The following is a 461,373-nucleotide window of genomic DNA, read 5'->3' on the forward strand; positions in this document are numbered from 1 at the left end:
CAGCAGTACCGCGTTGGCTTTCATTTTTGCGGCGTTAATCTGCAGGCGTTTACGAGCAGTTGGGATGTTTGGTGGAGAGTCCTGATTAGTTGCCTGGCAGGATTCACCGCTCACATCGCCCAGTTCACGGAAAGGCTTGCCCACGAGATCGTCGGCTTTAGTAATAATGCGCACCGGCGCAGGACGTGGCGCTTTCGGTTTTGCTGGCTCTGCCTTTGGCGGGGTTGCAGTGCTTTGAACAGGCTCAACAGGAGATCTGCTTAGCATAGAACAGCCGCTCAGCATCAGTGCTAAAAGACAGATCGGTAAAGCACGCATAATAGTTCCTCAATGGATAATCAAATCGTCAGATATTGAATCAGTTGCCTGCATAAATGACAAGACGGGCTTTCGCCCGTCCTGATGATATTACACTGATGTGAGATTACCAGCCTTTAACAGCGCCGCCGTTAAACACCTTGTTGGCTTCCTGGTAAACTTCGTCAGACTGATAAGCCTGAACGAATTTCTTCACGTTTTCCGCGTCTTTGTTGTCTTCGCGAGTCACGATCAGGTTTACGTATGGAGAGTCTTTATCTTCAACGAAGATACCGTCTTTTGCCGGCGTCAGGCCAATCTGGCTTGCGTAGGTGGTGTTGATGACAGCCAGGGCAATCTGTGCGTCGTCCAGAGAACGTGGCAGTTGCGGCGCTTCCAGCTCAACAATTTTCAGATTTTTCGGGTTCTCAGTCACGTCAAGAACGGTCGGCAGCAGGCCAACACCGTCTTTCAGTTTGATCAGGCCCACTTTCTGCAACAGCAGCAGGGAACGACCGAGGTTAGTCGGGTCGTTAGGCACCGCGACCTGGGAGCCTGGCTGCAGTTCGTCCAGGGTTTTAATTTTCTTGGAGTAACCGGCAATTGGGTAAACGAAAGTGTTACCTGCCGCAACCAGCTTGTAACCACGGTCTTTGATCTGCTGATCCAGGTATGGTTTATGCTGGAAGGCGTTAGCGTCGATATCACCTTTGCTCAGCGCTTCGTTCGGCAGAACGTAGTCATTGAAGGTAACCAGCTCTACGTCCAGACCGTATTTTTCTTTAGCCACTTTCTGAGCGACTTCAGCAACCTGCTGCTCTGCACCCACAATCACGCCCACTTTAATATGGTTTGGATCTTTTTCGTCCTGACCGCAACCCACCAGTGCCAGAGAGCCAATCAGCGCGCCTACCGCTGCAAAGGTCTTTAATTTAAACGCCATGTTATATCCTTAACTCGTCGAGTTTGTGTTGTGTGTAACGTTATTTGTGAGTAACAGCCCGGACGATGCGATCGCCAGAGAATTGGATTAAGTAAACCAGAACAACCAGCAATACCAGAACAGTATTCATTACGGTAGCGTTATAGCCAATATAACCGTACTGATAGCCAATCTGCCCCAAACCACCGGCGCCGACAGCACCGCCCATCGCGGAATAACCGACCAGCGTAATGAGGGTGATCGTTGCGGCGTTCACCAGACCCGGCAGCGCTTCAGGCAGCAAGACTTTGCGAACGATCTGCATCGGGGTCGCACCCATGGCACGTGATGCTTCAATCAAACCTGTCGGGATCTCCAGCAATGCGTTCTCAACCATACGGGCGATAAACGGTGCAGCACCGACGGTCAATGGGACGATTGCGGCCTGCAAGCCGATGGAGGTACCCACGATCACACGGGTGAAAGGAATCATCCATACCAGAAGAATAATGAACGGAATGGAACGGAAGATGTTCACCAGAGCAGAAAGGGTACGATAGAGCTTCGCGTTTTCAATAATTTGACCCGGGCGAGTTACATACAGCAGTACGCCGACCGGCAGACCAATGACGAAACCAAAAAAGCCCGATACAAAGGTCATTGCCAGCGTTTCCCAAACGCCGCGAACCAGCAGCCACATCATCGGTTCAGACATAACCCAATACCTCTACTTTTACATGGTGTTCTTGCAGCCAGGCGATTGCGCCTTGCGTTTCTTCTTGTGTGCCGTGCATTTCCGTCAGCATGATGCCGAACTTCACGCCGCCGGCGTAATCCATCTGCGCGCTAATAATGTTGTTGTTCACGTTAAAGCGACGCGCGGTTTCGGAAAGCAGTGGTGCATCCACGGACTGACCGGTGAATTCCATACGCAACATTGGCACGCTGTCGGCAGCTGGCTCTGCTTTTAAACGCGCCAGATAATCTTCCGGAATATCCAGATGCAGCGTGGATTGAATAAACTGTTGCGCGAGCGGCGTTTTCGGATGCGAGAACACTTCACTTACGGTGTCTTGCTCAATCAGTTCACCATTGCTGATCACGGCTACGCAGTCACAGATGCGTTTAACCACGTCCATCTCATGAGTAATAAGAAGGATGGTCAGGCCCAGACGACGGTTAATGTCTTTCAGCAGTTCCAGAATAGAACGTGTGGTTGCCGGGTCTAATGCGCTGGTGGCTTCATCGCACAGCAGCACTTTAGGATTACTGGCCAGCGCACGGGCGATTGCCACACGCTGTTTTTGGCCACCGGACAGGTTTGCCGGATAGCTGTCGTGTTTATCTGCCAGACCAACCAGGTCCAGCAGTTCGGTGACGCGACGCTTAACTTCTTCTTTAGGCGAGTTGTCCAGCTCCAGCGGCAAAGCGACGTTGCCGAACACGGTGCGGGATGCCAGCAGGTTGAAGTGCTGGAAGATCATGCCAATCTGGCGACGCGCTTTTGTTAATTCTTTCTCTGAGAGTGCGGTAAGTTCTTGTCCGCCAACTTCTACGCTGCCCTGGCTTGGGCGCTCAAGCAGGTTAACACAACGGATCAGCGTACTTTTACCCGCACCCGATGCGCCAATGACGCCATAAATTTGACCAGCAGGAACATGCAGGCTGACGTTGTTCAGCGCCTGAATGGTTCGGTTCCCCTGCTGGAACACTTTGGTGATATTGGAAAGTTTAATCATTAGATTATTTTTATCGTATGTAAGTTAGCCGTGGCATTTTATTCTGCCGGATACGGGTGATGACCGTAAACAAAATGGATGTTAAGGCATCCAGACGTCTAAATCAATCCAACTCTGTGCGATGAGCACTTTATTGCGCTGTGATTCATGAGATACTAACCGGACACGCCTTTTTCAGGAGCAAACCGGTGGCAAAATCAGTACCCGCAATTTTTCTCGATCGTGATGGCACCATTAATGTGGATCACGGTTATGTCCATGAGATTGACGCGTTCGAGTTTATCGAAGGCGTAATAGATGCAATGCGCCAGTTAAAAGAGATGGGCTATGCGCTGGTGGTTGTCACCAACCAGTCTGGTATTGCTCGCGGTAAATTCACCGAGGCGCAGTTTGAAACGCTAACGGAATGGATGGACTGGTCGTTAGCCGATCGTGGTGTCGATCTCGACGGTATCTATTATTGCCCGCACCACCCACAGGGAACAGTAGAAGAGTATCGTCAGACCTGCGACTGTCGTAAGCCGCATCCGGGTATGTTTATCTCTGCGCAGGAATTTCTGCACATTGATATGGCTGCTTCTTATATGGTGGGCGATAAACTGGAAGATATGCAGGCCGCAACCGCAGCCGGCGTAGGCACCAAAATATTAGTTCGCACCGGCAAGCCAGTGACGCCAGAAGCAGAGAATGCAGCGGATTGGGTGATTAATAGCCTGGCAGAGCTGCCAAAAGAGATTAAAAAGCACCAAAAATAGGCGTTTTGGCTAAAAGGTGAGCGGTTGAAATAAAATTGTATTTTTCCGCTTGTCATTCCTCGGAAGCTCCCTATAATGCGCCTCCATCGACACGGCGGATGTGAATCACTTCACAAACAACGCGGTCGGTTGAAGAGAAAAAATCCTGAAATAACGGGTTGACTCTGAAAGAGGAAAGCGTAATATACGCCACCTCGCAACGGTGAGCTGAAAGCCACGTTGCACTGCTCTTTAACAATTTATCAGACAATCTGTGTGGGCACTCAAAGTGACATGGATTCTTAACGTCGCAAGACGAAAAATGAATACCAAGTCTCTGAGTGAACATACGTAATTCATTACGAAGTTTAATTCACGAGCATCAAACTTAAATTGAAGAGTTTGATCATGGCTCAGATTGAACGCTGGCGGCAGGCCTAACACATGCAAGTCGAGCGGTAACACAGGGAGCTTGCTCCTGGGTGACGAGCGGCGGACGGGTGAGTAATGTCTGGGAAACTGCCTGATGGAGGGGGATAACTACTGGAAACGGTAGCTAATACCGCATAACGTCGCAAGACCAAAGAGGGGGACCTTCGGGCCTCTTGCCATCAGATGTGCCCAGATGGGATTAGCTAGTAGGTGGGGTAACGGCTCACCTAGGCGACGATCCCTAGCTGGTCTGAGAGGATGACCAGCCACACTGGAACTGAGACACGGTCCAGACTCCTACGGGAGGCAGCAGTGGGGAATATTGCACAATGGGCGCAAGCCTGATGCAGCCATGCCGCGTGTATGAAGAAGGCCTTCGGGTTGTAAAGTACTTTCAGCGAGGAGGAAGGCATTAAGGTTAATAACCTTGGTGATTGACGTTACTCGCAGAAGAAGCACCGGCTAACTCCGTGCCAGCAGCCGCGGTAATACGGAGGGTGCAAGCGTTAATCGGAATTACTGGGCGTAAAGCGCACGCAGGCGGTCTGTCAAGTCGGATGTGAAATCCCCGGGCTCAACCTGGGAACTGCATTCGAAACTGGCAGGCTAGAGTCTTGTAGAGGGGGGTAGAATTCCAGGTGTAGCGGTGAAATGCGTAGAGATCTGGAGGAATACCGGTGGCGAAGGCGGCCCCCTGGACAAAGACTGACGCTCAGGTGCGAAAGCGTGGGGAGCAAACAGGATTAGATACCCTGGTAGTCCACGCCGTAAACGATGTCGACTTGGAGGTTGTTCCCTTGAGGAGTGGCTTCCGGAGCTAACGCGTTAAGTCGACCGCCTGGGGAGTACGGCCGCAAGGTTAAAACTCAAATGAATTGACGGGGGCCCGCACAAGCGGTGGAGCATGTGGTTTAATTCGATGCAACGCGAAGAACCTTACCTACTCTTGACATCCAGAGAACTTTCCAGAGATGGATTGGTGCCTTCGGGAACTCTGAGACAGGTGCTGCATGGCTGTCGTCAGCTCGTGTTGTGAAATGTTGGGTTAAGTCCCGCAACGAGCGCAACCCTTATCCTTTGTTGCCAGCGGTTCGGCCGGGAACTCAAAGGAGACTGCCAGTGATAAACTGGAGGAAGGTGGGGATGACGTCAAGTCATCATGGCCCTTACGAGTAGGGCTACACACGTGCTACAATGGCATATACAAAGAGAAGCGACCTCGCGAGAGCAAGCGGACCTCATAAAGTATGTCGTAGTCCGGATTGGAGTCTGCAACTCGACTCCATGAAGTCGGAATCGCTAGTAATCGTAGATCAGAATGCTACGGTGAATACGTTCCCGGGCCTTGTACACACCGCCCGTCACACCATGGGAGTGGGTTGCAAAAGAAGTAGGTAGCTTAACCTTCGGGAGGGCGCTTACCACTTTGTGATTCATGACTGGGGTGAAGTCGTAACAAGGTAACCGTAGGGGAACCTGCGGTTGGATCACCTCCTTACCTTAAAGAACCTGCCTTTGTAGTGCTCACACAGATTGTCTGATGAAAAATAGCAGTAAAAATCTCTGCAGGCTTGTAGCTCAGGTGGTTAGAGCGCACCCCTGATAAGGGTGAGGTCGGTGGTTCAAGTCCACTCAGGCCTACCAAAATCCTTATGTTAAAGGATGAGCGGTACAGAGATTAGTGTATACGATGGGGTTATAGCTCAGCTGGGAGAGCGCCTGCCTTGCACGCAGGAGGTCTGCGGTTCGATCCCGCATAGCTCCACCATCTTTACTGCGAAAACAAGAAAACTTCAGAGTGTACCTGAAAAGGTTCACTGCGAAGTTTTGCTCTTTAAAAATCTGGATCAAGCTGAAAATTGAAACGACACACCTTAAGTGGTGTGTTCGAGTCTCTCAAATTTTCGCAATTTGATGATGAATCGAAAGAAACATCTTCGGGTTGTGAGGTTAAGCGACTAAGCGTACACGGTGGATGCCCTGGCAGTCAGAGGCGATGAAGGACGTGCTAATCTGCGATAAGCGCCGGCGAGGTGATATGAACCTTTGACCCGGCGATTTCCGAATGGGGAAACCCAGTGTGTTCCGACACACTATCGTTAAGTGAATACATAGCTTAACGAAGCGAACCGGGGGAACTGAAACATCTAAGTACCCCGAGGAAAAGAAATCAACCGAGATTCCCCCAGTAGCGGCGAGCGAACGGGGAGCAGCCCAGAGTCTGAATCAGCTTGTGTGTTAGTGGAACGGTCTGGAAAGTCCGGCGATACAGGGTGATAGCCCCGTACACGAAAGCACACAGGTTGTGAACTCGAAGAGTAGGGCGGGACACGTGGTATCCTGTCTGAATATGGGGGGACCATCCTCCAAGGCTAAATACTCCTGACTGACCGATAGTGAACCAGTACCGTGAGGGAAAGGCGAAAAGAACCCCGGCGAGGGGAGTGAAAAAGAACCTGAAACCGTGTACGTACAAGCAGTGGGAGCACCTTCGTGGTGTGACTGCGTACCTTTTGTATAATGGGTCAGCGACTTATATTCTGTAGCAAGGTTAACCGTATAGGGGAGCCGAAGGGAAACCGAGTCTTAACTGGGCGTTAAGTTGCAGGGTATAGACCCGAAACCCGGTGATCTAGCCATGGGCAGGTTGAAGGTTGGGTAACACTAACTGGAGGACCGAACCGACTAATGTTGAAAAATTAGCGGATGACTTGTGGCTGGGGGTGAAAGGCCAATCAAACCGGGAGATAGCTGGTTCTCCCCGAAAGCTATTTAGGTAGCGCCTCGTGAACTCATCTTCGGGGGTAGAGCACTGTTTCGGCTAGGGGGCCATCCCGGCTTACCAACCCGATGCAAACTACGAATACCGAAGAATGTTATCACGGGAGACACACGGCGGGTGCTAACGTCCGTCGTGAAGAGGGAAACAACCCAGACCGCCAGCTAAGGTCCCAAAGTCATGGTTAAGTGGGAAACGATGTGGGAAGGCACAGACAGCCAGGATGTTGGCTTAGAAGCAGCCATCATTTAAAGAAAGCGTAATAGCTCACTGGTCGAGTCGGCCTGCGCGGAAGATGTAACGGGGCTAAACCATGCACCGAAGCTGCGGCAGCGACGCTTATGCGTTGTTGGGTAGGGGAGCGTTCTGTAAGCCGTTGAAGGTGTCCTGTGAGGGATGCTGGAGGTATCAGAAGTGCGAATGCTGACATAAGTAACGATAATGCGGGTGAAAAGCCCGCACGCCGGAAGACCAAGGGTTCCTGTCCAACGTTAATCGGGGCAGGGTGAGTCGACCCCTAAGGCGAGGCCGAAAGGCGTAGTCGATGGGAAACAGGTTAATATTCCTGTACTTGGTGTTACTGCGAAGGGGGGACGGAGAAGGCTATGTTAGCCGGGCGACGGTTGTCCCGGTTTAAGCATGTAGGCGGAGAGTTTAGGTAAATCCGGACTCTTTTTAACGCTGAGGTGTGATGACGAGGTACTACGGTACTGAAGTAACAAATGCCCTGCTTCCAGGAAAAGCCTCTAAGCATCAGGTAACATCAAATCGTACCCCAAACCGACACAGGTGGTCAGGTAGAGAATACCAAGGCGCTTGAGAGAACTCGGGTGAAGGAACTAGGCAAAATGGTGCCGTAACTTCGGGAGAAGGCACGCTGATGTGTAGGTGAAGCCCCTGCGGGTGGAGCTGAAATCAGTCGAAGATACCAGCTGGCTGCAACTGTTTATTAAAAACACAGCACTGTGCAAACACGAAAGTGGACGTATACGGTGTGACGCCTGCCCGGTGCCGGAAGGTTAATTGATGGGGTTAGCGGCAACGCGAAGCTCTTGATCGAAGCCCCGGTAAACGGCGGCCGTAACTATAACGGTCCTAAGGTAGCGAAATTCCTTGTCGGGTAAGTTCCGACCTGCACGAATGGCGTAATGATGGCCAGGCTGTCTCCACCCGAGACTCAGTGAAATTGAACTCGCTGTGAAGATGCAGTGTACCCGCGGCAAGACGGAAAGACCCCGTGAACCTTTACTATAGCTTGACACTGAACACTGGTCCTTGATGTGTAGGATAGGTGGGAGGCTTTGAAGCGTGGACGCCAGTCTGCGTGGAGCCAACCTTGAAATACCACCCTTTAATGGCTGGTGTTCTAACGTAGACCCGTAATCCGGGTTGCGGACAGTGTCTGGTGGGTAGTTTGACTGGGGCGGTCTCCTCCCAAAGAGTAACGGAGGAGCACGAAGGTTAGCTAATCCTGGTCGGACATCAGGAGGTTAGTGCAATGGCATAAGCTAGCTTGACTGCGAGAGTGACGGCTCGAGCAGGTGCGAAAGCAGGTCATAGTGATCCGGTGGTTCTGAATGGAAGGGCCATCGCTCAACGGATAAAAGGTACTCCGGGGATAACAGGCTGATACCGCCCAAGAGTTCATATCGACGGCGGTGTTTGGCACCTCGATGTCGGCTCATCACATCCTGGGGCTGAAGTAGGTCCCAAGGGTACGGCTGTTCGCCGTTTAAAGTGGTACGCGAGCTGGGTTTAGAACGTCGTGAGACAGTTCGGTCCCTATCTGCCGTGGGCGCTGGAGAATTGAGGGGGGCTGCTCCTAGTACGAGAGGACCGGAGTGGACGCATCACTGGTGTTCGGGTTGTCATGCCAATGGCATTGCCCGGTAGCTAAATGCGGAAAAGATAAGTGCTGAAAGCATCTAAGCACGAAACTTGCCCCGAGATGAGTTCTCCCTGACCCTTTAAGGGTCCTGAAGGAACGTTGAAGACTACGACGTTGATAGGTCGGGTGTGTAAGCGTAGCGATACGTTGAGCTAACCGATACTAATGAACCGTGAGGCTTAACCTTACAACGCCGAAGCTGTTTCGGCGGTTGAGAGACAGAATATTTTCAGCTTTGATACAGATTAACAGAATTTGCCTGGCGGCTTTAGCGCGGTGGTCCCACCTGACCCCATGCCGAACTCAGAAGTGAAACGCCGTAGCGCCGATGGTAGTGTGGGGTCTCCCCATGTGAGAGTAGGGAACTGCCAGGCATCAAATTAAGTAGTAAGCCGGTGCATTAATCCGGTGGTTACAAAGTCTTCGGTGGAGCGGTAGTTCAGTCGGTTAGAATACCTGCCTGTCACGCAGGGGGTCGCGGGTTCGAGTCCCGTCCGTTCCGCCACTTATTGAAAGCCCTGAGTATTTACTCAGGGCTTTTTTCTTATCTTCCGTATAATTTTTGCTAAATTAGCAAAAATCCTCTGCGTTTTACGCTCTTTTTCTGAATAACAGCAGCAGCGATAATCTTCCTCAGTTAACGAACATTATGATTAACGAGGAATTACATGACTATCCCTGCATTTGGTCTGGGCACTTTCCGCCTGAAAGACGATGTTGTTATCGCATCTGTAAAAACTGCTCTTGAACTTGGCTATCGTACTGTTGATACGGCGCAGATTTATGAAAATGAAGCTGCCGTTGGCCAGGCGATTGAAGAGAGTGGTGTAGCCCGTAATGAACTTTTCATCACCACTAAAATCTGGATTGAGAACCTCAGCAAAGAAAAGCTGATTCCAAGCCTGAAAGAGAGTCTGAAGAAACTGCGTACCGACTACGTAGATCTGACGCTGATCCACTGGCCGTCACCGAACGATTCGGTTTCCGTGGAAGAGTTCATGCAGGCGCTGCTTGAAGCAAAAGAGCAGGGCTTAACCCGTGAAATTGGTATCTCTAACTTCACTATCCCGTTGATGGAAAAAGCCATTGCGGCTGTTGGTGCAGAGAATATTGCAACCAACCAGGTTGAACTGTCCCCTTATCTGCAAAACCGTAAAGTGGTTGACTGGGCAAAACAGCACGGTATCCATATCACCTCTTACATGACGCTGGCTTACGGTAACGCACTGAAAGATGAAGTGATTATTCGCATTGCACAGAAACACAATGCCACGGCTGCACAGGTGATTCTGGCCTGGGCAATGGGTGAAGGTTATGCCGTTATCCCATCTTCAACCAAACGTGAAAACCTGGCGAGCAACCTGTTAGCACTGGATCTCCAGCTGGATGATGAAGACAAAAAAGCGATCGCTGCTCTGGATTGCAACGATCGCCTGGTAAGCCCGGAAGGTTTAGCACCAGACTGGGATTAATATTGACCCAACTCTGTACCCTAAACCCTCACACAGCTCCTTCGGGAGCTGTTTTCGCATGTTCGCTCAGGAAGTCGATAAATGCGCGGATGCGCGTACTCACCGCTCTGTCACTGTAATACACTGCACTAAAAGGCATCTCTACCGGCAGGCGTTTATCAGCCATTAACTCTACAAGCTCCCCACGGGCAATCTCTTTATTGATCATGTAATCGGATAAACAGGCAATCCCGTTTCCTTCAAGACAAAGTTGCTTCAGTGTTTCCCCACTGTTTGACGATAAGCCGCAATCTATCTCATGAAGCTGTCCGTCACTACAGGCGACAGGCCAGGTATTTAGCGATACGGGCTCTGTAAAACCCAGGCACAGATGCTGTTTCAAATCCTCGACCGTTTCAGGCTGACCAAACTGCGCAAGGTATTCCGGCGATGCAATAATTTTTCGGTAGCTCCTGAACAAAGGGCGGGCCCGCAAGCTGGAATCGGTAAGTGTGCCAACGCGAATCGCAACATCTACCTTTCTCTCTATCAGATTAATGAATGTCTCAGATGACACCAGCGACAATGTCATTTCCGGGTAGCGTTCACGGAAAGGTTTAATGAGTGGCATCAGGTAATGAAGGACCACAGGTGTTGCCGCATCAATACGCAGCAGCCCGCGTGGCGTGCTGCGAGACTCCATAATTTCTGTCTCTGCTGCAGCCATTTCCTGCAAGACGGACTGTACGCGGCGGAAATAGCGCTCGCCTTCTTCTGTCAGACTTAACTGCCTTGTGGTTCGGTTGAGCAGGCTAACACCGAGTTTCATCTCCAGCTTTTTCACCGAGCGGCTAATGGCGGAATTTGCCTGTCCGAGTTGCTCCGCAGCACGGCTAAAACTGCCGCTTTCTACCACGGCGACAAATATCGCCAGCTCTTCTGATGTCGCCTTCATTATTGCACCACCTGCAAAATTCTATTGAGATTTTGACCATTTTTGTTATTTAAGCACTGGCGCATACTTCTTGTCATCTTAATCCTGATGATACGGAGTATTTTATGCCACTGGCGCTACTTGCCCTGACGATCAGTGCCTTCGCAATTGGCACGACCGAATTTGTTATCGTGGGTCTGGTTCCTACGATTGCGAACCAACTTGCCATCTCTCTGCCTTCTGCCGGGCTGCTGGTTTCTATCTACGCATTAGGTGTGGCCGTTGGTGCCCCTGTGCTTACGGCGTTGACCGGACGTTTTCCGCGCAAGCAGTTATTGATGGCGCTGATGGTTCTGTTCACCGCCGGGAATATTCTGGCCTGGCAAGCACCTGACTACACCACGCTGGTCATTGCCCGCTTGCTGACGGGCCTTGCCCATGGTGTGTTTTTCTCGATTGGTTCAACCATTGCAACCAGCCTGGTGCCAAAAGAGAAAGCGGCATCTGCCATTGCGATTATGTTTGGCGGGTTAACTGTCGCGCTGGTCACCGGCGTGCCTCTGGGGACGTTTATCGGCCAACATTTTGGCTGGCGCGAAACATTCCTGGCCGTCTCAGTACTGGGAGTGATAGCCCTGGTGGCCAGTCTGCTTCTCGTCCCTTCAAATATCCCTGGCCGTGCGAGTGCCAGCCTGAGCGATCAACTTAAAGTACTGACCCATCCTCGCCTTCTGATCATCTATGCGATCACGGCTTTGGGGTACGGTGGTGTCTTTACCGCTTTTACATTCCTTGCACCGATGATGCAGGATCTGGCGGGCTTCTCACCGAGCGCAGTTAGTTGGATCTTGTTGGGTTATGGCGTGTCGGTGGCAATAGGCAATATCTGGGGTGGCAAGCTTGCCGATAAACACGGTGCAGTACCGGCCCTGAAATTTATTTTCGCTGCGCTGGTTGTACTGCTGCTGATCTTCCAGTTCACCGCTTCTGTGCAATATGCGGCGCTGGCCACGGTACTGGTGATGGGGATCTTTGCATTTGGTAACGTGCCGGGTCTTCAGGTCTATGTCGTTCAGAAGGCAGAGCTTTATACACCCAATGCCGTCGATGTTGCATCTGGTCTGAACATTGCTGCATTCAATATTGGGATCGCACTCGGTTCCATTATTGGTGGGCAGACTGTTGAGCACTTTGGCCTGACTCAGACACCGTGGATTGGCGCTGCGATCGTGCTTATCGCTTTCCTGCTGATAGGCCTGAGCGGTCGCCTTGATAAACCTGCCCGGGTGGCTCTTGGCTAAATAACAGTAAGTGCTTGCTTACAAAACTTGGAAAGGTTTCTCAGTAATTGCGTTGAAACTATGACCTAAAATCCCTATAACATTAGAACCAGTCCGTTTTCCGGGCTGGTTCATGTTATAGAGGTCATTTCCGAAAGTGCGAAAAAATACCTATGCCATGCGTTATGTTGCCGGATTACCCGCGGAGAGAATACTGCCTCCGGGATCGTTCGCGAGCATCAGCCAGGCATTACCCGCCGGTACGCCATTAAGCAGCGATGAAAAAATTCGTGTGCTGGTGTGGAATATCTTTAAGCAACAGCGTGCTGAGTGGTTATCCGTCCTCAAAAATTTTGGTAAGGACGCTCATCTCGTTCTCCTGCAAGAAGCGCAAACGACGCCTGAGCTGGTAAGGTTTGCGACCACTAACTATCTCGCGGCCGATCAGGTGCCTGCGTTTGTGCTGCCGCAGCACCCTTCTGGTGTCATGACGCTTTCAGCGGCGCATCCTGTTTATTGTTGTCCCCTTCGTGAGCGAGAACCCATTCTGCGGCTGGCAAAATCGGCGCTGGTTACCGTCTACCCGTTACCGGATAGCCGTTTGCTGATGGTCGTAAATATTCACGCTGTTAATTTCAGCCTGGGCGTCGATGTCTACAGTAAGCAGTTACTTCCGATTGGCGATCAGATTGCCCATCACAGCGGGCCTATCATTATGGCAGGGGATTTTAATGCCTGGAGCCGCCCACGGATGAACGCCTTGTATCGCTTTGCGCGCGAGATGTCGCTGCGCGAAGTTCGTTTTAACGATGACCAGCGTAAGAAAGCCTTTGGTCGTCCTCTCGATTTTGTCTTTTATCGCGGTTTGAGCGTTCACGATGCCTCTGTGCTGGTGACACGCGCATCCGATCACAATCCTCTACTAGTTGAATTCAGTCCCGGCAAACCTGATAAATAATGGTGTGTCAGGTCTGCCGTGGGGCAGACCTATGTGCAGGTGCTGCCCTTTATTTTTTATCAACCAAAGGACAGTAAGATGACAACACACTCCCATCATGACAACGTAGAAAAACAGTTTGGCTCCCAGGCAAATGCTTATCTGAGCAGCGCCGTCCATGCGTCTGGTCGAGATCTGACTCGTCTCAGCGAGCGGCTGGCGGCATTCCCGCAGGCGCACGTGCTGGATTTGGGTTGTGGGGCAGGGCACGCTAGTTTTGCCGCCGCGCAGCAGGTCGCTCAGGTAACAGCATACGATTTGTCCAGCCAGATGCTCGACGTTGTAACGGAGGCCGCCAAAGCTAAAGGGCTGAAAAACCTCGTTACCCGTCAGGGGTACGCGGAATCATTACCGTTTGCCGATGATACTTTTGAGATTGTCATCAGTCGTTACTCCGCGCACCACTGGCACGATGTCGGGCAAGCATTGCGGGAAGTTAAACGTGTGCTGAAGCCGGGTGGGATTTTTATCATCATGGATATCATGTCGCCTGGCCATCCGGTACGGGATGTCTGGTTGCAGACGGTTGAAGCACTGCGCGACACATCGCATGTTCGCAATTATTCCAGTGGGGAGTGGTTGCAGATGACCGCAGAGGCTGGGTTGATTTCACGCTCATTGATAACAGACCGATTGCCGCTCGAATTCAGCTCCTGGATTGCGCGGATGCGGACGCCAGAAGCATTAAGCCAGGCTATTCGTCTTTATCAGGATAGCGCGTCTGCGGACGTGAAGGCGTACTTTGAGTTGCAGGAGGATGGATCGTTTACCAGCGATACCATTATGGCTGAAGTACAAAAAGCGGGATAAATAAAAAAAGGCACCGGGGGAATCGGTGCCTTTTTTATGTTCAGACTGTCTGATCAGGAGTCTGGCGTTGCGCTATTTTTCACAAACAGCGTCAACTGATCGCCGGGTTGCAGATTGTCAGTATCGTTATTCCAGCGCATAACATCCTGGATGTTCACGCCGTGACGTTTTGCAATACTGGACAGCGAATCACCCTTACGCACGCGATAAGTAATGCTATCGCTGTTGTTGGCAAGACGCTGCGCGCTGCTACCTGCGCCAACCGTCAGATTCTGACCCACTTTCAGACCAGAGCTACGCAGATTGTTCCACTGCTGTAGGTCTTTTGCGCTCACGCCAAGACGTGATGCAATACCTGAAAGCGTATCACCTGAACGAACCTTATAGCTGCGGCTGCTTACTGATGAAGTATCTGCAACAAGCGTAGACTGAACCGCTGCAATCTCACCAGAAGCTAAAGACTCGCGTAACTGCTCCGCGTGTTTTTGCGGAACCATCACATACTGAGGGCCACTGGCACCCAGCGTTGAGCCTTTAACGCCTGCATTAAAGGTTTTCAGTTTACTTACCGACATACCCGTCATATCGGCAACCTGTTGAATATCAACCGGGCTGCTGAGGCGAACACGCGCCAGTGCACGACTTTCGTCTGGTGTTGGCAGTTGTACACCGTAACGCTTGCTGTTCTTGAGAATATCGCTCAATGCCAGCATTTTCGGTACGTAAACCTTGGTTTCCTGTGGCAGTGAGAGCGACCAGAAGTCGGTGGATTTTCCACGCGCTTTATTCGCTTTCATTGCCTTCAGTACACGACCTTCACCACTGTTGTACGCTGCGACTGTTAACAACCAGTCACCGTCGAACATCTTGTTCAGACGTTGCATCATGTCGAGAGCGGCAGTCGTGGAAGCGACTACATCACGACGCGCATCGTAGCTGCGGGTCTGTTTTAAACCATAATTGCGCCCTGTGCTCGGTATGATCTGCCAAATGCCTGCGGCATTGGCGCCAGACGTCGCGTGTGGGTCAAAAGCGCTCTCCACTATGGGTAGGAGTACCAGCTCCATCGGCATGTTACGTTTCTTAACTTGCCCGGCTATCCAGTACATATACGGCTCTGCCCGTAAAGTTACATCGTGGAGATAGCTCTTATTTCTCAAATACTTCTGTTTCTGTTCGCGAATCCGGGTGTTTTCCGGAATTCCCATCTTTAGCTCGTCGCCAATAGAGGCCCACAAGTCCTGATCCTGCGCGAATGATGTCCCATCGTCCATCCATCGCGCCTGACTTGTAAACTTCCCTGCTTCCCCTTGACCAGCTGCAGAAAGGCTCTGTGCGTGCTGTTGTACGTTGCTGCCGTTTTGCGACTGGCAACCTACAAGCAGGACAGAGGCGAGTAATATCGCTTTTGCCTTCATGTGTGTGTCAATAGTTGCTTAAAAGACGAGCGATGATAACGGCGAAATTTTCAAAAGGCAACCCAGAATTATCGGAAGTTATCTTTCTTTGACCTTAACCATGCAAAACAATCTTCTGGTTGTTGCAAATTTGTTTCTTGGTTAATTTTATTAATTAAATCAATATCATGAGTTCTTAAAAATAAATTTATTTCACGCTCATTTTTCAGAATTACGGGGAGTGTTTTTTGGTTTTTTGCACGTAACTCCTTCACTTTCTGGTAATAATCCTGAATAGCGCGATCGTCGGGTAAGATGCTTACAGCAAACTTCATATTCCCTAATGTATACTCATGTGCGCAACAAATGAGCGTGTCGTCCGGGAGCGCGGCAATCTTCTGTAAAGATTGATACATCTGTGCTGACGTACCTTCAAACAACCTTCCGCAGCCGCCTGAAAAGAGTGTGTCGCCGCAAAATAGATAAGGTTTGCTGTAGAAACAAATATGTCCTGAAGTGTGACCCGGTGTGGCAAAAACGGAAAAATCCCACCCGAGAATGAGGACTTTTTCGCCTTCTTTGACTACATGAGTGGTTCCCTTATCTTGTGTTTCTGCCGGTCCGTATACCACAAGATGCGGAAATTTTGCCCGCAATGCAGGGACACCGCCAACGTGATCGTTGTGATGATGCGTCAGGAGAATAGCTTCCGGTTGCCAGCCGTTTTCGGCAATTGCAGTTAAAATCGGCGCGGATTCTCCGGGATCGACAATGACGCAACGACGATCGTCGTCAACTAAAACCCAGATGTAATTGTCCTGGAAGGCTGGAATACTGATAAGATTCATTAATTACCTCTTTTAACGTGGCGGGCGTTTTGATGAAACCGGCAAGGATACCTCAGACTGTCGCAGCACCGGAACGTTGGGCGGAATTGCCCTGGGGTGAATACTATCGCGAGGCGTTAGAACAACAGCTTAAACCCTGGCTTGCGAAAATGTATGGTTTTCACCTGCTTAAAATTGGCAATCTCAGTGCAGAAATCAACACTGAAAGCTGTGCTATCTCACATCAGGTTAACGTCTCTCTTGGGGGATCGCCCGTTCAGGTTAAAGCCGATCCGTTGCATTTGCCTTTTGCGGAAAAATCCGTCGATGCTTGTCTGCTGGCACATACCTTGCCCTGGTGCAGTGATCCGCATCGTTTGCTGCGTGAAGCCGACCGGGTGCTGATCGATGACGGCTGGCTGATCCTCAGCGGCTTCAATCCACTGAGTCTGATGGGGCTACGTAAACTGGTGCCAGTGCTGCGCCGCACGCCACCTTATAACAGCCGAATGTTTACGCTGATGCGCCAGCTGGACTGGCTTTCACTGCTGAACTTTGAAGTCCTCTGCTACGGTGGTTTTCAGGTGTTACCCTGGTCCCGACAGGGCGGAGTGTTACTGAGCACACATCTGCCGGCGCTGGGCTGTATGCAGTTTATCGTGGCGCGTAAGCGGACGATTCCCCTCACGCTTAACCCGATGAAACAAAGTAAATCGAAAACCCAGATCCGTCAGACCGTTGGCGCAACGCGGCAGTACCGCAAACCCTGATCAGGATTCAGGCTGATACCCGACATCTTCCTGAGTTGGGTTTGACGCGGCTGTACGAGCCAGCTCGTCACAGCGTTCGTTTTCCGGGTGTCCGGCATGGCCTTTTACCCATTCCCATTTGATTTGATGCTGCCCTAACGCGGCGTCCAGGCGCTTCCAGAGATCGACATTTTTGACCGGTTTTTTATCTGCCGTTTTCCAGCCGCGTTTTTTCCAGTTGAAGATCCACTGGGTAATGCCCTGGCGCACGTACTGGCTGTCGGTGCTCAGTACCACATCGCAGTGCTCTTTTAACGCTTCCAGCGCCACGATGGCCGCCATCAGCTCCATGCGGTTGTTGGTGGTCAGGCGATAGCCTTCACTAAAGGTTTTTTCATGCTGACGATAGCGCATAATGGCGCCGTAACCGCCAGGTCCTGGGTTACCGAGACAAGATCCATCGGTGAAAATTTCTACCTGTTTACGCATCTCTGGTAGACTTCCTGTATTTGAAACGTTCAGTTAAACGATAAGTCTGACATAAATGACCGACATGAGCACTGCAATTACTCGCCAGATTGTTCTCGATACCGAAACCACCGGTATGAACCAAATCGGCGCACACTACGAAGGGCACAAGATTATTGAGATCGGTGCTGTAGAGGTAGTGAACCGTCGCCTTACGGGGAACAACTTCCACGTTTATCTCAAGCCGGACCGGCTGGTGGACCCGGAAGCGTTCGGCGTTCACGGTATTGCCGATGAGTTCTTGCTGGATAAGCCGACCTTTGCAGATGTTGCAGACGAATTTCTGGAATACATCAGAGGCGCAGAGCTGGTCATTCACAACGCATCGTTCGATATCGGCTTTATGGACTATGAGTTCAGCAAGCTCAATCGCGATATTCCGAAGACCAACACCTTCTGTAAGGTGACCGATAGCCTGGCGCTGGCAAGGAAGATGTTTCCCGGCAAGCGAAACAGCCTTGATGCACTCTGTTCACGTTACGAGATAGACAACACCAAGCGTACGCTCCACGGCGCATTGCTCGATGCCCAGATCCTGGCGGATGTCTATCTGACCATGACCGGTGGGCAGACGTCGATGGCATTCAGTATGGAAAATGAAGGCCAACAAACTCTGGGTGAAGCGGGTATTCAGCGGGTTGTGCGTCAGGCGAGTCGTTTACGCGTGGTTTTAGCCAGTGATGAAGAGTTGCTTAACCACGAATCCCGTCTCGATTTAGTGCAGAAGAAAGGCGGAAGTTGCATGTGGCGTGCATAAACAGTGCCTGAATGCCTGTAAAATCACCGTCTGGGCGATTTTTGCAGCAAACGATTCAAAACTTAAGAAAAAGCGTTGACGAGTTCAGAGGCAATCCGTAATATCCGCTTCGTTCCCCAAACGGGAACAGTGGAGCGGTAGTTCAGTCGGTTAGAATACCTGCCTGTCACGCAGGGGGTCGCGGGTTCGAGTCCCGTCCGTTCCGCCACTATTCAGAAGGCCTGAATCAGAAATGATTCAGGCCTTCGTCGTTTCTATCCCGCAAAAATCTTATCTAATACCTTTTGTTAATTAACAAATATTCAATATTAGTGGTGCAATTAATTAACAATTGCATGATTATAGTGCATTGTTTGCACTGGATTTGTGCAATTTTTGTGCTTTACTCATTCGCAGTCATTTCCATCTGTAACAATTTTGTAAAAATAAATCGCTTTAAATCATTCAGTTAACCTGCATTTTCCAGAAAGTTTCTGAACCAATGGTTTATTGGTTCATTATTTGCTTAATCATTAGGACGGTAAGTTATCGATCATATCCATAACTTATTGTTAATAAAAATAAAGAAATGATGACAGCGAGCGAACCAATATGGAAAAACCGTCACGGTTTCTGGCAAATTCCAGTACCGCACTCGAGCAATTGCGCGGGCTTATTAACCAGCATGAGTCAACACCAGGCATTCCATTGCCCACTGAACGTGAGCTTTCGGAAACACTCGGCGTAGGGCGACGTGAAGTGCGCCGTGCGCTGGACGTGCTGGAAGAAGAAGGGCGGATCTGGCGTAAACAGGGCAAAGGCACGTTTATTGGCCCGGCAGCTCCTGTAGAGCCTTTGGCGCTTCAGGGGCTGGTACAACAGACCAATTTGCTGGAAGTGATGGAAGCTCGTCTGCAACTTGAACCCGGCCTGGCCCGTCTTGCGGCGCTGCGTGCCACCAGGGAAAACCTCGCGCTGATGCAGCGTATGCTGGAACGCATTAATAAGGTCAGCCCGGATGACCGCGATCTTAATGAACTGTGGGATAGCGCATTCCATCGCGCAATAGCAGAAGCTGCAGGTAACCGCCTGATGCTGGGGTTATTCGATGCAATTGATGCCGTCAGGCGCGAACCCGGCTGGCAACATCTGCGCGAATTAGCCCGCACCCCTGAACGCGTTGATAACTACAACGACCATCATCACAAAATCATGTCAGCGATTATCCATCGCCAGCCTAACGAAGCCGCTGCCGCGATGCGCGAACACCTGCTCAGCCTGCAAACGGCCCTGATTCAGGCAATTCACCTTGAGGACGATTTCACGCTATGACAACGATCCCGTTTAAGGAAGCATCTCCTGTTCTGCGGCTGCAAAACCTCAACGTTAAATTTGCGGGGTCGCCCGTCAGCGTACTTGATGGCATCTCGTTGACCGTAAAAGCGGGTGAAACGCTGGCGCTGGTAGGGGAATCCGGGTGTGGGAAAAGTATCACCTCGTTGGCGCTGATGGGGTTATTACCCGCCAGCGCACAAATCGTCAGCGGCGAGATGCAGTTTCGTCGCCATGATCTGCGAAAGCTCTCCCCGCGCGAATACGCCGATCTCCGTGGCAGCGAGCTGGCGATGATTTTTCAGGAACCCATGACCTCGCTGAACCCCGCTTTTACCCTGGGTGACCAGCTGAGCGAAGCGGTTATGCGCCATCAGAAAATGACGCGTGCGCAAGCAATGGACGCAGCGCTGAACATTCTGGAAAAGGTTCAGATCCCGGCGGCAGAGATGCGCCTTAAGGCTTATCCGCACCAGCTTTCTGGCGGGATGCGTCAGCGTGTGATGATTGCGATGGCGCTGATTAATCACCCGCGTTTACTGATTGCCGACGAACCGACCACCGCGCTGGATGTGACCATTCAGGCGCAAATCCTCGCATTGCTCAACACATTAAAAGAAGAAACGGGCACGGCGGTGCTGATGATCACTCACGATTTGGGCGTGGTAGCGGAAGTGGCGCAGCAGGTGGCGGTGATGTACGCCGGACAAGTGGTGGAGCAGGGGAGCGTAGAGGCGATTTTTGCTGACCCGCAGCACCCGTACACCATCGGACTGATGGGATCTATTCCCTCGCTTGGGGCGCGTAAAGGCCAGCTTTCTACCATTCCGGGTGCCGTGCCGCTACCCGAATCCATGCCGAAAGGCTGCCGTTTTGCCACCCGTTGTCCTTTTGCGCAGACCCGTTGTCACGATGAAAAACCACAACTTAACACGTTGGGTGCAGGGCATCAGGTGGCCTGTTTCCGCGTACCGCTGGAACAACATATTGCACTGGGAGAGACAGCATGACGACGCCAATTCTTGAAGCCCGTGACCTCAGCAAGCTGTTCCCCGGCCCTAAAAAACTGTTTACTCCGGCGCGTTTTGTCACCGCCGTTGATCGCGTTTCCCTTTCCGTTATGCCGGGGGAAACACTGGCCATCGTGGGCGAATCCGGCTCCGGGAAATCCACGCTGGGCCGTTTGCTGCTGCGTCTGCTGGCCGCTAGCGAAGGGCGCGTATTTTATCAGGGCGAGGAGATAACGCACGCGTCTGGCGCGCGCCTTAATCAGCTCCGGCGCGAACTGCAAATTATTTTCCAGGATCCTTTTGCCTCACTGAACCCACGTATGACGGTCGAGCAGATCGTGGGCGAACCGTTGTGGCTGCATCAGAACATGAAAAAAGCAGACCGCCAGTACCGCGTTGCCGAGTTGCTTAAAACCGTTGGGCTACCGGCGGCCTGGGCCGGGCGTTATCCGCATGAATTTTCCGGCGGCCAGCGTCAGCGAATTGGCATTGCGCGAGCGCTGGCATCAGGGCCGAAACTGCTGCTGGGGGATGAGCCCGTCTCCGCGCTGGATGTCTCCGTACAGGCCCAGGTGGTCAACCTGCTGGAAAGTCTTAAGCACCAGTTGGGGCTGACGATGGTGATTGTCGCTCATGGTCTGGCGGTGATCCGTCATATGAGCGACCGCGTGGCGGTGATGTATCTCGGGCAAATTGTGGAGCTTGCCACCGTCGATGAAATCTTTGACGCGCCGCTGCACCCCTATACCCAGGCGCTGATTGCCTCAGCCCCGCAAATGCAGCCGGGCACCCAGCGCGATACGCCGCTGTTACAAGGGGATTTGCCGAACCCGTCAAACCCGCCTTCCGGGTGTCGTTTCCATACCCGTTGCCCGTATGTCACCGATGAATGCCGCCAGGTTGAGCCGATTAACCAGGTGCTTGAAGGCGGGCGTCAGGTTGCCTGTCATCGCTGGCAGGACATTAATCGCGATCGCAGTGTTATTCAGATAGCACCGCCATCCGCAGCATTTTTGCGCCGCCGCGCGCTGTTTGAACACGCGGCATCTCACTCCTCCCTTCCTTCAAGGAACTCATGATAATGACAATGCGTAATTCTCTTTTGACCGTACTGGGAAGTGTAATGTTGCTTGGTGCGGCGCTGCCCGCCCATTCAGAAAGTGTGCTGCGAATTGGTCTGGGGGCAGACCCGGACATGCTCGACCCGCATCTGGCGCGCACCTACTATGGCCGCTTTGTTTTCGCATCATTGTGCGACAGGCTGGTGGACGTTGACGAACACCTGAAAGTGGTGCCGGGTCTGGCGAAGGACTGGGCCTGGAGTGACGACGGGAAAACCCTGACCATGAATCTGCGTGAAGGGGTGACCTTCCACGATGGTGAAAAATTCGATGCCGCCGCGGCGAAATATAACCTCGAACGCGCCCTGACATTAAAAGGCTCCCTGCGTAAAAGCGAGATCTCTTCTGTTGAGTCGATTGACGTCACCGGCCCAATGCAAATCGCCCTGCATCTGAAAAACCCTGATGCCGCGCTGTTAATGCAGCTCACCGATCGTGCCGGCGCGATGATGGCACCAGAAGCGGCGAAAAAACCTGATTTTGCTGCCCATCCGGTCTGTTCCGGCCCGTATAAATTCGAGAGCCGCGTGTCACAGGACCGCATCGTGCTGACGCGTTTTGATAACTACTGGAATAAAGACGCTTACCACTTCGATAAGATAATTTATCTGCCGATCCCGGACGCCTCTGTACGTCTGGCCAACCTGCGTGCAGGCGATCTTGATCTGACCGAAGGCATTGCGGCGAGCGATGTTAAAACCGTGGAAGCCGACAGCAAGCTGACGCTGGCGAAGGTCACCGGTCTGGGTTATCAGGGCATTACCTTCAACATTAATAACGGCAAAGTCCCGGCGAACGATCCGTTCAAGGATGCCCGCGTGCGCGAGGCGTTCTCACAGGCTATCGACCGTGATGCCATCAATCAGGTGGTGTTCGAAGGGCTGTACACGCCAGCAAACCAGGCGTTTTCAACGGTAAGCCCGTATCACGTCAACCTGCCGGTACCACCGCGCGACGTCGACAAAGCGAAAGCGCTGTTGAAAGCGGCGGGCGTGGCAACACCGCTGACCGTAAACCTTCTGGTACCAAACAACCCGACCTCTCAGCAGGTAGGGCAGGTGCTTCAGGCGATGGTGGCGGAAGCTGGCTTTAACCTCAATCTGCAAATGACCGAATTCGCTACGCTGCTCGATCGCCAGCAAAGCGGTGATTATCAGCTGAGTTTCTCCGGCTGGTCTGGTCGCCCCGATCCGGATGGCAGCATCTTTGGCTTCATTAACAGCAAAGGCACCTTAAACGATGGCCGTTACAGCAATGCGCAGGTGGATGAATGGTTAACTCAGGCGCGTCTGAACACCGATCAGGCCGCACGCCAGCCGCTGTACGACAAAGTAGTGAAGCAACTGCAAACCGACATGCCTATCGCTTACCTCTACTTTGAGCCGCGTATTTTTGGCCTGAACAAAAGCGTGCAGGGCTTTAAACCTTATCCGGACGGCATTGTGCGTCTTGCCGGTCTGACGCTGGCGAAATAAATAAGTCCCTGAGGAGAAACCATGCTTGAACTGATTTGCAAACGTCTGCTGCTGGCCATCCCGACTCTGCTACTGGTGAGCATGATGGTGTTTGGTCTGCAAAAGCTGCTGCCAGGCGACCCGCTGATTGCGATGGCCGGGGAGGAGCGCGATCCGGCGGTGATTGCGCAGTTGCGCGCTGAATTAAACCTGGATGCGCCCATTCCTGTGCAGTACTTCCACTGGCTGACGCGCGCGCTCCAGGGCGATCTTGGTGTCTCCTTACGTACTCACGAACCGGTCACACAACTGATTGCCAGCAAACTGCCGGTGACGCTGGAGCTGTCGCTGCTGGCGATGATCATTGCGCTGGTGTTCGGTATCGGGATGGGGATCCTTGCGGCGGTCAATAAAAACAGCTGGGTGGATCATGGCGCGAACTTTGTGGCGATCTCGGGGATCTCAATACCGCACTTCTGGCTTGGGATCCTGCTGATCCTGGTGTTCTCGGTCAATCTGCAATGGCTGCCTGCCTCGGGGTTTGTGCCGTTCAGTGAAGATCCGCTCCAGAACCTGCGCACGCTGCTGCTGCCGGCATCGGTCCTTGGGACGGGGCTGGCGGCCACGCTGATGCGCCATACCCGCGCGTCGATGATTGCGGTGCTGAAAGCGGACTACATCCGTACCGCCCGGGCAAAGGGGTTGCTGCCGAAAGCGGTAATTTTAAAGCACGCATTTCGCAATGCGCTGGTTCCGGTTATCACCCTCACCACGCTGTTGTTTGGCGAGCTGTTGGGCGGCGCGGTGCTGACCGAGCAGGTCTTCACCATTCCTGGCTTTGGCAAGATGATCGTCGATTCTGTCTTTAACCGCGATTATGCCGTGGTGCAGGGCGTGGTACTGATCGTGGCGATCGGCTTCCTGCTGCTGAACCTGCTGGCCGACGTGCTGTATGTCCTTATCAACCCGAAAATGCGAGGTTAAATGATGGCGGAACTGACGACTCAAACCGTTGCGCCTGCACTTCCGCGCGCACAGAACCGGGTACTGAAAAAATTCCTCGCCAACAAAAGTGCGGTGATTGGCGCGGTGATTGTGGGCTTCTTCGTTTTGCTGGCGCTGCTCGCGCCCTGGATAGCCCCATTTGACCCGGTCAAAGCTAACTTTCTGGCGGTGCGTAAAGCCCCTTCGGCCATGTACTGGTTTGGCACTGACGAACTGGGGCGCGATATTCTGTCGCGCATTGTCTGGGGGGCGAGAACCTCACTGATGGCCGGATGTATGTCGGTAGTGATTGCCGTTGTCATCGGCGTGCCGCTGGGGCTGGTGGCGGGCTACTTCCAGAAAATGTGGGATGGCGTGATCTCGCGCTTTATTGAAGCGCTGCTGGCCTGTCCATTCCTGATTATGGCGATCGCGCTGGGGGCATTTTTAGGGCCAAGCCTGACCAACGCCATGATCGCCATCGGTCTTTCCGCGATGCCTATCTTCGCTCGTCTGACGCGTGGCCAGGTGATTGCCATTCGCAATGAAGAGTACATCGACGGTGCGCGGGCGATTGGCCTGCCGGATCGCTGGATCATTGTGAAATACGTTCTGCCTAACGTGATGTCACCGATTCTGGTGCAGGCCACGCTGGCGATCGCCTCGGCGATTATCGCAGAAGCCAGTCTCTCATTTTTAGGGCTCGGCCAGCAGCCGCCGAACCCGTCCTGGGGCTCCATGCTTAATACCGCGAAGGGGTTCCTTGAGCAGGCCCCGTGGATGTCTGTTTTCCCCGGTATCGCGATTTTCCTTGCGGTACAGGGCTTTAATTTACTCGGTGACGGGCTGCGCGATGCGCTCGATCCGCGCCACGACTAAGGAGTCATGATGACCAAAGCGCTTGATTTTACTTCCGGTTACGATTCACGACGCCCCCCGATGATGGGCCACAACGCCGTGGCAACTTCGCAGCCGCTGGCGGCGCAGGCGGGGATGCGGATGCTGCAACTGGGCGGTAACGCCGTTGATGCCGCGATTGCCACTGCGATGGCGCTGACGGTGGTCGAACCCACCGGGAATGGTATTGGCAGCGATGCGTTTGCCATCGTCTGGGACGGGGAAAAACTTCACGGTCTTAATGCATCTGGTCGTTCACCTGCCAGCTGGCACGCGGATATGTTTGCCGGTAAAACGGCAGTGCCGGAAATTGGCTGGGAGGCCGTGACCGTTCCGGGCGCGGTATCGGGTTGGGTCGCACTGGCGGAACGTTTTGGCACATTGCCGCTCACAACGCTGGCTCAGCCCGCAATTGAGTATGCGCGTAACGGTTTCCCGGTGTCGCCGCTGATTGGTCATCTGTGGCAGCGTGGCTACAACAAGCTGAAAGACCAGCCGGGCTTTAGTGCGTGTTTCGCCCCGGAAGGACGTGCTCCGCGTATTGGCGAAATCTTCCGTAACCCGGCGCAAGCAAACTCGCTGGAGCTGATTGCCAAAACCAACGGTGAAGCGTTTTATCGTGGCGAGCTGGCGCAGAAAATTGCCGCCTTCGCCAAAGAACATGGCGCACATCTTACGGCTGATGATCTGGCAAACCATCGCGTAGACTGGGTTGAGCTGTTGTCGCGCGATTTTGCGGGCGGCTCGGTGCAGGAGTTGCCGCCAAACGGGCAGGGGATCGCCACGCTGATTGCGCTCGGCATCCTGGAGCAGTGCGGTATCGAAAAACATCACCCGGATTCCGTGCAGGCGCTGCACTTGTCCATCGAAGCAATGAAACTGGCGCTGGCCGATCTCGACCGCTACGTGGCGGATGAAGAGCATATGGAGTTCGCCGCTAAAGAGTTACTGAGCGATGCCTACCTGAAATCGCGTGCTGCGCTGATTGACCAGGATAAAGCCTCTGACTTCACCTACGGTTCCCCAACCCAAAGCGGGACGGTTTATCTCACCGCAGCGGATTCCAGCGGCATGATGATCTCCTTTATTCAGTCAAACTTTATGGGCTTTGGCTCCGGCGTGGTGGTTCCCGATACCGGGATCAGCCTGCAAAACCGTGGCTGCGGTTTTGTGCTGGATCCAAATCACCCGAACGCGCTGGCAGGCAACAAACGCCCGTTCCACACCATCATTCCGGGCTTTGCGATGGACGGGAACGGCAAGCCGCTAATGTCATTCGGCGTGATGGGCGGGCCAATGCAGGCGCAGGGGCACATGCAAATGGCGTTGCGTATTATGCTGCACGGGCAAAACCCGCAGGCGGCAATCGACGCGCCGCGCTGGCGCGTGGTGCAGGGCAGAGAGGTTATTGTTGAGTCGACGTTTGACCGCAATACCATTGCGGCGCTGCGCGAGCGCGGGCATCAGATTGTTGTGGAAGACCCACTTCAGGATTACAACTTTGGTGGCGCGCAGGTGATTTACCGTCTGCCGGAAGGGCACTACGTAGCCGCGACGGAAAGCCGCAAAGACGGGCAGGCGTTGGTCAGCTAATGATTTTCCACCCTCTCCCTTTGGGAGAGGGCTGGGGTGAGGGGAAGCATTCACCCAATGCTAAACGGATCTGCATCCTGCCACGCCGGAAACTTATCCCGATACTCTTTCAGCGCCGTCATCGAAATTTCAGCATCAATACGCGTTGCCTGATGCGGCTCGGCGGTGGCAATAATCTCACCCTGTGGATTAATGACCCGGCTGTCGCCCCGGTAGTGATGCCCGTTGCCGTCGGTGCCCACACGGTTACAGCCAACGACATAAGCCTGATTTTCAATCGCGCGCGCCACCAGCAGCGACTGCCAGTGCAGGGAGCGCGGTGCAGGCCAGTTGGCAACATACAGCGCCACGTCATAATCATTACGGTTACGCGACCAGACCGGGAAACGCAGGTCGTAGCAAACCAGCGGCAGAATGCGCCAGCCGCGCCACTCAAACACCACGCGCTCATTACCCGCTTCGTAGTGATGATGTTCATCCGCCATGCGGAACAGGTGGCGTTTATCGTAAAAATGCACGTTGCCTTCCGGCTCGACCAGCAGGAAGCGGTTCACCGGCCCGCGATCGGTTTGCAGTGCGGCACTGCCGGCAATCAGGGCGTTGGTTTGTTGCGCTTTGGCGTGCATCCAGGCAACCACGTCGTCTTGTGGCATTGACTGTTTTGCCGCTTCCATCGCGAAGCCGGTGGTGAACATCTCTGGCAGGACAATGACATCGCGCCCGGTAATACCTTCCAGTTGACGATCAAAGTGACGCAGGTTGGCAGGGCCATCCATCCACACTAAAGGTTGCTGCAAAATCGAAATCTTCAGACCAGGCACAATTCAGACTCCTCAAACGACTGCTTTTTGACACTGTAGCACGACACTACGAGAAAATGTGGCAATAAAAAACCCCGCACGCGGCGGGGTTTGTCAGCACGAAACGGGTTATGCCGCTTCAGGTTTACGGTGCTTCTCCGGCAGCTTTACCGGCTGTGTCGCCAGCTCTTCCGGTTCGAAATCATCCACGTTGATACTGCGCAGACGGCTTTCTTCCGCTTTCACCAGAATTGCCGCTTCATCTTTATCGATGATACCGCCCGCCAGCGCTTGTTTAGCCAGTTCATCCAGACGGGTAAACGGCAGGTTTTTGCCCAGCTGTTTACAGATTTTCTGGTGAATCGGATCGGCGGCCATCACGTCCAGCAGCGCCTCTTCCAGCAGACCCACCGGGTTATGCTCGGTTGGCGCCAGGTACTGACCACGGCCGATACGGGAGCGGGTTGCGCTCGGTACTTGCAGGATCTTCGCCACCTTATGATCCAGCTTGTCAGATGGTGCCAGGTGATGACGTCCGGTCGGGAAGATCACCACGCGCAGGGCTCCAGCCACAAAGCGGTTCGGGAAGTTCGCCAGCAAATCGTCGATAGCCTGCTCAGCCTGATGCATAGCATCCTGTACACCCCAGTGCACCAGCGGCAGATCCGCTTCCTGACGGCCTTCGTCGTCATAACGTTTCAGCACCGCAGAGGCCAGGAATACCTGACTCAGCACATCACCCAGACGGGCAGAGATACGTTCACGACGCTTCAGGCTACCGCCCAGTACCGCCATGGAAACGTCAGACAGCAGGGCCAGGTTGGCACTCAGACGGTTCAGCTGTTGGTAATAGCGCTTAGTTGCATCACCGGTTGGCGTTGAACTGGTGCGGCCGTTGGTCAGGCCCAGCCAGAAGCTGCGCATTTTGTTGCTGCCCACGTGACCGATATGTTTGAACAGCAGTTTATCGAAGGCATCCACGTCGTTATTCTGCGCGGCAGCCATCTCTTCCAGCACATACGGATGGCAGCGAATGGCCCCCTGGCCGAAGATCATCATGCTGCGGGTCAGGATATTCGCCCCTTCAACGGTGATCGCGATAGGCGCACCCTGATAACCACGGGCGAGGAAGTTGCCTTCGCCGAGCATAATGCCCTTACCGCCCGCGATATCCATTGCATCGATGATCGACTGCTGGGCACGGTGGGTACAGTGGTACTTCACAATTGCAGACAGCACGGCCGGTTTTTCGCCCAGCATAATGCCGTAGGTAATTAACGATGCTGCGGCATCCATTACGTAGGCATTACCCGCGATGCGCGCCAGCGGCTCTTCGATACCTTCCATCTTGCCGATGGAAATTTTGAACTGGCGGCGGATATGAGCGTAAGCACCAATCCCCATCGCCACAGACTTCAGACCACCGGTTGAGTTCGACGGCAGCGTAATGCCGCGACCCACCGACAGACATTCCACCAGCATACGCCAGCCCTGACCGGCCATTTTCGGGCCGCCGATGATGTAATCAATCGGTACAAAGATATCCTGACCGCGGGTCGGGCCGTTCTGGAACGGTACGTTCAGCGGGAAGTGGCGACGACCGATTTCAACGCCTGGAGTAGAGGTTGGGATCAGCGCACAGGTAATGCCCAGATCTTCTTCACCACCCAGCAGTTTTTCCGGGTCGGAAAGTTTAAAGGCCAGGCCCAGCACAGTGGCGATAGGTGCCAGCGTGATGTAGCGCTTGTTCCAGGTCAGGCGCATCCCGAGCACCTGCTCACCCTGCCATTCACCCATGCAAACCACACCGGTATCCGGGATAGCGCCTGCATCTGAACCCGCTTCAGGGCTGGTCAGCGCGAAGCATGGAATTTCAAGGCCACGAGCCAGACGCGGCAGGTAGTGATCTTTCTGTTCTTCGGTACCGTAATGTTGCAGCAACTCGCCCGGGCCTAAAGAGTTCGGTACGCCGACGGTGATCGCCAGGATACCGGAAACGCCAGACAGTTTTTGCAGTACGCGAGCCTGAGCGTAGGCAGAGAATTCCAGGCCACCGTACTCTTTCTTGATGATCATGGCGAAGAAGCGATGCTCTTTCAGATACGCCCACAGTTCTGGCGGCAGGTCGGCCATTTCGTGAGTAATCGCAAAATCGTTTGCCATGCGGCACGCTTCTTCCACCGGGCCGTCGATGAAGGCCTGTTCTTCAGCGGTCAGTCGTGGCTGCGGATAGTTATGCAGCTTTTTCCAGTCCGGGTTGCCCTGGAACAGGTCGCCTTCCCACCAGGTGGTGCCCGCATCAATCGCCTCTTTCTCAGTACGCGACATCGGCGGCATCACTTTACGAAAGCCCTTGAACACCGGTGCGGAGATCATCGACTTACGCATAGGCGTAAAGTTAAACGGCAACAAGATGATTGCCAGAGGAACCAAAAGCCAGATATTCCAGAGACCTGCGACGCCAAACGCAGCCGTCCAGGCCAGTAAAATCAGGCTGCTCAGGAATAAACTTACACGGTGATAGAACAGCACACCGAGCAGAACAACAGTTGCGATAATGCTCAAAATCATCATAAAGAAAAGCTCCCTTGCTTGTAGGAGGTCTGACCACTTGTGATGATATGGTTGTAGTGGATGTTATTTCTTTTAGCAATACGTTCACAAAATAATTACAACCTGGTTCACATTGTTCATGTTTTGGCAGGCACGAAAAATCAAAACGCCGGACGAATCGCAAGGCTTTAGCTTCTCGCTTTTATCGCTATCCGGTACACTCCACTGTGTTATTTCATCAATACTGAAGGATTATCCTCATGTACCAGGATCTTATTCGTAACGAACTGAACGAAGCGGCGGAAACGCTGGCCAACTTTCTGAAAGATGATGCCAATATTCACGCTATTCAGCGCGCGGCGGTCCTGCTGGCCGACAGCTTCAAAGCCGGTGGTAAAGTGCTCTCCTGCGGTAATGGTGGCTCTCACTGCGACGCAATGCACTTCGCGGAAGAGCTGACCGGACGTTATCGTGAAAACCGCCCAGGGTATCCGGCGATTGCGATTTCTGACGTTAGCCACATTTCCTGCGTGAGTAACGATTTTGGTTACGACTATGTCTTCTCACGTTACGTTGAAGCGGTAGGCCGTGAAGGTGATGTTCTGCTGGGCATTTCCACTTCCGGTAACTCCGGTAACGTGATCAAAGCGATTGCTGCTGCGCGTGAAAAAGGCATGAAAGTCATCACCCTGACCGGTAAAGATGGCGGTAAGATGGCGGGTACTGCGGATATCGAAATCCGTGTTCCGCACTTCGGTTATGCCGATCGCATTCAGGAAATTCACATCAAAGTGATTCATATCCTGATTCAGTTGATCGAAAAAGAAATGATCAAGTAAGACTTCGCTGGGGGCATGAATGCCCCCGCTGTTGTGGAGGTGATGTATGTGCGAACTGCTCGGGATGAGCGCCAATGTGCCAACCGATATCTGCTTTAGTTTCACCGGGCTGGTCCAGCGCGGTGGGGGAACCGGGCCGCATAAAGACGGCTGGGGCATTACCTTCTACGAAGGCAAAGGCTGTCGCACGTTCAAAGATCCGCAACCCAGCTTTAATTCACCAATTGCCAAACTGGTGCAGGACTATCCGATAAAGTCTTGCTCGGTTATCGCGCATATCCGCCAGGCGAATCGTGGTGAAGTGGCGCTGGAAAATACCCATCCCTTTACCCGTGAACTGTGGGGCCGTAACTGGACTTACGCGCACAACGGGCAGCTTTCTGGCTATAAATCGCTGGAAACCGGTAACTTCCGCCCGGTAGGGGAAACCGACAGTGAAAAAGCCTTCTGCTGGCTGCTGCACAAGCTGACGGAGCGTTACCCGCGTACCCCAGGCAACATGACTGCTGTGTTTAAATACATCGCGACGCTGGCCTCTGAACTACGTGAAAAAGGCGTGTTCAATATGCTGCTCTCTGACGGGCGCTACGTGATGGCGTTCTGCTCGACGAATCTGTTCTGGATCACCCGCCGTGCACCGTTTGGCGTTGCGACGCTACTCGATCAGGATGTGGAGATAGACTTTCAGAAGGAGACCACACCGAACGATGTGGTCACTGTCATTGCAACGCAACCGCTGACGGGCAACGAAACCTGGCAAAAGATTATGCCAGGCGAGTGGGTACTATTTTGCCTCGGGGACCGAGTAGTTTGATGCCAGTTGTGGCTGGACGACTTCGTGGCTCAGAGGTTTACTGACCACATAGCGGCCATCCACAACCGAAACGACAGGCGGTTTATGCGTCTGCTCGAAGTAGTCAAAACCTGGTTTCAGCTGTTTCCAGAAATCCGAGTAGTAGGAGTACTGGTGACGCTTCATGTTGGCATCGGTCATGCGGAACGGATAGATGCTTATCTGTACGCTTGACTGACCGAAGACTAACGCGCCGGTGACAAACTGGAAAATCTCATCAATGCTGGTATCGGTCATCGCATAACAGCCGATAGACACGCAGGCACCGTGGATCATCAGGTATTTACCTTCGTAACCGTGAGCACGGTCATAGGCATTCGGGAAGCCGATATTAATGGCTTTATAGAAGCGGCTGTCAGGTTTTAACTGGCTACGCTGAACGTTATAAAACCCTTCCGGGCTTTTAAAATCGCCCTGACGCTGTTTTGGCCCCAGACCACCGGAGTAATTACAAATCTTGTAACTGTCGAGCAGCTGGTATGTCTCACCCATTTTCACAAACAGGTCGAGTGTGCGTTCTTCCTTGAAGATTTGAATATAAACCGGTGATCCCATTAACTGCTGTTTATATTCTTTGCTGATCGGCGTGGTGGAGCTGTTGCTGCTGAGCAGCCCGGCAAATGACACGCACGGAATCAGAAGCATCGCAATGAACAATGCGATTTTACGCATACTACTAGTTCCTTGATAAAACTAAGACCAAATTGCCAGGACGGCAAAAGATACCCGAAATCAGATTATTCTGGTTAGGAGCGCTCACATTAGCACCGCTGTAGTTTTTCGCAAGCGTGAACGAGCGAGTTTACAAAATAGTTTTACCTTATAACCCATCCTGCCCGCGCTGGCGTTAGGAACTTTGCGTAATAGCTCGCATTTTGGCGCGCGCTTCGGCAGTTCCGCTGCCCCTGAGAGGGTGAAAATGGTACACTTCGGCCCCTCTGGATTGTTGTTGATGGATACTTGCTAACCACATGTTTAGAATCAGAAAAGGACTTGATCTCCCGATCGCTGGCGTGCCAGAACAGCACGTATCACAAGCCCCTGGTATTCGCCATGTCGCCATTTTGGGGGCAGATTACGTCGGAATGCGCCCCTCGATGCTGGTGCAGGAAGGGGAACGGGTCATCAAAGGACAGGCGCTCTTCGAAGATAAAAAAAATCCGGGCGTGAAGTTCACTGCACCTGCCAGTGGCACCGTTGTGGCAATCAACCGTGGCGAACGCCGCGTATTGCAGTCGGTTGTTATCCGTATTGAAGGTAACGAACAGCGCGAGTTTGCACGTTTTGACGTCGCCGATTTCGCCACCCTGAAGCGCGAAGTTGTGCAGACGCAACTGCTTGAATCCGGCCTGTGGACTGCATTTCGCACGCGGCCGTTCAGCAAATCCCCGGTGCCCGGCTCTGTACCGGCCGCCATCTTCGTTACGGCTATCGACACCAACCCGCTCAGCGCAGACCCGCAGCCTCTTATCTTTGCACAGCGTAAAGCGTTTGATGCCGGGCTTACCCTGCTGACACGGCTGACGGCCGGGAAAGTCCACGTCTGCCAGGGCAGTGGCGGCAAGCTTGGTGGCCATCCGCAAGGTCAGGTTACCTTTAATGAATTTGCTGGCCCGCATCCGGCAGGCCTTGCCGGAACGCACATTCATTTTCTTGAACCCGTCAGCCTGACGAAGCAGGTCTGGCATCTTAATTATCAGGATGTGATTGCTATCGGTAAGCTCTTTACTGAGGGCGAATTGTGTTCTGAACGCGTGATCGCCATCGGTGGGCCGCAGGCTGTGAACCCGCGTCTGGTGCGCACGCTGCTGGGGGCGGATATCTCTGAACTGATGTCGGGTGAAACAAAAGAGGGTGAAAACCGTCTGATCTCCGGTTCGGTGCTCAGCGGCAGGCAGGCTGCTGGTGCGCAGGCATATCTGGGGCGTTTTCACTTACAGGTCAGCATTGTGCAGGAAGGGCGCGAGAAAGAACTGTTTGGCTGGGTGCTACCCGGTGCGGATAAATTCTCTGTTACCCGCACCACGCTTGGACACTTCCTGCGCCACAAGCTTTTTAACTTCTCAACCAGCACTCACGGCGGTGAGCGCGCAATGGTGCCAATTGGCAACTACGAGCGTGTGATGCCGCTCGATATCCTGCCAACCCTGTTGCTACGCGATCTGCTGGCCGGTGACAGCGATGGCGCGCAGGCGCTCGGCTGCCTGGAGCTGGATGAAGAAGACCTGGCGCTTTGCACCTATGTTTGCCCAGGGAAATACGAATACGGACCCGTATTGCGCGAGGTGTTAACCCGCATTGAGCAGGAAGGATAACTGATGGGCTTAAAACACCTCTTCGAAAAAATGGAGCCGCACTTCTTACAGGGCGGCAAACTGGAAAAGTACTACCCGCTGTTTGAAGCAACCGCGACCGTTTTCTACACGCCAGGGCTAGTCACGAAAGGCGCCACGCACGTTCGTGATGCCATTGATCTTAAAAGGATGATGATCCTGGTCTGGCTCGCCGTTTTTCCAGCCATGTTCTGGGGCATGTACAACGTCGGCCTGCAAACCATCCCGGCGCTGCACCATCTGTATGATGCGCCGCAGTTGGCACAGATAATTCAGTCAGACTGGCATTATCGTCTGGCTCAACTGCTTGGCGTGAGCTTTGCCGCTGATGCCAGCTGGATAAGCATGATGACGCTGGGGGCGGTTTTCTTCCTGCCGATTTACCTCACGGTCTTTATCGTTGGCGGGTTCTGGGAAGTCCTGTTCGCCATTATTCGCAAACATGAAATCAACGAAGGTTTCTTTGTCACCTCTATTCTGTTTGCCCTGATTGTGCCGCCAACCTTACCTCTGTGGCAGGCTGCGCTTGGCATCAGCTTCGGGGTGGTGATTGCAAAAGAGATCTTCGGCGGAACCGGGCGAAACTTCCTCAACCCGGCACTGGCAGGGCGTGCATTCCTGTTTTTTGCCTATCCGGCTCAAATCTCTGGCGACCTGGTCTGGACGGCAGCGGATGGCTTTTCCGGTGCCACGCCGCTTTCGCAGTGGGCGGCTCACGGCGGTGAAACGCTGGTGAATAACGCGACGGGGCAACCCGTCACCTGGTTTGATGCCTTTATTGGCAATCTCCCGGGGTCGATTGGTGAAGTCTCTACGCTGATGATTTTGCTTGGCGGGGCCATCATTCTGTTCGGCCGTGTGGCCTCCTGGCGCATTGTGGCGGGTGTGATGCTGGGCATGGTGCTTACTGCCACGCTGTTCAATGTTATCGGCTCTGCTACCAACCCCATGTTCTCTATGCCCTGGTACTGGCATCTGGTTCTGGGGGGATTTGCTTTTGGCATGATGTTTATGGCAACTGACCCTGTTTCGGCCTCATTTACCGACAAAGGGAAATGGTGCTACGGCGCGCTTATCGGCGTGATGTGTGTATTGATTCGCGTGGTCAACCCGGCTTATCCGGAAGGGATGATGTTGGCCATTTTGTTTGCCAACTTGTTTGCGCCGCTATTCGATTATCTGGTGGTACGCGCCAACATTAAGCGGAGGAAAGCGCGTGGCTGATATCAAAAATAACGACAACACCGGCAAAACGCTGTTGGTGGTGCTGGTGCTCTGCCTGGTATGTTCCATCGTGGTGGCGGGATCTGCCGTGGGTTTAAAACCTCTTCAGCAGGAGCAGCGCGCACTGGACAAACAGCGCAACATTCTGGCGGTTGCCGGGCTTATGCAGGACGGGATGAGCGCGGATGATGTGGCAAAAATCTTTGCCGAACGCATTTCGTCCCGGCTGGTGGATCTCAAAACAGGTGAGCTGCTGGACCGCGACCCAGCGAAATATAATCAGGCTCAGGCACTGAAAGATCCACAGATGAGCATTGTGCTGGAAGCATCTCAAGATCCGGCCGGCATTAAGCGACGCAGCAATCTTGCGGAGATCTATCTGGTACGCGACGAGAAAAAACGCGTGCAGGAGATGGTGCTGCCGATCTACGGCAACGGCCTGTGGTCAATGATGTATGCCTTTGTTGCGTTAGATACAGACGGTCGCACGGTGAAAGGCATTACCTACTATGACCAGGGCGAAACGCCGGGGCTCGGCGGTGAAATCGAGAACCCTAACTGGCGGGCGCAGTTTATCGGTAAAAAAGTGCTCGACGATGACGGATTACCCGCGCTGAAAGTGATGAAAGGTGCGGCGCGTCCAGGTGATGAGTTCGCTGTGGACGGGCTTTCCGGGGCTACACTCACGTCCAAAGGCGTGCAGCACAGTTTTGACTTCTGGATGGGGGAGCTGGGTTTTGGCCCCTTCCTGAAAAATGTACGTGAAGGAGCGCTGAACAATGGCTGATGCGGGTGAATTGAAAGAAGTTAAAAAGGTACTCGTTGGCCCGCTTTTAGCCAATAACCCGATTACGTTGCAGGTGCTTGGCGTCTGTTCTGCACTGGCGGTGACTACCAAGCTGGAAACTGCGCTGGTGATGACCGTCGCGGTGACGCTGGTTACTGCATTTTCCAGCATGTTTATCTCCATGATCCGCCACCACATTCCGAACAGCGTGAGGATCATCGTGCAGATGGCGATTATCGCGTCACTGGTGATCGTCGTCGATCAGCTGTTGCGCGCTTTTGCCTATGAAACCTCAAAACAGCTCTCGGTATTTGTTGGTCTGATCATCACCAACTGTATTGTGATGGGGCGCGCTGAAGCCTACGCCATGAAGATGCCGCCGCTGGCGAGCTTTATGGACGGTATCGGCAACGGCCTGGGTTATGGGGTCATTCTCCTGACGGTGGGTTTCCTGCGTGAGTTAATCGGCAGCGGCAAGCTGTTCGGTATCACGGTGCTGGACACGGTGCAACATGGCGGCTGGTATCTGCCTAACGGGCTGTTCCTGCTGGCCCCAAGCGCATTTTTCATTATCGGTTTGCTGATCTGGCTGATTCGTACCCTGAAACCAGAGCAGCAGGAAAAGGAGTAACCGACAATGTCTCATTACCTGAGTTTGTTTGTGCGCGCGGTGTTTGTTGAAAATATGGCGCTCGCGTTTTTCCTGGGCATGTGCACCTTCCTCGCAGTGTCCAAAAAGGTATCAACGGCATTTGGTCTGGGCGTGGCGGTCACCGTGGTGCTCGGATTATCTGTACCGATTAATAATCTGGTGTACAACTTTGTCCTGCGTGATGGCGCGCTGGTTGAGGGAGTCGATCTGAGCTTCCTTAACTTCATCACCTTTATCGGTGTGATTGCGGCGCTGGTACAAATACTTGAGATGATCCTCGATAAATATTTCCCGTCGCTTTATAACGCGCTGGGGATCTTCCTGCCGCTGATCGCGGTGAACTGCGCCATCTTCGGCGGCGTGTCGTTTATGGTCCAGCGTGATTACAACTTCAGTGAATCCATCGTTTACGGCTTTGGCTCCGGTATTGGCTGGATGCTGGCGATTGTCACCATGGCGGGGATCCGGGAAAAAATGAAATATGCCAACGTGCCCGCAGGGTTGCGAGGCTTAGGGATCACCTTTATCACCACCGGGCTAATGGCGCTGGGCTTTATGTCCTTCTCCGGCGTGCAGCTCTGAGGGCTTAGATATGGAAATTATTCTTGGCGTGGCGATGTTCACGCTCATTGTACTGGTACTGTCTGGGCTGATACTGGCTGCGCGTTCTAAGCTTGTGAACGCCGGGGACGTCATTATTGATATTAATGGCGAGCCGCAGAACCAGATCCGCACTCCGGCGGGCGACAAACTGCTTAACACGCTTTCGGGTAACGGGATATTTGTCTCCTCGGCCTGTGGCGGCGGGGGTTCCTGTGGGCAATGTCGTGTGACGGTGAAAGAGGGCGGTGGCGACATTTTGCCAACTGAACTGGCGCACATCACGAAACGTGAGGCGAAAGACGGTTGCCGCCTGGCCTGTCAGGTTGCGGTGCGCCAGAACATGAAAATTGAGCTGCCGGAAGAGATCTTCGGCATCAAAAAATGGGAGTGCGAGGTTATCTCTAACGATAACAAAGCCACTTTTATTAAAGAGCTGAAACTGCGCGTGCCTGATGGGGAAGATGTGCCCTTCCGCGCAGGCGGGTATATCCAGATTGAGTGCCCGGAGCACACCGTTGCTTACGCCGATTTTGACGTGCCGGACGAATACCGCGCCGACTGGGATAAATTTAATCTCTTCCGCTTTGCGTCAGAGGTCAATGAGCCAACGTTACGTGCCTACTCTATGGCTAACTACCCGGAAGAGAAGGGCATCATTATGCTTAACGTGCGTATCGCCACGCCACCACCGGCTGTGCCGGATGCACCACCGGGCGTGATGTCGTCTTATATCTGGTCACTGAAAGCAGGTGATAAAGTCACGATCTCGGGCCCGTTTGGCGAATTCTTCGCTAAAGAGACGGATGCTGAAATGGTGTTTATCGGCGGCGGAGCAGGGATGGCGCCGATGCGTTCGCATATTTTCGACCAGCTTAAACGGCTCGGCAGTCAACGAAAAATAAGCTTCTGGTACGGGGCCCGCTCGCTGCGCGAAATGTTCTATGACGATGAATTCGAACAACTGGCGCGTGAAAATCCTAACTTTACCTTCCATGTGGCGCTGTCTGACCCGCAGCCGGAAGATAACTGGACAGGTTATACGGGCTTCATCCACAACGTTCTCTATGAGCACTACCTGAAGCAGCACGCAGCACCGGAAGATTGTGAATTCTACATGTGTGGTCCGCCAATGATGAATGCGGCCGTCATTAAGATGCTCAAAGATCTGGGTGTGGAAGATGAGAACATCATGCTGGATGACTTTGGAGGCTGATGATGTTGACGTTTCTGGCAACCTTTTTGGTCTTTGTGCTGGTGGTATTCGGCATGTCGTTAGGCTGGATCATCAAGCGTAAAAGCATACAGGGCAGTTGCGGCGGTATCTCTTCTTTGGGGATGGAAAAAGTCTGCGATTGCCCGGAGCCGTGCGATGCGCGGAAAAAAAGAATGGCCCGCGAACAGCAACGCATTATTTAAGGTTTTGTAGGCCGGGTATGGCGCAGTCGCCACCCGGCGTTTTCCACATCCACTTCTCAATCCTCACAAATTTACTGTATACTTATCCAGTTATAAGTGAGGGCTTACTATGCGCAAAATAATCCATGTGGATATGGACTGTTTTTTTGCCGCAGTGGAGATGCGTGACAACCCGGCGCTGCGGGATATCCCTATCGCCATTGGCGGTAGCCGCGTCCAGCGTGGAGTGATCAGCACTGCCAATTACCCAGCGCGCAAATTTGGCGTGCGCAGCGCCATGCCGACGGCGATGGCGCTGAAACTCTGCCCGCACCTCACCCTTCTGCCTGGCCGGTTTGAAGCCTACAAAGAAGCCTCCGTTCATATCCGGGACATTTTCTCCCGTTACACGTCTCTGATTGAACCGCTTTCGCTTGATGAGGCCTATCTGGATGTCACTGACAGCGTCCATTGCCACGGCTCTGCCACGCTGATGGCACAGGAGATCCGCCAGACTATTGCCCGTGAGCTGAACCTAACAGCATCGGCAGGCGTTGCGCCGGTGAAGTTCCTTGCAAAAATCGCTTCAGATTTGAATAAACCGAATGGCCAGTACGTCATCACCCCGGATGACGTTCCGGCTTTTTTAAAAACATTACCGCTTGGAAAAATACCCGGTGTCGGGAAAGTCTCAGCCGCGAAGCTTGAAAGTATGGGGCTGCGTACCTGCGAAGATGTGCAGCGCAGCGATCTCGTGATGCTGCTCAAGCGTTTCGGGAAGTTTGGCCGTGTTCTGTGGGAGCGCAGCCAGGGCATTGACGAGCGGAGCGTGAATAACGAGCGGCTGCGTAAATCCGTTGGCGTAGAGCGTACGCTGATTGAAGATATTCATGACTGGGCTGAATGCGAGGCCATTATTACCGGGCAACTTTACCCGGAGCTGGAACGACGCCTCGCCAGGGTGAAACCAGACCTTCTGATTGCCCGCCAGGGGATCAAACTCAAGTTCAATGATTTTCAGCAAACCACCCAGGAGCACGTCTGGCCGCGCCTGAATAAAGACGATCTTATCGCGACGGCAAAAAAGGCCTGGGAAGAACGACGGGGTGGAAGAGGGGTTCGGCTGGTGGGATTACACGTCACGCTTCTGGATCCGCAGCTTGAGCGACAGCTGGTATTGGGATTGTAAAAAAGCCCGGTGGCGCTACCGCTTACCGGGCCTGTGTTTTTCACCCTCTCCCTGCGGGTGTACGGTCCGGGGACATGGTAGACAGGTGTTCGGGGACATGGTGAACACTTTTTAACATCCTTTACCCATGGTGATCGACTTTTTCTTCAGGTCGATCACCCCCACTTTCGTGCTGTACCACCACACCTCGTAGCTGCCGTCTTCCTGCATCTCCTTCAGCCCGACCCGTTCTCCCCTGAACGCCTTGCCTGCGCTCAGACTTACCCCTTTCACGCTCAGCTTTCCGCTGATATCCACTTTCCTGACCATCACGCCCTCGTCGTATTCCGGGGGCGTGGTGTTGCCGCTGTACTGCCGCTCTGACGGCTTATACCGCGACCCCGGTACCGCCATATCCAGCGCCTCATGCGGGCGTTCAAGGTTATAGACTGTCCGCCAGTGGTCGAAGGCGCGCTGCAGTTCGCCCCCGCTCGCGAACCACTTCCCCTGCAGCACTTCTGCCTTCAGGCTCCGGTGAAAACGCTCCAGCTTACCCTGCGTCTGCGGATGATACGGCCGGGAGTGCCCCACCCGGATACCCAGACGCATCAGCCACAGCTCCAGCGCCGTCCAGGTGCCGGTGGTGTCTCCCCACGGAGAACCGTTGTCCATCGTCATCCGGTCCGGCAGGCCGTAGCGCTCAAACACGCTGACCAGCTGCTGCTGCACGGTCTCGCGCCGTTCATCGGTACAGTGCGCCAGGCACAGGGAAAATCGGGAGTGGTCGTCCAGCAGGGTGAGCGGATGGCAGCGGCCGCCTCCAAAGGGAAAGTGGCCCTTAAAATCCATCTGCCAGAGGCGGTTCGGCGCGTCATGTTCGAACCGTCCCGTGGCGGGAATGCCCGGTGAAGTGCCCGGCAGCAGACCGTGACGGGCCATGAGGTTATGGACGGTGCTGAAGGCGGGCATGGTGTGCCCCTGGTCTTCCAGCCAGCGCTTTATCTTGCGTGCGCCCCAGCGTTCATGGCGGTCATGCGCCATACGCAGCAGGGCAGTGATGTCGTCAGATGAGCGGTTCGGGGAATGGTGCGGTATGCGCGGGCGGTCCTGAAGGCCGGAGGCCCCTTCCTCCGCCCAGCGGCGAAGCCACTTATAGCCGGTGGCAGGTGAAATGCCGAAGCGACGGCAGAGGGAACGGATGTTCGCCCCGTCCTGCGAGGCGAACAAAACAAACTCGGTACGTAATGACATGGTATCTCTCGCATCCCAGGACATAAGCGACTCCATAAACGGGTTCTTATGCCTTAGTTGTAAGTGTCTACCATGTCCCCGAACAAGTGTTCACTATGTCCCCGGACCGTACAGCGGGAGAGGGCTGGGGTGAGGGTTTTACTTCGCAGGAATCGCTTTCAGCAGTTCAGTCAGCAGGGTCCAGTAGTGGCCCACGCTTTCGATATGAACCTGCTCATCCGGGGAGTGTGGCCCGGTGATGGTTGGCCCGATGGACACCATATCCATATCCGGATACGGTTTTTTGAACAGACCACATTCCAGACCCGCGTGGATCACCTGAATGTTCGGGGTGCTGTTGAACAGACGCTGGTATGTTTCACGCACCAGAGCCATTACCGGTGAGCTTGCATCCGGCTGCCAGCCTGGGTAGCTACCTTTAGCGGACGTTGATGCGCCAGCCAGTTTGCCCAGAGATTCCAGCATACTGACAACGTACTCTTTACCGCTGTCGATAAGTGAACGGATCAGGCAGATGATTTCTGCGCTGTCGTCGCTCATGGTCACGACGCCAACGTTCAGAGAAGTTTCCACAACGCCTTTTGCGACGTCAGAGTTGCGAATAACACCGTTTGGCGAGGCATTTAGCAACTGGATAAAGTTGTCGCGAGACTGTGCAGTCAGAGCGGCTTTATCTGTCGATACCGATTCCAGAACCACAGTCAGGTTTTTTTCTTTTGCAGACAGTTCGTTTTTCAGGATATCCAGATAAACGCTGGAGAGTTTTTTCAGCTCGTCTGCTTTTGCCGCGGGTACTGCAACAGTGGTAAATGCTTCACGCGGGATTGCGTTACGCAGCGTACCGCCGTTGAAATCAACCAGACGCAGGTCAAGTTCAGCCGCGTGGCCTGCCAGGAAGCGCGCCAGCAGTTTGTTGGCGTTACCCAGGCCTAAGTGAATATCGCCACCAGAGTGACCCCCTTTCAGGCCTTTCAGCGTCAGCTTGAAGGTCTGGAAACCAGCAGGGATCGCTTCACGGGACAGTGGCAGCGTAGTGATGAAATCGATCCCGCCTGCGCAACCCATGTAGATCTCGCCTTCTTCTTCTGAGTCGGTGTTGATCAGGATATCCGCTTGCAGCCAGTTTGCTTGCAGGCCGAAAGCCCCGTCCATACCGGCTTCTTCGGTCATGGTCAGCAGTACTTCCAGTGGGCCGTGCTCAACGCTGTCGTCTGCCAGTACAGCCAGGGCTGATGCCATGCCAATACCGTTATCCGCGCCAAGCGTGGTGCCGCGCGCTTTTACCCAGTCGCCGTCGATATACGGCTGAATAGGATCTTTAGTGAAATCGTGAACGGTATCGTTGTTTTTCTGTGGAACCATGTCCAGGTGCGCTTGCAGTACAACCGGTTTACGGTTTTCCATGCCTGCGGTTGCGGCTTTGCGGATCAGAATGTTGCCAACCTGGTCGCGCTCAGTGTGCAGACCTTTTTCCTTCGCCCAGCCAATAATATGTTCGGCAAGCTGTTCTTCATGATAGGACGGGTGCGGAATGGAACAGATTTTGGCAAAAATATCCCACAGCGGCTGTGGAGATAATTGAGACAGTTCAGACACGATAAGTCTCCTTGTCGATGCTCTGCAAACATTGATGCAGGTCACAGGGTTAGCAGGTTAATAGTTACCACAAGTCAGGCTTGCGAGATGCAACTGAGAATACCACTTTCTCTGGTTGCTGGTAGCATAAAGCATGTAAAAACTCGGGCTCAGGGCGCTAAACACTGGTTTTTAGCGCGTCAGATCTCTATAATCTCGCGCAACCTATTTCCCCCTTGAACACTTTTTAAGCCGTATACAAACAGGCTGGGACACTTCACATGAGCGAAAAATACGTCGTCACCTGGGACATGTTGCAGATTCACGCACGCAAACTGGCTGCGCGTCTGATGCCTTCCGAGCAGTGGAAAGGCATTATTGCCGTTAGCCGTGGTGGTCTGGTACCGGGCGCATTGCTGGCACGTGAGCTGGGTATTCGTCATGTCGATACCGTATGTATCTCCAGCTATGATCACGACAACCAGCGCGAACTGACTGTGCTGAAACGCGCCGAAGGCGACGGTGAAGGCTTCATCGTTATTGACGATCTGGTCGATACCGGCGGTACTGCGGTTGCGATCCGCGAAATGTACCCTAAAGCACACTTCGTCACTATCTTCGCGAAACCTGCTGGCCGCCCGCTGGTTGACGATTACGTGATTGACATCCCTCAGGATACCTGGATTGAGCAACCGTGGGATATGGGCGTGGTCTTCGTTCCACCTATCTCTGGTCGTTAATACCTGCGCGAAATTATTTTAACGCCCGGTGATACCGGGCGTTGTTTTTTTTAGCTTGTGGCGAGTTACAATAGTCTCTATACGATGTATTCACGGAGGCAATGCAATGACGCAGGCAAATCTTAGCGAAACGCTATTCAAACCCCGCTTTAAACACCCTGAAACGTCGACGCTGGTGCGCCGTTTTAACCAGGGGACTATGCCGTCAGTACAGTCTGCGTTAGACGGCAAAAATGTGCCTCACTGGTATCGCATGATTAACCGCCTGATGTGGATCTGGCGCGGAATCGATCCCCGTGAAATCCTCGACGTGCAGGCGCGTATTGTGATGAGTGACGCCGAACGTACTGACAGCGAACTCTATGATACCGTGGTCGGTTATCGTGGCGGAAACTGGATTTACGAATGGGCCAAACAGGCGATGCTCTGGCAACAGAAGGCCAGCCAGGAAGAGGATGCCACTCTGAGCGGCCAGCACTGGCTCCATGCTGCTAATCTCTACAGCATTGCTGCTTATCCTCATCTGAAAGGCGACGAACTGGCCGAACAAGCGCAGGCGCTGGCAAACCGTGCTTATGAAGAAGCGGCCCAGCGTTTACCAGGCCGGATGCGTGAACTGGAGTTCACTATCCCGGGAGGCGCCTCCGTGACCGGATTCCTGCATATGCCTGATGGCGAAGGTCCGTTCCCGGTCATATTAATGTGCGGTGGTCTGGATTCTCTTCAGACTGACAACTACAGCCTTTTTGAGCGCTACTTTGCACCAAAAGGGATCGCGATGTTAACGCTCGATATGCCGTCTATTGGCTTTTCCTCTAAATGGAAACTGACCCAGGATTCGAGCCTGTTGCACCAGCACGCGTTAAAAGCGCTGGAAAATATCCCGTGGGTTGACCACACCAGAGTAGCCGCTTTTGGTTTCCGCTTTGGCGCGAACGTCGCGGTGCGTCTGGCTTATCTTGAATCTTCTCGTCTTAAAGCTGTTGCCTGTCTTGGCCCGGTGGTTCATGCGCTTTTAAGTGAGCCTGCTCGCCAGGGAAGCGTACCGGAAATGTATCTGGACGTACTGGCAAGCCGACTTGGTATGCATGATGCATCTGATGATGCACTGCGTGTTGAACTGAATCGTTACTCATTAAAAATGCAGGGCTTGTTGGGACGGCGTTGTCCGACGCCGATGCTGTCCGGTTACTGGAAAAACGATCCCTTCAGCCCGGAAGAAGAGTCGCGCTTAATCACTTCGTCATCTGCGGATGGCAAGCTGCTTGAGGTACCGTTCAGCCCGGTGTATCAGAATTTTGACAAAGCGCTAAAAGAGATTACGCGCTGGATCACGCAGAGATTGTGTTAAGAGATTGCTAAATTTTGATGGTTTGGTAAAACAGTGGCTTCACAAAAGGAGATCGCAATGACGTTACCGAGTGGACACCCGAAAAGTAGACTGATTAAGAAGTTCATGGCTCTTGGCCCGTATATTCGAGAAGAGCAGTGTGAAGAGAATCGCTTTTTTTTCGATTGCCTGGCTGTATGCGTCAATGTGAAGCCTGCACCCGAAAAACGTGAGTTCTGGGGCTGGTGGATGGAAATGGAAGCCGAGGAAAAACGTTTCACTTACAGCTATCAGTTTGGTCTGTTTAATAAAGACGGTAACTGGCAAGCTGCGCCAATCAAAGATCAGGAAGTGATCGATCGCCTCGAGTACACCCTGAAAGAGTACCTCGGTAAAGCAAGAGCGTTGTTGGCGACGCTGGATCTGAAGCTTGAACCCGCAGATGACTTTTCCAGTGAAGCGGTAAAATTGACAGCGTAACCGTTTTTCTCCCTCTTCCTGCGGGGTGAGGTGAGGGCAATAAAAAACCGGCTATAAGCCGGTTTTTTTATATCTACATTATTAGAACTGGTAAGTCATACCCAGTGCAACGATGTCGTCGTTGCTCAGACCCAGTTTGTTATTGTCATCGAGTTGGTTGATTTTATAATCAACAAACGCTGACATATTTTTGTTGAAATAATAGGTCGCGCCCAAATCGATATATTTCACGAGATCTTCGTCGCCGATACCTTCGATATCTTTGCCTTTAGACTGTACATAGCCCAGGGACGGACGCAGACCAAAATCAAACTGGTATTGCGCAACCACTTCGAAGTTCTGCGCTTTATTCGCAAAACCACCGGAAATTGGGGTCATGTTGCGGGTTTCGGAATACATGGTTGCCAGGTAAATATTGTTCGCGTCATATTTCAGACCGGTAGCCCAGGCTTCCGCTTTGTCACCCTGGCCACGAGCCAGCAGGTTCTGGTCATTGGTACGGTCAGAGTTGGTGTACGCGCCGCTGATGGCGAAGTCGCTGCCACCGAAGTCATACGTCACAGAAGTACCGAAACCGTCGCCGTTCTGCTTTTTGGCGTCACGGTTTTCGTTTTTGCCCTGGTATTGCAGGGTCACATCCAGGCCATCAACCGCGCCGAAGAAGTCGGTGTTGCGGTAGGTTGCCAGGCCGCTGGAACGCTTGGTCATGAAGTTATCAGTCTGAGCAGAAGAGTCGCCGCCGAATTCAGGGAACATATCGGTCCAGGCTTCAACGTCGTACAGTGCGCCCAGGTTACGACCGTAGTCGAAGGAACCGAAGTTTTTCAGTTTCAGACCAGCAAATGCCAGACGGGTTTTCTGTGAAGAATCGCTCTCTGCTTTGTTACCCGAAAACTCAGCTTCCCAACGACCGTAACCGGTCAGCTGATCGTTAATCTGAGTTTCACCTTTGAAGCCGAAACGTACGTAAGTCTGGTCACCATCTTTAGAGGCATCATCACTGATATAGTGCATGGCTTTGACTTTGCCGTACACGTCCAGTTTATTGCCATCTTTATTATAAACTTCGGCTGCGTGTACAGATGCGGAAGCCACAACGCCCATTACCACTAATGCCAGAATACTCTTTTTCATTTTCAATCCTGAGTTTTATAAACGCGCTAAAATTCGCTGAGCAATGAACGCCTGTTCTTGCCCCGTGAAAAACAGAAAGGGTTTTAACGTTCTGGAATTAAAGTTTTATGACAAATTGAGAATTAATTTAAAAAACTGTGATTTATTATTTCAGTAATAAAAATGTCAAAATCTGCCGCTACGCTTGCTGATCCCGCGCAACAAAGTGTTCCGCATTGTGCGAAGGCAGTTGGCAACGGGGCTGAGTCCTGCTACAACGTTCGTTTGACATCATTTTCCCTTATCGTTGAACGGCAGAGAATCATGAGTGACAGCCAGACGCTGGTGGTAAAACTCGGTACCAGTGTTTTAACAGGCGGATCGCGCCGCCTAAATCGCGCCCACATTGTTGAGCTTGTACGTCAGTGCGCTCAGTTACATGCCGCAGGGCATCGAATTGTGATTGTGACCTCCGGGGCAATTGCTGCCGGGCGTGAACACCTGGGCTACCCCGAACTCCCCGCGACGATAGCATCCAAGCAGTTGCTGGCCGCCGTGGGGCAAAGCCGACTCATTCAACTCTGGGAACAACTGTTCTCTATTTATGGTATTCACGTCGGCCAGATGTTGCTGACGCGTGCGGATATGGAAGACAGAGAACGCTTCCTGAACGCCCGCGATACGCTGCGCGCGTTGCTCGACAATAATATCGTTCCCGTCATTAACGAAAACGACGCCGTCGCGACCGCTGAAATTAAAGTGGGCGATAACGACAACCTTTCTGCGCTGGCCGCCATTCTGGCCGGGGCGGATAAATTGCTGCTGCTGACCGATCAGCAAGGGCTGTTTACCGCCGACCCGCGTAACAATCCAGACGCTGAGCTGATAACCGATGTTCACGGTATTGATGATGCGCTGCGTGCCATCGCCGGGGATAGCGTGTCTGGTCTTGGAACCGGTGGTATGGGAACCAAACTGCAAGCGGCGGACGTCGCATGCCGTGCGGGCATCGACACCGTTATTGCGGCCGGCAGCCGTCCTGGCGTGATTGGCGATGTGATGGAAGGCCTCTCCGTAGGCACGCGCTTCCACGCGCAGGAATCGCCACTGGAAAACCGCAAGCGCTGGATTTTTGGCGCGCCTCCGGCAGGTGAAATTACCGTGGATGAAGGGGCGACCTCTGCAATTCTGGAAAGAGGGAGTTCATTACTTCCAAAAGGAATTAAAAGCGTGACAGGTAACTTCTCCCGTGGTGAAGTGATTCGTATCCGCAACCTTGCAGGTCGCGACATCGCGCACGGTGTCAGTCGCTATAACAGCGATGCGTTGCGCCGTATCGCCGGGCACCATTCCCAGCAGATCGATGCGATCCTGGGCTATGAATATGGCCCGGTTGCCGTGCATCGCGATGACATGATTATTCGTTAAGGAGCCTGAACATGCTGGAACAAATGGGCGCAGCCGCCAAAGCCGCCTCTTACAAACTGGCGCTCCTTTCCAGCCGCGAGAAAAACCGCGTGCTGGAAAAAATCGCTGATTATCTGGAATCGCAGTCTGCTGACATTCTGCGTGCCAACGAACAAGATTTAGCTGAAGCCCGTGAAAACGGCCTGAGCGAAGCTATGCTCGACCGCCTGGCGCTGACGCCAGCACGCCTGAAAGGCATCGCTGACGATGTGCGTCAGGTGTGCAATCTGGCTGACCCGGTAGGGCAGGTGATTGATGGCGGGCTGCTCGACAGCGGTTTACGCCTTGAGCGTCGCCGCGTGCCGCTCGGCGTTATCGGTGTTATCTATGAAGCGCGTCCGAACGTGACCGTTGATGTGGCCTCTCTGTGCCTGAAAACCGGCAACGCGGCCATCCTGCGTGGCGGAAAAGAGACCTGGCGCACCAACGCCGCAACGGTAAAAGTCATCCAGCAGGCGCTGGAAGAGTGCGGTTTACCCGCAGGTGCTGTTCAGGCCATCGAAAGCCCGGATCGCGCACTGGTGAATGAAATGCTGCGTATGGACAAATACATCGACATGCTAATCCCTCGCGGTGGCGCGGGCCTGCACAAGCTGTGCCGTGAGCAGTCGACGATCCCGGTTATCACCGGCGGTATCGGTGTGTGTCATATCGTAGTGGATGACAGCGCCGAAATTGAACCGGCGCTGAAAATCATCGTCAATGCGAAAACGCAGCGTCCAAGCACCTGCAACACGGTCGAAACGCTGCTGGTTCATCAGGGGATCGCGGATACCTTCCTGCCTGCACTGAGCAAGCAGATGGCGGAAAGTGGCGTAACGCTGCACGCCGAAGCTAACGCTCTGGCGTTGCTGAAAGAGGGCCCCGCGACGGTGGTTCCGGTTAAAGCAGAGCAGTATGACGATGAGTTCCTGTCGCTGGATCTGAACGTGAAGGTGGTGGCCGATCTTGATGACGCCATTGCGCACATCCGTGAACACGGTACGCAGCACTCTGACGCGATCCTGACCCGCACGCTGCGCAACGCTGACCGCTTTGTGAATGAAGTGGATTCATCTGCGGTATACGTGAATGCTTCAACCCGTTTCACCGATGGCGGCCAGTTCGGCCTGGGGGCAGAAGTTGCCGTCAGTACCCAGAAGCTGCACGCGCGCGGCCCGATGGGGCTCGAAGCGCTGACCACCTACAAGTGGATCGGTTTCGGTGATGATACGATTCGTGCGTAAATAAGCATGGGTGGTGCAAAAATAGCCGTTTGATTCGCAAGGCCATTGACGCACCACCCTGTTAGATCTACTCTTTTGCCCCGTGGTTACGCTCGTAACCGGCCTCTCAGGGCCGATATAGCTCAGTTGGTAGAGCAGCGCATTCGTAATGCGAAGGTCGTAGGTTCGACTCCTATTATCGGCACCATCCTCACGTCTCCCAGGTACTATAGTTTCCTGAGCGGAGATTCTGACCGTACACGCACTAAGTGACAGTTTCTTTAGCTTATAATTTATATTTATTGGGGATTGCTCCTAACCATTCTGAAACTTGCTTACAGTTGAATACTTCACCATAAATAGAAAAAATATGAGGCTGAGGTCCTTATCACCACAACGTGTCGCTATATATTTTAAATCATGTCGACCGCTAAGTATTATTAAGCAAACAGAAGAAAGAGGGCGAGGCCCTCTTTGATTTCACATTAACATGAAACGCGACATACTTTTCCTGTCGTTGATAACCACCATTTCCTGGTGGAGGCCGGAATAAACACCGACTGTCCGGTGAGAAGTTCAATGCTTTCGCCAGCGACATGGCTCAGTGTTGCAGAGCCTTCAATCACCAATATTATCTCGGCGCTGGCCGTCATTATCAGTTGATTATCCACCGCAGTGAAAATACTGAAGCGGAAATCCTCAACCGGAATCGGATAGCATGATTCCGCAACGTGCTGCTCCGGTTTCATAAGCAGCGAAGTGGTCGCTGTTGGGGTGAAGTTGGTGCAATGGATCAGTTCGTTCAGATTGATCTTCTTCGATGTAAGACCCGCGCGTAGCACATTGTCCGAGCTGGCCATCACCTCAATCGCAGTACCGTGAATATAAGCATGTAGCGTCCCCGGATAAAGAAACATTGCTTCACCAGGTTGCAGTGTAATGCAGTTTAAAAACAGGGGGGCCAGCACTCCGGTATCATCTGGGTAATCTTGTTGTAGCCGCCTGAAAATCGTCCCCATCTCCTTACCATAGAGTGCATCACCCCGCGTAATGACTTGCGAGATGGCCTGTTTTTTGGTGACAGGGTCGAGCTGCATCATCGCGATGAAAAACGTGCTTAACGCGTCGCCATCTTCTGTTGCCAGCAAAACGGCCGCGAGGGAATTCAGTTCAGAAATATCCAGAGCACTCAGATTCTTTGAGATCGTTTTCGTATCACGAAAGCCGTTCATCGCCACAAACGGCGTAATGGCGAAGACCAGCTCCGGTTTGTGGTTCGCATCGTTATAGTCTGGTGTTGCGTCATCGTTCGCCTGCTGCCTGCGCTCATACCCACTTTCAGCATCGGCCTTAGTGGGGTGAACCTGAATGGACAGTGCGCTTTCTGCGGCCAGGATTTTGAGCAAAAAAGGCAAACCTTTAAAGCGCGCATATGTTGCCTCACCAAGCATCTCCGCGGGTGCTGAGGCCAGCATGTCAGTCAACGCTACCCGTCCCTGCGAGCTATTCACATATGAAACCCCTGCCGGATGAACCCCCATCCATAATTCGGCTTGCGGCTGATCGTCCGGGTTAAGAATATTGAAACGCTTATTAAGCTCGTGCCGGCTTCCCCAGGGGTAGTTCTTTACTGTATTGGTAAGGGGATAAAAACAGGTCTGACTCATGATGGATTTTCCCCACTGGTGAAGTGATTATTTAACGCCAGCTCCCTGAACCAAAGGGCATTACGCTTAATAATGCGTTCCCCCGTTTCCAGATCCAGACGATAAAATCCGTAGCGACGTTTAAACGCATTAATCCATGACCAGTTATCGATAAACGTCCACTGGTGAACACCAAAACAGTTTGCTCCATCATTAATGGCCAGGTGGAGTTGCTCCAGATGTTCCTTCATTAATTCGATGCGGAAACTGTCATCAATTACACCATCGGCCTGAACCGGGCCTTCCGATTCCAAATCCATCGCGATACCAATCTCGGCGAGGTACCATTTAATATTGCCGTAATTGTCACGAATATTACGGGCGATATCATAGATAGCGACGGGAAGGATTTCATTATTATCGCGGTAAGGATTAAAACGACCATTCGGGTCAATATAGTTTTCGAAGTAATACTCTGGTGAGAAGTAATCGAGAGTATAAGCCGACTCGCGCGCCTGGACGCGTCGCGGTACGTAGTAATTCACGCCGAGGAAATCAATTCTTGAATCAGTAATCAGGCGAACGTCTTCCGGGGAAGCGTCCGGCAGGCAATGATGAAATGCCAGAAGTTCGCAAAGTTCTTTGGGGAATTGATGTTTAACAAGCGGATCAAGGAAGCTGCGGTTAAACAGCAGGTCGGCATACCAGGCTGCTTTTTTATCTTCTGCTGAATCACTGCGCGTGTAGGTTGGTGTCAGATTGATCACCACGCCAATTTCGCCATTTACCGTTAATTCACGAAACACCTGGACCGCTTTGGCGTGGGCCAGCATGATGTTAAAGGCTACCTGCGCCGCCAGCTTACCGTCTTTTTTGCACGGGTAGTGGAAGTCATACAAATAACCCCCCTCTACCGGAACAATCGGTTCGTTGAAGGTGATCCAGTATTTCACTTTGTGGCCGAACAATGTAAAAGCAGTGCGTGCGAAGCGGGCATACAGCTCTGAGACATGCGCCGATTCAAAACCGCCATACTTTTTCTGTAAAACTTCTGGCATATCAAAGTGGTAAAGATTGATCATCGGCTCGATACCGTTGGCGATCATTTCGTCGAGATAGTCGTTATAAAAACGAATGGCATCCGCATTCGGCTCGCCAGTTTCAAAATCTTCAATCAGGCGTGACCACTGAATTGAGGTCCTGAACGAGTTAAACCCTGTCTGCTTCATCAGGGCGACATCTTCTTTAAACTTTGTATAGGTCTCGCAAACGCGTTGCGGGCCGGTTTGTTGATAAAAACGCTGTGGTTGTTCGGAAAACCAGCTGTCCCAGATGGAACAGTGTGGTTTACTTGTGGTGCCCTCTGTTTGTGGACCAGATGCTGCTGCACCCCATAAAAAACCGTCTGGGAATGTATACCGGGTCATAACGCCTCCGTTAATAAAAAAAACCGCGCCCAATGGACGCGGTCAAAATCACTACTCTGCATTTACTTCGATGGATTTGATAAACATGTAGCCCCAGTCACCCGCAAAGCGGCCAAAGTGAATATCATTTTTACCGGCTTTTAGTGTCACCGGGATCATCACCTGATGGTCTTTTGCGTCAGTCTGAGGGAACTCGATAGCCAGTGGTGTACCGTCGTTCACCACGAAAGAGTTCTTTTTACCGCCCCATTTAGCGTTAAAGGTGACGCGCAAGATATACTTCCCATCCCACGGCGCGTTCACCTGCCAGCTCACCTTATCTCCTTCGTTGGCAAAAGGGCCCAGGAAACCATCATCACCAATGGCGAGTACGTTTTCCTTACTCTTCACCGCGTGCAACTTCCCTTTGTGTACATCCAGCACACCTCCGGCAAAGTTGCAGTAATCCGCAGGTATTTGACCCTCTGCCTTTTTAACCGTGACGTTGACCGTTTTGCTGTTTTTCAGCAGGCCATCGTCCGCGGTAAAGGTCAGGGCATATTCGCCAGGCGCCGAGAACCATGCGCGTGTTTGTGCTTTCGTGGCGTCACAGAAATGCACATTTGCATCATCACTGTTAGCCCAGCTAACCTTTACCTCGCGGCTCGGCAGGTTGTCGTCCGTCCAGTTTGCCTGCAACAACACACCTTTATCCTGAGAGGTTGCCAACGCATTCCCCAGGGCGACGGTAGGTGCCTGGTTCTGTTGCGTGTGTTTCACGCCGATCACGTTAGAGGGCTCAGAGGCTCCACTTTCGTTTTTGGCAATCACGCGGTAATAGTAAGTCGTACCCAGCTGCAAACTGCGGTAATCATCGTGGAACAGATTCATTGTTGCCGGGTTCCACTCATTCATCCCATCGGAGATATTCTCCCCGACACGGGTCCATGGGCCGTTCTTCGCGATGGCACGTTCAACGTCATAGCTGCGTCCAACGGCAGCCCCCATCCAGTTGATGGCAAAAGGAGAGTCAGTCGCTCGCAGGATTGGGGCATCAGGGATCGGTAACGGCGGGGTCTGGCTCAGGCCAGACATCTGTGCAGATGCCTTTCTCACCAGATCCACGACTTCCATTTCCTGGTTGGCTTTCCCATCGACCGGGAAACCTGGCAAGTGGTAACTGTAGTGACCGGTATACTCTTTGTGCCAATAGAATCCGCCATCATTGCGATGGCCACGGAAACCCCAGATGAAGCCTCCCACAGCTTGAGCACCGTTTACGTCGGTGTGGACAATCGACTGCATGATGTCATTAAGCTGCGTGTGGTCGAGCAGGCCAAATTCCCCAACCAGATAGGCTTTCTTGCCACCAATCGCGGTCAGGTCTTTACGCACCTGATCGGGATGATTGTTATCGGCGTTGGTATAGTAGTGGTTACTGACGATATCAACGTTAGGATCGGTTAACGCAAAATCGTTAATCTTCTTGTAGGTCCCATCAACTATCAGCTGATTTGGTGCCCATTTACGGATCCATGCCGCCGTCTCTTTCAAAAACGCAGCATTGGTGTCCTCCAGTTCGTTACCTGTTTCCCAGGCCATGATCGCCTTCTCATCAGAGTAAGCGCGTCCCGTCACGGTATTCGTACGGGTGATGACCTGGCGGATAACATCCAGGTAGGCTTTATAGGTTTTGCTGTCGGTACGGTAAAAATCTTCCGGTTTTTCATTGTAGAAGGCCGCAAGTTGCTCGCGCCCACCCCACCACCACCAGTGATCAATAAACGGTAAAATCAGGCGTAACCCTTGCTTGTCCGCTTCGGCGATCATGTTGTCATAAACCTTCATCGCTTTTTCGTTAAGCTGGGGCATCCCACCGGGTGTTTGTGGGGCCAGGATGTGCGTTTCGCGTTCGCAGGCAGCATCGTTTTCCTGTTGTACGGAGAGCACATAAACACGCTGCGCTTTCGCCCCTGTTGCCACCATGGCTTTGATCCAGTTTGCCTGTTCCTCGGGGGTTGGCCATTTGAAATATTGCCCCCAGCCTCGGGGATCGGCTTTACATACACCACGGGCATCATCTTCGATGCGATGCATCTCTGGCGCGTGTATACCTGCGAAACGGAATGTCGTCTTCCCGTCCATCAACTGCGCGCCATCACGCGTAATGAAGTGCTCAAAATGTGATTGTTCAGCCGCCATCGCCCCCGCGCAACCCAGCGCGGACAGCAGGGAAGCCAGAAGAATTTTTCGGATAGGTTGAATCATTTTGCTCTCTCCTTAGAACCACACTTCAGCCTGAACGCCGAAATTGACTGTGTCTGTTTCACCGCTGCGGCTATAACCACCCGCAGAAATAGTGTTGGTATCCCAGTTATAGTTACCGTCGAGCGCATCTGAGACGCCTTTATCCCACTTCGCGTAAGTCACGAAGAAGCGAAGTTGCGGACGATTCCAGTAGCCCGAATCAAAGGTCAGCGTCGGTGCAATGGTCACTTTGGTCAGGCCACCTTTTCCTTTCCCGTTGACGCCTTTGTAGTTTTCATCGTCGAGGTACTCATAACCAAGTTCATACTGCATCGCGAAGTTTTTGGTAATTTGATGGTACGGGCGAATACCGGCAACCCAACTGGTGCGTCCCCAGCCATCGGCATCGCTGGTCCACCAACGGTAGTTTTTGTCTTTCTGGTAGTATGCAAACGTCGATACATCGACATTTCCCAGAGAAGCCATGCTGTCGAGGATCACACGCCAGGATTGGGTATCATCCAGGTTTGCCCAGCCCCAGCCGTTTTTGCCCAGCGAATCACCTGCTGCCAGACCCCGGCCATACTGCATGACCAGTTTGGAATAGCCGCCTGTCAGGCCCCAGAAACCGTCAAAGTTGTAGACCCCTGTAACGCCATAGCCTTTTTCGGCAGAGGTTGGGTGGTTCTCATTGCGGTTCATGTGGTGACCAATCAGCTCCAGATCAAAGCCTGTGCCACCAATTTTCTTCAGCCACAAGTTGAGTGAATAATCATCCGGGTAACCCTGCTCCCCTTTATCCACCGGATACGCTTTTGTTTCATCGGTGGGTGAGAAAGCGTAAACGCCGGCATCAAAGCGAGCGAAGCCAAGATCAAGATTGTCAAATCCACCGCCGGTACCGTTGTACTGAATGTATTCCCAGTCGAACTGGTGGCTGGAGGTGTTCGAGCTGCTGTATCGTTTGCCGCCCCAGAAAGTGACATCCGGCGCAAAATCCAGATTGCTTAACTCCACATACCCTTCACGGAACTGTACTTCTTTGCCGTCATCGTCCTGGCAGTTCCAGTCGGAGGTGCATTTGCTCTGGTGGGTAATGTTGGCCTGAATTTTGGCAACCGGGCCGGAGTCTGATTTCAGTGTCACCTGCGGGATCAACTCGATCTTGGTATCTTCTTCGTTACCAAGACGCCATTTGCCGTCCGGCATTAACCCAACGGAGTCTGCACGGTTACCATCGGAGTTAGCCAAAATGCCTGAACGCATATAGCCGTGCAGTTTGAAGTCGTACTGTTCTGCTTGTGCGATCCCGCACGCAGCGGCATTGATGAGAAGGGCCAGAGGTATTAATCGGTTCAACCTGTTCATAGATTTCCTTTTTCTTTTTCTGAGTGAAAGAGCGTCTTATGGCGCGATCGGAAATCTACGGATCAAAAAAGGAAAAGTACATCCAATTACGGAAATCGCTTTCCATAATTGCAGGTTTAAATCACATAATCAAAAATAATGGAAAGTAAAACGTGATGGGGATCACTCTTAATTCTGCAGGAAAATAAAAAGCCAGCGGTTTACACGCGCTGGCTGGAAATAAAATGGGCAAACGGAGGATTATTTGCTTTCTGACTCCACAAGTTGCCGTTCATAGACGTTGAAAAACGGACGGTAAATCATCCATGCATTGAAGAAAGCAAACAAGCACATAAACAGGTTTTTCCAACTGCCGTTTGCTGACCAGGCTGCGCCGAGCGGCGCAGGCATCGACCAGGGTAGCATAGCCACCGCGCGGTCAAGCACGCCGAGGTGAGTGAGATACCATGCGATACATGCATTGATCACCGGGACAAAAATAAATGGAATTAAAAACAGAGGGTTGAGAATAATCGGGAAGCCGAAAAGTACCGGTTCATTGATATTAAACAGCGATGGAATCAACCCAATCTTGCTGACGCTTTTTAGCTGTCGAGAACGGCTACGCAGGGCCATAACGATCAGGGGCAGCGTCGAACCAATCCCGCCGATTAGCAGGTAAAAATCCCAAAATCCCTGAAGATAGATATGGGGTAGTGGCGTTATGTTGTTTGCTAAAGCCTGTTGATTTTCAAATAGATAGGTCATCCAGAAAGGATTCATGATACCGGTGACAATCAGCGCACCGTGAATTCCGATAAACCACAGTAAATTGCAAATAACAATCGTAATAATCAGTGCGGTTAGCGTATCAGAGGCGATGATTAGCGGCCGAAAAGCTTCACTGATCATATCCGGCAAAATCATGCCGGTGTTTTGCTTTAGTATCGCGTTGAGCAGAGTGATTGAAAGCATGATGGCGAGCAGAGGCATCAGAAGCTGGAAGCCATTGCGTGTCATCACTGGCACCTCTTCCGGCAAACGAATACACCAGCCACGTCGGTAAAAGAGTCGCATCACTTCAATGCTGTAGAAGCTTGATATTAAAGCGCTAAATATCCCAATCCCACCAAGGAAAATATTGCTGGTATCCGTTTCTTTAAAACCGATAAACACCAGGAAAGCCAGGCATCCCGTCAGACCGCAGAGTCGTTCCGGCAGGTGATACTGTTTGCCCAGACTGGCACTGGCACCGAAAGCGATAATCAATGCCACAAGTCCAATGGTCAGTTCAAACGTTGGCAATAACATCGGCCGAATGGCCTGATAAGCCGCGCCATACCAGGCATCAGCGTTCACAGCAAACGGCGGAAAAATCAGGGGAACCATCAGACTACCCACTATCACAAACGGCATGGCCAGCGCAAAGCTGTCCCGCATCGCTGTGATGTGCTGGCTGCGGGTGAGTAGGTTAGCAAATGGCGTAACGCGTTGCTCAATCAGTGTCACAGCAACATTCATAAACTGAATGTTCATGGCAGGGCCTATAGAGGACAGGAAAGTTTCGGGATCATCGCTCACATCCCAACAAAGTAAAAGCCTGCATCTGGTGATCGCGCTCACATTTAATGTATCCATGTACGGAAAGCGCTTTCCGTTTTGAATCCGTAAAGATTATAGTCCGCTCAACGTTGTTACCCAGTCTGGAGTTTTTATGAAGAAAATTATGCTTTGCTGTTCCGCCGGAATGTCTACCAGCCTTCTGGTCAAAAAGATGCTGGAAGAGGCGGATAAGCGCGGTCTGGCCGTTGATATTAAAGCCTTTGGCGTCGCGGAGTTTGAACAGCAGGTTGGGAATTACCAGGTGGTGCTGTTGGGGCCACAGGTGAAGTACATGCAAAAAGATCTTCAGAACAAAGCCAACCCTTATGGGATCAAGGTCGAGCCCATCAACATGATGGATTACGGCATGCAGAAGGGAGGGGCAGTACTGGATTATGCCCTGTCCCTGATTGAAAATAATAACTAAAGGACATCAACATGAGCGCTCTGTACTCTAAATTAATCAGCGTGATAGAGAGCAAAATCACGCCTATGGCTGGTGCAGTCGGCCAGCAAAAGTATGTCACGTCTATTCGTGATGGGTTTATTCTTGCTCTGCCGTTTATGATTGTCGGCTCGTTTATGCTGGTGTTTATTTTCCCACCCTTCTCACCTGATACCAACTGGGGCTTCGCCCGCGCCTGGTTGCAGTTTTCATTAGATCATCGTGAAAACCTGATGCTGCCGTTTAACTTCAGCATGGGGATCATGACAATTTTCATCTCGGTGGGTGTGGCTGCAAGCCTGGCGCGTCACCACGGGCTGGACCCGTTGACCTCGGGAATGCTGTCCCTCATGGGCTTTTTACTGGTCGCTGCGCCCTTAAAAGATGGCATGGTATCGACAGCTTATTTTTCAGGGCAGGGCATTTTCACTGCACTGCTGGTATCGATTTATACGACCGAACTGTATGCCTTCCTGCGTCGCAATAATATTACCATCCGCCTGCCACCCGAAGTGCCGACCGGTGTCGCACGTTCCTTTGAGATTTTAATTCCGGTGCTGGCGGTGGTCCTGACATTGCACCCGCTTAATCTGTTTATAGAAGCACAACTTGGGATGATTATCCCCGAAGCAATTATGTCGCTGGTCAAACCGCTGGTTGCGGCGTCCGATACATTGCCTGCCATTCTGCTTTCCGTTCTGGTGTGCCTGATATTATGGTTTGCAGGCATCCATGGTGCGCTGATAGTCACAGGCATCATGAATCCATTCTGGATGGCAAACCTCTCCGTGAACCAGGCCGCGATGGCCGCAGGAACAGCGATTCCACACATCTATGTTCAGGGATTCTGGGATCACTATCTGCTGATTGGTGGTGTTGGCTCCACTCTGCCTCTGGCACTTTTACTTATGCGCAGCAAAGCCGTGCATCTGCGCACCATCGGCCGCATGGGGGTTGTTCCCGGCCTGTTTAATATCAACGAACCGATTTTGTTCGGTGCGCCTGTGATTATGAACCCGCTGTTCTTCATCCCATTCGTACTGGTCCCTATGGTCAATGCAACGCTTGCCTGGTTTGCTCTGGACTTTGGCCTGGTGGCGCGCGTGGTCTCAATGACACCGTGGACAACTCCAGCTCCCATTGGCGCATCGTGGGCAGCCAACTGGGCATTTAGTCCCGTTGTGATGTGTCTTATCTGCATGGTAACGGCGGTGGTTATGTATTATCCATTCCTTAAATCATATGAAAAACAGTTGCTTACAAAGGAGTCTGAGGAAAAATCAGAAACCGGGCGTGTTGGCCAATCTGAAACTGCATAAATCATTAAGAGTCAGAGGATGTTATGGAATTAGAAGAACAAATCATGGGCATCATCATCAATGCCGGACAGTCTCGTAGTCTGTGTTTCGAAGCGCTACACAGTGCTAAAGCCGGAGACTTTGCGGATGCCGATGAAAAGATGAAGCAGGCACAGCACTTCGCGCGTGAAGCGCACCTGGTGCAAACCCAGCTTATAGAGGCTGATGAGGGCGAAGGCAAAACCAAAATGACGCTGGTGATGGTACATGCCCAGGATCACCTGATGACCTCCATCCTCGCCAAAGAACTGGTGACTGAGCTTATTGATATCTACAGAACCCGTCATTGAGTGTTGTGTGACTTAAGAGAGGCATTGCCTCTCTTCTTTTTTCCGGAGAAGCACTATGTTTCATCTTGGTCTGGATATTGGTGGTACAAAAATGGAGGCCGTCCTGCTTGATGCTAACGGTACCATTGTGTTGCGCGATCGCCGTCCAACGTATAAAGCCAGTTATCAGGGATTTCTCAATAACCTGACGGAGTTAATCAACGATATTCGTGCCGCGACGCAGCGCGACTTTACCGTTGGCCTGGGTTTACCGGGAGCGCTCGATCCGCTGAGCGAATTAATCAAAAACTGTAACTGCCTGGTGCTCAACGGCGAAAATTTAAAACGCGACCTGGCGGAACGGCTTAATCAACCTGTTTTTATGGCCAATGATGCTGATTGTTTTACCTTATCTGAGGCCGTCGATGGTGCAGGAAAAGGATACTGTACGGTGTTTGGCGTCATTGTCGGCACGGGGTGTGGCGGCGGGGTTGTCGTGAACGGACAACTCCTGAATGGACCCAATGCTATTGCCGGTGAATGGGGGCACAATCCTCTTCCCGGCTGGCGCGCAGAGCAGGATGGCCCAGTGGAATCCTGCTACTGCCAGCAAGAAAACTGCATAGAAAGCTTTATTTCAGGAACCGGCTTCAGTCGTCGTTACAACGCCCGTAAGGGGACCGCATTGAGTACTGAGGCCATAATGGTTGCGGCACAAGATGGTGAGCCCTGCGCGGTGGCGCATTATCATCACTTTATTGATGCGTTTGCCCGTAGTATTGCTGGTGTAATCAACACACTCGACCCTCATGTCATCGTACTTGGTGGTGGGTTATCGAACGTGGACAGCATATACCGGGATCTTCCCGAAGCCGTTGGAAAGTACATTTTTTCGACGAGTTGTCGAACTGCCATCGTTAAAGCCAAATTTGGCGATGCCAGCGGAGTTCGCGGTGCGGCGTGGTTGCCTCTTCGGGCCACAGGTAACTCATCCAGCTGACTAATTCCTGCCCGTATTTATGTTACTATAGGGAGAAAATAGCTATACAGACGACACCATGACAACCATTGACGACGTTTCAAAATTAGCCAATGTTTCCCGGGCTACCGTTTCCCGTGTGTTGACCGGGACACGTGGCGTTCGTGAAGAAAGCCGCGAGGCAGTTTTACGGGCGGTAGAAGAACTCAACTACCGTCCCAGTTTTGCTGCGCAAAATCTGGCGAGCAATACGTCAAATCAGGTCGGTATGGTACTTCCCGCACATGAAGCCGATTTTAGCGCAACCCTGTTGCCGCGGTTGTCGATTGCAGTTAAATCACTCAATAAGTCTCTTATCATTCAATATGTTAACGATGCGTCTGAGCAAAAGGCTGCCATTGAAAGTCTTCAGCATCAATGTGTAGCTGTCGTAACCCTGGGCAAATGCGGCAGTGAAGTTGCCAGCAATGTGATCTCGTTTGATGACTTTTCCACAACAGGCAGCGTTAACCAGGGCTACAACTATGCGTTTGCCACAGAAAGTGCCTGTCGATACATGCTGGGAAAAGGGCATCGTAATATTGCTCTGCTGATGGAAACTGAAGATGATGTTGCCAGCAAGCAGATGCTGGAGGGGTATCGTAGCGTTTTACAGAATTACTCTCTGCCGTTTAATCGCCAGTTACTCGTGATGGCGAACAACAATATTGAGCAGGCACTGCTTACGTTGATTAATAGCTTTACGAAGTACACGGCAATCATTGCCAAACGTGACAGATATGCCGCTGAAGCAATGCGTTTGCTACGTGATTTTAATATTGCCATACCTCAGGAAGTATCACTTGTGAGTCTTGAGGATTCACCGATGGCATCCTTGCTTTATCCACCGTTGACCTGTATTGCCTACCCCGTAGAGCAGTTGCTTGAAGAGTGCGTTAAACGTATTAAATCGCTCATTGATGGACATTCTGTTTTTGCACCAGAAGGGCGCACGTTAACCGGCCGGCTCGTAGTCAGGTCGTCGGTATCAGATGTGGTGACTTGAGGGAATGACTCCCTGTCACCCCCTCCTCACTGATGAGCACATTACAATGTCAGGGCTAGTCTTCGCACATCGCCACCGGGCTGATTAAGGTCAACGATCGCGGTGGTATGGTCTAATCGCTTGTATCTTACATCCCGACATCCATTTTTACTATTGGACAAAAAATGAACTAACGGCTACGTTTTAAACTGGCTGTTAATGTTGGCGTATAAGAACCACCTATTGCTAAACGGATAAAAGGTGCAGGCGCGAATGCGAGCTAAAACAAAACGATTGATTAAATCCCTTTTTTTCCATGAAACCTGGGATATTTTGATTGCCAAAAATAACCGTTCCCACGCATTCCCTGCTAATACTCTGGACATTCTAGGTCATACCCAGACTAAACAGCTTAAAAGGAAATATACGTTTCAGGCCGATCCTTTCATTATAGAAAAAGACGATAAAGTTTACGTTTTTTATGAAGCAATGAACTTTCGGGATTCGCAGGGAACATTACGCTGCCGGATACTGAATGCCGAACTGGATGAGCTTGAAGATGTAAAACTTGAAGGTTTCGATAACATTAAGTGCCATTTATCATTTCCTTTTTTATATCAGAGTGATGATAAGCTTTTTATGATCCCTGAATCATCAGAAAGAAAAGACGTTATTTTATTCGAGTCCACGGATTTCCCTGTGCGCTGGCGTCAGGTCAAAGTCCTAATCTCTGATATCGCCTTAACGGATAACATTCTTTTTGAATTGAATGGGGTTTTGTATCTGGCATCCACCACGATGAATGATGAGCTGGTTATCCATACAGCCAATGATATTATGGGACCGTGGCAGAAAATAACCCCAGAGCTACACATTTCTAATCCGTATCATCGTGGGGCAGGCGCACCTTGCAGGGTAAATGGTAAAACGTACTTCTTTACTCAGGAGTGCACGCCGGAAAGCTATGGTAAGTCCATTTATATAAAAGAGTTAATTACTCTTGATGCTACCCGCTTTGTTGAAGAACTCATTGAGCAGATACATTCTGGCATCAATCAAAGCGATGGCGTTCATACGTTGAACTTCACGGATAACTATATTGTTTATGATAGTAAGGTTAATAAATTCAGTCTGTTTTCGGCGCTAAAAAAAGTGAATTATAAATTGATGGTTAAATACAGAAAAAACGCGCTTGCAGGGGGGCATTAATTACAATCTGTTAATGACAGTAGCATTGGTAAATCAATAGTTGTTTACACCAAATATATTTGGAGATTGTATGGCAATTCTTGTTACTGGTGGAGCTGGCTACATTGGTTCACATACCGTTTTAACTCTCCTGGAGAGAGGTGATGACGTCGTTGTTATCGATAACCTCTCGAATTCTTCACAAAAATCGCTGGACCGGGTCGCAGAGCTTACCGGGAAAAAGCCTGTGGTTTACATTGATAACATACTGAACAGAGATGTTCTGAAAACCATATTCTCCAGCCATAACATCACCGATGTTATTCATTTTGCTGGATTAAAATCGGTTGCCGAGTCAATCAAAGAACCACTTGCCTATTATGAAAATAATGTCACGGGTACCCAGATTTTACTCAATGAAATGTTAGCGTCCGGGGTGAAGCACTTTATCTTCAGTTCCTCCGCTACGGTGTACGGTAACCCGGAAAAAATTCCGTTAAGCGAGCAATCCCGGACAGGCGGCTGCACCAATCCGTACGGCACGTCAAAATTGATGGTTGAAAAGATTCTGGCGGATTTCTCACGCGCACAGCCGCAGCTCCGCATCACCTGTTTGCGTTATTTTAACCCTGTTGGCGCGCATCCATCAGGCAGAATTGGCGAAGATCCTGGTGGTATTCCTAACAACCTGGTCCCTTATATTTCCCAGGTGGCGATTGGGAAGCTGGGGAGCGTGTCGGTGTACGGCAATGACTATCCAACCCCCGACGGTACAGGCGTGCGTGATTACATTCATGTGATGGATCTGGCAACCGGGCATTTAGCGGCGCTGGATTCCGTGGATAAAGGTGCGGCATATAAGATCATTAATCTCGGTACCGGTATCGGTTATTCCGTTATTAATCTTATTGAAGCCTTTGAAAAAGCGTCACAAAAGAAGATCAGCTATAAGATTGTCGGAAGAAGGCCTGGGGATATTGCTGAGTGTTGGTCTGACCCGTCTCTGGCACGTAAAGAGCTGGGTTGGGTGGCGACCCACAATCTTGATGAGATGATGCGTGATACGTGGAACTGGCAAAAAAATAATCCTGATGGCTATAAAGTGTAATGCTTAGCAGCAAGGCGTCCGATTTCCTGGTTCCTTGCTGCTAAAATTCACCGCAACGTGCACCACAGGTCTGCTCATACCAGTGGTCTTTCAGAGTTGTTCGCGAGTACCAGTCTGCCAGGTCTAAAATCAGGCTGCGGGCTGCTCAGAAGTTCTGTATACAACGTCATTAAGGAATCCATGTGCTTGTTCAGTGAGTACACCTCACTCAAACGCGTGCGTCCCTGTAAGCCCATAATCCGCGCTTTCTCCTGGCAATCAGCCAGCGTATCCATCGCATTCGCCAGATCTTGCGCATTGCCAGGTTCAAATAAGATCCCTTCAATTCCGTCGCGAATTTGCTCCGGGATCCCGCCGATACGCGACCCAATCACCGGCTTACCCAAAGACATCGCTTCTAGCACCGCCATCGAGCAGTTTTCATTGCATTCCGATGGGAGGATAACTGCCCGGGCCCGCTGGATAAGCGAATTGAGCGCATCACCTTGTTGGACATACCCTAAAAACTCAGCCTCCGGGTACTGGGCAACCAGTTCGTCATACAACGGGCCATTGCCCACGATTTTCAGCGGGGTCTTATTCTTCATTTTCTGATGCGCTGCCAGCAGTGTTGCCACGCCTTTTTCATGACTCAGGCGCCCAAAGTACAGCATATAGCCGTCATCGTTCACCTCTTCAACGGGATGGCTGTCATCCACGCCATTCACGATCACATCAATACGCGAATGAGGCAACGTACGCAGTAACACGTCGCGTAAGAAGGCGCTTGGAGAAACAATCACATCCAGAGCCTGGTAATTTTGGGCAATATATTGCCATGTCGCCTCTAACGAGAGCAGTAAGCTCTTTGAGGCCGAACCACCCTGGCATTTATACTTAAAAGCGTTGAATACTGACCCGGTGATACAGGCATCACACACCTTCCCTTCGCGCAGCATGGAGTACGCAGGGCACACAATCTTATAGTCGTGCGCGGTCAGGACCGTCTTGCAGCCAAAATTGCGCGCCACTTTGATAAGCGACGGTGTCATCTGGTGATAAATGTTGTGGAAGTGGACGATGTCCGGGCGCTCTTTTTCCAGAAGCGCCTGCATTTTTTTACAGGCCCGGCTGTTGTGAATAAAATTCACCGCCGTTTTGAGCCCCCCGATCAGATTACCCTCCTGATGGTAATCGACATTGTTGATGAAATAATCCGCATAATCAGAGCGGATATTTTTTTCATGCTGCATGGAAAAATCAATCACCTGGACACCAGCCTGTTTCAGCATGGTGCGCTCCTGAAAATAAACGGTTTCCGCGCCGCCTTTGATAAAAAAGAACTTATTCACTAATAAAATTTTCATTGCGCTTGCCTTGATTGTTCGTAAACAATTTTATTGTTTTGTGGACTCAGCGGATCGTGTACAGGATATATCACCCTTTTAACACGTCGCCCCAGAAAGTACAGCTAAGTCATACGCTCTGTAAGCTGTACGACAACGACCGATTCTGAATTATTTCAACCACATAAATACAAGTAATGGCAAAAGTGCGATATCGAAAATCTCAATGTAAAGTTATATTATCAATGAACATTCACGATAAATGGTTCGAAAAAAATCCATTTGATTTCTATATATTCATTGAACAGGTATACAACATCGATGTAATCATCAGTATCCGTCTGTTCAAACGGCTATGCTTCCAGTGTATAAATAATAATCAACATACCAATAACAGCAGGCTTACACAACAGTATACGCAAAGAAGCGGGATCTTTTTTGTAATGATGCAATGTAAAAATATATCTAATTTGGTAGGGGTGAGGGTTCATAATGAAAATGTATTAGTGCCTAACCTGCTTATCATACTTTTTTTGCCCCTTAATTAAGACTGTCTGCATATAAGCCTACTGTTATAAAAAATATCTACGTTTGAAAATAACACTTTCAGGTGATTGACAATTTATGGCGATAAAGATGACTGCGTACCTTTAATTTATAGATAAAACAGCCCCATTCATTGCAAATGGAGCTGCTTTAATTTTTAGTATTCTGATTTAACACCTTTATCCCGGCATCACGCCGTCATAAACGCATCCAGATCATCCACATTTTTAATGATTTTATCGTCTTCAACGCCATGTGCCTGTGCAAGCGTGATGCTTGCTTCCAGCAACTGACGGTTATTTTCGACATTAAAGGCAGCCGCCGTCAGTTCACCCAGGGCGGCAAATTCGGACAAGATACGGTTGAGCACCTGTAGTTCCAGAGCATTTAACCGGCGGGCAAACTCATCCATGCGAGCCTGCAACGCCTGACGCGTTTTACCGTCCAGGCTTTTGGCCACGGTGACCATAAACTTCCCGGAAATCGAACCAATAAGCGCTCCCAGTACCGGCACAGGGATCAACGCCTGTCCCGCGACGGTCATGGCGCCGACGATGGCCGACTCCGCGCAGACGATAAGCCCAAGGTCGGTGAACTCATTAAGATCGATCTCCCCGCGCTGATAAGAGAGAGCAAGGCTTGCCACACCTTTGGTCGCGGTGACCAGCGCGCTGGCAAAGGGCGCTCCCATCGACGCGTAGTTGGTCAGGGTATAGATAGCCCCAGCGGATACGCCACCGACAGCTGCACCTTTCAGCGAATCCAGCCCAACGTCCTGCCAGTCCTGGGCATCAAAGTCGCCATGGAAGATATTTTTGCCGTCGCGGTATTTGCGGTATATCCCGGTACCTAGCGCAAAGGCACCACCCACTGCGGCACCCAGCGCCGTTGCGCGCACCCCTTCGGCTAGCGAAGGCTGATGGTCATCGATGATCTCAGCGCGTTTCGCATCGTTCTGTCTGGCAAGCTCCTGATCGTGCTTGTCGAGCGTCTCGTCGATTTTCCCCAGCTGCACATCCTTGTAATCAGAAACCCCCGGTCGCACCACGTCGGCAAAAGGCCGTTGTGTTTGCCTTTCAATTTCAGCGACTTTTTCTTTAATTGCCTCAATCGTGGTCGATTTAAGGCCTTCAACGGGTTTGCCGTCGAGAACGTCCTGAATCTCCTGCCAGGTATCTTTCGGAATATGGTAGAACGCCCCATCCTTGCCGAAATTGGGGTAGGCTTCCATGTGCTTCAGGACATGCATCAGGTTATTGTTGGTGCCGTTAATGAATTTGGACTGAACGTCCAGGCCATCAATCAGATAATCTTCCGGTGCAGTGCGGCCCACTCCCTCAAACGTCGCACGAAAGGTGGAGGCATCCTGTAGTCTCTCTTCAATGGCCTGCTCAGAATTGCGGACGGCCACCTCAACCTGCTCGGCGATTTCGCCATGTTTGGTGCTCATGCTGCCGAGAATATTGCCTGGCGAGGCAACAAAATCACGCACCTTCTGCATCTGTTCGCGAGCCAGATCAAACGCAATATCCTGTTTAGAAAGCGTTAAAAACGCATCCTCAATACGCGCCTGGTTGAGGGCATTTACCGCACTACCGATGAGCTGATCGCCCACCGGAGTATGACTTTTCATCCCGTCCATCACTGGATTTTCTTGTTGATCAGTTTTGACAAGGCATTGATATGGTTAACCAATGCACTCAGCTGCTCTTTCTGATGGGTATTGAACTGGCTGTAATCGCGCGGTGCGGTCTTTTCCAGTACATCCACGATACCCTCAGTGCCCTGATAATGTTCAGAGGTCAGTGTTTTCAGCTCCTCGGCGCTGCGTTCCACGATGCGCAGTTTTGAGGTTTGCGAACGCACTTCGCGCTCTTCGGTCTGAGCCTGGTCGATGATTTTGCCGTTTTTACGACGTGCCAGTAAGGTACCGCCCGCGATACCCACCGCACCGATCCCCCAACCAACCGGGCCTGCGAGCGCCAGCAGCGCACTTCCCGCAGACATCCCGCCACCGCCTGCTGCCAGCGCACCGCCACCCAGCCAGGCCAGGGCGGCATTGGTTGCCGCAGCGCCGCTCAGGGTGGCGATGGCCGTTCCGGTAGAGGCCGTGCCGAAGGTGGTAGCAATCGCAAGTGCCGCAGTAGGGGCAAACGCCGCGACGCCTGCACCCACGGCAACACCCGCCGCGGCGGTACCTTTACCCACGTGAGAGGCGCGATACTCTTCTTCCAGCTTTTCGACCACATCGTCGAACTCGGCAATTTCCGCTTTCAGCTCGCTCCAGGATTTATCGAACTCTTTTGGCGTATTCGCCAGACGGTTAACGAAGTGCTCGCCACGCGCAATCAGGTCTTTGCTGCACTTCTGGCGCAGTAAAAACAGGTCGGTGATAGCTGTCTGGGTATCCGTTGCCTGTGATTCATAACGCGTTCTGGCTCGGGAAAGGCTTTCTAATGCTTCTTTTTTTTCTGTTCCGCGTAACATGATTTATTCCTGCTCTGTGTGGTCTAATTGTGTCCCGTTACCCTGTGATCCCATTTCCGCCATCTGCTGAGTCAGCTTCTGGATAAAATGGTGTTGCAGGCTAACCGGAGAAATAATGGTGAGATTCGGGAACCAGTATCGAAGTAACGGAAATAGCTGGTTTTCATGCGCCATCTCGGTCTGCACAATCACATCGCCGTTCGGCTCTTGTCGTAGGATTTTTTGCGCGGGCAGCACGCTACGGCGCTGGAAGTAATAACTGACTTCTGCCGCAATTTTGATGTGCACCGTCTGCTTATCCAGGGAAAACCACACGTCATCTTCTTCGGCGAAATATTTCGCGATGTGCGGCTCTGGGGTGAAATGCTCAGATCGCAGATTCAGCCAGCGGATTTTACTGAGCTGATATCCCTTCACATTGCCGTTCTCGACCGCACCGAGATACCACACGCCTTTGATATTAATCAGCTGATAAGGGGCAACGGTGCGCAGCGTATTTTTATAGTGGAATTCGCAAATGCTGTTCTGGCGAATAGCTTTATCAAACAGACTGAAGTTATTTTCCAGTGCACGTTTAGCGTCGGGATCGCCGGGCAGAGTACGGATGCTGAGTGAGGTTAAATCAGGCTTGAGAATGAGCTTATTGGCAGGAATTAGCTCCTCCATGCCCAGCAGGCTGATAAGGTTCTGCAACTCTTTGAGGGTCTGGGGCCTGGCATACGCGGGGGACAGTCTGTAAATACCGTTACCATCATGAATGATTCGGTCGCCCAGGCGATTAAGGTCACGATACAGCGTACGCTCGCTGATATTGAATTCATCCAGCAATTTCTGGCGTGAGACATAACCGTACTGATATAGCGTCGAAATAATGACGGTTATCCGTTGAACCATGACCTCGTGTCCGCTCATGCGTGCTCCCCTGACAATTTTTCCTTAAGGTTACAGTCGCTTCCTGACAGGTCATGTCAGAAAGAACCTGGCGGAGTTAATTGCCGCCTGGAGATCAGGTATCGGCAACGCGGAGGCATTTCTTAAGGAAAATTATCGAGAGTGGTCAATATGTTGCTTTTAATGCCCCTGATAATGGCAAGCTCAATATTTCGCTGAGAAAGCGAGAGAAAAAAGCGGTTTTTACGTGGGCTTCGTATTCAGCCAACGCGCATACTCACCCGGCCACGCAACCGTTTCTGTTCCCTGTCGGCCCATACCAAAGCCATGTCCACCTGTTGGGTAGCGATGCAGCTCTGCCGGGACATGGTTGGCCACACAGGCGTCATACATGATCAGTGAGTTGTGCGGATCGGAAAGCGGGTCGTCTTTCGCCTGCACAATAAAACAGGGCGGCGTATCGGGTGAGACAAAGTTCTGTACCGACCACGCAGCTTCTTCTGCGGCGCTGGCGTGTGGCCCAACCAGAATTTTGTGGGTTGAAGTATGGGTGTACGGTTTTTCGAGCGTAATAACCGGGTAAATTAGCGCGGCACGATCGGGCCTGGCCGTTTGCTCATCAATCTCGTCCCGGGCGGTATAAGTGCGAAAGTCTGGCCGCGTAGCCGCCATACCCATCAGATGCCCGCCTGCGGAGAACCCGAGCACGCTGACCTGTTTCTCCCGCTGGCGGATAATGCGCAGCGCCCGCTGGGCATCCTGTAAGGCCACCCGATCCCCGTCGTGCCAACCCTCAGCGGGCAGGCGATAGGTGAGGATATACGCCGTATAGCCACGAGCGACCAGCCAGTGCGCGGCGGGCAGAGCTTCTTTACCGGTCTGGATTTGTTTATAGCCGCCGCCTGCGGCAATCAGCACGCCATGCCCGTTGGGCGCGGGTGGCGCCAGTATGCTAAGGCTCGGTACCGCAATGTGTCGTATTGCGCCAGAAGGCGATGCAATCCGCTGCCCTGTAGGCCCGCCGCCGCCCGGCGGTGTGCCGTTCCAGAGTGGGATTTCCGTAAATTGTTGTGGTGCGATAGCGGCAAAAGCCCGGTGGGGGAGGGCAACGGCGGCCGCTAATCCCATCAAAAAGTGGCGACGGTTCATGCAGGGTTCTCCTGAAGACGCTCAGCCCGTCTCCAGCATCCCAAAACTGACAATGCGGGCACGGCCAAGCTCTTTCGCGCGGTACAGCGCCACGTCTGCTGCACGCAGCAGGCTGTCGCTTTGGGCATGTTGCGGATAACTGGCGATGCCGATAGAGACATCCACCGGGCCAATTTCAGAAAGCCCGTAACGCAGCGACAGCTCATGCACGGAATTGAAAATATCCGTTGCGCAGGTCTGGGCCACTTCTTCATTCGCCCCGGACAAGATCGCCAGAAACTCTTCCCCGCCGTAGCGGAAGGCCATCCCACCGTCATGCACGGCGCGTTGAACAATTGAAGCCACGCTTTTTATCACCTGATCTCCCGCCTCATGGCCAAAGCGGTCATTAATGCTCTTGAAGTGGTCAATATCGATCATCAGACAACTTACCGGCTCGTGGTTGCGCATGGCCTGCGCCACCTGCGTGCGCAGCGTGTCTTCCAGATGATGACGGTTGCGTAAGCCCGTGAGGGGGTCGAACAACGCTTTTTCAAGCAGCGCATCGCGCAGTCGCTGGTTTGCCAGCGCCAGCCCAAGCGCTTCAGCCATCAGCTCAAGATACGCCCGGGAAGGGGCGGTTTCCGGGGTGATGTTCTGGAAAGAGAGTAAGCCAATGGCCTCTCCCTGGGCGATAAGCGGCACGCACAGCGTGTTATTCAGGCTGGACTCCGGCAAATGATAGCAGGAGATATCCGGCTCGCCGTTTACCGGCGGGTGACTCTGACCGCGACGCACGGCCCAGCATTCGTCCGGGTGGAACGGTGTATTTTTGCCCTCAGGTGACAGCCATTCGGCCACGCAGCGCATCTGCCATGGATCGCGATCGAGGATGTATAACCGCCCGGCGATGCCCGGCGCAATATTGGGCGCGAACAACTCCGCGACGTTAATCACATCGGCGAAATTTTCACAGCCTTGTAGCCGCTGCGTCATGCGCGCCAGCAGTTCACGGATGGCCCAGTCAGCATCACGCTCTTTTTCCAGCCGTTGTCGGGCCAGGCCGTTTTCACGGAATATGCGAATGGCCTGCGCCATATCGCCAATCTCATCAATCTGGTTAAAGTTGGGCGTTTCGACGGCGTAATCCTGAGACGCTAGGCGATGCACTACATCGCTCAGACGCACAACCGGGCGCAGCACGCGGCGCTTTAAGATGAACCCGAGCACAAACAAAAACAGCAGGGCGGTGGTGCCTACCATGATTTCAGACAGCGTGCGCAGGGTTTTGGATGTTTTGGTGGCATCCTCGACGGCGGTGCGGGCACGCTTGTCCAGCAGCAAGCGGAAATGGTCAATCTGGTTCTGAACGCGATCCAGCTCCTGCTCATATTGCCCGCCGTACAACAGCGCAACGGCCTGGGGGGCTTCATCGCGCGCCACGCTGGCTATCGCTGATTGCTGCTCGTCCTGTAGCTCATCAATTATCTTTAACCCTTCATGCAATAACGCCAGCTCCTCCCCTGTCGCCCCATTGTCTTTCAGCCGGGACAGCCGGGTCTCGATTGACTGTAACGACCCCTCTTTCTGGCGATATTCACTGAGTATTTGCGGCTCTTTTTTGACGACATACAGCCGGGCTAAGTCGGATAACGCCCAGGCATCGGTTTCAACATCCTCAGTGAGTTGATCAAAAACCTGTCGCTGCAGGACGGCCTGACGCTCGACAGTGTCTGCGTTTGAAGCCATCAGCATGACGATGCCAGAGGCGATGGTCAGGCATACCGTTGCACCGTATGCCCAGTTAGTGATCGTGGCAATTCTCACCGGTTAGATCCTTTTACGACTTAAGTGGGATAGCATCTTTAAAAATTATAGAAAACGGCTGATTTCTCGCGAAAAAAAAGACGGCGCAAAGCCGTCTGGTGTGATTGTTATCGTCAATACACTATAAATCTGGAGGGTTTTTCCCTTCTTCAATAAAGTCAGGATCCAGCTCCTCGGCGTTACCTTCATGATCGCGGCCGGAGAAGAGATTCCAGCAGGCAAGAAACAGGGCGGCAATCAGTGGGCCAATGACAAAACCGTTGATGCCGTAAAGCTCCATGCCGCCAAGTGTTGAGATAAGGATCAGATAGTCCGGCATTTTGGTGTCTTTGCCGACCAGCAACGGGCGCAGAATGTTATCCACCAGCCCGACGATAATCACGAAGAAACCGACAATAAACAGCCCCTGCCACAGCTGGTGGGTGGCAAACAGGAAGATAGCGGCGGGCACCCAGACAATGGCCGACCCCACGGCAGGCACAAGGGAAAGGAATGCCATCAGCGCCCCCCACAGCACGCTGCCATCGATACCCGCAATAGCAAATGCAATTCCGCCAAGCGTACCCTGAACCACCGCCACAACCGCTGTGCCTTTCACCGTGGCGCGCGATACGCCGACGAATTTGGCGAACAGATGTTGTTTGGCAAAATCCGTCAGTGGCAGGGAATCCAGGATCTGCCGTACCAGGTACGGCCCGTCTTTGAGCAGGAAAAACAGCAGATACAACATAATGCCGAAGCTGATAGCAAAGCCGAATGTGCCTTTGCCGATCAGAAATGCGCTCCCCGCCAGATACTGCCCGCCCTGCAAAGCCACATCAGAGAGCTTTTTCTGAATTTGCGCTGCGTTATCCAGATTATGATCGGCGAGGAAGCCGCTGGCCCAGCCCGGCAGGTGGGCAAACAGGCTGGCAACCACTTCCGGGAACTGCGTGTTGTTTTGCTGAAGCTTGGTGTACACCACGTTCAGCTCAATGGCGAGCGACGAGAGGATCACCATCAGTGGAATAAAGACGATCAGGCAAATCAGGCCAATGGTCAGCAGCGACGCCAGCCCGTTACGATCGCCCAGCGCGGCGCGCAGCTTGTTTTTTACCGGGTTAAAGATGATGGTCAGGATCGCGGCCCAGAGGATCGCAGAAAAGTAAGGCGACAACACATCGAAGAAGGCCCAGGTGACAAGGGCGAGAATGAAAAGAAAGAAACCTTTGGTCAGTCCGTTAAATCGCATCAGTTGATCCTGTAACTAAGAAACAGTGTCGACTATAGAACCGTTTACGGGATTTACCAATGCCGTCTGTCTGGATTGTCCATCAATATGGATAGTCATGACATCCCGGCGTTCTTCTCAGCCCTGATTTTCAGCGGCATGATTTGCGCACTAAAGAGTGAAGACGTGGAGAATATGATGAAAGCAATTGTCACCCGGGTATTCGGCCTGCCCCCTGAGATGGGAATCGAAGAACGTGAAAAACCGGCGGTAAAACCCGGCCATAGCGTCGTGAAAATGCGCGCCGCCACCATCAACCAACTTTCAAATTTCATTCGCCAGGAGGGCATCGGCGGCACAAAAGCGCCCCTGATATTGGGTAACGAGGGGGCCGGGACAATTGAAGAGAGTGCCCTTTTCGCGCCCGGCACCAAAGTGGGGATCTACGGCGGCAATACGCTGGGGATTGTGCAGGATGGGTTGTTCAGCGAGTGGGTGTTAGTGGAGGACCGGCGGCTGTTTGCCGTACCGGATGTTCTGGATTTTGATGAGGCAGCCACCCTGAGCGTCAACTACCTGACCGCGTTCCGGGCGATGACAAAATCGGTGCAGGTTGAAAAAGGTCAGTATGTGCTGATTTCCGGGGCTACGGGGTCGGTGGGTCATGCGCTGGTACAGATTGCGCTGGCGCGTGGCGCCGTTCCCATTGTTCTGGTTTCTACCCAGGCAAAAGCTGAATCAGCCCATAAGGCGGGAGCAGAGAAAGTTATCATCGTTGGGGAAAACCAGGATCTGGCGGCAGAAGTGCGCCAGATGACGAACGGGAAAGGGGCCGATTATGCCTTTGATCCGGTTGGCGGTGCGTTAACCGGTAAGCTTCTTCAGAGTGTGCGTGCAGGCGGTAGCGTGGTATCGCTTGGTTTTACCGCCGGTAAGTCGCTGGCCGTCGATGCTTTCGACATTATTGCCGGAGAAAAAACGCTGGTGGGCTATGCCCTGCACGCAGAAAAAGATGATGACATTTACGCTGCATTGCAGGACATGATGGTCCTGGTGAAAGAGGGTAAACTGAAACCCGTTATCGACACCCGCGTGGCGATGGCTGATTTTGAATGCGGTTATCAGCGTTTAACCTCCCGCCAGGCCATCGGGTCGATTGTGGTTCAACTCTGACATAAAAGCGGCGATGACTCGCCGCTTTTTTACGCCTTCCGAAGCAGCGGTAACGTTGCCAGCAGGTTTTTCAGGTTGATGGCATCCCAGGGTAAATGTTCCGCAATCCCTAAACCGACCACGTCAGCAGCACTGTCTGCCTGCGCAATTACCGCAGCCGCTTCGGCAAGCGTGAGTTTGCCTTTGGCTACGCCATCCCATTTCTCCGGCGCGTCGTCCGGGCGTGCAAACATCACTGCGCGGAACTGATGAAAATCAAGGACATCAAGATCAAAGTGGATAGCCAGGTGTGTGATCTTCTCTTTGGCGATCCAGTCGGCAATGTCCTGGCTGCCTGCGCGGATGGCTTCGGGCGAGACGGTCCGGATCCCTCTGGTGCGAATAAAATCGGCTTCACAGGCATTCGGTGAATGAAGACCGGCAATCATCACCCGGCAGGCCGGAACCGGACGCGGGACGCGGCGAGTGAGGTCGCTGTCGCCGTTACCCATCAACGCGCCGAGAACATGCGCATGGGCATTCGCGTATTGCGCGGGGGTCATCACATCCGGGTGGGTATCTATCCACAAAATACCCAACCCATCACCATAGCGCTCGCTGAGCCAGGCGAAAGGCTCAAGGTCGATCAGGCAATCGCCCCCGAGAACGGTAATGCGCTCTGGCTGGTGTTTTCGAATGATGGCAGAGGCATTGTCCAGATCCTGCATCAGTTTGCTGCGCCCAAGAATGCCTTCTTCAATACCCGGCTGTTCATCCAGCGGTGTCACGGGAACATGTTCAACAGGGGAGGCGGTTTCGGGTGCCAGCCATGCCAGCATCTGTGAGCCAAAATGGTATTCACGAAGGTTGCCACCCAGCCAGAGCGGGAAGATCAGTCGTAGGTCGTTGCTCATGGTATCTCCTTATTTTTTCCGTGCGCGAGAAGCGTGGAATAACGGATCAGAATAAAGCAACGTCATGTCGTAACAAGACGCAAAACCTGACATCATTGTTCACAGTTATGGATAATTGGATGATGAAAATGAATCAGCTTCTGGCAATGCGCGCGTTTGTTAGGGTGGTAGACACGGATTCGTTCAGCCGGGCAGCCGATCAGCTCGGGATGCCCCGTTCGACGGTGAGCAAACTGGTCACCGATCTTGAGCGCCACCTGGGGACCACGTTGCTGCACCGGACAACCCGCTCGCTTGCCGTCACCCCGGAAGGAAAAGAGTACTATCAATATGCCGTGCGGCTGATTGCAGATCTGGATCTGGCCGACACCCTCGTTCGCCGTAATAAGGCCAGTCCCGGGGGAATGCTCCGCATTGATGTTCCTGCCGTGTTTGCGGAGTCTTTACTGATCCCCGCGCTTCCAGATTTCCATCGTCAGTTTCCTGATGTTGCCATCTCGCTAGGGGTGAACGACCGGACTATCAATCTGGTGAGCGAAGCTGTTGACTGCGTTATTCGCATCGGTGAGCTGCTCGATATGTCGATGGTTGGGCGCAAGCTATTTGATATGGAATATGTCACCTGTGCGACGCCGGTTTATCTTGCCGCCAACGGCATTCCGCATACGCCCCAGGATTTAAGCGTGGGGCATGAGCTGGTGGGGTACTTTTCAGCCGGAAGCGGTCGCGCTGAAGGGTTGACGTTTATCAAAGGTGAACATCGCTATTTTTACGATCGCTGCGCGTTTTCTGCCAATGGGGGCAGTGGGATCATTGCCATGATGCGCGCCGGGCTTGGGATCGGGCAGCCGCTGAAATGCTATGTCGAAGATGATTTAAAAGAGGGGCGTTTGGTGGCGGTCCTTCAGGAGTGGCAACGCCCGGCGTTACCGGTGCATGTGCTCTATCCGCCAAATCGTCATCAGAATGCGCGGTTACAGGTGTTTATTGACTGGCTGATTGCACGGTTTCGTAAACCGGCTTAAGGGCCAGCAATACCTGAGCGTGACAAACAAATTATGAATACCACTCATAACCACATCCCGTTTACCCCTGATTATTCAACACTTCATTGCGATTATTATTATCACTCAACGCAATAATACCCGGAATGCTATGACCTCCCCCAAAACCACAGGTTTACCCTTTGTGCTGATCCTGAGCGCCTTAATGGCGTTCACCTCGCTTTCCACCGACATCTATCTGCCCGCCATGCCGGTGATGACGGCCGATCTTCATGGCAATGCCGAACTGACCATCACCGGGTTCTTGATCGGTTTTGCCATCGCTCAGTTAATCTGGGGCCCAATCAGCGACCACCTGGGTCGCCGCATTCCGCTGTTTATCGGCATGGCGCTGTTCGTGATTGGCTCTGCGGGTTGCGCGCTGGCGACCGACATAACCCATATCGTTTTCTGGCGTGTGTTTCAGGCGTTAGGTGCCTGCACCGGGCCGATGCTGGCGCGAGCAATGATCCGCGACCTGTTCAGCCGTACCCGCGCGGCGCAAATGCTGTCGACGCTGGTGATTATCATGGCCATCGCCCCGATTGCCGGGCCGCTGATTGGTGGGCAGATGATCAAATTCACTACCTGGCACAGCATCTTCTGGTTGTTAGCGGTGATTGGCGTGCTGATGTTTGCTTCGCTATGGTGGCTGCCAGAAACCCTGGCGGAAGAGAAACGCGTTAAGGCATCGGTGAAAGGCGCGTTCAAAAACTATGTCGCGCTGCTGCGTAACCGTAAATTTATGCAGTTCACCCTCAGCCTGACCAGCTACTACGTGGCGGCCTACGCCTTTATTACCGGTTCGCCGTTTGTCTATATCCGCTTCTTTGGCGTTGCTCCGCAATATTACGGCTGGCTGTTTGCCGTTAACATCGTGGGCGTGATGGGCATGAGTTTTGTGAACCGCAGGCTGGTGAATCACTATTCGCTTGAGATACTGCTGAAATATGCCTCAAGCGTCGCGGCGCTTGCCGCCTTGGCGATGGCTGCCTGCGTCTGGTTCCATGTGGGTGGCATTGCGCTGATTGTGGTGCTGATTTTTATCTTCTTCTCGATGAACGGCATCATCGCTGCCAGCTCCACAGCCGCCGCACTGGATGCCGTGCCAGGCAATGCGGGGTCGGCGTCGGCGCTGATTGGCTCCCTGCAATACGGCAGCGGCATTGTTTCGTCTTTGCTGCTGGCGACACTGAGCGATGGCACGCCGTGGACAATGGCGTGGATCATCGCGTTGTTTGCCGCTATCGCCATGCTGTTGGCGCAGAAAAAATAGTCAGATATCCTCAAACAGCGAGCTGACAAGCGCAATATGCGCCTTCACACCCACTGCCAGTGCGGCCTCATCAATACGGAAGTGCGGGTTGTGTACGTTCCACACCGCGCCTTTCTCCTGATTACCGCAGCCGATAAACAGGAACGAGCCGGGGATTTTCTCCTGATAAGAGGAGAAGTCCTCGCTGCCAAACAGGGCGCGGTCGGCAAGTTGCAGGGTATCGCCGCCAAAGTGTTCGGCAATCGCCGCTCTGGCGATGGCATTGGTGTCGGCATGATTGTTGCCGACGGCATAACCTTGCTGCCAGCGGATCTCAGCGCGTGCGCCGTGGGCACTTACCACGCCGTCAATAATGCGCTGCATCAGCTGCGGTACCTGCTCGCGCACCTGCTGGTTATGGGTACGCACGGTTCCCGCCAGACGGGCGCTGTCCGGGATAACGTTATAGCTATCACCCGCCTGGAAGGTGGCAATGGTCAGCACCGGGGCGTTGATGGGGTCGAGATTACGCGCCACCACGTTTTGCAGGGCGCTGACCACTTCAGCACCGATAACCACCGGATCAATACAAAACTGCGGCATCGAGCCGTGGCCGCCCTGGCCATAAATGGTGATATCGAAGTTGTCGCTGGAGGCGACATACACCCCTTCTTTCAGCGTGATTTTGCCGGTAGGGCTGGTCGGGAAGACGTGCAGGCCAAAGATCTTCTCCACATCGTCGACGATGCCTTTTTCTACCAGCTCACGCGCGCCGCCCGGCGGCACTTCTTCGGCTGGCTGGAAGATAAACTTGATGCTGCCGTGCAGCTGGCTGCGCAGATGGCAAAGAACTTTCGCCGCGCCCATCAGCATCGCAGTGTGCGCATCGTGGCCGCAGGCGTGCATCACGCCAGGTCTGGTTGAGCTGAACGTCTCGCCGCTCTCTTCCAGCAGCGGCAGGGCGTCGATATCCGCACGCAGCGCCCACATTGGGCCAGGTTTGTCACCGTGCAGTACGGCAATGACGCTGTTCTCTACCGGGCGGCTCAGCTCCAGCTCCGGCAGGGCTGCCAGCTCACGGGCGATATAATCAGCCGTCGGTTTCTCCTGGAAAGAGAGGTCCGGGTTGGCATGAATATGTCTGCGCCAGCGGATCACATCTTCATTGACGTCGCGGATAAGGTTTTCAATCGTACTTTTCATCACAGTCTCCTTCAGTCAGTCACGGGTTGCGAAGTGGCGGTTTTTTTGATTAACGGCGTGATAGCCACGCCAGCGCACACCATCGCCAGTGACAGGAAAATAAATGCGCTTTCATAGCTGTGGCTTTGCCCGACCAGATAGCCAATCACCACCGGGGAAACGAAACCGCCCAGCGTGCCGCCGGTATTGATAAGGCCAATCGCCGAGCCCATGGTGCTTTCTGGCAGGCGCTTCATCGGCAGGGTAAAGGCGGTCACAAAGGTCGCCATCAGGAAGATCTCCCCCACAAACAACAGGGCGCTGGCGGATAGCGCGGTCGAGGTATGGAAAATCCCGAGAATGGCGGCGGCGCTGATCAGCGCGCAGACCAAAATCACCTGCGGCTCGCGGTTGTGGAAATACTTGCCCACCAGCCAGCCGGTACAGAGCGAAGAGAGCCAAATCCCCGCGCCGCCTGCGGCCACAATGTAGCCTGACACCTCCAGTGGCATCCCCATGCTCTGCACGAAGAATTTTGGCAGCCAGGCCATCAGGCCATAGCTTGGAATATTGACGCAAAACACCGAGACAAATAGCAGCAGTACCGTGGGGTTACGCCACAACGCGGCGCTGCGTTCCTGCGATTGCGGCCGTGGCTCGGGCTTGTGATACGGCACGCGCAGGGCGATCAGCAAGGCGATGGCGCAGGCAACGATCCCTAACGAAACAAAGGAGATATGCCAGCCTAAGTGTTCCAGCGCTGAGACAGCCACAATCGGCCCGACGGTCATCGCCAGCCCCGCGGAAGAGAGCAGCACCGACTGGGCAAAAGTGCGTTTTTCCAGCGAGAAGTTACTGACTACTGCCTTGGCGCATGAGCAGGGGTAGCCGGAGTGCCCCACGCCCGAGAGAAAGCGGAACACCAGCAGCAGACCAAAACTCATCCCCAGCGCGCCAAAGCACAGGGCGAAGATCCCCAGTGCGCACAGGGACATGATCAGCATGGGTTTGTAGCCGATTCTGTCATTCAGCCAGCCTGCGGGCACCTGAAACAGCGAATAGGCAAGAAAGAAGATCCCGGTAATGTAGCCAAGCTGGGCGGTGCTCAGCCCGAACTCTTTTTCGATGGGCAGCAGGGCAAACCCCATCACGGTTTTATCGATGTACACCACGACATAGCCGATAAAGAGTAAAAAAATCATCTGTGACTGGCTTTTCATTATGTTTTCCGCCTGGCGTCAGAGTGCGATGAGAGAGGTTGTGTGCCCTCTGAATCTAGGGGTTTACCGAAAAGGCGGGAAGATATAATTTTTCTATAGGTGATGCTTTTTTGTTATAGGGTGAGTGATGAGATATTTGCCAAAAATTGGCCATCTTCAGGCCTTTCGTCAGGTCGCGCGTAGCGGCAGTATTCGTTCGGCGTCGCGTGAACTGGGCGTTTCGCAGCCCGGTTTGAGCCGTACCTTGCGTGAGCTTGAGCAAACTTTAGGCACACAACTTTTATTACGCAGTAAAGAGGGCATTGCCCTGACAGAAGCGGGGATCGCCTTTTCGCAACGGGCGGAGTGGGTGCTTGAAGAGCTAAAACGCGCCGCCGAAGAGGTGGAGCAGATTAACCACTACACCCATGGTCGGTTAACGGTGGGGTTTTCATCATTGATTGCCCTGACCGTGTTTCCCGATGTGGCCGATGCCTTTAAACAGACCCTGCCGCAGGTGCTGCTGACGGCCAAAGAGGGGCAGCTCTCTTCGCTGCTGCCGGGCGTGCGTAACGGCGAAATTGATATCGCCATTGGGTCCGTTGATCCCATGGCGCCGCCGGAAGGGGTGATGATCGAGCCGCTGTTCACCTCGCCGTTTTGTATTATTGCCCGCAAGGGGCACCCGCTGGCGAACGCCGACAATCTTCTGGCGCTACGGCAGGCCAAATGGCTGCTGCCCGAGTCTTCAATGGGTTATTACCAGCAACTGCAAAATGAACTGAGCCATTTTTACCGCCAGGTAGAGGTCACTCCGCTACGTACGGATTCCGTGATCACCGGGCTGAATATGGTGCTCAACGCTGATTACCTGACCGTGGTCGCCAGGGCGATGTGCCAGCCGTTGCAGCTTGACGACAGGCTAGTGGCACTGCCGATAACCCAGCTGCCCTCGGCCCAGTATTGTGCGGTGTGGTCGCAAAAATCGGCGATGACCACCAATGCCCGCCAGTTTTTGGTTCGCCTGCGCGAGGCCTGCAGACGGTTTAGCTGGTAGCCAGCAGATCCCACTTTCGACTGACCGAGGATTTCACTCTCCCGCGCCATGCTCTAAGTATCTGCTTGCGGAGGTGCTTATGGCCTGGCGACCCATTCTCTATGTGATCCTGACAACTCATCCCCGTCTTAGCGCGCGGCGTGCCCGGCTGCGCCTTGTACACGGCTAGCTTTTTATCGACAATCGCGGTATAACACACCTTCTTTGGATGTTTAGATGTCCATACGTATAGAAGGTAATATGCAAACACAACAAGAAAATGGGCAGCTTAAGCGCACCATGAAAACACGCCACCTGATTATGCTCTCGCTGGGTGGCGTGATTGGCACAGGGTTATTTTTCAATACCGGATACATTATTTCGACAACCGGGGCCGCGGGCACGCTGCTGGCGTACCTGATTGGCGCGCTGGTGGTCTGGCTGGTGATGCAGTGTCTGGGTGAACTCTCCGTCGCGATGCCTGAAACCGGCGCGTTTCACGTTTACGCTGCCCGCTATCTCGGCCCGGCCACCGGCTACACCGTGGCGTGGCTTTACTGGCTTACCTGGACGGTGGCGCTCGGTTCGAGCTTTACCGCCGCCGGATTCTGTATGCAGTACTGGTTCCCGCAGGTGCCCGTCTGGGCGTGGTGCGTGGTGTTCTGCGCGGTAATTTTTGGTCTGAACGTTATCTCCACGCGCTTCTTCGCCGAGGGGGAATTCTGGTTCTCGCTGATCAAAGTGATCACCATCATCGCCTTTATTATTCTTGGCGGCGCGGCGATCTTTGGTTTTATCCCGATGCAGGACGGTTCACCTGCGCCGGGCTTAACGAATATCACGGCTGAAGGCTGGTTCCCGCATGGCGGTCTGCCGATCCTGATGACCATGGTGGCGGTGAACTTTGCGTTCTCTGGCACCGAGCTTATCGGCATTGCGGCCGGAGAGACGGAAAACCCACACAAGGTGATCCCGGTGGCGATCCGCACCACCATCGCCCGCCTGATTATCTTCTTCATCGGCACCGTGTTTGTGCTGGCGGCGCTTATCCCGATGCAGCAGGCGGGGGTGGAAAAGAGCCCGTTTGTGCTGGTGTTTGAAAAGGTCGGCATTCCTTATGCCGCAGACATTTTTAACTTTGTGATTTTGACGGCGATCCTCTCTGCGGCCAACTCCGGGCTGTATGCCTCGGGCCGGATGCTGTGGTCGCTCTCGAACGAGAAAACGCTGCCGCGCTGCTTTGCCCGCGTTAATAAAAACGGCGTACCGCTGACGGCGCTCTCCGTATCCATGCTTGGCGGCGTGCTGGCGCTGTTCTCAAGCGTGGTGGCGCCAGACACCGTGTTTGTGGCGCTGTCGGCAATTTCCGGCTTTGCGGTAGTGGCAGTGTGGATAAGCATTTGTGCATCGCACTTTGTTTTCCGCCGTCGCCATGTGCAGTCCGGCCAGCCGCTGTCTGCGTTGCAGTATCGCGCGCCGTGGTATCCGCTGGTGCCGGTGCTCGGGTTTGTGTTGTGCGTGGTGGCTTGCGTAGGCCTGGCGTTTGACCCAAGCCAGAGAATTGCTCTTTACTGCGGGATACCTTTTGTGGCGCTGTGTTATGGTGCGTACTACCTGACCCGACATCTGACAACGCAGGAGCCTGAACATGTCGCAGAATAATCCGCTGAGCGCCATCCTTGAAACACAACCCTTTGTCGTTCTCGACGGGGCGATGGCAACGGAGCTGGAAGCGCGCGGTTGTAACCTTGCCGATAGCCTGTGGTCGGCCAAAGTGCTGGTAGAAAACCCGGAACTTATCCGTGAAGTGCACCTCGACTATTTCCGCGCCGGGGCGCAGGTGGCGATTACCGCCAGTTACCAGGCAACACCCGCAGGTTTTGCGGCACGTGGCCTGGATGACGCGCAATCCCGCACGCTGATCGGTAAAAGCGTGGAGCTGGCGCGTAAGGCGCGCGAAGCATACCTGGCTGAAAACCCGCACGCGGGTACGCTGCTGGTGGCAGGCTCCGTAGGGCCATACGGAGCGTATCTGGCCGATGGCTCCGAATACCGTGGTGACTATGTGCGTAGCGCAGAAGAGTTTACCGCGTTCCACCGTCCACGCGTTGAAGCGCTGCTGGATGCCGGGGCCGATCTGCTGGCCTGTGAAACGCTACCCTCTTTTGCCGAAAGCAAAGCCCTTGCCGCGCTGCTGAGCGAGTATCCGCGCGCCCGCGCGTGGTTCTCGTTTACCCTGCGTGACAGCGAGCATTTAAGCGATGGCACACCGCTGCGTGAAGTGATTGCAGAGCTGGCGCACTACCCGCAGATTGTGGCGCTGGGCATTAACTGCATCGCGCTGGAGAACACCACGGCGGCGCTGCGCTATCTGCAAAGCCTGACCTCGCTGCCGCTGGTGGTTTATCCCAATTCTGGTGAGCACTATGATGCGGTGACGAAAACCTGGCACCACCATGGTGAAGCTTGCGAAACACTGGCAGGCTATTTACCGCAGTGGCTGGCGGCAGGCGCAAAATTAATTGGTGGATGCTGTCGCACTACGCCGAAAGATATTGCTGAGCTGACGGCTCAGCGCTGAGGCCTTCGCCGGGTGGCGGCTGTGCTTACCCGGCAAAAAAGCACCGCACAAAATTCACTTTTCTTTCCCGCTTTTTATCTAAAAACGAATCGCTATTAACGATTCTTTTTTATTCCTTTATCAAAATTCGCCTGCCGGAAATACTGCCCCCATAACGACAAGGGGAGCAGACAGTATGGCAATTTCATCGCGTATTACTTTACTCGGCGCACTGGCGCTGTGGGCATTTCAGGCGCAGGCGGTGGATGTCACCGTCGCGTATCAAACCTCTGCGGAACCAGCAAAAGTTGCGCAGGCGGATAACACCTTCGCTAAAGAGAGCGGCGCGAAAGTGGACTGGCGCAAATTCGACAGCGGGGCGGCCATTGTGCGTGCGCTGGCCTCTGGCGATGTGCAGATTGGCAACCTCGGCTCAAGCCCGCTGGCGGTAGCGGCCAGCCAGCAGGTGCCCATTGAAGTCTTCCTGCTGGCGTCTCAGCTGGGTAACTCTGAAGCACTGGTGGTGAAGAAAAACATCACTAAGCCAGAAGATCTGATTGGCAAGCGCATTGCCGTACCGTTTATTTCCACCACTCACTACAGCCTGCTCGCCGCCCTGAAACACTGGGGGATTAAGCCGGGCCAGGTGCAAATCATTAACCTGCAACCCCCGGCGATTATTGCGGCCTGGCAGCGTGGCGATATTGATGGCGCATACGTCTGGGCACCTGCAGTGAACGAGCTGGAAAAAGAGGGCACCGTACTGACCGACTCCGAAAAAGTGGGCCAGTGGGGCGCACCGACACTCGACGTGTGGGTCGTGCGTAAAGACTTCGCGGAAAAACATCCTGATGTGGTGAAAGCTTTCGCGAAAAGCGCCATCGACGCGCAGCAACCCTATATCAGCAACCCCGATGAATGGCTCAAACAACCCGCTAACCTGGAAAAACTCTCGCGTCTGAGCGGCGTACCGGAAGCAGACGTACCGGGGCTGGTGAAAGGGAATACCTACCTCACGCCCGCGCAACAGGTCCAGCAACTGACCGGGCCAGTGAACAAAGCGATTGTGGATACCGCAACATTCCTCAAAGAGCAGGGCAAAGTGCCTGCGGTTGCGGCGGACTATAGCCAGTACGTGACCGATCGCTTCGTGAAATAAGGGGTAGCCATGCTGAATATTACAAACCTGCACGCCAGCTATGGCGGAAAACCGGCCCTGGAAGATATCAACCTGACGCTGGACAGCGGTGAGCTGCTGGTAGTGCTGGGGCCATCCGGCTGCGGTAAAACCACGCTGCTGAATTTGATTGCCGGGTTTGTCCCTTATCAGCACGGCTCTATTCAACTGGAAGGGAAAAAGGTGGAAGGCCCTGGCGCTGAGCGCGGTGTGGTCTTCCAGAACGAAGGGCTTCTGCCGTGGCGTAATGTGCAGGAAAACGTCGCGTTTGGCCTGCAACTGGCGGGCGTAGGGCGCGAACAGCGGCTGGATATCGCACGGCAGATGCTGAAAAAAGTGGGGCTGGAAGGGGCGGAAAAACGTTTTATCTGGCAGCTTTCGGGCGGCCAGCGTCAGCGGGTCGGGATTGCCCGCGCGCTGGCGGCAAACCCGCAGCTTTTGCTGCTGGACGAGCCGTTCGGCGCGCTGGATGCCTTTACCCGCGAGCAGATGCAAACTCTGCTGCTGCGCCTGTGGCATGAAACCGGTAAACAGGTGCTGCTTATCACCCACGACATCGAAGAAGCAGTATTTATGGCGACCGAACTGGTGCTGTTATCGCCAGGGCCGGGGCGTGTACTGGAGCGCCTGCCGCTCGATTTCGCCCGTCGCTATGTGGCGGGGGAACCGGTGCGGAGCATTAAGTCCGACCCGCTGTTTATCGAACAACGTGAATACGTGCTGAGCCGCGTATTTGAACAACGGGAGGCGTTCTCATGAGCATTGTCTTCAGTGAAAAAACACGCCGTCCCCGCCTGAGTTTACGCTGGCCATTCTCGCGACAGGTCACGCTGAGCGTCAGTACGCTGCTGGTGTTACTGGCGGTGTGGTGGGCGGTTGCTGCCCAGCAGTGGGTTAGCCCGCTGTTTCTGCCGCCGCCGGGACGGGTGCTGGCAAAACTGATAACCATTGCCGGGCCACAGGGCTTTATGGATGCCACGCTGTGGCAGCATCTGGCGGCGAGCCTCGCCCGTATCCTGGTGGCGTTGCTGGCAGCAGTGATTATCGGGATCCCTGTGGGGATTGCGATGGGGCTGAGCCCCACGGTGCGCGGCATTCTTGACCCGCTAATTGAGCTTTATCGACCGGTGCCGCCGCTGGCGTATCTGCCGCTGATGGTTATCTGGTTCGGCATCGGTGAAACGTCAAAAATCCTGCTGATTTATCTGGCGATTTTCGCGCCGGTGGCGATGTCTGCGCTGGCGGGGGTAAAGAGTGCCCAGCAGGTGCGCATTCGTGCCGCGCAGTCTCTTGGTGCCAGCCGTACGCAGGTGCTGTTGTTCGTGATTTTACCCGGCGCACTGCCGGAGATTTTAACCGGGCTGAGGATCGGGCTTGGGGTGGGCTGGTCAACGCTGGTGGCGGCGGAACTGATTGCCGCAACCCGTGGCCTGGGTTTTATGGTGCAGTCGGCGGGCGAGTTTCTGGCGACTGACGTGGTGCTGGCAGGGATTGCGGTGATCGCCGTGATTGCCTTCGGATTAGAACTGGGGCTGCGTGCGCTACAGCGCCGCCTGACACCCTGGCATGGAGAAATACAATGAGTGAACGTCTGACCATTACCCCGCTGGGGCCGTATATTGGTGCGCAGGTGTCGGGCCTGGATGTGACCCGCCCGCTGAGCGATAACCAGTTTGAACAGCTGTACCACGCAGTGCTGCGTCATCAGGTGGTGTTCCTGCGTGAGCAGGCGATCACGGCGCACCAGCAGCGTGCGCTGGCACTGCGCTTCGGCGACCTGCATATCCATCCGGTCTATCCTCATGCCGAAGGTGTTGAGGAAATTATTGTTCTGGATACCCACAACGATAACCCGCCGGATAATGACAACTGGCATACGGATGTGACCTTTATTGAAACCCCGCCAGCCGGGGCGATCCTGGCGGCGAAGCTTTTGCCGGAGTCGGGCGGCGATACGCTGTGGACAAGCGGAATAGCGGCGTTTGAGGCGCTATCAGCACCGTTCCGGGCGCTGCTGAGCGGGCTGCGGGCAGAGCATGACTTTAAAAAATCGTTCCAGGAGTACAAATACCGTAAAAGCGAAGAGGAGCATCAGCGCTGGCTGGAGGCCGTCGCGAAGCATCCACCGCTGTTGCACCCGGTGGTGCGCACGCATCCGGTGACGGGAAAACAAGCGTTGTTCGTGAATGAAGGCTTTACCACGCGGATTGTGGATGTCACAGAAAAAGAGAGCGAAGCGCTGTTACGCTTCCTGTTTGCCCATATCACCAAACCAGAGTTTCAGGTGCGCTGGCGCTGGCAGGAGAATGACCTCGCCATCTGGGATAACCGCGTCACACAGCATTATGCCAATGCGGATTACCTGCCGCAGCGCCGGATCATGCAGCGTGCGACAATTTTAGGGGATAAGCCGTTTTATCGTGCGGTTTGAGCCCCTCACCCTAACCCTCTCCCCAAAGGGGCGAGGGGACTGGCCGGTGCGTTTTTCACCCTCTCCCTCTCAGGGTGTACGGTCCGGGGACATAGTGAACACTTGTTCGGGGACATGGTAGACACTTACAACTAAGGCATAAGAACCCGTTTATGGAGTCGCTTATGTCCTGGGATGCGAGAGATACCATGTCATTACGTACCGAGTTTGTTTTGTTCGCCTCGCAGGACGGGGCGAACATCCGTTCCCTCTGCCGTCGCTTCGGCATTTCACCTGCCACCGGCTATAAGTGGCTTCGCCGCTGGGCGGAGGAAGGGGCCTCCGGCCTTCAGGACCGCCCGCGCATACCGCACCATTCCCCGAACCGCTCATCTGACGACATCACTGCCCTGCTGCGTATGGCGCATGACCGCCATGAACGCTGGGGCGCACGCAAGATAAAGCGCTGGCTGGAAGACCAGGGGCACACCATGCCCGCCTTCAGCACCGTCCATAACCTCATGGCCCGTCACGGTCTGCTGCCGGGCACTTCACCGGGCATTCCCGCCACGGGACGGTTCGAACATGACGCGCCGAACCGCCTCTGGCAGATGGATTTTAAGGGCCACTTTCCCTTTGGAGGCGGCCGCTGCCATCCGCTCACCCTGCTGGACGACCACTCCCGATTTTCCCTGTGCCTGGCGCACTGTACCGATGAACGGCGCGAGACCGTGCAGCAGCAGCTGGTCAGCGTGTTTGAGCGCTACGGCCTGCCGGACCGGATGACGATGGACAACGGTTCTCCGTGGGGAGACACCACCGGCACCTGGACGGCGCTGGAGCTGTGGCTGATGCGTCTGGGTATCCGGGTGGGGCACTCCCGGCCGTATCATCCGCAGACGCAGGGTAAGCTGGAGCGTTTTCACCGGAGCCTGAAGGCAGAAGTGCTGCAGGGGAAGTGGTTCGCGAGCGGGGGCGAACTGCAGCGCGCCTTCGACCACTGGCGGACAGTCTATAACCTTGAACGCCCGCATGAGGCGCTGGATATGGCGGTACCGGGGTCGCGGTATAAGCCGTCAGAGCGGCAGTACAGCGGCAACACCACGCCCCCGGAATACGACGAGGGCGTGATGGTCAGGAAAGTGGATATCAGCGGAAAGCTGAGCGTGAAAGGGGTAAGTCTGAGCGCAGGCAAGGCGTTCAGGGGAGAACGGGTCGGGCTGAAGGAGATGCAGGAAGACGGCAGCTACGAGGTGTGGTGGTACAGCACGAAAGTGGGGGTGATCGACCTGAAGAAAAAGTCGATCACCATGGGTAAAGGATGTTAAAAAGTGTTCACCATGTCCCCGAACACCTGTCTACCATGTCCCCGGACCGTACACAGGGAGAGGGCAGGGGTGAGGGTATTAAATGCGCCTCAATATACCGCTGATAGCGATTCGCCTTGAGACAGGTTAAGTCCACCAGCACCAGTCCATCGATGCAGTTGTTGAATGCCGGATCGCTGCCAAAATCGATAAACTGCACCCCACCAGGCTGGCACAGCTCAGAATACTGTTTGTAGAGCGGTGGAATACCACAACCCAGATTTCCGAGCAGAGATTTCAGCTTCGTCAGGTCATCCACATAATCGACGCCGCCAAACTGGGCCAGCACGTCCGGCAGCGATGCCGGATAAGGCCGACGTGAGGCTGCTAACGGATGGCTTGCCGGGAACCACAGGCGGTAAAACGCTACCAGCAGATCCCGTGCCGCAGGCGGTAATCCACCGGAAATGGAAACCGGGCCAAACAGATAGCGATAGTGCGGATAACGCGCCAGATAGGCGCCAATCCCTGACCACAGATAATCCAGCCCACGGCGTCCCCAGTAGCGCGGCTGAATAAAGCTGCGCCCCAGTTCAATACCGTGTTCCAGCACATCCTGCATTTTGTCGTCGTAGTGGAAAAGGCTATAGCTGTACAGCCCGTCCAGACCACGCCTGTCGACCTGCATTGCCGTTGGCATAAAGCGATATGCGCCGACAATTTCCAGATCCTCGTCATCCCACAGGATCAGGTGCAAATAGTCGTCATCGTAGCTGTCGGTGTCACGGCGTTTGCCGCTGCCTTCCCCCACGGCGCGAAACGCAATTTCGCGCAGACGCCCCAGTTCACGCAGAAGTGGGGCATCTTCCTGCGCGTTGCGTTGCCACAGATAGATAGTTTTACCGTCGCTGGTTTTCCCCAGACACTCGGCCTGCGCCAGCTCGCGTTTTAACGTAGCCCGGTCTTCCGGGCGCGCAATGGCGCACTGGGTTTTGAATACGCCAGGCAGTCCCTTGCCAAGACGCATCACGTGCTGACGGCACTGTTCGGCCATCTCACGTGGTGAAAGTGTGGTGCTAAACCAGTTATCCCAGCTGATTTGTTGGCCTACTTTAATCGGCAACTGACTGTGACGGCGACGGAACATCTGCTGCATTAACAGCAGCATGGAGAGCGTCGGCGAGACCAGCGTGCTGGCGTAAAAGAGCAGGCTGTTATGCGCCTGAATATGCACCGGCAGCAGCGGCGCGCGCAGTTTGCTGGCCAGCTTGATAAAGCCAGAGTGCCATTTTTTATCGCGAATACCTTTGCGCGTCGGGCGGGATACTTCACCCGCCGGGAAGAAAATCAGTACCCCGGCGTTTTGCAGATGTTGTTCCATCTGCACCAGCGATGTTTTCGTCGTCTTGCCACCCATGTTGTCCACCGGAATAAACAGCGAGCTGAGTGGCTCCAGGTGCGTCAGCATCCGGTTAGTCACCACTTTCACATCACGGCGCACGCGCGAAACGGCATACATCAGTGCCAGGCCGTCAAGGGTGCCGGTGGGGTGGTTAGCGATAATGACCAGGGGGCCATGTTCGGGGATTTGTTCGAGATCGCGGGCGGAAACGGTGCAGAGAATATCGAGATGCTCCAGGACTTGCTCCACCATGTCCAGCCCTTTCAGGTGGCGGTGGTTTGCTGCAAACTGCTGGAATTCTTCTTCGTAGAACAGTCTTTTTAACAGACTTTTTTGCCAGGGTGCGGGCCTCGCCTGAGGCCAAAGGTCATCGAGAACGCTGTCGAGACTAAACATGGTAACTCCTCCTGCCGTCTTGCCCAGACAGTAGAAGGGGGAGATGTCGTTTGTATTGCAGTTTGGTGAAGTTATTGCACCAGACGCCTCTCTCCCTGGGGGAGAGAGGCCATGCGGATTAACGCAGAATTTTCTTCTCGGCCAGATCCAGTGCGAAATAGCTGAAGATCAGATCCGCGCCCGCGCGTTTGATAGCGCCCAGGCTTTCGAGGATCACTTTCTCTTCATCAATCGCACCCGCCTGCGCGGCGAATTTGATCATCGCGTATTCACCGCTCACCTGGTATGCACCCAGCGGCAGTTCGGTACGTTCGCGGATGTCGCGCAGGATATCCAGATACGCGCCAGCCGGTTTCACCATCAGGCAATCTGCACCCTGGGCTTCATCGAGCAGGGATTCGCGGATCGCTTCGCGGCGGTTTAGTGGGTTCATCTGGTAGGTTTTACGATCGCCTTTCAGCGCCGTGCCAGCGGCTTCACGGAACGGGCCGTAGAAAGAGGAGGCGAATTTAGTGGAATAGGACATGATAGCCGTGTCGGTGAAACCGGCGGCATCCAGCGCCTGACGGATCGCCTGGACCTGGCCATCCATCGCCGCAGAAGGGGCGATGAAATCGGCACCGGCAGCAGCGGCAACAACGGCCTGCTTGCCCAGGTTCATCAGGGTAGCGTCGTTATCCACACCGTGATCGCACAGCACACCGCAATGGCCGTGAGAGGTGTATTCGCAGAAGCAGGTGTCCGACATGACGATCATTTCAGGCACGGTCTCTTTGCAGATGCGCGACATGCGCGCGACCAGGCCGTCTTCTTTCCACGCATCGCTGCCGGTGGCATCGGTATGATGGGAAATGCCAAAGGTCATAACCGAGCGGATACCCGCATTCGCAATGCGTTCGATCTCACGTGCCAGATGCTTTTCCGGGATGCGCATGACGCCCGGCATAGCATCGATGGCTTTGTAATCATCGATCTCTTCTTCAACAAAAATCGGCAACACCAGATCGTTTAAGGTCAGTGTTGTCTCTTCAAACATAGCGCGCAGTGCCGGTGACTTGCGCAAGCGACGGGGACGAGCAATTAAATCGGTCATGATATGCCTGACGTTGAGGAACAATGAGGCACAGTGTACCCGAAATGAAGCCTGTCTGTTTTACTAAAGTGGTCGTTTAGGCAATGACAGGCAGACGCTGTTATTTAATATTTGAACAGGCACGTAAATCAATGCGAAATAATACATATTATAAATAGTGGATATTCTTACTTTTAATTGATGTTGATTATTCATCGCAGGCTGAACGGGTTTTGTATGAATAAGTTTTACCTTCTTTTTTTGTTCTTTATTTCGGATGTGTTCTTAATGGTATTTACCTGACTTTTAGATTGTCATCTAAATATAACCACAGATGATCATTTAATAATCTGGCTTTCCTTTTTGATTTTATCGTTGTGTTTTAATGTGTTGTTTTTATTGTTTTTTTTAATTTTAATATTTAATTACCCATGCTCATTGTCTGTATTCGGACTTAATGGAAAGACTCATTGAACCTTTTTCCTTTGAGACGGCATAATCCTTTTCGCAATATATCATTGCAATGGTTATTTGACGGACAAACTTGCTTACGTCCCTGAGGAGGGATGACTCAATGCAAACATGGAAAAAGAAACTGGTTGTATCTCAAATTGCATTAGCCTGTACATTGGCTATCGCTTCTCAGGCAAATGCTAAAGATATCTCGGGGACAACCTATAATACTTTTGGTTACGACAGTACGGTTACGTCACCCTGGTATTATGGCTATGCCGACTGGGACTATTCAGACACGTCGAGCGACGACGATATCTACCCGGTCATCAACAAGTCCACGGTGAATGGCGTTATCTCGACCTATTATCTTGATGACGGTGCGAATGGCCGCGCGAATTCCCTGTCCATCACCAACAGCACAATCAATGGCATGATCACCTCCGGGTGTATGACAACTGAATGTGCAGACGGGGTAGATACTGACGGGACAACCCACGCGCAGTACGATCGTTTTAGCCTGACGGTCGATAACTCGACCATTAACGACATTTATGAGCATTACGCTTATAACGTGACGGATGGCGATACCAGCACCACGCAGTATCTGGACACCTATGGTCTGGGTAACGCGATTACGCTGGATGTGGAATCCGATATTGTTATTCAGAATAACTCACGCATCGCGGGCATTACCCTGACGCAAGGGGAGCAGGAGCTGGATAATACGCCGTATGACAGCGTTGAGGGTGTTGCGAACAGCAGTAACGTCTTTACCAATACTCTGGTCGTGAAAGACTCCGTGCTGACCTCTGGCGCATACAGCGATCTGGGTACCTCTGGTTTCTACGGCCAGACGGCGAAGCCGAGTGATTACGCTGAAACTAACGCGACCTCCGCTGATGATGCCGCCCTGATTGTCGCAGCCAGCGCAGCGGATAATGCGATGCAAACCACCGCTACGTTCGACAACTCCACCATCACGGGCGACATTCTTTTCTCCAGCACCTTCGATAACAACTTCTATGTGAACGGCGATCCTGCCACCGATACCACGGATGATGGGGTATACAACCCTACTACCAACGGTTGGGATGACACTGACAAGCTGGATGTGACGCTGAATAATGGCAGCAAATGGGTGGGCGCTGCTCAGTCCAGCGTTGAGGCCATTAGTGAATCCCAGATGTACGGTCTGGGTTACAGCGGTGTGGACTGGACAGCCCTGACGGCAAACAGTATCTGGCCGACTTCAACCTTCGACAGCACTGGCCACGTGGCGGGCGAGGCGGTGTATCAGAGCGGTCTGTTTGATGTGACCCTGAACGGCGGATCGGAATGGGATACCCGCAAGACATCTAACATCGATACCCTGACCGTGAACAGCGGCTCGCAGGTGAATGTCGAAGATTCTGGTCTGCTGGCAGATACCATTACCCTGACCGGAGCGTCTTCCCTGAATATCGGAGACAACGGGGGGGTTGCGACCGACAGCCTCTATCTGGACAGCGGTAGCCTTGCAACGCTGACGCAAGAAACCGCCGGACTGTACGCCAATACCATCACCGTGGATAACGGTGCTGAGCTGGCGCTTGGCCTGGGCCAGGTTGACACCCACAACATGGTATTGACCGACGGCGGTGTGCTGAATGTCGCCAGCCGCGACTACGTGCTGAACAGCGATCTGAATAACGCCCGCTATATCACCAACGATCGTCATGCGACGGGTTACGACTACGGTGTGGTTGCGCTTAATGCCGATGGCCACCTGGCCGTGAATGGTGAAGTTGCCGGCAACTACAAGGTACGCATTGATAATGCCACCGGCGCAGGCTCTGTTGCTGATTATAAAAATAATGAAGTTATTCGCGTTTATGATAATAACGCCAATACCAAAGCCACCTTTACTGCGGCAAACAAAGCGGATTTAGGTGCGTATACCTATAGCGCGCTGCAACAAGGCGATACCGTCGTTCTGCACCAGCAGGAGCTGACCGACTACGCGAATATGGCGCTGAGCATCCCTTCTGCAAATGCCAACATCTGGAACCTCCAGCAGGATACGCTGAGCACACGTATCACCAACAGCCGCCATGGTCTGACGGATAACGGTGGTGCCTGGGTGAGCTTCTTCGGTGGGAATCTTGATGGTGACAACGGGATCATCAGCTACGACCAGGACGCCAGCGGCATTATGGTCGGTGTGGATACACACATCGACGGCAATGACGCGAAATGGCTGATCGGTGGTGCTGCGGGCTTCGCAAAAGGCGATCTGAGCGATCGTAGCGGTCAGGTTGATCAGGACAGCCAGACAGCAATGGTTTACTCCTCTGCGAAGTTTGCCAGCGATGTCTTTATTGATGCTTCTCTGAGCTACTCACGTTTCAATAACGATCTCTCCGCCACCATGAGCAACGGTCAGTATGTGGATGGTAACACCACTACTGATGCCTGGGGCTTCGGCATGAAACTGGGTTACGACTGGAAGGTTAACGAGTCTGGCTATGTGACACCATACGCGGCGATGTCCGGGCTGTTCCAGTCTGGCGACAACTACCAACTGAGCAACGATATGAAGGTGGGCGATCAATCCTACGACAGCCTGCGTTACGAAGTGGGTGTTGATACCGGCTATACCTTCAGCTACGGCTCCGATCAGGCGCTGACCCCGTACTTCAAACTGGCATACGTGTATGACGACGCTGACAACAGCGCCGATGTGAACGGTGACAGCATTGATAACGGTGTGAAAGGCTCTGCGGTGCGTGTAGGTCTGGGGACACAGTTCAGCTTCACCAAAAACTTCAGTGCTTATTCAGATGCAACCTACCTGGGCGGCGGCGACGTCGAGCAGAACTGGGGTGCCAATGTGGGCGTGAAGTACACCTGGTAATATGTTTTGTCCGGGGAGGTTCGCCTCCCCGTATTGTTAATCACGAAAAGACAGCGATAGAGCGCCATCAGGCAAGGACGACTTGAGGTTGGCATGGACCATTACGCAAAACCACTTCCCGAATTTACCCGGCTTGAAAAATGCCTGGCCCCTTACAGCACGCCTTTTCATCTTTCCGGTGAACAAACCCTTTTTGGCGACTGTTACGACGATGACCACTACACCCTGTTTCTGCAAAGCGGCACGTTAACCATTAACCGCCAGCAGGACGATCTGCTGGTCGAGATTATTACCGCACCGTTTATCCTGGGCCTGAATGCCGGCATGGCAGGCTGCGGGTCACAATATACGCTGATTGCACAAACACCGTGCTCCGGCTTCTATCTTCCGGCTGATGCCACTCGCAGCTATATACAGCAAGCGCATCTGTGGCGCGATGCCTTCTGCTGGCTTTCGTGGAACCACAAAATGATGGAATCCCGTGACGGGCAACTGGTGGGGAATAACTCCTACAGCCAGATCCGCTCAACGCTGTTGGTAATGGCGGGTTGGGACGAAACGCTGCGCTCGCGGGTCGGCGTCATGAACTACATTCAGCGACGCACACGCATCTCGCGTTCGGTCGTCGCGGAGGTACTGGCCGCGTTACGGCAGGGGAATTACATCAATATGAGCCGGGGCAAACTGGTCAGTATCAACCGTTTGCCCGCGGAATATTAGTCACTTTACGAAGCCGGAACGACCTTCTCTTTATTGGCGCTCAACTCGGCAACTAAATTATTAATACCGTCACTCATATTGACGAAACGGGTATTCGGCGAGCGGGTCACAACCACAAATGCGCCCACGTTTGCCTGCGGGATCATCGCCATATAGGTGATAAAGCCACCGCCACCACCGGTTTTCTGAATGATCCCCGGGCGACCATTTTTCGGTGCCAGATAGACCCAACCCATACCGAGTGCATCCGCTTTGCCCGGCACGTCCATGCCAATCACACGGTGCAGCTGATTACGCTGGTAAATCAGCGTTTGCATTCGATCGGCCTGGTTGCTGCGAGCGTAGAAATCAGAAGAGAGGAATTGTTGCATCCAGCGCATCATGTCGCCCGGCGTGGAGTAAACGCCGCCACTGCCGATAGCCGCCAGGGTGTTATTACACGGACTCGCCCCTTTTTCCGCCACCATCAGGCGCCCACACTGGTCGGGTGAAGGGGTAAAGGTGGTGTCTTTCATGCCCAGCGGACGCGTGATTTGTTCTTCAAACAGCTGCGGATACGGCTTGCCGGATGCCGTTGATAACGCATCGGCAAGCAGATCAAACGCCAGGTTGGAATAGGAAGCCTGCGAACCCGGCTCGGATTTCAGCGTCGCTGTGTTCAGGTAATTCCAGCGTTGTTCCCGCGTTGGCCAGACAAAGACCGCACGGTGCGCCGCGCCGCCGGGTTGTTCACGCGGCAGGGCGCTGGTGTGAGTCGCCAGATTCACCAGCGTGATCGGAGCACCCTGATAGTTGGGAACATGTGCGCCTGGCGGGGCATATTTACTGAGCGGATCGTTGAGTTTAACCACGCCCTGATCAAGCATTTTCACCAGCATTTCGCTGGTCATTAACTTGGTTAATGAGGCGATACGGATAACCGAATCCAGCTGCGGGTGGATATTATTTCCTGGACGCGTTTCCCCAAAGCTACGAAACACACGCTGGTTACCGTCGATAACCACCAGCGCCATACCGGTTGCACCGCTGCCGTAATAGATAAGGTTAGCGTAGCGGTCGGCAATATCTGAGGCAAAAGCAGGGGCTGTCAGCGGCTGGGCTGCCTGGGCGGTAGACAGGCTCACCGCACACAGCGCGGCGAAAGATAACAGACAACGTTTCAACGAAATGCATCCATGAAGTGAATGAAGAAATTAATGCGTATTTATACTACTAATCGATGCGGTGCAATGGGTCGAATTGCATAACGATAGCGAGAAAAACGTAACCGCGGGTAAATAGGAACAATTTCCTGGAACGCAGTCTCCCATTTTGTGACATCGGGCTTATTATAGTCGTTTATCTCACTCAATCTTTCGGAGAGGGCTATGTCTGAGAAGCGTGTGGTTATGGTTGTCGATATGCAGCAAGGCGTGTTTGAAACGCCGCGTCATCAGCGCGAACAGTGTGTTTCCCGCATCAATCAGCTCACGAAGGCTGCCGACACGGTCATTTTTATTCAACATACCGAGGCCGGCGGGCTGGAAGAGGGGAGTGAAGGGTTTGCGCTGCTGCCTGAAGTAGAACAGCCTGCGGGGGCATTTTATGTCACCAAGACCGCCTGTGATTCATTCTATAACACCGGGCTGGAAGCACTGCTGCGTGAGCAGGATATTCAAGCGTTTGTCATTTGCGGCTGTGCCACCGATTACTGTGTCGATGCCACCATCAAAAATGGCGTGAGCCGTGGCTATCACATTACAGTAGCGGAAGATGCCCATACCACCGCAGACCGCCCGGCGGCGCAGGCGCAAATCCTGATTAACCACCATAACGATGTCTGGCGTAACTTTATTGCCCCCCTGAACCCACCGAAGGTGAAATTCACCGAAACAATTCTCGAAAACTGGAAAGCGAACTAATAATAATCCATCGGGTCTGACCTTTTTGCCCGGGCCAGCGCGCTGGCCCGTAGCAGCGTTTTCGTTTGGTGATATGTTGAACACAGCAACAGCCATAACAACAAGAAGGAAGCATTATGTTTAAGTCTTTTTTCCCAAAGCCGGGGCCTTTTTTCCTGTCGGCATTTATTTGGGCACTGATCGCTGTCATTTTCTGGCAGGCGGGCGGCGGCACGTGGTTAACGCGCATCGTGGGTGCAACGGGCGAGGTGCCCATTAGCGCGGCTCGCTTCTGGTCGCTGAGCTATCTGCTGTTTTACGCTTACTATGCCGTGTGTGTTGGCCTGTTTGCGCTGTTCTGGTTTGTCTACTCTCCGCATCGCTGGCAAAACTGGTCGATTCTGGGGACCTCGCTCATCATCTTTGTCACCTGGTTCCTGGTGGAAGTGGGCGTGGCGGTTAACGCCTGGTACGCACCATTCTACGATCTGATCCAGACCGCGCTGAGCGCGCCGCATAAGGTGACGATTGACCAGTTCTACCATGAGGTCGGGATCTTCCTCGGCATTGCGCTGATTGCGGTTGTGATTGGGGTGATGAACAACTTCTTTGTCAGCCACTACGTTTTCCGCTGGCGTACCGCGATGAACGAACACTATATGGCGCACTGGCAACATCTGCGTCATATCGAAGGTGCTGCACAGCGTGTGCAGGAAGACACCATGCGATTTGCCTCCACGCTTGAAGATATGGGCGTGAGTTTTATCAATGCCATTATGACGCTGATTGCCTTCCTGCCGGTGCTTGTCACCCTTTCGGCGCATGTTCCCGATCTGCCGATTGTCGGGCATCTGCCATATGGCCTGGTGATCGCTGCGATTGTCTGGTCGCTGATGGGGACGGGCTTGCTGGCGGTGGTTGGGATCAAACTGCCCGGGCTTGAGTTTAAAAACCAGCGCGTGGAAGCGGCCTACCGTAAAGAGCTGGTCTATGGCGAAGATGACGTGAACCGCGCCTCGCCGCCGACCGTACGCGAGCTGTTTGGCGCGGTGCGCCGTAACTATTTCCGCCTCTATTTCCATTACATGTATTTCAACATTGCCCGTATTCTGTATTTGCAGGTCGATAACGTTTTCGGTTTGTTCCTGCTGTTCCCGTCTATTGTTGCGGGTACGATTACGCTCGGTCTGATGACGCAAATCACCAACGTCTTTGGTCAGGTTCGTGGTTCATTCCAGTATCTGATCAGCTCCTGGACCACGCTGGTTGAACTGATGTCTATCTACAAGCGTTTACGCAGCTTCGAGCGCGAGCTTGACGATCGTGATCTTCAGGAAGTGACCAATACATTTAGCTAATACAGGGAGTTGTTATGCCATTTGCCGTACCACGCGCGTTACCGTTGTCCTTGCTGGCCGCCCTGGTTCTGGCGGGCTGTGCCGAAAAAGGGGCAGCCCCGCTTAAAAAGGGTGAAAAACCACTGGATGTGGCAAGCGTTGTACGGCAAAAAATGCCCGCCAGCGTGAAGGACCGCAATGCGTGGGCAGATGCATTAGCCAGGACGTTTGACAGCCAGAAGATTGCCCCCACCGAGGAGAATATCTGCTCGGTGCTGGCCGTCGCTCAGCAGGAGTCGATGTACCAGTCCGACCCGGCGGTGCCAGGGCTGAACAAGATTGCCTGGAAAGAGATAGACCGCCGCGCTGAGTCAATGCATATCCCGGTATTCCTGGTGCATACCGCACTCAAAATCACCTCGCCAAATGGCAAAACCTACAGCGAACGGCTGGACACGGTGAAAACCGAGAAACAGCTGAGCGCCATTTTTGATGATTTCATCAGTATGGTGCCGATGGGGCAGAAGCTGTTTGGCTCGCTTAACCCGGTCCATACCGGCGGGCCGATGCAGGTCAGTATCGCGTTTGCAGAAAAGCACACCGATGGCTATCCGTGGAAAATCGACGGCACGGTGCGCCAGGAAGTGTTCTCCCTGCGGGGGGGACTCTGGTTTGGCACTTATCATCTGCTGAACTATCCGGCCAACTACAGCGAGCCGCTGTACCGCTTTGCTGACTTTAACGCAGGCTGGTACGCCAGCCGCAATGCCGCATTCCAGAGCGCTGTGAGCCGCGCCAGCGGAGTGAAACTGGCGCTGGATGGCGATCTCATTGCTTATGGCAGCAGCGAAGCGGGCACCACTGAGCTGGCTGTGCGTAAATTGTCTGCGAAACTGGGGATGAGCAACAGCGAGATCCGCCGTCAGCTGGAGAAAGGAGACAGTCTGGCGTTTGAGAAAACGGATCTGTATCAGCAGGTATTTAAGCTCGCAGAGCAGAAGAGCGGCAAGGCGCTACCGAAAGCCATTCTGCCAGGCATCCAGCTTGAGAGCCCGAAGATTACGCGTAATCTCACTACCGCCTGGTTTGCAAAACGCGTGGATGAGCGTCGGGCTCGCTGTATGGCGCTTTAACGATGGTGGCGACGCCAGCGCAGCACAAGGGCCACGACGCCCAGGATCATGCAGCCTGCGAGGAAGGGAATTAACCCGAAGACCGTGCCGACACCGAAGCCTATTTCTACCTGAGGGCGGCCCGTATCCTGAACCTGCATCAGGTGTTCATAGACGCCTGGCGCATGGACCAGCATATTAAGAAGTTGTGAGCCTGCCCAGAAGCAGAACAGCACAAACAGGGCATAGGCGATATTGCCTGCCGTAGAGGTTTTTGGTTGTTTGCCGCCAAAAATCGGTTTCGACAATGTAAAATCAGCCATAAAGACCTCCCGTAATATCACTCTGCTCATAAATGCGTCGTACAGGTGGAGTCTGACAGGTCATAGCATTTGTCAATATCAGAATCGTGGTAATTTGCCCTAAGGAATTCTCCTGGATTGTCGATTTCTGCATCGGATCACAGTTTTATGACTTAAGTGAAATTGCGACACGTTTAAGAATTCCCGCATCCCGCCACAGACCTGGTCGCGAAACTGTGAGAGGATGTCTTTTTTTCTGCCGGAGTCCCCATGAAGCTCACTTCCAAACTACGCCGTGACTGGCATTATTACGCCTTTGCTATCGGCCTTATTTTCATTCTCAACGGGGTTGTGGGGCTGCTGGGATTTGACGCAAAAGGCTGGCAAACCTATGCCGTCGGCATGGTGACGTGGGTGATCAGTTTCTGGCTGGCGGGATTGATTATCCGCCGTCGGCCGGAAGAGGCGACAGCGGATTCAACGGATACGGCAAAGAAAGCCGATTAACCGTTTACGGAGCTTTTGAGGGCGCGGTCGGCAGCGTGACGCTCCAGCGCCAGTTCGATCAGGCGGGTGATCAACTCTGGGTAGCTGATACCGCTCGCCTGCCACAGTTTTGGATACATGCTGATATTGGTAAAGCCAGGCAGCGTGTTGATCTCGTTAATCACCACTTCGTTTTCTGGCGTCAGGAACACGTCGACACGTGCCATGCCGGCGCAGCCCAGTGCCTGATACGCTTCAACGGCGATCGCGCGGATCTTGTCGTTAATGGCCGGATCGATTGCTGCTGGCACCACTACCTGCGCGCCTTTGTCATCGATGTACTTGGTGTCGTAAGAGTAGAAATCGCTGTTTAACACCACTTCGCCACAGGTACTCGCCTGCGGGAAATCGTTGCCCAGTACCGCACATTCAATTTCGCGGCCTTTGATGCCCTGCTCAACCACCACTTTATGATCGAACCCGAAAGCCAGGCGAACGGCTTCATTGAACTGCGCTTCGCTGTTCACTTTGCTGACCCCAACAGAGGAACCCTGATTGGCAGGCTTAACGAACAACGGCAGGCCCAGTTGAGCGCTGATGCTGGCGAAGCTGTGTTTGTCGCGGTTGGCGCGGGTGAGGGTGATAAATGGCGCAATGTTCAGCCCGGCATCGCGCAACAGGCGTTTCGTGACGTCTTTGTCCATGCAGGCGGCGGAGCCCAGTACATCAGAGCCAACAAACGGCAGGTTTGCCATACGCAGCATCCCCTGCAAGGAACCATCTTCACCCAGGGTGCCGTGAACAATCGGGAAAATAACCTCGATTTGCGCCAGTGCCTGCGCATTACCTGCGTCGATAAACTGCCCCTGAACTTTGCCCGGGACAGTGGCAACGCTGATTTCAGATGGATTAAGCGCGATATGTGCCGGATCGTCAGCATTTAACAGATATTGGCCGGCATCATTGACATGCCACTGACCCTGTTTATCAATGCCCAGCAGTACAACCTCGAAGCGGTTTTTATCAATCGCATCGACAATATTCTTTGCCGATTGCAACGACACCTCGTGTTCTGCTGATTTTCCCCCAAAGACAATACCCACCCGCTGCTTAGCCATTTCACTCTCTTCCAGTCTGACGAAAAGCCTATAACATACCACGATGCCCTGCGGGTTTCCCGGCCTTCTGCCATAATGTTTGGGTGTGGTTTTTAAAGCATAAATCACCACCTGTTAACGGATAATTTGTGACATGTTTCACAAATATGATGACTGGGAAGATAAAACACCAAAGTCATCTATGTCTGCATCTCTGGCGCTACGTGAATGCACGTAACTTGCTAATCTGTAGGCGAATTCGCCTAAAAATGAAGATTGCGTCTGTTATGGAATCCTGGAAAGTTAACCTTATATCGGTCTGGTTTGGCTGTTTTTTTACCGGACTTGCCATTAGCCAGATTTTACCGTTCTTACCACTGTACGTTTCGCAACTGGGTGTTTCATCCCATGAAGCGCTTTCGATGTGGTCGGGTCTGGTGTTCAGCGTCACGTTTCTGGTTTCTGCCATTGTCTCGCCTATGTGGGGCAGCCTGGCAGACAGAAAAGGGCGCAAGCTGATGCTGCTGCGCGCATCGCTTGGAATGGCGGTGGCAATACTGCTCCAGGCTTTTGCCACAAACGTCTGGCAGCTGTTTGTGCTGCGCGCCCTGATGGGGCTGACATCCGGTTATATTCCTAATGCCATGGCGCTGGTGGCATCGCAAGTGCCACGTGAGCGTAGCGGCTGGGCGCTTAGCACCCTTTCAACAGCCCAGATAAGCGGCGTGATTGGCGGCCCGCTGATGGGCGGCTTCCTGGCCGACAACGTGGGATTGCGGGCGGTGTTCTTTATTACGGCAGCGCTTCTGGTGATAAGCTTCCTGGTCACCCTGTTTTTGATCAAAGAGGGTGGGCGACCGGTTGTAAGCAAGTCAGAACGCCTGAGCGGGAAAGCCGTGTTTGCCACGTTACCCTATCCGGGCCTGATGATTAGCCTCTTCGTCACTACGATGGTGATTCAGCTTTGTAATGGCTCGGTCGGCCCGATCCTCGCGCTGTTTATTAAATCGATGGAGCCAGACAGCAACAACATTGCGTTTCTCAGCGGGATAATTGCCGCTGTGCCGGGCGTTTCGGCACTGATGTCTGCACCGCGTCTGGGGAGACTGGGTGATCGGATCGGTACGGCGCGCATATTAATGGGCACGCTGATTTTTGCCGTTGTGCTGTTTTTTGCCATGTCATTTGTCACGTCGCCGCTACAGCTCGGGGTGTTACGCTTCCTGCTGGGCTTTGCCGATGGTGCCATGTTGCCTGCGGTGCAAACGCTGCTGGTGAAATATTCCAGCGATCAGGTTACGGGACGTATCTTTGGATATAACCAGTCGTTTATGTATTTGGGGAATGTCGCAGGCCCGCTGATGGGAGCGTCTGTTTCGGCAATGGCGGGATTCCGTTGGGTATTTGCCGCTACGGCCGTGGTTATCCTGGTGAATATCATCCAGCTGGCTTTTGCGCTTCGTCGTCGCCAGCAAATAGCGCTGGAAAAATCGTCGCGCTAATACGCTGCGATATACATTATATATTCTTATGGCGGTCGCATTTTTATATAACAAAATGCGACCTGCCTTTGTGAGATATTCCCGCTTAGCCTTCGTGGGTTTTAAAAATAGAAAAACGTTTCGCTGATAAGTTATGTCATTTATTTTGGCTATAAAATCAATTTTGCATAAGATAATGCTCAACACCGCTTTGCATTATTGGTTCAGAATGTTAAGTTCTGAAAAAATGACATAAGGAAATAGCACAGTGAAAAATCTCATTGCTGAGTTGCTGGTCAAGCTTGCACAAAAGGAAGAAGAGTCAAAAGAACTGGTCGCCCAGGTTGAAGCGCTGGAAATTGTGGTCACTGCGCTGCTAAGGCAGATGGCGATAAGCGATCAGCAGACTCTGATTAACAGCGTTGAAGTGGCGCTGGAGAACGCCCGGCCTGACTCACTGGTTCCGGTAGAGGATGCGCAATTGCTTCAGCAATACGTAAAGAAGCTATTAAGGCATCCTCGCAGTTAAACCGTCATCAAACCTGACGGCGTGTCATAGAAATGTCATGCAGGATGCCTATAGTCGCTCTGTTTTATTTTTTATGTATTTGTACATGGAGAAAATAAATTGAAACAGAGCGCACTTTTCATTGCATTAATACCCCTGTTGTTTACCCCTGTAATTCATGCTGAATCCACGAGTACCAGCGTACTGGATAATCGCGCTGCTCAGGGCGATATCACCCAGCCTGGTGGCGCTCGTCGCCTGTCAGAAGACCAAACTGCGGCCATTCGCGCTTCGCTAAATGAGAAGCCTGCCAAAAATATCATTCTGCTGATTGGCGACGGTATGGGTGATTCTGAAATTACCGCTGCGCGAAATTATGCCGAAGGCGCGGGTGGCTCCTTTAAGGGTATTGATGCATTACCCTTGACCGGGCAATACACCCATTACGCACTGAATAAAAAAACCGGTAAACCGGATTACGTCACGGATTCAGCCGCCTCGGCGACGGCATGGTCAACCGGCGTGAAAACCTACAATGGCGCACTGGGTGTGGACATCCACGAAAAAGATCATCAAACCATTCTGGAAATGGCAAAAGCGGCGGGGCTGGCAACCGGTAACGTCTCGACGGCTGAACTTCAGGATGCTACCCCGGCAGCGCTGGTGTCGCATGTTACCTCGCGTAAATGCTACGGCCCGTCTGTGACCAGCGAAAAATGCCCGACCAACGCGCTGGAAAAAGGGGGGAAAGGTTCGATTACCGAACAGCTTCTGAACGCCCGTGCGGATGTGACGCTGGGTGGTGGCGCAAAAACCTTTGCTGAAACGGCAACTGCTGGCGACTGGCAGGGAAAAACGCTGCGCGAACAAGCGCAAGCGCGTGGCTACCAGTTGGTAAGCGATACTGCCTCTCTGGCGGCGATCACCCAGGCGAATCAGGATAAACCGCTGCTGGGTCTGTTCTCTGATGGCAACATGCCGGTGCGTTGGGAAGGCCCAAAAGCCTCTTACCACGGCAACATCGACAAACCTGCGGTGACCTGTACGCCGAATCCTAAACGTGACGACGGCATCCCGACGCTTGCAGCCATGACGGATAAAGCCATTTCCCTGCTGAGTAAAAGTGAAAAAGGCTTCTTCTTGCAGGTCGAAGGCGCGTCAATCGATAAGCAAGATCATGCGGCGAATCCATGTGGTCAGATTGGCGAAACGGTTGACCTGGACGAAGCGGTACAGAAGGCGCTGGAATTTGCGAAGAAAGACGGGAATACCCTGGTGGTGGTGACCGCTGACCATGCGCACTCCAGCCAGATCATCCCACCAGAAACCAAAGCACCAGGCCTGACCCAGGCGCTGACTACCAAAGACGGCGCGGTGATGGTGATGAGCTATGGCACCTCTGAAGAAGAGTCGATGGAACATACTGGCACGCAACTGCGTATTGCCGCCTATGGTCCACATGCGGCGAACGTGGTAGGGCTGACGGATCAAACCGATCTGTTCTACACCATGAAAGCGGCACTCGGTCTGAAATAACAGACGCACCCGGCAGAAATCGCCTCTGCCGGGTGGTTTTTTCCCCACCACGAACCAGACTTAGAGTGAATGTTCACAAAAGGATGGTGCAATGAAAATAACATTTTTGGTTACCCTGCTCTCTGGCGTGTTTCTGATGGCTTCAGCGAACGCGGCAGAAAAAACCTTAACCCCTCAACAGCAGCGCATGACGACCTGTAACCAACAGGCCACGGCGCAGACCCTCAAAGGAGATGCGCGTAAGACGTATATGAGCGATTGCCTCAAAAATGGTGCATCAAAGCCAGAGGAAAAAAGTCTGACGCCACAGCAGCAGAAAATGCGCGAGTGCAACGTCCAGGCGACCGAGCAATCGCTTAAGGGCGACGATCGTAATAAATTCATGAGCGGTTGTCTGAAGAAAAAAGCCTAGTTCTAACGGGTGAGTTGTCGTGACGGCTCACCCGAAAATTCATACTTTCCCCGAAGTACCCCTCTCTATAATTTGGGAAAATGTTTCAGAATATTCCCAAAAAATGATGAATGACGAAAATTTTTACAATAGCGAAAGCATTCGGGAAGAGTGGCATCATAACCTTTCTCAGGATGACCCCCACCGCTCCGGCACCCAGTTTGCCCGGCGGGTAAGACTGGCGCGTATGGTTGGTCTGGGGGCGATGTTTTTCCCCATATCGGGCGTTCTGGTAACGCATTCTCTTCCCGGCGGCTGGTGGCTACTGCTGGTTGGCTGGGCGTTTCTCTGGCCGCATCTTGCCTGGCAGCTGGCCTGCCGTTCCCCTGACCCGTTCAACCGTGAAATGTATAACCTGAAGGTCGATGCCATCATCGCAGGGATATGGATTGGGCTGATGGGGGTGAACGCACTGCCCACGGCGGCGCTGGTCATGATGATAGGCATGAATATGATGGGCTCTGGTGGCTGCCGTTTGTTCCTTACTGGCGTGGCAATGACCGTGTTGACGGCGCTTGCCACACTGCAGCTCACCGGCCTTGTTATCACCTTTTCCCCTCAGCCGCTGGAGTGGTGGCTGACGCTCCCCATTTTGGTGCTTTACCCCATGCTTTTTGCCTGGGTAAGCCATCGCACGGCAATTCGACTTGCCGAACATAAGAGACGACTGGAGCTGATGAGCACCCGTGATGGCATGACCGGCGTGTTTAACCGTCGCTACTGGGAAACGCTGCTGCGTAACGAATACGAAAATTGCCGTCGAAGCCAGCGCACCGCGACAATACTGCTCATCGATATCGATCACTTTAAAAACATTAATGACACCTGGGGGCATGATGTGGGTGATGAGGCGATTATCGCTATCACGCGTCAGCTGCAACTGACGCTGCGTGCAGGTGATTACATTGGGCGTTTTGGCGGTGATGAGTTTGCGGTGATTATGTCGGGTACGACGTCTGAGAGCGCCATTGCGGCCATGTCCCGGGTGCATGAGCGTCTGACCAAATTATCATTACGGGGCGCACCTGCCGAGCGGCTGCGAATTAGCGTCGGGGTCGCACCCTGGGGACCGCAGTTTGGGCACTATCGTGAATGGCTGAAAGCGGCAGATGTCGCTTTGTATAAAGCGAAAAATGCCGGACGCGGTCGCACCGAAGTGGCGGCCTGACGCCCGACATGTTATATCAGGACTTACTGAGTTTTTCTGATTTTTCCATGCATTTTGCCATCGCTTCGATGACGGCAGCTCGGAACCCGCGCTCTTCGAGCACACGCACAGCTTCAATCGTTGTGCCACCAGGCGAGCACACCATATCTTTCAGTTCACCCGGATGTTTCCCTGTTTCGAGTACCATTTTGGCTGAGCCCATGACTGCCTGAGCGGCAAATTTGTAAGCCTGCGCGCGCGGCATCCCACCCAGCACGGCTGCATCTGCCATTGCTTCGATAAACATAAAGACATACGCAGGCGCAGAACCGCTTACCCCCACAACCGGGTGGATCATCGTCTCGGCAATCACTTCTGCTTCGCCAAAGCAGCGGAAAATATTCAGCACATCAGCGGTATCTTCCGTTGTGACCAGGGCGTTCGGGGTGACAGATGTCATACCGGCGTTAACCAGCGATGGGGTATTTGGCATGGCACGTACAATCTTACGGTCGTGACCCAGGGCACGAGCCAGTTGGTCCAGAGTGACGCCCGCGGCAATCGACACCACCAGGGTTTCTTTATTCAGGCTGGAGGTAATCTCGCTCAGGACTTTGATCATGATGTTCGGCTTCACGGCGCCAAAGACGATATCAGCCACCTGTGCGACTTCCTGTGCGCTTTCAGCGGCATTGATGCCGTACTCATCACGCAGGGCGGCGACTTTATCCGGTGATGGGGTATAGACCCAGATCTGCCCTGGCAACACCTGACCGCTGGCGATCAGACCGCCAAGAATCGCTTTGCCCATGTTGCCGCAGCCGATAAAACCGATTTTCTTCTCCATCATGCCTCTCCGTTCTTATGCGTTGTCGTTTATGATCGATAGCGTTGCGTTATAGCTTAACAACGAAAAGCAAGGGACAATAGTCGGCAATGTCATTATGAGGAGACAATATGGCGATTTGGGTTGATGCGGACGCCTGTCCGAATGTGATCAAAGAGATCTTATTCCGTGCCGCCGATCGCGTGCAGATGTCGTTAACGCTGGTGGCAAACCAGAATATTCGCGTGCCGCCATCCCGGTTCATTCGCGCCATGCGCGTGCCTGCCGGGTTTGATGTGGCTGATAATGAGATCGTGCGTCTGTGCAGCGCTGGCGACCTGGTGATCACCGCCGATATCCCGCTGGCTGCTGAAGTGCTGGAAAAAGGCGCGGCTGCGCTCAATCCGCGTGGTGAGCGCTACTCGCCGGCAACCATTCGGGAAAAGCTAACTATGCGCGATTTTATGGATACCCTGCGAGCCAGTGGCGTACAGACCGGCGGGCCGGACAGTTTGTCCCAGCGCGACCGTCAGCAGTTTGCTGCTGAGCTGGATAAATGGTTACTGGAAGTGAAGCGCCGCTCTGCGTAATGATAACCATTGTCAATTTGTGGTACAGTGTGGCATCCACAGGGTTGTCATCACGTACCGCTTTGCAGTAAAGTTAACGCAACATCCGCTGCAATCATTTCTTTACAGCCTTCAGCCATCCGGCATCAAGGGGAACACCTTTTTATGACCCAACCCATCTTTTTAGTTGGCCCCCGTGGCTGTGGGAAATCCACCGTTGGTCTTGAGCTGTCGCGCGTATGCCACAGTCAGTTTGTCGATACCGACCACTGGTTACAGACTCATGCTGGACGAAGTATCGCAGAGATCGTTGAGCAGGAAGGCTGGGCCAGCTTCCGCGCGCGCGAAACCGCGACCCTTGAAGCCGTGACGGCACCTTCGACGGTCATTGCAACCGGAGGCGGCATTATCCTGGCGGAATGTAATCGTCAGTTTATGCGCGAAAAAGGGATCGTGATTTATCTTTGCGCACCGGTTTCTACCCTGGTCGGGCGTCTGGAGGCGTTCCCGGAAGAGGGGCAGCGTCCTACCCTGACCGGTAAACCGATAAGCGAAGAGGTGAGTGAAGTGCTGGCGGAACGCGACGCGTTATACCGCGAGGCGGCACATCATGTTGTCGATGCCTCTTTATCTCCTGAGCAAGTTGTCCATTCTATCGTGACAGCGCTGCGTCTGGCGTGCGCCAGTTAGCGGGCGACTATACTTATAGTTCACTCCCCTGACTTACGGATGAACTATGCCAAACCGACCTCCTTATCCTCGTCTCGCACGCATTGTTATCGTCGAAAAAGGTCATCCGGGGCATACCGTGACCTGGTTTCAACTGCGTGCCGATTATCCCTATGCAGATTCGTTAATCAGTGAACACGAGACGGAGCAAGAAGCGCTGGATGCAAAGCAGCGCTACGAAGATCCCGAAAAATCCTGAATAAATTCTCAAACCGCGCATTACCGTGCCCGAATCACACTTTTCACTCAATGGAAATGTTAAGCAGAGGTTAAAGTTAAGTTATTACAGACGGATTCAGATAGGCCAGTAGATCTTTACATTTCAGCGTAAGGATCTGCTGCTACGCTTGGTGCTGTTTTGTTGAAAAAATGAGCTGTGCAGCGAATTGAGTCTGTACCTGTGTGGCAGTTGCGGCAGTAATGGAAGGCGAACAAAATGAAGGCGACGTTGGCGATCCTCACCATTGGTGTGGTCCCTGTAAGCGAAGTATTACCGCTCTTAACTGAGCATGTCTCTGAACAACAAATCACCCATCTTAGCCTGTTGGGTAAGATGAGTCGGGAAGAGGTCATGGAAGACTACGCTGTTGAAGAAGGAGAGGATCTCCTGCCGACGTTATTAAGTGACGGTAAACTGGCGAATGTGTCACGTCAGAAAATTGAGCGCTCACTTCAGGGGGTCATTGAGGTGCTCGATAATCAGGGTTATGACGTTATTTTACTGATGAGTACGGCCCCGATTAAGGGGCTTGTCGCGCGTAACGCCATATTGCTGGAACCGATGCGGATTATTCCGCCGCTGGTGGCCTCGATTGTTGACGGTCATCAGGTGGGGGTGATTGTCCCTATTGAGGAGCTGCTGGAAAACCAGGAGGCGAAATGGAGCGCGCTTGCGCAAACGCCTTTGTATGCTCTGGCAAACCCCATTACGGATAGCGACGAAAAACTGATTGCATCCGGGCAGGCGTTGCTCGACGAAGGGGCGGATGTGCTGATCCTGGACTGTCTCGGTTTTCATCAGCATCACCGGGATCTTCTGCAAAAAGCGCTTGATGTACCGGTTCTGTTATCCAACGTTCTGATGGCGCGTCTGGCATCAGAGCTCCTGGCGTAATGATTTTGCGTGACAGGCTATGAGCATGGCCCCTATAGTGGATTTTTATCGATAAATATAAGGGCCAGTTCATGCTTCAAAGTAACGAATACTTTTCCGGTAAAGTGAAATCCATTGGTTTTACCAGCAGCAGCACTGGCCGCGCCAGTGTGGGCGTAATGGCTGAAGGGGAATACACCTTTGGCACGGCTGAAGCCGAAGAGATGACAGTGGTCAGCGGCGCGCTGAATGTATTACTGCCAGGTGAAACCGAGTGGAAAGTGTTTGCCGCAGGACAAGTATTCAACGTCCCTGGCCACAGCGAGTTCCATTTGCAGGTTGCTGAGCCTACGTCTTATCTGTGTCGCTACCTGAAATAAAAAAAAGCCGGGTGGCGCTACCGCTTACCCGGCCTGTGTTTTTGGCCTGTTACCTCTGCGCTTCTCCGCCGAGGCCTTCCACCAGACTCTGGATTAACGCTGCCAGTTCACCGGTCATCAGGATAAAGTCAGCATCAAAACGCTGGGCGTAATCTTCCCGGTCGATATCTTCGTTCTGGTCACGCAGTTCATCGCAGAATTTCAGACGTTTCACAGAGCCGTCATCGCACATGACAAACTGAATGCGCTGCTGCCAGTCAAGCGCCAGCTTGGTCACCAGTTTACCCGCTTCGATGTGGACCGCGATTTCATCGCATACCAGATCCTGTTTTTTCGCGCGGATCACGCCGCCATCTTCGAGGATCGCTTTTAATTCTGCTTCATCAAGCAGCTGGAACCCCTGAGGCGCTGCGCCGCTGCGCACCCATTCGGTCAGCGTCAGCTCGATAGGGTTTTCCATGGTCATAGGAACCACCGGCAGGGAGCCCAGGCTCTTACGCAGCAGGGCCAGCGTATCTTCCGCTTTTTTGGCGCTGGCGCAGTCAACCATGATCAGCCCGTTTACGGTGTCGATCCACATCATCGTCTGGCTAAAACGGCTAAAAGCGCGCGGTAGCAGAGAGTGCAGCACTTCGTCTTTCAGTGAATCTTTTTCGGTTTTTTTCAGCTTGCGGCCCTGTTCGGCTTCCAGCTTGAAGATCTTCGCTTCGAGTGCCTGCTTCACCACTGGTGAGGGCAGGATCTTCTCTTCTTTACGGGCGCAGACAATGATTTGACCCGTGCTGCTGGCGTGGGTCAGCGCGTCACTTTGTGAACCCATCGGAGGAACCCAACCGGTTTTTGCCATATCCTGGCTACCGCAAGGGGTAAAGGTGTAAGCGGCTAACTGTTTTTCCATCTCTTCAGCACGCAGCGAAACGTCGCGGCTAAGACGGTAAACCATCAAATTTTTGAACCACAGCATGATAATTTCCACGGCCTTGTCGTTAAATCAGCGGGCATGATAACGAATTGTCGCAGTGCTTGCATTGCTAATCGGGTAACCGGCTTCTACTCTGTTGATAATCAAAATAATGAGGAGTGTCTTGTGCGTATTGGGATTGATTTGGGCGGCACCAAAACCGAAGTCATCGCGCTGAGCGAACAGGGGGAGCAACTGTTCCGCCACCGTCTGCCTACGCCACGTGATGATTATCACCAGACCATTGAGACGATCGCGCGTCTGGTCGAGATGGCAGAGCAGGCGACAGGGCAAACCGGTACCGTGGGAATGGGCATTCCTGGCTCGATTTCGCCGTACACCGGCGTGGTGAAAAACGCTAACTCCACCTGGCTCAACGGCCAGCCTTTTGATAAAGACTTGAGCGCGCGCCTGAGCCGCGAAGTGCGTCTGGCGAATGATGCCAACTGTCTGGCAGTTTCGGAGGCCATCGATGGGGCTGCCGCAGGTGCCCAGACGGTGTTTGCGGTGATCATCGGAACAGGGTGTGGCGCAGGGGTAGCCTTTAATGGCCGTTCCCACATTGGCGGTAATGGCACGGCAGGCGAATGGGGGCATAACCCTCTGCCCTGGATGGACGAAGACGAGCTGAAATATCGCGCTGAAGTGCCGTGCTATTGTGGCAAACAAGGGTGTATAGAGACGTTTATCTCCGGCACCGGTTTTGCGAAGGACTATCATCGCCTCAGTGGGCAGCCGCTGAAGGGCAACGAGATCATGCGCCTGGTTGAGGAGCACGATCCTGTGGCGGAACTGGCCCTGAGCCGCTACGAGATGCGACTGGCGAAGTCACTGGCGCATGTTGTGAATATTCTCGACCCCGATGTGATTGTCCTGGGGGGAGGGATGAGCAATGTTGACCGTCTGTACGCCACGGTACCTGGTCTGGTGAAACAGTGGGTGTTCGGCGGCGAGTGTGAAACCCCGATCCGCAAAGCGGTGCACGGGGATTCCAGCGGCGTGCGCGGTGCGGCGTGGCTGTGGCCAGAATAAATTTTTTGTTATTAAGCGATCAAATAGCGTCATTAGAATAAACACGTTACAGCGGCACCATGGTCCGGCTGAAAATCGCCGAAGCGTTTCCTGTAGGCCGGGGCGAGGCGCATGGATGCGCCGAGAGGGCGCGACTTGCAGGGACGCTGCATCGCGCCCGACCCGAAAGCCGAAAGGAATAAGCTGAGGGCATCGCGAAGCGACGATTTTCTTGCCGGGAGCCCGGGTGGCCAGGGTGGTGGCGGTGAGCCACCCTGGCACGTTCACCGGTAATGTGGTAACAGAGTAGCAAGGAACATAAAGTGAACGGAATGACCACCTGAGCCGTATGTTCCCCTCAGCCCTGCGGGGTGAGGGCACCAGACCGCACAGAATTACCCCACCATCACTCCACGGCAAATTCCTTATCCAGCTTGCTATACCCAAGCCCGTTAATCTTTTTCACCTTAATCTGCACCGGAATTCGCTCTTTCATCGCCTCAACGTGGCTAATCACACCGATGGTTTTTCCGGTCGCGTTCAGCGCATCGAGCGCATCCAGCGCGGTATCCAGCGTTTCACTATCCAGCGTGCCAAACCCTTCATCCAGGAACAGAGAGTCAATGCGTGTTTTATGACTGACCAGGTCAGAAAGCGCCAGCGCCAGCGCCAGGCTGACGAGGAAGCTTTCACCGCCGGACAGGGTGCGGGTATCGCGCACCGCGTCAGCCTGCCAGGTATCAACCACTTCCAGCTCCAGCGCGTCGCTCGCTTTACGCTGGAGCAAATAGCGGCCGTGCAGGCGGTTAAGCTGCTGGTTGGCAAGCCAGACCAGATTATCCAGCGTCAGCCCCTGGGCAAATTTACGGAACCTGTCGCCGGTGCTGGAGCCTATCAGCGCATTGAGATAACCCCAGTCTTCGGCAAGACGCGCGGCCTCATCGATTTGCTGTATCAATGCCTGCTGATGCAGACGGTTATCGCTGTCCTGCTTAAGCTGCTGGCGGATTTCACCCTGGTGAGTGGTATTGTCGCGTAACCTCTGCGCCAGCTGTTGCAGTTGTTCCTGCAAGCCAGGGGCATCGCAGTCAGCCCCTTCCGGGCGCAGTTGCAGGTGTCCTTGCAGCTGCTGATTCGCTTGCCCAAAGAGTGCTGTTGCCTGCTGATTCTGGTTTTCCAGCGTTTGTTTCAGTTGTTCAAGGCGAAGATGCGTGTCGTTATCCAGAAGCGCGGACAGGAATGCATCCTGATCGGCAAAAGTACTTGCTGCCAGTGCGGTTGCAAACTGAGCCTGCGACTGCAGCATACGCTCACTTTCCAGCCCTTCCTGCTGCTGGAGAGTTGCAAGCTGGCTTTGCAGGGAGACGCACTCATTGTGAATGTCGCGCCAGTTATCCGGGATAATAGTGTCGGCCTCTGCGCTATCAGCCTCAGGCAGCGTATCAAGCAGTGGCGTCAGGGCGTTAATACGCTCTTGTATGGCGCTGTGCCGGGTTTGATTCTCCTGCCAGCGCGATAATTCGTTTTCGCGCTCGGTCAGCCAGCCTGCTTCAGTTCCCTCTTCAGGCACGCTCAGTGACAGCGCGCTCAGCATATGTTCCAGCGTCTGGCGGGTTGCGGCCCACTGTTGCTGGTACTGCCGCTGCTGCTCTTCCTGCTCGTTGAGCTGGTTTTGCAGCGTCAGGCGCTGGCTCAACTGATAAAGCTGGCGCTCGTAGTGTTCCTGCTCGTTCATCCACGGGGTGATATCATCCTGAATATTCAGATGAATATTCAGCGTGCCGCACACCTCTTGCCACTCGTTAGTAAGTGATTGCTCTTCCTGAGATAAGGTTTGCGCCTCAGCTGTTTCGCGCTGGATCTGCTGGGTCAGGGCGTTAACCTGCCCCAGAACCAGCAAACCTTCCTCTTTCAGCGCCGCGACTTCTTTTGCCAGCTCGTCGCGGCGACGCTGGCTGGCACTGAGTTCCAGCGCCTGATATTCCGTTACCGCCGGATGCGTTGTTGAACCGCACAGCGGGCAAGGGTGCCCGGCCTGTAACTGGGCGCGTTCGGCTTCCAGACTTTTGATTTTCTCTTCTTGTCTGCAAAGCTGTTCGACATCCAGATAGTGCTGGTTTTTTTCCTTGTATTGCTGCCTGCGTAGCGCGAGGGTGTCATTGAGTGTCACCTGCTCAGCCTGGGCTTTTTGCACGCTTTCGCCATATTGTGCCAGGTGTTTTTGTAGTGGCTGATAGCGCGCGTGGAGTGTTGTCAGGCGCTGGCGTGCGGTGCGCGACTGGGCTTGCTGCTCCATCGCCACCGCAACCTCTTCGGTCGTCATCGTCAGGCTGCTTACCGGCAAACCGGCCAGCTTTTGACGCAGTTCCGCGAGGCGAGCAGTGAGTGCAACAAGCTGATGTTTATCACGACTCAACTGGGTGAAATGGGCACGCCATCCGGCAATTTCCTGGCCCCACTGGCGAAAACGCTCGTTCCCGGCAAGCCACTGGGCGAGCGTTGTCAGGTCAGTTTGCAGTTGTTCGCGAGTGCGTAACGCGCCGTTGCGCACTCGCGCCCGCTGTGCGTTTCTTGCCTGTAAGCGAGTATTTACTTCAACAATTTGCTGCTGTGTCTGCGCAAGGCGAGTGGTCTGCTCGCGCTGGCTCTCCCAGAGCGGACGCAGTGCAGCAGCAGGCTGTGCCAGCTGAAGTTTTGCCAGCTCAGGCCCGGCATCAGCCAGTGCCTGTTGTGCTTGCTGCTGCAAGGCCGTGGCACGCTGCTGTTCGCGCAGCAACTCGTCATAGCGTGTAAGCCACTGAAAGGTTTGCTGCTGACTCTGCTGTTGCGCCAGCAGGGTTTTCTCTTCGTCAGTAAGTACCTGCAAACTTTGCTGCAGCTGTTGTTGCTGCTCTTCACTTAGGAGCACCACGCCAGCGGCCTGGGCCTCACACATCTCCAGGGCGCTACGGGCTGCCTTGTGTTGTTCAAAAACCCGTGCTGAAATCTGGCCGTAGATCTCAGTGCCGGTCAGCTCTTCCAGCAGTTCGGCGCGATCGCCGGGTTTCGCATTGAGGAAGGCGGCAAATTGCCCCTGAGAGAGCAGCATCGAGCGGGTAAAACGATCGTAATCCAGCCCGGTCAGCGCCGAGGTTTGTTCAAGCTTGTCCGTCACTTTATCGGCAAGGATTTTACCGTCTTCACAGCGCGCCAGCTCCACGCGTGGAGCCTGTAAGTTGCCGTCTGGCTGGTTACGCGCCCGGTTCTGGCTCCAGAAAGCGCGGTAAGCCGTGCCTTTTACTTCAAACTCTACTTCCGCCAGACATTCGGCGGTATCACGCGTCATCAGGTCGTTTTGTGCCTGAGAGACTTTTTGCAGGCGCGGCGTTTCGTGGTACAGCGCAAGGCAAATGGCATCCAGCAGCGTGGTTTTACCTGCCCCGGTGGCACCGGTAATGGCAAATAAACCGTTGCTGGCGAAAGGTTCAGCGGTAAAGTCGATTTTCCACTCACCCTTGAGTGAGTTGAGGTTTTTCAGACGCAGACTCAGGATTTTCATGCGTTCTCTTCCTCGTCATTCAGTGAGTGCAGTGTATGGGCGAACAGCTCGTTCAGCCTGGCGCGTTTTGCATCGTCCATTTCTTCCTGGGCCAACCGGCGTTCAAAAACCTCTTCGACCTTCAGCTCGCTCAGCGTTTCGCGCTGAGCGCTCAACAGGATTTTCTCGCGCTGTTCGCGGCTACGGCGCACCAGCAACACCTCGACGGGCAAATCTTCCGTTAAGGCCTGAATTTTACGCTGCATATCATGCAGATATTCATCGGTGGTGATTTCGATATCCAGCCAGACCGGCGGTTCTTGCGCCGCGCCACGCCACTGCTCAAGCTGAGTGGTGATGGCTGCCAGGTCGCCTTTGAGCACCGCGAGCGGTTGGGTGACCGGGACGTCCAGCGTATCGACGGCGCTGAGCTTGCCAGCGGTAAACGTCACCAGATGCACGGATTTGGCTTTGCCCGTCTCGTCAAAACTCAGGGAAATCGGGGAGCCGCAATAGCGAATATGTTCGCTACCGCCAATCATCTGCGCGCGGTGAATATGCCCCAGCGCGATGTAATCCGCAGGCGGGAAGTTTTGCGCCGGGAAAGCATCAAGCGTGCCGATATAAATGTCACGTACTGCGTCACTTTTGCTCGCCCCAACGGTAGTCAAATGTCCGGTGGCAATCACGGGGATCTCCTGTTCACCGCGAAGGGCGCAGGCTGCTTCATACTGCTGGTGGTAGTAGTCGGTTATGCTCTGCAACAGGTGCTGCTGCTTTTCACCGCCGGAAAGCCCGGCCTGACTCTGAACGATATCTCTCGGACGTAAAAAAGGCACCGGACACAGTACCGCACCCGGCGTCCCGTCGCGTTTTTTCAGGATCTGCGGGGCGTGCCCGGCGCTGGCGACGACCGTCGTGTTGAGGAACGCGAGAATATCGCGGGATTCATTCAGCGTTGCCACGGAGTCGTGGTTACCCGCAACAATCACCAGATGACAGCCGGTTTGCTGTAAGTTAACGACAAAACGGTTATACAGTTCGCGCGCATAGCTTGGCGGTTGCCCGGTATCAAAAATATCACCGGCAACGATGATGGCATCAACCTGGTGCGACTGAGCAGTTTCCAGCAGCCAGTTCAGGAAGGCTTCATGTTCTGCGGCGCGGCTTTTGCTGTAAAAATTTTGACCCAGATGCCAGTCCGAGGTGTGAAGTATGCGCATAACGGTTCCGTGGCAAAAAAATGAGGATAGGATTATAAACCTTCAGAGAACGGAAAATAACCGCTGTAATAAAACAACAGTTTGCCATTTATAGTGGTAATGTTTTTCATAAATCTGTCATAAATCTGACGCATAATGACGCCGCATTACAAACTTGTAACTTAAATAAGATAAGACAGGGCAAAGTATGGCGAGACGTATTCTGGTCGTAGAAGATGAAGCTCCGATCCGTGAAATGGTGTGCTTCGTGCTCGAACAAAATGGCTTTCAGCCGGTAGAAGCTGAAGATTATGACAGCGCGGTGAATCAACTTAACGAACCCTGGCCTGATTTGATTTTGCTTGACTGGATGCTGCCTGGCGGCTCGGGATTGCAGTTCATCAAACACATTAAACGTGAAGCGATGACCCGCGATATTCCGGTTGTCATGCTCACGGCGCGCGGTGAAGAAGAAGATCGTGTGCGCGGTCTGGAAACAGGCGCTGACGATTACATCACTAAACCATTCTCTCCTAAAGAACTGGTCGCCCGTATTAAAGCGGTGATGCGCCGTATTTCGCCGATGGCGGTGGAAGAGGTGATTGAGATGCAGGGCTTAAGTCTTGATCCAACGTCACACCGGGTGATGACCGGCGAAAACCCACTCGATATGGGGCCAACCGAATTCAAGTTGTTGCATTTCTTTATGACTCACCCTGAGCGTGTCTATAGCCGTGAGCAGTTGCTGAATAACGTCTGGGGGACTAACGTCTATGTCGAAGACCGGACGGTTGATGTCCATATTCGCCGCTTGCGTAAAGCGCTGGAGCTGAGCGGCCACGATCGTATGGTGCAGACGGTCCGCGGCACGGGTTATCGTTTCTCGACCCGTTTCTGAACAATGACAGGAGTGTGACGCGTGCTGGAACGTCTGTCATGGAAAAGGCTCGTTTTTGAACTCATTCTTTGTTGTATCCCGGCCCTCATTCTGGGGGCATTCGTTGGACATTTGCCGTGGTTTTTACTGGCTTCGGTCACCGGGCTGCTAATCTGGCATTTCTGGAACTTACTGCGCCTTTCCTGGTGGCTGTGGGTTGACCGCAGTATGACGCCTCCGCCGGGAAGCGGGAGCTGGGAGCCGCTGCTCTACGGCCTGCATCAGATGCAGATGCGTAATAAAAAGCGCCGTCGTGAGCTGGGTAGCCTGATCAAACGTTTTCGCAGTGGCGCGGAGTCGCTGCCGGATGCGGTCATTCTGACCACCGAAGAAGGGACTATCTTCTGGTGTAATGGCCTGGCGCAACAGCTGCTTGGGCTGCGCTGGCCGGATGATAATGGCCAGAATATCCTTAACCTTCTGCGTTACCCTGAATTTACGCAGTATCTGAAAAAACGTGACTTCACCCGCCCGCATAATCTGAAACTGAACAATGGTCGTCACCTTGAGATCCGCGTGATGCCCTACAGCGACCAGCAGTGGTTAATGGTGGCGCGCGACGTAACGCAGATGCACCAGCTGGAAGGGGCGCGACGTAATTTCTTTGCCAACGTCAGCCACGAATTGCGCACGCCGTTAACGGTGCTGCAGGGCTATCTGGAGATGATGCAGGAGCAAACGCTGGAAGGGGCGCCACGCGAAAAAGCGCTGCATACCATGCGTGAGCAAACGCACCGGATGGAAGGGCTGGTGAAACAGCTTCTGACGTTATCGAAAATAGAGGCCGCCCCGACGCTTGCGTTGAATGACACTATCGACGTGCCGATGATGCTGCGCGTTGTAGAGCGCGAAGCGCAGACCTTGAGCCATAAAAAACATCAACTGACCTTTGAGGTTGATAATGGCCTGAAAGTACTGGGCAGCGAGGATGAGCTGCGTAGCGCCATTTCTAACCTGGTCTATAACGCGGTAAATCACACGCCGGAAGGGACGCATATTGTGGTGCGCTGGCAACATACCCCGACAGGTGCGGAGTTTAGCGTTGAGGACAACGGGCCAGGTATTTCGCCGGAACACCTGCCTCGCCTGACCGAACGCTTCTATCGTGTTGATAAAGCGCGCTCGCGCCAGACCGGAGGAAGCGGTCTGGGGTTGGCGATTGTGAAACATGCGGTCAATCATCATGAAAGTCGTCTCGATATTCAGAGCACGCTGGGGAAAGGAACTCGTTTCAGTTTCGTTATCCCGGAACGATTAATTGCCAAAAAAATCGCCTGACAACAGGCGTGTCATTTTTCCTTTCCACGGGCCAGCCATTGCTGGCCCGTTTGCTTTGCGGCCAAGTAAAACCTGAGTGAATTTTATACGCCAGATGCTTTTTTGTTCGCATGATTAGCCATGGGTTTTTCTTATAAATAGCGTATTGTGCTGGCCTGATTTTTCATACTGGCATATTGTTCTGGTTTCACGATCCCATCTTGCCTTTAAACGTTATAAGCGTTTAAATTGCCCCCCAGATACTGTCAGACCGACTGTATTTGCGTGGTAAATCGAAAAACTATTCTTCTCCACGCCAGGACGGGAGAATTTCCCGCTGAAATTGAGCAAGTTTTCCGCTGTATTGTCCCGTCAGGGATGGCGAAAATCTCAACGTTTTCAACACCACATCCACAGGCAGTAAGGTTTTATGACCCATCACTTAAAATCGCGTGACATCATCGCGCTGGGCTTTATGACATTTGCGCTGTTCGTTGGCGCAGGCAACATCATTTTCCCTCCAATGGTCGGCTTACAGGCGGGTGAACACGTCTGGACTGCTGCGTTTGGTTTCCTGATTACTGCCGTGGGTCTACCGGTACTGACCATCGTTGCGCTGGCGAAAGTCGGCGGCGGCGTTGATAGCCTCAGCACACCGATCGGTAAAGTGGCTGGCGTTCTGCTGGCGACGGTCTGCTATCTGGCTGTTGGCCCACTGTTTGCGACCCCGCGTACGGCAACGGTCTCTTTTGAAGTGGGGATTGCTCCGCTGACCGGCGACGGTGCGATGCCGCTGTTTATCTACAGCCTGGTGTACTTCGCGATTGTCATTCTGGTTTCTCTCTATCCGGGCAAGCTGCTGGATACCGTGGGGAACTTCCTGGCGCCAATGAAAATTGTGGCGCTGATCGTGCTGGCCGTTGCGGCTATCATCTGGCCGGCTGGCCCTATCAGCGATGCGATGGATGCCTATAAAAATGCGGCGTTCTCCAACGGCTTTGTGAACGGTTATCTGACCATGGATACGCTGGGCGCGATGGTGTTTGGTATCGTTATTGTGAACGCGGCGCGTTCCCGTGGCGTGACCGAAGCGCGTCTGCTGACCCGCTATACCATCTGGGCTGGCCTGATGGCCGGTGTGGGCCTGACGCTGCTGTATCTGGCGCTGTTCCGCCTGGGTTCAGATAGCGCTATGCTGGTTGAACAGAACGCGAACGGTGCGGCTATCCTTCATGCTTACGTGCAGCACACCTTCGGTGGTGCGGGCAGCATGTTGCTTGCGGTGCTGATTTTCCTGGCGTGTCTGGTGACGGCCGTTGGCCTGACCTGTGCGTGTGCTGAGTTCTTTGCTCAGTATCTGCCGCTCTCTTACCGCTCGCTGGTGTTTATTCTGGGCATTTTCTCAATGGCGGTATCGAATCTGGGGCTGAGCCACCTGATTCAGGTTTCCATTCCGGTGCTGACGGCCATTTATCCGCCGTGCATTGTGCTGGTGGTGTTGAGCTTTACTCGCCCGTGGTGGAATAATTCATCCCGAATTATTGCGCCGGCCATGTTTATCAGCCTTCTTTTTGGTATCCTTGACGGAATCAAAGCATCAGCATTCAGTGAAATGCTGCCAGCCTGGACACAGCGTCTGCCGCTGTCCGAACAAGGTCTGGCATGGCTGATGCCTACCGTTGTAGCGCTGGTTCTGGCCGTTATCTGGGACCGTGCAGCAGGGCGTCAGGTTACATCTAACGCGCATTAATCAACGGTAACAAACTGTTTAACCACGGGGCTTAAGGCCCCGTGGTTTTTTGTTTTTTTCGTGTTGAATGGCAAGATTTAAATGGAAAGCACTAACAAACTCAAACGTGGACTGAGCACCCGCCACATCCGCTTTATGGCACTGGGTTCAGCTATCGGTACGGGTCTTTTTTATGGCTCGGCAGATGCCATCAAAATGGCCGGTCCAAGCGTTCTGTTGGCCTACATCATTGGTGGTGTGGCGGCGTATATCATCATGCGCGCGCTGGGCGAAATGTCCGTGCATAACCCTTCTGCAAGTTCCTTTTCTCGTTACGCGCAAGATAACTTAGGCCCGCTGGCAGGCTACATCACCGGCTGGACATACTGTTTTGAGATCCTGATAGTGGCGATTGCCGATGTCACTGCCTTCGGCATTTACATGGGGGTCTGGTTCCCGGCTGTACCGCACTGGATTTGGGTACTAAGCGTGGTGTTGATCATCTGCGCCATTAACCTGATGAGCGTGAAGGTGTTTGGTGAGCTGGAGTTCTGGTTCTCCTTCTTTAAAGTTGCCACCATTATCATCATGATTGCGGCCGGTTTTGGCATCATCATCTGGGGTATTGGTAACGGCGTTCAGCCAACCGGTATTCATAACCTGTGGAGCAACGGCGGCTTCTTTAGCAACGGCTGGCTCGGCATGGTGATGTCTTTGCAAATGGTGATGTTTGCGTACGGCGGTATTGAGATTATCGGCATCACCGCAGGTGAAGCGAAAGACCCGGAGAAATCCATCCCGCGTGCCATCAATTCCGTGCCGATGCGTATTCTGGTGTTCTACGTGGGTACGCTGTTTGTCATTATGTCTATCTACCCGTGGAACCAGGTGGGCACCGATGGTAGTCCGTTTGTCCTGACCTTCCAGCACCTGGGGATCACGTTTGCGGCCAGTATTCTGAACTTCGTGGTGCTGACGGCTTCGCTTTCTGCCATTAACAGCGATGTGTTTGGCGTGGGGCGTATGCTGCACGGGATGGCAGAGCAGGGCAGTGCGCCAAAAGTCTTTGCGAAAACCTCTCGTCGCGGTATTCCGTGGGTGACGGTGATGGTTATGACCATTGCGCTGCTGTTTGCGGTATACCTCAACTACATCATGCCTGAGAACATTTTCCTGGTGATTGCATCGCTGGCGACCTTTGCGACCGTGTGGGTGTGGATTATGATCCTGCTGTCACAGATTGCGTTCCGTCGCCGTCTGCTGCCGGAAGAGGTGGAAGCACTAAAATTCAAAGTGCCGGGTGGTGTGGTTACTACCGTAGTTGGGCTGGTTTTCCTGGTCTTTATTATCGGACTGATTGGCTATCACCCGGATACCCGTATTTCCTTGTATGTGGGCTTTGCGTGGATTGTTCTGCTGCTGGCAGGCTGGATGTTTAAATGCCGCCGCGACCGCCAGTTGGCGCAAGCGCAGTAATCCCCTTTTTCACCCTCTCCCGTCTAGTGTATAAAAGGCAGCGGGGGAGGGTATTAGTCGACAACTATTTTGACGATTTTTTTTCATTCTCATAATCTTGTAAGTACCTTTCAAGTGGCTTGGCTGTGCCTAAAGTAAAGATTTCACCGTTGTCTTTATCAATGATGAACGGAGTGTTTCCTGCTAAACGGCAGGAAATAAGCCCATTTTCAAGATATTCTTTTGATTCGAAACAGAAAAACCATCCCTCTGAAAATCGGCCATGAAGTGTGATGACAACGGGGATGTCAGCATTGCTAACATATTCAGTAGCTTTACTCATAGCGTCTTCATAACTAATCATTTATTTGTCCTCAATAGCTGAAATGATTCAAATTGACTAAGATCTGCCTGGGTACCAGTTTGCCCATCGAGAAATCTGATTGTACTATTTTGATTAACGACATTAAATACATGCCCTGGTTGGCTTGGACCATATGATCCGTATACAATCCCACGAGCCCCTGAGCCAGCACTACTGATTATTTGAATGATTTCATCTTCAGATTTCATATATCTGAACTTTGCATCGTAATGGCGCTCTAATACACTGAGTGGCACACCTGTAATCGAGTTTGCAGGTAGTGCTGATGTTGCATGACCTGCCAGAGTCATATCTGTAGATAATGCACAATTCACGCAATTGTGGGTACGACCTTCTCCAGGATAACCTAAATTAACTTTCCTGATTGATCCTGCTAAATCATTTCTTATTGAACCTTGAATTTTTTGTATTTTGTTAAGATTTTCCAGAGCTGATGCGTTCTTCGCAAGGAGTAGTGAGGTTGCAGCAATACCAAGACCAATTGTTTTTTCATTGAGCACCTGATTATATCCAGTTTGAGTCTCGGTACCGAGTTTTTCAGCTGTATCCCTGAACCCCTCTATGTTCCCGTTGTAAATACTTCCTGCGGCAAGCAGTCTGCCTACAGCCTTACTGTTTAACGTTTTGAGTCCTTTCTTAGCATCCGTTTGCTGTGGGACAAACATTCGAGTGTAGTTAGCTGGAACTGCCAGAGAACTGAACTCGGTGTTAGCGATAAGATGTCTGCAAAAAATATACTCATATTTTACTGTAATGTATTCGGTATCAAGATTAGCCTCTACCAGAAGATGGATAGCAGAGATAAATGCTCCTCTCAACTGAATATAGTAATACCTTTCCCATCTGCCATATTTATTTATGCGGTAAAAGTCAAACTCCAAAAAAAGCTGCTCATTATTATTTATGGCATTGCAAAGTAATGGGGTGCTTTTATCCAGGGGTTTCTTGAAACTAAGCTCCTGAAGTTGTGTGCCTTGATCTGTGCTGGTTATTCCATTGGTCAGTTCAAATACAAATATTTCGTCCTTATGGCCGGTTTGTGCGCGATTGCCAATTGATGCTATCGTCCCGCATCCATCGGAAATCGCACCTTGTTGCTTTCCAGAAATTGACAGGTATATAGTATCTCCCATTATTACCTTATCCTTTAATATCAATCTTATTAACGGTTTTACTGATGAGTATTTCTCTTTAAATATTTTTACTCTTTATTTTGTGTTTTTGGTATATTTATAATAAAAAGTTTCACTTTAACTGAAAATTATTAAGGATAGTCTGTATGGTGATGGTTTTTATTATTTATCGGCTTACGAAAATTTAGCTGTATTGTGAGATATGCATAAGAGGTTGTTAATGAGCAGAACATCTGGCTGCACTGATGCCTCCTCCCCCGTCCTCCTCCCCCAATAAACTGCATCATGATGAGCTAACCTTAACTACCCTGTGGCAAGGTGACGTCAATTTCATCAAAGGGGATTCGTGATGTTGAACGCCTGGCACCTTCCGGTTGCCCCATTTGTTAAGCAAAACAAAGACAACCTTGTGATTACGCTCTGGCTGGCGGGGGAAAATCAGCCCGACCGCGTGATGCTACGCGCTGAAGTGGATAACGAAGAAACCGCATTGACCATGCACAAGCAACGCAGCCAGCCGCAGCCCGGCGTGACGGCATGGCGCGCGAACATCGATCTCAACAGCGGGCAGCCGCGACGTCGCTACAGCTTTAAGCTGCTGTGGAATAACCGTCAGCTGTGGTTTACCCCGCAAGGCTTTAGCCGTTTTCCACCTGCGCGGCTGGAGCAATTCGCCGTCGATTACCCGGACCATGGCCCGCAGTGGGTCAACGATCAGGTCTTTTATCAAATCTTCCCTGACCGCTTTGCCCGCAGCCAGAAGCGCACGCCGCAGCAGGATAAGGTCTATTACCACCACGCCACAGGTCACGACATTATCTTTAAAGAGTGGGATGAGCCGCTTACAGCGCAGGCAGGGGGATCGACATTTTACGGTGGCGACCTGGACGGGATCAGCGAAAAGCTCCCGTATCTGAAAAAACTGGGCGTCACGGCGCTGTACCTTAACCCGGTCTTTAAAGCGCCAAGCGTTCACAAATACGATACCGAAGATTATCGCCACGTTGATGAGCAGTTTGGCGGTGATGCCGCGCTGCTGCGTCTGCGGGAAAACACGAAAAAAGAAGGAATGCGCCTGATTCTGGACGGCGTGTTCAACCACAGTGGGGATTCCCACGCCTGGTTTGATCGTCACAATCAGTCCATGGGCGGTGCGTGTCATAACCCGGATTCACCCCAGCGTGACTGGTACAGCTTTAGTGATGAAGGACGGGCTTTGGACTGGTTGGGCTATGCCAGCCTGCCTAAGCTCGATTTTCAGTCGCCAGTGCTTGTGAACGAGATCTACGGTGGTGATGACAGCATTGTACGCCACTGGTTAAAGGCTCCGTGGAACATGGACGGCTGGCGTCTGGACGTGGTGCATATGCTGGGTGAAGCGGGTGGGGCACGTAACAATATTGAGCACGTTGCCGGGATCACCCGTTCAGCAAAAATCGCCCAGCCGGAGGCGTTTGTCTTTGGCGAGCATTTTGGTGATGCGCGTCAGTGGCTTCATGCCGATGCCGAAGACGCGGCGATGAACTATCGCGGCTTTACTTTCCCGCTGTGGGGATTCCTTGCCAATACCGATATTTCTTACGATCCGCAACTTATCGACGCCGAAACCTGCATGGCGTGGATGGACAACTACCGCGCCAGTCTGTCTCACCAGCAGCAGCTGCGGATGTTCAACCAGTTGGATAGCCACGACACAGCACGTTTCAAGTCGCTGCTGGGCAAAGACGTGGCGCGTCTGCCGCTGGCGGTGACCTGGCTCTTCACCTGGCCTGGGATCCCGTGTATTTACTACGGTGATGAAGTGGGACTGGACGGCAACAACGATCCGTTCTGCCGCAAAACCTTCCCGTGGGATCCGGCAAAACAGGACGCGTCGCTGTTCAGCCTGTATCAGCGTATGGCGAAACTGCGTAAACAGAACCAGGCTTTACGCTACGGCGGATGCCAGGTGGTCTACGCGCATGATAACGTCGTGGTGTTTGCCCGGGTCTATAACCAGCAGCGCATGCTGGTGGCCATTAACCGGGGTGAAGCCTGTGAAGTGGTGCTGGATGATTCCCCACTGCTCAGGGTGAAGGCATGGCAACTGAAAGAGGGTAAAGGCGACCTGCAAGAAGGGGTTTTGTCTCTGCCTGCGATTTCAGCCTGCGTTTGGTTTGGTAATTAATCCCCTTTTGCAACCGGTGTATTACGCCGGTTGCAGAATATTCCCCAAAGTCGTTCTGTTAAATTAAACAGAGCGGACAAATTTCTTTAATATCGTCTAAATCAATTCTCGCTATACTCAAATTGCTTTATCAGACAGGGCCCTTTCTCATTTAGCACACAAAATCGTTGGCTTTTAACACATTGATTAAAAGGTACTTTTATGTCTATTCGTGAACTGATTGACCCGTCCAATTCCGCACTGATTTTTATCGATCACCAGCCGCAGATGTCCTTTGGCGTGGCAAATATTGACCGTCAGTTATTGAAAAATAATACGGTTGCTCTGGCGAAAGCAGGCAAAATTTTTGATGTACCGGTTATCTATACGTCTGTAGAAACAAAGAGCTTCAGCGGTTATATCTGGCCTGAATTGCTGGCCGTCCATCCTGATGTAAAACCCATTGAACGTACCTCGATGAACTCCTGGGAAGATGACGCGTTTGTTGCGGCAGTTAAAGCCACAGGCCGCAAAAAACTCATCATTTCTGCCCTGTGGACAGAAGTGTGCCTGACCTTCCCGGCGCTGATGGCGCTGGATGAAGGCTTCGAAGTGTATGTAGTAACAGATACCTCCGGCGGGACCTCTGTTGATGCACACGAACGTGCTATCGACCGTATGGTGCAGGCAGGCGCAGTGCCTGTGACCTGGCAGCAGGTGTTGCTTGAGTACCAGCGCGACTGGTCACGTAAAGGCACTTATGACGCGGTGATGGATCTGGTGCGTGAGCATAGCGGGGCTTACGGCATGGGCGTTGATTATGCCTATACCCTCGTTCACGGTGCGCCAGAGCGCAAAGCGTAATCCTTTCAGGGCGGGGTTCTCCCGCCCATCAATGACCAGGGAACTTTTATGGCGCAAACATCACATGTGACGCTGGTGATCACCCATACGTTACTGCCTGGACAAGCCGGGCGATACGAACAGTGGCTTGGCAAAATCATGCCCATCGCGGCTGAATTTCCCGGACATCTGGGGGCTAACGTCATCCGCCCGTCCGAAGGACAGAGCCTGTGGACGGTGATTATCCGCTTCGACACCATTGAGCACCTTTATGCCTGGACGCAGTCCGATACCCGTAATGTGCTGGTGAAAGAGATTGAGCCACTGCTGGCGGAAGGCGATAAAACGGAAGTGCGCACCGAGGCGGCATTCTGGTTCACTCCGCCAGAGACAAATGTGCGTAAACCAAAGCAGTGGAAACAGTTTCTCATCACCCTGCTGGTTATCTTCCCCAGTACCAATGTGGTGCCGCTGGTGACTGGCGCGCTGCTTCCTGGCCTGAAAGGCACTTTACTGCTGCATTTGATTAACGATGCCTGTGTGGTCGCGCTGGTGGTCTGGCTGTGGATGCCCATCGTGACCCGTCTGTTTGCCGGATGGCTGAAAAAAGCCTGATCCGGTTCAAAGGAGTACGTTATGTCTCAAACTGCCACACTGATCTTAACGAAAGGTAAGATCCACACCCTTGATCGCGAAAATCCGCTGACGGAAGCGGTGGCTATCGCTAACGGCAAGATCCTCGCGACCGGGAATCACGATCGCATCATGAGTTATGCAACCCAGGGCACGCAAATTGTTGATTTGCAGGGAAGCACAGTGATCCCCGGTCTTAATGACTCCCACCTGCACCTGATTCGCGGCGGGTTGAACTACAACCTCGAATTACGCTGGGAAGGTGTCCCTTCCCTGGCAGACGCGTTACGGATGCTAAAAGATCAGGCCGACCGTACGCCATCTCCCCAGTGGGTCCGCGTTGTGGGCGGCTGGAGTGAATTCCAGTTTGCCGAACGCCGGATGCCCACCATCGAAGAGCTTAACGAGGCCGCTCCGGATACCCCGGTGTTTGTACTGCATCTCTACGATCGCGCGCTGCTCAACCGCGCTGCGCTCAAAGCCGTTGGCTATACCAAAGAGACACCAAACCCGCCGGGTGGGGAAATTGTGCGTGATAACAACGGCAATCCGACCGGGCTGCTGATCGCTAAACCGAATGCGATGATCCTCTACGCGACGCTGGCAAAAGGACCAAAGCTGCCGCTTGAACTGCAGGTGAACTCTACGCGTCAGTTTATGCGCGAGCTGAACCGCCTGGGGCTGACCAGTGCTATCGACGCAGGCGGCGGTTTCCAGAACTACCCTGAGGATTACGAGATAATTGAGCAACTGCACGCCAAAGAGCAGATGACGGTGCGTATTGCCTATAACCTCTTTACTCAGCGTCCAAAGCAAGAACTGGAAGACTTTGAACGCTGGACCGATATGCTCAAGCCAGGGCAGGGGACGGATTTCTACCGTGCCAACGGTGCAGGCGAGATGCTGGTCTTCTCGGCGGCGGATTTTGAAGACTTTCTCCAGCCTCGCCCGGATCTGCCTCAGGGTATGGAAGACGAACTGGATCGCGTGGTGCGTCATCTGGTGGAAAACCGCTGGCCGTTCCGTCTGCACGCGACCTATGACGAATCCATCAGCCGGATGCTGGATGTGTTTGAGAAGGTAAACCGCGAGATCCCGTTCAACGGGCTGCACTGGTTCTTTGACCACGCTGAAACCATTACCGAGCGTAATATCGAACGTGTTAAAGCACTGGGCGGCGGGATTGCGGTGCAGCACCGTATGGCCTTCCAGGGGGAATACTTTGTTGATCGCTATGGTAAAGAGGCGGTGAAACATACGCCGCCGGTGGCGAAGATGCTGGAGCTGGGCGTACCGGTAGGGTTAGGGACGGACGCGACCCGTGTGGCGAGCTATAACCCGTGGACGGCGCTTTACTGGCTAGTGTCCGGGCGTACCGTGGGCGGGCTGGCGATGTATGACGACAACAACCGCCTGCCGCGCGATGTTGCGCTGGAACTGTGGACCGCAGGCAGCGCGTGGTTCTCCAGCGAGCAAGGTAAGAAGGGCCGTCTGGTTGAAGGTCAGCTTGCCGATCTGGTGGTGCTTTCGAAAGACTATTTCAGCGTGCAGGAAGAAGAGATTAAAGGCATCGAGTCGGTGCTGACCGTGGTGGATGGCAAGGTGGTGTACGCAGCCGGGCACTTTAGCCCGCTGTCACCACCGCCAATCCCGGTCGTGCCGGAATGGTCACCGGTGGTTAAGGTGCCTGGACATTATCGCTCAGCTCCGCCAGCTGCCAGCAAGGTGGGCGCGGTGGTGCAGATGCACCAGTGTATCGGGAGCTGTGGTGTGCATGGGCACGCGCACGACATAGCCCGTCAGTCAGATATTCCGGTGTCGGACGATCAGGCGTTCTGGGGCGCGCTGGGCTGTTCCTGCTTCGCGTTCTGAATAAAAAAAGGCCCGCATAAGCGGGCCTTTCTCGTAAACCGTGCCAATTACAGGCTGGATACGTTCTCTGCCAGGTACTTAGCAACACCTTCTGGAGATGCAGCCATACCTTCTTTCCCTTTTTCCCACTGAGCCGGGCACACTTCGCCGTGCTCTTCGTGGAATTGCAGCGCGTCAACCATACGCAGCATTTCGTCGATGTTACGACCCAGTGGCAGATCGTTCACCACCTGGTGACGAACGATGCCGTTCGCATCGATCAGGAAGGAGCCACGCAGTGCAACGCCAGCGTCCGGATGTTCGATACCGTAAGCCTGCTGGATTTCGCGTTTGATGTCCGCAACCATTGCGTATTTCACCGCACCGATGCCGCCGTTGTCGACAGGGGTGTTACGCCATGCGTTGTGTACAAATTCAGAGTCGAAGGAGACGCCAACAACTTCTACGCCACGCTTCTGGAATTCTTCGTAACGTTTGTCGAACGCGATCAGCTCAGACGGGCAAACGAAAGTGAAGTCCATTGGCCAGAAGAACAGAACGGTCGCTTTACCGTTGGTGTGCTGTTTGAAGTTGAAGTTTTCAACGATTTCACCGTTGCCCAGAACTGCTGCAGCTGTAAAATCCGGAGCCGGACGAGTTACCAGAACCATATGATTCTCCTGTAGATACTAAGGTTATTTGGAACGCAACGCGGGCCAGTATAGAGAGTGTCCGCTAATAAGACAAAGAGGTGGTGACAATCGTTCCACAAGCTTTCGCCTATCAATCATTCTTTAATTAAAGTTGCTTACTTTTGGCTTGAGCCATCATGCGCGGGTAAAACTGCCAGAAACGCGTTTCCAGCGCATCGTAATGCTCGTCCAGGTCATGCCAGGAATCACGCAGCGCATCCAGGCGCGGGCGACGGCTCGCCATACCGTTCAATACATTCTGGATAAAGTCCATCTCGCGATAGCGCTCAAGCCAGCGTTCAGACCACAGGTAGTTATTCAGGTTCACAAAGCGCGGCGGTGAGTCGGGCAAAATGATCGACACCTGCTGATGGGCATAGCGCACAAACTCCGGTAATGGCATCTCTGGCGAGAGTTGCGCCCAGTGGCGCGACAGAAAATGGTCCCACATCACATCCAGCGTAATTGGCGCAACGCGGCGCGTTTCGGGGCGGAACCACGCTTTGGCTTCCGTCACTTCGGGCAGATTATCCGTCAGCACGTCGATACGGCGGTGCATAAAAATCCCGTCGACTATCTCAGGGGAATAGTTCTCGGCAGGGTTACCGCGGACAAAATCGGCCAGCAAATTGCCGGAAAGAGAGCTGTCAGCGAGATGAGCGAGATGCAGGTGAGCAAGAAAATTCATGCGTTTTATTTGTCCGGTAGCGGCTAGTTGTTGCAGCAAAAGAGTGTGAGCACTAGACTATGCCGCCTGTTTTTAAGTCACGAGTATACGTCATGCGCGTCGCCGATTTTTCCTTTGAACTACCTGAATCCCTGATTGCTCACTATCCAATGCCTGAGCGCAGCAGCTGTCGCTTGCTGTCACTGGACGGGCCAACGGGCGCGCTGACGCACGGTACTTTCACCGATTTGCTCGACAAGCTCAACCCTGGCGACCTGCTGGTCTTTAACAATACCCGCGTGATCCCAGCGCGTCTGTTTGGCCGTAAAGCCAGTGGCGGCAAGATTGAAGTGCTGGTCGAACGTATGCTCGATGATAAACGTATTCTGGCACATATTCGCGCCTCTAAAGCGCCGAAGCCGGGTGCGGAACTGCTGCTGGGTGACGATGAGAGCATTAAAGCGACCATGACCGCGCGTCACGATGCGCTGTTTGAAGTGGAGTTTAATGACGAACGCACGGTGCTCGACATCCTGAACACCATCGGCCACATGCCGCTGCCGCCGTATATTGAGCGCCCGGACGAAGAGGCAGACCGCGAGCTTTACCAGACCGTCTACAGCCAGAAACCTGGCGCGGTAGCCGCACCGACGGCGGGCCTGCACTTTGACGACCCATTGCTTGAAAAACTGCGCGCAAAAGGCGTTGAGATGGCGTTCGTGACGCTGCACGTGGGCGCGGGGACTTTCCAGCCGGTACGTGTCGACAGTATCGAAGACCACATCATGCACTCCGAATATGCTGAAGTGCCGCAGGATGTTGTTGAGGCAGTGCTGGCGGCGAAAGCCCGCGGCAGCCGCGTGATTGCTGTCGGTACAACCTCCGTACGCTCGCTGGAGAGCGCCGCGCAGGCTGCCAAAAATGACCTGATTGAGCCGTTCTTTGGCGATACGCAAATCTTTATTTACCCGGGCTACCAGTACAACGTAATTGATGCTCTGGTGACCAACTTCCATCTCCCTGAATCAACGTTGATTATGCTGGTTTCCGCCTTTGCGGGGTATCAGAATACGATGAACGCATACAAGTCTGCGGTAGAACAAAAATATCGCTTTTTTAGCTACGGGGACGCGATGTTTATCACGTACAATCCGCAGGCTTTGAATGAGCGTGTCGGGGAATAAGTCCGCGGCACCAGAATAATGTGTCGGACTGTTTTTCTGGCACAGAGGAATAAAAATGAAATTTGAACTCGATACCACCGATGGCCGCGCGCGTCGCGGTCGCCTGGTGTTTGATCGCGGCGTGGTGGAAACCCCCGCATTTATGCCTGTGGGCACCTACGGCACCGTAAAAGGGATGACGCCGGAAGAAGTTGAAGCCACTGGCGCACAGATTATTCTCGGCAATACCTTCCACCTGTGGCTGCGTCCTGGTCAGGAGATCATGAAGCTGCACGGCGACCTGCATGACTTCATGCAGTGGAAAGGACCAATCCTCACCGATTCCGGCGGTTTCCAGGTCTTCAGCCTGGGTGATATCCGCAAAATAACTGAGCAGGGCGTTCACTTCCGTAACCCGATCAACGGCGATCCGATTTTCCTCGATCCTGAAAAATCGATGGAGATTCAGTACGATCTCGGTTCCGACATCGTGATGATCTTCGACGAATGTACGCCATACCCGGCGGACTGGGATTACGCGAAACGTTCCATGGAGATGTCTCTGCGTTGGGCGCAGCGTAGCCGCGACCGTTTTGACTCTCTCGAGAACAAAAACGCGCTGTTCGGCATTATCCAGGGCAGTGTTTACGAAGATTTACGCGATATCTCTGTTAAAGGTCTGGTAGAGATAGGTTTTGATGGCTACGCTGTCGGCGGTTTGGCTGTAGGTGAGCCGAAGGAAGACATGCATCGCATTCTTGAACATGTCTGCCCGCAAATACCAGCAGATAAACCACGTTACCTGATGGGTGTGGGTAAACCAGAAGATCTGGTTGAAGGTGTGCGCCGCGGCATTGATATGTTCGACTGCGTAATGCCAACCCGTAACGCGCGTAACGGTCATCTGTTTGTTACCGATGGCGTGGTGAAAATCCGTAACGCGAAGCATAAGAGTGACACCAGCCCGCTCGATTCTGAGTGTGATTGCTATACCTGTCGCAATTATTCCCGCGCGTATTTGCATCATCTCGATCGTTGCAACGAGATTTTGGGCGCGCGTCTCAATACCATTCATAATCTTCGTTATTATCAGCGCTTAATGGCTGGTTTACGTAAGGCTATTGAAGAGGGTAAATTAGAGAGCTTCGTGACCGATTTCTACCAACGTCAGGGTCGGGATGTTCCACCTTTGAACGTTGATTAATTTTAATAATGAGGGAATTTGAATGAGCTTTTTTATTTCTGATGCGGTAGCAGCAACTGGCGCGCCTTCTCAGGGCAGCCCAATGTCTCTGATTCTGATGCTGGTTGTGTTCGGTCTGATCTTCTATTTCATGATCCTGCGTCCACAGCAGAAGCGCACCAAAGAGCACAAAAACCTGATGAACTCTATCGCGAAAGGCGATGAAGTGCTGACCAACGGTGGCCTGGTGGGTCGCGTGACCAAAGTAGCTGAAAGCGGCTACATTGCTATCGCCCTGAACGACACCACTGAAGTGGTTATCAAACGTGACTTCGTAGCTGCCGTTCTGCCGAAAGGCACCATGAAGGCGCTGTAATCCCAACTTTTCCCAAAGGGAACTGCCGTGTTAAACCGTTATCCTTTGTGGAAGTACATCATGCTGGTCGTCGTGATTCTCGTCGGCCTGCTGTACGCGCTTCCCAACCTGTATGGTGAGGATCCGGCCGTTCAAATCACTGGCGCGCGCGGTGTCGCCGCCAGTGAGCAAACGCTGATCCAGGTCCAGAAAACGTTACAAGAAGAAAAAATTACCGCTAAGTCTGTGGCACTGGAAGAGGGCGCTATTCTTGCTCGCTTCGACACCACCGACACGCAGCTCCGCGCTCGTGAAGCGCTGATGGGCGTGCTGGGTGATAAATATGTCGTGGCGCTTAACCTTGCTCCTGCAACCCCGCGTTGGCTGGCTGCACTTAATGCAGAGCCAATGAAGCTCGGTCTTGACCTGCGTGGTGGTGTTCACTTCCTGATGGAAGTGGATATGGACACCGCACTGGGCAAATTGCAGGAACAGAATATCGATAGCCTGCGCAGCGATCTGCGTGATAAAGGCATCGCGTACACCACCGTGCGTAAAGAAGATAACTACGGCATGAGCATCACGTTCCGCGACAGCGCGGCACGCGACCAGGCTGTAACTTACCTGTCTCAACGTCACCGTGACCTGGTTATTACCTCTCAGGGCAGCAACCAGCTGCGTGCCGTGATGACGGATGCGCGTCTGAGCGAAGCGCGTGAATACGCGGTTCAGCAGAACATCAACATTCTGCGTAACCGTGTAAACCAACTGGGTGTGGCTGAACCACTGGTACAGCGTCAGGGTGCTGACCGTATTGTGGTTGAACTGCCGGGTATCCAGGATACTGCGCGAGCGAAAGAGATTCTGGGTGCGACTGCAACGCTTGAGTTCCGTCTGGTTAACTCTAACGTCGATCAGTCCGCTGCTACTGCGGGCCGTATTCCGGGCGACTCTGAAGTGAAACAGACACGTGAAGGCCAGCCAGTTGTGCTGTACAAACGCGTGATCCTGACCGGTGACCATATCACCGACTCCACTTCAAGCCAGGATGAATACAACCAGCCGCAGGTTAACATCTCGCTGGATAGCGCAGGTGGTAACATCATGTCTAACTTCACCAAGGACAATATCGGTAAACCGATGGCGACCTTGTTCGTGGAGTACAAAGACAGCGGTAAGAAAGATGCGAATGGCCGTGCAGTGCTGGTGAAAGAGGAAGAGGTGATTAACATCGCCAATATCCAGTCTCGTCTGGGTAACAGCTTCCGTATCACCGGTATTAACAACCCGAATGAAGCCCGCCAGCTGTCACTGCTGCTGCGTGCCGGTGCGCTGATTGCGCCAATTCAGATTGTTGAAGAACGTACGATTGGTCCAACCCTGGGTATGCAGAACATCAAACAGGGTCTGGAAGCGTGTCTGGCGGGTCTTGTTGTTTCAATCCTGTTCATGATCTTCTTCTATAAGAAGTTTGGTCTGATTGCGACAAGCGCGCTGCTGGCGAACCTGGTGATGATCATCGGCATTATGTCCCTGCTGCCGGGGGCGACGCTGACCATGCCGGGGATTGCGGGTATCGTTCTGACCCTTGCGGTGGCGGTCGACGCCAACGTACTGATCAACGAACGTATCAAAGAAGAGTTGAGCAATGGTCGCTCTGTGCAGCAGGCGATTGAAGAAGGCTATAAAGGTGCTTTCAGCTCCATCTTCGATGCGAACGTAACAACACTGATTAAGGTTCTTATCCTGTACGCAGTGGGTACTGGCGCAATCAAAGGCTTTGCAATTACAACCGGTATCGGTGTTGCAACGTCGATGTTTACCGCTATTGTCGGCACCCGTGCCATCGTGAACCTGCTGTACGGCGGCAAGCGCGTCAAAAAGCTGTCTATCTGAGGAGTGCGTTGTGGCACAGGAATATACTGTTGAACAATTGAACCACGGCCGTAAAGTCTGGGACTTTATGCGCTGGGACTACTGGGCCTTCGGCATTTCAGGTTTTTTGCTGATTGTCTCCATCGCCATTATGGGCGTGAAAGGCTTCAACTGGGGGCTCGATTTTACCGGCGGTACGGTAATTGAAATCTCTCTGGAAAAACCGGTCGATATGGACCAGATGCGCCTGTCACTGCAGAAGGCGGGCTTTGAAGAGCCGTTGCTGCAGAATTTCGGTAGCAGCCGCGACATCATGGTACGTATGCCTCCGGTACACGACGCCAACGGCAGCCAGGAGCTGGGTAGCAAGGTCGTTAATGTAATTAACGAATCGACCAGCCAGAATGCGGCGGTGAAGCGTATTGAGTTCGTTGGCCCGAGCGTAGGTGCAGACCTGGCGCAGACCGGTGCGATGGCGCTGATGGTGGCGCTGATCTCCATCCTGATCTACGTTGGCTTCCGCTTCGAGTGGCGCCTGGCGGCAGGCGTGGTTATCGCGCTGGCGCACGACGTGGTGATCACCATGGGCGTACTGTCGCTGTTCCACATTGAGATTGACCTGACTATCGTGGCATCCCTGATGTCCGTTATCGGTTACTCACTGAACGACAGTATCGTGGTATCTGACCGTATTCGTGAAAACTTCCGTAAGATCCGTCGCGGTACGCCGTACGAAATCTTTAACGTGTCGTTGACCCAGACGCTGCACCGTACGTTGATCACATCCGGTACAACCTTGATGGTTATCCTGATGCTGTATCTCTTCGGTGGCCCGGTGCTGGAAGGCTTCTCATTGACCATGCTGATTGGTGTGACTATCGGTACTGCTTCGTCTATTTACGTTGCATCCGCTCTGGCACTGAAACTTGGCATGAGACGTGAGCACCTGCTCCAGCAGAAAGTCGAAAAAGAAGGGGCGGACCAACCGTCAATTCTGCCGTAAGACATTGTCTTATGCATAAAAAAATCCCGGTCTGTTGGCCGGGATTTTTTTTTATCTGCTGCTGACAAACACTCCTGACAGTATGCTGTCAGGAGGGCTGTCATACACTCCTTCTGAACCCAAACAACAGGCAGGAGGAAGTATGAAAAGTGTCATTAACTGGTTTGAAATTCCCGTCGCGGATATGGATCGCGCCATCAAATTCTACGAGCCGGTAATGCAGGTCGCGCTGCGTCGCGAAAAAATGGATTGTGCAGAGCTGGCGGTGTTCCCGCATGACGATCCGGCGACCGGTGGCGCGCTGGCTAAATTTGATGGCATTACACCCTCACAGCAGGGCGCTATTATTTATCTGCATACTGACAATCTGGCCGCCACGCTCGACAGAATCGCGTCTGCGGGCGGAGAATGTGTGTTTGGCCCGCTGGAGCTGCCACGTGGTATCGGCACCATTGCCCTGTTTACCGACAGCGAAGGTAACCGGGTTGGCCTTCATCAACCCGCCTGAGAGCTAAAGAGACTATGACCCGACGCGCTGACCGTTTATTTCAGATTGTGCAGATCCTGCGGGGCAGGCGTCTGACGACGGCAGCGCATCTGGCAGAGCGACTCGGGGTTTCTGAGAGAACCGTTTATCGCGATATCCGCGACCTTTCCCTTTCTGGAGTGCCGGTGGAAGGTGAGGCGGGGAGTGGTTATCGTCTGATGTCCGGTTTCGACTTACCCCCGCTGATGCTGACAAACAAAGAGTCTGAAGCATTGATGGTGGCGATCCGTCTGCTGAAAACCTGGGGCGGGGAATCACTGTCGCGTGAGCTGGAATCGGCCCAGGAAAAGGTGCTGGCGATCCTGCCGGAAGAGAGTCGTCGCAAGGCAGAGCAGACACGCATTTATGCGCCGGATATTGCCCTGCAAAACCACTCCCGCAATCACTTCGATGTGATTCATCAGGCGATATCTGCCCAGCGGGTTCTGGCACTGCATTATCGGGATGAAGCCGGGCAGCTCTCAAAGCGAGAGGTTCAGCCGCTGGGGCTGTTCTTCTGGGGAGAACGCTGGCTGCTGGCAGCCTGGTGTGAAAGGCGCGATGACTACCGCTGCTTCCGACTCGACAGGTGTTTGAATATTGCATCGACGGAGAGACGCTTTAGCGAGAGTGCAGACAGGTCTCTGGCGGATTTTCTCAGGAAGGTGAAGCAGTAAAAAGCCGGGTGGCGAGGTTAAAGCAAAACGGCAACATACGTTGCCGTTTTTTGCGTTTGCACCCTCTCCCGTGTGAGAGGGAAGGGGTGAGGGCATCAGCCCGTACAATCCCGCAGTGATTAGAAGTTGTAACCTACTACCAGGTAACCACCCCAACCGGTAGAACGAACGCTGAAGTCGCCGTCGCCGAAGTTCAGGCTGGCGTCGTCGTTCCACTGACCACCGTTGTGCCAGTAACGCGCAACAACAGAGTAGTGCCAGTGATCGTAGTTCAGCGCCAGGATGTGGCTGGAAGCGATGGAGTTGTTGGTACGCGCTTTCTTACCGTTCAGATCACGGAAGTCGTTGTCGCCCAGGTCTGAACCCCAGTCAAAGTTGGTGAAGCCGATGTAGCTCAGGTTGCCGCCCCACAGCTGGGTAATTGGCACAAAGTATTTCACTTTGAAACGGTAGCCATCCCACTCGTTCTCGTTCGCTGCACCGTAGTTCTGCCACTGGTATTTCGCGTAGACGTTCATGGACAGGCTCATCGGCAGGCCAGTGTCGATGTCCGTACCCAGACCCATGTACCAGGTGCTCTGACGACCGGACTTGTTGCGGCCCATGTCGTAGATGTAGTTGTTTGCGAAGTACCACTCTTTGAATGGACCGAACGCCAGGCTGGTGCCGGTCAGCTTATCGATGGAGAAGCGTGGTTCAATTTCCATGAACAGCGGCGAGCCGTGGTTCCAGATACCTTTTGCATCGGTATTACCACCAAAGAAGACCGGCGCATCCATATAGCCGTAGAAATCAAACCAGTCTTTCTTGGCAAATGCTTCGTACTCCAGGTAGGTATCGTTACGGAGCTGTGGTCCGAAACGGGTGTGGTAGCTGCCTACCACGTTTACGCTCTGATGCCACCAGTCGGAAACGTATTCTGGTTTATCGTTTTCTGCTGCGTTAGCAGTGAAAGAAGAGGAAAGTGCCAGCACTGCGCCGGCTGCAAGTAATGTTTTTTTCATAATCATGCCACTGATTGAAATTCCCTTCCGGGAGTGAAAAATGCGCGATTTGCGTTTCAAAATATTTCGTGTTTCTGCGGAGCCTATTATAGGAATCCTTGCTCACAAAAATATGTGTTGTTTCACATATCTCTCACGTGCGTAATCGATTGCGTTCACGTTTGCGTACTTTAAACGGCGGGGATTGTAACGGCAAACATTTATGTTGCCAATCTATACGAAATGTAAATGTTAGCGGAGTGACATTGCACTCCGCTGAAAAGGGGGGTTATTGCGCGGCGGGCTGGATATCGTGAATGCGGATAAAACCTAGCTGATCCGGGGTAAGACCACTCAGCTGGAGCGGAATATCAACATCGCTCGGAGCCAGTGTACTGGCGGGAGCTGTGAAGAGTTGGTTCTTCACGTTCACTTCCTGGTAGCTCTCGGTGGTGCCCTGAATCTGACCCCACTCAACGGTGCCGCTAAATGCAGGCAGCGGATCGTTGGACTCACCGTGAATGCGCAATGTTACTCGAGTACCATCTGCATTGGCCGCCACATTGACCATCGACATTTTCAGCGTGCCAATCTGACTATTGAGCCGGGCAGGGGTATTTGCCCCTGGCAGCAGATAAACGCCGCTGGTGGATTTCACATTCAGCGCGTTTTGCTGAGTGATCTTCACCGTCTCCTTATTCAGCTTATCCATGGCTGAATTGAGCGTGCTCACGCTTTGTTTCATTTCGTGAACTTCAGTTTGCTGTGCACAGGCGCTCAGTGTGAAGAGGCTTCCCACCAGGAAAATTCTTATGTAACGTCTTGTCATTGCGTTAATTTCCTTGAAGTAACGGATTACCGTAATGGTAGCCAGCATCTTACCGCCAGGTATAGATCCTTTGTCTCAAAAAGCTCTTCCTTTGTTGTCAGCCCAGATCAGGGTAAAATAGAGGAAAGTTAACCGGATAGTCAGGACACCGTATGCATTGCCCATTCTGCTCCGCTGTGGATACCAAAGTAATCGACTCTCGTCTTGTGGGCGAAGGCTCGTCTGTACGCCGTCGTCGGCAATGTCTGGTGTGTAATGAACGTTTCACCACTTTCGAAGTGGCTGAACTTGTGATGCCGCGCGTGGTGAAAAGCAACGACGTGCGTGAGCCATTCAACGAAGAAAAACTGCGCAGCGGGATGCTAAAAGCACTGGAAAAACGGCCAGTCAGCGCAGATGACGTTGAAACAGCGTTAAATCATATTAAATCCTATCTTCGTGGTTTAGGGGAGCGCGAGGTGCCGAGTAAAATGATCGGCAACCTGGTGATGGAGCAGCTTAAAAAGCTCGATAAAGTCGCGTACATCCGCTTCGCCTCTGTGTACCGCAGTTTCGAAGATATCAAAGAGTTCGGCGAAGAGATCGCCCGCCTACAGGATTAAGCTCATGCAGGATGAGATTTACATGGCGCGAGCGCTGAAACTGGCGCAGCGCGGGCGTTTTACCACCCATCCCAACCCGAATGTCGGCTGTGTCATTGTGAAAGATGGCGAGATTGTCGGTGAGGGTTTCCATTTTCGCGCCGGTGAGCCTCATGCTGAAGTTCATGCCCTGCGTATGGCGGGTGAAAAGGCACGTGGCGCGACAGCGTACGTGACCCTTGAGCCTTGCAGCCACCACGGGCGTACCCCACCGTGCTGCGAAGCCCTGATTGCAGCAGGCGTTTCGCGGGTGGTCGCAGCGATGCAGGATCCCAATCCGCAGGTTGCCGGGCGCGGCCTTTACCGGCTCCAACAAGAAGGTATCGACGTCAGCCATGGTCTGATGATGAACGATGCCGAGGCCATTAATAAGGGTTTCCTTAAGCGTATGCGCACGGGGTTCCCATATATTCAGCTGAAGCTGGGCGCTTCGCTTGATGGTCGTACGGCGATGGCTAACGGTGAAAGCCAGTGGATAACGTCACCGCAAGCAAGGCGCGATGTGCAACGTCTGCGTGCGCAAAGCCATGCTATCCTCACCAGCAGTGAAACCGTTTTGGCTGACAACCCGGCGATGACTGTTCGCTGGGATGAACTGAATGCCGATACTCAGGCGCTTTATCCGCAGGAAAATTTGCGTCAGCCGCTGCGTATTGTGATTGATAGCCAGAATCGCGTGACGCCGGAGCACCGCATCGTCCAGCAGCCAGGCGAAACCTGGTTTGCCCGGACCAAAGCAGACGATCGCAGCTGGCCGGAAGGTGTTCGTAGCATTATGGTGCCGGAGCACAACGGGCATCTCGATTTAGTGGTGCTGATGATGCTGCTTGGCAAACAACAGGTGAACAGCATCTGGGTGGAAGCGGGGCCAACGCTTGCCGGTGCGCTGTTCCAGGCAGGGCTTGTGGATGAACTGATAGTCTACGTTGCCCCTAAACTGCTAGGAAACGCTGCACGCGGGTTGTTTGTGTTGCCAGGCCTTGAAAAACTGGCCGATGCCCCACAACTCAAATTCAGCGAGATTCGTCCGGTTGGCCCGGATGTCTGCCTCCATTTAACGACAGCGTAATTGCTCCTGAAATAGGGAAGCAGTGCGCAAAGTATTATGATAAAATCCGCCCCCCTGCGGGGCCAAATGAACCCGTAAAGGAAGAGTATGAACATTATTGAAGCTGCTGTAGCTACCCCGGACGCTCGCGTCGCCATCACCATTGCGCGTTTCAACAACTTCATCAACGACAGCCTGCTGGAAGGTGCGATTGACGCCCTGAAACGTATCGGCCAGGTTAAAGATGACAACATTACCGTTGTTTGGGTTCCAGGTGCTTACGAACTGCCACTGGCAGCAGGCGCGCTGGCAAAAACCGGTAAATACGACGCGGTGATTGCACTGGGTACTGTTATTCGTGGCGGCACTGCGCACTTCGAATACGTTGCGGGTGGTGCAAGCAATGGTCTGGCACACGTTGCGCAGGATGCTGAAATTCCTGTCGCGTTCGGCGTGCTGACCACTGAAAGTATTGAACAAGCTATCGAACGCGCTGGCACCAAAGCCGGTAATAAAGGTGCAGAAGCTGCACTGACCGCGCTTGAGATGATCAATGTATTGAAAGCCATCAAGGCCTGATTTTTTTGTAAGGGGAATTCCGTGAAACCTGCTGCTCGTCGCCGCGCCCGTGAATGTGCCGTCCAGGCACTTTACTCCTGGCAGTTGTCCCAGAACGACATCGCTGATGTTGAATACCAGTTCCTGTCAGAGCAAGACGTGAAAGACGTTGATGTTCTGTACTTCCGTGAACTGCTGTCGGGAGTGGCGACTAATAGCGCGTATCTCGATGGTCTGATGAAGCCATACCTGTCTCGTCTGCTCGACGAGCTGGGTCAGGTTGAAAAAGCAGTGTTGCGTATTGCGCTGTTTGAGCTGTCAAAACGTGATGATGTGCCGTACAAAGTGGCCATCAACGAAGCTATCGAACTGGCGAAAACCTTCGGTGCTGAAGACAGCCACAAATTTGTAAACGGCGTGCTGGATAAAGCCGCACCTGCGATCCGTCCCCACAAAAAGTGATCCGCAAACCGGAGTTTCGCATTGCCTTGCCGGCAGTGCGGCTCCGGTTTTTTTCTTTTATCTGCTGAGGCATAACGCATGGCATGTGGCGAATTTTCCCTTATTGCCCGTTATTTCGACCGAGTCAGAACCTCTCGTCTTGATGTTGAAACTGGAATCGGCGACGACTGCGCACTTCTCAATATTCCCGAAAAACAGACGCTGGCGATCAGCACCGACACCTTAGTGTGCGGACGTCATTTCTTACCTGATATCGATCCTGCTGACCTGGCGTATAAAGCGCTGGCGGTGAACGTGAGCGATCTGGCGGCAATGGGCGCCGATCCTGCGTGGCTAACGCTGGCATTAACCCTGCCGAATGTTGATGAAGCCTGGCTCGAAACGTTCAGCGATGCGCTGTTTGAACAACTCAATTACTACGATATGCAGCTGATTGGCGGTGATACCACCGGCGGACCGCTGTCGATGACGCTGGCTATCCACGGCTATGTGCCTGTTGGGCGCGCACTTAAGCGCTCGGGAGCAAAACCGGGTGACTGGATCTACGTAACCGGTACGCCGGGCGATAGCGCCGCAGGGCTGGCTATTCTTCAGGAACGTTTAACGGTTGACGATGCCGATGACGCTGCCTATCTGATGAAACGCCATCTGCGGCCAACGCCGCGAATTCTTCACGGCCAGGCCCTGCGCGAGCGCGCCAGCTCGGCTATCGATCTCTCTGACGGGCTGATCTCCGATCTGGGTCATATCCTGAAGGCCAGCGGTACAGGGGCGCGTGTTGATCTGGATCTGTTCCCGCTTTCCGCGCAAATCCGTCGCCATGTTGAACCCGAGCAGGCCCTGCGCTGGGCGCTGTCCGGTGGTGAAGATTATGAGCTGTGCTTTACCGTCCCGGAACTGAATCGCGGTACGCTGGATGTGGTGCTGGGTCACCTGGGTGTGCCGTATACCTGTATCGGGCAGATCCTTCCTGAAAGTGAAGGGATGCAGTTTGTCCGCGAAGGTGCACCGGTCGCGCTCGACTGGAAAGGATACGATCACTTCGCGTAAGTTTTTTTGCCGGGTAAGGCGAAGCCGCCACCCGGCGTTTATTTATTTAAATCCCACCACAGGATGCGGTTCATACGGCGTTTCCAGCTCGGCAATCTGCTCCGGCGTCAGGGTTATATCTACGGCATTGAGCAACTCGTCCAGTTGCTCTTCACGCGATGTGCCAATGATCGGTGCTGCAACTCCACGTTTGCTCAGTAACCACGCCAGCGCGACCTGCGCTCGCGTCGCTCCGGTATCGTCGGCTATTCCCGCCAGGCGTTCGGCAATCAGGGCATCACTGGCCTCAGTGGCGTCATACAAGGTTTTACCAAATGCATCCGACACCGAACGGGCTGTGGTTTCGCCCCACGGGCGGGTTAAACGTCCGCGAGCCAGCGGGCTCCACGGAATAACTGCCACCCCCTCCTGATAACAGAGCGGCAGCATTTCGCGCTCTTCTTCGCGATAAATCAGATTGTAGTGATCCTGCATGGTGACAAAGCGCGCCCAGCCGTGCTGTGCCTGAAGGTTTAACGCGGTTGCAAACTGGGCTGCGTGCATGGAAGAGGCGCCGATGTAACGTGCTTTACCGGCTTTGACCACATCATTAAGCGCTTCCAGCGTCTCTTCGACAGGCGTGTTGTAATCCCAGCGGTGGATTTGCAGCAGATCGACATAATCCATATTCAGGCGTCTGAGGCTGTCGTCAATGGAACGCAGGATCTGCCCGCGTGAAAGCCCTTCTGGTAAATCGCCGGTCTTATGGAAGACCTTGGTCGCCACCACCACGTCATCGCGGCGGGCAAAGTCACGCAGGGCGCGCCCGACTATCTCTTCGCTGCTGCCGTCTGAGTAACTGTTGGCGGTGTCAAAGAAGTTAATGCCGCCGTCGATGGCGTGTTTGATGATAAGACGACTGCTCTCTTCCGGCAGTGTCCAGGCGTGATTTCCCCGGTCAGGCTCGCCAAATGTCATGCAGCCGAGACAAAGTCGGGAAACCTTAAGGTCTGTTTTTCCTAATGTATTGTATCGCATGGTTCCACTCCTGCTGATTGCGTAAAGCGTTACCTTTAAGCATAGCAGGAGCGGAAAGGGGAGGGCTTAGGCCAGCCAGGTGCGGATTTTAGCTTCAATACCTTCGGCATCAAGGCCGATGGTTGCACGGGCTTCGTCTTGCGTCCCTTGCGGGATAAAGTGGTCTGGCAAACCGAGGTTCAGAACCGGCACGGCTTTACGGTGTGCCATCAGCACCTCGTTCACGCCGCTACCTGCACCGCCCATAATGGCGTTCTCTTCGAGCGTCACCAGCACGTCATGGGCTTCAGCCATGCTCAGGATCAGGGATTCATCAAGCGGCTTCACAAAACGCATATCTACCAGGGTGGCATTCAGCGTTTCGGCAACCTTAGCGGCTTCTGGCATCAGTGTACCGAAGTTCAGAATCGCCACTTTTTCGCCGCGACGTTTCACCAGACCTTTGCCAATCGTCAGTTTTTCCAGCGGTTGCAGTTCCACGCCCACTGCGTTACCGCGCGGGTAGCGAACGGCACTTGGGCCATCCTGATAGTGGTAGCCGGTAAACAACATCTGGCGACATTCGTTTTCGTCGCTTGGGGTCATGATGACCATGTCCGGGATGCAGCGTAGGAAGGAGAGGTCAAATGCCCCCTGGTGCGTTTGACCGTCGGCACCTACGATCCCTGCCCGGTCGATAGCGAACAGCACCGGCAGTTTCTGGATGGCGACGTCATGGATCACCTGGTCATAGGCGCGTTGCAGGAAGGTGGAGTAAATCGCGACAACCGGTTTGTAGCCGCCGATCGCCAGCCCCGCCGCGAACGTCACCGCGTGTTGTTCTGCAATAGCGACGTCGAAATACTGGTCAGGGTATTTTTTCGAAAATTCCACCATGCCAGAGCCTTCGCGCATGGCCGGGGTGATGGCCATTAGCTTGTTATCTTTGGCCGCCGTTTCGCACAGCCAGTCACCGAAGATTTTTGAATAGCTCGGCATCCCGCCGCTGCTTTTTGGCAGGCAGCCGCTGGTTGGGTCAAATTTCGGTACCGCGTGGAAGGTAATCGGGTCTTTTTCCGCAGGTTCGTAACCACGCCCTTTTTTGGTCATGATGTGCAGGAACTGCGGGCCTTTCAGGTCGCGCATGTTCTTGAGCGTGGACACCAGCCCCAGAACGTCGTGGCCGTCGACCGGGCCGATATAGTTAAAGCCCAGTTCTTCAAACAGCGTGCCAGGCACAACCATGCCTTTGATATGTTCTTCGGTACGCTTGAGCAGCTCTTTGATTGGCGGAACGCCAGAGAAGACTTTTTTACCGCCTTCGCGAAGCGTGGAGTAGAGCTTGCCAGAGAGCAATTGTGCCAGGTGGTTATTCAGCGCGCCAACGTTCTCAGAGATAGACATCTCGTTGTCGTTGAGAATAACCAGCATGTCCGGCTTGATATCACCCGCATGGTTCATGGCTTCAAACGCCATACCGGCGGTGATCGCCCCGTCACCAATCACGCAGACAGTGCGGCGCTGCTTGTTCTCTTTTTCGGCAGCGACAGCGATACCGATACCCGCAGAAATGGAGGTAGAAGAGTGGCCGACGCTTAATACGTCGAATTCACTCTCACCGCGCCACGGGAACGGATGCAAGCCGCCTTTCTGGCGAATAGTGCCAATCTTATCGCGACGGCCAGTCAGAATTTTGTGCGGATATGCCTGGTGACCCACGTCCCAGATTAACTGATCAAACGGCGTGTTATAGACGTAATGCAGCGCCACGGTCAGTTCAACCGTGCCAAGCCCGGAGGCGAAATGGCCGCTGGAGCGGCTAACGCTGTCGAGCAGGTAGCGACGCAGTTCGTCACACAATTTCGGCAGGCTCTCTTTCGGCAACAGGCGCAACTCCTGGGTGGAGTCAACTAACGCCAGTGTCGGGTATTTGGCAATATCAAAACTCATCAAAGGCTCATCGAGATATACAGTTTATTTATCACGCTGGATTATATAGTCCGCTAGCGCTTCCAGTGCCGAGGTATCCAGTGATTGCGCGGCCAGTTGATTCAGTGACTGGCGGGCATCATCAATCAGGTCCCGGGCTTTACGTTGGGCTTGCTCAAGGCCCAGAAGGGCGGGATAGGTGCTTTTGCCAAGCTGCTGATCGGCACCCTGACGTTTACCCAATGTTGCAGTATCGCCCACCACATCCAGAATGTCATCCTGAACCTGGAACGCCAGACCGATACTTTCTGCGTATCTGTCCAGAATCGGCAGGGCTTTGCGTCCCTGTTCACCCGCACTCAGCGCACCCAGACGAACGGCTGCGCGAATTAAGGCACCCGTTTTGTGACGGTGAATACGCTCAAGCTGTTCCAGATTAACCTGACGTCCTTCGGCCTCAAGATCCAGCGCTTGCCCGCCGCACATCCCTGCAACGCCACTGGCCATTGCCAGCTCGGAAACCATTGCCAGGCGATCGCGGTCGGCCACTTCGGCCATTGGTGCATCGCTTAAAATCGAAAACGCCAGCGTTTGCAGGGCATCACCCGCCAGAATGGCATTCGCTTCGCCAAACTTGATGTGGCAGGTTGGTTGACCACGACGCAAATCGTCGTCGTCCATGGCCGGCAAATCGTCATGGATCAGCGAGTAAGCATGGATGCATTCAACGGCAGCAGCCGGTGCATCCAGGGTGTTTTCACTGATGCCAAACATCTTTCCGGTGGCGTAGACCAGGAACGGGCGCAGGCGCTTTCCACCCAAGAGTGCGCCATAGTGCATGGCCTCAACCAGTGGAGTGTTCTGAAAAGGCTGCGGCTCAATAAAACGGCGCAACGCATCGTTGGCACGCACAACGCACGCCTGAAGCTGTGTGGAAAAATCCATTTACTCGGCGTCCGGTGTGAAAGGTGTCGTCGCGGCGTCTTCGGCTTCGGAGAGCAGGATCTGCACGCGTTGTTCAGCCTGCTGTAATTTAATCTGCCCCTGGCGTGCAAGCTGCACCCCACGTTCAAATTCGTTGAGTGCGTCTTCCAGCGGCAGATCGCCACTCTCAAGACGGGTTACAATTTGCTCCAGTTCACTCAGCGCAGTTTCGAAACTGGCCGGTGCGTCATTTTTCTTCGGCATAGTGAATGTCTGACTCTCATATTTTCTGCCCTGTCATGGTAACGGACTCGGGCGGATAAGCAAATAACGCGCAATGTGCACAGGAGCCGCGCGATAGTGGTATACTTGCGCGCCTGGATACAGCCTTCGGTATAGGGGCTGTTGTACTTTTCCATTACAAGCCTTAATAAGCTTGCCTAAGAAACATTGCCGCCATGAAGTTTATCATTAAATTGTTCCCTGAAATCACTATCAAAAGCCAATCTGTGCGTTTGCGCTTTATTAAAATTTTGACCGGGAACATCCGTAACGTTCTGAAGCATTATGACGAAACGCTGGCCGTTGTTCGTCACTGGGATCACGTTGAAGTTCGCGCCAAAGACGAAAACAAGCGTCTTGATATCCGCGACGCGCTGACCCGTATTCCGGGGATCCACCATATTCTTGAAGTGGAAGATGTCCCGTTTACCGACATGCACGACATCTTCGAAAAAGCGCTGGTGCAGTATCGCGACCAGATCGAAGGTAAAACCTTCTGTGTCCGCGTGAAGCGCCGTGGCAAACACGAATTTAGCTCCATTGAAGTGGAACGTTACGTGGGCGGCGGTCTGAACCAGCACGTTGAGACTGCGCGCGTACGCCTGACTAACCCGGACGTGACCGTTAACCTGGAGATCGAAAACGATCGCCTGTTGTTGGTGAAAGGTCGTTATGAAGGTATCGGTGGTTTCCCGATCGGGACGCAGGAAGATGTGTTGTCCCTGATTTCCGGCGGTTTTGACTCCGGTGTTTCCAGCTACATGCTGATGCGTCGTGGCTGTCGCGTTCACTACTGCTTCTTTAACCTGGGCGGCGCGGCGCATGAGATCGGTGTCCGTCAGGTGGCGCATTACCTGTGGAACCGCTTCGGCAGCTCGCACCGCGTGCGTTTTGTGGCGATCAACTTTGAGCCAGTGGTTGGCGAAATCCTCGAAAAAGTGGACGACGGCCAGATGGGCGTGGTGCTGAAACGTATGATGGTGCGTGCAGCGTCAAAAGTGGCGGAGCGTTACGGTGTGCAGGCGCTGGTAACCGGTGAAGCGCTGGGCCAGGTGTCCAGCCAGACGCTGACCAACCTGCGTCTTATCGATAATGTGTCTGATACCCTGATCCTGCGCCCGCTTATCTCTCATGATAAAGAACACATCATCGACCTGGCGCGCGAAATCGGCACCGAAGATTTTGCCCGCACCATGCCGGAATATTGTGGCGTTATCTCAAAAAGCCCAACCGTTAAGGCGGTGAAAGCGAAGATTGAAGCGGAAGAAGAGAACTTCGATTTCGCTATTCTGGAGAAGGTGGTGGCGGAAGCGTCCAACATCGATATCCGCGAGATTGCACAGCAGACCGAACAGGACGTGGTTGAAGTTGAAACCGTCAGCGGTTTTGGCGCTAACGATGTGATCCTGGATATCCGTTCCATCGACGAACAGGATGCCAAACCGTTGAACGTCGAAGGCGTTGAGGTGATGCCGCTGCCGTTCTACAAGCTGAGCACGAAATTTGGCGACCTCGACAAGGGCAAAACGTACCTGCTGTGGTGCGAGCGTGGCGTGATGAGCCGCTTGCAGGCGCTGTATCTGCGCGAGCAGGGCTTTGCTAATGTGAAGGTGTATCGTCCGTAGCATTTTGTCGGGGAGTGCGGCCTGATGCCTCACCCCGGCCCTCTCCCACAGGGAGAGGGAGAAAAGATGAGCACGTGTAGGCCGGGTAAGGCGTAGCCGCCACCCGGCTTTTTTACGCTCTAAGCTTCGTAGTAATTATAAATTCCCGCCGGCATGACCAGCGACGATGCGACCTCGTATGCCTTTTCACGCCCGACCAGCAGGTCAATAATCTTCAGCGCAAAATCAATCGCGGTTCCCGGCCCCTGGCTGGTGAGCAGATTGACGCGCGGATCCCAGACCACGCGTTTATCGACCCACTGGTCTTCCGGGATACGGTCTTTCAGTGTCGGGAAACCGGTCATATTGCCTATCGGGAAAATATCGTGCGGAACCAGCACCGTTCCGGCTGCGGCGCAAATTGTGGCGACGATACGGCCAGAGAGATGAAACTGCCTGACCGTTTCGACGAGCAGTGGGCTGTCGCGAAAACACTCCGCTCCCTTCAGGCCGCCGGGCAGAACGATAATGTCATAATCACCATCAGCCACCTGTACCAGCGGGGCATCTGCGAGGATTTTCACCCCACGTGAGCAGGTGATAGCCAGGTTACCGTCGCTGGCAACGCTCGCGGTGGTGACATTAATACCGCCCCGCACCATCAGGTCGATGGTGGTGACGGCTTCCATTTCTTCGCTACCAGGGGCGAGGCATACCAGTGCCGACGCGCTCATACTCACTCTCCTTACGTTTAACCAGGTCATACAGGCGGGCGTTTTCCGGTACGGCAATACCGTGCGCACGGGCGCGTTTTAACAGATAGCCGGTGATGTAGTCTATCTCGGTGTGGCGCAACGCCCGAACGTCCTGCAACATCGAAGAGATATTTTCTGCCGTACTATCAATAACCTGCTCGACATAATAGCGTAAATCGTCTGCCGAGGTGTGTAAGCCTTCACGTTCGATAACAGAGGCAACTTCAGCACACAGGGTTGTGACCTCTTGCAGATGGTTTTTTAGCTCGCCGTTAGGGCAATCCCACAGCGCCGTGAGCGGGTTGATGACGCAATTAACCGCCAGTTTGCGCCACAGTTGAGGACGAATGTTGTTGTGCCAGGCGACGTCTGGCAGCACCTTTTGCAGAACGTCAGCCAGATAACTGTAGTCACCATCCTGTTCGCGAGCCGGGCCAATATGGGTGACGCCGCTGGCGACATGCACAATGATATTGCCATCACGCCGTGCGGCATGGGTGGTTGTCGCCATCAGCAGCGGCTGCGGGATGCTTTTCAGCTCATCAATGGTTCCCATGCCGTTATGCAGCAGCAGGATGGGCGATGTCGGGGGCAGTTGAGCCGCGAGGGTTTTCACCGCATCCGATACCTGCCACGCTTTGAGCGTGACCAGCAACAGGTCGCTTTGCGCCAGGAAATCAGGATCGTTTGCAGTGAGTGATTCGTTAAAGATGCTTCCGTCTTCATCTATCAGGTTTACACTACAGTAGGGCTGGGGCACACGCAGCCAACCTTGTACCTCGTGTCCGTGTTTGCATAGTGCCGTCAGCCATAGTTGACCAAGGGCTCCGCATCCAAGCACTGTAATTTTCATTGTTCCTCCTCACCTGCAACTGCGCCAGGTGTTACGGCCTAAGTATAGCGCCGTCAGCTAAGCTTCTCGTTATGCCTCGTTGCGGGTATTATGCAACGCAACAAAAATGAAGGGAGAAGAAAAGATGCCATCTTTCGATATTGTTTCCGAAGTTGATATCCAGGAAGTTCGTAACGGCGTAGATAATGCAAGCCGTGAAGTTGAGTCACGTTTTGATTTTCGTGGCGTAGAGGCGACTTTTGAGCTGAACGATGCAAATAAGACTATCAAGGTTCTGAGCGAGTCTGATTTCCAGGTCAATCAGCTGCTTGATATTCTGCGTGCCAAATTGCTGAAACGCGGCATTGAAGGCGCGTCTCTTGATGTGCCAGAAGAGTTCGTACATAGCGGTAAAACCTGGTTTGTTGAAGCCAAACTGAAGCAGGGCATTGAGAGCGCGGTGCAGAAAAAGCTCGTTAAGCTCATCAAAGACAGCAAGCTGAAAGTGCAGGCGCAAATTCAGGGTGAAGAGATCCGTGTTACCGGGAAATCCCGTGACGATCTGCAATCCGTTATGGCGCTGGTTCGCGGCGGCGATCTGGGACAACCGTTCCAGTTTAAAAACTTCCGCGATTAAGACAAAAATGCCCGGTTGAACCGGGCATTTTTTCAGGCTTTCAGCGCCTGCTCTACTTCAAAGCGGTTGGTCACTTTGCTGTCAATTTTGACATACGCACTGCGTTCATCCGGCACAATCATCACTTCGTTCACGCCGTCTGTAGCTTCCAGGCGCTGCTTCAGCGCATCACTAATTTCAACGTCAGCCGGGATTTCTACGCGCAGGCTACTGACATAGCGCGGCTCTTTCATGGTACTGGCGACCAGCAGCCAGATCATTGCCAGCAGCGCGCCTGCCAGGAATACGGTTTGCGAATCAAACAGGCCACCCACCCAGCCGCCGAGCGAGCCACCGATAGCGACGCCGATAAACTGGCTGGTGGAGTAAATGCCCATTGCCGTGCCTTTATATCCCGCTGGTGATTCTTTGCTGATAAGCGAGGGCAGAAGGGCTTCCATCAGGTTAAATGCCAGGAAGAAGAGCTGAACGCCCGCCACCAGTTCCCAGAAGTGCGGGCCGGAACCCCACAGCACGATCTCCGCAATCAGCAGTAGTGCAACGCAGGCGAGAAACACGCGTTTCATCTTGCGCTTCACTTCGGCGTAGATGATAAATGGCACGACGGAGACGAACGAAATCAGCATGGTCACCAGATAAATTTTCCAGTGCTCAGACGCCGGGAAACCCGCTGCCGCCAGCTGGCCCGGAAGGGCAACGAAGGTCGACATCAGCAGAATGTGCAGGCACATAATGCCAAAATTCAGCTTCAGCAGGCGCGGCTCGACAATGACTTTGCTAAAGCAGCCTTTGACCATGCCGGACTCACGGTTCAGCACGTGGTTTTTGCTGTCCGGCACGACCCACAGCGTTAACGCAATACCGATGGTCGCCAGAATGGCAATCATCCAGAACAGCGCATGAAGACCGAGTTTATGCGTAATGATCGGGCCGAGTACCATCGCAATCGCAAAGGTCACGCCAAAGCTCACGCCAATAAACGCCATGGCTTTGGTGCGATTTTGTTCGCGTGTTAAATCCGACAGCAGCGCCATTACGGCCGCAGCAATCGCCCCGGAACCTTGCAACGCGCGGCCAAGAATAATGCCCCAGATAGAGTGGGAGAGGGCGGCTATTACGCTGCCGAGCACAAAGACCAGTAGCCCGCCGACAATCAGCGGCTTACGGCCTACGCGGTCAGAAAGCAGGCCAAAGGGGATCTGGAATACCGCCTGCGCTAAACCATAGATACCAATCGCCAGACCAATCAGCGCTTCGCTGGCGCCTTGCAATGCCATACCGTACGTGGTCAGAACAGGCAGGACCATAAACATGCCAAGCATCCGTAGCGAGAAAACAGTCCCTAAACCCCAGGTCGCGCGCAATTCGCCTGGCGTCATTTTATTATCGTTCATTGCCACCTCAGTTCAAAAGCAGGCCATAGTGTAGTGCGGGGAAGGGGCGGGGTAAATAAAGGGTTATTTAACAAATATTACATGCGGTATTAATAGATTCAGTGAATAAAAAAGGGTGCCGAAGCACCCCTTTATTCACCTGTTATGGCTTACCAGACGTAAGTCAGCAGGTTGTGCGAATCTGGGACCATAAAGTCTACAGACATCATTACGGACAACGAGGTGATAGCAACGATTGAGAACACAAACAGTTTGCGTGCCCAGACTTTGTCATCTTCCACTTTGTAACCACGCAGGGCCATACCGAGCCACCAGACGCTTACTGCGGCTGCCACCACCAGATATTTGTATCCAGCGTAACCGCCCAGAGAGAGCATCAGTGTCGCCACTGCAAAGGCAATGATGTACAACGTGATATGGTTTTTAGCAACCGAGATACCTTTCACGACCGGCAATACCGGGATGTTCGCTGCCTGATAATCCTTGAAGCGGAAAATCGCAATGGCGTAGGAGTGCGGCATCTGCCACAGGCTAAAGATAGCCAGCAGGATAAGCGCACCGCTGTCGAACTCGTTCGTGACGGCACAGTAGCCAATCACCGGCGGCGCAGCGCCGGAGAGAGAACCAATCAGCGTACCGTAGACGGAGTGACGTTTCATATACAGGCTGTAAACGCCCACATAAACCACGAACCCCATCACCCCCAGCCAGCAGGCCAGAGGATTAGCACCAAACCACAGCAGCATAAAGCCAGCAATACCCAGCAAGGTGGCGTACACCAGCGAGACGGAAGGGGCTATCAGGCCTTTAACCAGCACCCGATTTTTAGTCCTTTCCATCTTCTTGTCGATATCCATGTCGATGTAGTTGTTAAATACACAACCGGACGCAACAACCAGTGACACACCGACCAGCGTGGAAATAAAGAGGGTGTAATCAATGCTGCCTTTAGAGGCCAGCAGGAACCCTCCGATCACGGAGATCAGGTTGCCAAAGATGATGCCTGGTTTCGTTACTTGCAGGTATTGCTTAAACATACTCGCCGCTCTTAGTGAACCATCATGTTGTAGTTGAGGTTCCACATAATCCAGATGGAACCGACTACCAGGATAGCGATGATAATCACGGTAAAGACAAAGGCAGTCATATTCCAGCCTTCATCGGACTTGGTGTTCATGTGCAGGAAGCAAACCAGATGCACCAGAATCTGCACCACTGCAGTGACCAGGACAGTGCCCAGAATCGCCGCGTGAGAAGCAGTACCGCTCATCACCATCCAGAACGGGATAACCGTCAGGATGATCGACAGGATAAACCCTGTCATGTAGGTTTTTACGCTACCGTGGGAAGCGCCATGATCAGTTGAATGACTCATTACATCGCCCCCATCAGATAAACAACAGAGAACACACAGATCCACACAACGTCCAGGAAGTGCCAGAACAGGCTCAGGCACATGATACGCGTACGGTTAGTGCTGGTCAGGCCGCGACGGGATACCTGGAACATCAGTACCGCCATCCAGATCAGACCAGAGGTAACGTGCAGACCGTGAGTACCTACCAGCGCGAAGAACGCAGACAGGAAGCCACTACGATCCGGGCCCATACCTTCAGCAATCAGGTGATGGAATTCATAGAGTTCCATCCCGATAAATCCAGCACCAAACAACCAGGTCAACGCCAGCCAGGAGACAACCTGGCTCTTGTTGTTTTTGTACATGGCGATAGCCGCCATGCCGTAGGTGATGGAGCTGAATAACAGCAGTGCGGTTTCTACCAGAACGAACGGCAGTTCAAAAATGTCCTTACCGGTCGGGCCGCCAGCAGTGCCGTTCACCAGAACGGCATACGTCGCGAACAGACAGCAGAACAGAATGCAGTCGCTCATCAGGTAGATCCAGAAACCGAATACTTTCGTCGGCCCTGTATCGTGGTGCGCATGGTCATGCGCGTGGGCAGTTGAGTGTGCCAAAGTATCAGTTGCCATTTTTCAGCCCCGCTTTAGAAATCTCATCGAAATGCTGGTTTTCCAGTTTTTCGACTTCACGGACTGGTACGTAGTAGTCCACGTCCTCGTCAAAGCTCTTCACAATCCAGCTGATCACGATGCCGCCAAAGCCAACAATCGCCAACCACCAGATGTGCCAGATCATTGCGAAACCAAATACCGTTGCGAAGGCGGCAATAACAATGCCCGCGCCGCTGTTTTTCGGCATGTGGATCTCTTCGTAATGAGCAGGTTGCTTGTACGCTTCACCTTTTTCTTTCATTTCCCAGAATGCGTCGCGTTCATGGATCTGCGGCACAATGGCGAAGTTATAGAACGGAGGTGGAGAAGAGGTCGCCCACTCCAGCGTACGGCCGCCCCATGGGTCACCGGTCAGGTCACGGTTCTGTTCGCGGTCGCGAATAGACACGTAGTACTGAATCAGCTGGCATGCGATACCGCAGGCAATCAGCACCGCACCACATGCTGCAACAACCAGCATTGGGTGGAACTGTGGATCAATCTGCTGGCTCAGACGACGGGTCATACCCATGAAGCCCAGCACATACAGCGGCATAAACGCAACGAAGAAGCCGATGATCCAGAACCAGAACGCGCGAATACCCCATTTTTCGTTCAGCGTGAAGCCGAACGCTTTTGGCCACCAGTAAGTTACGCCAGCGAAGCATCCGAAGACCACACCACCGATAATAACGTTATGGAAGTGCGCAATCAGGAACAGACTGTTGTGCAGAACGAAGTCAGCACCCGGTACAGCCAGCAGTACGCCGGTCATACCACCCACGGAGAAGGTCACGATGAAGCCGATGGTCCACAGCATTGCTGAGTGGAACACGATGCGACCCTGATACATGGTGAACAGCCAGTTGAAGATCTTAACCCCGGTAGGGATTGCGATAATCATGGTGGTAATACCGAAGAAGGCGTTTACGTTCGCGCCCGCACCCATGGTGAAGAAGTGGTGCAGCCAAACGATGAACGACAGAACGGTAATACACACAGTTGCCCACACCAGAGAGGTGTAACCAAACAGGCGCTTACGCGAGAAGGTTGCTGCGATTTCGGAGAACACACCGAACACAGGCAGAACCAGGATGTACACTTCCGGGTGACCCCAGGCCCAAATCAGGTTGATGTACATCATCATGTTGCCACCCATATCATTCGTGAAGAAATGGGTGCCCAGGTAGCGGTCCAGGGTCAGCAGCGCGATGGTGACAGTCAGAATCGGGAATGAAGCAATAATCAGGATGTTGGCGCACAGAGATGCCCAGGTAAACACTGGCATCTTGAACATGGTCATGCCAGGGGCACGCATCTTGATAATGGTCACGAAGAAGTTAATACCGGTCAGGGTTGTACCGATACCGGAGAGCTGAAGCGCCCAAATCCAGTAGTCGACACCTACGCCAGGACTGTATTCAATTCCTGAAAGCGGCGGGTACGCCAGCCAGCCGGTCTGTGCGAATTCGCCCACACCCAGTGACAGGTTAACCAGGATTACACCGACAACCGTGAACCAGAAGCTCAGGTTGTTCAGGAACGGGAACGCAACGTCGCGCGCGCCGATTTGCAGCGGCACAACCACGTTCATCAGACCGATAACCAGCGGCATCGCCACGAAGAAGATCATGATAACGCCGTGAGCGGTAAAGATCTGATCGTAGTGGTGCGGCGGCAGGAAGCCCGCTTCGCCCGCAGAGGCAAGCACCTGCTGGCTACGCATCATGATAGCATCCGCAAAGCCACGAATTAACATGACGATACCGACGACGCAGTACATGATACCGAGTTTTTTGTGGTCAACCGAAGTCAGCCACTCGTTCCACAGGTAGCTCCACTTACCGAAGTAAGTGATTAAGGCCAGTAAGGCCGCACCACCGATGATAATTGCAGCCACCGTAACCACGATAATGGGTTCATGGTAGGGCACTGCATCCAGTGTCAATTTTCCGAACATTTTCTTCCTCGGCCCCTTAGTGAGCGGTTTCCGCGTGGCTCATGTCCATGCCTTCCATACCTTCGTGCGCGCTATGCTCGCCTTCAGGCTGGGACATATTCATGCTCTTGCCGTGGTCCATAAATTTGCCAACAACATCTTTGAACAAATCTGGTTTCACGTTAGAGAAGTACTCCACCTTGTTGTATTCGCTAGGTGCAGCCACTTTGTCGAACGCCGCCATGTCAGACATGGTGTTCTGGGACTGTTTCGCTTTTTCAACCCACTGGTCGAATGCGGCACGGTCCGGCGTCGCGATAGCTTTGAACTTCATACCTGAGAAGCCCGGGCCGCTATAGCTGGCGGAGATACCATCGTAGGTGCCTGCTTCATTCGCGATCAGGTGCAGGTTAGTCTGCATCCCAGCCATCGCGTAAATCTGGCTACCCAGACGCGGGATGAAGAAGGAGTTCATCACGGAGTTGGAGGTCACTTTGAACTGAACCGGAGTGTTCGCCGGGAAGGCGATTTCATTCACGGTAGCAATGCCCTGTTCCGGATAGATGAAGAACCATTTCCAGTCCATGGAGACGACTTCGATGGTAATCGGTTTTTCATCGTGAACCAGCGGTTTGCTTGGCTCAAGCGCGTGAGTGGTTTTCCATGTCAGCACGGCAAGGAACAGGATGATCAGAATAGGCACAGTCCAGACCACAGCTTCCACTTTATTGGAGTGTGACCAGTTAGGGCTATACTTCGCATCTTTATTGCTCGCACGATACTTCCAGGCGAAACCAACAGCCATCAAAACGGCAGGAATAACCACAATCATCATCAGGCCAAATGCCGTCAGAATCAATGAACGTTGTTCCAGTCCAATCTGTCCTTTGGGGTCAAGTAGTGCAGAATCGCAGCCACTGAGTAATACAGTGCCTGCAAATAATGACAACCATCCCAAACTTTTATTGTATTTCCTGAGTCTCATTTAACGACCTCAATTCCACGGGAGTCTGGTGGCGTTTAAAGTGTGGGGGCATTTTACGGGAAGGTTACATTACTGTAAACATCATTAGACCTGTGTCAGGAAGGTGTTACCGGGTTCTGCCGCACATGTCACAAGTGTTGCAAATTATGTCGATTTTTAAGGTGAAAGCCGCGTGGTACGGGCGTTATAACGAAAGGACCCCCAAGCATACCCTAAAAGGGGCAATTGGTATAACCATTATCAAAAATATACAAAAAATTAACAATTAATTATCAATAAAAAGACAACTAAAAAACGAAAATTCAATCTTTCAAATGCTGAATCGTTTAATGAAAAATAGCTCACTGGAATGGGCTCCAATAATTTCCAAATTCTATCCCGCACAAAACAACAAATATTTTTTTTACCGACTGGCGGTTATTTCACCGTTATAATTTCGCTTAGTGATTACAACGAGAAATAACCTTTCGTTTTTTACTTCAGGTTGTGGGCATTTTACGTAATGCCAGGAAATCGAGCGCACAGCCAGTCAGGATCCCGGCGATAGCCAGCAGGGCTCCAGCGTTGAGCAGAAGGGCTTCGAAGGGAAGCGTAAGAGGGGTTGTTGCATTAACAATTAACACCACGAGCCATAATGCGAGCGCCAGGCAACCCACCATCAGCAGGCGTAAAGCAAATCGATAGGCGTGTTGATATTCGGTACGCGGCATAAAATGTTCGGTTTTCTGCGTATATTCCAGCGTCTGACGACAAACCAGTAACAATAAGATCCCCGGAACCGCAGCGACAACCGAGAAAAGATAGAACGTCGGCCAGCCGTGTGCTTCAACAAACCAGCCAGCTATCGGGCCTACATATACACGCCCTACGGCAGAAAGCGCCGAGAGCAGGGCAAACTGGGTGGCAGAAAACGACTTGTTGCACAAGGTCATCAGCAGCGCGACAAATGCCGCGGTCCCCATGCCACCGCACAGGTTTTCAAAGAAAACGGCGGTGGCCATGCTGATCATGTGCTTGTCGGTAATTGAAAGCATCCAGTAACCGGCGTTTGAAATGCCCTGCAAAATACCGAAGATTAACAGCGCCCGGAACAGCGTCAGTCGCTGCATCAACACACCGCCGTACAGTGCGCCGACGATGGTGGCAAAAAGCCCCAGCGTTTTGTTGACCACGCCGACTTCACCCGCATCAAACCCGACGCCACGGATCAGGAAGGTGGTCGTCAGGCTCATGGCGAATGCATCGCCAAGCTTATAAAGGACGATCAGCAGCAGGATTAGCCAGGCATTATTGCGGCCAAAGAAGTCACGCAGGGGTTCGGCCACCGCCTGTTCCAGGGAACGAGGAACAGGGATCACATCACTCGGTTCGGGTGCGAAAAGGGTGGCGATAATGCACGGGATAAGCAGGGCGGCCATCAGCCAGTACATGCCCTGCCAGCCAAGGTAACGGTCGGCAAGCCACAGCGCCAGCCCGCCGGAAACCAACATGCCCAGACGATAGCCCAGCACGCTGATAGCCGCGCCAGCACCGCGTTCCTCTGCGGGCAGAACGTCCGTTTTCCAGGCATCAAACACGATGTCCTGAGAGGCCGAACAGAATGCAATCACCACGGCCAGTGCTGCCATCCAGCGCAACTGGGTGGCTGGCTCAAGGAACCCCATGGCGGCGATCGCCAGCAACAGCAGAACCTGGGTCATCACCAGCCAACCGCGACGACGCCCCAGGAACGGTGGGGTGTAGCGATCCATAACCGGCGACCACAAGAATTTGAAGACGTACGCCTGCCCAACCAGAGAGAAGAAACCGATGGTTTTAAGATCGATGTTTTCTACGGTCATCCAGGCCTGAAGCGTGCCTGAGGTGAGCGCGAGCGGTAAACCGGAGGCGAAGCCAAGGATCAGCAGAATGGCTGATTTCGGTTGCTGGAAAATGCGTAAGTAGCGACTGGACATGAGCATATAGCGCTGACCCGGCGAAACGCCGGGTCAGGAAGCAGGATTAACGAGCGTTCTGCTTGATAAAGTCGTGGATGCTGGTGTCCTGAGCCATGTCGGAGATGGTGTCGGTCAGCACGCTGTTAACAGCGTCAGCAATATTTTTGTTGGAAGCCTGGAAAGCACCTTCAACGGAGTAGCTGGCGCGGTAGTTTTTGTTCATCTTATTGCCGTTCTTCGCGGTAGCGATGATGGCGATATCCGCTTTGGTGGCGATGTTGTAACGCACGTTACCCTGGGAAACGTCTGCATAGAGGTTGTTCACGATGATCTGCAAATCAACAGCACCGCTTGGGCCAATCATATAACCGCGTGCGGTCATTTGTTTCTCGAGCACTTCCTGCAACAGGAAGCGCAGGTCGCGGGAGGCGGTCAGCGTTACCTGCTGGTTGTCGCGCGTCACTTTTGCCAGTGCCTGATCCTGACGCTGGTCTGCACCGTTAATGCTGACGGTCACGCCCATCAGGCTAGGATCCTGCTGAGGCAGGGTGATTTTTGGTGAGACATCAATCGTTGTTGGCGGGGTAGCGCAGCCTGCCAGCATAAAAAGTGCTACCAACGGAAAGAAGAGTTTTTTTAACATTTTCGGGTTCTCAACGAATCGTAAGCATATAGAGAGAAAAATTGCCGCCATCATAACATCGCCAACGGCCAGGGGAAGTGGTCAACGCATGTAAATTCATCGTCTTGTCTGAAAACTGACCAGCTTAGTGTTTTTCTCCGCCCGTGAATGACAAAACGTATGAGCCTCACAGTGAACTTCATCCGTTTGGCTGAGAAAATCAGACGAAAGCTAAATATTTGTTGTGTTGTTGTAATGGAAACGGTAAAAGCGGCTAACATTTAAAGGGATGGGTGACATCTTAGCGTTGTCGGAGGAGTGATTTCATGATGATACGTGAGCAAATAGAAGACAAATTAAGGGCAGCGTTCAACCCCGTTTTCCTCGAAGTCGTCGATGAAAGCTATCGTCACAACGTACCGGCAGGGTCTGAAAGTCATTTTAAAGTGGTGTTGGTAAGTGACCGCTTCGCTGGAGAGCGTTTTCTTAATAGACACCGTATGATCTACGGCACGTTAACCGAAGAACTTTCGGCAACGGTTCATGCACTGGCGCTTCATACATACACAATCAAAGAATGGGAAGGCTTGCAGGATACGGTTTTTGCATCGCCGCCTTGTCGTGGCGCAGGCACCATCGCCTGAAAAATCGTATTTGCAACCGCTGGAGTTTTTCCAGTATGTTGCTAGCAGATTACGTCAAAACGGCCTCCGGGCCGTTTTGTTTTGTCTGAGTTTTGAGCGTATGGTGCGTTTTTAAGGCTAAAAATAGCCTTAAAGTGTGAAAAAAGCCGCAGCAACATACCCTAACCGTTCTCGACTCACCTAAGTGATGCCGCTATAATGCCGCGTCTTAATGAATGTCTTCGGGATGATTCTGGCGACAGGGAATGTGAATCTGCTAAATAGAGAGCATCCCGGTATTGCGAGACAGATTCAGAGTTGACCGAGCACTGTGATTTTTTTGAGGTAACAAGATGCAAGTTTCAGTTGAAACCACTCAAGGCCTTGGCCGCCGTGTAACGATTACTATCGCTGCTGACAGCATCGAAACTGCTGTGAAAAGCGAGCTGGTCAACGTATCAAAAAAAGTACGTATTGACGGCTTCCGTAAGGGTAAAGTACCGATGAATGTTGTTGCTCAGCGTTATGGCGCCTCTGTGCGTCAGGATGTGCTGGGTGACCTGATGAGCCGCAACTTTATCGATGCGATCATCAAAGAAAAAATCAATCCAGCTGGCGCGCCGAACTATGTTCCAGGCGAATACAAACTGGGCGAAGACTTCACCTACTCTGTAGAGTTCGAAGTGTACCCAGAAGTTGAGCTGAAAGGTCTGGAATCTATCGAAGTTGAAAAACCGATCGTTTCCGTGACTGACAAAGACGTAGACGGAATGCTGGACACCCTGCGCAAGCAGCAGGCGAACTGGAAAGATAAAGAAGGCGCTGTTGACGCGGAAGACCGTGTAACCATTGACTTCACCGGTTCTGTAGACGGCGAAGAGTTCGAAGGCGGTAAAGCGTCTGACTTCGTACTGGCAATGGGCCAGGGTCGTATGATCCCAGGCTTCGAAGACGGTATCAAAGGTCGCAAAGCTGGCGAAGAGTTCACTATCGACGTGACCTTCCCGGAAGAATACCACGCTGAAAACCTGAAAGGTAAAGCAGCGAAGTTCGTCATCAACCTGAAGAAAGTTGAAGAGCGCGAACTGCCAGAACTGACTGAAGAATTCATCAAACGTTTCGGCGTTGAAGATGGTTCTGTAGCCGGTCTGCGTACTGAAGTACGTAAAAACATGGAACGCGAGCTGAACGGCGCTGTGCGTAACCGTGTGAAATCTCAGGCAATCGAAGGCCTGGTGAAAGCGAACGAAATCGACGTTCCAGCTGCACTGATTGACAACGAAATCGACGTTCTGCGCCGTCAGGCTGCTCAGCGTTTCGGTGGCAACCAGCAACAAGCGATGGAACTGCCGCGCGAACTGTTCGAAGAGCAAGCTAAACGCCGTGTTGTTGTTGGCCTGCTGCTGGGCGAAGTGATTCGTACCCACGAACTGAAAGCTGACGAAGAGCGTGTGAAAGGCCTGATCGAAGAGATGGCTTCTGCATACGAAGATCCGTCAGAAGTTGTTGAGTTCTACGGTAACAACAAAGAACTGATGGACAACATGCGCAATGTAGCGCTGGAAGAGCAGGCTGTTGAAGCGGTACTGGCGAAAGCTAAAGTGTCCGAAAAAGCGACCTCTTTCAACGAACTGATGAACCAGCAGGCGTAATTTCGTCTCAACGGTTTAAAGTTTGAACAAAAAACCCGTTGCCTTCCGGCGACGGGTTTTTTTTATCGCACCAATAGCCCAGGAAGAGTGCTAAAACGCCCTTTCAGTGTTAGCGTAACAACAAAAGGTTGTTATGCTTGAAATAGGGCGATGCGAACCCCATAAGTATGTAATCACGATGAATGAGACTGGCTGATAATCCGTCCATAAGGTTACAATCAGTACAGCAGGTGTTTTCAATTTTGATCCAGGAGACGGAAATGTCATACAGTGGCGAACGAGATAACTTTGCACCCCATATGGCTCTGGTGCCAATGGTTATTGAACAGACCTCACGTGGTGAGCGTTCTTTTGATATCTATTCCCGTCTGCTCAAGGAACGCGTTATCTTTCTGACCGGCCAGGTGGAAGACCACATGGCTAACCTGATCGTGGCGCAGATGCTGTTTCTGGAAGCGGAAAACCCGGAAAAAGACATTTACCTGTATATTAACTCACCTGGTGGCGTGATCACGGCGGGTATGTCTATCTACGACACCATGCAATTCATCAAGCCGGATGTGAGCACCATCTGTATGGGACAGGCGGCATCCATGGGCGCCTTCCTGTTAACCGCAGGTGCGAAAGGTAAGCGTTTCTGCCTGCCAAACTCCCGCGTGATGATTCACCAGCCGCTGGGCGGATATCAGGGCCAGGCGACGGATATCGAAATCCACGCACGCGAAATTCTGAAAGTAAAAGCGCGCATGAATGAACTTATGGCGCAGCATACGGGTCAATCCCTTGAGCAGATCGAGCGCGATACCGAGCGCGATCGCTTCCTCTCTGCACCAGAGGCAGTTGAGTACGGCTTAGTCGACTCCGTATTGACCCATCGTAATTGATGCCCGCGACGCGAGTGTGCCGCTATACTAAGGTAGGGCGGCACGCTGCTTGAATGCAGCTTGCGTCTGAGAATGGCATTTGCGTCGTCATGTGCGGCACAAAGAACTTAAAAAGAGGTTTGGACTCATGACAGATAAACGCAAAGATGGTTCGGGCAAACTGCTGTACTGCTCTTTTTGCGGCAAAAGCCAGCATGAAGTGCGTAAACTGATTGCCGGGCCGTCCGTGTATATCTGCGACGAATGTGTCGACTTATGTAATGACATCATTCGCGAAGAGATTAAAGAAGTAGCACCTCACCGTGAGCGTAGCGCGTTGCCAACCCCGCATGAGATTCGTCATCACCTTGACGACTATGTCATCGGTCAGGAACAAGCTAAAAAAGTGCTGGCGGTGGCGGTTTATAACCACTACAAACGCCTGCGTAACGGCGATACCAGCAATGGCGTAGAACTGGGTAAAAGTAACATTCTGCTGATCGGCCCTACCGGGTCCGGTAAAACGCTGCTGGCTGAAACGCTGGCACGCCTGCTGGATGTTCCGTTCACGATGGCGGATGCCACCACGCTGACCGAAGCAGGTTACGTGGGTGAAGATGTTGAAAACATCATCCAGAAATTGTTGCAGAAGTGCGATTACGATGTGCAGAAAGCGCAGCGTGGGATCGTTTATATCGATGAGATCGATAAGATCTCCCGTAAGTCCGACAACCCATCCATTACGCGTGACGTGTCGGGCGAAGGCGTGCAGCAGGCGCTGCTGAAGCTTATCGAAGGTACCGTTGCTGCTGTTCCACCGCAGGGTGGTCGTAAACATCCGCAGCAGGAATTCCTGCAAGTGGATACCTCCAAGATCCTGTTTATCTGTGGTGGTGCGTTTGCGGGTCTGGACAAAGTTATCTCACACCGTGTTGAAACTGGCTCCGGCATTGGTTTTGGCGCGACGGTGAAGTCGACGTCTGAAAAACCGAACGAAGGCGAACTGCTGTCGCAGGTAGAACCGGAAGATCTGATCAAATTTGGTCTGATCCCTGAGTTCATCGGCCGTCTGCCGGTTGTCGCAACGCTGAACGAACTGAGCGAAGACGCTCTGATTCAGATCCTGAAAGAACCGAAAAATGCACTGACTAAACAGTATCAGGCGTTGTTCAATCTGGAAGGCGTTGAGCTGGAGTTCCGTGACGAAGCGCTGGATGCCATTGCCAAGAAAGCAATGGTGCGTAAAACCGGTGCTCGTGGTCTGCGTTCGATCGTTGAAGCTGCGCTGCTCGATACCATGTACGATTTGCCATCGATGGAAGATGTCGAAAAAGTGGTTATTGATGAGTCAGTCATTGGTGGTCAAACGAAGCCGCTGCTGATTTACGGTAAGCCTGAAGCACAGCAGGCATCTGGCGAATAATTCACCAAAACATACAAGCAGTTATTAAAAAAGGGGGGATTTTATCCCCCCTTTACTTTTTCCGTATTCATGGCGTTGAATGTGTGGGAAACATCCCCATATACTGCTTACATGTTAATGGTTGTGTGAAGCACAGTTACACAACCTGATTACCTGGCGGACACTAAACTAAGAGAGAGCTCTATGAATCCTGAGCGTTCTGAACGCATTGAAATCCCCGTATTGCCGTTGCGCGATGTGGTGGTTTATCCGCACATGGTCATACCCTTATTTGTAGGGCGGGAAAAATCTATCCGTTGCCTTGAAGCCGCCATGGATCATGATAAAAAAATCATGCTGGTTGCGCAGAAAGAAGCTTCAACGGATGAGCCGGGTGTAAACGATCTTTTCACCGTCGGGACCGTGGCCTCTATTTTACAAATGCTGAAACTGCCAGACGGCACTGTCAAAGTGCTGGTCGAAGGTTTGCAGCGTGCGCGTATTACCACTCTGTCTGACAATGGCGAACACTTCTCTGCAAAAGCAGAGTACCTCGATTCGCCGCAGCTTGATGAACGTGAGCAGGAAGTGCTGGTGCGCACGGCCATTAGCCAGTTCGAAGGCTATATCAAGCTGAACAAGAAAATCCCACCAGAAGTGCTGACGTCGCTGAACAGCATTGACGATCCTGCACGTCTGGCGGATACCATCGCTGCTCACATGCCGCTGAAGCTGGCAGACAAACAGTCTGTGCTGGAGATGTCCGACGTGAATGAACGTCTGGAATATCTGATGGCGATGATGGAATCCGAAATCGATCTGCTCCAGGTTGAGAAACGCATTCGCAACCGTGTGAAAAAGCAGATGGAGAAATCCCAGCGTGAGTACTATCTGAACGAGCAAATGAAGGCGATTCAGAAAGAACTCGGCGAAATGGACGACGCACCGGACGAAAACGAAGCGCTGAAGCGTAAGATCGACGCGGCAAAAATGCCGAAAGAGGCGAAAGAAAAAGCCGAAGCAGAACTGCAAAAGCTGAAAATGATGTCTCCAATGTCGGCTGAAGCGACCGTTGTTCGCGGTTACATTGAGTGGATGGTTCAGGTTCCATGGAATGCCCGCAGCAAGGTCAAAAAAGACCTGCGCCAGGCTCAGGAAATCCTTGATACCGACCACTACGGCCTTGAGCGCGTTAAAGACCGTATCCTTGAGTACCTCGCGGTACAGAGCCGTGTGAATAAGCTTAAGGGCCCAATCCTGTGTCTGGTAGGGCCTCCAGGGGTTGGTAAAACCTCTCTGGGTCAGTCTATTGCCAAAGCGACCGGGCGTAAGTACATCCGTATGGCGCTTGGCGGTGTGCGTGATGAAGCTGAAATCCGCGGTCACCGTCGTACTTATATCGGTTCAATACCGGGCAAACTGATTCAGAAGATGGCGAAAGTGGGCGTTAAAAACCCGCTGTTCCTGCTCGATGAAATCGACAAAATGTCGTCTGACATGCGTGGCGATCCGGCGTCAGCACTGCTTGAAGTGTTGGATCCAGAGCAGAACGTGGCGTTCAGCGATCACTATCTGGAAGTTGACTACGATCTGAGCGATGTGATGTTCGTAGCGACCTCTAACTCCATGAACATTCCGGCTCCATTGCTGGATCGTATGGAAGTGATCCGTCTGTCGGGTTACACCGAAGACGAAAAACTGAACATCGCCAAACGCCACCTGCTGTCTAAGCAGATTGAGCGTAACGCACTGAAAGATAGCGAGATCACGGTTGACGACAGTGCCATTATTAGCATTATTCGTTATTACACGCGTGAAGCGGGTGTCCGTAGTCTTGAGCGTGAAATCTCTAAACTGTGCCGTAAAGCGGTTAAACAGCTGCTGCTGGATAAAACCCTCAAGCACATCGAGATTAACGGCGACAATCTGCACGAGTATCTGGGCGTTCAGCGTTTCGACTACGGTCGTGCGGACAGCGAGAACCGTGTAGGCCAGGTTACCGGTCTGGCATGGACGGAAGTGGGTGGCGATCTGCTGACCATCGAAACCGCCTGTGTTCCGGGTAAAGGTAAGCTGACATACACCGGTTCCCTGGGTGAAGTGATGCAGGAATCCATTCAGGCTGCGCTGACTGTGGTGCGCGCGCGGGCGGAAAAACTGGGTATCAACCCGGATTTCTACGAAAAACGCGATATCCACGTCCATGTACCTGAAGGTGCAACACCGAAAGATGGCCCAAGTGCGGGTATTGCCATGTGTACGGCACTGGTTTCTTGTCTGACAGGGAACCCGGTTCGTGCCGATGTGGCGATGACGGGCGAAATTACGCTGCGTGGTCAGGTTCTGCCAATTGGTGGTCTGAAAGAAAAACTTCTGGCTGCACACCGTGGTGGGATCAAAACTGTATTAATTCCGCATGAAAATAAGCGCGACCTGGAAGAGATTCCGGACAACGTTATTGCCGATTTGGACATCCATCCGGTGAAGCGTATTGAGGAAGTTCTGACTCTCGCATTGCAGAATGAACCCTCAGGAATGCAGGTTGTAACTGCAAAATAGTGACCTCGCGCAAAGAGCGTCAATAAAAACAAGGCTGGTAAGTCATTTCGGACTTGCCAGCCTTTTTTTGTATAGCTAATTTAGATTGCTGATTGGGCTAGCCATCAACAACGGGTGTTGTAAGGTCATGGCAGGCCTGATATAACTGCTGCGCGGTCGCGCTGTGAAGGATTCAGGTGCGATATAAATTATAAAGAGAGGAAGAGAACAGTGAATAAATCTCAACTGATTGACAAAATTGCTGCGGGTGCTGATATTTCTAAAGCTGCAGCTGGACGTGCGTTAGATGCTTTAATTGCTTCTGTTACTGAATCTCTGCAAGCTGGGGACGATGTTGCACTGGTAGGTTTCGGTACTTTCGCGGTTAAAGAGCGTGCTGCCCGTACTGGCCGTAACCCTCAGACCGGTAAAGAGATCACCATTGCTGCTGCTAAAGTGCCGGGCTTCCGTGCCGGTAAAGCGCTGAAAGACGCAGTAAACTGATTGCTTTCTCGTTTCAGGGAAGCTGAAAAGTACAAGGGCGCATCATTTGATGTGCCTTTTTTGTTTGTCCAGACCTGATTTGTTCGAGTTTATGCGAGTTGTGGGCTGACAATTGCCCCGGTTTCTTGTCACAATACGACTTTACGCGCGACGGTCAGGATTTTCCGTCAGCGTCAGGTAACCAGTCACCTACAGCGGAGTGTTGTTACACCATGATGGACAGCTTACGCACGGCTGCTAACAGTCTCGTGCTCAAGATTATTTTCGGTATCATTATCGTGTCGTTCATTTTGACCGGCGTGAGCAGTTACCTTATCGGCGCTGGCGCCAACTATGCCGCAAAAGTGAATGGCCAGGAAATCAGCCGTGGGCAGTTCGAGAACGCTTTCGCGGGTGAACGTAACCGTATGCAGCAACAGCTGGGCGATCAGTTCTCAGAGCTGGCAGCAAATGAAGGTTACATGAAAACCCTGCGTCAGCAGACGTTGAACCGCCTGATTGACGAAGCGCTGCTTGATCAGTACGCCAGGAACCTGGGTCTGGGAATCAGCGACGAGCAGGTTAAAAAAGCCATTATCTCTACTCAGGCATTCCAGTCTAACGGTAAATTCGATAACGCTCGCTACAACAGCATCGTCAATCAGATGGGTATGTCTGCCGACCAGTACGCGCAGGCGCTGCGTAATCAGCTGACGACCCAGCAACTGATCAATGCCGTGGTTGGCACCGATTTTATGCTCAAAGGTGAAACTGACGAGCTGGCTGCTCTGGTGTCTCAGCAGCGTGTTGTCCGTGAAGCAACAATTGATGTTGCTGCCCTGGCTGCGAAACAGCAGGTGAGCGATGACGAAATTAACGCCTACTACGAGCAGAACAAGAACACTTTCGTTGCGCCAGAACAATTCCGTGTAAGCTACATCAAACTGGATGCTGCTGCGTTGCAGGAAACGGCCTCTGACGCGGACATTCAGTCTTACTACGATCAGCATCAGGATCAGTTCACTCAGCCTCAACGTAACCGCTACAGCGTGATTCAGACCAAAACTGAAGCTGACGCTAAAGCCGTGCTGGATGAGTTGAACAAAGGCGCTGATTTCGCGACGGTAGCCAAAGCAAAATCCACTGACATTATCTCTGCAAAAAATGGCGGTGATATGGGCTGGCTGGAAGATGCCACTACCCCGGATGAACTGAAAAATGCAGGCCTGAAAGATAAAGGTCAGCTGTCTGGCGTTATCAAATCTTCCGTTGGCTTCCTGGTTGCACGTCTGGACGATATCGAAGCGGCAAAAACCAAGCCGCTGACTGACGTTCGTGACGATATCGCCTCGAAAGTGAAGCAGGAAAAAGCACTGGATGCCTTCTATGCGTTGCAGCAGAAAGTGAGTGACGCTGCCAGCAATGACAACGAATCACTGGCGGGTGCAGAGCAGGCCGCAGGTGCAAAAGCGGTTGAGACGGGCTGGTTTGGCCGCGACAACCTGCCGGAAGAGCTGAACTTTAAACCGGTTTCTGATGCCATCTTCAACGGTGGTCTGGTGGGCGAGAATGGCACACCGGGTAGCAACTCTGACATCATTACCGTGGACGGCGACCGTGCATTCGTTCTGCGTGTAGCCGAGCATAAAGCAGAGGCGGTAAAACCGCTGGCAGAAGTGAAAGATCAGGTTGTCGCACAGGTTAAACACAACAAAGCGGAACAGCAGGCGAAACTGGATGCTGAGAAGATCCTGGTTGACCTGAAAGCAGGTAAAGATGATGCCCTGAAAGCGGCGGGTCTGAGCTTCGGTGATGCGAAAACGCTGAGCCGCACGGGGCAGGATCCTGTCAGCCAGGCTGCGTTTGGTCTTAACCTGCCTGCGAAAGATAAACCAAGCTTTGGCACAACCTCCGACATGCAGGGTAACATTGTTCTGCTGGCGCTGGATGAAGTGAAAGCAGGTACCATGCCAGAAGCGCAGAAGAAAGCGATGGTTCAGGGCATTACGCAAAACAATGCACAGATCGCGTTCGAAGCAATGATGAGCAACCTGCGTAAAGAAGCCAAAATCAAGCTGGGTGACATCATTACTCAGCAGCAATAATTACGTATCTGCTCGCAGATTTTCGTAACGTACTGCAATATCCAAAGGCCGCTTTCGCGGCCTTTTCCATTTCTGCAATCTGCTGTTTGTACCTGTTTTACGGCGCGGCTATCGTGATGTGGCTGTCAACAAACAAGGAGATAACAGCATGAAACGTGGAATCAAAGCTCTCATCATTACTCTGGCGCTTGCCAGCGGCGGGATTGTACAAGTGGCGAATGCTGCTACGGCAGTCGATAAAACACCGGCGGTACAGGCTAAAGCCGAGTCATCGGTAAATGGGCAAGGGGCTATGCCATCAAAAGCAATGCCTGGCGCGAAAAGCGCGGATGATGATGGTACGCGAGTCAGCATCAATTCGGCTTCTGCTGAAGATCTCGCCCGCGCGATGAATGGTGTCGGGTTGAAAAAAGCGCAGGCCATTGTCAGCTACCGTGAAGAGTATGGCCCATTTAAAACCATCGACGATCTTAAGCAAGTTCCGGGCATGGGCAGTTCACTGGTTGAGCGCAATCTCTCACACCTGACGTTGTAATCACGCAATAACTTGCACGGCGGCAAAAATTTGCCAGGATAAAGAGGTCATACCAGTTATGACCTCTAATCCTATAACAACAGTAAAGGCTATTGCGCTATGCAGACAAAAATCAAAGTACGCGGGTATCACCTCGATGTGTACCAGCATGTGAATAACGCCCGCTATCTCGAATTTCTTGAAGAGGCTCGCTGGGACGGGCTGGAAAACAGCGAAAGCTTTCAGTGGCTGACCGCGCATAACATCGCATTCGTGGTCGTCAACATCAATATCAACTACCGTCGTCCGGCCGTGCTGGGAGATGTCCTTACCGTCACCAGCCAGGTACAGCAGCTAAACGGAAAAAGTGGTGTGTTAAGCCAGGTGGTAACCCTGGATCCTGAAGGGCAGGTGGTTGCCGATGCGCTGATCACCTTTGTCTGTATTGATCTTAAAACTCAGAAAGCGTTGCCGCTGGAAGGGGAGTTGCGTGAAAAGCTGGAGTTGATGATCGTATAGATTTTTGTCTTTTATAAAAGACAAATGGTTTTGTCAGGGATAGAATAATGGACAGGGACTACGTCGTTGTACGTTACCAGACCCGTGACGGGAAAATTCCGTTTGAGGAATGGTAGCGAAAATGCAGAAGAAGGATCCGGAGTTAGCGTTTTGGATCCTTCTGCGAATTGACCGTGCGGAAAAAGGCAATTTCGGGGATTATCGTTATCTGAGAAGCGGCGTCTGGCAAATGAAAATGGATTTTGGTCCCGGTTATCGAGTCTATTTTGCTGTTGAACATCGGGAGGTCCTGTTGTTGCTGATGGGCGGTGACAAAAAGGGCCAATCATCGGATATAAAACTGGCAATAGACTATTGGAAAGATTATCAAAAGGATAAACCGGATGAGCAAAAGTGAACAAAACTATCCTGCTTCCGTCAGCCATGATGAGGCCGTCGTTAAGATGCTTCGCGAAAATCCTTCTTACGCTCAGCTATACCTTCAGGTTGCTTTGGAGGAGATTTATGAAGACCAGGGGATCCCGGCATATTTAATTGCGTTAAGGCGTGTCATTGAAGCCCAGGGCGGCATCGGTGAAATCTCTGCAAAAGCGGGACTTTCTCGTCAACAGCTTTACCGAACCCTGTCAGGCAATGGCAACCCAACGCTGACAACGCTGGTGAAAGTCACCCGTGCTGCCGGCGTAAAACTGTTCGACAGCACGGCGAAGTAACTTATTTCAGCCCGGTCTTTTTCTGCAATGCGGCCATCACGCCAGCTTTATCAGCCAGATAGTGGTTCAGCCCATTCGCGCGCAGATTACAGGCCGCGCACTGGCCGCAACCGTCGCCCTTAATGCCGTTGTAGCAGGTGAGGGTTTCGCTGCGGACCATATCCAGCTTGCCCCAGTAGTCGGCCAGCGCCCAGGTCTCTGCTTTATCGAGCCACATCAGCGGTGTTTCAAAGCGGATATCTTTCGCCATCCCCAGATTTACCGCGTGATTGAGCGCTTTAACAAATTCATCGCGGCAATCCGGGTAGCCGGAGAAGTCGGTTTCACAGACGCCGGTGATCACGGCTTCGGCCTTCACCTGCCAGGCGTAAATCGCCGTCAGGGTCAGGAACAGGATATTACGCCCTGGCACGAAGGTATTCGGAATACCGCTGGCATCAGGTTCATAGTCGGGCACAGGAATACTGTCGCGGGTGAGGCTACTGACGGCCAGTTCATTTAGCAGCGTAACATCCAGTACCTTGTGCGCACGCGCGCCCAGTTTCAGCGCCAGTTCGCGGGCAACGTCGATTTCAGCGCGATGACGCTGACCATAATCGAAAGTCACACAGTGAACTTCATCATACTGATGAAGAGCCTGAACCAGGCAGGTAGTGGAATCTTGTCCTCCGCTGAACACGACGACGGCACGTTTCATAAATTATCTCGACAGTGACGGTAAAAGCGTAATGTTACCGCCTGACCTCGACGGCGACCAGCTTCTTCACAATTTAGGTGCCGGCAGCCAGGCCTGCGTAAAATCAAACCAGCCGCGGGCATTCAGTTGTATGCCGTTGACTCCCGGAGGGGCGCTGATTTGATACTGGTAGTTGAACAGGGGAGTTAGCACTGCACTCTCCATTAATCCGGTGAATAAAGTCTTAAGACCGACATGCCGGGCTTGCTCATCGGCCTGACTCTGAACGGCATCCAGTGTGGCATGTAGATGGGTAAACTGAGGGGCACTCAGCAGATGCGGCCAGAGTGCATCACAGCGTAGCCACTGCTCAAGCGTGTATTCCGGCGCTTCGCCGATCAACCTGTCACCCATCATGATGTCCGCATCGGCAAGACTCAGACAGCCATCCCACGTTTTCGCGTCGTGGAATATCAACGTAAGCTCACAACCTTGCTGCGCAAGGTACTGTTTTAACTGGCTCGCCATGGTGTGGAGCTCTACGGGCAGATGGTAAAACAGGGTCAGCGTTTTCGGCAGTTGAACATCCCCGAGCTCTGGCCACTGCGGGATACTCCATCCGGGAAGCATTTCCTGCGTTGGGGTAATCAGCCCCTCGTTAAGCGGCAGCGTATGCAGGAGTTCAGTGAGGTGGATAATATTGATCAGCCGTCTTGCCTGCATTTCGCTTAATCGTGGGCTCTGTTTCAGGGTGAGATAACAAAAGCCCAGGCTGGTGCTGTTACTCACCAGACGCAGGCTAGCCAGTTCGTCGGGTTCGCCAATGGCAATTTGCACGGGATGACGGCAGCTTGTACCCAGCCCATAGTCAAAGAGTTGCGGCGTTATCCAGAACTCAATCGCTTTTAACAGGGGATGGCTCAGGTGATACTGCTCGTGGCTCTCCAGACGAACCAGATCGGGATCGTACAGGGTCAGACGGAAAGGCCCGCTGCCCGTCATGGCCTGCTCAGGATGCGCCAGGCGGCTGCAATATGTCGCCAGCCGGTGCGCAAGCCAGTAATCCGGCTGATGTAAAATAAAGGTCAAACACTGGGGATGCGTCACGTCGATGCGCGAGACACTCTGGAACAGTTTACGCAGGGCCGGTAAGGCCAACAGTGCAGTCAGACTTTGTTGTAGCTGCACCGTTTCGACTTTATCGCCGTTGTGCCAGTGCAGCGTTGAACGGATGTAAAAATGCCAGCGCAGCCCATCGGCCGATACCTCCCAGTGGTGAGCAAGATCGCCTGTGGGTTCACTGCTGGTGCCGTTAAAACGCGTCAGCCCGGAGAACACTTGCCCCGCCAGATGCTGCTCTGCACGGCCCGCTAAAAAGCCAGGGAGAAGCGGATCCAGCGAGCGGTAATAGGGGATCCGTAGCGTTGGCGTGTCATTTTGCCAAAGCCCGCCCAGATAAGGGTGAAGCAGAGTGCGCAAATCTTCCGGTGCAAGCTGCGCCAGTTCCAGCGCGTTATGCTGATGTCCGCTCTTCAGAGCCTCTTCCATCATCTCATTACGCAGCGATTCCGGCGTGACATGAAACGTGAGAGAGCCGCGTTTACCCCGCCCAGACTGGGCGTGCCAGCTTAACCAGCCGGCCTCCTGTGCCTGGCGCAGGAGTGTGCGCACATGCCTCTCACTGCAAAAACAGCGGCTGGCAAGCTCTGTTACGGTGACCTTCTGCGGCGCACCTGCCGAAGGTTGCCACAGGCGTTGATATTGGTTGAGGCGATTAAGCTGGCGCATGATAAACCCGGAACAATAATTTCCATCTATTCACTATTACTTCCGTATATCTCAGGTAATACTGATGCACAAGTTAACCGCATCACATTTTCGGGAGTAATCATGGCCAGGCTCGCTGCATTTGATATGGACGGCACGCTGTTAATGCCGGATCACCGTTTAGGCGATAAAACCCTGAACACCCTGAAGCGCCTGCATGAGCATGATATTACCCTGACCTTTGCGACAGGTCGCCATGTGCTGGAAATGCGCCATTTGCTAGGAGCCTTTTCGCTCGATGCGTTTCTGATAACCGGTAACGGGACGCGAATTCACTCCGTTGAAGGGGATGTATTGCATCGTCAGGATCTCAGTCCGGAAGTGGCGGATATTGTGCTGCACAGCACCTGGGATACTCAGGCCAGCGTGCATGTCTTTAACGACGAAGGATGGTTTACCGGGCGAGAAATACCGGAAATGCTGCACGCACATGTCTATAGCGGATTTAAATATCAGTTAATCGATCTGCGCCGTATTCCCGCTCACACGGTGACGAAAATCTGTTTCTGCGGCGATCATGACGATCTGTGCCGTCTGCGCATTCAGCTTAATGAGGCGCTAGGCGAACGTGCGCATATGACGTTCTCGGCGGTAGATTGCCTGGAAGTGCTGCCAGTGGGCTGCAATAAAGGCTCGGCGCTGGCGGTGCTGAGCGGCCATCTGGGTTTCACGATGCAGGATTGTATAGCGTTTGGCGACGCCATGAACGACCGCGAGATGCTGGGTAGCGTCGGTCGCGGTCTGATTATGGGGAATGCGATGCCGCAGCTTAAAGCGGAGCTACCTCATCTGCCCGTTATTGGACACTGCCGTAACGAAGCCGTGTCCCACTTTTTGACTCATTGGCTGGACAAAAACAACCTCCCATATTCCCCCGAATAGTGAGACCCTTCCAGCAAGCCAGACTTCGGTCTGGCTTTTTTTTATTTCAGCAGTTGCGTGATTTGCGCTTTCCAGGGTTCGATATCACCGATATTCGCCTGCACCCACTCTGCGTTGTAATAGGTATCAAGATAACGCTCGCCGCTGTCGCACAGCAGCGTAACGATAGAGCCGGTGCGACCCTCTTCGCGCATCCGCGCGGCTAACTGCAACGCGCCCCACATGTTTGTGCCCGTAGAAGCACCCACCTTGCGGCCAAGCTGAGCTTCCAGCCAGTGTGCTGTCGCAACGCTTGCTGCATCAGGTACGCGCAGCATTTCATCCACAACATCAGGAATAAACGATGGCTCAACGCGCGGGCGGCCAATGCCTTCAATTTTGCTCCCCACCGGGCTACGCAGGGCGACATCGCGGGTTTGCCAGTAGTCGAGGAACACGGAGTTCTGCGGGTCAACCACCATCAGTTGTGTGTCATAACCCTGGCAACGAATGTAACGGCCAATGGTGGCTGACGTCCCGCCCGTGCCTGCGCTCATCACAACGTATGCGGGAACGGGATGAGGTTCGTGCGTCATCTGGCGGAAGATGCTGTCCGCGATGTTGTTATTCCCGCGCCAGTCCGTCGCCCGCTCGGCAAAGGTGAATTGATCCATATAATGACCATTTAACTCGCGAGCCAGCATTTCAGAGGCGGCGTAAATTTCGCAGGCGCTTTCGACAAAGTGGCAGCGCCCGCCGTAAAACTCAATCTGCTCGATTTTGCGTTTGGCCGTGCAGTAGGGCATCACGGCGATAAACGGCAGGCCTAACAGCCGGGCAAAATAGGCTTCGGATACCGCGGTGGAGCCGGACGACGATTCAATGATCGTGGTGCCTTCTTTAATCCAGCCGTTACACAAACCGTATAAGAATAGCGAGCGGGCCAGGCGATGTTTCAGGCTACCGGTAGGATGGGTGCTTTCATCTTTCAGGTAGAGTTGAATGCCCGCAAATCCTGGCAGAGAGAGGCGGATTAAATGGGTATCTGCCGAGCGCTGATAGTCGGCATTGATTTCGCTGATGGCATGTTTAACCCAGGTGCTATTCATCGTGTGTATCCGTTTGTCATTTTGTGCCCAGCATAGCGAAAAGCACAGAAAAAATTGTTGCTATCTGACCTTTAAAATAGAATGAAGGGAGAAAAATTTTCTCTGCGAGGTGGGTATGCTAGATAAAATTGACCGCAAGCTTCTTTCATTGTTGCAAACCGACTGCACCCTCTCTTTGCAGGCGCTGGCAGATGCCGTTAATCTGACCACCACACCGTGCTGGAAGCGCCTCAAAAAGCTGGAAGATGACGGCATTTTGCTCGGGCGTGTTGCACTTTTAGATCCTGAAAAATTGGGGCTTGGACTGACCGCATTTGTCCTGATAAAAACGCAGCATCACAGTAGCGAATGGTATTGCCGCTTTGTCACCCAGGTCTCTGAAATGCCGGAGGTTCTTGGATTCTGGCGTATGGCAGGGGAATATGATTATCTGATGCGCGTCCAGGTGGCCGATATGAAGCGGTATGATGATTTTTACAAGCGACTGGTCAACAGTGTACCGGGCTTGTCGGACGTCACATCGAGCTTCGCGATGGAACAAATAAAACACACCACAGCATTACCCATTGAATAAATTGAATAACTTCCCGGCCAGGCCGGAAAAATACCTTCAGGAAAATACCGCGTGCGATTATTTGCCCAACTAAGCTGGTACTTTCGTCGGGAGTGGCAACGCTATCTCGGTGCAGTCTGCCTGCTTATTATCATTGCCATTCTGCAACTTATCCCGCCAAAGGTGGTGGGATATGTGGTGGATGGCGTCACCGAACAGCATTACACCACCGCACGGGTGTTGATGTGGATTGGCACGCTGGTGCTGACTGCGGTGATTGTCTACCTGCTGCGCTACGTCTGGCGTGTCTTGTTATTCGGGGCGTCTTATCAGCTTGCCGTTGAGCTGCGCGAAGACTTTTACCGCCAACTGAGCCGCCAGCATCCCGAGTTTTACCTGCGTCACCGCACTGGTGATTTAATTGCCCGTGCTACCAACGACGTTGACCGCGTGGTGTTTGCCGCCGGGGAAGGGGTGTTAACGCTGGTGGACTCGCTGGTGATGGGGTGCGCGGTGCTGATTGTGATGTCGACCCAAATCAGCTGGCAACTGACGCTGCTGGCCCTGCTGCCAATGCCGCTGATGGCGCTGGCGATCAATCGCTACGGCGAAAAACTACATGAGCGTTTCAAACTGGCGCAGGCGGCGTTTTCGTCACTCAACGACCGCACTCAGGAGAGCATGACCAGTATCCGCATGATCAAAGCCTTTGGTCTGGAGGACAGACAATCTGCGCTGTTTGCTGCCGATGCGGCGGATACCGGGGCGAAAAACATGCGGGTGGCGCGGATTGATGCGCGTTTTGATCCGACGATTTATATCGCTATCGGTATGGCGAACCTGCTGGCTATCGGCGGCGGTAGCTGGATGGTGGTACACGACATGATGACGCTTGGCCAGTTAACCAGTTTCGCGATGTATCTGGGGCTGATGATTTGGCCAATGCTGGCGCTGGCCTGGATGTTTAATATTGTTGAGCGCGGCAGTGCTGCCTACAGCCGTATTCGCGCCATGCTGGCCGAAGCGCCAGTGGTTAACGACGGCAGTGAAACGGTGCCGGAAGGACGTGGGGTAATGAAAGCGGATATCGGTTCGTTTGTTTACCCGCAAACGGAACATCCGGTGCTTGAAAACGTCAATTTCACGCTGCAATCGGGCCAGATGCTGGGTATTTGCGGCCCGACGGGTTCCGGTAAAAGCACTCTGCTTTCGCTTATCCAGCGTCACTTTGATGTTACTCAGGGTGATATTCGCTTTCACAATATCCCGCTGACACGCCTTCTGCTGGACGACTGGCGCAGCCGTCTGGCGGTGGTCAGCCAGACGCCGTTTTTATTCTCTGACACCGTTGCGAATAACATTGCTCTTGGCCACCCAACGGCGACGCAGGAAGAGATTGAACATGTCGCGCGTCTTGCCAGCGTTCATGACGATATTTTGCGTCTGCCGCAGGGCTATGACACCGAGGTGGGCGAACGTGGTGTGATGCTTTCTGGTGGGCAAAAACAGCGTATTTCGATTGCCCGCGCGCTGCTGCTGAACGCCGAAATCCTGATCCTGGATGACGCACTTTCTGCGGTGGATGGCCGCACTGAATATCAGATCCTGCACAACCTGCGACAGTGGGGCGAAGGGCGCACGGTGATTATCAGTGCGCACCGCTTGTCGGCATTGACCGAAGCCAGTGAAATTCTGGTGATGCAGCACGGGCACATTGCTCAGCGTGGGCAACATGACCAGCTTACAGAACAACCCGGCTGGTATCGCGATATGTACCGTTATCAGCAGCTTGAAGCGGCGCTCGATGATGCTCCAGAGCAGGATGAGGAGACCGCCAATGCGTAAGCTGGGAACGATGTGGCCGACCTTAAAACGTCTGCTTTCCTATGGCTCTGTGTGGCGAAAACCGCTGTCGATTGCCGTGCTTCTGCTCTGGATTGCGGCGATTGCTGAGGTGAGTGGTCCGCTGCTGATTAGCTATTTCATCGACAATATGGTGGCGAAACGCTATCTGCCGCTGGGGCTGGTGGCGGGGTTAGGTATTGCCTACGTTGGGTTACAGCTGACGGCCGCCGGGCTGCACTATGCGCAGTCGTTGCTGTTTAACCGGGCAGCCGTTGGCGTCGTGCAGCAGCTGCGCACGGATGTGATGGATGCGGCGCTGCGCCAGCCGCTGAGTGAATTTGATACTCAGCCTGTCGGGCAAGTTATCTCGCGTGTGACCAACGATACGGAGGTTATCCGGGATCTGTATGTCACCGTTGTGGCAACGGTATTACGCAGTGCGGCGTTGATTGGTGCGATGCTGGTGGCGATGTTTAGCCTTGACTGGCGCATGGCGCTGGTGGCGATCACCATCTTCCCGGCAGTCCTGATTGTGATGGTTATCTATCAACGTTACAGCACGCCGATTGTTCGCCGCGTGCGCGCTTATCTGGCCGATATCAACGATGGCTTTAACGAAGTGATCAACGGTATGAGCGTCATCCAGCAGTTCCGCCAGCAGGCACGTTTTGGCGAGCGAATGGGGGAAGCCAGTCGTTCACATTACATGGCGAGAATGCAGACGCTTCGCCTGGATGGCTTCCTGTTGCGTCCGTTGCTGAGTCTTTTCTCTACGCTGGTGCTTTGCGGCTTACTGATGCTGTTTGGTCTGACGTCGGGCGGCACCATTGAAGTGGGCGTATTGTATGCCTTTATTAGTTATCTTGGGCGTCTGAATGAACCGCTGATTGAGCTCACCACTCAGCAATCCATGCTGCAACAGGCCGTGGTTGCGGGAGAGCGCGTCTTTGAGCTAATGGACAGGCCACGTCAGACCTACGGTGATGATGACCGTAGTCTGCAAAGCGGTGCTATTACCTTTGATAATGTCTCGTTTGCTTATCGTGATGACCGGCTTGTCCTCCAGGACGTTAGCCTGGATGTCCCGTCGCGTGGCTTTGTGGCGCTGGTGGGGCACACCGGTAGCGGTAAGAGTACGCTCGCCAGCTTGCTGATGGGGTATTACCCGCTCACGAAAGGGGAGATCCGCCTGGACGGGCGTCCACTGTCTTCCCTGAGCCACAATGTCCTGCGTAAAGGGGTGGCAATGGTGCAGCAAGACCCGGTGGTGCTGGCGGATACTTTCTATGCCAACGTCACGCTGGGCAGGCCTTATACGCATGAGCAGGTGTGGGCGGTGCTGGAAACCGTGCAGCTGGCAGAGCTGGCACGCGGTCTGCCCGAGGGTATCGACACCCGGCTGGGCGAGCAGGGAAATAATCTCTCGGTTGGGCAAAAACAGCTGCTGGCGCTGGCGCGGGTGCTTATTGAAACGCCGCAGGTGCTTATTCTGGATGAGGCAACTGCCAGTATTGACTCCGGTACTGAGCAGGCTATCCAGCAGGCGCTGGCGGCCGTGCGCGATCATACAACGCTTGTCGTTATCGCTCACCGCCTGTCAACGATTGTTGATGCCGATACTATTCTGGTGCTGCATCGCGGCCAGGCCGTCGAGCGCGGGACGCATCGTCAGCTGTTAGAGGCGAAAGGGCGTTACTGGCAGATGTACCAGTTGCAACTGGCGGGAGAAGAGCTGGCTGCCAGTGCGCGCGAAGAGGAATCACTCAGCGCCTGATGCACCAAAATCAGGCAACGCGCTAACACTCTCAACTGTTGGTGCAACACTGAAACGCATTATGCACTGTTATGGTGCGTTTTTTTTCGCCACTTCATCACCGAATGCCTTGCCGCGCTCATTGCACCGCTTTTTCCCCCTTTTTTCAATTCTGGCACATCCCTTGCAATATCTCCTGCGTGTTAGCAGCGGCCATTACCGAATTCTGACTGGAGGGGATTTATGAAGCTGGTTACAGTTGTAATCAAACCATTCAAACTTGAAGACGTTCGTGAAGCATTGTCTTCCATGGGTATTCAGGGACTGACTGTCACCGAAGTGAAAGGCTTTGGTCGTCAGAAAGGTCATGCCGAGCTTTATCGTGGGGCGGAATACAGCGTTAACTTCCTGCCTAAAGTGAAGATTGATGTCGCAATTGCTGACGATCAGCTTGATGAAGTGATTGATGTCATTAGCAAAGCGGCCTACACCGGCAAGATTGGCGACGGCAAAATTTTCGTTGCCGAGTTGCAGCGCGTGATTCGTATCCGTACGGGCGAATCCGACGAAGCGGCATTGTAAGTAACTCCTGGCACACAGTGATAGGGATCGAGAAAATGAAGATAGCAACAATCAAAACGGGTCTGGGTTCGCTGGCACTGCTGCCAGGCCTGGCACTGGCTGCCCCTGCGGTGGCAGACAAAGCCGATAATGCCTTTATGATGATCTGCACCGCGCTGGTGCTGTTCATGACTATCCCAGGCATTGCGCTGTTCTACGGCGGCCTGATCCGCGGTAAAAACGTCCTCTCCATGCTGACGCAGGTTGCTGTGACGTTCGCACTGGTGTGTGTGCTGTGGGTGGTCTACGGTTACTCGCTGGCCTTCGGCGAAGGCAACGCCTTCTTCGGCAACCTCAACTGGGTGATGCTGAAAAATATCGAACTGACCGCGCTGATGGGTAGTTTCTATCAGTACATCCATGTTGCTTTCCAGGGCTCGTTCGCCTGTATCACCGTAGGCCTGATTGTTGGTGCGCTGGCTGAGCGTATTCGCTTCTCTGCGGTACTGATTTTCGTGGTTGTCTGGCTGACGCTCTCCTACGTGCCGATTGCGCATATGGTATGGGGCGGTGGTCTGCTGGCGACTCATGGTGCACTGGACTTCGCGGGCGGTACTGTTGTGCACATTAACGCCGCTGTTGCAGGTCTTGTCGGTGCATACCTGATTGGCAAACGTGTGGGCTTTGGCAAAGAAGCCTTCAAGCCACACAACCTGCCAATGGTGTTTACCGGTACGGCTATCCTCTACTTTGGCTGGTTCGGTTTCAACGCCGGTTCAGCAAGTGCTGCGAACGAAATCGCTGCGCTGGCCTTCGTGAATACCGTTATTGCCACGGCGGGTGCAATCCTCTCCTGGGTATTTGGTGAGTGGGCCGTTCGCGGTAAACCTTCTCTGCTGGGTGCATGTTCTGGTGCGATCGCCGGTCTGGTTGGTATCACCCCTGCGTGTGGTTATGTGGGTGTAGGTGGCGCGCTGCTTATTGGTCTGGTTGCTGGTCTGGCTGGCCTGTGGGGCGTGACTGCGCTGAAACGTGTTCTGCGTGTTGATGACCCTTGCGATGTGTTCGGTGTGCACGGCGTGTGTGGTATCATCGGTTGTATCATGACCGGTATCTTCGCGGCGAAATCTCTGGGTGGAGTGGGTTACGCAGAAGGCGTCACCATGGTTCACCAGGTGCTGGTACAGCTGGAAAGTATTGCCATCACTGTTGTCTGGTCTGCCGTTGTGGCCTTTATCGGCTACAAACTGGCTGACATGACCGTCGGTCTGCGTGTACCAGAAGAGCAGGAGCGCGAAGGTCTGGACGTCAACAGCCACGGCGAGAATGCGTATAACGCTTAATAAACAGCAAAACGGCAACCTCAGGTTGCCGTTTTTAATGTTGATGCCCTCTCCCGGTGGGAGAGGGCATCAGGCCGCACAAAATTACCCGCGATTACGCATTACCCCTTCCTGCACCGTTGATGCCACCAGAACACCATCCTGAGTATAAAACTCGCCGCGTACAAACCCGCGAGCGCTGGACGCCGACGTACTTTCCACGCTATAGAGCAACCAGTCATTCATATCGAACGGGCGGTGGAACCACATGGAGTGGTCAATTGTCGCAACCTGCATCCCTTTTTCCAGGAACCCAACGCCGTGTGGTTGCAGGGCAACCGGCAGGAAGTTGAAGTCGGAAGCGTATCCCAGCAGATACTGATGGACGCGGAAATCCTCCGGCACGGTGCCGTTGGCGCGGATCCACACCTGACGTTTTGGTGCAGCTACGTGGCCTTTCATCGGGTTATGGAACTCGACGGGGCGAATCTCCAGTGGCTTATCGCACAGGAATTTCTCTTTCACCTGCGGTGGTAGCAGGTGCGCCAGCGCACGCGCGATATCGGTTTCAGATTTAAGCTCTTCCGGCGATGGGGATGGCGGCATCACTTTTTGATGCTCATAACCCGGTTCAGGCGCCTGGAAAGAGGCCGTCATGTAAAAGATAGGTTTGCCATTCTGAATGGCAGCCACGCGACGGGCACTAAAACTGTTGCCGTCACGCAACACTTCAACGTCATAAACAATCGGTTTGGCGCTGTCGCCAGGGCGTAAGAAATAGCTGTGAAAAGAGTGCACCAGACGGTCTGCCGGGACGGTCTCTTTAGCGGCATATAATGCCTGCCCAACGACTTGCCCGCCGAAGACCTGGCGTAAGCCCAAATCTTCGCTCTGTCCACGAAAGAGTCCTTCCTCAATTTTTTCCAGGTTCAGTAATGTCAGCAGATTGTTCAGTGCTTGACTCATAGTTGTCCTCAATAAAACGCCGTGGCGAAAGATAAGCAGAGTATAACGCAGATTTGAAAGTGGTCCGATGGGTAGAATAATCTGAATATCGGCCTGAAATCAGGCATTAATCAGTGATTTGTGCCACACTTGTTACGTTATATAAATGTTAACGACATCGGGTGGGATCGATCCCGCTGGTGCATTGATGATAAGGAGACTTCAATGAAACTCGTGCACATAGTAAGTGGTTTAGCGATAGCGGTGGCACTGACTGCCTGCGCAGGTAAGCACGCCAGTACCCAGGCGCCAGCGCCGGATCCAAATACTGTTGACACGCTTTCGCAGCAGACTACTCAGCAGCCTAACGTTTCTGGTACGGTATGGATCCGTCAGAAAGTGGCTTTACCGCCAGACGCTGTGTTAACGGTCACCCTTTCGGATGCCTCCCTGGCTGATGCACCTGCCAAAGTGCTGTCGCAAAGAGCGGTGCGTACCATCGGTAAACAGGCTCCGTTCAGCTTCGTGTTGCCATACAACCCGGCTGACATCCAGCCTAATGCGCGGATATTGCTGAGTGCAGCAGTCACCGTTAACGGTAAGCTGATGTTTATCACTGATACGGTTCAGGAAGTGATTAACCACGGTGGGACAAAAGCCGATCTGAATCTGGTTGCGGTGCAGCAGACCGAAGTTCCTGTTTCAGCACAACCACCTGTTGCGGCTGAACCACCTGCCTTAATCCAGCAGTAATGACCTATGCCCTCTTCCCGGTGAAGAGGGCAGCTGTTTTAGTACACCCAGCGATATTTCTGTAAATCGATTTTCCCGCCCCCCGACACCTGTACGCCTTCAGCGAGCAATGCCTGTCGCTGGCGCTGTAAATCCGGGCCCGTCAGTGAGATTGTCCCGTGACGATTAACCACCCGATGCCAGGGCAGTGTGCTGCCTTCCGGTAAACGTTTTAATACGCCGCCTACCTGACGTGCCGCGCGGGGTGAGCCTGCCAGCCGGGCGACATCGCCATAAGTCGTTACATAGCCTTCGGGAATTGAGGCGATAATCTGCCAGACCCTGACAGGGAATGAGTCAGGTAACGGTTCGGGAATCGAATCGAAAGCGTCCATTGTGTTTACCAGACAAGAAAAACCACAGAATAAGCGACCCCCGGCGGATTGTGAAGGCGCAATGACTGTTGCTCAGGAGGGCTGCTGGACGGTGAATTCCAGTGCCAGGCCGATCACTTTTGTACTGCTGGCAGCGGGCTGTTCACGCATTGCCACCAGACTTTCCAGAAACTTCAGTTTTCTTGCCTGGGTATTGATGATGAGTTTGGCACGCAGGTCGGGCAGGGCCTGTGAACAGATTGGATAAATCACCCGTCCGGAAACGGCGACAGGAATTCTGCGCAGATTGACGCAACGCACCACGCCGACAGTGGAATAGAGCACGGCAACAGGCGTGACAAAAAGCATCGGCTGTTCACTGATGGTCACGAAATCCAGCAGCAATTCAGGACGCAGGTAATTCAGCCCTTTGTGGTGAAGGGTTACGCCATCGATGGCGGGCATAACGAGCGTCAGTGTCTGGGGTAATGTGCTAATCATGGATGTGCCCTGCAGGAATGAAACGCATTCGAACAGTGTGGCATGGGTGAGTGAATTTACTGCGAAGGGGCTCGCAATCTGTACTTATCAGGCTGTGCAGGCCGTTATCAGGTCTTAAGTTATGCCTCGGTTGTGCAATAAACCGTCATCCGAATGCCAGCGGCTTGCAATTGCCGGACAGCACAGGGATAATGCGCCAGCGCGTTGGTTAACAACGCTCTCAATGGGGGCTCTGTTGGTTCTCCCGCAACGCTACTCTGTTCACCAGGTCAGGTCCGGAAGGAAGCAGCCAGGGCAGACGACGTGTGTGCCGGGATGTAGCTGGCAGGGCCCCCACCCATTTGTGCTCTCCCCAGATTTTACCGCACCTCTTTCGTTCCCCAATCTTTGTGCTTGCTGATTTATTCCACAGGAATAAAAGACATTTAATTCAATATGTAATATATCATTCATCCAACTGAAATATTATTGTCATAAACATGTAATAATAGACTGTCATTTTATATTTGGGTGAATTTTTTCTGTCATAAGTAAAAAATATAAATCTGGATTACATTGTTAATTTCGTGTATTAAATAAAGGACTTATTCCGAAGGGATGAAACAATCATGGCTACTGCGGTATTAAACGTTAAGATTGATGAAGCGCTAAAAGAAAGACTTCGCCACTACGCAGAAGTGAATAATGAAAATTTAAGCGTGACCACAGAGAAACTGCTACAGCTGGCATTTGAAGCGGTAGAAGAGGTGGGAGTATCGGAAGAGGATATTGATAATCAGCATACGGAAGAAGAGAGTGTAACTCCTTTTACTCCTAAAGAAATCAAGGCTCTACGTAAACTTCTGAAGAAGAGAAAATGAAACAACAACTGTCAACCGCCAATGACTACAAAGAGGCCTGTGATTTGTTGCGTTCAGGCTATGTGAAGCATGTACGTCTTGGCTGGAATGTAGGTAGTGATGAGTTCTTTCGAATTGCGTCTGACTGGTGTGATACCGGCGCAAAAATAAAGAAAGAAGGAGAAAACTTCGTTATTTCTCTTAAGGGTTTCCCTATTCCTCCTCAGCACTAAGTACCATTCTGTGAAAACTGCTGACTGCAATCATTTCAGTCAGCAGTTTTTATTCTTAATTTTGCTGTGAAATTATCTGTGATAATAATCACGGGTTATTATGTAACCAGCGTAAATTTCAACCCCAGATTTAATCCTCATCACATTAAACAATGCTCCTTTTTATGGCAGGGGCCGCGGTTTTATTCAATGCCGTCCACAGCGGCTTGATTCTCATCAGCGCGCTCTCAAGCTCTGCCGGGTCAAGCGTAAAGGGCATTCGTAAATAGCGGTCAAACGCCCCCGACAGGCCAAAGCGTGTTCCGGTACCCAGATTGATCCCCAGTGTTTCTGCCCGCGCGGCAAGCTGTGTTGCCTGCATTCCTGGTAGCTCCACCCAGTAAGAAAGCCCGCCTTCCGCCTCGTGGAAAGTCCATTCCGGGAAATGCTCGCGCAGCAATTCACTGCACCGCTTGCGGCGTTCGGCCAGCATTTGCCGCCGGGCCGGCAAAAACGTGTCGCTGTTTTCGATAAGCCACTGGGTTGCCAGTTGTTCCAGCACCGGTGAACCTAAATCCAGGGTATCGCGCGTCTGGGCGAGAGTGGCAATGGTCCGCGAAGACGCGCGGATCCAGCCCAGACGCAGGCCCCCCCAAAAACTTTTTCCTGCCGAGCCCAGGGTGATGACCGTTGCCTCTGGGTTAAATGATGCCAGCGGCGGGGGAGGTGGAGAATCAAACCAGAGATCCACCATGGTTTCATCAACCACCAGCGTGGTGCGGGTCTGTGCGGCAATGTCGGTAATGGCTTTGCGGGTCGGGATGTCCATACAGCGCCCTGTCGGGTTATGGAAGTCCGGCATCAGGTAAGCCAGTCGTGGCGCGGTTTGTGCAAGCGTTGCGGCAAAACCGTCGGTATCCCAGCCCGTTTGTGGCAGGGAGACGCCTACCGGCCGGCAAAGTGCCCCCTGGATAGCGGCGATGGCCAGCGGGTAGGTTGGATGATCAACCACGACGCGGTCGCCGGGGCCAGTCATCATGCGTAACACCAGCGCAAAGGCACTGACCGCACCGTTGACGACCATCACTTCGTCTGCACGGGTTGCCAGCCCGCGTGCGGTATAGCGTGCGGCAATGGCTTCCCGCAGGGCCAGCAATCCGGACTGATCGTAACCCGTTAGCGAGAGATACTGCGTAATGGCAGATAGCGCGTACGTATAGGCCTGGTGAATTTCCGGCCCGGCGTTGAGTGCCGCAGTGGAAAGATCCAGTGCTACGCTTGCCGCTGAGAGGGTGGGTACAGCCCGGGAATCAGGCAGGATCACCCGTGATCCACTGCCATGACGGCTCTCCAGATAGCCTTCGTCCCGCAGGCGGGCTAATGCGCTGCTGATGGTTGTACGGCTGACGTCCAGCGCAGAGGCCAGTTCACGCTCGCCCGGTAAACGGGTGTTGAGCGCCAGTCGACCATCAAGAATGAGCAGGCGTAAGGCATCTGCCAGCTGTCGCCAGAGCGGTGTACGGGATGTGGTTTGCTGCCAGTGGCCTAACAAGCGTACCAGTGACTGACTACCAAAACGACGAGATGACATATGCAGTCCACTATTTGAAAACTGGACATTAATCATAAGACCATTTTCGCCGAAGATGAAAGTCTGGTTCTTCGGGGAAGATAAAAATGTTACGTCGTCTGGTACAACTTTATGTCGGATTAGGGCTGTATGGCCTTTCAACCGCAATGTTTATTCGTTCCGATCTGGGTGTCGATCCGTGGGACGTATTTCATCTTGGGGTGGCAATTCAGTTGGGGTTGAGCATTGGCACGGTGATTATTTTAATCGGCGCTGCGGTGCTGCTGCTATGGGTTCCGCTGCGCCAGTGGCCTGGGCTTGGCACGATAAGTAACGTCATTTGTATTGGCCTGGCTGCCGATGCCACGATGGCGCTGATCCCTGAGCTGACCTCACTGCCCCTGCGAATTGCTCTGCTGGTGGCGGGCATTATAGTTAATGCGATAGCGACAGGTATGTATATTGGTGCCGGTTTTGGGCCAGGCCCACGCGATGGCCTGATGACAGGCATTCATGCCCGACTGGGTTGGTCTATCCGCAGTGTGCGTACGTCCATCGAGGTAGCGGTGTTGCTGATTGGCATCATGCTTGGCGGGTCGTTCGGTGTCGGTACGGTGCTGTATGCATTAACCATTGGCCCGCTGATCCAGATCTGCTTGCCCTGGTTTCGCCAGAAGCCGCAAGTGCAAAAGATACCTCAGCCTGAGCAAGTTGTTTAATTATGCGAAGCGCTCACAAGTATTAACGGCGTGGCCGTGCCAGAATAGCGGCATCTCTTGTCGCGATGTCAAAATGCATGAAAGCTATCACTCTTTATGACGTAGCCCTCCTCGCAGGGGTTTCTTATCAGACCGTTTCCCGCGTGATTAATGATGCGGAGCATGTCTCCGCCCGCACGCGGGAAAAGGTGCAGCAAGCCATGGCGGAACTGAACTATGTTCCCAATCGCGGCGCACAACAGCTGGCGGGTAAACGCACCCGGACGCTGGGTCTGATTACGACCGATCTGGCACTTCATGCCCCTTCGCAAATTGCTTCTGCGGTAAAAACCCGCGCGGTGGAGAAGGGGGCGAGTGTGCTGATTTCTATGGTGGAACACCCACAACGCTGCCAGGCAGCAGTTCAGGAACTTCTGGCACAACGTGTTGAAGGGCTGCTGGTGAACGTGCCGCTGGAAGATGCTGAAGCCGAACAGCTAAAGGCACTGGCATCACCCGTGCCGGTGCTGTTTTTGGATGTTTCACCCTCAGCGCAGGTCAATAGCCTGGTCTTTGATGCGGCCCAGGGAGCACAGCTGGGGGCTGAACATCTTATCTCGTTGGGTCATCAGCGGGTTGCCCTGCTGAATGGGCCTGAAAGCTCTGTCTCTGCCAGAGCCCGCCGGGCCGGGTGGCTGGCTTCTCTGGCACAAGCCGGGCTTGAACCTGCCGGCGTAGTTTTCGGTGACTGGAGCGCCGCTTCCGGTTACGAAAAGGGTCATCAGCTTTTATCGGGCCCGGAGCTGCCGGAGGCTATTCTGGTGGCAAACGATCAGATGGCGTTAGGGGTTATGCGTGCCTGCGCGGAAAAAGGGATTGCTGTGCCTGGGCAGATATCCGTTGTGGGTTTTGATGACACAACCGATAGCGCCTGGTTTTCTCCGCCACTGACCACGGTTCGCCAGGCATTTCGTGAGGCGGGCGAGCGCAGCGTTGAGTGGCTGCTGACCGCGTCTTCCAAAAACGAATGCTGGCAAGCACAACTTCCGGTGACTCTTATTACCCGTCACTCCAGCGCCCGCCGTACGTCACAGCAGGCGGATCGTGAAGAACTTGCCCGGCAGCTGAAAACACTGGCGCTCTTAGCTGAACAATTAGCACGCGGATAAGACTTTTGTGATCTGACTCGCTTCGCCGCGATCGGACGCTTTACCGCAGGGTTTTGCCAGGGCATGTTGACATAAATTGTGAGCGCTTCGCATTGAGGGTAATATGTCAAATACATCGCCGCTGACACTCAGCGCACTTCTGGCTCGTCGGGACTGGGAAAATCCTGGTGTTACACAGTGGAACCGGCTGGCGGCCCATGCGCCGTTTCACAGCTGGCGTGATGAACAACACGCCAGAGATGACTGGCAACCCCTTAATAAGCGTTCTCTTAACGGGGAGTGGCGCTTCAATTTTTATGCCTTTCCAGAGCGCGTTCCGCAAGGATGGGTAGAAGAAGACTGTGACGGCTCAGTTCCGATGCCTGTGCCGTCAAACTGGCAGATGCGGGGTTTCGATACTCCCATCTATACCAATGTTACTTATCCTTTTGCCGTTAACCCGCCCTTTGTTCCGCAAGAAAACCCGACCGGTTGTTACTCGCTCACATTTGAGGTGGATGATGCATGGCTGCTGAGTGGGCAAACCCGCATTATTTTTGATGGGGTGAATTCGGCTTTTCATCTGTGGTGTAACGGCCACTGGATTGGCTATTCGCAGGACAGCCGTCTGCCCGCAGAATTTGATCTCTCGGCAGTGCTTCGCCCGGGTCTGAACCGCGTGGCAGTAATGGTGCTGCGCTGGTGCGACGGGAGCTATCTTGAAGATCAGGATATGTGGCGGATGAGCGGCATCTTCCGCGATGTGTCGTTGCTGCATAAACCGGAAACGCAGATTGCGGATTACCACGTTGTCACCGAATTAAATACCGAATTAGACCGGGCGCTGCTCAGAGTGGACGTTGCATTGGCGGGGAGCCAATACGCTGAGTGTGATGTGGCGCTTACCCTGTGGCGAAACGGTGAGCCGTGCGCCAGGGCAACCCAGCGTCCTGGCTCTGAGATTGTGGATGAGCGCGGCAACTGGGCCGAGCGCTTAACGGTATCTATGCCTGTTGTGGCACCTGAATTATGGAGCGCCGAAATTCCGGCGCTGTATCGCCTGACGATTTCACTGAGGGATGCGCAGGGGCGGGTCATCGAGTGCGAGGCCTGTGACGTGGGCTTCCGTCGTGTAGAGATACGCAACGGCCTGCTTAAACTCAATGGCAAACCGCTACTGATCCGCGGCGCTAACCGCCATGAACATCACCCTGAAAACGGGCAGGTGATGGATGAAGTCACCATGCGCCGCGACATCGAGTTGCTGAAGCAGCACAACTTTAACGCGGTGCGCTGTTCGCATTATCCCAACCATCCGCTGTGGTACACGCTTTGCGATCGCTACGGCCTGTACGTGGTAGATGAAGCCAACATTGAAACGCACGGCATGGTGCCGATGAGTCGTCTGGCTGACGATCCGCGCTGGTTGCCAGCCATGAGCGAACGTGTAACCCGTATGGTGCTGCGCGACCGTAATCATCCGTCAATTATTATCTGGTCACTCGGGAATGAATCTGGCCACGGTGCTAACCATGATGCGCTCTACCGCTGGCTGAAAACCACCGACCCGACTCGTCCGGTGCAATACGAAGGCGGTGGTGCAAATACCGCCGCAACCGACATTGTGTGCCCGATGTATGCGCGTGTTGATCAGGATCAGCCGTTCCCGGCCGTACCAAAATGGTCAATCAAGAAATGGATCGGGATGCCGGATGAAACGCGTCCGCTGATCTTGTGTGAATACGCTCATGCGATGGGCAACAGTTTCGGTGGCTTTGCAAAATACTGGCAGGCGTTTCGCAGCCATCCGCGTTTGCAGGGCGGGTTCGTCTGGGACTGGGTTGACCAGGCGCTGACGAAGAAAGACGAAAACGGCAATACGTTCTGGGCGTATGGCGGTGATTTTGGTGATAAACCGAATGACCGACAGTTTTGCCTGAACGGACTGGTGTTCCCTGACCGCACGCCACACCCTGCACTGTATGAAGCCCAGCGCGCGCAGCAATTCTTCACCTTTAGCCTGGTCAGTACCTCGCCACTGGTGATTGAGATTAAAAGTGACTACCTGTTCCGCACCACTGATAACGAACAGCTGAAATGGACGATTACCCGGGGTGAAAATGTACTGGGATCGGGCGACATCACCCTGAACATGGCTCCGCAGGAGACACAGCGCGTAGAGTTCGCCCTACCAGCGCTACAGGCTGCGCCGGGCGATGTCTGGTTAAATGTAGAGGTGTATCAAACCCAAAGCACGCCGTGGTCATCGGCACATCATCGCTGCGCCTGGGAGCAGTGGCCACTTCCCGCACCATTGTATGTGGCACCAGCCCCGCAGCCGGGTGTGACGCCGTTATTAACGGTGAAAGAGACGGTGCTGGACATTACCCATCAGCAGCAGCGCTGGCACTTTGACCGTGTTTCAGGGGATCTGACGCAGTGGTGGAATGAAGGGGTTGAAACCCTGCTCTCCCCGCTAAAGGATAACTTTACCCGCGCGCCGCTGGATAATGATATTGGCGTGAGTGAGGCAACCCGCATTGATCCTAATGCCTGGGTCGAACGCTGGAAAGCGGCGGGCATGTATGATTTGTCTGCCCGGTTATTGCAGTGTGACGGTGAACAGCATAGCGGCGATGTTGTTGTCAGCACCCTTCATGCCTGGGAACACCAGGGGAAAACGCTGTTCCTCAGCCGGAAAACCTGGCGGGTTGATAGCAACGGGGTATTGCACGGTGATGTGCTGGTGCAGGTTGCATCAGATATTCCTGAGCCTGCGCGTATCGGGCTGGATTGTCAGCTTGCCCAAACGCCAGAAATCGTTAGCTGGCAGGGGCTTGGGCCGCACGAAAACTACCCGGACCGAAAACTGGCGGCGCAACAGGGGCGCTGGGAATTACCGCTTGATGCCCTGCAAACTCCTTACATTTTCCCGACGGAGAATGGCCTGCGTTGCGATACCCGCGCGCTTGAATTTGGCGCTCATCAGTTCACCGGAGATTTCCACTTCTCCCTGAGCCGGTACAGCCAGCGCCAGCTGCGTGATACCACACATCAGCATCTGTTGAGGGAAGAGCCGGGCTGCTGGTTAAATCTGGATGCCTTCCACATGGGCGTGGGGGGTGATGATTCGTGGAGTCCGAGCGTGTCACCAGAATTTATCCTGCAAAACCGCCAGCTGCGCTACTCCTTTAGCTGGCAGCAAAAGACCCAGTAACACAAAAGATGCGGCCACGGTTTGTGGCCGCCTGGCTCAGGCGAGGATCCCGGTTAACCCGTGGATGCCCATATACATTCCCACCACTGTTATCAGTGCCGCTGAGATCCACGGCGCTTTGCGTGAAAATTCACTGAATCCCGGCCAGCGTTTGGTGGCATGTTTAAGGCTCAGGGCGGCAATTGCACCTGAGGCAACCAGCGTTAACGCCAGACCTATACTGAAACTAAACACTAGCGTGGCGCCCAGCGCAAAATGCTTCAGTTGCAGGCAGATCAGCAGCACCGTAATGGAGGCCGGGCAGGGGATGAGTCCGCCAGTCAACCCGAACATGGCGATTTGCCCTGTCGTGACAGTCTGCCCCTTAAAACGGCGGTTGATGTCCTGGGCATGGGCGCGCTGGTGGGCGTCTTGCCACTCCTCATCAACCAGTTGATGTGTATGATCGTGGTGATCATGATGGTGGTCATGGTCATGGTCATGGTCATGGTGGTGATCGTGATGATGATGTTCGTGGTGGTGATCGTGTGGCTGGCTCTCTTTCCAGGTTCGCCATGCCATCCATAACGCGATCAGAATAATCATCACGCCTGAAATCAGCTGGAACCAGGGTTCAGAGGTATTTGCATCCCAGCCTCGGCCAAACCATAAGCCTGCCATCGCAATGATCCAGACTACCGCTGTATGGGAAAACGTTGCCGCCAGTCCCAGCAGGATCGCCTGTTTTAGCGTACCGCGGATCGCCACAATAAACGCGGCCATCATCGTTTTTGAGTGCCCTGGTTCCAGGCCATGCAGCGCACCCAGCAAAATTGCGCTCGGCACAAAAAGCCACGCGTTGCCTTGTTGCAGGAGTGAAGTGAAATCGTTCATTAAGAATACCGGGGAAGAAAACGTGTGCTGATACTACTCCCCCCCAGTAGGGTAATACTACCCCCCAGTAGAAAAATACTCAGGGGGAGTAGAGCATGTTATGCTTCAGTGGCAAAAAATGAGGGAGAGTGAGATGTCACATACGGTTCGCCATAAGAAGATGTTATTGACCCGCCTGAAGAAAATTCAGGGGCAAAGTACCGCGCTGGAAAAAATGCTCAACAGCGATCATGAGTGTGCTGAGGTGCTTCAGCAACTGGCGGCGATCCGCGGTGCGGTGAACGGCATGATGATGCAGGTGATCGAAGGGCACTTAACCGATCATGTGGTGAAAGAGCCCGAAGAAAATCAGCGCGAGGCCGATCTTGGCGTAGTTTTGCAGGTGATGAAATCCTATCTCAAATAGTGCGTGTTCCTCACGATTTTGTGAGGTTGTTTTCAGCCCAGAGTATAAATTCCAGTTTCGGTAGCGCCTTACTGTAAAACCACCCCTGCCCGAACTGAACGCCGTGGCTGTGCAGCCACGTGAGCTGCCCCTGCGTTTCAATACCTTCCGCCACCATCGCCAGATCAAGAGATTTCGCCATTTCAATGATGTGCGGCGTCACGTTTTTGTATTCCAGCGCATCGACGAAGGATTTATCAATTTTGAGCGTATCGACATCCAGATCCTGAAGATAGCTGAGGCTGGAATAGCCGGTCCCAAAATCGTCAATGTAGATCGCGTGCCCGGCGCGACGGAATGCCGCAATGGCCGGCGCGCTGATTTTCGGATCGGCAAAGCCGCGCTCGGTCACTTCAAGAGCAATTTGTTGCGGGTGAACCTGCCAGTGGTTTAGCAGCCGGCTTAACAGTGGCGGCAGTTTACCGGATGTTAAATCGGCGGGGGCAAGGTTTACTGAGATATGCAGATCGGGATGCTGCTGTAACCAGCTTCCCATATCCTCGAAAACTTTCTCGAAAACCAGCTGGGTTAATTGCGAAATAAGCCCGGTTTGTTCGGCCAGCGGTACAAAAATATCGGGTGAAAGGTGGGTTCCGTCCGGCTGTGGCCAGCGAGTCAGCGCCTCGGCGCCAACCAGTTTTCCACTGCCTAATGCGATTATCGGCTGATAGTGAACGACAAACTCACGGCTGTTAATGGCATCAAGCAGGCGATTTCTCGGCGACTGGATCCGGCGCAAAATACGCAGCACAAAAAGCGCTGCGATAAGGCTCACCAGAATGCCAAAAGGAAGCCAGAACAGAAGCTGCTGACGCCAGCTTTCATCGAGTGGTTTTAGCGTGGCCCAGGCGACAATGGTAAAGCCCAGATCGGGGACTGGCTTCGCGACATACATCGCGCCTTTGTACTGCAAATGCGTCACGCCTCTGTTTTCCAGGAGTTCATGGACATGGGGATCAAGCGTGCTGCTGCTGGCGAAAACACTGTTTCTGGCATGGCCTATGAGTGCGGCATCAACAGGGAGTGCGCCAAATGGAATAACATCGACCAGCGAGGCGGGATCGACCATAACCAGGTAATGCCCGTGTCCCAACGCGGCCATGTAGCGATTAATTCCAAGATCGTTTTGCCGGGTCAACCATGCGTTATAGCCATCAGCAGTGATTCGCATCGGCGGCGGTAACGAAGAAGCGTAACTGGCTTGCTCAAGGGAAGAGCATAGTGGTTTCAGGTTATCGAGATACATCACTTCCTGGATGTAACGTGCAGAAAACGCTACCCGACGCATTTCGCGCATTTGCAGCGGACTACAGGGAACACCTTCGAAATTCTCTAACTGCTTAAGCGCATCCTTGGCTTGCTGAACAACCCTTTCCGTGCGGACCAGCACGCGTGATGAATAGCTGTCCAGCGCGTTGATAAATTCATGTTCCGCCTGGCGGTGGGCCAGCCAGACGCTGAGACAAATGGGAACGAGCACGGAAAAGATCAGAATACCGGTCACCAGGCTGACCAAATCTCGGGTTCTCATGCTGCTGTTTCCTTTCTCAGATGCCCGCTTCCGGGACACAGAGCCTACTCGCCAGAGGATAATATTTTATCGTGAAATGATATAGTTATAGCACGTGATGGGATGGGATTTCAGTCCAATGAAGGTGAATCAGAAAAAAACATTGCCAGGATGAAGCATTGCGCGGGGTTGTTTTTGCAGCATGACTCGGATAGTATTTTGTTATGTTATAACAAAACATAAAGAGTCTACGATGAAACCAGATATCCACCCAGCCTATCGCACTGTCGTTTTCCACGACACCAGTGCCAATGAATATTTTAAAGTCGGTTCGACTATCAAAACTGACCGCGAAATCGAACTCGATGGTGAAACATTCCCGTATATCACCATCGAGGTATCGTCAAAATCGCATCCGTATTACACCGGTAAGCAGAAGTCATTCTCAACCGAAGGCAGTGCGGCACGTTTCCGCCAGCGCTTTGGTGGCTTTCTTAGCGCTAAACGAGGCTAATCATGCAGGTACTTAACTCACTACGCAGTGCAAAACAGCGCCATCCCGATTGTCAGATAGTCAAACGCAAAGGGCGCCTGTACGTCATTTGTAAGTCCAACCCGCGGTTTAAAGCGGTTCAGGGACGTAAGAAAAAGCGTTAAAAACGTGTTTCGCGCCAACTTTCCAGGGATCTTATCTGCTTGCCATCGGCCGTAAAATTGTCGGTGGCAAGCCAGTTCTGAAAGGCGCAGTCCAGGGCCTGCCACTCTTTATCAATGATGGAAAACCAGTCGGTATCACGGTTATGGCCTTTCACCACCAGCGCCTGACGAAAACGACCTTCATACTGGAATCCCAGACGCAGCGCGGCACGACGTGAAGGTTCGTTCAGGCTATTGCATTTCCACTCGTAACGGCGGTATCCCAGCCCGTCAAACACGTAACGCATCAGCAGGTATTGCGCTTCTGTGGACAACGGCGTGCGGCTCATAAGCGGTGAAAAATGTACATGCCCGACTTCCACAACACCATTCTTAGGATCAATACGCATCAGGGCCAGAGAGCCCACCGGCGACTGCGTTTGATTGTCGATAACGGCGAAATGAATAGGGTCAGATAACACACATACGCTGGCAATCCACTGAGAATACTCAGCAACTGTTGCATCGGGTTCACGTAATAACCAGGTCCAGCTACGGGTATCTTCAGCCTGCTGATAGGCAGCAAACAGCGCCGAGGCGTGCTCCACACGCAGCGGCTCAAGGCGGCAGTAACGGCCATTAAGTTCCACCCTGGCCGGATGCTGACGTGGCTGCCAGTCGACAAGTTCTTCCCCGATGGGTTGCCCAAACTGATTGAATGTATTCATGTTAATTTCCGTGGCGGTGTAAAGACATTCAGGTTAGGGAATAACTGGTTCCTTAAAAAGAACCACCAGGATATGTTTTGTTGGTACCACGGAGGAAAGATGAATATACCCGGCGATGAATTCTATACCCTGATTCTGGATACGCTGAAAAAGCGTGGGGCAGAAACGCTGCAACGTGCTCTCTATCTTGCTTTGCGGGAGGCTATTTTGCACGGACGGCTGCAGGCGGAATCGCGATTGCCAGGCTCTCGTGTTATTGCGCGGCAGCTCGGCCTTTCGCGCAACACGGTGAATGCCGCACTGGAGCAGCTCACGCTTGAAGGCTATTTGCGGCGAAACCGGCAGGGTACGCGGGTTGCACAGCTTGCAAAGCGTAATATTGCCCATCCATCACCTGAGCCTGCTGTCACGCTCGCAAAACGCGTTGCATTACTGCCTGCGCCTACGCCACGGGGAACGCCGGTTCCGGCCTTTACCCCGGGCACTCCCGCGATTAACTATTTTCCACTGCCGTTATGGCGGCGTTTATACGACAGGGTATTGCGGGAAGAGGGCAGTGCCCTGTTGGGCTATGGCGCCCCGGAAGGGGAGTTGTCTTTGCGAGAGGCTATTGCCCGGCACCTTGCGTTATCGCGCGGGATCACCTGTGATGCCAGCCAGATTGTTATAACCGAAGGCGCGCTCGAAGGCGTAAATCTTTGTACGTTGCTTCTGAGCGAACCCGGGGATATCGCCTGGATTGAAGATCCCGGTTATGCAGGGGCGAAAAGTGCGTTCGCCAAAACGGGGCTCACGGTGGTCGGGATGCCCGTTGATGATGAAGGTATGTGCTGGGAGCAGCAGCAGTCAGACGCACCTTCACTCATTTTTACCTCACCCTCACACCAGTTTCCTTATGGTAGTGTGCTCAGCGCCCGTCGACGTCTGGCGCTGCTGGAGCTGGCTCAGGCGCAAAAAGCGTGGATTGTGGAAGATGACTATGACAGCGAATTTCGCTACAGCGGTGAACCGGTTCCGGCTATGTCAGGAATGATAAAGCACGCGCCGGTGGTCTATCTGGGAACCTTCAGCAAAACGCTTTTTCCCTCGCTTCGAATTGGTTTTATGGTGTTACCACCTGCGCTGGCGAAGGCGGCGCAGCCGGCAATCGGCGCATTATTGCGTGGCGGGCATCGCGCAGAACAGCGCACCCTGGCGTTGTTTATTGAAGAGGGGCATTATGCGCGGCACCTTGCGGCAATGCGTCGACTTTATCGCAAGCGATACAGACAGTTACGTGAGGTGCTAAGCACGGAGCTTCATGTTGAACACCGCGTTCTGGCCGGTGAGGGCGGAATGCATCTGACGGTGGCCATTGACGGGATTGATGATAAAGCCATTGTGCAGCAGGCAAGAGCTTTTCAGCTGGCACCTGCTGCATTGAGCGGATACTACCTTGATACTCATCAGGGGCAAACCGGCCTGGTATTAGGGTACGGCAATACTTCCGCTTCTCAGTTCACATCTGGTATCCGGCGTTTACAAAACCTCATTACGCTGCAACAGGGCGGGATAGCGTAAAGACATCGTAGAACGAAAGCTCACCTTTGGTGGAGATCATTTTTTGCAGTTTCTCTTTTTCCCCGGCGTTTACGTCGGGTGAGTGGAGAATGCTGTCGATGAGCTCAGAGGGCACAAAGCGGGTGTTGTACCATTCGCCGTTATAGCAGACGCGAAAATCGAGAACGTCGATATCTTCGTAACGATAACGAGGATTAACGTCGAAGAAGAAGAACGCGTTAAACACCACAAACAACACAACCAGAAGCCAGACGGAATCCACCAGGGTTTCGGAACGCAGCATCACAATCAGCGTGGCAAGCCAGGCGGCGTACATCGCAACAAACAGACCTGGGTGTTTACGAATAAAGCTAATGCTAAAGCGCGGGCGATTATCACGTTTTTCGCGAATATTCAGATCGTCGATGGTAGCGGTGAGCAGGCGCTGTATCTCTGTCATTTTTTGCCTTCATGAATTTTGAAAATACAGGGGATCTGCCTAGTTTAGTGGAGCGGATGGGGTGAAAAAAGTAACAGTTATGCGCTGAAAGATCATAACAGTTACCCGGCATACGCTTACAGCATTTTGATGATTTTGGCGGGATTACCGCCGACTACCGCATTGGCGGGGACATCTTTCGTGACAACGGCCCCGGACGCCACCACAACATTATCACCAATAGTCACGCCTGGGTTAATGACCGCACGCCCGCCGATCCAGACGTTATTACCGATTGTCACAGGCTTACCGTATTCAACACCGCTGTTGCGTTCGCTGGCATCCAGCGGATGTGTTGCCGTATAGATATGAACGCCCGGCGCGAGCATACAGTTATCACCAATATGGATTGGGCAGACGTCGAGCATCACGCAATCAAAATTAGCGTAAAACGCCGCGCCGAGGTAGATATTGTAGCCGTAATCACAGCGGAAACTTGGCTCAATATAGGCCCCTTCGCTTTGCCCCAGCAATTCAGCAAGGATGGACTGGCGTTCAGGTTTGTCGTCTGGCGACGTGTGGTTGTATCGATGAACCAGTAGGCGGGCACGCAAGCGGTCGGCCCGTAATGTATCGTCACCCGGACGGTAGTGTTCGCCTGCAATCATCTTTTGCTTTTCTTCACTCATGGGAGCCTCACTGGAAAATTGATCACCTATAAGGTAATGGTCATAAACCGGAAAGGGAACGTTCCCGAAAGTGGGGTGTGATTACAGTCACAACATTGTTGTGAATGAGTACATTGGTTAAGGGGACCTGTCTGGCTCACAGGGTTCGCAACGCGAAAGGTGAATTCAGCTTAGGAAGTGGTGTTCAGTCTCAATGGTCAACATTCGTGATTAACGGACAAACTTCCATACAGAAGAAGGAATTTTGTCATACAGCTTATTCATGGTGAGTTCTGCAAGACGGTGGTCAGCCGCTGAATAAAATACAGCCAGTTCATTATCAGGAAGCTCGTATTTATTTTTTTCAATAACACGTTCGAGCGTGTCTATTGACTGACAACGTCGCAAACGCAGCAAATAATCGATTTTGGTTAATGGTTTATCAGACATAAATTCACCTTAGTCATTGTAATAATTTTAACAGGATAGGCTAACAGGGTTAGCTCTGCTCACGTTGACGAAACAGCGGAATAAGCGGTTTCCCGATTTACGCCATTTTTGCAAATCCTGTGCGTTAATGCCGTAGCTGCTGAACAACATAAAGGTGTCATCCAGGTATTCGTCAATTTGCTCAATCAGTTTATTATCTTCATTGTACTTAATTTTATAATTAAGTGCGAAGGTCGCTATATGCTCTATCAACTCATTTAGCTGTAAATTGATGGCAGACGTTGGATCATTCACCCAGCCGTGGTTACTTTCATCAAGATTGGCAAGGCAGTCATGGTACAAGGATTCGCAGAGAAATTTCAACTGCGCGATATCATGCCTTTTTGGCGAGTACTCGTCCATAGCGCATCCCCTTCTGAGTGATTTCTTACTCACCGAACATCATTGTCGGGATGGATACAACATACTTAGCCGCAACGTGCTGTGTTCCTGATAACTCTAACTATAAGCCACTCCTTTCAAGATTTCACCGCGCTATTACGAAAAATTACAATTAAAAATCAGGTTTTCGAGCGTGCGCGCAATAGCAAGGTTTATGTGCGGCGTTTTTAACTTTATCAGCGCTTATTTTTTACCGCATCCTTATGATTCATTGGGTTAGCATTTACCTTCAAATGAAGTCCAGATTCAGACTTTTTGCACTTTTGTGCGCTGTATTAGGATTATTCCTAATAATCTACGAAGAGAAATGAAATTAAAAAAACCATAAGTTCGTCGATTAAGTTAACGGTTAAATATGATATGTCTTATTAAGATGGCAGAAAATAAATAATCCGACAATAAGCGTAATTTATGATTTTTCGTGTGAAATGAAAAAGGCCGCTAATGCGGCCTTTTTATCGGTTGAAACCGGTATCAGTGGTGTTCTACTGAGTGACTATGCTCAATATCTTCATTCTTACGGCTGAAGCGGCGACGAACCACCACGAAGAACACCGGTACGAAGAAGATAGCGAGAACGGTCGCGGTGACCATACCGCCCATTACACCTGTACCTACTGCGTTCTGCGCACCGGAGCCAGCACCAGAGCTGATAACCAGCGGCATAACGCCGAGGATAAACGCCAGAGACGTCATCAGGATTGGGCGCAGACGCATACGAACCGCGTCAAGCGTCGCCTCAATCAGGCCTTTGCCTTCTTTCTCCATCAGATCTTTGGCGAATTCCACGATAAGAATCGCGTTCTTCGCCGACAAGCCAATGGTTGTCAGCAGGCCCACCTGGAAGTAAACGTCGTTTGTCAGACCACGGAACGTTGCGGCAAGCAGTGCGCCGATAACCCCCAGTGGAACAACCAACATAACGGAGAACGGAATCGACCAGCTCTCATACAGCGCTGCCAGACACAAGAACACGACAATCAGTGAAATTGCGTACAGGGCAGGGGCCTGGTTACCGGACAGACGTTCCTGATAGGACATCCCCGTCCAGTCATAACCAATACCCGAAGGCAGCTTGCTGGCCAGTTGCTCCATCATTGCCATCGCTTCACCGGTACTCTTGCCTTCAGCTGCCTGACCGAGGATTTCCATCGATGGCAGACCGTTGTAACGCTCCAGACGCGGTGAACCGTATTCCCAGTGTGACGTAGAGAAGGCGGCGAAGGGTACCATTTGGCCGTTAGTGCCGCGTACGTACCAGTTATTGATATCGTTCGGCAACATACGGTATTGCGCTTCAGACATGACGTACACTTTCTTCACACGACCACGGTCGATGAAGTCGTTGACGTAGCTTCCGCCCCAGGCAGCACCCAGCGTGGTATTGATGTCACTAATGGAAACACCCAACGCTTGCGCTTTCTCCTGATCGATATCGACCTTGAACTGCGGTGTATCTTCCAGACCGTTCGGACGCACACCGACCAGCAGATCAGGATGTTTAGCAATTTCACCAAACAGCTGGTTACGTGCCTGCGTCAGTTTTTCATGACCCAGACCACCCTGGTCAATCAACTGGAAGTCAAAGCCGGTAGCCGTACCCAGTTCAACAATCGCCGGCAGGTTAAAGGCGAAGACCATCGCATCTTTAATCTGCGAGAATGTCCCCATTGCACGACCAGTGATGGCTTCAACCTTGTTCTCCTTGCCCGGACGTTCTGACCAGTCTTTCAGAGAAACGAAGGCGATACCGGTGTTCTGACCACGACCCGCAAAGCCAAAGCCGTTAACCGCAAACACGGACTCAACGTTGTCTTTCTCTTTGGTGAGGTAGTAATCGGTCACTTCATCCAGCACTTTCTGAGTACGCTCTTGCGATGCACCCGCCGGAAGCTGCGCCATTGTCAGGAACACACCCTGGTCTTCATCTGGCAGGAACGAGCTTGGCAGACGAACAAACAGATAAGCCATGCCCACCACGATGATGATATACAGCACCAGGTAACGACCGGTACTGCGCAGAATGTTACCTACGCTGTCGGTGTAGTGGTGCGTGCTTTTATCAAACATGCGGTTAAACCAGCCGAAGAACCCTTTATGCTCGCCATGGCCGCCTTTCTGAATGGGCTTCAACATGGTGGCACAGAGAGCTGGCGTCAGAATCAACGCCACCAGTACTGACAGCGCCATCGCAGAAACGATGGTGATGGAGAACTGACGGTAGATAGCACCGGTGGAGCCACCGAAGAAGGCCATCGGGATAAATACCGCAGACAGCACCATCGCGATACCGACCAACGCGCCCTGGATTTGGCCCATTGATTTACGGGTTGCTTCCTTCGGCGGCAGACCTTCCTCTGCCATTACACGCTCGACGTTCTCTACCACGACAATGGCATCATCCACCAGCAAGCCGATGGCTAGCACCATCCCGAACATCGTTAGGGTGTTTATCGAGTAGCCAAATATCGACAGGATCGCAAAGGTCCCGAGCAAGACAACCGGCACGGCGATGGTTGGGATCAGCGTTGCGCGGAAGTTTTGCAGGAACAGGTACATCACCAGGAAGACCAGGATGATCGCCTCGACCAGCGTTTTAACCACTTCGTGAATCGAGATTTTTACGAACGGCGTGGTGTCATACGGGTAAACGATCTTCAGACCTGACGGGAAGTACGGCTCCATCTTCTTCAGTTCTGCACGGATAGCTGTCGCTGTGTCCAGGGCGTTTGCACCGGTAGCCAGTTTAATACCCAGACCAGAAGCCGGTTTACCGTTAAACTTCGCCACGATGTCGTAGTTTTCGCCACCCAGTTCGACTTTCGCTACGTCACGCAGGCGAACCTGTGAACCATCCTGATTCACTTTCAGCAGAATTTTGCTGAATTCTTCCGCAGAGGTCAGTCGCGTTTGCGCGATGATAGATGCGTTAAGTTGCTGGCCTTTCACCGGTGGCGTACCACCTAACTGACCGGCTGCAACCTGGGCGTTCTGCGCTTTAATGGCGCTGATAACGTCTACAGGCGTTAACTGGAAGTTATTCAGTTTATTCGGGTCCATCCAGATACGCATTGCGTACTGAGAACCGAACAGCTGAACGTCACCCACACCAGAAGTACGGCTGATAGCATCCTTCATGTTGGCGCCCACGTAGTCGGAGATATCCTCCTGGGTCATGGTGCCGTTGGTGTTGATAACGCCGACAACCATCAGGAAGCTACTGGACGATTTCTCGACGCTCACGCCCTGCTGTTGTACTTCCTGTGGCAGCAGCGGCATAGCCAGCTGCAATTTGTTCTGTACCTGAACCTGCGCGATATCAGCATCAGTACCTGACTGGAAGGTCAGGGTGATTTGAACCGTACCGGTTGAGTCACTGTTTGAGGACATGTACATCAGGTTATCGATACCGTTCATATTCTGTTCGATAACCTGAGTAACGGTGTCCTGCACCGTTTTTGCATCAGCCCCAGGGTAGGTTGCGGTGATCGAAACGGCTGGTGGCGCAATCGTTGGATATTGCGCGACCGGCAGCTTCAGGATCGCCAGACCCCCTGCAAGCATGATGATTATGGCAATCACCCACGCAAATATGGGGCGATCGATAAAGAAATTAGGCATGTCTTAACGGCTCCTGTTTAAGTTAAGACTTGGTTTGTTCTGACTGACCGTCGGCTGCGGCTTTTTGTTGAGTGTCAGAAGCGACTTCCTGTGCTTTTACCTGTGCGCCAGGACGTACTTTTTGCAAACCAGTGACAATCACGCGATCGCCATCTTTCAGACCTTCCGTCACCAGCCATTTGTCGCCAATCGCCTGCGTTGCAGTGATATTGCGCGTTTCGACTTTGTCATCTGCACCCACAACCAGCGCGCTCGCATCGCCACGCGGCGTACGGGTCACACCCTGCTGAGGAACCAGAATTGCGGTTGGGTTAGTCCCTTCTTCCAGACGTGCGCGAACGAACATACCCGGTAAAAGGGTGTGGTCAGGGTTCGGGAAAATGGCACGCAGGGTGATGGAACCGGTGGTCTGATCAACGGTTACGTCGGAAAACTCAAGTGTACCTGCCTGTGGGAATTTAACGCCGTCACTGGTGACCAGCTCTACTTTCGCCTTACCGTTTTCCTGCTTCAGGGTGCCGTTTGCCAGCTCTTGTTTAAGACGCAGGAAATCGTTACTGGATTGGGTAACGTCAACGTAGATAGGATCAAGCTGCTGCACGGTGGCCAGCGCAGTGGTTTGCCCGTTCTGGACCAGCGCACCTTCCGTAACGGAAGACTTACCAATACGACCGCTAATAGGGGAGGTCACTTTGGTATAAGCCAGGTTGATACGTGCAGTTTCAACGGCAGCTTTAGCCGCGACGACGGCTGCATTGTTCTGTTGTGCATCGGCCAGGGCAGTATCGTAATCCTGTTGACTAATGTACTGAGTACCAAGCAGTTTTTTGTAACGATTCAGCGTCAGTTGCGAAATTTTCGCTGCGGCTTCGGCTTTCGCCAGATCGCCTTTCGCGCTTTCGTAAGCGGCCTGATAGGTAGCCGGATCAATCTGATACAGAGAAACACCTGCTTCAACGTCACCACCTTCGGTGAAGTTGCGTTTCAGGATGATACCGCTCACCTGAGGACGAACTTCGGCAACGCGGTAAGCGTTGGTACGACCGGGCAGTTCTGTTGTTATCTGGAGAGGTTCGGACTTGAGCGTCACCACACCCACTTCTGGTGTCTGATGAGCGCCTTGTTGAGCCTGTTTCTCGTCACATCCTGTTAGCGCTAAGCTGCCTGAGAGCATCAGAACGACCGCCAGAGGCGTTAACCCTCTGTTTTTGTTCATATGTAAACCTCGAGTGTCCGATTTCAAATTGATCAAGGGTCCTAAGTCTAAAAACCCATTGCTGCGTTTATATTATCGTCATGCTATGGTACATACATTCATAAATGTATGTAAATCTGACTCCTGTAAATTCACTGACGCATGGCACGAAAAACCAAACAACAAGCGCTGGAAACTCGTCAACACATACTTGATGTGGCTATGCGTTTGTTCTCTCAGCAAGGTGTGTCTTCAACCTCACTGGCTCAGATTGCTCAGGCCGCTGGGGTGACACGGGGAGCGATTTACTGGCATTTTAAAGACAAGTCAGATCTGTTCAGCGAAATCTGGGAGCTTTCAGAATCCAGCATTAGTGATCTAGAGACTGAGTATCGGGCAAAATTCCCCGACGATCCACTCTCAGTATTGAGAGAAATTTTAGTATATATCCTTGAAGCAACAGTCGTTGAAGAACGCCGCCGGTTAATGATGGAAATTATCTTCCACAAGTGCGAATTCGTTGGCGAAATGGCGGTTGTTCAGCAGGCGCAACGAAGTCTGAGTCTGGAAAGCTATGACCGTATAGAATATACGCTAAATCAATGTATTCAGGCAAAAATGTTACCTGCCAATTTGCTGACCCGCCGGGCAGCTATCCTGATGCGCGCCTACATTTCGGGCCTGATGGAAAACTGGCTTTTCTCTCCCCAGTCATTTGATTTGAAAAAAGAAGCGCGCGATTACGTCGTGATTTTCCTGGAGATGTGCCAGCTTAGCCCAACGCTTCGCGGTGAAACAACGTCCCTGCCGGCTTAAGCCATTCCAGGAATTCTCTCAGAGGTTACGGTTCGCGCTATTCTGCAAAACGCGGGCGTGATATCCTGCACGCCGGACTATTTTCGGTCATTCTCACACATCACACTCATGACTATGCTGCATTACAATCGCTCGCAACACTCTGTTTTTGCATTTATTTTTGTCATGCTGTTTTTCTTTGCGGCAACACCTGCTTCCTATGCTCGCGCAGATAACACCAATGACATTCCCACGCGCGCAGATGTTCAGTCGCAGCTCGATACCCTGAACAAGCAAAAAGATCTGTCGCCGCAAGACAAACTCGTCCAGCAGGATTTAACCGAAACGCTGGAAACGCTTGATAAAATTGAGCGCGTAAAAGCAGAAACAACCCAGCTTCGCCAGAAGGTTGCCCTGGCGCCGGACAATATGCGCAAGGCTACTGAGGCGTTGAATGCATTAAGCGACGTCGACAACGATGATGAAACCCGCAAAACGCTCTCGACGCTGTCGCTGCGTCAGCTTGAGTCTCGCGTAGCGGATCTGCTGGACGACCTGCAAACCGGTCAGTCCGACCTGGCAACCTACAATAGCCAGCTGGTGTCGCTGCAAACCCAGCCAGAGCGCGTGCAAAACGCAATGTATTCGGCATCTCAGCAGCTACAGCAAATCCGTAACCGCCTGAATGGGACTACCGTTGGGGAAGGGGCTTTACGTCCCACTCAGCAAACGCTGCTGCTGTGCCAGCAGTCGCTTCTAAACGCGCAAATCGAACAGCAACGTAAGAGCCTGGAAGGCAATACCGTCTTGCAGGATACGCTGCAAAAACAACGCGATTACGTCACCGCAAACATAAACCGTCTTGAGCACCAGCTCCAGCTGTTGCAGGAGGCGGTAAACAGTAAGCGCCTGACGCTCACGGAAAAAACAGCGCAGGAGGCTGTTTCGCCAGACGAGACGGCCCGTATTCAGGCCAACCCACTGGTTAAACAGGAGCTGGACGTTAACCATCAGCTCAGCCAGCGCCTGATTCAGGCGACCGAAAGCGGTAACTCGCTGGTTCAGCAGAACATTAAAGTGAAAAACTGGCTGGACCGCGCGCTCCAGGCGGAACGTAATATTAAAGAACAGATTGCCGTACTAAAAGGCAGCCTGTTGTTATCACGCATTTTGTACCAGCAACAGCAGACACTACCGTCCGCGGATGAGCTGGAAGACATGACCAACCGCATTGCCGATTTACGTCTGGAGCAATTTGACGTAAACCAGCAGCGCGACACGCTTTTCCAGAGCGACACCTTTGTTGCCAAAGTGGAAGAGGGCCACTCCAGTGAAGTGAACCCTGAGGTTCACGACGCGCTGTTGCAGGTGGTGGATATGCGCCGCGAGCTGCTCGATCAGCTTAACAAGCAGCTTGGCAACCAGCTGATGATGGCAATTAACCTGCAAATCAATCAGCAGCAGTTAGTGAGTGTCTCTAAAAATCTTCAGGAAATCCTGACTCAGCAAATTTTCTGGGTAAACAGCAACAAGCCGATGGACTGGGACTGGATTAAATCCTTCCCTGAAACGCTGAAGGCGCAGATTAAGAGCATGAAAATCACCGTGAACTGGGAGAAAGCCTGGCCTGCGGTGATGATTGCTTTCCTGGCCGGTTTGCCGTTACTGCTGATTGCGGGGCTGATTCGCTGGCGTCTTGGCTGGCTGAAGCAATACCAGGCGAAGCTTGCTCAGGAAGTGGGGCAACTGCGCAACGACAGTCAGCTCCACACGCCAAAAGCGATCCTGATTGACCTGATCCGCGCCCTGCCGGTCTGCCTGCTGATCCTGGCGGCCGGGCTGATTCTGCTTACCATGCAGCTCAATATCAGCGATTTGCTGTGGGCCTTCAGTAAAAAACTGGCACTGTTCTGGCTGGTGTTTGGTGTGTGCTGGAAAGTGCTGGAAAAAGACGGCGTTGCTGTGCGCCACTTCAATATGCCTGAGAAACTGACCAGCCACTGGCGTCGTCAGATTGTGCGTATCAGCCTTGCGCTTTTACCGCTGCACTTCTGGTCGGTGGTTTCTGAGCTTTCTCCACTGCATCTGATGGATGATGTACTGGGTCAGTTGGTGATTCTGCTGAACCTGCTGCTGATTGCCGTTCTGATGTGGCCGATGTGCCGTGACAGCTGGCGCGATAAAGAGTCCCACAATATTCGTCTGGTCACCATGACGGTACTGGCGATTATTCCGCTGGCGCTGATGGTGCTGACCGCAACGGGTTATTTCTATACCACGCTGCGCCTTTCCGGGCGCTGGATTGAAACCGTCTATCTGGTGATCGTCTGGAACCTGCTGTACCAGACAGTACTGCGTGGTCTGAGCGTGGCGGCTCGCCGTATTGCCTATCGTCGTGCGATCGCGCGTCGTCAGCATCAGGTGAAAGAGGGGGCCGAAGGCGCAGAACCACAGGAAGAGCCAACCATCGCCCTGGAGCAAGTCAACCAGCAGACGCTGCGTATTACCATGCTGGTCATGGTGTCGCTGTTCGGGGTGATGTTCTGGGCTATCTGGTCTGATTTAATCACTGTATTTGCGTATCTCGACAGCATCACCCTCTGGCAGTACAACGGTACTGAAGCCGGGGCTACGGTGATGAAAAGCGTCACAATGGGCAGCCTGCTCTTTGCGCTGGTATCGTCGATGGTCGCCTGGGCGCTGATCCGAAACCTACCGGGGCTGCTCGAAGTGCTGGTGCTGTCGCGCCTCAAACTGCGTCAGGGGGCATCGTATGCCATTACCACAATCCTGAACTACGTGATCATTATTGTCGGCGCGATGACGGTCTTTGGCTCGCTTGGTGTTTCGTGGGACAAACTGCAATGGCTGGCCGCGGCGCTCTCGGTTGGTCTGGGCTTTGGCTTGCAGGAGATCTTCGGTAACTTCGTTTCTGGCCTGATTATCCTGTTCGAACGCCCGGTGCGCATTGGCGACACCGTGACTATCGGGACCTTCTCCGGGACGGTCAGTAAGATCCGAATTCGTGCCACTACGATAACTGACTTCGATCGTAAAGAGGTGATCATCCCGAACAAAGCGTTCGTGACCGAGCGCCTGATCAACTGGTCACTCTCCGATACGGTCACCCGCGTGGTGATCCGTCTGGGCGTGGCGTATGGATCGGATCTGGATAAAGTGAAAGAGGTTCTGCTGATGGCGGCATCTGAACACCCGAAAGTGATGCACGATCCGGCACCGTCGGTATTCTTCACCACCTTTGGCCCGAGCACGCTGGATCACGAACTGCGCTTATACGTGCGTGAACTGCGCGATCGCAGCTACACCGTGGATGAGCTGAACCGCTCTATCGATCGTCTGTGCCGTGAAAACGACATTAATATCGCCTTCAACCAGCTTGAGGTTCACCTGCGTAATGAAAAAGGTGACGAGCATACGGAAGTGAAGCGCGAGATTAAGGGTGATGATCCTACTCCGGCTTAATCTATTTTCCCTCTCCCGGCGGGAGAGGGTCAGGGTGAGGGCTACAGGCCTTCACCTTTCCCTCAAAATCTCTGCGCACAAGCTCCAGCGCCTTTAGCACCGTTTCCACCGGGATCGCGTGATTCTCCAGCAGCATAATCAAATCGACGGCCAGTTTGACCTCATCGGGGGCATTTTCCAGTGACATTCGCGGATCCTTTTAACGGGTCAGGCGTTCGATTACGCGTTCAATTTCCTCTAATGCCTGTCGGCAGCGGACAATGCGGCCTTCCAGGGCGGTTATTTCTCGCATCAATAATTGCTGCTCTTCCAGCGTTTCGCTGTTGTTCAGGCGTACTTCACGCTCGCGCTTCATCTCAAACAGGCGGCGCTCAAATTCCTGGTTCTCCAGCCGTTTGCGCTGCCACTTGCTAAGACCCGGCGACGGGCTATCCCACGCTCGCAACGGCCAGGCGATAATTTCACGGTGCAGGGCGGTTATCTGTTCGGTGAGATGTTCAGCCAGCCACGCCACTTGCTCCTGCTGCTCGCTCTGTACCGCATGACGCAATTCGTCAAGATTGGTCTGCACTTCGGCAAGATAATCCTGAATTAACGTACTGCGGGTGCGGAAAAGCTGCCGGTCAAAGCGCGGTTTTAGCGTAGCGTGTCCCATTAGCGGTGTGGCTTGCGCGCGCAGGGCAATGAGCTGATTTTGCAGCGTCTCCAGAAGCAAGGCTGTTTTCAATGCGCTCTCCAGTGGTAAAGTAGCCGTTCAGTTTGATAACGATTCGCATTATGAAGCGTACTATTCTAATCATCATTGGCTGGCTCGCGGTAGTACTTGGCACACTGGGCGTCGTTTTACCGCTCCTGCCAACCACGCCCTTTATTCTGCTGGCGGCCTGGTGCTTCGCCCGCTCTTCACCACGCTTTCACCACTGGCTGCTGTATCGCTCATGGTTTGGCGGTTATCTGCGCCACTGGCAGAAACATCGTGCGATGCCGCCTGGTGCAAAGCCACGGGCGATTGCCGTTATTCTGTTAACCTTTGCCATCTCATTATGGCTGGTGAAAATGATGTGGGTGCGGATCCTGTTGCTGGTGATCCTGACTTGCCTGCTCATCTTTATGTGGCGGATCCCGGTGGTTGATGAAAAGCAACAAAAGCACTGATGCCTTATAATGTCTGTTGCAATTATCTTGCGTAGCCAGTAAATTCGAGCGTTTTCGAGCACAGGTACGCCTGGTTAAAGGTTAAACAATTGTTACCTTTGCCAACTTCCTACGCGCACTGTGAGTAACACTGTTTTATTTGGGCACAAACCGATGACCGCAACTGCACAGCAGCTTGAATATCTGAAAAACAGCATCAAAAGCATCCAGGATTATCCAAAGCCTGGCATTCTTTTCCGTGATGTCACCAGCTTGCTGGAAGACCCGAAAGCGTACGCGCTCAGCATTGAACTGCTGGTTGAGCGTTATAAGAACGCCGGGATCACCAAAGTAGTAGGTACTGAAGCCCGTGGCTTCCTGTTTGGCGCACCGGTTGCGCTGGCGATGGGTGTTGGCTTTGTGCCGGTGCGTAAACCGCGCAAACTGCCACGCGAAACCATTGCAGAAAGTTATGAGCTGGAATACGGCACCGATCAGCTGGAAATCCACGTTGATGCGATCGAACCTGGCGACAAAGTGCTGGTGGTGGACGATCTGCTGGCGACTGGCGGCACGATTGAAGCGACAGCGAAATTGATCCGCCGTCTGGGTGGTGAAGTGACTGATGCCGCATTCATCATTAACCTGTTCGATCTGGGCGGCGAGCAGCGCCTGGAAAAACAAGGTATTACCATCTACAGCCTGGTGCCATTCCCGGGTCACTGATCCCGATAGTCACAACCTCGCTCAATGGGTGAGGTTGTGATAGCATTCCCCTCCATAAATTCACCTTCCAGCGTTGCAGAGCCTGCCCATGAGTTATCAGGTGTTAGCCCGTAAATGGCGACCACAAACCTTTGCTGACGTTGTCGGTCAGGAACATGTGCTGACGGCCCTGGCGAATGGCTTGTCGCTAGGTCGCATCCATCACGCCTATCTATTCTCCGGCACCCGTGGCGTCGGTAAAACCTCTATTGCCCGTTTGCTGGCAAAAGGTCTGAACTGCGAAACCGGGATCACCGCGACACCCTGTGGCGTGTGTGATAACTGCCGTGAAATCGAGCAAGGCCGTTTTGTCGATCTGATTGAGATTGATGCCGCCTCGCGCACCAAAGTCGAAGATACCCGCGACCTGCTGGATAACGTCCAGTATGCACCGGCGCGCGGGCGCTTTAAGGTCTACCTGATCGATGAAGTGCACATGTTGTCGCGCCACAGCTTCAACGCCCTGCTGAAAACGCTGGAAGAACCGCCTGCGCATGTGAAATTCCTGCTGGCGACCACCGATCCGCAAAAGCTGCCGGTGACGATTTTGTCACGCTGCCTGCAATTCCATCTTAAGGCGCTGGACGTTGAACAGATCCGCGCTCAGCTTGAGCACATTCTCGATGAAGAGAAGATTGTCCATGAGCCTCGTGCCCTGCAACTGCTGGCGCGCGCGGCAGACGGCAGCCTTCGCGACGCGCTAAGCCTTACCGATCAGGCCATCGCCAGCGGTGACGGTAAACTCTCGACCGATGCAGTCAGCACCATGCTCGGTACGCTGGACGATGACCAGGCGCTGTCGCTGATTGAAGCGATGATCGCTGCCAATGGCGAGCGTGTGATGTCGCTGGTCAACGCGGCGGCTGCGCGCGGCGTTGAGTGGGAAGGGCTGCTGGTTGAAATGCTCAGCCTGCTGCACCGCGTGGCGATGCTGCAACTCTCTCCATCGGCCATTGGCGCTGATATGGCGGCGATAGAGCAGCGGATGCGTGAACTTGCTCGCACCGTGCCGCCAACCGATGTGCAGTTGTACTACCAGACACTGCTGATCGGCCGCAAAGAGTTGCCTTTTGCACCCGACCGCCGTATGGGCGTTGAGATGACCCTGCTGCGCGCGCTGGCGTTCCACCCGCGGATGCCCCTGCCGGAGCCGGAAGTCCCGCAACAGTCCTTTGCCCCGGTCGCACCCACGGCAGTAATGTCACCACAGCAGGTGCCACCGCAACCGACACCGCCGCCACAGCAAAATGTGCCGCTGTCGGATGCCACCAGTTCGGTGCTTGCCGCACGAAGCCAGTTGCAACGTGCGCAGGGAGCAACCAAACCAAAAAAGAGTGAACCGGCAGCGCCAGGCAGAGCGCGGCCGGTAAATAACGCCGCGCTTGAACGACTGGCTTCGGTAACGGAGCGCGTGCAGTCGCGCCCTGCACCGTCCGCGCTTGAGCAAAAAGCCCCGGTGAAGGAAGAGGCTTATCGCTGGAAAGCGACCACGATTATCGAAACGGTAAAAGAAGAGGTCGCGACCCCGAAGGCGCTGAAAAAGGCGCTGGAACATGAAAAAACGCCGGAGCTGGCGGCGAAACTGGCCGAAGAATCTATTGAGCGCGATGCCTGGGCGGCAGAAGTCAGTAAATTACAGCTGCCGAAGCTAGTGGAGCAGGTGGCGCTTAATGCCTGGAAAGAGCAGGACGGTAATCAGGTTCGCCTGCATCTGCGTTCAGGGCAGCGGCATCTGAATTCCTCGGGTGCGCAAAAAGTGCTGGCTGAGGCGCTCGCCACATTACAGGGTTCGCCGGTTGAATTGACTATCATTGAAGATGATAATCCGGCGGTGCGAACGCCACTTGAGTGGCGACAGGCTATTTATGAAGAAAAGCTCGCGCAGGCGCGTGAGTCGATTATTGCGGATAACAACATCCAGACCCTGCGTCGGTTCTTCGACGCCGATCTGGATGAAGAAAGTATTCGCCCCATTTGATCGTGAGTCTGACTTACGGTTGTAATCATTAAACGTGAAAGAAGAGAGAAGCCTATGTTTGGTGGTAAAGGCGGTCTGGGTGGTCTGATGAAGCAGGCTCAGCAGATGCAGGAAAAAATGCAGAAGATGCAGGAAGAGATCGCTCAGCTGGAAGTCACGGGCGAATCTGGCGCGGGTCTGGTTAAAGTGACCATCAACGGTGCGCACAACTGCCGCCGCGTTGAAATCGACCCAAGCCTGCTCGAAGACGACAAAGATATGCTGGAAGATCTGGTTGCTGCGGCGTTCAACGATGCTGCTCGCCGTATCGACGAAACTCAGAAAGAGAAAATGGCCTCTGTATCCAGCGGTATGCAACTGCCGCCGGGCTTCAAGATGCCATTCTGATGCAAACCAGTCCGCTGCTCACGCAGTTAATGGAAGCACTGCGCTGCCTGCCGGGCGTTGGCCCAAAGTCGGCGCAGCGCATGGCGTTCACGCTCTTACAGCGCGACCGCAGCGGCGGGATGCGCCTGGCGCAGGCTTTGACCCGCGCCATGTCAGAAATTGGTCATTGTGCGGATTGCCGTACGTTTACCGAGCAGGACGTCTGTAACATCTGTTCGAACCCGCGTCGTCAGGAAAACGGTCAGATTTGCGTGGTGGAGACTCCGGCGGACATCTACGCTATCGAACAAACCGGGCAGTTTTCTGGGCGCTATTTCGTGCTGATGGGGCATCTCTCTCCGCTGGATGGTATTGGCCCGGATGATATCGGTCTTGACCGCCTTGAACAGCGTCTTAAGTCCGAAACGATCAACGAGGTGATCCTCGCCACCAACCCAACGGTGGAAGGGGAGGCAACGGCCAACTACATCGCCGAGCTGTGCGCAGAGGCAGGCGTTGACGCCAGCCGTATCGCCCACGGCGTACCGGTTGGTGGCGAGCTGGAAATGGTCGACGGCACCACGCTGTCGCACTCTCTGGCCGGGCGTCACAAGATTACTTTCTGAACAAACGGAGGCTGCGTTCGTGGCCTCCGCTTGAAAACTCTCTCCTTTATCCCCATCTCTCACTCAACGTTTTAAAACCCCATTAAATGGCATTGTTGAGGTCGACTTAGATGAAAGGACAAGAAACCCGTGGTTTCCAGTCAGAAGTAAAACAGCTTCTGCATCTGATGATCCATTCCCTTTATTCCAATAAAGAAATCTTCCTGCGTGAGCTGATTTCCAACGCCTCCGATGCGGCGGATAAGCTGCGTTTCCGCGCGCTGTCTAACCCGGATCTGTATGAAGGCGACGGCGATCTTCGTGTGCGTGTCTCTTTTAATCAAGAGAACCGCACGCTGACCATCGCCGATAACGGCATTGGTATGACCCGTGATGAAGTCATTGACCATCTCGGCACCATCGCTAAATCAGGCACCAAAGCATTCCTGCAATCCATGGGCTCAGACCAGGCTAAAGACAGCCAGCTGATTGGTCAGTTTGGTGTGGGCTTCTACTCTGCATTTATCGTGGCGGACAAAGTGACCGTTCGCACCCGTGCTGCGGGTGAGAGCGCTGAAAACGGCGTGTTCTGGGAATCCCAGGGTGAAGGCGAATACACCGTTGCGGATATCACCAAAGCGGATCGCGGGACTGAGATCACCCTGCACCTGCGTGAAGGCGAAGACGATTTCCTGAACGACTGGCGCGTACGTTCGATCATCAGCAAGTATTCCGACCATATCGCGCTGCCGGTTGAGATCGAAAAACAGGAAGAGAACGACGGCGAAACCGTAGTTTCCTGGGAGAAGATCAACAAGGCGCAGGCACTGTGGACGCGCAACAAGTCTGAAATCAAAGACGAAGAGTACAACGAATTCTACAAACACATTGCCCACGACTTCACTGACCCGCTGACCTGGAGCCACAACCGTGTGGAAGGTAAGCAGGAGTACACCAGCCTGCTGTATATCCCGGCGCAGGCTCCGTGGGACATGTGGAACCGCGATCACAAGCACGGCCTGAAGCTGTACGTCCAGCGCGTGTTTATCATGGATGAAGCCGAGCAGTTCATGCCGAACTACCTGCGCTTTACGCGCGGGCTTATCGACTCTAACGATCTGCCGCTGAACGTCTCCCGTGAAATCTTGCAGGACAGCACCGTCACCCGTAACCTGCGTAACGCGCTGACCAAACGTACATTGCAGATGCTGGAAAAACTGGCGAAAGACGATGCTGAAAAATACCAGACCTTCTGGAAACAGTTCGGCCTGGTGCTGAAAGAAGGCCCGGCGGAAGATTCCGGTAATATCGAAGCCATTGCTAAACTGCTGCGCTTTGCCTCCACGCATACTGATTCTTCAGCACAGACTGTGTCGCTGGAAGAGTACGTATCACGCATGAAGGAAGGGCAGGAAAAGATTTACTACATCACTGCCGACAGCTATGCCGCAGCGAAGAGCAGCCCGCACCTGGAACTGCTGCGTAAGAAAGGCATCGAAGTACTGCTGCTTTCCGACCGCATCGACGAATGGATGATGAACTACCTCACCGAGTTCGCCGGCAAAACCTTCCAGTCCGTTGCCAAAGCCGATGAATCCATCGACAAGCTGGCAGATGAAGTGGATGAAACCGCGAAAGAAGCTGAAAAAGCGCTGGAGCCGTTCGTTGAGCGCGTGAAAACTCTGCTGGGCGACCGTGTGAAAGAGGTGCGTTTCACGCATCGTCTGACCGACACTCCGGCGATTGTCACCACCGATGCCGACGAAATGGGCACCCAGATGGCAAAACTGTTCGCTGCAGCGGGCCAGGCGATGCCTGAAGTGAAATATATCTTCGAGCTGAACCCGGATCACCCGCTGGTAAAACGCGCGGCAGATACTCAGGACGAAAGCCTGTTTGCCGAGTGGGTTGAACTGCTGCTGGACCAGTCTCTGCTGGCCGAACGCGGTACGCTGGAAGATCCTAACCTCTTCATTAAACGTGTGAATGCGCTGCTGCTGGCGTAACTGACCACCTACCCCTCACCCTGCCCTCTCCCCAAAGGGGAGAGGGCAGGGTGAGGGGGAATCAATCGCACTAACCCAAATATTCTCCCCCATTAACCGTTTCAGCCGTCCCGCCTTCCTTGAGCCACGTCCGTTCTGGTGGTATTGTTTAGCGCTTTTGAAAAATTGAACCAACTTTTGAGGGGATTTTCGCAATGCGTATTATTCTGCTTGGCGCTCCGGGCGCGGGTAAAGGAACTCAGGCTCAGTTCATCATGGAGAAATACGGTATTCCGCAAATCTCCACCGGTGACATGCTGCGCGCCGCTGTTAAATCTGGCTCCGAGCTGGGTAAACAAGCGAAAGACATCATGGACGCAGGCAAACTGGTTACTGACGAACTGGTTATTGCTCTGGTGAAAGAGCGCATTGCTCAGGAAGACTGCCGTAACGGTTTCCTGCTGGACGGCTTCCCACGCACCATCCCGCAAGCTGATGCCATGAAAGAAGCGGGCATCAACGTAGACTACGTGCTGGAATTCGACGTGCCGGACGAGCTGATCGTTGACCGTATCATTGGCCGTCGCGTACACGCTGCTTCTGGCCGCGTTTACCACATCAAATTCAACCCGCCTAAGGTTGAAGGTAAAGACGACGTGACCGGCGAAGAGCTGACCACCCGTAAAGACGATCAGGAAGAGACCGTGCGTAAGCGCCTGGTGGAATATCATCAGATGACCGCGCCACTGATCGGCTATTACTCTAAAGAAGCGCAGGCGGGTAACACCAAATACGCGAAAGTAGACGGCACCCAGGCCGTTGCTGATGTTCGTGCAGAGCTGGAAAAAATCCTCGGCTAATCGCACCTCTCTCACCCGGATCCCCGGGTGAGAAAAATTCTCATTTTATCTATCACAGCAATGGGTTTCGTTTAAACGCATTTCCGCTACAATTGACAACCATTCAAATGGTTAAGAGGCGTGAATGAGTCAGGCGAAAACCGGCATCCTGCTTGCCAATCTGGGCACTCCAGAAGCACCCACTCCAGAAGCGGTAAAACGTTACCTGCGACAATTTCTGAGCGACACTCGCGTTGTGGATACCCCGAGACTGCTGTGGTGGCCGCTGTTGCGCGGAGCCATTCTGCCGATTCGTTCCCCGCGTGTGGCAAAACTCTACCAGTCCGTCTGGATGGAAGAGGGGTCGCCGCTGATGGTCTACAGTCGTCGCCAGGAGAAAGCCCTTGCGGCCCGTTTGCCGGATATGCCGGTGGCACTGGGGATGAGCTACGGCAAACCTTCGCTTGCCAGCGCGGTTGATGAACTGCTTTCACAGGGCGTTGATCATATCGTGGTGCTGGCGCTTTACCCGCAATATTCTTGCTCGACGGTTGCCGCGGTATGGGATGAACTGGCGCGTATTCTGGCCACTCGCCGCCGTATTCCGGGTATCACATTCATTCGCGATTACGCTGATAACGCACTCTATATTAAAGCGCTGGCAAGCAGTGCCCGGGCATCGTTTGCAAAACACGGTGAGCCGGACGTGCTGCTGCTTTCCTATCACGGTATTCCTCAGCGCTATGCCGACGAAGGTGATGATTATCCTCAGCGCTGCCGCGATACCACGCGAGAGCTGGTTTCAGCGCTCGGATTGCCACCCGAGAAAGTGATGATGACCTTCCAGTCGCGCTTTGGCCGCGAGCCGTGGCTCACGCCGTATACCGATGAAACGCTTAAAATGCTGGGCGAGAAGGGCGTGAAGCACGTTCAGGTGATGTCGCCGGGCTTCTCGGCAGACTGCCTGGAAACGCTGGAAGAGATAGCGGTGCAAAACCGGGAGTTTTTCCTTGAAGCGGGCGGAGCGAAATACGAATACATTCCTGCACTTAACGACGATTCAGAGCATATCGATATGATGGTGTCGCTGGTGGCAAATAGCCGCTGATCGCGCTTAAGGCCGGGTTTGTGCTACCATTCCCGGCCCATATTCTTTGCATAGCTCATACCATGAAATTTCCCGGTAAACGTAAATCCAAACATTACTTCCCCGTCAATGCCCGCGATCCGCTGCTGCAACAAATTCAGCCGGTAAACGAAACCAGCGCTGCATGGGTGGTCGGTATCGATCAGACTCTGGTGGATATTGAAGCGAAAGTGGATGACGCGTTTGTCGCACGTTACGGTCTGAGCGCCGGGCATTCGCTGGTGATTGAAGACGATGTGGCCGAAGCGCTGTATCAGGAGCTGGTACGTGAAAACCTGATTTCCCATCAGTTTGCCGGTGGCACTATCGGTAACACCATGCACAACTATTCTGTGCTGGCCGATGACCGCTCCGTATTGCTGGGCGTGATGTGCAGCAATATCGAGATTGGCGGCTATGCCTACCGCTATCTGTGCAATACCTCCAGCCGTACCGATCTGAACTATCTCCAGGGTGTCGACGGGCCAATCGGTCGCTGCTTTACGCTTATCAGCGATTCCGGTGAGCGTACCTTTGCCATCAGCCCGGGCCACATGAACAAACTGCGCGCCGACAGCATCCCGGAAGAGGTGATCGCAGGTGCATCTGCGCTGGTGCTGACCTCCTATCTGGTTCGCTGCAAGCCGGGTGAGCCAATGCCGGAAGCCACCATGAAAGCGATCGAGTACGCGAAGAAATACAATGTGCCGGTGGTTCTGACACTTGGCACCAAATTCGTGATTGCCGACAATCCTGAGTGGTGGCAGGCGTTCCTGAAAGAGCACGTTTCGATTCTGGCGATGAACGAAGAAGAAGCGGAAGCGTTAACGGGCGAGAGCGATCCGCTGCTGGCGTCGGATAAAGCGCTGGACTGGGTGGATCTGGTGCTTTGTACCGCTGGGCCGGTTGGGTTATATATGGCGGGCTTCACCGAAGAAGAGAGCAAACGCAAAACTCAGCATCCGCTGCTGCCGGGTGCCATTGCCGAATTCAACCAGTACGAATTTAGCCGCGCTATGCGTCATAAAGATTGCCAGAACCCGCAGCGTATTTACTCGCACATCGCGCCGTATATGGGCGGACCAGAGAAGATAATGAATACCAACGGCGCTGGCGACGGGGCTCTGGCCGCGCTGCTGCACGACATTACTGCCAACGCGTACCACAAAACCAATGTCCCGAACTCCAGCAAGCACAAGTTCAGCTGGCTGACCTATTCCTCGCTGGCGCAGGTGTGTAAGTACGCGAACCGCGTGAGTTATCAGGTACTGAACCAGCACTCCCCGCGCTTAACGCGTGGCCTGCCGGAACGGGAAGATAGCCTCGAAGAGGCGTACTGGGACAGGTAAAAGTGTTTATTCCCTCTCCCCGTGGGTGTACGGTCCGGGGACATAGTGAACACTTGTTCGGGGACATGGTAGACACTTACAACTAAGGCATAAGAACCCGTTTATGGAGTCGCTTATGTCCAGGGATGCGAGAGATACCATGTCATTACGTACCGAGTTTGTTTTGTTCGCCTCGCAGGACGGGGCGAACATCCGTTCCCTCTGCCGTCGCTTCGGCATTTCACCTGCCACCGGCTATAAGTGGCTTCGCCGCTGGGCGGAGGAAGGGGCCTCCGGCCTTCAGGACCGCCCGCGCATACCGCACCATTCCCCGAACCGCTCATCTGACGACATCACTGCCCTGCTGCGTATGGCGCATGACCGCCATGAACGCTGGGGCGCACGCAAGATAAAGCGCTGGCTGGAAGACCAGGGGCACACCATGCCCGCCTTCAGCACCGTCCATAACCTCATGGCCCGTCACGGTCTGCTGCCGGGCACTTCACCGGGCATTCCCGCCACGGGACGGTTCGAACATGACGCGCCGAACCGCCTCTGGCAGATGGATTTTAAGGGCCACTTTCCCTTTGGAGGCGGCCGCTGCCATCCGCTCACCCTGCTGGACGACCACTCCCGATTTTCCCTGTGCCTGGCGCACTGTACCGATGAACGGCGCGAGACCGTGCAGCAGCAGCTGGTCAGCGTGTTTGAGCGCTACGGCCTGCCGGACCGGATGACGATGGACAACGGTTCTCCGTGGGGAGACACCACCGGCACCTGGACGGCGCTGGAGCTGTGGCTGATGCGTCTGGGTATCCGGGTGGGGCACTCCCGGCCGTATCATCCGCAGACGCAGGGTAAGCTGGAGCGTTTTCACCGGAGCCTGAAGGCAGAAGTGCTGCAGGGGAAGTGGTTCGCGAGCGGGGGCGAACTGCAGCGCGCCTTCGACCACTGGCGGACAGTCTATAACCTTGAACGCCCGCATGAGGCGCTGGATATGGCGGTACCGGGGTCGCGGTATAAGCCGTCAGAGCGGCAGTACAGCGGCAACACCACGCCCCCGGAATACGACGAGGGCGTGATGGTCAGGAAAGTGGATATCAGCGGAAAGCTGAGCGTGAAAGGGGTAAGTCTGAGCGCAGGCAAGGCGTTCAGGGGAGAACGGGTCGGGCTGAAGGAGATGCAGGAAGACGGCAGCTACGAGGTGTGGTGGTACAGCACGAAAGTGGGGGTGATCGACCTGAAGAAAAAGTCGATCACCATGGGTAAAGGATGTTAAAAAGTGTTCACCATGTCCCCGAACACCTGTCTACCATGTCCCCGGAACGTACAGGGAGAGGGCCAGGGTGAGGGCATCAGGCCGCACAACACTTACCCCGTCACCGCCTCTTCAACCGGTGGTTTTTCCAGCAGCGTCAGCATCGTATTCGCAATCTCACGCTCACCCATCACCACCTGATTAGCACCACGCTCGGTAATGTATTCCACTTCATCGTCATAATGGGCGCGGGCGATAATCTCAATATGCGGGCACTTTTCGCGGGCGGACGCCACAATCTCACCGGCTTCGTAGCCGTTCGGAATGGTCAGCAGTAGCCAGCGGGCGCAGTCCAGATGCGCAAGATTCATAATCTCTTCATTGGCCGCATTGCCCAGCACTGCACGAATACCGCGCTCGCGCAGCTCATCTACGCGGGTTCTCGAGGATTCAATCACCACCAGCGGCACACCCTGCGCCATCAGCTTCTCACCCAACAGGCTGCCCACGCGGCCAAAGCCGACCAGTAGCGCATGGTTGCAGATATCCACCGGGATCTGCTTCTCTTCTTCGATAGCCTCTTCCAGCGTCTGCTCTTCGAGCGTTTCGGTTTTATCGAGGTATTTTTCCAGCAGCGCGAACAACACTGGGTTCAGCATGATGGAGAGAATAGCCCCTGCCAGCACCAGGTTCTGCCCGGCTTGTGGCAGCAGATTCAGCGCCATCCCCAGCCCTGCGAGGATAAAAGCAAACTCACCAATCTGCGCCAGGCTGGCGGCGATGGTCAGCGCTGTACGTGGCGAGTGGCCAAACATGCGCACCAGGAAGAAAGCGACAACCGACTTACCAAAGATGATGATCGCCAGCGTGCCCAGTACTGCCAGCGGTTGCTGGAGCAGGATCATCGGGTCGAACAACATCCCGACGGAGACGAAGAACAGTACGGCGAATGCATCGCGCAGCGGCAGGGTGTCGTGCGCGGCACGGTGGCTCAGTTCGGATTCGTTCAGCACCATCCCGGCGAAAAACGCACCCAGTGCAAAGGAGACATCAAACAGCTCCACGGCGCCAAAGGCGATACCCAGCGCCAGGGCGAGCACTGAAAGGGTAAACAGCTCGCGGGAACCGGTCGCGGCGCTGCGGGACATGATCCACGGCACCAGGCGGCGGCCCACCAGCATCATAATGGCGATAAACGCCACAACTTTACCGATGGTGATACTCATATCCAGCGCCAGAGACGCAAAGCCGACGTTATCTTTTTCCATCATCCCGGCAACGGCTGGCAGCAGAACCAGCGTCAGCACCATCACCAGGTCTTCAACAATCAGCCAGCCTATCGCGATTTGCCCGCGCTGGCTGTCTATTAACTGTCTCTCTTCAAGCGCGCGCAGCAACACCACGGTACTGGCGGTAGAAAGACACAGCCCAAACACGATGCCGGTCATCAGTGACCAGCCAAGTAAGGTCGAAAGCGCCATTCCCAGCAGTGTCGCCACCCCTATCTGGGCGATCGCTCCTGGTATGGCGATAGACTTTACCGCCATCAAATCCTTCAGTGAGAAATGCAAACCGACACCGAACATCAGCAAGATCACGCCCAATTCCGCCAGTTCTGGAGCCAGTTTGGTATCCGCCACAAAGCCCGGCGTAAATGGACCCGCCAGTACACCCGCTAACAAATAGCCCACAAGAGGAGAAATACGCAGTTTATTGGCAATCATGCCGAGGATAAAAGCGAGCACAAGGCCACCAACAATGGTGGTGATTAGCGGTGTGGCGTGATGCATTCCGTCTCCTTTCGTGGTGGGGTGTTCCATTTTTGGCGAAAAACCAAAAAACCGAGTTACAGTTTATGACAATTTTTACCGACATGTTTATGAATAATTGTTGAAGTTTGAATAAAACAGCAATGAGCATGAAAAAAAAGCAGATTTTGACAAATTCGGCAGGAAGAAGAAGAGGAAAGCCTTATGGCATCAGGGAATCTGGCCGCCAAAGTAAAACTTTGACGGCCAGTAAATTACGCTTTGTGACGGTTGTCAGGCAGGAATATGGTCAACATCCCCAAAAGTGGCAGGAAAGCACAGATTTTGTAGACCAGGAAGATGCTGGTGTGGTCCGCAACCATACCCAATACAGCGGCACCAAGGCCACCCATGCCAAAGGCAAAACCGAAAAACAGCCCGGAAACCATACCGATACGCCCTGGAAGGAGCTCCTGAGCGTAGACCAGGATGGCGGAAAACGCCGATGCCAGAATAAAACCAATGATGACGGTCAAAATGCCCGTCCATTCAAGGCTTGCGTAAGGTAAAATAAGCGTAAAGGGAGCTACACCGAGGATAGAGCCCCAAATGACATATTTACGCCCAATTTTATCGCCAACAGGCCCGCCAATCACCGTGCCTGCTGCTACCGCAAACAGGAACGCAAACAGGTGGAATTGCGCGTTTTGTACCGATAATCCGAACTTTTGCATCAGATAAAAGGTGTAATAGCTGCTGATGCTCGCCATATAGAAGTATTTCGAGAAAATCAGCACCAGAAGCACGCAAACTGCCAGAATAACCTTATTACGAGGGAGAGGATTGGTAACCTTTACTTTAGGTTTGCCTTTGTTCACCCGGTGCTGAGCGGCGTACCAGCGGCTGATCTGTGCCAGTACGATAATCGCCAGCAGGGCGGCCAGGACAAACCATGCAACGTTGCCTTTGCCGTAAGGGGCAATGATCACCGCTGCCAGCAGTGGGCCGAGCGAGCTGCCAAAGTTACCGCCAACCTGGAACAGAGACTGCGCCAGCCCGTGACGCCCGCCAGAGGCCATGCGCGCCACGCGGGAAGATTCCGGATGGAATATGGAAGAGCCCGTGCCGACGAGCGCTGCGGCAACCAGCACCGCTTCAAAGCTGCCCGCCATCGCCAGCAATACCAGCCCGCTTAAGGTAAAGCACATGCCAACCGGCAATGACCACGGCATCGGATATTTATCCGTCCAGTAGCCCACCACCGGCTGCAGCAGCGACGAGGCCAGCTGGAAGGTCAGGGTGATCATCCCGATCTGCACGAAGGTTAATGAAAACTCAGACTGCAATAACGGGTAGATCGCCAGAATCAGAGACTGGATCATATCGTTGAGCAGATGAGAAAGACTGATTGCGCCTAAAACTTTAAAGGAAGTGCGCGATTGTGGCGGCGACGCCGGAGAGCCCGTAATGGGCTGGGTTGATTCACTGATTGCCATAGAGATGAATACCACGTCGTTTGTTATTAGAAATGCAGGGTGTAATTATTATCCAACTAACATACCCGCCTGTGACATTTGAAGAAAGTCGCAATTATGAAAACTTATTTGTTTATTCTTGTTACTCATTGTAATTTTTGCGTTTGTCTAAGGGTCAGGGAGAGAATATATGAAGTTAATGAAACGGGGCGTGGCGCTGGCGCTGATCGCCGCATGGGGGCTGACAAGCCTGCCTGCACAGGCGTATGAAAAAGACAAAACCTACAAAATCACCATTCTGCATACCAACGATCACCACGGCCATTTCTGGCGCAGCGAATACGGTGAATATGGCCTTTCCGCCCAAAAAACGCTGGTGGATGGTATTCGCAAAGAGGTAGCCGCAGCAGGGGGCAGTGTGTTGCTGCTCTCGGGCGGGGATATTAATACCGGTGTACCGGAATCTGATTTACAGGATGCAGAGCCCGATTTCCGTGGCATGAATTTAATAGGTTATGATGCGATGGCCGTGGGTAACCATGAGTTTGATAATCCGCTGACCGTTCTGCGCCAGCAGGAAAAATGGGCCAAATTCCCGTTCCTCTCTGCCAATATTTATCAGAAAAGCACCGGCGAACGCCTGTTTAAACCCTGGGCGCTGTTTAAGCGTCAGGATCTGAAAATTGCCGTTATTGGTTTAACCACCGACGACACGGCGAAAATCGGCAACCCGGAATACTTCACCGATATCGAGTTCCGTAAACCAGCAGACGAAGCAAAGCTGGTGATTCAGGAACTCCAGCAGAATGAAAAGCCGGACGTGATTATCGCCACCACGCATATGGGGCACTACGATAATGGCGAGCATGGCTCCAATGCGCCGGGTGATGTCGAGATGGCGCGCAGCCTGCCTGCGGGCTCTCTGGCAATGATTGTGGGTGGCCACTCACAAGATCCGGTATGCATGGCGTCTGAGAATAAAAAGCAGGTGGATTACGTGCCAGGCACGCCGTGTGCGCCAGACCGTCAGAACGGTATCTGGATTGTTCAGGCTCACGAGTGGGGTAAATACGTCGGTCGTGCGGACTTTGAGTTCCGCAATGGCGAGATGAAACTGGTGCACTACCAGCTGATCCCGGTCAACCTGAAGAAGAAAGTATCTTACCCGGACGGGAAAAGTGAGCGCGTACTTTACACCCCAGAAATTGCTGAAAACCAGCAGATGCTCTCCGTGCTGACGCCGTTCCAGAATAAAGGCAAAGCGCAACTGGATGTGAAGATAGGCACGCTTAATGGCCGCCTGGAAGGTGACCGCAGCAAAGTCCGTTTCGTGCAGACCAATATGGGGCATCTGGTGCTGGCAGCGCAAATGGCGCGTACCAGTGCAGACTTCGGCGTGATGAGCGGCGGCGGTATTCGTGACTCCATTGAGGGTGGGAATATCACCTATAAAGATGTGCTGAAGGTTCAGCCGTTTGGCAACGTGGTGGTGTATGCCGACATGAGCGGTAAAGAGGTTATCGACTACCTGACCGCCGTGGCGCAGATGAAGCCCGATTCGGGGGCGTATCCGCAGTTTGCCAACGTCAGTTTTGTGGCGAAAGACGGTAAGCTCAATGACCTCAAAATCAAAGGCGAGCCGGTTGACCCTGCTAAAACATACCGCATGGCAACACTGAGCTTTAACGCTACGGGCGGGGATGGCTATCCGCATATCGATAACAAACCGGGCTATGTGAATACCGGCTTTATTGATGCGGAAGTGCTTAAGCAGTTTATTCAGCAGAATTCGCCGATAGACGTGAATGCGTATGAGCCGAAAGGTGAGGTGAGCTGGCAGTAGTGCGGCTGTGTTGCCCGGTGGCGCTGCGCTTACCGGGCCTACGGGTGCAACATGTAGGCCGGGTAAGGCGTAGCCGCCACCCGGCTTTTTCTTTTAATCCCTACGCGCAATATCCGCAAATTTAGCATCCAGCATTTTCGCCAGATCGCCTGCCGCCAGTTCAATGTCCAGCCCGCGCTTGCCACCTGAAATATAAATGGTGTCGAATTCCTGGGAAGGTGCATCGATCAGCGTTGGCAGACGTTTTTTCTGCCCCAGTGGGCTGATCCCGCCCACCAGATAACCGGTAGTGCGTTGCGCAACCATTGGATCCGCCATGTCGACTTTTTTCGCGCCCAGCGTTTTGGCGACTTTTTTCAGATCCAATTGCCCCGCCACAGGCGTTACCGCCACCGCAAGGTGTTTCATATCGCCATTCACCGCAACCAGCAGCGTTTTGTAAACCTGGTCGGCATTCAGCCCCAGCTTACGCACCACTTCATCGCCAAAGTTTGTTTCATTCGGATCGTGATCGTAAGTGTGGATCCTGAAAGAGATTTTGTTTTTTTCGAGTAATTTAACGGCGGGAGTCATAGCTATCCTTCTTACGACAGACATTTCATGCCAAGAGCATACGCCTGACGTTTGTCTAAAAAATAGCACCATCTTGCGCAATAGTATTGGCAGTGATGGTCACTTTGAGCGACAATCGGCTCAACCGAAGGTCTCCTTCGGCATAATAAAAACGATGAAATTCCTCTTTGACGGGCCAATAGAAATATTGGCCATTTTTTTATTTAAGCAGTGACGGCAAATTCCCTTCTCCGTACAAATGTAACGCCCCGACGGCAACCACATAATGCCCGGCTGGCAGCGCATTCAGCGTATGTTTCCACGCCCGGTTACGCTCGTTCATCAGGACATCATACAACGACTGGCTGAACGTGGCGGGTAATTCTGGTTTGTCGTTTGCGGGCGGCGTTTCGAGCCACCAGCTCACCATCACCTGGAGCAACCGCGCGTTGGTATGCCAGTGGGTCAGGGTATCATCCAGCAATAGTAAGCCATCATCAGGAAGCTGGCGTAACAGCTCAACCTGGCTTTGTGCACCTTCCAGCTCGATGATCGGCAGGTTTCGTGCCCGGGCGGCGTGAAGGAGCTGATAATCAATACCGTACTCTCCCCGTAATCCCAGACGTTGCGCCTGCGTCGCCTGAAGCACCATGGCAATCTGCCACAGGGGCTGAGTTTCCAGCATCGACATTGATATGCCCAGATCATCAGCCACGCGCGTCAGTTCGGCAAGCTGGGTGTCATCCAGGCGTTCGCTGAGCGGAGGCGGGATATCCAGATCGGCAAAAGGAGATTCACTGCCGGAGATATCCGCTTCGACAACCAGGGCATCCGCATTACGCAGCAGTTTGAGCAGGGGAGGCGGGAGAGGTGACATCCCGGAGGTTCCCATATGGATGCTGCCAACCAGGTGCAGATGTTGTCCGCCAGAAAGTGAGATATCCATGCCCGGCCAGGCATAACGGCGAGGGAACAGGGCGCGAAACGATGTTTTTATACGATTAAACAGACTCATACGCGCTCCATGAACGGAAAGGTTCATGCTAGCGCGTAGGAGCCGAAGGTTCAATCTTTCGGTTTAAAGCGCAACAGCCGGTTTGCGTTACTGACCACGGTTATGGACGACAGCGCCATTGCTGCGCCTGCGACTACCGGGTTGAGCAGCGTGCCGGTCAGTGGCCACAAAATCCCGGCGGCAATCGGAATGCCGAAACTGTTGTAGATAAATGCCCCTAACAGGTTCTGCTTCATATTGCGCAACGTGGCTTTTGAAATGGCCAGCGCATCCGCAACGCCCATCAGACTGTGGCGCATCAGGGTGATCGCTGCCGTTTCAATGGCAACATCGCTGCCGCCGCCCATCGCGATCCCCACTTCGGCCTGGGCCAGTGCAGGTGCATCGTTGATCCCGTCCCCGACCATAGCCACCTGGCGCCCCTGGTTTTGCAGCGTTTTGATGGCGTCGGCTTTACCCTCTGGCAGTACCCCGGCAATCACCTCATCAATACCGGCTTCGCGGGCAATGGCATTTGCCGTTGTCGGGTTATCCCCGGTCAGCATCACCAGGCGGTAGCCCGCACGGTGCAGACGTTTCAGGGCATCCACGCTGTCCTGGCGCAGCGGATCGCGAACGGCAATCAGGGCCGCCACTTTGCCGTCTACAGCCAGCAGTACCGGTGTCGCGCCCTGAGATGCCTGCGCCTGTAGTTCACTGTCCAGCACCGACGTATCGATACCTTTTTCATTCAGCAGCGCCTGGTTACCCAGCAGCAGTGCGTGTCCTTCTGCTTCACCGCTGACGCCCAGCCCACGTAGAGTGCGGAAGTTGCTTACCTGCGGCAGGGATGCGTCCGCCGCTTTATCAATAATGGCGCGAGCCAGAGGATGGCTGGAGCCTTGCTCCAGCGCGGCTGCCAGGCGCAGTGCATCGGCTTCTGCGATGCCAGCGGTGTTCACCGCGACCACCTGCGGTTTGCCTTCCGTAAGCGTACCGGTTTTATCAAATACCAGCGTATCGAGCGTGCTGGCGCGTTGCAGGGCGTCGGCGTCACGGACCAGTACGCCAAACTCGGCGGCACGACCCACGCCCGAGATAATCGACATCGGCGTCGCCAGGCCAAGCGCGCAAGGACAGGCGATGATTAATACCGTGGTTGCAATCACCAGGGTGTAGACAATTTGCGGCGCCGGGCCGAAGAAATACCAGATAGCGGCGCTCAGCAGGGCAATACAGACCACCACGGGCACAAAAATGGCGGAGATTTTATCAGCAAGCTGGCCAATCTCCGGCTTACTGCTCTGAGCCTGACGCACCATGCGGATAATACGCGACAGCGTGGTGTGGCTACCTGTGCGGCTTGCACGAAACAGTACGCTACCGTCCTGCACCACCGTACCGGCGTGCACGGCATCTCCCTGGGATTTTTGCTGTGGGATAGGTTCCCCGGTCAGCATGGCTTCATCAAGCCAGGCATCACCCTGAGTGATCTCGCCGTCAACAGGAACACGGTCACCGGTAGTCAGGCGCAGCGTCATACCCGGCTGAACCTCGGCCAGCGGAACATTTTTCTCGCCGTCGTCTGTGACGACGCGAGCGGTTGGCGGCGTTAAATCAAGGAGTCTTTCCAGCGCTTTAGAGGAACGCTGGCGTGCGCGGGCTTCGAGCATATGGCCTAAGTTAATCAGGCCGATAATCATCGCACTCGCTTCGTAATAAAGATGGCGCGCTTCCATCGGGAACCACTGTGGCCAGACGTTGACGCTCATCGAATAGAGCCAGGCCGCGCCCGTGCCGAGTGCGACAAGCGTATCCATCGTTGCGGTGCGATTTTTCAGGCTCTTCCAGGCGCTCGAATAGAAGTGACCCCCGGCGAAAATCATGACGCCGAGTGTAATCACACCAATTACCAGCCATAACGTGCGGTTGTCGTCAGTGACCATCATGTTGTCACCGATCATGCCCCACACCATTACCGGAATACCGACCAGCAGCGCGACAATCGCCTGCCAGCGGAAGCGTTTCATGGTGGCTACCGCCGTTTCCTGCTGGCGTTCGCGGCGTTTGGCATCATCTTCGATGGCCTCTGCACCGTAACCTGCTTTTTCGACGGCCTGCACTAAATCTGCGGCGGAGGCACTGCCCATAATCAGCGCAGTACGCTCCGCAAGGTTAACCCGTGCCTGTGCGACGCCCGGTACGGCCTGCAATGCATTTTGTACCCGGGAAACGCAGCTGGCGCAGCTCATGCCGTTGATCAGCAGCTGTTGGCTGTCGTCAATATCATCAGCTACCGGAAGCTCAGGAATGGCCGCTGTCAGTGCTTCCGACGGGAGTGATGACTCTGCCAGCGGTTTAGCCTTTGGGTGGCTTAACTCCGCTCCGTAACCGGCTTGTTTGATAGTGTCGATCAGCGCATCGGCGCTGGCGCTACCGGTGACGGCAGCATGATCGATAGTCACGTCCGCGCTTTCAACATCAGGACGCTGTTCCAGGCTTTCTTTAACGCGTTTGACACAGTGGCCGCAGGAGAGGCCGTCCAGAGTCAGATCAATGGTGTGAGACATAACAAAACTCCCGTATAATTATCTGGTCAGTTATTGACCTTCATAATGCTTTTCGCTAACTGTTATGAAGGTTAAACCTTCCATCAAGGGGAAGGTCAAGGGGGAAATGTGAATATCAGTGATGTTGCGAAAAAAACCGGATTGACCAGCAAAGCAATTCGTTTTTATGAAGAGAAAGGGCTGGTAACACCGCCACTGCGCAGCGAAAACGGCTACCGCAGTTATACGCAACGGCATCTTGATGAGCTGACGTTACTGCGTCAGGCAAGGCAGGTAGGCTTTAACCTGGAAGAGTGCGGCGAACTGGTAAATCTGTTCAACGATCCGAAACGCCACAGTGCAGATGTCAAAAAACGTACCCTGGAGAAGGTCGCTGAAATTGAGCGCCATATCATTGAACTACAGGCCATGCGCGAACAACTGCTGGGGCTGGCGGCGTCTTGTCCGGGGGACGACAGCGCCGAGTGTCCGATTATTGATAATCTTACCGGCTGCTGTCATCGCAAGGCCAATGCCTAACAAGCTTTTACGCGCAGGGTAATACCTTCCACCGCAATGACCTCAACCCGCGTTCCGGCGCTGAGGTCATCATCTGCCACCACTGGCCACGAGCTATCACCCACGCGCATGTGTCCGCGGCCATTCACCAGCGTGGTGTCCAGCGTAAATCGCTTGCCGACAATCTGCTGTCCACGCTGATTAAGATGGGCGTCCACAGGTTCCTGCGCTTTCACCCGCGTGCTCAGCCAGCGCCACCACAGCCAGGCCGCAACCAGCGTCAGCACAGCAAACAGCGCGCCCTGCCACGCCCAGTCCAGCGGAAGCAGCCAGACCAGCAGTCCGGTGATCACGGCAGCGACACCGCTCCAGAGCAGGTAACCGTTGCCGCCAAGCATCTCGGCTGCCAGCAATAAGCCACCGAGACTTAGCCAGAAGGCATGAGGATGTGCAACGATGAGCTCGATCATTTCTTACGCTCGTTTCCGCTATCCTTAATGAGTTCGGTAATCCCGGCAATAGATCCCATCAGGCTGCTGGCATCCAGCGGCATCATCACCACTTTGCTGTTATTCGCAGAGCCAATCTCTTTCAGCGCATCGGTATATTTTTGCGCCACGAAGTAGTTAACGGCTTGGATATCGCCGGCAGCAATGGCTTCGGACACCATCTGGGTTGCGCGGGCTTCCGCCTCTGCGGAACGTTCACGCGCCTCAGCCTGGAGGAACGCAGACTGGCGATCGCCTTCCGCTTTCAGGATCTGCGACTGTTTTTCCCCTTCAGCTTTCAGGATTTCTGCCTGGCGTATGCCTTCGGCCTCGAGGATATAGGCACGCTTGGTACGCTCGGCCTTCATCTGAGCATTCATCGATGCGATAAGTTCCGCCGGTGGGCGCACGTCACGGATCTCAATACGGGTGACTTTAATCCCCCACGGATTGGTCGCCTCATCCACAATGTGCAGCAGGCGCGTATTAATGCTGTCACGCTGGGAGAGCATTTCGTCCAGCTCCATCGAACCAAGCACGGTACGGATGTTAGTCATTGTCAGATTAACAATCGCCAGTTCGAGATTGCTGACTTCATACGCTGCTTTAGGCGCATCAATCACCTGAATAAAACAGACGGCATCAATGGTGACGTTGGCGTTGTCTTTGGAGATAATTTCCTGAGAGGGGATATCCAGTACCTGTTCCATCATGTTGATCTTGCGACCGATTCGGTCCATGAAAGGCACAATAAGGCTCAAGCCAGGCTGCAATGTATTGGTATAGCGGCCAAAGCGTTCAACGGTCCACTGATACCCCTGCGGGACAATTTTGACACCCGCACCAACGATAACCAGTGCGACGAAAATAAGGACAGGAACAACGATGAGCATAAAACCTCCTGTTTTGAATGCTGTGACGAGAAAAATTGTGTGTTTGTTGTTCGTAAGTATATCGGCTATCGGCCAGAAATTCGCCCCTGTAAAGAGGTGGGAAGCGCATCAGAGGTAATAAAAAGCCCTGCCAGATGGGCAGGGCAAAGGGATCAAGCACCCGGATGGGTATATGAAAAGTCTGCGATAAACTGCTCGCCCGCGTCGGCGATAGCTTTGGATAAGCCCTGATAGTAATTTTCCAGCCCAATGGCTTCAATTTGCTGGATTTGCTCGCGAATAGGGGCACAGAAGAGAACCGCGTTACCGGCTTCAACACGTTTGTTATTCGGAGGGAGATCGTCTGCGATCGCTTTAAACCACGTTCGGATCCCCTGCTTTAAGCTGTGCGGGGCCTTGGTCAGGTTTTCGATACCGGTCAGCACTTGCAGAGTAGGAAACTCGTCGGCAAATACGGCTGTTTTCATGCGACTAAAGAACTGGCAGAAAAGCTCAAATGAACCCAAATCTGTCACACGAGGCTTAGTGGTTTTACCGTTTTTGTTACCAGGCTTGCTAGCTTCTGACGTGGTCGCCGGGACCGCGTTGACCTTGTGCAGATCCAGACCAAACAGCAGATTACAGTGCGCACGGCGCTCTTTCAGCGGGTAAGACATCAGTACATCGATAAACTGGGTTGCCTTTACATCCGCAAGATCGTGGTTAATGAGCCACTGTGAACGCGCGAATTCAGCAGGGGAGACAAACCAGTCCGGTACTTCGTCGTAACGTTTTGATTTTCCCTTTCCGTCAAACTCAATAAAGTGCGCACCATCATCAAAGGCGAATTTGCAGTTTCTGAAGCTGCCAATCGTGGTGTTAACGATGAGCGCCTTTTTGACGAAATCGACAACTTCTGCACCGATGACAAAACTTGTGAGTTCCGAAGAATTGATGACTTCCATTAATGTTTCTACAGTAGGAACACCAGGCTTCAAAGAAGAAAACTCATAAAAGATATGTGTCATGCTGCATACTTCCTATAGTTATAAGGGTGCCAATTTGTACACGAAAAAGTGTAACACCACTCGATGCCTGAGGCTATTAGCTCTGCGTGCGGGAACTATGGCGAGATCACAAATGGAAGATATACGTTACTTTTTAATGTCAACATGTCAAACAGGATTGACATGTTGAAGACTACTTTTTTTAAGAATTGTGTCCTTTTCTCTTCTCAGTAGATGAATACATTAAATACACTTAACTAAGACTGTTATCAGATACAAAAAAGCCGCCTTAGCGGCGGCTTGATTGCAGTACGTTTATGAGTGGGACGCGTGTTATTTCAGGTAACCAATAAATCCTTCGCCTTGCTTTAGCAGCGCAACCTTGCCGCTCTTATAAACAACAATATTATACAGACCCTGGCTATAACTTTTTGCTGAAGCGTTGTTTTCATCCAGTGCGGCGGGTTTACCGTCAACGGTTACCCAATCACCTGATATTACTACGGTTATCCCATAACCTTTCACCGTTCTTTTCTTCGCTGACTGTGCTTTTTGCAGCGCGGGCAGAACGGAATACTGCCCCTGTGTATTTTGCACCATCGGTGGGACTGCCATCATCCCCTTGGGCTGATTACGCTGCGCGAACCCGCTCAGGCTCACTACGGCAAATGCCAGCGCGGTAAGCATCTTCAATTTCATCCTGACACCTTAATTAATAAGAGAAAGTTAACAGGTCGTTTTTATGACGACCTGAACATGACATGGTGAGTGAAATCAGAAATCGCCAGAAATACCGGCACCTGCCATCCAGCCGCTGTCGAATGACGTTGACGCCTGCATGTTTACAGCGACATGGCTGGTTAGCCCTTTCTGAATACCGCCGGCCAGTGCTGCTCCGTCACCGTTAGCGGTACCGGTGGAAAGCGCCCATGCGTTGTCGGAGTGATAGTGCAGGCTGGACATGGCCGCCGCGTTGTTCAGACCGCGTTTCAGTTCATCACGGGTGTCCTCAATATCTTTCGCGTTACGATCGATTTTCTGACTGTTTTGAGAAATTGCGTCCGAGTTGCTGCTCACTTTGCTACGCGTGGCCTGATCAACGTAGTACGTGTTTACATGCTGAACCGTTGTTACGGTGTTTGTGCCACTTGTCGGGGTAACCGGGGCTTTGGTGGATGGCTTCAGGCTGGTTGCCGGAATGACGGTCCCATTTGTTGTCGGGGTAATGACCGGTGGCGCAATCAGGGCAGCCTGTTTTTTAGCAATATCCTGGCGGTAAAGCGTTGGGTTCACGGTCGGCACAGTCTGTGTCGTCGTGGTCGGGTTTACCACTGGTGGTGCAATCAGGGCAGCCTGCTTTTTGGCGATATTCTGGCGGTAAAGCGTTGGGTTAACACTCGGCACAGTTTGCGTCGTCGTTGTGGTTGTCGTCGGGTTCACAACTGGCGGCGCGATCAGGGCAGCCTGCTTGTTGGCGATAATCTGACGATAAAGTGTCGGGTTAACACTTGGCACAGACTGTGCGATCGGCGTTGGTACCTTCATTGGCTGCGGGGTCAGCTGGGTCGGCAACACCGGGATTTTCTGCGGTACGGACTGTGCAATCGGCGTTGGCACCTTCATTGGCTGCGGGGTCAGCTGGGTCGGCAACACCGGGATTTTCTGCGGTACGGACTGTGCAATCGGCGTTGGTACCTTCATTGGCTGCGGGGTCAGCTGGGTCGGCAACACCGGGATTTTCTGCGGTACGGACTGCGCAATCGGCGTTGGCACCTTCATTGGCTGCGGGGTCAGCTGAGTTGGCAGCACCGGGGTTTTCTGCGGCACGGACTGCGCTATCGGCGTTGGCACCTTCATTGGCTGCGGGGTCAGCTGTGTTGGCAGCACCGGGGTTTTCTGCGGCACGGACTGCGCAATCGGCGTTGGCACCTTCATTGGCTGCGGGGTCAGCTGGGTCGGCAGCACCGGGGGTTTCTGCGGTACGGACTGCGCGATCGGCGTCGGCACCTTCATTGGCTGCGGGGTCAGCTGGGTCGGCAGCACCGGGGGGTTCTGCGGTACGGACTGTGCAATCGGCGTTGGCACCTTCATTGGCTGCGGGGTCAGCTGGGTCGGCAGCACCGGGGTTTTCTGCGGCACGGACTGTGCGATCGGCGTTGGCACTTTCATTGGCTGCGGGGTCAGCTGAGTTGGCAGCACCGGGGTTTTCTGCGGTACGGACTGCGCGATCGGGGTTGGCACGTTCATTGGCTTAGGTGTTGGCTGGGCGGGGATCTTTTGTGGTGCCAGTGTGCGAAGCGCGCGGTTCGCTGCATCCACCTGAAGCCTGCCTAATCGGGCATCCTGACGTGTCTGATCGACCTGCTTGAGCGCTGCATCATGAGCTTGTATCGCTTTTTTGGCTTCGATCGAATTCTGACCGTACGTAAGAATCGTATTGCCCATCGCAATATTGGCAATGTGCTCTTTATACATTGCCGTGCTATACGATTTATCCGCAAGATGGGAGAATTGTTGTGCACCCTTAAGGTTTGCAGCTGCTTGTTCAGGGGTTATTGCATATGTTGCAGGCACAATGCACAGAGCAACAACAGAGGCCAACAATTTAACGGTGGTTTTCATCTTTAATTTCCTGACGGTAATACTGGGGGGTTAATTCAAATCAGCAAAGTCTTTTATGACTTATTAAAATGATTTTCTTTGTCTTAAATTAGTCTTTGTGTTGTTGTCGTTGTGTCTTTGTGGTGTCTTTTGTTTGACTGATTTTAGGGTGTGTAAAAGTGTGTATTTTTGATTTAAATCATTAATCAGTGTTTAATAAGTCAGTATTTAATCATTTTTAAATCTGTATGTAGTCTGTGGCTTTCAGATGAAATATGTGTTTTTTTTGATCGAAAATTGTTTGAACCTGCTTTTTTAGGGGATTTACAGCGAGGAAAGGAACACAAGGGCATTTCTCAGAAGGATTGTTTTGTGTGAGCAGATAAAACGAATGTATACATTAAGTCTTTTGTAAGTCTTAATGTATACAATCACTGGAAACAATATGAACGACAAAAACGTGATTTTGCATATCAAGGATGTTGGGTATCGTGCCGGAGAGAACACCATTCTTCAGCATGTCGATTTTTGCCTTTCTCCTGGTGAATTCAAACTGATAACCGGCCCGTCAGGCTGTGGAAAAAGTACACTGCTGAAGATTATTGCGTCCTTACTCAGCCCTACCGAGGGGACGATTCTGTTTGAAGGGAAGGATATCGCTTCACTGTCGCCCGAAAGCTATCGGCAGCAGGTGTCATACAGCGTGCAAACACCTACTCTGTTTGGCGATACGGTTTACGACAACCTGATCTTTCCGTGGCAGATCCGTGGGAAATCACCTGAACCCGAAAAACTGATTGCCGACCTCGCCCGCTTCGGATTGCCGCAAGAGACACTGACAAAATCGATAACGTCGCTTTCTGGTGGGGAAAGGCAGCGCGTATCCCTGATCCGTAATTTGCAGTTTTTACCGAAGGTACTGCTGCTGGATGAGATAACCAGCGCTCTCGACGAGAGCAATAAGCGCAATGTTAACGACATCATCCATCGGTATACCCGCGAGCAGAACATCGCTGTGCTGTGGGTAACGCACGATGCAAACGAAATTACCCATGCGGATGATGTCATCAGGCTGCAGCCGCAGGGCCGGAAAATGCAGGAGGCAAACCGTGGGTGAGCATAATATAACCAACGGATCGCTGGCGCTCTCTCTGGTACTGGTGCTGGTGGCGATTGTCGTCAGTTACCGTGAAAAACTGGGGCTGGAAAAAGACATTCTGATTGGTATCTGTCGCGCCGTTTCGCAACTTATCGCTGTTGGATTTGTGCTGAAGTACATTTTCAACGTCAACAACGCGGTGCTGACGCTGCTGATGGTGCTCTTTATCTGCTTCAACGCGGCGTGGAATGCGCAGAAGCGTAGTAAATACATCGATAAGGCATTTGTTTCGTCGTTTATCGCCATTACTACCGGGACGGCGTTAACGCTCGCGGTTCTGGTGTTTTCAGGATCTATCGCGTTTTCACCGATGCAGGTTATCCCCATTTCCGGGATGATCGCCGGTAATGCGATGGTGGCCGTGGGGCTGTGCTACAACAACCTTGGGCAGCGCTTTAGCAGCGAACAGCAGCAGTTACAGGAAAAGCTAAGCCTGGGTGCGACACCAAAAGTGGCCTCGGCTCGGCTAATCCGCGAGAGTATTCGTTCATCGCTGATCCCAACGGTTGATTCTGCGAAAACGGTCGGACTGGTGAGCTTGCCCGGCATGATGTCAGGGCTGATTTTTGCCGGGATCGACCCGGTAAAAGCGATTAAATATCAGATTATGGTGACGTTCATGCTGCTGTCTACCGCGAGCCTGTCGACCATTATCGCCTGCTATCTGACGTATCGTAAATTCTACAATTCACGCCATCAGCTGGTGGTCACGCAGTTGAAAAAGACGGAGTAAACCGTCTTTTGTAGGCCCGGTAAGGCGAAGCCGCCACCGGGCACTCTGCATCAGTACAACAGCGCGTACAGCTGGCGGCGATACTTCGATGCCAGCGCATCACCCGTACCCAGCGCGGCAAGGATCTCCTGGAACATTTTGCGCGCCTGACCATCCGCGGCGGCCAGATCTTTTTGCAGATGGCTGAACAGAAGTTCCAGCGCCTCTTCGTTACGCCCCACCTGATGCAGTTGCAACGCCAGTTGGCTTGCCAGCGCAGCATCGGCCGGGTTGCTGGCAACCTGCTGCTGGAGCTGCTGAATTTCAGGGGTGTCCGCCGCCTGTTTCAGCAGTTCAATCTGTGCGACCAGCCCCTGATAGCGCGTATCCTGATCCTGAAGCGGGACCGTTTTCAGCACCGCTTCCGCATCTTCGGAGCGGTGCAGGGCAATCTGTGTTTCTGCCAGCAGCAGGCCAATCTGGCTATTCTGATTCGACAACTGCCACGCGTCTTTCAACAGTGGCAGGGCTTCGTCGTATTTACCTTCCTGCATCAGTGCGACGGCTTCCTGAGCTTTCAGCTCTTCTTCACGCGGCAGCACTTTATCCAGCAGCGCACGAATAACTTCTTCAGGCTGCGGCCCCTGGAAACCATCGACAGGCTGGCCGTTCTGGAACAGATAGACCGTAGGGATTGAGCGCAGGCCAAACTGAGAAGCCACCATCGGCTCGGCGTCGCAATCCAGCTTCGCCAGAATAAACTGACCATTGTATTGCGCGGTCAGGCTTTCCAGTACCGGCGTCAGTTGCAGACAGTGTTGGCTGCGTTCAGACCAGAAGTAGAACAGCACCGGTTTGGTCATCGACTGTTCGAGTGTCTGATGCAGGTTAGCTTCAGTAATGTTTACGATATTCTGTGCGGACATACGTCATTCTCTGTTTATCAGTTTGTTCTTACATGGGGGGCAAGCCGCGTTGCTTCAACTCAACCGTGTAAAATTTTGTCCATCATCCGGCCAGGAAGCAGGCGTTTTAACCAGCCAACGGCATGGGTGACAAGCGTCACCGGATAGCGCATTTTGGGACGATCGCTTTCGAAAGCATGGCGCACTTTGGCGACAACCGCTTCCGGGCCCAGCGTAAAACGTGCGGCAATACCGGGATTTTCGACCGGTTTATCTGACTGCGTCTGGTTCACGTTGTCGGTAAAGCGGGTACGAATCGGGCCGGGTTCAATCAGGCTCACCTTAATCCCGCTGTGACGCAGCTCCATGCGTAAGGCATCAGACCAGGCTTCCAGCGCATATTTACTGGCGGCGTACGCGCCGCGCCCGGGGGTCGAAATCAGCCCCATCACGGAGGATGTCATCACGATACGCCCTTCGCCGTGTGGCAACATGGCGGGCAGCAGGCGCATAGTGAGCTGATGCACCCCGAAGAAGTTAGCGGAAAACTGCTGCTCCAGCTGTTCGCGTGAGATGGTGTGTAGCGGGCCGTAAACACCGTATCCCGCATTGTTGAAAAGACCGAACAGGCGGTTGTTGGTAAGGGTAATGACTTCATCGGCCGCGCGTTCAACGCTTTCCGGTGAATCCAGATCCAGCAATATGCCGGTAAAACCCATCCCGTTCATGCGCTCGACATCTTCGGGTTTACGGCAGGCGGCCAGAACCCAAAATCCCTGACGTTTTAATTCGAGAGCACTTTCAAGGCCAATTCCGCTGGAACATCCTGTTATTAAGACCGATTTTTGCATAACTTTACCTGTCAGGATCTCAGCTGTGTGACGAGTCATGTTTAACTAAAGGAGCCAGCCGTGTTGCCATCCAGTCGGCAATAAACGGCTGAGCATCGCGATTGGGGTGGATACCGTCGTCTTGCATCCATTGGGGTTTTAGATAGACCTCTTCCATGAAAAATGGCAGCAGCGGAATATCAAACTCTTTGGCAAGCTTCGGGTAGATCGCGCTAAAGGCTTCATTATACCGACGACCGTAGTTGGCGGGCAGACGAATTTGCATGAGCAATGGTTTTGCATTCGCGGCCTTAATGTCCTGCAAAATGGTGCGCAGCGTTTGTTCCGTTTGCTGTGGCTGGAAGCCGCGCAATCCGTCATTACCGCCAAGCTCCACCAGCACCCAACGTGGCTGATGTTGTTTGAGAAGGGCAGGCAGACGCGCCAGCCCCTGTTGTGAAGTATCGCCGCTGATGCTGCCATTAATGACCTGCGTTTTTGCCTGCCATTTGTCATTAAGCAGTGCAGGCCACGCTGCGTTAGCGGCCATGCGATAGCCGGCGCTCAGGCTGTCACCCAGTACCAGTAACGTATCTGCCGCTGCCGCGCGGAAGGTCATCAGAATCAAAAACAGGAAGGGCAAATGCCAGCGGAAAACATTGTTGAAGTTCATCGTCTTAAGAAGTCCGTCGGTCAGGGTGAACACGAGCTGTCCATCCTCACCGGAGTTGAACTTGTTGTCAAACGCGCCGAAACCCTGGCGCTGATCGGTGAGTCTGGCTCCGGGAAATCGACGCTACTGGCCATTTTAGCCGGGCTGGATGACGGCAGCAGTGGCGAGGTTAACCTGGTTGGCCAGCCGCTGCACGCGCTTGATGAAGAGGCCCGTGCCGCACTGCGTGCCAGACATGTCGGTTTTGTCTTTCAGTCCTTTATGCTCATTCCAACCCTGAATGCGCTGGAAAACGTGGAGCTTCCTGGTCTGTTACGCGGTGAAAATACCCGCGAGAGCCGCGACCATGCCAGAGCGCTGCTGGAACAACTGGGGCTTGGCAAACGTCTTGATCATCTCCCGGCACAGTTATCCGGCGGCGAGCAGCAGCGCGTGGCGCTGGCACGGGCATTTAATGGCCGCCCGGAAGTGCTCTTTGCCGACGAACCTACCGGTAATCTCGACCGCCAGACCGGGGATAAAATTGCCGATCTGCTGTTTTCGCTCAATCGCGAACACGGCACAACGCTGATTCTGGTCACCCACGATCCGCAGCTTGCCGCCCGTTGCGACCGCCGGTTGCGGCTGGTCAACGGTGAACTTCAGGAGGAAGCATGATATCCCGCTGGTTCTGGCGCGAATGGCGCTCGCCATCGCTGCTGATTGTCTGGCTGGCCTTAAGCCTGGCGGTGGCCTGCGTACTGGCGCTTGGCAGCGTCAGCGATCGCATGGAAAAAGGCTTAAGCCAGCAAAGCCGCGAATTTATGGCCGGCGATCGGGCATTGCAAAGCTCGCGAGACGTGCCGCCTGCCTGGATTGAAGAAGCCCGCAAGCTGGGGCTGAAAGTGAGCGAGCAGCTCAGCTTCCAGACCATGACGTTTGCGGGTGACACGCCGCAGCTGGCGAGCGTCAAAGCCGTTGATGATATTTATCCGATGTACGGTGAGCTGCAAACCAATCCGGCAGGGTTAAAACCTGAGCCCGGAACGGTGTTGTTAGCCCCGCGGCTGATGGCGTTGCTGAACCTGAAAACAGGCGACAGCATCGATGTCGGCGATGCCACCCTGAAAATTGCCGGGGAAGTAGTGCAGGAGCCTGATTCGGGGTTTAACCCGTTCCAGCTTGCGCCACGGTTATTAATGAACACCGCCGATGTGGCAAAAACGAATGCAGTACAGCCGGGGAGCCGCGTCACCTGGCGCTACAAGTTTGGCGGCACACCTGCCCAACTGGATGCATACGAAAAATGGCTCTTGCCGCAGTTAAAACCGGAACACCGCTGGTACGGGCTGGAGCAGGACGAAGGGGCGCTTGGGAAATCGCTTGAGCGCTCGCAGCAGTTTCTGTTGCTCTCTGCGCTGCTCACACTGCTGCTGGCCGTGGCGGCAGTGGCGGTGGCGATGGGGCACTACTGTCGCAGTCGCTATGACCTGGTCGCCATTCTCAAAACCCTTGGGGCGGGCAGGGCGCAACTGCGTAAGCTGATTGTCGGCCAGTGGTTGATGGTGCTGGCGCTGTCGGCGGTCACTGGTGGCGTGATGGGGGTACTGTTCGAAAACGTGCTGATGGTGCTGCTAAAACCGGTGCTGCCTGCTGCCCTTCCACCCGCAAGCTTCTGGCCGTGGCTCTGGGCCGTGGGTGCGATGGTGGTGATTTCCTTGCTGGTGGGGCTGCGCCCGTACCGCCTGTTGCTGGCTACACAGCCACTGCGCGTGCTGCGGCGTGATGTGGTGGCTAACGTCTGGCCGCTGAAATATTACCTGCCTGCGATTGTGGTGGTAGTGGTGGGGTTGCTTGCCTGGCTAATGGGGGGCAGTACCTTGCTCTGGGCCGTGCTGGCGGGGGCCGTGGTATTGGCGTTGCTGTGCGGCGTGCTGGGCTGGATGCTGCTTAACGTACTGAAAGGGTTGACGATAAAATCGCTGCCCGTTCGCCTGGCGGTAAACCGTCTGCTGCGTCAGCCGTGGTCAACGCTGAGCCAGCTCTCAGCATTTTCGCTGTCGTTTATGCTGCTGGCATTGTTGCTGGTACTGCGCGGTGATCTGCTGGACAGGTGGCAACGGCAGCTTCCACCTGAGAGCCCGAACTATTTCCTGATCAACATCGCGCCTGAACAGGTCACACCGCTGAAGGCGTTCCTCTCAGAGCACAAGATCGTTCCTGAATCCTTCTACCCGATTGTTCGCGCACGCCTGACGCAAATCAATGGAGAGGTGACGGAGGGTAATCAGGATGAGGCGCTTAACCGTGAACTGAACCTGACGTGGCAGGATAAACGCCCGGATCATAACCCGATCACCGCCGGAACCTGGCCACCGAAAACCGGGGAAGTGTCGATGGAAGAAGGGCTGGCGAAACGCCTGAACATCGGGTTGGGAGATAAGGTCACCTTTACCGGTGACACGCAGGATTTCAGCGCTACGGTGACCAGCCTGCGCAAGGTCGACTGGGAAAGCCTGCGACCGAATTTCTTCTTTATCTTCCCTGCGGGCGCACTGGACGGGCAACCACAGAGCTGGCTTACCAGTTTCCGCTGGGAGAGCGGCAACGGTATGTTGACCCAACTGAACCGCGAGTTCCCGACCGTGAGCCTGCTGGATATTGGCGCGATCCTGAAACAAGTGGGACAAGTGCTGGAGCAGGTGAGCCGCGCCCTTGAAGTTATGGTGGTGCTGGTGACTATCTGCGGTGTGCTGCTGTTGCTGGCTCAGGTGCAGGTCGGGATGCGTCAGCGCCATCAGGAGCTGGTGGTGTACCGTACACTGGGTGCCGGGAAACGTCTGCTGCGCACTACCCTGTGGTGTGAGTTTGCCCTGCTGGGGCTGGTGGCTGGTCTGGTGGCGGCCATTGGTGCTGAAACGGCGCTGGCGGTACTCCAGACCAGGGTCTTTGACTTCCCGTGGGAGCCGGACTGGCGGTTGTGGTTCACGCTGCCTGTTTGCGGTGCGGTGCTGTTGTCACTGTGCGGCGGCTGGCTCGGTACGCGGTTGTTAAAAGGCAAAGCGCTATTCCGCCAGTTCGTTAGTTAGTTCAGTGTTGTGATGATTACGTACCGGTTTATATATCGGTACGTAATCACTTAGTAGCACAAATCGATAATATCCATAATTTTAGCAGCACAAATCATTAAAAACCCGCCCACACAGCCATATATTTTCCAGTTAATATTCACCTGCTAAATATTTAGCAGCGTGTCTATCAAGGAAAAATAATGACTATAAAAAAAACAGCGCTGGCGGCAACGATCGGCGCGGCAGTGGCATTGACGTCTTTCGCAACTCAGGCGGAAATCACTGTTCTTAAACAAGATCCACAGGCGGGCGATCCGCTGAGCCGTCTTAATTTCACCGTTGGCGGCAGTATCCGTCCTCAGTTCAACATGATGACTGGCGACGGCGACAAAGGTTCCTACAAACGTAATGGCTTCGACGGCGGCACCCGTTTCCGTTTCGCAGCAGATTACTATCTGTTTGATGACATCAGCTGGGTAAGCTACTACGAGCTGGGTGTGAACATTCCTGCGCTGTTCGACTGGGACAACCACTACAAAGAAGGTTCCAACAACACCTCTCGCCGGATGCTATACACCGGCCTGAAGAGCAACACCTGGGGTACGCTGACCTTCGGTCAACAGAACAGCGTTTACTATGATGTGGTTGGCGCGAAAACCGATATCTGGGACTACGACATGATCGGCCAGGCACCAGGAAACGGTATTAACGGTGACTATGACGGTTCTTATCGTTCACGCAAGATGCTGAAATATAAGAAAACCGTAGGTGATGCTGATATCTATGCATCCTATCTGTTCGAAGATAATGAATACCTGCCAGGCAACGGCCTGCGTTACAAACGTAAAGGCGGCGGTTCACTGGGTCTGGATTATCACCTGACCAAAGAGCTGACCTGGGGTACGGCGTGGAACTACACCCGCGCGGATATGCGTAATCCGGAAAATGGCGACAGCGAAACGTACAATCAGAACATCCTGGGTACGGCGCTGAGCTGGAAACCTGACAACTGGACCTTCTCCGCTGGTGGCGGCTGGTACCAGAACTTCCTGACCACTAAAAAAGTGTCTACTGATAACTACTTTGCTGGTGATGCATGGGGTATCGAGTACTTCGCAGGTTACACATTCCCAATCAATCAGTATGCGGTTAAAACTATCCAGCCTTACTTCATGGGTGACCGTATTGAGTACGTGAATGGTCGTAACTACCAGCGCATCGACAACGGCGTGGGTATCAGCTTCCAGCTGGATTACGGTTTCCGTGTTGACTACGAACACGTGTTCACCTCCAGCACCGACGATCTGGGCGATATGAACCTGGTGCGTCTGCGTTACGACTTCTAAGTTTGAGTCATGGGGTGCGGTCTGATGCCCTCACCCTGGCCCTCTCCCACAGGGAGAGGGAATAAAAACCAAAAACGGCAACCTGGGTTGCCGTTTTGCTTTCACCTTGCCACCCGGCTTTTTTCAGCGATTAAGCCAGTCTGCTACCTCAGCGAACGTCCCGCGATACACAATCTTCTCTGCTTTTTTCTCCAGCTGATAGCCGTACATCGGGTCGTAATAATCATTCAGCAGCGGCGCAAGCCAGCTAAAGTGCGCTTCGGTGCTGCCGGAACGCTGCTGTTCCAGAAGTGCGCTATCTAATAACGCGGTAAATTCAGCAAAGCGCTGCAGCCCCAGGCGCCGGCGAATGGCGAACAGACCGTGGTGCAGATACTCGCTGTACTCCTTCCAGCCAGCCTCTTCCCCATATGCGGCAGAAAAATCGGCCCACATATGGTCGAAATACTCTTCGCGCAGGCGTTCAAGGCGAATGTCGAACGGGTCGTCCACTACCACAATTGAAGACTGCACCATGCGATCGCGCAGGCACTCCGGCAGGTGGTTGGAGCCAATCATGCGGCCTTCGTCTTCCAGCACCCAGCGTGCGGCATCTTTTTTTAACAGCTCAACCGCCAGCTGGTTTTCGAAACTCGCCTGCGAAAGCTGCGGCTGGAGCGTGCGGCCAAACGACGAACCACGATGATGCGCCAGCCCTTCCAGATCAACCCCCTGCGCGTGCTGCTTCACCAGCAGGGTTTTACCGCTGCCGGTACAGCCGCCAATCAGCACCATCGGTTTTTGCACCTGCTCGACGGTGGCCTGAATGGCTGTCTGACGCAGCATTTTATAGCCGCCCTTGACCAGCGGATAATCAACGCCGGCCTCTTTCAGCCAGGCCTGGGCGATATGCGAACGCTGCCCGCCACGCGCGCAGCAGAAATAGCCGTTGGGGTTTGCCAGACTTGCTTCGCGCCAGGCATGAATGCGCGCCTCGCGCGTGTCGCCCATCACCAGACTATGGCCGAGTGCCAGCGCGGCTTCAGGCCCCAGGCGTTTATAGCAGGTGCCGACGGCAGCGCGTTCGTCGTCGTTCATTAAGGGCAGGTTGATTGCGGCGGGCATCGCGCCCTGTGCGAATTCGATCGGCGCGCGAACGTCGATTAAAGGGGTATCAGACGCGAGGATCGCGCGATAGTCCGTTCCATCGTTCATGGTGATTCCAGAAGAGAACTAAGCAGTAATGATGGGCGGGAATTGTACGCCGGGGAAAGAGGAGGTCAACTCCCCGGCGGAGGGAGAACTATTTAAGCTTCGACTGTGCCCAGACAATACCGCTGGCGTACTCAGGCGGCAGCAGCGGAATAATGGCCTCAAGCGTCGCGCTCAGACGGCCTTCATCAGTGTCGTTCAGATTAAGGTGACCCACCTTACGTCCAGGACGCACTTCTTTGTCGTACCAGTGCAGATGCACCAGCGGCAGCTTAAGCCAGTCGTAGTTCAGATCGGTACCGATCAGGTTGATCATCACTGACGGGCTGTTCACCACCGGTTGCGGCAGTGGCAGGTCAGTAATGGCGCGCAGGTGCAGCTCAAACTGGCTGATGGATGCACCGTTTTGCGTCCAGTGTCCGCTATTGTGCACGCGCGGAGCCAGTTCGTTAATCAGCAGCCCGGCTGGGGTGACAAAGCACTCCATCGCCATCACGCCAACATAACCCAGCTCATGCATGATGGCCGAGAGCATATCTTCTGCCTGCGCCTGCTGTGCGGCATTTGCCTGCGGGAAGGCGACGCTGGTGCGCAGAATGCCATCCTGATGCAGGTTGTGCGTCAGCGGATAAAACACGGTGCTGCCATCGTGCGCACGGGCGCCGACCAGCGAGACTTCGCCGCTAAAGTTGATACCCTGCTCAACAATGCACTCACCGTAGCAATCGTCCGGCAGTTCGGCGGTTTCACTGGCACGTAAGCGCCACTGCCCGCGACCGTCGTAACCGCCCACGCGACGCTTCACAATCGCCAGTTCGCCGAGCATGGCAAACACGTCGTTCCATTCGCTTTTATCGGACAGCAATTGCCACGGCGCGGTCGGCAGACCAAGTTTGTCGAACAGCTGTTTTTGGGTCAGACGGTCGGCAATGATCGGGAACACGTCACGGTTAACAAAAGCGTTATGACGCGCCAGCTCACGGGTCAGGGCTGTTTCCGGCCAGCGTTCGATCTCAGCGGTGATTACGCTCTGATGAAAAGGCACGGCTTCCGGTTCGGCATCCAGCCCGACGGGCCAGACGGAAATCCCCAGCGGTTCACCGGCCTGGCGCAGCATGCGGCCTAACTGGCCGTTACCGAGTACGCAAACCTGCTTCATGCCGCACCCCGCGGGTCCGGGTTATCCAGCACCTCGTCAGTCTGGGCTTTACGCCAGTCAGCCAGACGCTGATGCAGGGCTTTATCGTGAGTCGCCAGAATCTGTGCGGCCAGCAGCGCGGCATTTGCCGCACCGGCTTTGCCAATCGCCAGCGTACCCACCGGAATACCGCGTGGCATCTGAACAATTGAGTAAAGGCTGTCAACGCCGCTTAATGCAGCGCTTTGTACCGGAACACCTAATACAGGAACCAGCGTTTTTGCGGCAATCATGCCTGGCAGATGTGCTGCGCCGCCCGCACCGGCAATGATCACCTCGTAACCGTTCTCTTCAGCGCTTTCGGCAAAGCTGAACAGTTTATCGGGGGTACGGTGTGCGGAAACCACTTCAACATGGTGCGGAACATTCAGGATTTCGAAGATTTCGGCGGTGAACTGCATGGTAGCCCAGTCGCTTTTGGACCCCATCACGATGGCGACACGCGCCGGATTATTGCGGGAAGACATGCGTCTTAAAACTCCTGTGGTGCGAAACACACTGCTTTCGAGGGCACAGAGAATAGCATGTAATACGGGCAAGGAAAACGGTTGCGCGGCTAAAACTTGAGCCGTTGTGGACACTCACACATAACAAAACAGACCGCATTTTGCGGTCTGTTTAGCGAAAATCTCTGGCGATTTTTACAGGAGATTTCCTGCTGTCAGGTTTTCTTTATCGAATGCATGGCTGACATCAATATGATTTTCCATGCTGGTGTCGATATTCGAACCTGCTTCTGGGGTGGAGAAGCGATGCTCCGCCGCCATCGCGCCAGTGGACAGGACAGCGGCCAGCAGCAGGGTGCTCACGATGCTGATTGTTTTCATTCTCTGTTCCTTGCTCATCGTATTGTCGCTGTCGCTTATCTGTTTACTGGCGGCACGGCAATCAGGGGTCTTATTTAGTCAGTTCTGCAGTCATGTGAACGCGGTTGTTGAACTGTGCGCTGGTGATTTTGTATGACGCACCCTGTTCAGCAGCCTGTGCGGCAATTTTGGCTTCTGCACGGTCAATGGTAGAGGCGGTAGCACTGACGCTCTGAGCGAAAGAACCGAAGGAGATAAGAGAAAGAGCGGCAACTGCAACGAAAGTTTTGATGGATTTCATGGTCGTATTCCTTAAGTGTTTTGTCTGTGGTAGGGCGTATTGCCCTGATGTGATAAATAATAGACCGACCATGGATTGATTAAAATCGAAACAATTTGCCGATATCATTCAAAAAAATTGAATGCGTTTGATCATTTAGTGCGGTGGGGTATCAGAAAGGAAATGCGATCAGTTCTACGCCTTCGGGCGTGACTTTTACCATTGAGCCTTCGCTGTGCCAGGCACCCAACACGACGCGATGAGCAGGTTCGCTGTTGGTGGTAAGCGAATGGACGTCCGGGCGATGGGTATGACCGTGGATCAGCCATTGCACGCGGTGTTTTTCCATCACATCGATAACCGCCTGTGGGTTAACGTCCATGATGGTCATTGATTTGCTGCTGTTGGCGGCTTTACTGCCTGCACGCATTTTCGCGGCGATGCGATTGCGGATAAACAGCGGCAGAGCCAGGAACAGCGTTTGGATCCACGGGGTGTGGACTTTGGCGCGAAACGCCTGGTAGCCGGTATCGTCGGTGCAGAGCGTATCGCCGTGCATGATTAACACCTTGCGGCCATACAGGTCGAGTACCTGTTCTTCCGGCAGTAAGATCATGCCGCTTTCACGGGCGTAACGTTTGCCGAGCAGGAAATCACGATTGCCGTGGATGAAGTAGCAGGGGACCCCGGAATCAACCAGCGCCTTAATGGCGGCGGCGATATCGTGGTGGAGCGGGTTGGGATCGTCGTCGCCAATCCAGGCTTCAAACAGGTCGCCCAGAATGTAAAGCGCATCGGCGTTTTTGGCTTCACCGCGTAAAAAACGCAGAAAACCGGCGGTGATCGCCGGTTCTTCTGTTTGCAGATGTAAATCTGCAATAAAGAGTGTCGCCACGAATTACTCGCTGACGGTCACGCTTGTAATCACAACGTCTTCTTTAGGAACGTCCTGGTGCATACCGCTGCGGCCAGTAGAAACGCCTTTGATCTTGTCAACAACGTCCATACCTTCAACCACTTCTGCGAATACGCAGTAGCCCCAACCTTGCAGGCTTTCGCCAGAGAAGTTCAGGAAGTCGTTGTCAGCCACGTTGATGAAGAACTGCGCGGTTGCTGAGTGTGGAGCCTGAGTACGGGCCATTGCCAGCGTACCACGAGTGTTTTTCAGACCGTTGTTTGCTTCGTTTTTAATAGCTTCTTTAGTTTCTTTCTGGTTCATACCAGGTTCGAAACCGCCGCCCTGGATCATAAAACCGTTGATCACACGGTGGAAGATGGTGTTGTTGTAGAAACCTTCGCGGCAGTAGTCCAGGAAGTTTTTAACTGTTTCAGGCGCTTTGTCATCAAAAGTCTTGATTACGATATCGCCATGATTAGTGTGGAAAGTAACCATTTTTGCATCCTGTTCCGTTATTGTGGTGCGTCAACCCATATTCGGGTCACATATAGGGGCTTGTTATAGCATAACCACAGGATGCGATCACCTTGCATTGTGTGCTGCTTCGGGTTTGAATTACGGGTAGAATACCCGGTTTTCGTCCACACACGTGTTTACATGGAATCTTCGATGTTAAAAATCTTTAATACAATGACGCGCCAAAAAGAGGAATTTAAACCTATCCATGCCGGGGAAGTCGGCATGTACGTGTGTGGTATTACGGTTTACGATCTCTGTCACATCGGCCATGGCCGCACCTTTGTTGCTTTTGACGTGGTTTCTCGTTACCTGCGTTTCCTGGGCTACAACCTGAAGTATGTGCGTAACATCACCGACATCGACGACAAAATCATTAAACGCGCTAATGAAAATGGCGAGAGCTTTGTCGCGCTGGTGGATCGCATGATCGTTGAAATGCATAAAGACTTTGATGCATTAAATATTCAGCGCCCGGACAGCGAGCCGCGTGCAACCCACCATATTCATGAAATTATCGACATCACTGAGAAGCTGATCGAACGTGGTCACGCCTATGTGGCGGATAACGGCGACGTGATGTTCTCTGTGCCGACCGATCCGGCTTACGGCAAATTGTCCCGTCAGGATCTGGATCAGTTGCAGGCCGGGGCGCGCGTTGACGTCGTTGACGTGAAGCGTAACCCGATGGACTTCGTTCTGTGGAAGATGTCCAAAGAGGGTGAACCAAGCTGGCCATCTCCTTGGGGTGAAGGCCGTCCGGGCTGGCACATCGAGTGTTCTGCGATGAACTGCAAACAGCTGGGCAACCATTTCGATATCCACGGCGGTGGTTCTGACCTGATGTTCCCGCACCACGAAAACGAAATTGCGCAGTCTACCTGTGCGCACGGCGGCGAGTACGTTAACTACTGGATGCACTCCGGGATGGTGATGGTTGACCGCGAGAAGATGTCGAAATCGCTCGGCAACTTCTTCACCGTGCGTGACGTGCTGAAATATTACGATGCCGAAACCGTGCGCTACTTCCTGATGTCCGGTCACTATCGTAGCCAGCTGAACTACAGCGAAGAGAACCTGAAACAGGCCCGCTCTGCGCTGGAGCGCCTGTATACAGCACTGCGCGGTACCGACAAATCGGTGGCAGCAGCCGGTGGTGAAGCCTTCGAGGCGCGCTTCGTTGAGGTGATGAACGACGACTTCAACACCCCGGAAGCTTACTCCGTGCTGTTCGATATGGCGCGTGAAGTGAACCGCCTGAAATCAGAAGATATGGCCGCGGCCAATGCGCTGGCGTCCCATCTGCGTAAGCTCTCTTCGGTGCTTGGCCTGCTGGAGCAGGAGCCTGACGTGTTCCTGCAAAGCGGTGCACAGGCGGACGACGGCGAAGTGGCAGAGATTGAAGCCTTGATCAAAGCTCGTCTGGAAGCGCGTCAGGCAAAAGACTGGGCAGCGGCAGATGCGGCGCGTAACCGTCTGACCGAGATGGGTATCATTCTGGAAGATGGCGCGCAGGGCACGACCTGGCGTCGTAAGTAGGTCCGTAACGCCCGGTGGCGCTGACGCTTACCGGGCCTACAACATCATGACCGTAGGCCGGGTAAGCGTCAGCGCCTCCCGGCTTTTTTACGCCGATTCCCTCGCAATAAGCTGCCCGGAAAGGGTGATCCGCTGGGTTTGCAGTTCCGGCTCTTTGAGCTTGCGGATAATCAACCCGGCGGCCTGACGCCCGGTTTCCTCGCTGGCTGACGACACGTAGGTGAACGACGGCGAGGTGAGATTGACGTGCAGCATATCTTCAAAACCCACCAGTGCGACCTGCTGGGTTAAAAACACATCTTTCCCGACGGTGCGGCCAACATGATGAATGCCTGAAATCGAGCCGATCATGGCGTCTGGCGAGTGGCAGAGCAGGGCGGTAATAGTGTTGTTCTTCTCAAGAAGCTGGCGGGTGACAAAACTCGCCGCCTGGGTGTCGTCGCTACAGGCGGGAGTGGACTCCTCACGATTCACCAGGCCGTACTGGGCCATTGCGCTGCGAAATCCCAGCAAACGCTGTTCCCGGATAAGGCAACCTTCACGTCCGCCAATATAGGCAATATTGCGATGCCCACGCTCGATAAGATAGCGTGTGGCGAGGTTCGCCGCCTGGCGGTTATCGCGCATCACCAGATTGCAGGGCTCATTCAACAGCGACTGGGACACCACAACCAGCGGTAACGCGCAATCACGGATCTGAGGGGGTAATGTCGACGTGCGGGTATCCGACGCCAGATAAATAACACCTGCAACGCCCTGTTGTTTAAACGAAAGCAGGCTGCGCTCCAGATGTTCATGATCGTTGAGCGGCTGGCCAAGAAAAACCATGTATCCTTGTTTTTCCAGCTCCTGAACAATGCTCGCCATCACTTTGATGGAAAAACTGTCGCTAAAATCGCGCAGGATCAGGCCAATAAGGTTGGAGGTGTTAGCGCGAAGATTGGCCGCGGCCGTGTTGTGCACATAGCCAAGCGTATTGATGGCAGCATGGACTTTCTCAATGGTGGCTTCTGAGATTTTCCCTTTCTGGCGCAATACCAGTGAGACGGTCGAAACCGAGACACCCGCCTGTTTTGCGACATCAATGATGCTGACTTTCTTCAAAACCGCTCCCTGAAATTTACCAATTATCAGCCAGATACAACAATGCGTCTCCCAGACTACAGGAGACGCGTCGTGCAGGCATCTTATTATTTGCCGATCATCGTGGACATGGTCTGGGCGATAAACTGTGCTCTGGCACCGAAAATCACCTGAATACCGTTGTCGCCCACGAAGACGACACCGCGAGCCCCCAGTCCGTTAAGACCGTCTTTATCCACGTCATCACTTTTTGACACTTCCAGACGCAGGCGGGTAATGCAGGAACCGACGGAGTCGATGTTATGCGCCCCGCCCAGCAGGCTGATGATCTCGGTTGCCAGTTCGGAATCAGATTTATCATCGGCGTTGGCGGTCACTTCGGTACGGCCCGGTGTTTTCACGTCGAAACGACGGATAACAAAGCGGAACGTGAAGTAGTAAATCAGCGCCATTGGAATGCCAATGATGATGGCGTTCAGGAAGTTGGTCTTATAGCCGTTAAACGATGGCAGGATCCCAAACGACAGGTAATCGATAAAGCCGGCAGAGAAAGATTTGGCGATATGTGCATGTAACAGGTACATCGTCATATAGGCCAGACCCGCCATGATGGCGTTAAAGACGTACAGAATCGGGGCGACGAAAATAAAGGTGAATTCAACCGGCTCGGTGATCCCTGTCAGGAAGCAGGTGAGCGCCGCAGAGAACAGAATACCGGCAGCAATCTTTTTATTTTTGGTGTGAGCTTCGTGATACATCGCCAGACATGCCGCAGGCAGTGCGAACAGCATCAGCGGGAACTCACCCTGCATGAACTTACCGGCGTTCTGGTAGGTATCGCTGCTGAAGGATTTTACCCCTTCTTCCAGCATCTTGAACCAGATGGTCTGGTCGCCGTGGATAACCTGGCCCGCCTGGTTGGTGTAATCTCCGAACGAGTACCAGAAAGACGGATACCAGATGTGGTGCAGGCCGAGTGGGATCAGCGCGCGTTCAACTAGGCCGAAGATAAAGGTCGAGGCCGCCTGATTATCGCCGTTAACAACAACAGAAAGCGCATCAATACCGGACTGAATATGTTGCCAGATATACGGCAGCAGCAGGCCGAGTAAAAACGACAGGAATGCCGTCGCAATCGCCACAAAGCGTTTACCGGAGAAGAAACCGAGGAACTCCGGCAACTGCATGGTATGGAAACGGTTGTAGCACCACGCGGCGAGAATACCGCAGATAAGCCCACCGAATACGCCCATTTGCAGCGTCGGAATGCCCACGACCATGGCGTATTTTCCGCCCTGGGAGGCCATTTCCGGCGTGATACTCAGTACCGTGCTGATGGTGATGTTGGTGACAAACACCGATACCGCCGCAGACAGCGCCGCAATACCAGATTCCGACGCCAGACCGACGGCGGAGCCAATGGCAAACAGCATCGGCAGGTTATCAAAAATAACGCCGCCTGCGTTCATCATCAGCGGCAGGTGGAATTTATCCCCGAAGGCCAGCAACAGACCTGCGGCAGGAAGCAGTGAAATTGGCAGCATTAATGCGCGACCAATCATCGATAACTTTGACAGCGATTTAACAAACCCTGATATCAGACTCATGCTGATCTTCCCCCGAGTAGCGCCTATTTTGGCGCTGTTATTGTAAGTAGAACGTTTTAGTAGAACGTTCTACTTATCGTGAGGAAAGGATGAAAATCGTGCAACTTAAATTTCACATTTCGACAGATGAAATAGTGATTCTTTGAAGTTGATCGATAATTAACCGTGATGTGTTTGGGGGATTTTTTATCCCCTCTCCCGGTGGGAGAGGGTTAGGGTGAGGGCATCAGACGGCTCAGGCCGTAACGGTAACGCTCTGACCTTCAAAGCTCACGGTCTGACCCGCGACAATCTTGCAGCGCTTGCGGGTTTCCACTGCGCCGTCCACTTTTACTTGCCCGTCGGCAATAGAGATTTTTGCCTGTGCGCCACTTTCGCTCCATCCTTCCAGCTTCAGCAGATCGCATAGCTCAACGTGCGGGTGTTTACCTAATGAAAATGTGGCCATTTTACGCTTCCTCTACGTCGTGATACTCAACGCACGCCTGCAATGTATTCTGAATCAATGTGGCAACAGTCATCGGGCCGACGCCGCCCGGCACCGGAGTAATGTAAGACGCGCGTGCGGCGGCATCTTCGTAAACCACATCGCCCACCACTTTGCCGCTTTCAAGACGGTTAATACCCACGTCCACGACAATTGCGCCTTCTTTGATCCACTCGCCTGGAATAAAGCCTGGCTTACCGACTGCCACGATCAGCAGGTCAGCGTTCTCAACGTGATGACGCAGGTTTTTGGTGAAGCGGTGAGTAACCGTGGTGGTGCAACCCGCCAGCAGCAATTCCATGCTCATCGGGCGGCCAACGATGTTTGATGCGCCAATCACCACGGCATTCAGGCCGTAAGTGTCGATGTTGTAACGCTCAAGCAGCGTAACGATACCGCGAGGCGTACACGGACGCAGACGCGGCGCACGCTGGCACAGGCGGCCGACGTTATACGGATGGAAACCGTCGACGTCTTTGTCTGGTGCGATACGCTCCAGTACTTTCACGTTGTCGATGCCGGCAGGCAGCGGCAGCTGAACCAGAATACCGTCAATTTCTTTATCGGCGTTCAGGGTGTCAATTAGCTCAAGCAGTTCCGCTTCGCTGGTGGTTTCCGGCAGATCGTAAGAGCGGGAGAGGAAGCCTACTTCTTCACACGCTTTGCGTTTGCTGCCGACATAAATCTGCGATGCCGGGTTGCTGCCAACCAGCACAACAGCCAGCCCAGGGGCGCGAAGTCCGGCCGCTTTACGCGCCTTCACTTTTTCCGCAACCTCAGAGCGCACCTGCTGCGCAATCGTTTTACCGTCAATAATCTTTGCTGCCATCAGAGAGAAGATTCCGTCTGTAACGTTTGAAAGGGGGATTGCCTATATTTTGTCAGAAGCGAGCGCCGCTGTCAGTCACCCTTTGCGAGATTTCCTTCACTGGCCTCAAAGCCCTGATCAACGCATGGTCAATTTCTTAGGACGGATTAGGATGTGACCTGGTTAAATCGCAGCGTTTTGACATATTTTAAAATACATTCATGAGCTACTTTGTTTCCTCTGAAATAATCATTCAATTTAACCAATTGATTGTGTTTTTTTTATTCCCGATATCCTCGGGAAGGGTATTTTACATATTTAAAGGAATAGCTATGAAACTCAGCAATATTGCTTCTACCGTTATTGCTACACTGGCGCTGGTTGCCGGTGCCGCTCATGCAGAAGATACCACGACACCTGTTTCCGTTAATGGCGGTACAGTTCATTTTAAAGGTGAATTAGTGAATGCGGCCTGTTCAGTGAATACTGACTCTTCCGAACAGACAGTTAATCTTGGCCAATATCGCACGGCGAAATTCACTAAAATTGGTGACACCACCTCAAATATTCCTTTCAACATCGTTCTGAATGATTGCGATCCGCTGGTGGCGAAAACCGCAGCCGTTGCGTTCACTGGGCCACTGGATGCCACAGACAAAACCCTGCTGGCAGTGACCTCCGGTAACAACGACAACTCTGCCAAAGGCGTTGGTATCGAGATCCTCGACAGCAAATCCACCACACTGACCCCAGATGGGGCGACCTTCTCTGCAGCGCAGAGCCTGATTGAAGGGACTAACACCCTGAGCTTCACCGCACGCTACAAAGCAACCGCAGCCGTCACCGAGCCGGGTCAGGCAAATGCGGATGCAACGTTCGTGATGAAATACGAATAAGTCTGTTTAACAGGGAGGTTCACGGCCTCACGGATGAGGCCCGTCATACGCTAAAGCCGGGAACGAAGGATGACTTGGACTGGGATACTGTTGCTGCTGGCCTGTTCTGTTGCGCCATCAGTGATGGCACATACCGTGGTAGTGGATGGCGGACGCGTTCACCTCAACGGTGAGCTGGTAAATGGTGGCTGCGCCGTTGCGCCCGACAGCCAGAATATGCGCATCGACATGGGGCAATACCGTACTAATGCGTTTTCCGGTGTGGGGAGTTTTTCAACGGTGAATATCCCTTTCACCGTGCGGCTGCTGGACTGTCGCGTGGATGTCTCGCGCGTGGTGGCCATTCAGTTTCAGGGGGTAACGCCCGCTGAAGATCCGCAGGTATTTCTGGCAACCTCCCGGCCTGGAGAGACGCCCGTCAGCAGTGGTGTAGGGTTGGCACTTTTTGACGAACAACAGCGCCAGATTATCCCTAATGAAACGACCGTCAGTCGCTTAGCGATAGATGCTCGCGAGCTGGCTTTTCATTTCAGCGCCCGTTATCGGGCAATTTCCGAACACCTTGTACCAGGCCGTATTCAGTCGGATGTCTGGTTCACGTTGATTTATCCCTGACGCACCTGCACCTGCGAACAAATAACGAAAGGTATTGTTGTGATGAACACCCTATTTAAACCAGGACTGATTATTTCACTTATTTTGCTGCTGGTGTCGACATCTGCAAATGCCTCCGGTGGTATCGCTCTGGGGGCCACGCGCGTTATTTATCCGGCAGAGGCGAAACAAACGTCACTTGCAATAACCAACAGTAATAAACAAGAGCGGTATTTAATTAACGCGTGGATTGAAAATGCCAGCGGACAAAAAGAGAAAACGTTCGCCGTTACGCCGCCGCTGTTTGTCAGCGAGCCAGACAGCGAAAACACGCTGCGGATTATTTACGCCGGCCCGGCGTTGCCCGCTGACCGCGAATCGCTGTTTTATATGAACGTGAAGGCTATCCCGTCGGTGAATAAATCCCATCTGGAGGGCAATAACGTCCTGCAATTGGCCATCTTATCGCGCATCAAGTTGTTTGTGCGGCCTAAAAATCTGGCGATGCCGCCGGAAGAGGCGCTTTCGCAACTCCGCTTTGAGCGTATCGGCAATCAGCTCAGGGTAAGTAATGCTTCGCCGTATTACATCACGCTGGTCAATTTAACCCTCGGCGGGCAGAGCCTGGAAAATCTGATGATTGCCCCGAAAAACGCGGCACAGCAAGCACTTCCTGCGGCGGCTGGGGGTGTCCTTTCCTGGCAGAGCGTAAATGATTACGGCGCCATTACGCCGGCGCGTAGCGTTAAGCTGTGAGCAGAGTCGGGGCGATGAAGACTTATCAATGGCGTGTCTGTCCGGTGGCTCTGGCGCTGATGACCGTACTCTGGCCGCAAACCGGCTTTAGCGAAAGTTACTTTAATCCGGCGTTTTTGTCTGATGACAGCGCGAGCGTGGCGGATTTGTCGCGTTTTGAGAAAGGGCATCAGCAGGCTCCTGGCGTCTATCGTGTGGATATCTGGCGCAACGACGAATTTATCGGCACTCAGGATGTGCGCTTTGAGAAAGCAACCGGGAGTACACCGCCGGTGGCGGGCGGGCTTTCGGCTTGTGTCACGCACGCCATGCTTGACCGGTTTGGCGTCAATATTGCCGCCTTCCCGGAACTGGCTGATGTGCAGGGTGATGCCTGCGCGCCGCTCGCCACCGCGCTTCCCGGCAGCGAAGTCGTTTTTAACTTTGCCTCTTTGCGTCTTAACGTCAGCCTGCCGCAGGTGGCGATGCAGAACAGCGTACGCGGCTACATTCCCCCTGAACAGTGGGATGACGGGATCCCCGCCGCGCTGCTCAATTACAGTTTTACCGGTAACCGGGGCAGCGACGACGACAGCTATTATCTGAATCTGCAAAGCGGGCTGAACTACGGTGCCTGGCGTCTGCGCAACAACGGCGCGTGGCGTTATTCGCAAAACAACGGTGAACGACACAGCAACTGGGAAAATATTGGTACCTGGGCGCAGCGCAGCATTATTCCCCTCAAAAGCGAGCTGGTACTGGGTGACAGCAATACCGGTAACGATGTGTTTGATAGCATCGGTTTTCGCGGTGGGCGGCTCTACTCTTCTGACAGCATGTACCCGGACAGCCTTCAGGGCTACGCGCCAACCGTGCGCGGTATTGCCCGTACACCTGCGAAAGTGGTCATTCGCCAGAACGGGTATGTGATTTACCAGAGTTATGTCCAGCCCGGCGCTTTTGCGATAAGCGATCTGAACCCCACTTCATCCAGCGGTGACCTGGAGGTCACGGTAGAAGAAAAAGACGGTAGCCAGCAGCGCTACACGGTGCCGTATTCCACCGTACCGCAGCTTCAGCGTGAAGGTCGCTGGAAGTATGACCTGGTGGCGGGAGACTACCGCAGCGGAAACAGTGAACAGGATACGCCGTTCTTTACCCAGGGGACGTTAATTACCGGTCTTGCCGACGGCTACACGCTCTACGGCGGCACGCAGCTGGCATCACGTTACACGGCGCTGGCCATCGGTGCCGGGAAAAACCTTGGTGACTGGGGGGCGATATCGCTCGATCTGACACACGCCCGCAGCCAGCTTGCCGATGACAGCCGTCACGAAGGGCAGTCGCTGCGCTTCCTCTATGCAAAATCCCTGAACGGATTTGGCACCAACTTTCAGTTGCTCGGCTATCGCTACTCCACAAAAGGGTTTTACACCCTGGATGATGTGGCCTGGCGCTCGATGGAAGGCTATCAATACGGCGACAGCCAGGATGACGACGGCGTACCGGATGTGCAGAGCTATCACAATCTGACGTGGAATAAAAAAGGGCGCTTCCAGCTCAATATCTCTCAGTCGCTGGGGGATTACGGGTCGCTGTATGTCTCCGGCAGCCAGCAAAGTTACTGGGGAACCAGCGAATCAAACGTCTGGTATCAGCTTGGCTACGCGGGTGGCATTCAGGGCATCAGCTATTCCGTCTCCTGGTCGTGGAATAAAGCGGTGGGGATCGACGGTACAGACCGGATCGCCTCGTTTAACGTCTCCGTTCCTTTCAGCCTGTTCACTCGCCACGGTTATCGACGCGATAACGCCATTGACCGGGCTTATGCCACAGCATCAGCCAGCCGTAACAATGACGGTGAAAGCAGCTGGCAAACCGGGATCAGCGGCACGTTACTTGAAGACCGTAACCTGAACTACAGCGTGACCCAGGGGCATACCAGCAATAATGGTGCCAGCGGAAGTGCCAGCGCCAACTGGCAAGCAACCTACGGCACGCTGGGGGTGGGCTATAACTACGCGCGCGATCAGCACGATCTCAACTGGCAGGTTTCTGGCGGCATCGTGGGCCACGAAAATGGCGTGACCTTCAGCCAGCCACTGGGGGATACCAACGTCCTGATCAAAGCCCCGGGAGCATCCGGAGTGAGCGTAGAAAACCAGACCGGGGTGAAAACCGACTGGCGAGGCTACGCGGTAATGCCGTATGCCACGGTCTATCGTTACAACCGTGTGGCGCTGGATACCAACACCATGAGCAACAATACCGATATCGAAAACAACGTGAGCAGCGTGGTCCCTACAAGAGGCGCGCTGGTGCGTGCCAGCTTTGATGCCCGGATCGGCGTTCGCGCGTTACTGACCGTCAGACGCGGCGATCAACCTGTGCCGTTTGGTGCCGTAGTGCGCGAAACCCAAAGCGGAGTCACCAGCATGGTGGGGGATGACGGACAGATTTACCTCAGCGGATTACCGCTGGAAGGGGAGCTGTTGATCCAGTGGGGCGACGGAATGCAATCCCGGTGCCGCGCGCACTACCGCTTACCCGCAGATAGCCAGAACCAGGCCATTACGATGGCGGGGGCGAGCTGTGATCGATAACAGGAACTCAATGATGAAATTTCCCCACACGCTATTGGGCGCGGTACTGCTGTGCGGCGCGCTGCCTGCGTGGGCAACGGTGTGTCAGAATGCGGACGGCGTCGCGAAGGACATCTCCTACGATCTCTCAAACGTCTTTGACAGCTCCAACAACAAGCCAGGGCAGATTGTCACCCTGGCGCAAAAATCCGGGCTGGTCGGGGTGAGCGCTATCTGCCCGAAGGGGACTTCCGGTAAATCGACCATGCGTAGCTACGTCACGGACTTGCCCATCACCACCGAGATAGACAGCTACAAGTATGTGAAGCTGAACGACTATCTGGATGGCGCGATGCAGATCCACGATGATTACGCCGGGACGTTTTATCCACCAGCGAAATATATTCAGATGGGTCAGCACCCTAACGTGCCGAACAACAAAGCGTTTCCGGTGACGGATTCTAAGCTGGTCTTTCGCCTCAGGGTGACGCGTCGGTTTATCAATATGGTGGTGATCCCGCAGCAGACCATGTTCAGGGTCTATGTCACCACCACGTCGGCCGACCCGCTCAGCACGCCGGTTTACACCATCAGCTACAGTGGCACGATCCAGGTGCCGCAAAGCTGCGAAATTAATGCCGGAAAGGTGGTGGAATTTGATTTTGGCGAAATCGGTGCATCGCTGTTTAGCCAGGCAGGAGCCGGAAATCGCCCGGACAAGGTTTCGCCACAGACAAAAACAATTGCCATCAAATGCACCAATGTGGAAGCCAATGCTTATCTGTCCATGCGTATCGAAGCTGAGCAAACCTCTGGCAACGCGCTGGTTTCCGATAACCCCGATTTGGGGTTTGTGGTTGCTACAGAAAGTGGCACCCCGCTGACGCCCAACAACCTGACCAGCAAAATTCCGTTCCGTCTGGATGACAGCGCTCAGGCGCAGGTGGGGATCAGAGCCTGGCCGGTCAGTATTACGGGCAATAAACCTGCCGAAGGGCGTTTTACCTCTCGCGGGTATTTGCGCGTGGATTATGAATAAAGGAGGCGCAATGCGACGCTGGAGTAAAGCACTGCTGCTGGTAACGCTGGTTCACGCAAACGCCCATGCAGCCACGGCACTGGGGGAAATCAACATTGAGCTGTATGGCAATATTGTGGATTTCACCTGTGTCGCGGAAGGCAGCGATAGCGACAAAATCGTTACGCTGGGCACCTGGCCGACAAAACAACTCAGCACCACCGGCAGCCGGACGCAGCCGGTACCCTTTACGCTGAAGCTGACCGGATGCCCGCCCGGCGCGGCATCGATTACCTTTTCAGGAAAAGAGGACGGGAGTGATAGTGGTTTACTGGCTCTGAATGATTCAAGCCAGGCCAGCAATGTTGCGGTGGAAATCCGCGATCGGGATAAAACACGTCTGGCATTGCAGCAGGCCAGTCAGACGGTGGCGGTAGATGCCCAGGGAAATGCACAGCTGTCGTTTTATGCCAATTATATTGCCACGGCCGATAACCCCCAGCCAGGCAGGGCAGATGCCGATGCGACCTTCATGATTAATTATAATTGAGACTGACCGCACTCCCTGAAACTCGCATAAGTTGCAGGGAGTGAATTCAGGTTAAAGCAATTCGTGGGCCTTCGCGTAATCAATTAATTCAACAATGCTTTGCACGCCTAGCTTAGAATAAATATTGGATTTGTGAGCGCTTATTGTTTTGTTGCTGAGCAAGAGTTGCTCGGCGATTTCTTTATTCGATAACCCATTTGCCAGATACCTCAGTACCGTCACTTCCCGGTTTGATAACGGCATGTCTATATCCATTCCTTTGTGTGCTCCCAGATGATTTATAAAGTTTAATGTTTCGGATGGGAAAAATGAATATCCCGTCAGTAACATTTCAACCGCATTATAGATCTCACCTAAATCTTTCCGCTTACTGACAAAACCATTTGCTCCGGCGCGAATGGCGCGCCCGGCGTAAAACGCCTCTGATTTTGAGGAGAGGAAAAGAACTTTTATGTCCTTGTTTAAGTTTTTGATTCTTTTGAGTAATGCGAATCCGTCAGTCCCGGGTAGTTCGATGTCCAGGATCACCAGATCAATCGCATGGTTGCGTATACAATCAAGAACTTCATGGCTGTCACCTGACTTGAGCTTAACCACGATATTTTTATTTTTCTGTAGCAGGACTTCTATCGACATTCTGACAATAGGGTGTTCGTCCATAATGATAACGGATGCCGGTTTCATTTTTTATGCCTCAGATTGTTAAAAGCGTTGTGCCGAGTTTTGCTAAAACTCTCGGAAAGCCGGAAGGATAATTATACAGATCCTTATACGGTGGTAATTCCCTGGAAGAGCGAAAGCATCCTTGTTAACGTAGTGACAAATTCATTGCCTCAGCGCGGATTGTTAAATTGGCTGATGGTGGCAAAAGGTGTTTTCTTATTCATATTTGAAACACGTCTTATTATACCGTTTAAGCTTTCTCCGAAAAGCCTGTAAATTATATTTTCCGTGTTGTGATGTATTATCTTCTGGAAGCTAATGGCTATTAATTTAAATTTAGGTGAAATCACCTTATATTTCCTGTACAGCAATGCAACATCTTTATGTAATAACAAAAAATGACATATTTCTCTATATGTTGATCGGTTGTTAAAAAATAAATCCAACACACAGCGCCATTTTTTCTGGTGTCAGTGAAGCGATCCCCTATGCAAGCCGTAGTGTCGTCAACAACAAGCACCGACTCTCTTCAGGAAAATATTGTGACTGAACAGCAGGATATGCTGTCCTTTCGGCTGCCAGATTGATGCCTTCCTCTCTAATCTGCTTGTTTTTACATCATTATCATCTTATTAACGGAATCACTATTATTTTAACGCTTGGTTGAAAGAACTGCCGGTTCAGGTTTTTGTGGTGTTTCACGTTGTTGAAGTGGATAAATTAGGAATAGTTGTAATTTCGACAGTTATGTTAAAAAAACACGCTATATTGACAATTAACTTAAGTGATTTCCTAAAGGTCTTTAGGAATTAATGGGTTAGTGGATAAGTTAAAACGTGAACTCAGACAGGTTATTGAGCAGGTGCAGGAGTTCCTGACGATGATTTAAACCGAGTTTCTTCAGGATGCAGTTCAGACGATAAATGATCCGGCTGTAAGGCCGATGTTGTAAGTCGGCTATTTCCCGCAGTGATAGACCCTGGGACAAATACTGAAGTACGGGCCATTCATTGCGGCAGAACCACTCTTTTTTCATGCTCACCGGCACTGTGGCATCCAGCAGAGATTGTTGCATGGCCTTCGCGGTGAGCTGCCGTTCCAGGACGTGAAACGGCCCGGCGGCCCGACAAAAAAGCCGGGTGTCGTAATCATCCGCCCTGATCAGTAAATGAGGTATCAGAAAAGGGGAGTAGAGGCTCTGCCTTCTTAGCCTGTCCAGCATGTCGATAAGGGTAATGGCCCGGCTTTCGATATCCACAAGCAACCTGGCGGATGGCCAGTGGCCGAGCGCGCTGAACGCCTCTTCCAGCGTTTCGCAATCACAGCAGTTACTGAGCGGGGTGTTTCCGTTCAGAATACCGGTACGAAGGAAGTTATCCTGGGTGACCAGAATGATAAAAGGCGCGTGTGTCTTTTGATTCCGGTTAATTGACTGGCTCAAAAACTCAAGACGGTCGAAAAAGGGGGGAGGATAGGGCGAGTGTGTAAATCCCGGTGAATCACTTCCTGTCCGACGCCGTCTGTAGCGGCGTACTGTCATTCGCATAGCTTCCCTCCTGGCGATGACGGGCTAGTCCTCCGGCCAATACCAGCAAGGCCAGTGATAACCCTGGCCTAATCCTGCTCCTGCCTGTAATGCATACGCACGATCCTGGTCGTTTTCGATACCTTCGATAAGCACGTGTCCGGCAATTTGCGAACAAAGGCTAACCAGCCTGGATAACGCAGGTGTGGCACGTAATCGCCAGAACGCGACTTTATCTATTTTGATGCCGCATAATGGTAACCGACAGGATAAAAACGGCTGGATAACGGTTTCATCAACATCGTCCAGCCAGATGCGGTGACCCTGCCTGCTTAACAGCTGCAAGCGGTGGGTAACAGACTCACGCTGCCCGGAAGAGAGGCTGAAGAAAGACGCCGGCTCGACAATCTCAATATTGAGTGGTGAGCTTTTCAGCTGCATCAGCTGGTGAAACGCTTTGCCTACCGTTAATACGGTTATCGGCAGATTGATAAAAAGGTTATTGCAGTTGAGGGCGTTTTTTAACGTGCAGAGCTGTGCTTCAAGCAACATAAGCGACTGAACCGCCGACTGGCGCTGAAAAAAACGTTCGCTTTGCTGGTGGGGAGATAACACGCTGAGCACTTCCGCACCCACGGTATGCGAAGTAGAGAGGGCAACTATCGGTTCAAGTTTGATCCCGGTGATATTGCGAGAGATGTGCTGTAAGCGGGGGAATTGCACTGCCACGCCGTCTTCCTGTTGTCTGCCAGTCTTCGCCATAGAGTGAAGGAGCCTGGCGCCAGAAAACAGCGGGCGTTACTTAAATGCAGCTAAGCCTTTTCGCAGCGGGAAGCGCGAGGGCAGAATGAGGGTAAATGTTGAAAAAACAGACGTATTTACAATCGGGTAGCGCATATCGGCACAGAAGACCGACAATCATACCAAAAGGCATTGACTCACCTGCCATTGACCGTATAATTCCACGCAGTTTCACCACTGCGAAGTTTACGCTTCTCCGTGCGCCCTTAGCTCAGTTGGATAGAGCAACGGCCTTCTAAGCCGTAGGTCGTAGGTTCGAATCCTACAGGGCGTACCATTTTCAAGTCAACACACCTCTACTGAATTCTCTTTTTATCCTTTATAATCCCTGATATTACTGGATTTTTCTGTCACGAGTTCTATCGAAGTCAACTCAGTTCTACCTAAATCAAGTGGTAGCTGGGGGCCTTTGAGGGGGCTCATCTCGTTCAATGGAAATTAGGGGCCCCATATGCCACTAAATGCACGACAGATAGACACTGCAAAACCAAAGGAGAAGGAATACAAACTTACTGATGGTGGTGGGTTGTATTTGCTGGTAAAACCTAACGGCGCAAAGTATTGGCGTTTGAAGTACCGATTTTTTGGGAAAGAGAAAAAGCTTTCTATCGGTGTTTACCCAGATATCTCTTTGGCTGATGCTCGCCTGAAGCGAGAAGAAGCACGGAAGGTTATTGCTTTGGGTGGTGACCCGGGAGAAGAAAAGAAAGCAGAAAAATTGGCTAAAAAAGCCAGTGTTGAAAATACCTTCAAAGCGATTGCGCTGGAATGGCATGAATACAAGCGTCCTAACTGGTCGAAAGGCTACGCTGAAGATCTGATGGAAGCGTTTGAGAACGATATTTTTCCTGATATCGGTAAACGACCCATTGCTGAGATTACGCCGCTAGAAGTGCTCAATTCGCTCCGTAAATTAGAAAAGCGAGGCGTCCTCGATAAGTTGCGTAAAATTCGTCAGGCCTGCAATCAGGTTTTTCGCTATGCCATTGTCACTGGCAGGGCTGAAACAAACCCAGCCTCTGAACTAGCCAGCGCACTGACTGCGCCTAAGTCTACCAATTATCCCCACCTGCTAGCTGGTGAATTACCTGATTTCTTACAAGCTCTTGCTGCGTATTCAGGTAGCCCGATAACTCGGCTTGCCACACGCATTTTGATGCTGACTGGCGTTCGCACTATCGAGCTTCGTCAGGCAGAGTGGAAGGAGTTTGATTTCGGTAAGCGAGTGTGGGAGGTGCCAGTAGAAAGGATGAAGATGCGCCGCCCGCATTTGGTCCCCTTATCTGATCAAGTTGTGGCGTCACTTCGTGAAATTCAGGCAGTTACTGGTCGTTACAATCTGGTTTTCCCTGGTCGTAACGACATCACAAAACCAATGAGTGAAGCGAGCATCAATCAAGTACTAAAAAGAGTTGGTTATCACGGAAGGGCTACCGGGCATGGTTTCAGGCATACGATGAGTACGATCTTGCACGAAAAGGGCTATAACACGGCGTGGATCGAGTTACAGCTTGCACATGTTGATAAGAACACTATCCGTGGTACTTACAACCATGCTCAATATCTGGAGCAGCGTAGGGAGATGTTGCAGTGGTATGCAAATTATATTGACTCTTTAGCAAACAGGACTGTGATGCAAGGAGTGTTTGATAAAACAGCGTGAAAACCCAATTGATTATTTAATTACTAAATAACCATTAACGATAAAATTACCTATGAGAAGGCATCCGTTCAGTAACGTTCGGATGCCTTTTTGCTTTTAACAACTGTAAATCAGGAGAATAAGAAATGACTACGATATGCCCGGAATGTGGTTCTGACCGTGTAAGTGAACGTAATATTGGGAGGAAGGCAGGAAGTATCGCTGGAGGTGTGGCTGGAGCACTTAGCGGCGCAGGTACAGGGGCTGCAATCGGCTCTGTTGTGCCAGTTCTGGGGACTGCGGCCGGGGCCGTTATTGGTGCTGTGTTTGGGAGATTTGTGGCTGGTGCAACTGCAGGAGCAGTTACCGGCTCAGCCCTTGATGGACTCGTGTTTGACAGATATGAGTGTGGCGATTGTGGTCATACCTTTGACTAGAAGGTTATGAGAAATGTCATATCCTTATGTTTTTAATGAATAAAAAATACCCACTACTTGCCTCATCAATTTTAATACACCACATGCCCCGCATAAACCGATCTACAAAAACGATCGATATCATTATAATGATAGTTGCAAGCTATCAAATATATAAAATTGATCGTTTATATCGATAGATTACGCAGATCAATTATTGAAATTCGATCGGTAATAACAATTTTACCTGCACTCGTAACCTCCCTATCTTAGAAAGGATTTGATTAGAATCAGGCCAGGATTCTCATCGGGTGACAATTAGGAGATGCACCATGCGCCTATAGCAAGGATGTTTCAATGCGGCAGGTATAAGTCTGCCCATCCATTCAACATGTTTATCGGACAAAGTGACGGCATTAAACCACCACTTCAATCATTTATTGCTATTTTTCAAGGAGCCAACGATGGCATTTATTCTTTTACTTTTGTGGATCGGAGCATCGATAGTTATTGGTAAATTGGCTCAGGCCAGTGGCCGTTCGTTCTTCATATGGTTTGTTATCAGTATGCTTATAGACCCCATATTTGGTGCGATTCTTTTTGCTGTAGTCGTGAGGTCAAAATGAAGCCAGAAAGAATTAAGAGGCTTTTTAAAGCCTATCTAGGCATTGGTGTTTTATTCATGTTGCTTGTTTGTATAGGGATTGTTGTTTTGTTATGTTTATAAGGGAAGTGATTACGTATTTTAATAATTCTTTTATATCTACCGCTATACTCACTTCCTGTTCAACACTCTTGAAGTATATCAGTTTAACGTTCTCTGTAATATTTTGGCTATTATGTAAAGATAAGGAATTATCATGATAAACTATTATGAATATCTTGAGCTGGATATGAATGTCAGCTTTGATGAATTAAACCATGCGATACAAAAAGTAAGTGAGCGTGATGATGCAGATTTAAAATTAATCCGTGAAATGAAGTCCATTTTGTTAAACGATGAAGCCAGGGTACTGTATAATAATAAATTGATTTCTTTTATTGTTGGCGATAGAAAAAAGTCTGATTTTGTAAGCGCTGAGAATATCCGTAAATTATTAAATATAGACAGCTCGTCTTTACATGAAAAATATATCTGGATTGCAACGGGATTGTTTGTTGTCGGCGTTTTATCCGCATGTTTGTTTAGTTTAGCTGTCAACTATACGGTTAATCTGTTCGTTATGATTGCCCTGGTTATTTTGTTCTATATGGACTGGAAGCTACTGGATAAACATGGTAAGGCAAGTTTTTCAAAATGGTGGATTCTTTTTTCGCCAGTTTATATTGCTAAACGTTGTAAAGCCGTTGGTCAGGGGAAAATGCTGTTGCTGGTCTGGCTTGGGATCTGGGTTGTATATGGCATCGGGAACTTTGCGTTCAATGGTAGCAAAGCGATGCTGGAACGTACAGCATGCGAGGTGGTAACGGATATCTATCATAAACAGTTACGTCAATACTCACAGCAATGTGAGAACGTAACGTTAACTGAAAGTGAAGGGAAACAGCACTATGGATTTGCTCAACTTAGTGATGGTACAACTAAAGATATTACCGTGACAGAACAATCAGATGGTAAGATTGTTGTATATATTGAATAGGCATTTTTGAGGCAAAGTACTTACCTTTGGGGTAAGTGCTTTTTATTTATTATTTATTTTTAGAGGGGATTTGTATGAGGTTTTTAAATGGAATTAAATATGTGACTGCTCTGGGAGTAATTACTATCTCCTGTTCAGTAATGGCATCACCTTATGGAGATTCAGATGTTCTGTTCGGATGTGTCATAAAAGGTAAAACCACTAAAGAGGTGGCTGTGTTAAGAAATAATAATGAGGTCGCTTATTTATTCGGTAAGTCGGATATTAACGGAGATGGTGGGGTTATTCCTGAAATCACTTTGGTGAAAAATGTGAGCCAGTTAAGTCAGGCCTGGAATTACAGTAGGGCTGAGGGTGTGTCGATACATACATTGAACATACCAGAAAACGAGTATACTTACTCTGTTTCCTATATCGATGATGGAAAAAATACTGATGGGGAAATAACTGTTTTAAAACAGGGAAAAGAAATCAGTACGATAAAATGCGATGATGTCTGGGAACAACATCTGGGTGACAGCAATATGATGCATGGTATCCCCGATGAGTCAGAGTGATGTATCTGATATGTACTGTACCAGTTCACATGAGTGTTAACTGGTACAAAATATAGAAATATCAACTTAGGTAACGGTTTAATAGTGGCAATTAATAACCACCTCCTATGGAGGTGGTCAAGAAAACTAAAAGGGTAACTGACCATTCTATCAGCATTTTTCAACTATCGAAGAAAGAAATCCACAGTCATGTGGCTTATCAAAACCAGAGCTACTTTTCAGATATTCAGTAATCAGCGCTCCAATAATCTTAACCGACTTTTTGTTAGTTGTTATAAAGCCCAATGGCATAGTCACTGGCAAAGTTTCAGGTTGAGAAATATGGTAGATAACAACAGATAATTCATTCTCGAGATGGAGGATCCCATTGTTTACCTTGACTGTATCGTCGGCTTTGTTGAATAAATCGAACTTTCAGGAGATGGGCGGATCTGATCGTTACAGACGTTTCAGCATCAGGTCCCCATGGCAAAGCAAAAGTTTAAAATCACCAACTGGTCTGCCTACAACAAAGTGCTCAGGCAGCGCGGTTCGCTGACGGTCTGGCTTGATGAGTCTGCCATTACTGATCTTGCCCAGCAACGGCAGACACAATCTTGGACAGACTGGTGCATAACGCGCAAAGAGTGGTTCTGCAGGGTAAATTTACGAGAAAAAACCGCCAGTAGTGGAAAGCGGCGAAAAAACAGGTTAAAAAGTAGAATGAAAAGTTAAGTTCCCAGTTGATAGAATGGATGAGAAACTCTGATAGAACTTCAATGCCAATCCGTAACCGAATAGAGCGAAATACTCAGTGAGAAGCACTGATCGGAAAAATGTATCAATATTAGTCTATTGTATTAGACTGAACCTTCCTTTTAAATGATTTGCGCATTCCTAAAATCATTATTTAGTGATAATATTAGGGGCATGGCATAGAGAAGATTCGTGGTCCTAGCTATTAGTCGCACTCAGGTTTACTGGATGAGAGGTATTTTTAGGAGGAGTAAAATGGAAAAAAAATCCTTAAGAAAAATAAAAAAATGGATAATCGCGGCTGCAATATTTACTCAGACTTTAGGGTCTGCATATGGAAATTTAAACTTCCAAGCAGGAGCAATGGAGGATGGAACGTTTCTACTTACCGTAAATGGAAGTATTTCTTCAGGAGATGCATACATTTTCGCAAAACAAATCGACTCATTTAAGCAAGATAACATGCCACTCAGTCAGATTTGGTTAAATAGTCTTGGTGGTAATGTTGCCGACGCCTTAAAGATGTCATTGATTATATCAAGTAATAATTTAACAACGGTAGTGCCAAATAGATGGGAGTGTGTTAGTGCTTGCGTTCTTTTATTTGGCGCGGGAATACGACGCCATGCTTTTCCCGAAAGTATAATTGGTGTTCATCGTATAAGCATTAATGAAATTGATAATGACCAAGCAAGATCATTATCACTTGATATGGACACTGTATACACCGCAATGAACTTCCCAGAAAACATTAAATACAAAATGTTAACGACGCCCCCTAATGACGTATATTATCTAACAACAATAGACAAAAAGAACATATCAACGACATACTCAAATACTAAGCAGGTTGATACATCGTATAGAAACTCTGGAATCTCAGCACCACGGGTAATAATCACTAAAAAAGATCGTTCAGAATCAAGAGCGCTAAATCAAAAGGCTATTATACAAATTAGGTCAAATCAGTTCATTTCTGCTATAGCTAATCTTGAAACAGCAAAAAAAATATACCCGTCAGATGCTGAAGTATTAGGGAACCTTGGATATGCATATTACATGATCGGCGATTATACTGCAGCACAAATGAATCTGACATCATCACTTAAACTAGCTCCACGTAGAGGTTCATCATGGAATAACCTTGGATTAGTTTTAGCATCGACTAATCAAATAGAATGGGCCGTAAATTGCTTTATAAATTACTGGAACTTTTCAAAAAATAAAAAAGCGGCAACAAATCAGTTCTTTTCATGGGAGCAAGAACGTCCAGGAACTGGTATTGATATAGCATCAAAAAGAGCTCGTTCTACCCTTGGGATTTATTCACCCGAGTGATGTCGCCCCCTGAAACCCCAGACTGTAGCTGTATCCCCAGATAAGAGATAGGCTTGAATATATGTCTAACACTAACGCCAATTTTGAGATGACCAGAATCCTGTTAGGGCAAGAAGTCCGTAAACGTAAACTCCTCAGGAGAAGATCGCCATTATCCAGCAGACGATGGAGCCGGGCATGAATGTCTCCCACGTCACACGCCTGCACGGTATTCAGCCCAGTTTGCTGTTCAAGTGGAAGAAGCAATACCAGGAAGGCAGCCTTACCCCCGTTGCGGCCGGAGAGGAAGTCGTTCCAGCTTCAGAGCTTACTGCTGCTCTGAAGCAGGTCCGGGAGCTTCAGCGCCTTCTGGGCAGGAAGACGATGGAAGTTGAGATCATGAAAGAAGCCGTGGAGTACGGTGTATCCCGAAAATGGATAGCGCATGCGCCCTTGTTGCCAAAGGACAAGGAATAGCACAGGTCAGCCGCACCATGGGCGTGTCGCGTGCGCAATTATCACTTCGGGTTAATCGTTCCGCCGACTGGCAGGATGGGCGGTGTAACCAGCGCGATGAAGAAGCGGATGCGGCGCTGCTATGGCGCATACTGGTGGTTATCGCCGATATGCCGTGTTATGGCTACCGCCGGGTCTGGGCGGTGCTGCGGCGTCAGGCCCGCGATGAGGGGCTTGCGCCGGTGAATGCTAAACGGGTTTATCGGGTGATGAGCGAAAACAGCCTGTTGTTGCTGCATGACAGGCCGCCGCGCCCGGTGCCGGGTCGGGAACACAACGGTAAGGTGGCGGTGGCGCAGAGCGATCAGCGCTGGTGCTCTGACGGCTTCGAGTTCGGCTGCGACAATGGCGAGAAACTGCGGGTAACGTTCGCGCTGGACTGTTGCGACAGAGAAGCCATAGACTGGGCGGCGAGTACCGGTGGCTACGACAGTTCGACCGTGCAGGATGTAATGCTGAGGTCGGTAGAAAAGCGCTTCGGCGATAAGTTGCCGGACACAGCGGTGCAGTGGCTGGCGGACAACGGTTCCGCGTATACCGCGCATGAAACGCGGAGGTTCGCCTGAGAGCTGAATCTGGAGCCCTGCACAACAGCGGTGAGCAGCCCGCAGAGTAATGGCATGGCCGAACAGTTCGTGAAGACGATGAAGGAAGACTATATCGCGTTCATGCCAAAACCGAATGTGAGAACAGCCCTGCAAAACCCTGCAGCAGCAGCGTTCACGCATTACAATGAACCCCGCACAGTGCGCTGGGATATTACTCCCCTGGGGAATACCGGCGACAGCGGGCATCGTTAACTTAAGATACAAAAGCTGTCCGGGGATGGCAGGGTAAGATCAGTCCGGGCTAGAGATTGTCACCATGATCTCTGCGGAATGCCTTTCAGGAGATCCGTTCATTATTCAGGCCTCCTCAGCATTTCTTTAGTGACAAGAACGATCCCTTCTTCAGAACGATAAAAACGACGGGCGTCCTCGACAGCATTCTCACCAATGACCGTTCATTCAGGGATCACACATCCACGATCAATCACACAGCGTCGTAACCGACAGGAACGTTCTACCCACACACCGGGTAATAAAACAACCGAATCAATATTGCAAAAAGAGTTAATCCGTACGCTGGAGAATAAAACTGAATGAACAACGACAGAACCAGATATAATGCAGCCGCCGGAGACCAGTGAATTCATGGTCATTCCATGACTGCCTGTGCGGTCCTGAACAAATTTTGCGCTCGGTAAAGACTCTACATAAGTATGGATCGGCCAGTTGCGATCATAAACATCTAGTTCAGGTACCACGGAAGCTAAATCAAGGTTCGCTTTCCAGTAGGCCTCCAGAGTTCCGACATCACGCCAGTACGGTTCTGCATTATTATCTGTCTGCACACAGGAGCGCGGGAAAGGATGTGCCCAGGCTTCTCCGGATACCGTAATTGCTGGAATAATATCTTTGCCGAAATCGTGGCTGGACTGTTCATCCCGACCATCTTCATCCAGTAGCTGATAGAGGTATTCAGCATCAAATACATAGATCCCCATACTGGCAAGCGATTTGGTTTTATCCCCCGGCACAGTAGGAGGATTAGAAGGTTTTTCAATAAAATCAATGATTTTATCATTTTCATCCACAGCCATGACACCAAAAGCACTTGCGTATTCCACAGGTACAGGAAGGCAGGCCACAGTACACCGGGCTCCTTTTTTAACATGGTCAATCAGCATCCGGGAATAATCCTGTTTATAGATATGATCACCCGCTAGAATAACGACATATTCCGCACCATAGCGTCGAATAATATCCAGGTTCTGTGTGACAGCATCGGCAGTACCCCGGTACCAGTTCTCACCATGCACGCGTTGCTGGGCGGGTAATAAATCGACGAATTCATTCATCTCTTCATTGAGGAAAGACCAACCGCGCTGGATATGCTGAACCAGGGAATGTGATTGATATTGTGTAATGACCCCAATCCGTCTTATCCCGGAATTAATACAGTTTGATAAAGCAAAATCAATAATCCTGAACTTGCCACCAAAATGTACCGCCGGTTTTGCCCGGGTTGCTGTCAGGTCTTTTAATCGTGTCCCTCGACCTCCCGCTAGGATCAGCGCCACAGATTTAAGCGGTAACTGGCGTGCCAGCATGACATTGTCATTATATTCATGTTTACTCATAGTGATGTCCTGCCATTAAAATAAAAACAACAAAAGGAAACAGCGAATAAAAAATATTCTTCTGTAAATTAATTCAGAAGAGACCACCTCCGGGAATAACTCAACTACCATGGCACTACTATTTAAATGAATAACCCCACCGCCGGGTAGTAGAAACCTCCGAAGTTTATTGATTATCAGGCACCCTTGTAAGCCAGATCGTCGCCAGCGGCGGTAGCGTAATGGAGAGGGAATGCTCGCGACCATGGCTGGCAATGACATCGCTTTCAACGATGCCGCCATTACCGGTATTGCTGCCATGATAGTGCATTGAGTCAGTGTTCAGCTCTTCGCGCCAGCGGCCAGGCTGGTTGATGCCGAAACGATAATCATGGCGCGGTACCGGGGTGAAGTTGCTGACGACGATAATTTCGTTACCCTCCCTGTCGCGACGCACAAAGACAAACACCGAGTGCTCATGATCGTCGACCACCAGCCATTCGAAACCGTAGTGGTCGAAATCCAGCTCATGCAGCGCTTTGTGGCGACAATAGGTATGGTTGAGATCGCGCACCAGTCGCTGAACGCCGTGGTGCCAGCTGTCTACGCCCTCAAGCAGACGCCAGTCGAGGCTTCCGTCGTGATTCCACTCACGTCCTTGTGCAAACTCATTGCCCATAAACAGCAGCTTTTTACCCGGGAAGGCGAACAGCCATCCGTAGTAGGCTCGCAGGTTAGCGAACTTCTGCCAGGCATCGCCCGGCATGCGGTCGAGAATGGATTTTTTGCCGTGCACCACTTCATCATGAGAGAGTGGCAGGACAAAGTTTTCGGTGTAGTTGTAGAGCATACCGAAGGTCATCTTGTTGTGATGAAAACGACGGTATACCGGATCCAGTTTCATATAGTCGAGGGTATCATGCATCCAGCCCATGTTCCACTTGAACCAGAACCCCAGACCGCCAGTGGAGGAAGGACGAGAAACGCCAGCAAAATCGGTCGACTCTTCCGCCATCGTTACCGCCCCCGGCGTCTGTTCGCCCAGCACGCGGTTGGTATTACGCAGGAACTCAATGGCTTCAAGGTTTTCCCGGCCGCCAAATTCGTTCGGTACCCACTCACCTTCTTTGCGGCTGTAGTCGCGATAAATCATTGATGCCACCGCATCGACCCGCAGCGCATCAATGCCAAAGCGTTCAATCCAGTACAGCGCATTACCAACCAGGAAGTTGCTGACCTCGCGGCGGCCGTAGTTGTAAATCAGGGTGTTCCAGTCCTGGTGGTAGCCTTCGCGCGGGTCGCAGTGTTCATACAGCGAGGTGCCGTCAAACGAGGCGAGCGCAAAGTCATCCGCCGGAAAATGGCCTGGCACCCAGTCCAGAATAACGTTAAGCCCCGCGGCGTGCGCGGCGTTGATAAAGTAGCGGAAATCCTCCCGGGTGCCGAAGCGACGGGTGGGCGCGTACAGCCCGGTCGGCTGATAGCCCCAACTGCCGTCAAACGGATGTTCGTTAACCGGCAGCAGCTCCAGATGAGTAAAGCCCATCCATTTGGCATACGGGACCAACTGGTCGGCAAGCTCGCGATAGCTCAGCCAGAAGTTATTATCGGTGTGGCGGCGCCAGGAGCCGAGGTGCACTTCATAAATCGATATAGGCGCATCAAACTGGTTAGCCTGCTTGCGCGCTGGAGGCTGCTCGACCTTTTCCGGCAACCCGCAGATAAGCGAGGCGCTTTCCGGGCGCATTTGCGCTTCGAAGGCGTAAGGGTCGGACTTCACCCGCAGATTGCCGTGGGCATCAATAAGCTCGAATTTGTACAACTGACCGTTAAACGCGCCGGGAACAAACAGCTCCCAGATGCCGGACTCTTTACGTAGTCGCATCAGATGGCGACGACCATCCCAGTAGTTAAACTGGCCAACGACCGACACCCGGCGGGCATTAGGTGCCCAGACCGAGAAGCGCGTACCGACAACATCGTCTATCGTATCGGGATGCGCGCCCAGCGTTTCATAGGGGCGAAGATGCGTGCCTTCCGACAGCAGCCAAATGTCCAGTTCCTGTAACAGTGGGCCAAAACGGTACGGGTCATCAATCAGATGCTGCTGTCCGTGCCAGGTGGCGGCCAGCTGATAGCGAAAAGGATTTTTACGACGCGGCAGAACGCCGCTAAAGAAACCGCGCAAATCAAGGCATTCCAGCTTGCCGACTTTGCGCCCGTTTTTTGGTTCAATGACCCACACATCGGTGGCATCAGGTAATAATGCACGAACTTCCAGTCCGGCGTCGGTACAATGCATACCAAGTGTAGAGAATGGATCCGAACAGCAACCAGTAAAAAGTGCTTCAATCACTTTTTTTTTCATCATGCCTCCCTACTATCATCTCTTATCGGCTATCTGTAAATATATGGCTGCTAACAGCCTGCGTGAACAACCCCAATAAGTAAATGATGTTTTTAATATTTATCTTTAGATTAATTATCTCTTAATCTTTTTCTGTGAGTAAACCGTCACTTTTGGGTCGTAATGCAGATTAGACTGGCCCCATGAATCACCAGACACTTCGACCCACTTTAAATTAATGACTAGTCGGGAGATAAGCATGATCGAAGAGTTGCTGGGACCAGAGCGCCACAGGCGCCGTTGTCCACAGGAAAAGATTGCCATCGTTCAGGAAACGCATCGCCTAGCATGACCATTTCCCATGTTGCACGGCTTCATAGTGTGAATGCAAACCAGATCTTCGCCTGGCGAAAGCAGTACAAGGAAGGTAGTCTCACCGCGATCATGGCTGGCGAAGATGTTGTTCCCGCCTCAGAACTTGCGGCGACGGTGAAACAAATCAAAGAGCTACAGCGCTTGCTGGGTAAAAAGACCATGGAGAATGCGCTGCTGAAGGAAGCCGTTGAGTATGGTCGGCAAAAATGAACCACCCCGTGAATCCTGGAGAGATTTCAGGCTGACAACTTTTCCTGAAGAACCAGCAGCGCTGCCATTTGCGCCAGTGCTTTATCTTTCCGGCGTAACTCTTTTTCAAGCGCCCGGATGCGGCTTTTCTCTGTGCGGGTCGCTCGTTGCTCGTCGACCAACTGGCGATGCTTCGGCTGGTTGGCGATCAGACAGTTTGGCTTCCATTCAGCGACATGTTCAGGATAAAGGCCATTTTTACGGCAGTATTCAGACAGCTCATGCTTAGAAAGTGCAGCTGTTTCAAGCAGAATAGTAAAAATTTGCTCTGCCTATTGTTCCACACCGGGTTTCACTTTTCGGATGATCAAGCCCTCAAGTTCCAGTTGTTTTCGCCAGCCATGTACCGTGGCAGTTCCAACGGCATCGTTCAAGCCATCTCTCCAATCGTCTTACGAAAACGTAGCAGTGCAATCGTAAAAAATACGCCACCGATAGCCAGCAGCGTCAGAAACTGCGGCCAGACAATCGCAAAATCTGCGCCTCGATATAGAATTGCCTGCGCCAGGCTGACGAAATGAGTTGTCGGCATGGTGAGCATGATGTCCTGCACCGCCTGCGGCATACTTTCTCGTGGCGTTGATCCCCCGGATAGCATCTGAAGTGGTAGCAGCACTAGAATCATCAACAGCCCTAACTGCGGCATCGAGCGGGCCACGGTTCCCATAAATATTCCAATTGAGGTAGTAGCAAACAGGCTCAGGGCTACTCCAAGCATAAACAGCGGTATAGAGCCTTCAATCGGCACCTGCAACACTCCCTGGACCATCAATATAAGCGATAATCCAGAAACGACCAGCACCACCAAACCCATTGACCAGATCTTTGCCATCATAATTTCAAACGGCGTCACCGGCATCACCAGCAGGTGCTCCACGGTTCCATGCTCTCGTTCACGTATCAACGCCGAACCGGTAAGCACGATGGCCAGCATAGTAATATTGTTGATAATCGCCATTACGGCCCCGAAACGTTCCTGTTCCAGATTCGGGTTAAAACGCATCCTGACGGCTAGCTCGACTGGCAACGAGCTGTTATCCCGATAGCGGGCGACAAAGCTATTTACCTCACCAGTGACGATATTCTGGATATAGCTATTGCCGGTAAACGCCTGGCTCATTCGCGTCGCATCAACGTTTACCTGCAGCTCCGGCTGGCGTCCGGCTAAAACATCACGCTGGAAGTTAGGGGGAATATTGATCGCGAATGTATATCGCCCGGCATCCAGCCCTGCGTCCATTTCATCAGCGGTAATCAGCTCAGGGGGTAAAAACCAGGGGCGATAAAAACCGTTGATAATGCGCGATGAGAGCTGCGATTTATCCATATCCGCAATAGCGATAGGGGCTAAATGTAACGACCCCGGCATAACGGTAGCGGAGGAGTAAACCGAGACGGTAAAGGCGAAGACAATTAATGTCAGCATCGCCTTATCGCCAAGCAGGCTGCGTAGCTCTTTCATGCCTAAATTATAAATATTGCGTAATCCGCGCATTATCCCTCCTGTTTTTTCAGCAGCCACACGCTCAGGCCCAGCACCAGCGGAACCGCAATAAGCAGTGGTATGAAGGATGCCCACAGGTCCGTCAGATTTAGCGCTTTGGAAAACGTTCCTCGCGCAATGGTCAGAAAGTGGCTGGTTGGATAAATCTGGCCAATCCAGCGGCCCGGCCCTTCCAGAGAAGCGACGGGATCGATCATCCCCGAGAACTGCGTCGCCGGGATAAGCGTAATAATCGCGGTACCGAAAATCGCCGCAATCTGGCTTTTCATAAAGGTTGAGATCAGTAGGCCAAGCCCGGTGGCAATCGTGACATAGAGCAGTGCGGCCAGCATAAGCGTCAGGAAGCTCCCTTTATGCGGTACGCCAAAGACAAACACCGACAGTGCACATAGTAGAAAGAAGTTAAACATCCCCAGCACGATATACGGCACCTGTTTGCCCAGAAGAAATTCACTGCGGGTGGTCGGCGTCACGTACAGATTGATGATCGAGCCCAGCTCTTTCTCACGCACTACGCTGAGCGCGCTGAGCATTGCCGGGATCATCATCAACAGCAGCGGAATAACTGCTGGAACAATCGCTGGCAGACTCTTCACGTCCGGGTTATAGCGATAGCGGGTTTCAATAGAAATCAGTGAGGTATCGCGATTGGGGCTGGCCTGGCGACCGGCCATCTCCTGAAGCCAGGCCAAATGCATCGCCTGCACGTAGCCGCGCACCGTTTCCGCCCGGTTTGGCATTGCGCCATCCACCCACACGCCGATTTGCGCTGGCGTTCCCCGAGCGATGTCGCGGCCAAAATTAGGCGGAATTTCGATAGCCACCGCCAGCTCGCCGTTGCGCATCCGCCGGTCCAGTTCACTGTAGCTTTGCAGCGGCGGCTGTTCGATAAAATAGCGTGAACCGGCGATATTCTGCGACCAGCCCTGGCTGCTGACGGTTTGATCGCGGTCGAGTACCGCAAATCGCAGATCCTCGACGTCCATACTGATCCCATATCCCATGATAAACATCAGGATCACCGTGCCCAGCAATGCCAGAGTCGATCGTACCGGATCGCGACGTAGCTCCAGCGCTTCGCGACGGCTGTAGCTAAACAGGCGGCGCAAGCTAAACGCCTGACGCGGAGCAATGGTTTCGGTTTTGTGTTCAATCATGGGAATCGGCGCAGCCTCAGCAGCAGGCGGCTGTGCGGCATCTGCTGCCTCCTGTAGCCAGGCGATAAAGGCCTCTTCGAGGCTGGCCGACCCGCGCTGTTCGACCAGCGCCTGCGGCGTATCGCTGGCCAGCACTTTGCCAGCATGCATCAGTGAAATGCGATCGCAGCGCTCGGCTTCATTCATAAAGTGGGTGGAGATAAAAATCGTCACCCGATCCTGGCGGGCCAGATTGACCATCAATTGCCAGAACATGTCCCGGGCCACGGGATCGACGCCGGAGGTGGGTTCATCAAGAATTAACATTTCCGGACGGTGAATGACCGCGACCGCCAGCGATAGCCGCTGACGAATACCTAACGGCAGCGAGGCGGGCAGGGTGTCTTCAACCTCTTCCAGCATAAAGCGCTGACTCATCTCGGCGACCCGACCGGGGATCTCCGCATCCGGAATATGGAACAGACGGGCATGTAGATCGAGGTTTTGCCTAACGGTCAGTTCACTGTAGAGGGAAAAGGCCTGCGACATATAGCCAACGCGGCGGCGGGTTTCAATATCCTTCGGGTCGACCGGTTGGCCAAATAGCCAGGCCTCGCCTTCGCTGGCCGGTAACAGCCCGGTCAGCATTTTCATGGTTGTTGATTTACCACAGCCGTTGGAGCCGAGGAAACCGAAGATTTCGCCACGGGCGATACGAAAGTTCACGTGATCAACGGCGACAAAATTGCCAAAGCGCATCGTCAGGCCGCGAGCTTCAATGGCGATTTCGCTCTCCTCTGCGTTGCGCGGTGGAATGATCACCTCTTTATGCGCCAGGCGCTGGGCTTCAGGAAGCAGGGCGATAAACGCCTGTTCCAGCGTCTGGCTCTTCGTTTGCGCCCTGAGTTCGTCTGCGCTGCCGGTCGCCAGTACTTCCCCCGCATTCATGGCGACCAGCCAGTCAAAACGTTCCGCTTCTTCCATATAGGCGGTGGCGACCAGCACGCTCATCTCCGGCTGGCGCTGACGAATGCTGTCGATCAGATCCCAAAACTGTGCCCGGGAGAGAGGATCAACGCCCGTGGTCGGTTCATCAAGGATTAACAGCTGCGGATCGTGAATGAGCGCGCAGCACAGGCCGAGCTTTTGCTTCATCCCGCCGGAAAGTTTCCCCGCCGGACGGTCGCGAAACGGCGCGAGTCCGGTGCTCTGGAGCAGCTCATTGATTCTGCTCTCACGCTCGGCCTTATCATGGCCGAACAGGCGGGCAAAGAAGTCGACGTTTTCATAGACCGACAGGGTATGGTAGAGGTTCTTCCCTAGCCCCTGAGGCATCCAGGCAATTTTCGGGCACACATCCTGGCGGTGGCGAACATCGCTCATGTCGCCGCCGAGCACGACCACATTGCCGTGCTCAATGACCCGTGCGCCGGAAATTAATGACAGCAGGCTGGACTTGCCGACGCCGTCTGGCCCGATCAGGCCCACCATACAGCGGGCGGGAATGCTCAGCGTAATGTCTTTTAGCGCGGTGGTTGCGCCAAAGTGCTGACTGACGTTCTCCAGGCGGGCGATCGTGTTCATTGTGGCAACCTCACCGTCAGCGCTTCAGGCCACGCCTGCTGGTTATCCAGACGCACCCAGGCCATACCTGGCAGGCCGGTTTTCACATACTCAAGGTGCTGTTCCAGCAGCTCCGGCGGAATGCGGGCTTTGACGCGGAACATCAGCTTCAGCCGTTCATCGCTGGTTTCCACCGTTTTGGGGGTAAACTGCGCCACGCTGGCGACAAAACTGATATTGGCAGGAATGGCCAGATTGGGTGCGGCATCAAGGATAATTCGCGCTTCGCTGCCCAGCGCCAGCAGGCCAGCTTGTTCAGTAGGCAGGAAGAAGGTCATGTAGACATCGGACAAGTCGACCATATTCAGCACCCGCCCGCCTGCCGCCAGCACTTCTCCCGGTTCAGCAACGCGATACTGAATACGACCATCGCGGGGCGCTTTCAGTTCGCTATCATCGATATCGGCGATAATCCGACGCTCCGTGGCCTGAGCTGCTTCAACGCGGGTTTGTGCCTGAATAATGCTGGTTCTTGACGCCTCAATAGCCGCTCTGGCGGCAGAGACCTGGGCTTTTGCTGATTCCAGCACTGCTCTGGCGCTTTCCGCCGCCGCCAGGTCGTCATCAAGCTGCTGAGCGGAGACCGCGCCGCGCTGTGAGAGTGTGCTGGAACGGCCGTAGCGTTTGGCGGCGGAGTTTAATTCAGCCTGCCGCTGCTTCACGACCGCCTCAGCGGCGCGCATTTCGCCTTGACGCTGATCGAGCAGCGCTTTCGCTGCGGCAATCGAACTTTCAGCTTCTTTAATTTGTGCGGCGGCTTCCAGCCGTTGTTCGTTGAGCACCCGGATATCCATGCGGGCTAAGACTTCACCCTGGCGGACAAACTGCCCTTCTTTGACCAGAATGGTATCGATACGTCCGGCGGTTTTGGTGGCGATATCGACCTCTGTGGCTTCAATTCTACCGTTGCTGCTGGCAAAGCCTGCCGGGAGTCCCGGTGGGCGCAGCATCCACCATGCGGCGGCGGCAATCACCACCAGTAAACCAATAACGTAGACTGCCCAACGCCGTTTGATTTTGTCCATACGCGACTCGCTTTGTTCCATTTGCTGAGTGGTGCGCGTTTCTCCTCCGCATAGCGAAGTATCGTCTCTCCAGGAAAGGAAGGTATGGGGGATAAGGCCAACCGGCGCATGACGCCTTCAGCGCTGCTAACCGGTCAGAAAGAGGTGCGATTAATGTGGTCATCATCAGCAATCCTCGCCTTAAATGAAACACGCATATTTATTGCTACTGTCAATGCAATACTAACACCCGCAACAAATATGTCCATATACAAAACATGGACTTGTCGTAGAGTTAACATAAAAAAACAGCTGAGGCACGGTGAGGCAATATTACCCATGATGCTTATTGGGTTTAATGCTCCGGGCCTTGCTCATACAATCTTCATCGTTTTTCATTAAGAGCCTATCCCAGTCGGATTTTATTCCAGACAATGACGCCGCAGGAAAAATATAGCATCGCTTCATAATTTTCGATTTTCTGTTCCCTGCGCGTCAGGACGCGGCGGTAGCAATTCATCCAGCAGTGTGTTCTCTCCACACCCCAGCGATGAGCCTTAAAATCTGTGTTTTTAATGGTTTCTGCTCCCTCTTTCCGTGACCGGATATGAGGTTCATAGCACCGGATTTTCAGATACGCCTCCAGCTATCCGGCTTCATACCCCTTATCCATGCAAAGGCGGAGTCTTCTGCCGGGTCTGCCCGCCTGAAGAGCGTCGAGGGTATCTGCAACCAGCTTTATGTCGTGGGTATTTGCACCGGCGACAGCCAGTGCAAGCGGAAGCCCGTTCGCGTCAGTCATCAGGCTGCGTTTTACTCCCTGTTTACCGCGGTCTGTGGGGTTGCGGCCTGTTTTTTTGAACCAGCCAGTGGTGATTTGGTCATACATCCATCGAGCGACAGCCACGACCAGTCAATAGCATCCAGATGTTCACAGGCAAGCAGGCCGTTCTGCCAGAAGCGTTCAAATACTCCGGCATCCCGCCATTCCTGAAAGCGCCGGTGAGCGGAGTTGGACGAACAAATCCCTGTGGCATTCAGGGCATTCCACTGGCAATCTTTCTGAACATAAAGAAAATGGCATTCATGCCGCACGATTATCAACGCGCTTGCGATGCGTACACAGTGGGGGGTGAATTTTGCGTTCCAAGATGAGTCGGGCCATTTTCTCCCAGAGTTCATCGCTGATCTGCCACTTGTTGCCCGCCATACTTTGATCTCAGAAATTTCCATCATTTATTACCTGACAATCCCTTTTGGGATAGGCTCTTAGCATCATTAACACTTTGTTAACTTGAGCTGGTTTAAGTTAATTTAAATTTGATAAAAAGATAAGGGTGCATGGCCTGTATGGACGCTAACCCGGTAACGTCTTTTGACGAATAATGCAGCAGTATTTTTTATGTTTTTTAACACATTGATTTAAAATAGGAATAATATTTGTAAGGAAGTTTGAGTTACTTATGGGTTACTTCTTGTGGGATTAAAAAACGTACAGAATGAAGGAGAGATTTAAAGTAACACTCGAACAAAACAATGTCGAGTGTTAACGAGGCGTATACTTTCTCTGAAAAGCCTTGCTTGCCTGATATCTTTCGTGGCTATGGATTTCATGTTGTAGCGCTTACAGTTGAAGTAAGGCTTCATGTAGGACGGTATAACGATTCGCACCATGTAAACCCCGCAATGAGCGAGAAGCAGATATCTGTCGCGCTTGTAAGTCATGTAAACCCCTAATATTTTGTCGGGACAGTTGACCATTGGCTGAAATCCGGTTGTTGCATATAGTGATTACCTGTCTGTTGATCATGAGATCGTTGATGCCAAAGATAACCCAAAAACAAAAGGTAGAGTTGACCAGGTGGTTTAAACCTGGCAACTATCTGGCGCTGAAAGACCTGACCCTCCGGGAACTGTACTATGAGTTCGTTCTTCGGCGTGAAATGCACGAACGCTATCAGGAAGCGGCTGAGTCCCCGGATGCTGAGTGGCTGCTGCCAGATGTGAACAAGAGTCAGGAAAAGCTGATTTTTGGTGGTAACCCGATACTTATCAAAAATGTTGATTTCATTGAGTCAGAGGATTTGCTTGAGGATTTTCATGTAAAACCGCTTACAGTTAAGCGGGTAAATTTGTTGATACGCAATATCAAAAAAGTGGCGGGTGTGCAATCCGACAAGCACAATACCCTGGCACCAGAACAAACAGACATGCTTGAAATGTCGTTTACCCGATTTAACCTGGAAAGTTTAAAAAAAGGGGCTGAACAATCAGCCAACACAGGTCGTGAGATTAATCCTGCGCTTAAAAACATGTGGGAACGCCGGATAAAAAAGGCCAGGGAACAGATCTACCTGCAAATCGATTTAGGCTGTGTCCCTTAATTACGTAACCGTTGATAAAAGAGTCGGATGCAGCCCAGTTTCACCATTGCCAGATAATTTCTCGCCGTTTTGTCGTAACGAGTAGCGATGCGACGATATTCTTTCAGGCGGCCAAAGCACCGTTCAACGACGTTACGATTTCGGTACGCATCACGATCAAGCTTCGCACGTCCATCCGATGCCATTTTCTCATTTGATTTTCGGAGGATAACTGCCTTTATGCCGTTGTTTTTCAGCTCATTGCGTAATGCGTGTCCGGAGTACGCTTTGTCGGCCAGTACTGCATGACCACGGCGTTTCATGCTGCCGTTCTGACGCTGAACGCCAATACCGTCCAGAAGTCGTTGCGCGAACAGGCTTTCATGAGCCTGCCCGGGGCTTAACACGATATTTAACGGGAGACCGCTTCCGTCTGTTGCCAGATGGATTTTGGTGCCGAAACCGCCGCGAGAGCGACCCAGCCCATTATCTCCGTCGATATCAGGATGCTTTTTTGAGCACCAGCGGCACATTTCAGCGCCCGGATATTACTGCCATCCAGCGCGGTGGCAGACCAGTCAACAAAGCCGTTCGCATCAAGTAGTGAAAGTAACCTGTTGAAAATAATGTTAATCACGCCTGACTTTGACCACCGGTTAAAGCGGTTATAAACCGTTTTCCATGGCCCATATCGTTCGGGCAAATCACGCCATGGAGCACCGGAACACAACACCCAGAACATGCCATTAATAATTTTACGATGCTCAGCCCATGGGCGTCCGGCTGGTCGTGTAGCAGGTTCAGGAGGCAACAGGGGCTTGATGATGGTCCATGCTTCATCGGGAAGGTCGTAGCGAGCCATAGTTCAATATGTCGTGGAAACAGACAGTTACTATAGCTCAGATGATTAAGGGACACAGCCTAGTCTCAGCATATGCTAATCAATGGGGAGCAGGTCAGGATGGCAGTACCGTTGGCGAGTGCCGGTAACCTCCGCTGTCAGTTTGGTGTAGTGCCACTGACGGCAGCAACACTAGGGACAATTGCAGGTGACAACCCCGAACGCATGAAAAACGAACCTGCATTAGCATCATTCTGTGGCGTTGAAGGTGCCTCTTTATCTAGGCGTGAAAACTTTGGGTGGTGATACCGAGACGTATTGCAACGTCGGAAATAGAATGACCGCTATTAACAACCTGTCTGACTGCTTCAACTTTAAACTATTCTGGATAACGCTTAATACTCACAGGTATTTATATTTGAGCCATCTTGAATGACACCTCAGATGTATGTTAAACCTATTGTGATTAAGTGTTGGGCTGCTTAGTGGGCATCAAAGGAATTTAGTGAGATTCTCCTATTATCCGATAACAAAATGGGCAGGGCTTAGCCCCACAATACTGACGTTTGCATTGGTTACAGATACAACGGGACCGTTTGTTTGCGGTAGTATCTTGAGTGGAGTGAGTCCGTCGGTTAGTGTAGTCAATACGTTTTGCATGCATGGTTAGTTTCCTCTTGATTTTTCCATACGCTGTTTTAACCACGACTTTACTTCGCTTTCAGTCCAGCGAGAGCTGCTGCCCAATTTAATCGGCTTCGGGAATTCACCGTCCTTGATGAGTTTATAAAACCATTTGTCTGTTAATCCAGTGTAAGCAGTAATAAAGGTCATATTAACGAGGCGATCTTTTGTGAGGTCTGTATCTGACATGTGATTATTATTTTTATGATTAAATACTGATGCATGTTCTTTCATTATTAACTCTCTTTCGGTAAATATACAATATCTGGATTTGTTTGAAGCTTAGACTGATTTTTTTCTAAACTTTACCTTTAAAATATAACTGTGCGAAGAAAAATAATATTCGGATATTATAAATCTCATCATTCATGATGGATTATGAATTAACAGTTATTTTTGTATCTAGCCTTAATCTACCCATATGCTGACGTGAGTTGCTCTGACAACAGCAATAAAAATTGAATAGATTGTGTAAGCATTACATCTACAATATCAGATTGATATCGGGCGATTATTTAGCCAGTCGTCCAGTTCTGACTCCAGCCAGCCCACTGATTTAGTGCCCAGCCGACGCTGGATTGGAAAAGTTGGATCATATCGCGGTGATTTTGGATTCAGCCAGTCGTATATGGTGGATCTTTTGATCCCGGCTTTCTCGACTACTTCAGGTAACCTTAAAATCTTCATATCTTGTGTAGACATGGTTCATTGCTCTTGATTGCTTTAGATTGGTTCTTATATTAATGCGAGGGTTAGTATCGAAAAAGCTGTCTTCATAAAGTATTTTTTTAGCTTTACTACTTCACATTCACTTTTTGGTAACTAAATGAAAAATAACGACTTTGATATCCTTTTTGAAGAGGTTTTAAATGAGTTTGAGAAAGCGGTAGTGAAAGTGAAAACTTCCACTCACTTTGAGCCGTGTTCTGGCGAAGAGATGGTGCGTAAGCTCGAGAAAGATGCCCATACTGCCATTACTGATTACCAAAAATGCAGGATTCAGCCTTACAAACATGCTTACAGGGAACGTACTGTTGAAGAGTACATAAGCAGTATGAAGTCTCAAGCTATGTGGACGGGTACACCCGGCAAACTTCTGGAATGCGCTTTTGTATCACATAAATGGGGAATATCTCAGTACAGACAGGGCCGCAAAGCTGAAGGTCGTAAACATGTTTTGATGGCACTAAATTTGATAAACATGTGGAATGGAGCCTGCTGGGCTCTGGAAATGGTAGAATTTAAAGAAGAGTCTAATAAGTTAAAACGAGAAGCAGCAAGCCTCGGTGGTAAAAGAAAGTCGCAGAAATACAGGCCAGTCAAGGATGAAGTCATTAGGCTATTAAAGAAAAATAAGCCTGAAGACGGGTGGAAAAGTAAAGCTGCTGCTATTAATTCTTTAGAGGAAGAGATTTCTAAGTTTATTGAACTTGATTTCCATAAAAATAGTGATTGGACATCATGGGATAAATTATATAGAACCATTAGCGACTGGTCTAGAAATGACATCGAATTGAAGAATGCTTTCGCTGATGTTGTAAAGAGATAACTGATGAAAATAAGCGAATGAAAATGATTTTCAGAGTGTTAGATGTGGAGCCTGTCCGTAATTCTGTGTAACTTCCATCGTATTAAAGGTGATCGCTCAGGCGATCACCGAACTCGATAATAACGCGACTCATTGTCAGCAGTCATTTGAGGCCTATTATTCAATGGTGAAAATAAATGAGTTGAAAGGAGGGGGTTGAGAAAATAGAACATATAAATATCAAAACCTCAATGCTGGGGAGTCACTAAGAGTCAAATGTTTATAACTGGTGATGTTTTTTATATGAATGAATTGCTGCTATTGTCTGCTACCAGTAGCAGACAATAGCAGCTCTTTATCGGTGATTATCGATGGATAGTGATTATTTCGCTCATAGTTCCATTGTTGTTTCTCAATTTCTGGATACTCACCTTCCTTTCTTGCTCAAGGAATTCTAAAGCGGCGTTGAGTTTGATTTTATTTCTTAATTTATAAGGTCCTTTTCTTCTTATTTCCGTTTTGTTTATATGGGTGGTATAACTATAGTGGTTCTCTTTGTGAGAGAGCAGCCAGGCATAGAGTAAATCAGCATTCTGCTCCACTGTTTCACTACGTAAACCACCCGAAGTTAATAAATAAGAATAATAAAAATTCACAATGTTTGAAGCATTTACAACATTTTTTGAGGAAATAGTTCCTGAATTGTTACCGTCAAAATATTCAAATAAGGCAGCCACTCTTATAAAATTTTCTGACAATTTAGAAAACATGCCTTCAAAAAGAGGGGATTTGTCTTTGTGTTGAATTATAGCGTCTTCAGCCTTTTTCTGGTACTCGGATAAAACAGTCTGAGCTTGTTCTGAAAGTGTATAGTATTCATGTGTAACAGTACCACTGTTACACATTTCTTCAAAACTGGATAGCGCCTCTTCGATTTTTTCATGAAATAACCTAAGGCTATCTCCTCCTGCATTTTGTACTGTCTTGGTGTCCCTACGTCCTTGCATAGAGGTGACTCCGGTAATCATGAATCGAGAGAAAAAACCAGAGCCTACTGCATAATCCCCTTGTTTTTTAACATATTTTTCGAATTCATCTGTCTGGATCATAAGTAAGATGGTGAACATGCAATCATCTACTGTGAAACTGCCTGTTTTGCGTTCTACATCAAATGAAGAGCCATCCCATAGCTGGTTTAAAAAACCTAAATTACTCTTAGCTCTTCCCTTAAAGAATACCCCAGCTTCATCTGACATCAGGCTCGCAGAAGGTATATTGTTGTATAATCCCGACTGTAAAGCTTCAGGGGTAGTATCGTTGTAAATCATCTTAGGCAGAACAGGACTTTTCGGTTTTATTCTGTAATGGAGCTTCAGCCGCTCATTTTCACTTTCAATGCTGACACCTTTCTCCGTTTTCTTGCGGATACTCTTCAATATGGATTGTTCCTGTACCTTCCATGATTGAAGTTCTGCATTGTAATCAACTATTAGCATTTCATGTTTCTTTCGGCAGGCTTTCTCAAATGCAAAGACAGGTTGACCCACCAGGTTATATACAGCAGTTTTCCGCTCTCCTGAGTCTGCAATCACGGTAAGATATAAGGAGATGGGCCTGACTCGCCCGTCAGGATAACGAATTTTTTTTAACCCCTGCAATGCAAGTGATGCAAAACCCAGTATGGCGCTACCCACCAGCTCCGGAGGAGCCTGAACATCCCTTACTATAGATTCAATTGCATTCCGCATTATTTGAGGGAAGTATTCTACTGGGTAAGTAGCCTTTTTGTCTTTTATAACTCCAACACTCATATTCGACCTCTCATATGTTAATTTTTACTGGCAGATATACTGCAGGGCCAAGAATATGATACTCATCTGCTATTTGGAATACTCCGGCAGACCATTGGTCTAAATTGGTTTTATTTGGATTGATATTATTTTAGTCAGGATTGTTTTGCTACCTGATACTGTAAAGATATGAGTCATGAATAGCCCTGTTCTGGTCTGTTTTGCTCATGGGGAAATAGATAATTTGTGACGTTTTTTATTTAAAGCTACATCCGAAATTACGTTCACCATCTGTAAAACATTTGCTTTTCTTTTTTGCAAAGTAACTTGTCCGGAAAATCAGCGAACCATATGACTCACTTTGCTTGCCATCCTTTGCATTCAGGTAATAACAAGGATTCCTGGGTGTGTGGACTAACTCTTTATCAGGGGGATAAATGAAACTGACAGCACTCATCCATGACTCACGTATAAGGCGGAGGAGTGTACCTTTTTTACTATCGTACGCTCCCAGTGTATTGAAAGTGTCCCCGTTGAGTAACAGTAATACGTGATAATGTTTCTTATGTGAATCAGGTGCAAACTCTCTGGCCCAGACAACGCGTAATGATGTCTTACGAACTCGCTTTCCCTCTTTCTCCCGCTTGTTAAGATAATGTGAAATTTTTGCTTTCAGAGAATCCGTAAAGCGGGATATTACTGATGAATCTGTCCTTGCGAAATTAGCCTCATCAGGCATGTCATTTAATGGTTTGAGAGCAGGAGTATGTAAATCTATTCTTACAGCCAATACTCTTGGGTGTTCACTCAATGCTTTATCAATAGTTTGTTCTATTTTCTTTAAATGGTATTGATTCAATTTTCCGTGAGAGGTGATATATTCGTACATACTATTTATTTCCTTTTTTATATTTCGAAAGTGTTAGTCGTAGTAGAGCTGATTATTTAATTAAATCACTTGCTCTACGCTTGTATTGTTCATATGCATTATGCATACGGTATATGTTTACTTACCGAGTTATATGCATGAGCGTTGTTGTATTAGTGATGGAATGTTTGTTGGTTTCAATGTATTGAATTACATATGTTCTCATGTTTATTAATCTACAGGCATTGGTTTATATGTGTCGATATGTATCATATAATCTATATACACATCTATATACATACATAGACAAACGCCACTGTTCTTTAGTCAGGGGTTGAAATTGCAATAAAGGAAGGAATTAACGACATTCATGATTTTTATACCTTTTTAACCATCAAATTGCTCTGGAGTTATCACATATAATGCTCGGGCTTTTTTTTATTAAGTTATGGATGAATTTGAATCTATATTACTTTGGTGAAAATCCGTTATTCCTCGAAGCATATATCTATTCTTCTGAGGTTAAGCCGTTTGGTGCAAAGAGATAAATTAAGGAACTCATCATGAAACTAGCCAGTCGTTTTGGACGGGTAAATCAGGTACGGCGCGACCGCCCGTTAACCCGTGAAGAATTAATGCAATACGTCCCCAGTGTTTTTAGTGAGAATAAGCACGAATCCCGTTCAGACCGATATACCTGGATACCGACCATCACTATTCTTGAGAATCTGCAGCGGGAAGGTTTTGAACCTTTCTTTGCCTGCCAGACCCGCGTTCGGGACCAGCGCCGACGGGAGCACACCAAACACATGTTACGTCTGCGTCGTGCAGGACAGCTCACCGGCCAGCAGGTGCCCGAAATTATCCTCCTCAACTCACACGATGGCTCATCCAGTTATCAGATGCTGCCGGGATTGTTTCGTGGTGTCTGTACCAACGGACTGGTCTGTGGGCAGTCATTCGGTGAAGTGCGGGTGCCGCATAAAGGGAATGTGGTGGAGAAAGTTATTGAAGGGGCTTATGAGGTACTGGGGATATTCGACCGGGTGGAAGAGAGACGTGATGCCATGCAGTCGGCTCTGTTACCGCCACCAGCGCAGCAGGCGATGGCGAGGGCCGCTCTCCACTATCGTTTTGGTGAAGACCACCAGCCCGTCACTACTGCTCAGATACTGACGCCACGTCGTTACGAAGACCGCAGTGACGACCTCTGGACGGTGTATCAGCGGGTGCAGGAGAACCTGATGAAGGGAGGACTCGCGGGGCGCACCGCACAGGGGCGAAGCAACCGTACCCGTGCTGTGAACGGTATCGATGGCGATGTGAAACTTAATCGTGCGCTGTGGGTGATGGCAGAGAATATGCTTGACCTGCTGGGACAGGCATAACTTCGATGCGGAGGAACATACCCGTGAACACCGAAACCCATCCGCAACTTCCCTCCGGCCCGTTTACCCGTGAGCAGGCTTCAGACATCGCAGCGCAATATGACAACGTCGCCATTGAAGACGACCAGGGAACGCATTTTCGTCTGGTTATTCGTTGCGAAGGAGTGATGGTCTGGCGGGCATGGAACTTTGAACCTGAAGCCGGGGTTATGCTGAACAGCTACATTGCTCGTTATGGCATCCGCAGGTCCTGACCAACCTTACCAGACTTCAGTCTCAGCCTTTCCCGCCAGCCCTGACCGGCAGGCTTTTTTATTTCCGGAGTCATTAATCATGAACAACGCATTAACGGATAACACCATTCCGACAGACACTCTTTGTGCCACACCTGTTAAAGATGAACAGCGCCTTCGTTTCTGGCCTCAGCATTTTGGTCGTATCCCGCAGTGGATAACCCTCGAACCCCGCATCTTTGCCTGGATGGACCGGTTGTGTGCGGATTACAGCGGTGGCGTCTGGGCTTTTTACACTCTCAGCAACGGTGGTGCTTTCATGGCTCCGGAAGAGAGTGACGGTCCCTGGTCGCTGTTCAATATCCTGAATGGTAACGGCGCTGAAATGAGTGCTGAAGCTGCGGGTATTGCGGCCTGTCTGATGGCTTACAGCCACCATGCCTGCCGCACGGAGTGCGATGCCATGACAGAGCATTATTACCGTCTGCGCGACTATGCGCTGAACCACCCTGAGTGCAACGCCATTATGCACATCATCGACTGAGGTCCTGCACCATGGAAAAACAGTTACCGTTGTTTGCATATGAACTGACAGCCTCCGCACAACAGACCATCCGCGAGGCGTTGACTCTTCTGGAGCGCCAGTTACGCGAGCCCGGCGCATCGTTTACGTCCAGCAGTTCAGTACGTGACTGGTTACGGCTTCAACTGACCATGGAGGAAAGAGAGACATTTGTTCTGCTGCTGCTGGACAACCAGCACCGCATGATTACGCACGAAACGCTGTTCAAAGGCACCATCAGCCATACCGAAGTCCATCCACGGGAAGTGGTGAAAGCCTCCCTGAAATACAATGCGGCAGCGGTGATTGTCGCGCACTGCCATCCCTCAGGCCATGCCGAACCCAGTCAGGCTGACAGACGGGTGACAGAGCGTCTGAAGAATGCTCTGGACCTTGTGGGGGTGCGTCTCCTGGACCACCTCGTTATCGGCGGAATGGATATCGTCTCGTTTGCCGAACGGGGCTGGTTATAAGGGAGGAGTATTAATGAAAATTATCAGTAAACGTCAGGCAATGGCGATATACCGACAGCATTCGCAGTCCAGGCTGTTTCGCTTCTGTACCGGCAAATATAAATGGTCCGGCAGCATCTGCCACTATGCCGGTCGCGAGGTGGAAGATATCAGCGGTGTACTGGCCGTATTCGCAGAGCGCCGCCAGGACCGCAACGGCCCGTATGTCGTATTACGCAGCGTAAGCCTGAATTAATTCACGATTAAGGAGGACTACATTTTGTCGAAGAACACCACGATAGCAACGCATGATATCAGCGAACCCTGGTGGGGGCTCAGGCGAAGTGTCTCCCCGTGTTTTGGGGCCCGTCTGGTCCAGGAGGGAAACCGCCTGCATTACCTGGCTGACCGGGCGAATGTTAGCGGACAGTTCTGTGATGCGGATTTACGCCATCTTGACCAGGCTTTCCCGATATTGCTCAAACAGCTGGAGTTAATGCTCACCAGCGGTGAACTGAATCCCCGTCATCAGCACTGCGTCACGCTGTATGCAAAAGGTCTGACCTGCGAGGCCGATACGCTCGGTTCGCACGGCTATGTTTATATCGCGATTTATCCCACTCCTGTCGCCACGGCATAACACCGTAATACTTCGCACTTCAGCGCACATATCTTCCCACTAAAGAGATAACGCTTATGCAAACCAAATCATCCCCCCTCATGCGGGCGGCATCGTCACGTCCGTCTCCGGTGAGTGTCTGGCAGACCCTGCTGACCAGCCTGCTGGCACAACACTATGGCCTCACGCTTAGCGATACGCCGTTCAGTGATGAACAGGTCATTCAGCAACATATTGATGCCGGTATCTCGCTGGTTGATGCCCTGAATTTTATCGTTGAGAAGTATGAACTGGTCCGCACTGACCGCCCAGGCTTCAGCATCCTGACGCAGTCTCCGTTTATCACACCCATAGATATCCTCCGGGCCAGGAAAGCAACGGGGCTGATGAACCGTGACACGTATAAAGAGGTGACGGCTATTACCAGAGGGCAACATCCGCAGGTCAGCGCTCCAGGCAAGCGATGAGCTGGACGAAACAAACCGCGTCCCGCAAGCACATAAACACCAGCCCTGACCGGCTGGTATTTTTCTGACTATAAAGGAGAGAAATAATGTCCGGAAATAATATTAATGAACCCGAAGTATTAACCGGGCACACCGGTGTGATTTGTTCCACCAGCATTGAACGTATTGTCACTGGCCGTAATGCTGCGCTGACACGGATTGAGGCGCTAATTCGTCAGCTTGATGACGTTTCCCAACTTACTTTCGGGATTGGTGGCGACGTAGCTAATCATTGGGCGATGCGGCAGGGCCATTCTTTCGACTGCTGGTTGGTGCAACCTGTAGATAAAGCGATGCCAGTCATCACCCGCAATATCGACTGCAGCATCTGGCGCGATCTGATGTTGAAGTCAGGGATGCTGACATTGATGGATGCTGAGGCGCGTAGCCAGTGGGCTAAAAACCTCGAAGAGGGCGATCTCCCGGCAATCAGCGAAGCGAATATCCTGAGTACCTTTGAGCAACTTCATCTCAACAAACAGGAGGTCTTCGAGCGTGGCATCATCAATGTGTTCAGGGGATTAAGCTGGGATTACAAAACCAATAACCCCTGTTACTTCGGCAAGAAGATTATCGTTAACAATCTGGTGAAGTACGATAAATGGCGCTATAGCCTGAGCTGGGGCTGGCGGCGTGACCAGTTAGCCGATCTGGAGCGCATGTTGTTCCTGCTGGATGGTAAAACCATTCCCGATAACCGGCACGATGTGACTATCCGACTGATGGATTTCATTCGCGATAATCCACTACTGCAGGTATTCGGAGATGATCTCTTCACTATTCGCCTTTTCCAAAAGGGTAGTGGTCATATCTCGTTTAAGCGTATGGATCTGGTAGATAAGATGAACAACATCGTAGCGAAGCACTATCCGGGGATGCTGGCAGCACAGTGATTTACAGTTATAATCATCAGATTCGAAATCGTTTGTTTTTTCAGCGAAATACGATTGGGGGCCTAATTGGGGGCTCCTGAGTTTTTCGAACAGAAAAATATCCAGTTATAGCAAGGGTTGCAAGGCTTATATTCGAATCCTGTAGGGACCATTCAGGTCATCGTTTTATCAAAACACCCATTTCACCGCCGTAAAACTCTCTTATGCTCCTGCACGTCATTTTTTGAATAATGCTGTGTATTTCACCTCAGTAACGTGTAAATTCAATTGCCTGAAATAAATAGAACGCTAATTAAATAATGTATTTTGAATCTTAAGGTTTTCCTAATCTTTAATATATCCATATTTTTTTCTTAGATTTTTATCATTTTAAATTCGCGTAAAAGCCTATTTTAGACTTTTACGTAAAAACATGACTGATAGTAATTATCATTAGCGTTTTTGTATGCTTTAATCCGTATCCGCAAAGCCATTCGTTGTGATTTACTTTGGTCTATTAAGGATATGTTCATGAATTCTCGCGTATTGTCATGCTTCTCGCTTGCATTATTGTCTTCATCACTTTTCCTTTCAACTCAGTCTGTTGCGGCTGAAAACAACGAAGGTATCGTTGTTTATAACGCCCAGCATGAAAATCTGGTGAAGTCGTGGGTTGATGGTTTTACTAAAGAAACAGGGATTAAAGTCACACTGCGTAATGGCGATGACAGCGAGCTGGGTAACCAGCTGGTTCAGGAAGGCGATGCATCACCTGCGGATGTCTTCCTGACCGAAAACTCCCCATCAATGGTACTGGTTGATAATGCAAAACTGTTTGCGCCATTAGATGCGGCCACTTTAAAACAAGTCCCTGCGGAATATCGTCCTGCGCACGGCCGCTGGATCGGTATTGCTGCACGTAGCACCGTCTTTGTTTATAACCCGGCTAAGCTGAGCGAACAGCAACTGCCTAAATCGCTGATGGATCTGGCAAAACCTGAGTGGAGAGGCCGCTGGGCTGCTTCCCCGTCTGGTGCTGATTTCCAGGCGATTGTCAGTGCGATGCTGGCGCTGAAAGGCGAACAGGCTACCCTGGACTGGCTGAAAGCGATGAAAGCCAACTTTGTTGCCTATAAAGGCAACAGTACCGTGATGAAAGCGGTCAACGCTGGTCAGATTGATGGCGGCGTGATTTATCATTACTACCGTTTTGTTGATCAGTCCAAAACCGGTGAAAACAGCAAAAATACCCAACTCTATTACTTCAAACATCAGGATCCGGGCGCGTTCGTGAGCCTCTCTGGCGGCGGTGTTCTGGCGTCCAGTAAGCATAAAGAGCAGGCGCAGGCGTTCATTAAGTGGATCACCGGTAAAGAAGGTCAGGAGCAGCTGCGCACTAACAATGCATTCGAATATGCCGTAGGCGTTAACGCCGCGTCTAACCCGAAACTGGTTCCGCTGAAAGATCTTGATGCACCAAAGGTTGAGCCTTCTACACTCAACAGTAAGAAAGTCATTGAGCTGATGACACAAGCGGGCCTGCTGTGATCCTAAGAGTTAAGTGAAAGCCTTATGTCTGGTTTGAGTCTCGACCTCGGTAAAAGTACATCTCGCCAGCCGCCCCGCAAGCGGCCGGCGTTGCCGATGGTTGTGTTAGCTGTACTGTTTTCATTGATGGCGCTTCTGCCTTTAGGTTTTATCATTGCCATTGGCTTTGAGACCGGCTGGGAAACCATTAAGGCTCTCGTGTTTCGCCCGCGTGTTGCTGAGCTGCTCAGCAACACGTTGTGGCTGACGGCGTTAACGGTGCCTTTGTGTATTGTCCTGGGTGTCTCCATCGCCTGGTTGACTGAGCGTACTACGCTTGCGGGCCGTCGGGTCTGGTCAGCGCTTGCCGTTGCGCCGCTGGCGATCCCTGCATTTGTCCAAAGCTATGCCTGGATAAGTGTCGTGCCTTCTATGCACGGTCTCTCTGCGGGTGTATTTCTCTCCGTACTTGCCTACTACCCGTTTATCTATATGCCTGTTGCTGCGGTTCTGCGCCGCCTTGACCCAACGCTTGAGGATGTGGCCTCTTCGCTCGGTACGCCGCCGTGGCGGGTGTTTTTCCGCGTGGTGTTGCCGCAGTTAAAACTGGCGATTTGTGGCGGGGCGCTTCTGGTTGCGCTGCATTTGCTGGCGGAATATGGCCTGTACGTCATGATCCGCTTCGATACCTTTACGACCGCGATTTACGACCAGTTCCAGTCAACGTTTAGCGGCCCGGCGGCCAATATGCTGGCGGGTGTGCTGGCGTTGTGCTGCCTGGCGATTTTGCTGCTTGAAGGCGCAACGCGCGGTAAAGCCCGCTATGCCCGTATCGGATCCGGCGCAGCGCGCGAGCAAAAACGCTGGCCGCTGAAACCGGCTGCGGCTGCGATGGGGCAGGTGCTGTTTGTGGCGCTGGTTATTCTGGCCCTGGGTGTACCGCTCGTTGTGCTGTGTCGCTGGATCTGGCTTGGGGGCGTACAAAACTGGATGAGCGCCGATCTCTGGCTCTCGCTTCGCCAGACGCTGGTACTCGGCGTGGGTGGCGCGCTGCTGACCACCGTCTGCGTGATCCCCATTGCCTGGCTCGGTATTCGCTATCCGCATCACGTGTTCAGGATGCTGGAAGGGTGCATTTACATCACCAGTTCACTACCGGGGATCGTGACGGCGCTGGCGTTGGTGACGGTAACAATCCATTACGCGCGGCCGATTTATCAAACCGAAGTCACGCTGTTCCTCGCCTATCTGCTGATGTTTATGCCCCGTGCGCTGATCAACCTGCGGGCCGGCATCGCACAGGCGCCGGTAGAGCTGGAAAACGTTGCCCGCAGCCTGGGTAGCTCTCCGGCAAAAGCACTCTGGAGCGTCACCATGCGGCTTGCCGCCCCCGGTGCGGCGGCAGGTGCTGCGCTGGTGTTCCTTGGCGTCAGTAACGAACTCACCGCGACGCTGCTGCTCTCGCCGCTGGGGACACGCACGCTTTCAACCGGCTTCTGGGCGCTGACCAGTGAGATTGATTACGTTGCTGCGGCGCCTTACGCCATGCTGATGATCCTTATCTCACTGCCGCTGACCGGTATCCTTTACATGCAGTCTAAAAAAATCGCAGGGCTTTGACATGCTTGAACTAACGTCGATTTCTAAATCATTTGCCGATGCGCTGGTGCTCGATAACCTGAACCTGACCGTCGCGCCAGGAAGCAGAACGGCGATTGTCGGGCCGTCGGGTTCAGGAAAGACAACGCTGCTGCGTATTCTTGCCGGTTTTGAAACGCCGGATGCCGGGCGCATTGTGATGCAGGGGAAAACGCTGTTTGATGAGGCGAATTTTGTTCCTGCTCATCAGCGTGGGATCGGTTTTGTTCCGCAGGAAGGGGCGCTGTTCCCGCACCTCAATGTGGCAGACAACATTGCCTGGGGGCTGGAAGGCACCCGGCAGGAAAAACGCCAGCATGTTGAGGCGCTTATGGAGATGGTGTCGCTGGACAGGCAACTGGCAACGCACTGGCCTCATGAGATTTCCGGCGGTCAGCAGCAGCGCGTCGCACTTGCGCGTGCCCTGGCACAGCGTCCGTCGCTGATGCTGCTGGATGAACCTTTCTCCGCGCTTGATACCGGGCTTCGCGCTATGACGCGCAAAGCAACGGCGGATCTGCTCGCTGACGCGGGCGTGGCGTCTATTCTTGTGACCCACGATCAGAACGAAGCCCTGTCATTCGCGACCCAGGTTGCCGTGATGCGCTCAGGGCGTTTCACCCAGGTGGGGACGCCTTTTGAGGTTTATACCCAACCGGTGGACGAAGAAACCGCGCTGTTCCTGGGCGATGCGCTGGTCCTGCCTGCACAGCTCAATGCCGGGCGCGCGATTTGCGCGCTGGGTGAAGTCCTGACTGATGATGATAAGGCAACGGGGCAGGGACGTATGATGCTGCGCCCGGAACAGCTCCGCGTGACAGCGTGCGCGCCGCATGAAAGCCAAATCTCCATTCTTGACGTCGATTTCACCGGCCACTTATCCACGCTCACACTGGCACTTGCCGGGCAGCAAGCACCGCTTATCCTGAAAACAGTGAGCCAGCCGGGTTGGAACTCGGGCACGTCTGTACGTATCGATATTGCCGGTAAGGCCCGTGTTTTTTGCGTTTCGCAGGCCTGAAAGAAATTCTTAATACTCGTTAGTATTTTCCGGCAACGGGTTGTTATAAAAGATTTTTTCCAGGCATGTGGCATTTCCTGAGTTTCTCTACCATGCTGATAAAACCTCACCAAGAAAAGTGAGGTTTTACGTGGTTGTTTATTAATCTCAAGGAAAAAAGGTTATGAAAAAAACAATTGCTATTTTGATGGGAACGGCGTTTCTGTTTACGACTAATGTCTTTGCTGCTGAACTGATGACTCGTGCAGACTTTAATAAAGTCGCGTCCCAGTATAAAAAAATCGGCACTGTCTCCACTTCGAATGAAGTATCGGTCGATGATGCGAAAAAAGAGCTGATTGAGAAAGCGGATAAGAAAGGTGCTGATGTTCTGGTGCTGACTTCCGGCAATACGAACAACAAAATTCATGGCACGGCCAATATCTACAAGAAAAAGTAATACAGTGAATGCCACCCCGGAATGACGGGGTGGCGTTCCGTTTTGTTTCGTTTTAAACCCGCCTGAAATAAGTATGGTTGCTTGAGCTGCGTCTTCAGTGGCTAACCACTGAAGTAACCCCTGCATCTCGTCGATTTTTCTCTCCGCCAACTCATTAACCCGACACGGGATCTCAACCTAATAATGATTTTTTGAATCCCCTTCTGTATTTACACTTGATTACACAAAGATAATGAGTATAGTTCTCATTCTCTTTAGTGTTTGCGGCAACGACGGACGCCCCCGCATCAGCAGTGAGTGCCTGACTCACAAGGAACACTGAGTAATTACGGTGGACTTTGCACTGGCCTTACAGCCTGTCAACACAATCAGATCGCTTAGCGACATACGACGCAATTTCCCGCCTGACTTTCTCTTGAACGGTAAAGGATGTTCCTGATGACCCCAAAAGTGTCTGCGCTGGCATTGGTTGTTGCTGTCTCTCTTTCCGGTTGTGCCGCACAACAGGCGGCCACACCGGCACCTGCTGTCCAGAAGACCGTAACCACGCCTGATAAAACCGGCGTGCTCAAACGTGAACTGGCCGATGGTCTGTACGAAATGGTACTCAATAAGAAGGGCGATGCGCTGTTTGTTGCCAGTTCTGAAGGCTTTAAGGATGTGCAGGGCGGTGTGGTCTATAAGCTTGATCCCGCCACGCTGAAAACCCTTGGCCGCAGCCATACGGATCTGAAAAACTTCGCGATGACCATCGCACCTGACGGGCAAACGGTCTACGTCACGAACTCGCTGGACGGCGGTATCAGCGCCATCAGCACCGCGGACGGCAAAGTCAAAAAACGCCTGATGTTCACCGAGCGCAACAAAGAGGGCTTCCCGTTTGGTGCACGTGAAATTCTGCTGCACGACGGCACGCTGTTCGTGGGGGGCGTGGGCGATCCGGGTGTGATTTGGGTGATAGACGCCGAAACCCTGAAGCTGAAAAAAACCATCAAAAATGCCGGCCAGTGGGTCACCGGGTTACTGTGGTCTGAACAGACAGACCGTCTGTATGCAGCCAACGGCGGCGGCGAGATCCTCGTCATCAATCCGCACACCAACAAAATCGAAAAACGCTGGAAGCCGCTGGGCAGCAAGCCAGCCCTGCTGTTGAATCTGGCCGAAGACAAGGCCACCGGGCGCCTGTTCGTCACGGATAATTCCAAAGCCAAAACCACGCTGGTGCTCAATATCCGCACCGGTGATGTTATCAAACAGCTGGATATCGGCGACTCGCTGGCGGTGAAGTTCAACGCCAGACGCAATGAGCTGTACATCACCCAGCGTGAGAGCGGAAAACTGCTGAGCCTGGACGCCACCACCTACGCCGTGAAGCAATCATGGGATCTGCCGCCGAACCCAAACAGCCTGCTGCTGGCCGCAGATGGCCAGACGCTATACGTCACCGTTAAACAGGCTTTCAACAAAGACCACTCAACAAACGGGCCGGACAGCGTCGTTCGTATTTCGCTTAACTAAATTCTAAGGCCCGTTCACGGGCCAATTTTGCGCGTACTTTTAATGAGTTAATTATGACCAACACCACAATGCACAAAACGCTGCTGGCGCTTGCCATTGGCGCGGTTACACACTCCGCCTTTGCGGCGGATAACAAAAATGAAGACACCATTGTCGTTCAGTCGGCTTCGGCAGACACGTTCAAACCGGGCGGCGATCAGCTGGTGCCTGCCTTCCTTGACGGGCAGGTGGCAAACGGTGGACGCATGGGGATGCTCGGCCAGCAGAATGCCATGGACGTACCGTTTAACCTGGTCAGCTACACCGCGAAGCTGGTTGAAGATCAGCAGGCGAAAACCATTGCCGATGTGGTCGCCAACGACGCGGGTGTGCAGTACGTTCAGGGATACGGTAACAGTGCAGAAAGCTTCCGTATTCGCGGCCTGAAGTTTGATGGTGATGACATGACCTTTGGCGGCCTGTCCGGCGTGCTGCCGCGCCAGGTGGTTGATGCGCAGATGGTGGATCGTATCGAGATCTTCAAAGGGGCAAACTCCCTGATGAACGGTGCGGCAAGCTCTGGCGTGGGCGGGATGATCAACCTTGAACCAAAACACGCAGGCGAAACCCCACGGGCGAAAGTTGGCGTGGATTACACCTCTGATTCGCAGTTTGGTACCACTCTGGATGCCGGTCGTCGTTTCGGTGACAGCGATCAGTTTGGCGCGCGGGTGAACCTGGTCCATCGCGAAGGGGAAACCGGTGTGGCGAACGATCGTCGCCGTACCACCCTGCTGTCGACTGGCCTGGATTACAAAGGCGATAACTTCCGCACCTCGCTGGATGTGGGTTATCAGAAGAAGACCTTCCACGGCAGCCCGACCAGCGTCAACATTTCGGCAGTAGACTTCATTCCTGAGCCACCGAAAAATGACCGCAACATTTCGCAGAAATGGGCTTACAGCAATATCGAAAACGAATTCGGGATGTGGCGTAGCGAATACGACATCACCGATAACTGGACGGCATACACCGGCCTCGGCGCGCAACACGCGCACGAAGAAGGTTTATACAGCGCACCGAAGATCCTCGACAAAAGCGGCCGGGCGATTGTGAGCCGACTGGACACAAACCGCATCAGCGACTCGGTCAGCGGTATGGCGGGCATTCGCGGCAACTTCAGTACCGGCTTCGTCTCGCATAAGGTAAACGTGGGATATTCCGCGCAGACCAAAAACGAAAAAATTGCGTGGAAGATGTCGAAGGCGGCGGATAACCCGTACACCAACATCTATCACAACACCGGCGTGGATGCGCCAGACAGCACCAACTTCAACGGATCTGGCGGCGATTACAGTGACCCACTGACCAGCGGTCGCACCCGCTCTCAGGGCTGGCTGTTCAGTGACACACTCGGCGTGCTGGATGACAAGCTGCTGTTCACCGCAGGTGCCCGTCATCAGAAGGTGGTGATCCGTGGCTATAACAAAATCACCGGGGCAGAAAACGACGCGGATGGCTTCGACGGCAGCCGCTGGATGCCAACCTACGGCGTAGTGTATAAGCCGTGGAATGAGATCTCGCTTTACGCTAATCACACCGAGGCATTGCAGCCGGGTAAAACCGCGCCAGATACGGCAACCAACTACGGCCAGAGCACCGGGATCGTCCATTCAAAGCAGAACGAAGTGGGGGTTAAAGCCGACTTCGGTCGCGTGGGAGGCTCTCTGGCGCTGTTTGAAATCAAAATGCCATCGGCCATTCTCGACAGCGTGACCAAACACTATGGTCTGGATGCCGAGCAGCGTAACCGCGGGGTTGAGCTGAATGTCTTTGGCGAGCCAATGCTGGGGATGCGTCTCAACGCCAGTGCCACCTGGCTACAGGCGGAGCTGACCAAGACCAACAACGGCCTGAATCAGGGCAACGATGCCATCGGCGTACCGAATTTCTATGCGGTGCTGGGTGCTGAGTACGACATCAAACCCATTGACGGGCTGACGGCAACCGCGCGCGTGAACCACTCGGGCACGCAGTATGCAGACCTGGCCAACACCAAAAAGCTGGACAGCTACACCACCCTGGATCTGGGGATGCGCTACCGTTTTGCGGTTAACCAGAATCAAAACCAGATGACCCTTCGTGCGGGCATCGACAACGTCACCAACGAAAACTACTGGGCGTCTGTTGATGATTCCGGTACGTATATCACTCAAGGCGAACCCCGGACCTTTAAAGTCTCGGTTGGCTACGAGTTCTGAGTTCCACCCTCGTTATCAGGGGCAAGGATGCCCCAATCCCTTGCTACCACCAGCATGAAGTGTTAAAACGTGCCCCTTCTAAAAAAGAGACAGGGGTAGGACGTGAAAGACGCGTCATCCGCTTCGGGCAGTGAGAGCGCCGAAGCCTCGTCGGAACATAATCCGACGCTGCAACGTGGTTTGCAAAATCGACATATCCAGTTAATTGCCCTCGGCGGTGCAATCGGTACCGGGTTGTTTCTCGGCATCGGCCCTGCTATTCAGATGGCTGGCCCGGCAGTGCTGCTGGGTTACGGTGTCGCCGGGGTTATCGCCTTTTTGATCATGCGCCAGCTTGGCGAGATGGTCGTCGAGGAGCCAGTATCAGGCTCATTTGCGCACTTTGCCTATAAATACTGGGGGCCGTTTGCAGGCTTCCTGTCCGGCTGGAACTACTGGGTGATGTTCGTGCTGGTGGGTATGGCTGAGCTGACCGCCGCAGGCATCTATATGCAGTACTGGTTGCCGGACGTGCCGACGTGGATCTGGGCTGCGGCCTTCTTCATCATTATCAACGCCGTTAACCTGGTGAACGTGCGCCTGTACGGCGAAACCGAGTTCTGGTTTGCACTGATAAAAGTGCTGGCGATTATTGGCATGATTGGTTTTGGCCTGTGGCTGCTGTTCTCTGGCCACGGTGGTGAGCGTGCAACCATCGATAACCTGTGGCAGCACGGCGGTTTCCTGGCAACGGGCTGGAAGGGGCTTATCCTGTCGCTTGCGGTGATTATGTTCTCCTTCGGCGGGCTGGAGTTGATTGGGATTACCGCGGCTGAAGCGCAGGATCCGCATAAAAGCATCCCCAAAGCCGTGAACCAGGTGGTGTACCGTATCCTGCTGTTTTACATCGGTTCCCTGGTGGTGCTGCTGGCGCTCTATCCGTGGGTAGAAGTCAAATCCGACAGCAGTCCGTTTGTGATGATTTTCCACGATCTGAACAGCAACGTGGTGGCTTCAGCGCTGAACTTCGTCATTCTTGTGGCATCCCTTTCGGTCTATAACAGCGGAGTGTATTCCAACAGCCGAATGCTGTTTGGCCTGTCTGTGCAGGGCAATGCGCCGAAATTCTTAACCCGCGTCAGCCATCGTGGTGTGCCAGTGAATTCGCTGCTGCTCTCTGGCGCAATCACGTCGCTGGTGGTGTTGATCAACTATCTGCTGCCAAAAGAGGCCTTTGGCCTGCTGATGGCTCTGGTTGTCGCCACGCTGCTGCTGAACTGGATAATGATCTGCCTGGCGCACCTGCGTTTTCGCGCGGCAATGCGTCGCAAGGGGCGCGACACCCAGTTCAAGGCGCTGTTCTACCCGGCGGGGAACTACATCTGTATCGCCTTCCTGGGGCTGATCCTCGTGCTGATGTGCACCATCGACGACATGCGTCTTTCCGCGATGCTGCTGCCAGTGTGGGTGTTGTTCCTGTTTGTGGCGTTTAAGCTGTCACGTAAGAAGTGATCTGCTTTTCTCCCTCTCCCTGTGGGAGAGGGCACCTGACCGTACTTGCCTTAAAGCCCGGTGGCGCTTCGCTTACCGGGCCTACAATCCTGGGCATCAAATCTGAAACGCTATCCTTTTCCCATTCGGTAGCGTCACATCAATACTGAGTTCTCCCCCAAGCGCACTGACATAGCGTTTGAGTGTTGAGAGTCGGGGATCGTTACCCGGTTGTTCGATTTTTGCCACTGTGGGTTGCTTTACCCCCATTGCCGCAGCGAGTTCCGTTTGCGAAATGCACAGTTCTTCCCGCAGTTGATTCAGTGCAACAATTCGGCGCATCTTTTCAACTTTCGTCGCAATACGTTCCTGACTTTCCGCACTCTGTTGTGCCATAAGTTCTTTTAGCGATGCCATATGGCCTCCTTATTTGCCAGATGTTTGCTGAATTCAGCGTCAGCTAAATAGCTGCGCCTAATACCGCTACACTTTTGCCTGACCATGTTTTCCTCCGGGGAATGGGCTGGCGGTTTCCATAAAATGGCGGACCTTTTTCAGTAACTGCCACATTGAGCGGCACTGATGATTACGGGTTATCGTGTCATGAAGTGCCTGCCATAGCCGTTCCACATGATTCACCCACGGCGAGTAAACCGGCTGGTAAATTACCCTGAACTTGGGATTTGCTTTCAACCAGCGCTGTGTTTCGCGGCTTTTATGGATAATGTAGTTATCAACGATCAGCGTGATTGTTTTCGCCCGCCGGTAAGTGGCTTTCAGGTGCTTCAGCAGAGCGATAAACAGCGCTGAACTTTTGCTGTTGCCGCCCACGTAGCTGACTTTACCCGTGCCACTGTGCAGTGCGCCGGCCAGATAGTATTTTTCGTTCTGCCCCGGCGTCACTACCCGTTTCTGCTGTCCGCGCAACTGCCAGTCCGCACCGATTTTAGGATTAAGGTGGATATCCACTTCATCTTCATAAAATACCGGATGCTCTGCGCTGCATTCATCCAGCGCTTTGTGGATTACCGCCATCTTTTCATCTTTATGTGGGTCACGGATACGCAGAGTTGGCGCGGCCCTGCGCCATACAAGCCCCGCAGATGGCAACCAGCGGCGAACGGTTCCTGCATGTAACTGGCAACCGGTTATCTCATTGATTTTTAATGCCAGTAATTCGGTGCTCCAGCGTGAACGTTGATAACCAAAATCGCCGGGAGAATGCTTTATCAGCTCACGTAACAGGGTGCAGATATGTTCAAAAGGCCAGCGTCGGGAGCGCCCTGCGGGTAAGGATTTCAGGCCTTCAATACCTGAGTGCGTAAACCAGTTAATCCAGCGACCAACGGATGAACGAGCACAACAGAGAGTTCTGGCAACATCGCTGACCCGTTCACCCCGATGAAGCATCAGCATGGCCGTGAGTCTGCGGGCATGATTTTTATCGCGCGTTTTATGAATAGCTTTCTGCATCAGGCGTCGTTCGCCACGGGGTATTGGTGCTATGATCGGCATCGCTCAGTCCGGTTGGTGGTTTTGGTTGGTTTGGCGATTGATCAGATCGCACAATCCGGGCTGAGTTCCCTTTCAGTGATCTACTATTCCGCGCATCTATTTAGCGTAATCATCTCATTATAGAATCGCTTCTCAACACATCCGGTCTTGTCTCCGGCACACAACACAATGGCGGTGCGACTCGGATCAAAAGCAAAAAAGGCTCTAATAGGATCACCTGAATGCTGGGTCCGCAGCTCTTTCATATTCGGATAGGCTGAAGCTTTAACAGTATCGACATATGGACGCCCAAGCTGAGGGCCAAACTCAGCGAGAATATGCATTGCAGCAAGTACGTCCTCCTTAATGCGAGTGTCTGGTTAAAAAACCATTTATCAAATCTGTCCGTTGTCTCGATGTCCCACATCGTTTCTCCTTATTTCTTCCTCGCCATATCATTTTATAGCCAATAGGCTATAAAACCAATCAAATCACCTGGGCTGGCGATGAAATGATCTTTATCGTGACCCCCCTCCCATTTCTGTTTCGATCCACAGGATCTTTATTTTGTAATCGATTACTTTCCATTTGAACTTTTTTGTAATCGATTACTTTTTCTGGGTGAGGCTCATCATGGTGTCAACAACTGAAAGTAGTGAAAAGGCGATAGTACAGCACCGGCTTCTTGTGCCACGGCTGTCGTTAATGATGTTTATGCAGTTTTTTATCTGGGGTAGCTGGTCGGTCACGCTCGGTCTGGTGATGACTCAGCACAACATGTCTTTGCTGATTGGCGATGCGTTCTCCGCAGGGCCAATTGCTTCTATTCTCTCGCCGTTTGTGCTCGGGATGTTGGTGGATCGCTTCTTTGCCTCGCAAAAGGTGATGGCGGTAATGCATCTGGCGGGGGCCGCTATCCTGTGGTTCGTGCCAGGGGTGCTGATTGCAGAAAACGGCGCATTGCTGATTGGCCTGCTGTTTGGCTACACGCTCTGCTATATGCCCACACTTGCGCTCACCAACAACATCGCCTTTCACAGCCTGGCGAATGTCGATAAAACCTTCCCGGTGGTGCGCGTGTTCGGCACGATTGGCTGGATTGTCGCCGGGATCTTTATCGGCGTCACCGGCGTGGCGTCCAGCGTTACCATTTTCCATATTGCGGCCACCTGCTCGGTGCTGCTGGCGCTCTATAGCCTGACGTTACCGCACACCCCGGCGCCAGCGAAAGGGCTGCCGGTACAGCTGCGCGATCTCTTCTGCGCAGACGCCTTTGCGCTGCTCAAAACGCGTCATTTCTTTATCTTCTCGCTCTGCGCAATGCTGATTTCCGTGCCGCTCGGGACGTACTACGCCTATACCGCGTCTTATCTGGCCGATGCAGGAATTGCGGACGTCAGTACTGCCATGTCGTTCGGGCAGATGTCGGAAATTGTCTTCATGCTGATAATCCCTCTGCTGTTCCGCCGTCTGGGCGTGAAATACATGCTGTTGGTCGGCATGTTGGCGTGGTTTGTGCGTTACGCCTTCTTCGCGCTGGGGGTGAGTGAGGAAGGGCGCTTCCTGCTTTATCTGGGCATTTTGCTGCACGGCGTGTGCTACGACTTCTTCTTCGTGGTCGGCTTTATTTATACCGACCGTGTAGCGGGGGAGAAAGTGAAAGGTCAGGCGCAGAGCATGATTGTGATGTTCACTTACGGTATCGGAATGCTGCTGGGCTCGCAAATTTCGGGCGTACTTTACAAGGGGCTGGTGGCCGGGCAAACCCTGCCGCAGGCGTGGGTGGCGTTCTGGTGGATCCCCGCGGTAGCGGCCGCGGCGATTGCACTGATTTTCCTTCTCACGTTCAGGTATGACGATGACAAGGCTTAACATTCAGGAGGCGGTATGAGAACCATTAAGGGACCGGCTATTTTTCTTACGCAGTTTATCAGCGGGCAGCCGCCGTTTAACTCGCTGGACGGGCTGGCGGGCTGGGCGGCTGGCAAGGGTTATAAAGCACTGCAAATTCCCTGCAATCATCCACATATATTTGATGTGGAGAAGGCGGCTGAAAGCCAGACCTATTGCGACGAGATAAGCGGAAAGCTGGCCGAGCATGGGCTGGTTATCAGTGAACTCTCGACCCATCTGGAAGGGCAACTGGTGGCGGTAAACGCGGTGTATCGCGAGGCGTTTGATCATTTTGCACCAGAAGCAGTACGCGGCAACGATGCGGCGCGCCAGGCCTGGGCAACAGAGAAGGTAAAACAGGCGGCCATGGCGTCGTCCCGGTTAGGGTCGAGCGCGCACGCAACGTTTTCCGGCTCGCTAGCCTGGCCGTATTTCTACCCGTGGCCACCGCATAATGAACAGCGTTTCCAGGAGGCGTTCCGCGAGCTGGCACGTCGCTGGCGGCCGATTCTGGATACCTTTGATGAACACGGGGTGAATGTCTGTTTTGAGCTGCATCCGGGGGAAGATCTGCACGACGGCGTGACCTTTGAGCGTTTTCTGGCGCTGGTGGACAACCATCCTCGCTGCAACATTCTCTACGACCCAAGTCATATGCTGCTGCAACAGATGGACTACCTGACCTTTATTGATATCTACCATTCGCGGATCAAGGCATTCCACGTTAAAGATGCCGAATTCAGGGCCAACGCGCGCAGCGGCGTGTACGGCGGCTACCAGCCGTGGATCAATCGGGCGGGGCGCTTTCGTTCGCTGGGCGATGGTCAGATTGATTTTAAGGGGATTTTCAGCAAGCTGACGCAGTACGATTACGACGGCTGGGCGGTGCTGGAGTGGGAATGTTGCCTGAAGGATGGCGACACCGGCGCGAGCGAGGGCAGCGAGTTTATCCGCCGCCACATTATTCCGGTGTCGGGGCGTGCATTTGATGATTTTGCAGCAGGAGGCAGCAATGATTAATGTCGGTATTATCGGCAGCGGGTTTATCGGCCCGGCCCATATTGAAGCGCTTCGCCGCCTGGGGTTTGTGCAGGTTGTGGCGCTGTGCGATGGCTCGCTTGCCCTCGCGCAGGAAAAAGCGCGCGCGCTTAATGTGCCCCACGCCTACGGCAGCGTTGATGAGCTGCTGGCGCACCCTGATTTGCACGTGGTACATAACTGCACGCCCAATCATCTGCACGCAGAAGTAAATCGCCAGATTTTACGCGCGGGCAAGCATGTCTTTTCCGAGAAACCCCTGTGCATGACACCGCAAGAGGCGCGTGAGCTCGTAACACTGGCAGAACAGGCGGGGGTGATCCATGGCGTCAGCTTTGTCTACCGCCAGTTTGCGATGGTGCGCCAGGCGGCAAGCATGATGCGCGAAGGCCGTATCGGGCGGTTGTTCGCTGCACACGGCAGCTATTTGCAGGACTGGATGCTGCTGGAAACTGACTACAACTGGCGGGTTGATGCCGCTCTCGGTGGGGCGTCGCGCGCAGTTGCCGATATCGGCTCCCACTGGTGCGATACCGTGCAGTTTGTTACCGGGCGGCAGATAACCGAAGTGATGGCCGATCTCTCGATAGTCTGGCCAACGCGTAAGGCCAGCGTGGCGGGAAATCAAACCTTCATCCACGACGAACGGGCAGCGTATGAGGATAAACCGGTCACTACCGAAGACTTCGGCTCGGTGCTGTTTCGCTTTGATGACGGCAGCAAAGGCAGTTTTAACGTTTCGCAGGTCAGTGCCGGGCGTAAAAACCGCCTGACCTTTGAGATCAACGGCAGTGAACACTCCGTGGCGTGGGATCAGGAAGTGCCGCAACGGCTGTGGATTGGCCATCGCGCGCAGGCTAATCAGCTGCTGAGCGACGATCCGGGTTTAATGAGCCCGGATGCGGCGGAAAGCGCCCATTTCCCGGGGGGCCATATCGAAGGCTGGCCGGACGCGTTCAAAAATATGATGGCGCAGTTCTACCGCGCTGTTCAGGCGGGGAGGATGCCGGAGCAACCGTTGTTCGCCACCTTCCATGAGGGTGCGAATGTGATGTATATCATTGATGCAATAGTAAAAAGCCATCAGCGACAGCGATGGGTGCGTATTGAGCGATGACGTGTTGCCCGGTTCGCCGGGCAACAAATTTATGATAGCCTGCATAAAACGCTAACCGCAGGATGTGTCGTCGTTATGTCAATTCAGAAAATCGCTCAGCTTGCCGGCGTGTCTGTGGCCACCGTGTCGCGCGTGCTCAATAACAGCGACACCGTAAAGGCAAAAAACCGCGAGCGCGTCCTGTCAGCCATCAAAGAGAGCAACTACCAGCCTAATTTGCTGGCGCGCCAGCTGCGCACCGCCCGCAGCAACATGATCCTGGTGATGGTGTCCAACATCGCTAACCCGTTTTGCGCGGAAGTGGTAAAAGGTATCGAAGAAGAGGCCGAAAAAAACGGTTACCGCATTTTGCTGTGCAACTCCGGCTCTGATATCGAACGTTCCCGCTCAGGCTTAAGCCTGCTGTCAGGTAAAATTGTTGATGGCATTATCACCATGGATGCGTTCTCTAAGCTTCCCGAACTTTCAGCGCTGATCGGGGCCGCTCCCTGGGTGCAGTGTGCCGAATACGCAGATGCCGGATCGGTATCCTGCGTGGGGATCAATGATGTCGATGCCTCGCAACATGTGGTGAGCCAGCTTGCCGACAGCGGTCGTAAACGCATTGCCCTGATTAACCACGATTTAAGCTACAAATATGCCCGTCTGCGCGAGCGGGGCTATAAAAGTGTGCTGCATCTGCGCGAACTGGATTATCAGGTTGTGGAATACGCACGCGATCTCAGCTCTGCAGCCGGGATGTCCGCGATGCAAAAGCTGCTGGTAGATAACCCGCCGGATGCGGTCTTTGCCGTATCCGACACGCTGGCGGCTGGTGCATTGCGGGCGATTGAGCAGGCGGGGCTGCGCGTGCCACAGGATATCGCCGTGGTGGGTTTTGACGGCACGGAGCTTGCAGACATGATCTCCCTGACCACAATCGAACAACCTTCGCGGGATATCGGGCGCAAGGCGGTCGATTTGCTGCTGAATAAAATCGATAACCCGGATGCGCCTACGGAAAGGGTGATGATGGACTGGCGCTTTATTTCCCGCGCCAGTTCCTGATTTATTTCGCCAGTGCGCCGGCCAGCGAGCGAATATCGTTCCCGGTTGGCGACTGGTGAATGCGCAGTCCAAATTCGTCTACTACCGCGAAAATATGATCGAAAATATCGGCCTGAATATTTTCATATTCAGCCCAGATAACGGTATTGGTAAAGGCATATATTTCAACCGGTAGACCGTTAGCGTCGGGGGCTAACTGGCGCACCATTAAGGTCATATCTTTACGAATGCGTGGGTGGTTACGCAGATATTCATTCAGATAAGCACGGAATGTCCCGATATTGGTCATCTTGCGCAGGTTCAATACTGACTCGCCTTCGCCGTTTTCCTCATTCCACACGCTGATTTCTTCATGACGTGCGGCCATATAAGGTTTGAGCAGTTTTGCCTGAATCAGGTGCTGTTGTTCCTGCTCGCTGAGGAAATGGATGCTGGTGGTATCGATATTCAGGCTGCGTTTAATCCGCCGCCCGCCGGAAGCCGACATCCCGCTCCAGTTAATAAAGGCATCAGACACCAGCGCCCAGGTTGGGATGGTGGTTATCGTATTATCGAAGTTGCGTACTTTCACCGTGGTCAGGCCGATATCCGTTACCGTGCCGTTTGCCCCGTATTTCGGCATCTCCAGCCAGTCGCCAAGCCGGAGCATATCGTTGGCGGAAAGCTGAATACCGGCCACCAGCCCCAGGATTGGGTCTTTAAAGACCAGCATTAATACCGCAGCCATCGCCCCCAGACCGCTAATCAGAATGGCGGGCGACTGACCAATCAGCAGGGAGATAATCAAAATCCCCACCAGGATTGCGCTGACCAGTTTTATCCCCTGGAATATCCCTTTCAGTGGTAGCTGCGAGGCAGTCGCCATTTTTTGCGACAACTTAAGCATAACGTCCAGCAGCGAGAAGAAAGAGAGCAGGGCGTATACCATCACCCATAGCTTTGCGCAGGTGGTCAGGATTTCAGCCGCGTCGCTGCCTTTTTGTAACCATAATACCGCCTGAACGTTGACGATAATCCCCTGCAGGGTAAACGCCAGTCGGTGAAATAATTTATTTTGCGTGATTATCTGCAACCACAAATGGCTACTGGCCTGGGCACGTTTTTCAAATGCCCGCAGCACCCCTTTGTGCAGAATAAAATGTACTACGATGGCAGTAAGAAAAATAATACCAAAGATTATCACCAGGGATGTGGTGTGATTAATTTCAATGCCTAACTCTTCAACCTGGGCAATTAATTCCTGCATAACGTCTCCTGTATTGATGCAGCCCCATAATGGCGGCTGCGGATCTATTATGCAAATTCGGAGGGCTTATTTCACCGCGTGGCAAGCCTTCACCACGGGCATACTCAGGTGATGGCGCATACGCAACGTTGCCAGTGCCAGGACAATCATCATGACGGTTTCCACCACCAGGAAAGCGTTGATTGCCTGGGTGTAATCCCCGTGGTGGTTGTGCAGCGCATGCAGCAAAATGGCCCCGAAGATAGCCGGGCCAAGGCCTAATGCGGCCTGTTGCAGGGTGCTCAGAATGGCGCTGGCGGCACCGGCATCGTCAGGCTGGATATCGCGCATCCCGATACGGTAGAAACTGTTGACGATCAGCGCCTGGCCGTAGCCCACCAGCCCGGTTGCCGGGGCCAGCGTCAGCGCGGTGTTACTCATTCCCCAGTAACGGAAGGTGGCGATCAGCGCCAGCAGGCCGATTATCTGGATGGCGAGACCGGTGAGCAGAATGGTGCTGGTGCTGTAGCGAGCAATCAGACGCGGGGCAAACCACGCGGAAATAAAGTACGTCACCCCAAGCGCAATAAAGCTGTTCCCGGACTGCCACGGTGCCATGCCCAAACCCGTTTGCATGGTCAGCGCCATGCAGAACATAAACCCGGACCAGACGCTGAAAAAGAGCATCGCAATCAACACGCCAAAACGGATGCTGCCGAGCTGCAAAAGACGCGGCGGGATCAGTGGGTGGTCGTTCTCACGCTCTTTTTTGCGCGCATTTATCGCCATTAACCAGGCCAGCGGAATAATGGCAATCAGCGCAGCCTTAAGCGGCCAGGACCAGTGCCACTGCGGGCCGAGTGCCATTGGGAAAAGCAGACAGCAAAGAATTGCCGCCAGCAGAGCAGTGCCTGCCCAGTCGATGCGTGACGGGGTATCACGGCGGGTTTCCGGCACATGGCGGCGGCTTAACGCCAGAACAATCAGGCAGAATGGCACGTTGATGAAAAAGGCATTTCGCCAGCCCAGCCCGGCGATATCGGCTGATACCAGCCAGCCGCCGCCCATCTGCCCGACGATAAATGCGATACCACCGATACCGCCAAACAGGCTGATGGCTTTGGCGTGCGCCGTTCCTTTTAGCGTAACATGTAGCGTGGCGAGGATCTGCGGCATGATAAGTGCGGCCCCGGCACCCTGAACAATACGCGCAGCCAGAAGCTGTTCAATGCTCCCCGCCATACCGCACAGCAACGACGCCAGCCCAAAAATCGCTACCCCCGCCATAAACAGACGGCGACGACCCAGGTTATCGCCAAGCTTGCTGCCCAGCGCCAGACAGACGGCAAACGCCACACCGTAGAGCGCGACAATCAGCTCCAGTTCGGTTGCGGTGGCATGTAACGAGCGGGTAATGGAGTCCAGCGCGACGTTGGTGATTGAGGTATCAATCAACGGCAACATCTGGCCGGTTAACAGCAAAATCAGGCCTGCACGACCCGGTGAAACAACTGACGTATTCATGGTAACTCCATTGCGTCATTCAACAGATGGTCGTAGCATCGACTATCTGATAAACGGGTACCAGTTCTTACTTATACTGGTACTGGCACTACCATGCAGGGGGAAATATGGCGCTAATGTCTGAACCTGTCACTTCGCTTCAGGATGACACCCGAAAACAACTGGGGGCATTTTTGCGCGCGCGTCGCGAAAGCCTCGATCCGCAGCGCCTGGGTTTACCACGCAGCGGACGCCGCCGCACGCCGGGCCTGCGCCGTGAAGAGGTGGCATTGCTGGCGGATGTGGGCGTGACCTGGTACACCTGGCTGGAGCAGGGCAGGGACGTCAATCCGTCCAGCGTGGTGATGGCCGCTGTCGCAAAAGCGCTGCAGTGCACGCCGACCGAAGCCCGGCACCTGTTTGTTTTAGCGGGTCTGCCGCCGGGCGAAGCGCCGCAGGCGGTCTGCTGCGAGGGGATCAGCGAAGGCACGCGCCGTCTGCTGGATACGCTGATGCCGAAACCTGCCAGTATTCAGAAACCGAACTTCGATATCGTGGCGTGGAATGACAGCTTCGGGCACCTGATGGGCGTGGATTTCAATGAAATTCCGCCGGAAGACCGCAACTGTATTTATCTGTTCCTCACCCATCCGGCGTGGCGCGCTCGTCTGGGCAAACGCGACGATGCGCTGGCGATATTCGTCTCCTACTTCCGCGCGGCAATGGCGGAGCACCGGGGCGATCCGCTGTGGGAAGCCAAGCTGGCGCGCTTCTTTGCGGTGTCGGAGGAGTTTAAAACCCTGTGGCACCAGCGCAACGACGTGCGCGGCGTCGAAAACCAACTCAAGGTCTTCTGCCACCCTGAACTGGGAGAGTTTAATTTACAGCAGATGTACTGGTATTCCGCGCCGCGAAACGGTTCGCGGTTGCTGGTCTATCTGCCGGTGGATGAGACCGGGGAGCAGGCGCTAACATGGCTGGCGCAGCAGGCTGTTATACTGAGCTAAATCCAACTCTTTCAGGGATCGAATATGAACGTTACGCGTAAGCAAGAAAAAGTTCTTCGCCGCGCTCTCACTGAGTGGGAACAAGAGGGCGCATTAACGGCTGAGGAACATCAGCGTCTGGCGGGTAGCCTGAAACGCGTTGCGATGGACTGGCAGCGCCTGAGCCGCTACGCCTTCTGGACCGCGCTGGCTTGCGTCATTATCGCCATCGGCAGCCTGTTTGCCGACAGCGAGCTGATGGCGCGCATCATCGAATTTTTCTCTTTCTCATCCATTGCTCGTATCGGGTTGCCTGCGCTGGTGGCGGTGCTGTTTTACCTGTGGGGATTTGCCAGACAGCGGCGGGAAACCCAGTGGCACTACAGCACGGAATCTATCCTGTTCCTTGGCGTGTTCTTTACCGCCATCGCGATTTGGCAGCTTGGCGAAAGGCTGGATAACGGCAGCGGTCACATCGCGCCGCTGTTCCTTGCAGGCTGCGCCGTTTACGGGCTGGTGGGGTTCTTTGGCCGCTCAGGACTGGTGTGGCTGTTCTTCCTGCTATCGCTTGGCAACTGGTTTGGTGCGGAGACGGGCTATATGTCCGGCTGGGGCGCATACTGGCTGGGGATGAATTATCCGGTGCGATTTATCTTCTTTGGCGGCGCGCTACTGGCGCTGTGCTGGGTATTGCGCGCGATGTTGCAGGCGCGCCATCTGTACACCACCAGTAAAGCGATGGGGCTGACGTACCTGTTTGTTGCGCTGTGGATCATGTCGATTTTTGGCAACTACGATGTGGATAACTGGTACAGCGTCACTCAGGCTTCGCTGCTGCCGTGGGCGCTGCTGTTTGCCGTCGCGGCGGGTCTCTGTATTTACATCAGCCTGAAAACTGACGACGGGATGCTGCGTGGCTTCGGCCTGACGTTCCTCGCCATCAACCTCTACACCCGCTATTTCGAATACTTCTGGGACGGGATGAACAAAGTGATCTTTTTCCTGATCCTGGCGGCATCGCTGGCAGTGATAGGGCGTTATGCCGAGAAAATCTGGCACGCCGGGAGTTCGGTTAAGTAGGTTTTACGAGGCGCTTTCAGGGAATGAATGCGGTTTTTCCTGGGCCTTGATAAAGCGTGTAAGGTATCTCACGGAAGGCAAAATTAGCCTTTAATGCAAATTGCCTTATATGCTAATATCACCAGGGATGACATATTGTGTTCAGACTCATTGTCCATGAGGCAGTCAGAGAAGAGATCCTCTCATTGCCAGCAGGGGTACAGGCGAAGTTGATTCGCCAGCTTGATAAACTGCGCAGTAATCCGACGGCGCTACGAGAGCCCGACAGCAAACCCTTACCCTATGGTTTGTTTGAAATCAGAACTATTGGGCTGCTTCATAGCCGCGGGATTTATGTGTATCAGCAGGGGAAGACGATTTTTCTGCTGCGAGTGTTTATCAAGAAGACCCAGAAAACGCCCTCTGCGGAGATCCGTCTGGCATTAAAACGACAACAGGAGATGTTGGATGAGCAAGAAGATGATTGACTGGGATGCGTTAAGAACTGAACTGCTAAGTCACTCAGACGTGCAGGCGGCATTTGATGCAGAGGAACGCAAAGAACGCCTGCGTGAAATGCTGGCGCAGTGGCGTAATCATGCTGGTCTTACGCGTGCGCAGGTTGCGGAACGAATGGGAGTCAGCGCGCCAACGGTTTCCCGCATGGAAGCCAATATTACCCGGGCAAGCCTGGATACCTTAACGCGTTATGCGCTGGTATGCGGTGTTAAGCATCCGCAGATTACGCTGTACTAAAATCTGGCACGCCGGAACCCCGGGTGCCAGTAGCCATTAGCACTCGGTGACAACGGTGCTCAGCGGTAGGCGAGACTTTGGCAGAGAGGCGTTGAAATCTTCTACGCTGTGATGCCCGACCGGCACCACTACCAGGCTGGTGAAGCCTTTCTCTTTCAGGCCAAACTCTTCGTCGAGGATAGCGGCGTCGAAGCCTTCAATTGGCACTGCATCCAGGCCCATCGCGCCCACGCCCAGCAGGAAGTTGCCTACGTTCAGGTAAACCTGTTTCGCCATCCACTGGTCGTCATCTTTCAGATCCACGCGGTGCATGTCGGCGAAGTAGTGGCGGCCTTTATTGTTGGCGGCTTTGGCTTCCGGCGTGTTGAAACGGCCATCGGCCTCTTCCTGATCGACAACGCGCTCAAGCCAGGCATCGTCCATCGCGGTTTTCGCGCAGAACACCACTACGTGAGAAGCATCCAGCATTTTGCGTTCGTTGAACACATAGGTGCCCGCAGCGGATTTCGCCACGCGTGCTTTACCTTCTTCAGTGCTGGCAACAATGAAGTGCCATGGCTGTGAGTTGGTGCTGGACGGGCTGTATTGCAGCAGGGTTTTAATTTTCTCGCCTTCTTCAGCGGTCAGTTTTTTGCTTGCGTCGAACGCCTTAGTGGAGTGGCGTTTCAGGGCGACAGAAATAATATCCATAACAACTCCTGGTGATGAAATTCGCCCGTCGGCGGGCGCGAAAGGGAAGCAGATTACAAGGCAATGCGGGAAAAGATAAGTGCGATACGAGCGCTTATACTGTTCGTCTCAGCCGAACAATCAGACCGGGCGTATCCACTTCTGATCTTTTTTGGGCAGCTTGTCGACAACCAGATTCCATGAATCAGCGATAAGGTCGGCAACCAGCTCCGGCGTCATGTCATCGCTGCCGTAGAGTGAAATCCAGAGCTTTTTATTCAGGTGATAACCCGGCTCAATGCCGCGGTAAATCTGCTGATTTAACAGCGATTTTTCCGGGTCGGATTTCAGGCTGACGTGAGGACGCCCTTTTACAGTCGCCACAATCATGAAGACCTTCCCGGCCACTTTAAACACGTCGTACTCTGGCCCAAACGGCCAGCAGTGTTCTGCGAAGGGGAATTCCCGCGCAACCCTTATGGCGTGCTCCTGTAATTCACTACCGTCCATCACTATCCTCCTGAGCCAGCCCGCGCCACATGGCTTCAAAACCGAGTGCTTTAAAATCGACGGCGCGTGACGGATCGCGGGTGGCAAATTCCATCGTGGTTTCAGCCAGTGATAAGAAAATCGCATCACCGAACGTTTTGAATTCATCAGACATAAACACCTGGCGCACCGAGCGGCGACACAGTTCATGCAGTTCCGGGAACATGTCTTTTACGGCCTGTTCGGTCTCAGCGTTGATTTTTTCACTGACACCAAGCTGGCGAATGGCTGCGTGCGAGACGGGATTACGAATACCCCAGTCCACGTAGCTGTTCCAGATGTTGCGGGTATACTCTTTGGGCAGAGTTATGCTGCGATCCAGGTTCGCCAGCATCGTCTTGCAGAGATCCTGTTTCAGGTGCAGATAGACGGCATTCAGTAGATCGTCTTTGGTAGCAAAGTAGCGGAACAGTGTGCCTTCGGCGACGCCCGCGTTACGGGCGATTAATGCCGTTGAGGCGGCGATACCTGACTGCGCAAATGCAGCGGTTGCCGCTTCCAGTAAGGCCTGTTTTTTATCTTCACTCTTAGGACGTGCCACTAAATTTCCCCTCCTGTCAATTGTAAAAAACATGATTGAAACACGTGCTTTGCCACGCTGCAACGCGGAATGTCAAAGATCGAAAACGTCTTGACGAGTTTCTCGCCATATCTATAATGAGTGCTTACTCACTCATAATCAAGTTTACCCGCGCAATCCATCGGATGGGGCGCGTAGCCGGGTCAGGATATGAAAAAACCTCAATTCATCTGCGTGGTGTTTGTCATGATTATTGCTTCAGCTGCAAGTTTACCTTTTGTTCTGAATGCCGGATTCGGCCAGCCACCGCAGGGTGAGCAGCTAACGGAAGTTGAAGCGTCTGCGCAGTATCGCGACGGGCGTTTCCACAATACGCTACCTACGCCGGGCTATAACGGCGACAAAAATATGCTGGTGGCGATGTGGGAATTTCTGACCAAAAAAACCGAAAACGCGCGTCCTGCCGAGCCGCTGCCGCTGGTGAATACCGATCTGGCGAGCCTGCCGCTGGAGCAGGATACGCTGGTGTGGCTCGGCCACTCGTCCTGGTTTATGCAGCTTGCGGGCAAACGCATCTTAATCGATCCGGTGCTTGGCAACTACGCCGCGCCGTTCTCGTTCCTGAACAAAGCCTTTGCGGGTGAATACCCGTGGCGCGCCGAGTCCATGCCGGACATCGACCTGCTGATTATCTCTCACGATCACTACGATCATCTGGATTACGCCACCATTAAGGCGCTGCTGCCGAAGGTGAAGCGCGTGGTCACGCCGCTGGGTGTGGGTTCGCATCTGCGCTACTGGGGCATGAACCCTGCGATCATCGACGAGCGCGACTGGAATCAGTCGGTGCGCATCAGCGATGAACTGACGGTGCATGTGCTCCCGGCGCGTCATTTCTCCGGACGCGGCATCAAACGCGACCAGACCCTGTGGGGCAGCTTTATGTTCGTCACTCCTGAGCAGAAGGTTTACTACAGCGGTGATTCCGGTTACGGGCCGCACTTCAAAGCCATTGGCCAGCAGTTTGGCGAGGTGGATTTAGCCATTATGGAAAACGGCCAGTACGACCAGGACTGGAAGTACATCCACATGCTGCCGGATGAAACTGCGCAGGCGTCGGCAGATCTTAACGCCAGAGCCGTTGTACCGGGGCATAACGGACGCTTTGTGCTGGCGAAACACACCTGGAACGATCCGCTGATCCAGCTGGCAAGAGCCAGTACGGATAAAAACTACCGGCTGCTGACGCCGGAACTGGGCGAACCCGTCCGCGTGGGTGACACCACCCAGCAATTTAGCCAGTGGTGGGAATAATGTTTAATCGGGAAGCAGAGGGGGAGAGCAGCATGACTATTTCTGCTCAGGTCATCGACACCATCGTCGAGTGGATCGACGACAACTTACATCAACCGTTGCGCATTGAAGAGATTGCCCGCCATTCAGGGTATTCAAAGTGGCACCTACAGCGGTTGTTTATGCAGTACAAAGGCGAGAGTCTGGGGCGCTATATCCGGGAACGTAAGCTGCTGCTGGCAGCGCGCGATCTGCGCGAGTCGGACGAGCGCGTGTACGAGATCTGCCTGCGCTACGGATTTGACTCACAACAAACGTTTACCCGCATCTTCACCCGCACGTTCCACCAGCCGCCTGGTGCGTACCGCAAAGAAAACCACTGTCAGGCGCATTAATCTGGTTGCCCCGCAAGCATTGCGCTTACCGGGGCATAACCCCTTCCGCCAGACGGCGCCGTTCCCCTCAGTTGCAGAACGCCCTCCTTTTTATTGAAAATAATTCCCATTTGCATTAGCGTGAGTGGCACATTTTGCTGGGGAAAACGCGGTAATGAAAAGGGCATGGAGTGGTTTGCTGTTAGGGATTGGGACGCTGCCGGTGCTGGCGGCGACCTGTGAAACGCCTTCTGTTCAGGGGGAGCTCAAGGGGAAATTTGATGCCAGCGGCGAAGTCTGCTTTGTGCTTCCGGCCCTGGGCGAAAATTATGTCTCTGCCACGCTGAACGGTGTCACGGATGCCCGCCTGCTGGACGGGCAAAACCGGCGTATCCGCACCCTGATTGAACACGGCCCGGTGGATGGTGAACACACGCTTCTTTTTGCCCTGCCGGTGCGTCAGAGCACGTCTCTGGTTCTCCATGGGGAAGAGGGCACCCCCTGGCGTTTTCAGTGGCGGATGAAAGAAACCGCTGCGTTGTCGCGCACGCAAATGCCAGAGCCCGAAAGCCCCACGCTAAAAGCGCTGGCAAAAACGGTTGCAGCGGGGGGAAGTACGGATGCGTTCTGGCAGGCGCAAATCCGGCAGGGAACGCCGATGGTTGAATCGGTCGATTCTCATCACAAACGGGTGACTTTTTTATGGCGCGGTGCGAAGGATAACGTCTTTCTCCTTGGTTCGCCTGCGGGCGAGCACGATCCTCTGTTCCGTCTTGGTAAAAGTGACGTCTGGTTTCGCAGCTACGTGGTTCCCTCTGATACGGTAATGCAGTACAAACTCGCACCGGATGTGCCGTTAATCGACGGGCAGCCTCGCGATCAGCACCGGGCGATCCTGGTCAGCGCCCAGGCGGATCCGCTCAATCCCCATTCGTCCGGTGAACAAAAGGCTGACCGCTGGAATCGTTTTTCATTGCTTGATCTCAGCCCGGCACGCTATTTCTCCGCTCAGGCCATGGCTCAGCCGCTGAGGAATGGCACGCTGACCCGTGAAATGTTGGCCAGCAAAATTCTCGGCAACAGCAGGGAAGTGATGATTTACAAACCGCGTGGGGCACAGCCTGCGCGCTGGACGCTTATTCTGTTCGACGGGCAGGTTTATCAGGATCAGTACCACGTTGCAAATGTGCTGGACGGCCTGATTTCCCGCCATCATCTCCCCCCGGTTAATGTCGTCTTTATTGATAGTCTCGATCACCCGCGTCGTGGCAAAGAGCTGCCACCGAACCCGGATTTCGCCGATTTTATGGCTCACGAACTGCTGCCGTGGCTGCGCGGGCAGGGGATTGCCCTGCAACGGCAAAAAACGGTGCTGGCGGGTTCAAGCTATGGTGGGATCGCCTCATCCTGGGTGGCACTGCGATATCCGCGGTTGTTCGGCAATGTACTTAGCCTGTCGGGATCATACTGGTGGGCGCCGAAAGGGGAAGCCTCTGGCTGGCTCACGCGGCAGTACCAGCAGTCGCCACAGTATCCTGTGCAGTTCTGGCTTCAGGCCGGGACGTTTGAAACCCGCGGGCCGGGTGGCGGGAACTATCGCACCACTAAAGATTTTGAGCAGGTATTACGCGATAAAGGCTACCGCGTCAGCTTCCATCCGTGGTCCAGCGGCCACGATTACGTGGCCTGGTGTGAGGCGCTGATCCACGGAATGCGCGATTTCACCGGCTTACGACGCCAGTGAAAACCAACGGCGCCAGACGAAACGCAGGATAAAGAATTCGATGGCGCCAAGCACCAGGAACCACAGGCAGAAAAGGAGGGTGTAGAGCTGGTTAAGATCGACCAGGTGGAAGGTCACCATCATTTTCTGCGCCAGCACCAGCCCGAGCGAGGGTGCCGGTAACAGCAGGCAAGAGAGCAGGGCCATCAGCAGAATGCCCCCGGCTGTTAGCAGCGATTCTAACGGGTGTTTCATGTTAATGTTAATCGTCAGTTAAAAAAGTTATTGTCGGGCATATTGTAGCGTAAAGCAATATAAACCCGATATTCACTTTTTTATAAAACCAGGGTCGTGTTTCGCTAATAAATAACCGAAACAGAATAATATTCTTAAGACGATTAAGCTAATATCGGGTTATGTAAATAAATGTCTTCCTCAGGAAAATAATTTTACAAATGTATATGTGCTATATCCAATTAACGTTGCAATAACAATGGCGGCGATAATATATAACGCCAGGCGGCGTCCGCGATAAATGCCAAACATGGTGGCTCCTTGTTTAGTTTTGGTTTAGAAATATTTTGTAAAAATCAGTTCATCGAAATAGTTTTAATCAGTTTTGAATAACCCGTCAGTAATTATATTGCGGTAGATCAATTTAAGCCGCAAGCCTTAAAAATGAATTTATTAAAGCCAGAAAGGAATTCAGGCTTCCGTCCACCGGATATTGCAGGATATGACGTAATGACCAAAATGAAGAACGTACAGAATATGCCACCCGCAGGGGGAAATGTGCAGGGGAAGCCCTACCAGCAAACGGTAGAGCAAGTACTTGCTCACAAGCAGACTCATGCAGACGGCCTTGATCGCGCAGAGGCGAAAGTCCGTCTGCACCAGTATGGCCCGAATGCCCTGCCGGAAAAAAAGGGTAAGCCTGCTTGGCTGCGTTTTCTGGCGCATTTTAATGATGTGCTGATATATGTTCTGCTGGCCGCTGCGGTACTCACCGCTGTCATGGGGCATTGGGTCGATACGCTGGTTATTTTGGGCGTGGCGGTCATTAATGCGCTGATTGGTCATATCCAGGAAAGTAACGCTGAAAAATCCCTGCAAAGTATTCGCAATATGCTTTCCAGCGATGCGCGTGTTATTCGGAATGGTAATCATGACACTATTCCCACAACTGAAATAGTCCCGGGTGATATTATTGTATTACGCGCAGGCGATCGTATTCCGGCTGATATGCGTCTGATTGAAGCTCATAATTTACGCGTTGAAGAAGCTATTCTAACGGGTGAATCAACGGTTGTGGATAAACACATTCTGCCACTCGACGGTGAATTATCGCTGGGCGATCGCACTAACCTGGTGTTTTCCGGTACCACTGTTAGTGCAGGTGGCGGTGTGGGGGTGGTTATTGCAACCGGGCAGGATACGGAGCTGGGCCATATCAATCAGATGATGGCTGGTATTGAAAAGCACCGCACCCCACTGCTGGTGCAGATGGACAAACTGGGTAAAGCCATTTTCGTCATTATTCTGGCGATGATGGCCGCGCTGTTTGTCTTTAGCCTGGTATTGCGCGATATCCCGATGGGGGAATTGCTGCTCTCGCTGATAAGCCTTGCAGTGGCTTCGGTACCGGAAGGTTTGCCGGCGATTATCTCCATTATCCTATCCCTTGGCGTACAGGCGATGGCACGCAAAAAAGCCATTATCCGTAAGCTGCCAACGGTAGAAACTCTTGGGGCGATGACTGTGGTCTGCTCGGATAAAACCGGCACGCTGACCATGAACGAAATGACCGTTAAAGCCATTATTACGGCAGATACCTGCTACCGCGTGGACGGTAATAGCTATGAGCCAGTGGGCAATATCTATCTTGAAGGCAGCGATGAGCCGGTGCAGATCCAGCCGGGCACCGTGCTGGAACAGTATCTGCGCACCATCGACCTGTGTAACGACAGCCAGCTGATCCAGGATGAGCGCAGTTTGTGGGGCATCACCGGCGGGCCAACCGAAGGCGCACTGAAAGTGCTGGCGGCGAAGGCAAACCTGGAGCCTGTGTTGACCACGCTGGTTAACAAGATCCCGTTTGACTCTCAGTACAAATACATGAGCACGCACCACCAGATTGGTGGCGAAGAGCAGATCCTGGTCACCGGCGCGCCGGATGTGCTTTTCGCCCTGTGCGAGCAGCAGCAGACCCGCAATGGTACGGAAGCTTTTAACCGCACGTACTGGGAATCTGAGATGGAGCGCTACGCGCGCCAGGGGTTGCGCATGGTTGCTGCTGCGTTCAAACCGGCGAACGGTGAGACCCGGCTTACCCATGACGACCTGAACCACGGGCTGATTTTCCTCGGTATCGCCGGGATGATGGATCCGCCACGCCCGGAAGCCATCGACGCAATCCACGCCTGCCAGCAGGCCGGGATCCGCGTGAAGATGATCACCGGCGATCACCCGCAAACAGCCATGAGCATCGGCCAGATGTTGGGGATCACCAACAGCGTGCAGGCGGTTACAGGCTATCAACTGGAGAAAATGGACGATCAGGAGTTGGCGAATGCGGCGGTGGAATATGACATCTTCGCCCGTACCAGCCCGGAGCATAAGCTGCGTCTGGTGAAAGCCTTGCAGGACAAAGGTGAAATCGTGGGCATGACCGGTGACGGAGTCAACGATGCACCAGCCCTGCGTCAGGCTGATGTCGGTATCGCGATGGGAATTAAAGGCACTGAAGTCACCAAAGAAGCGGCAGACATGGTGCTGACGGATGACAACTTCGCCACTATTGCCAGCTCGGTAAAAGAAGGGCGACGCGTTTACGACAACCTGAAGAAAACCATTCTGTTCATCATGCCAACCAATCTGGCGCAGGGGCTGTTGATTGTGATTGCGCTGCTGGCGGGGAACATCATTCCACTGACGCCGGTCCTGATTTTGTGGATGAACATGGCCACCTCCGCCACGCTCTCTTTCGGTCTGGCTTTTGAAGCCGCTGAGCGCAACATCATGAAGCGCCCACCGCGTCTGACCGGGCAGCACGTGATGGATGCCTTTGCCGTGTGGCGTGTCGCCTTTGTGGGCACCATGATCGCCATCGCTGCATTTGCACTGGAAGCCTGGCTGGCACCACGCGGCCACAGCGCAGAGTTTACGCGTACCGTGCTGTTGCAGATGCTGGTCTGTGCGCAGTGGGTGTACATGATTAACTGCCGTAATGCCGACGGGTTCTCCCTCAACCGTGGCCTGCTGGCGAACAAAGGTATCTGGCTGGTGACGGGCGTACTGTTACTGCTGCAACTGGCGATTATCTACCTGCCGTTTATGCAGATGCTGTTTGGCACTGAAGCCCTGCCGCTGCGCTACTGGGCTATCACGCTGGTGATTGCAGGCGCGATGTTCTTCATCGTTGAAATCGAGAAGCGCCTGACCCGCAGGTTCCGCAAGGCTGCATAAACTTTTGCCCTCACCCTAGCCCTCTCCCACAGGGAGAGGGAACTCAGACGGCCCTCTCCCTGTGGGAGAGGGCCGGGGTGGGGGGGAACACATCTGAGGTACTCCCATGAAATTCCCACTCCTGTTCGCTCTCCTCGCCAGCACCCTGCAAACCGCCGTTTCCGTGCGGTCATGATGACGGCGGTATTCAGCGGGATGCTGGTTGCGACCCTCATCGGGATTGTTTTTATCCCCGCCCTGTTTGTGCTGTTCCAGCGCCTGCGTGAGTGGGGGCACCGGCTTACGGACTCGTGGCCCAGAGTTCGCAATGTTTTTGCACCAGCGAGGTCAGCGAACCGCCATTGTTGATGAAATCCCGCATCTGCTGCGCCTCGCTTTTGCCCTGTTTTAACAGCAGGGTAATCTCCGTGATGGCGCTGGTTGCGCCAAGTTTCCCGGCCGACGGGGCAACCTGCTCCAGTAACCACGCGATATCCTCCGCAATGGTTTTTTGTTCTCCGGTATGCACGTCGGTCAATATTCCTTGCAGCCCATAGCGGCAGGCCTGGAACCGGTTAAAGCGATACAGCAGAAAATCGCGTTCCTGATGCTGGTAAGGCCGGGTGGTCAGCAGCCAGTGTGCGGTGGCCTGGATAAGCCCGGCGATATTAATGGCGTGTGAAAGCGTGAGTGGGGTATCCATCACCCGGACTTCCACCGTGCCAAAGTGCGGGCTTGGGCGAATATCCCAGTGTAAATCTTTAATACTGTCGACGATGCTGGTGGTGCTCAGGCGGCGAAACAGCCCCTCGAACGCCTGCCAGTTGTTCACCCACGGCATCGGGCCGTTATCCGGAAACCCGGAGAAGATATTGAGCCGCGACGAAGCAAAGCGGGTATCGGTGCCTTGCATATATGGCGATGCCGCTGCCAGGGCGATAAAGTGCGGCACAAAGCGTGACAGGCCGTGCAGCAGGTAAATGGCGTCATCTCCGGTCCGGCATCCGATATGCACGTGCTGGCCAAACACCGTGGCCTGCAAAATCAGATAACCAAACCGCTCCAGCGTGATGTTGTAGCGCTCGTCATCGCACACCTCCTGGCGCTGCCATTTTTGAAACGGATGCGTCCCTCCACCACAAATCTGAATCCGCTGGTCTGCCGCCACGCGCAAGATGCTCTGCTGCATGGCAGAAAATTGCGCTGCGGCCTGGTTAATGTCCTTACACACGCCTGTGGCGATTTCGAGCATACTCTCGGTGATATCGTGCTTCACTTCACCAGCGTTGATCTCATTTTTTACGGCGGTAATCAGTGCGGAAGAGTCCTGGCTGAGATCGTAGCCCGGTGGGTTCACCACCTGGAGTTCCAGCTCAATGCCGAGGGTGAAAGGTTCTGAGGCGTGAAAGTCGGGTAAAGGCATGGGGTGCTCCGTTGTCGGGGATACGTTGAGTATAGACAACGGCGTTATTGGCCCTTCTCGATCAACTTGTGGCTGAAAAACCTGGAATGCAATTTCGCTCAAGGATGAGCCCGATATTGCCGATATCGGGTAATACCTCTACTTACAAAAAGGCAATTAAGGATAAAAAATGAGCGACACCCCTTTCAAATGGACGTGCATTTCATGCGATAAGGACATTTCGCAGGATCAGGAATACTGCGCAGAATGCGAAGAAAAGCGCTACAGGAAAATTGGGGGATTGTTATTCCTGCCATTACTCAATTTGTTACTGATCGCCTACGGTTATTTCACTTCTCTGGCAGTAACATTAAACGCCGGGCTATCGACGATGGGCCGTATTCAGGCATCCCAGTCGACCTATCTGTTTATTGCCGTGGCGGTGAATTTCATTCTCCTGCTCTACATAATTTACGTTGCCTCGCTCTTTTTCCGTAAGAAGAAAGAGCTTCCTCTTGCGTATAGTGTTTTGATCGTGGTCGGCATCGTGATAATGCTGATTGACCGGGTCGCCACGTCCAGTCTGTTCCCCGCGATACCGATGAACTTTAGCCAGATAATGCCCATAGTCACGCACGTAATTTACGCCTGTATCTGGATACCGTACTTCCGTGCTTCCGTACGGGCTAAAAAGACCTTTATTCGATAGTGGCGCAGGGCATTTACCCCAAATCCCTCGCCCCAAATCGCATTGTGTTTTACACTCCACGCTGCAAAAATTGAGTTAATGAACGATCAGACAGGCGGTAACAGCGATGAACGGTACAATCACAACGTGGTTTAAAGATAAAGGCTTTGGATTTATCAAAGATGAAAACGGTGACAACCGCTATTTTCATGTGATTAAGGTCGCGAACCCTGATCTGATCAAGAAAGATGCAGCGGTGACCTTTGAACCCACCACCAACAACAAAGGCTTGTCTGCCTACGCGGTGAAGGTTATCCCGGAAAGCCAGTACATCTACATTGCGGGCGAGCGGCTGAAACTCACCTCCATCAAATCTTTCGTGGTGTTCAGCGAGGAAGTACCGGCCGATACCAGCATTGATAAAGAAAATGCGGTGCTGTCGGTAGGGATCCTGATGAACAACATCAAACCCAAAAGCACGGCTAAGCCGGGTGAAATGCGCACGGTGAAGAAACTGGCCATCACCACCTTCCAGAAAACGACGCACATCTTCTCAGAAGATGAGATCGATATCGAAGCCACGGTAAAAATGCTGAAATAACAGAAGGCCGACACTCTGCGGAATGTCGGCCTTTTTTGCCCGCCTCAACGCGCTGTCATGTCTGATTCCTTCACAAAATCCGCCAGCAGCCAGACCATATCATGCAGCAGCTTTGTGAGTTCTTTTGCCACATCGGTTGGCAACGTCTTCCCCGCTATTGCGTGGGTGAGAGCCTTCGCGTAGTCCACCTGTAACGAGGCGTCCTGCCAACATTCGGGTACGCAGGCGTTGAGTTTTTCGCCCGCAACGACCTGTTCAACCAGGTACGAAGGCAGGTCATTTTCGCAGTGATCCCGCAACTGATTAAGCCCATGCAGAAGACGTTCGCAAAGTGCAGCATGGGTTTCGCGATCGTCGGTTTCGACTAACACGCTAACCCATGCAGCGCATGCTTCGCTCAGAACAATGGGATCCGCAGTATCGGGAAGCGGCCGGGTGAGAAGTTGGTGAATAACGTTTTCTTCAGATTGCGTGTGTGTCAGGGTAGGGTTTGTTGTCATGTGATTTTCCTTGTAAAAAAAAGCTCCTGGCCAACCAATACGTTCCTGTGCCGGTGAGTGGTAGCGCTGACGAAGGTAGGAATACCGCACACGACAAACGGTCAGCCTTTCGGCTACTCCACCAGCGCCACCATATCTTTAAAGGGGGGAACGCTGTCGCGACAATTTCATTGTCGTGTCATGAAAAACGGGTTCCTACGCCCGGTTGCGGATGCACCGCAACGCAGGCACTTTACGACCATGAAAAAACAAATAACAGTCTTATCCCTTGATGAAACAGGGTTACTTTTTCAGTTTGCGAGGCTCCTTCCAGAAAGGCCATCGCCCCACGGTACTACCCCATCCGGTGCTCGCCTTTAAGCATCGCCTCACGGTCAAACACCCGCTGGATCACCCCGTGCGCCATAAACGCCGCGCGGTCAGACATATGCGCAATTACATCTGCATCATGGCTCACCAGCAGATAGGTCATACCGTGCTGTTGTTTAAGTCGGTTCAGCAGGTTGAGAATTTCCGCCTGCACGGACATGTCCAGCGCGGAAGTTGGTTCATCCAGCAGCAACAGTTGCGGGCGTAACAGCAAAGCGCGGGCGATAGCCACACGTTGCCGCTGCCCGCCGGAGAGCTGATGCGGATAACGTTTACCCGCATCGGCAGACAGCCCAACCTGCTGCAATGCGTCGGCTACTTTTTCGGTAATCTGCGTTTCACCGTGGATTTTTAACGGCTCAGAGAGCGTGCGTGCGATAGTGTGGTTCGGGTGCAATGACGCCCACGGATCCTGAAATACCATCTGCACGTTGCGCCGCAGTGCGCCTTCAAAGCGGTGGCCTGTCTGTAAATGCTCACCCAGCACGGCAATGCTGCCGCTCCAGTCGTGTTGCAGCCCCGCCAGAACCCGCAAAATGGTGGATTTCCCGCAGCCGGATTCACCAATCAGGCTGAAGGTTTCACCTTTCCCGATTGCAAAGCTGGCTGCAGATACTGCGGTTTTTCCCCCGAAGGTAACCTGGAGCTGATTGACTTCAACGAGTGCCATTGCTCGCCTCCTTCCATGGCTGAGTACGGTCAAGCGTTGGCAGCATCTGCCCAAAGGTGCTGGCGTCAGGACGGCAGGTCCAGAGCGTGCGCGTATACGGGTGACTGGCTTGTGGCAATTGATTTGCCGCCATCTCATCGACTTTTTCGCCCTGATACATCACCAGCACGCGGTCGCAATGTTCCGCCACCAGCGGCAGGTCGTGGCTAATCAGCAGCATCGCCATCTGACGCTCTTCACACTGCTGCACCAGAAGCTCGAGGATCTGGTTACGCAGGCGGGCGTCCAGCGCCGAGGTGGGCTCATCGGCAATCAGTACCTGCGGGTTGTTAATCAGCGCGATGGCAATCATCACGCGTTGCCCCATACCGCCCGAAAGCTCGCCTGGATAACGCGTCAGCACATTGTCGGTTAGCCCCACGGCGCGAATAATGTCGTGGATGCGCGCAAGACGCTCCGCTCGCGGCAGGGACTGATGCAGGGTTAAGGCTTCTTCAAGCTGGGCGGCCACGTTTTTCACCGGGTTAAGGGCGTAGCGCGGATCCTGAAGCACCATCGCAATACGGTTACCGCGCAACGCCTGCCAGCGTTTGTTATTCAGGGTCAGCAGGTCGTTGCCGAGCACGTTAAGCTGGCTTGCGCTCACGATGCCCGGCTTGCGCACCAGCCCCATCAGGGCGCGGGCGGACATGGATTTTCCTGAACCCGATTCCCCAACCAGCGCCAGGCGTTCATTGCCAAGCGTAAAGCTCAGGTTGTTAACCACGCGCGCGGTGGGGTAGTCGATATTCAGCGCATCGACGATGACGCGTTGTTCAGTCATGTTGCGGCTCCAGTACATCGCGCAGGCCATCGCCCAGCAGGTTAAATGCCAGGCTGGCAAACAGAATTGCACCGCCCGGAATGGCGGCAATCCACCACTGGTCAAAAATGACCTGCATCCCGTCGGCAATCATGGCTCCCCATTCTGCCATCGGTGGGCGCGCGCCCAGACCGAGGAACCCAAGCCCGGCAGCAGCCAGAATAATTCCGGCCAGATCCAGTGCCAGACGCACAATCGCCGACGGCAGACACAGCGGCAGAATGTGGCCTAAAAGCAGCCGGAACCCGCGGATCCCCATCATTCCGGCAGCAGCCAGATAGTCGCTGTGACGCAGGCGCTGAATTTCACTGCGCGCCTGGCGGGCATAGGCGGGCCAGGTGGTTAAGGCCAGCGCCAGCGCCCCGTTTACCAGCCCCGGGCCAAGCATGGCCACAAACGCAAAGGCGAGGATCAGCCGCGGCATCGACATCACCACATCGGTAAAGCGCATCAGCACCCGCTCCAGCCAGCCGCCGTAAAACCCTGACAAAATCCCCACCAGCAGGCCAGCGGGCAGGGTGATGACGGTGACAAGCGCAACCAGCCCCAGCGCGGGGCGTGTGCCGTAAATCAGGCGTGAAAGCAGGTCGCGACCGTAGCTGTCCGTTCCCAGCCAGTGCTGGGCGTTGGGGGCCTGTAAGCGTGCGGCGGCGTCCTGCCAGTTAGGGTCACGCGGTGCAAGCCATGGAGCAAACAGCGCAACAGACACCAGCAGCGCGATGGCGATAAGCCCGCAAAACGCCGCAGGAGAGCGGCGCAGGCGGCGTAAAAAGAGATAAAACGGCATTAGCGCACCCTGGGATCGGTTGCCCGCACAAGCAGGTCGGTAAGGTTATTGATCAGTACAAAACAGACACCAATAAGCAACGTGCCGCCCATCACCGCTGTGGTATCGCCCGCAAACAGCGCGGTGGTGAGATAGCGCCCGATACCCGGCCAGGAGAAGACGGTTTCGGTTAATACCGCGCCTTCCAGCATACTGGTGTAGGCGAGGGCGATAACTGTCAGCAGGGTGCTACGAATATTTGGCAGGACGTGGCGCAGCAGAATGGTCATCTCCCCGGCACCTTTAGCGCGGGCGAGCAGAATGTACTCTTTGTTCATCTCGCTCAGGCACGCTGAACGCGTCAGGCGGGTAATGCTCGCCAGCGAGTAATAGGCCAGCAAGAGCACCGGCAGCACCAGATGGCTGATGGCATTTCTGAAGGCGTCCCGGTCACCGGAAAGCCAGGTATCGACAAGCGCAAACCCGGTACGTGGCTCAACGGTAAACTGCCAGACATCATCCAGCCTGCCGGGGCCTGCGCTCCACTGGAGCTTCGCATAGAACAGCGCCAGCATCAGCAGGCCGAGCCAGAAAATCGGTACCGAGTTGCCGAGCAGGGTAAGCGTGCGGATCGTCAAATCGAGCGCTGTACCGGCGTAGCGGGCGCACAGCACGCCAGCTATCACGCCGAGTAAGCCGCCAATAATAAGCGCCAGGGTTGCCAGCTCCAGCGTGGCGGGAAACGCGTGCAGCAGATCCTGTAACACAGGCTGCCCGGTGGCGCTGGCAGTGCCTAAATCGCCATGGGCGAGGTTTTGCACGTAATGCCAGAACTGCACGGGCAGCGGTTGATCCAGACCGAGCTGGTGGCGAACCTGATCGTAAGTGGACTGGCTGGCGTGATCGCCGACGATCTGCAAGACGCGATCGACGGGGGAAAATGCGGAAAGCGCAAACGTGATGAGCAACAGCCCGAAGAGCGTGAGCATCAGGGTCAGCAAGCCCTGAAGCACGCGCGTCACGTGGGTGGAAAGATGTGGCATGGGAAATCTCTTCATGCCGGGTGGCGGTTTCGCCTTACCCGGCCGACAAAAACCGAGAACGTAGGCCGGGTAAGCGAAGCCGCCACCCGGTAACAAGGGCATATTACTTCGTGACGTTGTCGTACCAGACCATATCCGCGTTCAGCCCCTGCTGATAACCCTTCACGTTATCACGCACCACAATCTGGGTTTTGCCCTGATCGACAAACACGTACGGCGAGTTATGCTGCAACTCTTCCTGCATCTTCTTGTACAGACCCAGGCGCTTCGCCGGGTCAGGCTCGGCAACCGCGGCCAGTGTGGCTTTATTCAGCTCAGGAATTTTCCAGCCGTTCAGGCCCGCCACGGTGCTGGATTTACCGTCGTTCCAGGCGAATGCACTGGCGTTAGAGTGCGCATCGAAATAGTCCGGGATCCACAGGCGGATCGCCGCCTGATGCTGTTTAGCGCGTACGCGGGCATACACCTGGCTACCCGCCGCTGGCAGTAGATCTACCTTCACGCCGCCCTGGGCAAAACTTGCCTGCATGGATTGCGCGATGGTGATAAACGGCGGCTTGTTCTCCACGTCCAGCGTGAAGTGCGCATCCTTGATGCCCGCTTTGGCGAGGATCGCTTTCGCTTTTGCCGGATCAAACTTAAATGGATTGTCTTCCAGCGCCCCCGGCAGACCAACCGGCAGGAAGCTCTGATGGACAAAATACTGGCCTTTCAGCAGGTTTTTGGTGATGCCGTCATAATCTACCAGCCAGCGAGAGGCTTCCCAGAAGGCCGGGTTGTTCAGCAGTGGGTTAGCGCTGTTGCCGGTGTTAAACACCAGGTAGTTTTGCTCGGCAGACGGAATGCTCAGTACCTTCACGCCGGATTTGCCTTCCAGCGCGCTGATCTGGTCAGCACCCAGATCGCGGGCGACATCCGCATCACCCTGCTGGATCAGCAGGCGGCGGGAAGCCGGGTCGGGGACGTTTTTAATGATGATGCTTTTAAGCTTCGGCGCACCGCCAGGGGCGGTTTCGTTGGCTTCCAGTACGATGGCCTGATGCGGCTGGTAGACACGCATTTTAAACGCGCCGCTGCCCGCAGAGTGCATTTTCAGCCAGGCATTGCCGAAGTCGTTATCCTTCACGTTCGCAGACACCAGTTTCTGATCAACGATAGAGGCAATCGGCGTGGAGAGGATATTCAGCGCCACGGACGGGCTGACGTCCGCCGTCCAGTGCAGGGTGAGCGTGTGGTCATCCACTTTCTTCAGCTGGCTTTCGATGTTGCTCGCGTCCCAGCCCAGCACGTTAAGAATAAACGCCGGGGATTTGTTCAGGGTCACGGCGCGGGTATAAGAGAAGATCACATCTTCCGGGCGCAGTGGATTACCGGAGGCGAATTTCGCATCAGGCTTCAGTTTGATGGTCAAGGTTTTTGCTGCCGCATCGGCCTGCCAGCTTTCGGCCAGAATCGGGGTGATTTTTTCCGGGTTAGTGCGGTCTGGCTGTACCAGGCGCTGATACAGGCTCGGTACGGTCTGGATGCTGGAAAGTTCGTTGGCTTCTGCCGGGTCGAGACTCACAATGTCATCAAGACCTTGTGCGACAACCAGCGTATTGGGTGGCGTGGCGGCGTTGGCAGTAGCAGAGAGCACAGCCAGTACCAGTAACGGCAGCAATTTTTTTGTCATAGCGATCCCTGGAAAGTCATTATTGTGATTGTTTTATGCACCGCTACGTTAGGCTGGCTAATGTATTCCGCAAAGTTTAAATTCTGCTTTGCTTATGCCTTCAGGGTATAACGCATTTATATTGGCTATTAGCCCGAACGCTTTCCTGCCGCTTTTTAACCTGCTATAACAAAATCCTTACCTTTCAAGGAGTCATCCCTGTGCCGGAAATCAATCAACATGGTCAGACCGTTAACGATATTGTTCCCGACTGGAAAGGCGCGAGCGTCCTGACCCGTACACCGCTGGTGGGGCGCTATTGCCGTCTTGAACCGCTGGATCAAGAGCGCCATACCGCCGATCTCTTTGATGCTTACGCCCTGGGGGATGACAGTGACTGGACGTGGCTTGCCAGTACGCAGCCCGCCACGGTTGAAGAGACATCGCACTGGGTGCTCGGTAAAGTAATGGATGATGCGCTGGTGCCATATGCCGTTATCGACTCGCGCACCGACCATGCGGTGGGGCTGGTGAGCTATATGGCGATTGAACGGCTGATGGGGTCGGTAGAAATCGGCCACGTCACCTGGTCGCGAAAGATGAAAGGCTCCCGAATTGGCACCGAGACGGTGTGGCTGCTGCTGAAAAATGCCTTTGAGCACGGCTATCGCCGCCTGGAATGGAAGTGCGATTCGATGAACGTGGCATCGCGCAATGCCGCAGAGCGTCTGGGGTTTATCTGGGAAGGGCGGCTACGACAGAAGCTAGTGCGCAAGGGGCGCAACCGCGATAGCGACATGCTTTCTATTATTGATAGCGAATGGTCAGCGCGTGATGCGCAGTTGCGCGCGTGGCTGGCACCGGAGAATTTTGACGAGGAAGGGCGGCAGGTGAAACGGCTGGATGCGTTTCGCGGGTAGCATGTTATGCACGGGCCCTCTTTTCAGCGGGCCCGTCTCTTAGCGTTAATCCCAGTTCCCGTACGGGTAGGTATTGCCTTTGATGAACTCTTGCGTTTCGGGAAGAAAATTAAAACTGCCGCCGGGTACGACATAGTCTTTGCAAAGGGTCAGGTCTTTGCCGGAGCGGGTCATCAGCTTCAGGGGCTTGACGCGGAGGCTGGGGCGTCCGGCGACATCTGAAAACCAGACGTTGACTTTACCGCCGGGGGAGAGGCCAAACACCATTCTGTTGTACCAGACCGTTCTTCCCGTCGGGCTGATATGATCAGCAGGGACTTTCATGCGCAGCCAGGTTTCGGGCCCGAATACGGCGCTGGTTTCGTAGGTTTGCTGGTCAATATAGGAATCCCAGCAGAAGACAATATACTGGGGTGGTTTTTTGACTTTGTTGAAATGGACACCATACCCGTGAGCATATTCAGGCCATTCGTTGATAGAGTTAATATCCCAGAAAGTAGGGTCAAGGGTATTGAACGTATACAGATAACCATCCGTGTCGATGACTCTCGCGTGGTTGACCATTGACGGTAATTCCCTGGGCGTGATGAAGGCGAAATTCCATTCGTCGTAAGGCAGCGTCCAGTCTCCGCTGGCGGCCTGATTTGACTGTAACGGGTGTCGCTTTTGCGTGCTGCATCCCGCAGCAATCAGCAACAGCGTGAGTATCAACAGGTTATTTATTTTCATTGGTATCATCCCTGTTAATCCCAGTTTCCGTAGGGGTAGGTTTTGCCTTTGATAAATTCCTGTGTTTCGGGAAGGAAATTAAAACTGCCGCCGGGTACGACATAGTCTTTGCAGAGGGTCAGGTCTTTGCCGGAGCGAGTAATCAGCTTCAGGGGTTTGACGCGGAGGCTGGGGCGCCCGGCGACATCGGATAACCAAACGTTGACTTTACCGCCGGGGGAGAGGCCAAACACCATGCTGCCGTACCAGACTGGAGCGCCAGAAGGACGGGTATGATCTGCAGGCGTTTTCATGCGCAGCCAGGTTTCGGGCCCGAATACGGCGCTGGTTTCGTAGGTTTGCTGGTCAATATAGGAATCCCAGCAGAAGACAATATACTGGGGTGGTTTTTTGACTTTGTCGAAATTGGCGTAAAAACCATTCGCATTCTCCGGCCATTTATCAACAGAGGCAGGATCCCTGGCGGTAGGGTCAAGGGTATTGAACGTATACAGATAACCATCCGTATCGATGACTCTTGCGTGGTTGACCATTGACGGTAAATCTCTGGGGGTGATGAAGGTAAAGCTCCAATTGCCATATGGCAGCGTCCAGTCTCCGCTGGCGGCCTGATTTGACTGTAACGGGTGGGATTTATGTGGGCTACATCCAGTAACCGTCAGTAGCAGAGTAAGCGCCAGTGCGTGTGGTCTTTTCATCACTATTTTTCATCCATGTTGTAGATTTTTCTGACCCAGTTATTGTCCGGACGGTTCACAAAGCCGATGGTTTCAGAGGCAGAGGCTCCACCCCGTAAGTCACCGGACGCCTGGAGCTCCACCGCGTTCCAGTGGGCTGCGCAGTGGATATAGTTTCGGGCAATCATATCCACCTCCTCTGTTGTAAAACCGGCTATTTTTTTATGCTGACGAGCCGCTTTTCCCATCAGCCGGGCATGGTCGCTGAACGCCTTCAGTTCATCCGGTAGCCTGTGCGTACTGACCTTGTCGACGTCTGCAAGTATCGCCCCGGCCTCAACTGCCGCATCGAACATGACCCGCAGTGCCACCTTCGACCAGTCAAAAAAGACCGTCCGGTGGCGCAGGGTCAGGGCTGCGAATGTGCGTTTTTGCCGTTGGCTGTAGTGGTCGTCGGGTACCCGGTCGTCTTCCCATATTTCGGGGGTGATCTTACTGGTCCGTATAATGGGCAGGATGGCGGGGGAGCGTCCCAGCACTTGCAGTTGCGCGATTGCCTGCTGGTAAATATGCGACTGCGATCCGGGCTGATTTTGCGGCAGGGTTTCTACCAGCGGGCGCGTAAGAAAGAGGTCTTCCCGCAGTTGCGGCAAATAACCGCCGCCGATATCGGAATGCACGCCGGGGAGCACCAGTTCTGGCCAGGCGCGGGCAACGCTGTTAAGGGCGAAGTTATAGCGACACTCATGCTGGGCGGTGAGATGAAACACCTTCTGCGCCACGCCGGGGCGAAGCTGGATATTAACGCTGCCGGTGTCGGCGCTGTGCGGATCGAGTCCGTTTGCTATTGTGCCGACTGCCGCCACGGTGTCCATAATGCCGAGAAATCGGTTTTTACCTGCAGACGCACCGCGATAATTATATTCTTTCATTCCGGTTGAGATTGAGTCGATAATAGCGTGTTCTTCTGACTGTACGCGATTGGCAAAATGACGCGCCGCTGCCGCGCCGCGACTGAAGCCGAAGATATCAAACAGCAGCGTATCGACGACAAACTTCCCTTTCAGTAAAGTAAGTGTGGCATCTATTGCAGCAGCCAATTGCGCCACCGCATCGTCAGTTTTGGCTATAATCCCCGTTTCTGCCGTCCCCAGCCCAATACCGACCAGGCTATCAGGTTCGCCTGCCCGGGTACCGATCCCCTCAATATAGATAGCGCCTTGTATATAGCTACTGTCTGGCGGGAATTTTTGCTCATACAACTCATTCAACCAGTGAATGTTCGTGTAATACCCAAGATAACTGGTCGCCCCAATCCCGCTGATCCCCATCTTCTCTGACGCATTTCTGGCAAGAATGCTTGCGGCATCAGGCCCATCAATATCAAAGTGCTGCGCCGTCAGCGCTTCGAGCATATTTCGGGTGTTCACCGCGTTGTTGCCGGTACCGTCAAAGAATATCCCCAGCACCAGCGTCACCCTGTGCTCTGGCTGTTCTTCAGGAAGTAGGGCCTTCTGCACCACCGGGAAGAGCTGGTTATAACGCTCCGGCGTCAGCAGATAAGCAAACTCGGTGCCGGCAATCAGATGGCGACTCAGAATATAATCATAATCCACCGAGATATATTCATAATCTAAATCGTTCATCCTTGAGTTCAGATAAATGGCGTTTATCGTCGCACCGCGAATTTCAATCAGATAATATTTCTCCAGTCGTCCGTATTGATTGGTCCGGTAAATATCAAACGACATATTAAGACGTTCATTATTATTAATGGCATTGCTGAGTAACGGAGAGCTTTTATCCAGGAGTTTGCAAAATTGCAGGCCGCGGTGGTTAACACGGCCATTGGCGCCGTCTGCCGCCTGCATCAGGCTGAATACGAAGATCTCATCTTCATGTCCCTGTTGATAGCGGTTACCAACGGAGCCCTGTGAGCCACAGCCAGCAGAAATCTGTCCCTGAATATCACCCTCAAGCGTTAAATAAATAAGGTTGCTCATCTATTTTCCCTGAATGATGTTTTTCAGGAGAAAAGTGTAATGAGAATGTGGGGATGTGAATCTGTTATTTATCAAATTAAACGACGATTGCGGAGGGTATTTAATCGTTAAAGGAACTATTAATAAAATAGAATATATATAAGAAAATATCTCCTCACCAGATATCTCTCAGTACATTTATTGCTGAAAGAATAGGTGGCGATAATGAAAAACGGCAACCAATGTTGCCGTTTCATTTTTACTTTCTCGCCAGCGCCACGGCGTGCTGCCACGCCTGCCAGCGATGCTGCAACCGCACATGTCGCGCCATATCCGGTGCAAATGTCACGTGTTCCGGCAGATACTGGCGAAGCTGCGCCGTCGTCAGATTCATCAACGCCTTGCGCGCCAGCAGCGCCGCGCCAGTGGCGGAAAGCTCTGCCACGTCGCTACGCATCACCGGGCAGCCAAGCAGGTCGGCCTGGTACTGCATCAGCCAGTCATTTTTGGTTGGCCCGCCATCCACCATTAGCGCACTGAGCGTAAAACCCTGATGGGCGCGCATCGCGGTTATCACATCGGCAATCTGGTAGGTAATGGACTCCAGCGCGGCGCGGATCAGGTGTGCACGTTTCACACCGCGACTTAATCCGTGGATCAGCCCGCGCGCGTTTTCATCCCACCAGGGAGCACCAAGCCCGGTCAGCGCCGGAACGAAAAATACCCCCAGGGTTGAATCAACCGTACGGGGCAAGTCGTTCAGCGTCTGCGCCAGTTCCTGCGGCGGAAGCTCGCTCAGCCCCGTACTGTCGGCCATCCACGCCACCGCATCTCCGGTGTGCGGAATATTTCCCTCCAGGCCGTACACCAGCGTGTTCCCGTCGTGCCAGGCGACCGTGGTGGCAAGCGAAGTCACGTCACAATCGGCAGACATCACCGGAGCCATCACGGACGATCCCGTTCCGTAAGTGGCTTTCACGCAGCCTTCAGCTCCCAGTCCATGAGCGAACAGCGCCGCGTGGGAATCGCCAATCATGGCCAGCACCGGAATGCCGTCAGGAATGGATGTCCAGCCCGATGTCGTGCCAAACAGGCCGCTCGACGGTTTAATGGCAGGCAGGGCTTTGCGCGGGATGCCAAACAACGCGAGCATGTCCGCATCCCAGTCACCCGTTTGCAGGTTCATCAGCTGCGTGCGCGACGCGTTGGCGTGATCGCAGTAAAAACTCTCGCCCTGTGTGAGCTGCCACAGCAGCCAGCTGTCGATGGTGCCAAGACAAATCTCCCCCTGTTCAGCACGAGCCAAACCGTCAGCAGTGTTATCCAGCAGCCAGCGCATTTTGGAGGCAGAAAACAGTGGTGCCACCGGCAGGCCGGTGACGGCTTTGATCTGCTGCTCGTGACCATTCTCGCGCAGCGTGTGGCAAAACGCAGAGGTGCGGGAACATTGCCAGCTCAGGGCCGGGGCAATGGGCCGCCCTGTTGCCCGATACCAGCCCACTACAGTTTCGCGCTGGTTGCTGATGGCTAACGCCGACACGCGTTCTGCGCCAACGGCTTCGATGGCGCGAGAGATGACATCCAGCGATGCTGCAAGCAGCAACTCTGCGGATTGCTCCACCCATCCCTCGCGCGGGGTCTGGATCTCCAGTGCGCGCGAGAAGCGGGCCACGATAGTGCCGCTACCATCAAAGGCCACGGCTTTCGCATTTGTAGTGCCCTCATCAAGGGCAATAATAATATCCTTGTTCACCGACATAGCGGCCTCCGGCCTTACTGGTGGAGATAGGTCGACACGCCAAGATAGCGGGTGAACGCTTCGTTGAGGATCTCTGCGCTGGAGGAGTGGTTCATGGCAACGTGATGCTCAAATCCGTTGCGGCATATCCACGACAGCAGATTTTCCAGATGCGGAACCTGGATAACCGCGCGGCACCCGACAGTATCCAGCGGATCGTCCACCGAACGGCCTTCGCCAACGTAGGCTTTGATTTCACCGGTCAGGTCGTCAGTGCTCAGGCGGAAGTAGGTCAGCGGGCCACTTTTCAGGCGGCCATGTACCGCGCCGCAGGTGTTCTCTTTGCCCACGGTGGTGCCGATGATGTCGGCCGTGCCCATGTGCGGGGTTTCCAGGCTGGCGGCGGCGAAGTTACCGCAGTGGAACAGCACGCACTTGTCGCGATCGTCGCCAAAGTTGTTGTTCCAGTCGGCAATGGAGGCCGGGTTCAGGTTGCTGCTGGCGAGGGCATACATGGAGAGTGCGCCCATCACATCCACTTCGCAGGCGCTCGGCATCAGCTGGCCGGACATTACGCTCATAATTGAGCAAACGTTAATTCCGAGGTTTTCCTGCAATGACGTCCAGCACTGGATTGCGGTGGTGTCGATGTCGTTGGCGACAATCCATTCGCTCAGCACCACAAACAGTTTTGCCATCATGACCAGTTTGTCTGCCGGAATGCCGCTGGCATCGGCGTTATCGAGCAACAGTCGGCGTTTTTCATCGACGCGGATATCGTCATCACGCAGCAGTTTAATGCGGGTAAAGACTTCAGACAGATCGAGCGTTTCCACGGCAATGCCCAGCCGTTCCAGCAACTTCTCGCTGTAGCGTACGGTGTTAAAGCCCGCCGGACGCGCACCAATGGCCCCGACACGCACACCCCGCATACTGCTCACCACGCGGCAGACTTGCTCAAAACGACGGAGATCCTGCTCGAAGACTTCAGCGCTGAGCGCGCAGACGTGCTGGGTCGTCAGGGTGAACGGGATGCCGTACTGGCGCAGGTTATTGCACAGTGAGATCTTGCCGCAGAAGCTGTCGCGGCGGGTGGCGAGGCCCATTTTGTCGAGATTATCTTCTTCGGCCTGCACCAGCACCGGCACGTTCAGGCCGGAAAGGCGCAGGGTTTCGGCAATCGCTTTTTCGTCACCAAAGTTAGGCAGCAGAACCACCACGCCGTGAATGGCATCGCGATGGGTGCGGAACAGATCGGCACAGACTTTTGCGTCCTGACGGGTTTCAACCCCGCCAAGCTCCGTCTGGCTCGGGTCGAGCATTATGGTGTTGATGCCAAGACGGCCAAACAGCGCGATGGCCTGTTCACGCGCTTCTGCGACCAGGTAGCTTGGGAAAAATCCCCGGTTACCGATAATCACGCCCATGGTGAGTTGTTGAGGAATTCGGGACATTGCGTTCTCTCCAGTAAGATGTTGTTTTTATTTTTCAGGATGACTGTTTTACGTGCAGTTCCCGGGCGTGTCTGATAACGCCTGCTGCATCTATTTCGTGGCGCGCGCGCGTGGAGGCGCGGTCGGCCGCAATCGCGTATTGCCCGTCAGGGATACCTAAACGGCGCAGCGGGATAGCGCACCCGGCTTCGGCCAGCACTTCCGCCACCAGGCTGCCTACGCCACCGTTCACGTTGTGCTCTTCTACCGTCACCACGGCTTTGCACGGTTTGATGGCCGCCAGCAACGCTTTGGTATCACAGGGACGAATAGATGGGACACTGATAACACTGGCGTCAATACCTTCTGCGGCGAGTTGTGCGGCCGCTTCCACTATTTCATGTACGGTCGAGCCCATTGCAACCAGCGCTACGTCATGGCCCGCACGCAGCACGTCGATGTTGCCCGGTGCAAAACGGTAGCTTTCATCGTGCAGTTCCGGCAGTGCTTTGCCGTCAAGACGGATATAGACCGGGCCGACGTGATCCAGGGCGTAGTCGATAATCTGACGACACTCTGCCGGGCTTGATGGGGCATAAATTTCGATGTTGCCAAAACCGCGCATGATGGCGATATCGTCAATGCTGTGGTGGGTACTGGCGAGAGGGCCGTAGCTGGCACCGGCATTCAGGCCAAACAGTTTGACGTTGGTGTTGTTGTAGCAAATATCGACTTTGATTTGCTCGTTGGCGCGGGAGATCAAAAACGGCGCGGCGTTACAGGTGACCGCAATCTTGCCGCCAATCGCCAGCCCGGCGGCAGTGCCGACAAGGGTCTGCTCGGCGATCCCGACGTTCACCAGCCTGCCAGGGAAACGCTTGATAAACGGCGAAATTTTGGCAGTAGAGGTGGAGTCTGCCACCACGGGAACCAGATCCAGCCCTCTGTCGACCGCATCGATAAAGGCATCTACCATTACGGTGGCGAGATGTTCGCTATTACTCATCTTTCAGTTCCTCCAGCGCCAGTTCAACTTCTTCGCCTTTTGGCACACGGTGGTGCCACTCCGGGCGGCCCTGAATAAAGGAGATCCCGGCGCCTTTCGTTGTGTGGGCTATCACCACGTGCGGCTTCCCGTTTGGCTGTAATCCTTCCAGCGTCGCCACCACATCAGCCATGTTATTGCCGCTGCATTCGGTCACTTCCATGCCAAACGCGCGCCACTTCTCATCCAGCGGATCGGTGTTGAGGATCTCTTTGGTTGAGCCCGCGAGTTGCAGATTGTTTTTGTCGTTAATGATGACCAGGTTATCCAGCTGATAGTGGGCGGCAACCAGCGCCGCTTCCCAGTTACTGCCTTCCGCCAGCTCGCCGTCACCGGTCACCACAAAGACCCGGCGCTTGCTGTTATTGCGTTTCGCGGCCAGGGCGATGCCCACCGCAACCGGCAGGCCATGGCCGAGTGCGCCAGTATTCAGCTCAATGCCCGGGGTTTTGTGTTTCACCGGATGACCCGGCAGGTGAGAATCTGCGTGCTGATAAGTGGCAAGCCACTCCAGTGGGATAAAGCCCGCTTCTGCGAGCACACAGTAGTAACCGCCCACCGCATGACCTTTGGACTGGATATAGATATCGCGTTCGTCGCTGTCCTTCAGCTGCGGTGAGCAGTGGAGAATGCGGAAATAGAGCGCGGTGAGCAGCTCAACCTGAGAGAGATCTGCACCGGTGTGACCACCAGCGGGGCTTTCAGCATTCAGCACGATGATCCGCCGACGAATCGAGCGTGCCTTTTTTTCGAGCTCCGCAACGGAGAGCGAAAACGGATTCATAAAACACCTCCTGAATTTATAATCTGTAATGAATAATTATTCCAGCAGGGTAAGAAAGAGCCCGTCTGACACGGGGTTTTTTACGTCATTGAATATATATTCAATGCTGATTTATTATTCATGATGATAAGATATGCCCGGATTCAGGGTTTGTCTACGCCCCGAACGGGCTCTTTGCAAAAAAAGCGAAAACGATCACATTCGGATCTCTTCAGGAAAGGCGGGTTCCCTTGTTATCTATTCATCAATGAATAAAAATACAGGTATGAAATCAGGGGGAACGCCATGTCAAAGCAGGATGAACAACGGTTGCTGGTGAAGATTGCCACGCTTTACTACAGCGAAAATAAAAAACAGTCCGAGATTGCCTCGCTGCTGCACCTCTCACAGTCTTTTGTATCACGTGCCTTAACGCGCTGCCAGAAAGAGGGGCTGGTCAAAATCACCGTCGTCCAGCCGACCAATATTTTTGTGTCGCTGGAGAAGGCGCTGGAAGAGCAGTACGGCATTCGCCAGGCCATTGTGGTGGATGTGGGGGACAACCCGACTAACGCACAGGTGAAACACGCCATTGGCAGTGCGGCAGCGCACTATGTTGAAACGCGCCTGCGCCCTGACGATCTGGTGGGAATTTCCTCCTGGAGTAGCACCATCCGTTGCATGGTGGACGAGATGCATCCGCAGAATATCAGCGCCGCAGGGGTTATCCAGCTTTTGGGCGGTGTCGGGCCAAACGGTAACGTGCAGGCGACGATCCTGACGCAACAGCTGGCGGCGCATCTGGACTGTCCGGCGTGGCTGTTACCGTCGCAGAGTATTGAGCATTCCGTTGAAGAGCGCGCCCGGCTGGTGGGCAGCCCGGACGTGGCGGCAGTGGTCAGTAAATTTGCCGAAGTGGATGTGGCGATTGTGGGGATCGGCGAGCTGGAGCCGTCCCAGCTGCTGAAAAACTCCGGGAACTACTACAACGAAGATATGCTCAGGTTGTTGTCTGAGCGCGGTGCGGTAGGGGATATCTGCCTGCATTACTACGATGCGCAGGGCAAGCAGGTGCTGAGCCACGAAGAAGATCCGGTAATTGGCATGGAACTTTCACAGATCCGCGCCTGCCCGCAGGTGATTGCCCTGGCAGGCGGGCCGGAGAAGCGCAACGCTATCCGTGGTGCACTGGAAGGGGACTATATCGATGTGTTGATCACCGATTACCCGACGGCAAGGAGCTTGCTGAAAGCTGAGGTGTAAGTGTTGCCGGGTGGCGGCTGCGCCTTACCCGGCCTACACATTTAATCGCTATTTTCCTTCCATTACCGCCTTCTGCGCCACCACTGCCGCTTTCTGCTGCATCCGGTTTTGCATCTGGTCGATAATGACTGCCACGATTATCACAATCCCTTTAATCACCATTTGCCAGAACTCACTCACGCCCATCATCACCAGCCCATCAGCCAGAAAGCCAATCACAAAAGCGCCAATCAGGGTGCCGAGAATGGTCCCGCGTCCGCCCGCCAGCGACGTCCCGCCAAGCACCACGGCGGCGATGGCGTTCATCTCAAAGGCTGTGCCGTTCGCCGGGTGGCTGGCCAGAAGCTGAGCTGATACCACAATCCCGGCAATAGCCGCGCACAGGCCGGAGAGGGTATACACCAGCACTTTCACCTGTTTCACCTTCACGCCGGAAAGCTCAGCCGCACGCTCGTTATCGCCGATGGCGTACACATGACGGCCAAACGGCAGGCGGCGGGCGATCCAGGCAATCACCACGGCCAGCACGATCATCATCCAGATAGCCCAGGGGATCCCGAGCAGCGTGCCCGCGCCTATCTCGTCAAAGCCGGTATTCCCCAGTTGCGGATTACCGGCAAGGCCAGGGAAGGTTTGTCCGTCGGAGGTTAACATCGCCGTACCGCGCAGCACGTACATGGTGCCCAGGGTACAGATGAACGGTGCCACGTTGTAGCGGGTGATGATCCAGCCGTTCACCGCCCCAATCAGCGCCCCAATCAGTAGCACGATGGGAACAATCACCCAGACGCTCGGGAAGATGGCAATGCCAAACATCGGCAGTACAATGCCTTTGGTGATAAGCCAGCCAGCGACCATGCCGCACAGGCCAAGCGTGGCGCCAATCGACAGGTCAATCCCGGCGGTAATGATCACAAAGGTGATCCCCAGCGCCAGGAACGCATTGATCGCGATGTGTTTAATCATGATCACCAGGCTGCCCGCCGAGAGGAAGCCTGGCACGGTAATGGTAAAGAAGCCGACAATCAGGAACAGCGCAATAAAGGTGCGCATTTTGAGCAGCAGCAGCAGGATATTTTCCCGGGAAAGCGCAGCCCCTTTTTGCGGTGCCAGCGCGACAGACTGTGTAGTTTTCATATCAGAACCCCTGAGCACTTGCCGTTACCAGTGCCGATTCTTCGGCCCGATCGCGAACGATATCGGCGGTGAGTTTGCCGCCGGACATCACCAGAATGCGGTCAGATACCGCCATAATTTCTTTTAAATCCGAGGTGGAAAAGACCACCGCAATCCCGCGTTTTGAAAGCTCCACCATCATGCGGAACACGTCGGCTTTCGCCCCGACGTCGATGCCCCGCGTGGGTTCATCCAGGAACAGCACTTTCGGGTCCGTCAGCAGCGAGCGGCCAATCACCACTTTTTGCTGATTACCGCCGCTCAGTGCCTGAATTTCGACTTCAGGTGATGAGACTTTGATCGACAGGTTGCCAATGGTGGAGGCCACCACCGCCTGCTCATCCTTTTGCGAGATGGTTAACCCGCGTTGTAGCCGTCGCCACAGGCTGGCAATGGTCAGGTTGCTGGCGACCGATGAGCCAGGGAAAATCCCGGTGCGTTTGCGGTCTTCCGGTACCAGGCTCATGCCCATGCGGATGCGGTCGGCAGTCGAGAGCCGCTGCGGCACGGGTTTGCTGTCCAGCCACAGTTTGCCGAGGTAGTTCCGCTGGGTGCCTAACATGCACTCGAACAGCTCAGTGCGCCCTGCGCCCATCAGGCCATAAATCCCGACGATTTCCCCCGCGTGAACCTGAAAGCTGACATCGTTCACCACTGAGTTACCCGCCGCGTTAACGCAGGTGATGTGCTCCGCTTCCAGCACCGGTGCGCCAAACGTCCGCCCCGGAGAAAGGAAGTTGCTGACCGGGTCGCTGCCCAGCATTTCACGCACAATCCAGGGCACGTCGATATCTTCCACCCGCGCTTCGGCCTGGAATTTGCCGTCACGCAGAATGGTAATCACATCCCCAATCGCCATGAGCTCTTCCAGGCGGTGCGAGATATAGATGATGGAGACGCCCTGGTGGGTCAGCTCGCGGATCACGCGGAACAGAATATCGACTTCGGTTTTGCTGAGCGCCGATGTGGGCTCATCCAGGATCAGGATGTCGGCATCTTCCGCCAGCGCTTTGGCAATCTCGATAAGCTGCTGCTGCCCGACTTTCAGGTTACCGACCAGCTCGCGTGGGGAAATCGGTTGATCGAGCCGTTTCAGCAACGTGGCGGCGTGCGCTTCCTGTTCGCTTTCCTGAATCGGCATCAGCCCCTTTTGCCGCTCGCGGCCAAGGAAAATGTTCTCTGCCACGTTCAGGTTTTCAAACAGGTTCAACTCCTGGTGCACCATGCCGATACCCTGTGCTGCGGCATCGCGGGTATTGGCAAAATGAACCTGTTTGCCGTTAAGCCACATCTCGCCGAGGCTTGGTTGCTGAACGCCCGCGAGGATTTTCATTAGCGTGGATTTTCCGGCACCGTTTTCGCCAATGATGACGTTCACTTTGCCGCGCCAGACGCGGTAGTCGACGTTATCCAGCGCGACAGTGCCAGGAAAGAGCATCGAAATGCCGCGCGTGCGCAGGATAATGTCGTCAGTCGGGATGTCGCTCATCACGGCGTCTCCTGTTTCAGTTCCAGCGCTGCGGCTTCGTCAGCTTTGCCTGCAGTTATCGTGGTGGCGAAGGTCACGCTGGCGTTTTTGCCGTTCCAGCTTTCATCCACTTTCGGCAGATGCGTCACTGCCTCGCGATTAAAGGCGCGAGAGAGCTGAGCAAACTGCACCTGATTGGTGAACTCTTCAAAGCGGAAACCGGCCGCATCGCGAATGGCATTGCCCCGCATCACCGGGCCGCTCTGGATCTCAAACGGCTGACCGTTAACCATCATCACCAGTTTTTGCTCGCGTTCGTTGCTGTTATCCACGCGCTCAATTTTGCCGGTCAGCCGGACAAAGACACTTTTCGGCGTGGAAGAGGGCGTTTTCAGCTGTGTGCTCAGCGCACTGGCATCCAGCGCGTGTTGTGACGCGGCATCCAGTACCCGTGACTGCCAGGTTTGTTGCGCGATCTGCTGGGGTGTCTGGTTGTCGAAGCTCGCTTTCGCGTTCGGATCGGCAGGCATAATTGGCTTGCCGTCCGCATCCAGATCCACCACCGTGCAGGCCGTCAGCAACAGGGCGGCGCACCCGATCAGCACAGCGCCCCATTGTTTTAACGACATATTGCCTCCGCTTATTTGCTGAGATTGAACATGCTCAGCTTGCTGGCGTTGGTGTCATCAATCAGCACGCAATCCATCAGCTGTTTCTCTTCTTTCTGCGCTTTGCCGTTTTTCAGGTAGTAATCCGCCTGCTCAACCGCCATCTGCGCCTGTTGCCAGCCAGGCTGCAACACGGTGGCTTTGATGTTGCTGTTTTTGACGATGGAATCGCGGGTGTAGTCGCTGCCGTCGAAGCCGACGACGATGACGTTATGTTTGCCAGCGGCTTTCAGAGCGGCTTCTGCACCCAGCGCCATGGTGTCGTTACCGGAAATCACGCCCACGATGTCGGGGTTGGTCTGCAAAATGGCTTCCATGCGGGTGAAGGCTTCGGTCTGGCTCCAGTTGGCGGTTTGCTGCGCCACCATTTTCATGTCGGTGTAATCATCCAGTACGTCGTGGTAACCCTGCGAGCGGACGTGGGCGTTGGTATCGGACTGGCGACCCAGCAGCTCAACGTATTTACCTTTGCCGTTCAGCAGCTTCGCGAACTTCTCTGCACCCAGTTGTGCGCCCTGATAGTTGTTCGACACGATCTGGGCGACGGCGACACCGGTTTTATTGATTTCGCGATCGATAAGGAATGCTGGTACGCCTGCGGATTTGGCTTTCTCCAGCGGGCCGACGGTGGCATCTGCCCCGGCATTATCAAGGATGATGGCCTTAGCCTTACGGGCAATGGCGGTTTCAATCAGCTGGTTTTGCTTGTTCACGTCGTCATCATGGGATGCCACCAGCACGGTATAGCCAAGCTCTTTTGCTTTAGCTGCCGCGCCGTCGGCTTCTGCCTTGAAGAACGGGTTGTCGTGAGAAGGGGTAATTATCGCGATAAGACCGTTTTCAGCAGCAAACAACGAGCCGGAAGCGGCAATCATAGAAGCGAACAGGGCGGTTTTTACAAAGGTCATCTTCATGCTTTTCTCCACATTGAATATTTATTCAATAATGATTTATTATTCAATTTAACGATAAAGCCGCCTTTCCGAACTGTCTACGGTTTAGGCAGCTAATTTCTTAAAAGGAGAATAGGATCACGATCCTGACGGGAAAGAGGGAGATCAGGTAAAAACAAAAGCACCTGCTCAGAGACAGGTGCTTAAAGAGGGACAAATTGTTGACGGTGCGATCAGGACTGAAGCTCTTTACGCACGATCTCTGCGCCAGCGCTTAAAGCATTGAGTTTGCCCTGGGCAACCTGGCGGGATAACGGCGCCATGCCGCAGTTGGTGGATGGATAGAGCTTATCGGCATCGACAAACTGAAGCGCTTTTCGCAATGTACTGGCCACCTCTTCTGGTGTTTCAACGGTATTCGTTGCCACGTCGATGGCGCCCACCATCACTTTTTTGCCGCGGATCAGTTCAAGCAGATCCATTGGCACGCGGGAGTTATGACACTCCAGCGAGATGATATCGATATTCGATGTTTGCAGTTTAGGGAAGGCTTCTTCGTACTGCCGCCACTCTGAACCCAGCGTTTTTTTCCAGTCGGTATTGGCTTTGATGCCATATCCGTAGCAGATATGTACTGCCGTTTCACACTTAAGCCCTTCAACGGCACGCTCTAACGCGGCAATGCCCCAGTCATTCACCTCATCAAAGAAAACGTTAAAGGCAGGCTCATCGAACTGGATAATATCGACGCCAGCAGCTTCAAGCTCTCTGGCTTCCTGGTTGAGTATTTTGGCGAATTCCCAGGCTAATTTTTCGCGGCTCTTGTAGTGGTTGTCATAGAGCGTATCGATCATCGTCATCGGGCCGGGCAGCGCCCATTTAATCGGCTGGTTGGTGAGCTTGCGTAAGTATTTGGCATCGTCGACAAAAACGGGTTTTTGACGGGCGACCGCACCCACAACCGTCGGAACACTCGCGTCGTAGCGATTACGAATTCGGACTGTTTCGCGTTTTTCAAAATCAACGCCGCTGAGGTGTTCAATAAACGTGGTGACAAAATGCTGACGCGTCTGTTCACCGTCGCTGACAATATCGATGCCTGCACGCAGTTGATCATCCAGAGACAAACGCAGGGCATCCTGTTTCCCCAGAATTAACTCTTCATTTTGTAATTTCCACGGTGACCAGAGTGTTTCTGGTTGGGCAAGCCAGGACGGTTTAGGTAAGCTGCCCGCCGTCGACGTGGGAAGTAAAATTTTCATAATGGATGACCTTTTATATTTCGTTAATCAAAGAGAGTAATTAGCAGACCATTGCTCAAGAATTGTCTTGTAAGGTTTGATAAAGTTCTCTTCTGTATATTTTCCCTGTTCAATAGCCAGCTGACTCCGCTCTTCCCGGTCATAAACAATTTTGGTTAATGAATGATCCTGGTGATTCAGGTCAGGCTGGTAGCATTGGCCTGCCGCAGAGTTGGCATTGTAAATTTCAGGCCGGTAAATCTTCTGGAATGTCTCCATCGTGCTGATGGTGCTGATAAGCTCAAGGTTCGAATAATCACTCAGCAAATCACCCGCAAAGAAGAACGCCAGAGGTGCCGCGCTATTTTTTGGCATGAAATAGCGAACCTGTAACCCCATTTTATTGAAGTATTGTTCAGTCAAAGAGGTGCCGTCTGGCTGGTACTCCAGGCCGAGAACAGCATGCTGCACGCCGGTCTGATGATAGGTGTCTTTACTTGAGACGCTCAGGCAGATAACCGGTGACTTTTTGAAGTTAGCCTTGTATTCACTGGAGTTAACGAAATGCCTGAAGATATTCCCGTGCAACTCGCCAAAATTTTCAGGAATGCTGAACTGTGCCTGGTTTTTATTATGTTCGGACAGTAATACGCTAAAGTCATAATCACGGACGTAAGAGGAGAAGTTATTCCCGACAATACCCTCAATACGTTCATTGGTTTTTTTATCAACAATGCTGGTTTTCAAAATTTCAATCGCCGGGAAAACCGTGCTGTTACCTTCACTGCCGATATTCATTTCAACAGAGATAATATCCAGTTCAACCGAGTAGCGATCGCCTTTAGGATTATCCCAGTGCGCCAGCGTATTAAAACGATTGTTAATCATCGCTAACGTGTTGCGCAAATTCTCCTGACGATTTTTTCCTCTGGCCAGATTAGCGAAGTTGGTCGTAATACGCGTGTTTTCTGAGGGGTTATAATTTTCATCGAAAGCACTGCGTTTAATCGCAAATGTAAAATTATTATTCATCGTACTTTGCATCCTGGGCTCTGAGATGAAAACGGTTCGCTTTTCTGGCTATTCCTGAGGGGGTTGAGTTACTCAGTTGCCGTTTTCATGTTATGAATTAGTTAACATGGCTTAATTTATGACAGAGCCTCTGGATGAGGAAAAGCGACTTAATTTCAATACAACATGAGTTATCTTCATGATCGGGCGGAGGGCAGGGCGAGGAAGTTGAGTTTTACTCAACCAACAGCGTGCAAATATGGGCGTTAATCATCGTCCAGGCGAGGGTGAGCGGCTTACCTTTGCTAAACGGCCCTGCGTCTTTTGCCAGCGCCAGAACGAGAGTCTTATTATCCAGTTGGGTCACGCGTGCGCAGTCAAATTCCATGTATTCCTGTACCTGAGGAAAGAGGGCTTTAAACAGGCTCTCTTTGGCGCTGAAGGCAAGCGTCAGGGCAAGGGCAAAAGGATAACCTGAGCGGGAAAGCACGGCCTCTTCCTCTGTATCAATCACCCCGTCTTTGATTTCGTGAGCTTCACTTTCGGCGAGGATGGCTTCGCAATCGATGCCGATAAGAGCATGTTGATTCCGGGTGGCGACCGCCATCGCCTGCGTGCCGCTGTGGGTGATGCTACCTGAAACGCCTTCCGGCCAGAGCGGTTCGCCGCTGGGGCCGATGCCGGGAACGGCGTGGTCAGGTAAGGCATGGGCGGCGGCGATGCGGCCTGCCAGATGCTCGGCTTTGCGCTTGCGTCCGGCATCGGTCAGTTGGGTGTGGTGGGGGAGCCAGAGCAGATCGGCATCAGTGAAGGTGGTGGGATCGAAGGTGACGTGATGGACGGTGTGGCTGGCGAGAAGGAATGTGGTGTGAGTGGATTTCATGTTATTCCTTTTGAGTTTGTGCGGCCTGATGCCCTCACCCCGACCCTCTCCCACAGGGAGAGGGAGCAAACACAAAAAACGGCAACCGAGGTTGCCGTTTTACTTTTACCTTGCTTAGAAGTGCGTATTCACACTCATATACCAGGTACGGCCAGGTTCATTATACGTGTACGCACCCGCACCGTACATATATGCACCCGTCGTGGTGTTACCCGTGGTCTGGGCATTACCCGCACGCCACTGACGCTTGTCAAAGACGTTATCCACGCCGCCAGTCAGGCTGACGTTTTTGGTCACATCCCAGGTCGCACTCAGGCCAACAATGCTGTACGGGCTGACTTCATCTTTCTCAGAGCCGGTAACAGGCTGACCTTTGTAGTTGTATTTCTTCGGCTGCTGCTTGCCGTACCAGGTGAAGGTCGATTGCAGCGACACATCCTCTTGTACCTGCCAGCTCAGGGTAGAGTTCAGCGTGTACTCTGGGATGATCGACAGACGATCGCCCGTCTCCTTGTTCTTGCTTTGCAGCATATAGGTAATGTTGTTGGTCCAGTTGATCGTATCGCTTACCGGTACGTTCAGTGAGCCTTCCAGACCTTCTACCACGGCTTTCGGAACGTTTTCCCACTGGTAGATATCGGTCTGAACTTTACCGGAAGAGGTATGGCCAATTGGCGCATAACCCGCTTCAATCTTGTCGCGGTAGTCGTTGCGGAACCAGGTCACACCCGCCTGCCAGCCGTTGTGTTTCCACTCCAGACCAATCTCTTTGTTGATGCTGGTTTCAGCTTTCAGGTCGTCGTTACCCATCATGTAACAGCCCACGCCGTCAGAGCTTGCATAGCAACCCTGGCCTTTGCTGTACAACAGGTAGTTCGGGTTCGTCTGGTACAGGCTTGGCGCTTTATAAGCACGCGCAATACCCATCTTCAGGGTGAAATCATCGCCCAGGCCTTGCGACAGGTTCAGGGACGGGCTCCAGTTGTTGCCCACAATGGTGTGATGATCGAAACGCAGTGCCGGGGTCAGCATGGTGCTGTCGGTCAGCTCCATGTTGTTTTCCGCGAACAGGGAGAAGATCTCAGCCGATGAATATGGGCTACGATCGTTGCTCATGCCCGGGATCGTACCGCCTTGCTGAGTCTGGGTGTTAGAGGTGGAATCTTTCATCCGCTGCTGGTTCCACTCAGTACCCAGGGTCAGGTTCTGGTTGACCAGGAAATCAATCGGCAGGTTGATTTCACTGTGCAGCATCACGTCAGACAGGTCGGTGTCGGTGAACTTATTGCTGTTGAACAAGCCTTCCAGACCGCCTGCCAGCCCTTCGCCCAGACGGGAGTTACGGGTGTGCTCATACTGCGCCCAGTTGCTGGTGGTGATGCCATTATCCCAGCCGCCGTTCCAGCTCACGGCAAAGTTCTGGCGGTAAATACGGTTAGTCTCTTTACCGTAGTTTTTCTTCACCAGGCCGTTGGAGCTGTTGTCGTTGTTGGTGTTCTGCGTGTCGCCCGCGTAGAGGTTGTTCTGGCGGCTGTAGCCCGCTTCAAACTCCAGGGACTGCATTGGCGCAAAGTCCCAACGCACCACGCCGTTGATGTCTTTGTTTTCTACCCCTTCACGGCCTGCTGGCAGCGTGTCGGCATAAGCACCGGTACGTTCAGATTCATGACCCTGGTTGATATCCCGCGCATCGGCCTGGGTTTTATCCAGGTTACCGTACATACGGAAGCTGAAATCGCCGCCCAGCGGGCCGCTCAGGCTGAAGTTGGTACGCTTGGTCGAACCTTCGTCCTTATGTTCTGGCGCATTCAGGTAGGTGTTCCAGGAACCATGCCACTGGTTGTCGAAATTCTTGGTGATGATGTTTACCACACCACCTGCCGCACCGTTACCGTAACGCGCTGCCGCCGGGCCACGGATAACGTCGATACGCTCGATCATTTCCGGTGGAACCCAGCCGGTATCGCCACGGGTATCACGCTCGCCACGCCAGCCCAGACGGATGGAGTTACGGCTGGTAACCGGCTTACCATCGATCAGGATCAGGGTGTTCTCAGGGCCCATACCACGGATATCAATCTGACGGTTGTTACCGCGCTGGCCGCTGGTGGAGTTACCGGTCAGGTTAACGCCAGGCATAGTACGGATGATTTCAGCAACGTCGCGGGCGGGAGGATTTTTACGGATTTGATCGGCCGTAATGGTCGATACGCCAGGCGCTTGCAGGTTTTGCTCAGCGGCGGTGATCACCATCGTGTCTTCGTGCTGCGCGGTGGTGGTTTTGTCGTCTGCCAGGGCTGGCAGCGCGACGCCGTAAATCCCTAAGTTGACCAGCAAGGCCAGGGAGTGAATCTTCTTATTCATTGTACGTCCTGCTTTTCGCGCCGCATCCCCTGGCTCCGTTCCCGAAAGGGAGAGGAGGCGGCATGTTGTCACCCGCATTTGCGTAAGCAGCCCTGTCCTCGAGCGCACACAATGCGTGGCATGTTTATTTTATGAGCGCGCTTCCCACAGCGCGGGCACTACGCTATTGCAAATGCAAATAGTTATCAATAATATTATCAATAAATTTTGTCTTGTAACAAAAAAAGACACGATAAACATGAGGTTAAAAGCGTGACGGCGTTAACAACGGGAAGTGATGCCTGGTGGCAGTCAAAAAACGGCCCTGAATGGGTGCGTGACAAGGGGAGGTATCGCGTCACATTCTGGTGGCGTGACCCAGCAGGAACACAGGCATCTTCGGCGGTGAAGCGCGTCTGGCTCTATATCACCGGCGTTACCGATCACCATCAGAATGCCCGCCCGCAATCTCTCGAACGCCTTCCCGGAACCGACGTCTGGCAATGGCAGGGCGAGTTCAGCCCGCAGTGGCGCGGCAGCTACTGTTTTATCCCTTCTGAGAACGAACATGATTTTGCCGATGCGGTATTTCACGGTGAGCAGCCCGACCGCATGGCGCTGCGTGAAGGCTGGCGCAAGCTGCTGCCCAACGCGGTGTGCGATCCGCTGAATCCGCAGAGCTGGCGAGGTGGGCGCGGACATCCGGTATCGGCGCTGGAAATGCCTGAAGCACCGGTTCAGCCTGGCTGGGACCGCCCCGATACCTCTTACCGGCAGCCGGTCTGCATCGAATGGAACAGCGAGCGGCTGCGCAACCGTCGCCGCGTGTGGATTTTTACCACTGGTGATGCCAGCCCGGACAGCCCGCTGGCGGTGTTGCTCGACGGGCAGTTCTGGGCCGAAAGCCTGCCCGTATGGCCAGCACTGGCGTCACTGACGGCTGAGCGCAAATTGCCGCCTGCGGTCTATCTCCTGATCGATGTTATCGACACCGCTCACCGCAGCGTTGAGCTGCCCTGTAACCCCGATTTCTGGCTGGCGGTGCAGGAAGAACTTCTCCCGCTGGTAAAAACCACCACGCCATTCAGCGATCGCGCCGACTGCACGGTCGTGGCAGGGCAAAGCTTTGGCGGGCTCTCTTCTCTTTATGCTGGTCTTAACTGGCCGCAGCGTTTTGGCTGCGTGCTCAGCCAGTCTGGCTCCTACTGGTGGCCGCACCGTGGTGCGCAGCAGGACGGGCTGCTTATCGAACAACTTAAAGCGGGTGAAAAAACCGCACGCGGGCTGCGCATTGTCCTTGAGGCGGGGCGTAACGAACCGCTTATCTTCCGCGCAAATCAGGCGATTTACGCCGAGCTACAACACACACAGCAGCAGGTTTACTGGCGTCAGGTTGACGGCGGACATGATGCGCTTTGCTGGCGCGGTGGGCTGACACAGGGGCTGATGACGCTCTGGCAGCCGCTTATTCAATAACGGAGTCTGTATGGAATTCAGTAATCCTTTCGATAATCCGCAGGGACAGTTCGCCATTTTGTGTAACGACCAGGCGGAATTCAGCCTGTGGCCGCAACAGTGCGCACTGCCTGCCGGCTGGCGTGTGGTGTGCGAACCGCAATCCCAGGAAGCGTGCCAGCAGTGGCTGGCAGAACACTGGCATACGCTTACGCCTTCCCATTTTGCGGGAGAGCGCCCATGAGCAAACATCTTCCCCTAGTCGCTGCACAGCCGGGGATCTGGATGGCAGAGCAACTTTCCACGTTGCCGAACGCCTGGAGTGTGGCGCATTACACCGAGCTGAAAGGCGATATTGATGCGCCATTGCTGGCAAAAGCGATAGTCGCAGGCATGATGCAGGCCGACACATTACGCACGCGCTTTACAGAAGATAACGGCGAGGTGTGGCAGTGGGTAGACGATGCCATGTCGCTGCCTGAGCCGTCGATCGTAAAGGCCGGTTCTCACGCCGCAGCCGTGGCGCTGATGGAGGCCGATCTTAACCAGAACCTGCGCGTGGACAGCGGTCAGCCGCTGGCGTTTCATCAGCTGATTCAGGTCGGTGAACGTCACTGGTACTGGTATCAGCGTTATCATCATTTAGTGGTGGATGGCTTCAGTTTCCCGGCCATTACCCGCCAGATCGCTGCCATTTATACGTCATTGAGAAAGGGCGAAACCCCGCCAGTATCACCCTTTACACCGTTTGCTGAGGTGGTGGATGAGTACCAGCGCTATCGCGACAGCGAGGCGTATCAGCGCGATGGCGCATTCTGGGCAGAGCAGCGTAAGCAGCTCCCTTCTCCGGTGTCGCTTTCTTCCGCGCCGTTGCCGGGGCGTGCAGCCACTACCGACATTCTGCGGTTAAAAGTGGTTGCCGATAGCCGCGCCTTTAGCCAGCTGGCACAGGCAGCAGGGCAGGTGCAGCGTACCGATCTGGCGCTCGCGCTGGTGGCGCTGTGGCTTGGGCGCTTGACCGGGCGGCTGGACTACGCCGCCGGGTTTATCTTTATGCGCCGCATGGGTTCGGCGGCGCTCACCGCAACTGGCCCGGTACTTAACGTCTTGCCGATGGCGGTCAATATCGCCCCGCAGGAAAGCCTGCCGGAGCTGGCGCAGCGCCTTGCAAATCAGCTGAAAAAGATGCGCCGCCATCAGCGTTATGACGCCGAACAGATTGTCCGCGACAGCGGGCGTGCGGCGGGGGATGACGCCCTGTTTGGCCCGGTGCTCAACGTCAAAGTATTTGATTATCAGCTGGATATCGACAACGTTGAGTCCGCAACTCACACGCTGGCAACGGGGCCGGTGAACGATCTGGAGCTGGCGCTGTTCCCGGATGAACAGGGCGGGCTGAGCATTGAGATCCTTGCCAATAAACAGCGCTACGACGAGGCAACGCTCACACGCCACGTGGTGCGCCTGAACGCGATGCTGACCCAGTTTGCCGCCAACCCGGACCTGCGCTGTGGTGAAGTGGAAACCGTCTCTGAAGCCGAATATCAGCAGCTTGCACGCATCAATGACACCGGGCTGGCCTTACCTTCTGCCACGCTTGCCCGGTTGGTGGCCGAACAGGCGAGCAAAACGCCGGATGCGCCCGCCCTGGCGGATGCCCATATCGAGCTGAACTACCGCCAGATGCGCGAGCAGGTGGTGGCGCTGGCAAACCTGCTGCGTGAACGCGGCGTGAAGCCGGGCGACAGCGTGGCGGTGGCCTTGCCGCGCTCGGTGTTCCTGACTCTGGCGCTGCACGGCATTGTGGAAGCAGGTGCCGCCTGGTTGCCGCTGGACACCGGCTACCCGGATGACCGCCTGCGGATGATGCTGGAAGATGCGAAACCGTCTTTGCTTATCACCACCGACGAGCAGCTTCCGCGCTTTAGCGATCTGCCAATAACGTCCTTTAGTTACAACACACTATTACCTGTTGCGGGCCACGAACCGCTCAACCTGGCGAAGCCGGAACAGACCGCGTATATCATCTTTACCTCCGGCTCCACTGGCCGCCCGAAAGGGGTGATGGTCGGGCATACCGCCATCGTCAACCGCCTGATGTGGATGCAGGATCACTATCCGCTGGACGCGCGTGATGTGGTGGCACAAAAAACGCCGTGCAGCTTTGACGTGTCGGTGTGGGAATTCTGGTGGCCGTTTATCGCTGGCGCGAAGCTGGTGATGGCCGAGCCAGAGGCGCATCGCGATCCGCAGGCTATGCAGAGTTTCTTCGCCCATTACGGCGTCACCACGACTCACTTTGTGCCGTCGATGCTGGCGGCATTTGTGGCCTCGCTGACGCCGGAAAATGCCGACTGCTGCAAAACGCTGAAACAGGTGTTCTGTAGCGGGGAAGCGCTGCCAGCCGAACTGTGCCGCGAGTGGGAACAGCTTACCCATGCGCCGCTACATAACCTGTATGGCCCAACGGAAGCGGCAGTGGACGTGAGCTGGTATCCGGCGTTTGGTCCTGAGCTGGCGGCGGTTGACGGCAACAGCGTGCCGATTGGTTTCCCGGTGTGGAACACGGGGCTGCGCATTCTGGATGCGATGATGCGCCCGGTGCCGTTTGGCGTGGCGGGCGATCTGTATCTTACCGGGATCCAGCTGGCGCAGGGCTATCTGGGGCGTCCGGATCTGACGGCGAGCCGCTTTATTGCCGACCCGTTTGCGCCGGGCGAGCGTATGTATCGCACCGGGGATGTTGCCCGCTGGCTGGATAACGGCGCGGTGGAATATTTAGGCCGCAGCGACGATCAGCTGAAAATTCGTGGTCAGCGTATCGAACTGGGTGAAATCGACCGGGCGATGCTCTCGCTGCCGGACGTAGCGCAGGCCGTGGCGCACGCCTGTGTGTTTAACCAGGCGGCGGCAACCGGTGGTGATGCCCGTCAGCTGGTGGGGTACATCGTTTCGGAATCCGGTTTACCGCTGGACAGGGAGGCGCTGCTGGTCGCGCTGAAAGCACAGCTGCCGCCGCATATGGTGCCGGTGGTGTTGTTGCAAATCAGTTCCCTGCCGCTTTCGGCCAACGGTAAGCTTGACCGCAAGGCGCTGCCGCTACCGGAGCTGACCAGCAAAACCTCTGGCCGTACGCCGGAAAGCAAAACCGAAGTGGCCGTGGCGCAGGCGTTTTCCACCTTGCTGGGCTGCGAGGTGAATGATACTGAAGCCGACTTCTTTGCGCTTGGCGGGCACTCGCTGCTGGCGATGCGCCTGGCGGCACAGCTTAGCCGCGCGTTCGGGCGCAAGGTGACGCCGGGGCAGATTATGGTGGCCTCGACGGTCAGCAAGCTTAGCGGTTTGCTTGAGTCGCAGATGAGCGATGAACAGGCACAGCGTCTGGGGTATGAAACCCTGTTGCCGCTGCGTGAAAGCCACGGCCCGACGCTGTTCTGTTTCCATCCGGCATCCGGATTTGCCTGGCAGTTTAGCGTGCTGGCGCGCTACCTCAGCCCGCGCTGGTCGATAACAGGCATTCAGTCCCCGCGTCCGGACGGGCCGATGCAGCAGTGCGCCGATCTGGATGGCGTGATTGGACATCATCTGGCGACACTGCGCGCGCAGCAGCCGCACGGGCCGTACTATTTGCTGGGCTATTCGCTGGGCGGCACGCTGGCGCAGGGGGTTGCCGCGCGTCTGCGTGAGCAGGGTGAAACGGTCGACTTCCTCGGCCTGCTGGACACCTGGCCACCGGAAACGCAAAACTGGGCGGAAAAAGAGGCCAACGGTCTTGACCCGGCAGTGCTGGCGGAAATTGAGCGCGAGCGTCAGGCGTTTATTGCCGCGCAGCAGGGGCAGGGTTCCAGTGAACTGTTTACCGCCATTGAAGGCAACTACGCCGATGCAGTGCGCTTGCTGACCACGGCGCACAGTTCACGCTTTGACGGCAAAGCGACGCTGTTTGTCGCCGAGCGCACGCGAACCCAGGACCCGCATCAGGCATGGGCGCCGTGGGTGGGTGAGCTTGAGGTTTACAGCCAGGATTGCGCCCACGTGGATATCATTTCACCGCAGGCGTTTGAGAAGATTGGGCCGGTGTTGAAGGATATACTGGGATAGTGCGAATGCCCGTTGGGAGCACAATGTAGGCCGGGTAAGGCGTAGCCGCCACCCGGCGATTACCGCCGACCCAACGGCACCACCAGCGGCGTACCCGCCACCGGATCCGCAATAATCATGCAGCGCATTCCGTAGATCCGCTCGATAAGTTCCGGCGTCACAATCTCTTTCGGCGCGCCCTGCGCCACAATCTCGCCATCCCGCAGCGCAATCAGGTGCGTGGCGTAACGGCAGGCCTGATTTAAATCGTGCAGCACCGCCGCTAGGGTATAACCCTGCGTGCGATTCAGCTCGCTTAACAACTCCAGAAGATCAATCTGGTGGCTGATATCAAGCCAGGTCGTTGGCTCATCCAGCAGCATAATCGACGTTTCCTGGGCCAGCACCATGGCTATCCACGCGCGCTGGCGCTGCCCGCCGGAAAGGGTATCCACACTTTGCTGAGCGAGTTCAGTAATGCCCGTCGCCTGCATGGCGCGGTTCACCGCGTCGTCATCCTCTTTGCGCCAGCGGGTGAACAGCGGCTGATGGGGATAACGCCCGCGCGCCACCAGCTCCTGCACCGTGATATCCCCCGGCGTGGTGGCATTTTGCGCCAGCAGCCCGATGCGCCTGGCCACCTCTTTACTGGCAAAGCGCTGGATCTGCTCACCATCAAGGTACACGCTGCCGTGAACCGGTGTCATCAGGCGGCTCAGCGTTCGTAGCAGGGTCGATTTACCGCAGCCGTTCGGCCCGATAATCGCCGTAAAATGGCCATCCGGGATCGCCACGGTCAAATCTTTAGCAATGATTTTTTTACCGTAGCCGAGGGTTAAGTTGTCGCCGCGCAAGCGGGTTGCTGTCTCTGTCATTTCTTGCGTGACTCCTGAACTAACAAGATGATGAGGTAAATACCGCCCAGACTGACGGTCACCACGCCCACCGGAAGTTGATAAGGCATAAACAGCTGCTGAGCGCACAGATCGGCGGCCAGCAACAGCAGCGAACCGCACAGTGCGGCCTGGGTTAACCCCCAGCGTGCGGTGCCGGAAAGACGCCGGGCAATATGTGGCGCAACCAGCGCAATAAATGAAATTGGCCCGGCGATGGCGGTGGCGGCAGCGGTCAGCAGCACGGCCACCAGCATCAGCATCAGACGTGAACGCTCGACGCTGACCCCCAGCGCGCACGCGCTGTCGTCACCCATCTCCAGTAAACGCATCCGGCGAACCAGTAGCAGCGCGCCGATAAACATCAGCAGGATCAGCGGTGCGGCAGGCCAGGTTTTGGCCCATGTCAGGCCGTTCAGCGAGCCGGCATACCACAGCCCTGCGGAAAGCGCCGTTTCCAGAGAGGCCTGCAATAACAGCCAGGTGTTGAAGGCCATCAGCATGGCGCGCACGCCAATCCCGATGATGATCAAACGGAAAGTGTCGATGCCGTTACGCCAGGCCAGCGCCCAGATAACCAACGACGTCAAAATGCCCCCGGCCATCGCGGTAAAGGTAATAGCCGTCAGGTGTTGACCAAACAGCACCATCGCCACCAGTACGCCACTCCAGGCACCGGTATTGAGGCCCATCACGTCCGGGCTGCCGAGCGGGTTGCGCATCAGTGACTGGAAAATGGCCCCGCTGACGCCCAGCGCCGCCCCCACCAGAATGGCCATCGCGACGCGCGGCAGCCGCCATTCGGTGACCACCATGGTGATATTGCGCGGTGAGCTGCCGGTCAGGGCGTTAAAGACCTGGGTAAAATCGAGCGTCACTGCGCCGCTGCGCAGGCTCCAGATCGCCAGCAACACGCTGGCGAGAGTCAGCAGGAACACGCTGGTGAGTAAACGACGGGACGGGGCCATCATGCGCCACCTCCACGTTTACGCCGTACCAGGAAAATCAGCACCGGCGCGCCAATAAACGCGCTCACCACCGACACGCGCAGTTCGCCGGGAACCAAAAGGCGACCCACAACATCGGCAAATAACAGCAGGGCAGGGGGGGCAAGCAGCGTGACGGGTAGCGACCAGCGGTGATCGGCGCCCACCAGCCAGCGTGCCATATGCGGCATCATCAGGCCGATAAAGGCAATCGGGCCAACCACTGCCGTTGCGCTGCCGCACAGTACGGTGATCGCGAGAAGTCCAATTAATTGCGTGCGTGCTACCCGGTTGCCGAGAGCGGTGGCGGTGTCGCTGCCAAGACTCAGGCTGTTGAGCGAGCGGCTCAACAACAGCGCCACGGCAGCGGCAAGCGTCACCGGGATGATGACGGCCTTCAGGGTCTCAAGCGTGCGGATATCCAGCGAACCGGCCTGCCAGAAACGCAGCTGATCGTAAACGTCCGGGTTCAGCAGGGCGATGCCGCTGGTTAACCCTTCCAGCACCGCCGCAAGGGCAACGCCCGCCAGCGTCAACCGTACCGGGCTGAGCTGCCCTCCACCCTGGCTGCCGGTAAACGCCACCACCAGTGATGCCGCCAGTGCGCCGCAAAAAGCCATCACCAGTTGTTCAGAGGGCGACGTTAAACCAAACAGCGCTGCGCCAAGCACGATGGCAAAACTCGCGCCGGAGTTAACGCCCAGAATGCCCGGGTCGGCCAGTGGATTACGGGTGAGCGTTTGCATCAGTGCCCCGGCAAGACCCAGCGCACCACCGGCCAGCAATCCGGCAAGAGTTCGGGGCAGGCGAGCATCCAGCACGATGGTGCAGTCGGCACTCTGACAGGTGCCAGAGAGCGCATCGACAATAACGGAAGCCGGCAGCGATTTCGCGCCAACCAGCAAACTGAGTGCAATCGCAAGGATCAACAGCAGCAATAAAACGGGCACGGCAATGGCGCGCACCGCGGAAGAGGAAAACGACATAGCAACGCCCATGATTTGATAATGATAGTAATTATCGTTATCTATCTTATTTGGCTATGTTAGCATGTGCCGCCATGGAATTGGTATAAAAGAAACCAGACAAGGCCTTGTAATGACCCAAAAATCCTGGCTGCTCAACCTCAGCCTGCTCAAAACACATCCGGCGTTTCGCGCCGTCTTTATCGCCCGTTTTATCTCTATTTTATCCCTCGGCCTGCTCGGCGTGGCCGTGCCGGTACAAATCCAGGCGATGACGCACTCCAGCTGGCTGGTGGGGCTTTCCGTCACCTTAACCGGCGGGGCGATGTTTATTGGCCTGATGGTCGGCGGAGTGCTGGCAGACCGTTACGAGCGTAAAAAGCTGATCCTGCTGGCGCGCGGTACCTGTGGGGTGGGGTTTATCGGGTTGTGTCTGAATGCCATGCTGCCGGAGCCGTCGCTGATTGCGATTTACGCGCTGGGGCTGTGGGACGGCTTTTTTGCCTCCATCGGGGTGACGGCTCTGCTGGCGGCAACGCCTGCGCTGGTCGGGCGTGAAAACCTGATGCAGGCGGGGGCGATCACCATGTTGACCGTGCGTCTGGGCTCGGTGATTTCGCCGATGGTGGGGGGCCTGCTGCTGGCAACGGGCAACGTGGCGTGGAACTACGGCCTGGCGGCGGCAGGGACGTTTATCACCACCTTAACGTTGCTGCGTTTACCGGTTCTGCCGCCTCCACCACAGCAGCGTGAGCACCCGCTGAAATCACTGATGGCAGCGATCCGTTTTCTGTTCAGCAATCCGCTGATTGGCGGCATCGCCCTGCTGGGCGGTTTGCTGACGATGGCGAGCGCCGTGCGCGTGCTCTACCCGGCGCTGGCAGGCGAGTGGCAGATGAGTGCCTCCGAGATTGGCGTGCTGTATGCGGCTATCCCGCTGGGTGCGGCGTTTGGCGCACTGACCAGTGGTAACCTGGCGCAGAGCGCGCGCCCGGGGCTGATTATGCTGGTGGCAACACTGGCTTCGTTTATCGCAATTGGCTTCTTCAGCCTGATGCCGGTGTGGGCGCTGGGCGTGATGTGTCTGGTTATCTTTGGCTGGTTGAGTGCTGTCAGCTCGCTGTTGCAGTACACCCTTATCCAGACGCAGACCCCGGAAGGGATGCTGGGGCGGATTAACGGCCTGTGGACGGCGCAGAACGTCACGGGTGATGCCATTGGCGCGGCGATCCTCGGCGGGCTTGGCGCAATGTTGACCCCAATGGCATCGGCGAGCAGCAGCGGTTTTGTGTTGGCTGTTGTTGGCGGGATCCTGTTAATGGGATTAGCAGAATTGCGCCGGTTCAGGCAGGAGGGGGAAGGATCCTGTAGGTCGGGTAAGGCGTAGCCGCCACCCGACAAAACGCCCGGTGGCGCTGCGCTTACCGGGCCTACGGGGAACGTGCCTCTTATTTGAAAATTGAATTCAAACGCTGCAAGACTAACATCGCGCTGTAATAATCCAGACGGAACGTCTCCGTGCCTAATGCCCAGACGCGTTTATTCTGCACCGCTGGCAGGTGTGCCAGAAGTGGATTGGCATAAATCGCATCCACATCTTTCTGGTCACCGGCAAACAGGAACAGGCCTTCGCCGTTCAGCCCGGTTGCCAGATTTTCACCGCCTAACTGAATGATGTCGTGGCGCTTGCCCTGACTTTTTGAGGTCTGCAATCCGGCAGGCAATTGTGCAAGGGCAAAGCCCAGTTGATGCAGCAACTTGCCCTGCGCCGATTCAGCCGTCCACAGGTTTGCGCTGTGCGCGGCGGCGGTATAGACAATGGCATTCACCGGCTGCGGCGGCAGCTTCATCTGCTGTTTCACCAGGGCGAGCTGTTTATCAAATTCCGCAATGCGGGCCGCAGCCTGTTTTTCCTGCCCGGTAATGGTGCCGAGTTGTGTCAGCAGTTCCTGCCAGCTTTTGTCGTCGTAGTTGATGACAAGCGTTGGCGCGATGGCAGAAAGCTGTTCATAGAGGGCGAGGGCAGAATCACCGCCCGTGGCGCTAATCAGGATCAGGTCCGGCATCTGAGCGGCAACGGCTTCGGCGCTTGGCTCGCCAATATACAAACGCGTGAGCTTACGCTGTTTCGCGATATCCCCCCACTGACGCAAAAAACCCTGGACATCCGCCACCCGATTATTTGGCGTGGTCGCACCGCTGGCGATGACCGGCGCATCAATCGCCAGCAGAGAGCCGGTCAGGGTCACGCTGGTTGAAACAATGCGGGTGGGTTTGCTTTCAAGCGTGTGAATGCCGTGGCTGTCGGTCACCTGGCGTGGCCAGTCGGCGGCGGTGGCTGAGGTAAGTCCTAAAACAAAAAGTCCTGTTAAAAGAAGGGCATTACGGTAAACGGCAGGGAGTTTCACAACGTCACATCCTGTTTTTATTGAGGTTAATGCTTCTCATTTTCATGATTGCAGCGAAGGGATGCAAGCGATAGTCGCACAAGTTGTTTGCTCCGCGGTTGACACCGGGGCGTTGTACGATTAGGTTAGCCATCGAAATATAAATGATAATCATTATTACTGCTTTTATCATTTTAAGGAGGATGATATGGATACGTCATTGGCTGAGGACATCCAGCACACCGCGACCACGCTGCAATCAGACAGCTTTTTCTTTATGTCGCCTTATCGCAGTTTTACCACGTCAGGCTGTTTTACCCGCATATCTGAATCCGCCGTCGGCGGTGATGATCCGGCAGGTGCCTTCCAGCAAAAAGTCGCCCAGGCTTTCCAGAAAGCGAAAACCAGCGGAATTGCTCACCCGATCATGGTGGGGGCTATCCCGTTTGATACGCGCGAACCGTCGTCCCTGTTTATTCCGCAAAGCTGGCAGGCCTTCTCTCGCCCGGCGCGTCAGCAGTCTTCCCGTTATTTCTCTGACGCTCAGGCCCTGACAGTAAACACCCGCACTGAAATTCCACAGCAGCCGGTCTTTGAACAGATGGTTGCGCGCGCGGCTGCGCTGACCGCCACGCCACAGGTGAACAAGGTGGTGCTGTCTCGACTGATTGATATCTCAACCGAAGAGAAAATTGACAGCGGCGCGTTGCTGGAACGGCTCATTGCGCAGAACCCGGCCAGCTTTAACTTCCACGTCCCGCTGGAAGATGGCGGCGTGTTGCTGGGCGCGAGCCCTGAACTGCTGCTGCGCAAAGACGGCGCGCACTTTAGCTCGCTGCCGCTGGCAGGTTCGGCGCGTCGTCAGCCAGATGATGTGCTGGACAGAGAAGCAGGTAACAAGCTGCTGGCCTCGGAAAAAGACCGCCACGAGCACGACCTGGTGACCCAGGCGATGAAAACCATTCTGATGCCACGCAGCCACCATCTGAGTATGCCGGCATCTCCGCAGCTCATCACGACCCCGACGCTGTGGCATCTGGCCACGCCGGTGGAAGGGGAAGCGCGTGAAAACGAAAACGCACTGACGCTGGCGTGTTTGCTGCACCCGACGCCTGCATTAAGTGGTTTCCCGCATCAGGCGGCAAAACAGCTGATCGCGGAGCTGGAGCCGTTCGACCGCCAACTGTTTGGCGGCATCGTGGGCTGGTGTGACTGCGAAGGTAACGGCGAGTGGGTGGTGACCATCCGCTGCGCACGCATTCACGACAAGACCGTTCGCCTGTTTGCCGGGGCGGGCATTGTTCCTGCCTCATCACCGGTGGGCGAATGGCGTGAAACCGGAGTGAAGCTCTCCACCATGCTGAACGTTTTTGGTTTGCACTAAGGAACAATTATGACTGTCCCCTTTACCCGTTGGCCGGACGAGTTCGCCCGCCGCTATCGTGAAAAAGGCTACTGGCAGGATCTGCCTCTGACCCGCATTCTGACCCGCCACGCCAGTAATGACGCGGTGGCCATCATCGACGGTGAGCGCCGTTATACCTACCGCCAGTTGAATGAGGCGGTGGATAACCTTGCCAGCGCGTTACAGTCCCGGGGGCTGAAACGCGGCGATACCGCGCTGGTGCAACTGGGGAATGTGGCTGAGTTTTACATCACCTTCTTTGCGCTGTTGCAGGCGGGTGTTGCGCCCGTTAACGCGCTCTTTAGCCATCAGCGCAGCGAGCTGAATGCCTACGCGATGCAGATCAAACCGGCATTGCTGATTGCCGATCGTGACCACGCGCTGTTTGCCGGCGATGAATTCCTCACGGCATTTGTGAATGAGCACCGCTCGGTGCGCGTGGTGTTGCTGCGTGGCGATAACGGCGAGCACGCGCTGGAGGCGGCGATTGCACGTCCGGCGGATAATTTCATCCCGAACCCGACCCCTGCCGACGAAGTGGCGTTCTTCCAGCTTTCTGGCGGGAGCACCGGCACGCCGAAACTGATCCCGCGTACCCACAACGATTACGACTACAGCATTCGTCGCAGTAACGAGATTTGCGGCATTACCGCAGACACCCGTTATCTGAACGCGCTGCCTGCGGCGCATAACTATGCCATGAGCTCGCCGGGATCGCTTGGCATCTTTACGGCAGGCGGCTGCGTGGTGCTGGCGAACGATCCAGGCGCCACGCTCTGTTTCCCGTTGATTGAAAAACACCAGATTAACGTGACCTCGATGGTGCCGCCTGCGGTCAGCCTGTGGTTACAGGCAATTGTTGAAGGCGCGGGCAACGCACAGCTGCGGTCGCTGAAGCTGTTACAGGTGGGGGGCGCACGACTCTCTGCAACACTTGCCGCGCGAATTCCGGCAGAGATTGGCTGCCAGCTCCAGCAGGTATTTGGTATGGCGGAAGGGCTGGTGAACTACACCGCACTCGACGATTCCCCGGAACGGATCATGAACACTCAGGGCCGCCCGATGTGCCAGGATGACGAAGTGTGGGTAGCCGATGAGCACGGCAACCCACTGCCTCGAGGCGAAGTGGGGCGGCTGATGACGCGTGGGCCATATACCTTCCGTGGCTATTTCAACAGCCCGGCGCACAACGCCAGCGCCTTTGATGCCAACGGTTTTTACTGCTCCGGCGATCTGATCGCCATTGATGAACAGGGTTACATCACCGTGCAGGGGCGCGAGAAAGATCAGATCAACCGTGGTGGCGAGAAGATCGCCGCAGAAGAGATCGAAAACCTGCTGCTGCGCCACGCGTCGGTGATCCACGCGGCACTGGTGAGCGTGGAAGACGACCTGATGGGTGAGAAAAGCTGCGCCTGTCTGGTGGTGAAACAGCCGCTGCGCGCGGTCGAAGTGCGTCGCTTCTTGCGCGAACAGGGCGTTGCCGAATTCAAACTGCCGGACCGTGTGGAGAGCGTTGATGCGCTTCCGTTAACGCCCGTCGGCAAAGTCGATAAGAAACAGTTGCGCCTGTGGCTTGCTGAACGCGCCCAGGGCTGAGGAACAAGAACATGGCCATTCCAAAATTAACCGCTTACGCACTGCCCACTGCCGCAGACCTGCCGAACAACAAAGTGAACTGGGCGTTTGAGCCAGAGCGTGCTGCGCTGTTAATCCACGACATGCAGGAGTATTTTCTGAACTTCTGGGGCGAAAACAGCCCGATGATGGCGCAGGTGGTGGCGAACATCGCCAAAATTCGCGCTTACTGCAAAGAACACAACATTCCGGTTTACTACACCGCCCAGCCGAAAGAGCAGAGCGATGAAGATCGTGCCCTGCTGAACGACATGTGGGGGCCGGGTCTGACCCGTTCGCCGGAGCAGCAGCGTATTGTGGCTGAACTGACGCCAGATGAAGCCGACACCGTGCTGGTGAAATGGCGTTACAGCGCATTCCACCGCTCGCCGCTGGAATTGATGCTGAAAGAAACCGGCCGTAATCAGTTGCTGATCACCGGGGTTTACGCGCATATCGGCTGCATGACCACCGCCACCGATGCATTTATGCGTGATATCAAACCGTTCTTTATTGCCGACGCGCTGGCCGATTTCACCCGTGAAGAACACCTGATGTCGCTGAACTACGTGGCAGGGCGTTCCGGCCGCGTGGTGATGACCGACGAACTGCTGCCATCCGTTCCGGCAACCAAAGCCGCGCTGCGTGAGCTGATCCTGCCGCTGCTGGATGAGTCCGATGAGCCGATGGATGACGAAAACCTGATCGACTACGGTCTGGATTCGGTGCGCATGATGGCGCTGGCCGCACGCTGGCGCAAAGTGCATGGCGATATCGACTTTGTGATGCTGGCGAAAAACCCAACCTTCGATGCCTGGTGGGCGCTGCTCTCCCGCGAGGTGAAGTAATGGTTGGATTCGATTTTACCGGCAAAACCGTCTGGGTGACGGGGGCAGGTAAGGGCATTGGTTACGCAACGGCCCTGGCATTTACCGGCGCAGGTGCGCAGGTGATCGGGTTCGATGTGGCGTTTCCGCTGGGGGATTATCCCTTTGCTACTGAAACCCTGAACGTGGCGGACTCCGCGCAGGTGAGTGAGGTGTGCGGGCGAGTGCTCGCCTCTGTTGATCGCCTCGACGTGCTGGTCAATGCCGCCGGGATCCTGCGTATGGGCGCAACGGACCAGCTCTCGCAGGAGGACTGGCAGCAGACCTTCGCGGTGAACGTTGGTGGGGCGTTTAACCTGTTTCAGCAGACAATGGGCCAGTTCCGCCGTCAGCAGGGTGGGGTGATGGTTACCGTCGCGTCTGACGCGGCGCACACACCGCGTATCGGCATGAGCGCCTATGGCGCGTCCAAAGCGGCGCTGAAAAGCCTGGCACTCACCGTCGGGCTGGAGTTGGCGGGGAGCGGCGTGCGCTGTAATCTGGTGTCGCCGGGTTCAACCGATACCGATATGCAGCGCACGCTGTGGAAAAGTGACGATGCAGAACAGCAGCGTATTCGCGGTTTTGGCGAGCAGTTTAAGCTTGGTATCCCGCTGGGTAAAATCGCCCGTCCGCAGGAGATTGCCAACACCATTCTGTTCCTGGCATCCGACTACGCCAGCCATATCACCTTGCAGGATATTGTGGTGGACGGCGGCTCCACGCTGGGGGCGTAATGATCTGGAAACGTCATTTATCTCTCGACGCGCTGAACGCGACCAGCCAGAACACCATGGTGGCGCATCTGGGCATTGTCTATACCAAAATCGGTGACGACACGCTGGAGGCCGAAATGCCGGTGGATGTGCGCACGCATCAGCCGTTCGGGTTGCTGCACGGCGGGGCGTCTGCCGCACTGGCCGAAACGCTTGGCTCAATGGCCGGTTTTCTGATGACCCGCGACGGACAGAACGTGGTAGGCACAGAACTGAATGCCACGCATCATCGCGCGGTGTCTCAGGGTAAGGTGCGCGGCATGTGCCAGCCGCTGCATCTGGGGCGTTCCAGCCAGAGCTGGGAGATTGTGGTGTTCGATGAGCAGGGACGGCGCTGCTGTACCTGTCGGTTGAGTACCATGGTGCTGGGTTAGCGTTGTTGCCCGGTAAGCGAAAGCGCCACCGGGCACGTGTTACATCATCGACACGATCCGCTTCATCAGCCGAATTCTTGGTGCAATCGATGCCTTATCCAGCCACTCCGCCGGGCTGTGGAACCCTGTGCCAACCGGCCCTAAGCCGTCGAGCGTTGGAATACCCAGTGCAGCGGTGTGATTGGCATCGCTGCCGCCACCGACCGCCTGCCAGGTGATGGCAATGCCTTCCGCTTTTCCTGCTGCTTCCACTTGTTGCATCAGTGCCTGCGTCGCTTCGCTGGTTGCCATCGCCGGCTTGTGATTGACCTGTGTCAGGGTGGTCGTCACCCCATCTAAAAAGCCTTTTTCACATAATGCGTTAAGCGCCTGATTCACACGGTCATACTCATCGTTTTCCCAGAAGCGAACATCGAGTTCAGCGACGGCTGTATCCGCAACCACGTTCGCTGCGCTGCCGCCGTGGATCACCCCGACGTTGAGCGTGGTTCCACGATCCCAGTCGGTCAACGCGTTGATGGCGATAACGCTGTTTGCCAGCGCCGTAATCGCTGAGCGGCCTTTTTCCGGGTCGTTACCCGCGTGTGCCGCCACGCCGCTAAAGGTGAGGTGATAGCCCGCCATTCCCTTGCGTGCTTTGACCAGCGATCCGTCGGCGCGTGCGGCTTCGCATACCAGCACGCAGCGAGAACGTTTTGCCAGCTCGCCAATCCACTGGTGAGAATGCACCGAACCGGTCTCTTCATCCGGGTTCATCGCCACGGCGATGGACAGGCGATCGTGGTCAGCGGCATCAAGCCCGCGCATTGCCCACAAAATATTCAGAAGCCCGCTCTTCATATCCGACACGCCGGGGCCGTACAGGCGGGAATCGTCCTCGCTCATCGGGCGCTCGGCGACGGTGCCGGGCGCAAACACGGTATCAAGATGGCCGACCAGCAGTACGTCGAACTGCGCCGCCAGGGGTTTATTGGTCACGAATACACCCGGTCCAACCTGGTCGCCTAAATCCACCTGTTCGGTGTGCCAGCCTTCCTGCTGCCAGAGTGCTTCGATAATACCTGCAACCGTCGCCACGCCTGTAAGGGTCTGGGTGCCGCAGTCTACGTTTACCAGTGTTTTCAGTTCTTCAATGTAATGATCCAGATTCATGATGATGTCCTGTTCAGAGAATAATGCGCATCAGCAGCATGGCTAAAAAAGCGTTGATGACCGAAATGGCAATCATCAGCGGAATACGTTTGGCGCGGGTGCCGATGACCCCCAGAATGCGGCCGAGATACTGCACCTGCGATCCCATCAGGTAGATAGCGGGGGCGAGGATTGCCAGATGCTCCCCGCTGATAATGCCTTTATCAAACAAGCCAATGGCCACGCCGATCCCACCGCCCATCGACATCCAGCCGCCAATCAGCACAGCTGCTGCTTCACCCGGCAGACCAAAAAGACCCATCAGCGGAGCGAAGACCATGCCCAGTCCTTTTAGCGCGCCGGTGATTTCAAGCGCCTTAATGATGATAAAGGCCATCACCACGTTGGGCAGGGTGCTGCTGGTGGCGATGCTCCAGCCTTTACGTGCGCCTTCGACAAATACATCGGTAATAACGGGGTTGGATTGTGGGGCACTCATACGGCGTCTCCTTTTGCCGGTTGTTTCACCAGGGCTTCTTTGCCCGTAAACGTCAGGATCAGGCGCAGCAGATTTGCGCCGACAATCTTCATGATGAACATCACGGCGATGCAGGCACCGATGGAGGTCGGGACCGCCGCCGTACCATCAACGGCAATCAGCGTAAAAAGGATTGCCCCGGAGGAGAAAAAGTTGGTAATCATTGCCCCGGCGGAGAACTGGAACATGGCAAAAACGTCTTTTTCTTTTTCGCTTATTTGTCCTTCATCGGACAGGTTGCGGGTCAGGGATGCGCCCACGTCTGTACTTTGCAGGCTGCCAATCAGCGCCAGCCCGGTAGTGCCGGGGATACCCAGTAAAGGTCGCAGCAGGGGCGTTAAGAGCTTGCGTGCGGCACGCAGCGCGCCGTAATGTTCCAGCACGTTGATCATCCCCAGGGCAAACATCACTGCCGGAATTAACCCCAGCGCGAACAGAAATCCGTCCATCGCGCCGCTGCCGCCGGTGCCGCGAAAGGCGCTACTGGCGGTCGTCAGGGTGCCATCGTCCAGGCTGGCCTTGCTGACCACCTTGCCAAACGCCCCGTTGAGGGTGGTGAAATCAAAAACGCCGTACCACTCCTTTCCGCCTAACAGGCCGGAGAAGAAAACGGCAGCGAAAGCCAGCGCAAAGTACGCGCCGGGCCCAACCTTGTGATCCTGAGGTATTGAACTGTTCATATCCTTTTCCTTGTATGCGCGGAATGCGCAGGTTCATTCTGGCGAGGCTATGACCTGAAAAGATGATGCAAATCATCCCGTAAGGCGGAGGCAGGAGGAAAAAGGCAAAAGTGTGACCGCTGACAGCGCGAAAGTGATCGGCTTAACAATGTGATGTAAATGTCTGGTTTGACCACACATTATTGCGTTTCAAAGTTGTTAAATTTTGGGCGTTGTTCTAGAAACAAAATGTAACATCTCACTGTTTCACAACAACGGATAACCACTATGAACAACTCAGGGAAATACCTTACATGGGCAGTGCTCTCCGTTGTGGGAGCATTTGCCCTGGGCTATATCGCCCTCAACCGGGGGGAACAGATCAATGCGCTCTGGATAGTTGTCGCCTCCGTCTGCATTTATCTGATCGCATATCGTTTTTATGGCCGCTTTATCGCGAAAAATGTGCTGGCGGTTGATGCCACGCGCATGACGCCAGCTGTTCGTCATAACGACGGGCTGGACTATGTTCCCACCGATAAGAAAGTGTTGTTCGGCCACCACTTTGCCGCTATTGCCGGGGCAGGCCCGCTGGTGGGGCCTGTGCTGGCCGCCCAGATGGGGTATCTGCCGGGGATGATCTGGATCCTGGCAGGCGTGGTGCTGGCAGGGGCGGTGCAGGACTTTATGGTGCTGTTCGTCTCTACCCGCCGCGACGGGCGTTCGCTGGGTGAACTGGTGAAAGAGGAGATGGGCGCAACCGCCGGTGTGATTGCGCTGGTGGCGACCTTTATGATTATGGTGATCATTCTGGCGGTGCTGGCAATGATCGTGGTGAAAGCGCTGACCCACAGCCCGTGGGGGACGTACACCGTCGCCTTTACTATTCCGCTGGCGCTGTTTATGGGTATTTATATCCGCTATCTGCGTCCGGGGCGTATTGGCGAGGTCTCGGTGATTGGCCTGGTGTTCCTGGTATTCGCCATTATCTCTGGCGGCTGGGTGGCGGAAAGCCCGACCTGGGCACCGTTCTTCGATTTTACCGGTGTGCAGCTGACCTGGATGCTGGTGGGCTACGGCTTTGTAGCGGCGGTTCTGCCTGTGTGGCTGCTGCTGGCCCCGCGTGATTATCTCTCCACCTTCCTGAAAATCGGCACCATTGTTGGGCTGGCTATCGGCATTCTGATTATGCGCCCAACGCTGACCATGCCTGCGTTGACTAAATTTATTGACGGTACTGGCCCGGTCTGGACCGGCAACCTGTTCCCGTTCCTGTTTATTACCATTGCCTGTGGTGCGGTGTCTGGCTTCCATGCGCTGATTGCCTCTGGTACCACACCGAAAATGCTCGCCAATGAAAATCAGGCCTGCCTGATTGGTTATGGCGGGATGCTGATGGAATCCTTCGTGGCGATCATGGCGCTGGTGTCTGCCTGCATTATCGACCCCGGTGTGTACTTTGCGATGAACAGCCCGATGGCGGTACTGGCACCAGCCGGAACCGTAGACGTGGTGGCATCTGCCGCGCAGGTGGTGAGCGGCTGGGGCTTTGCCATTACGCCGGATACCCTGACCAGTATTGCTAATGAGGTGGGCGAGCAGTCGATTATTTCACGCGCGGGTGGTGCGCCTACGCTGGCGGTAGGGATGGCGTACATTCTGCACGGTGCGCTTGGCGGGCTGATGGATGTGTCGTTCTGGTATCACTTCGCCATTCTGTTTGAAGCCCTGTTTATCCTGACGGCGGTAGACGCGGGTACACGTGCGGCACGCTTTATGTTGCAGGATCTGCTGGGCGTTATCTCACCGAACCTGAAGCGGACTGATTCGTTACCGGCCAACCTGCTGGCAACGGCGCTGTGTGTCCTGGCGTGGGGTTACTTCCTGCATCAGGGCGTGGTGGATCCTCTGGGCGGGATTAACACCCTGTGGCCGCTGTTCGGTATTGCCAACCAGATGCTCGCCGGGATGGCGCTGATGCTCTGTGCGGTGGTGCTGTTCAAGATGAAACGCCAGCGTTACGCCTGGGTAGCATTGCTGCCAACCGCGTGGCTGCTGATCTGTACGCTGACCGCTGGCTGGCAGAAAGCCTTCAGCCCGGATAACAAAGTGGGCTTCCTGGCGATAGCTAACAAGTTCCAGGCAATGATCGACAGCGGTAAGATCCCGGCGCAGTATACGGAATCACAGCTGTCGCAACTGGTGTTTAACAACCGTCTGGATGCCGGGCTGACCATCTTCTTTATGGTGGTGGTCGTGGTGCTGGCGTTGTATTCTCTCAAAACCGCGCTGGCGGCGCTGAAAGAAGACAAGCCAACAGCGAAAGAGACACCGTATGAGCCAATGCCTGAAAACCTGGAAGAGATTGTGACCCAGGCGAAAGGGGCGCATTAACTTTTGTGCCGGGTGGCGCTCGCGCTTACCCGGCCTACATTCCCTGTGAGACCCATACTATGTTCGACACCCTCTCCAAAGCAGGCAAATACTTAGGCCAGGCCGCCAAAATGATGATTGGTGTGCCGGATTACGATAACTACGTCGAGCATATGCGCGTCAACCATCCCGACCAGACGCCGATGACCTACGAAGAATTTTTCCGCGATCGCCAGGATGCCCGTTACGGCGGCAAGGGTGGCGCGAAGTGTTGTTAACTCTCTTTCGGTAAATAGAGGCTTATCTGTTCCTGCTTACAGCCGTAGATTGCCGCGAGTTTTTCGCGGGTGCGCTTTTGCGGGCGGGAGTCCAGTGCTTCAAGTTGTGACACCGCAGACTGGCTGATGCCAAGTTTATCAGCCACCTCCTGCTGGGACATGCCGCGCAGAATGCGCCAGGCGGCCTGCAGGCTGACGTCCTGCCAGGTCATGATGCTGCACACTTCTCCGGGCAGTTCGACATTATCATACTCATCGTGTTCGACTTCGATATCCTCAAGATCCTCATCAGTTTCGTCGTCTATCTCTGCCATCTGTAAGCACATGCGAAAGTATTCATCATAGGGTATGACCACGTACTGCGTTTTTCCGTTATCGTCCTTAATTAGCTGAACAGCCATAGGGAGTTTTCTCCTCGTGAAGGTATGTCGTTGATGTTCTGCGTTTGACGGCTAAAACATAACAATCGTTATCGGGATCGTCCCGAAGTGTAATCAGAACGCGGTAATCGCCAACGCGTAGCCGAAAATGATTTTCTGTCGCCGATATTTTTTTGATATCGGGCCGGGGAGCCGAGCGGTCATCCAGCTCGCTAAGCTTTACCTCAATCCGGCGTTGATATCGCTCGTCAATTCTCGAAAATGCCTTCTTTGCACTATTGGACCAGACAATCTTCATCCGTACCTCCACTGTACGCCCACACAAAATATAAGGAAATAATAAGACTATTAGATAAATTCCGAATTTCTTATGGGGGACTGTAGGACGGTGGAGTACGGAGAGAAAGAGGCAAAAGGTGAACCGTCGGGGTGGCTCGAAAACACCTCTGCCGGGCGACAGAGGTGTGCATGAAAAGTGCGATCAGGCGTTCAAACCGCCATCGACATCCAGGCCCGTCCCGGAGATCTGCCCGGCGGCTGGGCTTGCGAGGAAGGTGACGGCAGCGGCGATATCTTCCGGTTGGCCATAATGCCCTATGGCAATCATCTGGCGCTGAGCTTCTGCCTGTTCGCCATCTTCCGGGTTCATATCGCTATTGGTTGGGCCGGGATGCACAAGATTAACGGTAATACCGCGCGGCCCCAGATCGCGGGCAAGCCCCCGGGTGAAGGAGTTGAGGGCAGATTTGGTCATAGCGTAAACGGCGATACCGGGCATCGCCACGCGGTTAGCGAGGCAACTGCCGATGTTGATAATGCGCCCGCCGTCAGACATATGTACCAGCGCTTCCTGAGTGGTAAGCACCACACCACGAATGTTGACGTTAATCATCGCGTCAATATCCACAATCGTCAGGGCTTCCAGTGGGCCGCCGCGTGCAATCCCGGCGTTGTTAACCAGGATATCCAGGCCTCCGAGGGTACGCGCTGCGTGAGTTACGGCTTCCTGAATGGCCTCGGCGCTGGCGCTGTCGGCCTGAACCGCCTCGCTGTGCCGCCCAAGCGCTTTGATTTCACTGGCGACGGCCTGGGCTTTATCGGCGGATTTTTCATACGTAATAACCACATCGGCACCGGCGCGTGCCAGCGACAGTGCAATAGCTCGACCCAATCCACGGCTGGCGCCGGTGACCAGCGCCTTCTTACCTGTTAAATCGATCTGCATGATGACCTCGTTGCGAGAGTGATGAGAATCATCATTAGGTATAGACGCTTCGGTTGATTAGCGGTTAAAGGATTCCACTTTCTCAAACGCCGCGCGCAGAATTTCAGGCGTGAGCGTAACCGGCAAATAGTGAATCGACTCCACCGGGCGCAGGGTGTGGGCAATAATCTTGTCCAGCTCATCGTGGTTGTTGATATCGACGTCTAACTCGCGAAGCCGGGTCGGCAGGTTAAAGCGTTGGTACGCTGCCACCAGTTGTGCCAGCACATCGTCCTGGCCTAGCAGGGCGCTTTGCACCAGGATGCCGTACGCCACTTTGGTACCATGAAGGTATTTTTCGGTTTGTGGCAACACGGTTAACCCGTTATGTACCGCATGAGCGGCCGCCACGCGGGTATAGCGTTCACCCAGACCGCCCACCATGCCGCCACCGGCGATAATGGCGTCCACTACATCGCGGAATGCCTGCGTCTCTTCGCCACGCTGCTGGTCAGCCAGTGCCTCTTCGCTGCGCTCCAGCAGCACGTCACGGATTGCCAGCGCGCCGTTGATCCCCAGACGCACGGTCAGCGGCAGGTTTTCCGGCTGTGGCGCCAGCACCACCGCTTCGTACCATTTCGCGAGCGTATCGCCGATGCCCGCCAGCAGGTATTCCGCAGGGGCATTCAGAATGATTTTCGGCTCCACCAGCACCAGGAAGTTGGCATCGTCGAAGATTTCGAACTGCAGCGCCTGACCTGCATCGTTATACCAGACGGAAAGCGGCGTCCATGCCGCGCAGGTAGCTGCAATGGTCGGGATCGCCACCACCGGCACACCCAGGCGGCGCGCCACGGCTTTGGCGGTATCGAGCAATGCGCCGCCACCGACGCCAATCACCACGCTGCGATCATCACCAGAGTCATTCACCAGATGGGTGACATCCCGCTCGCTACAATGGCCTTTAAATAACAGATGCTTTGCACCCGCAGCGTTAAAGCTCTCGGGCAGGAAAGGACGGGCACCCTCAATGGCGCGTTCGCCGTAAATCCACACCGCGCGGGAAAGCTGCTCCGGGGTAAAGAAATCATTCAGATGCGTAAGGCTTCCGGGGTGTGAGAAGTAATTTGCAGGGCCGGGAACGACGCGGATATCGGTATTGCTCATGGTGTTGTCCTTAATTTTAGGAAGCGCTAACCTGATGTTATGTCTGGACATCCAGATGGCTAATAATATTTTGCTTTATCTTATGCCTTTTCCGTCGTTGTCAGTCAACCAGAGCTGTGAAAAATTCAATAAATCAAAATATTAATGAAGGATTTAACGCGGATGGTTTCCAGTCGCCTTGAGATGCGCGGTATCAGCCTGGCCTTTTCTGGCTTTCAGGCGCTGTCGCGTGTGGATTTCACGCTGATCGGTGGAACCGTACACGCGTTGACCGGCGCTAATGGTGCAGGAAAGTCGACGCTGATGGCGGTGCTGTGCGGGACTCACGATCATTATGAAGGTGAGATCTGCATAAACAACCAGCCGGTGACAATCCGCGAACCACTCGATGCCAAACAGCTGGGCATCCATCTGGTGCAGCAGGAAGTGGACGTAGCGCTGATCCCGGGCTTAAGTATTGCTGAAAATATCATGCTCGATCAGCTGGCACAGCCGGGGCATGGCTATAACTGGCGTGCTATTCGCCAGCAGGCGCGACAGGCTCTGGCGCAACTGGATGTGGCGCTGGATGTGCGCCGCGGTATAGACAGCTGCACCCTTGCCGAAAAACAGCAAATTTTGCTGGCGCGCGCGTTGTCGCATCACTGCCGTTTTTTGATCCTCGACGAACCCACCGCCCCGCTGGATGCCCATGAAAGTGAGCGTCTGTTTACGGTGGTCAAACGCCTGCAACAGCAGGGGATCGGCGTGGTGTTTATCTCCCACCGTATTCACGAACTGAAAGCCATCTGCGACACCTTAACGGTTCTGCGCGACGGCAAGCTGATTGAGTCTGGTCCAATGGCGACGCTCAGCGGCGAAGAAATTGTCGAGAAGATGCTTGGCCACGAGCTGAGCGATATCTACCCGCCGGCGCGCCCTCCTCACAGCGAAGAAACGCTGCTGCGGGTTGAAGGATTGCACGATGAAGCGCTGCTGAAAGATATCTCCCTGCATTTGCGTAAGGGCGAAATTCTTGGCATTGCGGGCCTGGCGGGGGCGGGGAAAACCGAACTCTGCAAAGCGCTGTTTGGGGCCAGCAAAAGCCGCGTGACGCGTGGTGAACTGAATCATCAGCCCTGGCAGCCGCGCAGCCCGGCAGATTCAGTACAGCGTGGTCTGGCGCTGGTGCCGGAAGAGCGGCGCAAAGAGGGCATTTTTATTGATGAACCGGTGAGCATGAATCTGGCGGTGACGGCGGATAACTCTTTTTCGCGCTGGAGCCTGTTTGGCCACCGCCAGGCGTGGCGCTGGGCGGAAGAGGTGATTGCCCGCGTGGGCGTCAGGGCGCGTGGGCCCGGCCAGGTGTTACGTCGGCTTTCCGGCGGTAATCAGCAGAAAGTCGCCATCGGCAAATGGCTGCGCAACGATGCCAGCGTACTGATTTTTGATGAACCCACCAAAGGCGTGGACGTGAAAGCCAAAACCGATCTGTTCCAGCTTATCGACGGGCTGGCGCGTGAGGGCAAAGGGGTGATTTATGCCTCCGGCGAATTTGCCGAGCTGGTGGGATTGTGCGATCGCATCTGTGTGTTGTGGGATGGCCGCGTTGTGGCGGAAATCGCCGGGGCGCAGGCCCGTGAAGAGACATTACTTTATTATTCAACCGGAGGAACGGCGTCGTGAGCAAGGCCCTTTCAGTGACTGCGGCGGCGTCTGGCCGTCAGCAAATTTTTGATTTTCTCTATAAGTGGGGCATGTTGCTGACTGTCGTCGCGCTGGTGGCCGTCTTTGGCCTGGCGTCGGACAACTTCCTCGATCCAAACAACATCATCAATATTCTGCGTTCAATCGCCATTGTGACGGTAATCGCCATCGGGGTATCGATTTCGCTGACTATCGGCGGGTTTGACCTCTCGGTGGGATCGACGGCATCGCTGGCTAACGCGCTGGTCGTTTCGCTGTTTGTCTGGCACGGCTTTGGCACTACCGAGTCGATTCTGATCACGCTTGCCCTCTGTACGCTGGTTGGGCTGTTTAACGCATTTCTGATAGTCATCCTGCGTATCCCGGACATGCTGGCTACGCTTGCCAGCCTGTTTGTTATCCAGGGGGTGGCGATGACCTACAGCTATGGCGGGTCGATCACTGAAAACATGGTTCTGCCGAGCGGCGATATGGCGGAAGGGACCATTCCTGCGGCGTTCAGCCTGCTGGGGCAGGTGCCGACCATCGTCATCATCATGCTGGTGGTGACCATTCTGGCCCAACTGGGGCTGTCGCTGACTACCCACGGACGCCGCATGTACGCCATTGGCGGCAACCCGGAAGCGGCGCGTCTGTCGGGCATTCGCACCACGCGCTACAAGGTGGCGGCCTATGTGATTGCCTCTTTGCTGGCCGGACTCGGCGGCATTTTGCTGGCCTCACGTATTGGCTCATCGCAGGTGAATGCAGGTGGGGGATATCTGATGGATGCGGTGGCCGCCGCGTGGATCGGTTTCTCGCTGGCAGGCTCCGGTAAACCGAATGCACTCGGGACGCTGGTCGGGGCGGTTATCCTCGGCGTGCTGTCGAACGGCCTGGTGATGCTGTCGGTGCCGTACTACGCAATGGACATTATAAAAGGGCTGGTGCTCGCAGTGGCGCTGGCGATTACTTACATACAAAAACGCTAACGACTTATAACAACACAACGGGATAACAGAATGAAAAAAATCGCACTCTCTTTGGTGGCATTAGGGTTATTGACTGCACTGCCAGGCTATGCGGCAACGCCAGCGCCAGTTCCGGCAGCCATTGCAAACCACGATGGCCCGATCCGCATTGCGGTGATCCGAAATCTCGGCTCTGACGACAACACCACCCAGTTTGTCGCCGGTGCCATTCAGGAAGGGAAAAAGCTCGGCTTTAAGGTCAGCACCTTTTTAAGCAACGGTGATGATGCCAAATTCCAGGACTTCGTGAACCAGGCGATTAGCCAGAAGTATGACGGGATCATCCTCTCTCAGGGGCGCGATCCGTACTCAACGGCGCTGGTGAAGAAAGCGGTGGATGCCGGGATTAAAGTGTCGGTATTTGATACCGCCGTTAACGGCACAATCCCGGGAGTGACCGTCACTCAGCAGGATGACGCCTCCCTGACCAATCTCTCCTTCGGCCAGCTGGCGAAAGATTTCAATGGTAAGGCGAACATCGTCAAGCTGTGGGTGGCAGGCTTCCCACCGATGGAGCGCCGCCAGGCCGCGTATAAAGAGCTGCAAAAGCAGTATCCGGATATCAAAGAGCTGGAATCCATTGGCGCAGTGTCTTCTGACGTGCAGGGCGACACCGCCAACAAAGTGGGTGCGATTCTGGCGAAATACCCGAAAGGCAAAATCGACGCCATCTGGGGAACCTGGGATGCATTCAGCCAGGGCGCGTATAAGGCCCTGAAAGAGAATGGCCGCACTGAAATCAAACTCTACAGCATCGATATTTCTAACCAGGATTTGCAACTGATGCGTGAATCCGGCAGTCCGTGGAAAGTGAGCGTGGCCGTCGATCCGAAGCTGATTGGCGCGACGAACGTGCGTCTGGTTGCCAACAAGATTGCCGGTGAAACCACGCCTGCGACCTACGATTTCAAAGCTGCGGCGATCCCGCAGGCGCTGCTGACCGCGCAGCCAGGGGCGGTGAACGTGGCGTCGCTGGGTAAAATCATCCCGGGCTGGGGCCAGACCGAAGATTTTATCGCGCCGTGGTTTGCGACGCTGGAAGCGAAAAATAAATAAACCCCTGCCCGGTGGCGCTGCGCTTACCGGGCCTACGGATTTGTAGGCCCGGTAAGCGCAGCCGCCACCCGGCAAAAAGGAGCCAGAAGTGACCCAATTACCGCCTCCTGAATACAGCCGCAATATGCGGCTGATTGGCCATAGCGACCAGGGGGGTCGCCCTGACGGCGTCCAGCTGATGGTGCATCGCGGTTTTGCGTATATTGGCCATATGGTGTCGCAGGGGTTTTCGATTGTGGACGTACGCGACCCGAAAAATCCAAAAGCGGCGGGCTACGTGCCTGCGCCACCCGGCACCTGGAATGTGCATCTTCAGGCGCACGACGACCTGCTGCTGGTGATTAACGCCCGGGATCTGTTTGCCGATGCTCGATTTGCGGATGAAAAGGTGTATTACACCCGCCAGGTGGGGGAAACCGTCAGCGACGTGCAGGATAAAGGCTGGAGCGCGGGGCTGCGGGTGTTTGATATCTCCACCCCGGATAAACCACGCGAAATCGGTTTTTTGTCGCTGAATGGCATCGGTATTCACCGTATCTGGTATGTAGGTGGACGCTGGGCGTACGTGTCGGCGCTGATCGACGGTTTTACCGATTACATCTTCCTGACCATCGATCTGACCGATCCGTGTAAGCCCGAGGTGGCGGGGCGCTGGTGGCTGCCTGGGATGCACCAGGCTGAAGGTGAGCAACCTAACTGGCCGGAAGGTAAACGCTATGCGCTGCACCACGCGATTATCGCCGGGGACACTGCCTACGGCAGCTGGCGTGACGGTGGGCTGACATTGCTGGATGTGAAAGACAGAACCCAGCCGAAGCTGATTAGCCATCGTAACTGGAGTCCGCCATTTGGTGGCGGCACGCATACTGCGCTGCCGTTGCCGGATCGCGACCTTCTGGTGGTGCTGGACGAAGCGGTGCTCGATAACCAGCAAGATGGCGAGAAGCTGATCTGGCTGTTTGATATTCGCGAGCCGTCTAACCCGGTGAGTATCTCTACTTTTCCGCAGCCGAATGAGATTGACTACGTGGCAAAAGGAGCGCACTTCGGCCCGCATAACCTGCATGAAAACCGGCCGGGAAGCTTTGTCAGTTCAACGCTGATTTTCGCCACATATCAGAATGCCGGTGTACGTGCGTATGACATTTCTAATCCGTATCGCCCGGTTGAAACGGGGGCGCTGGTTCCTGCAGCACCGGCGAAGATGATGGATACGCGGCCGAATCGCCCGCAGGTGATCCAGTCGTGCGATGTGTTTGTGGACGCCCAGGGGATTATTTACAGCACGGATTATAACGGTGGGTTATCGGTGATTGAGTATTTGGGATGAGTTTTTGCCGGGTGGCGGCTTCGCCTTACCCGGCCTACATTCGAATCGTAGGCCCGGTAAGTGCAGCGCCACCGGGCACAAAGCCGGCACTCAGCTGTACTGACGCACTCGTGCCAGCAGCTCTTCCACGTTGTCGATGCGCTCGGCAATCACAATCAACGCTCTGCCAAGCGTAATGGCATGGCGCAGACATTCGTGGCGCATGGCGTCGTCCTGAATGGTGTCGATATCGGCCACGTGCGAAAGGCCTACGCTGCGGCGAATCAGTTCGGTGCCGCAGAAACCGATGGCATCTTTCCACACTTTTTTCAGGAACTCAGAGGCATAACCTGGTGCGCTCAGCGCGGCATCGCGCGTTTTCTCGTGTGCCAGCGCCTGGAAGCGTTCTGAGAAGGTATTCCACAGCACCTGGATATCGGTCAGGCGTTGTTCGCGGGCGGCGGCGTCACGAATACCCAGATGTCCTGGCAGGCCGCAGAAGTTCAGCAGCAGGTTGCCGATAGCCGTACCCACGTCGAAACCTATCGGGCCGTAATAACCAAATTCCGCATCGATAGCTTTCAGACTACCGTCAGCCACGAAGATAGAGCCACTATGGATATCACCGTGCAGCAAGGCTTCGGCCTGGGAGAAGAAACGGTGCTTGAGTGAGGCCACCGCGACTTTTAACTGAGCATCATCACGCAGGGCGGCCACGTCGTTTTCCAGTGCGGCAGGGTAGTTGTTACGCTCGTGGATCTGATACGGATCGTTGAAGAACAGATCTTCGGTTATCTCGCACATCTCCGGGTTAATGAACTTCGCCACCTGCGCTTTTTTATCGTGCGGGTGCAGATAAAAGTCGCTGGTGTGGAACAGCGTGTGGGCGAGATATTCCCCCAGCTGGCGTGCGGCCTGTGGGTAGAAGGTGTTTTTAATCAGCTCGCCGCGCCAGATGTTATGGCTGGAGAGATCTTCCATCACCATTACTGCCAGTTCCGGGTCGAAGTGGTGAATTTTAACGGTGTGCTGTGGGCTGTGCTGGTAATGCTCAACCAGGGTTTGCGCCTCCAGACGGGCGCGGTCCAGCGTTAACGGCCAGGACTCGCCAACACAGCGGACGTAAGGCAGAGCCTGTTTTACGATGATGCGGCTTACACCTTGCGTATCGTAAATTTTGAAAACCAGATTGAGGTTGCCGTCGCCCACTTCCTGCGCCTGTACCAGTGAGGAGGGATCGTCAAGGCCGCCAAACTGCTTTGCATACTCCACAGCGTCCTGGGCGGTAAAGGTACGGTATTGCGACATTGCCTGATCCTCACTGATTTTGGTAATAAAGACATTTAGACGTCTATACATCTGGATTTCATCCTGACACAATGTGATACATCAACGCAACAGAGAATTAACGACATGCAGACATTACAGACGACCAGCCTGCGGGTGGCGGAAAATCAGCTATTTATTCTCGATCAGCAGGCGCTTCCACAGGAGAAACGCTGGCTGGATGCTTCCACCACCGAGGCGCTGGTGGGGCATATCCATGCCCTGCGCGTGCGTGGTGCGCCGTTGATTGGGCTTTCTGCAAGCCTGCTGCTGGCCCTGCTGGCTGAAAATGGCAAAAGTCGTGACGAGCTTTCGCAGGCGCTGGAAACGCTGCGCGCCTCCCGCCCGACGGCGGTCAACCTGATGAATAACCTCGACCGTATGAAGCTGGCTCTGTGGCAGGAAGATTTTGTTCCGGCACTGGTGGCAGAAGCGCTGCGTCTGATTGACGAAGATAAGCAGTTGTGCGACGCCATTGCGAAAGCCGGTAGCGCGCTGGTTAAGCCCGGTAGCCGCCTGCTGACGCACTGCAATACTGGCGGGCTGGCGACTGCGGGTGTGGGTACGGCGCTTGGGGTGATTGCCCGTGCTCATCAGGAAGGCAATGTCAGCAACGTTTGGGTAGACGAAACACGTCCTCTGTTGCAGGGCGGAAGACTGACCGCATGGGAGCTGGGTGAGCTTGGCGTACCCTATCAGCTGATTACCGATTTCATGGCCGCCAGCCTGATGGCAAAAGGGCAGGTGGACGCCGTATGGGTAGGTGCAGACCGCATTGCCGCTAACGGCGACGTGGCGAACAAAATTGGCACTTACTCGCTGGCGGTACTGGCGAAATTCCATGGTATTCCGTTCTACGTTGCCGCCCCGCAAACCACGCTCGACCCGGACTGCCCGAACGGTGACGCTATCCCAATTGAACAACGCGCCGCCAGCGAAGTGACGGGCGTGGCGGGCAGCTTTGGTGCAGTGCAGTGGGCGCCTGAAAATGCGCAGGTTTACAACCCGGCATTTGACGTCACACCGGCGTCGCTTATCAGTGGTTGGGTGCTGGATACCGGCGTAGTGACGCCAGAGGACGTGGCAAAGGGGAAATTTGCCTGAGCCGGACTATCCTTTAAGGGTTTCCCTTAAAGAGGACCGTAACGTGACTCTTGATCCTGATACTGACCTAAAACTGGAACGCGTGGTGGATGCGCCACGCGACCTGCTGTGGCTCTGCTGGACCACACCGGAACACATCAAAAACTTCTTCATCCCCGTTCCTCATAAAGTCACCGAATGCGACCTCGACCTGCGTGTGGGCGGGCGGTTTAACACCGTTTTTGAGGTGGATGGGCAACGGATGGACAACAAGGGCGTCTTTCTGGAAATTGACCCGGGCAGAAAGCTGGTCTTTACCGATGGCTACACCGAAGACTGGAAACCGGCTGAAAAACCCTTTATGACGGCGATCCTGCTGCTGGAAGATGCGGGAGAAGGCAAAACCCGTTATACCGCAATTGCGCGTCATCCAACGGCGGAAATACGTGAACAGCATGAACAGATGGGCTTCCACGAAGGGTGGGGCATTGTGCTGGATCAGCTGGTGGAGTATGTGAAAGGGCTAAAACTGTAGTGCTCTTAGACCCCCTCTCCCTGAGGGAGAGGGCTGGGGTGAGGGGGAAAACTGACTGGTCATGTCACAGACACATTTCTATTCCTTGTTGTTCTAATCTGACGAAAAATGGGTTCCCCCTTTTCATCAAAGTACCTTTCCGGCCATATCATATCCGGTGGAATGTTGAGCGCCTGAGCGATAAGTAATTCTCCTTTCGGCCAGGGACGGGAGAGTGCATTTGCTAGTGTGGATGATGAAAGCCCAGCCTTACGGGACAATGCTGCGAGGCTTGTCCCATGTTTTTTTAGTGCAGCAATGATATCGGCAGGATGCCAGTTTTGATGGTGCATGTCGTACTCCTTTACTGGTGTTCGTTACGCATCTGATTATCCCGTTTTGGGATAAAAACGCAATCAGAGGATATTCGATTTCAGGATATTTTTATGGAATCGGAACAATGGCTTCTGTCTACTCAGATGAATACCAGCGCGTTATCAATGCGTTGAAGAAAGCTCGTAAAGAGAAGGGAATTACTCAGGCACAACTAGCTGAGGCGCTGGGCAAACCGCAGTCGTTTATCGCTAAAGTGGAAAATGGTGAACGCAGGTTAGATGTGGTGGAGTTTGTGCATCTGGCGAGATTGGTTGGGGCGGATGTACAGATGATTATTAATAGTATTTGATCTGCATCTGGAGGTGGGGAATTAGGTTGTGGTCTGATGCCCTCACCCCAACTCTCTTCCACAGGGCTGAGGGTTCCCCAGTAATGTTTGTCTTTATCCAGCGATGACATTATGCCATTGAAATACAAGACTTACAGCGGCGCCATGGTCCGGCCGAAAATCGCCGAAGCGTTTCCTGTAGGCCGGGAGCCCGGGTCGCCAGGGTGGTGGCGGTGAGCCACCCTGACACGTTCACGTGTTATGGGGTGACAGAGTAGCAAGGAACATAAAGTGAACGGAATAACCACCACAGCCGTATGTTCCCCCTCACCCCAACCCTCTCCCACTGTACGGTCCGGGGACATAGTGAACACTTGTTCGGGGACATGGTAGACACTTACAACTAAGGCATAAGAACCCGTTTATGGAGTCGCTTATGTCCTGGGATGCGAGAGATACCATGTCATTACGTACCGAGTTTGTTTTGTTCGCCTCGCAGGACGGGGCGAACATCCGTTCCCTCTGCCGTCGCTTCGGCATTTCACCTGCCACCGGCTATAAGTGGCTTCGCCGCTGGGCGGAGGAAGGGGCCTCCGGCCTTCAGGACCGCCCGCGCATACCGCACCATTCCCCGAACCGCTCATCTGACGACATCACTGCCCTGCTGCGTATGGCGCATGACCGCCATGAACGCTGGGGCGCACGCAAGATAAAGCGCTGGCTGGAAGACCAGGGGCACACCATGCCCGCCTTCAGCACCGTCCATAACCTCATGGCCCGTCACGGTCTGCTGCCGGGCACTTCACCGGGCATTCCCGCCACGGGACGGTTCGAACATGACGCGCCGAACCGCCTCTGGCAGATGGATTTTAAGGGCCACTTTCCCTTTGGAGGCGGCCGCTGCCATCCGCTCACCCTGCTGGACGACCACTCCCGATTTTCCCTGTGCCTGGCGCACTGTACCGATGAACGGCGCGAGACCGTGCAGCAGCAGCTGGTCAGCGTGTTTGAGCGCTACGGCCTGCCGGACCGGATGACGATGGACAACGGTTCTCCGTGGGGAGACACCACCGGCACCTGGACGGCGCTGGAGCTGTGGCTGATGCGTCTGGGTATCCGGGTGGGGCACTCCCGGCCGTATCATCCGCAGACGCAGGGTAAGCTGGAGCGTTTTCACCGGAGCCTGAAGGCAGAAGTGCTGCAGGGGAAGTGGTTCGCGAGCGGGGGCGAACTGCAGCGCGCCTTCGACCACTGGCGGACAGTCTATAACCTTGAACGCCCGCATGAGGCGCTGGATATGGCGGTACCGGGGTCGCGGTATAAGCCGTCAGAGCGGCAGTACAGCGGCAACACCACGCCCCCGGAATACGACGAGGGCGTGATGGTCAGGAAAGTGGATATCAGCGGAAAGCTGAGCGTGAAAGGGGTAAGTCTGAGCGCAGGCAAGGCGTTCAGGGGAGAACGGGTCGGGCTGAAGGAGATGCAGGAAGACGGCAGCTACGAGGTGTGGTGGTACAGCACGAAAGTGGGGGTGATCGACCTGAAGAAAAAGTCGATCACCATGGGTAAAGGATGTTAAAAAGTGTTCACCATGTCCCCGAACACCTGTCTACCATGTCCCCGGAACGTACACCCACCGGGAGAGGGAGCTTAAGCATTACGCGAGTTTCGGATACCCATCCGCAATCGCATCACCGGTAAACTGTGCCACCCAGCCTTCCGGGTTATCGAAAATACGGATAGCCGTAAAGTTCGGCTCTGAACCCATATCAAACCAGTGCGGCGTGCCTGCCGGTACAGAAATCAGATCGTTTTTCTCGCACAGCACCTGATACACCTCGTTGCCAATGTGCAGGCAAAACAGCCCGGCACCTTCCACAAAGAAACGCACTTCGTCTTCACCGTGGGTATGCTCGTTCAGGAACTTCGCACGCAGCGCCTCTTTTTGCGGGTTATCGGCGCGCAGGCTGATCACATCCCAGCTCTGATAGCCTTTCTCGGCCACCAGTTTGTCGATCGCGTGCTGATAGGCGTTGATCACCGTTTCCGGCGCAGGATCGCGGCCTAAATCACGATCGGCGGCCCAGCGTTCAAAACGGACGCCTTTTGCATTGAGCTGTTGGGCGATCCCGTCGGCATCGGTACTGTGCCAAAGGTGTTCGCTCGCGTCTTTATCAGAATAAATGGTTAATGCGCTCATGAAGGGATCTGCTCCGGGTTAATCTCGTCAAACTGGTGAACCTGATGGTGGTGGCTTGCGCCATCATCATCGCCACGAATCAGTTGCAGGGTACGAAAACCTGCCTGTTCGGCGGCGTCCAGCTCCTGATGAATATCCGACAGGAACAGGATCTGCGACGGGGCGATGCCCGTTTGCGCCGCAATATTCTGATATGACTGCACTTCTCGCTTAGCGCCAATGTGAGTATCAAAATAGCCGCTGAACAGATGAGTAATATCACCTTCGTCGCTGTAGCCAAATAACAGTTTCTGCGCAGCAACCGAGCCTGAGGAATAAACATAGAGATCAATGCCTTGCGCTTTCCATTTTTCCAGCGCAGGCAGCACATCCGGGTAGAGATGGCCGGTAAAGTCGCCATTCACGTAGCCGTCATGCCAGATGATGCCCTGAAGGGCTTTAAGGGCCGTCGATTTACGGTCTTCATCCATAAACGTAAACAGCGCTTCGGTCAGTTCACTGGCACTGGCATGCGGATTGCTAATTTCATCACGCAGGTTGTCCAGAATGGATTTGACCGGCTCGGCGTACTGCTGAGCGGTCACAAAGGCCGCCAGACGCTCACGCGCATAGGGGAACAAAACATTATGGACAAAACGGATATCGCTGGTGGTCCCTTCAATATCCGTCACAATCGCGCGAATCATATTCTCTCCAGTTGTCGTAAACGCATTTCGCATTCAAATAAGAATTCAAGGCCTTCCAGATGGCGGCGGGCTTCTGCCACGTCACGCCCCCAGCAGGTTAAGCCATGACCGCGCAGAAGAAAACCATAATTAAGCGTACGTTCTTGTGCGTAATGGGCGATTCGCGAGGCGAGGGCGTCAATATCCTGGTCATTATCAAAGACCGGGATCACAACCGTATCCAGATGCGTGGTCTGTCCGCTGAGGGATTTTTGCATTTCAAAACCGCTGATGTGTAGCTCTGGTGTTTTTACCAGACGCGACAATACCGTGGCGTTTACGGTATGGACATGCAACACGGCGTTGGCCTGCGGGAACAGGCGGTAGATTAGCGTGTGCAGCCCGGTTTCTGCCGAAGGTTTACGGCCTGACGGGGCACGGTTAGTGGCGATCTCCACTTGCAGGAAATCATCCGTGGTAAGGCTGCCTTTATCTTTGCCGGATTCACTGAGCCAGCACAGAGCGTCGTCCTGGCGAACGGACATGTTGCCGCCGGTTGCCGGAGCCCAGCCTTTTGCGCCAATCCAGCGGCAGGCGTCAACCAGGTGTGTGAGTTGCAGGTTGTCTGTCATGTTCCTTTTACCCTCTGTCGGCCAGGAATAATTATATGATATAGACGTCTAAGCGTCTTGATTGCCAAAGACTAACATCGTGTTATAGTGGCAGCAACATAAGTATTACAAGCAGGCACGACACAATGAGCAATAACGCATTGATTCCGCAGAGTAAACTCCCCAACCTTGGCACAACAATCTTTACCCAGATGAGCGCACTGGCACAGCAGCACAATGCCATTAACCTGTCGCAGGGGTTCCCGGATTTTGATGGCCCGGCGTATTTGCAGGAGCGGCTGGCGTATCACGTTGCGCAGGGCGCGAACCAGTACGCCCCCATGACGGGCGCACCGGCATTGCGCGAAGCTATTGCGGATAAGACTGCGGAGTTATATGGCTACAAACCTGACGCTGGCAGCGAGATCACGGTAACGGCAGGGGCGACTGAGGCGCTGTATGCCGCCATCACGGCACTGGTGCGTACGGGCGATGAAGTTATCTGTTTTGACCCAAGCTATGACAGCTACGCCCCGGCGGTTGAGCTATCCGGCGGCGTGGTGAAACGCGTGGCACTACAACCACCGCATTTCCGCCCGGACTGGCAGGCGTTTGCCGGGTTACTGAGTGATAAAACCCGTCTGGTGATCCTCAATACCCCGCACAACCCGTCAGCAACGGTCTGGCAAAAAGCCGATTTTGTTGCACTGTGGCAGGCGATTGCCGAACATGAAATCTACGTGCTGAGTGATGAAGTTTACGAGCACATCTGTTTTGCCAAAGAAGGCCACGCCAGCGTCCTGGCGCATCCTGAACTTCGCCAGCGCGCCATTGCGGTGTCGTCGTTTGGGAAAACCTACCACATGACCGGCTGGAAAGTGGGTTACTGCGTGGCCCCAGCGGCGATAAGCGCAGAGCTACGTAAAGTGCATCAGTATCTGACATTTGCCGTAAACACTCCTGCGCAGCTGGCACTGGCCGATATGTTAAGAGCGGAGCCTGAACACTACCGCGCGCTGCCGGAATTCTACCGGGCGCGTCGCGACCTGTTTGTGGATGCCCTGAGTGCCAGCCGTCTGGAGATTTTGCCGAGCGAAGGGACTTACTTCCTGCTGGTGGATTACAGTGCGATATCCGACCTGGACGACGTGAGTTTTTGTCAGTGGCTGACCAAAGAAGCCGGCGTAGCGGCGATCCCGTTGTCGGTATTTTGCGCCGATCCCTTCCCGCATAAACTGATTCGCCTCTGTTTTGCGAAACAGGAATCGACGCTGCTGGCGGCGGCAGAGCGCCTGAACCGGCTCTGATTATTTCACCGTCCAGGCTTCTGAATAACGACGGTCTGCAAACAGTTCCAGCAGGCCGTTAATTTGCCTCAGACGTAACACCTCGTCATCGTCCATTCCCAGCTCTTTGCCGATTTTCGTATCGTCCCAGCCCAGTAATGCCAGCTCGCGCACCAGTTCTGACATGGCGTTAATCTGGTGTCGCCCGCGAGCGCGGTTGTGGCGGACAGTGGCCGCGATCTGGTCAAATTTTTGATGACGCTCTTTACGCAGGCAGGCGATCGGCTGATACCCTTTGAGCTGGCGCTTCATCGCGGCCCTGTTTTTACCGATCTCATGGCGGTGGAAACCGTCCACTATTTCGTAATGCTGCGGTTCATTTTCCGTTACCACGATGGGCTGAGTGAAACCGTCGAGTTCCAGCGATTTGCTGAGCAGGCGCATTTCAGGCGGCGCAACGTTGTTGGGGTTGTAATCATTCGCGGTAATATGCTCTTGCTTGACCCACAACACGCAGTCGATGGGCTGTTCGCGAAAGGGACTGTTGTTATGAATGGCCAGGCGAAATGCATTGATGGCATTGATACGCTCTTCTTCCGGGAGCGATTGCAGGTAGCTTTCCATTTCATTGATCAATCGTTGTTGCATAAGATCCCCCATTTCTGGCGTTTCGATTTCATCCGTTCACTGTAGCGCTGATAATGCTTGGGTTTGTTCGGGCTAAACGAGAGCGCCCGGCACCAGTAGTCGTTATTCAGAAGCACTTTGCAGACACGTCGCCAGGAGGGGATATCTTTTGTGCCGATGTCGCCTTCCTGAGTGTCGGGAATATCAGTCATCCCTCGCTTTTGATACCAGTGCAGATAGATAGCGATTTTATTGCGGTAATGTTCGGCGGTTTTTTGCGGCATACTCTCGAGCAGCAGCATGGCGTAATCTCGCCAACAGAGGTGGTCAGGCTTGAGGATTTTGCGGTGGCCATAAAAGTGGTTATCGTGCCCTGCGTAGATACCACCGCTACGTACACCGCTGACCCGTTCGCACATGGACGCCCAGCGTTCCGGCTCGACAACATGGTAGAGCCACAAGCCCTGGCGCTGCTCGGGGCCAAAAGGTTCGCAAATGCGCATATTACGCAGAGGAACACCCGCCTGAAACATCAGATTGTAGAGTGGGTTGTAGCAGTTGCCTGTTCTGGCAAGCCATGTCCAGATATCAGCGGTTTTCCAGTCATAGATCGGATAGATATACCAGGCATGACCGCCTGGCGCGGTGGTGGTCCAGGGTTTATCGTCGGCAAAACGCTGTTTATGTGCGTTCGCGATAGTCAGAAAACGGTTGTAGGATTCATCGGCACGAATGCCGACCATAACCGCAGCAGGGCGATTCTGGGCAAACCAGTCGGAAAATTCACGAACGAAGGCTTCAAATGTCATTCCTGACTGGTAAAAATCAAAATAGCCGGGGTCGGTAATCGCCTCTTCCGGGGGCTGGCGCACCCAGGTTACGCCAGGCTCCCAGCACTGCCATTCGGGTTGATACTGAGACAGCGCATTTTGTGTGGTGAGTGGCAATGCCACCCACCAGCACTGCTCAATAACATCGGCGTATTGCTGCCTCATGTTATTCACATGCTGAATGGTGCATGTGAACTGAGCTTCCCAGTCGATAAATAACAGATGAATTTTCTTGCCTTTTTTTCGGGCCAGTTGAGCCGTTAAATGCAGCATGATGGTGGAATCCTTCCCGCCAGAAAACGAAACGCAGACTCTGGGTAAGTTATCAAAGACCCATGAAATACGGTCTATAGCGGCCTCAAGGACGTTTTTATCAAGTGGATATTTGTAGATTGACAAAAGCAAGCTCCTCCTGGAAATGAATACCGGATGGGTGTGTCAATACAAGAAGAGAGTAATAGTAGTGAAAAATTAATGCAGGTAAATGAAAAAAAGAATTGTTTTTATAAACTATAAACGAGAGCTATATTTTAACAAAAATGTAATAGCTGTGAGAACCACAGCTATCCTTGTTTATTTCTCGGTGATCTGCTCAATAAATGTAGCGAAAATCGAACTGTTTAGTGCAGAGCGGTTATAAATCATGAACACTTCCATGACGGGGAGTGTATAGGGGGCATCGATTTTTTTGAGTCTTAACACTTCCTTGTATTTTTCATACAGAACTTCAGGGATATATCCGATGAGGTGGGAAGCGCTGATCATGGCAAGAATTGAGAAGATTGAGTCACAGCGAAAACCGATGGTTTTATTCGTATGTATTTGCTCGGCATTGGACTGATACGTTTTGATGCCAGGTTCATCACTCAGGAATAACGAAAATTTCTCTTTCTGGAGTTCTTCCATCGTGGCGGAATCATGTATGCGCGGATGGTCCAGACTGCAGACCATGATCATGTTGTAGTTAACATACGGAATGCACACCATCGAACGGTTGTTTACCGGTGCCATTGAGAAAATTAAGTCTGCTTTGCGGTAAGCGAGCAGGTCTTCCGATGAGTCTGCTGATAGCAGCATATCATGTAGCTCGATTTCGTAATTATGCTCTCTCATCAATAGCTTCATTGGATTGAGAAGGTTATTTGTGGTCAGGATTTGTGGGCAATAGATGATAAAATTCTTCTTCAGCTCTGAACCATGCATGATGTTAATGGTCTGCTCAAGCTGGTTCAGGTTTTGCTCAAGATGATGATGCAGATTGACCCCCACAGTAGTCGGTGTGATCCCTTTACCGGAACGAATAAACAGAGGGTCGTTGAGCTGATTACGCAGGCGCTGGAGCGACTGACTGACTGCCGAAGGTGTGATAAAGAGTGTTTCAGCCGCCTTGCTGATGCTCAGGTGCTGATAGATACACTCGAAAATCACCAGCAGGTTAAGGTCGAATTTTTTGAGATCATAAAGATTTGCCATGTTTCATCCTGAGTGAGTTGCATTGTGTTATCACATCACTGATAACTATAGAACGAAGTTAACCATTTACCATCCATGTGATTAATTCGCTTAAATCAATTTGAATGTTTACTTAATATATCATGGTGGCGGATTAATGAAATAGAGCTTCACGTAATATTAAGATAATTTTATCTTTAAAAGGTAAATGGAGCTTTAGTGAATATGGTTTAATTTATGTGTTGACACTTAATTATCATTCATTTTTATTCTTCGTAGGGTTGTGAAACTATTTCCGATAGCAACAATGTTCGGTAAAACCTATCGCAGCTATAGATATGACTACCTCTCCATTGCATTGCTCTGTGCCTTTGTGGGTGGTGTAATCAGGGCGCTGTTACGGCCTTGATATAAAGGTATGTAGAGCGCAACGCAACGCCAGTGTTTCTGGCACTGAAAGTTCCTGTGGGAAGTTCAGGTAATAGGGCCGCCCACCAGGGCGGCCTTTTTACTTTGGGCTTTTATTCATTCAGTTCACATGGTGGTCTTGTTCGGGTTGTTAGGTATGGCTGATTGATTTGATAAAGCAAACGCATTAGCCCACTCAACGAAAGTTGGTTACCTTACATCTCAACGAAAACACGGAGGAAATACAGATGTCCTTAATTAACACTAAGATTAAACCTTTCAAAAACCAGGCGTTCAAAAACGGTGAGTTCGTAGAAGTGACCGAAAAAGATACTGAAGGCCGCTGGAGCGTCTTCTTCTTCTATCCGGCTGACTTCACCTTCGTATGCCCGACTGAACTGGGCGACGTTGCAGATCACTACGACGAATTGCAGAAACTGGGCGTGGATGTTTACTCCGTATCAACTGATACCCACTTCACCCACAAAGCATGGCATAGCAGCTCTGAAACCATCGCAAAAATCAAATACGCGATGATCGGCGACCCGACTGGCGCCCTGACCCGTAACTTCGACAACATGCGTGAAGATGAAGGCCTGGCCGACCGCGCCACCTTCGTTGTTGACCCGCAGGGTATTATCCAGGCTATCGAAGTTACCGCTGAAGGTATCGGCCGTGATGCATCTGACCTGCTGCGTAAAGTGAAAGCGGCTCAGTATGTTGCTTCTCACCCAGGCGAAGTCTGCCCGGCAAAATGGAAAGAAGGCGAAGCAACGCTGGCTCCATCCTTAGACCTGGTCGGTAAAATCTAAATTTCCGTCGTCTTTCACGCCATAGCTGCGTTGGCGTCGCCTGCTCACCCCGGTCACTTACTTCTGTAAGCTCCCGGGGATTCTCAGGCTAGCCGCCTTGCTCTGACGCGAAATACTTTGGAAATTATTTCAGTCATGGGCGCGCCCGCGCCCATTTCATTCAGCACCATGATGCAAGTTGCATTCAGGCCGCCTGTATAAGGCAGCTTGCATGATGACGTTTTAAGAGAGGGAAGAACAATGCTCGACACTAATATGAAAACCCAGCTCAAGGCCTACCTTGAGAAACTGACTAAACCTGTTGAGCTGATTGCCACGCTGGACGACAGCGCTAAATCGGCAGAGATCAAGGAACTGCTGGCGGAGATCGCCGAACTGTCAGCGAAAGTGACCTTCAAAGAAGATAACAGCCTGGCAGTGCGTAAACCGTCATTCCTGATAACTAACCCAGGCTCTGACCAGGGGCCGCGCTTTGCCGGCTCCCCACTGGGTCACGAATTTACCTCACTGGTGCTGGCACTGCTGTGGACCGGTGGCCATCCGTCGAAAGAAGCGCAGGCGCTGCTGGAGCAGATCCGCGATATCGACGGTGATTTCGAGTTTGAAACCTATTACTCGCTCTCCTGCCACAACTGCCCGGACGTGGTGCAGGCGCTGAACCTGATGTCGGTACTGAACCCGCGTATTAAGCACACGGCGATTGACGGCGGTACCTTCCAGAATGAAATCACCGATCGCAATGTGATGGGTGTTCCGGCGGTATATATGAATGGTCAGGAGTTCGGCCAGGGCCGTATGACCCTGACGGAAATCGTTGCCAAAGTGGATACCGGCGCAGAAAAACGTGCGGCAGAAGAGCTGAACAAACGTGATGCTTACGATGTGCTGATTGTTGGATCCGGCCCGGCGGGTGCGGCAGCGGCGGTATATTCTGCACGTAAAGGTATTCGCACCGGTCTGATGGGCGAACGTTTTGGCGGCCAGGTGCTTGATACCGTGGATATCGAAAACTACATCTCCGTGCCGAAGACCGAAGGCCAGAAACTGGCAGGCGCCCTGAAGGCGCACGTCAGCGATTACGAAGTGGATGTGATCGACAGCCAGAGTGCCAGCAAGCTGGTTCCGGCGGTGGTTGAAGGCGGTTTACACCAGATTGAAACTGCCTCCGGTGCGGTGCTGAAAGCACGCAGTATTATCATTGCCACCGGCGCAAAATGGCGCAACATGAATGTGCCGGGTGAAGATCAGTATCGCACCAAAGGGGTGACGTACTGTCCGCACTGCGATGGCCCACTGTTTAAGGGGAAACGTGTTGCGGTGATTGGCGGCGGTAACTCCGGCGTGGAAGCGGCAATCGACCTGGCGGGGATTGTTGAGCATGTGACGCTGCTGGAGTTTGCGCCAGAGATGAAAGCGGACCAGGTGCTCCAGGATAAAGTGCGTAGCCTGAAAAATGTCGACATCGTGCTGAATGCGCAGACCACAGAAGTGAAGGGCGATGGCAGCAAAGTGACGGGGCTGGAATACCGTGACCGCGTGAGTGGCGATGTGCACAACGTTGCGCTGTCGGGCATCTTTGTGCAGATTGGCCTGTTGCCAAACACCACCTGGCTGGAAGGGGCAATCGAGCGTAACCGCATGGGTGAAATCATCATCGACGCGAAATGCGAAACCAGCGTGAAGGGCGTATTTGCGGCGGGCGACTGCACCACCGTACCGTACAAACAGATTATCATCGCCACCGGCGAAGGCGCTAAAGCCTCCCTGAGCGCATTTGATTATCTGATCCGTACGAAGACAGCATAATAAAAGAAAGTAAGACGACACCTGCAATACTAAAAGGCCACCGAAAATGAAGTGAACCCCGAAAGTTGGACATCCAACGATTAGGGGTTTTGCGTTTCAATGGGCAGAAAAAAATACTCACCTGAATTCAAGCAGCAAGTCGTACTCCACTATCTGTTCAGCAGTGATGGTGCAAAGAAAACAGCGCGGTTGTTCGGCGTTGATCACGGAGCGGTCAGACGCTGGACTGAGCACTGGAAAGTGAATGGGATGGACAGTTTTACCATTCCTACCAGGGCTTACTCTGCCGAGTTTAAAGAGTCTGTCGTGCTCTGGATGCAGCAACACAACAAATCATCCCGGAAAGCTGCGGCGGAGTTTCGTATTGCAGCCGCTTGTACTGTCAGCAAATGGGAGCGTCTTTACCGTACTGGCGGTATCATTGCCCTACAGGATAAACCCAGAGGACGCCAGATGAAGTCAGGGAAGAACGAAACTTCAGATAAAGAACTTAATAATCCCCGTCCAGCGTTCCAGAACGCTGAGGAAGAACTTGAATACCTGCGTGTTGAGAATGCCTACCTAAAAAAGCTTCAGGCCTTGATTCGGGAAAAGCAGAAGACAAAGCAAAAATAATTACCGAATTGAGGCGAAACCATAACCTGAGAATGCTGCTTCATATAGCAGGATTACCTCGCAGCACGTACTACTGGCATGTCAAAGCAGATAGCCGTGGAGAGCGCTATGAGGGCGAACAGCAAAGAATAGCCGCACTGTTCCACTATCATAAAGGACGATATGGTTACCGGCGCATTACCCTGGCGTTGCGTAATGAAGGCTATGGCATTAATCATAAAACAGTACGGAAACTGATGCGCAAGATGGGGCTGGCCTCATGCCTGAGAAGCAAAAAGTATCAGTCATACAAAGGCACCTACGGTAAAGTAGCGCCAAATACCCTTGCACGTGATTTTAAGGCCAGCAGTCCAAACCAGAAATGGGTCACGGATGTGACAGAGTTCAACGTAAAAGGGACAAAGCTGTATCTGTCACCAGTGCTTGATCTGTATAACAGCGAGATAATAGCCTGGAATATGACGACGCATCCGGGAATGAATCTGGTCGAAAACATGCTCAGCAAAGCCGTCAAGAGGCTGAAACCGGGTGACAGACCGGTACTGCACTCTGATCAGGGTTGGCAGTATCAGATGGCACGGTATCAGGAGAAACTTAAAGCTAAAGGCATAGAACAAAGCATGTCGCGCAAAGGGAACTGTCTGGACAATGCAGTGATAGAAAATTTTTTTGGTCTGCTGAAAACAGAATGTTGGTACCACGAAGAGTTTGAAAATACAGACCATCTACGAAAAACGGTGGAAGAGTATATCCACTACTACAACAACGAACGAATCAAGCTAAAACTAAACGGCCTGAGTCCGGTACAATACCGAACCCAGGCCATGTCAGCCGCCAGTTAAGAACGTGTCCAATATATGGGGTTCACTTCAAAAAAGGTGGCCTTTTTTTTATCTTACAACCAGCACCGGGATGTGGGTGTGGCGGATCACGCTGGAAGCATTCGAGCCCAGCAGGTGAGTGGTAATTGATGGATTACGTGAGCCGATGACGACCATATCTGCTTTCAGTTCGTTCGCCAGTTCATTCACGGCATCACGCACATTGCCAAATCTGACATGCGTTTTGATGCGGGCCGGATCGATGCTGAAATGCCCCACCATGGTTTGTAAGCGCGTTTCCGCTTCGTGTTGCAGATGCTCTTCGAAACGCCGTACGTCGGCAGCAAAGCGATGCAGGCTAAGACTGGCGGAACCCGGTAAAACATGTAAAAGATGGATAACTCCGTTCTGCTGCGCCAGGAACTCCGCGTGGCGTACAGCCTTATCGCTTAGCTCCATTTCAAAAACATCAACTGGCATAATGATTCTCTGATACATACCCGTTTCTCCTTGTTTATAAACGCTAAAACTATTCAAGCACAAAATAATTGTGGTTTCTGATAGCTGTCTGGCACTTTTTCATGTCATACATTTTTTACTATTTGAGAGGTTAAGCAGAAGGAGGGTTACCAGTGACGTTCAAGATAAAGCACGGCCATGACGATAATCGCCAATAAAAACAGAAAAACCAGTACGATAGCCAGTTCTTCAAGCATGACCGTCCCCGCGGCACCAAAACAGATTAAGCGTGGATTAAGGGGGTTTTGCGCGATATAAGACGAATGGGTGAATTTCGGAAAGAGGATGCGCGGGCACCCTCCGGGCAAAGCGGTTGTCGCGTGTTCAGAAGGGATTAACGAAGGTAATCGCCGGCCGCTTCTGGCTGGTAAAGCAGTTCGAGCACTTCAAGATGCGTAGCGGTACCGCCGGGCAATTCCCAGTGGATGGTGTCGCCGGTACGCAAACCAATTAACGCCGCGCCCACAGGAGCCAGAACGGAAAGCTGCGTGCTGCTGTCGGTCATTTGTGCCGGGTAAACCAGGGTGCGGGTGCGCTCTTCACCGGTGGTCAGGTCGCGGAATTTCACCTGGCTGTTCATCGTCACCACATTATGCGGCATCGACTCTGGCGTGCACATTTGCGCCCGATCCAGCTCAGCATTCAGTGCATCTGCAATGGGCAGTGCAGCAAATTCTTGCTTTTCAAGAAGCCTGTCGATACGTTCTGCGTCGAGTTCATTAATGATAATAGTGGGTCTGGACATTTATTACTCCATGTCGTTAATGCTGCGTGTAACGCAGAAACCAATCCAAAAGAAAACCCTCGCCGTCTGGCAGCGAGGGTTTAACTCTCCCGATGATACTCACTGAGCACGCAAGTTTGAAGTGATGAAGGTCACATTCATCGGTCATATGAATTTTTGGCGAAAAACGTGATCACTCGCAAATTTGCATTATCCTTTTTAAGCGCCCTTATTCGGCGACTATCCGCATTCAGTGTTCCGTTGAGGAGATCTCATGAGCGATTACGACAAACTTACCTTGAAAGACGGCAGTTATTTGCATTTTAAAGACTGGGGAAGTGGGCAACCCATCGTGTTCAGTCACGGCTGGCCGCTGACGGCTGATGCCTTTGAAGATCAAATGTTGTTTCTGGGGTCAAAAGGATTTCGTGTGATTGCGCATGACCGACGTGGTCATGGCCGCTCGGCACAGCCTTGGGACGGGCATAATATGGATCAATACGCTGACGATTTGGCTGAACTGACGGCGCATCTTAATCTGAAAGATGCGGTGCATGTGGGTCATTCAACAGGCGGTGGGGAAGTGGCGCGCTATATTGGCCGTCATGGCACACAGCGCGTGGCGAAAGCCGTGCTGATTGGCGCTGTTACACCGATTATGATCAAAACCGATTTCAACCCCAATGGGGTGCCGAAAGAGGTCTTTGATGGTATTCGGGAAGGTGTGGTTAACGATCGTGCGGCATTCTTCTACGAGCTGACCGCCGCGTTTTACGGTTATAACCGCCCGGGCGCGAAAGAGTCTAAAGCGGTACGTGAAAGCTTTGTGGAGCAGGGGCTTCAGGGCTCTATTAAGGCGCTGTACGACTGTATCAAAGCCTTTTCGGAAACCGACCTGCGTGGCGATCTGAAAAAGATGACCATCCCGACGCTGGTCATTCACGGTGATGACGATCAAATCGTGCCGATCGATACCTGTGGACGGGTGGCGGCGGAGATCCTGCCTGATGCGCAACTCAAGGTGTATGCGGGCGGCTCGCACGGTATCTGCACCACCCATAAGCACCAGATTAACGACGATTTGCTGAAATTTATTCAGTCTTAATTTCTGGCGGATTGCGTTACGCTGATTGTCCTGAAACAGGGCAATGAGCGAAGCGTAATTCGTGTACGCCCTATCCACCAGAGATAACTATGTACTTCTATGAACCTTCTCAGGGTCACGGCCTGCCGCATGACCCACTGAATGCTATCGTTGGCCCACGCCCGATTGGCTGGATCGCCTCTTGCGACAAAGAGGGGCGGCCAAATCTTGCACCTTATAGTTTCTTCAACTGCTTTAACTATCGCCCGCCGATCATTGGATTTTCCAGTAATGGCTGGAAAGACAGCGTGCGTAATATTGTCGAAACGGGCGAGTTTGTCTGGAACCTGGCAACGCTGGACCTGGCGCATGCAATGAATGAAACCTCTGCAATGCTGCCGCAAGGTGAAAATGAGTTTGCCTTTGCCGGGTTAACGACTGCAGAGAGCAAGCTGGTTAAAGCACCTCGCGTGGCAGAAAGCCCGGTGAATTTCGAGTGCCGCCTTTCACAGTGCATTCAGCTGACGGGTGCCGATGGGTCGCCAATAGAAACCTGGCTGGTGTTGGGGGAAGTTGTCGGGATCCATATTCAGGAATCGCTACTGGAAGAGGGTATTTACCAGACCGCCAAAGCCCGTCCAATACTGCGAGCGGGTGGGCCGACGGCCTATTATGCCATTAGCGACGAGCACCGGTTTGACATGGCGCGCCCTGGGGCAGGTCAGTAACCGACTTTATCGATAACGAATTGCTTACCGCAGTTACCGGGATGTGGCTGCGCGGCAAAAGAGGTCGCAGAAAGTGGATTGTTAATGGTGTCGGCGTTCAGCGAGAGCTGCAATTCAGTGAGATAGGCCGGATTACCGCTACAGGTCAGCTTGATGGCTTTGATACTCTCTTTCCCCCATCCTTTGCCGACGGCATCATCAAAATCGCTACGGCTAACGGTTTTACCGTAATTATTTGCCAGAAATTGCCCCAGCGGGCTGCTTTTCACTTCCTGATTCATCCGCACCATTGTGCCGAAATAGGCATCGGGGTCGAAGCCAAAGCAGACGCCATGTTTGGCATATTCGTAGCGCTCAAGACAAGAGTTACCACCGGCTCCCGGCATCACGCTGTTGAGTTTTGCTGCGCCCGACAGGGATAACCCGGTTTCGGCGGCTGAACATTTACGGCTGGCTTTCACTTCCGGCATGTTGGGGATCGGGCGAGTGGCGCAGCCAAAACGCATCCAGCGGCGTTCATCCACCCCGCGCGAGGCAATGGATTTTGGCAGGCCTGGCCACAGACCGTGCACGGTCAGGAAATCGGTTTTGGTCTTGCTCTCTTTTTGCAGGCGACACTCGTCCGGTTCGTTACGGTTGCGCTCGACCATGCTCTGACAAAACCCGGTTTGCCAGGAGAGCGCCAGAACGTAGCGATCGAAATCCCCGTACTGCGTTGCCTTAAGAGGTTCTGCCTGTGCGGAGAAAACGCAGAGTGCAAGCGCCATAGCGCCAGACGGAAAAACAATATCCTTCCTGAACATTTGAATTCCTGAATGATTGAAAACGGATTATTTCTGGAAGTTATTAAAGCACAAAAAGCGCCCGCAGGCGCTTTTTTGCGGGTGAGGAACTTATCCCACCGCTGTGCCAGGCACCAGCACTTCGGTTGCAATGATGACCACGATCAGGCCAACAAGAACGGGAACAGAGGTACGTTTCACCACTTCAAACGGTGATATTTTTGCCATCCCGGCAACGGCAACCACCACACCGGAAACCGGAGAAATGGTGCGGCCCAGGTTGGATGCCTGCAACATCGGAATGGAAAGATAAGCCGGGTTGATACCGGAGGAGTGCGCCAGTTTAGGGATCATCTCAACAAAGGCGTAGAACGGCGCATTACCAGAGCCGGTGGTCATTGCAGCCAGCATGGTCAGAATTACCAGCACCAGCATCAGGATAATGCTGGCAGAGCCGAAGGAGGTGGCAATGGAGATCAGGCTCTGGATGAAGCCGATGGTGCTCAACCCCTGAGCAAACACGCCTGCAGCAACCAGCAGCATTACGACACCTGCAAAGGCATCCGCCATACCGCGATAGGCTACTTCCAGCCCGGAAAACACTTTCTGAGTATTGAAGCCACGCACAAATTCCAGCATCGCCGCCAGCAGGATGCAGATAACCAGAATCGTAATGATATGCAGCTGCGGACCCCATTTGCCGTCAAAAATCAGCACGCCAATAATCGGTGTAAAGGGCAGGATGGCGTAAAAGGTTGGTGCGGTAGTGGTGATTTCACCCACATCCAGCATTTCGTGGCTGATGTTCTCTTTTTTGTCGAGATAGCGCTGCCAGAAAAAGTGGGCAATCGCCATGGCAATAATGGCGGCAATCGAGATAGGCAGCGTGGTTTTAAACGCAAAATCGATCAGCGACATTTCAGCGGCTTTTGCTGCCAGCACCACATCACCGGAAGTTGGCGAAAGAATAATGGCCGCAGGAGAGGCGCAAATAGCAGCAGCCGCGCCACGGCTAATCCCCACGTTGACCATGATGGGGAACAGTGTCGCCATTAATAGCACGCCAAGACCTGTGGCAGACGAGACGGCCAGTGACATCAGGCAGGCCAGGAAATAAGCGGCGATCATCAGCAGATATGGGGAGTTGATGAATTTCAACGGCCGGGATGCCAGCTTAACGACCATGTCGTTCGCGCCGATGTGGGTCATAAATGCTGCAAAACCGCACAGCATCATGATCATCATACCCAGGTCGCCGCCACGGCTCATGAGCAGAATTTTTATGTATTCGACAATGTCGGTCGCGGTATAGCCCGTACTGGTTTCGCTGGCGGGTAAGACTTTATGGCCCAGTAAGGCGCTAATAATGAGCAGCGTCAGACCGCCGACAAATAAGACCCCAGTGGCTGAGTAGCCTTTAATGATGTAGCGGGCTACACCGACAATGACGACGACTCCGATAAGGAGCTCAATAAACGTAAGCATGGTTTCTCCTGTATCCCTGCTGCCCGAGAGCACAAATAGTCAATAAAAAAAGAAGGATGAAATGTGCCGAATTAATGGCCTGTCATTGCTGATTAAAATCAATAAATATACTACTAAAGGAGAGAGTAACGATATTTTGCCATTACCCTATCATTTGCATCATGGGGTTATTGACTCATTGAATCATTATTATATGTCATAGAAATGATATTGAAGTGTTAATGTATTTGAGGCTATTTATCAGGGGATTGATAAAGAACGTAAATCTCTTTAAAAGCACTTTCTATTCTTTCTTTTCCCTGCATATACTCTCAGCACTTTTTTCAACCTGATGACGCCGATATGCACGCCAGCTGGACTTATCGCCTGCGCTTTTTCAAAAAACATCTGCTGATGTTTTTGATAGCCTTTGGCTGGCTGTTGATCCAGAGTCAGGTTGCTGTTGCCTCTCACGATTGTTCTATCGACCTTCGGGGTAACGTCGCGGCAATTCAGCATATGGATATGATGGCTAAACCTGGCCCTGCTCATACCGCTGATGTTTCGCCGCTGTGTGAAAAACACTGTGTGCCCGATCAGGCACCAAAAGATCCTGCTCATCCTCAACTGGTGGCGCTACCTGCCACTATGACCCTTACCCTGAACACGCCGGAATGTACGGATGTAAGCCCGTCTGCGTGGTCAATCACCCCTCCCGCTGTGGGGCCACCGGCAACCATTCGTTTTTGCCGGTTCAGAGAATAAAAACCTGTTAATTCGTTGATTTTATTTTAATTTACGTTTAACAGGAGCTTTATCATGCGTGCTTTATTTCTTTCCGCGCTGCTTGGCGCGTCCGTCTCTTTTTCTTCTTTTGCCGTCCAGGCGAATGAGGTAACCACTCCGACTGCACAACGCTGGCAAGGCCATGGCGTTGTCCAGGCGTTTTCCGCCCAGTCTGTCACTCTCGAACATGACGCCATTCCTGAACTGAAATGGCCTGCCATGACGATGCCATTTACCTTGTCATCCGGTGCCGTGCTCAATGGTGCGAAACCCGGCGATCGGGTGACGTTCATCCTTGAACGTTCAGGTGACGGGTTTCAGATCGTCTCGCTGACACCACAGCGCTAAGCGAGGACTTCATGAAACAACACACACTGGGCCTATGGCTCGGTGGGGTGATGTTCGGGTTACTCAGCTCAGCCGTACAGGCAGAGCCGTGGACGCTCGACCAAACCCTGACCGAAGCGCAACGCTATTCCGCGGAGCTATCTGCCAGCCGTAATGAAGCACAGGCGCTGGATGCGATGGCGGATTCCGCGACCCAACTACCCGACCCCAAACTGAAGTTTGGTATTGAAAACGTGCCAGTACAGGGGAACAACGACAGGCGTCTGACGCGTGAAGGCATGACCATGCAAAAAATTGGCATCATGCAGAGCTATGTCAGTTCTGAAAAACGCGAACGTAAAGCGCAAACCTTCCAGGCGCAGGCGCGAGGCGTGCTGGCAAAAGGGGAGGCTATCCGCGCGGTACTTCAGCGTGATACCGCTCAGGCCTGGCTCGAACTGGCGTTAACGCAGCAGGCGCTGAAAAAAGCGAAAGCGCTGGTCAGCGAAACCGGGCGTCAGCGCGGTGTGCAAAAGGCAAGCGTAGGGGCGGGCAGTTCTACGCCAGACAGCGTACTGGCGTTGCAAATGACCCTGAGCGCAATGCGCGATAAAGAGACGCTTGCTCAGCGCGATGTGCAACTGGCACAAAGCCGCCTGTTTCAGCTGACGGGGCAATCAATCACCGATGTGAGCGGGCCTTTGCCACGTTACCAGCGGCTCCCCGCCGATGAAAAAACGCTGGAAGAGGGGATAGTCCAACACCCGGAAGTGGAAGCCGCCCGACGGGAGGCCGACACCGCGAAAGCCCGTTCTGCACAATCGGCCATCGCCGCCATACCTGACGTGGATGTTGAGGTGTTCTACGCCCATCGTGCTGAAGGGTATGACGATATGGCAGGGGTCATGTTCAGCGTTGATTTACCGATCTTCCAGTCCAAAAGGCAGGACAAAGATTATGCCGCTGATGTCTCCCGGTCGATGCAGGCGGTAGACCAACTCACGCTGATTAAACGTGAGCATATCGCGCAGGTGCAGTCGCTGGTGGCGCAGTATCAGGCGGCGCAAACCTTATGGCAGCGCCAGAGCGAGGAGATCCTCCCGTTACAGCGCCAACGGCTGGAGGTGATGACGGCGCAATATCGTTCGGGGCAGTCAGAGCTGCCTGCATTACTGGAGGCGCGCCGAAGCGTACTGGATACGGAACTCGCGGCGAATCAGGCGGAGCGCGAGATGGCGCGGAACTGGGCGGCGATCCAATGGCTGATCCCACAGGAGCTGGCAAAATGAAAACAACGACCTTATCCGCAGTTGCGATTGCGGTGTTAGTGGCGGCCGGGGGCGGGTATTTTGTGGGGCAAAAGCAGTCTCATCAACCTGTGGCGCAGTCGCAGCCCACTGAGCGTAAAGTGCTTTACTGGTACGATCCCATGATGCCCGGACAGCGTTTTGATAAGCCCGGGAAATCACCCTTTATGGATATGCAGTTGGTGCCGCGCTATGCAGATGAAGAAAAGGCTGCGTCCGGTGTTGGGATCAGTGCGCAGCAGCAACAAAACCTGGGCATGAAGACAACGAAAGCGCAGCTACATCAGCTGAATGTCCCATTCTCCGCTTTTGCCACGGTATCAACGGATGAACGGGGGGTGACCGTGGTTTCGGCGCCCGCCAACGGCGTGGTGAAACAGTTGTATGTCAACGCCCCACAGCAGCAGGTGAAAGCCAATGAAGCGCTGGCGCAGCTCTGGATCCCACAATGGACTACCGCACAACAGGAGTATCTGGCCGTCCGTCAGCTTGGTGACGCCGGGTTGACACGCGCCGCACGTGAGCGACTGGCGCTGCAATTTATGCCGGAGGAGGTGATCCGGGCGCTGGAACGAAGCGGCAAACCGCAAACCACGCTGACACTTCGGGCGGCGAAAGCAGGATATGTCGTTAAGCTGGATGTGCGCGAGGGTGCGCAGATTACGGCAACGGCCCCGCTGTTCGAAATCGCCAGTCTTGACCCGGTGTGGCTGGTTATTGACTACCCGCAAACGCAGGCGCAATCCCTGAGCGTGGGCACTGAAGTGGTTGCCACGACACAGAGCTGGCCGGGCGAGCAATTCCACGGCGCGGTCAGTGAGCTACTCCCGCAGATGGAAACCACCACGCGCACCCTGAAAGCACGCATCGTGCTGAACAACGCCGGGCAGAAATTAAAACCCGGAATGTATCTCAGCGTATCGCGCGCCCAGGCAGCACAACGTCCGCCAGCCCTTGCCGTACCTGAAGAAGCGGTCATCAACAGCGGGGAATCTACACGTCTGCTGCTGGCTACCGGGGACGGTTATTTCCGCCCGGTCAATGTCAAAACAGGGTTGACTGCCCAGGGCTGGACGGAGATCACATCGGGCCTGAAAGCGGGGGATGAAGTTGTCACCTCTGGTCAGTTCCTGATTGATTCAGAAGCGAATCTGCGCAGCGTGATGCCGGAGGTGACCCAATGATTTCTGCGGTGATTCGTGCCTCCTTACGTAACCGTCTGCTGGTGATCCTGGCTGCGCTGATCATGGCCGGGTGGGGCTGGTGGGCAGTGCAACGCGCGCCGCTGGATGCGCTTCCCGATCTCTCTGATGTGCAGGTTATCGTCAAAGCGAGCTATCCCGGCAAAGCGCCGCAGGTGATAGAGGATCAGGTCACCTGGCCGCTGACCACCTCGATGCTCTCTGTGCCTGGGGCTAAAACGGTGCGCGGCTTTTCCATGTTTGGTGATGCCTATGTCTACGTGCTGTTTGAAGATGGCACGGATTTGTACTGGGCTCGCTCCCGTGTACTGGAGTATTTAAGCCAGGTGCAGTCGCAATTTCCGGCGGGGGTTAAAGTCTCGCTGGGGCCAGACGCCACCGGGGTTGGCTGGATTTACGAGTACGCTCTTGTCGATCGCAGTGGAAAACACAGTCTGGCAGACCTGCGAGCTATCCAGGACTGGACGCTGAAGTTTGAACTTAAAACCGTGCCGAACGTGTCGGAAGTCGCCAGCATTGGCGGGATGGTGCGCCAGTACCAGATTGTCGCTGATCCTGCCAGGATGCGCGCGCTGAACATTACGCACAGCCAGCTCTCCAGCGCGGTGCAGGCTGCGAACAAAGAGGGTGGCGGCGCATTGCTGGAAATGGGAGAGGCCGAATATATGGTGCGAACCACCGGCTATTTGCGGTCGCTGGATGATTTTCGCAACGTGGTGATCACCAGCCGGGACGGTGTGCCTGTCCTGTTAAAAGACGTTGCGACCATTGGATTTGGCCCGGAGATCCGCCGGGGTGTGGCGGAACTGAATGGTGAGGGTGAGGTTGCCGGGGGTGTGGTCGTGATGCGCTATGGGCAGAATGCGCTGGACACCATTCACGCGGTGAAAGCAAAGCTCAGTGAATTGCAGAAAACGTTGCCAGAGGGTGTGGAAATTGTACCGGTCTATGACCGCTCAACCCTGATTGAAGAGTCGGTTAAGACGCTGACGCATAAGTTGCTTGAAGAGTTTGCGGTCGTGGTGGTGGTTTGTGCGCTGTTTTTATTCCATTTCCGTTCGGCGCTGGTGGCTATTGTCTCTTTGCCGCTTGGGATCCTGGGGGCATTCGTGGTGATGCACTATCAGGGGATCAACGCGAACATCATGTCGCTTGGCGGGATCGCCATTGCTATCGGGGCGATGGTCGATGCCGCGATTGTCATGATTGAAAACATGCATAAAGTGCTGGAGCAATGGCGACATGATAACCCGGATAAAACACCGTCGTCCGGGGATTACTGGCACCTTGCGGAGCGTGCCGCCGTGGAAGTTGGTCCGGCGCTGTTTTGTAGTCTGCTTATCATCACCTTGTCGTTCATTCCGGTGTTTTCGCTTGAGGCGCAGGAGGGGCGAATGTTTTCCCCGTTGGCGTTTACCAAAACCTGGTCAATGGCGGTGGCGGCAGGGCTTGGCATTACCCTGGTGCCGGTGCTGATGGGCTATTTTATTCGCGGCAAGATCCCTGACGAAAAAGCCAACCCCATCAACCGGGTACTGATTCGCCTGTATGAACCTTTGCTGGATAAGGTGCTCTCGTTTCCGAAAACCACACTGATGCTGGCGTTTGCGCTTTTAGTGGCGACCCTCTGGCCGCTAAGCCGGCTGGGAAGTGAGTTTATGCCGCCTCTGGATGAAGGGGATTTGCTGTACATGCCATCCACGTTACCGGGGATCTCCGCCCGTGAAGCATCGCGGTTATTGCAGCAAACAGACCGGTTGATTAAAAGCGTGCCGGAAGTGGAAAGCGTATTTGGTAAGGCCGGAAGGGCGGAATCGGCAACCGATCCGGCACCGCTCACCATGCTGGAAACGACCATCCACTTTAAACCCCGCGCTCAGTGGCGCCACGGAATGACAACGCAAAAACTGGTAGAGGAGCTGGACAAAACGGTGTCCGTACCCGGAATTGCTAACGTGTGGGTGCCGCCTATCCGTAACCGGCTGGATATGCTGGCCACCGGGATAAAAAGCCCGGTAGGCATAAAGGTGAACGGCAATAATATTGTGGATATCGAGCGGGTCGCCCAGCAGATTGAACAGGTGGTGAAGCAGGTGCCTGGCGTCACCTCGGCCCTGGCGGAACGTCTGGCTGGCGGGCGCTATGTGGATATTCGTATCGACAGGCAAAAGGCTGCGCGATATGGCGTGTCCGTCGATGAGCTGCAAAGTATGGTCTCTACGTTAGTGGGGGGCGATAACATTGGAGAAGTCATTCAGGGACGTGAACGTTATCCCATCAACCTGCGTTATCCACGCGACCTTCGCGATAATGTGGATAAACTGCGCGTCTTACCCGTGATTGCCGCGAACGGCAGCCAGATTGCGCTTGGCGAGTTGGCGGATATTGTGGTGACGGAAGGACCGCCAATGTTAAAAAGCGAAAATGCGCGGCTGTCTAATTGGATTTATGTCGATTTGCGCGGGCGTGATCTGAAGTCAGCGGTAGATGAAATGCAAAAGCGGGTGGCGGAGCAGGTCGTTTTACCGCAGGGGGTGTCGCTCTCCTGGTCCGGGCAATTCGAATATCTTGAACGGGCAACGGCAAAGCTAAAAATAGTCCTGCCAGTTACCCTCATGATTATATTTATACTGCTCTGGCTAACCTTTAAACGCGTGTCAGATGTCCTGATAATAATGGGGACATTACCTTTTGCACTTATTGGGGGCGTGTGGTTGCTGTGGCTGCTTGAATATAATCTGTCGGTGGCGGGGGCGGTAGGATTTATAGCACTTTCCGGTGTCGCGGCGGAATTCGGGGTAATAATGGTCCTCTATTTAAATCATGCGCTGGATAAGTATCGTCTGCGGGAGCCTGACGGCGGGAGTGCGATGGTTATGCGGGCTATCCATGAAGGTGCGGTGCTTCGTGTCCGCCCGAAAGTGATGACCGTTGCCACCATCATGGCGGGGTTGCTACCCATTATGTGGGGGGGCGGCAGCGGTTCGGAGGTGATGCAACGCATCGCAGCGCCTATGATAGGTGGGATGGTAACTGCGCCGTTGCTGTCAATGCTGGTTATTCCTGCACTCTATAAGTTGTTACATCGACGTTAAATATGCATCCTGTATGCGCTTATTCAGGCATACAGGATAATGTAACTTCGGAATATTCCCAGTATAAGTGGCATTAATTAGGAATAACGCTGATATCGTTAAGCCACCATTCAACTATTCTATGGTAAACTTTGCCCCGAATACTAAGAATGGTAATTGCATTGTGATCGTACGAAATAATTTTTCCTTGATTTTATTGTTTATTTTTGGGTTGTTAACATTTTCTTCTGGTGCCATGGCAGAAGAAAGCGCGACGGATAAGGGTTGGTTCTCAACTTTTACGGATAACGTCGCACAAACCTGGAAGGAGCCAGAGCACTATGATCTTTATATTCCGACCATAACGTGGCACGCACGTTTTGCGTATGACAAAGAAAAAACAGACAAATACAACGAACGTCCGTGGGGGGCAGGTTTTGGCCAGTCGCGCTGGGACGAAAAAGGGAACTGGCACGGCATCTACCTGATGGCCTTTAAAGATTCCTTTAACAAGTGGGAACCGATTGGCGGCTACGGTTGGGAGAAAACCTGGCGACCGTTAGCAGACGATAACTTCCACGTGGGTCTGGGCTACACCGCAGGGGTCACTGCGCGCGATAACTGGAATTACATCCCTATTCCGGTGATCTTGCCGCTGGCGTCCATTGGTTACGGTCCTGCAACGTTCCAGATGACGTATATTCCTGGAACTTATAACAACGGTAACGTTTACTTCGCGTGGATGCGTTTTCAGTTTTAACTGAAAAAACTTTACGTGCTGGTGAATAAACGTACTGTCTTTGAATCATAAAGGATAAAAATCCTTCAGTGAAAATTAACGCGACTTTTGTCACTTTTTATCAAAGAACCGCTGGACAAAACGTCCCACAATTGTTGTACTGATACCCGACACAGCATTTGTGTCGTTTTTTAATGTAAAGGTAATTTTGATGTCTAAGATTAAAGGTAACGTTAAGTGGTTTAATGAGTCCAAAGGATTCGGTTTCATTACTCCAGAAGATGGCAGCAAAGACGTGTTCGTACACTTCTCTGCAATCCAGACTAATGGTTTCAAAACCCTGGCTGAAGGTCAGCGCGTTGAGTTTGAAATCACTAACGGTGCCAAAGGCCCTTCTGCTGCTAACGTAATCGCTCTGTAATTCAGACGCGTCAGCAAGAATTTCAAAACCCGCTCTCTGAGCGGGTTTTTTTTCGTTTTGAATCAGCCAAGAAAATAGATTTTCAGGAAGCTGGCGATGATCAGCACGCTCAGCAACACCATTCCTGCGCTCATCAAACTGTCTTTCATTCCGTCACCCTCGTTCAGTATTGCAACCAGAGTGACAGAGAAAAGTTAAGCCAACATTAACGCTCCCGACGTTATTGCGGGCTGGCTGAGGAAAATAACCAAAATGCGATAGCCGTCATCGCAAACGAACCCAGCATGTTGATTGCAATGTTCGTCAATGCCCAGGTGAATCGGCCTTCCTGGAACAGGAACACCACCTCGGCAGAGAAAGTAGAGAATGTTGTCAGACCGCCACAGAAACCGGTGGTGATCAAAACTTTCCACACCGGGTCGATATGCGTCATTCGGTTGAACCAGGCGAGCCCCATACCAATGATAAATGCACCAATCAGGTTAGCAGCAAGCGTACCCATGGGGATCGCCTGATGCATGGGATTAAACCGCATACTTAAGAACCATCGCGCAACGCTCCCTGTACCACCACCAATAAAAACGGCTAAAAGTAGTTGTAACACGCTAAATACCTGCTATTTGATGTGTAAGAGCATCAAGTTTAACGCTGATTATGAGTAGGGGACAAATATGTATGTTGCGGTTGGGCAGTTTGCGGTAACGCCACGCTGGGAAGAGAATGCGCAAAAATGCGTGGCCCTGATGGCTCAGGCTCAGCAAAAGGGGGCGTTGTTGCTGGTGCTCCCTGAAGCGCTGCTGGCACGTGATGATAACGACCCAGATATGTCAGTGAAATCAGCTCAGCCGCTGGATGGCGGCTTTTTGCGGCTGTTGCTTCAGGAAAGTGCGGGTAATCAACTGACCACAGTTCTGACAATCCATGTTCCGTCTTCGCCGGGAAGGGCAGTGAACACCCTTGTGGCGATCCGTGAAGGTGCGATTATCGCGAGCTACGCTAAATTACATCTCTACGATGCGTTCAGCATTCAGGAGTCACGCCTGGTTGACCCTGGAGATATCATTCCGCCATTGATTAACATCGACGGCATGAACATCGGATTGATGACCTGCTACGATGTTCGCTTTCCTGAGATGGCGATGAGCCTCGCCCTTAAAGGGGCTGATGTGCTGGTATTGCCTGCGGCGTGGGTAAAAGGCCCGCTTAAAGAGCACCACTGGGCGACGCTGCTTGCCGCCCGTGCGCTCGATACCACCTGTTATATTGTGGCTGCCGGGGAGTGCGGGAATAAGAATATTGGCCAGAGCCGGGTTGTTGATCCGCTGGGGGTGACGGTCGCTGCAGCTGCGGAAGCACCGACGTTGCTGATGGCCGAGATATTTTCAGCCAGAATTTCTCTTGCGCGCCAGCAGTTACCCGTTCTGCAAAATCGTCGGTTTGCGCCACCGCAATTATTCTGATGTTTTTTTCAACAATGCTTGATTCACCTTGTTACAGATTGCTATTGTGTGCGCGCGTCAAATGACCGTTAATAAGATCAGGTTTTTGGCGCTGAATGCAGCCTGTTTTATGTAAAGAAGGTATCTATGGGTGAGATTAGTATTACCAAACTGCTGGTGGTTGCCGCACTGGTCGTCCTGCTGTTTGGTACCAAGAAGTTACGCACACTGGGCGGTGACCTGGGGGCAGCAATTAAAGGCTTCAAAAAAGCGATGAATGACGATGATGCGGCTGCGAAGAAAAGCGCCGAGGATGACGTCCCTGCTGAGAAGCTTTCTCACAAAGAGTAATAGCAATGCCTGAGGGCTTGCGAAAAAAAACCGGCTCAATGGCCGGTTTTTTTATGATGTAACTGTAAATAAATATTTCTATTTTATTTAACTTCTTCGCCTTTCGCCTGCATATCAGCATGGTATGACGAGCGAACAAACGGGCCACAGGCTGCATGGGTAAAGCCCATTGCCATTGCTTCGGCTTTCATTTCATCGAACTCATCCGGGCTAACATAGCGCTGTACCGGCAGGTGATGGCGGCTAGGCTGCAAATACTGGCCCAGCGTCAGCATGGTTACGCCATGACGACGCAGATCGCGCATCACTTCAATGATCTCGGCATTGGTTTCACCGAGGCCAACCATCAGGCCTGATTTGGTCGGGATATGCGGGTGCGCTTCTTTAAAACGCTCCAGCAGTTTCAGGGACCAGTTGTAATCTGCACCAGGGCGAACCTGACGGTAGATACGCGGTACGTTTTCCAGGTTGTGGTTGAACACATCCGGCGGTGTTGCGGTCAGGATATCCAGCGCACGATCCATGCGTCCACGGAAGTCCGGTACCAGCGTTTCGATTTTAATGTTTGGACTTTTCTCACGGATAGCAGTGATACAGTCAGCAAAGTGCTGAGCACCGCCATCACGCAGATCGTCACGGTCAACAGAGGTAATCACCACATAGCGCAGTGCCATGTCGGCAATCGTCTGAGCCAGTTTTTGCGGTTCGTTAGCGTCAGGCGCAACAGGGCGGCCATGCGCTACGTCGCAGAACGGACAGCGGCGGGTACAAATTGCACCCAGAATCATAAAGGTCGCTGTGCCGTGATTGAAACATTCAGCAAGGTTGGGGCAAGAGGCTTCTTCACACACAGAGTGAAGGCCATTTTTACGCATCGCCGCTTTGATCCCCTGGATACGCGAAGAGTCAGCCGGAAGTTTGATTTTCATCCATTCCGGTTTTCTTAACAGCGCTTCGCGCTCTGTAGCCACGTTTTTAACCGGGATAAGGGCCATTTTATCGGCATCGCGGTATTTAACACCGCGTTCCATCACAATGGGTTTACTCATAGCGTGCGTGTTCCAGTTGCGAATATCGAAGGAAAGCGTTTCAATTCAAGGGAATGTTGTATTTATCAACTATTTTTGAACGAACGACAGGCAGTATATCATTGAAACGGTCGATAAAGCAGCCTGCCAGGTCGCCAAATTGTAAAATAGTTGTTGTTTTGTGCCTTTTGCCCCGCACCCGGCAGGGGCTTGTTCTGAATGAGCCTGTCAGAAGGCCTGGCGGATGACGTTGATGACGTTTTCGAGTACTGGATCGCGCAGGCTGAGTTTGTTGTAATGCAGGGAAATTTCAACAGATTCAGTGTTCAGCTGCGGTAAGGGGATGCTCTCCAGTGGCCAGCATTTACACAGTAAAGAGTACAGCCGGGCGGGCATAACGCAAAGCATGTCGCTGCTGCTAATCAGGGATGCCATCGTAAACATATTGTAACTGCTGAAGCTCACCTGACGTTCCGGGAAAAGCTCGTCTAAGCGCTGACGAAGAACGTTCATGCTTTGCCCTTCGGTCATGAACGATGAATGCTCGTAGCCACGTAAGTTTTCCAGCGTCAGTGGTTGACTGAGTGCCGGGTGATGCTGTCGACATACCAGCGTCAGGCTATCAGCATAGAGAACGTTCTGCCCTAATGCTCTGGCGTTAAAATTATTGCTGTCGATTATCAGGTCGGTCTGAAACTGCGCGAGCTGAATTTCAGGCTCACTGACGGGAACATTACGTAGCAGCAGTTGTGGAGCGTGTTGTTTCACCGCCTGATAGATGATGGGCAGAACCAGAACGCCAACAGAAGGCGATGTACCAATGGTAATCGTTCTTTGCTTGTCATAGCTTCCCGTCAGGTCCAGCGCGCCCAGAATCGATTCCAGCCCCTGGCTGATGTACTCGTGCAGGTGAGTCGCATAGGCCGTAGGCGTCACGCCCTGGCCTTTACGTATAAATAAGGGATCGGGAAATATAGCGCGCAATTTCTGAATGGACTGGCTAATTGCAGAGGGCGTGAGATTAAGAATTTTCGCAGCGTTAACGATACCCTTGTGGACATAAACTGCCTCAAAAATAGTCAGCAAATTGAGATCAATATTACGTAATGTCCGAAAAATTTGCGGTTTATCTTCACTACCGGGTTCATTCAGGCGTTTGGCTGGTAAATTATTATACTCCACGCTTTCACTCCGTATTCATTCACAATATGAATGATAGTTGAAATTATTTATTATGCCTGTAGAGATTCGTAAAGTGTTTTGTAGGTGTCACTTGTTTATCAAAAACAAACAGTTGTGTGATTGTCACGCAAGCTACCTGAGCCTCTCAATCATCTCAGGTAGTGGGCTAAATAATTTATAGCGCTAATATGCGGGTGCGTTCAGGCGCTTCGAAAATATAGAATCTGCGGATTATTGTAAAGCGTAAAAGCGGTAAATAAGTGATGGCTCGTCAAATAATCAAGCCATCATGTATGATATATTAAGCAGGGATATATTCGTGGGGTGGATTGTTAAGTAGCGCTAACAAGTTGTTCAACAGCACCGGTCGAATAATATCAGGTGTGGCTGTTTCGACCCACTGGCGCATTTGCGTCATTTCCATTCCGGCATATCCACACGGGTTGATACGTAAGAACGGCGCGAGATCCATATTAATATTTAACGCCAGCCCGTGAAACGAACAGCCCTTACGAATACGCAGACCCAGCGAACAGATCTTCATTTCTCCAACGTACACGCCTGGCGCATCGGCCCGGGGATGGGCATCAATACCGTATTCCGCCAGTGTGTTCACCACGGTTTGTTCCAGCAGAGTGACCAGTTCACGAACGCCAAGTTTTCTGCGTTTCAGGTTCAGAAGAACATACATCACCTGCTGACCCGGACCGTGATAGGTGACTTGCCCACCGCGATCGCTCTGAATGACTGGAATATCACCGGTCGTCAGCAGATGTTCTGCTTTGCCAGCTTGCCCCTGAGTAAACACCGGAAGATGTTCAACCAGCCAGATTTCGTCAGGTGTCGTTTCATCGCGGGAATCGGTGAAGTCATGCATGGCCTGGGAGACAGGCTCGTAAGGTTGCAGCCCGAGTTGGCGGACAAGAATTTTATCCTGGTACAAAACTGTGTCTCCGAAGACAGGGAGAAAAGATGAGGGGATTATACCACAGCGGGGAGAGGGGTTACCCGGCAAACCGGGTAACCGCAAAGGGACTACAGCACCATACGAACAATTTCGATATTGCCGAGCTCTTCGTACAGCGTCTCAACCTGCTCAATATGCGTGGCAGTGATGGTAATAGAAACCGAGTGGTAGTTGCCCTTGCTGCTTGGTTTTACTGACGGAGAGTAGTCGCCCGGCGCATGGCGCTGTACCACTTCAACCACCTGATCAACCAGCTCAGGCAACGCCTGCCCCATTACTTTGTAAGTAAATGAGGTAGGGAATTCAAGCAGTTCGTTAAGTTTGGTTTTCATGTCAGCTCCGGCGTAACGTCAAAAAATAATAACTCCCACATCAGGTGGGAGTTATCAGGATAGTTAGTATATGGGGATCAAAATCACACTTTCAAGTGTTCAATTTTTATCCAAACCAGTGATGGAACATCAATTTAATGTAATCAATGATTTTGCCGAAGAAATTGCCTTCAGGAATTTCTTGCAACACCACCAGTGGGCGCTGATCGATGGTTTTGCCATCCAGCTGGAAGTTAATGGTGCCCACAACCTGGTTTTTCTGGAGCGGAGCATGGAGCTCAGTGCTGTTCAGCACGTAGCTGGCTTTCAGATCTTTCATTCGGCCGCGCGGAATGGTCAGATACAGATCTTTGTCCACGCCCAGTGATGCACGATCGTTGTCACCAAACCAGACTGGCTCAGAAGCAAACTCTTTACCTGCTTTCAGTGGGTTCACGGTTTCGAAGAAACGGAAGCCCCAGGTCAGCAGTTTTTTGCTTTCGGTTTCACGACCTTTAAAGGTGCGACCACCCATAACGGCAGAAATCAGGCGCATCTGGCCTTCAGTGGCAGAGGCAACCAGGTTATAACCCGCTTTATCGGTGTGACCGGTCTTGATGCCGTCTACGTTCAGGCTGTTGTCCCACAGCAGACCGTTACGGTTGGTCTGGCGGATACCATTGAAGGTAAACTCTTTTTCTTTATAGATGGAGTATTCGTTAGGCACGTCGCGAATCAGCGCCTGACCAATCAGCGCCATATCACGTGCGGAGCTGTACTGGCCATCAGCATCCAGGCCGTGAACGGTCTGGAAGTGGCTGTTTTGCAGACCCAGAGCGGTCACGTAGCTGTTCATCAGGCCAACAAACGCGTCCTGGCTACCGGCAGCAAAGTCGGCCATTGCCACACAGGCATCGTTACCTGATTGCAGGTTGATACCACGAATCAGCTGAGATACAGGAACCTGCATTCCAGGTTTAAGGAACATCAGGGATGAACCTTTAAACACCGGGTTGCCGGTCGCCCAGGCATCGTTACCGATAGTCACCAGATCGCTTTCTTTGAACTTACCGGCTTTCATGGCCTGACCGATAACGTAGCTGGTCATCATTTTGGTCAGACTGGCGGGATCGCGACGGGCGTCGGCATTCTGTTCTGCCAGAACTTTGCCAGAGTTGTAATCGATCAGGATGTAGGATTCCGCGTCGATTTGCGGAACGCCAGGGATCATGGTCTTGATATTCAGGTCATCGGCGTGAGCCGCAGAAAGTGCAGCTGCGCAAAGGGCCGTGGTCAGCGCCATGCGCTGCACAAAACGAGCAGAAAAAGTGGTCTTCATGGTCAGAACTACGACATCCGTGATGGAATTAAAAAAAGTGCCTTACTATAGCAAATGCTATACAGGCAGGCATCCGACTTTCAGTGCGAGTTTGTGAATGTTAGTTACACAAATCGACAATTCGGATACCGCCGATGAGTTATTTTGCAACAGCGATAAACGATTGCAATTGCGCTTCGCTTTGCAGGCGTTGTTGCAGGGCGGACGCCTGTGATTTGCTGGCAAACGGCCCCATCTGGATACGCCAGACTGCACCATTTTGCTCAACACGTCCAGGAACGCTGAATTGCTGACTCAAACGCTGTTGGTATTGTTTCGCTCGCGCCTGGTCACTTACCGCACCCACCTGAACGACAAAACCACCGCTTGCAGCAGCTGGCGCAGCAACTTCCGCGCTTTGCGTGGCCACTGGCGCTGTCACCGCAGCGGGTTGCGTTACCGGCGCTGCGACGACCGGTGCGGGTGTTGGCTCGTTACCTTCAAGTACACCTGACGCTAAGGTTGTTGGCGCACCAAGAAAACCACTGCTCTTCACTGGCGCGCCAGTGCTGTCATCGCTCTGCAAGGTATCATTGCTGATTGCACGGACTTCACCCTGCGGTGCAGCAGGCTCTGCCGGAGAAGACGCGCCACCCATACCACCGCTTAAATCCGGGCGTGAAGGAAGGGCATAGGTCTGTTTGGCAACGGTTGTACAGGCAGTACCAGGGCCAGACAGCGTACCATCCTGCGCCACGACGATAGGGTCGATACGCACCTTGGTGTTGTTAGACGTGTTCAGACGGTCAGCGGCAGCGCGAGACAGTGAAATCACACGGTCGTTACCGTAAGGACCACGATCGTTGATGCGCACGACAATCATGCGACCATTTGCCAGGTTCGTGATACGGGCATAGCTTGGGATTGGAAGCGTCGGGTGTGCCGCGGTGATCTGCGCGGGATCGAACGTTTCGCCAGAGGCCGTCAGGTTGCTACCCGGTTCTGCATCGTAGATGGCAGCAAAACCGGCCTGGCTAAAGCGTGACGGGTCTTGCACAATCTTGTAGCTCTTGCCATCGCGCTGATAATCCTGATTTGCTGTTGCGTTCAGCGGCTCATAACTTGGATCGGCGCCGCTGATTTCAACAATCGGGCCGTTACAGACCGCAGGCTGCGGCGGCGCGACGGTCGCCTGCTGCTGACCATCATCACTTGAACAGGCTGCAAGCAAACTTGCTGCGATGCAGATACCCAGCCACTGCTTACGCATTGCGATCCCCTTATTTTTATACGCTTTTGGACAACATTTTTCTGTGGGTATGGATCGACATCACGATACCAAACCCGGCCATCAACACGATCAGTGCCGAGCCCCCGTAACTAACCAGCGGTAGCGGTACGCCTACAACCGGCAGAATACCACTCACCATACCAATATTTACGAAGACATAAACGAATAAAATCAACATCAACCCGCCGGCCATCACGCGGCCAAACGTGGTTTGCGCGCGCGCCGCAATCCAGAGCCCGCGCATAATAAGCAGCACGTAGAGCGCCAGCAGGATTAAGATGCCAACCAGCCCCAGCTCTTCCGCCAGAACCGCAAAGATAAAGTCGGTGTGGCGTTCTGGTAAGAACTCAAGCTGTGATTGCGTGCCGTGGAGCCAGCCTTTACCGCGCAGACCGCCGGAACCAATTGCAATCTTCGACTGAATAATATGATAGCCCGCGCCCAGGGGATCGGTTTCCGGGTCGAGAAGCATCATCACGCGCTGGCGCTGGTAATCATGCATCAGGAAGAACCAGAGGATCGGGATGAAGGCCGCGACCAGGACCACTGCGATACCAATCAGGCGCCAGCTCAGACCCGACAGGAACAGCACAAACAGACCGGAAAGCACGATAAGAATCGATGTCCCGAGGTCAGGCTGTGCGGCAACCAGCAAGGTTGGCAGGAAGATTAACGCCAGTGCGATGGCGGTGTTCTTCAATGAAGGCGGGCAGACGTCGCGGTTGATAAAGCGTGCCACCATCAGAGGGACGGCGATTTTCGCTATCTCTGACGGCTGGAAACGGACTATGCCCAGGTCCAGCCAGCGTTGCGCGCCTTTGGATATCGCACCGAAGGCATCTACCGCCACCAGCAGGATAATACAGAAAATATACAGATAGGGTGCCCAGCCTTCGTAGACGCGCGGCGGGATTTGCGCCATCACGACCATAATCACCAGACCCATCGCTATCTGGCCGACTTTACGCTCCATCATGCCGATATCCTGGCCGCTGGCGCTCCAGATAACCAGAGCACTGTAGAACAGCAGAGCCAGAAGGATCAGCAGCATGGCAGGGTCGATGTGGATTTTATCCCACAGCGATTTTTTATTTGGATTATCCGTCATGATTATTGGTCCTCCGTCGCTGCGGATGCCGGGTTTTCAGTCGGCAGTTCAGTGTTGTTGTCACCCAGCATAATATGGTCGAGGATTTGGCGCATGATCGTACCAACAGCCGGGCCTGCGCCGCCGTTTTCCAGGATCATTGCCACCGCAACCTGCGGGTTATCATAAGGGGCAAACGCCGTCATGAGCTTGTGGTCACGCAGACGCTCAGCAATACGGTGCGCGTTATAGGTTTCGTTCGCCTTCAGGCCAAATACCTGCGCGGTACCTGATTTAGCTGCCACTTTATACGGCGCACCGGCGAAGTATTTATGGGCCGTACCGTTCGGACGGTTGGCTACGCCGTACATACCGTCTTTTGCGATCTCCCAGAAACCAGAGTGAATATCCCCAACCGGCGCTTCATGTGGCTGGTTCCACGGCACTTTCTTACCGTCTTCCACCGTGCTCATGAGCAGGTGTGGCACTTTTACCACGCCATCGTTGATGAGGATCATCATCGCTTTGTTCATCTGCAACGGCGTTGCCGTCCAGTAGCCCTGGCCGATACCCACAGGAATGGTATCACCCTGATACCACGGTTTTTTAAAGCGCTTCAGCTTCCACTCACGGGTTGGCATGTTGCCAGAACGCTCTTCCGACAGGTCAACACCGGTGTAATGCCCGTAGCCGAACTTACTCATCCACAGTGACAGCCGGTCAATACCCATGTCATAGGCGACCTGATAGAAGAAAGTATCCGCCGATTCTTCCAGCGCTTTAGTGACGTTCAGATGACCGTGGCCCCATTTTTTCCAGTCACGGTAGCGTTTATCGGAACCTGGTAACTGCCACCAGCCGGGGTCAAACAGGCTGGTATTACGGTTAATGACACCCGCGCTCAGGGCCGAAACGGCAACATACGGTTTAACCGTTGATGCCGGAGGGTAAACACCCTGGGTTGCACGGTTTACCAGCGGGGTGTTCGGATCGTTCAGCAGGCCAGAGTAGTCCTTGCTGGAGATCCCGTCGACAAACAGGTTCGGGTCGTAGCTTGGCATAGAAACCATCGCCAGGACGCCGCCACTGCGAGGGTCGGTCACGACAACTGCAGCACGGCTGCCTGCCAGCAGGGTTTCGATATATTGTTGCAGTTTCAGATCGAGCGTCAGGTAAACGTCGTGTCCTGCCTGAGGGGGCACTTCTTTCAACTGGCGGATCACGCGACCACGGTTATTGACTTCAACTTCTTCATAACCGGTTTGGCCGTGCAGGACGTCTTCGTAATAGCGCTCAATCCCCAGCTTACCGATATCGTGCGTTGCGGCGTAGTTTGCCAGCTTGCCGTCTTTATCGAGCCTGTCGACGTCTTTATCGTTAATTTTGGATACGTAGCCAATAACGTGCGTCAGGGCCGAGCCGTACGGGTAGAAGCGGCGTTTATAGCCTTTAACTTCAACACCGGGGAAGCGGTACTGGTTGACCGCAAAACGGGCAACCTGGACTTCTGTCAGGTTCGTTTTTACCGGTATGGAGGTGAAGCGGTGTGAACGCGCGCGCTCTTTTTTGAAGGTTGCGATATCGTCATCGTTAAGGTCGACAACGCTTTTTAGCGCGTCCAGCGTATTCTGCACATTGTCCACTTTCTCAGGCATCATCTCGATTTGGTAGATGGTGCGGTTGAGTGCAAGTGGCGTGCCGTTACGATCGTAAATAATGCCGCGGCTCGGGGCGATAGGAACCAGTTTGATACGGTTTTCGTTGGAACGCGTCTGGTAATCGGTAAAGCGGACAATTTGCAGATTATAAAGGTTGGCGATCAGCACGCCGGTAAGCAGCAAAATCCCCGTAAAGGCGACCAGCGCCCGGCGCACAAACAGCGCGGACTCAGCCGTATAGTCGCGAAAAGAATTCTGTAGTTTCATCCGCTGCTTAATCTACCCTGGTCAGTCACTACTCGCGGTGATATGGGTGGTTGGTAGTAATGCTCCACGCGCGGTACAGGCTTTCTGCCACCAGTACCCGTACGAGCGGGTGGGGAAGCGTCAGCGCGGAGAGAGACCAACTTTGTTCTGCTGCCGCTTTGCAGGCAGGGGATAACCCTTCTGGCCCGCCAATCAACAGACTGACGTCACGACCATCCTGCTTCCAGCGCTCCAGCTCGTGCGCCAGTTGCGGCGTATCCCAGGGTTTACCTGGAATATCGAGGGTGACGATGCGGTTTTTGCCTGCGGCAGCCAGCATCAGTTCGCCCTCTTTCTCGAGAATACGTTTGATATCAGCGTTCTTGCCGCGCTTTCCTGCTGGGATCTCCACCAGTTCGAACGGCATGTCTTTCGGGAAACGACGCAGATATTCAGTAAAACCCGTTTGTACCCAGTCTGGCATTTTTGTGCCGACGGCTACTAGCTGCAACTTCACGCATTAACCCCAGAGTTTTTCCAGCTCATACAGGCGACGGCTCTCATCCTGCATAACATGGACAATAACATCACCGAGGTCGACAACTACCCAGTCAGCGGTTGCTTCACCTTCAACGCCAAGCGGCAACAGCCCTGCTGCGCGCGATTCCTGAACAACGTGATCAGCAATCGAAACCACATGACGAGTAGACGTACCGGTGCAGATAATCATGCAGTCGGTGATGCTGGATTTACCCTTAACGTCGATAGTGATGATGTCCTGACCTTTCAGGTCATCAATTTTGTCGATAACAAAATCCTGGAGTGCTTTACCCTGCAAGTTTTCCCCCTGGGAGAGTGAGATTGTGCAACTATAAATTCGTGGCCAGACAGTATACCTGAACTGACGCCTGTGTCGGGACAAATGTCACCGGCCGGGCTTTTGAAGGCGGGTATCATCCCACCCTCCGCCTGAGATTGCATCGCCATTTTTGTAAAACAATTTCTGTAAAGCAATGATCGGCGGGAAAGTCTGGCAGCGGAGAATATCAGCATGGTCAGGCCTGTCAAGGCAGGATAGCGAATAACAGGATTTTTCGTGCATCATGCTTATTCTTCGGTGCTTTTCTGATACAGCCCATGCTGGTGAATATATGCCAGAACAGCCGTTGGCAGCAGGTCATCACAGGCGAGCCCTTGTTGCAGGCGTTCGCGAATGATAGTAGCCGAAATATCAAACCAGGGTGTTTCTGCCAGATAAATCTTCCCGGCAGGCTGATTATGGAGATCTTCCACATTGTCTGTCAGGTGTTCTTCCAGCCATTGCTGATGCTGTTCTTCCCGCATAGTCAGCGGATAACCCGGACGGCGGCAAACCAGCAAATGACTGTTTTCCAGAATGGTTTCGTACTTATGCCAGCTGGGGAAATTGAGTAGAGAATCCTGTCCAATAATAAACGCCAGGGGCTGATGCGGCCCTTTTTCGACGCGCCATTCCTGCAAGGTTTCGGATGTCCAGGAGGGGGTGTCGCGGCGCAATTCCCGTTCATCAAGCGTAAAGAGCGGCTTATCCGCTATTGCCAGCGCCAGCATTTCTTTGCGTTGTTCGCTTGTGGCTTCAGGCTGAGGGCGATGTGGCGGAACGTTATTTGGCATGATTATCACGCGTTGCAAGCCTATCTGATTCGCCAGTATTTCCACCGGTTTCAGATGCCCGTAATGAACCGGGTCGAAGGTGCCGCCATACAGTGCCTGAAGAGAATGCATATTATCCATCGATAAAAACGTCTGCCAGCGCCTTGTGGCAAAGCAGCAGAGAAAGGCTTTCCAGCTCAGCCCAGACTGACTGGCCATAATCCTGTTTTAGCGTCAATTCGGCGCGCATCAGCAATTGCACAGCCTGGCGAAGCTGTTCATGACTCAGGCGGTTTACCGCCTCAGTGGTCATGGCGCGGCGGTTTTGCCACACGCGATGCTTGTCGAACAGGGAGCGCAGCGGCGTATGTGCAGACTGACGTTTCAGGTTGGTCAGCAGTAGCAGCTCGCGCTGAACCGTCCGCAGCAGGATAACCGGCTCACTGCCTTCAAGACGCAGCTGCTGCAAAATATGCAGGGCGCGTTTACTCTTTGCCGACAGCAGAGCATCAACCCAGTGGAAAGGGGTAAAGTGCGCGGCATCATTCACTGCCTGCTCAACGCGCGGCAGCGTCAGTTTGCCATCTGGCCACAGCAAGGAAAGCCTGTCCAGCGCCTGCGCCAGTGCCAGCAGGTTACCCTCGTAGCAGTAGCAAAGCAGCTGATTGGCTGCATCATCCAGCTGGAGATTGTGCTGTTTTGCCCGCGCGGCAACCCATTTCGGCAGATGTGCCTGTTCGGGTGTCTGACAGGTGATCAGCACAGAGTGCGCCGCGAGTTGGGTAAACCATGCCGCGTTTTCCTGAGCTTTGGTCAGCTTATTGCCGCGTACAATCAGCAGCAGATCGTTGTGTAACAAACTCACCAGCGTCGCCAGTTGTTCATTGATGGCCGCGTTAGGACCATTGTCTGGCAGCAGGATCTGAATCGTCTGGCGCGATGCGAACAGGCTCATCGCCTGGCAAAGCGAGAAGAGGGCATTCCAGTCTGTGTTGTTATCAAGCTGGAAGGTGTGGTGTTCATCAAAGCCCTGCACCGCCGCAGTCTGTTTGACGGCATCAAGACTTTCCTGAAGCAATAACGGATCGTTTCCGAGCAGCAGATACGCCGCGCGCAGCCCTTCATTGAGCTGCGCGCGGAGTTGTTCAGGATACAACCTGATCATCAGTTACCCATCGAGGTAGAAACCGGCAGCGCATTGGCATCCGGTTTATCGATGATATCAGCACCTTCTTTAGAAGTTGCCTCAATGCTAGGCAGTTTACGGATCAGCTGTTCTGCTGCTTTGTCGTACATTTCGTTAATGATAATTTGCTGCTCGGCGTCTTTTGCCAGCGCAGTTTGTGGGTTATCAAAGAACGAACGGTAGACCTTCGTGCTGATTGGATAAATGTCTTTACCCGGGATCAGTACAGCAGCGTTTACCGACATCACCATCTGGTACTCAGCGGTACGGCCGTCCTGGAAGATAGACGCCGTGTCTTTGCTCAGGGTCATACCCAGAACACGAAGAGACGGTACATCCTGGCGCAGCGTTCCTTTCTCGATAAGCTCAACACCGTTCAGGCGCAGCTGGCTACGAATTGCCCGGCTAAGCGGACCGTTTGGATCCGATGAATCGAAGATCATGGTTTTCATCTGGGCAGGCACTGCCGTGGTATTGCGCAGGTGCCAGCCACAACCAGCGGTGACAAGCACCGCCAGAGATAAGAGTATTGTTGCCAGTTGTCGCACGTTTCCTCCCGCGCTTAGCCAACGACCAGATTCAGCAGTTTACCTGGTACGTAGATAACCTTACGTACGGTAACGCCCTCAAGATACTTCGCAACCAGATGTTCCTGACCCGCGCGCTCGCGAACCTGTTCTTCGGTCGCATCAACAGCCACGGTAATTTTACCGCGTACTTTGCCGTTTACCTGCACCACCACAAGCGTAGTGTTTTCCACCATGGCTGATTCGTCGGCAACCGGCCACGGCGCGTTGTCGATATCGCCTTCGCCTTTCAGTTCATGCCACAGCGTGAAGCTTGCGTGTGGTGTGAACGGGTTCAGCATCCGCACGACGGCCAGCAGCGCTTCACGCATCAACGCGCGATCCTGCTCGCCTTCCTGTGGCGCTTTCGCCAGCTTGTTCATCAGTTCCATAATAGCCGCAATTGCGGTGTTGAAGGTCTGACGACGACCAATATCATCGGTCACTTTGGCAATAGTTTTATGAACATCACGGCGCAGCGCCTGCTGATCGTCGCTCAGTGCCGCCGCGTTCAGCGCAGGTGCATCGCCCTGAGAGGTGTGCTCGTAAACCAGTTTCCAGACACGTTTCAGGAAGCGGTTAGCACCTTCTACGCCAGATTCCTGCCATTCCAGGGTCATATCCGCAGGAGATGCGAACATCATGAACAGACGAACGGTGTCTGCGCCGTAACGCTCAACCATCACCTGCGGGTCGATGCCGTTGTTTTTGGACTTGGACATCTTGCTCATGCCGGTATAAACCAGTTCATGACCTTCGGCGTCTTTCGCCTTCACGATGCGGCCTTTCTCGTCGCGCTCAACGATGGCATCAACCGGAGAAACCCAGTTACGCTCGCCGTTCACGCCAACATAGTAGAAGGCGTCAGCCAATACCATGCCCTGACACAGCAGCTGTTTTGCTGGTTCATCAGAGTTCACCAGGCCTGCATCACGCATCAACTTATGGAAGAAGCGGAAGTAGAGCAGGTGCATGATAGCGTGTTCAATACCACCGATGTAGATATCAACCGGCAGCCAGTAGTTAGCAGCTTTCGAATCCAGCATCCCGTCCTGATACTGCGGGCAGGTGTAGCGCGCATAATACCAGGAAGACTCCATGAAGGTGTCAAAGGTGTCGGTTTCACGCAGCGCAGGCTGGCCGTTCACGGTGGTCTTCGCCCACTCAGGATCGGCTTTGATCGGGCTGGTGATGCCGTCCATGACCACATCTTCCGGCAGAATAACTGGCAGTTGATCTTCTGGCGTTGGCAGCACGGTACCATCTTCCAGAGTGACCATTGGGATTGGCGCACCCCAGTAACGCTGACGGGAAACGCCCCAGTCGCGCAGACGGAAGTTCACTTTACGCTCGCCAACACCCTTCGCCGTCAGTTTGTCGGCAATAGCGTTGAAGCCGTCTTCAAAACTCAGGCCGCTGAATTCACCAGAGTTAAACAGGGTGCCTTTTTCGGTCAGTGCTTGTGCGGACAGATCAGGTTCTGAACCGTCAGCCGCCAGAATGACAGGCTTGATGGACAGACCGTATTTGGATGCAAACTCGTAGTCGCGCTGATCGTGGCCCGGAACGGCCATCACTGCACCTGTGCCGTATTCCATCAGAACGAAGTTTGCCGCCCAGACTGGGATAGCTTCGCCAGTCAGTGGGTGAATCGCTTTAAAGCCAGTATCGACGCCTTTTTTCTCCATCGTTGCCATGTCGGCTTCGGCCACTTTAGTTGTGCGGCATTCGTCGATGAAGGTAGCCAGTACCGGGTTGTTTTCGGCGGCTTTCTGCGCCAGAGGGTGACCTGCGGCAACCGCCAGGTAGGTCGCGCCCATGAAGGTATCCGGGCGAGTGGTGTAGACGGTCAGCGTCTGATCGTAGTTTTCAACGTTGAAGGTGATTTCCACACCTTCAGAGCGACCGATCCAGTTGCGCTGCATGGTTTTAACGGTATCTGGCCAGTGATCCAGATTATCCAGGTCATTCAGCAGTTCGTCAGCGTAGGCGGTGATTTTGATAAACCACTGCGGGATCTCTTTACGCTCAACTTTGGTGTCACAACGCCAGCAGCAGCCATCGATAACCTGTTCGTTCGCCAGAACGGTCTGGTCGTTCGGACACCAGTTAACGGCAGAGGTCTTCTTGTACACCAGGCCTTTTTTGTACAGCTCGGTGAAGAATTTTTGCTCCCAGCGGTAGTACTCCGGGGTGCAGGTTGCCAGCTCGCGGCTCCAGTCGTAACCAAAGCCCAGCATTTTGAGCTGGTTTTTCATGTAAGCGATGTTGTCGTAGGTCCACGGCGCTGGCGCGGTGTTGTTTTTGACCGCAGCACCTTCAGCAGGCAGGCCGAATGCATCCCAGCCGATAGGTTGCAGAACGTTTTTACCCAACATGCGCTGGTAACGCGCAATCACATCACCGATGGTGTAGTTACGCACGTGGCCCATGTGTAGTCGGCCAGAAGGATAGGGAAGCATCGACAGGCAGTAATACTTCTCTTTGCTCTCGTCTTCGGTGACTTCAAAAGTGCGCTTCTCGTCCCAGTGTTGCTGGACTTTAGATTCTATCTCTTCCGGGCGGTATTGCTCTTGCATGGCAGCCAGTGGTCCTGTTTTCAATACAGCTACAAATGTAGCCAATGGATGTGGTATCTCAGATCCGCATAGCATAGCCCAAACGCCCGCGTCAAAACAGCCTTTCACGCAAATGCGCTTTGCAGGAATTTACCGGGTCTGTGCTGTACCTGGCAAAGCGGCGATGAAATAAGGTCTACTATTAGAGATAGTTACTTACCCGGGAGGCAAAATGATGAACAAGGTTGCTCAATTTTACCGCGAACTGGTTGCCACACTCACGGAACGCCTGCGTAATGGTGAAAGAGATATTGATGCGCTGGTTGAACAGGCGCGAGTAAGAGTGATGCAAACGGGTGAGTTAACGCGAACGGAAGTGGATGAGGTAACACGTGCTGTGCGGCGCGATCTGGAAGAGTTTGCGCGCAGCTATGAAGAGAGCCAGGACGAAATCACAGACAGCGTTTTTATGCGCGTGATTAAAGAGAGCCTGTGGCAGGAACTGGTCGATATCACTGACAAAACACAGCTGGAGTGGCGTGAGGTGTTTCAGGATCTCAACCACCATGGTGTATATCACAGTGGTGAAGTGGTGGGGCTGGGAAATCTGGTGTGTGAGAAGTGCCATCACCATATTGCGGTTTATACACCTGATGTGCTGCCGCGTTGCCCAAAATGCGGGCACGATCAGTTCCAGCGCCGCCCGTTTGAGCCATAGGTAAAAGCACTGGTTTGTTCCCTCTCCCTGTGGGAGAGGGCTAGGGTGAGGGCATCAGGCCGCAGAAAAATAAGCCAGCCTCTCCGCCAGCAAATTCACAAACGCTTCCCGATCGATATCCACCATCAGTGTCGTATTCGGTTTATTTCCGGTCAGCGAATAGTAATCTACCACCGTCATCCCCTGAGTATATTTCCCCGCAGTTTCCACGCCCACCCAGCGTTCCACAGTAGTGAACATCTCAGGCTTCAGCAGCCAGGCAATGGTGCAAGGGTCGTGCAGTGGCGCTCCCTGGAATCCCCATTTTTCGTCTTTGTGGTACTCAAGGAAGAAGTCGAGCAGCTCAGCCACGGTTGTGGCGACAGGGTTACCAATGGCACGAAAACGCTCTGTATCTTCCAGCATAATCTGCGCCCGGTGGGTAACATCCAGCCCCGCCATCACAATCGGTAAACCCGACTGGAAGACAATCTCTGCTGCTTCCGGGTCGACAAAGATGTTGAACTCCGCCGCAGGCGTCCAGTTACCAAGCCCCATCGCACCTCCCATAATCACAATGCGGGAGATTTTCTTATGCAGTTCCGGGTGGCCGTTTAAGAGCAGCGCGACGTTGGTTTGCGGGCCGGTTGCCACCAGCGTGACGGGTTCAGCACTTTCACGCAGTACCTTTGCCATCAGCTCAACGGCCGTGCAGTTTTGCGGTGCAAATCCTGGTTCTGGCAGTGCCGGGCCGTCAAGCCCTGATTCACCGTGCACATTGTCGGCAATGATCAACTCGCGCATCAGCGGCTTAACTGCACCGCCTGCCACTGGAATATCCGTGCGTTTTAACAGCGTGAGCATCCGCAGCACGTTACGCAGGGTTTTATCCGGGGTCTGGTTTCCGGCCGACGAGGTGACAGCTTTTAAGTCCAGTTCAGGGGAGGCAAGAGCAAGGACGAGGGCGATCGCGTCATCATGACCTGGATCGCAATCGAGAATGATTGGCAGTGCCATAGAGTTCTCCATTTTTAGCGTTATTTTGTGACAAGGGTAACGCTGCAATGTGAGGCCGACGAGAAGAAGAGATGTAAAGCGTGAAGCAGTGCGCAATCCGCAGATTGCGCACTGAGAAGATTAATGCAGAATTTTGGCGAGGAAGTCTTTTGCGCGCTCAGATTTCGGGTTCGCGAAGAACTCTTCTTTTGGCGAGTCTTCAACGATCTTGCCTTCATCCATAAAGATCACGCGGTTGGCCACTTTACGGGCGAAGCCCATTTCGTGCGTTACCACCATCATGGTCATCCCTTCGTGCGCCAGTTCAACCATGACATCCAGCACTTCGTTGATCATTTCAGGATCGAGCGCAGAGGTGGGTTCGTCAAAGAGCATGGCTACCGGATCCATACACAGCGCGCGGGCGATCGCTACACGCTGCTGCTGGCCGCCGGAGAGCTGCGCCGGGAATTTATCGGCGTGAGCGGAAAGCCCCACACGTTCCAGTAACTTCAGCCCTTTTTCGCGTGCGAGTTTTTTATCGCGCTTAAGCACTTTTACCTGCGCCAGGGTCAGGTTTTCGATAATGGAGAGATGCGGGAACAACTCAAAATGCTGGAATACCATCCCGACGTGGGAGCGCAGCTGGGCAAGGTTGGTTTTCTTGTCATTCACTTTGGTGCCGTTAACGAGGATCTCGCCTTGCTGCACCGGCTCCAGGCCATTGACGGTTTTAATCAGCGTGGATTTGCCGGAACCGGACGGCCCGCACACCACCACCACATCGCCTTTTTTCACTTCGGTGGAGCAGTCGGTCAGCACCTGAAAGTGCCCATACCATTTAGAAACATTTTTCAGGGAAATCATTATACAGTCCTTTTCTTCAGCCAGCTGACCAACAGCGACGCGCTTAAACTAATCACAAAATAGACCCCACCTGCGAAGAGGACCATCTCGACCTGCGTACCATCACGCTCACCGATGGTGGAAGCGGTACGGAAGAAGTCTGCCAGGCTTAGTACGTATACCAGAGAGGTATCCTGGAACAGCACGATGCCCTGAGTCAGCAGGAGTGGAACCATGGCGCGAAACGCCTGCGGCAGAATGATGAGCTGCATCGACTGCCAGTGAGTCATCCCCAGCGCCAGTGCGGCACTGGATTGCCCACGCGAAATACTCTGTATACCCGCACGGATAATCTCTGAGTAATAAGCGGCCTCAAACATAGAGAATGCCACCATCGCCGAGATCAGGCGGATGTCGGTTTTCGGTGACAGCCCCAGTACGTTCTGCAAGAAGCCTGGAACAATCAGATAAAACCATAACAGCACCATCACCAGTGGAATGGAGCGGAAGACGTTAACGTAGGCGGTGGCAAACCAGGCGAACGGTTTAAAGCTCGACAGGCGCATCACCGCAAGCAGGGTGCCCCAGACGATACCGATGATGATGGCAATCACTGTGATCTTTAACGTAATCACCAGGCCATCAAGCAGATACGGCATGGATGGAACAATGGAACTCCAGTCAAATTCGTACATTATTTGCCCCCCAGATTGCCCGGCAGGCGAATTTTGCGTTCAACCAGGTTCATCACCAGCATGATGACAGTGTTAATCAGAACATAGGCGAGCGTTATCGCGGTGAAGGATTCCCACGCATGGGCGGAGTAATCCAGCAGTTTGCCCGCCTGCGCCGCCATATCCACCAGACCGATAGTGGACGCGATGGCCGAGTTTTTCACCAGGTTCATCATCTCTGAGGTCATCGGAGGAACGATCACGCGGTAAGCGTTAGGCAGCAGCACATAACGGTATGTTTGTGGCAGCGTCAGGCCCATCGCCAGACCGGCATTCTTTTGTCCGCGCGGCAGGGACTGAATGGCAGCACGTACCTGCTCGCACACGCGGGCAGCGGTAAACAGCCCCAGACACAGCATGGAGGAGACAAAGAACTGAATGTTCGGATCCAGTTCTGACTTAAACCACATGCCAATATTTTCAGGTAGCAGTTCAGGAACAACCAGATACCAGGTAAAGAATTGCACTATCAGAGGAACGTTACGGAACAGTTCCACATACAGGGTGCCGAGAGTTGAAAGAAAGCGGTTAGGGACGGTACGCAAAATACCGAACAACGAGCCGACAAGAAACGCGATTATCCATGCCGTTATGGATAAAGCCACAGTGACCTGAAAGCCGCTCCATAACCAGCCAAGATAGGTGGTGTTGCCGAACGGGGCTTGTTGCAGAAAAATGCCCCAGTTCCAGTCGATTGACATAATAAACTCCAGAAAAAAAAGGGTAGCAGCGCTACCCTCGAAGATTGGTGAGAAGCTAATTTTCGCGCTGAGTGGGGAACGACCACTCAACGTATAGTCTGTCCGTGCTTCCCGACAATCGAGAGGGCAGGAGGTCCTGCCCCTGTTGTTCTAATTAGTTAAGAGCCTTGTCGTTTGGTGATTTGAACAGCGCTTTCATGTCGTCAGACAGTTCAAAGTTCATGTTAAGATTTTTTGGTGGAATTGGATTCTTGAACCACTTGTCGAACCATTTTTCCGCTTCGCCGGAAGTCTGCGTCTGAGCGATGGTGTCATCGATCAGTTTTTTGAACTCAGCGTCGTCTTTACGCAGCATACAGCCGTAAGCTTCTTTGGATTGCGCGGTGCCTACGATTTCCCAGTTGTCTGGTTTCTTCGCTTTAGCACGCTCACCTGCCAGCAGTGCGTCATCCATCATGAATGCCACAGCACGGCCGCTTTCCAGCGTACGGAAAGAGTCGCCGTGGTCTTTCGCACTGATGATACGCATATCCATTTTCTTCTCGTCATTCAGCTTGTGCAGCAGAACTTCAGAAGTGGTACCGGATGTCACCACAACCGCTTTGCCTTTCAGGTCAGCAAAATCTTTAATCTCGCCGCCTTTCTTGGTCAGCAGGCGGGTACCTACCACGAAGATGGTGTCAGAGAACGCAGCCTGTTTCTGGCGCTCAAGGTTGTTAGTGGTTGAGCCGCACTCAAAATCGAAGGTGCCATTTTGCAGCAGAGGAATACGGTTCTGCGAGGTGATAGGAATCAACTTCACCTGTAGATCAGGCTTGTTCAGCTTTTTCTTCACGGCTTCAACGATGGCGTTGGAGTAATCCTGTGAATAGCCCACGACTTTTTGCGTGTTGTCGTAGTAAGAGAACGGGACAGAAGATTCACGGTGGCCGACCACGATCACGCCGTTTTTGGCAATCTTGTCGAGAGTGCTCCCGGCAGCCGGAGCGTCTTCAGCGTGTACAACGCTTGCGGACATCCCCATAACCAGCATTGCTGTGGCCAGTTTACGTAATTGCATACCCAACTCCTTTTTTATCAGCGCCAGTGACGCATTGATACCCATTGTGATGTTGTTATATCTCGCGCTATGCGAGTGCAGTGTTATGCAAGCTTGTTAACATTTAGTTTGGCTTAATGTAAAGATTTTGCTGCGTTATTGTTTATTTTTGCGAAGCGCGCCGCACCATTCAGAGGCAAAAATCTCCCGTTGCACCGTTTCGGTGCTACCGGCGATCTACGCTGGTGCGACCAGGTTGTACGTTAAGCCAAATTGCGTTTGCGTTAATATACAAAGCAATAGACGTGCCAAAGTGGGAGTCTGGAGGAATTGTCGAACATGGGAAAACAGGCCGGGTAAGCGTCAGCGCCACCCGGCAGAGGAGGGGGGATTATCTGCGACGCTGACGAAGGCTCATCAACACGGCACCAAAACCAAACAGCGCGGTCAGGATCCACAGCGGCCAGTTGCCGGTACGGGCGTATGGCGTCAGTCCGGTGGTCGGCGTAACTTTCGTGGTCAGCACTTCACGGGTGAACTGCGGGATCATGGCCTGAATTTCACCTTGCGGGCCAATCACTGCGGTAATGCCGTTATTGGTGCTACGCAGCAGCGGACGCGCCAGCTCCAGGGAGCGCATACGCGCCATCTGGAAGTGTTGCCACGGGCCAATCGATTTCCCAAACCACGCATCGTTAGAGATGGTCAGCAGATAGTCGGTGTCCGGGCGGAAGTTATCGCGCACCTGCTCACCGAGGATAATTTCGTAGCAAATGGCTGCCGTCAACGCAAAACCGTGCGCGTGCAGCTGAGGTTGAACGTATGGACCACGGCTAAAAGAGGACATCGGCAAATCAAAGAACGGCGCCAGTGGACGCAGAATCGATTCCAGTGGAACAAATTCGCCGAAGGGGACCAGGTGATTCTTGTTATACCGATCGGTGGAGTTATAGCTGTATTCGCTGTCTTTGCCGAGCGTGATTATTGTGTTGTACGTGTCATAACGGTTCTGCGGATTCAGACGCGCATCGACAATCCCGGTAATCAGCGTGCTGCCGCGTGCGCGAAGCAGGTCATTCATCATGTTCAGGAACGGCTGCTGGTTGATTTCCAGGTCAGGAATGGCGGATTCCGGCCAGATAATCAGCTGCGATTTTCCCATCACCTGCTCGGTCGCGCCGGCATAGATTTTCAGCGTGTTGATAAGCTGCTTTTCGTCCCACTTCATTGCCTGCGGGATATCGCCTTGCACCATCGATACCTGCGTTGCCCGTGCGGGCTCCAGGGTAAACCACTGGATGTAACGCAGCGGGAAGGGCAGGGCGAACAGGACCAGTGCCGTAACCAGCGGTTTCCAGCTGCGCATCATAAGCGCAAGCACCAGCAGGCCACTGACCACCATCAACAGGAAGTTAATCGCCTCTACGCCCATTACCGGGGCCAGCCCTTTTAACGGACCATCAATCTGGCTGTATCCGAACTGCAACCACGGGAAGCCGGTTAATACCCACCCGCGCAGGAACTCTGTGATCTGCCAGACAACCGGTGCTGCGATAGCGACGCGAAGCCAGGTCGTTTTTGGCCACAGGCGAGAAAGGATACCTGCGAACAGACCGGTGTAGAGTGAGAGATAGGCGGCAAGCAGCACAACCAGGAAGACGTTAACCGGGCCCGGCATCCCGCCAAACTGCGCGATGCTGACATAGACCCAGTTAATGCCAGAGCCAAACAGCCCCAGACCCCAGAAGTAGCCAATGGCTGCGGCCTGCACAGGACGGCGGTTCAGGGTTAACCCCTGTAGCCCCATCAGGGAAATAATGGCGGCAGGCCAGATATCGTAAGGAGAAAAAGCCAGCGTACCGCTGGCTCCGAGTAACAGCGCCAGCAGCAGTCGGACGCGCTGGCGTTCAAGTAATGGGGCAAATGCCATTTAGATTAATCTTCCAGTTTTGGCACCGGTGAATCATCCGGCGTTCTGACATGAACCTGAATAATACGTCGGCTGTCGGCCATCGCGACTTTGAATTGGTAACCGTCGATGTCAACGGTTTCTCCGCGTGCCGGAAGGTGCCCAAAGGCCTGCATCACCAGACCGCCAATGGTATCGACCTCTTCATCGCTGAAGTGCGTACCGAAGGCGTCGTTGAAGTCTTCAATCGAGGCCAGCGCGCGCACGGTCCAGGTGTGGCGGCTGAGCTGACGGAAGTCGATATCTTCTTCTTCGTCGTACTCGTCTTCGATTTCGCCCACGATCAGCTCAAGAATATCTTCGATCGTGACCAGACCCGACACGCCGCCGAATTCATCAATAACAATCGCCATGTGGTAGCGTAGAGAGCGGAATTCTTTCAGCATCCGATCCACACGCTTGCTTTCCGGCACAACCACGGCCTGACGTAACACTTTTTCCATACTGAAGGCTTCGGCATCGCTGCGCATAAACGGCAGCAGATCTTTCGCCATCAAAATCCCTTCGATGTGATCTTTATCTTCGCTGATAACCGGGAAACGCGAGTGGGCAGACTCGATAATGACATCGAGGCACTCGTCGAGCGTTTGGTTGCGTTTCAGGGTGATCATCTGCGAGCGGGGGATCATGATGTCGCGGACGCGCTGGTCGGCGATGTCCATGACCCCTTCGAGCATTTCGCGCGTATCTTCGTCGATAAGGTCGTTTTGCCCGGAATCACGAATCAGCTCCAGCAACTCATCACGGTTTTTCGGTTCGCCGTGGAAAAGCTGGTTCAGAATGAGGGAGAAAAATCCCTTTTTACTGGTTGTCGTGTCGCTACTGTGTGAATTGTCGTCGCTCATGGCGTTTGTTAAGGGTTCTCTTGTAAGTTCAACGTTTACCGCCGCGCGATATCCTTACGCGGCGGCATGTTAGCCGGTCTGTTGACTGACTATTCTTTCTCGGCAATGTACGGATCCTCATAGCCCAGAGCAAGCATTATCTCTGTCTCGAGGGACTCCATCTCTTCCGCTTCGTCATCTTCAATATGATCGTAGCCCAGCAAATGCAGGCTGCCGTGTACGACCATATGTGCCCAGTGGGCCTCAAGCGGTTTTTGCTGCTCTTTGGCTTCCTGCTCTACCACCTGACGGCAGATGATCAAATCACCCAGTAGCGGCATCTCGATACCCGGCGGGGCTTCAAACGGGAAAGAGAGCACGTTGGTAGGCTTATCTTTACCGCGGTAGGTCAGATTAAGCTCATGGCTTTCCGCTTCATCCACCAAACGAATCGTGACTTCTGATTCTTCCTGAAACTGGGGGATGACCGCATCCAGCCATTTCTGAAATTGCGCCTCTTCCGGCATTCCAGAATTATCTTCACAGGCCAGCTGTAAATCGAGGATCACCTGACTCATTTTTGTTCTTGCTCCTGCGCTTCGCGCTTACGTTCTGCGGCCAGTTCGGCCTTTCGCTTCTGCTCTGCTTCTTCCCACGCTTCATAGGCGTTGACGATGCGCGCCACCACCGGGTGACGTACCACGTCTTCGCTGTGGAAGAAGTTGAAACTGATTTCGTCCACTTCGGCCAGCACTTCGATGGCTTGACGCAGGCCGGATTTGGTGCTGCGCGGCAGGTCAATCTGGGTCACGTCGCCGGTGATAACGGCTTTTGAATTAAAGCCGATACGCGTCAGGAACATCTTCATCTGTTCGATGGTAGTGTTCTGGCTCTCATCCAGAATGATGAAGGCATCATTGAGGGTACGGCCACGCATGTAAGCGAGGGGAGCCACTTCGATAACGTTACGCTCGATCAGTTTTTCAACTTTCTCAAAGCCGAGCATTTCGAACAGCGCGTCGTACAGCGGGCGCAGGTACGGGTCGACTTTCTGGCTCAGGTCACCTGGCAGAAAGCCCAGTTTCTCGCCCGCTTCAACTGCCGGACGGGTCAGCAGAATACGACGGATATCCTGACGCTCCAGCGCATCCACTGCCGCGGCGACCGCCAGATAGGTTTTCCCTGTACCGGCCGGACCCACGCCGAAGGTGATGTCATGGTCGAGGATATTCGCGATGTACTGCGCCTGGTTTGGCGTACGCGGTTTAATCACGCCACGCTTGGTCTTGATGTTAATCGCCTTGCCATAGTCAGGCACGCTTTCAGCGCTCTGCTCAAGCACACGTGCCTCTTTAATGGCGAGGTGGATCTGTTCTGGCTCGATATCCTGAGTCTGGCCGCGCATCGGGGCGGTATCGACATACAGACTGCGCAGAATGTCCGCAGCCGCATTGACGCAAATAGTGCGTCCGGTGAGTTTGAAATGGTTATCGCGACGATTGATTTCGATACCCAGACGTCGCTCCAGTTGTTTGATGTTGTCATCAAACGGCCCGCACAGGCTCAGCAGGCGAGCGTTGTCTGCAGGCTCAAGGCTAATTTCACGCGTGTCTATATTCAAACCGTTCCTCTTTGAGTGTTTTGTAGGTCTGGCATCATAAAACTGTCATTACCGAAAGTATTCACGCCACAGAATAAAGGCGCAAGCATTGCAATCGATATTGGGTGCGAAGAGAGGAAATACAAGGCCTGCCAGAAAGGCAGGCCTGAACGAATTAAGGCTGATAGATACCCACGCCAGAATCGTTTTCTTTACGGGTACGGGAGATAACGGATTCCGGAGATTCAGCAATGCGCAGGCCCATTTCATCCTCGGTACGCACAAGCTTCGCGCGCAGCGAGTTGGTCAGCACTTCGACAATCTCGACGTCCACGAATTTCCCGATCATATCCGGGGTGCCTTCGAAGTTCACCACGCGGTTGTTTTCGGTACGACCAGAGAGTTCCATAATGCTTTTGCGGGACGTGCCTTCAACCAGAATGCGCTGGACAGTGCCGAGCATCCGACGGCTCCAGGCGTTGGCCTGCTGGTTGATGCGCTCCTGGAGAATATACAGACGCTGTTTTTTCTCTTCTTCCGGTACATCGTCAACCATATCGGCTGCCGGGGTGCCAGGACGTGCAGAGAAGATAAAGCTGTAGCTGACATCGAAATTCACGTCACCGATCAGCTTCATGGTGCGCTCAAAGTCATCGGTGGTTTCGCCAGGGAAGCCGACGATAAAATCTGAGCTAATCTGGATATCCGGGCGTGCGTCAAGCAGCTTGCGGATGGTGGATTTGTATTCCAGCACCGTATGTGGGCGTCCCATCAGATTCAGCACGCGGTCAGAACCACACTGAATAGGCAGGTGCAGGAAGCTCACCAGTTCCGGCGTGTCGCGATAAACATCGATGATGTCATCGGTAAATTCCATCGGGTGGCTGGTGGTGAAGCGAATGCGGTCGATACCGTCAATGGCAGCCACCAGACGCAGTAGCTCAGCAAAGCTACCGGTGCTGCCGTCATAGTTCTCGCCACGCCAGGCGTTAACGTTCTGGCCCAGCAGGTTCACTTCGCGTACGCCCTGTGCGGCAAGCTGCGCAACTTCAAACAGAACGTCATCTGCCGGGCGACTGACTTCTTCACCGCGGGTGTAAGGCACCACGCAGTAAGTACAGTATTTGTTGCAGCCTTCCATGATAGAGACGAACGCGGTCGGGCCATCAGCGCGTGGCTCCGGCAGACGATCGAATTTTTCGATTTCCGGGAAGCTTACGTCAACAACCGGGCTACGATTGCCGCGAACCTTATTGATCATCTCAGGCAGGCGGTGCAGGGTCTGAGGGCCAAAGACGATATCCACATAGGGGGCTCTCTGGCGGATCAGTTTCCCTTCCTGCGACGCAACGCAGCCGCCAACACCGATGATCAGGTCCGGATTTTTTCGTTTGAGAAGTTTCCAGCGACCTAACACATGAAAGACTTTTTCCTGCGCTTTTTCACGAATTGAACAGGTGTTCAGCAGCAACACATCGGCTTCTTTCGGATTTTCAGTCAGCTGGTATCCGTGGGTTGTATCCAGCAGATCGGCCATCTTGGATGAATCGTATTCGTTCATCTGACAGCCCCAGGTTTTTATATGGAGTTTTTTAGTCATCGACTTGCTCAGCTCAGGATTGCAAGCCGCGTATTGTAATGCTTTGGTGCGGTTGTGACCAGTATGAAGGTTGTCAACCTCCTGCCCCTAAAAATCCGGTAAACTTAAGGGATTCTGCAATAAGGAAAATTGACCATGACACTCCAACAAACCGAAATTGCCGTTGTCGGCGGCGGTATGGTCGGCGGCGCACTGGCGCTGGGACTGGCGCAGCAGGGATTTGAGGTAACGGTCATTGAACAGGCCGCGCCTGTGGCATTTGATGCGACAGCAAAACCCGATGTCCGTATTTCTGCGATCAGTGCCGCTTCTGTCGATCTTCTCCGTGGGTTAGGCGTATGGGATGCCGTGCTTGCGATGCGGGCGCATCCCTACAGTCGACTCGAGACATGGGAGTGGGAAAATGCCCATGTGGTGTTTGATGCCGCCGAGCTGAAATTACCGCGGCTGGGTTATATGGTGGAAAACAACGTCCTGCAACAGGCGCTATGGCAGGCACTGGAGGCACACCAGAAGGTGACGTTGCGTGTCCCTTCGTCGCTCAAGGCGCTGCATCGTCATGAAGGCGGATATCACCTGACGCTGGATAATGATGATGAACTCACCGTGAAGTTGGTGGTGGGGGCTGATGGCGCGAACTCGCAGGTCAGACAAATGGCGGGGATCGGCGTTCATGCCTGGCAGTATCAGCAATCCTGTATGTTAATCACCGTGCAGTGTGAAAATGACCCGGGTGAGAGCACCTGGCAACATTTCACGCCGACCGGCCCACATGCCTTTTTGCCGCTTTTTGACAACTGGGCATCCCTGGTGTGGTACGACAAACCGGCGCGTATTCGCCAGTTGCAGGGGCTTTCGATGGCGCAACTGCAACATGAAGTTATGCGCCACTTCCCGGGCCGTCTGGGGCATGTGACGCCGGTTGCTGCAGGAGCATTTCCGCTGACCCGCCGACACGCATTGCAATACGCTCAGGAAGGGCTGGCGCTGGTCGGGGACGCGGCGCATACCATTCACCCACTGGCAGGGCAGGGTGTGAATCTGGGGTATCGTGACGTTGAAGCGTTGCTGGATGTATTAACCAGCGCACGTGCGCACGCTGAACCCTGGGCGAGCCAGCAGGTACTTAAACGTTATCAGACGCGTCGTATGGCGGATAACTTCGTTATGCAATCGGGGATGGATCTGTTTTACGCCGGGTTTAGTAACGACTTAGGGCCGGTGCGAGTTTTGCGTAATATTGGGCTGATGGCGGCAGAGCGTGCCGGTGGTCTGAAGCGTCAGGCGCTGAAGTATGCGTTAGGCCTCTAAGACTTTTCCCTCTCCTGCAGGGAGAGGGCATCAGGCCGGACGATACAACAAAAACAAAAAAGCCCGCAAAGCGGGCTTTTTTGTTACTAAGTGGCTGGGGTGCAGGGATTCGAACCCCGGAATGCTGGTATCAGAAACCAGAGCCTTACCGCTTGGCGACACCCCAATTGCGTTAAACAATCTGCTTAACGACTTTTAAAATTGGCTGGGGTACGAGGATTCGAACCTCGGAATGCTGGTATCAGAAACCAGAGCCTTACCGCTTGGCGATACCCCAACAATTTTTTCTAGCTTACCGATATAATCGATAATGTACTAATTTGGTGGCTACGACGGGATTCGAACCTGTGACCCCATCATTATGAGTGATGTGCTCTAACCAACTGAGCTACGTAGCCAAACTGCATTCTTCGATGGCTGGGGTACCTGGATTCGAACCAGGGAATGCCGGTATCAAAAACCGGTGCCTTACCGCTTGGCGATACCCCAATACCGCGGAGAACCGCAAAATCGAAGAAATATGGCTGGGGTACCTGGATTCGAACCAGGGAATGCCGGTATCAAAAACCGGTGCCTTACCGCTTGGCGATACCCCATCCGTGCAACGCTTACTTGGGAATGGTGCGGGAGGCGAGACTTGAACTCGCACACCTTGCGGCGCCAGAACCTAAATCTGGTGCGTCTACCAATTTCGCCACTCCCGCAAAAAAGATGGTGGCTACGACGGGATTCGAACCTGTGACCCCATCATTATGAGTGATGTGCTCTAACCAACTGAGCTACGTAGCCATCTTTTTTTCGCGTTACCTTATCGGCGTTGCGGGGCGCATTATGCGTATAGACCCTTGCAGCGTCAACACCTTTTTCATCGAAAATAGCCGGAATGTGACTGTTTGGTTAGGTTGCGAACAGCGTGGCCGAATATTCGGCAATTATTGGTTATGAATCATTTTTGTCCAGCAAAATACAGTGCAAAAAAAACAGGCCCCGGAGGGCCTGTTAGTCATTCAGATGATCATTTATATGCCGACTGGTGAACACCTACAGCACGCCCTGACGGGTCGTTCATGGATTTAAACGATTCGTCCCATTCAATCGCTTTAGCGGAAGAACAGGCAACTGACGGGCCACCAGGCACACATTCCGCAGCACTTGGTACCGGGAACAGTTCTTCAAAGATTTCACGGTACAGATAGGCTTCTTTGGAGCCCGGCGTGTTGTACGGGAAGCGGAAGCTGGCGGTTTCCAGTTGTTGATCGGAAACCTGTTTTGCCGCCACCTCTTTCAGGGTGTCGATCCAGCTGTAGCCTACGCCATCAGAGAACTGCTCTTTCTGACGCCACGCAACGCTTGCCGGCAGGTAGGACTCAAAACATTCACGAAGGATATGTTTTTCCATTTTGCCGTTGCCGCACATTTTATCCTGCGGATTAATACGCATGGCCACGTCGAGGAATTTCTTATCGAGGAACGGCACGCGAGCTTCCACACCCCAGGCCGACATCGCTTTGTTGGCACGCGCACAGTCAAACATATGCAGCGCCTGAAGTTTGCGGACCGTCTCTTCATGCAACTCTTTGGCATTCGGCGCTTTATGGAAGTACAGGTAGCCACCGAATACTTCATCAGAACCTTCGCCAGACAGCACCATCTTAATGCCCATCGCTTTGATCTTACGGGACATCAGGTACATCGGCGTAGAGGCGCGGATGGTGGTCACATCATAGGTTTCGATGTGATAGATAACATCGCGGATCGCATCCAGGCCTTCCTGCACGGTGAAATGAATTTCGTGGTGCACAGTCCCGAGGTGGTTTGCCACTTCCTGCGCGGCTTTCAGGTCAGGTGCGCCTTCCAGGCCAACGGCAAAGGAGTGCAGCTGTGGCCACCAGGCTTCTGAACGCTCCTGATCTTCCACACGACGTGCGGCAAATTTCTTGGTGATGGCGGAAATCACAGAGGAATCCAGACCACCGGAAAGCAGCACGCCGTAAGGCACGTCTGACATCAGGTGACTTTTAACGGAGTCTTCCAGCGCCTGACGCAGCTCGGCTTTGTCGGTCACGTTGTCTTTCACTGCATCATAGTCGAACCAGTCGCGCTGGTAGTACTGGCGGATCTCGCCGTCTTTACTCCACAGGTAGCTACCCGCCGGGAACTCTTTAATGGTGCGGCAAACCGGCACCAGGGCTTTCATTTCAGAAGCCACGTAGAAGTTACCGTGTTCATCGTGGCCCATATACAGCGGGATAATCCCGATGTGATCGCGGCCAATCAGGTAAGCGTCTTTTTCGCTGTCATACAGCACGAAGGCGAACATACCTTGCAGGTCGTCCAGAAACTCTGGCCCTTTCTCCTGATACAGCGCGAGGATAACTTCGCAGTCAGAACCGGTCTGGAAAGCGTAGCGGTCGCCGTATTCGGCGCGCAGCGCCTGATGGTTATAGATTTCACCGTTCACAGCCAGCGCGTGCGTTTTTTTCTCGTTATACAGCGGCTGTGCGCCCGCGTTGACGTCAACAATAGACAGACGTTCGTGCGCCAGAATCGCTTTATCGCTGGCGTAAACGCCTGACCAGTCCGGGCCGCGATGGCGCATCAGGCGGGACAGTTCAAGAGCCTTTTTACGCAGTTCGCCCGCGTCAGTTTTAATATCCAGCACGCCAAAAATTGAACACATAACCTTCTCCGTTAACCCTGTTGCTTTGTAATGTTGCTTGCTTATGAAAATGCCGCAAAGGGGGATGGCGCGCAAGGGTTTTACGGGGTAAAACGGAAATAGTGCAATGGCGATTGACGAATGTTGAAAAAAGAGTATGTCCTGAACGCTTTTATTGATGATTATGCAATGAATGATGATTTTTGTTAGATGGTACTGTGTTTATCAGGGCCAAAAATGAAAAACCACGCCCTGAGGCGTGGTTTTGAGTCAGATGACATCAATTTCATCGACAGAGGGGTAAATCCAGCTCGGCCGGAACGGCATGGAGTCGATATCGTCGAGTGTGGATACACCGGATAGTACGAGGATCGTCTCAAGACCGGCCTGGAAACCGGCCAGAATGTCGGTACGCAGGTTATCACCCACAATCACGGTCTGCTCGGAATGCGCCTGCATTTTGTTCAGTGCAGCGCGGATGATCCACGGGCTCGGTTTACCGACAACAAACGGTTTCCGGCCAGAGATTTTTTCGATACCGGCACACAGCGCCCCGCAGGCCGGATAAAAACCACGGCCGTGGGTATCCGGGTTGGTTGCGATAAAGCGCGCACCGTTGGCGACAAAGTACGCTGCTTTATGCATCATCTCCCAGTTAAAGGAGCGCGTTTCACCCACAATCACGAAGTCCGGGTTCACATCAGTAATGGTAAAGCCCGCTTTATACAACTCGTGGATCAGCGCGCCTTCGCCCACCACGTAGGCTTTTTTCCCTTCCTGACGTTTCAGAAAATCAGCCGTTGCCATTGCCGAGGTATAAAACACAGTGTCCGGTACGTCGACACCCGCTGTAGCAAAACGGTTTGCCAAATCCTGACCTGTCTGGGAAGGGTAGTTCGTGAGAAGAACCAGTGGCATTCCTTTGTCGATGATGCGGTGTAAAAACTCCGCAGCACCCGGCACGGCAACGTTGTCGTGCATCAGCACGCCGTCGATATCACAAATTACATTCTTAATGGTCATGGACAATCCGACATCAAAAAAAGAAGGCGTTACTATAAGATCCGATCAGGATTCCAGCAAATGTTGCAGCAGGATCCCGTTAAGCATGGCGCGTTTTACCAGCGCGAAAGCACCAATCGCTGAGCGGTGATCCAGCGTTGAGCGTACCACCGGCAGGTTCTGGCGGAACGCTTTCAGCGCCTGGGTGTTAATACAGCCTTCAATAGCCGGTAATAACACTTTTTCTGCTTCTACGATTTCGCCCGCGATCACCACTTTTTGCGGGTTAAACAGGTTGATGGCAATGGCAATGGTTTTACCCAGGTGGCGTCCAACCTGTTCGATAACTTCACAGGCCAGCGCGTCGCCTTTGTTGGCGGCTTTGCAAATTGCGCCAATTTTGCAGTCGTCGAGGGTCACACGGCTTTGGTAGCCCTGTTCAAGTAAGTGACGGACCCGATGTTCTATCGCGGCATTGGCGGCGATAGTTTCAAGGCAGCCGAAATTACCGCAGTGGCAGCGCTCGCCAAGCGGCTCAACCTGAATGTGGCCAATCTCGCCAACGTTACCGTTGCGGCCAATAAAAATGCGACCATTAGAGATAATACCTGCGCCCGTACCACGGTGAACACGCACCAGAATAGAGTCTTCGCAGTCCTGACTCGCACCAAAATAGTGCTCTGCCAGCGCCAGAGAACGAATGTCATGGCCGACGAAGCAGGTCACTTTAAAGCGTTTTTCCAGCGCCTTGACCAGCCCCCAGTTCTCTACCTGAATATGTGGCATATAGCGAATCACACCACTTTCGGGATCGACCAGACCCGGCAGGATTACCGAAATAGCAATCAGCTCGCGGATCTTGCGCTGACAGGTTTCAATAAATTGCGCGATGGTATTAAGCAGCGCATGCTCAAGCGTTTCCTGGGTGCGTTCCGGCAGCGGATAATGTTCTTCGGCAATGGCTTTACTGCTCAGATCGTAGAGCGTAAGCGTGGTGTCATGACGGCCAAGGCGGACGCCAATAGCCTGGAAATTGCGGGTTTCGGTAACAATGGAGATAGCGCGGCGGCCCCCGGTGGAGGCCTGCTGATCGACTTCTTTTATCAGGCCGCGCTCAATAAGCTGACGTGTAATTTTTGTCACACTGGCAGGAGCAAGCTGGCTTTGTTCGGCTATCTGAATACGTGAGATTGGCCCGTGCTGGTCAATCAGGCGATAAACTGCCGCGCTGTTAAGTTGTTTAACGAGATCGACATTACCGATTTGAGCTTGTCCGCCTGGTGTCATACTTTTACTTACTCAGTGACGACCTCGTTACCATTAACGATGGTCTTAATAATTTTATATTCGTGTGTGAACGCTGTCAGGTTTGCAATCATACCTGGCGCAATCCCACCGAGTTGTTTATCCACGCCCATTGCGCGAGCCGGATAAAGTGTTGCCATGCGTAGCACTTCATCAAGCGCGATACCGCAATGTTCAACCAGGTTACGCACCCCTTCGATCATTGTCAGCGCAGAGCCACTCAGCGTGCCGTTTTCGTCCACACACAGTCCATTGCGGTAGTATATTGTTTTACCAGCAAAAATGAACTGGTCAATATTTGCCCCTGCCGGTGCAGTTGCATCCGTTACCAGACACAGCTTATCGCCTTTCAGACGCTTGGCATTACGGATGTTGGTGTAATCGACGTGTAACCCATCGGCAATAATACCGCAGTAAACGTCTGGCTCGTCCAGAATCGCGCCGACCAGACCCGGTTCACGGCCGGTAATGTATGGCATGGCGTTATAAAGATGGGTCGCAAAGGTAATGCCTGCACGGAAGCCGATTTTAGCTTCTTTCACTGTGGCATTAGAGTGGCCGGCAGACACCACAATCCCGGCCGCAGCCAGTTTGCTGATAACCTCTGGCCCGGTCATTTCAGGTGCCAGCGTCACTTTGGTGATCACATCGGCGTTGGCGCACATGTAATCGACCAGCTCGGCATCCGGTTTGCGCACATAATCCGGGTTATGCGTGCCTTTCTTGACCATATTCAGCCACGGCCCTTCAAGGTGCAGACCCAGTGCCTGATTAGGATATTTTGCCAGGTACTCGCGCATCACGCGGATACCTTTTTTCATCAGTTCATCGCTGCTGGTGATAAGCGTTGGCAGATAGCTGGTGCAGCCCGATTTCTCATTGGCTTTTTGCATGATTTCCAGCGTTTCAACGGTCACTGCTTCTGCTGTGTCGTTAAACTGCACACCGCCGCAGCCGTTAAGCTGAACATCGATAAAACCGGGGGAGATAATTGCTCCATTGAGTGAGCGTTGTTCAATCTCCGGCGGCAGTTCAGCCAACGGACAGATACGTTCAATCAGGCCATTCGCGATAACAATCGCGTGGTCATCCAGAATTTCATGGCCGGTATAAATCCGACCGTGGGTTAAAGCGTACATAACGACCCCCGGTTTAAAAATGCGACCGCCTCTTCGCAAAGAGGCGGTTATTCAATTACAGACCTTTGATGTTCTCAGCTTCTAACTCGTTGAAGTATTTCAGCGTCTTCACTTTCAGTTCCATGGTGGATGGTTCGTCACACACAATAACTGATTTCGGATGCAGTTGGAGGCAACTGATTGTCCACATGTGGTTAACGTTGCCTTCAACGGCCGCCTGGAGCGCCTGCGCTTTCACGCCGCCCAGCACCAGAATCATCACTTCTTCGGCATCCAGCAGGGTGCCCACGCCAACGGTCAGGGCGTACTTTGGAACCTGGTTAACATCGCCGTCAAAGAAGCGTGAGTTTGCCACGCGAGTGTCATGGGTCAGCGTTTTAATACGCGTACGGGAAGCCAGGGAAGATGCGGGTTCGTTGAACGCGATATGCCCATCGTTACCTACGCCACCCATGAACAGGTGGATTTTACCGTATGCGCGGATTTTTTCTTCGTACTGACGGCATTCCGCATCAATATCAGGCGCGTTTCCATTCAGCAGGTTAATATTTTCAGCAGGGATATCAACGTGATCAAAGAAGTTGCGGTGCATGAAGCTGTGATAGCTCTCAGGATGTTCCTTTGGCAGGCCAACATATTCATCCATGTTGAAGGTGACAACATGTTTGAAGCTAACCTGGCCCGCTTTGTGCATTTCAACTAATGCTTTGTACGCAGTCAGCGGCGTGCCGCCAGTCGGAAGACCAAGAACGAAAGGACGATCGGCGGTTGGTTTGAACGCATTAATGCGGTTAACGATATGACGAGCGGCCCATTTACCGACTTGTTCAGCTGTTGCCAGGGGAATCAGTCTCATTGTTCACCTCTAGAGTTAAAGTAAAAAAGTGGGCGGATGATTACTGGAGCCTGAACTAAGCGTAACCTGGAACCTTTCAGGCCGGATCAATCCGTCTTGATTTTTTGAATGATAAAATAAGTTTTCGCTGTTAGCCAGTGAAAGGGAGGGTTAATAACGATATTTGGTGACAAAAATCACAAAAAGTACGTATTTAATTTGCGATACGAATTAATTTTTCACACACTCAGAATGCCAGTGAATCATCAACCATATGTATAGGTTAATGACACAATAAAAACACAGCTGAGAACGTGCCTTAAACGGGGTCTCATAGGGGGAAGAAAGTGAGTATTCTAGGTTATTTACAAAAGGTTGGTCGCGCACTGATGGTGCCGGTCGCCACTCTGCCTGCAGCAGCGATATTAATGGGTATCGGTTACTGGATTGACCCGATAAGTTGGGGCGGTGATAACGCTCTGGCGGCACTGTTTATCAAATCGGGCGCCGCCATTATCGAACACATGTCAGTCCTGTTCGCGATTGGTGTGGCTTATGGTATGTCCAAAGATAAAGACGGTGCAGCTGCGCTGACCGGCTTTGTCGGTTTCCTGGTGTTAACCACCCTCTGCTCCCCAGCAGCAGTGTCCATGATTCAGAAAATCCCTCTGGATCAGGTTCCCGCCGCATTCGGGAAAATTGAAAACCAGTTCGTGGGTATCCTCGTCGGTATCATCTCTGCTGAACTGTACAACCGCTTCAGTGGCGTTGAGCTGCCAAAAGCGCTGTCCTTCTTCAGCGGTCGCCGTCTGGTGCCGATCCTGACCTCCTTCCTGATGATTGTTGTGGCATTCATCATGATGTACATCTGGCCGGTTATCTTTGATGGTCTGGTGAACTTCGGTGAGCACATTCAGAAACTGGGTTCTGTCGGTGCGGGCGTGTATGCGTTCTTCAACCGTCTGTTGATCCCGGTTGGTCTGCACCACGCGCTGAACTCCGTATTCTGGTTTGACGTTGCGGGTATTAACGATATCCCTAACTTCCTGGGTGGCGCACAGTCCATCGAAGCAGGTAAAGCGGTTGTGGGTATCACCGGTCGTTACCAGGCGGGCTTCTTCCCAATCATGATGTTCGGCCTGCCGGGTGCAGCGCTGGCTATCTACCACTGCGCGCGTCCAGAGAACAAAGCGAAAGTGCTGGGTATCATGATGGCGGGTGCGTTCGCAGCCTTCTTCACCGGTATCACCGAGCCGCTCGAATTCTCCTTCATGTTCGTGGCACCAGTACTGTATGTGATCCACGCTGTGCTGACCGGTATCTCTGTGTTTATCGCGGCAAGCATGCACTGGATTGCGGGCTTTGGCTTCAGTGCGGGTCTGGTGGATATGGTGCTTTCTTCCCGTAATCCGCTGGCAACCCACTGGTGGATGCTGATCCCACAAGGTCTGGTGTTCTTCGCTATCTACTACGTGGTGTTCCGTTTCACTATCACCAAATTCAACCTGATGACTCCGGGTCGTGAACTGGCCGTGGCCGGTAGCGAAGCGGATGGTCAGGATGTGAATGTGAGTGGTGCTCAGGATCAGGACGTATCAGGTCTGGCGCGTCAGTACATTGCCGCTGTCGGCGGTTCTGACAACCTGACCGGCATTGATGCCTGTATCACCCGTCTGCGTCTGAACGTAAAAGACTCTTCCCTGGTGAACGAAGCGCTGGCAAAACGCCTGGGCGCGTCCGGTGTTATCCGCCTGAACAAAACCAGCGTGCAGATTATCGTTGGCTTCGTAGCAGAAAAAATTGCTAACGCCATGAAAACCACCGGGCCGGTAGCGGCAGCAGCAACTTCTGCTCCAGCAGCAGCAGCGCCAGCAGCGGCAAAACCTCAGGCTGTACCAAATGCAACCACCATTGCTGCACTGGTTTCCCCAGTGACCGGTGAAGTGGTTGCCATTGAGCAGGTTCCTGACGAAGCCTTCGCCAGCAAAGCTGTCGGCGACGGTGTGGCGGTGAAACCAACGGAAAAAACCGTGGTATCTCCGGCAGCCGGTACGATTGTGAAAATCTTCAACACCAACCACGCGTTCTGCCTTGAAACTGAAAAAGGCGCGGAAATCGTCGTCCACATGGGCATCGATACCGTTGCGCTGAACGGTAAAGGCTTTACCCGCCTGGTGGAAGAGGGTGCAGAAGTGGTCGCAGGCCAGCCGATTCTGGAAATGGATCTGGACTTCCTGAACGCCAACGCGCGCTCGATGATAAGCCCGGTTGTTTGCAGCAACATCGACGACTTCAGCGGCCTGGTGCTTCAGGCGAAAGGTCAGGTGGTTGCAGGTCAGACACCACTGTATGAGATTAAAGGCAAGTAATCGCTCCTGAGTAGAGTCTGTGCCTTAAGCGGCGGGGGTTATCCTCCGCCGCTTTTTTTTGCAGCATTTGCCCCCATTATTTACGTCCTGGACGTTTTAAAGGGTTGTCACTGCGCCCTGCTTATAAGATCATATGCCGTTATACGTTGTTTACGCTTTGAGGAACCTACGATGAGTGAGGCTGAAGCCCGCCCGAGTAACTTTATCCGTCAGATCATTGATGAAGATCTGGCCAGTGGTAAGCACACCACAATTCATACCCGTTTTCCGCCGGAGCCGAACGGCTACCTGCATATTGGTCATGCGAAATCTATCTGCCTGAACTTTGGCATTGCGCAAGACTATAAAGGGCAGTGCAACCTGCGTTTCGATGACACCAACCCAGTAAAAGAAGACATCGAATACGTTGAGTCCATCAAGAACGACGTGCAATGGCTGGGCTTCAACTGGTCTGGTGATATCTGCTACTCCTCTGACTATTTCGATCAGCTGTTTGCTTACGCAGTAGAGCTTATCAACAAAGGTCTGGCGTATGTCGACGAGCTTTCTGCCGACGAAATCCGTGAATACCGCGGCTCGCTGACCGCTCCGGGTAAAAACAGCCCATACCGCGACCGCAGCGTAGAAGAGAACCTGGCGCTGTTTGAAAAAATGCGTGCTGGTGGTTTCGAAGAAGGCAAAGCCTGTCTGCGCGCCAAAATCGATATGGCGTCACCGTTCATCGTGATGCGCGACCCGGTGCTGTACCGCATTAAGTTCGCTGAACACCACCAGACGGGCAACAAGTGGTGCATCTACCCGATGTACGACTTCACCCACTGCATCAGCGATGCGCTGGAAGGGATCACTCACTCACTGTGTACGCTGGAATTCCAGGACAACCGTCGTCTTTACGACTGGGTGCTGGATAACATCACCATTCCTGTGCATCCGCGTCAGTACGAGTTCTCTCGTCTGAATCTGGAATACACCGTGATGTCCAAGCGCAAGCTGAACCTGCTGGTCACCGACAAGCACGTTGAAGGCTGGGATGACCCACGGATGCCGACCATCTCTGGCCTGCGTCGTCGTGGTTACACCTCTGCGTCAATCCGCGAGTTTTGCAAACGTATCGGCGTCACCAAGCAGGATAACACCATTGAGATCGCCTCTCTGGAGTCCTGCATCCGTGAAGATCTGAACGAAAACGCACCACGTGCGATGGCGGTTATCGATCCGGTTAAACTGGTTATCGAAAACTACCCGCAGGGTGAAAGCGAGCTGGTGTCTATGCCTAACCATCCGAGCAAACCGGAAATGGGCAGCCGCGACGTGCCGTTCAGTGCGGATATCTGGATTGACCGCGCTGACTTCCGCGAAGAAGCCAACAAGCAGTACAAGCGTCTGGTACTGGGTAAAGAGGTGCGCCTGCGTAACGCCTACGTGATCAAAGCTGAGCGCGTAGAGAAAGACGCAGAAGGCAATATCACCACTATCTTCTGTACCTATGATGCAGAGACCCTGAGCAAAGATCCGGCTGATGGCCGTAAAGTGAAAGGCGTTATCCACTGGGTGAGCGCAGCACACGCGCTGCCGGTTGAAATCCGCCTGTACGACCGTCTGTTCAGCGTACCTAACCCAGGTGCTGCGGATGACTTCCTGGCAACCATCAACCAGGAATCTCTGGTTATCAAGCAGGGCTTTGCTGAACCTTCACTGAAAGATGCTGAAATCAGTAAAGCGTACCAGTTTGAACGTGAAGGTTACTTCTGCCTGGACAGCCGTTACAGCACCGCAGAAAAACTGGTATTTAACCGTACTGTGGGTCTGCGTGATACCTGGGCTAAAGTCGGCGAATAATAACGCTTGCCTGGTCAATGAGAAACAAACGCCGCTTATTGCGGCGTTTTTTTATTTAATGATCATGCCATTAACGGCATGGCAAAAGCGATATTGAGAAATATACAGGTCAATGAGCTGCTACTTATTTTTCTCAAAAAAAGTTTGTGAATTTACGGAAAGACAAAACAGGTGAAAATAAACGCAAACCTCTGTTATTACCCTCTGAATTTAATCGCTTTCCCCCGTAAAACCTCGCTTCGCGCGAAGTGTTACAAATCGCTACCAATTATGTGCACTTCGTCATAATCCTGACTTTTGCCCGCTAAAAAGCATTGATAATTCGCGTCGCGAAAAATACCCTAAAGACGGTAGTTAATTCGAGGGTATTTCTAACTACCCCTGACCATTTGGTCTTTTATATTTTTCGCCGTTTTAGGCGTTTTAATTCGTCAAAGAGGAATAATCTATGCGTACGTTCAGTGGCAAACGTAGTGCGCTGGCGCTGGCTATTGCCGGTGTGACAGCAATGTCGGGCCTGGTTGTCGCTCCAGAAGCTAAAGCGGCAGGTTTCATTGATGATTCTACGCTCACGGGCGGTATCTATTACTGGCAGCGTGAACGTGACCGTAAGGACGTCACTGAAGACAAATACAAAACCAACCTTTCTCACTCCACCTGGAACGCCAACCTGGATTTCCAGTCGGGTTACGCCGCCGATATGTTCGGCCTGGATATTGCGGCATTCACTGCAATAGAAATGGCGGAAAATGGCGACAGCGGTCACCCGAACGAAATTGCATTCTCTTCCAGCAACAAAGCGTATAAAGAAGACTGGTCAGGAGATAAGAGCGGAGTCAGCCTGTATAAGGCCGCTGCGAAATTCAAATATGGCCCGGTATGGGCACGTGCGGGTTATATCCAGCCAACCGGACAAACGCTGTTAGCGCCACACTGGAGCTTTATGCCTGGTACTTATCAGGGGGCAGAAGCTGGCGCGAATTTTGACTACGGCGATGCGGGCGCACTGAGCTTCTCGTATATGTGGACCAACGAGTATAAAGCGCCGTGGCATATTGAGATGGATAAGTTTTACCAGAACGATAAAAAAACCAAAGTTGATTATCTTCACTCGCTGGGCGCGAAGTACGATTTCAAAAACGACCTGGTTCTTGAAGCCGCATTTGGTCAGGCTGAAGGCTATATCGACCAGTATTTTGCCAAAGCAAGCTACAAGTTTGATATTGCTGGCAGCCCGTTGAGCACCAGCTATCAGTTCTACGGTACACGCGACAAAGCCAGCAGCGATACGGTAAACGATATATACGACGGCACGGCGTGGTTGCAGGCTTTAACCTTCGGCTACAAAGTGGGCCAGGTCGATTTACGTCTTGAAGGGACATGGGTGAAGGCTGAAGGCCAGCAGGGTTACTTCCTGCAACGTATGACCCCAACCTATGCGTCCTCTAATGGTCGTCTGGATATCTGGTGGGATAACCGTTCAGACTTCAACGCCGATGGCGAAAAAGCCGTCTTCTTCGGTGCCATGTATGACCTGAAAAACTGGAATCTGCCGGGCTGGGCGGTGGGGGCTTCCTACGCTTACGCATGGGATGCAAAACCTGGCGATATGGCCACACCAGACGCGTACTACGACCCGAACTATCGTCTGAAAGAGTCCTCTTACAGCCTGGATGCGATTTACACCCTTCAGGATGGTCGCGCGAAAGGCACGATGTTCAAACTGCACTTCACTCAATACGACAACCACTCCGATATCCCAAGTTACGCGGGCGGTTACGGCAACATCTTCCAGGATGAACGTGACGTGAAATTCATGGTGATTGCCCCGTTCACAATCTTCTGATGAACAGACCGGCGGGTTAAGTCCCGCCGGAATGGAGACTGAAAATGATGAAAAAAATCATAATCGTCGCGATGCTGGCATCGGGGCTGGTGGCTTGTGCGCAGACTCAGGCACCAAAAGAGGACTCGCGTCTGAAAGAGGCTTACAGCGCCTGTATTAATACAGCTGAAGGCTCGCCAGAGAAAATTGAAGCCTGCCAGAGCGTGCTTAATGTGCTGAAGAAAGAGAAGGCGCATGAGCAGTTCGCAACTCAGGAAAACGTCCGCGTGATGGATTACCAGGCCTGTATCCAGGCGCGTAAAACCGGAAACGATCAGGAAGTGGCAAAACGTTGCGATCAGATCTGGAAAGAGATTCGTAGCAATAACAGTAATTAACTCGCTGTTATCATGCCCGGTGGCGCTACGCTTACCGGGCCTGGAACGTTGTCATAGCCCGGCAGGCATAACGCCACCGGGCTTTTTTATGCCAGATAACAGGCAAAAAAAAAGCCGTCCCCGAAGGGACGACTCTGGGTTACTTGGTCTGAGTCATTACGTTGACCTGGAAGGTATTGCCGGAGATGTTAATCCCTGGGCCTTCGGAGGCAACGAACGACTTCAGAACAACGAGTAACACCACCGTTAAGATGGAATTTCTCATTTCTTCGCTCCTTTTCTGGAGCTATGTGGTGCTGCTTAATTTGAGTTTCCCGCTTTGCCTACGACCTCTCAACGCTTCCTCTGCTTAAACATCGTAAGTTTTACTCACCCAGAGTTCTCAATGCGAGTTATTAGCTACAGCGTAGCCAGTAAAAACTTGTCGGTGACTATGCGGCAAATAATAGAGGATCATGCGCCGGTTCTCATCGTTCACCAGAGCGGTGAATCATGCGTCCTGATGTCGCTGGAGGAGTACAATTCGCTTGGGAAACTGCATATCTGATGCGCTTACCGACGAACGCCAAACGCCTGATGAACGCTATTGAGAGCTTTAAAGCTGGTGGCTGAACGCGCATCTGACCATCTTCAGTACTGAAAGCGAGCCATTTTCTGATTTTTTTCGAAAATAGAACCCGCCTTTTATCCTTGTTATTAGTAAGGGTTTAACCTTACCCTTATTTGATTAAGGGATTATGAAATGGACACTGTAGAGGAACTTGGAGGGACGTATTTCTATCACGGGAATGCGAACGTATCCCCACAGGAGCTTTTTTTGCTGATATTCGTGGAGGGTTTGGCGAACCATCTGGGCGTAACAGTGGAGACTGCTGCAACTATCCTGGCGGGTCAACCTATTTTGCCCAAGCGTAAGGTGCTGGGTGCCTCAGGTTCGCGTACAAGTATTGCCTCCAAGGTGGCGCGCCGTATTTTAAAGGGAGCCCGTTTTCCTGAAGGTGTGAGGGTGGAGACTATCATTGGTATGGGTAGATCAAGGCAGACAAATAATGTTGGGGCCGTTGTGGGAAGGGCGGTTCCGTTTGTTGGGTATGCCCAGGCGGTGATCATCTTTGCCCTTGTGGCCAGAGAAACCAGAAACAAGTACAACCTCATAGCCCGACCGAAAGATCGGATTGCCTGGACATATTTCTAATGTTGTTGCCAGATGAGCAGGAGTTTTTAAATTACATCACTGAGAACTACAGTGAGCGCAAGCGTCCAGCCCAGAAGGATTGGAGCTTTCAGGAGCATTTCAATCTCGTACCCGAAGATTTAGAGGATATGCTGCTCGACCTTTTCAACCGGTATGGGATTGAGTACAGCAAGTTTGTCATGGACAGCTACTTTGAGCCGGAACTGTTTTGGTTTCAGTTTGGGCTGAGAAAGAAGTTTCGTGATCGACAGTACAAGCCGCTGACTCTCGAAATGTTTATTGAGTCTGCCAAAGCAGGTTACTGGCTGTATGACTAAGGGGCTTTGCGCCCCTTACGATGTTTACGCGGACTGGCGTTCGTTCCAGGCGTCACTAAAGATAATATTCCCGTCGTTATGCTTCCAGGTAATCTTCTCGTAACGAAGTTCGACTGTTTCCATGTGGTTTTCGTTAGGGTTATCGCCTGGAGCCATTGCTGGCGAGATAGAAACGACCCGCACACCTTCAAGGAGCATGTTGAAGTATTCCTCCTCCTGACCTTGATAGTTGATGCGGTACCATTTTATTTCAGCTGATACCAGACTCTGGCCGGTGGCTACTGCTTTATAGAGGTATGGGCTTGAGCAATCGAATTCTTTGATGATCAGCATAGGTGAGTGCATGCGGGTACCGGTTATTTTGCCGGTGGCGTTATCTGTTGGGATCATGAGGTTGTGGTGGAACCCTTTAACCTCGATACTGCATTCTCTGTCCTGGACATCAACTCCGCCTTTGATTAATGCACCGCCGTCGTCCTTAAGCCATAAGTAAGCTGGTATAGACATTTTTTCTTATTTCCTTATTTTGTCGAATAATTTCATTGTTAAGAGATAAATAACCTTCGTGTTGAGAAGGTTGGTGGTTATCGGATAAGTGCTGGCATTACCACCGTCCACCACCTCTATCTATACTCGGGCTATGTTTATCGGCCTCTCATCTCACCGATAGATTTAACGTTCGGTATGGTCTGCATCTTCTCGACAGGGTCGTTACACAGATACTCTTCATGTTTCCGTATCGGGTTAGCATCTGCATCGAGCAGTTCAGAAACAAGAATTGCAGGTCCATCATCATCGAATGTAATGAGGTGGTAAAACGAGTAAGTGCCTCCCATTTCAGCGTATTCGACAAACTCGGTTTTTAAAGCAGGTAACCCCAGGCTATATCGAATAGCGTCACCTTTAACTTCGCGCACTTCAGCTCAATCGAGTGATCTTTTTATATGGTTAATAAAGGCAAGCCTATGCCCGTTACAAGCATCGAAGTAGAAACCAGATCATGTTTATGACCAGTACTGTCATTTTCAGATAATGACCAGGTGTTATTTAATCAAAAATACCGTGTATGTGCTGAAAACGGCACTGAAAGAGCTGTGGTATGCGCCGAATGAACAGGAGTCGATTCAGCGCGGGAATGAATGGTACAGACAATGCCAGGAAAGCGGCATAAAGGCGCTGAAGCAGTTCGCTGAAAAACTAAAGGGAAATGTTGGCGGGATAATAGCGAGTGCAAGGCACAGACTAAATACTAGCGTACTGGAAGGGATGAACAATAAGATCAAGGTGATAAAGAGAATGGCATACGGATACCGGGAAAACGACTACTTCTTCCTGAAAATAAAAGCAGCGTTCCCCGGTAAAGCGCGATCAACAAAAAAAAAGCCAACCTTTCGGCTGGCTCAGAGTATGAACATAGCACTTACTTCGCGTCGTGCGCGTGATCATTTTCGCGGCAATCGCCTTCCGCACAGTGGCCGTACAGGTACAGGCTGTGGTTGGTCAGACGGATGCCATGACGGGCCGCGATTTCACGCTGGCGCGCTTCGATAGAGTCATCACTAAATTCAATGACCTTGCCACAGTCGAGGCAGATCAGGTGATCGTGATGGTGTTGCTGAGTCAGTTCGAAAACAGATTTACCGCCTTCGAAGTTATGACGGGTAACAATGCCCGCGTCATCAAACTGGTTCAGCACGCGATAAACGGTCGCCAGCCCAATTTCTTCACCCATGTCGATAAGACGCTTATAAAGGTCTTCCGCACTGACATGGTGATTGTCTGGTCCCTGAAGCACTTCAAGGATTTTTAACCGAGGAAGCGTAACTTTCAGGCCAGCCTTCTTTAATGCGGTGTTGTTGTCAGTCATGCGGAATCTGTCCTGTTGCTAAACGATTCACTTCTAAGGAGGAAGTGACAGAGAATGCACTTGGGATAATGCGTATCATTATAGAACTGCCATGTCTAAATGAAAACTGCAAGTCTCAAGCAAAGTATGCTTATAAAAACGTGGTATCACCAACAAACTTGTTCGATGGCATCCACGTTTTACCAAGGGGATATTGTACAGGTCTGAACGAAAAAGTTAAAAGTTTGTAGCAATTAATTTAATCGGTTTGACCCGGTCAAGCGGGCGCAACCGAAGTTGCGCCGCTCACTATCAGGCGTTAAGGATGTCGTCCAGGTTCAGTTCTTCGCGGACCTGTTTAACCCATTTTTCAACGCGTTCTGCAGTCAGTTCTGGCTGGCGGTCTTCATCGATGGCCAGACCCACAAAGTGATCGTCGTCGGCCAGGCCTTTAGAGGCTTCGAAGTGGTAACCCGCCGTTGGCCAGTGACCTACGATAGCTGCGCCGCGTGGTTCAATGATGTCGCGGATGGTGCCCAGCGCGTCACAGAAATATTCTGCGTAATCTTCCTGATCGCCACAACCGAACAGCGCAACCAGCTTACCGTTGAAATCAACCTCTTCCAGAGTCGGGAAGAAATCGTCCCAGTCGCACTGCGCTTCGCCGTAGTACCAGGTTGGAATACCCAGCAGCAGGATGTCATAGCCTTCGAGATCTTCTTTGCTGCTCTTGGCAATGTCATGCACATCGGCAACATCTTTACCGAGCTGTTTTTGAATGTTTTTTGCGATATTTTCGGTATTGCCGGTATCACTGCCGAAGAAAATGCCGATGATTGCCATGAGTAAAATAACCTCTTGAAACTTAATGGTATGGTGGCGCAATTTGTCCACGGATAAGGGCAATAATAGCAGAACAGACAACCCTGCGGAAACAGCTATCACGCAGGACTGCACTCTGTGCTACATGAAAAAGGTGAGAAAGGGAGTTTTCTGACTTATGCCTTGCTGTGCAATTTTTCGAGTTGGGCGATCAACATCTCTTCAATCAGCTCGCTGCGGCTGATGTCGCGGGCGCTGGCAAGCTCGTTGAGTGCATCAACGGCATCGGCGTTGAGTTTCAGTTCGACACGCTTAAGCCCACGATTTTTATCGCGTTTAAGCTGGTTGCGTTTATTAATACGCAGCTGTTCATCGCGCGAAAGCGGATTTGTCTTGGGTCGTCCCGGGCGACGCTCATTCGCGAACAGATCTATTGTCGTACGGTCCGTTTGTTCTTTGGCCATGATTTTGAGACTTCGGGGGAAAACAAGCCGCCCTGCTATTGCCCGGGCGATAAGCGCGCCATCATACATCACCCACATCGGCACGCCAACGACTGGAAGCCCGCAGGCTTCCAGTCGCTGTCTTTTTAATCAATTCGCAGTATCAGAGAGATAGCGACGGATCGCGCGAAGCACGGCTTCTGGTTTTTCAGCATGAACCCAGTGTCCGGCTCCGGCGATAACATGCGCGCGGGCTTCGGGGAACTGCCTGATCAATTCATCACGACAGGCTTCGGTGACATACGGCGAATTACCGCCGCGCACAAAGAGGGTAGGGTGTTGCCAGGCCGCAACCGGCTCCCAGCCGACGATTTCTGAGTATTGATCCCACAGCACCGGCACGTTGAAGCGCCACTGGCCGTCGACAAACGATTTCAGCAGAAACTGCACCACACCTTCTTCATTAAGATGGTCGCGCATGATAGCTGCGGCCTGCTGGCGGGTGGAAACACCGGCGTCTGTCACTGCATTAATAGCGGCAAAGATCTCATCGTGGCGACGCACGTTATAATCCACGGGCGCTACGTCTATTACGACCAGGCCGTTAATGTGCTCCGGCGCGAGTGCGGTCAGGGCCATAACGGCTTTGCCTCCCATTGAATGCCCAATCAGCGTCACCTTTTCGAGGTTGTTTGCCTTAAGCGTATCCAGAAGATCCTGCGCCATTGCGGCGTAAGTCATCTCTGGCGAGCGCCCTGAAAGGCCATGGTTGCGCATATCTACCTGCAAAATATCGTGATCGCTAACCAGATCCCGCGCCAGCACACCCAGGTTATCCAGGCTGCCAAAAAGACCGTGAACCAGTACGATGGGAGAATTATTGTTCGGCGATTGTGCAGATTGCGCTCGGGTATTCAATTTCATGGCAAAGTTCTTTTTTTACGTATGTCAGGTTAGGGTATCATGTTGACCATTCTGCCGCCCGGCTGCAAGGATCCAGTTTAATCTGACTTTTGCCGCCAACCTGGCTTGACGCTATCCGCTGTTGGGATTTGACCTTATAATCCCAACGACTTGTATTCAGATAAGATATCGCACTGGATTAAGATGAAAACAATCGAAGTTGATGACGAACTCTATCAGTATATCGCCAGCCAAACGCGGCATATCGGGGAGAGCGCGTCCGACATTTTACGGCGTATGCTTAAAATTTCCGCCGCCTCACAGCCTGTCACTCCTGTCGCGAAAGATGTCGTGTCTCAGCCGAGCGTTGCGGTGCAAGCCAAACCCGCTATGACACCGGCGAAAGACAAAGTTCGTGCGATGCGCGAACTGCTGCTGTCTGATGAATATGCAGAACAGAAAAAAGCGGTTAACCGCTTTATGCTGGTGCTGTCTACACTCTACTCACTGGATAACAAAGCGTTTGCTGAAGCGACTGAGTCGCTGCATGGCCGTACTCGCGTCTATTTTGCGGGCGACGAACAGACGCTGTTGCAAAATGGCAATCAAACCAAACCCAAACACGTGGCTGGTACCCCGTATTGGGTGATCACCAATACCAACACGGGGCGCAAGTGCAGCATGGTCGAACACATCATGCAGTCCATGCAGTTCCCGGCGGAATTGATTGAAAAGGTTTGCGGTACAATTTAACCCTTGCATAAGAAGGACCAGGCAATGGCAAATCACAGCCGTGCAGGCCAACCTGCACAACAAAGCGATTTGATTAACGTCGCCCAACTGACCGCTCAGTACTACGTGCTGAAGCCGGTTGTAGGTAACGCAGAACACGCAGTGAAGTTTGGTACATCTGGCCACCGCGGCAGTGCGGGGCGCCACAGCTTTAACGAACCGCATATTCTGGCCATTGCCCAGGCCATCGCGGAAGAGCGCGCTAAAAATGGCGTCACCGGTCCGTGCTATGTAGGGAAAGATACTCACGCCTTGTCTGAGCCTGCATTCATTTCCGTACTGGAAGTGCTGGCAGCCAATGGTGTAGACGTCATTGTGCAGGAAAACAACGGCTTTACCCCAACGCCGGCGGTGTCCAACGCGATTCTGGTGCACAACAAAAAAGGCGGTGCACTGGCTGACGGTATCGTTATCACACCATCCCACAACCCGCCGGAAGACGGTGGTATCAAATACAATCCACCTAACGGCGGCCCGGCAGATACTAACGTTACCAAAGTGGTGGAAGACCGTGCTAACGCCCTGCTGGCAGATGGCCTGAAAGGCGTGAAACGTATTTCCCTGGATGTCGCGATGGCATCTGGTCGCGTGAAAGAGCAGGATCTGGTGCAGCCGTTTGTTGAAGGGCTGGCGGATATCGTCGATATGGCGGCTATCCAGAAAGCAGGCCTGAAACTGGGTGTAGATCCTCTCGGCGGCTCCGGTATCGAATACTGGAAACGCATCGCAGAGCATTACAAGTTGGATCTGACCATCGTTAACGATCACGTCGATCAGACCTTCCGCTTTATGCATCTGGATAAAGACGGTGCTATCCGTATGGACTGCTCCTCTGAATGTGCGATGGCTGGCTTGCTGGCGCTGCGCGACAAATTCGACCTGGCCTTTGCTAACGACCCGGATTATGACCGTCACGGTATTGTCACCCCGGCAGGGCTGATGAACCCGAACCACTATCTGGCGGTGGCCATCAACTATCTGTTCCAGCACCGTCCACAATGGGGCAAAGATGTTGCCGTGGGTAAAACGCTGGTGTCCTCTGCGATGATTGACCGTGTGGTTGACGCGCTGGGCCGCAAGCTGGTGGAAGTGCCGGTTGGCTTCAAATGGTTTGTTGATGGTCTGCATGACGGCAGCTTCGGCTTTGGTGGTGAAGAGAGCGCGGGTGCATCCTTCCTGCGTTTCGACGGTACGCCATGGTCCACCGATAAAGACGGCATCATTATGTGTCTGCTGGCGGCAGAGATTACTGCCGTAACCGGGAAAAACCCGCAGGAGCACTACAATGAGCTGGCTGCACGTTTTGGCGCGCCAAGCTACAACCGTATCCAGGCTTCAGCGACCTCTGCGCAGAAAGCAGCGCTGTCTAAACTGTCCCCGGAAATGGTGAGTGCCAACACACTGGCTGGTGATCCTATCACTGCACGCCTGACGGCAGCGCCGGGTAATGGTGCGTCTATTGGCGGCCTGAAGGTGATGACCGACAACGGCTGGTTCGCTGCGCGTCCTTCCGGTACGGAAGATGCGTACAAAATCTATTGCGAAAGCTTCCTCGGCGACGAACACCGTAAGCTGATTGAGAAAGAAGCGGTAGAGATTGTCAGCGAAGTGCTGAAAAACGCGTAAGTGCGGTTTGTGTGCCGGGCGGCACTGCGTTTGCCCGGCCTACAACAACGAACGTAGGCCCGGTAAGCGCTAGCGCCACCGGGCTATTTTTTTAACTGTGTTTGTTCTTCAATTCAAATCGCGGTGACACTAAACCGTACAGCGTCCAGCCCATAAAGGTCACCATCGCGCCGTAGAGCATCGCTTCCTGGCCGGACGAATAGAGCGCATAGAAGCTGTAAATTGCCCCAATCAGCGCCACGATGTTGGCCACTCTGGCTTTGCCCGGATCGACTTTTGCCACCTTCTGAATAATCACCAGGGCCGCCATCGACAGGATGTACGGAATGATATTCGTCACCACTGCCAGGTTTACCAGCACGTTGAACTGGCTGTTCAGCGACGGGCTGATGGTCATCAGCGACAAACCACTCTGGAAGATAACAATCGCTAACATACCCTGCACCGGCGCATCTGCTTTCGTCACACGCGAGAAGATTTTCGGGAAATAACCTTCGTCTGCGGATGACTTAAACACCTGCGCAATGGTGAACTGCCAGCCGAGCAGTGAGCCGCAGCAGGACATCACCATCAGACCCATGATCACTTTCCCGACGGTTGGGGTAAACATCTGCGCGAAGGCCAGCCCGAACGGCGCGGTGGAGTTGGCGAGATCCATGTTAGGCACAATCCCGGCAATCACGTTAGTTGAAACGATGTAGATAACGGCAGCA

427 protein-coding genes, 13 tRNA genes, 3 rRNA genes, 1 other RNA gene, 12 pseudogenes and 1 other annotated feature (2 of these 457 cut by a window edge) are annotated in these 461,373 nt (G+C 53.3%); of the genes and pseudogenes, 238 read left to right on the forward strand and 218 right to left on the reverse strand.

The features are described 5' to 3' along the window. The 4 genes from rcsF to metN all read right to left on the reverse strand — a co-directional run. Positions 1-318, reverse strand: partial view of an Rcs stress response system protein RcsF gene (rcsF, locus tag HV107_RS14695; protein ID WP_014068991.1) — the 5' portion only. 87 nt of this gene lie to the left of the window's left edge; 318 of the gene's 405 nt are visible here — the first part of the coding sequence; the start codon lies at positions 316-318; its stop codon lies beyond the left edge, outside the window. Between the two features lie 106 nt (positions 319-424). Continuing rightward, positions 425-1,240, reverse strand: a complete 816-nt coding sequence (metQ, locus tag HV107_RS14700; RefSeq protein ID WP_182059669.1) for a methionine ABC transporter substrate-binding lipoprotein MetQ — start codon at positions 1,238-1,240, stop codon at positions 425-427. Between the two features lie 40 nt (positions 1,241-1,280). Then, positions 1,281-1,934, reverse strand: coding sequence for a methionine ABC transporter permease MetI (locus HV107_RS14705; RefSeq protein ID WP_003856130.1), 654 nt, complete (start codon positions 1,932-1,934; stop codon positions 1,281-1,283). Next, positions 1,927-2,958, reverse strand: a complete 1,032-nt coding sequence (metN, locus tag HV107_RS14710; protein WP_182059672.1) for a methionine ABC transporter ATP-binding protein MetN — start codon at positions 2,956-2,958, stop codon at positions 1,927-1,929. The genes HV107_RS14705 and metN overlap by 8 nt, the downstream gene beginning before the upstream one ends. Before the next feature lie 188 nt (positions 2,959-3,146). Between metN and gmhB the strand changes: the two genes are divergently transcribed. The 8 genes from gmhB (at position 3,147) to dkgB (ending at position 10,263) form a co-directional block, all read left to right on the forward strand. Further along, entirely contained in the window at positions 3,147-3,713 is a 567-nt protein-coding gene (gmhB, locus tag HV107_RS14715) for a D-glycero-beta-D-manno-heptose 1,7-bisphosphate 7-phosphatase (protein ID WP_182059675.1), read from the forward strand. 369 nt (positions 3,714-4,082) lie between these two features. Beyond that, positions 4,083-5,622, forward strand: a 16S ribosomal RNA gene (locus HV107_RS14720). 69 nt (positions 5,623-5,691) lie between these two features. Further along, positions 5,692-5,768, forward strand: a tRNA-Ile gene (locus HV107_RS14725). Positions 5,769-5,816: 48 nt separating this feature from the next. After that, a tRNA-Ala gene (locus tag HV107_RS14730) sits at positions 5,817-5,892 on the forward strand. A gap of 180 nt (positions 5,893-6,072) precedes the next feature. Then, positions 6,073-8,978: ribosomal RNA gene (locus HV107_RS14735) — 23S ribosomal RNA — on the forward strand. Positions 8,979-9,049: 71 nt separating this feature from the next. Continuing rightward, positions 9,050-9,165, forward strand: a 5S ribosomal RNA gene (rrf, locus tag HV107_RS14740). The 16S, 23S and 5S rRNA genes sit together here with 3 tRNA genes alongside, the layout of an rRNA operon. Before the next feature lie 54 nt (positions 9,166-9,219). Next, positions 9,220-9,296: transfer RNA gene (locus tag HV107_RS14745), tRNA-Asp, on the forward strand. Between the two features lie 163 nt (positions 9,297-9,459). Beyond that, on the forward strand, positions 9,460-10,263 hold the full coding sequence (dkgB, locus tag HV107_RS14750; RefSeq protein ID WP_182059677.1) for a 2,5-didehydrogluconate reductase DkgB: 804 nt from the start codon (positions 9,460-9,462) through the stop codon (positions 10,261-10,263). 28 nt (positions 10,264-10,291) lie between these two features. Here dkgB and yafC read toward each other — a convergent pair whose 3' ends face one another. Then, a complete protein-coding gene (gene yafC, locus HV107_RS14755; protein ID WP_182059678.1) occupies positions 10,292-11,197 on the reverse strand; it encodes a DNA-binding transcriptional regulator YafC in 906 nt (301 codons plus the stop codon). 104 nt (positions 11,198-11,301) lie between these two features. Here yafC and HV107_RS14760 point away from each other — a divergent pair, with 104 nt between their 5' ends. From HV107_RS14760 to HV107_RS14770, 3 genes are all read left to right on the forward strand, one after another. Next, positions 11,302-12,477 carry an MFS transporter gene (locus tag HV107_RS14760; RefSeq protein ID WP_182059679.1) on the forward strand — a complete coding sequence of 392 codons (1,176 nt, stop codon included), beginning with the start codon at positions 11,302-11,304 and terminating at the stop codon, positions 12,475-12,477. A 136-nt stretch (positions 12,478-12,613) separates the two neighbouring features. Next, on the forward strand, positions 12,614-13,414 hold the full coding sequence (locus HV107_RS14765; RefSeq protein WP_014068998.1) for an endonuclease/exonuclease/phosphatase family protein: 801 nt from the start codon (positions 12,614-12,616) through the stop codon (positions 13,412-13,414). A gap of 78 nt (positions 13,415-13,492) precedes the next feature. Further along, a complete protein-coding gene (locus tag HV107_RS14770; RefSeq protein ID WP_182059680.1) occupies positions 13,493-14,263 on the forward strand; it encodes a class I SAM-dependent methyltransferase in 771 nt (256 codons plus the stop codon). Between the two features lie 53 nt (positions 14,264-14,316). On the opposite strand, the gene mltD is transcribed toward HV107_RS14770, so the two are convergent. Then, complete coding sequence (gene mltD, locus HV107_RS14775) at positions 14,317-15,681, reverse strand: murein transglycosylase D (protein ID WP_182059682.1); 1,365 nt, start codon at positions 15,679-15,681, stop codon at positions 14,317-14,319. Between the two features lie 68 nt (positions 15,682-15,749). Beyond that, positions 15,750-16,508: a hydroxyacylglutathione hydrolase gene (gloB, locus tag HV107_RS14780; protein WP_182059684.1), complete on the reverse strand. Its 759-nt coding sequence runs from the start codon at positions 16,506-16,508 to the stop codon at positions 15,750-15,752. A 32-nt stretch (positions 16,509-16,540) separates the two neighbouring features. Here gloB and HV107_RS14785 point away from each other — a divergent pair, with 32 nt between their 5' ends. Continuing rightward, complete coding sequence (locus HV107_RS14785) at positions 16,541-17,257, forward strand: class I SAM-dependent methyltransferase (protein WP_182059686.1); 717 nt, start codon at positions 16,541-16,543, stop codon at positions 17,255-17,257. Here HV107_RS14785 and rnhA read toward each other — a convergent pair whose 3' ends face one another. Continuing rightward, the gene (gene rnhA, locus HV107_RS14790; RefSeq protein ID WP_182059689.1) at positions 17,258-17,725 is read right to left on the reverse strand and encodes a ribonuclease HI; all 468 of its coding nucleotides are present in this window, start codon (positions 17,723-17,725) and stop codon (positions 17,258-17,260) included. 64 nt (positions 17,726-17,789) lie between these two features. Here rnhA and dnaQ point away from each other — a divergent pair, with 64 nt between their 5' ends. From dnaQ to HV107_RS14835, 9 genes are all read left to right on the forward strand, one after another. Continuing rightward, positions 17,790-18,521: a DNA polymerase III subunit epsilon gene (gene dnaQ, locus HV107_RS14795; RefSeq protein ID WP_074392815.1), complete on the forward strand. Its 732-nt coding sequence runs from the start codon at positions 17,790-17,792 to the stop codon at positions 18,519-18,521. Positions 18,522-18,652: 131 nt separating this feature from the next. Then, a tRNA-Asp gene (locus HV107_RS14800) sits at positions 18,653-18,729 on the forward strand. Between the two features lie 383 nt (positions 18,730-19,112). After that, positions 19,113-19,832, forward strand: coding sequence for a FadR/GntR family transcriptional regulator (locus HV107_RS14805; protein WP_166717170.1), 720 nt, complete (start codon positions 19,113-19,115; stop codon positions 19,830-19,832). Next, positions 19,829-20,842 carry an ABC transporter ATP-binding protein gene (locus tag HV107_RS14810; protein WP_182059691.1) on the forward strand — a complete coding sequence of 338 codons (1,014 nt, stop codon included), beginning with the start codon at positions 19,829-19,831 and terminating at the stop codon, positions 20,840-20,842. Before HV107_RS14805 ends, HV107_RS14810 begins: the two co-directional genes overlap by 4 nt. Next, positions 20,839-21,921, forward strand: a complete 1,083-nt coding sequence (locus HV107_RS14815; protein ID WP_182059700.1) for an ABC transporter ATP-binding protein — start codon at positions 20,839-20,841, stop codon at positions 21,919-21,921. Before HV107_RS14810 ends, HV107_RS14815 begins: the two co-directional genes overlap by 4 nt. A 2-nt stretch (positions 21,922-21,923) precedes the next feature. Beyond that, complete coding sequence (locus HV107_RS14820) at positions 21,924-23,438, forward strand: ABC transporter substrate-binding protein (RefSeq protein ID WP_182059702.1); 1,515 nt, start codon at positions 21,924-21,926, stop codon at positions 23,436-23,438. A 21-nt stretch (positions 23,439-23,459) separates the two neighbouring features. Then, the gene (locus tag HV107_RS14825; protein ID WP_166717172.1) at positions 23,460-24,401 is read left to right on the forward strand and encodes an ABC transporter permease; all 942 of its coding nucleotides are present in this window, start codon (positions 23,460-23,462) and stop codon (positions 24,399-24,401) included. 3 nt (positions 24,402-24,404) lie between these two features. Next, entirely contained in the window at positions 24,405-25,280 is an 876-nt protein-coding gene (locus HV107_RS14830; RefSeq protein ID WP_014069009.1) for an ABC transporter permease, read from the forward strand. Between the two features lie 9 nt (positions 25,281-25,289). Then, positions 25,290-26,891, forward strand: coding sequence for a gamma-glutamyltransferase family protein (locus HV107_RS14835; RefSeq protein ID WP_182063524.1), 1,602 nt, complete (start codon positions 25,290-25,292; stop codon positions 26,889-26,891). 50 nt (positions 26,892-26,941) lie between these two features. Here the strand turns inward: HV107_RS14835 and HV107_RS14840 are convergent, their stop codons facing one another. Together HV107_RS14840 and fadE are read right to left on the reverse strand one after the other, a co-directional pair. Further along, positions 26,942-27,712 (reverse strand): amidohydrolase, encoded by a 771-nt coding sequence (locus HV107_RS14840; protein ID WP_182059705.1) that lies wholly within the window; start codon positions 27,710-27,712, stop codon positions 26,942-26,944. Between the two features lie 108 nt (positions 27,713-27,820). After that, positions 27,821-30,265 (reverse strand): acyl-CoA dehydrogenase FadE, encoded by a 2,445-nt coding sequence (fadE, locus tag HV107_RS14845; protein ID WP_182059707.1) that lies wholly within the window; start codon positions 30,263-30,265, stop codon positions 27,821-27,823. 239 nt (positions 30,266-30,504) lie between these two features. On the opposite strand from fadE, the gene lpcA reads away from it, so the two are divergent. Together lpcA and HV107_RS14855 are read left to right on the forward strand one after the other, a co-directional pair. Next, on the forward strand, positions 30,505-31,083 hold the full coding sequence (gene lpcA / locus HV107_RS14850) for a D-sedoheptulose 7-phosphate isomerase (RefSeq protein ID WP_182059709.1): 579 nt from the start codon (positions 30,505-30,507) through the stop codon (positions 31,081-31,083). Positions 31,084-31,129: 46 nt separating this feature from the next. Continuing rightward, entirely contained in the window at positions 31,130-31,897 is a 768-nt protein-coding gene (locus HV107_RS14855; RefSeq protein ID WP_182059711.1) for a class II glutamine amidotransferase, read from the forward strand. On the opposite strand, the gene dpaA is transcribed toward HV107_RS14855, so the two are convergent. Further along, a complete protein-coding gene (gene dpaA / locus HV107_RS14860) occupies positions 31,868-32,608 on the reverse strand; it encodes a peptidoglycan meso-diaminopimelic acid protein amidase (protein ID WP_182059713.1) in 741 nt (246 codons plus the stop codon). The two genes, HV107_RS14855 and dpaA, sit on opposite strands and share 30 nt — an antisense overlap. A 299-nt stretch (positions 32,609-32,907) precedes the next feature. On the opposite strand from dpaA, the gene HV107_RS14865 reads away from it, so the two are divergent. From HV107_RS14865 to dinB, 8 genes are all read left to right on the forward strand, one after another. Then, complete coding sequence (locus HV107_RS14865) at positions 32,908-34,251, forward strand: Na(+)-translocating NADH-quinone reductase subunit A (RefSeq protein ID WP_182059716.1); 1,344 nt, start codon at positions 32,908-32,910, stop codon at positions 34,249-34,251. Between the two features lie 3 nt (positions 34,252-34,254). Then, positions 34,255-35,493 carry an NADH:ubiquinone reductase (Na(+)-transporting) subunit B gene (locus HV107_RS14870; protein ID WP_182059718.1) on the forward strand — a complete coding sequence of 413 codons (1,239 nt, stop codon included), beginning with the start codon at positions 34,255-34,257 and terminating at the stop codon, positions 35,491-35,493. Beyond that, entirely contained in the window at positions 35,486-36,280 is a 795-nt protein-coding gene (locus HV107_RS14875) for a Na(+)-translocating NADH-quinone reductase subunit C (RefSeq protein ID WP_182059719.1), read from the forward strand. The genes HV107_RS14870 and HV107_RS14875 overlap by 8 nt, the downstream gene beginning before the upstream one ends. Next, the gene (locus tag HV107_RS14880) at positions 36,273-36,911 is read left to right on the forward strand and encodes an NADH:ubiquinone reductase (Na(+)-transporting) subunit D (RefSeq protein ID WP_182059722.1); all 639 of its coding nucleotides are present in this window, start codon (positions 36,273-36,275) and stop codon (positions 36,909-36,911) included. Before HV107_RS14875 ends, HV107_RS14880 begins: the two co-directional genes overlap by 8 nt. A 6-nt stretch (positions 36,912-36,917) precedes the next feature. Further along, positions 36,918-37,514, forward strand: a complete 597-nt coding sequence (gene nqrE / locus HV107_RS14885) for an NADH:ubiquinone reductase (Na(+)-transporting) subunit E (protein ID WP_182059724.1) — start codon at positions 36,918-36,920, stop codon at positions 37,512-37,514. 10 nt (positions 37,515-37,524) lie between these two features. Then, entirely contained in the window at positions 37,525-38,748 is a 1,224-nt protein-coding gene (nqrF, locus tag HV107_RS14890; RefSeq protein WP_182059726.1) for an NADH:ubiquinone reductase (Na(+)-transporting) subunit F, read from the forward strand. Then, positions 38,748-38,951 (forward strand): (Na+)-NQR maturation NqrM, encoded by a 204-nt coding sequence (gene nqrM / locus HV107_RS14895; protein WP_182059727.1) that lies wholly within the window; start codon positions 38,748-38,750, stop codon positions 38,949-38,951. Before nqrF ends, nqrM begins: the two co-directional genes overlap by 1 nt. A 109-nt stretch (positions 38,952-39,060) precedes the next feature. Further along, positions 39,061-40,119 (forward strand): DNA polymerase IV, encoded by a 1,059-nt coding sequence (gene dinB / locus HV107_RS14900; RefSeq protein WP_182059736.1) that lies wholly within the window; start codon positions 39,061-39,063, stop codon positions 40,117-40,119. Between the two features lie 111 nt (positions 40,120-40,230). Here the strand turns inward: dinB and HV107_RS14905 are convergent, their stop codons facing one another. After that, entirely contained in the window at positions 40,231-41,385 is a 1,155-nt protein-coding gene (locus HV107_RS14905) for an IS481 family transposase (RefSeq protein WP_182059485.1), read from the reverse strand. 102 nt (positions 41,386-41,487) lie between these two features. Continuing rightward, positions 41,488-42,945, reverse strand: coding sequence for a cytosol nonspecific dipeptidase (pepD, locus tag HV107_RS14910; RefSeq protein ID WP_182059738.1), 1,458 nt, complete (start codon positions 42,943-42,945; stop codon positions 41,488-41,490). Positions 42,946-43,205: 260 nt separating this feature from the next. On the opposite strand from pepD, the gene gpt reads away from it, so the two are divergent. From gpt to crl, 3 genes are all read left to right on the forward strand, one after another. Further along, positions 43,206-43,664, forward strand: a complete 459-nt coding sequence (gene gpt / locus HV107_RS14915; protein WP_010427903.1) for a xanthine phosphoribosyltransferase — start codon at positions 43,206-43,208, stop codon at positions 43,662-43,664. A gap of 106 nt (positions 43,665-43,770) precedes the next feature. Then, entirely contained in the window at positions 43,771-45,015 is a 1,245-nt protein-coding gene (gene frsA / locus HV107_RS14920) for an esterase FrsA (protein WP_182059740.1), read from the forward strand. A 57-nt stretch (positions 45,016-45,072) separates the two neighbouring features. Then, complete coding sequence (gene crl, locus HV107_RS14925) at positions 45,073-45,474, forward strand: sigma factor-binding protein Crl (protein WP_182059741.1); 402 nt, start codon at positions 45,073-45,075, stop codon at positions 45,472-45,474. An 81-nt stretch (positions 45,475-45,555) separates the two neighbouring features. Here crl and phoE read toward each other — a convergent pair whose 3' ends face one another. After that, positions 45,556-46,608 (reverse strand): phosphoporin PhoE, encoded by a 1,053-nt coding sequence (gene phoE, locus HV107_RS14930; RefSeq protein ID WP_182059742.1) that lies wholly within the window; start codon positions 46,606-46,608, stop codon positions 45,556-45,558. A gap of 303 nt (positions 46,609-46,911) precedes the next feature. On the opposite strand from phoE, the gene proB reads away from it, so the two are divergent. From proB to HV107_RS14945, 3 genes are all read left to right on the forward strand, one after another. Next, entirely contained in the window at positions 46,912-48,015 is a 1,104-nt protein-coding gene (gene proB / locus HV107_RS14935; protein ID WP_182059743.1) for a glutamate 5-kinase, read from the forward strand. 11 nt (positions 48,016-48,026) lie between these two features. Next, complete coding sequence (gene proA / locus HV107_RS14940) at positions 48,027-49,280, forward strand: glutamate-5-semialdehyde dehydrogenase (protein WP_182059744.1); 1,254 nt, start codon at positions 48,027-48,029, stop codon at positions 49,278-49,280. Positions 49,281-49,391: 111 nt separating this feature from the next. Beyond that, a tRNA-Thr gene (locus tag HV107_RS14945) sits at positions 49,392-49,467 on the forward strand. Positions 49,468-49,744: 277 nt separating this feature from the next. On the opposite strand, the gene manA is transcribed toward HV107_RS14945, so the two are convergent. The 5 genes from manA to HV107_RS14970 all read right to left on the reverse strand — a co-directional run bounded on the left by manA (position 49,745) and on the right by HV107_RS14970 (position 57,441). Continuing rightward, positions 49,745-50,926 (reverse strand): mannose-6-phosphate isomerase, class I, encoded by a 1,182-nt coding sequence (gene manA, locus HV107_RS14950; protein ID WP_182059745.1) that lies wholly within the window; start codon positions 50,924-50,926, stop codon positions 49,745-49,747. After that, on the reverse strand, positions 50,923-52,332 hold the full coding sequence (locus HV107_RS14955) for a glycoside hydrolase family 1 protein (RefSeq protein ID WP_182059746.1): 1,410 nt from the start codon (positions 52,330-52,332) through the stop codon (positions 50,923-50,925). Before HV107_RS14955 ends, manA begins: the two co-directional genes overlap by 4 nt. Positions 52,333-52,383: 51 nt before the next feature. Next, on the reverse strand, positions 52,384-54,579 hold the full coding sequence (locus tag HV107_RS14960; RefSeq protein WP_409050224.1) for a CBM35 domain-containing protein: 2,196 nt from the start codon (positions 54,577-54,579) through the stop codon (positions 52,384-52,386). Positions 54,580-54,591: 12 nt separating this feature from the next. Continuing rightward, entirely contained in the window at positions 54,592-55,926 is a 1,335-nt protein-coding gene (locus HV107_RS14965; RefSeq protein ID WP_182059747.1) for a carbohydrate porin, read from the reverse strand. 240 nt (positions 55,927-56,166) lie between these two features. Then, on the reverse strand, positions 56,167-57,441 hold the full coding sequence (locus tag HV107_RS14970) for a PTS sugar transporter subunit IIC (protein WP_182063526.1): 1,275 nt from the start codon (positions 57,439-57,441) through the stop codon (positions 56,167-56,169). A 178-nt stretch (positions 57,442-57,619) separates the two neighbouring features. Between HV107_RS14970 and HV107_RS14975 the strand changes: the two genes are divergently transcribed. The 7 genes from HV107_RS14975 (at position 57,620) to galE (ending at position 63,878) form a co-directional block, all read left to right on the forward strand. Further along, on the forward strand, positions 57,620-57,934 hold the full coding sequence (locus HV107_RS14975) for a PTS sugar transporter subunit IIB (RefSeq protein WP_182059748.1): 315 nt from the start codon (positions 57,620-57,622) through the stop codon (positions 57,932-57,934). A gap of 11 nt (positions 57,935-57,945) precedes the next feature. Beyond that, on the forward strand, positions 57,946-59,271 hold the full coding sequence (locus HV107_RS14980; protein ID WP_182059749.1) for a PTS sugar transporter subunit IIC: 1,326 nt from the start codon (positions 57,946-57,948) through the stop codon (positions 59,269-59,271). A gap of 23 nt (positions 59,272-59,294) precedes the next feature. Then, the gene (locus HV107_RS14985) at positions 59,295-59,600 is read left to right on the forward strand and encodes a PTS lactose/cellobiose transporter subunit IIA (RefSeq protein ID WP_182059750.1); all 306 of its coding nucleotides are present in this window, start codon (positions 59,295-59,297) and stop codon (positions 59,598-59,600) included. Between the two features lie 55 nt (positions 59,601-59,655). Beyond that, a complete protein-coding gene (locus HV107_RS14990; RefSeq protein ID WP_182059751.1) occupies positions 59,656-60,579 on the forward strand; it encodes an ROK family protein in 924 nt (307 codons plus the stop codon). Between the two features lie 58 nt (positions 60,580-60,637). Then, positions 60,638-61,603: a LacI family DNA-binding transcriptional regulator gene (locus HV107_RS14995; protein WP_182059752.1), complete on the forward strand. Its 966-nt coding sequence runs from the start codon at positions 60,638-60,640 to the stop codon at positions 61,601-61,603. A 252-nt stretch (positions 61,604-61,855) separates the two neighbouring features. Continuing rightward, a complete protein-coding gene (locus HV107_RS15000; protein WP_182059753.1) occupies positions 61,856-62,791 on the forward strand; it encodes a hypothetical protein in 936 nt (311 codons plus the stop codon). A 70-nt stretch (positions 62,792-62,861) separates the two neighbouring features. After that, a complete protein-coding gene (gene galE / locus HV107_RS15005) occupies positions 62,862-63,878 on the forward strand; it encodes a UDP-glucose 4-epimerase GalE (protein ID WP_182059754.1) in 1,017 nt (338 codons plus the stop codon). A 74-nt stretch (positions 63,879-63,952) separates the two neighbouring features. Here the strand turns inward: galE and HV107_RS15010 are convergent, their stop codons facing one another. The 7 genes from HV107_RS15010 to HV107_RS15040 form a co-directional block, all read right to left on the reverse strand. Next, positions 63,953-65,224, reverse strand: a complete 1,272-nt coding sequence (locus HV107_RS15010; RefSeq protein ID WP_182059755.1) for a glycosyltransferase family 4 protein — start codon at positions 65,222-65,224, stop codon at positions 63,953-63,955. Positions 65,225-65,939: 715 nt separating this feature from the next. Next, on the reverse strand, positions 65,940-67,382 hold the full coding sequence (locus HV107_RS15015; protein WP_259349629.1) for a hypothetical protein: 1,443 nt from the start codon (positions 67,380-67,382) through the stop codon (positions 65,940-65,942). Between the two features lie 8 nt (positions 67,383-67,390). Then, entirely contained in the window at positions 67,391-68,236 is an 846-nt protein-coding gene (locus tag HV107_RS15020; protein WP_182059757.1) for a hypothetical protein, read from the reverse strand. Between the two features lie 3 nt (positions 68,237-68,239). Next, entirely contained in the window at positions 68,240-69,148 is a 909-nt protein-coding gene (locus tag HV107_RS15025; RefSeq protein WP_182059758.1) for a YafY family protein, read from the reverse strand. 222 nt (positions 69,149-69,370) lie between these two features. Then, positions 69,371-70,276 carry an alpha/beta hydrolase gene (locus HV107_RS15030; RefSeq protein ID WP_182059759.1) on the reverse strand — a complete coding sequence of 302 codons (906 nt, stop codon included), beginning with the start codon at positions 70,274-70,276 and terminating at the stop codon, positions 69,371-69,373. Positions 70,277-70,297: 21 nt separating this feature from the next. Continuing rightward, positions 70,298-72,082 carry a diguanylate cyclase gene (locus HV107_RS15035; protein ID WP_182059760.1) on the reverse strand — a complete coding sequence of 595 codons (1,785 nt, stop codon included), beginning with the start codon at positions 72,080-72,082 and terminating at the stop codon, positions 70,298-70,300. A gap of 121 nt (positions 72,083-72,203) precedes the next feature. Further along, entirely contained in the window at positions 72,204-73,313 is a 1,110-nt protein-coding gene (locus tag HV107_RS15040; RefSeq protein ID WP_182059761.1) for an AI-2E family transporter, read from the reverse strand. Positions 73,314-73,400: 87 nt separating this feature from the next. On the opposite strand from HV107_RS15040, the gene HV107_RS15045 reads away from it, so the two are divergent. Then, positions 73,401-74,465 (forward strand): zinc-binding alcohol dehydrogenase family protein, encoded by a 1,065-nt coding sequence (locus HV107_RS15045; protein ID WP_220458411.1) that lies wholly within the window; start codon positions 73,401-73,403, stop codon positions 74,463-74,465. A gap of 29 nt (positions 74,466-74,494) precedes the next feature. Here HV107_RS15045 and HV107_RS15050 read toward each other — a convergent pair whose 3' ends face one another. Then, complete coding sequence (locus HV107_RS15050; protein ID WP_182059762.1) at positions 74,495-75,358, reverse strand: arginase family protein; 864 nt, start codon at positions 75,356-75,358, stop codon at positions 74,495-74,497. Between the two features lie 119 nt (positions 75,359-75,477). On the opposite strand from HV107_RS15050, the gene HV107_RS15055 reads away from it, so the two are divergent. After that, on the forward strand, positions 75,478-76,383 hold the full coding sequence (locus HV107_RS15055; protein ID WP_259349630.1) for a LysR family transcriptional regulator: 906 nt from the start codon (positions 75,478-75,480) through the stop codon (positions 76,381-76,383). A 130-nt stretch (positions 76,384-76,513) separates the two neighbouring features. Next, positions 76,514-77,677: a multidrug effflux MFS transporter gene (locus HV107_RS15060; protein ID WP_182059763.1), complete on the forward strand. Its 1,164-nt coding sequence runs from the start codon at positions 76,514-76,516 to the stop codon at positions 77,675-77,677. On the opposite strand, the gene HV107_RS15065 is transcribed toward HV107_RS15060, so the two are convergent. Next, on the reverse strand, positions 77,678-78,859 hold the full coding sequence (locus HV107_RS15065; RefSeq protein WP_182059764.1) for an amidohydrolase: 1,182 nt from the start codon (positions 78,857-78,859) through the stop codon (positions 77,678-77,680). An 11-nt stretch (positions 78,860-78,870) separates the two neighbouring features. Further along, positions 78,871-80,058, reverse strand: a complete 1,188-nt coding sequence (locus HV107_RS15070; protein ID WP_182059765.1) for an MFS transporter — start codon at positions 80,056-80,058, stop codon at positions 78,871-78,873. Positions 80,059-80,185: 127 nt separating this feature from the next. Between HV107_RS15070 and HV107_RS15075 the strand changes: the two genes are divergently transcribed. The 8 genes from HV107_RS15075 to HV107_RS15110 all read left to right on the forward strand — a co-directional run bounded on the left by HV107_RS15075 (position 80,186) and on the right by HV107_RS15110 (position 88,548). Further along, complete coding sequence (locus tag HV107_RS15075; protein ID WP_182059766.1) at positions 80,186-81,094, forward strand: LysR substrate-binding domain-containing protein; 909 nt, start codon at positions 80,186-80,188, stop codon at positions 81,092-81,094. Positions 81,095-81,334: 240 nt separating this feature from the next. After that, complete coding sequence (mmuP, locus tag HV107_RS15080) at positions 81,335-82,735, forward strand: S-methylmethionine permease (RefSeq protein ID WP_182059767.1); 1,401 nt, start codon at positions 81,335-81,337, stop codon at positions 82,733-82,735. Further along, positions 82,722-83,654, forward strand: coding sequence for a homocysteine S-methyltransferase (gene mmuM / locus HV107_RS15085; protein WP_182059768.1), 933 nt, complete (start codon positions 82,722-82,724; stop codon positions 83,652-83,654). Before mmuP ends, mmuM begins: the two co-directional genes overlap by 14 nt. 175 nt (positions 83,655-83,829) lie before the next feature. Further along, positions 83,830-84,792, forward strand: a complete 963-nt coding sequence (gene tauA, locus HV107_RS15090) for a taurine ABC transporter substrate-binding protein (RefSeq protein ID WP_182059769.1) — start codon at positions 83,830-83,832, stop codon at positions 84,790-84,792. A gap of 9 nt (positions 84,793-84,801) precedes the next feature. Further along, entirely contained in the window at positions 84,802-85,569 is a 768-nt protein-coding gene (tauB, locus tag HV107_RS15095; RefSeq protein WP_182059770.1) for a taurine ABC transporter ATP-binding subunit, read from the forward strand. Continuing rightward, positions 85,566-86,393, forward strand: coding sequence for a taurine ABC transporter permease TauC (gene tauC / locus HV107_RS15100; RefSeq protein ID WP_182059771.1), 828 nt, complete (start codon positions 85,566-85,568; stop codon positions 86,391-86,393). Before tauB ends, tauC begins: the two co-directional genes overlap by 4 nt. Beyond that, on the forward strand, positions 86,390-87,241 hold the full coding sequence (tauD, locus tag HV107_RS15105; RefSeq protein ID WP_182059772.1) for a taurine dioxygenase: 852 nt from the start codon (positions 86,390-86,392) through the stop codon (positions 87,239-87,241). The genes tauC and tauD overlap by 4 nt, the downstream gene beginning before the upstream one ends. A 152-nt stretch (positions 87,242-87,393) precedes the next feature. After that, positions 87,394-88,548: an IS481 family transposase gene (locus tag HV107_RS15110; RefSeq protein WP_182059485.1), complete on the forward strand. Its 1,155-nt coding sequence runs from the start codon at positions 87,394-87,396 to the stop codon at positions 88,546-88,548. Between the two features lie 7 nt (positions 88,549-88,555). On the opposite strand, the gene HV107_RS15115 is transcribed toward HV107_RS15110, so the two are convergent. Both HV107_RS15115 and hemB read right to left on the reverse strand, forming a co-directional pair. After that, on the reverse strand, positions 88,556-90,325 hold the full coding sequence (locus HV107_RS15115; protein ID WP_182059773.1) for a lysophospholipid acyltransferase family protein: 1,770 nt from the start codon (positions 90,323-90,325) through the stop codon (positions 88,556-88,558). A 118-nt stretch (positions 90,326-90,443) separates the two neighbouring features. Continuing rightward, positions 90,444-91,418, reverse strand: coding sequence for a porphobilinogen synthase (hemB, locus tag HV107_RS15120; RefSeq protein WP_182059774.1), 975 nt, complete (start codon positions 91,416-91,418; stop codon positions 90,444-90,446). Positions 91,419-91,971: 553 nt separating this feature from the next. Between hemB and HV107_RS15125 the strand changes: the two genes are divergently transcribed. Both HV107_RS15125 and HV107_RS15130 read left to right on the forward strand, forming a co-directional pair. Then, the gene (locus tag HV107_RS15125) at positions 91,972-94,746 is read left to right on the forward strand and encodes an autotransporter outer membrane beta-barrel domain-containing protein (RefSeq protein WP_182059775.1); all 2,775 of its coding nucleotides are present in this window, start codon (positions 91,972-91,974) and stop codon (positions 94,744-94,746) included. Positions 94,747-94,839: 93 nt separating this feature from the next. Then, positions 94,840-95,466 carry a helix-turn-helix domain-containing protein gene (locus tag HV107_RS15130; RefSeq protein WP_182059776.1) on the forward strand — a complete coding sequence of 209 codons (627 nt, stop codon included), beginning with the start codon at positions 94,840-94,842 and terminating at the stop codon, positions 95,464-95,466. A 5-nt stretch (positions 95,467-95,471) separates the two neighbouring features. Here the strand turns inward: HV107_RS15130 and ampH are convergent, their stop codons facing one another. Then, positions 95,472-96,629, reverse strand: coding sequence for a D-alanyl-D-alanine-carboxypeptidase/endopeptidase AmpH (ampH, locus tag HV107_RS15135; RefSeq protein WP_182059777.1), 1,158 nt, complete (start codon positions 96,627-96,629; stop codon positions 95,472-95,474). Between the two features lie 204 nt (positions 96,630-96,833). On the opposite strand from ampH, the gene HV107_RS15140 reads away from it, so the two are divergent. From HV107_RS15140 to HV107_RS15150, 3 genes are all read left to right on the forward strand, one after another. Continuing rightward, on the forward strand, positions 96,834-97,367 hold the full coding sequence (locus tag HV107_RS15140) for an isochorismatase family protein (RefSeq protein ID WP_182059778.1): 534 nt from the start codon (positions 96,834-96,836) through the stop codon (positions 97,365-97,367). 116 nt (positions 97,368-97,483) lie between these two features. After that, complete coding sequence (sbmA, locus tag HV107_RS15145) at positions 97,484-98,704, forward strand: peptide antibiotic transporter SbmA (protein ID WP_182059779.1); 1,221 nt, start codon at positions 97,484-97,486, stop codon at positions 98,702-98,704. A 14-nt stretch (positions 98,705-98,718) separates the two neighbouring features. Then, a complete protein-coding gene (locus tag HV107_RS15150) occupies positions 98,719-99,816 on the forward strand; it encodes a DUF1615 domain-containing protein (RefSeq protein ID WP_182059780.1) in 1,098 nt (365 codons plus the stop codon). Here HV107_RS15150 and HV107_RS15155 read toward each other — a convergent pair. Then, on the reverse strand, positions 99,813-100,118 hold the full coding sequence (locus tag HV107_RS15155) for a YaiY family protein (RefSeq protein ID WP_182059781.1): 306 nt from the start codon (positions 100,116-100,118) through the stop codon (positions 99,813-99,815). The genes HV107_RS15150 and HV107_RS15155 overlap by 4 nt on opposite strands. 249 nt (positions 100,119-100,367) lie before the next feature. On the opposite strand from HV107_RS15155, the gene HV107_RS15160 reads away from it, so the two are divergent. Continuing rightward, positions 100,368-100,604 (forward strand): DUF2754 domain-containing protein, encoded by a 237-nt coding sequence (locus HV107_RS15160; RefSeq protein ID WP_182059782.1) that lies wholly within the window; start codon positions 100,368-100,370, stop codon positions 100,602-100,604. Here HV107_RS15160 and ddlA read toward each other — a convergent pair. Then, a complete protein-coding gene (ddlA, locus tag HV107_RS15165) occupies positions 100,601-101,701 on the reverse strand; it encodes a D-alanine--D-alanine ligase (RefSeq protein WP_182059783.1) in 1,101 nt (366 codons plus the stop codon). The two genes, HV107_RS15160 and ddlA, sit on opposite strands and share 4 nt — an antisense overlap. A 266-nt stretch (positions 101,702-101,967) precedes the next feature. Here ddlA and HV107_RS15170 point away from each other — a divergent pair, with 266 nt between their 5' ends. The 5 genes from HV107_RS15170 to adrA all read left to right on the forward strand — a co-directional run bounded on the left by HV107_RS15170 (position 101,968) and on the right by adrA (position 106,824). Then, positions 101,968-103,182: a multidrug efflux MFS transporter gene (locus HV107_RS15170; RefSeq protein WP_182059784.1), complete on the forward strand. Its 1,215-nt coding sequence runs from the start codon at positions 101,968-101,970 to the stop codon at positions 103,180-103,182. Positions 103,183-103,429: 247 nt separating this feature from the next. Then, the gene (gene iraP, locus HV107_RS15175) at positions 103,430-103,690 is read left to right on the forward strand and encodes an anti-adapter protein IraP (protein WP_182059785.1); all 261 of its coding nucleotides are present in this window, start codon (positions 103,430-103,432) and stop codon (positions 103,688-103,690) included. A 99-nt stretch (positions 103,691-103,789) separates the two neighbouring features. Further along, on the forward strand, positions 103,790-105,205 hold the full coding sequence (gene phoA, locus HV107_RS15180; RefSeq protein ID WP_182059786.1) for an alkaline phosphatase: 1,416 nt from the start codon (positions 103,790-103,792) through the stop codon (positions 105,203-105,205). Between the two features lie 91 nt (positions 105,206-105,296). After that, positions 105,297-105,617 (forward strand): phosphate starvation-inducible protein PsiF, encoded by a 321-nt coding sequence (gene psiF / locus HV107_RS15185; protein WP_182059787.1) that lies wholly within the window; start codon positions 105,297-105,299, stop codon positions 105,615-105,617. Positions 105,618-105,720: 103 nt separating this feature from the next. After that, complete coding sequence (adrA, locus tag HV107_RS15190) at positions 105,721-106,824, forward strand: diguanylate cyclase AdrA (RefSeq protein ID WP_182059788.1); 1,104 nt, start codon at positions 105,721-105,723, stop codon at positions 106,822-106,824. Positions 106,825-106,840: 16 nt separating this feature from the next. Here the strand turns inward: adrA and proC are convergent, their stop codons facing one another. Continuing rightward, a complete protein-coding gene (gene proC, locus HV107_RS15195; RefSeq protein WP_182063529.1) occupies positions 106,841-107,650 on the reverse strand; it encodes a pyrroline-5-carboxylate reductase in 810 nt (269 codons plus the stop codon). Positions 107,651-107,760: 110 nt separating this feature from the next. Here proC and HV107_RS15200 point away from each other — a divergent pair, with 110 nt between their 5' ends. From HV107_RS15200 to ppnP, 5 genes are all read left to right on the forward strand, one after another. Further along, positions 107,761-108,219, forward strand: a complete 459-nt coding sequence (locus HV107_RS15200; protein WP_182059789.1) for a YaiI/YqxD family protein — start codon at positions 107,761-107,763, stop codon at positions 108,217-108,219. A 144-nt stretch (positions 108,220-108,363) separates the two neighbouring features. After that, on the forward strand, positions 108,364-108,888 hold the full coding sequence (gene aroL, locus HV107_RS15205) for a shikimate kinase AroL (protein ID WP_182059790.1): 525 nt from the start codon (positions 108,364-108,366) through the stop codon (positions 108,886-108,888). A 46-nt stretch (positions 108,889-108,934) separates the two neighbouring features. Then, positions 108,935-109,126, forward strand: a complete 192-nt coding sequence (locus HV107_RS15210; protein WP_182059791.1) for a YaiA family protein — start codon at positions 108,935-108,937, stop codon at positions 109,124-109,126. 237 nt (positions 109,127-109,363) lie between these two features. Next, positions 109,364-110,041 carry an AroM family protein gene (locus HV107_RS15215; RefSeq protein WP_182059792.1) on the forward strand — a complete coding sequence of 226 codons (678 nt, stop codon included), beginning with the start codon at positions 109,364-109,366 and terminating at the stop codon, positions 110,039-110,041. Between the two features lie 71 nt (positions 110,042-110,112). After that, the gene (gene ppnP / locus HV107_RS15220; RefSeq protein ID WP_006176849.1) at positions 110,113-110,400 is read left to right on the forward strand and encodes a pyrimidine/purine nucleoside phosphorylase; all 288 of its coding nucleotides are present in this window, start codon (positions 110,113-110,115) and stop codon (positions 110,398-110,400) included. Between the two features lie 49 nt (positions 110,401-110,449). On the opposite strand, the gene rdgC is transcribed toward ppnP, so the two are convergent. Further along, positions 110,450-111,364, reverse strand: a complete 915-nt coding sequence (gene rdgC, locus HV107_RS15225) for a recombination-associated protein RdgC (protein ID WP_182059793.1) — start codon at positions 111,362-111,364, stop codon at positions 110,450-110,452. Between the two features lie 123 nt (positions 111,365-111,487). On the opposite strand from rdgC, the gene mak reads away from it, so the two are divergent. Both mak and HV107_RS15235 read left to right on the forward strand, forming a co-directional pair. Further along, the gene (gene mak, locus HV107_RS15230; RefSeq protein ID WP_182059794.1) at positions 111,488-112,393 is read left to right on the forward strand and encodes a fructokinase; all 906 of its coding nucleotides are present in this window, start codon (positions 111,488-111,490) and stop codon (positions 112,391-112,393) included. A gap of 111 nt (positions 112,394-112,504) precedes the next feature. Further along, positions 112,505-112,666 (forward strand): hypothetical protein, encoded by a 162-nt coding sequence (locus tag HV107_RS15235; protein WP_182059795.1) that lies wholly within the window; start codon positions 112,505-112,507, stop codon positions 112,664-112,666. A 112-nt stretch (positions 112,667-112,778) separates the two neighbouring features. Here the strand turns inward: HV107_RS15235 and sbcC are convergent, their stop codons facing one another. Together sbcC and sbcD are read right to left on the reverse strand one after the other, a co-directional pair. Next, positions 112,779-115,910, reverse strand: a complete 3,132-nt coding sequence (gene sbcC / locus HV107_RS15240; protein ID WP_182059796.1) for an exonuclease subunit SbcC — start codon at positions 115,908-115,910, stop codon at positions 112,779-112,781. Continuing rightward, the gene (gene sbcD, locus HV107_RS15245) at positions 115,907-117,112 is read right to left on the reverse strand and encodes an exonuclease subunit SbcD (RefSeq protein WP_182059797.1); all 1,206 of its coding nucleotides are present in this window, start codon (positions 117,110-117,112) and stop codon (positions 115,907-115,909) included. The genes sbcC and sbcD overlap by 4 nt, the downstream gene beginning before the upstream one ends. A gap of 187 nt (positions 117,113-117,299) precedes the next feature. Between sbcD and phoB the strand changes: the two genes are divergently transcribed. From phoB to proY, 4 genes are all read left to right on the forward strand, one after another. Then, positions 117,300-117,989, forward strand: a complete 690-nt coding sequence (phoB, locus tag HV107_RS15250; RefSeq protein ID WP_003859122.1) for a phosphate response regulator transcription factor PhoB — start codon at positions 117,300-117,302, stop codon at positions 117,987-117,989. 21 nt (positions 117,990-118,010) lie between these two features. Continuing rightward, positions 118,011-119,306: a phosphate regulon sensor histidine kinase PhoR gene (gene phoR / locus HV107_RS15255; protein WP_182059798.1), complete on the forward strand. Its 1,296-nt coding sequence runs from the start codon at positions 118,011-118,013 to the stop codon at positions 119,304-119,306. 409 nt (positions 119,307-119,715) lie between these two features. Continuing rightward, on the forward strand, positions 119,716-121,035 hold the full coding sequence (gene brnQ, locus HV107_RS15260; RefSeq protein WP_182059799.1) for a branched-chain amino acid transporter carrier protein BrnQ: 1,320 nt from the start codon (positions 119,716-119,718) through the stop codon (positions 121,033-121,035). An 81-nt stretch (positions 121,036-121,116) separates the two neighbouring features. After that, positions 121,117-122,490, forward strand: a complete 1,374-nt coding sequence (gene proY / locus HV107_RS15265) for a proline-specific permease ProY (RefSeq protein ID WP_182059800.1) — start codon at positions 121,117-121,119, stop codon at positions 122,488-122,490. A 64-nt stretch (positions 122,491-122,554) separates the two neighbouring features. Here proY and HV107_RS15270 read toward each other — a convergent pair whose 3' ends face one another. Then, positions 122,555-122,833 (reverse strand): YrhB domain-containing protein, encoded by a 279-nt coding sequence (locus HV107_RS15270; RefSeq protein ID WP_182059801.1) that lies wholly within the window; start codon positions 122,831-122,833, stop codon positions 122,555-122,557. After that, on the reverse strand, positions 122,830-123,987 hold the full coding sequence (gene tssD / locus HV107_RS15275; protein ID WP_182059802.1) for a type VI secretion system tube protein TssD: 1,158 nt from the start codon (positions 123,985-123,987) through the stop codon (positions 122,830-122,832). The genes HV107_RS15270 and tssD (HV107_RS15275) overlap by 4 nt, the downstream gene beginning before the upstream one ends. Positions 123,988-124,336: 349 nt before the next feature. Here tssD (HV107_RS15275) and malZ point away from each other — a divergent pair, with 349 nt between their 5' ends. The 4 genes from malZ to HV107_RS15295 all read left to right on the forward strand — a co-directional run bounded on the left by malZ (position 124,337) and on the right by HV107_RS15295 (position 129,481). Further along, on the forward strand, positions 124,337-126,154 hold the full coding sequence (malZ, locus tag HV107_RS15280; protein ID WP_182059803.1) for a maltodextrin glucosidase: 1,818 nt from the start codon (positions 124,337-124,339) through the stop codon (positions 126,152-126,154). Between the two features lie 201 nt (positions 126,155-126,355). Beyond that, positions 126,356-126,997 (forward strand): hydrolase, encoded by a 642-nt coding sequence (locus HV107_RS15285; protein ID WP_014069092.1) that lies wholly within the window; start codon positions 126,356-126,358, stop codon positions 126,995-126,997. 48 nt (positions 126,998-127,045) lie between these two features. Continuing rightward, positions 127,046-127,591 (forward strand): antibiotic biosynthesis monooxygenase, encoded by a 546-nt coding sequence (locus HV107_RS15290; protein ID WP_182059804.1) that lies wholly within the window; start codon positions 127,046-127,048, stop codon positions 127,589-127,591. Positions 127,592-127,612: 21 nt separating this feature from the next. Beyond that, positions 127,613-129,481, forward strand: a complete 1,869-nt coding sequence (locus HV107_RS15295; protein WP_182059805.1) for an amidohydrolase — start codon at positions 127,613-127,615, stop codon at positions 129,479-129,481. A gap of 47 nt (positions 129,482-129,528) precedes the next feature. Here the strand turns inward: HV107_RS15295 and HV107_RS15300 are convergent, their stop codons facing one another. Continuing rightward, positions 129,529-130,131 carry a peroxiredoxin C gene (locus tag HV107_RS15300; protein WP_182059806.1) on the reverse strand — a complete coding sequence of 201 codons (603 nt, stop codon included), beginning with the start codon at positions 130,129-130,131 and terminating at the stop codon, positions 129,529-129,531. A gap of 127 nt (positions 130,132-130,258) precedes the next feature. Then, positions 130,259-130,840: an ACP phosphodiesterase gene (gene acpH / locus HV107_RS15305; RefSeq protein ID WP_182059807.1), complete on the reverse strand. Its 582-nt coding sequence runs from the start codon at positions 130,838-130,840 to the stop codon at positions 130,259-130,261. A gap of 92 nt (positions 130,841-130,932) precedes the next feature. Here acpH and queA point away from each other — a divergent pair, with 92 nt between their 5' ends. The 7 genes from queA (at position 130,933) to HV107_RS15340 (ending at position 137,601) form a co-directional block, all read left to right on the forward strand. Beyond that, the gene (gene queA / locus HV107_RS15310) at positions 130,933-132,003 is read left to right on the forward strand and encodes a tRNA preQ1(34) S-adenosylmethionine ribosyltransferase-isomerase QueA (RefSeq protein ID WP_182059808.1); all 1,071 of its coding nucleotides are present in this window, start codon (positions 130,933-130,935) and stop codon (positions 132,001-132,003) included. 55 nt (positions 132,004-132,058) lie between these two features. Then, positions 132,059-133,186: a tRNA guanosine(34) transglycosylase Tgt gene (tgt, locus tag HV107_RS15315; protein ID WP_182059809.1), complete on the forward strand. Its 1,128-nt coding sequence runs from the start codon at positions 132,059-132,061 to the stop codon at positions 133,184-133,186. A gap of 22 nt (positions 133,187-133,208) precedes the next feature. After that, complete coding sequence (gene yajC, locus HV107_RS15320; protein WP_042320789.1) at positions 133,209-133,541, forward strand: preprotein translocase subunit YajC; 333 nt, start codon at positions 133,209-133,211, stop codon at positions 133,539-133,541. 27 nt (positions 133,542-133,568) lie between these two features. Continuing rightward, complete coding sequence (gene secD / locus HV107_RS15325) at positions 133,569-135,416, forward strand: protein translocase subunit SecD (RefSeq protein ID WP_182059810.1); 1,848 nt, start codon at positions 133,569-133,571, stop codon at positions 135,414-135,416. Between the two features lie 10 nt (positions 135,417-135,426). Beyond that, positions 135,427-136,398 carry a protein translocase subunit SecF gene (secF, locus tag HV107_RS15330; RefSeq protein ID WP_182059811.1) on the forward strand — a complete coding sequence of 324 codons (972 nt, stop codon included), beginning with the start codon at positions 135,427-135,429 and terminating at the stop codon, positions 136,396-136,398. A gap of 142 nt (positions 136,399-136,540) precedes the next feature. Further along, a complete protein-coding gene (locus HV107_RS15335; RefSeq protein ID WP_182059812.1) occupies positions 136,541-136,906 on the forward strand; it encodes a VOC family protein in 366 nt (121 codons plus the stop codon). A gap of 14 nt (positions 136,907-136,920) precedes the next feature. Beyond that, complete coding sequence (locus tag HV107_RS15340; RefSeq protein WP_182059813.1) at positions 136,921-137,601, forward strand: YafY family protein; 681 nt, start codon at positions 136,921-136,923, stop codon at positions 137,599-137,601. Positions 137,602-137,720: 119 nt separating this feature from the next. On the opposite strand, the gene HV107_RS15345 is transcribed toward HV107_RS15340, so the two are convergent. Both HV107_RS15345 and HV107_RS15350 read right to left on the reverse strand, forming a co-directional pair. Continuing rightward, positions 137,721-138,605 (reverse strand): nucleoside-specific channel-forming protein Tsx, encoded by an 885-nt coding sequence (locus HV107_RS15345; protein WP_182059814.1) that lies wholly within the window; start codon positions 138,603-138,605, stop codon positions 137,721-137,723. 268 nt (positions 138,606-138,873) lie between these two features. Then, positions 138,874-139,413, reverse strand: coding sequence for a DUF3251 domain-containing protein (locus HV107_RS15350; RefSeq protein ID WP_014069104.1), 540 nt, complete (start codon positions 139,411-139,413; stop codon positions 138,874-138,876). A gap of 152 nt (positions 139,414-139,565) precedes the next feature. Between HV107_RS15350 and nrdR the strand changes: the two genes are divergently transcribed. The 5 genes from nrdR (at position 139,566) to thiL (ending at position 143,172) form a co-directional block, all read left to right on the forward strand. Beyond that, positions 139,566-140,015 (forward strand): transcriptional regulator NrdR, encoded by a 450-nt coding sequence (gene nrdR / locus HV107_RS15355; RefSeq protein WP_014069105.1) that lies wholly within the window; start codon positions 139,566-139,568, stop codon positions 140,013-140,015. Between the two features lie 4 nt (positions 140,016-140,019). After that, positions 140,020-141,123 carry a bifunctional diaminohydroxyphosphoribosylaminopyrimidine deaminase/5-amino-6-(5-phosphoribosylamino)uracil reductase RibD gene (gene ribD, locus HV107_RS15360; RefSeq protein ID WP_182059815.1) on the forward strand — a complete coding sequence of 368 codons (1,104 nt, stop codon included), beginning with the start codon at positions 140,020-140,022 and terminating at the stop codon, positions 141,121-141,123. Between the two features lie 87 nt (positions 141,124-141,210). Next, the gene (gene ribE, locus HV107_RS15365) at positions 141,211-141,681 is read left to right on the forward strand and encodes a 6,7-dimethyl-8-ribityllumazine synthase (RefSeq protein ID WP_006176874.1); all 471 of its coding nucleotides are present in this window, start codon (positions 141,211-141,213) and stop codon (positions 141,679-141,681) included. Positions 141,682-141,702: 21 nt separating this feature from the next. After that, positions 141,703-142,122: a transcription antitermination factor NusB gene (gene nusB, locus HV107_RS15370; protein ID WP_014069107.1), complete on the forward strand. Its 420-nt coding sequence runs from the start codon at positions 141,703-141,705 to the stop codon at positions 142,120-142,122. Positions 142,123-142,200: 78 nt separating this feature from the next. Next, positions 142,201-143,172: a thiamine-phosphate kinase gene (gene thiL / locus HV107_RS15375; protein WP_182059816.1), complete on the forward strand. Its 972-nt coding sequence runs from the start codon at positions 142,201-142,203 to the stop codon at positions 143,170-143,172. 42 nt (positions 143,173-143,214) lie between these two features. Here thiL and HV107_RS15380 read toward each other — a convergent pair whose 3' ends face one another. The 4 genes from HV107_RS15380 to xseB all read right to left on the reverse strand — a co-directional run bounded on the left by HV107_RS15380 (position 143,215) and on the right by xseB (position 147,285). After that, positions 143,215-144,189 (reverse strand): aldo/keto reductase, encoded by a 975-nt coding sequence (locus HV107_RS15380; RefSeq protein WP_182059817.1) that lies wholly within the window; start codon positions 144,187-144,189, stop codon positions 143,215-143,217. Positions 144,190-144,255: 66 nt separating this feature from the next. Then, positions 144,256-146,118, reverse strand: a complete 1,863-nt coding sequence (gene dxs / locus HV107_RS15385) for a 1-deoxy-D-xylulose-5-phosphate synthase (RefSeq protein WP_182059818.1) — start codon at positions 146,116-146,118, stop codon at positions 144,256-144,258. Positions 146,119-146,142: 24 nt separating this feature from the next. Next, a complete protein-coding gene (gene ispA / locus HV107_RS15390) occupies positions 146,143-147,042 on the reverse strand; it encodes a (2E,6E)-farnesyl diphosphate synthase (RefSeq protein WP_182059819.1) in 900 nt (299 codons plus the stop codon). Then, positions 147,043-147,285, reverse strand: coding sequence for an exodeoxyribonuclease VII small subunit (xseB, locus tag HV107_RS15395; protein ID WP_014069112.1), 243 nt, complete (start codon positions 147,283-147,285; stop codon positions 147,043-147,045). A 194-nt stretch (positions 147,286-147,479) separates the two neighbouring features. On the opposite strand from xseB, the gene thiI reads away from it, so the two are divergent. Next, the gene (gene thiI, locus HV107_RS15400; protein ID WP_182059820.1) at positions 147,480-148,928 is read left to right on the forward strand and encodes a tRNA uracil 4-sulfurtransferase ThiI; all 1,449 of its coding nucleotides are present in this window, start codon (positions 147,480-147,482) and stop codon (positions 148,926-148,928) included. Positions 148,929-149,047: 119 nt separating this feature from the next. Here the strand turns inward: thiI and yajL are convergent, their stop codons facing one another. After that, complete coding sequence (yajL, locus tag HV107_RS15405; RefSeq protein WP_182059821.1) at positions 149,048-149,641, reverse strand: protein deglycase YajL; 594 nt, start codon at positions 149,639-149,641, stop codon at positions 149,048-149,050. Then, positions 149,604-150,515 carry a 2-dehydropantoate 2-reductase gene (gene panE / locus HV107_RS15410; RefSeq protein ID WP_182059822.1) on the reverse strand — a complete coding sequence of 304 codons (912 nt, stop codon included), beginning with the start codon at positions 150,513-150,515 and terminating at the stop codon, positions 149,604-149,606. Before panE ends, yajL begins: the two co-directional genes overlap by 38 nt. A gap of 124 nt (positions 150,516-150,639) precedes the next feature. Between panE and HV107_RS15415 the strand changes: the two genes are divergently transcribed. Then, positions 150,640-151,131, forward strand: a complete 492-nt coding sequence (locus tag HV107_RS15415) for a YajQ family cyclic di-GMP-binding protein (RefSeq protein ID WP_182059823.1) — start codon at positions 150,640-150,642, stop codon at positions 151,129-151,131. A 32-nt stretch (positions 151,132-151,163) separates the two neighbouring features. On the opposite strand, the gene HV107_RS15420 is transcribed toward HV107_RS15415, so the two are convergent. The 8 genes from HV107_RS15420 to HV107_RS15455 form a co-directional block, all read right to left on the reverse strand. After that, a complete protein-coding gene (locus HV107_RS15420) occupies positions 151,164-152,525 on the reverse strand; it encodes an MFS transporter (RefSeq protein WP_182059824.1) in 1,362 nt (453 codons plus the stop codon). Positions 152,526-152,674: 149 nt separating this feature from the next. Continuing rightward, positions 152,675-153,562: a heme o synthase gene (gene cyoE / locus HV107_RS15425; RefSeq protein WP_182059825.1), complete on the reverse strand. Its 888-nt coding sequence runs from the start codon at positions 153,560-153,562 to the stop codon at positions 152,675-152,677. 11 nt (positions 153,563-153,573) lie between these two features. Further along, entirely contained in the window at positions 153,574-153,900 is a 327-nt protein-coding gene (locus tag HV107_RS15430) for a cytochrome o ubiquinol oxidase subunit IV (RefSeq protein ID WP_182059826.1), read from the reverse strand. After that, positions 153,900-154,514: a cytochrome o ubiquinol oxidase subunit III gene (locus HV107_RS15435; RefSeq protein WP_014069119.1), complete on the reverse strand. Its 615-nt coding sequence runs from the start codon at positions 154,512-154,514 to the stop codon at positions 153,900-153,902. Before HV107_RS15435 ends, HV107_RS15430 begins: the two co-directional genes overlap by 1 nt. After that, a complete protein-coding gene (gene cyoB, locus HV107_RS15440) occupies positions 154,504-156,495 on the reverse strand; it encodes a cytochrome o ubiquinol oxidase subunit I (RefSeq protein ID WP_182059827.1) in 1,992 nt (663 codons plus the stop codon). The genes HV107_RS15435 and cyoB overlap by 11 nt, the downstream gene beginning before the upstream one ends. Positions 156,496-156,511: 16 nt before the next feature. Further along, positions 156,512-157,459 (reverse strand): cytochrome o ubiquinol oxidase subunit II, encoded by a 948-nt coding sequence (cyoA, locus tag HV107_RS15445; protein WP_182059828.1) that lies wholly within the window; start codon positions 157,457-157,459, stop codon positions 156,512-156,514. Between the two features lie 479 nt (positions 157,460-157,938). Then, entirely contained in the window at positions 157,939-159,414 is a 1,476-nt protein-coding gene (gene ampG, locus HV107_RS15450) for a muropeptide MFS transporter AmpG (protein ID WP_182059829.1), read from the reverse strand. 46 nt (positions 159,415-159,460) lie between these two features. Then, entirely contained in the window at positions 159,461-160,039 is a 579-nt protein-coding gene (locus tag HV107_RS15455) for a lipoprotein (protein WP_182059830.1), read from the reverse strand. A 305-nt stretch (positions 160,040-160,344) separates the two neighbouring features. Between HV107_RS15455 and bolA the strand changes: the two genes are divergently transcribed. The 11 genes from bolA to HV107_RS15510 all read left to right on the forward strand — a co-directional run bounded on the left by bolA (position 160,345) and on the right by HV107_RS15510 (position 171,430). Continuing rightward, complete coding sequence (gene bolA, locus HV107_RS15460) at positions 160,345-160,662, forward strand: transcriptional regulator BolA (RefSeq protein WP_041162004.1); 318 nt, start codon at positions 160,345-160,347, stop codon at positions 160,660-160,662. Positions 160,663-160,994: 332 nt separating this feature from the next. Next, positions 160,995-162,293: a trigger factor gene (gene tig / locus HV107_RS15465; RefSeq protein WP_182059831.1), complete on the forward strand. Its 1,299-nt coding sequence runs from the start codon at positions 160,995-160,997 to the stop codon at positions 162,291-162,293. Positions 162,294-162,553: 260 nt separating this feature from the next. Continuing rightward, positions 162,554-163,177 (forward strand): ATP-dependent Clp endopeptidase proteolytic subunit ClpP, encoded by a 624-nt coding sequence (clpP, locus tag HV107_RS15470; protein WP_014069126.1) that lies wholly within the window; start codon positions 162,554-162,556, stop codon positions 163,175-163,177. A 127-nt stretch (positions 163,178-163,304) separates the two neighbouring features. After that, positions 163,305-164,579: an ATP-dependent protease ATP-binding subunit ClpX gene (clpX, locus tag HV107_RS15475; protein WP_010428107.1), complete on the forward strand. Its 1,275-nt coding sequence runs from the start codon at positions 163,305-163,307 to the stop codon at positions 164,577-164,579. A gap of 183 nt (positions 164,580-164,762) precedes the next feature. Then, positions 164,763-167,117 (forward strand): endopeptidase La, encoded by a 2,355-nt coding sequence (gene lon, locus HV107_RS15480; protein ID WP_182059832.1) that lies wholly within the window; start codon positions 164,763-164,765, stop codon positions 167,115-167,117. 210 nt (positions 167,118-167,327) lie between these two features. After that, a complete protein-coding gene (hupB, locus tag HV107_RS15485; RefSeq protein ID WP_002444653.1) occupies positions 167,328-167,600 on the forward strand; it encodes a nucleoid-associated protein HU-beta in 273 nt (90 codons plus the stop codon). Positions 167,601-167,812: 212 nt separating this feature from the next. Next, positions 167,813-169,684: a peptidylprolyl isomerase gene (gene ppiD / locus HV107_RS15490; protein WP_182059833.1), complete on the forward strand. Its 1,872-nt coding sequence runs from the start codon at positions 167,813-167,815 to the stop codon at positions 169,682-169,684. Between the two features lie 148 nt (positions 169,685-169,832). Continuing rightward, positions 169,833-170,219 (forward strand): helix-hairpin-helix domain-containing protein, encoded by a 387-nt coding sequence (locus tag HV107_RS15495; protein ID WP_182059834.1) that lies wholly within the window; start codon positions 169,833-169,835, stop codon positions 170,217-170,219. A gap of 99 nt (positions 170,220-170,318) precedes the next feature. Continuing rightward, positions 170,319-170,717: a YbgC/FadM family acyl-CoA thioesterase gene (locus HV107_RS15500; protein ID WP_014069130.1), complete on the forward strand. Its 399-nt coding sequence runs from the start codon at positions 170,319-170,321 to the stop codon at positions 170,715-170,717. Between the two features lie 121 nt (positions 170,718-170,838). Further along, complete coding sequence (locus HV107_RS15505) at positions 170,839-171,114, forward strand: type II toxin-antitoxin system RelE/ParE family toxin (protein ID WP_259349631.1); 276 nt, start codon at positions 170,839-170,841, stop codon at positions 171,112-171,114. Further along, complete coding sequence (locus HV107_RS15510) at positions 171,101-171,430, forward strand: DNA-binding protein (protein WP_182059835.1); 330 nt, start codon at positions 171,101-171,103, stop codon at positions 171,428-171,430. Before HV107_RS15505 ends, HV107_RS15510 begins: the two co-directional genes overlap by 14 nt. A gap of 1 nt (position 171,431) precedes the next feature. Here HV107_RS15510 and queC read toward each other — a convergent pair whose 3' ends face one another. Both queC and HV107_RS15520 read right to left on the reverse strand, forming a co-directional pair. After that, on the reverse strand, positions 171,432-172,127 hold the full coding sequence (queC, locus tag HV107_RS15515) for a 7-cyano-7-deazaguanine synthase QueC (protein ID WP_182059836.1): 696 nt from the start codon (positions 172,125-172,127) through the stop codon (positions 171,432-171,434). A 66-nt stretch (positions 172,128-172,193) separates the two neighbouring features. Beyond that, positions 172,194-173,894: an SgrR family transcriptional regulator gene (locus HV107_RS15520; RefSeq protein ID WP_182059837.1), complete on the reverse strand. Its 1,701-nt coding sequence runs from the start codon at positions 173,892-173,894 to the stop codon at positions 172,194-172,196. A gap of 102 nt (positions 173,895-173,996) precedes the next feature. Here HV107_RS15520 and cof point away from each other — a divergent pair, with 102 nt between their 5' ends. Continuing rightward, positions 173,997-174,815 (forward strand): HMP-PP phosphatase, encoded by an 819-nt coding sequence (cof, locus tag HV107_RS15525; protein WP_182059838.1) that lies wholly within the window; start codon positions 173,997-173,999, stop codon positions 174,813-174,815. 41 nt (positions 174,816-174,856) lie between these two features. On the opposite strand, the gene HV107_RS15530 is transcribed toward cof, so the two are convergent. Continuing rightward, a complete protein-coding gene (locus tag HV107_RS15530; RefSeq protein WP_182059839.1) occupies positions 174,857-175,903 on the reverse strand; it encodes a PLP-dependent cysteine synthase family protein in 1,047 nt (348 codons plus the stop codon). Between the two features lie 115 nt (positions 175,904-176,018). Here HV107_RS15530 and HV107_RS15535 point away from each other — a divergent pair, with 115 nt between their 5' ends. The 5 genes from HV107_RS15535 to amtB all read left to right on the forward strand — a co-directional run bounded on the left by HV107_RS15535 (position 176,019) and on the right by amtB (position 181,958). After that, a complete protein-coding gene (locus HV107_RS15535; protein WP_182059840.1) occupies positions 176,019-176,477 on the forward strand; it encodes an Lrp/AsnC family transcriptional regulator in 459 nt (152 codons plus the stop codon). A gap of 51 nt (positions 176,478-176,528) precedes the next feature. Continuing rightward, positions 176,529-178,301: a SmdA family multidrug ABC transporter permease/ATP-binding protein gene (locus HV107_RS15540; RefSeq protein ID WP_182059841.1), complete on the forward strand. Its 1,773-nt coding sequence runs from the start codon at positions 176,529-176,531 to the stop codon at positions 178,299-178,301. Beyond that, positions 178,294-180,075, forward strand: a complete 1,782-nt coding sequence (locus HV107_RS15545; RefSeq protein ID WP_182059842.1) for a SmdB family multidrug efflux ABC transporter permease/ATP-binding protein — start codon at positions 178,294-178,296, stop codon at positions 180,073-180,075. The genes HV107_RS15540 and HV107_RS15545 overlap by 8 nt, the downstream gene beginning before the upstream one ends. 222 nt (positions 180,076-180,297) lie before the next feature. After that, positions 180,298-180,636 (forward strand): P-II family nitrogen regulator, encoded by a 339-nt coding sequence (glnK, locus tag HV107_RS15550; RefSeq protein WP_008503304.1) that lies wholly within the window; start codon positions 180,298-180,300, stop codon positions 180,634-180,636. A 35-nt stretch (positions 180,637-180,671) separates the two neighbouring features. After that, positions 180,672-181,958 (forward strand): ammonium transporter AmtB, encoded by a 1,287-nt coding sequence (gene amtB / locus HV107_RS15555; protein ID WP_182059843.1) that lies wholly within the window; start codon positions 180,672-180,674, stop codon positions 181,956-181,958. A gap of 84 nt (positions 181,959-182,042) precedes the next feature. On the opposite strand, the gene tesB is transcribed toward amtB, so the two are convergent. Next, entirely contained in the window at positions 182,043-182,903 is an 861-nt protein-coding gene (tesB, locus tag HV107_RS15560) for an acyl-CoA thioesterase II (protein WP_182059844.1), read from the reverse strand. Between the two features lie 204 nt (positions 182,904-183,107). On the opposite strand from tesB, the gene HV107_RS15565 reads away from it, so the two are divergent. Further along, positions 183,108-183,635 carry a YbaY family lipoprotein gene (locus HV107_RS15565; RefSeq protein ID WP_182059845.1) on the forward strand — a complete coding sequence of 176 codons (528 nt, stop codon included), beginning with the start codon at positions 183,108-183,110 and terminating at the stop codon, positions 183,633-183,635. A 38-nt stretch (positions 183,636-183,673) separates the two neighbouring features. Here the strand turns inward: HV107_RS15565 and HV107_RS15570 are convergent, their stop codons facing one another. Next, positions 183,674-184,009 carry an MGMT family protein gene (locus HV107_RS15570; RefSeq protein ID WP_182059846.1) on the reverse strand — a complete coding sequence of 112 codons (336 nt, stop codon included), beginning with the start codon at positions 184,007-184,009 and terminating at the stop codon, positions 183,674-183,676. A 72-nt stretch (positions 184,010-184,081) separates the two neighbouring features. Then, positions 184,082-184,489 (reverse strand): dTDP-glucose pyrophosphorylase, encoded by a 408-nt coding sequence (locus HV107_RS15575; protein WP_182059847.1) that lies wholly within the window; start codon positions 184,487-184,489, stop codon positions 184,082-184,084. Between the two features lie 233 nt (positions 184,490-184,722). Between HV107_RS15575 and ffs the strand changes: the two genes are divergently transcribed. The 3 genes from ffs to HV107_RS15590 all read left to right on the forward strand — a co-directional run bounded on the left by ffs (position 184,723) and on the right by HV107_RS15590 (position 185,561). Beyond that, an RNA gene (gene ffs / locus HV107_RS15580) (signal recognition particle sRNA small type) lies at positions 184,723-184,819 on the forward strand. 278 nt (positions 184,820-185,097) lie between these two features. Further along, entirely contained in the window at positions 185,098-185,349 is a 252-nt protein-coding gene (locus tag HV107_RS15585) for a hypothetical protein (protein ID WP_014069143.1), read from the forward strand. Next, positions 185,346-185,561 carry a hypothetical protein gene (locus HV107_RS15590; RefSeq protein WP_014069144.1) on the forward strand — a complete coding sequence of 72 codons (216 nt, stop codon included), beginning with the start codon at positions 185,346-185,348 and terminating at the stop codon, positions 185,559-185,561. Before HV107_RS15585 ends, HV107_RS15590 begins: the two co-directional genes overlap by 4 nt. Before the next feature lie 145 nt (positions 185,562-185,706). Here the strand turns inward: HV107_RS15590 and HV107_RS15595 are convergent, their stop codons facing one another. Then, positions 185,707-187,131: a PLP-dependent aminotransferase family protein gene (locus HV107_RS15595; RefSeq protein WP_182059848.1), complete on the reverse strand. Its 1,425-nt coding sequence runs from the start codon at positions 187,129-187,131 to the stop codon at positions 185,707-185,709. An 86-nt stretch (positions 187,132-187,217) separates the two neighbouring features. Between HV107_RS15595 and HV107_RS15600 the strand changes: the two genes are divergently transcribed. The 3 genes from HV107_RS15600 (at position 187,218) to HV107_RS15610 (ending at position 192,173) form a co-directional block, all read left to right on the forward strand. After that, positions 187,218-187,829 carry a YitT family protein gene (locus HV107_RS15600; protein ID WP_182059849.1) on the forward strand — a complete coding sequence of 204 codons (612 nt, stop codon included), beginning with the start codon at positions 187,218-187,220 and terminating at the stop codon, positions 187,827-187,829. A gap of 77 nt (positions 187,830-187,906) precedes the next feature. Then, positions 187,907-188,977, forward strand: coding sequence for a LacI family DNA-binding transcriptional regulator (locus HV107_RS15605; RefSeq protein WP_182059850.1), 1,071 nt, complete (start codon positions 187,907-187,909; stop codon positions 188,975-188,977). A 103-nt stretch (positions 188,978-189,080) separates the two neighbouring features. Beyond that, positions 189,081-192,173, forward strand: a complete 3,093-nt coding sequence (locus HV107_RS15610) for a beta-galactosidase (protein ID WP_182059851.1) — start codon at positions 189,081-189,083, stop codon at positions 192,171-192,173. 36 nt (positions 192,174-192,209) lie between these two features. Here HV107_RS15610 and HV107_RS15615 read toward each other — a convergent pair whose 3' ends face one another. Then, entirely contained in the window at positions 192,210-193,046 is an 837-nt protein-coding gene (locus HV107_RS15615) for a nickel/cobalt efflux protein RcnA (protein WP_182059852.1), read from the reverse strand. Between the two features lie 133 nt (positions 193,047-193,179). On the opposite strand from HV107_RS15615, the gene HV107_RS15620 reads away from it, so the two are divergent. Continuing rightward, positions 193,180-193,452: a metal/formaldehyde-sensitive transcriptional repressor gene (locus tag HV107_RS15620; RefSeq protein ID WP_182059853.1), complete on the forward strand. Its 273-nt coding sequence runs from the start codon at positions 193,180-193,182 to the stop codon at positions 193,450-193,452. A 10-nt stretch (positions 193,453-193,462) separates the two neighbouring features. Here the strand turns inward: HV107_RS15620 and HV107_RS15625 are convergent, their stop codons facing one another. Then, positions 193,463-195,022: an EAL domain-containing protein gene (locus tag HV107_RS15625; RefSeq protein WP_182059854.1), complete on the reverse strand. Its 1,560-nt coding sequence runs from the start codon at positions 195,020-195,022 to the stop codon at positions 193,463-193,465. A gap of 232 nt (positions 195,023-195,254) precedes the next feature. On the opposite strand from HV107_RS15625, the gene HV107_RS15630 reads away from it, so the two are divergent. Both HV107_RS15630 and ykgO read left to right on the forward strand, forming a co-directional pair. Next, entirely contained in the window at positions 195,255-195,515 is a 261-nt protein-coding gene (locus HV107_RS15630; RefSeq protein WP_182059855.1) for a type B 50S ribosomal protein L31, read from the forward strand. Positions 195,516-195,517: 2 nt separating this feature from the next. Then, positions 195,518-195,658 (forward strand): type B 50S ribosomal protein L36, encoded by a 141-nt coding sequence (gene ykgO, locus HV107_RS15635; RefSeq protein WP_006818844.1) that lies wholly within the window; start codon positions 195,518-195,520, stop codon positions 195,656-195,658. Here the strand turns inward: ykgO and HV107_RS15640 are convergent. Next, positions 195,655-196,365, reverse strand: a complete 711-nt coding sequence (locus HV107_RS15640; RefSeq protein ID WP_182059856.1) for a GNAT family N-acetyltransferase — start codon at positions 196,363-196,365, stop codon at positions 195,655-195,657. The genes ykgO and HV107_RS15640 overlap by 4 nt on opposite strands. A gap of 99 nt (positions 196,366-196,464) precedes the next feature. On the opposite strand from HV107_RS15640, the gene HV107_RS15645 reads away from it, so the two are divergent. After that, positions 196,465-197,925 carry a PLP-dependent aminotransferase family protein gene (locus tag HV107_RS15645; RefSeq protein WP_182059857.1) on the forward strand — a complete coding sequence of 487 codons (1,461 nt, stop codon included), beginning with the start codon at positions 196,465-196,467 and terminating at the stop codon, positions 197,923-197,925. On the opposite strand, the gene HV107_RS15650 is transcribed toward HV107_RS15645, so the two are convergent. The 6 genes from HV107_RS15650 to acrA all read right to left on the reverse strand — a co-directional run bounded on the left by HV107_RS15650 (position 197,897) and on the right by acrA (position 204,739). Beyond that, positions 197,897-198,364 (reverse strand): YlaC family protein, encoded by a 468-nt coding sequence (locus HV107_RS15650; protein ID WP_182059858.1) that lies wholly within the window; start codon positions 198,362-198,364, stop codon positions 197,897-197,899. The two genes, HV107_RS15645 and HV107_RS15650, sit on opposite strands and share 29 nt — an antisense overlap. Positions 198,365-198,480: 116 nt before the next feature. Continuing rightward, on the reverse strand, positions 198,481-199,032 hold the full coding sequence (maa, locus tag HV107_RS15655) for a maltose O-acetyltransferase (protein ID WP_182059859.1): 552 nt from the start codon (positions 199,030-199,032) through the stop codon (positions 198,481-198,483). 210 nt (positions 199,033-199,242) lie between these two features. Next, entirely contained in the window at positions 199,243-199,461 is a 219-nt protein-coding gene (locus HV107_RS15660; protein WP_182059860.1) for an HHA domain-containing protein, read from the reverse strand. Between the two features lie 27 nt (positions 199,462-199,488). Continuing rightward, entirely contained in the window at positions 199,489-199,863 is a 375-nt protein-coding gene (gene tomB, locus HV107_RS15665; protein ID WP_008499288.1) for an Hha toxicity modulator TomB, read from the reverse strand. 513 nt (positions 199,864-200,376) lie between these two features. Beyond that, complete coding sequence (gene acrB, locus HV107_RS15670; RefSeq protein ID WP_182059861.1) at positions 200,377-203,523, reverse strand: multidrug efflux RND transporter permease subunit AcrB; 3,147 nt, start codon at positions 203,521-203,523, stop codon at positions 200,377-200,379. A 22-nt stretch (positions 203,524-203,545) separates the two neighbouring features. Continuing rightward, positions 203,546-204,739: a multidrug efflux RND transporter periplasmic adaptor subunit AcrA gene (acrA, locus tag HV107_RS15675; protein WP_182059862.1), complete on the reverse strand. Its 1,194-nt coding sequence runs from the start codon at positions 204,737-204,739 to the stop codon at positions 203,546-203,548. 141 nt (positions 204,740-204,880) lie between these two features. On the opposite strand from acrA, the gene acrR reads away from it, so the two are divergent. Continuing rightward, positions 204,881-205,534 carry a multidrug efflux transporter transcriptional repressor AcrR gene (gene acrR, locus HV107_RS15680; protein WP_182059863.1) on the forward strand — a complete coding sequence of 218 codons (654 nt, stop codon included), beginning with the start codon at positions 204,881-204,883 and terminating at the stop codon, positions 205,532-205,534. A 114-nt stretch (positions 205,535-205,648) separates the two neighbouring features. Further along, a complete protein-coding gene (gene mscK / locus HV107_RS15685; protein WP_182063530.1) occupies positions 205,649-208,996 on the forward strand; it encodes a mechanosensitive channel MscK in 3,348 nt (1,115 codons plus the stop codon). A gap of 1 nt (position 208,997) precedes the next feature. Here mscK and rsmS read toward each other — a convergent pair whose 3' ends face one another. Both rsmS and priC read right to left on the reverse strand, forming a co-directional pair. Continuing rightward, positions 208,998-209,183 carry a pleiotropic regulatory protein RsmS gene (gene rsmS / locus HV107_RS15690; protein ID WP_182059864.1) on the reverse strand — a complete coding sequence of 62 codons (186 nt, stop codon included), beginning with the start codon at positions 209,181-209,183 and terminating at the stop codon, positions 208,998-209,000. A 12-nt stretch (positions 209,184-209,195) separates the two neighbouring features. Continuing rightward, positions 209,196-209,723 (reverse strand): primosomal replication protein N'', encoded by a 528-nt coding sequence (gene priC / locus HV107_RS15695; RefSeq protein WP_182059865.1) that lies wholly within the window; start codon positions 209,721-209,723, stop codon positions 209,196-209,198. Positions 209,724-209,773: 50 nt separating this feature from the next. On the opposite strand from priC, the gene HV107_RS15700 reads away from it, so the two are divergent. The 10 genes from HV107_RS15700 to HV107_RS15745 all read left to right on the forward strand — a co-directional run bounded on the left by HV107_RS15700 (position 209,774) and on the right by HV107_RS15745 (position 220,401). After that, the gene (locus tag HV107_RS15700) at positions 209,774-210,151 is read left to right on the forward strand and encodes a DUF454 family protein (RefSeq protein ID WP_014069164.1); all 378 of its coding nucleotides are present in this window, start codon (positions 209,774-209,776) and stop codon (positions 210,149-210,151) included. 153 nt (positions 210,152-210,304) lie between these two features. Beyond that, on the forward strand, positions 210,305-210,856 hold the full coding sequence (apt, locus tag HV107_RS15705; protein ID WP_182059866.1) for an adenine phosphoribosyltransferase: 552 nt from the start codon (positions 210,305-210,307) through the stop codon (positions 210,854-210,856). A gap of 88 nt (positions 210,857-210,944) precedes the next feature. After that, positions 210,945-212,873 (forward strand): DNA polymerase III subunit gamma/tau, encoded by a 1,929-nt coding sequence (gene dnaX / locus HV107_RS15710; protein ID WP_182059867.1) that lies wholly within the window; start codon positions 210,945-210,947, stop codon positions 212,871-212,873. Continuing rightward, positions 212,203-212,267: a sequence feature (DnaX frameshifting element), on the forward strand. (Overlaps the previous gene by 65 nt.) Before the next feature lie 54 nt (positions 212,874-212,927). Beyond that, a complete protein-coding gene (locus HV107_RS15715) occupies positions 212,928-213,260 on the forward strand; it encodes a YbaB/EbfC family nucleoid-associated protein (RefSeq protein ID WP_010428194.1) in 333 nt (110 codons plus the stop codon). Further along, positions 213,260-213,865: a recombination mediator RecR gene (gene recR, locus HV107_RS15720; RefSeq protein WP_182059868.1), complete on the forward strand. Its 606-nt coding sequence runs from the start codon at positions 213,260-213,262 to the stop codon at positions 213,863-213,865. The genes HV107_RS15715 and recR overlap by 1 nt, the downstream gene beginning before the upstream one ends. A 110-nt stretch (positions 213,866-213,975) precedes the next feature. Next, positions 213,976-215,850 carry a molecular chaperone HtpG gene (htpG, locus tag HV107_RS15725; protein ID WP_182059869.1) on the forward strand — a complete coding sequence of 625 codons (1,875 nt, stop codon included), beginning with the start codon at positions 213,976-213,978 and terminating at the stop codon, positions 215,848-215,850. A gap of 194 nt (positions 215,851-216,044) precedes the next feature. Beyond that, on the forward strand, positions 216,045-216,689 hold the full coding sequence (adk, locus tag HV107_RS15730; protein WP_182059870.1) for an adenylate kinase: 645 nt from the start codon (positions 216,045-216,047) through the stop codon (positions 216,687-216,689). 124 nt (positions 216,690-216,813) lie between these two features. Beyond that, the gene (gene hemH / locus HV107_RS15735; RefSeq protein ID WP_182059871.1) at positions 216,814-217,776 is read left to right on the forward strand and encodes a ferrochelatase; all 963 of its coding nucleotides are present in this window, start codon (positions 216,814-216,816) and stop codon (positions 217,774-217,776) included. Positions 217,777-217,838: 62 nt separating this feature from the next. After that, positions 217,839-219,143 (forward strand): inosine/guanosine kinase, encoded by a 1,305-nt coding sequence (locus HV107_RS15740; RefSeq protein ID WP_182059872.1) that lies wholly within the window; start codon positions 217,839-217,841, stop codon positions 219,141-219,143. Between the two features lie 103 nt (positions 219,144-219,246). Further along, positions 219,247-220,401 (forward strand): IS481 family transposase, encoded by a 1,155-nt coding sequence (locus HV107_RS15745; RefSeq protein ID WP_182059873.1) that lies wholly within the window; start codon positions 219,247-219,249, stop codon positions 220,399-220,401. Positions 220,402-220,493: 92 nt separating this feature from the next. On the opposite strand, the gene ybaL is transcribed toward HV107_RS15745, so the two are convergent. Further along, positions 220,494-222,170, reverse strand: coding sequence for a YbaL family putative K(+) efflux transporter (gene ybaL, locus HV107_RS15750; RefSeq protein ID WP_182059874.1), 1,677 nt, complete (start codon positions 222,168-222,170; stop codon positions 220,494-220,496). 233 nt (positions 222,171-222,403) lie between these two features. Then, the gene (locus tag HV107_RS15755) at positions 222,404-223,624 is read right to left on the reverse strand and encodes an MFS transporter (RefSeq protein ID WP_182059875.1); all 1,221 of its coding nucleotides are present in this window, start codon (positions 223,622-223,624) and stop codon (positions 222,404-222,406) included. 169 nt (positions 223,625-223,793) lie between these two features. Between HV107_RS15755 and ushA the strand changes: the two genes are divergently transcribed. Continuing rightward, positions 223,794-225,446 (forward strand): bifunctional UDP-sugar hydrolase/5'-nucleotidase UshA, encoded by a 1,653-nt coding sequence (gene ushA / locus HV107_RS15760; RefSeq protein WP_182059876.1) that lies wholly within the window; start codon positions 223,794-223,796, stop codon positions 225,444-225,446. A 93-nt stretch (positions 225,447-225,539) separates the two neighbouring features. Here ushA and ybaK read toward each other — a convergent pair whose 3' ends face one another. The 3 genes from ybaK to copA all read right to left on the reverse strand — a co-directional run bounded on the left by ybaK (position 225,540) and on the right by copA (position 229,562). Next, complete coding sequence (gene ybaK / locus HV107_RS15765) at positions 225,540-226,019, reverse strand: Cys-tRNA(Pro)/Cys-tRNA(Cys) deacylase YbaK (RefSeq protein ID WP_182059877.1); 480 nt, start codon at positions 226,017-226,019, stop codon at positions 225,540-225,542. A 199-nt stretch (positions 226,020-226,218) separates the two neighbouring features. Next, complete coding sequence (locus HV107_RS15770; protein WP_182059878.1) at positions 226,219-227,013, reverse strand: TraB/GumN family protein; 795 nt, start codon at positions 227,011-227,013, stop codon at positions 226,219-226,221. 50 nt (positions 227,014-227,063) lie between these two features. Beyond that, positions 227,064-229,562, reverse strand: a complete 2,499-nt coding sequence (copA, locus tag HV107_RS15775) for a copper-exporting P-type ATPase CopA (protein WP_182059879.1) — start codon at positions 229,560-229,562, stop codon at positions 227,064-227,066. 108 nt (positions 229,563-229,670) lie between these two features. Between copA and cueR the strand changes: the two genes are divergently transcribed. Next, positions 229,671-230,081 carry a Cu(I)-responsive transcriptional regulator gene (cueR, locus tag HV107_RS15780; protein WP_182059880.1) on the forward strand — a complete coding sequence of 137 codons (411 nt, stop codon included), beginning with the start codon at positions 229,671-229,673 and terminating at the stop codon, positions 230,079-230,081. On the opposite strand, the gene HV107_RS15785 is transcribed toward cueR, so the two are convergent. From HV107_RS15785 to HV107_RS15805, 5 genes are all read right to left on the reverse strand, one after another. After that, on the reverse strand, positions 230,078-230,530 hold the full coding sequence (locus HV107_RS15785; RefSeq protein ID WP_182059881.1) for an NfeD family protein: 453 nt from the start codon (positions 230,528-230,530) through the stop codon (positions 230,078-230,080). The two genes, cueR and HV107_RS15785, sit on opposite strands and share 4 nt — an antisense overlap. Beyond that, positions 230,527-231,441 (reverse strand): SPFH domain-containing protein, encoded by a 915-nt coding sequence (locus HV107_RS15790; RefSeq protein WP_182059882.1) that lies wholly within the window; start codon positions 231,439-231,441, stop codon positions 230,527-230,529. Before HV107_RS15790 ends, HV107_RS15785 begins: the two co-directional genes overlap by 4 nt. Positions 231,442-231,593: 152 nt before the next feature. Next, a complete protein-coding gene (locus HV107_RS15795; RefSeq protein WP_182059883.1) occupies positions 231,594-232,448 on the reverse strand; it encodes a hypothetical protein in 855 nt (284 codons plus the stop codon). A 312-nt stretch (positions 232,449-232,760) separates the two neighbouring features. Continuing rightward, a complete protein-coding gene (locus tag HV107_RS15800) occupies positions 232,761-233,126 on the reverse strand; it encodes a hypothetical protein (RefSeq protein ID WP_182059884.1) in 366 nt (121 codons plus the stop codon). Positions 233,127-233,201: 75 nt separating this feature from the next. Beyond that, a complete protein-coding gene (locus tag HV107_RS15805) occupies positions 233,202-235,049 on the reverse strand; it encodes a hypothetical protein (protein ID WP_182059885.1) in 1,848 nt (615 codons plus the stop codon). 424 nt (positions 235,050-235,473) lie between these two features. Here HV107_RS15805 and fetA point away from each other — a divergent pair, with 424 nt between their 5' ends. Continuing rightward, on the forward strand, positions 235,474-236,145 hold the full coding sequence (gene fetA, locus HV107_RS15810) for an iron efflux ABC transporter ATP-binding subunit FetA (protein ID WP_182059886.1): 672 nt from the start codon (positions 235,474-235,476) through the stop codon (positions 236,143-236,145). Further along, positions 236,138-236,920 carry an iron efflux ABC transporter permease subunit FetB gene (gene fetB, locus HV107_RS15815; RefSeq protein ID WP_182059887.1) on the forward strand — a complete coding sequence of 261 codons (783 nt, stop codon included), beginning with the start codon at positions 236,138-236,140 and terminating at the stop codon, positions 236,918-236,920. The genes fetA and fetB overlap by 8 nt, the downstream gene beginning before the upstream one ends. Before the next feature lie 50 nt (positions 236,921-236,970). Here the strand turns inward: fetB and HV107_RS15820 are convergent, their stop codons facing one another. From HV107_RS15820 to tesA, 3 genes are read right to left on the reverse strand one after another with little or no spacing between them, the layout of a single operon-like run. After that, positions 236,971-237,825, reverse strand: coding sequence for a co-chaperone YbbN (locus HV107_RS15820; RefSeq protein ID WP_182059888.1), 855 nt, complete (start codon positions 237,823-237,825; stop codon positions 236,971-236,973). 59 nt (positions 237,826-237,884) lie between these two features. After that, positions 237,885-238,694 (reverse strand): SDR family oxidoreductase, encoded by an 810-nt coding sequence (locus HV107_RS15825; protein ID WP_182059889.1) that lies wholly within the window; start codon positions 238,692-238,694, stop codon positions 237,885-237,887. Further along, complete coding sequence (tesA, locus tag HV107_RS15830) at positions 238,675-239,307, reverse strand: multifunctional acyl-CoA thioesterase I/protease I/lysophospholipase L1 (RefSeq protein WP_182059890.1); 633 nt, start codon at positions 239,305-239,307, stop codon at positions 238,675-238,677. The genes HV107_RS15825 and tesA overlap by 20 nt, the downstream gene beginning before the upstream one ends. Between tesA and ybbA the strand changes: the two genes are divergently transcribed. The 3 genes from ybbA to HV107_RS15845 all read left to right on the forward strand — a co-directional run bounded on the left by ybbA (position 239,278) and on the right by HV107_RS15845 (position 243,703). Next, the gene (gene ybbA / locus HV107_RS15835) at positions 239,278-239,964 is read left to right on the forward strand and encodes a putative ABC transporter ATP-binding protein YbbA (protein ID WP_182059891.1); all 687 of its coding nucleotides are present in this window, start codon (positions 239,278-239,280) and stop codon (positions 239,962-239,964) included. The genes tesA and ybbA overlap by 30 nt on opposite strands. Next, positions 239,961-242,375: a putative ABC transporter permease subunit YbbP gene (ybbP, locus tag HV107_RS15840; protein ID WP_182059892.1), complete on the forward strand. Its 2,415-nt coding sequence runs from the start codon at positions 239,961-239,963 to the stop codon at positions 242,373-242,375. The genes ybbA and ybbP overlap by 4 nt, the downstream gene beginning before the upstream one ends. Before the next feature lie 182 nt (positions 242,376-242,557). After that, positions 242,558-243,703 (forward strand): porin, encoded by a 1,146-nt coding sequence (locus tag HV107_RS15845; protein WP_182059893.1) that lies wholly within the window; start codon positions 242,558-242,560, stop codon positions 243,701-243,703. A 123-nt stretch (positions 243,704-243,826) separates the two neighbouring features. On the opposite strand, the gene mnmH is transcribed toward HV107_RS15845, so the two are convergent. From mnmH to ppiB, 7 genes are all read right to left on the reverse strand, one after another. Next, positions 243,827-244,897 (reverse strand): tRNA 2-selenouridine(34) synthase MnmH, encoded by a 1,071-nt coding sequence (gene mnmH / locus HV107_RS15850; protein ID WP_182059894.1) that lies wholly within the window; start codon positions 244,895-244,897, stop codon positions 243,827-243,829. An 88-nt stretch (positions 244,898-244,985) separates the two neighbouring features. Next, complete coding sequence (gene purK / locus HV107_RS15855; RefSeq protein WP_182059895.1) at positions 244,986-246,053, reverse strand: 5-(carboxyamino)imidazole ribonucleotide synthase; 1,068 nt, start codon at positions 246,051-246,053, stop codon at positions 244,986-244,988. Next, complete coding sequence (purE, locus tag HV107_RS15860; protein WP_182059896.1) at positions 246,050-246,559, reverse strand: 5-(carboxyamino)imidazole ribonucleotide mutase; 510 nt, start codon at positions 246,557-246,559, stop codon at positions 246,050-246,052. The genes purK and purE overlap by 4 nt, the downstream gene beginning before the upstream one ends. Positions 246,560-246,733: 174 nt before the next feature. Further along, the gene (locus HV107_RS15865) at positions 246,734-246,919 is read right to left on the reverse strand and encodes a hypothetical protein (RefSeq protein ID WP_182059897.1); all 186 of its coding nucleotides are present in this window, start codon (positions 246,917-246,919) and stop codon (positions 246,734-246,736) included. A 70-nt stretch (positions 246,920-246,989) separates the two neighbouring features. Beyond that, positions 246,990-247,199 carry a YdgH/BhsA/McbA-like domain containing protein gene (locus tag HV107_RS15870; protein ID WP_014069194.1) on the reverse strand — a complete coding sequence of 70 codons (210 nt, stop codon included), beginning with the start codon at positions 247,197-247,199 and terminating at the stop codon, positions 246,990-246,992. A 151-nt stretch (positions 247,200-247,350) separates the two neighbouring features. Further along, complete coding sequence (gene lpxH / locus HV107_RS15875; protein ID WP_182059898.1) at positions 247,351-248,073, reverse strand: UDP-2,3-diacylglucosamine diphosphatase; 723 nt, start codon at positions 248,071-248,073, stop codon at positions 247,351-247,353. Between the two features lie 3 nt (positions 248,074-248,076). After that, a complete protein-coding gene (gene ppiB / locus HV107_RS15880) occupies positions 248,077-248,571 on the reverse strand; it encodes a peptidylprolyl isomerase B (RefSeq protein ID WP_014069196.1) in 495 nt (164 codons plus the stop codon). Positions 248,572-248,745: 174 nt separating this feature from the next. On the opposite strand from ppiB, the gene cysS reads away from it, so the two are divergent. Continuing rightward, positions 248,746-250,131: a cysteine--tRNA ligase gene (gene cysS, locus HV107_RS15885; protein WP_014069197.1), complete on the forward strand. Its 1,386-nt coding sequence runs from the start codon at positions 248,746-248,748 to the stop codon at positions 250,129-250,131. An 87-nt stretch (positions 250,132-250,218) separates the two neighbouring features. Here cysS and malI read toward each other — a convergent pair whose 3' ends face one another. The 4 genes from malI to folD form a co-directional block, all read right to left on the reverse strand. After that, complete coding sequence (gene malI / locus HV107_RS15890) at positions 250,219-251,235, reverse strand: Mal regulon transcriptional regulator MalI (protein ID WP_182059899.1); 1,017 nt, start codon at positions 251,233-251,235, stop codon at positions 250,219-250,221. Positions 251,236-251,321: 86 nt separating this feature from the next. Continuing rightward, complete coding sequence (locus HV107_RS15895) at positions 251,322-252,821, reverse strand: PTS transporter subunit EIIC (RefSeq protein WP_182059900.1); 1,500 nt, start codon at positions 252,819-252,821, stop codon at positions 251,322-251,324. 235 nt (positions 252,822-253,056) lie between these two features. Continuing rightward, positions 253,057-253,269, reverse strand: a complete 213-nt coding sequence (ybcJ, locus tag HV107_RS15900) for a ribosome-associated protein YbcJ (protein ID WP_182059901.1) — start codon at positions 253,267-253,269, stop codon at positions 253,057-253,059. Between the two features lies 1 nt (position 253,270). Beyond that, the gene (gene folD / locus HV107_RS15905) at positions 253,271-254,137 is read right to left on the reverse strand and encodes a bifunctional methylenetetrahydrofolate dehydrogenase/methenyltetrahydrofolate cyclohydrolase FolD (protein ID WP_182059902.1); all 867 of its coding nucleotides are present in this window, start codon (positions 254,135-254,137) and stop codon (positions 253,271-253,273) included. Between the two features lie 311 nt (positions 254,138-254,448). On the opposite strand from folD, the gene fimA reads away from it, so the two are divergent. The 6 genes from fimA to sfmF all read left to right on the forward strand — a co-directional run bounded on the left by fimA (position 254,449) and on the right by sfmF (position 260,491). Next, positions 254,449-255,012 (forward strand): type 1 fimbrial major subunit FimA, encoded by a 564-nt coding sequence (gene fimA, locus HV107_RS15910; RefSeq protein ID WP_182059903.1) that lies wholly within the window; start codon positions 254,449-254,451, stop codon positions 255,010-255,012. 69 nt (positions 255,013-255,081) lie between these two features. Then, positions 255,082-255,627 carry a type 1 fimbrial protein subunit FimI gene (gene fimI / locus HV107_RS15915; protein ID WP_182059904.1) on the forward strand — a complete coding sequence of 182 codons (546 nt, stop codon included), beginning with the start codon at positions 255,082-255,084 and terminating at the stop codon, positions 255,625-255,627. 42 nt (positions 255,628-255,669) lie between these two features. Further along, the gene (fimC, locus tag HV107_RS15920) at positions 255,670-256,362 is read left to right on the forward strand and encodes a type 1 fimbria chaperone FimC (RefSeq protein WP_182059905.1); all 693 of its coding nucleotides are present in this window, start codon (positions 255,670-255,672) and stop codon (positions 256,360-256,362) included. A 14-nt stretch (positions 256,363-256,376) separates the two neighbouring features. Continuing rightward, entirely contained in the window at positions 256,377-258,944 is a 2,568-nt protein-coding gene (locus HV107_RS15925; RefSeq protein ID WP_182059906.1) for a fimbrial biogenesis usher protein, read from the forward strand. Positions 258,945-258,954: 10 nt separating this feature from the next. Further along, positions 258,955-259,962 carry a type 1 fimbria D-mannose specific adhesin FimH gene (gene fimH, locus HV107_RS15930; protein ID WP_182059907.1) on the forward strand — a complete coding sequence of 336 codons (1,008 nt, stop codon included), beginning with the start codon at positions 258,955-258,957 and terminating at the stop codon, positions 259,960-259,962. A gap of 10 nt (positions 259,963-259,972) precedes the next feature. Then, positions 259,973-260,491 carry a fimbria assembly protein gene (sfmF, locus tag HV107_RS15935; RefSeq protein ID WP_182059908.1) on the forward strand — a complete coding sequence of 173 codons (519 nt, stop codon included), beginning with the start codon at positions 259,973-259,975 and terminating at the stop codon, positions 260,489-260,491. A 51-nt stretch (positions 260,492-260,542) separates the two neighbouring features. On the opposite strand, the gene fimZ is transcribed toward sfmF, so the two are convergent. The 3 genes from fimZ to HV107_RS15950 form a co-directional block, all read right to left on the reverse strand. Further along, a complete protein-coding gene (gene fimZ / locus HV107_RS15940; RefSeq protein WP_182059909.1) occupies positions 260,543-261,175 on the reverse strand; it encodes a fimbria biosynthesis transcriptional regulator FimZ in 633 nt (210 codons plus the stop codon). Positions 261,176-261,983: 808 nt separating this feature from the next. Then, positions 261,984-262,700: a LuxR C-terminal-related transcriptional regulator gene (locus tag HV107_RS15945; protein ID WP_182059910.1), complete on the reverse strand. Its 717-nt coding sequence runs from the start codon at positions 262,698-262,700 to the stop codon at positions 261,984-261,986. 24 nt (positions 262,701-262,724) lie between these two features. After that, complete coding sequence (locus tag HV107_RS15950; RefSeq protein WP_182059911.1) at positions 262,725-263,441, reverse strand: EAL domain-containing protein; 717 nt, start codon at positions 263,439-263,441, stop codon at positions 262,725-262,727. Positions 263,442-263,680: 239 nt separating this feature from the next. Between HV107_RS15950 and HV107_RS15955 the strand changes: the two genes are divergently transcribed. The 8 genes and pseudogenes from HV107_RS15955 to HV107_RS15990 all read left to right on the forward strand — a co-directional run bounded on the left by HV107_RS15955 (position 263,681) and on the right by HV107_RS15990 (position 271,108). Beyond that, positions 263,681-263,757 (forward strand) — tRNA-Arg (locus HV107_RS15955). A gap of 174 nt (positions 263,758-263,931) precedes the next feature. Then, positions 263,932-265,143 carry a phage integrase central domain-containing protein gene (locus tag HV107_RS15960; RefSeq protein ID WP_065806339.1) on the forward strand — a complete coding sequence of 404 codons (1,212 nt, stop codon included), beginning with the start codon at positions 263,932-263,934 and terminating at the stop codon, positions 265,141-265,143. An 859-nt stretch (positions 265,144-266,002) separates the two neighbouring features. Beyond that, complete coding sequence (locus HV107_RS15965; RefSeq protein ID WP_040216727.1) at positions 266,003-266,164, forward strand: hypothetical protein; 162 nt, start codon at positions 266,003-266,005, stop codon at positions 266,162-266,164. A gap of 234 nt (positions 266,165-266,398) precedes the next feature. After that, complete coding sequence (locus HV107_RS15970) at positions 266,399-267,178, forward strand: hypothetical protein (RefSeq protein WP_080490680.1); 780 nt, start codon at positions 266,399-266,401, stop codon at positions 267,176-267,178. A gap of 74 nt (positions 267,179-267,252) precedes the next feature. Next, positions 267,253-267,735, forward strand: a complete 483-nt coding sequence (locus HV107_RS15975; protein WP_047683739.1) for a hypothetical protein — start codon at positions 267,253-267,255, stop codon at positions 267,733-267,735. Between the two features lie 465 nt (positions 267,736-268,200). Further along, a pseudogene (locus HV107_RS15980) lies at positions 268,201-268,314 on the forward strand (IS5/IS1182 family transposase); the annotation flags it as partial. Between the two features lie 411 nt (positions 268,315-268,725). Continuing rightward, positions 268,726-269,808 (forward strand): hypothetical protein, encoded by a 1,083-nt coding sequence (locus tag HV107_RS15985; RefSeq protein WP_014837235.1) that lies wholly within the window; start codon positions 268,726-268,728, stop codon positions 269,806-269,808. A gap of 88 nt (positions 269,809-269,896) precedes the next feature. Beyond that, positions 269,897-271,108, forward strand: a pseudogene (locus HV107_RS15990) (IS3 family transposase). A 96-nt stretch (positions 271,109-271,204) separates the two neighbouring features. Here the strand turns inward: HV107_RS15990 and glgC are convergent. Both glgC and glgB read right to left on the reverse strand, forming a co-directional pair. Beyond that, positions 271,205-272,485, reverse strand: a pseudogene (gene glgC / locus HV107_RS15995) (glucose-1-phosphate adenylyltransferase). 166 nt (positions 272,486-272,651) lie between these two features. After that, positions 272,652-274,835, reverse strand: coding sequence for a 1,4-alpha-glucan branching enzyme (glgB, locus tag HV107_RS16000; protein WP_031285560.1), 2,184 nt, complete (start codon positions 274,833-274,835; stop codon positions 272,652-272,654). Between the two features lie 235 nt (positions 274,836-275,070). Between glgB and HV107_RS16005 the strand changes: the two are divergent. Further along, positions 275,071-275,393 (forward strand): annotated as a pseudogene (locus HV107_RS16005) (transposase); the annotation flags it as partial. Between the two features lie 211 nt (positions 275,394-275,604). On the opposite strand, the pseudogene HV107_RS27535 reads toward HV107_RS16005, so the two are convergent. The 6 genes and pseudogenes from HV107_RS27535 to HV107_RS27330 all read right to left on the reverse strand — a co-directional run. Further along, a pseudogene (locus HV107_RS27535) lies at positions 275,605-275,809 on the reverse strand (IS3 family transposase); the annotation flags it as partial. Next, entirely contained in the window at positions 275,806-276,930 is a 1,125-nt protein-coding gene (locus HV107_RS16015; RefSeq protein WP_021314392.1) for an ABC transporter permease, read from the reverse strand. The gene HV107_RS16015 and the pseudogene HV107_RS27535, both read right to left, overlap by 4 nt. Next, on the reverse strand, positions 276,930-279,659 hold the full coding sequence (gene rbbA, locus HV107_RS16020; RefSeq protein ID WP_021314393.1) for a ribosome-associated ATPase/putative transporter RbbA: 2,730 nt from the start codon (positions 279,657-279,659) through the stop codon (positions 276,930-276,932). Before rbbA ends, HV107_RS16015 begins: the two co-directional genes overlap by 1 nt. Next, positions 279,656-280,723 (reverse strand): HlyD family secretion protein, encoded by a 1,068-nt coding sequence (locus tag HV107_RS16025; protein WP_028016386.1) that lies wholly within the window; start codon positions 280,721-280,723, stop codon positions 279,656-279,658. The genes rbbA and HV107_RS16025 overlap by 4 nt, the downstream gene beginning before the upstream one ends. A 385-nt stretch (positions 280,724-281,108) precedes the next feature. Further along, positions 281,109-281,912, reverse strand: a pseudogene (locus tag HV107_RS16030) (IS5 family transposase). A 347-nt stretch (positions 281,913-282,259) separates the two neighbouring features. Beyond that, positions 282,260-282,427, reverse strand: a pseudogene (locus HV107_RS27330) (integrase); the annotation flags it as partial. A 95-nt stretch (positions 282,428-282,522) separates the two neighbouring features. Here HV107_RS27330 and HV107_RS16035 point away from each other — a divergent pair. Beyond that, positions 282,523-283,086 carry a DUF6387 family protein gene (locus HV107_RS16035; RefSeq protein ID WP_021314398.1) on the forward strand — a complete coding sequence of 188 codons (564 nt, stop codon included), beginning with the start codon at positions 282,523-282,525 and terminating at the stop codon, positions 283,084-283,086. Here the strand turns inward: HV107_RS16035 and HV107_RS16040 are convergent. The 4 genes and pseudogenes from HV107_RS16040 to HV107_RS16050 all read right to left on the reverse strand — a co-directional run bounded on the left by HV107_RS16040 (position 283,083) and on the right by HV107_RS16050 (position 285,292). Next, positions 283,083-283,927 (reverse strand): IS5 family transposase gene (locus HV107_RS16040; protein ID WP_115723444.1). Its coding sequence is split into 2 segments (ribosomal slippage): positions 283,083-283,585 and positions 283,585-283,927, totalling 846 coding nucleotides; the frame shifts between segments, so codons are not numbered across the junction. The genes HV107_RS16035 and HV107_RS16040 overlap by 4 nt on opposite strands. Before the next feature lie 262 nt (positions 283,928-284,189). After that, positions 284,190-284,312 (reverse strand): annotated as a pseudogene (locus HV107_RS27335) (transposase); the annotation flags it as partial. A 260-nt stretch (positions 284,313-284,572) separates the two neighbouring features. Further along, a complete protein-coding gene (locus tag HV107_RS16045) occupies positions 284,573-284,779 on the reverse strand; it encodes an AlpA family transcriptional regulator (RefSeq protein ID WP_080491308.1) in 207 nt (68 codons plus the stop codon). Positions 284,780-285,082: 303 nt separating this feature from the next. Next, complete coding sequence (locus HV107_RS16050) at positions 285,083-285,292, reverse strand: AlpA family transcriptional regulator (protein ID WP_080491305.1); 210 nt, start codon at positions 285,290-285,292, stop codon at positions 285,083-285,085. Positions 285,293-285,416: 124 nt separating this feature from the next. Here HV107_RS16050 and HV107_RS16055 point away from each other — a divergent pair, with 124 nt between their 5' ends. Beyond that, positions 285,417-286,139 (forward strand): hypothetical protein, encoded by a 723-nt coding sequence (locus HV107_RS16055; protein ID WP_182059912.1) that lies wholly within the window; start codon positions 285,417-285,419, stop codon positions 286,137-286,139. Positions 286,140-286,483: 344 nt separating this feature from the next. Here the strand turns inward: HV107_RS16055 and HV107_RS16060 are convergent, their stop codons facing one another. After that, positions 286,484-287,929: a YfjI family protein gene (locus HV107_RS16060; protein ID WP_064158542.1), complete on the reverse strand. Its 1,446-nt coding sequence runs from the start codon at positions 287,927-287,929 to the stop codon at positions 286,484-286,486. A 235-nt stretch (positions 287,930-288,164) separates the two neighbouring features. Continuing rightward, positions 288,165-288,797 (reverse strand): inovirus Gp2 family protein, encoded by a 633-nt coding sequence (locus HV107_RS16065; protein ID WP_083294074.1) that lies wholly within the window; start codon positions 288,795-288,797, stop codon positions 288,165-288,167. A gap of 542 nt (positions 288,798-289,339) precedes the next feature. On the opposite strand from HV107_RS16065, the gene HV107_RS16070 reads away from it, so the two are divergent. The 15 genes from HV107_RS16070 to pheP all read left to right on the forward strand — a co-directional run bounded on the left by HV107_RS16070 (position 289,340) and on the right by pheP (position 303,282). Next, complete coding sequence (locus tag HV107_RS16070; RefSeq protein ID WP_040217125.1) at positions 289,340-290,164, forward strand: DUF932 domain-containing protein; 825 nt, start codon at positions 289,340-289,342, stop codon at positions 290,162-290,164. Between the two features lie 5 nt (positions 290,165-290,169). Then, positions 290,170-290,418 (forward strand): DUF905 domain-containing protein, encoded by a 249-nt coding sequence (locus tag HV107_RS16075; RefSeq protein WP_070596360.1) that lies wholly within the window; start codon positions 290,170-290,172, stop codon positions 290,416-290,418. Positions 290,419-290,497: 79 nt separating this feature from the next. Next, the gene (locus tag HV107_RS16080) at positions 290,498-290,941 is read left to right on the forward strand and encodes an antirestriction protein (protein ID WP_182059913.1); all 444 of its coding nucleotides are present in this window, start codon (positions 290,498-290,500) and stop codon (positions 290,939-290,941) included. An 11-nt stretch (positions 290,942-290,952) separates the two neighbouring features. After that, positions 290,953-291,432: a RadC family protein gene (radC, locus tag HV107_RS16085; RefSeq protein ID WP_065805886.1), complete on the forward strand. Its 480-nt coding sequence runs from the start codon at positions 290,953-290,955 to the stop codon at positions 291,430-291,432. Between the two features lie 13 nt (positions 291,433-291,445). Then, the gene (locus tag HV107_RS16090) at positions 291,446-291,667 is read left to right on the forward strand and encodes a DUF987 domain-containing protein (RefSeq protein WP_065805887.1); all 222 of its coding nucleotides are present in this window, start codon (positions 291,446-291,448) and stop codon (positions 291,665-291,667) included. 24 nt (positions 291,668-291,691) lie between these two features. Continuing rightward, a complete protein-coding gene (locus tag HV107_RS16095) occupies positions 291,692-292,051 on the forward strand; it encodes a type IV toxin-antitoxin system YeeU family antitoxin (RefSeq protein ID WP_065805888.1) in 360 nt (119 codons plus the stop codon). A 56-nt stretch (positions 292,052-292,107) separates the two neighbouring features. After that, on the forward strand, positions 292,108-292,497 hold the full coding sequence (locus HV107_RS16100) for a TA system toxin CbtA family protein (RefSeq protein WP_065805889.1): 390 nt from the start codon (positions 292,108-292,110) through the stop codon (positions 292,495-292,497). 86 nt (positions 292,498-292,583) lie between these two features. Further along, positions 292,584-293,429 (forward strand): DUF4942 domain-containing protein, encoded by an 846-nt coding sequence (locus tag HV107_RS16105; protein WP_065805890.1) that lies wholly within the window; start codon positions 292,584-292,586, stop codon positions 293,427-293,429. A gap of 510 nt (positions 293,430-293,939) precedes the next feature. Beyond that, entirely contained in the window at positions 293,940-294,956 is a 1,017-nt protein-coding gene (locus HV107_RS16110) for an iron ABC transporter substrate-binding protein (protein WP_182059914.1), read from the forward strand. A gap of 24 nt (positions 294,957-294,980) precedes the next feature. Next, positions 294,981-296,555, forward strand: a complete 1,575-nt coding sequence (locus HV107_RS16115; RefSeq protein WP_182059915.1) for an iron ABC transporter permease — start codon at positions 294,981-294,983, stop codon at positions 296,553-296,555. 1 nt (position 296,556) lies between these two features. After that, positions 296,557-297,594 carry an ABC transporter ATP-binding protein gene (locus HV107_RS16120; RefSeq protein ID WP_182059916.1) on the forward strand — a complete coding sequence of 346 codons (1,038 nt, stop codon included), beginning with the start codon at positions 296,557-296,559 and terminating at the stop codon, positions 297,592-297,594. Positions 297,595-297,757: 163 nt separating this feature from the next. After that, positions 297,758-298,033 (forward strand): DUF1471 family periplasmic protein YahO, encoded by a 276-nt coding sequence (gene yahO / locus HV107_RS16125; protein ID WP_182059917.1) that lies wholly within the window; start codon positions 297,758-297,760, stop codon positions 298,031-298,033. Positions 298,034-298,471: 438 nt separating this feature from the next. Next, a complete protein-coding gene (locus HV107_RS16130) occupies positions 298,472-299,551 on the forward strand; it encodes a PQQ-binding-like beta-propeller repeat protein (RefSeq protein ID WP_182059918.1) in 1,080 nt (359 codons plus the stop codon). Positions 299,552-299,604: 53 nt separating this feature from the next. Further along, the gene (locus HV107_RS16135) at positions 299,605-301,791 is read left to right on the forward strand and encodes a TonB-dependent siderophore receptor (RefSeq protein ID WP_182059919.1); all 2,187 of its coding nucleotides are present in this window, start codon (positions 299,605-299,607) and stop codon (positions 301,789-301,791) included. A 102-nt stretch (positions 301,792-301,893) separates the two neighbouring features. Next, complete coding sequence (gene pheP / locus HV107_RS16140) at positions 301,894-303,282, forward strand: phenylalanine transporter (protein ID WP_182059920.1); 1,389 nt, start codon at positions 301,894-301,896, stop codon at positions 303,280-303,282. 96 nt (positions 303,283-303,378) lie between these two features. Here the strand turns inward: pheP and HV107_RS16145 are convergent, their stop codons facing one another. The 3 genes and pseudogenes from HV107_RS16145 to HV107_RS16155 form a co-directional block, all read right to left on the reverse strand. Then, positions 303,379-303,678, reverse strand: coding sequence for a helix-turn-helix domain-containing protein (locus tag HV107_RS16145; protein WP_182059921.1), 300 nt, complete (start codon positions 303,676-303,678; stop codon positions 303,379-303,381). A 66-nt stretch (positions 303,679-303,744) separates the two neighbouring features. Then, complete coding sequence (locus HV107_RS16150; RefSeq protein ID WP_032425611.1) at positions 303,745-304,776, reverse strand: IS630-like element ISEc33 family transposase; 1,032 nt, start codon at positions 304,774-304,776, stop codon at positions 303,745-303,747. A gap of 83 nt (positions 304,777-304,859) precedes the next feature. Beyond that, positions 304,860-305,182: pseudogene (locus HV107_RS16155) on the reverse strand (type II toxin-antitoxin system RelE/ParE family toxin). A gap of 206 nt (positions 305,183-305,388) precedes the next feature. On the opposite strand from HV107_RS16155, the gene HV107_RS16160 reads away from it, so the two are divergent. From HV107_RS16160 to HV107_RS16175, 4 genes are all read left to right on the forward strand, one after another. After that, positions 305,389-306,627 (forward strand): MFS transporter, encoded by a 1,239-nt coding sequence (locus HV107_RS16160; RefSeq protein ID WP_182059922.1) that lies wholly within the window; start codon positions 305,389-305,391, stop codon positions 306,625-306,627. A gap of 15 nt (positions 306,628-306,642) precedes the next feature. Next, positions 306,643-307,668: a sugar phosphate isomerase/epimerase gene (locus HV107_RS16165; protein ID WP_182059923.1), complete on the forward strand. Its 1,026-nt coding sequence runs from the start codon at positions 306,643-306,645 to the stop codon at positions 307,666-307,668. Continuing rightward, entirely contained in the window at positions 307,661-308,803 is a 1,143-nt protein-coding gene (locus HV107_RS16170; RefSeq protein WP_182059924.1) for a Gfo/Idh/MocA family protein, read from the forward strand. The genes HV107_RS16165 and HV107_RS16170 overlap by 8 nt, the downstream gene beginning before the upstream one ends. 75 nt (positions 308,804-308,878) lie before the next feature. Next, positions 308,879-309,850, forward strand: coding sequence for a LacI family DNA-binding transcriptional regulator (locus HV107_RS16175; RefSeq protein ID WP_182059925.1), 972 nt, complete (start codon positions 308,879-308,881; stop codon positions 309,848-309,850). 1 nt (position 309,851) lies between these two features. Here the strand turns inward: HV107_RS16175 and HV107_RS16180 are convergent, their stop codons facing one another. Further along, a complete protein-coding gene (locus tag HV107_RS16180) occupies positions 309,852-311,096 on the reverse strand; it encodes a mechanosensitive ion channel family protein (RefSeq protein WP_182059926.1) in 1,245 nt (414 codons plus the stop codon). A 66-nt stretch (positions 311,097-311,162) separates the two neighbouring features. Beyond that, complete coding sequence (locus tag HV107_RS16185) at positions 311,163-312,599, reverse strand: MFS transporter (protein WP_182059927.1); 1,437 nt, start codon at positions 312,597-312,599, stop codon at positions 311,163-311,165. A 107-nt stretch (positions 312,600-312,706) separates the two neighbouring features. Between HV107_RS16185 and HV107_RS16190 the strand changes: the two genes are divergently transcribed. From HV107_RS16190 to HV107_RS16205, 4 genes are all read left to right on the forward strand, one after another. Continuing rightward, positions 312,707-313,585 (forward strand): helix-turn-helix transcriptional regulator, encoded by an 879-nt coding sequence (locus HV107_RS16190; protein WP_182059928.1) that lies wholly within the window; start codon positions 312,707-312,709, stop codon positions 313,583-313,585. Between the two features lie 24 nt (positions 313,586-313,609). Next, entirely contained in the window at positions 313,610-314,644 is a 1,035-nt protein-coding gene (locus tag HV107_RS16195) for a DUF2157 domain-containing protein (RefSeq protein ID WP_182059929.1), read from the forward strand. Positions 314,645-314,781: 137 nt separating this feature from the next. Next, on the forward strand, positions 314,782-315,111 hold the full coding sequence (locus HV107_RS16200) for a type II toxin-antitoxin system RelE/ParE family toxin (RefSeq protein ID WP_014069224.1): 330 nt from the start codon (positions 314,782-314,784) through the stop codon (positions 315,109-315,111). Continuing rightward, entirely contained in the window at positions 315,104-315,379 is a 276-nt protein-coding gene (locus tag HV107_RS16205; RefSeq protein ID WP_409050285.1) for a helix-turn-helix domain-containing protein, read from the forward strand. Before HV107_RS16200 ends, HV107_RS16205 begins: the two co-directional genes overlap by 8 nt. Before the next feature lie 36 nt (positions 315,380-315,415). On the opposite strand, the gene nfsB is transcribed toward HV107_RS16205, so the two are convergent. The 3 genes from nfsB to HV107_RS16220 all read right to left on the reverse strand — a co-directional run bounded on the left by nfsB (position 315,416) and on the right by HV107_RS16220 (position 317,138). Next, the gene (gene nfsB / locus HV107_RS16210; protein WP_182059931.1) at positions 315,416-316,069 is read right to left on the reverse strand and encodes an oxygen-insensitive NAD(P)H nitroreductase; all 654 of its coding nucleotides are present in this window, start codon (positions 316,067-316,069) and stop codon (positions 315,416-315,418) included. Positions 316,070-316,189: 120 nt separating this feature from the next. Continuing rightward, entirely contained in the window at positions 316,190-316,558 is a 369-nt protein-coding gene (locus HV107_RS16215; protein ID WP_182059932.1) for an MmcQ/YjbR family DNA-binding protein, read from the reverse strand. After that, positions 316,548-317,138, reverse strand: coding sequence for a TetR/AcrR family transcriptional regulator (locus tag HV107_RS16220; protein ID WP_182059933.1), 591 nt, complete (start codon positions 317,136-317,138; stop codon positions 316,548-316,550). Before HV107_RS16220 ends, HV107_RS16215 begins: the two co-directional genes overlap by 11 nt. A gap of 189 nt (positions 317,139-317,327) precedes the next feature. Here HV107_RS16220 and HV107_RS16225 point away from each other — a divergent pair, with 189 nt between their 5' ends. From HV107_RS16225 to HV107_RS16235, 3 genes are all read left to right on the forward strand, one after another. Beyond that, the gene (locus HV107_RS16225; RefSeq protein WP_182059934.1) at positions 317,328-318,431 is read left to right on the forward strand and encodes an MBL fold metallo-hydrolase; all 1,104 of its coding nucleotides are present in this window, start codon (positions 317,328-317,330) and stop codon (positions 318,429-318,431) included. Positions 318,432-318,463: 32 nt separating this feature from the next. Then, positions 318,464-318,805, forward strand: a complete 342-nt coding sequence (locus HV107_RS16230) for a RamA family antibiotic efflux transcriptional regulator (RefSeq protein ID WP_182059935.1) — start codon at positions 318,464-318,466, stop codon at positions 318,803-318,805. 154 nt (positions 318,806-318,959) lie between these two features. Beyond that, entirely contained in the window at positions 318,960-320,528 is a 1,569-nt protein-coding gene (locus tag HV107_RS16235; protein WP_182059936.1) for an alpha/beta hydrolase-fold protein, read from the forward strand. On the opposite strand, the gene HV107_RS16240 is transcribed toward HV107_RS16235, so the two are convergent. Further along, positions 320,514-320,762: a DUF1158 domain-containing protein gene (locus HV107_RS16240; protein WP_182059937.1), complete on the reverse strand. Its 249-nt coding sequence runs from the start codon at positions 320,760-320,762 to the stop codon at positions 320,514-320,516. The two genes, HV107_RS16235 and HV107_RS16240, sit on opposite strands and share 15 nt — an antisense overlap. Before the next feature lie 489 nt (positions 320,763-321,251). On the opposite strand from HV107_RS16240, the gene HV107_RS16245 reads away from it, so the two are divergent. Together HV107_RS16245 and HV107_RS27540 are read left to right on the forward strand one after the other, a co-directional pair. Beyond that, on the forward strand, positions 321,252-323,972 hold the full coding sequence (locus HV107_RS16245; protein WP_182059938.1) for a cation-transporting P-type ATPase: 2,721 nt from the start codon (positions 321,252-321,254) through the stop codon (positions 323,970-323,972). Positions 323,973-324,119: 147 nt separating this feature from the next. Further along, positions 324,120-324,320: pseudogene (locus tag HV107_RS27540) on the forward strand (hypothetical protein); the annotation flags it as partial. On the opposite strand, the gene HV107_RS16250 reads toward HV107_RS27540, so the two are convergent. Further along, the gene (locus tag HV107_RS16250) at positions 324,253-325,374 is read right to left on the reverse strand and encodes a YbdK family carboxylate-amine ligase (RefSeq protein ID WP_182059939.1); all 1,122 of its coding nucleotides are present in this window, start codon (positions 325,372-325,374) and stop codon (positions 324,253-324,255) included. The pseudogene HV107_RS27540 and the gene HV107_RS16250 overlap by 68 nt on opposite strands. 169 nt (positions 325,375-325,543) lie before the next feature. Between HV107_RS16250 and HV107_RS16255 the strand changes: the two genes are divergently transcribed. Both HV107_RS16255 and HV107_RS16260 read left to right on the forward strand, forming a co-directional pair. Next, a complete protein-coding gene (locus tag HV107_RS16255; protein ID WP_182059940.1) occupies positions 325,544-326,062 on the forward strand; it encodes a DUF2569 domain-containing protein in 519 nt (172 codons plus the stop codon). Between the two features lie 106 nt (positions 326,063-326,168). Next, entirely contained in the window at positions 326,169-326,642 is a 474-nt protein-coding gene (locus HV107_RS16260) for a cold-shock protein (protein WP_182059941.1), read from the forward strand. A 44-nt stretch (positions 326,643-326,686) separates the two neighbouring features. On the opposite strand, the gene HV107_RS16265 is transcribed toward HV107_RS16260, so the two are convergent. From HV107_RS16265 to HV107_RS16290, 6 genes are all read right to left on the reverse strand, one after another. After that, entirely contained in the window at positions 326,687-327,142 is a 456-nt protein-coding gene (locus HV107_RS16265) for a hypothetical protein (RefSeq protein WP_182059942.1), read from the reverse strand. A gap of 334 nt (positions 327,143-327,476) precedes the next feature. Further along, positions 327,477-328,181 (reverse strand): ABC transporter ATP-binding protein, encoded by a 705-nt coding sequence (locus HV107_RS16270; protein ID WP_182059943.1) that lies wholly within the window; start codon positions 328,179-328,181, stop codon positions 327,477-327,479. Next, positions 328,168-329,004 carry an ABC transporter ATP-binding protein gene (locus tag HV107_RS16275; protein WP_182059944.1) on the reverse strand — a complete coding sequence of 279 codons (837 nt, stop codon included), beginning with the start codon at positions 329,002-329,004 and terminating at the stop codon, positions 328,168-328,170. The genes HV107_RS16270 and HV107_RS16275 overlap by 14 nt, the downstream gene beginning before the upstream one ends. Continuing rightward, positions 328,997-329,830 carry an ABC transporter permease gene (locus tag HV107_RS16280; RefSeq protein ID WP_182059945.1) on the reverse strand — a complete coding sequence of 278 codons (834 nt, stop codon included), beginning with the start codon at positions 329,828-329,830 and terminating at the stop codon, positions 328,997-328,999. Before HV107_RS16280 ends, HV107_RS16275 begins: the two co-directional genes overlap by 8 nt. Next, entirely contained in the window at positions 329,830-330,852 is a 1,023-nt protein-coding gene (locus HV107_RS16285; RefSeq protein WP_182059946.1) for an ABC transporter permease, read from the reverse strand. Before HV107_RS16285 ends, HV107_RS16280 begins: the two co-directional genes overlap by 1 nt. A gap of 103 nt (positions 330,853-330,955) precedes the next feature. Then, positions 330,956-332,524: an ABC transporter substrate-binding protein gene (locus tag HV107_RS16290; RefSeq protein ID WP_182059947.1), complete on the reverse strand. Its 1,569-nt coding sequence runs from the start codon at positions 332,522-332,524 to the stop codon at positions 330,956-330,958. A 200-nt stretch (positions 332,525-332,724) separates the two neighbouring features. Here HV107_RS16290 and HV107_RS16295 point away from each other — a divergent pair, with 200 nt between their 5' ends. Further along, positions 332,725-333,423: a GNAT family N-acetyltransferase gene (locus tag HV107_RS16295; protein WP_182059948.1), complete on the forward strand. Its 699-nt coding sequence runs from the start codon at positions 332,725-332,727 to the stop codon at positions 333,421-333,423. 45 nt (positions 333,424-333,468) lie between these two features. Here the strand turns inward: HV107_RS16295 and HV107_RS16300 are convergent, their stop codons facing one another. The 7 genes from HV107_RS16300 to HV107_RS16330 form a co-directional block, all read right to left on the reverse strand. After that, positions 333,469-334,152 carry a DUF2931 family protein gene (locus HV107_RS16300; protein WP_182059949.1) on the reverse strand — a complete coding sequence of 228 codons (684 nt, stop codon included), beginning with the start codon at positions 334,150-334,152 and terminating at the stop codon, positions 333,469-333,471. 14 nt (positions 334,153-334,166) lie between these two features. Continuing rightward, positions 334,167-334,850 (reverse strand): DUF2931 family protein, encoded by a 684-nt coding sequence (locus tag HV107_RS16305; protein WP_182059950.1) that lies wholly within the window; start codon positions 334,848-334,850, stop codon positions 334,167-334,169. 2 nt (positions 334,851-334,852) lie between these two features. Beyond that, positions 334,853-336,832: a type VI secretion system tube protein TssD gene (tssD, locus tag HV107_RS16310; RefSeq protein WP_182059951.1), complete on the reverse strand. Its 1,980-nt coding sequence runs from the start codon at positions 336,830-336,832 to the stop codon at positions 334,853-334,855. Between the two features lie 238 nt (positions 336,833-337,070). Next, on the reverse strand, positions 337,071-338,570 hold the full coding sequence (locus tag HV107_RS16315; protein WP_182059952.1) for an FGGY family carbohydrate kinase: 1,500 nt from the start codon (positions 338,568-338,570) through the stop codon (positions 337,071-337,073). A 14-nt stretch (positions 338,571-338,584) separates the two neighbouring features. After that, complete coding sequence (locus HV107_RS16320) at positions 338,585-340,003, reverse strand: L-fucose/L-arabinose isomerase family protein (RefSeq protein ID WP_182059953.1); 1,419 nt, start codon at positions 340,001-340,003, stop codon at positions 338,585-338,587. A 34-nt stretch (positions 340,004-340,037) separates the two neighbouring features. Then, complete coding sequence (locus HV107_RS16325) at positions 340,038-340,988, reverse strand: transketolase family protein (RefSeq protein WP_182059954.1); 951 nt, start codon at positions 340,986-340,988, stop codon at positions 340,038-340,040. Beyond that, on the reverse strand, positions 340,981-341,811 hold the full coding sequence (locus HV107_RS16330) for a transketolase (RefSeq protein ID WP_014069250.1): 831 nt from the start codon (positions 341,809-341,811) through the stop codon (positions 340,981-340,983). The genes HV107_RS16325 and HV107_RS16330 overlap by 8 nt, the downstream gene beginning before the upstream one ends. 285 nt (positions 341,812-342,096) lie before the next feature. Here HV107_RS16330 and HV107_RS16335 point away from each other — a divergent pair, with 285 nt between their 5' ends. Beyond that, positions 342,097-343,053, forward strand: coding sequence for a sugar-binding transcriptional regulator (locus HV107_RS16335; protein ID WP_182059955.1), 957 nt, complete (start codon positions 342,097-342,099; stop codon positions 343,051-343,053). Between the two features lie 48 nt (positions 343,054-343,101). Here HV107_RS16335 and HV107_RS16340 read toward each other — a convergent pair whose 3' ends face one another. The 8 genes from HV107_RS16340 to HV107_RS16375 all read right to left on the reverse strand — a co-directional run bounded on the left by HV107_RS16340 (position 343,102) and on the right by HV107_RS16375 (position 352,757). Beyond that, positions 343,102-344,190 carry an ABC transporter permease gene (locus HV107_RS16340; RefSeq protein WP_182059956.1) on the reverse strand — a complete coding sequence of 363 codons (1,089 nt, stop codon included), beginning with the start codon at positions 344,188-344,190 and terminating at the stop codon, positions 343,102-343,104. A 1-nt stretch (position 344,191) separates the two neighbouring features. Next, complete coding sequence (locus HV107_RS16345) at positions 344,192-345,718, reverse strand: sugar ABC transporter ATP-binding protein (protein ID WP_182059957.1); 1,527 nt, start codon at positions 345,716-345,718, stop codon at positions 344,192-344,194. Continuing rightward, positions 345,718-346,326 carry a DUF2291 family protein gene (locus HV107_RS16350; RefSeq protein WP_182059958.1) on the reverse strand — a complete coding sequence of 203 codons (609 nt, stop codon included), beginning with the start codon at positions 346,324-346,326 and terminating at the stop codon, positions 345,718-345,720. Before HV107_RS16350 ends, HV107_RS16345 begins: the two co-directional genes overlap by 1 nt. Positions 346,327-346,337: 11 nt before the next feature. Then, positions 346,338-347,279 (reverse strand): D-ribose ABC transporter substrate-binding protein, encoded by a 942-nt coding sequence (locus HV107_RS16355; RefSeq protein WP_182059959.1) that lies wholly within the window; start codon positions 347,277-347,279, stop codon positions 346,338-346,340. A 212-nt stretch (positions 347,280-347,491) separates the two neighbouring features. After that, positions 347,492-348,520 (reverse strand): methionine synthase, encoded by a 1,029-nt coding sequence (locus tag HV107_RS16360; RefSeq protein ID WP_182059960.1) that lies wholly within the window; start codon positions 348,518-348,520, stop codon positions 347,492-347,494. 27 nt (positions 348,521-348,547) lie between these two features. Further along, a complete protein-coding gene (locus HV107_RS16365; RefSeq protein WP_182059961.1) occupies positions 348,548-349,531 on the reverse strand; it encodes a DUF1852 domain-containing protein in 984 nt (327 codons plus the stop codon). Between the two features lie 214 nt (positions 349,532-349,745). Beyond that, positions 349,746-350,393, reverse strand: coding sequence for an enterobactin synthase subunit EntD (gene entD / locus HV107_RS16370; RefSeq protein WP_182059962.1), 648 nt, complete (start codon positions 350,391-350,393; stop codon positions 349,746-349,748). A 114-nt stretch (positions 350,394-350,507) separates the two neighbouring features. After that, the gene (locus tag HV107_RS16375) at positions 350,508-352,757 is read right to left on the reverse strand and encodes a TonB-dependent siderophore receptor (protein ID WP_182059963.1); all 2,250 of its coding nucleotides are present in this window, start codon (positions 352,755-352,757) and stop codon (positions 350,508-350,510) included. Between the two features lie 207 nt (positions 352,758-352,964). Here HV107_RS16375 and fes point away from each other — a divergent pair, with 207 nt between their 5' ends. The 3 genes from fes to entF are packed head-to-tail and all read left to right on the forward strand — an operon-like array spanning position 352,965 to position 358,292. Next, positions 352,965-354,212: an enterochelin esterase gene (fes, locus tag HV107_RS16380; protein ID WP_182059964.1), complete on the forward strand. Its 1,248-nt coding sequence runs from the start codon at positions 352,965-352,967 to the stop codon at positions 354,210-354,212. 10 nt (positions 354,213-354,222) lie between these two features. After that, the gene (locus tag HV107_RS16385) at positions 354,223-354,435 is read left to right on the forward strand and encodes an MbtH family NRPS accessory protein (RefSeq protein WP_182059965.1); all 213 of its coding nucleotides are present in this window, start codon (positions 354,223-354,225) and stop codon (positions 354,433-354,435) included. Beyond that, a complete protein-coding gene (gene entF / locus HV107_RS16390) occupies positions 354,432-358,292 on the forward strand; it encodes an enterobactin non-ribosomal peptide synthetase EntF (RefSeq protein WP_182059966.1) in 3,861 nt (1,286 codons plus the stop codon). The genes HV107_RS16385 and entF overlap by 4 nt, the downstream gene beginning before the upstream one ends. Before the next feature lie 59 nt (positions 358,293-358,351). Here entF and fepC read toward each other — a convergent pair whose 3' ends face one another. Genes fepC through fepD form a run of 3 tightly spaced genes read right to left on the reverse strand, consistent with a single transcriptional unit; the run spans position 358,352 to position 361,136 of the window. Further along, positions 358,352-359,146 carry an iron-enterobactin ABC transporter ATP-binding protein gene (fepC, locus tag HV107_RS16395; RefSeq protein WP_182059967.1) on the reverse strand — a complete coding sequence of 265 codons (795 nt, stop codon included), beginning with the start codon at positions 359,144-359,146 and terminating at the stop codon, positions 358,352-358,354. Continuing rightward, positions 359,143-360,132 (reverse strand): iron-enterobactin ABC transporter permease, encoded by a 990-nt coding sequence (gene fepG / locus HV107_RS16400; protein WP_182063531.1) that lies wholly within the window; start codon positions 360,130-360,132, stop codon positions 359,143-359,145. Before fepG ends, fepC begins: the two co-directional genes overlap by 4 nt. Next, complete coding sequence (fepD, locus tag HV107_RS16405; RefSeq protein ID WP_220458412.1) at positions 360,132-361,136, reverse strand: Fe(3+)-siderophore ABC transporter permease; 1,005 nt, start codon at positions 361,134-361,136, stop codon at positions 360,132-360,134. The genes fepG and fepD overlap by 1 nt, the downstream gene beginning before the upstream one ends. A gap of 112 nt (positions 361,137-361,248) precedes the next feature. Here fepD and entS point away from each other — a divergent pair, with 112 nt between their 5' ends. Further along, positions 361,249-362,502, forward strand: coding sequence for an enterobactin transporter EntS (gene entS / locus HV107_RS16410; protein ID WP_182059969.1), 1,254 nt, complete (start codon positions 361,249-361,251; stop codon positions 362,500-362,502). A gap of 61 nt (positions 362,503-362,563) precedes the next feature. Here the strand turns inward: entS and fepB are convergent, their stop codons facing one another. After that, entirely contained in the window at positions 362,564-363,523 is a 960-nt protein-coding gene (fepB, locus tag HV107_RS16415) for a Fe2+-enterobactin ABC transporter substrate-binding protein (protein ID WP_182059970.1), read from the reverse strand. Positions 363,524-363,710: 187 nt separating this feature from the next. Between fepB and entC the strand changes: the two genes are divergently transcribed. Genes entC through entH form a run of 5 tightly spaced genes read left to right on the forward strand, consistent with a single transcriptional unit; the run spans position 363,711 to position 368,540 of the window. Continuing rightward, complete coding sequence (gene entC / locus HV107_RS16420) at positions 363,711-364,886, forward strand: isochorismate synthase EntC (protein WP_182059971.1); 1,176 nt, start codon at positions 363,711-363,713, stop codon at positions 364,884-364,886. Positions 364,887-364,895: 9 nt separating this feature from the next. Then, positions 364,896-366,506: a (2,3-dihydroxybenzoyl)adenylate synthase EntE gene (gene entE, locus HV107_RS16425; RefSeq protein WP_182059972.1), complete on the forward strand. Its 1,611-nt coding sequence runs from the start codon at positions 364,896-364,898 to the stop codon at positions 366,504-366,506. 11 nt (positions 366,507-366,517) lie between these two features. Beyond that, complete coding sequence (locus HV107_RS16430) at positions 366,518-367,372, forward strand: isochorismatase (RefSeq protein WP_182059973.1); 855 nt, start codon at positions 366,518-366,520, stop codon at positions 367,370-367,372. Beyond that, positions 367,372-368,127, forward strand: a complete 756-nt coding sequence (gene entA / locus HV107_RS16435) for a 2,3-dihydro-2,3-dihydroxybenzoate dehydrogenase EntA (protein ID WP_182059974.1) — start codon at positions 367,372-367,374, stop codon at positions 368,125-368,127. Before HV107_RS16430 ends, entA begins: the two co-directional genes overlap by 1 nt. After that, positions 368,127-368,540: a proofreading thioesterase EntH gene (entH, locus tag HV107_RS16440; RefSeq protein WP_182059975.1), complete on the forward strand. Its 414-nt coding sequence runs from the start codon at positions 368,127-368,129 to the stop codon at positions 368,538-368,540. Before entA ends, entH begins: the two co-directional genes overlap by 1 nt. A 39-nt stretch (positions 368,541-368,579) precedes the next feature. Here entH and HV107_RS16445 read toward each other — a convergent pair whose 3' ends face one another. From HV107_RS16445 to HV107_RS16455, 3 genes are read right to left on the reverse strand one after another with little or no spacing between them, the layout of a single operon-like run. Then, positions 368,580-369,692: a M20 family metallopeptidase gene (locus HV107_RS16445; protein ID WP_182059976.1), complete on the reverse strand. Its 1,113-nt coding sequence runs from the start codon at positions 369,690-369,692 to the stop codon at positions 368,580-368,582. A 13-nt stretch (positions 369,693-369,705) separates the two neighbouring features. After that, on the reverse strand, positions 369,706-370,170 hold the full coding sequence (locus HV107_RS16450) for a YjiG family protein (RefSeq protein WP_182059977.1): 465 nt from the start codon (positions 370,168-370,170) through the stop codon (positions 369,706-369,708). Next, the gene (locus HV107_RS16455) at positions 370,167-370,889 is read right to left on the reverse strand and encodes a nucleoside recognition domain-containing protein (RefSeq protein WP_182059978.1); all 723 of its coding nucleotides are present in this window, start codon (positions 370,887-370,889) and stop codon (positions 370,167-370,169) included. Before HV107_RS16455 ends, HV107_RS16450 begins: the two co-directional genes overlap by 4 nt. 267 nt (positions 370,890-371,156) lie before the next feature. Between HV107_RS16455 and cstA the strand changes: the two genes are divergently transcribed. Further along, positions 371,157-373,262: a pyruvate/proton symporter CstA gene (gene cstA, locus HV107_RS16460; protein WP_182059979.1), complete on the forward strand. Its 2,106-nt coding sequence runs from the start codon at positions 371,157-371,159 to the stop codon at positions 373,260-373,262. Positions 373,263-373,321: 59 nt separating this feature from the next. Beyond that, positions 373,322-373,519, forward strand: a complete 198-nt coding sequence (locus HV107_RS16465) for a YbdD/YjiX family protein (RefSeq protein WP_006809671.1) — start codon at positions 373,322-373,324, stop codon at positions 373,517-373,519. On the opposite strand, the gene HV107_RS16470 is transcribed toward HV107_RS16465, so the two are convergent. The 4 genes from HV107_RS16470 to HV107_RS16485 all read right to left on the reverse strand — a co-directional run bounded on the left by HV107_RS16470 (position 373,516) and on the right by HV107_RS16485 (position 376,270). After that, the gene (locus tag HV107_RS16470; RefSeq protein WP_182059980.1) at positions 373,516-373,920 is read right to left on the reverse strand and encodes a helix-turn-helix domain-containing protein; all 405 of its coding nucleotides are present in this window, start codon (positions 373,918-373,920) and stop codon (positions 373,516-373,518) included. The genes HV107_RS16465 and HV107_RS16470 overlap by 4 nt on opposite strands. Beyond that, complete coding sequence (locus tag HV107_RS16475) at positions 373,901-374,197, reverse strand: type II toxin-antitoxin system RelE/ParE family toxin (protein WP_182059981.1); 297 nt, start codon at positions 374,195-374,197, stop codon at positions 373,901-373,903. Before HV107_RS16475 ends, HV107_RS16470 begins: the two co-directional genes overlap by 20 nt. A 183-nt stretch (positions 374,198-374,380) precedes the next feature. Beyond that, entirely contained in the window at positions 374,381-375,124 is a 744-nt protein-coding gene (locus HV107_RS16480; protein WP_182059982.1) for an SDR family NAD(P)-dependent oxidoreductase, read from the reverse strand. Between the two features lie 57 nt (positions 375,125-375,181). Beyond that, positions 375,182-376,270, reverse strand: a complete 1,089-nt coding sequence (locus HV107_RS16485; protein ID WP_182059983.1) for an oxidoreductase — start codon at positions 376,268-376,270, stop codon at positions 375,182-375,184. A gap of 162 nt (positions 376,271-376,432) precedes the next feature. Here HV107_RS16485 and HV107_RS16490 point away from each other — a divergent pair, with 162 nt between their 5' ends. The 4 genes from HV107_RS16490 (at position 376,433) to HV107_RS16505 (ending at position 381,352) form a co-directional block, all read left to right on the forward strand. Then, on the forward strand, positions 376,433-377,935 hold the full coding sequence (locus tag HV107_RS16490) for a sugar ABC transporter ATP-binding protein (RefSeq protein ID WP_182063532.1): 1,503 nt from the start codon (positions 376,433-376,435) through the stop codon (positions 377,933-377,935). Further along, positions 377,932-378,927, forward strand: coding sequence for an ABC transporter permease (locus HV107_RS16495; RefSeq protein ID WP_182059984.1), 996 nt, complete (start codon positions 377,932-377,934; stop codon positions 378,925-378,927). The genes HV107_RS16490 and HV107_RS16495 overlap by 4 nt, the downstream gene beginning before the upstream one ends. 30 nt (positions 378,928-378,957) lie before the next feature. Then, a complete protein-coding gene (locus HV107_RS16500) occupies positions 378,958-380,022 on the forward strand; it encodes a sugar ABC transporter substrate-binding protein (RefSeq protein ID WP_182059985.1) in 1,065 nt (354 codons plus the stop codon). An 88-nt stretch (positions 380,023-380,110) separates the two neighbouring features. Continuing rightward, the gene (locus HV107_RS16505) at positions 380,111-381,352 is read left to right on the forward strand and encodes an LVIVD repeat-containing protein (RefSeq protein WP_182059986.1); all 1,242 of its coding nucleotides are present in this window, start codon (positions 380,111-380,113) and stop codon (positions 381,350-381,352) included. Positions 381,353-381,442: 90 nt separating this feature from the next. Here the strand turns inward: HV107_RS16505 and mtnK are convergent, their stop codons facing one another. Beyond that, complete coding sequence (gene mtnK, locus HV107_RS16510; protein ID WP_182063533.1) at positions 381,443-382,639, reverse strand: S-methyl-5-thioribose kinase; 1,197 nt, start codon at positions 382,637-382,639, stop codon at positions 381,443-381,445. Positions 382,640-382,744: 105 nt separating this feature from the next. Here mtnK and mtnA point away from each other — a divergent pair, with 105 nt between their 5' ends. Both mtnA and HV107_RS16520 read left to right on the forward strand, forming a co-directional pair. Then, the gene (gene mtnA, locus HV107_RS16515; RefSeq protein WP_182059987.1) at positions 382,745-383,761 is read left to right on the forward strand and encodes an S-methyl-5-thioribose-1-phosphate isomerase; all 1,017 of its coding nucleotides are present in this window, start codon (positions 382,745-382,747) and stop codon (positions 383,759-383,761) included. Positions 383,762-383,804: 43 nt separating this feature from the next. Continuing rightward, entirely contained in the window at positions 383,805-384,275 is a 471-nt protein-coding gene (locus tag HV107_RS16520) for an SRPBCC family protein (protein WP_182059988.1), read from the forward strand. A 59-nt stretch (positions 384,276-384,334) separates the two neighbouring features. On the opposite strand, the gene HV107_RS16525 is transcribed toward HV107_RS16520, so the two are convergent. Continuing rightward, complete coding sequence (locus HV107_RS16525; RefSeq protein ID WP_182059989.1) at positions 384,335-384,607, reverse strand: helix-turn-helix transcriptional regulator; 273 nt, start codon at positions 384,605-384,607, stop codon at positions 384,335-384,337. A gap of 107 nt (positions 384,608-384,714) precedes the next feature. Here HV107_RS16525 and HV107_RS16530 point away from each other — a divergent pair, with 107 nt between their 5' ends. Next, positions 384,715-384,939 (forward strand): helix-turn-helix transcriptional regulator, encoded by a 225-nt coding sequence (locus HV107_RS16530; RefSeq protein ID WP_182059990.1) that lies wholly within the window; start codon positions 384,715-384,717, stop codon positions 384,937-384,939. 403 nt (positions 384,940-385,342) lie between these two features. Next, positions 385,343-386,497 (forward strand): IS481 family transposase, encoded by a 1,155-nt coding sequence (locus tag HV107_RS16535; RefSeq protein ID WP_182059485.1) that lies wholly within the window; start codon positions 385,343-385,345, stop codon positions 386,495-386,497. A gap of 78 nt (positions 386,498-386,575) precedes the next feature. Here HV107_RS16535 and HV107_RS16540 read toward each other — a convergent pair whose 3' ends face one another. From HV107_RS16540 to HV107_RS16550, 3 genes are read right to left on the reverse strand one after another with little or no spacing between them, the layout of a single operon-like run. After that, positions 386,576-387,118, reverse strand: coding sequence for an acireductone dioxygenase (locus tag HV107_RS16540; RefSeq protein ID WP_182059991.1), 543 nt, complete (start codon positions 387,116-387,118; stop codon positions 386,576-386,578). Beyond that, positions 387,115-387,804, reverse strand: coding sequence for an acireductone synthase (mtnC, locus tag HV107_RS16545; RefSeq protein WP_182059992.1), 690 nt, complete (start codon positions 387,802-387,804; stop codon positions 387,115-387,117). The genes HV107_RS16540 and mtnC overlap by 4 nt, the downstream gene beginning before the upstream one ends. Further along, on the reverse strand, positions 387,801-388,415 hold the full coding sequence (locus tag HV107_RS16550; protein ID WP_182059993.1) for a methylthioribulose 1-phosphate dehydratase: 615 nt from the start codon (positions 388,413-388,415) through the stop codon (positions 387,801-387,803). The genes mtnC and HV107_RS16550 overlap by 4 nt, the downstream gene beginning before the upstream one ends. 125 nt (positions 388,416-388,540) lie before the next feature. Between HV107_RS16550 and HV107_RS16555 the strand changes: the two genes are divergently transcribed. Further along, positions 388,541-389,701 (forward strand): pyridoxal phosphate-dependent aminotransferase, encoded by a 1,161-nt coding sequence (locus HV107_RS16555; RefSeq protein WP_182059994.1) that lies wholly within the window; start codon positions 388,541-388,543, stop codon positions 389,699-389,701. Here the strand turns inward: HV107_RS16555 and HV107_RS16560 are convergent, their stop codons facing one another. From HV107_RS16560 to citR, 3 genes are all read right to left on the reverse strand, one after another. Then, positions 389,702-390,340: a ParB/RepB/Spo0J family partition protein gene (locus HV107_RS16560; RefSeq protein ID WP_259349632.1), complete on the reverse strand. Its 639-nt coding sequence runs from the start codon at positions 390,338-390,340 to the stop codon at positions 389,702-389,704. Then, positions 390,313-391,536 carry a phosphoadenosine phosphosulfate reductase gene (locus tag HV107_RS16565; RefSeq protein WP_182059996.1) on the reverse strand — a complete coding sequence of 408 codons (1,224 nt, stop codon included), beginning with the start codon at positions 391,534-391,536 and terminating at the stop codon, positions 390,313-390,315. Before HV107_RS16565 ends, HV107_RS16560 begins: the two co-directional genes overlap by 28 nt. 174 nt (positions 391,537-391,710) lie before the next feature. Further along, positions 391,711-392,610, reverse strand: coding sequence for a DNA-binding transcriptional repressor CitR (citR, locus tag HV107_RS16570; RefSeq protein WP_182059997.1), 900 nt, complete (start codon positions 392,608-392,610; stop codon positions 391,711-391,713). Positions 392,611-393,245: 635 nt separating this feature from the next. Here citR and ahpC point away from each other — a divergent pair. The 3 genes from ahpC (at position 393,246) to HV107_RS16585 (ending at position 397,072) form a co-directional block, all read left to right on the forward strand. After that, positions 393,246-393,809 carry an alkyl hydroperoxide reductase subunit C gene (ahpC, locus tag HV107_RS16575; protein WP_062934976.1) on the forward strand — a complete coding sequence of 188 codons (564 nt, stop codon included), beginning with the start codon at positions 393,246-393,248 and terminating at the stop codon, positions 393,807-393,809. Positions 393,810-394,049: 240 nt separating this feature from the next. Then, positions 394,050-395,615, forward strand: coding sequence for an alkyl hydroperoxide reductase subunit F (gene ahpF, locus HV107_RS16580; RefSeq protein WP_182059998.1), 1,566 nt, complete (start codon positions 394,050-394,052; stop codon positions 395,613-395,615). Between the two features lie 99 nt (positions 395,616-395,714). Next, positions 395,715-397,072, forward strand: a protein-coding gene (locus HV107_RS16585) for an IS3 family transposase (RefSeq protein WP_105318584.1) whose coding sequence is annotated in 2 segments (ribosomal slippage) — positions 395,715-396,177 and positions 396,177-397,072 — 1,359 coding nt in all. Because the reading frame shifts where the segments join, the coding sequence is not laid out codon by codon here. Positions 397,073-397,120: 48 nt separating this feature from the next. On the opposite strand, the gene uspG is transcribed toward HV107_RS16585, so the two are convergent. From uspG to rnk, 3 genes are all read right to left on the reverse strand, one after another. Beyond that, positions 397,121-397,549, reverse strand: a complete 429-nt coding sequence (uspG, locus tag HV107_RS16590) for a universal stress protein UspG (protein WP_166717371.1) — start codon at positions 397,547-397,549, stop codon at positions 397,121-397,123. A 128-nt stretch (positions 397,550-397,677) separates the two neighbouring features. Next, a complete protein-coding gene (gene yldA / locus HV107_RS27480) occupies positions 397,678-397,767 on the reverse strand; it encodes a small membrane protein YldA (protein ID WP_310649357.1) in 90 nt (29 codons plus the stop codon). Between the two features lie 137 nt (positions 397,768-397,904). After that, the gene (gene rnk / locus HV107_RS16595) at positions 397,905-398,315 is read right to left on the reverse strand and encodes a nucleoside diphosphate kinase regulator (RefSeq protein WP_182059999.1); all 411 of its coding nucleotides are present in this window, start codon (positions 398,313-398,315) and stop codon (positions 397,905-397,907) included. Positions 398,316-398,568: 253 nt separating this feature from the next. On the opposite strand from rnk, the gene HV107_RS16600 reads away from it, so the two are divergent. Next, positions 398,569-399,399 carry an alpha/beta fold hydrolase gene (locus HV107_RS16600; RefSeq protein ID WP_014069301.1) on the forward strand — a complete coding sequence of 277 codons (831 nt, stop codon included), beginning with the start codon at positions 398,569-398,571 and terminating at the stop codon, positions 399,397-399,399. A gap of 89 nt (positions 399,400-399,488) precedes the next feature. Further along, positions 399,489-400,106 carry a flavin reductase family protein gene (locus HV107_RS16605; protein ID WP_182060000.1) on the forward strand — a complete coding sequence of 206 codons (618 nt, stop codon included), beginning with the start codon at positions 399,489-399,491 and terminating at the stop codon, positions 400,104-400,106. Here HV107_RS16605 and rna read toward each other — a convergent pair. Next, positions 400,100-400,909 (reverse strand): ribonuclease I, encoded by an 810-nt coding sequence (gene rna / locus HV107_RS16610; protein ID WP_182060001.1) that lies wholly within the window; start codon positions 400,907-400,909, stop codon positions 400,100-400,102. The two genes, HV107_RS16605 and rna, sit on opposite strands and share 7 nt — an antisense overlap. Positions 400,910-400,999: 90 nt before the next feature. Further along, positions 401,000-402,373 carry an anaerobic C4-dicarboxylate transporter DcuC gene (gene dcuC, locus HV107_RS16615; RefSeq protein ID WP_182060002.1) on the reverse strand — a complete coding sequence of 458 codons (1,374 nt, stop codon included), beginning with the start codon at positions 402,371-402,373 and terminating at the stop codon, positions 401,000-401,002. A 342-nt stretch (positions 402,374-402,715) separates the two neighbouring features. Between dcuC and HV107_RS16620 the strand changes: the two genes are divergently transcribed. The 7 genes from HV107_RS16620 to cspE all read left to right on the forward strand — a co-directional run bounded on the left by HV107_RS16620 (position 402,716) and on the right by cspE (position 410,208). Beyond that, positions 402,716-403,117, forward strand: a complete 402-nt coding sequence (locus HV107_RS16620) for a hypothetical protein (protein WP_182060003.1) — start codon at positions 402,716-402,718, stop codon at positions 403,115-403,117. A gap of 54 nt (positions 403,118-403,171) precedes the next feature. Beyond that, entirely contained in the window at positions 403,172-403,486 is a 315-nt protein-coding gene (locus tag HV107_RS16625; protein ID WP_182060004.1) for a copper-binding protein, read from the forward strand. An 11-nt stretch (positions 403,487-403,497) separates the two neighbouring features. Next, on the forward strand, positions 403,498-404,754 hold the full coding sequence (locus HV107_RS16630) for a TolC family protein (protein WP_182060005.1): 1,257 nt from the start codon (positions 403,498-403,500) through the stop codon (positions 404,752-404,754). Beyond that, complete coding sequence (locus HV107_RS16635) at positions 404,751-405,956, forward strand: efflux RND transporter periplasmic adaptor subunit (protein WP_182060006.1); 1,206 nt, start codon at positions 404,751-404,753, stop codon at positions 405,954-405,956. Before HV107_RS16630 ends, HV107_RS16635 begins: the two co-directional genes overlap by 4 nt. After that, positions 405,953-409,069 (forward strand): efflux RND transporter permease subunit, encoded by a 3,117-nt coding sequence (locus tag HV107_RS16640; protein WP_182060007.1) that lies wholly within the window; start codon positions 405,953-405,955, stop codon positions 409,067-409,069. Before HV107_RS16635 ends, HV107_RS16640 begins: the two co-directional genes overlap by 4 nt. A 163-nt stretch (positions 409,070-409,232) precedes the next feature. Next, the gene (gene pagP, locus HV107_RS16645) at positions 409,233-409,808 is read left to right on the forward strand and encodes a lipid IV(A) palmitoyltransferase PagP (RefSeq protein ID WP_395677960.1); all 576 of its coding nucleotides are present in this window, start codon (positions 409,233-409,235) and stop codon (positions 409,806-409,808) included. A gap of 190 nt (positions 409,809-409,998) precedes the next feature. Next, entirely contained in the window at positions 409,999-410,208 is a 210-nt protein-coding gene (cspE, locus tag HV107_RS16650; protein ID WP_000034825.1) for a transcription antiterminator/RNA stability regulator CspE, read from the forward strand. Between the two features lie 220 nt (positions 410,209-410,428). Here the strand turns inward: cspE and crcB are convergent, their stop codons facing one another. Next, positions 410,429-410,812: a fluoride efflux transporter CrcB gene (gene crcB, locus HV107_RS16655; protein ID WP_182060008.1), complete on the reverse strand. Its 384-nt coding sequence runs from the start codon at positions 410,810-410,812 to the stop codon at positions 410,429-410,431. A 67-nt stretch (positions 410,813-410,879) separates the two neighbouring features. On the opposite strand from crcB, the gene HV107_RS16660 reads away from it, so the two are divergent. Continuing rightward, on the forward strand, positions 410,880-411,668 hold the full coding sequence (locus HV107_RS16660) for a deaminated glutathione amidase (protein WP_182060009.1): 789 nt from the start codon (positions 410,880-410,882) through the stop codon (positions 411,666-411,668). A 126-nt stretch (positions 411,669-411,794) separates the two neighbouring features. Continuing rightward, the gene (tatE, locus tag HV107_RS16665; RefSeq protein WP_014069320.1) at positions 411,795-411,998 is read left to right on the forward strand and encodes a twin-arginine translocase subunit TatE; all 204 of its coding nucleotides are present in this window, start codon (positions 411,795-411,797) and stop codon (positions 411,996-411,998) included. 83 nt (positions 411,999-412,081) lie between these two features. Here tatE and lipA read toward each other — a convergent pair whose 3' ends face one another. From lipA to leuS, 14 genes are all read right to left on the reverse strand, one after another. After that, on the reverse strand, positions 412,082-413,047 hold the full coding sequence (gene lipA, locus HV107_RS16670) for a lipoyl synthase (protein WP_006809637.1): 966 nt from the start codon (positions 413,045-413,047) through the stop codon (positions 412,082-412,084). 207 nt (positions 413,048-413,254) lie between these two features. Continuing rightward, positions 413,255-414,208, reverse strand: coding sequence for a YbeF family transcriptional regulator (locus tag HV107_RS16675; RefSeq protein ID WP_182060010.1), 954 nt, complete (start codon positions 414,206-414,208; stop codon positions 413,255-413,257). A 301-nt stretch (positions 414,209-414,509) separates the two neighbouring features. Beyond that, the gene (lipB, locus tag HV107_RS16680; protein WP_182060011.1) at positions 414,510-415,151 is read right to left on the reverse strand and encodes a lipoyl(octanoyl) transferase LipB; all 642 of its coding nucleotides are present in this window, start codon (positions 415,149-415,151) and stop codon (positions 414,510-414,512) included. A gap of 92 nt (positions 415,152-415,243) precedes the next feature. After that, on the reverse strand, positions 415,244-415,507 hold the full coding sequence (gene ybeD / locus HV107_RS16685; protein WP_182060012.1) for a DUF493 family protein YbeD: 264 nt from the start codon (positions 415,505-415,507) through the stop codon (positions 415,244-415,246). Between the two features lie 106 nt (positions 415,508-415,613). Then, positions 415,614-416,825 (reverse strand): D-alanyl-D-alanine carboxypeptidase DacA, encoded by a 1,212-nt coding sequence (gene dacA / locus HV107_RS16690; RefSeq protein ID WP_182060013.1) that lies wholly within the window; start codon positions 416,823-416,825, stop codon positions 415,614-415,616. Between the two features lie 139 nt (positions 416,826-416,964). Further along, a complete protein-coding gene (gene rlpA / locus HV107_RS16695; protein ID WP_182060014.1) occupies positions 416,965-418,074 on the reverse strand; it encodes an endolytic peptidoglycan transglycosylase RlpA in 1,110 nt (369 codons plus the stop codon). A 16-nt stretch (positions 418,075-418,090) separates the two neighbouring features. Beyond that, on the reverse strand, positions 418,091-419,203 hold the full coding sequence (mrdB, locus tag HV107_RS16700) for a peptidoglycan glycosyltransferase MrdB (RefSeq protein ID WP_182060015.1): 1,113 nt from the start codon (positions 419,201-419,203) through the stop codon (positions 418,091-418,093). Between the two features lie 2 nt (positions 419,204-419,205). Continuing rightward, entirely contained in the window at positions 419,206-421,107 is a 1,902-nt protein-coding gene (mrdA, locus tag HV107_RS16705; protein WP_182060016.1) for a peptidoglycan DD-transpeptidase MrdA, read from the reverse strand. Positions 421,108-421,135: 28 nt separating this feature from the next. Continuing rightward, positions 421,136-421,603 (reverse strand): 23S rRNA (pseudouridine(1915)-N(3))-methyltransferase RlmH, encoded by a 468-nt coding sequence (gene rlmH / locus HV107_RS16710; protein ID WP_014069327.1) that lies wholly within the window; start codon positions 421,601-421,603, stop codon positions 421,136-421,138. Positions 421,604-421,606: 3 nt separating this feature from the next. Continuing rightward, on the reverse strand, positions 421,607-421,924 hold the full coding sequence (gene rsfS, locus HV107_RS16715; protein ID WP_182060017.1) for a ribosome silencing factor: 318 nt from the start codon (positions 421,922-421,924) through the stop codon (positions 421,607-421,609). 269 nt (positions 421,925-422,193) lie between these two features. Beyond that, positions 422,194-422,859 carry a nicotinate-nucleotide adenylyltransferase gene (gene nadD / locus HV107_RS16720; protein WP_182060018.1) on the reverse strand — a complete coding sequence of 222 codons (666 nt, stop codon included), beginning with the start codon at positions 422,857-422,859 and terminating at the stop codon, positions 422,194-422,196. Beyond that, entirely contained in the window at positions 422,852-423,883 is a 1,032-nt protein-coding gene (gene holA, locus HV107_RS16725) for a DNA polymerase III subunit delta (protein WP_182060019.1), read from the reverse strand. The genes nadD and holA overlap by 8 nt, the downstream gene beginning before the upstream one ends. Beyond that, positions 423,883-424,452 carry an LPS assembly lipoprotein LptE gene (gene lptE, locus HV107_RS16730; protein WP_182060020.1) on the reverse strand — a complete coding sequence of 190 codons (570 nt, stop codon included), beginning with the start codon at positions 424,450-424,452 and terminating at the stop codon, positions 423,883-423,885. Before lptE ends, holA begins: the two co-directional genes overlap by 1 nt. 14 nt (positions 424,453-424,466) lie before the next feature. Next, entirely contained in the window at positions 424,467-427,049 is a 2,583-nt protein-coding gene (gene leuS / locus HV107_RS16735; RefSeq protein WP_182060021.1) for a leucine--tRNA ligase, read from the reverse strand. Positions 427,050-427,263: 214 nt separating this feature from the next. Between leuS and HV107_RS16740 the strand changes: the two genes are divergently transcribed. Beyond that, complete coding sequence (locus HV107_RS16740; protein WP_041162199.1) at positions 427,264-427,746, forward strand: zinc ribbon-containing protein; 483 nt, start codon at positions 427,264-427,266, stop codon at positions 427,744-427,746. A 54-nt stretch (positions 427,747-427,800) separates the two neighbouring features. Here the strand turns inward: HV107_RS16740 and rihA are convergent, their stop codons facing one another. The 10 genes from rihA to miaB form a co-directional block, all read right to left on the reverse strand. Continuing rightward, complete coding sequence (gene rihA / locus HV107_RS16745) at positions 427,801-428,742, reverse strand: pyrimidine-specific ribonucleoside hydrolase RihA (RefSeq protein ID WP_182060022.1); 942 nt, start codon at positions 428,740-428,742, stop codon at positions 427,801-427,803. Between the two features lie 120 nt (positions 428,743-428,862). Further along, positions 428,863-429,588, reverse strand: coding sequence for an amino acid ABC transporter ATP-binding protein (locus tag HV107_RS16750; RefSeq protein WP_014069335.1), 726 nt, complete (start codon positions 429,586-429,588; stop codon positions 428,863-428,865). After that, positions 429,588-430,262 (reverse strand): glutamate/aspartate ABC transporter permease GltK, encoded by a 675-nt coding sequence (gene gltK, locus HV107_RS16755; protein WP_182060023.1) that lies wholly within the window; start codon positions 430,260-430,262, stop codon positions 429,588-429,590. Before gltK ends, HV107_RS16750 begins: the two co-directional genes overlap by 1 nt. Beyond that, complete coding sequence (locus HV107_RS16760) at positions 430,262-431,002, reverse strand: amino acid ABC transporter permease (protein WP_182060024.1); 741 nt, start codon at positions 431,000-431,002, stop codon at positions 430,262-430,264. Before HV107_RS16760 ends, gltK begins: the two co-directional genes overlap by 1 nt. A gap of 154 nt (positions 431,003-431,156) precedes the next feature. Next, on the reverse strand, positions 431,157-432,062 hold the full coding sequence (locus tag HV107_RS16765; RefSeq protein WP_182060025.1) for an amino acid ABC transporter substrate-binding protein: 906 nt from the start codon (positions 432,060-432,062) through the stop codon (positions 431,157-431,159). Positions 432,063-432,432: 370 nt separating this feature from the next. Beyond that, positions 432,433-433,971 (reverse strand): apolipoprotein N-acyltransferase, encoded by a 1,539-nt coding sequence (gene lnt / locus HV107_RS16770; protein WP_182060026.1) that lies wholly within the window; start codon positions 433,969-433,971, stop codon positions 432,433-432,435. A gap of 5 nt (positions 433,972-433,976) precedes the next feature. Beyond that, the gene (gene corC, locus HV107_RS16775; RefSeq protein WP_182060027.1) at positions 433,977-434,855 is read right to left on the reverse strand and encodes a CNNM family magnesium/cobalt transport protein CorC; all 879 of its coding nucleotides are present in this window, start codon (positions 434,853-434,855) and stop codon (positions 433,977-433,979) included. Positions 434,856-434,944: 89 nt separating this feature from the next. Further along, positions 434,945-435,412 carry an rRNA maturation RNase YbeY gene (ybeY, locus tag HV107_RS16780; RefSeq protein ID WP_003858677.1) on the reverse strand — a complete coding sequence of 156 codons (468 nt, stop codon included), beginning with the start codon at positions 435,410-435,412 and terminating at the stop codon, positions 434,945-434,947. Further along, the gene (locus HV107_RS16785; RefSeq protein ID WP_182060028.1) at positions 435,409-436,455 is read right to left on the reverse strand and encodes a PhoH family protein; all 1,047 of its coding nucleotides are present in this window, start codon (positions 436,453-436,455) and stop codon (positions 435,409-435,411) included. Before HV107_RS16785 ends, ybeY begins: the two co-directional genes overlap by 4 nt. Before the next feature lie 154 nt (positions 436,456-436,609). Further along, positions 436,610-438,034: a tRNA (N6-isopentenyl adenosine(37)-C2)-methylthiotransferase MiaB gene (gene miaB, locus HV107_RS16790; RefSeq protein WP_182060029.1), complete on the reverse strand. Its 1,425-nt coding sequence runs from the start codon at positions 438,032-438,034 to the stop codon at positions 436,610-436,612. A 135-nt stretch (positions 438,035-438,169) separates the two neighbouring features. Here miaB and ubiF point away from each other — a divergent pair, with 135 nt between their 5' ends. Then, on the forward strand, positions 438,170-439,345 hold the full coding sequence (gene ubiF / locus HV107_RS16795; protein WP_182060030.1) for a 3-demethoxyubiquinol 3-hydroxylase: 1,176 nt from the start codon (positions 438,170-438,172) through the stop codon (positions 439,343-439,345). Positions 439,346-439,436: 91 nt separating this feature from the next. Here ubiF and HV107_RS16800 read toward each other — a convergent pair. The 12 genes from HV107_RS16800 to nagB form a co-directional block, all read right to left on the reverse strand. Beyond that, a tRNA-Gln gene (locus HV107_RS16800) sits at positions 439,437-439,511 on the reverse strand. A 36-nt stretch (positions 439,512-439,547) separates the two neighbouring features. Beyond that, positions 439,548-439,622: transfer RNA gene (locus tag HV107_RS16805), tRNA-Gln, on the reverse strand. A 44-nt stretch (positions 439,623-439,666) separates the two neighbouring features. After that, positions 439,667-439,743 (reverse strand) — tRNA-Met (locus tag HV107_RS16810). A 16-nt stretch (positions 439,744-439,759) separates the two neighbouring features. Next, positions 439,760-439,834: transfer RNA gene (locus HV107_RS16815), tRNA-Gln, on the reverse strand. 32 nt (positions 439,835-439,866) lie between these two features. Beyond that, positions 439,867-439,941: transfer RNA gene (locus HV107_RS16820), tRNA-Gln, on the reverse strand. 23 nt (positions 439,942-439,964) lie between these two features. Continuing rightward, positions 439,965-440,049 (reverse strand) — tRNA-Leu (locus HV107_RS16825). Between the two features lie 8 nt (positions 440,050-440,057). Next, positions 440,058-440,134 (reverse strand) — tRNA-Met (locus tag HV107_RS16830). Positions 440,135-440,360: 226 nt separating this feature from the next. Further along, entirely contained in the window at positions 440,361-442,025 is a 1,665-nt protein-coding gene (gene asnB / locus HV107_RS16835) for an asparagine synthase B (protein ID WP_182060031.1), read from the reverse strand. A gap of 249 nt (positions 442,026-442,274) precedes the next feature. Further along, positions 442,275-443,027, reverse strand: a complete 753-nt coding sequence (nagD, locus tag HV107_RS16840; RefSeq protein ID WP_166717394.1) for a ribonucleotide monophosphatase NagD — start codon at positions 443,025-443,027, stop codon at positions 442,275-442,277. A gap of 45 nt (positions 443,028-443,072) precedes the next feature. Beyond that, complete coding sequence (locus HV107_RS16845; RefSeq protein ID WP_182060032.1) at positions 443,073-444,293, reverse strand: N-acetylglucosamine repressor; 1,221 nt, start codon at positions 444,291-444,293, stop codon at positions 443,073-443,075. Between the two features lie 8 nt (positions 444,294-444,301). Continuing rightward, a complete protein-coding gene (gene nagA / locus HV107_RS16850) occupies positions 444,302-445,450 on the reverse strand; it encodes an N-acetylglucosamine-6-phosphate deacetylase (RefSeq protein ID WP_182060033.1) in 1,149 nt (382 codons plus the stop codon). A 55-nt stretch (positions 445,451-445,505) separates the two neighbouring features. Then, positions 445,506-446,306, reverse strand: a complete 801-nt coding sequence (gene nagB / locus HV107_RS16855; protein WP_014069347.1) for a glucosamine-6-phosphate deaminase — start codon at positions 446,304-446,306, stop codon at positions 445,506-445,508. A gap of 326 nt (positions 446,307-446,632) precedes the next feature. Here nagB and nagE point away from each other — a divergent pair, with 326 nt between their 5' ends. The 4 genes from nagE (at position 446,633) to chiQ (ending at position 452,716) form a co-directional block, all read left to right on the forward strand. After that, positions 446,633-448,654, forward strand: a complete 2,022-nt coding sequence (gene nagE, locus HV107_RS16860; protein WP_182060034.1) for an N-acetylglucosamine-specific PTS transporter subunit IIBC — start codon at positions 446,633-446,635, stop codon at positions 448,652-448,654. A 171-nt stretch (positions 448,655-448,825) separates the two neighbouring features. Beyond that, a complete protein-coding gene (gene glnS, locus HV107_RS16865) occupies positions 448,826-450,493 on the forward strand; it encodes a glutamine--tRNA ligase (protein WP_182060035.1) in 1,668 nt (555 codons plus the stop codon). Between the two features lie 448 nt (positions 450,494-450,941). Further along, positions 450,942-452,339 carry a chitoporin ChiP gene (gene chiP / locus HV107_RS16870; protein WP_182060036.1) on the forward strand — a complete coding sequence of 466 codons (1,398 nt, stop codon included), beginning with the start codon at positions 450,942-450,944 and terminating at the stop codon, positions 452,337-452,339. Positions 452,340-452,386: 47 nt separating this feature from the next. After that, on the forward strand, positions 452,387-452,716 hold the full coding sequence (gene chiQ, locus HV107_RS16875) for a ChiQ/YbfN family lipoprotein (RefSeq protein ID WP_182063535.1): 330 nt from the start codon (positions 452,387-452,389) through the stop codon (positions 452,714-452,716). Between the two features lie 139 nt (positions 452,717-452,855). Here the strand turns inward: chiQ and HV107_RS27340 are convergent, their stop codons facing one another. After that, positions 452,856-452,981, reverse strand: a complete 126-nt coding sequence (locus HV107_RS27340) for a hypothetical protein (RefSeq protein WP_259349633.1) — start codon at positions 452,979-452,981, stop codon at positions 452,856-452,858. A 120-nt stretch (positions 452,982-453,101) separates the two neighbouring features. On the opposite strand from HV107_RS27340, the pseudogene HV107_RS16880 reads away from it, so the two are divergent. From HV107_RS16880 to HV107_RS16890, 3 genes and pseudogenes are all read left to right on the forward strand, one after another. Beyond that, positions 453,102-453,328 (forward strand): annotated as a pseudogene (locus HV107_RS16880) (type II toxin-antitoxin system prevent-host-death family antitoxin). Between the two features lie 130 nt (positions 453,329-453,458). Next, on the forward strand, positions 453,459-453,911 hold the full coding sequence (locus HV107_RS16885; RefSeq protein WP_182060037.1) for an STM2901 family protein: 453 nt from the start codon (positions 453,459-453,461) through the stop codon (positions 453,909-453,911). Next, positions 453,911-454,228: a DUF1493 family protein gene (locus tag HV107_RS16890; protein ID WP_182060038.1), complete on the forward strand. Its 318-nt coding sequence runs from the start codon at positions 453,911-453,913 to the stop codon at positions 454,226-454,228. The genes HV107_RS16885 and HV107_RS16890 overlap by 1 nt, the downstream gene beginning before the upstream one ends. A 24-nt stretch (positions 454,229-454,252) precedes the next feature. Here HV107_RS16890 and HV107_RS16895 read toward each other — a convergent pair whose 3' ends face one another. Beyond that, positions 454,253-454,735 carry an Hcp family type VI secretion system effector gene (locus tag HV107_RS16895; RefSeq protein ID WP_182060039.1) on the reverse strand — a complete coding sequence of 161 codons (483 nt, stop codon included), beginning with the start codon at positions 454,733-454,735 and terminating at the stop codon, positions 454,253-454,255. A 137-nt stretch (positions 454,736-454,872) separates the two neighbouring features. Continuing rightward, positions 454,873-455,145, reverse strand: coding sequence for a hypothetical protein (locus tag HV107_RS16900; RefSeq protein WP_182060040.1), 273 nt, complete (start codon positions 455,143-455,145; stop codon positions 454,873-454,875). Between the two features lie 115 nt (positions 455,146-455,260). On the opposite strand from HV107_RS16900, the pseudogene HV107_RS16905 reads away from it, so the two are divergent. Next, positions 455,261-455,596 (forward strand): annotated as a pseudogene (locus tag HV107_RS16905) (transposase); the annotation flags it as partial. Positions 455,597-455,648: 52 nt separating this feature from the next. On the opposite strand, the gene fur reads toward HV107_RS16905, so the two are convergent. The 5 genes from fur to ybfF form a co-directional block, all read right to left on the reverse strand. Next, on the reverse strand, positions 455,649-456,095 hold the full coding sequence (gene fur, locus HV107_RS16910) for a ferric iron uptake transcriptional regulator (protein WP_014069352.1): 447 nt from the start codon (positions 456,093-456,095) through the stop codon (positions 455,649-455,651). Next, positions 456,088-456,174: a ryhB-regulated fur leader peptide gene (locus tag HV107_RS16915; RefSeq protein WP_182063536.1), complete on the reverse strand. Its 87-nt coding sequence runs from the start codon at positions 456,172-456,174 to the stop codon at positions 456,088-456,090. The genes fur and HV107_RS16915 overlap by 8 nt, the downstream gene beginning before the upstream one ends. Positions 456,175-456,386: 212 nt before the next feature. Continuing rightward, on the reverse strand, positions 456,387-456,917 hold the full coding sequence (fldA, locus tag HV107_RS16920; RefSeq protein ID WP_003858653.1) for a flavodoxin FldA: 531 nt from the start codon (positions 456,915-456,917) through the stop codon (positions 456,387-456,389). 155 nt (positions 456,918-457,072) lie between these two features. Then, complete coding sequence (ybfE, locus tag HV107_RS16925) at positions 457,073-457,360, reverse strand: LexA regulated protein (RefSeq protein WP_041162017.1); 288 nt, start codon at positions 457,358-457,360, stop codon at positions 457,073-457,075. 129 nt (positions 457,361-457,489) lie between these two features. Further along, positions 457,490-458,263, reverse strand: coding sequence for an esterase (gene ybfF, locus HV107_RS16930; protein WP_182060041.1), 774 nt, complete (start codon positions 458,261-458,263; stop codon positions 457,490-457,492). Between the two features lie 183 nt (positions 458,264-458,446). Here ybfF and seqA point away from each other — a divergent pair, with 183 nt between their 5' ends. Continuing rightward, positions 458,447-458,995, forward strand: coding sequence for a replication initiation negative regulator SeqA (seqA, locus tag HV107_RS16935; RefSeq protein ID WP_014069356.1), 549 nt, complete (start codon positions 458,447-458,449; stop codon positions 458,993-458,995). A 24-nt stretch (positions 458,996-459,019) separates the two neighbouring features. Next, complete coding sequence (pgm, locus tag HV107_RS16940; RefSeq protein WP_182060042.1) at positions 459,020-460,660, forward strand: phosphoglucomutase (alpha-D-glucose-1,6-bisphosphate-dependent); 1,641 nt, start codon at positions 459,020-459,022, stop codon at positions 460,658-460,660. 91 nt (positions 460,661-460,751) lie between these two features. Here pgm and potE read toward each other — a convergent pair whose 3' ends face one another. Continuing rightward, positions 460,752-461,373, reverse strand: partial view of a putrescine-ornithine antiporter gene (gene potE, locus HV107_RS16945; RefSeq protein WP_014069358.1) — the 3' portion only. Its footprint extends 692 nt past the window's final position; the window shows 622 of its 1,314 coding nt (coding positions 693-1,314); the start codon falls outside the window, past its right edge — the gene reads right to left on this strand; it ends in the stop codon at positions 460,752-460,754.

Source organism: Enterobacter sp. RHBSTW-00175, assembly GCF_013927005.1.
GTDB lineage: Bacteria > Pseudomonadota > Gammaproteobacteria > Enterobacterales > Enterobacteriaceae > Enterobacter.

Excerpts from the sequence above, each read along its gene's own strand:
- metQ (WP_182059669.1), bottom strand. The coding sequence starts at position 1,240 with ATGGCGTTTAAATTAAAGACCTTTGCAGCGGTAGGCGCGCTGATTGGC.
- HV107_RS14705 (WP_003856130.1), bottom strand. The coding sequence starts at position 1,934 with ATGTCTGAACCGATGATGTGGCTGCTGGTTCGCGGCGTTTGGGAAACG.
- metN (WP_182059672.1), bottom strand. The coding sequence starts at position 2,958 with ATGATTAAACTTTCCAATATCACCAAAGTGTTCCAGCAGGGGAACCGA.
- dkgB (WP_182059677.1), top strand. The coding sequence starts at position 9,460 with ATGACTATCCCTGCATTTGGTCTGGGCACTTTCCGCCTGAAAGACGAT.
- yafC (WP_182059678.1), bottom strand. The coding sequence starts at position 11,197 with ATGAAGGCGACATCAGAAGAGCTGGCGATATTTGTCGCCGTGGTAGAA.
- HV107_RS14760 (WP_182059679.1), top strand. The coding sequence starts at position 11,302 with ATGCCACTGGCGCTACTTGCCCTGACGATCAGTGCCTTCGCAATTGGC.
- HV107_RS14770 (WP_182059680.1), top strand. The coding sequence starts at position 13,493 with ATGACAACACACTCCCATCATGACAACGTAGAAAAACAGTTTGGCTCC.
- mltD (WP_182059682.1), bottom strand. The coding sequence starts at position 15,681 with ATGAAGGCAAAAGCGATATTACTCGCCTCTGTCCTGCTTGTAGGTTGC.
- gloB (WP_182059684.1), bottom strand. The coding sequence starts at position 16,508 with ATGAATCTTATCAGTATTCCAGCCTTCCAGGACAATTACATCTGGGTT.
- HV107_RS14785 (WP_182059686.1), top strand. The coding sequence starts at position 16,541 with ATGAAACCGGCAAGGATACCTCAGACTGTCGCAGCACCGGAACGTTGG.
- rnhA (WP_182059689.1), bottom strand. The coding sequence starts at position 17,725 with ATGCGTAAACAGGTAGAAATTTTCACCGATGGATCTTGTCTCGGTAAC.
- dnaQ (WP_074392815.1), top strand. The coding sequence starts at position 17,790 with ATGAGCACTGCAATTACTCGCCAGATTGTTCTCGATACCGAAACCACC.
- HV107_RS14805 (WP_166717170.1), top strand. The coding sequence starts at position 19,113 with ATGGAAAAACCGTCACGGTTTCTGGCAAATTCCAGTACCGCACTCGAG.
- HV107_RS14810 (WP_182059691.1), top strand. The coding sequence starts at position 19,829 with ATGACAACGATCCCGTTTAAGGAAGCATCTCCTGTTCTGCGGCTGCAA.
- HV107_RS14815 (WP_182059700.1), top strand. The coding sequence starts at position 20,839 with ATGACGACGCCAATTCTTGAAGCCCGTGACCTCAGCAAGCTGTTCCCC.
- HV107_RS14820 (WP_182059702.1), top strand. The coding sequence starts at position 21,924 with ATGACAATGCGTAATTCTCTTTTGACCGTACTGGGAAGTGTAATGTTG.
- HV107_RS14825 (WP_166717172.1), top strand. The coding sequence starts at position 23,460 with ATGCTTGAACTGATTTGCAAACGTCTGCTGCTGGCCATCCCGACTCTG.
- HV107_RS14830 (WP_014069009.1), top strand. The coding sequence starts at position 24,405 with ATGGCGGAACTGACGACTCAAACCGTTGCGCCTGCACTTCCGCGCGCA.
- HV107_RS14835 (WP_182063524.1), top strand. The coding sequence starts at position 25,290 with ATGACCAAAGCGCTTGATTTTACTTCCGGTTACGATTCACGACGCCCC.
- fadE (WP_182059707.1), bottom strand. The coding sequence starts at position 30,265 with ATGATGATTTTGAGCATTATCGCAACTGTTGTTCTGCTCGGTGTGCTG.
- lpcA (WP_182059709.1), top strand. The coding sequence starts at position 30,505 with ATGTACCAGGATCTTATTCGTAACGAACTGAACGAAGCGGCGGAAACG.
- HV107_RS14855 (WP_182059711.1), top strand. The coding sequence starts at position 31,130 with ATGTGCGAACTGCTCGGGATGAGCGCCAATGTGCCAACCGATATCTGC.
- dpaA (WP_182059713.1), bottom strand. The coding sequence starts at position 32,608 with ATGCGTAAAATCGCATTGTTCATTGCGATGCTTCTGATTCCGTGCGTG.
- HV107_RS14865 (WP_182059716.1), top strand. The coding sequence starts at position 32,908 with ATGTTTAGAATCAGAAAAGGACTTGATCTCCCGATCGCTGGCGTGCCA.
- HV107_RS14870 (WP_182059718.1), top strand. The coding sequence starts at position 34,255 with ATGGGCTTAAAACACCTCTTCGAAAAAATGGAGCCGCACTTCTTACAG.
- HV107_RS14880 (WP_182059722.1), top strand. The coding sequence starts at position 36,273 with ATGGCTGATGCGGGTGAATTGAAAGAAGTTAAAAAGGTACTCGTTGGC.
- nqrE (WP_182059724.1), top strand. The coding sequence starts at position 36,918 with ATGTCTCATTACCTGAGTTTGTTTGTGCGCGCGGTGTTTGTTGAAAAT.
- nqrF (WP_182059726.1), top strand. The coding sequence starts at position 37,525 with ATGGAAATTATTCTTGGCGTGGCGATGTTCACGCTCATTGTACTGGTA.
- nqrM (WP_182059727.1), top strand. The coding sequence starts at position 38,748 with ATGATGTTGACGTTTCTGGCAACCTTTTTGGTCTTTGTGCTGGTGGTA.
- dinB (WP_182059736.1), top strand. The coding sequence starts at position 39,061 with ATGCGCAAAATAATCCATGTGGATATGGACTGTTTTTTTGCCGCAGTG.
- HV107_RS14905 (WP_182059485.1), bottom strand. The coding sequence starts at position 41,385 with ATGGAGTCGCTTATGTCCTGGGATGCGAGAGATACCATGTCATTACGT.
- gpt (WP_010427903.1), top strand. The coding sequence starts at position 43,206 with ATGAGCGAAAAATACGTCGTCACCTGGGACATGTTGCAGATTCACGCA.
- frsA (WP_182059740.1), top strand. The coding sequence starts at position 43,771 with ATGACGCAGGCAAATCTTAGCGAAACGCTATTCAAACCCCGCTTTAAA.
- crl (WP_182059741.1), top strand. The coding sequence starts at position 45,073 with ATGACGTTACCGAGTGGACACCCGAAAAGTAGACTGATTAAGAAGTTC.
- phoE (WP_182059742.1), bottom strand. The coding sequence starts at position 46,608 with ATGAAAAAGAGTATTCTGGCATTAGTGGTAATGGGCGTTGTGGCTTCC.
- proB (WP_182059743.1), top strand. The coding sequence starts at position 46,912 with ATGAGTGACAGCCAGACGCTGGTGGTAAAACTCGGTACCAGTGTTTTA.
- proA (WP_182059744.1), top strand. The coding sequence starts at position 48,027 with ATGCTGGAACAAATGGGCGCAGCCGCCAAAGCCGCCTCTTACAAACTG.
- manA (WP_182059745.1), bottom strand. The coding sequence starts at position 50,926 with ATGAGTCAGACCTGTTTTTATCCCCTTACCAATACAGTAAAGAACTAC.
- HV107_RS14955 (WP_182059746.1), bottom strand. The coding sequence starts at position 52,332 with ATGACCCGGTATACATTCCCAGACGGTTTTTTATGGGGTGCAGCAGCA.
- HV107_RS14960 (WP_409050224.1), bottom strand. The coding sequence starts at position 54,579 with ATGATTCAACCTATCCGAAAAATTCTTCTGGCTTCCCTGCTGTCCGCG.
- HV107_RS14965 (WP_182059747.1), bottom strand. The coding sequence starts at position 55,926 with ATGAACAGGTTGAACCGATTAATACCTCTGGCCCTTCTCATCAATGCC.
- HV107_RS14970 (WP_182063526.1), bottom strand. The coding sequence starts at position 57,441 with ATGAACATTCAGTTTATGAATGTTGCTGTGACACTGATTGAGCAACGC.
- HV107_RS14975 (WP_182059748.1), top strand. The coding sequence starts at position 57,620 with ATGAAGAAAATTATGCTTTGCTGTTCCGCCGGAATGTCTACCAGCCTT.
- HV107_RS14980 (WP_182059749.1), top strand. The coding sequence starts at position 57,946 with ATGAGCGCTCTGTACTCTAAATTAATCAGCGTGATAGAGAGCAAAATC.
- HV107_RS14985 (WP_182059750.1), top strand. The coding sequence starts at position 59,295 with ATGGAATTAGAAGAACAAATCATGGGCATCATCATCAATGCCGGACAG.
- HV107_RS14990 (WP_182059751.1), top strand. The coding sequence starts at position 59,656 with ATGTTTCATCTTGGTCTGGATATTGGTGGTACAAAAATGGAGGCCGTC.
- HV107_RS14995 (WP_182059752.1), top strand. The coding sequence starts at position 60,638 with ATGACAACCATTGACGACGTTTCAAAATTAGCCAATGTTTCCCGGGCT.
- HV107_RS15000 (WP_182059753.1), top strand. The coding sequence starts at position 61,856 with ATGCGAGCTAAAACAAAACGATTGATTAAATCCCTTTTTTTCCATGAA.
- galE (WP_182059754.1), top strand. The coding sequence starts at position 62,862 with ATGGCAATTCTTGTTACTGGTGGAGCTGGCTACATTGGTTCACATACC.
- HV107_RS15010 (WP_182059755.1), bottom strand. The coding sequence starts at position 65,224 with ATGAAAATTTTATTAGTGAATAAGTTCTTTTTTATCAAAGGCGGCGCG.
- HV107_RS15015 (WP_259349629.1), bottom strand. The coding sequence starts at position 67,382 with ATGAAAAGTCATACTCCGGTGGGCGATCAGCTCATCGGTAGTGCGGTA.
- HV107_RS15020 (WP_182059757.1), bottom strand. The coding sequence starts at position 68,236 with ATGTTACGCGGAACAGAAAAAAAAGAAGCATTAGAAAGCCTTTCCCGA.
- HV107_RS15025 (WP_182059758.1), bottom strand. The coding sequence starts at position 69,148 with ATGAGCGGACACGAGGTCATGGTTCAACGGATAACCGTCATTATTTCG.
- HV107_RS15030 (WP_182059759.1), bottom strand. The coding sequence starts at position 70,276 with ATGAACCGTCGCCACTTTTTGATGGGATTAGCGGCCGCCGTTGCCCTC.
- HV107_RS15040 (WP_182059761.1), bottom strand. The coding sequence starts at position 73,313 with ATGCGATTTAACGGACTGACCAAAGGTTTCTTTCTTTTCATTCTCGCC.
- HV107_RS15045 (WP_220458411.1), top strand. The coding sequence starts at position 73,401 with ATGGATAGTCATGACATCCCGGCGTTCTTCTCAGCCCTGATTTTCAGC.
- HV107_RS15050 (WP_182059762.1), bottom strand. The coding sequence starts at position 75,358 with ATGAGCAACGACCTACGACTGATCTTCCCGCTCTGGCTGGGTGGCAAC.
- HV107_RS15055 (WP_259349630.1), top strand. The coding sequence starts at position 75,478 with ATGATGAAAATGAATCAGCTTCTGGCAATGCGCGCGTTTGTTAGGGTG.
- HV107_RS15060 (WP_182059763.1), top strand. The coding sequence starts at position 76,514 with ATGACCTCCCCCAAAACCACAGGTTTACCCTTTGTGCTGATCCTGAGC.
- HV107_RS15065 (WP_182059764.1), bottom strand. The coding sequence starts at position 78,859 with ATGAAAAGTACGATTGAAAACCTTATCCGCGACGTCAATGAAGATGTG.
- HV107_RS15070 (WP_182059765.1), bottom strand. The coding sequence starts at position 80,058 with ATGAAAAGCCAGTCACAGATGATTTTTTTACTCTTTATCGGCTATGTC.
- HV107_RS15075 (WP_182059766.1), top strand. The coding sequence starts at position 80,186 with ATGAGATATTTGCCAAAAATTGGCCATCTTCAGGCCTTTCGTCAGGTC.
- mmuP (WP_182059767.1), top strand. The coding sequence starts at position 81,335 with ATGCAAACACAACAAGAAAATGGGCAGCTTAAGCGCACCATGAAAACA.
- mmuM (WP_182059768.1), top strand. The coding sequence starts at position 82,722 with ATGTCGCAGAATAATCCGCTGAGCGCCATCCTTGAAACACAACCCTTT.
- tauA (WP_182059769.1), top strand. The coding sequence starts at position 83,830 with ATGGCAATTTCATCGCGTATTACTTTACTCGGCGCACTGGCGCTGTGG.
- tauB (WP_182059770.1), top strand. The coding sequence starts at position 84,802 with ATGCTGAATATTACAAACCTGCACGCCAGCTATGGCGGAAAACCGGCC.
- tauC (WP_182059771.1), top strand. The coding sequence starts at position 85,566 with ATGAGCATTGTCTTCAGTGAAAAAACACGCCGTCCCCGCCTGAGTTTA.
- tauD (WP_182059772.1), top strand. The coding sequence starts at position 86,390 with ATGAGTGAACGTCTGACCATTACCCCGCTGGGGCCGTATATTGGTGCG.
- HV107_RS15110 (WP_182059485.1), top strand. The coding sequence starts at position 87,394 with ATGGAGTCGCTTATGTCCTGGGATGCGAGAGATACCATGTCATTACGT.
- HV107_RS15115 (WP_182059773.1), bottom strand. The coding sequence starts at position 90,325 with ATGTTTAGTCTCGACAGCGTTCTCGATGACCTTTGGCCTCAGGCGAGG.
- hemB (WP_182059774.1), bottom strand. The coding sequence starts at position 91,418 with ATGACCGATTTAATTGCTCGTCCCCGTCGCTTGCGCAAGTCACCGGCA.
- HV107_RS15125 (WP_182059775.1), top strand. The coding sequence starts at position 91,972 with ATGCAAACATGGAAAAAGAAACTGGTTGTATCTCAAATTGCATTAGCC.
- HV107_RS15130 (WP_182059776.1), top strand. The coding sequence starts at position 94,840 with ATGGACCATTACGCAAAACCACTTCCCGAATTTACCCGGCTTGAAAAA.
- HV107_RS15140 (WP_182059778.1), top strand. The coding sequence starts at position 96,834 with ATGTCTGAGAAGCGTGTGGTTATGGTTGTCGATATGCAGCAAGGCGTG.
- sbmA (WP_182059779.1), top strand. The coding sequence starts at position 97,484 with ATGTTTAAGTCTTTTTTCCCAAAGCCGGGGCCTTTTTTCCTGTCGGCA.
- HV107_RS15150 (WP_182059780.1), top strand. The coding sequence starts at position 98,719 with ATGCCATTTGCCGTACCACGCGCGTTACCGTTGTCCTTGCTGGCCGCC.
- HV107_RS15155 (WP_182059781.1), bottom strand. The coding sequence starts at position 100,118 with ATGGCTGATTTTACATTGTCGAAACCGATTTTTGGCGGCAAACAACCA.
- HV107_RS15160 (WP_182059782.1), top strand. The coding sequence starts at position 100,368 with ATGAAGCTCACTTCCAAACTACGCCGTGACTGGCATTATTACGCCTTT.
- ddlA (WP_182059783.1), bottom strand. The coding sequence starts at position 101,701 with ATGGCTAAGCAGCGGGTGGGTATTGTCTTTGGGGGAAAATCAGCAGAA.
- HV107_RS15170 (WP_182059784.1), top strand. The coding sequence starts at position 101,968 with ATGGAATCCTGGAAAGTTAACCTTATATCGGTCTGGTTTGGCTGTTTT.
- psiF (WP_182059787.1), top strand. The coding sequence starts at position 105,297 with ATGAAAATAACATTTTTGGTTACCCTGCTCTCTGGCGTGTTTCTGATG.
- adrA (WP_182059788.1), top strand. The coding sequence starts at position 105,721 with ATGATGAATGACGAAAATTTTTACAATAGCGAAAGCATTCGGGAAGAG.
- proC (WP_182063529.1), bottom strand. The coding sequence starts at position 107,650 with ATGGAGAAGAAAATCGGTTTTATCGGCTGCGGCAACATGGGCAAAGCG.
- HV107_RS15200 (WP_182059789.1), top strand. The coding sequence starts at position 107,761 with ATGGCGATTTGGGTTGATGCGGACGCCTGTCCGAATGTGATCAAAGAG.
- aroL (WP_182059790.1), top strand. The coding sequence starts at position 108,364 with ATGACCCAACCCATCTTTTTAGTTGGCCCCCGTGGCTGTGGGAAATCC.
- HV107_RS15210 (WP_182059791.1), top strand. The coding sequence starts at position 108,935 with ATGCCAAACCGACCTCCTTATCCTCGTCTCGCACGCATTGTTATCGTC.
- HV107_RS15215 (WP_182059792.1), top strand. The coding sequence starts at position 109,364 with ATGAAGGCGACGTTGGCGATCCTCACCATTGGTGTGGTCCCTGTAAGC.
- ppnP (WP_006176849.1), top strand. The coding sequence starts at position 110,113 with ATGCTTCAAAGTAACGAATACTTTTCCGGTAAAGTGAAATCCATTGGT.
- rdgC (WP_182059793.1), bottom strand. The coding sequence starts at position 111,364 with ATGCTGTGGTTCAAAAATTTGATGGTTTACCGTCTTAGCCGCGACGTT.
- HV107_RS15235 (WP_182059795.1), top strand. The coding sequence starts at position 112,505 with ATGGATGCGCCGAGAGGGCGCGACTTGCAGGGACGCTGCATCGCGCCC.
- sbcC (WP_182059796.1), bottom strand. The coding sequence starts at position 115,910 with ATGAAAATCCTGAGTCTGCGTCTGAAAAACCTCAACTCACTCAAGGGT.
- sbcD (WP_182059797.1), bottom strand. The coding sequence starts at position 117,112 with ATGCGCATACTTCACACCTCGGACTGGCATCTGGGTCAAAATTTTTAC.
- phoB (WP_003859122.1), top strand. The coding sequence starts at position 117,300 with ATGGCGAGACGTATTCTGGTCGTAGAAGATGAAGCTCCGATCCGTGAA.
- brnQ (WP_182059799.1), top strand. The coding sequence starts at position 119,716 with ATGACCCATCACTTAAAATCGCGTGACATCATCGCGCTGGGCTTTATG.
- proY (WP_182059800.1), top strand. The coding sequence starts at position 121,117 with ATGGAAAGCACTAACAAACTCAAACGTGGACTGAGCACCCGCCACATC.
- HV107_RS15270 (WP_182059801.1), bottom strand. The coding sequence starts at position 122,833 with ATGATTAGTTATGAAGACGCTATGAGTAAAGCTACTGAATATGTTAGC.
- tssD (WP_182059802.1), bottom strand. The coding sequence starts at position 123,987 with ATGGGAGATACTATATACCTGTCAATTTCTGGAAAGCAACAAGGTGCG.
- malZ (WP_182059803.1), top strand. The coding sequence starts at position 124,337 with ATGTTGAACGCCTGGCACCTTCCGGTTGCCCCATTTGTTAAGCAAAAC.
- HV107_RS15285 (WP_014069092.1), top strand. The coding sequence starts at position 126,356 with ATGTCTATTCGTGAACTGATTGACCCGTCCAATTCCGCACTGATTTTT.
- HV107_RS15290 (WP_182059804.1), top strand. The coding sequence starts at position 127,046 with ATGGCGCAAACATCACATGTGACGCTGGTGATCACCCATACGTTACTG.
- HV107_RS15295 (WP_182059805.1), top strand. The coding sequence starts at position 127,613 with ATGTCTCAAACTGCCACACTGATCTTAACGAAAGGTAAGATCCACACC.
- HV107_RS15300 (WP_182059806.1), bottom strand. The coding sequence starts at position 130,131 with ATGGTTCTGGTAACTCGTCCGGCTCCGGATTTTACAGCTGCAGCAGTT.
- acpH (WP_182059807.1), bottom strand. The coding sequence starts at position 130,840 with ATGAATTTTCTTGCTCACCTGCATCTCGCTCATCTCGCTGACAGCTCT.
- queA (WP_182059808.1), top strand. The coding sequence starts at position 130,933 with ATGCGCGTCGCCGATTTTTCCTTTGAACTACCTGAATCCCTGATTGCT.
- tgt (WP_182059809.1), top strand. The coding sequence starts at position 132,059 with ATGAAATTTGAACTCGATACCACCGATGGCCGCGCGCGTCGCGGTCGC.
- yajC (WP_042320789.1), top strand. The coding sequence starts at position 133,209 with ATGAGCTTTTTTATTTCTGATGCGGTAGCAGCAACTGGCGCGCCTTCT.
- HV107_RS15335 (WP_182059812.1), top strand. The coding sequence starts at position 136,541 with ATGAAAAGTGTCATTAACTGGTTTGAAATTCCCGTCGCGGATATGGAT.
- HV107_RS15340 (WP_182059813.1), top strand. The coding sequence starts at position 136,921 with ATGACCCGACGCGCTGACCGTTTATTTCAGATTGTGCAGATCCTGCGG.
- HV107_RS15345 (WP_182059814.1), bottom strand. The coding sequence starts at position 138,605 with ATGAAAAAAACATTACTTGCAGCCGGCGCAGTGCTGGCACTTTCCTCT.
- HV107_RS15350 (WP_014069104.1), bottom strand. The coding sequence starts at position 139,413 with ATGACAAGACGTTACATAAGAATTTTCCTGGTGGGAAGCCTCTTCACA.
- nrdR (WP_014069105.1), top strand. The coding sequence starts at position 139,566 with ATGCATTGCCCATTCTGCTCCGCTGTGGATACCAAAGTAATCGACTCT.
- ribD (WP_182059815.1), top strand. The coding sequence starts at position 140,020 with ATGCAGGATGAGATTTACATGGCGCGAGCGCTGAAACTGGCGCAGCGC.
- ribE (WP_006176874.1), top strand. The coding sequence starts at position 141,211 with ATGAACATTATTGAAGCTGCTGTAGCTACCCCGGACGCTCGCGTCGCC.
- thiL (WP_182059816.1), top strand. The coding sequence starts at position 142,201 with ATGGCATGTGGCGAATTTTCCCTTATTGCCCGTTATTTCGACCGAGTC.
- HV107_RS15380 (WP_182059817.1), bottom strand. The coding sequence starts at position 144,189 with ATGCGATACAATACATTAGGAAAAACAGACCTTAAGGTTTCCCGACTT.
- dxs (WP_182059818.1), bottom strand. The coding sequence starts at position 146,118 with ATGAGTTTTGATATTGCCAAATACCCGACACTGGCGTTAGTTGACTCC.
- ispA (WP_182059819.1), bottom strand. The coding sequence starts at position 147,042 with ATGGATTTTTCCACACAGCTTCAGGCGTGCGTTGTGCGTGCCAACGAT.
- xseB (WP_014069112.1), bottom strand. The coding sequence starts at position 147,285 with ATGCCGAAGAAAAATGACGCACCGGCCAGTTTCGAAACTGCGCTGAGT.
- thiI (WP_182059820.1), top strand. The coding sequence starts at position 147,480 with ATGAAGTTTATCATTAAATTGTTCCCTGAAATCACTATCAAAAGCCAA.
- yajL (WP_182059821.1), bottom strand. The coding sequence starts at position 149,641 with ATGAGCGCGTCGGCACTGGTATGCCTCGCCCCTGGTAGCGAAGAAATG.
- panE (WP_182059822.1), bottom strand. The coding sequence starts at position 150,515 with ATGAAAATTACAGTGCTTGGATGCGGAGCCCTTGGTCAACTATGGCTG.
- HV107_RS15415 (WP_182059823.1), top strand. The coding sequence starts at position 150,640 with ATGCCATCTTTCGATATTGTTTCCGAAGTTGATATCCAGGAAGTTCGT.
- HV107_RS15420 (WP_182059824.1), bottom strand. The coding sequence starts at position 152,525 with ATGAACGATAATAAAATGACGCCAGGCGAATTGCGCGCGACCTGGGGT.
- cyoE (WP_182059825.1), bottom strand. The coding sequence starts at position 153,562 with ATGTTTAAGCAATACCTGCAAGTAACGAAACCAGGCATCATCTTTGGC.
- HV107_RS15430 (WP_182059826.1), bottom strand. The coding sequence starts at position 153,900 with ATGAGTCATTCAACTGATCATGGCGCTTCCCACGGTAGCGTAAAAACC.
- HV107_RS15435 (WP_014069119.1), bottom strand. The coding sequence starts at position 154,514 with ATGGCAACTGATACTTTGGCACACTCAACTGCCCACGCGCATGACCAT.
- cyoB (WP_182059827.1), bottom strand. The coding sequence starts at position 156,495 with ATGTTCGGAAAATTGACACTGGATGCAGTGCCCTACCATGAACCCATT.
- cyoA (WP_182059828.1), bottom strand. The coding sequence starts at position 157,459 with ATGAGACTCAGGAAATACAATAAAAGTTTGGGATGGTTGTCATTATTT.
- ampG (WP_182059829.1), bottom strand. The coding sequence starts at position 159,414 with ATGTCCAGTCGCTACTTACGCATTTTCCAGCAACCGAAATCAGCCATT.
- HV107_RS15455 (WP_182059830.1), bottom strand. The coding sequence starts at position 160,039 with ATGTTAAAAAAACTCTTCTTTCCGTTGGTAGCACTTTTTATGCTGGCA.
- bolA (WP_041162004.1), top strand. The coding sequence starts at position 160,345 with ATGATGATACGTGAGCAAATAGAAGACAAATTAAGGGCAGCGTTCAAC.
- tig (WP_182059831.1), top strand. The coding sequence starts at position 160,995 with ATGCAAGTTTCAGTTGAAACCACTCAAGGCCTTGGCCGCCGTGTAACG.
- clpP (WP_014069126.1), top strand. The coding sequence starts at position 162,554 with ATGTCATACAGTGGCGAACGAGATAACTTTGCACCCCATATGGCTCTG.
- clpX (WP_010428107.1), top strand. The coding sequence starts at position 163,305 with ATGACAGATAAACGCAAAGATGGTTCGGGCAAACTGCTGTACTGCTCT.
- lon (WP_182059832.1), top strand. The coding sequence starts at position 164,763 with ATGAATCCTGAGCGTTCTGAACGCATTGAAATCCCCGTATTGCCGTTG.
- ppiD (WP_182059833.1), top strand. The coding sequence starts at position 167,813 with ATGATGGACAGCTTACGCACGGCTGCTAACAGTCTCGTGCTCAAGATT.
- HV107_RS15495 (WP_182059834.1), top strand. The coding sequence starts at position 169,833 with ATGAAACGTGGAATCAAAGCTCTCATCATTACTCTGGCGCTTGCCAGC.
- HV107_RS15500 (WP_014069130.1), top strand. The coding sequence starts at position 170,319 with ATGCAGACAAAAATCAAAGTACGCGGGTATCACCTCGATGTGTACCAG.
- HV107_RS15505 (WP_259349631.1), top strand. The coding sequence starts at position 170,839 with ATGCAGAAGAAGGATCCGGAGTTAGCGTTTTGGATCCTTCTGCGAATT.
- HV107_RS15510 (WP_182059835.1), top strand. The coding sequence starts at position 171,101 with ATGAGCAAAAGTGAACAAAACTATCCTGCTTCCGTCAGCCATGATGAG.
- queC (WP_182059836.1), bottom strand. The coding sequence starts at position 172,127 with ATGAAACGTGCCGTCGTCGTGTTCAGCGGAGGACAAGATTCCACTACC.
- HV107_RS15520 (WP_182059837.1), bottom strand. The coding sequence starts at position 173,894 with ATGCGCCAGCTTAATCGCCTCAACCAATATCAACGCCTGTGGCAACCT.
- cof (WP_182059838.1), top strand. The coding sequence starts at position 173,997 with ATGGCCAGGCTCGCTGCATTTGATATGGACGGCACGCTGTTAATGCCG.
- HV107_RS15530 (WP_182059839.1), bottom strand. The coding sequence starts at position 175,903 with ATGAATAGCACCTGGGTTAAACATGCCATCAGCGAAATCAATGCCGAC.
- HV107_RS15535 (WP_182059840.1), top strand. The coding sequence starts at position 176,019 with ATGCTAGATAAAATTGACCGCAAGCTTCTTTCATTGTTGCAAACCGAC.
- HV107_RS15545 (WP_182059842.1), top strand. The coding sequence starts at position 178,294 with ATGCGTAAGCTGGGAACGATGTGGCCGACCTTAAAACGTCTGCTTTCC.
- glnK (WP_008503304.1), top strand. The coding sequence starts at position 180,298 with ATGAAGCTGGTTACAGTTGTAATCAAACCATTCAAACTTGAAGACGTT.
- amtB (WP_182059843.1), top strand. The coding sequence starts at position 180,672 with ATGAAGATAGCAACAATCAAAACGGGTCTGGGTTCGCTGGCACTGCTG.
- tesB (WP_182059844.1), bottom strand. The coding sequence starts at position 182,903 with ATGAGTCAAGCACTGAACAATCTGCTGACATTACTGAACCTGGAAAAA.
- HV107_RS15565 (WP_182059845.1), top strand. The coding sequence starts at position 183,108 with ATGAAACTCGTGCACATAGTAAGTGGTTTAGCGATAGCGGTGGCACTG.
- HV107_RS15570 (WP_182059846.1), bottom strand. The coding sequence starts at position 184,009 with ATGGACGCTTTCGATTCGATTCCCGAACCGTTACCTGACTCATTCCCT.
- HV107_RS15575 (WP_182059847.1), bottom strand. The coding sequence starts at position 184,489 with ATGATTAGCACATTACCCCAGACACTGACGCTCGTTATGCCCGCCATC.
- HV107_RS15585 (WP_014069143.1), top strand. The coding sequence starts at position 185,098 with ATGGCTACTGCGGTATTAAACGTTAAGATTGATGAAGCGCTAAAAGAA.
- HV107_RS15590 (WP_014069144.1), top strand. The coding sequence starts at position 185,346 with ATGAAACAACAACTGTCAACCGCCAATGACTACAAAGAGGCCTGTGAT.
- HV107_RS15595 (WP_182059848.1), bottom strand. The coding sequence starts at position 187,131 with ATGTCATCTCGTCGTTTTGGTAGTCAGTCACTGGTACGCTTGTTAGGC.
- HV107_RS15600 (WP_182059849.1), top strand. The coding sequence starts at position 187,218 with ATGTTACGTCGTCTGGTACAACTTTATGTCGGATTAGGGCTGTATGGC.
- HV107_RS15605 (WP_182059850.1), top strand. The coding sequence starts at position 187,907 with ATGAAAGCTATCACTCTTTATGACGTAGCCCTCCTCGCAGGGGTTTCT.
- HV107_RS15610 (WP_182059851.1), top strand. The coding sequence starts at position 189,081 with ATGTCAAATACATCGCCGCTGACACTCAGCGCACTTCTGGCTCGTCGG.
- HV107_RS15615 (WP_182059852.1), bottom strand. The coding sequence starts at position 193,046 with ATGAACGATTTCACTTCACTCCTGCAACAAGGCAACGCGTGGCTTTTT.
- HV107_RS15620 (WP_182059853.1), top strand. The coding sequence starts at position 193,180 with ATGTCACATACGGTTCGCCATAAGAAGATGTTATTGACCCGCCTGAAG.
- HV107_RS15625 (WP_182059854.1), bottom strand. The coding sequence starts at position 195,022 with ATGAGAACCCGAGATTTGGTCAGCCTGGTGACCGGTATTCTGATCTTT.
- HV107_RS15630 (WP_182059855.1), top strand. The coding sequence starts at position 195,255 with ATGAAACCAGATATCCACCCAGCCTATCGCACTGTCGTTTTCCACGAC.
- ykgO (WP_006818844.1), top strand. The coding sequence starts at position 195,518 with ATGCAGGTACTTAACTCACTACGCAGTGCAAAACAGCGCCATCCCGAT.
- HV107_RS15640 (WP_182059856.1), bottom strand. The coding sequence starts at position 196,365 with ATGAATACATTCAATCAGTTTGGGCAACCCATCGGGGAAGAACTTGTC.
- HV107_RS15645 (WP_182059857.1), top strand. The coding sequence starts at position 196,465 with ATGAATATACCCGGCGATGAATTCTATACCCTGATTCTGGATACGCTG.
- HV107_RS15650 (WP_182059858.1), bottom strand. The coding sequence starts at position 198,364 with ATGACAGAGATACAGCGCCTGCTCACCGCTACCATCGACGATCTGAAT.
- maa (WP_182059859.1), bottom strand. The coding sequence starts at position 199,032 with ATGAGTGAAGAAAAGCAAAAGATGATTGCAGGCGAACACTACCGTCCG.
- HV107_RS15660 (WP_182059860.1), bottom strand. The coding sequence starts at position 199,461 with ATGTCTGATAAACCATTAACCAAAATCGATTATTTGCTGCGTTTGCGA.
- tomB (WP_008499288.1), bottom strand. The coding sequence starts at position 199,863 with ATGGACGAGTACTCGCCAAAAAGGCATGATATCGCGCAGTTGAAATTT.
- acrB (WP_182059861.1), bottom strand. The coding sequence starts at position 203,523 with ATGCCTAATTTCTTTATCGATCGCCCCATATTTGCGTGGGTGATTGCC.
- acrA (WP_182059862.1), bottom strand. The coding sequence starts at position 204,739 with ATGAACAAAAACAGAGGGTTAACGCCTCTGGCGGTCGTTCTGATGCTC.
- acrR (WP_182059863.1), top strand. The coding sequence starts at position 204,881 with ATGGCACGAAAAACCAAACAACAAGCGCTGGAAACTCGTCAACACATA.
- mscK (WP_182063530.1), top strand. The coding sequence starts at position 205,649 with ATGCTGCATTACAATCGCTCGCAACACTCTGTTTTTGCATTTATTTTT.
- rsmS (WP_182059864.1), bottom strand. The coding sequence starts at position 209,183 with ATGTCACTGGAAAATGCCCCCGATGAGGTCAAACTGGCCGTCGATTTG.
- HV107_RS15700 (WP_014069164.1), top strand. The coding sequence starts at position 209,774 with ATGAAGCGTACTATTCTAATCATCATTGGCTGGCTCGCGGTAGTACTT.
- apt (WP_182059866.1), top strand. The coding sequence starts at position 210,305 with ATGACCGCAACTGCACAGCAGCTTGAATATCTGAAAAACAGCATCAAA.
- dnaX (WP_182059867.1), top strand. The coding sequence starts at position 210,945 with ATGAGTTATCAGGTGTTAGCCCGTAAATGGCGACCACAAACCTTTGCT.
- HV107_RS15715 (WP_010428194.1), top strand. The coding sequence starts at position 212,928 with ATGTTTGGTGGTAAAGGCGGTCTGGGTGGTCTGATGAAGCAGGCTCAG.
- recR (WP_182059868.1), top strand. The coding sequence starts at position 213,260 with ATGCAAACCAGTCCGCTGCTCACGCAGTTAATGGAAGCACTGCGCTGC.
- htpG (WP_182059869.1), top strand. The coding sequence starts at position 213,976 with ATGAAAGGACAAGAAACCCGTGGTTTCCAGTCAGAAGTAAAACAGCTT.
- adk (WP_182059870.1), top strand. The coding sequence starts at position 216,045 with ATGCGTATTATTCTGCTTGGCGCTCCGGGCGCGGGTAAAGGAACTCAG.
- hemH (WP_182059871.1), top strand. The coding sequence starts at position 216,814 with ATGAGTCAGGCGAAAACCGGCATCCTGCTTGCCAATCTGGGCACTCCA.
- HV107_RS15740 (WP_182059872.1), top strand. The coding sequence starts at position 217,839 with ATGAAATTTCCCGGTAAACGTAAATCCAAACATTACTTCCCCGTCAAT.
- HV107_RS15745 (WP_182059873.1), top strand. The coding sequence starts at position 219,247 with ATGGAGTCGCTTATGTCCAGGGATGCGAGAGATACCATGTCATTACGT.
- ybaL (WP_182059874.1), bottom strand. The coding sequence starts at position 222,170 with ATGCATCACGCCACACCGCTAATCACCACCATTGTTGGTGGCCTTGTG.
- HV107_RS15755 (WP_182059875.1), bottom strand. The coding sequence starts at position 223,624 with ATGGCAATCAGTGAATCAACCCAGCCCATTACGGGCTCTCCGGCGTCG.
- ushA (WP_182059876.1), top strand. The coding sequence starts at position 223,794 with ATGAAGTTAATGAAACGGGGCGTGGCGCTGGCGCTGATCGCCGCATGG.
- ybaK (WP_182059877.1), bottom strand. The coding sequence starts at position 226,019 with ATGACTCCCGCCGTTAAATTACTCGAAAAAAACAAAATCTCTTTCAGG.
- HV107_RS15770 (WP_182059878.1), bottom strand. The coding sequence starts at position 227,013 with ATGAGTCTGTTTAATCGTATAAAAACATCGTTTCGCGCCCTGTTCCCT.
- copA (WP_182059879.1), bottom strand. The coding sequence starts at position 229,562 with ATGTCTCACACCATTGATCTGACTCTGGACGGCCTCTCCTGCGGCCAC.
- HV107_RS15785 (WP_182059881.1), bottom strand. The coding sequence starts at position 230,530 with ATGATCGAGCTCATCGTTGCACATCCTCATGCCTTCTGGCTAAGTCTC.
- HV107_RS15790 (WP_182059882.1), bottom strand. The coding sequence starts at position 231,441 with ATGCTCATCGTTGTTCCTGTCCTTATTTTCGTCGCACTGGTTATCGTT.
- HV107_RS15795 (WP_182059883.1), bottom strand. The coding sequence starts at position 232,448 with ATGACACATATCTTTTATGAGTTTTCTTCTTTGAAGCCTGGTGTTCCT.
- HV107_RS15800 (WP_182059884.1), bottom strand. The coding sequence starts at position 233,126 with ATGAAATTGAAGATGCTTACCGCGCTGGCATTTGCCGTAGTGAGCCTG.
- HV107_RS15805 (WP_182059885.1), bottom strand. The coding sequence starts at position 235,049 with ATGAAAACCACCGTTAAATTGTTGGCCTCTGTTGTTGCTCTGTGCATT.
- fetA (WP_182059886.1), top strand. The coding sequence starts at position 235,474 with ATGAACGACAAAAACGTGATTTTGCATATCAAGGATGTTGGGTATCGT.
- HV107_RS15820 (WP_182059888.1), bottom strand. The coding sequence starts at position 237,825 with ATGTCCGCACAGAATATCGTAAACATTACTGAAGCTAACCTGCATCAG.
- HV107_RS15825 (WP_182059889.1), bottom strand. The coding sequence starts at position 238,694 with ATGACTCGTCACACAGCTGAGATCCTGACAGGTAAAGTTATGCAAAAA.
- ybbA (WP_182059891.1), top strand. The coding sequence starts at position 239,278 with ATGCCAGCGGAAAACATTGTTGAAGTTCATCGTCTTAAGAAGTCCGTC.
- tesA (WP_182059890.1), bottom strand. The coding sequence starts at position 239,307 with ATGAACTTCAACAATGTTTTCCGCTGGCATTTGCCCTTCCTGTTTTTG.
- ybbP (WP_182059892.1), top strand. The coding sequence starts at position 239,961 with ATGATATCCCGCTGGTTCTGGCGCGAATGGCGCTCGCCATCGCTGCTG.
- HV107_RS15845 (WP_182059893.1), top strand. The coding sequence starts at position 242,558 with ATGACTATAAAAAAAACAGCGCTGGCGGCAACGATCGGCGCGGCAGTG.
- mnmH (WP_182059894.1), bottom strand. The coding sequence starts at position 244,897 with ATGAACGATGGAACGGACTATCGCGCGATCCTCGCGTCTGATACCCCT.
- purK (WP_182059895.1), bottom strand. The coding sequence starts at position 246,053 with ATGAAGCAGGTTTGCGTACTCGGTAACGGCCAGTTAGGCCGCATGCTG.
- purE (WP_182059896.1), bottom strand. The coding sequence starts at position 246,559 with ATGTCTTCCCGCAATAATCCGGCGCGTGTCGCCATCGTGATGGGGTCC.
- HV107_RS15865 (WP_182059897.1), bottom strand. The coding sequence starts at position 246,919 with ATGAAAACAATCAGCATCGTGAGCACCCTGCTGCTGGCCGCTGTCCTG.
- HV107_RS15870 (WP_014069194.1), bottom strand. The coding sequence starts at position 247,199 with ATGAAATCCATCAAAACTTTCGTTGCAGTTGCCGCTCTTTCTCTTATC.
- ppiB (WP_014069196.1), bottom strand. The coding sequence starts at position 248,571 with ATGGTTACTTTCCACACTAATCATGGCGATATCGTAATCAAGACTTTT.
- cysS (WP_014069197.1), top strand. The coding sequence starts at position 248,746 with ATGTTAAAAATCTTTAATACAATGACGCGCCAAAAAGAGGAATTTAAA.
- HV107_RS15895 (WP_182059900.1), bottom strand. The coding sequence starts at position 252,821 with ATGAGTCTGATATCAGGGTTTGTTAAATCGCTGTCAAAGTTATCGATG.
- ybcJ (WP_182059901.1), bottom strand. The coding sequence starts at position 253,269 with ATGGCCACATTTTCATTAGGTAAACACCCGCACGTTGAGCTATGCGAT.
- folD (WP_182059902.1), bottom strand. The coding sequence starts at position 254,137 with ATGGCAGCAAAGATTATTGACGGTAAAACGATTGCGCAGCAGGTGCGC.
- fimA (WP_182059903.1), top strand. The coding sequence starts at position 254,449 with ATGAAACTCAGCAATATTGCTTCTACCGTTATTGCTACACTGGCGCTG.
- fimI (WP_182059904.1), top strand. The coding sequence starts at position 255,082 with ATGACTTGGACTGGGATACTGTTGCTGCTGGCCTGTTCTGTTGCGCCA.
- fimC (WP_182059905.1), top strand. The coding sequence starts at position 255,670 with ATGAACACCCTATTTAAACCAGGACTGATTATTTCACTTATTTTGCTG.
- HV107_RS15925 (WP_182059906.1), top strand. The coding sequence starts at position 256,377 with ATGAAGACTTATCAATGGCGTGTCTGTCCGGTGGCTCTGGCGCTGATG.
- fimH (WP_182059907.1), top strand. The coding sequence starts at position 258,955 with ATGATGAAATTTCCCCACACGCTATTGGGCGCGGTACTGCTGTGCGGC.
- sfmF (WP_182059908.1), top strand. The coding sequence starts at position 259,973 with ATGCGACGCTGGAGTAAAGCACTGCTGCTGGTAACGCTGGTTCACGCA.
- fimZ (WP_182059909.1), bottom strand. The coding sequence starts at position 261,175 with ATGAAACCGGCATCCGTTATCATTATGGACGAACACCCTATTGTCAGA.
- HV107_RS15945 (WP_182059910.1), bottom strand. The coding sequence starts at position 262,700 with ATGCGAATGACAGTACGCCGCTACAGACGGCGTCGGACAGGAAGTGAT.
- HV107_RS15950 (WP_182059911.1), bottom strand. The coding sequence starts at position 263,441 with ATGGCGAAGACTGGCAGACAACAGGAAGACGGCGTGGCAGTGCAATTC.
- HV107_RS15960 (WP_065806339.1), top strand. The coding sequence starts at position 263,932 with ATGCCACTAAATGCACGACAGATAGACACTGCAAAACCAAAGGAGAAG.
- HV107_RS15965 (WP_040216727.1), top strand. The coding sequence starts at position 266,003 with ATGGCATTTATTCTTTTACTTTTGTGGATCGGAGCATCGATAGTTATT.
- HV107_RS15970 (WP_080490680.1), top strand. The coding sequence starts at position 266,399 with ATGATAAACTATTATGAATATCTTGAGCTGGATATGAATGTCAGCTTT.
- HV107_RS15975 (WP_047683739.1), top strand. The coding sequence starts at position 267,253 with ATGAGGTTTTTAAATGGAATTAAATATGTGACTGCTCTGGGAGTAATT.
- HV107_RS15985 (WP_014837235.1), top strand. The coding sequence starts at position 268,726 with ATGGAAAAAAAATCCTTAAGAAAAATAAAAAAATGGATAATCGCGGCT.
- glgB (WP_031285560.1), bottom strand. The coding sequence starts at position 274,835 with ATGATGAAAAAAAAAGTGATTGAAGCACTTTTTACTGGTTGCTGTTCG.
- HV107_RS16015 (WP_021314392.1), bottom strand. The coding sequence starts at position 276,930 with ATGCGCGGATTACGCAATATTTATAATTTAGGCATGAAAGAGCTACGC.
- rbbA (WP_021314393.1), bottom strand. The coding sequence starts at position 279,659 with ATGAACACGATCGCCCGCCTGGAGAACGTCAGTCAGCACTTTGGCGCA.
- HV107_RS16025 (WP_028016386.1), bottom strand. The coding sequence starts at position 280,723 with ATGGACAAAATCAAACGGCGTTGGGCAGTCTACGTTATTGGTTTACTG.
- HV107_RS16035 (WP_021314398.1), top strand. The coding sequence starts at position 282,523 with ATGCCAAAGATAACCCAAAAACAAAAGGTAGAGTTGACCAGGTGGTTT.
- HV107_RS16045 (WP_080491308.1), bottom strand. The coding sequence starts at position 284,779 with ATGTCAGATACAGACCTCACAAAAGATCGCCTCGTTAATATGACCTTT.
- HV107_RS16050 (WP_080491305.1), bottom strand. The coding sequence starts at position 285,292 with ATGTCTACACAAGATATGAAGATTTTAAGGTTACCTGAAGTAGTCGAG.
- HV107_RS16055 (WP_182059912.1), top strand. The coding sequence starts at position 285,417 with ATGAAAAATAACGACTTTGATATCCTTTTTGAAGAGGTTTTAAATGAG.
- HV107_RS16060 (WP_064158542.1), bottom strand. The coding sequence starts at position 287,929 with ATGAGTGTTGGAGTTATAAAAGACAAAAAGGCTACTTACCCAGTAGAA.
- HV107_RS16065 (WP_083294074.1), bottom strand. The coding sequence starts at position 288,797 with ATGTACGAATATATCACCTCTCACGGAAAATTGAATCAATACCATTTA.
- HV107_RS16070 (WP_040217125.1), top strand. The coding sequence starts at position 289,340 with ATGAAACTAGCCAGTCGTTTTGGACGGGTAAATCAGGTACGGCGCGAC.
- HV107_RS16075 (WP_070596360.1), top strand. The coding sequence starts at position 290,170 with ATGCGGAGGAACATACCCGTGAACACCGAAACCCATCCGCAACTTCCC.
- HV107_RS16080 (WP_182059913.1), top strand. The coding sequence starts at position 290,498 with ATGAACAACGCATTAACGGATAACACCATTCCGACAGACACTCTTTGT.
- radC (WP_065805886.1), top strand. The coding sequence starts at position 290,953 with ATGGAAAAACAGTTACCGTTGTTTGCATATGAACTGACAGCCTCCGCA.
- HV107_RS16090 (WP_065805887.1), top strand. The coding sequence starts at position 291,446 with ATGAAAATTATCAGTAAACGTCAGGCAATGGCGATATACCGACAGCAT.
- HV107_RS16100 (WP_065805889.1), top strand. The coding sequence starts at position 292,108 with ATGCAAACCAAATCATCCCCCCTCATGCGGGCGGCATCGTCACGTCCG.
- HV107_RS16105 (WP_065805890.1), top strand. The coding sequence starts at position 292,584 with ATGTCCGGAAATAATATTAATGAACCCGAAGTATTAACCGGGCACACC.
- HV107_RS16110 (WP_182059914.1), top strand. The coding sequence starts at position 293,940 with ATGAATTCTCGCGTATTGTCATGCTTCTCGCTTGCATTATTGTCTTCA.
- HV107_RS16115 (WP_182059915.1), top strand. The coding sequence starts at position 294,981 with ATGTCTGGTTTGAGTCTCGACCTCGGTAAAAGTACATCTCGCCAGCCG.
- HV107_RS16120 (WP_182059916.1), top strand. The coding sequence starts at position 296,557 with ATGCTTGAACTAACGTCGATTTCTAAATCATTTGCCGATGCGCTGGTG.
- yahO (WP_182059917.1), top strand. The coding sequence starts at position 297,758 with ATGAAAAAAACAATTGCTATTTTGATGGGAACGGCGTTTCTGTTTACG.
- HV107_RS16130 (WP_182059918.1), top strand. The coding sequence starts at position 298,472 with ATGACCCCAAAAGTGTCTGCGCTGGCATTGGTTGTTGCTGTCTCTCTT.
- HV107_RS16135 (WP_182059919.1), top strand. The coding sequence starts at position 299,605 with ATGACCAACACCACAATGCACAAAACGCTGCTGGCGCTTGCCATTGGC.
- HV107_RS16145 (WP_182059921.1), bottom strand. The coding sequence starts at position 303,678 with ATGGCATCGCTAAAAGAACTTATGGCACAACAGAGTGCGGAAAGTCAG.
- HV107_RS16150 (WP_032425611.1), bottom strand. The coding sequence starts at position 304,776 with ATGCCGATCATAGCACCAATACCCCGTGGCGAACGACGCCTGATGCAG.
- HV107_RS16160 (WP_182059922.1), top strand. The coding sequence starts at position 305,389 with ATGGTGTCAACAACTGAAAGTAGTGAAAAGGCGATAGTACAGCACCGG.
- HV107_RS16165 (WP_182059923.1), top strand. The coding sequence starts at position 306,643 with ATGAGAACCATTAAGGGACCGGCTATTTTTCTTACGCAGTTTATCAGC.
- HV107_RS16170 (WP_182059924.1), top strand. The coding sequence starts at position 307,661 with ATGATTAATGTCGGTATTATCGGCAGCGGGTTTATCGGCCCGGCCCAT.
- HV107_RS16175 (WP_182059925.1), top strand. The coding sequence starts at position 308,879 with ATGTCAATTCAGAAAATCGCTCAGCTTGCCGGCGTGTCTGTGGCCACC.
- HV107_RS16180 (WP_182059926.1), bottom strand. The coding sequence starts at position 311,096 with ATGCAGGAATTAATTGCCCAGGTTGAAGAGTTAGGCATTGAAATTAAT.
- HV107_RS16185 (WP_182059927.1), bottom strand. The coding sequence starts at position 312,599 with ATGAATACGTCAGTTGTTTCACCGGGTCGTGCAGGCCTGATTTTGCTG.
- HV107_RS16190 (WP_182059928.1), top strand. The coding sequence starts at position 312,707 with ATGGCGCTAATGTCTGAACCTGTCACTTCGCTTCAGGATGACACCCGA.
- HV107_RS16195 (WP_182059929.1), top strand. The coding sequence starts at position 313,610 with ATGAACGTTACGCGTAAGCAAGAAAAAGTTCTTCGCCGCGCTCTCACT.
- HV107_RS16205 (WP_409050285.1), top strand. The coding sequence starts at position 315,104 with ATGATTGACTGGGATGCGTTAAGAACTGAACTGCTAAGTCACTCAGAC.
- nfsB (WP_182059931.1), bottom strand. The coding sequence starts at position 316,069 with ATGGATATTATTTCTGTCGCCCTGAAACGCCACTCCACTAAGGCGTTC.
- HV107_RS16215 (WP_182059932.1), bottom strand. The coding sequence starts at position 316,558 with ATGGACGGTAGTGAATTACAGGAGCACGCCATAAGGGTTGCGCGGGAA.
- HV107_RS16225 (WP_182059934.1), top strand. The coding sequence starts at position 317,328 with ATGAAAAAACCTCAATTCATCTGCGTGGTGTTTGTCATGATTATTGCT.
- HV107_RS16230 (WP_182059935.1), top strand. The coding sequence starts at position 318,464 with ATGACTATTTCTGCTCAGGTCATCGACACCATCGTCGAGTGGATCGAC.
- HV107_RS16235 (WP_182059936.1), top strand. The coding sequence starts at position 318,960 with ATGAAAAGGGCATGGAGTGGTTTGCTGTTAGGGATTGGGACGCTGCCG.
- HV107_RS16240 (WP_182059937.1), bottom strand. The coding sequence starts at position 320,762 with ATGAAACACCCGTTAGAATCGCTGCTAACAGCCGGGGGCATTCTGCTG.
- HV107_RS16245 (WP_182059938.1), top strand. The coding sequence starts at position 321,252 with ATGACCAAAATGAAGAACGTACAGAATATGCCACCCGCAGGGGGAAAT.
- HV107_RS16250 (WP_182059939.1), bottom strand. The coding sequence starts at position 325,374 with ATGCCTTTACCCGACTTTCACGCCTCAGAACCTTTCACCCTCGGCATT.
- HV107_RS16255 (WP_182059940.1), top strand. The coding sequence starts at position 325,544 with ATGAGCGACACCCCTTTCAAATGGACGTGCATTTCATGCGATAAGGAC.
- HV107_RS16260 (WP_182059941.1), top strand. The coding sequence starts at position 326,169 with ATGAACGGTACAATCACAACGTGGTTTAAAGATAAAGGCTTTGGATTT.
- HV107_RS16265 (WP_182059942.1), bottom strand. The coding sequence starts at position 327,142 with ATGACAACAAACCCTACCCTGACACACACGCAATCTGAAGAAAACGTT.
- HV107_RS16270 (WP_182059943.1), bottom strand. The coding sequence starts at position 328,181 with ATGGCACTCGTTGAAGTCAATCAGCTCCAGGTTACCTTCGGGGGAAAA.
- HV107_RS16275 (WP_182059944.1), bottom strand. The coding sequence starts at position 329,004 with ATGACTGAACAACGCGTCATCGTCGATGCGCTGAATATCGACTACCCC.
- HV107_RS16280 (WP_182059945.1), bottom strand. The coding sequence starts at position 329,830 with ATGCCGTTTTATCTCTTTTTACGCCGCCTGCGCCGCTCTCCTGCGGCG.
- HV107_RS16285 (WP_182059946.1), bottom strand. The coding sequence starts at position 330,852 with ATGCCACATCTTTCCACCCACGTGACGCGCGTGCTTCAGGGCTTGCTG.
- HV107_RS16290 (WP_182059947.1), bottom strand. The coding sequence starts at position 332,524 with ATGACAAAAAAATTGCTGCCGTTACTGGTACTGGCTGTGCTCTCTGCT.
- HV107_RS16300 (WP_182059949.1), bottom strand. The coding sequence starts at position 334,152 with ATGAAAATAAATAACCTGTTGATACTCACGCTGTTGCTGATTGCTGCG.
- HV107_RS16305 (WP_182059950.1), bottom strand. The coding sequence starts at position 334,850 with ATGAAAAGACCACACGCACTGGCGCTTACTCTGCTACTGACGGTTACT.
- tssD (WP_182059951.1), bottom strand. The coding sequence starts at position 336,832 with ATGAGCAACCTTATTTATTTAACGCTTGAGGGTGATATTCAGGGACAG.
- HV107_RS16315 (WP_182059952.1), bottom strand. The coding sequence starts at position 338,570 with ATGTCGGTGAACAAGGATATTATTATTGCCCTTGATGAGGGCACTACA.
- HV107_RS16320 (WP_182059953.1), bottom strand. The coding sequence starts at position 340,003 with ATGTCCCGAATTCCTCAACAACTCACCATGGGCGTGATTATCGGTAAC.
- HV107_RS16325 (WP_182059954.1), bottom strand. The coding sequence starts at position 340,988 with ATGAGTAATAGCGAACATCTCGCCACCGTAATGGTAGATGCCTTTATC.
- HV107_RS16330 (WP_014069250.1), bottom strand. The coding sequence starts at position 341,811 with ATGAATCCGTTTTCGCTCTCCGTTGCGGAGCTCGAAAAAAAGGCACGC.
- HV107_RS16335 (WP_182059955.1), top strand. The coding sequence starts at position 342,097 with ATGTCAAAGCAGGATGAACAACGGTTGCTGGTGAAGATTGCCACGCTT.
- HV107_RS16340 (WP_182059956.1), bottom strand. The coding sequence starts at position 344,190 with ATGAAAACTACACAGTCTGTCGCGCTGGCACCGCAAAAAGGGGCTGCG.
- HV107_RS16345 (WP_182059957.1), bottom strand. The coding sequence starts at position 345,718 with ATGAGCGACATCCCGACTGACGACATTATCCTGCGCACGCGCGGCATT.
- HV107_RS16350 (WP_182059958.1), bottom strand. The coding sequence starts at position 346,326 with ATGTCGTTAAAACAATGGGGCGCTGTGCTGATCGGGTGCGCCGCCCTG.
- HV107_RS16355 (WP_182059959.1), bottom strand. The coding sequence starts at position 347,279 with ATGAAGATGACCTTTGTAAAAACCGCCCTGTTCGCTTCTATGATTGCC.
- HV107_RS16360 (WP_182059960.1), bottom strand. The coding sequence starts at position 348,520 with ATGAAAATTTTACTTCCCACGTCGACGGCGGGCAGCTTACCTAAACCG.
- HV107_RS16365 (WP_182059961.1), bottom strand. The coding sequence starts at position 349,531 with ATGAATAATAATTTTACATTTGCGATTAAACGCAGTGCTTTCGATGAA.
- entD (WP_182059962.1), bottom strand. The coding sequence starts at position 350,393 with ATGAAATCCACTCACACCACATTCCTTCTCGCCAGCCACACCGTCCAT.
- HV107_RS16375 (WP_182059963.1), bottom strand. The coding sequence starts at position 352,757 with ATGAATAAGAAGATTCACTCCCTGGCCTTGCTGGTCAACTTAGGGATT.
- HV107_RS16385 (WP_182059965.1), top strand. The coding sequence starts at position 354,223 with ATGGAATTCAGTAATCCTTTCGATAATCCGCAGGGACAGTTCGCCATT.
- entF (WP_182059966.1), top strand. The coding sequence starts at position 354,432 with ATGAGCAAACATCTTCCCCTAGTCGCTGCACAGCCGGGGATCTGGATG.
- fepC (WP_182059967.1), bottom strand. The coding sequence starts at position 359,146 with ATGACAGAGACAGCAACCCGCTTGCGCGGCGACAACTTAACCCTCGGC.
- fepG (WP_182063531.1), bottom strand. The coding sequence starts at position 360,132 with ATGGCCCCGTCCCGTCGTTTACTCACCAGCGTGTTCCTGCTGACTCTC.
- fepD (WP_220458412.1), bottom strand. The coding sequence starts at position 361,136 with ATGTCGTTTTCCTCTTCCGCGGTGCGCGCCATTGCCGTGCCCGTTTTA.
- entS (WP_182059969.1), top strand. The coding sequence starts at position 361,249 with ATGACCCAAAAATCCTGGCTGCTCAACCTCAGCCTGCTCAAAACACAT.
- entC (WP_182059971.1), top strand. The coding sequence starts at position 363,711 with ATGGATACGTCATTGGCTGAGGACATCCAGCACACCGCGACCACGCTG.
- entE (WP_182059972.1), top strand. The coding sequence starts at position 364,896 with ATGACTGTCCCCTTTACCCGTTGGCCGGACGAGTTCGCCCGCCGCTAT.
- HV107_RS16430 (WP_182059973.1), top strand. The coding sequence starts at position 366,518 with ATGGCCATTCCAAAATTAACCGCTTACGCACTGCCCACTGCCGCAGAC.
- entA (WP_182059974.1), top strand. The coding sequence starts at position 367,372 with ATGGTTGGATTCGATTTTACCGGCAAAACCGTCTGGGTGACGGGGGCA.
- entH (WP_182059975.1), top strand. The coding sequence starts at position 368,127 with ATGATCTGGAAACGTCATTTATCTCTCGACGCGCTGAACGCGACCAGC.
- HV107_RS16445 (WP_182059976.1), bottom strand. The coding sequence starts at position 369,692 with ATGAATCTGGATCATTACATTGAAGAACTGAAAACACTGGTAAACGTA.
- HV107_RS16450 (WP_182059977.1), bottom strand. The coding sequence starts at position 370,170 with ATGAGTGCCCCACAATCCAACCCCGTTATTACCGATGTATTTGTCGAA.
- HV107_RS16455 (WP_182059978.1), bottom strand. The coding sequence starts at position 370,889 with ATGAACAGTTCAATACCTCAGGATCACAAGGTTGGGCCCGGCGCGTAC.
- cstA (WP_182059979.1), top strand. The coding sequence starts at position 371,157 with ATGAACAACTCAGGGAAATACCTTACATGGGCAGTGCTCTCCGTTGTG.
- HV107_RS16465 (WP_006809671.1), top strand. The coding sequence starts at position 373,322 with ATGTTCGACACCCTCTCCAAAGCAGGCAAATACTTAGGCCAGGCCGCC.
- HV107_RS16470 (WP_182059980.1), bottom strand. The coding sequence starts at position 373,920 with ATGGCTGTTCAGCTAATTAAGGACGATAACGGAAAAACGCAGTACGTG.
- HV107_RS16475 (WP_182059981.1), bottom strand. The coding sequence starts at position 374,197 with ATGAAGATTGTCTGGTCCAATAGTGCAAAGAAGGCATTTTCGAGAATT.
- HV107_RS16480 (WP_182059982.1), bottom strand. The coding sequence starts at position 375,124 with ATGCAGATCGATTTAACAGGTAAGAAGGCGCTGGTCACCGGCGCCAGC.
- HV107_RS16485 (WP_182059983.1), bottom strand. The coding sequence starts at position 376,270 with ATGAGCAATACCGATATCCGCGTCGTTCCCGGCCCTGCAAATTACTTC.
- HV107_RS16490 (WP_182063532.1), top strand. The coding sequence starts at position 376,433 with ATGGTTTCCAGTCGCCTTGAGATGCGCGGTATCAGCCTGGCCTTTTCT.
- HV107_RS16500 (WP_182059985.1), top strand. The coding sequence starts at position 378,958 with ATGAAAAAAATCGCACTCTCTTTGGTGGCATTAGGGTTATTGACTGCA.
- mtnK (WP_182063533.1), bottom strand. The coding sequence starts at position 382,639 with ATGTCGCAATACCGTACCTTTACCGCCCAGGACGCTGTGGAGTATGCA.
- mtnA (WP_182059987.1), top strand. The coding sequence starts at position 382,745 with ATGCAGACATTACAGACGACCAGCCTGCGGGTGGCGGAAAATCAGCTA.
- HV107_RS16525 (WP_182059989.1), bottom strand. The coding sequence starts at position 384,607 with ATGCACCATCAAAACTGGCATCCTGCCGATATCATTGCTGCACTAAAA.
- HV107_RS16530 (WP_182059990.1), top strand. The coding sequence starts at position 384,715 with ATGGCTTCTGTCTACTCAGATGAATACCAGCGCGTTATCAATGCGTTG.
- HV107_RS16535 (WP_182059485.1), top strand. The coding sequence starts at position 385,343 with ATGGAGTCGCTTATGTCCTGGGATGCGAGAGATACCATGTCATTACGT.
- HV107_RS16540 (WP_182059991.1), bottom strand. The coding sequence starts at position 387,118 with ATGAGCGCATTAACCATTTATTCTGATAAAGACGCGAGCGAACACCTT.
- mtnC (WP_182059992.1), bottom strand. The coding sequence starts at position 387,804 with ATGATTCGCGCGATTGTGACGGATATTGAAGGGACCACCAGCGATATC.
- HV107_RS16550 (WP_182059993.1), bottom strand. The coding sequence starts at position 388,415 with ATGACAGACAACCTGCAACTCACACACCTGGTTGACGCCTGCCGCTGG.
- HV107_RS16555 (WP_182059994.1), top strand. The coding sequence starts at position 388,541 with ATGAGCAATAACGCATTGATTCCGCAGAGTAAACTCCCCAACCTTGGC.
- HV107_RS16560 (WP_259349632.1), bottom strand. The coding sequence starts at position 390,340 with ATGGGGGATCTTATGCAACAACGATTGATCAATGAAATGGAAAGCTAC.
- citR (WP_182059997.1), bottom strand. The coding sequence starts at position 392,610 with ATGGCAAATCTTTATGATCTCAAAAAATTCGACCTTAACCTGCTGGTG.
- ahpC (WP_062934976.1), top strand. The coding sequence starts at position 393,246 with ATGTCCTTAATTAACACTAAGATTAAACCTTTCAAAAACCAGGCGTTC.
- ahpF (WP_182059998.1), top strand. The coding sequence starts at position 394,050 with ATGCTCGACACTAATATGAAAACCCAGCTCAAGGCCTACCTTGAGAAA.
- uspG (WP_166717371.1), bottom strand. The coding sequence starts at position 397,549 with ATGTATCAGAGAATCATTATGCCAGTTGATGTTTTTGAAATGGAGCTA.
- yldA (WP_310649357.1), bottom strand. The coding sequence starts at position 397,767 with ATGCTTGAAGAACTGGCTATCGTACTGGTTTTTCTGTTTTTATTGGCG.
- rnk (WP_182059999.1), bottom strand. The coding sequence starts at position 398,315 with ATGTCCAGACCCACTATTATCATTAATGAACTCGACGCAGAACGTATC.
- HV107_RS16600 (WP_014069301.1), top strand. The coding sequence starts at position 398,569 with ATGAGCGATTACGACAAACTTACCTTGAAAGACGGCAGTTATTTGCAT.
- HV107_RS16605 (WP_182060000.1), top strand. The coding sequence starts at position 399,489 with ATGTACTTCTATGAACCTTCTCAGGGTCACGGCCTGCCGCATGACCCA.
- rna (WP_182060001.1), bottom strand. The coding sequence starts at position 400,909 with ATGTTCAGGAAGGATATTGTTTTTCCGTCTGGCGCTATGGCGCTTGCA.
- dcuC (WP_182060002.1), bottom strand. The coding sequence starts at position 402,373 with ATGCTTACGTTTATTGAGCTCCTTATCGGAGTCGTCGTCATTGTCGGT.
- HV107_RS16620 (WP_182060003.1), top strand. The coding sequence starts at position 402,716 with ATGCACGCCAGCTGGACTTATCGCCTGCGCTTTTTCAAAAAACATCTG.
- HV107_RS16625 (WP_182060004.1), top strand. The coding sequence starts at position 403,172 with ATGCGTGCTTTATTTCTTTCCGCGCTGCTTGGCGCGTCCGTCTCTTTT.
- HV107_RS16630 (WP_182060005.1), top strand. The coding sequence starts at position 403,498 with ATGAAACAACACACACTGGGCCTATGGCTCGGTGGGGTGATGTTCGGG.
- HV107_RS16635 (WP_182060006.1), top strand. The coding sequence starts at position 404,751 with ATGAAAACAACGACCTTATCCGCAGTTGCGATTGCGGTGTTAGTGGCG.
- HV107_RS16640 (WP_182060007.1), top strand. The coding sequence starts at position 405,953 with ATGATTTCTGCGGTGATTCGTGCCTCCTTACGTAACCGTCTGCTGGTG.
- cspE (WP_000034825.1), top strand. The coding sequence starts at position 409,999 with ATGTCTAAGATTAAAGGTAACGTTAAGTGGTTTAATGAGTCCAAAGGA.
- HV107_RS16660 (WP_182060009.1), top strand. The coding sequence starts at position 410,880 with ATGTATGTTGCGGTTGGGCAGTTTGCGGTAACGCCACGCTGGGAAGAG.
- tatE (WP_014069320.1), top strand. The coding sequence starts at position 411,795 with ATGGGTGAGATTAGTATTACCAAACTGCTGGTGGTTGCCGCACTGGTC.
- lipA (WP_006809637.1), bottom strand. The coding sequence starts at position 413,047 with ATGAGTAAACCCATTGTGATGGAACGCGGTGTTAAATACCGCGATGCC.
- ybeD (WP_182060012.1), bottom strand. The coding sequence starts at position 415,507 with ATGAAAACCAAACTTAACGAACTGCTTGAATTCCCTACCTCATTTACT.
- dacA (WP_182060013.1), bottom strand. The coding sequence starts at position 416,825 with ATGAAGACCACTTTTTCTGCTCGTTTTGTGCAGCGCATGGCGCTGACC.
- rlpA (WP_182060014.1), bottom strand. The coding sequence starts at position 418,074 with ATGCGTAAGCAGTGGCTGGGTATCTGCATCGCAGCAAGTTTGCTTGCA.
- mrdB (WP_182060015.1), bottom strand. The coding sequence starts at position 419,203 with ATGACGGATAATCCAAATAAAAAATCGCTGTGGGATAAAATCCACATC.
- mrdA (WP_182060016.1), bottom strand. The coding sequence starts at position 421,107 with ATGAAACTACAGAATTCTTTTCGCGACTATACGGCTGAGTCCGCGCTG.
- nadD (WP_182060018.1), bottom strand. The coding sequence starts at position 422,859 with ATGGATAATATGCATTCTCTTCAGGCACTGTATGGCGGCACCTTCGAC.
- holA (WP_182060019.1), bottom strand. The coding sequence starts at position 423,883 with ATGATCAGGTTGTATCCTGAACAACTCCGCGCGCAGCTCAATGAAGGG.
- leuS (WP_182060021.1), bottom strand. The coding sequence starts at position 427,049 with ATGCAAGAGCAATACCGCCCGGAAGAGATAGAATCTAAAGTCCAGCAA.
- HV107_RS16740 (WP_041162199.1), top strand. The coding sequence starts at position 427,264 with ATGAACAAGGTTGCTCAATTTTACCGCGAACTGGTTGCCACACTCACG.
- rihA (WP_182060022.1), bottom strand. The coding sequence starts at position 428,742 with ATGGCACTGCCAATCATTCTCGATTGCGATCCAGGTCATGATGACGCG.
- HV107_RS16750 (WP_014069335.1), bottom strand. The coding sequence starts at position 429,588 with ATGATTTCCCTGAAAAATGTTTCTAAATGGTATGGGCACTTTCAGGTG.
- gltK (WP_182060023.1), bottom strand. The coding sequence starts at position 430,262 with ATGTACGAATTTGACTGGAGTTCCATTGTTCCATCCATGCCGTATCTG.
- HV107_RS16760 (WP_182060024.1), bottom strand. The coding sequence starts at position 431,002 with ATGTCAATCGACTGGAACTGGGGCATTTTTCTGCAACAAGCCCCGTTC.
- HV107_RS16765 (WP_182060025.1), bottom strand. The coding sequence starts at position 432,062 with ATGCAATTACGTAAACTGGCCACAGCAATGCTGGTTATGGGGATGTCC.
- lnt (WP_182060026.1), bottom strand. The coding sequence starts at position 433,971 with ATGGCATTTGCCCCATTACTTGAACGCCAGCGCGTCCGACTGCTGCTG.
- corC (WP_182060027.1), bottom strand. The coding sequence starts at position 434,855 with ATGAGCGACGACAATTCACACAGTAGCGACACGACAACCAGTAAAAAG.
- ybeY (WP_003858677.1), bottom strand. The coding sequence starts at position 435,412 with ATGAGTCAGGTGATCCTCGATTTACAGCTGGCCTGTGAAGATAATTCT.
- miaB (WP_182060029.1), bottom strand. The coding sequence starts at position 438,034 with ATGACTAAAAAACTCCATATAAAAACCTGGGGCTGTCAGATGAACGAA.
- ubiF (WP_182060030.1), top strand. The coding sequence starts at position 438,170 with ATGACACTCCAACAAACCGAAATTGCCGTTGTCGGCGGCGGTATGGTC.
- asnB (WP_182060031.1), bottom strand. The coding sequence starts at position 442,025 with ATGTGTTCAATTTTTGGCGTGCTGGATATTAAAACTGACGCGGGCGAA.
- nagD (WP_166717394.1), bottom strand. The coding sequence starts at position 443,027 with ATGACCATTAAGAATGTAATTTGTGATATCGACGGCGTGCTGATGCAC.
- HV107_RS16845 (WP_182060032.1), bottom strand. The coding sequence starts at position 444,293 with ATGACACCAGGCGGACAAGCTCAAATCGGTAATGTCGATCTCGTTAAA.
- nagA (WP_182060033.1), bottom strand. The coding sequence starts at position 445,450 with ATGTACGCTTTAACCCACGGTCGGATTTATACCGGCCATGAAATTCTG.
- nagB (WP_014069347.1), bottom strand. The coding sequence starts at position 446,306 with ATGAGACTGATTCCCCTGGCAACAGCTGAACAAGTCGGTAAATGGGCC.
- glnS (WP_182060035.1), top strand. The coding sequence starts at position 448,826 with ATGAGTGAGGCTGAAGCCCGCCCGAGTAACTTTATCCGTCAGATCATT.
- chiP (WP_182060036.1), top strand. The coding sequence starts at position 450,942 with ATGCGTACGTTCAGTGGCAAACGTAGTGCGCTGGCGCTGGCTATTGCC.
- chiQ (WP_182063535.1), top strand. The coding sequence starts at position 452,387 with ATGAAAAAAATCATAATCGTCGCGATGCTGGCATCGGGGCTGGTGGCT.
- HV107_RS27340 (WP_259349633.1), bottom strand. The coding sequence starts at position 452,981 with ATGAGAAATTCCATCTTAACGGTGGTGTTACTCGTTGTTCTGAAGTCG.
- HV107_RS16885 (WP_182060037.1), top strand. The coding sequence starts at position 453,459 with ATGGACACTGTAGAGGAACTTGGAGGGACGTATTTCTATCACGGGAAT.
- HV107_RS16890 (WP_182060038.1), top strand. The coding sequence starts at position 453,911 with ATGTTGTTGCCAGATGAGCAGGAGTTTTTAAATTACATCACTGAGAAC.
- HV107_RS16895 (WP_182060039.1), bottom strand. The coding sequence starts at position 454,735 with ATGTCTATACCAGCTTACTTATGGCTTAAGGACGACGGCGGTGCATTA.
- fur (WP_014069352.1), bottom strand. The coding sequence starts at position 456,095 with ATGACTGACAACAACACCGCATTAAAGAAGGCTGGCCTGAAAGTTACG.
- HV107_RS16915 (WP_182063536.1), bottom strand. The coding sequence starts at position 456,174 with ATGATACGCATTATCCCAAGTGCATTCTCTGTCACTTCCTCCTTAGAA.
- fldA (WP_003858653.1), bottom strand. The coding sequence starts at position 456,917 with ATGGCAATCATCGGCATTTTCTTCGGCAGTGATACCGGCAATACCGAA.
- ybfE (WP_041162017.1), bottom strand. The coding sequence starts at position 457,360 with ATGGCCAAAGAACAAACGGACCGTACGACAATAGATCTGTTCGCGAAT.
- ybfF (WP_182060041.1), bottom strand. The coding sequence starts at position 458,263 with ATGAAATTGAATACCCGAGCGCAATCTGCACAATCGCCGAACAATAAT.
- seqA (WP_014069356.1), top strand. The coding sequence starts at position 458,447 with ATGAAAACAATCGAAGTTGATGACGAACTCTATCAGTATATCGCCAGC.
- pgm (WP_182060042.1), top strand. The coding sequence starts at position 459,020 with ATGGCAAATCACAGCCGTGCAGGCCAACCTGCACAACAAAGCGATTTG.